General features: G+C 55.8%; 442 protein-coding genes, 6 tRNA genes, 3 rRNA genes, 2 other RNA genes, 2 pseudogenes and 1 riboswitch (1 of these 456 cut by a window edge). Of the genes and pseudogenes, 283 read left to right on the forward strand and 172 right to left on the reverse strand.

The window, feature by feature from the left end; all coding sequences use genetic code 11:
- Positions 1-53: 53 nt before the first annotated feature.
- Entirely contained in the window at positions 54-590 is a 537-nt protein-coding gene (gene gntK, locus PU624_RS05440; protein ID WP_283546872.1) for a gluconokinase, read from the forward strand.
- A gap of 2 nt (positions 591-592) precedes the next feature.
- On the forward strand, positions 593-1,933 hold the full coding sequence (gene gntU / locus PU624_RS05445; RefSeq protein ID WP_283546873.1) for a gluconate transporter: 1,341 nt from the start codon (positions 593-595) through the stop codon (positions 1,931-1,933).
- A gap of 24 nt (positions 1,934-1,957) precedes the next feature.
- On the opposite strand, the gene PU624_RS05450 is transcribed toward gntU, so the two are convergent.
- The 3 genes from PU624_RS05450 to PU624_RS05460 all read right to left on the reverse strand — a co-directional run bounded on the left by PU624_RS05450 (position 1,958) and on the right by PU624_RS05460 (position 3,468).
- A complete protein-coding gene (locus PU624_RS05450) occupies positions 1,958-2,275 on the reverse strand; it encodes a DUF805 domain-containing protein (RefSeq protein ID WP_283546874.1) in 318 nt (105 codons plus the stop codon).
- The gene (locus tag PU624_RS05455) at positions 2,272-2,697 is read right to left on the reverse strand and encodes a hypothetical protein (protein WP_283546875.1); all 426 of its coding nucleotides are present in this window, start codon (positions 2,695-2,697) and stop codon (positions 2,272-2,274) included. The genes PU624_RS05450 and PU624_RS05455 overlap by 4 nt, the downstream gene beginning before the upstream one ends.
- A gap of 177 nt (positions 2,698-2,874) precedes the next feature.
- On the reverse strand, positions 2,875-3,468 hold the full coding sequence (locus tag PU624_RS05460; protein WP_003853054.1) for a YhgN family NAAT transporter: 594 nt from the start codon (positions 3,466-3,468) through the stop codon (positions 2,875-2,877).
- 217 nt (positions 3,469-3,685) lie between these two features.
- Between PU624_RS05460 and asd (PU624_RS05465) the strand changes: the two genes are divergently transcribed.
- From asd (PU624_RS05465) to PU624_RS05495, 7 genes are all read left to right on the forward strand, one after another.
- Positions 3,686-4,795 carry an aspartate-semialdehyde dehydrogenase gene (gene asd, locus PU624_RS05465; protein ID WP_283546876.1) on the forward strand — a complete coding sequence of 370 codons (1,110 nt, stop codon included), beginning with the start codon at positions 3,686-3,688 and terminating at the stop codon, positions 4,793-4,795.
- A 688-nt stretch (positions 4,796-5,483) separates the two neighbouring features.
- Positions 5,484-7,667, forward strand: a complete 2,184-nt coding sequence (glgB, locus tag PU624_RS05470; RefSeq protein ID WP_283546877.1) for a 1,4-alpha-glucan branching enzyme — start codon at positions 5,484-5,486, stop codon at positions 7,665-7,667.
- Positions 7,664-9,646 (forward strand): glycogen debranching protein GlgX, encoded by a 1,983-nt coding sequence (gene glgX, locus PU624_RS05475; protein WP_283546878.1) that lies wholly within the window; start codon positions 7,664-7,666, stop codon positions 9,644-9,646. Before glgB ends, glgX begins: the two co-directional genes overlap by 4 nt.
- Positions 9,647-9,656: 10 nt before the next feature.
- Complete coding sequence (gene glgC / locus PU624_RS05480) at positions 9,657-10,949, forward strand: glucose-1-phosphate adenylyltransferase (RefSeq protein WP_283546879.1); 1,293 nt, start codon at positions 9,657-9,659, stop codon at positions 10,947-10,949.
- Positions 10,950-11,012: 63 nt separating this feature from the next.
- On the forward strand, positions 11,013-12,446 hold the full coding sequence (gene glgA, locus PU624_RS05485) for a glycogen synthase GlgA (protein ID WP_283546880.1): 1,434 nt from the start codon (positions 11,013-11,015) through the stop codon (positions 12,444-12,446).
- Positions 12,447-12,465: 19 nt separating this feature from the next.
- Positions 12,466-14,913: a glycogen phosphorylase gene (gene glgP / locus PU624_RS05490; RefSeq protein ID WP_283546881.1), complete on the forward strand. Its 2,448-nt coding sequence runs from the start codon at positions 12,466-12,468 to the stop codon at positions 14,911-14,913.
- A 221-nt stretch (positions 14,914-15,134) separates the two neighbouring features.
- Positions 15,135-16,070, forward strand: coding sequence for a LysR family transcriptional regulator (locus PU624_RS05495; RefSeq protein ID WP_283547940.1), 936 nt, complete (start codon positions 15,135-15,137; stop codon positions 16,068-16,070).
- On the opposite strand, the gene mdcH is transcribed toward PU624_RS05495, so the two are convergent.
- The 9 genes from mdcH to glpD form a co-directional block, all read right to left on the reverse strand.
- The gene (gene mdcH / locus PU624_RS05500) at positions 16,051-16,953 is read right to left on the reverse strand and encodes a malonate decarboxylase subunit epsilon (protein WP_283546882.1); all 903 of its coding nucleotides are present in this window, start codon (positions 16,951-16,953) and stop codon (positions 16,051-16,053) included. The two genes, PU624_RS05495 and mdcH, sit on opposite strands and share 20 nt — an antisense overlap.
- Entirely contained in the window at positions 16,950-17,567 is a 618-nt protein-coding gene (locus PU624_RS05505; protein WP_283546883.1) for a malonate decarboxylase holo-ACP synthase, read from the reverse strand. The genes mdcH and PU624_RS05505 overlap by 4 nt, the downstream gene beginning before the upstream one ends.
- A 1-nt stretch (position 17,568) precedes the next feature.
- A complete protein-coding gene (locus tag PU624_RS05510; protein WP_283546884.1) occupies positions 17,569-18,528 on the reverse strand; it encodes an AEC family transporter in 960 nt (319 codons plus the stop codon).
- Positions 18,529-18,657: 129 nt separating this feature from the next.
- Positions 18,658-19,458, reverse strand: coding sequence for a biotin-independent malonate decarboxylase subunit gamma (gene mdcE / locus PU624_RS05515; RefSeq protein WP_283546885.1), 801 nt, complete (start codon positions 19,456-19,458; stop codon positions 18,658-18,660).
- The gene (locus PU624_RS05520; RefSeq protein ID WP_283546886.1) at positions 19,458-20,291 is read right to left on the reverse strand and encodes a biotin-independent malonate decarboxylase subunit beta; all 834 of its coding nucleotides are present in this window, start codon (positions 20,289-20,291) and stop codon (positions 19,458-19,460) included. Before PU624_RS05520 ends, mdcE begins: the two co-directional genes overlap by 1 nt.
- Positions 20,284-20,583 (reverse strand): malonate decarboxylase acyl carrier protein, encoded by a 300-nt coding sequence (gene mdcC / locus PU624_RS05525; RefSeq protein ID WP_283546887.1) that lies wholly within the window; start codon positions 20,581-20,583, stop codon positions 20,284-20,286. The genes PU624_RS05520 and mdcC overlap by 8 nt, the downstream gene beginning before the upstream one ends.
- A gap of 8 nt (positions 20,584-20,591) precedes the next feature.
- A complete protein-coding gene (locus tag PU624_RS05530) occupies positions 20,592-21,452 on the reverse strand; it encodes a triphosphoribosyl-dephospho-CoA synthase (RefSeq protein ID WP_283546888.1) in 861 nt (286 codons plus the stop codon).
- Complete coding sequence (mdcA, locus tag PU624_RS05535) at positions 21,452-23,107, reverse strand: malonate decarboxylase subunit alpha (protein ID WP_283546889.1); 1,656 nt, start codon at positions 23,105-23,107, stop codon at positions 21,452-21,454. The genes PU624_RS05530 and mdcA overlap by 1 nt, the downstream gene beginning before the upstream one ends.
- Before the next feature lie 258 nt (positions 23,108-23,365).
- Positions 23,366-24,871 (reverse strand): glycerol-3-phosphate dehydrogenase, encoded by a 1,506-nt coding sequence (gene glpD, locus PU624_RS05540; RefSeq protein ID WP_283546890.1) that lies wholly within the window; start codon positions 24,869-24,871, stop codon positions 23,366-23,368.
- A gap of 227 nt (positions 24,872-25,098) precedes the next feature.
- On the opposite strand from glpD, the gene glpE reads away from it, so the two are divergent.
- The 5 genes from glpE (at position 25,099) to malQ (ending at position 31,717) form a co-directional block, all read left to right on the forward strand.
- The gene (gene glpE, locus PU624_RS05545; protein WP_283546891.1) at positions 25,099-25,425 is read left to right on the forward strand and encodes a thiosulfate sulfurtransferase GlpE; all 327 of its coding nucleotides are present in this window, start codon (positions 25,099-25,101) and stop codon (positions 25,423-25,425) included.
- 29 nt (positions 25,426-25,454) lie between these two features.
- The gene (gene glpG, locus PU624_RS05550) at positions 25,455-26,276 is read left to right on the forward strand and encodes a rhomboid family intramembrane serine protease GlpG (protein WP_283546892.1); all 822 of its coding nucleotides are present in this window, start codon (positions 25,455-25,457) and stop codon (positions 26,274-26,276) included.
- Positions 26,277-26,306: 30 nt separating this feature from the next.
- A complete protein-coding gene (locus PU624_RS05555) occupies positions 26,307-27,065 on the forward strand; it encodes a DeoR/GlpR family transcriptional regulator (protein ID WP_090966799.1) in 759 nt (252 codons plus the stop codon).
- Between the two features lie 155 nt (positions 27,066-27,220).
- On the forward strand, positions 27,221-29,626 hold the full coding sequence (gene malP / locus PU624_RS05560) for a maltodextrin phosphorylase (protein ID WP_283546893.1): 2,406 nt from the start codon (positions 27,221-27,223) through the stop codon (positions 29,624-29,626).
- A 9-nt stretch (positions 29,627-29,635) separates the two neighbouring features.
- On the forward strand, positions 29,636-31,717 hold the full coding sequence (malQ, locus tag PU624_RS05565) for a 4-alpha-glucanotransferase (protein WP_283546894.1): 2,082 nt from the start codon (positions 29,636-29,638) through the stop codon (positions 31,715-31,717).
- Positions 31,718-31,765: 48 nt separating this feature from the next.
- On the opposite strand, the gene nfuA is transcribed toward malQ, so the two are convergent.
- Both nfuA and gntX read right to left on the reverse strand, forming a co-directional pair.
- Positions 31,766-32,341 (reverse strand): Fe-S biogenesis protein NfuA, encoded by a 576-nt coding sequence (nfuA, locus tag PU624_RS05570; protein WP_003853024.1) that lies wholly within the window; start codon positions 32,339-32,341, stop codon positions 31,766-31,768.
- Between the two features lie 58 nt (positions 32,342-32,399).
- Complete coding sequence (gene gntX / locus PU624_RS05575) at positions 32,400-33,080, reverse strand: DNA utilization protein GntX (protein WP_283546895.1); 681 nt, start codon at positions 33,078-33,080, stop codon at positions 32,400-32,402.
- 34 nt (positions 33,081-33,114) lie between these two features.
- Between gntX and bioH the strand changes: the two genes are divergently transcribed.
- On the forward strand, positions 33,115-33,891 hold the full coding sequence (gene bioH, locus PU624_RS05580) for a pimeloyl-ACP methyl ester esterase BioH (RefSeq protein ID WP_283546896.1): 777 nt from the start codon (positions 33,115-33,117) through the stop codon (positions 33,889-33,891).
- Between the two features lie 170 nt (positions 33,892-34,061).
- Complete coding sequence (locus tag PU624_RS05585; RefSeq protein WP_003853019.1) at positions 34,062-34,331, forward strand: YdgH/BhsA/McbA-like domain containing protein; 270 nt, start codon at positions 34,062-34,064, stop codon at positions 34,329-34,331.
- Here the strand turns inward: PU624_RS05585 and PU624_RS05590 are convergent, their stop codons facing one another.
- The 4 genes from PU624_RS05590 to yjbE all read right to left on the reverse strand — a co-directional run bounded on the left by PU624_RS05590 (position 34,332) and on the right by yjbE (position 39,482).
- Positions 34,332-36,017, reverse strand: coding sequence for an alpha-amylase family glycosyl hydrolase (locus tag PU624_RS05590; protein ID WP_283546897.1), 1,686 nt, complete (start codon positions 36,015-36,017; stop codon positions 34,332-34,334).
- 127 nt (positions 36,018-36,144) lie between these two features.
- The gene (locus PU624_RS05595; protein WP_283546898.1) at positions 36,145-38,472 is read right to left on the reverse strand and encodes a Tex family protein; all 2,328 of its coding nucleotides are present in this window, start codon (positions 38,470-38,472) and stop codon (positions 36,145-36,147) included.
- A gap of 103 nt (positions 38,473-38,575) precedes the next feature.
- Positions 38,576-39,049 (reverse strand): transcription elongation factor GreB, encoded by a 474-nt coding sequence (greB, locus tag PU624_RS05600; protein WP_090966786.1) that lies wholly within the window; start codon positions 39,047-39,049, stop codon positions 38,576-38,578.
- A gap of 184 nt (positions 39,050-39,233) precedes the next feature.
- Positions 39,234-39,482 (reverse strand): exopolysaccharide production protein YjbE, encoded by a 249-nt coding sequence (yjbE, locus tag PU624_RS05605; protein ID WP_003853015.1) that lies wholly within the window; start codon positions 39,480-39,482, stop codon positions 39,234-39,236.
- Between the two features lie 537 nt (positions 39,483-40,019).
- Here yjbE and ompR point away from each other — a divergent pair.
- Positions 40,020-40,739, forward strand: a complete 720-nt coding sequence (ompR, locus tag PU624_RS05610; RefSeq protein WP_003853014.1) for an osmolarity response regulator transcription factor OmpR — start codon at positions 40,020-40,022, stop codon at positions 40,737-40,739.
- Positions 40,736-42,103 (forward strand): two-component system sensor histidine kinase EnvZ, encoded by a 1,368-nt coding sequence (gene envZ / locus PU624_RS05615; RefSeq protein WP_283546899.1) that lies wholly within the window; start codon positions 40,736-40,738, stop codon positions 42,101-42,103. Before ompR ends, envZ begins: the two co-directional genes overlap by 4 nt.
- Positions 42,104-42,143: 40 nt before the next feature.
- On the opposite strand, the gene pckA is transcribed toward envZ, so the two are convergent.
- The 5 genes from pckA to PU624_RS05640 form a co-directional block, all read right to left on the reverse strand.
- Positions 42,144-43,763, reverse strand: coding sequence for a phosphoenolpyruvate carboxykinase (ATP) (gene pckA, locus PU624_RS05620; RefSeq protein ID WP_283546900.1), 1,620 nt, complete (start codon positions 43,761-43,763; stop codon positions 42,144-42,146).
- 369 nt (positions 43,764-44,132) lie between these two features.
- Complete coding sequence (hslO, locus tag PU624_RS05625) at positions 44,133-44,999, reverse strand: Hsp33 family molecular chaperone HslO (protein ID WP_283546901.1); 867 nt, start codon at positions 44,997-44,999, stop codon at positions 44,133-44,135.
- A gap of 50 nt (positions 45,000-45,049) precedes the next feature.
- A complete protein-coding gene (gene hslR, locus PU624_RS05630; RefSeq protein WP_179898836.1) occupies positions 45,050-45,451 on the reverse strand; it encodes a ribosome-associated heat shock protein Hsp15 in 402 nt (133 codons plus the stop codon).
- A 13-nt stretch (positions 45,452-45,464) separates the two neighbouring features.
- Positions 45,465-46,112, reverse strand: a complete 648-nt coding sequence (gene yrfG, locus PU624_RS05635; protein ID WP_283546902.1) for a GMP/IMP nucleotidase — start codon at positions 46,110-46,112, stop codon at positions 45,465-45,467.
- Positions 46,113-46,168: 56 nt separating this feature from the next.
- Positions 46,169-48,304, reverse strand: coding sequence for an intracellular growth attenuator family protein (locus PU624_RS05640; RefSeq protein ID WP_283546903.1), 2,136 nt, complete (start codon positions 48,302-48,304; stop codon positions 46,169-46,171).
- A 391-nt stretch (positions 48,305-48,695) separates the two neighbouring features.
- Between PU624_RS05640 and nudE the strand changes: the two genes are divergently transcribed.
- Positions 48,696-49,259 (forward strand): ADP compounds hydrolase NudE, encoded by a 564-nt coding sequence (gene nudE / locus PU624_RS05645; RefSeq protein WP_283546904.1) that lies wholly within the window; start codon positions 48,696-48,698, stop codon positions 49,257-49,259.
- 66 nt (positions 49,260-49,325) lie between these two features.
- Here the strand turns inward: nudE and mrcA are convergent, their stop codons facing one another.
- A complete protein-coding gene (mrcA, locus tag PU624_RS05650) occupies positions 49,326-51,875 on the reverse strand; it encodes a peptidoglycan glycosyltransferase/peptidoglycan DD-transpeptidase MrcA (protein ID WP_283546905.1) in 2,550 nt (849 codons plus the stop codon).
- A gap of 117 nt (positions 51,876-51,992) precedes the next feature.
- Between mrcA and pilM the strand changes: the two genes are divergently transcribed.
- From pilM to hofQ, 5 genes are read left to right on the forward strand one after another with little or no spacing between them, the layout of a single operon-like run.
- Positions 51,993-52,799, forward strand: a complete 807-nt coding sequence (gene pilM / locus PU624_RS05655; RefSeq protein ID WP_283546906.1) for a type IV pilus biogenesis protein PilM — start codon at positions 51,993-51,995, stop codon at positions 52,797-52,799.
- Positions 52,799-53,341: a PilN domain-containing protein gene (locus tag PU624_RS05660; protein ID WP_283546907.1), complete on the forward strand. Its 543-nt coding sequence runs from the start codon at positions 52,799-52,801 to the stop codon at positions 53,339-53,341. The genes pilM and PU624_RS05660 overlap by 1 nt, the downstream gene beginning before the upstream one ends.
- Positions 53,334-53,831: a HofO family protein gene (locus PU624_RS05665; protein WP_283546908.1), complete on the forward strand. Its 498-nt coding sequence runs from the start codon at positions 53,334-53,336 to the stop codon at positions 53,829-53,831. Before PU624_RS05660 ends, PU624_RS05665 begins: the two co-directional genes overlap by 8 nt.
- A complete protein-coding gene (locus tag PU624_RS05670; protein ID WP_283546909.1) occupies positions 53,821-54,204 on the forward strand; it encodes a DUF2531 domain-containing protein in 384 nt (127 codons plus the stop codon). The genes PU624_RS05665 and PU624_RS05670 overlap by 11 nt, the downstream gene beginning before the upstream one ends.
- Entirely contained in the window at positions 54,143-55,414 is a 1,272-nt protein-coding gene (gene hofQ / locus PU624_RS05675) for a DNA uptake porin HofQ (protein WP_283546910.1), read from the forward strand. The genes PU624_RS05670 and hofQ overlap by 62 nt, the downstream gene beginning before the upstream one ends.
- Positions 55,415-55,514: 100 nt before the next feature.
- Here the strand turns inward: hofQ and PU624_RS05680 are convergent, their stop codons facing one another.
- Positions 55,515-55,679 carry a hypothetical protein gene (locus PU624_RS05680; protein WP_283546911.1) on the reverse strand — a complete coding sequence of 55 codons (165 nt, stop codon included), beginning with the start codon at positions 55,677-55,679 and terminating at the stop codon, positions 55,515-55,517.
- 97 nt (positions 55,680-55,776) lie between these two features.
- Here PU624_RS05680 and aroK point away from each other — a divergent pair, with 97 nt between their 5' ends.
- From aroK to trpS, 7 genes are all read left to right on the forward strand, one after another.
- Positions 55,777-56,298 carry a shikimate kinase AroK gene (gene aroK, locus PU624_RS05685; RefSeq protein WP_003852989.1) on the forward strand — a complete coding sequence of 174 codons (522 nt, stop codon included), beginning with the start codon at positions 55,777-55,779 and terminating at the stop codon, positions 56,296-56,298.
- A 38-nt stretch (positions 56,299-56,336) separates the two neighbouring features.
- On the forward strand, positions 56,337-57,425 hold the full coding sequence (gene aroB, locus PU624_RS05690; protein ID WP_283546912.1) for a 3-dehydroquinate synthase: 1,089 nt from the start codon (positions 56,337-56,339) through the stop codon (positions 57,423-57,425).
- Between the two features lie 72 nt (positions 57,426-57,497).
- Complete coding sequence (locus PU624_RS05695) at positions 57,498-58,547, forward strand: SPOR domain-containing protein (protein ID WP_283546913.1); 1,050 nt, start codon at positions 57,498-57,500, stop codon at positions 58,545-58,547.
- A 93-nt stretch (positions 58,548-58,640) separates the two neighbouring features.
- Complete coding sequence (gene dam, locus PU624_RS05700) at positions 58,641-59,456, forward strand: adenine-specific DNA-methyltransferase (RefSeq protein WP_283546914.1); 816 nt, start codon at positions 58,641-58,643, stop codon at positions 59,454-59,456.
- 67 nt (positions 59,457-59,523) lie between these two features.
- Positions 59,524-60,207, forward strand: a complete 684-nt coding sequence (rpe, locus tag PU624_RS05705; protein WP_136196877.1) for a ribulose-phosphate 3-epimerase — start codon at positions 59,524-59,526, stop codon at positions 60,205-60,207.
- A complete protein-coding gene (locus PU624_RS05710; protein ID WP_283546915.1) occupies positions 60,191-60,868 on the forward strand; it encodes a phosphoglycolate phosphatase in 678 nt (225 codons plus the stop codon). The genes rpe and PU624_RS05710 overlap by 17 nt, the downstream gene beginning before the upstream one ends.
- A 16-nt stretch (positions 60,869-60,884) precedes the next feature.
- A complete protein-coding gene (gene trpS, locus PU624_RS05715) occupies positions 60,885-61,886 on the forward strand; it encodes a tryptophan--tRNA ligase (RefSeq protein ID WP_013359276.1) in 1,002 nt (333 codons plus the stop codon).
- A 57-nt stretch (positions 61,887-61,943) separates the two neighbouring features.
- On the opposite strand, the gene cysG is transcribed toward trpS, so the two are convergent.
- From cysG to nirB, 3 genes are read right to left on the reverse strand one after another with little or no spacing between them, the layout of a single operon-like run.
- A complete protein-coding gene (cysG, locus tag PU624_RS05720; protein WP_283546916.1) occupies positions 61,944-63,308 on the reverse strand; it encodes a siroheme synthase CysG in 1,365 nt (454 codons plus the stop codon).
- Between the two features lie 45 nt (positions 63,309-63,353).
- The gene (nirD, locus tag PU624_RS05725; RefSeq protein ID WP_013359274.1) at positions 63,354-63,680 is read right to left on the reverse strand and encodes a nitrite reductase small subunit NirD; all 327 of its coding nucleotides are present in this window, start codon (positions 63,678-63,680) and stop codon (positions 63,354-63,356) included.
- Positions 63,677-66,217 carry a nitrite reductase large subunit NirB gene (gene nirB, locus PU624_RS05730; RefSeq protein WP_283546917.1) on the reverse strand — a complete coding sequence of 847 codons (2,541 nt, stop codon included), beginning with the start codon at positions 66,215-66,217 and terminating at the stop codon, positions 63,677-63,679. The genes nirD and nirB overlap by 4 nt, the downstream gene beginning before the upstream one ends.
- Before the next feature lie 221 nt (positions 66,218-66,438).
- Between nirB and PU624_RS05735 the strand changes: the two genes are divergently transcribed.
- The gene (locus PU624_RS05735; RefSeq protein WP_283546918.1) at positions 66,439-67,716 is read left to right on the forward strand and encodes a cytosine deaminase; all 1,278 of its coding nucleotides are present in this window, start codon (positions 66,439-66,441) and stop codon (positions 67,714-67,716) included.
- Positions 67,717-67,751: 35 nt separating this feature from the next.
- Here PU624_RS05735 and tsgA read toward each other — a convergent pair whose 3' ends face one another.
- Entirely contained in the window at positions 67,752-68,930 is a 1,179-nt protein-coding gene (gene tsgA / locus PU624_RS05740; RefSeq protein WP_283546919.1) for an MFS transporter TsgA, read from the reverse strand.
- 261 nt (positions 68,931-69,191) lie between these two features.
- Here tsgA and ppiA point away from each other — a divergent pair, with 261 nt between their 5' ends.
- The 5 genes from ppiA to argD all read left to right on the forward strand — a co-directional run bounded on the left by ppiA (position 69,192) and on the right by argD (position 72,536).
- Positions 69,192-69,764 (forward strand): peptidylprolyl isomerase A, encoded by a 573-nt coding sequence (ppiA, locus tag PU624_RS05745; protein ID WP_003852970.1) that lies wholly within the window; start codon positions 69,192-69,194, stop codon positions 69,762-69,764.
- Positions 69,765-69,863: 99 nt separating this feature from the next.
- A complete protein-coding gene (locus PU624_RS05750; protein WP_090966735.1) occupies positions 69,864-70,034 on the forward strand; it encodes a YhfG family protein in 171 nt (56 codons plus the stop codon).
- Positions 70,024-70,617 carry a putative adenosine monophosphate-protein transferase Fic gene (locus PU624_RS05755; protein ID WP_283546920.1) on the forward strand — a complete coding sequence of 198 codons (594 nt, stop codon included), beginning with the start codon at positions 70,024-70,026 and terminating at the stop codon, positions 70,615-70,617. Before PU624_RS05750 ends, PU624_RS05755 begins: the two co-directional genes overlap by 11 nt.
- 41 nt (positions 70,618-70,658) lie before the next feature.
- Positions 70,659-71,234 carry an aminodeoxychorismate/anthranilate synthase component II gene (locus tag PU624_RS05760; protein ID WP_283546921.1) on the forward strand — a complete coding sequence of 192 codons (576 nt, stop codon included), beginning with the start codon at positions 70,659-70,661 and terminating at the stop codon, positions 71,232-71,234.
- 81 nt (positions 71,235-71,315) lie between these two features.
- Complete coding sequence (argD, locus tag PU624_RS05765; RefSeq protein WP_283546922.1) at positions 71,316-72,536, forward strand: bifunctional acetylornithine/succinyldiaminopimelate transaminase; 1,221 nt, start codon at positions 71,316-71,318, stop codon at positions 72,534-72,536.
- Position 72,537: 1 nt separating this feature from the next.
- Here the strand turns inward: argD and PU624_RS05770 are convergent, their stop codons facing one another.
- Entirely contained in the window at positions 72,538-74,613 is a 2,076-nt protein-coding gene (locus PU624_RS05770; RefSeq protein WP_283546923.1) for a YccS/YhfK family putative transporter, read from the reverse strand.
- A 57-nt stretch (positions 74,614-74,670) separates the two neighbouring features.
- Positions 74,671-75,303 carry a cAMP-activated global transcriptional regulator CRP gene (crp, locus tag PU624_RS05775; RefSeq protein WP_003852956.1) on the reverse strand — a complete coding sequence of 211 codons (633 nt, stop codon included), beginning with the start codon at positions 75,301-75,303 and terminating at the stop codon, positions 74,671-74,673.
- Positions 75,304-75,606: 303 nt separating this feature from the next.
- On the opposite strand from crp, the gene PU624_RS05780 reads away from it, so the two are divergent.
- On the forward strand, positions 75,607-76,011 hold the full coding sequence (locus PU624_RS05780; protein WP_283546924.1) for an OsmC family protein: 405 nt from the start codon (positions 75,607-75,609) through the stop codon (positions 76,009-76,011).
- Between the two features lie 632 nt (positions 76,012-76,643).
- Here PU624_RS05780 and PU624_RS05785 read toward each other — a convergent pair.
- From PU624_RS05785 to PU624_RS05795, 3 genes are all read right to left on the reverse strand, one after another.
- On the reverse strand, positions 76,644-77,513 hold the full coding sequence (locus PU624_RS05785) for a phosphoribulokinase (protein ID WP_179898862.1): 870 nt from the start codon (positions 77,511-77,513) through the stop codon (positions 76,644-76,646).
- Positions 77,514-77,574: 61 nt separating this feature from the next.
- Positions 77,575-77,793, reverse strand: coding sequence for a YheU family protein (locus tag PU624_RS05790; protein WP_003852945.1), 219 nt, complete (start codon positions 77,791-77,793; stop codon positions 77,575-77,577).
- Positions 77,794-77,797: 4 nt separating this feature from the next.
- Positions 77,798-78,814, reverse strand: coding sequence for a hydrolase (locus PU624_RS05795; protein ID WP_283546925.1), 1,017 nt, complete (start codon positions 78,812-78,814; stop codon positions 77,798-77,800).
- Between the two features lie 57 nt (positions 78,815-78,871).
- Between PU624_RS05795 and PU624_RS05800 the strand changes: the two genes are divergently transcribed.
- The gene (locus PU624_RS05800; protein ID WP_283546926.1) at positions 78,872-79,474 is read left to right on the forward strand and encodes a LysE family translocator; all 603 of its coding nucleotides are present in this window, start codon (positions 78,872-78,874) and stop codon (positions 79,472-79,474) included.
- Position 79,475: 1 nt separating this feature from the next.
- On the opposite strand, the gene PU624_RS05805 is transcribed toward PU624_RS05800, so the two are convergent.
- A complete protein-coding gene (locus PU624_RS05805; protein ID WP_283546927.1) occupies positions 79,476-80,456 on the reverse strand; it encodes a LacI family DNA-binding transcriptional regulator in 981 nt (326 codons plus the stop codon).
- Between the two features lie 236 nt (positions 80,457-80,692).
- On the opposite strand from PU624_RS05805, the gene tauA reads away from it, so the two are divergent.
- From tauA to tauD, 4 genes are read left to right on the forward strand one after another with little or no spacing between them, the layout of a single operon-like run.
- Entirely contained in the window at positions 80,693-81,670 is a 978-nt protein-coding gene (tauA, locus tag PU624_RS05810; protein ID WP_283546928.1) for a taurine ABC transporter substrate-binding protein, read from the forward strand.
- A 9-nt stretch (positions 81,671-81,679) separates the two neighbouring features.
- The gene (gene tauB / locus PU624_RS05815; RefSeq protein WP_283546929.1) at positions 81,680-82,447 is read left to right on the forward strand and encodes a taurine ABC transporter ATP-binding subunit; all 768 of its coding nucleotides are present in this window, start codon (positions 81,680-81,682) and stop codon (positions 82,445-82,447) included.
- Positions 82,444-83,271: a taurine ABC transporter permease TauC gene (tauC, locus tag PU624_RS05820; protein ID WP_283546930.1), complete on the forward strand. Its 828-nt coding sequence runs from the start codon at positions 82,444-82,446 to the stop codon at positions 83,269-83,271. Before tauB ends, tauC begins: the two co-directional genes overlap by 4 nt.
- Positions 83,268-84,107, forward strand: coding sequence for a taurine dioxygenase (tauD, locus tag PU624_RS05825; protein WP_283546931.1), 840 nt, complete (start codon positions 83,268-83,270; stop codon positions 84,105-84,107). The genes tauC and tauD overlap by 4 nt, the downstream gene beginning before the upstream one ends.
- A gap of 33 nt (positions 84,108-84,140) precedes the next feature.
- Here tauD and PU624_RS05830 read toward each other — a convergent pair whose 3' ends face one another.
- Positions 84,141-86,045, reverse strand: a complete 1,905-nt coding sequence (locus PU624_RS05830; protein WP_283546932.1) for an ABC transporter ATP-binding protein — start codon at positions 86,043-86,045, stop codon at positions 84,141-84,143.
- A 112-nt stretch (positions 86,046-86,157) separates the two neighbouring features.
- Between PU624_RS05830 and kefG the strand changes: the two genes are divergently transcribed.
- The 4 genes from kefG to slyD all read left to right on the forward strand — a co-directional run bounded on the left by kefG (position 86,158) and on the right by slyD (position 89,482).
- Complete coding sequence (kefG, locus tag PU624_RS05835; protein ID WP_283546933.1) at positions 86,158-86,709, forward strand: glutathione-regulated potassium-efflux system ancillary protein KefG; 552 nt, start codon at positions 86,158-86,160, stop codon at positions 86,707-86,709.
- Positions 86,710-88,518, forward strand: a complete 1,809-nt coding sequence (gene kefB, locus PU624_RS05840) for a glutathione-regulated potassium-efflux system protein KefB (RefSeq protein WP_283546934.1) — start codon at positions 86,710-86,712, stop codon at positions 88,516-88,518. It begins immediately after the preceding gene.
- Between the two features lie 23 nt (positions 88,519-88,541).
- Entirely contained in the window at positions 88,542-88,736 is a 195-nt protein-coding gene (locus tag PU624_RS05845; RefSeq protein WP_010253033.1) for a YheV family putative zinc ribbon protein, read from the forward strand.
- Between the two features lie 197 nt (positions 88,737-88,933).
- Positions 88,934-89,482, forward strand: coding sequence for a peptidylprolyl isomerase (gene slyD / locus PU624_RS05850; protein WP_283546935.1), 549 nt, complete (start codon positions 88,934-88,936; stop codon positions 89,480-89,482).
- Positions 89,483-89,577: 95 nt separating this feature from the next.
- Here the strand turns inward: slyD and PU624_RS05855 are convergent, their stop codons facing one another.
- A complete protein-coding gene (locus tag PU624_RS05855; RefSeq protein ID WP_010253031.1) occupies positions 89,578-89,796 on the reverse strand; it encodes a SlyX family protein in 219 nt (72 codons plus the stop codon).
- A 269-nt stretch (positions 89,797-90,065) separates the two neighbouring features.
- Between PU624_RS05855 and fkpA the strand changes: the two genes are divergently transcribed.
- From fkpA to bfr, 11 genes are all read left to right on the forward strand, one after another.
- The gene (gene fkpA, locus PU624_RS05860; protein WP_283546936.1) at positions 90,066-90,911 is read left to right on the forward strand and encodes an FKBP-type peptidyl-prolyl cis-trans isomerase; all 846 of its coding nucleotides are present in this window, start codon (positions 90,066-90,068) and stop codon (positions 90,909-90,911) included.
- Positions 90,912-91,076: 165 nt separating this feature from the next.
- Positions 91,077-91,799 carry a helix-turn-helix transcriptional regulator gene (locus PU624_RS05865; RefSeq protein ID WP_013359249.1) on the forward strand — a complete coding sequence of 241 codons (723 nt, stop codon included), beginning with the start codon at positions 91,077-91,079 and terminating at the stop codon, positions 91,797-91,799.
- Complete coding sequence (gene tusD / locus PU624_RS05870) at positions 91,799-92,185, forward strand: sulfurtransferase complex subunit TusD (protein ID WP_283546937.1); 387 nt, start codon at positions 91,799-91,801, stop codon at positions 92,183-92,185. Before PU624_RS05865 ends, tusD begins: the two co-directional genes overlap by 1 nt.
- Complete coding sequence (tusC, locus tag PU624_RS05875) at positions 92,185-92,544, forward strand: sulfurtransferase complex subunit TusC (RefSeq protein ID WP_283546938.1); 360 nt, start codon at positions 92,185-92,187, stop codon at positions 92,542-92,544. The genes tusD and tusC overlap by 1 nt, the downstream gene beginning before the upstream one ends.
- A gap of 9 nt (positions 92,545-92,553) precedes the next feature.
- A complete protein-coding gene (tusB, locus tag PU624_RS05880) occupies positions 92,554-92,841 on the forward strand; it encodes a sulfurtransferase complex subunit TusB (RefSeq protein WP_283546939.1) in 288 nt (95 codons plus the stop codon).
- Between the two features lie 124 nt (positions 92,842-92,965).
- Positions 92,966-93,340, forward strand: coding sequence for a 30S ribosomal protein S12 (rpsL, locus tag PU624_RS05885; protein ID WP_003852912.1), 375 nt, complete (start codon positions 92,966-92,968; stop codon positions 93,338-93,340).
- A 96-nt stretch (positions 93,341-93,436) separates the two neighbouring features.
- A complete protein-coding gene (gene rpsG / locus PU624_RS05890) occupies positions 93,437-93,907 on the forward strand; it encodes a 30S ribosomal protein S7 (RefSeq protein WP_003852909.1) in 471 nt (156 codons plus the stop codon).
- Between the two features lie 90 nt (positions 93,908-93,997).
- Complete coding sequence (gene fusA, locus PU624_RS05895) at positions 93,998-96,112, forward strand: elongation factor G (protein WP_283546940.1); 2,115 nt, start codon at positions 93,998-94,000, stop codon at positions 96,110-96,112.
- 68 nt (positions 96,113-96,180) lie between these two features.
- Positions 96,181-97,365, forward strand: coding sequence for an elongation factor Tu (gene tuf / locus PU624_RS05900; RefSeq protein ID WP_283546941.1), 1,185 nt, complete (start codon positions 96,181-96,183; stop codon positions 97,363-97,365).
- A 171-nt stretch (positions 97,366-97,536) separates the two neighbouring features.
- Positions 97,537-97,731, forward strand: coding sequence for a bacterioferritin-associated ferredoxin (bfd, locus tag PU624_RS05905; protein ID WP_033784140.1), 195 nt, complete (start codon positions 97,537-97,539; stop codon positions 97,729-97,731).
- 100 nt (positions 97,732-97,831) lie between these two features.
- The gene (gene bfr / locus PU624_RS05910; RefSeq protein WP_013359241.1) at positions 97,832-98,305 is read left to right on the forward strand and encodes a bacterioferritin; all 474 of its coding nucleotides are present in this window, start codon (positions 97,832-97,834) and stop codon (positions 98,303-98,305) included.
- Here the strand turns inward: bfr and PU624_RS05915 are convergent.
- Positions 98,292-99,065, reverse strand: a complete 774-nt coding sequence (locus PU624_RS05915; RefSeq protein WP_283546942.1) for a prepilin peptidase — start codon at positions 99,063-99,065, stop codon at positions 98,292-98,294. The genes bfr and PU624_RS05915 overlap by 14 nt on opposite strands.
- A gap of 393 nt (positions 99,066-99,458) precedes the next feature.
- Here PU624_RS05915 and rpsJ point away from each other — a divergent pair, with 393 nt between their 5' ends.
- The 32 genes from rpsJ (at position 99,459) to PU624_RS06075 (ending at position 116,061) form a co-directional block, all read left to right on the forward strand.
- A complete protein-coding gene (gene rpsJ, locus PU624_RS05920) occupies positions 99,459-99,770 on the forward strand; it encodes a 30S ribosomal protein S10 (RefSeq protein ID WP_001181005.1) in 312 nt (103 codons plus the stop codon).
- Between the two features lie 32 nt (positions 99,771-99,802).
- On the forward strand, positions 99,803-100,432 hold the full coding sequence (rplC, locus tag PU624_RS05925) for a 50S ribosomal protein L3 (protein ID WP_003850712.1): 630 nt from the start codon (positions 99,803-99,805) through the stop codon (positions 100,430-100,432).
- Between the two features lie 10 nt (positions 100,433-100,442).
- A complete protein-coding gene (rplD, locus tag PU624_RS05930; protein WP_003850711.1) occupies positions 100,443-101,048 on the forward strand; it encodes a 50S ribosomal protein L4 in 606 nt (201 codons plus the stop codon).
- Positions 101,045-101,347, forward strand: a complete 303-nt coding sequence (rplW, locus tag PU624_RS05935) for a 50S ribosomal protein L23 (RefSeq protein WP_003850708.1) — start codon at positions 101,045-101,047, stop codon at positions 101,345-101,347. Before rplD ends, rplW begins: the two co-directional genes overlap by 4 nt.
- 17 nt (positions 101,348-101,364) lie before the next feature.
- On the forward strand, positions 101,365-102,186 hold the full coding sequence (gene rplB, locus PU624_RS05940; RefSeq protein ID WP_090967268.1) for a 50S ribosomal protein L2: 822 nt from the start codon (positions 101,365-101,367) through the stop codon (positions 102,184-102,186).
- A gap of 16 nt (positions 102,187-102,202) precedes the next feature.
- Entirely contained in the window at positions 102,203-102,481 is a 279-nt protein-coding gene (gene rpsS, locus PU624_RS05945; protein ID WP_001138115.1) for a 30S ribosomal protein S19, read from the forward strand.
- 13 nt (positions 102,482-102,494) lie between these two features.
- Positions 102,495-102,827 carry a 50S ribosomal protein L22 gene (rplV, locus tag PU624_RS05950; protein WP_008927136.1) on the forward strand — a complete coding sequence of 111 codons (333 nt, stop codon included), beginning with the start codon at positions 102,495-102,497 and terminating at the stop codon, positions 102,825-102,827.
- A gap of 17 nt (positions 102,828-102,844) precedes the next feature.
- Positions 102,845-103,543 (forward strand): 30S ribosomal protein S3, encoded by a 699-nt coding sequence (gene rpsC / locus PU624_RS05955; protein WP_008927135.1) that lies wholly within the window; start codon positions 102,845-102,847, stop codon positions 103,541-103,543.
- Positions 103,544-103,555: 12 nt separating this feature from the next.
- Positions 103,556-103,966 carry a 50S ribosomal protein L16 gene (gene rplP / locus PU624_RS05960; RefSeq protein ID WP_008927134.1) on the forward strand — a complete coding sequence of 137 codons (411 nt, stop codon included), beginning with the start codon at positions 103,556-103,558 and terminating at the stop codon, positions 103,964-103,966.
- On the forward strand, positions 103,966-104,157 hold the full coding sequence (gene rpmC, locus PU624_RS05965; RefSeq protein WP_003850146.1) for a 50S ribosomal protein L29: 192 nt from the start codon (positions 103,966-103,968) through the stop codon (positions 104,155-104,157). Before rplP ends, rpmC begins: the two co-directional genes overlap by 1 nt.
- Positions 104,157-104,411 carry a 30S ribosomal protein S17 gene (gene rpsQ, locus PU624_RS05970; protein ID WP_003850147.1) on the forward strand — a complete coding sequence of 85 codons (255 nt, stop codon included), beginning with the start codon at positions 104,157-104,159 and terminating at the stop codon, positions 104,409-104,411. Before rpmC ends, rpsQ begins: the two co-directional genes overlap by 1 nt.
- A 335-nt stretch (positions 104,412-104,746) precedes the next feature.
- A complete protein-coding gene (locus PU624_RS05975; RefSeq protein WP_283546943.1) occupies positions 104,747-106,099 on the forward strand; it encodes an 8-oxoguanine deaminase in 1,353 nt (450 codons plus the stop codon).
- 248 nt (positions 106,100-106,347) lie between these two features.
- Entirely contained in the window at positions 106,348-106,719 is a 372-nt protein-coding gene (gene rplN, locus PU624_RS05980) for a 50S ribosomal protein L14 (RefSeq protein WP_006120590.1), read from the forward strand.
- 10 nt (positions 106,720-106,729) lie between these two features.
- Complete coding sequence (gene rplX / locus PU624_RS05985) at positions 106,730-107,044, forward strand: 50S ribosomal protein L24 (RefSeq protein WP_003850150.1); 315 nt, start codon at positions 106,730-106,732, stop codon at positions 107,042-107,044.
- Between the two features lie 14 nt (positions 107,045-107,058).
- Entirely contained in the window at positions 107,059-107,598 is a 540-nt protein-coding gene (gene rplE, locus PU624_RS05990; RefSeq protein WP_003850155.1) for a 50S ribosomal protein L5, read from the forward strand.
- 14 nt (positions 107,599-107,612) lie between these two features.
- Positions 107,613-107,918 carry a 30S ribosomal protein S14 gene (rpsN, locus tag PU624_RS05995; RefSeq protein WP_008927132.1) on the forward strand — a complete coding sequence of 102 codons (306 nt, stop codon included), beginning with the start codon at positions 107,613-107,615 and terminating at the stop codon, positions 107,916-107,918.
- 32 nt (positions 107,919-107,950) lie between these two features.
- Entirely contained in the window at positions 107,951-108,343 is a 393-nt protein-coding gene (gene rpsH / locus PU624_RS06000) for a 30S ribosomal protein S8 (RefSeq protein WP_003850158.1), read from the forward strand.
- A gap of 13 nt (positions 108,344-108,356) precedes the next feature.
- The gene (gene rplF / locus PU624_RS06005) at positions 108,357-108,890 is read left to right on the forward strand and encodes a 50S ribosomal protein L6 (RefSeq protein WP_003850161.1); all 534 of its coding nucleotides are present in this window, start codon (positions 108,357-108,359) and stop codon (positions 108,888-108,890) included.
- Between the two features lie 9 nt (positions 108,891-108,899).
- Positions 108,900-109,253 (forward strand): 50S ribosomal protein L18, encoded by a 354-nt coding sequence (rplR, locus tag PU624_RS06010; RefSeq protein ID WP_003850163.1) that lies wholly within the window; start codon positions 108,900-108,902, stop codon positions 109,251-109,253.
- Positions 109,254-109,267: 14 nt separating this feature from the next.
- Complete coding sequence (gene rpsE, locus PU624_RS06015; protein ID WP_003850164.1) at positions 109,268-109,768, forward strand: 30S ribosomal protein S5; 501 nt, start codon at positions 109,268-109,270, stop codon at positions 109,766-109,768.
- A gap of 5 nt (positions 109,769-109,773) precedes the next feature.
- The gene (gene rpmD / locus PU624_RS06020) at positions 109,774-109,953 is read left to right on the forward strand and encodes a 50S ribosomal protein L30 (RefSeq protein WP_003850166.1); all 180 of its coding nucleotides are present in this window, start codon (positions 109,774-109,776) and stop codon (positions 109,951-109,953) included.
- 3 nt (positions 109,954-109,956) lie between these two features.
- Entirely contained in the window at positions 109,957-110,391 is a 435-nt protein-coding gene (rplO, locus tag PU624_RS06025) for a 50S ribosomal protein L15 (protein ID WP_090967264.1), read from the forward strand.
- Positions 110,392-110,398: 7 nt separating this feature from the next.
- Positions 110,399-111,730 carry a preprotein translocase subunit SecY gene (gene secY / locus PU624_RS06030; RefSeq protein ID WP_003850175.1) on the forward strand — a complete coding sequence of 444 codons (1,332 nt, stop codon included), beginning with the start codon at positions 110,399-110,401 and terminating at the stop codon, positions 111,728-111,730.
- Between the two features lie 32 nt (positions 111,731-111,762).
- Positions 111,763-111,879 carry a 50S ribosomal protein L36 gene (rpmJ, locus tag PU624_RS06035; protein ID WP_010252805.1) on the forward strand — a complete coding sequence of 39 codons (117 nt, stop codon included), beginning with the start codon at positions 111,763-111,765 and terminating at the stop codon, positions 111,877-111,879.
- A 146-nt stretch (positions 111,880-112,025) separates the two neighbouring features.
- Complete coding sequence (gene rpsM / locus PU624_RS06040; RefSeq protein WP_003850176.1) at positions 112,026-112,382, forward strand: 30S ribosomal protein S13; 357 nt, start codon at positions 112,026-112,028, stop codon at positions 112,380-112,382.
- A gap of 16 nt (positions 112,383-112,398) precedes the next feature.
- Complete coding sequence (gene rpsK, locus PU624_RS06045; RefSeq protein ID WP_004160563.1) at positions 112,399-112,788, forward strand: 30S ribosomal protein S11; 390 nt, start codon at positions 112,399-112,401, stop codon at positions 112,786-112,788.
- A 33-nt stretch (positions 112,789-112,821) separates the two neighbouring features.
- A complete protein-coding gene (gene rpsD, locus PU624_RS06050) occupies positions 112,822-113,442 on the forward strand; it encodes a 30S ribosomal protein S4 (RefSeq protein WP_008927131.1) in 621 nt (206 codons plus the stop codon).
- Positions 113,443-113,467: 25 nt separating this feature from the next.
- Positions 113,468-114,457 (forward strand): DNA-directed RNA polymerase subunit alpha, encoded by a 990-nt coding sequence (locus PU624_RS06055; protein WP_003850179.1) that lies wholly within the window; start codon positions 113,468-113,470, stop codon positions 114,455-114,457.
- A gap of 40 nt (positions 114,458-114,497) precedes the next feature.
- Entirely contained in the window at positions 114,498-114,884 is a 387-nt protein-coding gene (gene rplQ, locus PU624_RS06060; RefSeq protein WP_003850180.1) for a 50S ribosomal protein L17, read from the forward strand.
- 95 nt (positions 114,885-114,979) lie between these two features.
- On the forward strand, positions 114,980-115,351 hold the full coding sequence (locus PU624_RS06065) for a DnaJ family domain-containing protein (RefSeq protein WP_283546944.1): 372 nt from the start codon (positions 114,980-114,982) through the stop codon (positions 115,349-115,351).
- The gene (gene zntR, locus PU624_RS06070; RefSeq protein WP_283546945.1) at positions 115,352-115,768 is read left to right on the forward strand and encodes a Zn(2+)-responsive transcriptional regulator; all 417 of its coding nucleotides are present in this window, start codon (positions 115,352-115,354) and stop codon (positions 115,766-115,768) included. It abuts the gene before it with no gap.
- Positions 115,769-115,827: 59 nt separating this feature from the next.
- Positions 115,828-116,061 carry an alternative ribosome-rescue factor A gene (locus PU624_RS06075; RefSeq protein ID WP_283546946.1) on the forward strand — a complete coding sequence of 78 codons (234 nt, stop codon included), beginning with the start codon at positions 115,828-115,830 and terminating at the stop codon, positions 116,059-116,061.
- On the opposite strand, the gene mscL is transcribed toward PU624_RS06075, so the two are convergent.
- The 5 genes from mscL to def form a co-directional block, all read right to left on the reverse strand.
- Positions 116,062-116,472, reverse strand: a complete 411-nt coding sequence (gene mscL / locus PU624_RS06080) for a large-conductance mechanosensitive channel protein MscL (protein WP_090967257.1) — start codon at positions 116,470-116,472, stop codon at positions 116,062-116,064.
- Between the two features lie 124 nt (positions 116,473-116,596).
- Positions 116,597-117,973 (reverse strand): Trk system potassium transporter TrkA, encoded by a 1,377-nt coding sequence (gene trkA / locus PU624_RS06085; protein ID WP_013359233.1) that lies wholly within the window; start codon positions 117,971-117,973, stop codon positions 116,597-116,599.
- 18 nt (positions 117,974-117,991) lie between these two features.
- Positions 117,992-119,293, reverse strand: coding sequence for a 16S rRNA (cytosine(967)-C(5))-methyltransferase RsmB (gene rsmB / locus PU624_RS06090; RefSeq protein WP_283546947.1), 1,302 nt, complete (start codon positions 119,291-119,293; stop codon positions 117,992-117,994).
- Positions 119,294-119,342: 49 nt separating this feature from the next.
- Positions 119,343-120,287 carry a methionyl-tRNA formyltransferase gene (fmt, locus tag PU624_RS06095; protein WP_283546948.1) on the reverse strand — a complete coding sequence of 315 codons (945 nt, stop codon included), beginning with the start codon at positions 120,285-120,287 and terminating at the stop codon, positions 119,343-119,345.
- A 20-nt stretch (positions 120,288-120,307) separates the two neighbouring features.
- Positions 120,308-120,820, reverse strand: a complete 513-nt coding sequence (gene def / locus PU624_RS06100; RefSeq protein WP_013359230.1) for a peptide deformylase — start codon at positions 120,818-120,820, stop codon at positions 120,308-120,310.
- A gap of 115 nt (positions 120,821-120,935) precedes the next feature.
- On the opposite strand from def, the gene dprA reads away from it, so the two are divergent.
- Genes dprA through PU624_RS06130 form a run of 6 tightly spaced genes read left to right on the forward strand, consistent with a single transcriptional unit; the run spans position 120,936 to position 124,730 of the window.
- A complete protein-coding gene (gene dprA, locus PU624_RS06105; protein WP_283546949.1) occupies positions 120,936-122,060 on the forward strand; it encodes a DNA-protecting protein DprA in 1,125 nt (374 codons plus the stop codon).
- On the forward strand, positions 122,032-122,505 hold the full coding sequence (gene smg, locus PU624_RS06110; RefSeq protein WP_013359228.1) for a DUF494 family protein Smg: 474 nt from the start codon (positions 122,032-122,034) through the stop codon (positions 122,503-122,505). The genes dprA and smg overlap by 29 nt, the downstream gene beginning before the upstream one ends.
- Before the next feature lie 24 nt (positions 122,506-122,529).
- On the forward strand, positions 122,530-123,078 hold the full coding sequence (locus PU624_RS06115; protein WP_033734101.1) for a DNA topoisomerase family protein: 549 nt from the start codon (positions 122,530-122,532) through the stop codon (positions 123,076-123,078).
- A gap of 3 nt (positions 123,079-123,081) precedes the next feature.
- Positions 123,082-123,654, forward strand: a complete 573-nt coding sequence (gene tsaC, locus PU624_RS06120; RefSeq protein ID WP_283546950.1) for an L-threonylcarbamoyladenylate synthase type 1 TsaC — start codon at positions 123,082-123,084, stop codon at positions 123,652-123,654.
- Between the two features lie 3 nt (positions 123,655-123,657).
- On the forward strand, positions 123,658-124,476 hold the full coding sequence (gene aroE / locus PU624_RS06125) for a shikimate dehydrogenase (RefSeq protein WP_283546951.1): 819 nt from the start codon (positions 123,658-123,660) through the stop codon (positions 124,474-124,476).
- Positions 124,473-124,730, forward strand: a complete 258-nt coding sequence (locus tag PU624_RS06130; protein WP_283546952.1) for a DUF1488 family protein — start codon at positions 124,473-124,475, stop codon at positions 124,728-124,730. Before aroE ends, PU624_RS06130 begins: the two co-directional genes overlap by 4 nt.
- Here the strand turns inward: PU624_RS06130 and PU624_RS06135 are convergent.
- A complete protein-coding gene (locus tag PU624_RS06135) occupies positions 124,697-125,251 on the reverse strand; it encodes a gamma carbonic anhydrase family protein (protein WP_283547941.1) in 555 nt (184 codons plus the stop codon). The two genes, PU624_RS06130 and PU624_RS06135, sit on opposite strands and share 34 nt — an antisense overlap.
- A 491-nt stretch (positions 125,252-125,742) precedes the next feature.
- Here PU624_RS06135 and PU624_RS06140 point away from each other — a divergent pair.
- From PU624_RS06140 to rrf, 4 genes are all read left to right on the forward strand, one after another.
- Positions 125,743-127,283: ribosomal RNA gene (locus tag PU624_RS06140) — 16S ribosomal RNA — on the forward strand.
- An 88-nt stretch (positions 127,284-127,371) separates the two neighbouring features.
- Positions 127,372-127,446 (forward strand) — tRNA-Glu (locus PU624_RS06145).
- 230 nt (positions 127,447-127,676) lie between these two features.
- Positions 127,677-130,587 (forward strand): 23S ribosomal RNA (locus PU624_RS06150).
- Between the two features lie 195 nt (positions 130,588-130,782).
- Positions 130,783-130,898 (forward strand): 5S ribosomal RNA (rrf, locus tag PU624_RS06155).
- The 16S, 23S and 5S rRNA genes sit together here with 1 tRNA gene alongside, the layout of an rRNA operon.
- A gap of 229 nt (positions 130,899-131,127) precedes the next feature.
- Here rrf and PU624_RS06160 read toward each other — a convergent pair.
- The 14 genes from PU624_RS06160 to msrP all read right to left on the reverse strand — a co-directional run bounded on the left by PU624_RS06160 (position 131,128) and on the right by msrP (position 144,274).
- Positions 131,128-131,889 carry an amino acid ABC transporter ATP-binding protein gene (locus tag PU624_RS06160; protein ID WP_090966293.1) on the reverse strand — a complete coding sequence of 254 codons (762 nt, stop codon included), beginning with the start codon at positions 131,887-131,889 and terminating at the stop codon, positions 131,128-131,130.
- Positions 131,890-131,897: 8 nt separating this feature from the next.
- Entirely contained in the window at positions 131,898-132,998 is a 1,101-nt protein-coding gene (locus tag PU624_RS06165) for an amino acid ABC transporter permease (RefSeq protein ID WP_283546953.1), read from the reverse strand.
- Positions 132,999-133,013: 15 nt separating this feature from the next.
- A complete protein-coding gene (locus tag PU624_RS06170; RefSeq protein ID WP_283546954.1) occupies positions 133,014-134,192 on the reverse strand; it encodes an amino acid ABC transporter permease in 1,179 nt (392 codons plus the stop codon).
- A 67-nt stretch (positions 134,193-134,259) separates the two neighbouring features.
- Positions 134,260-135,285: an amino acid ABC transporter substrate-binding protein gene (locus PU624_RS06175; protein WP_283546955.1), complete on the reverse strand. Its 1,026-nt coding sequence runs from the start codon at positions 135,283-135,285 to the stop codon at positions 134,260-134,262.
- A 544-nt stretch (positions 135,286-135,829) separates the two neighbouring features.
- A complete protein-coding gene (gene fis / locus PU624_RS06180; protein WP_003855228.1) occupies positions 135,830-136,126 on the reverse strand; it encodes a DNA-binding transcriptional regulator Fis in 297 nt (98 codons plus the stop codon).
- Between the two features lie 23 nt (positions 136,127-136,149).
- On the reverse strand, positions 136,150-137,115 hold the full coding sequence (gene dusB, locus PU624_RS06185; RefSeq protein WP_008925814.1) for a tRNA dihydrouridine synthase DusB: 966 nt from the start codon (positions 137,113-137,115) through the stop codon (positions 136,150-136,152).
- A gap of 367 nt (positions 137,116-137,482) precedes the next feature.
- Entirely contained in the window at positions 137,483-138,364 is an 882-nt protein-coding gene (gene prmA / locus PU624_RS06190; RefSeq protein WP_283546956.1) for a 50S ribosomal protein L11 methyltransferase, read from the reverse strand.
- Positions 138,365-138,380: 16 nt separating this feature from the next.
- The gene (panF, locus tag PU624_RS06195) at positions 138,381-139,826 is read right to left on the reverse strand and encodes a sodium/pantothenate symporter (RefSeq protein WP_283546957.1); all 1,446 of its coding nucleotides are present in this window, start codon (positions 139,824-139,826) and stop codon (positions 138,381-138,383) included.
- A complete protein-coding gene (locus PU624_RS06200) occupies positions 139,816-140,058 on the reverse strand; it encodes a YhdT family protein (RefSeq protein WP_283546958.1) in 243 nt (80 codons plus the stop codon). Before PU624_RS06200 ends, panF begins: the two co-directional genes overlap by 11 nt.
- Positions 140,059-140,130: 72 nt before the next feature.
- On the reverse strand, positions 140,131-141,480 hold the full coding sequence (accC, locus tag PU624_RS06205) for an acetyl-CoA carboxylase biotin carboxylase subunit (protein WP_136196658.1): 1,350 nt from the start codon (positions 141,478-141,480) through the stop codon (positions 140,131-140,133).
- An 11-nt stretch (positions 141,481-141,491) separates the two neighbouring features.
- The gene (gene accB, locus PU624_RS06210; protein ID WP_283546959.1) at positions 141,492-141,953 is read right to left on the reverse strand and encodes an acetyl-CoA carboxylase biotin carboxyl carrier protein; all 462 of its coding nucleotides are present in this window, start codon (positions 141,951-141,953) and stop codon (positions 141,492-141,494) included.
- Between the two features lie 25 nt (positions 141,954-141,978).
- Positions 141,979-142,431, reverse strand: a complete 453-nt coding sequence (gene aroQ / locus PU624_RS06215; protein ID WP_283547942.1) for a type II 3-dehydroquinate dehydratase — start codon at positions 142,429-142,431, stop codon at positions 141,979-141,981.
- Positions 142,432-142,663: 232 nt separating this feature from the next.
- Complete coding sequence (gene msrQ / locus PU624_RS06220) at positions 142,664-143,269, reverse strand: protein-methionine-sulfoxide reductase heme-binding subunit MsrQ (RefSeq protein ID WP_283546960.1); 606 nt, start codon at positions 143,267-143,269, stop codon at positions 142,664-142,666.
- The gene (gene msrP / locus PU624_RS06225) at positions 143,270-144,274 is read right to left on the reverse strand and encodes a protein-methionine-sulfoxide reductase catalytic subunit MsrP (protein ID WP_283546961.1); all 1,005 of its coding nucleotides are present in this window, start codon (positions 144,272-144,274) and stop codon (positions 143,270-143,272) included.
- Between the two features lie 33 nt (positions 144,275-144,307).
- On the opposite strand from msrP, the gene PU624_RS06230 reads away from it, so the two are divergent.
- The 9 genes from PU624_RS06230 to tldD all read left to right on the forward strand — a co-directional run bounded on the left by PU624_RS06230 (position 144,308) and on the right by tldD (position 157,064).
- Entirely contained in the window at positions 144,308-144,544 is a 237-nt protein-coding gene (locus PU624_RS06230) for a hypothetical protein (protein ID WP_283546962.1), read from the forward strand.
- A gap of 13 nt (positions 144,545-144,557) precedes the next feature.
- Positions 144,558-146,507 (forward strand): RNase E specificity factor CsrD, encoded by a 1,950-nt coding sequence (csrD, locus tag PU624_RS06235; protein WP_283546963.1) that lies wholly within the window; start codon positions 144,558-144,560, stop codon positions 146,505-146,507.
- 310 nt (positions 146,508-146,817) lie between these two features.
- Positions 146,818-147,861, forward strand: coding sequence for a rod shape-determining protein MreB (mreB, locus tag PU624_RS06240; RefSeq protein WP_003855260.1), 1,044 nt, complete (start codon positions 146,818-146,820; stop codon positions 147,859-147,861).
- 148 nt (positions 147,862-148,009) lie between these two features.
- On the forward strand, positions 148,010-149,029 hold the full coding sequence (gene mreC / locus PU624_RS06245) for a rod shape-determining protein MreC (RefSeq protein ID WP_283546964.1): 1,020 nt from the start codon (positions 148,010-148,012) through the stop codon (positions 149,027-149,029).
- Positions 149,026-149,514: a rod shape-determining protein MreD gene (gene mreD / locus PU624_RS06250; RefSeq protein ID WP_283546965.1), complete on the forward strand. Its 489-nt coding sequence runs from the start codon at positions 149,026-149,028 to the stop codon at positions 149,512-149,514. The genes mreC and mreD overlap by 4 nt, the downstream gene beginning before the upstream one ends.
- Before the next feature lie 8 nt (positions 149,515-149,522).
- A complete protein-coding gene (locus tag PU624_RS06255; RefSeq protein ID WP_283546966.1) occupies positions 149,523-150,116 on the forward strand; it encodes a Maf family protein in 594 nt (197 codons plus the stop codon).
- A complete protein-coding gene (gene rng, locus PU624_RS06260) occupies positions 150,106-151,575 on the forward strand; it encodes a ribonuclease G (RefSeq protein ID WP_003855268.1) in 1,470 nt (489 codons plus the stop codon). Before PU624_RS06255 ends, rng begins: the two co-directional genes overlap by 11 nt.
- 148 nt (positions 151,576-151,723) lie before the next feature.
- On the forward strand, positions 151,724-155,554 hold the full coding sequence (yhdP, locus tag PU624_RS06265; protein ID WP_283546967.1) for an AsmA2 domain-containing protein YhdP: 3,831 nt from the start codon (positions 151,724-151,726) through the stop codon (positions 155,552-155,554).
- 64 nt (positions 155,555-155,618) lie between these two features.
- Positions 155,619-157,064 (forward strand): metalloprotease TldD, encoded by a 1,446-nt coding sequence (gene tldD / locus PU624_RS06270; RefSeq protein WP_222924936.1) that lies wholly within the window; start codon positions 155,619-155,621, stop codon positions 157,062-157,064.
- A gap of 33 nt (positions 157,065-157,097) precedes the next feature.
- Here the strand turns inward: tldD and aaeR are convergent, their stop codons facing one another.
- The gene (aaeR, locus tag PU624_RS06275) at positions 157,098-158,015 is read right to left on the reverse strand and encodes an HTH-type transcriptional activator AaeR (RefSeq protein ID WP_031592720.1); all 918 of its coding nucleotides are present in this window, start codon (positions 158,013-158,015) and stop codon (positions 157,098-157,100) included.
- Positions 158,016-158,246: 231 nt separating this feature from the next.
- Here aaeR and aaeX point away from each other — a divergent pair, with 231 nt between their 5' ends.
- From aaeX to PU624_RS06300, 5 genes are all read left to right on the forward strand, one after another.
- Complete coding sequence (gene aaeX, locus PU624_RS06280; protein WP_003855277.1) at positions 158,247-158,450, forward strand: p-hydroxybenzoic acid efflux pump operon protein AaeX; 204 nt, start codon at positions 158,247-158,249, stop codon at positions 158,448-158,450.
- Between the two features lie 7 nt (positions 158,451-158,457).
- Complete coding sequence (gene aaeA / locus PU624_RS06285; RefSeq protein WP_283546968.1) at positions 158,458-159,390, forward strand: p-hydroxybenzoic acid efflux pump subunit AaeA; 933 nt, start codon at positions 158,458-158,460, stop codon at positions 159,388-159,390.
- A 9-nt stretch (positions 159,391-159,399) separates the two neighbouring features.
- Positions 159,400-161,352 carry a p-hydroxybenzoic acid efflux pump subunit AaeB gene (gene aaeB, locus PU624_RS06290; RefSeq protein ID WP_283546969.1) on the forward strand — a complete coding sequence of 651 codons (1,953 nt, stop codon included), beginning with the start codon at positions 159,400-159,402 and terminating at the stop codon, positions 161,350-161,352.
- Between the two features lie 113 nt (positions 161,353-161,465).
- Complete coding sequence (locus PU624_RS06295) at positions 161,466-162,917, forward strand: NAD-dependent succinate-semialdehyde dehydrogenase (RefSeq protein ID WP_283546970.1); 1,452 nt, start codon at positions 161,466-161,468, stop codon at positions 162,915-162,917.
- Positions 162,918-162,972: 55 nt separating this feature from the next.
- Entirely contained in the window at positions 162,973-163,242 is a 270-nt protein-coding gene (locus tag PU624_RS06300; protein WP_090966317.1) for a barstar family protein, read from the forward strand.
- A gap of 64 nt (positions 163,243-163,306) precedes the next feature.
- Here PU624_RS06300 and yhcN (PU624_RS06305) read toward each other — a convergent pair whose 3' ends face one another.
- The 4 genes from yhcN (PU624_RS06305) to argR all read right to left on the reverse strand — a co-directional run bounded on the left by yhcN (PU624_RS06305) (position 163,307) and on the right by argR (position 165,227).
- The gene (yhcN, locus tag PU624_RS06305; RefSeq protein ID WP_090966252.1) at positions 163,307-163,570 is read right to left on the reverse strand and encodes a peroxide/acid stress response protein YhcN; all 264 of its coding nucleotides are present in this window, start codon (positions 163,568-163,570) and stop codon (positions 163,307-163,309) included.
- 93 nt (positions 163,571-163,663) lie between these two features.
- The gene (locus PU624_RS06310; RefSeq protein WP_283546971.1) at positions 163,664-163,930 is read right to left on the reverse strand and encodes a YdgH/BhsA/McbA-like domain containing protein; all 267 of its coding nucleotides are present in this window, start codon (positions 163,928-163,930) and stop codon (positions 163,664-163,666) included.
- An 88-nt stretch (positions 163,931-164,018) separates the two neighbouring features.
- The gene (yhcN, locus tag PU624_RS06315; RefSeq protein ID WP_283546972.1) at positions 164,019-164,282 is read right to left on the reverse strand and encodes a peroxide/acid stress response protein YhcN; all 264 of its coding nucleotides are present in this window, start codon (positions 164,280-164,282) and stop codon (positions 164,019-164,021) included.
- Between the two features lie 474 nt (positions 164,283-164,756).
- Entirely contained in the window at positions 164,757-165,227 is a 471-nt protein-coding gene (gene argR, locus PU624_RS06320) for a transcriptional regulator ArgR (RefSeq protein WP_009087485.1), read from the reverse strand.
- Between the two features lie 440 nt (positions 165,228-165,667).
- Here argR and mdh point away from each other — a divergent pair, with 440 nt between their 5' ends.
- Positions 165,668-166,606 (forward strand): malate dehydrogenase, encoded by a 939-nt coding sequence (mdh, locus tag PU624_RS06325; RefSeq protein ID WP_283546973.1) that lies wholly within the window; start codon positions 165,668-165,670, stop codon positions 166,604-166,606.
- A 289-nt stretch (positions 166,607-166,895) separates the two neighbouring features.
- On the opposite strand, the gene mscM is transcribed toward mdh, so the two are convergent.
- The 3 genes from mscM to rsgA all read right to left on the reverse strand — a co-directional run bounded on the left by mscM (position 166,896) and on the right by rsgA (position 172,360).
- Positions 166,896-170,225 carry a miniconductance mechanosensitive channel MscM gene (gene mscM, locus PU624_RS06330; protein ID WP_283546974.1) on the reverse strand — a complete coding sequence of 1,110 codons (3,330 nt, stop codon included), beginning with the start codon at positions 170,223-170,225 and terminating at the stop codon, positions 166,896-166,898.
- A 14-nt stretch (positions 170,226-170,239) separates the two neighbouring features.
- On the reverse strand, positions 170,240-171,139 hold the full coding sequence (asd, locus tag PU624_RS06335) for an archaetidylserine decarboxylase (RefSeq protein WP_090966242.1): 900 nt from the start codon (positions 171,137-171,139) through the stop codon (positions 170,240-170,242).
- Positions 171,140-171,310: 171 nt separating this feature from the next.
- Positions 171,311-172,360, reverse strand: coding sequence for a small ribosomal subunit biogenesis GTPase RsgA (rsgA, locus tag PU624_RS06340; RefSeq protein WP_283546975.1), 1,050 nt, complete (start codon positions 172,358-172,360; stop codon positions 171,311-171,313).
- 101 nt (positions 172,361-172,461) lie between these two features.
- Between rsgA and orn the strand changes: the two genes are divergently transcribed.
- The 4 genes from orn (at position 172,462) to PU624_RS06360 (ending at position 173,446) form a co-directional block, all read left to right on the forward strand.
- Positions 172,462-173,010, forward strand: a complete 549-nt coding sequence (orn, locus tag PU624_RS06345; RefSeq protein ID WP_090966237.1) for an oligoribonuclease — start codon at positions 172,462-172,464, stop codon at positions 173,008-173,010.
- Positions 173,011-173,164: 154 nt separating this feature from the next.
- A tRNA-Gly gene (locus PU624_RS06350) sits at positions 173,165-173,240 on the forward strand.
- A 28-nt stretch (positions 173,241-173,268) separates the two neighbouring features.
- Positions 173,269-173,344 (forward strand) — tRNA-Gly (locus tag PU624_RS06355).
- Between the two features lie 26 nt (positions 173,345-173,370).
- A tRNA-Gly gene (locus PU624_RS06360) sits at positions 173,371-173,446 on the forward strand.
- 351 nt (positions 173,447-173,797) lie between these two features.
- Here PU624_RS06360 and queG read toward each other — a convergent pair.
- Positions 173,798-174,937 carry a tRNA epoxyqueuosine(34) reductase QueG gene (gene queG / locus PU624_RS06365; RefSeq protein ID WP_283546976.1) on the reverse strand — a complete coding sequence of 380 codons (1,140 nt, stop codon included), beginning with the start codon at positions 174,935-174,937 and terminating at the stop codon, positions 173,798-173,800.
- Between queG and nnr the strand changes: the two genes are divergently transcribed.
- From nnr to PU624_RS06440, 15 genes are all read left to right on the forward strand, one after another.
- On the forward strand, positions 174,936-176,456 hold the full coding sequence (gene nnr, locus PU624_RS06370) for a bifunctional ADP-dependent NAD(P)H-hydrate dehydratase/NAD(P)H-hydrate epimerase (RefSeq protein ID WP_283546977.1): 1,521 nt from the start codon (positions 174,936-174,938) through the stop codon (positions 176,454-176,456). The two genes, queG and nnr, sit on opposite strands and share 2 nt — an antisense overlap.
- Positions 176,453-176,929, forward strand: a complete 477-nt coding sequence (tsaE, locus tag PU624_RS06375; protein ID WP_283546978.1) for a tRNA (adenosine(37)-N6)-threonylcarbamoyltransferase complex ATPase subunit type 1 TsaE — start codon at positions 176,453-176,455, stop codon at positions 176,927-176,929. Before nnr ends, tsaE begins: the two co-directional genes overlap by 4 nt.
- Complete coding sequence (amiB, locus tag PU624_RS06380) at positions 176,926-178,596, forward strand: N-acetylmuramoyl-L-alanine amidase AmiB (RefSeq protein WP_283546979.1); 1,671 nt, start codon at positions 176,926-176,928, stop codon at positions 178,594-178,596. The genes tsaE and amiB overlap by 4 nt, the downstream gene beginning before the upstream one ends.
- A 46-nt stretch (positions 178,597-178,642) precedes the next feature.
- Entirely contained in the window at positions 178,643-180,508 is a 1,866-nt protein-coding gene (mutL, locus tag PU624_RS06385) for a DNA mismatch repair endonuclease MutL (RefSeq protein WP_283546980.1), read from the forward strand.
- Positions 180,501-181,451: a tRNA (adenosine(37)-N6)-dimethylallyltransferase MiaA gene (gene miaA, locus PU624_RS06390; RefSeq protein WP_283546981.1), complete on the forward strand. Its 951-nt coding sequence runs from the start codon at positions 180,501-180,503 to the stop codon at positions 181,449-181,451. Before mutL ends, miaA begins: the two co-directional genes overlap by 8 nt.
- Before the next feature lie 103 nt (positions 181,452-181,554).
- Entirely contained in the window at positions 181,555-181,866 is a 312-nt protein-coding gene (gene hfq, locus PU624_RS06395) for an RNA chaperone Hfq (protein ID WP_010256116.1), read from the forward strand.
- Positions 181,867-181,938: 72 nt separating this feature from the next.
- Positions 181,939-183,219 carry a ribosome rescue GTPase HflX gene (gene hflX / locus PU624_RS06400; RefSeq protein ID WP_283546982.1) on the forward strand — a complete coding sequence of 427 codons (1,281 nt, stop codon included), beginning with the start codon at positions 181,939-181,941 and terminating at the stop codon, positions 183,217-183,219.
- A gap of 170 nt (positions 183,220-183,389) precedes the next feature.
- Positions 183,390-184,628 (forward strand): FtsH protease activity modulator HflK, encoded by a 1,239-nt coding sequence (gene hflK / locus PU624_RS06405; protein ID WP_090966221.1) that lies wholly within the window; start codon positions 183,390-183,392, stop codon positions 184,626-184,628.
- Positions 184,629-184,631: 3 nt separating this feature from the next.
- Positions 184,632-185,636: a protease modulator HflC gene (hflC, locus tag PU624_RS06410; RefSeq protein WP_003855319.1), complete on the forward strand. Its 1,005-nt coding sequence runs from the start codon at positions 184,632-184,634 to the stop codon at positions 185,634-185,636.
- Between the two features lie 57 nt (positions 185,637-185,693).
- The gene (locus tag PU624_RS06415) at positions 185,694-185,894 is read left to right on the forward strand and encodes a DUF2065 domain-containing protein (RefSeq protein ID WP_010256126.1); all 201 of its coding nucleotides are present in this window, start codon (positions 185,694-185,696) and stop codon (positions 185,892-185,894) included.
- A 165-nt stretch (positions 185,895-186,059) separates the two neighbouring features.
- Positions 186,060-187,358 carry an adenylosuccinate synthase gene (locus tag PU624_RS06420; RefSeq protein ID WP_136197349.1) on the forward strand — a complete coding sequence of 433 codons (1,299 nt, stop codon included), beginning with the start codon at positions 186,060-186,062 and terminating at the stop codon, positions 187,356-187,358.
- Positions 187,359-187,576: 218 nt separating this feature from the next.
- Positions 187,577-188,020 (forward strand): nitric oxide-sensing transcriptional repressor NsrR, encoded by a 444-nt coding sequence (gene nsrR, locus PU624_RS06425; protein ID WP_010256130.1) that lies wholly within the window; start codon positions 187,577-187,579, stop codon positions 188,018-188,020.
- A 16-nt stretch (positions 188,021-188,036) separates the two neighbouring features.
- A complete protein-coding gene (rnr, locus tag PU624_RS06430) occupies positions 188,037-190,529 on the forward strand; it encodes a ribonuclease R (protein WP_283546983.1) in 2,493 nt (830 codons plus the stop codon).
- 68 nt (positions 190,530-190,597) lie between these two features.
- Positions 190,598-191,332 (forward strand): 23S rRNA (guanosine(2251)-2'-O)-methyltransferase RlmB, encoded by a 735-nt coding sequence (gene rlmB / locus PU624_RS06435; protein ID WP_283546984.1) that lies wholly within the window; start codon positions 190,598-190,600, stop codon positions 191,330-191,332.
- A 95-nt stretch (positions 191,333-191,427) separates the two neighbouring features.
- The gene (locus PU624_RS06440) at positions 191,428-193,056 is read left to right on the forward strand and encodes an isovaleryl-CoA dehydrogenase (protein ID WP_283546985.1); all 1,629 of its coding nucleotides are present in this window, start codon (positions 191,428-191,430) and stop codon (positions 193,054-193,056) included.
- On the opposite strand, the gene bsmA is transcribed toward PU624_RS06440, so the two are convergent.
- Both bsmA and PU624_RS06450 read right to left on the reverse strand, forming a co-directional pair.
- Entirely contained in the window at positions 193,030-193,356 is a 327-nt protein-coding gene (gene bsmA / locus PU624_RS06445) for a biofilm peroxide resistance protein BsmA (RefSeq protein ID WP_283546986.1), read from the reverse strand. The genes PU624_RS06440 and bsmA overlap by 27 nt on opposite strands.
- A gap of 56 nt (positions 193,357-193,412) precedes the next feature.
- Positions 193,413-195,344 carry a methyl-accepting chemotaxis protein gene (locus tag PU624_RS06450; protein WP_283546987.1) on the reverse strand — a complete coding sequence of 644 codons (1,932 nt, stop codon included), beginning with the start codon at positions 195,342-195,344 and terminating at the stop codon, positions 193,413-193,415.
- A gap of 158 nt (positions 195,345-195,502) precedes the next feature.
- Between PU624_RS06450 and yjfP the strand changes: the two genes are divergently transcribed.
- Positions 195,503-196,252 (forward strand): esterase, encoded by a 750-nt coding sequence (gene yjfP / locus PU624_RS06455; RefSeq protein WP_283546988.1) that lies wholly within the window; start codon positions 195,503-195,505, stop codon positions 196,250-196,252.
- Here yjfP and ulaR read toward each other — a convergent pair.
- Both ulaR and ulaG read right to left on the reverse strand, forming a co-directional pair.
- The gene (ulaR, locus tag PU624_RS06460; RefSeq protein WP_283546989.1) at positions 196,249-197,004 is read right to left on the reverse strand and encodes an HTH-type transcriptional regulator UlaR; all 756 of its coding nucleotides are present in this window, start codon (positions 197,002-197,004) and stop codon (positions 196,249-196,251) included. The two genes, yjfP and ulaR, sit on opposite strands and share 4 nt — an antisense overlap.
- Positions 197,005-197,114: 110 nt before the next feature.
- Complete coding sequence (ulaG, locus tag PU624_RS06465) at positions 197,115-198,179, reverse strand: L-ascorbate 6-phosphate lactonase (protein WP_283546990.1); 1,065 nt, start codon at positions 198,177-198,179, stop codon at positions 197,115-197,117.
- A 359-nt stretch (positions 198,180-198,538) separates the two neighbouring features.
- Here ulaG and ulaA point away from each other — a divergent pair, with 359 nt between their 5' ends.
- From ulaA to rplI, 10 genes are all read left to right on the forward strand, one after another.
- The gene (gene ulaA, locus PU624_RS06470; RefSeq protein ID WP_283546991.1) at positions 198,539-199,939 is read left to right on the forward strand and encodes a PTS ascorbate transporter subunit IIC; all 1,401 of its coding nucleotides are present in this window, start codon (positions 198,539-198,541) and stop codon (positions 199,937-199,939) included.
- A gap of 12 nt (positions 199,940-199,951) precedes the next feature.
- The gene (gene ulaB, locus PU624_RS06475; RefSeq protein WP_198906742.1) at positions 199,952-200,257 is read left to right on the forward strand and encodes a PTS ascorbate transporter subunit IIB; all 306 of its coding nucleotides are present in this window, start codon (positions 199,952-199,954) and stop codon (positions 200,255-200,257) included.
- A 9-nt stretch (positions 200,258-200,266) separates the two neighbouring features.
- Entirely contained in the window at positions 200,267-200,734 is a 468-nt protein-coding gene (gene ulaC / locus PU624_RS06480) for a PTS ascorbate transporter subunit IIA (RefSeq protein ID WP_283546992.1), read from the forward strand.
- A gap of 13 nt (positions 200,735-200,747) precedes the next feature.
- Entirely contained in the window at positions 200,748-201,398 is a 651-nt protein-coding gene (locus PU624_RS06485; RefSeq protein WP_283546993.1) for a 3-keto-L-gulonate-6-phosphate decarboxylase UlaD, read from the forward strand.
- Positions 201,399-201,407: 9 nt separating this feature from the next.
- The gene (locus tag PU624_RS06490; protein WP_283546994.1) at positions 201,408-202,268 is read left to right on the forward strand and encodes an L-ribulose-5-phosphate 3-epimerase; all 861 of its coding nucleotides are present in this window, start codon (positions 201,408-201,410) and stop codon (positions 202,266-202,268) included.
- Positions 202,261-202,956 carry an L-ribulose-5-phosphate 4-epimerase gene (locus PU624_RS06495; RefSeq protein WP_283546995.1) on the forward strand — a complete coding sequence of 232 codons (696 nt, stop codon included), beginning with the start codon at positions 202,261-202,263 and terminating at the stop codon, positions 202,954-202,956. The genes PU624_RS06490 and PU624_RS06495 overlap by 8 nt, the downstream gene beginning before the upstream one ends.
- 366 nt (positions 202,957-203,322) lie before the next feature.
- Positions 203,323-203,718 carry a 30S ribosomal protein S6 gene (gene rpsF / locus PU624_RS06500; RefSeq protein ID WP_003855334.1) on the forward strand — a complete coding sequence of 132 codons (396 nt, stop codon included), beginning with the start codon at positions 203,323-203,325 and terminating at the stop codon, positions 203,716-203,718.
- Positions 203,719-203,724: 6 nt separating this feature from the next.
- Complete coding sequence (gene priB, locus PU624_RS06505; protein WP_010256154.1) at positions 203,725-204,042, forward strand: primosomal replication protein N; 318 nt, start codon at positions 203,725-203,727, stop codon at positions 204,040-204,042.
- A gap of 4 nt (positions 204,043-204,046) precedes the next feature.
- The gene (gene rpsR, locus PU624_RS06510; RefSeq protein ID WP_002210155.1) at positions 204,047-204,274 is read left to right on the forward strand and encodes a 30S ribosomal protein S18; all 228 of its coding nucleotides are present in this window, start codon (positions 204,047-204,049) and stop codon (positions 204,272-204,274) included.
- 39 nt (positions 204,275-204,313) lie between these two features.
- Positions 204,314-204,763, forward strand: a complete 450-nt coding sequence (gene rplI / locus PU624_RS06515; protein WP_283546996.1) for a 50S ribosomal protein L9 — start codon at positions 204,314-204,316, stop codon at positions 204,761-204,763.
- Between the two features lie 82 nt (positions 204,764-204,845).
- Here the strand turns inward: rplI and PU624_RS06520 are convergent, their stop codons facing one another.
- On the reverse strand, positions 204,846-205,523 hold the full coding sequence (locus tag PU624_RS06520; protein ID WP_283546997.1) for an OapA family protein: 678 nt from the start codon (positions 205,521-205,523) through the stop codon (positions 204,846-204,848).
- A 220-nt stretch (positions 205,524-205,743) separates the two neighbouring features.
- On the opposite strand from PU624_RS06520, the gene bamJ reads away from it, so the two are divergent.
- Positions 205,744-206,364: a BamJ family beta-barrel-assembly machinery protein gene (gene bamJ, locus PU624_RS06525; protein ID WP_283546998.1), complete on the forward strand. Its 621-nt coding sequence runs from the start codon at positions 205,744-205,746 to the stop codon at positions 206,362-206,364.
- 45 nt (positions 206,365-206,409) lie between these two features.
- Here bamJ and PU624_RS06530 read toward each other — a convergent pair whose 3' ends face one another.
- Complete coding sequence (locus tag PU624_RS06530; RefSeq protein ID WP_283546999.1) at positions 206,410-208,353, reverse strand: bifunctional 2',3'-cyclic-nucleotide 2'-phosphodiesterase/3'-nucleotidase; 1,944 nt, start codon at positions 208,351-208,353, stop codon at positions 206,410-206,412.
- Between the two features lie 294 nt (positions 208,354-208,647).
- Between PU624_RS06530 and cysQ the strand changes: the two genes are divergently transcribed.
- Complete coding sequence (gene cysQ, locus PU624_RS06535; RefSeq protein WP_090966193.1) at positions 208,648-209,391, forward strand: 3'(2'),5'-bisphosphate nucleotidase CysQ; 744 nt, start codon at positions 208,648-208,650, stop codon at positions 209,389-209,391.
- Positions 209,392-209,447: 56 nt separating this feature from the next.
- On the opposite strand, the gene PU624_RS06540 is transcribed toward cysQ, so the two are convergent.
- A complete protein-coding gene (locus PU624_RS06540) occupies positions 209,448-210,005 on the reverse strand; it encodes a YtfJ family protein (RefSeq protein WP_283547000.1) in 558 nt (185 codons plus the stop codon).
- A gap of 315 nt (positions 210,006-210,320) precedes the next feature.
- On the opposite strand from PU624_RS06540, the gene PU624_RS06545 reads away from it, so the two are divergent.
- Positions 210,321-210,527, forward strand: coding sequence for a DUF1107 domain-containing protein (locus PU624_RS06545; protein WP_003855513.1), 207 nt, complete (start codon positions 210,321-210,323; stop codon positions 210,525-210,527).
- Positions 210,528-210,559: 32 nt separating this feature from the next.
- Here PU624_RS06545 and paeA read toward each other — a convergent pair whose 3' ends face one another.
- Complete coding sequence (gene paeA, locus PU624_RS06550; RefSeq protein WP_283547001.1) at positions 210,560-211,882, reverse strand: polyamine export protein PaeA; 1,323 nt, start codon at positions 211,880-211,882, stop codon at positions 210,560-210,562.
- 77 nt (positions 211,883-211,959) lie between these two features.
- Here paeA and PU624_RS06555 point away from each other — a divergent pair, with 77 nt between their 5' ends.
- Genes PU624_RS06555 through PU624_RS06570 form a run of 4 tightly spaced genes read left to right on the forward strand, consistent with a single transcriptional unit; the run spans position 211,960 to position 218,236 of the window.
- Positions 211,960-212,361: a hypothetical protein gene (locus PU624_RS06555; RefSeq protein ID WP_283547002.1), complete on the forward strand. Its 402-nt coding sequence runs from the start codon at positions 211,960-211,962 to the stop codon at positions 212,359-212,361.
- 15 nt (positions 212,362-212,376) lie between these two features.
- Positions 212,377-214,116, forward strand: a complete 1,740-nt coding sequence (gene tamA, locus PU624_RS06560) for an autotransporter assembly complex protein TamA (RefSeq protein ID WP_283547003.1) — start codon at positions 212,377-212,379, stop codon at positions 214,114-214,116.
- Positions 214,113-217,880 carry an autotransporter assembly complex protein TamB gene (tamB, locus tag PU624_RS06565; protein WP_283547004.1) on the forward strand — a complete coding sequence of 1,256 codons (3,768 nt, stop codon included), beginning with the start codon at positions 214,113-214,115 and terminating at the stop codon, positions 217,878-217,880. Before tamA ends, tamB begins: the two co-directional genes overlap by 4 nt.
- A 2-nt stretch (positions 217,881-217,882) precedes the next feature.
- Positions 217,883-218,236 carry a gamma-glutamylcyclotransferase family protein gene (locus tag PU624_RS06570; protein ID WP_283547005.1) on the forward strand — a complete coding sequence of 118 codons (354 nt, stop codon included), beginning with the start codon at positions 217,883-217,885 and terminating at the stop codon, positions 218,234-218,236.
- A gap of 59 nt (positions 218,237-218,295) precedes the next feature.
- On the opposite strand, the gene ppa is transcribed toward PU624_RS06570, so the two are convergent.
- The 3 genes from ppa to PU624_RS06585 all read right to left on the reverse strand — a co-directional run bounded on the left by ppa (position 218,296) and on the right by PU624_RS06585 (position 219,847).
- Positions 218,296-218,826, reverse strand: coding sequence for an inorganic diphosphatase (ppa, locus tag PU624_RS06575; RefSeq protein WP_003855519.1), 531 nt, complete (start codon positions 218,824-218,826; stop codon positions 218,296-218,298).
- 100 nt (positions 218,827-218,926) lie between these two features.
- The gene (locus PU624_RS06580) at positions 218,927-219,376 is read right to left on the reverse strand and encodes a DUF441 domain-containing protein (RefSeq protein WP_283547006.1); all 450 of its coding nucleotides are present in this window, start codon (positions 219,374-219,376) and stop codon (positions 218,927-218,929) included.
- A gap of 60 nt (positions 219,377-219,436) precedes the next feature.
- A complete protein-coding gene (locus tag PU624_RS06585; protein WP_283547007.1) occupies positions 219,437-219,847 on the reverse strand; it encodes a lysozyme inhibitor LprI family protein in 411 nt (136 codons plus the stop codon).
- Between the two features lie 169 nt (positions 219,848-220,016).
- On the opposite strand from PU624_RS06585, the gene PU624_RS06590 reads away from it, so the two are divergent.
- The gene (locus tag PU624_RS06590; protein WP_283547008.1) at positions 220,017-221,576 is read left to right on the forward strand and encodes a methyl-accepting chemotaxis protein; all 1,560 of its coding nucleotides are present in this window, start codon (positions 220,017-220,019) and stop codon (positions 221,574-221,576) included.
- A gap of 60 nt (positions 221,577-221,636) precedes the next feature.
- Here PU624_RS06590 and fbp read toward each other — a convergent pair whose 3' ends face one another.
- Entirely contained in the window at positions 221,637-222,644 is a 1,008-nt protein-coding gene (gene fbp / locus PU624_RS06595; RefSeq protein WP_283547009.1) for a class 1 fructose-bisphosphatase, read from the reverse strand.
- Positions 222,645-222,812: 168 nt separating this feature from the next.
- Between fbp and mpl the strand changes: the two genes are divergently transcribed.
- Complete coding sequence (gene mpl / locus PU624_RS06600) at positions 222,813-224,165, forward strand: UDP-N-acetylmuramate:L-alanyl-gamma-D-glutamyl-meso-diaminopimelate ligase (RefSeq protein WP_283547010.1); 1,353 nt, start codon at positions 222,813-222,815, stop codon at positions 224,163-224,165.
- A gap of 355 nt (positions 224,166-224,520) precedes the next feature.
- A complete protein-coding gene (locus tag PU624_RS06605; RefSeq protein ID WP_283547011.1) occupies positions 224,521-225,261 on the forward strand; it encodes an oligogalacturonate-specific porin KdgM family protein in 741 nt (246 codons plus the stop codon).
- Between the two features lie 40 nt (positions 225,262-225,301).
- Here PU624_RS06605 and yjgA read toward each other — a convergent pair whose 3' ends face one another.
- Entirely contained in the window at positions 225,302-225,847 is a 546-nt protein-coding gene (gene yjgA, locus PU624_RS06610; RefSeq protein ID WP_283547012.1) for a ribosome biogenesis factor YjgA, read from the reverse strand.
- A gap of 115 nt (positions 225,848-225,962) precedes the next feature.
- Here yjgA and pmbA point away from each other — a divergent pair, with 115 nt between their 5' ends.
- The 11 genes from pmbA to PU624_RS06665 all read left to right on the forward strand — a co-directional run bounded on the left by pmbA (position 225,963) and on the right by PU624_RS06665 (position 235,648).
- On the forward strand, positions 225,963-227,303 hold the full coding sequence (gene pmbA, locus PU624_RS06615; protein ID WP_003855526.1) for a metalloprotease PmbA: 1,341 nt from the start codon (positions 225,963-225,965) through the stop codon (positions 227,301-227,303).
- A 62-nt stretch (positions 227,304-227,365) separates the two neighbouring features.
- The gene (gene cybC / locus PU624_RS06620) at positions 227,366-227,752 is read left to right on the forward strand and encodes a cytochrome b562 (RefSeq protein ID WP_283547943.1); all 387 of its coding nucleotides are present in this window, start codon (positions 227,366-227,368) and stop codon (positions 227,750-227,752) included.
- A gap of 295 nt (positions 227,753-228,047) precedes the next feature.
- Complete coding sequence (locus PU624_RS06625) at positions 228,048-228,383, forward strand: glycine dehydrogenase (protein ID WP_283547013.1); 336 nt, start codon at positions 228,048-228,050, stop codon at positions 228,381-228,383.
- A 13-nt stretch (positions 228,384-228,396) separates the two neighbouring features.
- A complete protein-coding gene (locus tag PU624_RS06630; protein WP_010256477.1) occupies positions 228,397-228,753 on the forward strand; it encodes an SFCGS family glycine-rich protein in 357 nt (118 codons plus the stop codon).
- Positions 228,754-228,755: 2 nt separating this feature from the next.
- Positions 228,756-229,055: a DUF4312 family protein gene (locus PU624_RS06635; RefSeq protein WP_137241187.1), complete on the forward strand. Its 300-nt coding sequence runs from the start codon at positions 228,756-228,758 to the stop codon at positions 229,053-229,055.
- Positions 229,056-229,183: 128 nt separating this feature from the next.
- Positions 229,184-229,960: a DUF4311 domain-containing protein gene (locus PU624_RS06640; protein ID WP_008925780.1), complete on the forward strand. Its 777-nt coding sequence runs from the start codon at positions 229,184-229,186 to the stop codon at positions 229,958-229,960.
- A gap of 11 nt (positions 229,961-229,971) precedes the next feature.
- Complete coding sequence (locus PU624_RS06645) at positions 229,972-230,613, forward strand: DUF4310 family protein (protein ID WP_283547014.1); 642 nt, start codon at positions 229,972-229,974, stop codon at positions 230,611-230,613.
- A gap of 44 nt (positions 230,614-230,657) precedes the next feature.
- The gene (locus PU624_RS06650; RefSeq protein ID WP_283547015.1) at positions 230,658-231,788 is read left to right on the forward strand and encodes an amidohydrolase/deacetylase family metallohydrolase; all 1,131 of its coding nucleotides are present in this window, start codon (positions 230,658-230,660) and stop codon (positions 231,786-231,788) included.
- Entirely contained in the window at positions 231,772-232,893 is a 1,122-nt protein-coding gene (locus tag PU624_RS06655; protein WP_283547016.1) for a DgaE family pyridoxal phosphate-dependent ammonia lyase, read from the forward strand. The genes PU624_RS06650 and PU624_RS06655 overlap by 17 nt, the downstream gene beginning before the upstream one ends.
- Complete coding sequence (dagF, locus tag PU624_RS06660; RefSeq protein WP_283547017.1) at positions 232,890-233,630, forward strand: 2-dehydro-3-deoxy-phosphogluconate aldolase; 741 nt, start codon at positions 232,890-232,892, stop codon at positions 233,628-233,630. The genes PU624_RS06655 and dagF overlap by 4 nt, the downstream gene beginning before the upstream one ends.
- 107 nt (positions 233,631-233,737) lie before the next feature.
- A complete protein-coding gene (locus tag PU624_RS06665) occupies positions 233,738-235,648 on the forward strand; it encodes a BglG family transcription antiterminator (protein WP_283547018.1) in 1,911 nt (636 codons plus the stop codon).
- Positions 235,649-235,650: 2 nt separating this feature from the next.
- On the opposite strand, the gene PU624_RS06670 is transcribed toward PU624_RS06665, so the two are convergent.
- Complete coding sequence (locus PU624_RS06670; protein WP_013359142.1) at positions 235,651-236,550, reverse strand: LysR family transcriptional regulator; 900 nt, start codon at positions 236,548-236,550, stop codon at positions 235,651-235,653.
- 129 nt (positions 236,551-236,679) lie between these two features.
- Here PU624_RS06670 and PU624_RS06675 point away from each other — a divergent pair, with 129 nt between their 5' ends.
- Positions 236,680-237,384 (forward strand): pirin family protein, encoded by a 705-nt coding sequence (locus PU624_RS06675; protein WP_283547019.1) that lies wholly within the window; start codon positions 236,680-236,682, stop codon positions 237,382-237,384.
- 52 nt (positions 237,385-237,436) lie between these two features.
- On the opposite strand, the gene dolP is transcribed toward PU624_RS06675, so the two are convergent.
- Genes dolP through PU624_RS06695 form a run of 4 tightly spaced genes read right to left on the reverse strand, consistent with a single transcriptional unit; the run spans position 237,437 to position 241,009 of the window.
- The gene (gene dolP / locus PU624_RS06680) at positions 237,437-238,009 is read right to left on the reverse strand and encodes a division/outer membrane stress-associated lipid-binding lipoprotein (protein ID WP_008925774.1); all 573 of its coding nucleotides are present in this window, start codon (positions 238,007-238,009) and stop codon (positions 237,437-237,439) included.
- Between the two features lie 14 nt (positions 238,010-238,023).
- Positions 238,024-238,611 (reverse strand): DnaA initiator-associating protein DiaA, encoded by a 588-nt coding sequence (diaA, locus tag PU624_RS06685; protein ID WP_003855538.1) that lies wholly within the window; start codon positions 238,609-238,611, stop codon positions 238,024-238,026.
- Positions 238,612-238,625: 14 nt separating this feature from the next.
- A complete protein-coding gene (locus tag PU624_RS06690) occupies positions 238,626-239,021 on the reverse strand; it encodes a YraN family protein (RefSeq protein WP_140034121.1) in 396 nt (131 codons plus the stop codon).
- Entirely contained in the window at positions 238,979-241,009 is a 2,031-nt protein-coding gene (locus PU624_RS06695) for a penicillin-binding protein activator (protein WP_283547020.1), read from the reverse strand. The genes PU624_RS06690 and PU624_RS06695 overlap by 43 nt, the downstream gene beginning before the upstream one ends.
- 62 nt (positions 241,010-241,071) lie before the next feature.
- Here PU624_RS06695 and rsmI point away from each other — a divergent pair, with 62 nt between their 5' ends.
- Positions 241,072-241,938: a 16S rRNA (cytidine(1402)-2'-O)-methyltransferase gene (rsmI, locus tag PU624_RS06700; RefSeq protein ID WP_283547021.1), complete on the forward strand. Its 867-nt coding sequence runs from the start codon at positions 241,072-241,074 to the stop codon at positions 241,936-241,938.
- Positions 241,939-241,971: 33 nt separating this feature from the next.
- An RNA gene (gene rnpB / locus PU624_RS06705) (RNase P RNA component class A) lies at positions 241,972-242,350 on the forward strand.
- Between the two features lie 545 nt (positions 242,351-242,895).
- Here rnpB and PU624_RS06710 read toward each other — a convergent pair.
- From PU624_RS06710 to PU624_RS06755, 10 genes are all read right to left on the reverse strand, one after another.
- Positions 242,896-243,870 (reverse strand): glutathione S-transferase family protein, encoded by a 975-nt coding sequence (locus PU624_RS06710; protein ID WP_283547022.1) that lies wholly within the window; start codon positions 243,868-243,870, stop codon positions 242,896-242,898.
- A gap of 76 nt (positions 243,871-243,946) precedes the next feature.
- On the reverse strand, positions 243,947-244,360 hold the full coding sequence (locus PU624_RS06715; protein ID WP_283547944.1) for a DoxX family protein: 414 nt from the start codon (positions 244,358-244,360) through the stop codon (positions 243,947-243,949).
- A gap of 202 nt (positions 244,361-244,562) precedes the next feature.
- Positions 244,563-244,847 (reverse strand): YqjK-like family protein, encoded by a 285-nt coding sequence (locus tag PU624_RS06720; protein WP_033733988.1) that lies wholly within the window; start codon positions 244,845-244,847, stop codon positions 244,563-244,565.
- Positions 244,847-245,242, reverse strand: coding sequence for a phage holin family protein (locus PU624_RS06725; RefSeq protein WP_283547023.1), 396 nt, complete (start codon positions 245,240-245,242; stop codon positions 244,847-244,849). Before PU624_RS06725 ends, PU624_RS06720 begins: the two co-directional genes overlap by 1 nt.
- A 2-nt stretch (positions 245,243-245,244) precedes the next feature.
- Positions 245,245-245,550: an ElaB/YgaM/YqjD family protein gene (locus tag PU624_RS06730; RefSeq protein WP_283547024.1), complete on the reverse strand. Its 306-nt coding sequence runs from the start codon at positions 245,548-245,550 to the stop codon at positions 245,245-245,247.
- 35 nt (positions 245,551-245,585) lie between these two features.
- Positions 245,586-245,960 (reverse strand): DUF1090 domain-containing protein, encoded by a 375-nt coding sequence (locus PU624_RS06735; RefSeq protein WP_283547025.1) that lies wholly within the window; start codon positions 245,958-245,960, stop codon positions 245,586-245,588.
- Between the two features lie 192 nt (positions 245,961-246,152).
- Positions 246,153-246,500 (reverse strand): EnvZ/OmpR regulon moderator MzrA, encoded by a 348-nt coding sequence (gene mzrA / locus PU624_RS06740; protein WP_283547026.1) that lies wholly within the window; start codon positions 246,498-246,500, stop codon positions 246,153-246,155.
- Entirely contained in the window at positions 246,500-247,174 is a 675-nt protein-coding gene (locus tag PU624_RS06745; RefSeq protein ID WP_283547027.1) for a DedA family protein, read from the reverse strand. The genes mzrA and PU624_RS06745 overlap by 1 nt, the downstream gene beginning before the upstream one ends.
- A 324-nt stretch (positions 247,175-247,498) precedes the next feature.
- Positions 247,499-248,275, reverse strand: a complete 777-nt coding sequence (exuR, locus tag PU624_RS06750) for a transcriptional regulator ExuR (RefSeq protein WP_283547028.1) — start codon at positions 248,273-248,275, stop codon at positions 247,499-247,501.
- An 86-nt stretch (positions 248,276-248,361) separates the two neighbouring features.
- On the reverse strand, positions 248,362-249,666 hold the full coding sequence (locus tag PU624_RS06755; protein WP_283547029.1) for an MFS transporter: 1,305 nt from the start codon (positions 249,664-249,666) through the stop codon (positions 248,362-248,364).
- Positions 249,667-250,066: 400 nt separating this feature from the next.
- Between PU624_RS06755 and uxaC the strand changes: the two genes are divergently transcribed.
- From uxaC to PU624_RS06770, 3 genes are read left to right on the forward strand one after another with little or no spacing between them, the layout of a single operon-like run.
- Positions 250,067-251,482 carry a glucuronate isomerase gene (gene uxaC, locus PU624_RS06760; protein WP_283547030.1) on the forward strand — a complete coding sequence of 472 codons (1,416 nt, stop codon included), beginning with the start codon at positions 250,067-250,069 and terminating at the stop codon, positions 251,480-251,482.
- A gap of 2 nt (positions 251,483-251,484) precedes the next feature.
- The gene (locus tag PU624_RS06765; RefSeq protein ID WP_283547945.1) at positions 251,485-252,933 is read left to right on the forward strand and encodes a tagaturonate reductase; all 1,449 of its coding nucleotides are present in this window, start codon (positions 251,485-251,487) and stop codon (positions 252,931-252,933) included.
- Positions 252,934-252,937: 4 nt separating this feature from the next.
- Positions 252,938-254,428 (forward strand): UxaA family hydrolase, encoded by a 1,491-nt coding sequence (locus tag PU624_RS06770; protein WP_283547031.1) that lies wholly within the window; start codon positions 252,938-252,940, stop codon positions 254,426-254,428.
- Positions 254,429-254,603: 175 nt separating this feature from the next.
- Here PU624_RS06770 and sstT read toward each other — a convergent pair whose 3' ends face one another.
- From sstT to PU624_RS06785, 3 genes are all read right to left on the reverse strand, one after another.
- The gene (gene sstT / locus PU624_RS06775; protein ID WP_283547032.1) at positions 254,604-255,836 is read right to left on the reverse strand and encodes a serine/threonine transporter SstT; all 1,233 of its coding nucleotides are present in this window, start codon (positions 255,834-255,836) and stop codon (positions 254,604-254,606) included.
- 235 nt (positions 255,837-256,071) lie between these two features.
- Positions 256,072-257,040 (reverse strand): TerC family protein, encoded by a 969-nt coding sequence (locus PU624_RS06780; RefSeq protein ID WP_283547033.1) that lies wholly within the window; start codon positions 257,038-257,040, stop codon positions 256,072-256,074.
- Positions 257,041-257,297: 257 nt separating this feature from the next.
- On the reverse strand, positions 257,298-258,284 hold the full coding sequence (locus PU624_RS06785) for a Gfo/Idh/MocA family protein (RefSeq protein ID WP_283547034.1): 987 nt from the start codon (positions 258,282-258,284) through the stop codon (positions 257,298-257,300).
- Between the two features lie 147 nt (positions 258,285-258,431).
- On the opposite strand from PU624_RS06785, the gene PU624_RS06790 reads away from it, so the two are divergent.
- Complete coding sequence (locus PU624_RS06790) at positions 258,432-260,120, forward strand: chloride channel protein (RefSeq protein WP_283547035.1); 1,689 nt, start codon at positions 258,432-258,434, stop codon at positions 260,118-260,120.
- Here PU624_RS06790 and PU624_RS06795 read toward each other — a convergent pair.
- Positions 260,117-260,620, reverse strand: a complete 504-nt coding sequence (locus PU624_RS06795) for a M48 metallopeptidase family protein (protein WP_003850199.1) — start codon at positions 260,618-260,620, stop codon at positions 260,117-260,119. The two genes, PU624_RS06790 and PU624_RS06795, sit on opposite strands and share 4 nt — an antisense overlap.
- 83 nt (positions 260,621-260,703) lie before the next feature.
- Between PU624_RS06795 and rlmG the strand changes: the two genes are divergently transcribed.
- Positions 260,704-261,822: a 23S rRNA (guanine(1835)-N(2))-methyltransferase RlmG gene (gene rlmG / locus PU624_RS06800; RefSeq protein ID WP_283547036.1), complete on the forward strand. Its 1,119-nt coding sequence runs from the start codon at positions 260,704-260,706 to the stop codon at positions 261,820-261,822.
- Here the strand turns inward: rlmG and PU624_RS06805 are convergent, their stop codons facing one another.
- Both PU624_RS06805 and PU624_RS06810 read right to left on the reverse strand, forming a co-directional pair.
- Positions 261,823-263,841: an NADPH-dependent 2,4-dienoyl-CoA reductase gene (locus PU624_RS06805; protein ID WP_283547037.1), complete on the reverse strand. Its 2,019-nt coding sequence runs from the start codon at positions 263,839-263,841 to the stop codon at positions 261,823-261,825. It abuts the gene before it with no gap.
- Positions 263,842-264,011: 170 nt separating this feature from the next.
- Positions 264,012-264,719, reverse strand: a complete 708-nt coding sequence (locus PU624_RS06810; protein ID WP_283547038.1) for a purine nucleoside phosphorylase YfiH/LACC1 family protein — start codon at positions 264,717-264,719, stop codon at positions 264,012-264,014.
- 106 nt (positions 264,720-264,825) lie between these two features.
- On the opposite strand from PU624_RS06810, the gene PU624_RS06815 reads away from it, so the two are divergent.
- From PU624_RS06815 to PU624_RS06830, 4 genes are all read left to right on the forward strand, one after another.
- Positions 264,826-265,635, forward strand: coding sequence for a 5'-nucleotidase, lipoprotein e(P4) family (locus PU624_RS06815; protein WP_283547946.1), 810 nt, complete (start codon positions 264,826-264,828; stop codon positions 265,633-265,635).
- A gap of 579 nt (positions 265,636-266,214) precedes the next feature.
- Positions 266,215-266,850 (forward strand): carbonic anhydrase, encoded by a 636-nt coding sequence (locus tag PU624_RS06820; RefSeq protein ID WP_283547039.1) that lies wholly within the window; start codon positions 266,215-266,217, stop codon positions 266,848-266,850.
- Positions 266,847-268,322, forward strand: coding sequence for a SulP family inorganic anion transporter (locus PU624_RS06825; protein ID WP_283547040.1), 1,476 nt, complete (start codon positions 266,847-266,849; stop codon positions 268,320-268,322). Before PU624_RS06820 ends, PU624_RS06825 begins: the two co-directional genes overlap by 4 nt.
- Positions 268,323-268,589: 267 nt before the next feature.
- Entirely contained in the window at positions 268,590-270,011 is a 1,422-nt protein-coding gene (locus PU624_RS06830; protein ID WP_283547041.1) for a GGDEF domain-containing protein, read from the forward strand.
- 20 nt (positions 270,012-270,031) lie between these two features.
- Here PU624_RS06830 and ddlA read toward each other — a convergent pair whose 3' ends face one another.
- The 5 genes and pseudogenes from ddlA to PU624_RS06855 form a co-directional block, all read right to left on the reverse strand.
- Positions 270,032-271,129, reverse strand: coding sequence for a D-alanine--D-alanine ligase (gene ddlA / locus PU624_RS06835; protein ID WP_283547042.1), 1,098 nt, complete (start codon positions 271,127-271,129; stop codon positions 270,032-270,034).
- Between the two features lie 258 nt (positions 271,130-271,387).
- Positions 271,388-272,692 (reverse strand): type II toxin-antitoxin system HipA family toxin YjjJ, encoded by a 1,305-nt coding sequence (gene yjjJ, locus PU624_RS06840; protein WP_283547043.1) that lies wholly within the window; start codon positions 272,690-272,692, stop codon positions 271,388-271,390.
- Between the two features lie 608 nt (positions 272,693-273,300).
- Entirely contained in the window at positions 273,301-273,915 is a 615-nt protein-coding gene (locus PU624_RS06845; RefSeq protein WP_283547044.1) for a hypothetical protein, read from the reverse strand.
- A gap of 1 nt (position 273,916) precedes the next feature.
- Positions 273,917-274,975: a DUF262 domain-containing protein gene (locus tag PU624_RS06850; RefSeq protein ID WP_283547045.1), complete on the reverse strand. Its 1,059-nt coding sequence runs from the start codon at positions 274,973-274,975 to the stop codon at positions 273,917-273,919.
- A gap of 198 nt (positions 274,976-275,173) precedes the next feature.
- Positions 275,174-276,169 (reverse strand): annotated as a pseudogene (locus PU624_RS06855) (phage integrase).
- A gap of 75 nt (positions 276,170-276,244) precedes the next feature.
- Here PU624_RS06855 and PU624_RS06860 point away from each other — a divergent pair.
- Both PU624_RS06860 and PU624_RS06865 read left to right on the forward strand, forming a co-directional pair.
- Positions 276,245-276,316: a GpE family phage tail protein gene (locus PU624_RS06860; protein WP_283547947.1), complete on the forward strand. Its 72-nt coding sequence runs from the start codon at positions 276,245-276,247 to the stop codon at positions 276,314-276,316.
- 239 nt (positions 276,317-276,555) lie between these two features.
- Positions 276,556-277,311: pseudogene (locus tag PU624_RS06865) on the forward strand (hypothetical protein); the annotation flags it as partial.
- Between the two features lie 612 nt (positions 277,312-277,923).
- Here PU624_RS06865 and PU624_RS06870 read toward each other — a convergent pair.
- The 5 genes from PU624_RS06870 to PU624_RS06890 form a co-directional block, all read right to left on the reverse strand.
- Positions 277,924-278,535, reverse strand: a complete 612-nt coding sequence (locus PU624_RS06870) for a PIN domain-containing protein (RefSeq protein ID WP_283547046.1) — start codon at positions 278,533-278,535, stop codon at positions 277,924-277,926.
- Positions 278,535-278,885 (reverse strand): STAS-like domain-containing protein, encoded by a 351-nt coding sequence (locus PU624_RS06875; protein ID WP_283547047.1) that lies wholly within the window; start codon positions 278,883-278,885, stop codon positions 278,535-278,537. Before PU624_RS06875 ends, PU624_RS06870 begins: the two co-directional genes overlap by 1 nt.
- Position 278,886: 1 nt before the next feature.
- The gene (locus tag PU624_RS06880; protein WP_283547048.1) at positions 278,887-279,783 is read right to left on the reverse strand and encodes a hypothetical protein; all 897 of its coding nucleotides are present in this window, start codon (positions 279,781-279,783) and stop codon (positions 278,887-278,889) included.
- A gap of 216 nt (positions 279,784-279,999) precedes the next feature.
- Positions 280,000-280,075, reverse strand: a tRNA-Ile gene (locus PU624_RS06885).
- Positions 280,076-280,277: 202 nt separating this feature from the next.
- Entirely contained in the window at positions 280,278-281,069 is a 792-nt protein-coding gene (locus PU624_RS06890; RefSeq protein WP_283547049.1) for an SDR family NAD(P)-dependent oxidoreductase, read from the reverse strand.
- 138 nt (positions 281,070-281,207) lie between these two features.
- Here PU624_RS06890 and PU624_RS06895 point away from each other — a divergent pair, with 138 nt between their 5' ends.
- On the forward strand, positions 281,208-281,792 hold the full coding sequence (locus tag PU624_RS06895) for a TetR/AcrR family transcriptional regulator (RefSeq protein WP_283547050.1): 585 nt from the start codon (positions 281,208-281,210) through the stop codon (positions 281,790-281,792).
- Positions 281,789-282,307 (forward strand): G/U mismatch-specific DNA glycosylase, encoded by a 519-nt coding sequence (gene mug, locus PU624_RS06900; protein WP_283547051.1) that lies wholly within the window; start codon positions 281,789-281,791, stop codon positions 282,305-282,307. Before PU624_RS06895 ends, mug begins: the two co-directional genes overlap by 4 nt.
- Before the next feature lie 74 nt (positions 282,308-282,381).
- Here mug and rpoD read toward each other — a convergent pair whose 3' ends face one another.
- From rpoD to rpsU, 3 genes are all read right to left on the reverse strand, one after another.
- Positions 282,382-284,223 carry an RNA polymerase sigma factor RpoD gene (rpoD, locus tag PU624_RS06905; protein WP_283547052.1) on the reverse strand — a complete coding sequence of 614 codons (1,842 nt, stop codon included), beginning with the start codon at positions 284,221-284,223 and terminating at the stop codon, positions 282,382-282,384.
- 463 nt (positions 284,224-284,686) lie between these two features.
- Complete coding sequence (gene dnaG / locus PU624_RS06910; protein WP_283547053.1) at positions 284,687-286,432, reverse strand: DNA primase; 1,746 nt, start codon at positions 286,430-286,432, stop codon at positions 284,687-284,689.
- 118 nt (positions 286,433-286,550) lie between these two features.
- On the reverse strand, positions 286,551-286,766 hold the full coding sequence (rpsU, locus tag PU624_RS06915) for a 30S ribosomal protein S21 (RefSeq protein ID WP_001144069.1): 216 nt from the start codon (positions 286,764-286,766) through the stop codon (positions 286,551-286,553).
- A gap of 277 nt (positions 286,767-287,043) precedes the next feature.
- Here rpsU and tsaD point away from each other — a divergent pair, with 277 nt between their 5' ends.
- On the forward strand, positions 287,044-288,057 hold the full coding sequence (tsaD, locus tag PU624_RS06920; protein WP_283547054.1) for a tRNA (adenosine(37)-N6)-threonylcarbamoyltransferase complex transferase subunit TsaD: 1,014 nt from the start codon (positions 287,044-287,046) through the stop codon (positions 288,055-288,057).
- A 29-nt stretch (positions 288,058-288,086) separates the two neighbouring features.
- Here the strand turns inward: tsaD and plsY are convergent, their stop codons facing one another.
- Positions 288,087-288,692, reverse strand: a complete 606-nt coding sequence (plsY, locus tag PU624_RS06925; protein WP_283547055.1) for a glycerol-3-phosphate 1-O-acyltransferase PlsY — start codon at positions 288,690-288,692, stop codon at positions 288,087-288,089.
- Between the two features lie 108 nt (positions 288,693-288,800).
- Between plsY and folB the strand changes: the two genes are divergently transcribed.
- A complete protein-coding gene (gene folB, locus PU624_RS06930) occupies positions 288,801-289,160 on the forward strand; it encodes a bifunctional dihydroneopterin aldolase/7,8-dihydroneopterin epimerase (RefSeq protein ID WP_283547056.1) in 360 nt (119 codons plus the stop codon).
- Positions 289,161-289,350: 190 nt separating this feature from the next.
- On the forward strand, positions 289,351-290,169 hold the full coding sequence (bacA, locus tag PU624_RS06935; protein ID WP_283547057.1) for an undecaprenyl-diphosphate phosphatase: 819 nt from the start codon (positions 289,351-289,353) through the stop codon (positions 290,167-290,169).
- A gap of 15 nt (positions 290,170-290,184) precedes the next feature.
- Here the strand turns inward: bacA and PU624_RS06940 are convergent, their stop codons facing one another.
- Together PU624_RS06940 and PU624_RS06945 are read right to left on the reverse strand one after the other, a co-directional pair.
- Positions 290,185-291,417 carry a multifunctional CCA addition/repair protein gene (locus PU624_RS06940; RefSeq protein ID WP_283547058.1) on the reverse strand — a complete coding sequence of 411 codons (1,233 nt, stop codon included), beginning with the start codon at positions 291,415-291,417 and terminating at the stop codon, positions 290,185-290,187.
- Positions 291,418-291,575: 158 nt separating this feature from the next.
- Complete coding sequence (locus PU624_RS06945) at positions 291,576-292,196, reverse strand: TIGR04211 family SH3 domain-containing protein (RefSeq protein ID WP_008925741.1); 621 nt, start codon at positions 292,194-292,196, stop codon at positions 291,576-291,578.
- A gap of 273 nt (positions 292,197-292,469) precedes the next feature.
- Between PU624_RS06945 and PU624_RS06950 the strand changes: the two genes are divergently transcribed.
- From PU624_RS06950 to hldE, 3 genes are all read left to right on the forward strand, one after another.
- Positions 292,470-293,780 (forward strand): CYTH domain-containing protein, encoded by a 1,311-nt coding sequence (locus tag PU624_RS06950; protein ID WP_283547059.1) that lies wholly within the window; start codon positions 292,470-292,472, stop codon positions 293,778-293,780.
- A gap of 33 nt (positions 293,781-293,813) precedes the next feature.
- Positions 293,814-296,666, forward strand: a complete 2,853-nt coding sequence (gene glnE, locus PU624_RS06955) for a bifunctional [glutamate--ammonia ligase]-adenylyl-L-tyrosine phosphorylase/[glutamate--ammonia-ligase] adenylyltransferase (RefSeq protein ID WP_283547060.1) — start codon at positions 293,814-293,816, stop codon at positions 296,664-296,666.
- 70 nt (positions 296,667-296,736) lie between these two features.
- Positions 296,737-298,161 carry a bifunctional D-glycero-beta-D-manno-heptose-7-phosphate kinase/D-glycero-beta-D-manno-heptose 1-phosphate adenylyltransferase HldE gene (gene hldE / locus PU624_RS06960; protein WP_283547061.1) on the forward strand — a complete coding sequence of 475 codons (1,425 nt, stop codon included), beginning with the start codon at positions 296,737-296,739 and terminating at the stop codon, positions 298,159-298,161.
- Between the two features lie 39 nt (positions 298,162-298,200).
- On the opposite strand, the gene ubiK is transcribed toward hldE, so the two are convergent.
- Positions 298,201-298,584: a ubiquinone biosynthesis accessory factor UbiK gene (gene ubiK, locus PU624_RS06965; protein ID WP_283547062.1), complete on the reverse strand. Its 384-nt coding sequence runs from the start codon at positions 298,582-298,584 to the stop codon at positions 298,201-298,203.
- A 171-nt stretch (positions 298,585-298,755) separates the two neighbouring features.
- A riboswitch (FMN riboswitch) is annotated at positions 298,756-298,913 on the forward strand.
- 110 nt (positions 298,914-299,023) lie between these two features.
- Between ubiK and ribB the strand changes: the two genes are divergently transcribed.
- Both ribB and ygiD read left to right on the forward strand, forming a co-directional pair.
- Positions 299,024-299,680 (forward strand): 3,4-dihydroxy-2-butanone-4-phosphate synthase, encoded by a 657-nt coding sequence (gene ribB, locus PU624_RS06970; protein WP_283547063.1) that lies wholly within the window; start codon positions 299,024-299,026, stop codon positions 299,678-299,680.
- Between the two features lie 233 nt (positions 299,681-299,913).
- The gene (ygiD, locus tag PU624_RS06975) at positions 299,914-300,699 is read left to right on the forward strand and encodes a 4,5-DOPA-extradiol-dioxygenase (RefSeq protein ID WP_283547064.1); all 786 of its coding nucleotides are present in this window, start codon (positions 299,914-299,916) and stop codon (positions 300,697-300,699) included.
- A gap of 53 nt (positions 300,700-300,752) precedes the next feature.
- Here the strand turns inward: ygiD and PU624_RS06980 are convergent, their stop codons facing one another.
- The 3 genes from PU624_RS06980 to tolC form a co-directional block, all read right to left on the reverse strand.
- Positions 300,753-301,913 carry a glutathionylspermidine synthase family protein gene (locus PU624_RS06980; RefSeq protein ID WP_283547065.1) on the reverse strand — a complete coding sequence of 387 codons (1,161 nt, stop codon included), beginning with the start codon at positions 301,911-301,913 and terminating at the stop codon, positions 300,753-300,755.
- Between the two features lie 7 nt (positions 301,914-301,920).
- Complete coding sequence (locus PU624_RS06985) at positions 301,921-302,592, reverse strand: DUF1190 family protein (protein ID WP_003848451.1); 672 nt, start codon at positions 302,590-302,592, stop codon at positions 301,921-301,923.
- Positions 302,593-302,734: 142 nt separating this feature from the next.
- On the reverse strand, positions 302,735-304,201 hold the full coding sequence (gene tolC / locus PU624_RS06990) for an outer membrane channel protein TolC (protein ID WP_283547066.1): 1,467 nt from the start codon (positions 304,199-304,201) through the stop codon (positions 302,735-302,737).
- 213 nt (positions 304,202-304,414) lie between these two features.
- On the opposite strand from tolC, the gene nudF reads away from it, so the two are divergent.
- The 6 genes from nudF (at position 304,415) to PU624_RS07020 (ending at position 309,865) form a co-directional block, all read left to right on the forward strand.
- The gene (gene nudF, locus PU624_RS06995; protein WP_283547948.1) at positions 304,415-305,050 is read left to right on the forward strand and encodes an ADP-ribose diphosphatase; all 636 of its coding nucleotides are present in this window, start codon (positions 304,415-304,417) and stop codon (positions 305,048-305,050) included.
- Positions 305,047-305,472 (forward strand): DUF1249 family protein, encoded by a 426-nt coding sequence (locus PU624_RS07000; RefSeq protein WP_008925735.1) that lies wholly within the window; start codon positions 305,047-305,049, stop codon positions 305,470-305,472. The genes nudF and PU624_RS07000 overlap by 4 nt, the downstream gene beginning before the upstream one ends.
- Before the next feature lie 42 nt (positions 305,473-305,514).
- Positions 305,515-306,342 carry a 3',5'-cyclic-AMP phosphodiesterase gene (cpdA, locus tag PU624_RS07005; protein WP_283547067.1) on the forward strand — a complete coding sequence of 276 codons (828 nt, stop codon included), beginning with the start codon at positions 305,515-305,517 and terminating at the stop codon, positions 306,340-306,342.
- Between the two features lie 3 nt (positions 306,343-306,345).
- Positions 306,346-306,927, forward strand: a complete 582-nt coding sequence (gene yqiA, locus PU624_RS07010) for an esterase YqiA (RefSeq protein WP_283547068.1) — start codon at positions 306,346-306,348, stop codon at positions 306,925-306,927.
- Positions 306,928-306,976: 49 nt separating this feature from the next.
- On the forward strand, positions 306,977-308,872 hold the full coding sequence (gene parE, locus PU624_RS07015; protein WP_090966032.1) for a DNA topoisomerase IV subunit B: 1,896 nt from the start codon (positions 306,977-306,979) through the stop codon (positions 308,870-308,872).
- Positions 308,873-308,965: 93 nt separating this feature from the next.
- Complete coding sequence (locus tag PU624_RS07020; protein ID WP_283547069.1) at positions 308,966-309,865, forward strand: LysR substrate-binding domain-containing protein; 900 nt, start codon at positions 308,966-308,968, stop codon at positions 309,863-309,865.
- A 338-nt stretch (positions 309,866-310,203) separates the two neighbouring features.
- Here PU624_RS07020 and PU624_RS07025 read toward each other — a convergent pair whose 3' ends face one another.
- Positions 310,204-310,512: a putative quinol monooxygenase gene (locus PU624_RS07025; protein WP_031590861.1), complete on the reverse strand. Its 309-nt coding sequence runs from the start codon at positions 310,510-310,512 to the stop codon at positions 310,204-310,206.
- 48 nt (positions 310,513-310,560) lie between these two features.
- Positions 310,561-311,142 (reverse strand): NAD(P)H-dependent oxidoreductase, encoded by a 582-nt coding sequence (locus PU624_RS07030; RefSeq protein ID WP_283547070.1) that lies wholly within the window; start codon positions 311,140-311,142, stop codon positions 310,561-310,563.
- A gap of 168 nt (positions 311,143-311,310) precedes the next feature.
- On the opposite strand from PU624_RS07030, the gene PU624_RS07035 reads away from it, so the two are divergent.
- The 4 genes from PU624_RS07035 (at position 311,311) to ftsP (ending at position 316,897) form a co-directional block, all read left to right on the forward strand.
- Positions 311,311-312,075 carry a transporter substrate-binding domain-containing protein gene (locus PU624_RS07035; RefSeq protein ID WP_283547071.1) on the forward strand — a complete coding sequence of 255 codons (765 nt, stop codon included), beginning with the start codon at positions 311,311-311,313 and terminating at the stop codon, positions 312,073-312,075.
- A gap of 192 nt (positions 312,076-312,267) precedes the next feature.
- Entirely contained in the window at positions 312,268-314,541 is a 2,274-nt protein-coding gene (gene parC / locus PU624_RS07040; protein WP_283547072.1) for a DNA topoisomerase IV subunit A, read from the forward strand.
- A 45-nt stretch (positions 314,542-314,586) separates the two neighbouring features.
- Entirely contained in the window at positions 314,587-315,324 is a 738-nt protein-coding gene (locus PU624_RS07045; protein WP_283547073.1) for a 1-acylglycerol-3-phosphate O-acyltransferase, read from the forward strand.
- Positions 315,325-315,466: 142 nt separating this feature from the next.
- A complete protein-coding gene (gene ftsP, locus PU624_RS07050; RefSeq protein WP_283547074.1) occupies positions 315,467-316,897 on the forward strand; it encodes a cell division protein FtsP in 1,431 nt (476 codons plus the stop codon).
- A gap of 70 nt (positions 316,898-316,967) precedes the next feature.
- Here the strand turns inward: ftsP and dkgA are convergent, their stop codons facing one another.
- On the reverse strand, positions 316,968-317,792 hold the full coding sequence (dkgA, locus tag PU624_RS07055) for a 2,5-didehydrogluconate reductase DkgA (RefSeq protein WP_283547075.1): 825 nt from the start codon (positions 317,790-317,792) through the stop codon (positions 316,968-316,970).
- A gap of 204 nt (positions 317,793-317,996) precedes the next feature.
- Between dkgA and PU624_RS07060 the strand changes: the two genes are divergently transcribed.
- Entirely contained in the window at positions 317,997-318,905 is a 909-nt protein-coding gene (locus tag PU624_RS07060) for an AraC family transcriptional regulator (RefSeq protein WP_283547076.1), read from the forward strand.
- Between the two features lie 21 nt (positions 318,906-318,926).
- Here the strand turns inward: PU624_RS07060 and PU624_RS07065 are convergent, their stop codons facing one another.
- The 5 genes from PU624_RS07065 to PU624_RS07085 form a co-directional block, all read right to left on the reverse strand.
- Positions 318,927-319,589, reverse strand: coding sequence for a DedA family protein (locus PU624_RS07065; RefSeq protein WP_283547077.1), 663 nt, complete (start codon positions 319,587-319,589; stop codon positions 318,927-318,929).
- A gap of 174 nt (positions 319,590-319,763) precedes the next feature.
- A complete protein-coding gene (gene metC, locus PU624_RS07070; protein ID WP_283547078.1) occupies positions 319,764-320,954 on the reverse strand; it encodes a cystathionine beta-lyase in 1,191 nt (396 codons plus the stop codon).
- Between the two features lie 133 nt (positions 320,955-321,087).
- Positions 321,088-322,374 (reverse strand): TRAP transporter large permease, encoded by a 1,287-nt coding sequence (locus tag PU624_RS07075; RefSeq protein WP_283547079.1) that lies wholly within the window; start codon positions 322,372-322,374, stop codon positions 321,088-321,090.
- A 14-nt stretch (positions 322,375-322,388) separates the two neighbouring features.
- On the reverse strand, positions 322,389-322,895 hold the full coding sequence (locus PU624_RS07080) for a TRAP transporter small permease (protein WP_283547080.1): 507 nt from the start codon (positions 322,893-322,895) through the stop codon (positions 322,389-322,391).
- A gap of 46 nt (positions 322,896-322,941) precedes the next feature.
- Positions 322,942-323,913 (reverse strand): TRAP transporter substrate-binding protein, encoded by a 972-nt coding sequence (locus tag PU624_RS07085; RefSeq protein ID WP_283547081.1) that lies wholly within the window; start codon positions 323,911-323,913, stop codon positions 322,942-322,944.
- Positions 323,914-324,272: 359 nt separating this feature from the next.
- Here PU624_RS07085 and exbB point away from each other — a divergent pair, with 359 nt between their 5' ends.
- The 3 genes from exbB (at position 324,273) to PU624_RS07100 (ending at position 326,986) form a co-directional block, all read left to right on the forward strand.
- Entirely contained in the window at positions 324,273-324,995 is a 723-nt protein-coding gene (gene exbB, locus PU624_RS07090) for a tol-pal system-associated acyl-CoA thioesterase (protein ID WP_283547082.1), read from the forward strand.
- 6 nt (positions 324,996-325,001) lie between these two features.
- A complete protein-coding gene (exbD, locus tag PU624_RS07095; RefSeq protein ID WP_283547083.1) occupies positions 325,002-325,424 on the forward strand; it encodes a TonB system transport protein ExbD in 423 nt (140 codons plus the stop codon).
- Between the two features lie 236 nt (positions 325,425-325,660).
- A complete protein-coding gene (locus PU624_RS07100) occupies positions 325,661-326,986 on the forward strand; it encodes an MFS transporter (RefSeq protein ID WP_283547084.1) in 1,326 nt (441 codons plus the stop codon).
- Here PU624_RS07100 and PU624_RS07105 read toward each other — a convergent pair.
- From PU624_RS07105 to PU624_RS07125, 5 genes are read right to left on the reverse strand one after another with little or no spacing between them, the layout of a single operon-like run.
- A complete protein-coding gene (locus PU624_RS07105) occupies positions 326,983-327,960 on the reverse strand; it encodes a Csu type fimbrial protein (RefSeq protein WP_283547085.1) in 978 nt (325 codons plus the stop codon). The two genes, PU624_RS07100 and PU624_RS07105, sit on opposite strands and share 4 nt — an antisense overlap.
- Complete coding sequence (locus tag PU624_RS07110; protein ID WP_283547086.1) at positions 327,957-330,404, reverse strand: fimbria/pilus outer membrane usher protein; 2,448 nt, start codon at positions 330,402-330,404, stop codon at positions 327,957-327,959. The genes PU624_RS07105 and PU624_RS07110 overlap by 4 nt, the downstream gene beginning before the upstream one ends.
- A 7-nt stretch (positions 330,405-330,411) precedes the next feature.
- A complete protein-coding gene (locus tag PU624_RS07115) occupies positions 330,412-331,110 on the reverse strand; it encodes a fimbrial biogenesis chaperone (RefSeq protein WP_283547087.1) in 699 nt (232 codons plus the stop codon).
- 25 nt (positions 331,111-331,135) lie between these two features.
- Complete coding sequence (locus PU624_RS07120; RefSeq protein WP_283547088.1) at positions 331,136-331,651, reverse strand: Csu type fimbrial protein; 516 nt, start codon at positions 331,649-331,651, stop codon at positions 331,136-331,138.
- A gap of 22 nt (positions 331,652-331,673) precedes the next feature.
- Entirely contained in the window at positions 331,674-332,243 is a 570-nt protein-coding gene (locus PU624_RS07125; protein WP_283547089.1) for a spore coat protein U domain-containing protein, read from the reverse strand.
- A 544-nt stretch (positions 332,244-332,787) separates the two neighbouring features.
- Here PU624_RS07125 and PU624_RS07130 point away from each other — a divergent pair.
- The 3 genes from PU624_RS07130 to PU624_RS07140 all read left to right on the forward strand — a co-directional run bounded on the left by PU624_RS07130 (position 332,788) and on the right by PU624_RS07140 (position 338,695).
- The gene (locus tag PU624_RS07130; RefSeq protein ID WP_283547090.1) at positions 332,788-334,872 is read left to right on the forward strand and encodes a putative bifunctional diguanylate cyclase/phosphodiesterase; all 2,085 of its coding nucleotides are present in this window, start codon (positions 332,788-332,790) and stop codon (positions 334,870-334,872) included.
- A gap of 146 nt (positions 334,873-335,018) precedes the next feature.
- On the forward strand, positions 335,019-337,166 hold the full coding sequence (locus PU624_RS07135) for a putative bifunctional diguanylate cyclase/phosphodiesterase (protein WP_283547091.1): 2,148 nt from the start codon (positions 335,019-335,021) through the stop codon (positions 337,164-337,166).
- A 125-nt stretch (positions 337,167-337,291) separates the two neighbouring features.
- A complete protein-coding gene (locus PU624_RS07140) occupies positions 337,292-338,695 on the forward strand; it encodes an aminotransferase-like domain-containing protein (protein WP_283547092.1) in 1,404 nt (467 codons plus the stop codon).
- Here PU624_RS07140 and PU624_RS07145 read toward each other — a convergent pair.
- Complete coding sequence (locus tag PU624_RS07145; RefSeq protein ID WP_136197976.1) at positions 338,692-339,174, reverse strand: YlaC family protein; 483 nt, start codon at positions 339,172-339,174, stop codon at positions 338,692-338,694. The two genes, PU624_RS07140 and PU624_RS07145, sit on opposite strands and share 4 nt — an antisense overlap.
- Before the next feature lie 344 nt (positions 339,175-339,518).
- On the opposite strand from PU624_RS07145, the gene PU624_RS07150 reads away from it, so the two are divergent.
- Entirely contained in the window at positions 339,519-340,130 is a 612-nt protein-coding gene (locus PU624_RS07150; RefSeq protein ID WP_283547093.1) for a cupin domain-containing protein, read from the forward strand.
- 273 nt (positions 340,131-340,403) lie between these two features.
- Entirely contained in the window at positions 340,404-343,253 is a 2,850-nt protein-coding gene (locus tag PU624_RS07155; protein WP_283547094.1) for a sensor domain-containing protein, read from the forward strand.
- Here PU624_RS07155 and PU624_RS07160 read toward each other — a convergent pair.
- Positions 343,250-344,314: a LacI family DNA-binding transcriptional regulator gene (locus PU624_RS07160; RefSeq protein WP_283547095.1), complete on the reverse strand. Its 1,065-nt coding sequence runs from the start codon at positions 344,312-344,314 to the stop codon at positions 343,250-343,252. The two genes, PU624_RS07155 and PU624_RS07160, sit on opposite strands and share 4 nt — an antisense overlap.
- A 223-nt stretch (positions 344,315-344,537) precedes the next feature.
- On the opposite strand from PU624_RS07160, the gene PU624_RS07165 reads away from it, so the two are divergent.
- Entirely contained in the window at positions 344,538-345,848 is a 1,311-nt protein-coding gene (locus PU624_RS07165; protein ID WP_283547096.1) for an MFS transporter, read from the forward strand.
- A gap of 10 nt (positions 345,849-345,858) precedes the next feature.
- Complete coding sequence (locus PU624_RS07170; RefSeq protein ID WP_283547097.1) at positions 345,859-348,222, forward strand: glycoside hydrolase family 31 protein; 2,364 nt, start codon at positions 345,859-345,861, stop codon at positions 348,220-348,222.
- A 303-nt stretch (positions 348,223-348,525) separates the two neighbouring features.
- On the opposite strand, the gene ftnA is transcribed toward PU624_RS07170, so the two are convergent.
- On the reverse strand, positions 348,526-349,032 hold the full coding sequence (gene ftnA / locus PU624_RS07175; protein WP_010248984.1) for a non-heme ferritin: 507 nt from the start codon (positions 349,030-349,032) through the stop codon (positions 348,526-348,528).
- Positions 349,033-349,520: 488 nt separating this feature from the next.
- Here ftnA and PU624_RS07180 point away from each other — a divergent pair, with 488 nt between their 5' ends.
- From PU624_RS07180 to mrdA2, 13 genes are all read left to right on the forward strand, one after another.
- Positions 349,521-350,189 (forward strand): nucleoside recognition domain-containing protein, encoded by a 669-nt coding sequence (locus PU624_RS07180; RefSeq protein WP_283547098.1) that lies wholly within the window; start codon positions 349,521-349,523, stop codon positions 350,187-350,189.
- Positions 350,179-350,649, forward strand: coding sequence for a YjiG family protein (locus PU624_RS07185; protein WP_266306133.1), 471 nt, complete (start codon positions 350,179-350,181; stop codon positions 350,647-350,649). The genes PU624_RS07180 and PU624_RS07185 overlap by 11 nt, the downstream gene beginning before the upstream one ends.
- Before the next feature lie 4 nt (positions 350,650-350,653).
- Positions 350,654-351,757 carry a M20 peptidase aminoacylase family protein gene (locus tag PU624_RS07190; protein WP_283547099.1) on the forward strand — a complete coding sequence of 368 codons (1,104 nt, stop codon included), beginning with the start codon at positions 350,654-350,656 and terminating at the stop codon, positions 351,755-351,757.
- 293 nt (positions 351,758-352,050) lie between these two features.
- Positions 352,051-353,637, forward strand: a complete 1,587-nt coding sequence (gene prfC / locus PU624_RS07195) for a peptide chain release factor 3 (protein ID WP_283547100.1) — start codon at positions 352,051-352,053, stop codon at positions 353,635-353,637.
- Between the two features lie 259 nt (positions 353,638-353,896).
- Positions 353,897-354,511, forward strand: a complete 615-nt coding sequence (gene osmY, locus PU624_RS07200) for a molecular chaperone OsmY (protein WP_003848532.1) — start codon at positions 353,897-353,899, stop codon at positions 354,509-354,511.
- A 96-nt stretch (positions 354,512-354,607) separates the two neighbouring features.
- Complete coding sequence (locus PU624_RS07205; protein ID WP_003848537.1) at positions 354,608-354,769, forward strand: DUF1328 domain-containing protein; 162 nt, start codon at positions 354,608-354,610, stop codon at positions 354,767-354,769.
- A gap of 218 nt (positions 354,770-354,987) precedes the next feature.
- Positions 354,988-356,040 (forward strand): patatin-like phospholipase family protein, encoded by a 1,053-nt coding sequence (locus PU624_RS07210; protein WP_283547101.1) that lies wholly within the window; start codon positions 354,988-354,990, stop codon positions 356,038-356,040.
- Positions 356,037-356,834 carry a TatD family hydrolase gene (locus PU624_RS07215; protein WP_283547102.1) on the forward strand — a complete coding sequence of 266 codons (798 nt, stop codon included), beginning with the start codon at positions 356,037-356,039 and terminating at the stop codon, positions 356,832-356,834. Before PU624_RS07210 ends, PU624_RS07215 begins: the two co-directional genes overlap by 4 nt.
- A gap of 241 nt (positions 356,835-357,075) precedes the next feature.
- Positions 357,076-357,855 (forward strand): deoxyribose-phosphate aldolase, encoded by a 780-nt coding sequence (gene deoC, locus PU624_RS07220; protein WP_283547103.1) that lies wholly within the window; start codon positions 357,076-357,078, stop codon positions 357,853-357,855.
- A gap of 63 nt (positions 357,856-357,918) precedes the next feature.
- Positions 357,919-359,247 carry a thymidine phosphorylase gene (gene deoA / locus PU624_RS07225; protein ID WP_283547104.1) on the forward strand — a complete coding sequence of 443 codons (1,329 nt, stop codon included), beginning with the start codon at positions 357,919-357,921 and terminating at the stop codon, positions 359,245-359,247.
- A gap of 95 nt (positions 359,248-359,342) precedes the next feature.
- Positions 359,343-360,566 (forward strand): phosphopentomutase, encoded by a 1,224-nt coding sequence (gene deoB / locus PU624_RS07230; RefSeq protein WP_283547105.1) that lies wholly within the window; start codon positions 359,343-359,345, stop codon positions 360,564-360,566.
- Between the two features lie 26 nt (positions 360,567-360,592).
- Positions 360,593-361,306 carry a purine-nucleoside phosphorylase gene (gene deoD / locus PU624_RS07235; RefSeq protein WP_090965956.1) on the forward strand — a complete coding sequence of 238 codons (714 nt, stop codon included), beginning with the start codon at positions 360,593-360,595 and terminating at the stop codon, positions 361,304-361,306.
- 221 nt (positions 361,307-361,527) lie between these two features.
- The gene (gene mrdA2 / locus PU624_RS07240; RefSeq protein WP_283547106.1) at positions 361,528-363,399 is read left to right on the forward strand and encodes a peptidoglycan DD-transpeptidase MrdA2; all 1,872 of its coding nucleotides are present in this window, start codon (positions 361,528-361,530) and stop codon (positions 363,397-363,399) included.
- A 26-nt stretch (positions 363,400-363,425) separates the two neighbouring features.
- Here the strand turns inward: mrdA2 and PU624_RS07245 are convergent, their stop codons facing one another.
- Positions 363,426-364,745 carry a methyl-accepting chemotaxis protein gene (locus PU624_RS07245; protein ID WP_283547107.1) on the reverse strand — a complete coding sequence of 440 codons (1,320 nt, stop codon included), beginning with the start codon at positions 364,743-364,745 and terminating at the stop codon, positions 363,426-363,428.
- Positions 364,746-364,967: 222 nt separating this feature from the next.
- On the opposite strand from PU624_RS07245, the gene PU624_RS07250 reads away from it, so the two are divergent.
- The 5 genes from PU624_RS07250 (at position 364,968) to PU624_RS07270 (ending at position 368,729) form a co-directional block, all read left to right on the forward strand.
- Positions 364,968-365,043, forward strand: a tRNA-Phe gene (locus PU624_RS07250).
- A gap of 303 nt (positions 365,044-365,346) precedes the next feature.
- Positions 365,347-366,312 carry a sensor domain-containing diguanylate cyclase gene (locus tag PU624_RS07255; protein WP_283547108.1) on the forward strand — a complete coding sequence of 322 codons (966 nt, stop codon included), beginning with the start codon at positions 365,347-365,349 and terminating at the stop codon, positions 366,310-366,312.
- 748 nt (positions 366,313-367,060) lie between these two features.
- Positions 367,061-367,225, forward strand: coding sequence for a con-10 family general stress protein (locus PU624_RS07260; RefSeq protein WP_004571242.1), 165 nt, complete (start codon positions 367,061-367,063; stop codon positions 367,223-367,225).
- A 504-nt stretch (positions 367,226-367,729) separates the two neighbouring features.
- Positions 367,730-368,212 carry a YciE/YciF ferroxidase family protein gene (locus PU624_RS07265; protein ID WP_283547109.1) on the forward strand — a complete coding sequence of 161 codons (483 nt, stop codon included), beginning with the start codon at positions 367,730-367,732 and terminating at the stop codon, positions 368,210-368,212.
- Between the two features lie 10 nt (positions 368,213-368,222).
- On the forward strand, positions 368,223-368,729 hold the full coding sequence (locus tag PU624_RS07270) for a ferritin-like domain-containing protein (RefSeq protein ID WP_283547110.1): 507 nt from the start codon (positions 368,223-368,225) through the stop codon (positions 368,727-368,729).
- 73 nt (positions 368,730-368,802) lie between these two features.
- On the opposite strand, the gene treF is transcribed toward PU624_RS07270, so the two are convergent.
- Together treF and PU624_RS07280 are read right to left on the reverse strand one after the other, a co-directional pair.
- A complete protein-coding gene (gene treF, locus PU624_RS07275; RefSeq protein WP_090965946.1) occupies positions 368,803-370,461 on the reverse strand; it encodes an alpha,alpha-trehalase TreF in 1,659 nt (552 codons plus the stop codon).
- 350 nt (positions 370,462-370,811) lie between these two features.
- Positions 370,812-371,669, reverse strand: coding sequence for an SDR family oxidoreductase (locus PU624_RS07280; protein ID WP_283547111.1), 858 nt, complete (start codon positions 371,667-371,669; stop codon positions 370,812-370,814).
- A 98-nt stretch (positions 371,670-371,767) separates the two neighbouring features.
- On the opposite strand from PU624_RS07280, the gene PU624_RS07285 reads away from it, so the two are divergent.
- From PU624_RS07285 to PU624_RS07320, 8 genes are all read left to right on the forward strand, one after another.
- Positions 371,768-372,172 carry a winged helix-turn-helix transcriptional regulator gene (locus PU624_RS07285; RefSeq protein WP_283547112.1) on the forward strand — a complete coding sequence of 135 codons (405 nt, stop codon included), beginning with the start codon at positions 371,768-371,770 and terminating at the stop codon, positions 372,170-372,172.
- Between the two features lie 756 nt (positions 372,173-372,928).
- Positions 372,929-374,341 carry a cytochrome ubiquinol oxidase subunit I gene (locus PU624_RS07290; protein WP_090965940.1) on the forward strand — a complete coding sequence of 471 codons (1,413 nt, stop codon included), beginning with the start codon at positions 372,929-372,931 and terminating at the stop codon, positions 374,339-374,341.
- A gap of 1 nt (position 374,342) precedes the next feature.
- Positions 374,343-375,347: a cytochrome d ubiquinol oxidase subunit II gene (cydB, locus tag PU624_RS07295; RefSeq protein WP_283547113.1), complete on the forward strand. Its 1,005-nt coding sequence runs from the start codon at positions 374,343-374,345 to the stop codon at positions 375,345-375,347.
- Position 375,348: 1 nt separating this feature from the next.
- A complete protein-coding gene (locus PU624_RS07300; protein WP_136196607.1) occupies positions 375,349-375,522 on the forward strand; it encodes a DUF2474 domain-containing protein in 174 nt (57 codons plus the stop codon).
- Between the two features lie 292 nt (positions 375,523-375,814).
- Positions 375,815-376,684 (forward strand): helix-turn-helix domain-containing protein, encoded by an 870-nt coding sequence (locus tag PU624_RS07305; RefSeq protein WP_283547114.1) that lies wholly within the window; start codon positions 375,815-375,817, stop codon positions 376,682-376,684.
- 208 nt (positions 376,685-376,892) lie between these two features.
- Complete coding sequence (locus PU624_RS07310) at positions 376,893-377,087, forward strand: hypothetical protein (protein WP_283547115.1); 195 nt, start codon at positions 376,893-376,895, stop codon at positions 377,085-377,087.
- Between the two features lie 312 nt (positions 377,088-377,399).
- Positions 377,400-378,182, forward strand: coding sequence for a siderophore-interacting protein (locus PU624_RS07315; protein WP_283547116.1), 783 nt, complete (start codon positions 377,400-377,402; stop codon positions 378,180-378,182).
- 71 nt (positions 378,183-378,253) lie between these two features.
- Positions 378,254-378,793 (forward strand): PadR family transcriptional regulator, encoded by a 540-nt coding sequence (locus PU624_RS07320; protein WP_283547117.1) that lies wholly within the window; start codon positions 378,254-378,256, stop codon positions 378,791-378,793.
- Here the strand turns inward: PU624_RS07320 and PU624_RS07325 are convergent, their stop codons facing one another.
- Positions 378,794-379,090: an Rdx family protein gene (locus PU624_RS07325; protein WP_004571230.1), complete on the reverse strand. Its 297-nt coding sequence runs from the start codon at positions 379,088-379,090 to the stop codon at positions 378,794-378,796. It lies immediately after the preceding gene.
- Between the two features lie 470 nt (positions 379,091-379,560).
- Between PU624_RS07325 and PU624_RS07330 the strand changes: the two genes are divergently transcribed.
- Entirely contained in the window at positions 379,561-380,058 is a 498-nt protein-coding gene (locus PU624_RS07330) for a CinA family protein (protein ID WP_283547118.1), read from the forward strand.
- Between the two features lie 29 nt (positions 380,059-380,087).
- On the opposite strand, the gene acuI is transcribed toward PU624_RS07330, so the two are convergent.
- Entirely contained in the window at positions 380,088-381,071 is a 984-nt protein-coding gene (gene acuI / locus PU624_RS07335; RefSeq protein WP_283547119.1) for an acrylyl-CoA reductase (NADPH), read from the reverse strand.
- Between the two features lie 545 nt (positions 381,072-381,616).
- On the opposite strand from acuI, the gene PU624_RS07340 reads away from it, so the two are divergent.
- Positions 381,617-383,770 (forward strand): ornithine decarboxylase, encoded by a 2,154-nt coding sequence (locus PU624_RS07340; protein ID WP_283547120.1) that lies wholly within the window; start codon positions 381,617-381,619, stop codon positions 383,768-383,770.
- Between the two features lie 916 nt (positions 383,771-384,686).
- Here PU624_RS07340 and mltC read toward each other — a convergent pair.
- The 3 genes from mltC to mutY are packed head-to-tail and all read right to left on the reverse strand — an operon-like array spanning position 384,687 to position 387,178.
- Positions 384,687-385,766, reverse strand: coding sequence for a membrane-bound lytic murein transglycosylase MltC (gene mltC, locus PU624_RS07345; protein ID WP_013358985.1), 1,080 nt, complete (start codon positions 385,764-385,766; stop codon positions 384,687-384,689).
- A 54-nt stretch (positions 385,767-385,820) separates the two neighbouring features.
- The gene (locus tag PU624_RS07350) at positions 385,821-386,093 is read right to left on the reverse strand and encodes an oxidative damage protection protein (RefSeq protein ID WP_003853409.1); all 273 of its coding nucleotides are present in this window, start codon (positions 386,091-386,093) and stop codon (positions 385,821-385,823) included.
- Positions 386,093-387,178, reverse strand: coding sequence for an A/G-specific adenine glycosylase (mutY, locus tag PU624_RS07355; RefSeq protein WP_283547121.1), 1,086 nt, complete (start codon positions 387,176-387,178; stop codon positions 386,093-386,095). The genes PU624_RS07350 and mutY overlap by 1 nt, the downstream gene beginning before the upstream one ends.
- Before the next feature lie 154 nt (positions 387,179-387,332).
- Between mutY and trmB the strand changes: the two genes are divergently transcribed.
- The 3 genes from trmB (at position 387,333) to PU624_RS07370 (ending at position 389,160) form a co-directional block, all read left to right on the forward strand.
- The gene (gene trmB / locus PU624_RS07360; protein ID WP_283547122.1) at positions 387,333-388,052 is read left to right on the forward strand and encodes a tRNA (guanosine(46)-N7)-methyltransferase TrmB; all 720 of its coding nucleotides are present in this window, start codon (positions 387,333-387,335) and stop codon (positions 388,050-388,052) included.
- Entirely contained in the window at positions 388,052-388,378 is a 327-nt protein-coding gene (locus PU624_RS07365; RefSeq protein ID WP_003853403.1) for a YggL family protein, read from the forward strand. The genes trmB and PU624_RS07365 overlap by 1 nt, the downstream gene beginning before the upstream one ends.
- Before the next feature lie 65 nt (positions 388,379-388,443).
- Complete coding sequence (locus PU624_RS07370) at positions 388,444-389,160, forward strand: YggN family protein (RefSeq protein ID WP_283547123.1); 717 nt, start codon at positions 388,444-388,446, stop codon at positions 389,158-389,160.
- Between the two features lie 50 nt (positions 389,161-389,210).
- On the opposite strand, the gene hemW is transcribed toward PU624_RS07370, so the two are convergent.
- The 4 genes from hemW to PU624_RS07390 are packed head-to-tail and all read right to left on the reverse strand — an operon-like array spanning position 389,211 to position 392,232.
- Positions 389,211-390,350, reverse strand: a complete 1,140-nt coding sequence (hemW, locus tag PU624_RS07375) for a radical SAM family heme chaperone HemW (RefSeq protein ID WP_283547124.1) — start codon at positions 390,348-390,350, stop codon at positions 389,211-389,213.
- Positions 390,343-390,936: an XTP/dITP diphosphatase gene (locus PU624_RS07380; RefSeq protein WP_283547125.1), complete on the reverse strand. Its 594-nt coding sequence runs from the start codon at positions 390,934-390,936 to the stop codon at positions 390,343-390,345. Before PU624_RS07380 ends, hemW begins: the two co-directional genes overlap by 8 nt.
- 21 nt (positions 390,937-390,957) lie before the next feature.
- On the reverse strand, positions 390,958-391,512 hold the full coding sequence (locus PU624_RS07385; protein WP_013358979.1) for a YggT family protein: 555 nt from the start codon (positions 391,510-391,512) through the stop codon (positions 390,958-390,960).
- Positions 391,513-391,524: 12 nt separating this feature from the next.
- Positions 391,525-392,232 carry a YggS family pyridoxal phosphate-dependent enzyme gene (locus PU624_RS07390; protein ID WP_283547126.1) on the reverse strand — a complete coding sequence of 236 codons (708 nt, stop codon included), beginning with the start codon at positions 392,230-392,232 and terminating at the stop codon, positions 391,525-391,527.
- Between the two features lie 14 nt (positions 392,233-392,246).
- Here PU624_RS07390 and PU624_RS07395 point away from each other — a divergent pair, with 14 nt between their 5' ends.
- On the forward strand, positions 392,247-393,242 hold the full coding sequence (locus PU624_RS07395) for a type IV pilus twitching motility protein PilT (protein ID WP_283547127.1): 996 nt from the start codon (positions 392,247-392,249) through the stop codon (positions 393,240-393,242).
- A gap of 5 nt (positions 393,243-393,247) precedes the next feature.
- Here PU624_RS07395 and ruvX read toward each other — a convergent pair whose 3' ends face one another.
- The 6 genes from ruvX to PU624_RS07425 form a co-directional block, all read right to left on the reverse strand.
- Positions 393,248-393,667: a Holliday junction resolvase RuvX gene (gene ruvX, locus PU624_RS07400; protein WP_090965892.1), complete on the reverse strand. Its 420-nt coding sequence runs from the start codon at positions 393,665-393,667 to the stop codon at positions 393,248-393,250.
- Positions 393,667-394,230 (reverse strand): YqgE/AlgH family protein, encoded by a 564-nt coding sequence (locus PU624_RS07405; protein WP_010248870.1) that lies wholly within the window; start codon positions 394,228-394,230, stop codon positions 393,667-393,669. Before PU624_RS07405 ends, ruvX begins: the two co-directional genes overlap by 1 nt.
- Positions 394,231-394,317: 87 nt before the next feature.
- Positions 394,318-395,262, reverse strand: coding sequence for a glutathione synthase (gshB, locus tag PU624_RS07410; protein WP_283547128.1), 945 nt, complete (start codon positions 395,260-395,262; stop codon positions 394,318-394,320).
- A gap of 106 nt (positions 395,263-395,368) precedes the next feature.
- Complete coding sequence (gene rsmE / locus PU624_RS07415; protein WP_283547129.1) at positions 395,369-396,100, reverse strand: 16S rRNA (uracil(1498)-N(3))-methyltransferase; 732 nt, start codon at positions 396,098-396,100, stop codon at positions 395,369-395,371.
- A 70-nt stretch (positions 396,101-396,170) separates the two neighbouring features.
- Entirely contained in the window at positions 396,171-396,875 is a 705-nt protein-coding gene (gene endA / locus PU624_RS07420; protein ID WP_283547130.1) for a deoxyribonuclease I, read from the reverse strand.
- A 75-nt stretch (positions 396,876-396,950) separates the two neighbouring features.
- Positions 396,951-397,463, reverse strand: a complete 513-nt coding sequence (locus tag PU624_RS07425) for a SprT family zinc-dependent metalloprotease (protein ID WP_283547131.1) — start codon at positions 397,461-397,463, stop codon at positions 396,951-396,953.
- A 141-nt stretch (positions 397,464-397,604) separates the two neighbouring features.
- Here PU624_RS07425 and PU624_RS07430 point away from each other — a divergent pair, with 141 nt between their 5' ends.
- Both PU624_RS07430 and PU624_RS07435 read left to right on the forward strand, forming a co-directional pair.
- Entirely contained in the window at positions 397,605-398,753 is a 1,149-nt protein-coding gene (locus PU624_RS07430; RefSeq protein ID WP_283547949.1) for a glycosyltransferase, read from the forward strand.
- A 25-nt stretch (positions 398,754-398,778) separates the two neighbouring features.
- Positions 398,779-400,011 carry an O-antigen ligase family protein gene (locus PU624_RS07435; protein WP_283547132.1) on the forward strand — a complete coding sequence of 411 codons (1,233 nt, stop codon included), beginning with the start codon at positions 398,779-398,781 and terminating at the stop codon, positions 400,009-400,011.
- A 69-nt stretch (positions 400,012-400,080) separates the two neighbouring features.
- Here PU624_RS07435 and PU624_RS07440 read toward each other — a convergent pair whose 3' ends face one another.
- Positions 400,081-401,478, reverse strand: a complete 1,398-nt coding sequence (locus PU624_RS07440) for a sugar porter family MFS transporter (protein WP_179898507.1) — start codon at positions 401,476-401,478, stop codon at positions 400,081-400,083.
- Between the two features lie 535 nt (positions 401,479-402,013).
- Positions 402,014-403,165, reverse strand: a complete 1,152-nt coding sequence (gene metK / locus PU624_RS07445; protein WP_283547133.1) for a methionine adenosyltransferase — start codon at positions 403,163-403,165, stop codon at positions 402,014-402,016.
- A gap of 840 nt (positions 403,166-404,005) precedes the next feature.
- On the opposite strand from metK, the gene speA reads away from it, so the two are divergent.
- From speA to PU624_RS07460, 3 genes are all read left to right on the forward strand, one after another.
- Positions 404,006-405,982 carry a biosynthetic arginine decarboxylase gene (gene speA / locus PU624_RS07450; protein ID WP_090965877.1) on the forward strand — a complete coding sequence of 659 codons (1,977 nt, stop codon included), beginning with the start codon at positions 404,006-404,008 and terminating at the stop codon, positions 405,980-405,982.
- 170 nt (positions 405,983-406,152) lie between these two features.
- Complete coding sequence (speB, locus tag PU624_RS07455) at positions 406,153-407,073, forward strand: agmatinase (RefSeq protein ID WP_090965875.1); 921 nt, start codon at positions 406,153-406,155, stop codon at positions 407,071-407,073.
- 190 nt (positions 407,074-407,263) lie between these two features.
- Positions 407,264-407,674, forward strand: coding sequence for a YidB family protein (locus PU624_RS07460; RefSeq protein ID WP_283547134.1), 411 nt, complete (start codon positions 407,264-407,266; stop codon positions 407,672-407,674).
- A 54-nt stretch (positions 407,675-407,728) separates the two neighbouring features.
- Here PU624_RS07460 and loiP read toward each other — a convergent pair whose 3' ends face one another.
- Positions 407,729-408,484, reverse strand: coding sequence for a metalloprotease LoiP (loiP, locus tag PU624_RS07465; RefSeq protein WP_283547135.1), 756 nt, complete (start codon positions 408,482-408,484; stop codon positions 407,729-407,731).
- Between the two features lie 271 nt (positions 408,485-408,755).
- Here loiP and tkt point away from each other — a divergent pair, with 271 nt between their 5' ends.
- From tkt to PU624_RS07500, 7 genes are all read left to right on the forward strand, one after another.
- A complete protein-coding gene (gene tkt / locus PU624_RS07470) occupies positions 408,756-410,750 on the forward strand; it encodes a transketolase (protein ID WP_283547136.1) in 1,995 nt (664 codons plus the stop codon).
- A 315-nt stretch (positions 410,751-411,065) separates the two neighbouring features.
- Entirely contained in the window at positions 411,066-412,085 is a 1,020-nt protein-coding gene (epd, locus tag PU624_RS07475; RefSeq protein ID WP_283547137.1) for an erythrose-4-phosphate dehydrogenase, read from the forward strand.
- Between the two features lie 51 nt (positions 412,086-412,136).
- Positions 412,137-413,300: a phosphoglycerate kinase gene (gene pgk / locus PU624_RS07480; protein WP_283547138.1), complete on the forward strand. Its 1,164-nt coding sequence runs from the start codon at positions 412,137-412,139 to the stop codon at positions 413,298-413,300.
- Between the two features lie 105 nt (positions 413,301-413,405).
- A complete protein-coding gene (gene fbaA / locus PU624_RS07485) occupies positions 413,406-414,485 on the forward strand; it encodes a class II fructose-bisphosphate aldolase (protein WP_283547139.1) in 1,080 nt (359 codons plus the stop codon).
- A gap of 190 nt (positions 414,486-414,675) precedes the next feature.
- The gene (mscS, locus tag PU624_RS07490; protein ID WP_283547140.1) at positions 414,676-415,557 is read left to right on the forward strand and encodes a small-conductance mechanosensitive channel MscS; all 882 of its coding nucleotides are present in this window, start codon (positions 414,676-414,678) and stop codon (positions 415,555-415,557) included.
- A 124-nt stretch (positions 415,558-415,681) separates the two neighbouring features.
- The gene (gene argO, locus PU624_RS07495; RefSeq protein ID WP_283547141.1) at positions 415,682-416,305 is read left to right on the forward strand and encodes an arginine exporter ArgO; all 624 of its coding nucleotides are present in this window, start codon (positions 415,682-415,684) and stop codon (positions 416,303-416,305) included.
- A 144-nt stretch (positions 416,306-416,449) separates the two neighbouring features.
- Entirely contained in the window at positions 416,450-417,172 is a 723-nt protein-coding gene (locus PU624_RS07500; protein WP_283547142.1) for an oxidative stress defense protein, read from the forward strand.
- Positions 417,173-417,204: 32 nt separating this feature from the next.
- On the opposite strand, the gene PU624_RS07505 is transcribed toward PU624_RS07500, so the two are convergent.
- Positions 417,205-418,110, reverse strand: coding sequence for a LysR family transcriptional regulator ArgP (locus tag PU624_RS07505; RefSeq protein WP_009087111.1), 906 nt, complete (start codon positions 418,108-418,110; stop codon positions 417,205-417,207).
- Between the two features lie 182 nt (positions 418,111-418,292).
- On the opposite strand from PU624_RS07505, the gene rpiA reads away from it, so the two are divergent.
- On the forward strand, positions 418,293-418,952 hold the full coding sequence (rpiA, locus tag PU624_RS07510) for a ribose-5-phosphate isomerase RpiA (RefSeq protein ID WP_283547143.1): 660 nt from the start codon (positions 418,293-418,295) through the stop codon (positions 418,950-418,952).
- Between the two features lie 279 nt (positions 418,953-419,231).
- A complete protein-coding gene (gene serA / locus PU624_RS07515) occupies positions 419,232-420,470 on the forward strand; it encodes a phosphoglycerate dehydrogenase (RefSeq protein ID WP_283547144.1) in 1,239 nt (412 codons plus the stop codon).
- 137 nt (positions 420,471-420,607) lie between these two features.
- Here the strand turns inward: serA and PU624_RS07520 are convergent, their stop codons facing one another.
- The 3 genes from PU624_RS07520 to zapA form a co-directional block, all read right to left on the reverse strand.
- Positions 420,608-421,204 carry a 5-formyltetrahydrofolate cyclo-ligase gene (locus tag PU624_RS07520; RefSeq protein ID WP_283547145.1) on the reverse strand — a complete coding sequence of 199 codons (597 nt, stop codon included), beginning with the start codon at positions 421,202-421,204 and terminating at the stop codon, positions 420,608-420,610.
- A gap of 77 nt (positions 421,205-421,281) precedes the next feature.
- A non-coding RNA gene (gene ssrS, locus PU624_RS07525) (6S RNA) lies at positions 421,282-421,464 on the reverse strand.
- A 40-nt stretch (positions 421,465-421,504) separates the two neighbouring features.
- Positions 421,505-421,834 carry a cell division protein ZapA gene (zapA, locus tag PU624_RS07530; RefSeq protein ID WP_090965854.1) on the reverse strand — a complete coding sequence of 110 codons (330 nt, stop codon included), beginning with the start codon at positions 421,832-421,834 and terminating at the stop codon, positions 421,505-421,507.
- Positions 421,835-422,004: 170 nt separating this feature from the next.
- On the opposite strand from zapA, the gene PU624_RS07535 reads away from it, so the two are divergent.
- The 8 genes from PU624_RS07535 to PU624_RS07570 all read left to right on the forward strand — a co-directional run bounded on the left by PU624_RS07535 (position 422,005) and on the right by PU624_RS07570 (position 432,047).
- Entirely contained in the window at positions 422,005-422,583 is a 579-nt protein-coding gene (locus tag PU624_RS07535) for a YecA/YgfB family protein (RefSeq protein WP_283547146.1), read from the forward strand.
- Positions 422,584-422,629: 46 nt separating this feature from the next.
- A complete protein-coding gene (gene pepP, locus PU624_RS07540; RefSeq protein ID WP_283547147.1) occupies positions 422,630-423,952 on the forward strand; it encodes a Xaa-Pro aminopeptidase in 1,323 nt (440 codons plus the stop codon).
- On the forward strand, positions 423,949-425,127 hold the full coding sequence (gene ubiH / locus PU624_RS07545) for a 2-octaprenyl-6-methoxyphenyl hydroxylase (protein ID WP_283547148.1): 1,179 nt from the start codon (positions 423,949-423,951) through the stop codon (positions 425,125-425,127). Before pepP ends, ubiH begins: the two co-directional genes overlap by 4 nt.
- A gap of 13 nt (positions 425,128-425,140) precedes the next feature.
- Entirely contained in the window at positions 425,141-426,343 is a 1,203-nt protein-coding gene (gene ubiI, locus PU624_RS07550) for an FAD-dependent 2-octaprenylphenol hydroxylase (protein WP_283547149.1), read from the forward strand.
- 432 nt (positions 426,344-426,775) lie between these two features.
- On the forward strand, positions 426,776-427,873 hold the full coding sequence (gcvT, locus tag PU624_RS07555) for a glycine cleavage system aminomethyltransferase GcvT (RefSeq protein ID WP_283547150.1): 1,098 nt from the start codon (positions 426,776-426,778) through the stop codon (positions 427,871-427,873).
- Positions 427,874-427,896: 23 nt separating this feature from the next.
- Positions 427,897-428,283, forward strand: coding sequence for a glycine cleavage system protein GcvH (gcvH, locus tag PU624_RS07560; protein WP_283547151.1), 387 nt, complete (start codon positions 427,897-427,899; stop codon positions 428,281-428,283).
- An 80-nt stretch (positions 428,284-428,363) separates the two neighbouring features.
- A complete protein-coding gene (gene gcvP, locus PU624_RS07565) occupies positions 428,364-431,237 on the forward strand; it encodes an aminomethyl-transferring glycine dehydrogenase (protein WP_283547152.1) in 2,874 nt (957 codons plus the stop codon).
- A 66-nt stretch (positions 431,238-431,303) separates the two neighbouring features.
- Complete coding sequence (locus tag PU624_RS07570; protein WP_283547153.1) at positions 431,304-432,047, forward strand: SDR family oxidoreductase; 744 nt, start codon at positions 431,304-431,306, stop codon at positions 432,045-432,047.
- 28 nt (positions 432,048-432,075) lie between these two features.
- On the opposite strand, the gene PU624_RS07575 is transcribed toward PU624_RS07570, so the two are convergent.
- Both PU624_RS07575 and PU624_RS07580 read right to left on the reverse strand, forming a co-directional pair.
- Positions 432,076-433,515, reverse strand: a complete 1,440-nt coding sequence (locus PU624_RS07575; RefSeq protein ID WP_283547154.1) for a 6-phospho-beta-glucosidase — start codon at positions 433,513-433,515, stop codon at positions 432,076-432,078.
- 115 nt (positions 433,516-433,630) lie between these two features.
- On the reverse strand, positions 433,631-434,350 hold the full coding sequence (locus PU624_RS07580; protein WP_283547155.1) for a MurR/RpiR family transcriptional regulator: 720 nt from the start codon (positions 434,348-434,350) through the stop codon (positions 433,631-433,633).
- A 169-nt stretch (positions 434,351-434,519) separates the two neighbouring features.
- Here PU624_RS07580 and trhA point away from each other — a divergent pair, with 169 nt between their 5' ends.
- Positions 434,520-435,185, forward strand: coding sequence for a PAQR family membrane homeostasis protein TrhA (trhA, locus tag PU624_RS07585; protein WP_283547156.1), 666 nt, complete (start codon positions 434,520-434,522; stop codon positions 435,183-435,185).
- 50 nt (positions 435,186-435,235) lie between these two features.
- Here the strand turns inward: trhA and ygfZ are convergent, their stop codons facing one another.
- Entirely contained in the window at positions 435,236-436,222 is a 987-nt protein-coding gene (ygfZ, locus tag PU624_RS07590) for a tRNA-modifying protein YgfZ (protein WP_283547157.1), read from the reverse strand.
- Positions 436,223-436,448: 226 nt separating this feature from the next.
- Here ygfZ and sdhE point away from each other — a divergent pair, with 226 nt between their 5' ends.
- Positions 436,449-436,715 (forward strand): FAD assembly factor SdhE, encoded by a 267-nt coding sequence (sdhE, locus tag PU624_RS07595; RefSeq protein WP_003852881.1) that lies wholly within the window; start codon positions 436,449-436,451, stop codon positions 436,713-436,715.
- Positions 436,690-437,100, forward strand: coding sequence for a protein YgfX (locus tag PU624_RS07600; protein ID WP_283547158.1), 411 nt, complete (start codon positions 436,690-436,692; stop codon positions 437,098-437,100). Before sdhE ends, PU624_RS07600 begins: the two co-directional genes overlap by 26 nt.
- A 24-nt stretch (positions 437,101-437,124) precedes the next feature.
- Here PU624_RS07600 and fldB read toward each other — a convergent pair whose 3' ends face one another.
- Positions 437,125-437,643: a flavodoxin FldB gene (fldB, locus tag PU624_RS07605; protein ID WP_003852885.1), complete on the reverse strand. Its 519-nt coding sequence runs from the start codon at positions 437,641-437,643 to the stop codon at positions 437,125-437,127.
- Positions 437,644-437,745: 102 nt separating this feature from the next.
- On the opposite strand from fldB, the gene xerD reads away from it, so the two are divergent.
- From xerD to PU624_RS07635, 6 genes are all read left to right on the forward strand, one after another.
- Complete coding sequence (gene xerD, locus PU624_RS07610; RefSeq protein ID WP_003852887.1) at positions 437,746-438,639, forward strand: site-specific tyrosine recombinase XerD; 894 nt, start codon at positions 437,746-437,748, stop codon at positions 438,637-438,639.
- Between the two features lie 21 nt (positions 438,640-438,660).
- Positions 438,661-439,374: a bifunctional protein-disulfide isomerase/oxidoreductase DsbC gene (gene dsbC / locus PU624_RS07615; RefSeq protein ID WP_283547159.1), complete on the forward strand. Its 714-nt coding sequence runs from the start codon at positions 438,661-438,663 to the stop codon at positions 439,372-439,374.
- A 3-nt stretch (positions 439,375-439,377) separates the two neighbouring features.
- The gene (recJ, locus tag PU624_RS07620) at positions 439,378-441,114 is read left to right on the forward strand and encodes a single-stranded-DNA-specific exonuclease RecJ (RefSeq protein WP_283547160.1); all 1,737 of its coding nucleotides are present in this window, start codon (positions 439,378-439,380) and stop codon (positions 441,112-441,114) included.
- Positions 441,115-441,332: 218 nt separating this feature from the next.
- Positions 441,333-442,431, forward strand: a protein-coding gene (gene prfB, locus PU624_RS07625) for a peptide chain release factor 2 (protein ID WP_099257461.1) whose coding sequence is annotated in 2 segments (ribosomal slippage) — positions 441,333-441,407 and positions 441,409-442,431 — 1,098 coding nt in all. Because the reading frame shifts where the segments join, the coding sequence is not laid out codon by codon here.
- A gap of 2 nt (positions 442,432-442,433) precedes the next feature.
- Positions 442,434-443,954, forward strand: a complete 1,521-nt coding sequence (gene lysS / locus PU624_RS07630) for a lysine--tRNA ligase (protein WP_283547161.1) — start codon at positions 442,434-442,436, stop codon at positions 443,952-443,954.
- Positions 443,955-444,082: 128 nt separating this feature from the next.
- Entirely contained in the window at positions 444,083-444,577 is a 495-nt protein-coding gene (locus PU624_RS07635; protein ID WP_283547162.1) for a cupin domain-containing protein, read from the forward strand.
- On the opposite strand, the gene PU624_RS07640 is transcribed toward PU624_RS07635, so the two are convergent.
- On the reverse strand, positions 444,574-445,200 hold the full coding sequence (locus PU624_RS07640) for a serine protease (protein WP_283547163.1): 627 nt from the start codon (positions 445,198-445,200) through the stop codon (positions 444,574-444,576). The two genes, PU624_RS07635 and PU624_RS07640, sit on opposite strands and share 4 nt — an antisense overlap.
- 360 nt (positions 445,201-445,560) lie before the next feature.
- On the opposite strand from PU624_RS07640, the gene PU624_RS07645 reads away from it, so the two are divergent.
- Entirely contained in the window at positions 445,561-446,724 is a 1,164-nt protein-coding gene (locus PU624_RS07645; protein ID WP_283547164.1) for an MFS transporter, read from the forward strand.
- Here PU624_RS07645 and PU624_RS07650 read toward each other — a convergent pair.
- Positions 446,721-447,641 carry a LysR family transcriptional regulator gene (locus tag PU624_RS07650; RefSeq protein WP_283547165.1) on the reverse strand — a complete coding sequence of 307 codons (921 nt, stop codon included), beginning with the start codon at positions 447,639-447,641 and terminating at the stop codon, positions 446,721-446,723. The two genes, PU624_RS07645 and PU624_RS07650, sit on opposite strands and share 4 nt — an antisense overlap.
- Positions 447,642-447,743: 102 nt before the next feature.
- On the opposite strand from PU624_RS07650, the gene lysA reads away from it, so the two are divergent.
- Complete coding sequence (gene lysA / locus PU624_RS07655; protein WP_283547166.1) at positions 447,744-449,000, forward strand: diaminopimelate decarboxylase; 1,257 nt, start codon at positions 447,744-447,746, stop codon at positions 448,998-449,000.
- 3 nt (positions 449,001-449,003) lie between these two features.
- A complete protein-coding gene (locus PU624_RS07660; protein WP_283547167.1) occupies positions 449,004-449,453 on the forward strand; it encodes a GNAT family N-acetyltransferase in 450 nt (149 codons plus the stop codon).
- Positions 449,454-449,493: 40 nt separating this feature from the next.
- Here PU624_RS07660 and PU624_RS07665 read toward each other — a convergent pair whose 3' ends face one another.
- From PU624_RS07665 to mutH, 4 genes are all read right to left on the reverse strand, one after another.
- Entirely contained in the window at positions 449,494-450,534 is a 1,041-nt protein-coding gene (locus PU624_RS07665) for an NADP(H)-dependent aldo-keto reductase (RefSeq protein WP_090965805.1), read from the reverse strand.
- 140 nt (positions 450,535-450,674) lie between these two features.
- Positions 450,675-450,893, reverse strand: a complete 219-nt coding sequence (locus PU624_RS07670) for a YgdI/YgdR family lipoprotein (protein ID WP_003853956.1) — start codon at positions 450,891-450,893, stop codon at positions 450,675-450,677.
- 118 nt (positions 450,894-451,011) lie between these two features.
- Positions 451,012-451,722, reverse strand: a complete 711-nt coding sequence (locus PU624_RS07675; protein WP_003853954.1) for a TerC family protein — start codon at positions 451,720-451,722, stop codon at positions 451,012-451,014.
- A gap of 99 nt (positions 451,723-451,821) precedes the next feature.
- On the reverse strand, positions 451,822-452,499 hold the full coding sequence (mutH, locus tag PU624_RS07680; RefSeq protein ID WP_283547168.1) for a DNA mismatch repair endonuclease MutH: 678 nt from the start codon (positions 452,497-452,499) through the stop codon (positions 451,822-451,824).
- Between the two features lie 684 nt (positions 452,500-453,183).
- Here mutH and rppH point away from each other — a divergent pair.
- From rppH to PU624_RS07710, 6 genes are all read left to right on the forward strand, one after another.
- The gene (gene rppH, locus PU624_RS07685; RefSeq protein WP_009087042.1) at positions 453,184-453,711 is read left to right on the forward strand and encodes an RNA pyrophosphohydrolase; all 528 of its coding nucleotides are present in this window, start codon (positions 453,184-453,186) and stop codon (positions 453,709-453,711) included.
- Positions 453,712-453,723: 12 nt separating this feature from the next.
- On the forward strand, positions 453,724-455,970 hold the full coding sequence (ptsP, locus tag PU624_RS07690) for a phosphoenolpyruvate--protein phosphotransferase (protein WP_283547169.1): 2,247 nt from the start codon (positions 453,724-453,726) through the stop codon (positions 455,968-455,970).
- 134 nt (positions 455,971-456,104) lie between these two features.
- Entirely contained in the window at positions 456,105-456,986 is an 882-nt protein-coding gene (gene lgt / locus PU624_RS07695) for a prolipoprotein diacylglyceryl transferase (protein WP_283547950.1), read from the forward strand.
- On the forward strand, positions 456,983-457,777 hold the full coding sequence (thyA, locus tag PU624_RS07700; protein ID WP_283547170.1) for a thymidylate synthase: 795 nt from the start codon (positions 456,983-456,985) through the stop codon (positions 457,775-457,777). The genes lgt and thyA overlap by 4 nt, the downstream gene beginning before the upstream one ends.
- Positions 457,778-457,965: 188 nt before the next feature.
- Positions 457,966-458,436 carry a prepilin-type N-terminal cleavage/methylation domain-containing protein gene (locus PU624_RS07705; RefSeq protein WP_283547171.1) on the forward strand — a complete coding sequence of 157 codons (471 nt, stop codon included), beginning with the start codon at positions 457,966-457,968 and terminating at the stop codon, positions 458,434-458,436.
- Positions 458,433-458,859, forward strand: the 5' portion of a protein-coding gene (locus PU624_RS07710; RefSeq protein WP_283547172.1) for a prepilin peptidase-dependent protein. Its footprint extends 101 nt past the window's final position; 427 of the gene's 528 nt are visible here — the first part of the coding sequence; it begins with the start codon at positions 458,433-458,435; the stop codon falls past the right edge of the window. Before PU624_RS07705 ends, PU624_RS07710 begins: the two co-directional genes overlap by 4 nt.

Genomic DNA, 458,859 nt, shown 5'->3' on the forward strand with positions numbered 1-458,859 from the left:
AACGACATTGTTATCGGTAACATTGGCAAATTCTCACCTGCCGGAGCAGAAAAATGACAACGCAATCCCCGTCACATCACGTCTTTATCCTGATGGGCGTTTCAGGCAGCGGAAAATCTGCCGTCGCCAACCAGGTTTCTCACCAGCTCAATACGGCCTTTCTTGACGGTGATTTTCTCCATCCCCGCGCCAATATCCTGAAGATGGCCGATGGTCATCCGCTGGATGACAGCGATCGTCAGCCGTGGTTACAGGCGCTGAACGATGCCGCGTTTGCCATGCAGCGCACCCAGGCGATTTCCATCATTGTCTGTTCAGCCCTGAAAAAAAGTTATCGCGACATTCTGCGTCAGGGAAATGACAACCTGCGTTTCGTCTATCTGAAAGGCGATTTCGATACCATTGAAGCCCGCCTGAAAGCGCGTAAAGGCCACTTCTTCAAGCCGCAGATGCTGGTCACCCAGTTTGCCACGCTGGAAGAGCCGGGCAGTGATGAACCGGATGTCCTGGTCGTGGATATCGCGCATTCACTGGACGATGTGGTGGCGGCTACGGTTGCGACTATCCAGGACGCTATCAGCCAGGATTAGAAATGAATACCGCAACACTCGTTTTGACCGCAGCAGGCTCTGTCCTGCTGCTGCTTTTCCTGGTGATGAAGGCCCGTATGCACGCCTTTGTCGCGCTGATGTTAGTCTCCATCGGTGCCGGTCTGTTCTCCGGCATGCCACTGAACAAGATCGCTGAAACCATGCAGAAGGGGATGGGCGGCACGCTCGGCTTCCTCGCTATTGTGGTCGCGCTGGGCGCGATGTTCGGCAAAATCCTGCATGAAACCGGCGCGGTCGATCAAATCGCCATCCGGATGCTGAAAACCTTTGGTCAGAGCCGTGCCCATTATGCGATGGGCATTGCCGGTCTGATCTGCGCGCTGCCGCTCTTCTTTGAAGTGGCTGTCGTGCTGTTGATTAGCATCGCGTTTGCGGTGGCGCGGCGAACCGGCGGCAATCTGGTGAAGCTGGTGATCCCGCTGTTTGCCGGTGTCGCGGCGGCAGCGGCGTTCCTGCTGCCCGGACCGGCCCCGATGCTGCTGGCCTCGCAGATGCACGCGGACTTCGGCTGGATGATCCTGCTGGGTCTCTGTGCGGCGATCCCCGGCATGCTGATTGCCGGTCCGTTGTTTGGTAACTTTATCGGCAACCACGTGACGTTCAGCGCGCCACCGGAAGATCATCAACCGGATGTTGATGAGAGCAAGCTGCCGTCGTTTGGCTTCAGCCTCTCACTGATCCTCTTCCCGCTGGTGCTGGTCGGCCTGAAAACCATCGGCGCACGCTTCACCACCGAAGGCACCACCCTGTATGACTGGCTGGAATTTATCGGCCATCCTTTCACCGCAATCCTGCTGGCGCTGCTGGTGGCGATTTATGGTCTGGCTTACCGTCAGGGCATGGACAAAGAGCGGGTGATGCAGGTGTGTGGCAGCGCGCTGCAACCGGCCGGGATTATCCTGCTGGTGATTGGCGCGGGCGGCGTGTTTAAGCAGGTGCTGGTGGATTCAGGCGTGGGTCCGGTACTGGGCAATGCGCTGACCGGTGCAGGCCTGCCGATTGCGCTGGCCTGCTTTATCCTGGCGGGAGCGGTGCGGGTGATTCAGGGGTCGGCGACGGTCGCCTGTCTGACCACCGTCGGGCTAATCATGCCGGTGATTGAACCGCTGCACTACAGCGGGGCTCAGCTGGCGGCGCTGTCGATCTGCATCGGCGGTGGCTCCATCATCATCAGCCATGTGAACGATGCCGGATTCTGGCTGTTTGGCCGCTTCACCGGGGCCAGCGAAGCGGAAACGCTGAAGACCTGGACGCTGATGGAGACCATTCTCGGCACTGTGGGCGCGGTGGTAGGGATGATTGCTTTCACGCTGCTTTCCTGACCAACCTGACGGGCTATCTGCCCGTCAGGTTTTTTCCCGCGAGCGGGGGAAAAGTAAAAAAGGGAACAGCAAATAAGGCGCTACCAACAAAAGGACAATGACGCCGCGTGAATAGCCAGCGTCATTTATTCTCCTCACCCCGCAGGAAAAAACAGGCAAAATAAACAGCAGCAGCGCGGTTAAGCTTATTTCATGCTCTGGCCCGGTAAACCATTGCAGATAACTACAGAACCAGACCAGTTGGAACAGCAGGAAAATAAAATAGCGCGTCCTTCCTTCACGCCCTTGATAGTTAAACGTGCGCAGCAGACAGCTTTTGATAATCTGCAGCAGGCTGTTCATGCCCATTTTCTTCTTATCAGAGCAAAAACAAGCAGCGTGAGGGCGGCAGAAAGTAAGTAAATCCATGCAAAATCAGTGACGTCAACCTGTATCAGCTGCACGTCATTCAACGCGGCTTTCCGGCCCGAGACGGATAATACGGTCAAGCCCGCTAAACAGAGTATATTTGCCAGAAAGAATAACACCTGAAAGGCTGATTCTTTAGCTACAGACAGGAAGGCAATTTTTCTGAAACCCCACCAGGCTACCAGGTAAACCAGCAGCCAGAGCAACGCGCAGAGTAGCGGGGCAACCAGATAACTACGTATATCTGTGATCACCCCTGAATGGCCGCTATTGGCATACTGCAGGACTTCCTGAAGGGAGAAGTAACCTGTTATCAGATAGAGTGCGCCGAAAAAAAAGGGTAATAACAACCTCATTGTATTTCCCTCCGGGTTTTCAGACGCTGCATCTGTTTTTCAATAATGGCCGCAATAGACACCTCCTTTTTACAGCATTATATAAATACTATTGTTGATCTTAATTCCATAAATTATTGATAGTAAATATAAATAATTCAGCTGCCTGCCTGGCAGGATAAAATGACAAAGGTGCGCTTATAACTTCAGATAAGCCCGAATCCCGTCCAGGAACATCTGGGTCGCCAGCATGATCAGTATCAATCCCATCAGCCGCTCCAGCGCATTCACACCCTTATCACCCAGCAGACGCAGGAACAGTCCTGACATCAGCAGAATGCCCACCGTCACGCCCCAGGCGATTAACAGTGCGCCGACCAGATGCGACATCTGATGCGGATACTGATGTGACAGCAGCATCAGCGTTGCCAGCAGCGATGGCCCGGCGACCAGCGGAATCGCCAGCGGCACCAGGAAAGGCTCTTCGCCCGCCGGTAAGCCAGAACTGCTGCTTTCGGCCGACGGAAAAATCATCTTGATGGCGATCAGAAACAGGATAATCCCGCCGGAGATCGACACGGTTTCGGTGCGCAGATTTAAAAACGCCAGGATGCGTTCGCCAGTAAACAGGAACAGCAGCATGATGATCAGCGCGATCAACATTTCGCGGATTAGCACAACCCGCCGCCGTTTCGGCTCCAGATGCTTTAAAACCGACATAAAAATCGGCAGATTGCCCAGCGGATCCATAATTAACAACAATAATATTGTCGCCGAAATCATTTCAGTCATCGGTTTTACGCCATGTTGTTCGCGAAAAAGCGGAGTTATTAGTTACGCTGCTGAAAAAGTTAGCGTAATCGAATTAATTCACTTGCTACCCGGCCTGCATTTTGTAGAGTGAGGGGACACAGGTAAATCTTATTATTACGCAGAGCGGCGTGAAAATAGCACGCCGCTCTCTCCTCTGAAATGAAAAGCAGGTGTAACTGCCTTAGACGGACACGACATGAAGAATGTAGGTTTTGTTGGTTGGCGCGGCATGGTCGGCTCAGTGCTGATGTCCCGCATGAGTGAAGAGCGTGATTTTGATGCAATCAATCCGGTCTTCTTCTCGACGTCGCAGCATGGTCAGGCGGCACCCGCGTTTGCGGGCAAACAGCAGGGCACACTGCAGGATGCGTTTGATATTGAGGCGCTGCGCGCGCTGGATATCATCATTACCTGCCAGGGCGGCGACTACACCAGTGACGTCTATCCAAAACTGCGCGCCAGCGGCTGGCAGGGATACTGGATTGATGCGGCCTCCACGCTGCGCATGAAAGATGATGCCATCATCATCCTCGATCCGGTCAACCATGCTGTGATTCGCGAAGGCATCGACCGTGGCATCAAAACCTTTGTCGGTGGTAACTGTACCGTCAGCCTGATGCTGATGTCACTGGGCGGCCTGTTTGCGCAGGATCTGGTGGAGTGGGCCTCGGTTGCCACCTATCAGGCAGCCTCTGGCGGCGGCGCGCGCCACATGCGCGAACTGCTGACCCAGATGGGCATGCTGCACGATCACGTTGCCCCTGCGCTGCAGAACCCGGCTTCTGCCATCCTCGACATCGAGCGTAGCGTGACCGATTTTACCCGTTCCGGCACCTTACCGACCGACAACTTCGGCGTACCGCTGGCGGGCAGCCTGATTCCGTGGATTGATAAGCAGCTGGATAACGGCCAGAGCCGCGAAGAGTGGAAGGGCCAGGCGGAGACCAACAAGATCCTCGCCACCTCTAAGGTCATCCCGGTAGATGGGCTATGCGTGCGCGTCGGTGCGCTGCGCTGCCACAGCCAGGCCTTTACGCTGAAGCTGAAACGCGATCTGCCGCTGGCTGAAATCGAGCAGCTGCTGGCCTCTCACAATGAGTGGGTCAAAGTGGTGCCGAATGACCGCGAGCTGACGATGCGTGAACTGACCCCTGCCGCCGTTACCGGCACGCTGACCACGCCGGTTGGCCGCCTGCGTAAACTGAATATGGGGCCGGAATATCTTTCCGCCTTCACGGTAGGCGACCAGCTGTTATGGGGCGCAGCCGAACCGCTGCGTCGTATGCTGCGGTTGTTAACCAACTAACAGCAAACATCGCCACCGGGCGGATTGATGAGCAATGCCGATCAGATAAGACAAGGGATCGGCTAACCGCCTGGCCGATATGTGAAAGCCCGTAATCATTACTGATGGTTGCGGGCTTTTTTGTTGTGCGTCCTGGCGTGAACTTCAGATGGCCCATTCCTGCCCATGCCAGAAACATTCCGTTAACCATCGCTTTACAACGCGTTATCAGGTAGCTTTTCTTAACCGCTGTCTGCACGCATCGCTCCGGAAGTCTGACAGGGTCCTTCGCTGGCGTGACAGTTCCGATCCGCTGAAAAACAGAGCGACATCAGCCGGGGCATGCCGGGCAGCTTAAATGAAAATAATCATCTATTTACCCGGCTTTTCCATCGCTGCCGTACACGAAACAATCTGCCGTTTCGCTTACTAAGTGATCGGCTTCCCTTTTTTGCCGATCAATGAAGAATATTTTGCTTAAGTCCATGGCAACTCCCGTGACCAAGCTATGATTTAACCATGATGTGCCACAGGTAACTCTTGTGCTTTCCGGATTAAATGGTTGTGGTACACGGCAAAAACACTTTTCCCACGGAATGGCCTGACTTCTTTGTCGTTGTACGTATGGCTCAATGAAGAGCAGCGCAGGTGAATCGCGACAGGCTATGTTGCGTTCATTTCGGCTGCCAATTATCACAGGAAGAAAGTCATGTCAGAGCTTCCCGATCGCGATGCGATCAATGCCCTTTTTGCGGGCAATTATGCTGACCCTTTTTCGTTACTAGGGATGCACCGAACTCAGCAAGGCCTTGAAGTCAGGGCATTGCTCCCCGAAGCGCTTGAAGTGTGGGTCATTGAAACCTCCACCGGGCGCAAACTGGCTCAGCTGGTGTGCGAAGATGCACGCGGCTTCTTCAGTGGCGTGATTCCACGTCGAAAAAACCCGTTCCGCTATCAGCTGGCGGTGAACTGGCATGGCCAGCAAAACCTTGTAGATGATGCTTATCGCTTCGGCCCGCTGCTGCAGGAGATGGATCTGTGGCTGCTGGCTGAAGGCACACACCTGCGCCCTTACGAGACGCTGGGCGCGCACGGCGACGTCATTGATGGCGTCTTCGGCACCCGCTTCTGCGTCTGGGCACCTAACGCCCGTCGCGTTTCAGTGGTGGGCGATTTCAACTTCTGGGATGGCCGTCGTCATCCGATGCGTCTGCGTCAGGAGCTGGGGATCTGGGAGCTGTTTGTGCCAGGCGCGGTCAACGGCCAGCTCTACAAATATGAAATTATCGACGCCAATGGCGAACTGCGCATCAAAGCGGACCCTTACGCCTTTGAGGCGCAGATGCGTCCTCAAACCGCGTCAATGATCTGTGGTCTGCCTGAGCCGGTTGAGATGAAAGAGGAGCGCAAGGCCGCCAATGCCTTCGATGCGCCCATCTCCATCTATGAAGTCCACCTGGGCTCCTGGCGTCGTCACACCGACAACAACTTCTGGCTGAGCTACAAAGAGCTGGCTGAGCAGCTGGTGCCCTACGCCAAAGAGATGGGCTTTACCCATATCGAACTCCTGCCGATTAACGAACATCCGTTTGATGGCAGCTGGGGCTATCAGCCGCTGGGCATGTATGCGCCGACCCGCCGTTTTGGTACGCGTGACGAGTTCCGCGCCTTCATTGACGCCGCCCATGAAGCGGGCCTCAACGTCCTGCTCGACTGGGTGCCGGGCCACTTCCCGAGCGATGATTTCGGTCTGGCGAAGTATGACGGTACTGAACTCTATGAGCACAGCGACCCGCGTGAAGGCTTCCATCAGGACTGGAACACCCTGATCTACAACTTTGGCCGCCGCGAAGTGAGCAACTACCTGTCGGGCAACGCGCTCTACTGGACGGAGCGCTTTGGCATCGATGGCCTGCGCGTGGATGCGGTGGCGTCGATGATCTACCGCGACTACAGCCGCAGCGAAGGGGAGTGGGTGCCGAATCAGTATGGTGGCCGTGAGAACCTCGAAGCGATTGAGTTCCTGCGTCACACTAACCGCACGCTCGGCACCGTGGCGTCCGGTTCGGTGACGATGGCCGAAGAGTCCACCGACTATCCGGGCGTGACGCGTCCGACCGAAGGCGGCGGGCTGGGCTTCTGGTTCAAATGGAACCTGGGCTGGATGCACGACACCCTCGACTACATGAAGGTCGATCCTATCTACCGCAAGCATCATCACGACCTGATGAGCTTCGGCATGATGTACAACTACACCGAAAACTTTGTGCTGCCGCTGTCGCATGACGAAGTGGTACACGGTAAGCGCTCGATTCTCGATCGTATGCCGGGTGACGCCTGGCAGAAGTTCGCCAACCTGCGTGCCTACTACGGCTGGATGTGGGGCTTCCCCGGCAAGAAACTGCTGTTCATGGGCAACGAATTTGCCCAGGGCCGCGAGTGGAACCATGACGTCAGCCTCGACTGGCATCTGCTGGAAGGCGGCGACAACTGGCACCACGGCGTGCAGCGTCTGGTGCGCGATCTCAACCACACCTATCAGCACTTCACGCCGCTGCATCAGCTCGACTTCGATCCGGCTGGTTTTGAGTGGCTGGTGGTCAACGATGCAGAACACTCCGTGTTCGCCTTTGTGCGTCGTGACCGTGAAGGCAACGAAGTGATCGTGGTCAGTAACTTTACCCCGGTGCCGCGTCCGGGCTATCGCTTTGGCGTTAACCAGCCGGGCTACTGGCGTGAAGTGCTGAATACTGACCAGCATGAGTATCACGGCAGCGACGTGCGCAACCATCGGGTGCATACCGATGAGCAGGAGAGCCACGGACGACCTCAGTCGCTGAGTCTCAATCTGCCGCCGCTGGCAACAGTATGGCTGGTGCGGGAGGCTGAATGACAATCACTGCCGGCGATCCCGAACCGCTTGGTGCCAGTTACGATGGCAAAGGCGTTAACTTCACCCTGTTTTCTCAGCATGCAGAGCGCGTAGAGCTTTGCCTGTTTGATGAACAGGGTGCAGAACAGCGTCTTGACCTGCCTGGCCGCAGTGGGGATATCTGGCATGGTTATGTTCCGGCGTTAAAACCGGGACAGCGCTACGGCTACCGGGTGCATGGCCCCTGGTCGCCGCAGCAGGGACATCGTTTCAATCCGGCGAAGCTGCTGGTTGACCCGTGCGCCCGCGCGGTTGAAGGCGATGTGCCTGATGATCCGCTGTTTCACGGCGGTGACGCGCAGCCCGACCCGCATGACAACGCGGCGATTGCGCCGAAGTCATGTGTGGTCGCGGAGGATTTTGACTGGCAGGGCGATGTCGCACCGCGCATTCCGTGGGGCAGCACGGTGATTTATGAAGCCCACGTGCGCGGCCTGACGCAGCAGCATCCGGAAATTCCGGAAACGCTGCGCGGGACTTACGCGGCGCTGGGTCATCCTGTTATGGTGAATTACCTGCGCAATCTGGGGATTACCACCCTTGAGCTGCTGCCGGTGGCCCATTTCGCCAGTGAACCGCGACTCTTACAGCTCGGCCTGAGTAACTACTGGGGCTACAACCCCTTTGCGCTCTGGGCGGTGGATCCCCGTTACGCCGCCGGGCAGCCGGGTCTGACACCGCTGCAGGAGTTTCAGCAGGCGGTCAAAAACCTGCACGCTGCGGGTATCGAAGTGGTGCTGGATGTGGTGTTCAACCACACCGCCGAACTGGATGAGATTGGCCCGACGATCTCCATGCGCGGTATCGACAACGCCAGCTACTACTGGCTCGATGAGCAGGGCGATTATCAGAACTGGACCGGCTGCGGTAACACGCTGAATATCCACCATCCGCAGGTGATGACGTGGGCCTTAGAGGCGCTGCGTTACTGGGTGCGGGTCTGCCACGTCGACGGCTTCCGCTTTGACCTTGCGCCGGTGCTGGGCCGCACGCCCGACTACCAGCGTGATGCCCCCTTTTTCGAGGCGATACGCGCCTGTCCGCTGCTCTCTCAGGTGAAGCTGATTGCTGAACCCTGGGATATCGGCCCTGACGGCTATCAGGTTGGCCGTTTTCCGCCACCGTTTGCCGAATGGAACGATAAGTTTCGCGACACCGCGCGTCGGTACTGGCTGCACGGCGACGTAAGCAACGGCGACTTCGTCCGCCGCTTTGCCGCCTCCAGCGATCTCTACCAGCATGATGACCGGCCGCCCCACGCCACGGTTAACCTGATCACCGCCCATGACGGCTTTACGCTGTGGGATGTGGTGAGCTTCGAACATAAACACAACGAGGCGAACGGCGAAGATAACCGGGATGGCCACGGCGATAACTACAGCCACAACCACGGCAAAGAGGGGCTGAACGTCAGCTTTGACGTGATTGAACGGCGCCGTCGTAGCGTGCGGGCACTGCTGACCACGCTGCTGCTGTCACAGGGCACGCCGATGCTGCTGGCTGGCGACGAGCGCGGCCACACGCAACGCGGTAATAACAACGCCTATTGTCAGGACAACGCCCTGAGCTGGCTTGACTGGCAGGCGGATGAGAAGGGATTAGTCGGATTCACCGCCGCACTGATTGCTCTGCGCCAGCGCATTCCGGCGCTGACCGCAGATCGCTGGTGGCAGGACGGTGACGGCAATGTGCAGTGGCTCAATGCCGGTGGCCAGCCACTGCAACACGATGAATGGGCACAGGGGATGCACAGATTGCAGATCCTGCTGTCCGGCCGCTGGTTAATAACAATAAACGCCACGGATACGGTGAATGACATCGTGTTACCAGACGGAGAATGGCGTGCCCTTCCTCCTTTCGCCGGGGACGACAACCCCATCCTGCTAACTGTCTGGCATGGTCCCGCACACGGTGTGTGCGTGTTCCAAAAGCAATCATAAGGAGTCAGACATGGTTAAGTTAGATAGAACAGATCACCTGATGCTGGCCCGCCAGCTCCCTACACAGACGGTTGCTCTGATCCTTGCTGGCGGACGCGGCACGCGCCTGGTCGATTTAACGGCCAAACGTGCCAAACCGGCGGTGCACTTCGGCGGCAAGTTCCGCATTATCGACTTTGCCCTCTCCAACTGCGTCAACTCCGGTATCCGTCGGATTGGCGTCATTACGCAGTATCAGTCCCATACCCTGACTCAGCATATCCAGCGTGGCTGGTCGATCTTCAATGAAGAGATGAATGAGTTTGTCGATTTGCTGCCAGCGCAGCAGCGCTTTTCGACCGAACAGTGGTATCGCGGAACGGCCGATGCCGTGACGCAAAACCTTGATGTGATTCGCCGCTATCAGGCGCAGTACATCGTGATCCTTGCCGGGGACCACATTTATAAGATGGATTATTCACGCATGCTGCTGGATCACGTGGTCAACGAGGCGAAATGTACCATCGCCTGTTTGCCGGTGCCGGTGCATGAAGCCACGGCGTTTGGCGTAATGGCGGTGAATGAAGAGAACATGGTGATCGACTTCGTGGAAAAACCTGCGAAACCGCCCACTATGCCGGGTGATGATACGCAGGCGCTCGCCAGCATGGGGATCTACGTTTTCAACGCAGACTATCTTTATGAACTGCTGGAAGAGGATCTGCAGACGCCAGGCTCCAACCATGATTTCGGCAAAGATATCCTGCCGAAAGTCGTGGCAAGCGGCGAAGGCTATGCGCACTCCTTTGCGCTCTCCTGCGTACAGAACGACGACAATGCGCCGCCTTACTGGCGCGACGTCGGGACGCTGGAAGCCTACTGGCGCGCCAATCTCGATCTGGCATCCGTGATGCCGGAGCTGGATATGTATGACGTCACCTGGCCGATTCGCACCCACATGGAGCCGCTGCCGCCCGCTAAATTTGTTCAGGATCGTTCCGGCAGTCACGGGATGACCATGAATTCGCTGGTGTCGGGCGGCTGCATCATCTCCGGTTCGGTCGTGGTCAACTCGGTGCTGTTCCCGCGCGTTCGCGTTAACTCGTTTTGCAATATTGATTCAACCGTCCTGCTGCCTGATGTGGTTGTCGGCCGATCGTGTCGTCTGCGTCGCTGCGTGATTGATCGCGCCTGCGAACTGCCGGAAGGCATGGTCATCGGCGAAAACCCCGATGAAGACAGTCGCCGGTTTCACCGTTCGGAAGAAGGGATCGTACTGGTTACCCGCGCCATGCTGGCCAGACTGGCCAAAGCGGGGCTGTAAGCGATAAGCGGAACTTACGCAATCGGTACGCGGAGCGTGCCGGATAACTTAATGAGGTCGAGGATGCAGGTTTTACATGTCTGTTCAGAACTTTTCCCGCTGCTGAAAACGGGCGGACTGGCTGATGTTGTCGGGGCATTACCTCAGGCGCAAATTGCGGGCGGTACGGATACGCGGGTGCTGTTGCCCGCTTTTCCCGCATTGCGCAAAGGCATACCTGATCTCCAGGTAGTGACGGAGCGAGAGACATTTGCCGGTCATATACGTCTGCTATTTGGTGAATTTAACGGTGTGGGCATCTACTTAATTGATGCTCCCGGCCTCTACGATCGTCCCGGTAGTCCCTATCATGACGAGTCGCAGTTTGCGTATGTCGACAACTATCTGCGCTTTGCGCTGCTGGGCTGGGTCGGCTGTGAACTGGCGTGCGGCATGGACTCCATGTGGCGTCCCGATATCGTCCATGCGCACGACTGGCACGCGGGCCTGACCTGCGCCTATCTGGAAGCGCGTGGCCGTCCGGCCAAATCGGTGTTCACCGTGCACAACCTGGCATATCAGGGGCTGTTCATGGCGCACCATCTGGAAGAGATCGGTCTGCCGTGGTCGTTCTTTAACATGCATGGGCTGGAGTTCTTCGGTCAGATCTCCTTCCTGAAAGCGGGACTCTTCTACGCCGACCATATCACGGCGGTCAGTCCGACTTACGCCCATGAAATTACCTCTGCCGAATATGCTTACGGCATGGAAACCCTGCTGGCGCAGCGCATGCTCGAAGGCCGTCTCAGCGGGATTCTTAATGGGGTCGATCCTTCAATCTGGGACCCGGCGCACGACCTGCTGCTGAGCGCGCGCTACAACCGCGACACGCTCGAAGCGAAAGCGGAGAACAAACGTCAGCTGCAGGTGGCGATGGGGCTGAAGGTGGATGATAAAGCGCCGGTGTTCTGCGTCATCAGCCGTCTGACCAAACAGAAAGGTTTAGACCTGGTGCTGGAGGCGCTGCCTGGCCTGCTGGCGCAGGGCGGACAGCTGGTGCTGCTGGGTCAGGGCGATGCCGAACTGCAGCAGGGATTCCTGGCGGCGGCGGCAGAGCATCCGGGCAGCGTGGGCGTGCAGATTGGCTATCACGAAGCCTTCTCCCACCGCATTGTCGGTGGCGCGGATGTGATCGTGGTGCCGAGCCGCTTTGAGCCCTGTGGTCTGACTCAACTTTATGGTCTGAAGTATGGTACGTTGCCGTTAGTGCGCCGTACGGGTGGACTGGCCGATACCGTGAATGACAGCTCGTTAGAAAACCTGGCCGACGGTATCGCCAGTGGATTCAGTTTCGAAGATGCCAATGCCTGGTCGCTGTTACGGGCAATCCGGCGCGCGTTTGTGTTGTGGTCCCGTCCTTCGCTGTGGCGCTATGTTCAGCGTCAGGCGATGGCGATGGACTTTAGCTGGCAGGTGGCAGCACAAGCCTACCGTGATCTCTACCAACGTTTGATGTAACGGATTGGGAAAACTGGATATGAATGCACCTTTCACTTACGCCTCACCAACGTTGACGGTTGATGCCTTAAAGCATTCGATTGCCTACAAACTGATGTTTACCATCGGCAAAGATCCCTCTATCGCCAATAAGCACGAGTGGCTCAACGCCTCGCTGCTGGCGGTGCGCGACCGGATGGTGGAGCGCTGGCTGCGTTCCAGCCGTGCTCAGCTCTCTCAGGATGTCCGCCAGGTCTATTACCTGTCGATGGAGTTCCTGATGGGCCGCACGCTGGGAAATGCGCTGCTGGCGATGGGGATTTATGACGATCTCAACCAGGCGCTGGATGAGATGGGACTGGATCTGGCCGAGCTGATGGAAGAGGAGAACGATCCGGGACTCGGCAACGGCGGTCTCGGTCGCCTCGCGGCCTGTTTCCTCGATTCACTGGCGACGCTGGGCATGCCGGGCCGGGGTTATGGCATCCGGTATGATTACGGCATGTTCAAACAGAACATTGTGGAAGGTGAGCAGAAAGAGTCACCGGATTACTGGCTTGAGTATGGTAATCCGTGGGAATTCCAGCGTTTCAATACCCGTTACAAAGTCCGTTTTGGCGGTCGCGTCCAGCACGAAGGCACCAAAGTGCGCTGGCTGGAGACCGAAGAGATTCTGGCGATGGCCTATGACCAGATTATTCCGGGCTTCGACACCGATGCCACCAACACCCTGCGACTGTGGGGCGCGCAGGCCAGCAACGAAATCAACCTCGGTAAGTTCAACCAGGGGGATTACTTTGCGGCGGTGGAAGATAAAAACCACTCCGAAAACGTGTCGCGCGTGCTCTACCCGGATGACTCCACCTATTCAGGCCGTGAGCTGCGTCTGCGTCAGGAATATTTCCTGGTTTCCGCGACGGTGCAGGACATCCTGAATCGTCACTGGCGGATGCACCAGACCTGGGACAACCTGGCGGACAAGATCGCTATTCACCTGAATGATACCCATCCGGTGCTGGCGATCCCCGAACTGATGCGTCTGCTGATCGACGAACATAAATTCAGCTGGGACAGCGCCTTCGACGTCTGTTGTCAGGTGTTCTCCTACACCAACCACACGCTGATGACGGAAGCGCTGGAGACCTGGCCGGTCGATATGATCGGTAAGATCCTGCCGCGTCACCTCAGCATTATTTTCGAGATTAACGACTTCTTCCTCAAGACGATTCAGGATCACTATCCTGATGACCTGGATCTGCTGTCGCGCATTTCGATCATCGACGAGAACGATGGCCGCAGGATTCGCATGGGCTGGCTGGCAGTGGTGGTCAGTCACAAAGTGAATGGCGTGTCTGAGCTGCACTCTGATTTAATGGTGCAGTCGCTGTTTGCCGACTTCTCCCGCCTGTTCCCTGGCCGTTTCTGCAACAAAACCAACGGCGTGACCCCGCGTCGCTGGCTGGCGCTGGCGAACCCGGCGCTGTCAGAGGTGCTGGATGAGGAGATTGGTCGCAACTGGCGTACCGATCTCAGTCAGCTGGGCGAACTGAACGCGCAGATCGACTATCCGGCGTTTATCGAAAAAGTGGCGGTCGCCAAACATCAGAACAAACGCCGTCTGGCTGACTGGGTGGCGAAGAATCTGGACGTGGTGCTCGACCCGAACGCGCTGTTCGATGTGCAGATCAAGCGTATTCATGAGTACAAACGCCAGCTGCTCAACGTGCTGCATGTGATCACCCGATACAACCGTATCAAGGCCGATCCCCAGGCGGACTGGGTGCCGCGCGTGAATATCTTTGCCGGTAAAGCGGCATCGGCCTATTACGTTGCCAAGCACATCATTCATCTGATCAACGATGTCGCGAATGTGATCAATAACGATCCGCAGGTGAAGAACAAGCTCAAAGTGGTCTTCATCCCGAACTACAGCGTGAGTCTGGCGCAGATCATTATCCCGGCGGCCGATCTCTCTGAGCAGATCTCGACCGCGGGCACGGAAGCGTCCGGCACCAGTAACATGAAGTTTGCGCTGAACGGTGCGCTGACGATCGGTACGCTGGATGGCGCCAACGTTGAGATGCTGGATCACGTCGGTGAAGAGAACATCTTTATCTTCGGTAATACCACGCCGCAGGTCGACGCGCTGCGTAAGGGCGGCTATAACCCGCGTGACTATTACGAAAAAGATGAAGAGCTGCATCAGGTGCTGACCCAAATTGCGTCAGGCGTATTCAGTCCGCAGGATCCGGGCCGCTACCGCAACCTGTTCGATTCCCTGGTTAACTTCGGCGATCACTACCAGTTACTGGCGGATTATCGCAGCTATGTGGATACCCAGGATAAAGTGGATGCCCTCTACCGTAAACCGGATGAGTGGCAGCGTCGCGCGGCGAAAAACATCGCCGGAATGGGCTACTTCTCGTCGGACCGTACCATTCAGGAGTACGCCGATGAGATCTGGAACATTACACCTATAAGGTTGTAGGGTCGGGCAGCACGCCTTTGTGACTTTCTTTGCGGCCGACGGATCGGCCGCACTCTCCGTTCTTTTTGCTCTCTGCCTCTTCCCCGCACCTTCAGAAAATTCAGCCGTTTATCGTCTCTGCCCCTGTAAGTGCCCGTTGTGCGAGCCCGATCATTACACCCTGGCTGAGAATCGCTACTATGCGGGAAAGCTAAATGACCCTACACAGGCAACCGCAGCCCATGAGTGACAACATCAACCAGGAAATTACCTTCCGTAAGCTCAGTGTCTTCATGATGTTTATGAGCAAAGGGAATATTGCCCGCACGGCGGAAGCGCTGGAACTGAGCAGCGTCAGCGTGCATCGCGCGCTGCACACGCTGGAAGAGGGCATCGACTGCCCGCTGTTTATCCACAAGGGCCGCAATCTGGTGCCGCTGCCTGCCGCCTGGACGCTGCTGGACTACTGCCGTGACGTGACCACCCTGATGGGCAAAGGCATTGAAGAGGCGCGCAAGGTGGCGGGCATCGGCGGAGGCCGGCTGCGGCTCGGCACGCTCTATTCGCTGACGCTTGAAACCATTCCCCGGCTGATCATGGGCATGAAACTGCGCCGTCCCACGCTGGAACTCGATCTCACTATGGGTTCGAATCAGATGCTGCTGAATATGCTGGAAGATGACGCGCTGGATGCCATTCTGATCGCCACCGATGAGGGCGAACTCAGTGATGCGCATTTCGATGTGATTCCGCTGTTTGAAGACCGGATCTTCCTGGCCGCACCGGCCGGAGAAACGCAGAAAGGAACCGGTACGGTGGATCTGCGCGATTATGCCGACCGTGATTTTGTTTCGCTGGCGGAGGGATTTGCCACCTATGCCGGTTCGCAGGAAGCGTTTCAGATTGCCGGGTTTGAACCGCGCAGGGTCACCCATGTCAATGACATCTTCTCGATGATCAGTCTGGTGCAGGCGGGCGTTGGCCTGGCGCTGATTCCGGGACGGATGAAGAAAGTCTATGAAAACAACATCCAGTTGCTGACGCTCGCGGAGCCTTACCAGATGCGCCAGCAGATCTCGATTGTCTACTCACATCGCCGCGAACGGGATAATGACCTGCTGGCACTGGCGGCAGAAGGGCGGATGTATGCCCGCAGCCTTACTGACTCAGCCGTTTAGCCAGATGCAGCGCCACTTCGACGCTGTTGCGCTCCAGACAGATTGCTTCGCCCTGCCAGTTCGCCTGCAGCGTCAGGCCGGTCAGCACATTGCCAGGCGGCATCTCAATCGCCAGCCGGGCATCGCGCTGGTTAGCGGAAACAATCGCGTCATTCCACTGCACCGTGCGCGCCATATTGAAGGCGAGATCGTCGGCAATTTTCTCCGGCTCCCAAATCACGCGTGCGCTTGAGCCGCTGAGGTAGGCGCAATCGGGACGGGAGAGGGTGACGGACTCAAACGCGCGAGCCAGTTCGGCGGCGGGCTTATCCAGCAGCGCGCAGTGCGATGGCACGCTCACCGCGAGTTTGATCGCTTTACTGGCACCGGCATCCAGCGCCTTCTGCGCCACCACCGCCATATCCTCGTCACGACCGGCAATCACAATCTGCGTTTCCGCATTTAAATTCGCAATGTAGGTGTTGCTGCCGGGCAGCAGTTTCTCCAGCTGGTTCAGCGTTAACCCGGTGATCGCGGTCAGGCCATATCCCTGCGGATACGCCTGCTCCATCAGATCGCCGCGCAGCGCAACCAGCCGGAGGGCGTCGCTGAAATCGAGCGCGCCAGCAATCACCGCAGCAGGAAATGCGCCAATCGACAGACCGCTGACGATATCCGGTTTCACACCACTACGTATCAGCTCGCGCGCCCAGGCGACACCAGAAATCAGCAGACAGAGCTGCACGGCGCGGGTGTGGCGCAGCGCCTCAACGCTGTCGAGCTGGTCGGTCTCGTCGCCCAGCACCGCACGCACATGGCTTACTATCACATCACCATCAGGCAGCTGCTGCAGCATGCCGGCACGCTGGGTGCCCTGGCCAGGAAAGGTAAAGAGTATTTTCATGGATTCTCCCTGCTCCAGGGTGAAGCGGTCAGTATCGGTCCGGTGTCGGTTTTTAACAGCACGCGTCCCTCGCGCAACCATTCGTTCAGGGCAAACGCGCCAGACGGCGTTTCCACCTGGGTGTCCACCCGGCAGCCCAGCGCGTCGGTCTCTGTCTGCCACCGTTGCAGCGCGTTACGGGGCAGTGGCTGCGGGGCGCGGAGGAGTAGATCCAGATCGCTGGCGGCATGCAGCGTGGGTCGCTGTGTCGCCAGCGCAAAAGCGGTGCTGCCGGTTATACCCCAGCACCACGGCCAGACGGTCTCGCTAAGCGCTATCGCCGCGCTGACCGGCGCATAAGCCGTAAAGGGCGACGCCAGCAGCAGAGTGCGGTCCGCCAGACTCTCTGGCGTCACCACCCGGAGAATATCGTCGGGGGCGATCCAGCCGGCGGCGCGCTGCTCGCGACGCTCACCACGCACGCCAATCGGGATCAGGCCGGATTCACGGCGATCGCGCCGCACCACCACAGGCAGATCGGGATGCCAGAACGGGCTGACCCAGCTCTCTTTGATCGTCGCTAACGCGCTGCGGTTTCGCAGCCAGAGCAGATCGTGGGGGCGCGGCGCACTCATATTACATTCCTGATGTCAGCGTAATGAACAACGGTAAAGATAAAATACACAGAATCGAGCTTAACAGCAGCACGGCTTCCGCATCGGGTGACTGCACGCCAAAGCGGTTGCCGAACACCACGCCGAAGAAACCGGCCGACAGCGCGATCATCAGGATAGCGGTGATCGCCACTGAACCGTTCAGCCCCAGCGCCAGCACCAGACTCCAGGCCACAAAGGGCTGAATCAGCAGCTTAGCAACCGTACCCACGCCGACGACCGCGTTGAGTTTCAGCTGACGCGCGGAGAGGATCACGCCGGTCAGGAACAGCGCGGCAGCGGTGGCTGCCAGGCCCAGCGGTTTAATGGCTGAGATGACCAGCTCCGGTATTCTGACGCCCAGCGCTGACAGCACCACACCCAGCAACGGACCCAGGACGATCGGTTTCTTCAACGAGCGCCACATCAGTACCGGCAGCATGGTCAGTGTCGACCCCACATTCTCACCGGCAATACGCGCTTTTTCCCGCTCCAGAATCAGCAGGCAGAATGGCGTCATCAGCACCGAGCCGCAGGCAATTGAAACCGCCACAGAAAGCGAGGTTGATGAACCTTCTCCCAGTACGCTGCCCAGAATCGGCAGCCCCAGGGCGGCATAATTGGGTAAGGCGACCGTCAGTGTCATGACCGCCGCATCCTGAGGCGACTTTTTAAAGACGCGCGTCGCCAGGAAATAGATGGCTGCATAGGTTATCCACATCGCGCCGGTTAAGACCACAATCAACGGCGACTGAGCCACGATGCCCGACCAGGGCGTCTGCACCGTCGCGCTGAACAGCGCGGCGGGCAGCGCAAAATCCATCACGAAAATATTGAGTAGTGAAACCTCTTTGTTATTGACCATTCCGGCCTTACCGGCCCAGAAACCCAGCAGCATAATGACAAAGATCGGAGCAAGGGCATGCACAATTATATAAATCATAAATCACCTGTATTTAAGAGAAAATTCTTTAAAAACAGCGATGTTTATAATTCTGAACACGGCCACTGCTCCGGGGCGCATTGAAGGATGCACCCCGTAAGACCGGTTTCGGCAGGTTTATTTTTTTAATTACCAGGTCGCGCGCATACGTTCGCGAACCAGGGAAGAGCTGTGACGATTTGCCGCGCCAAGGCGGTTTTTCAGCGTGGGATCCTGACGTGCGTCGCTGATCGCCTTGTGCAGCGCAATCTCAACCATCGCCACATCCGCATCAGAGGGCGCATCAGGATTCGCGACGTTCAGCAGATCGGAGAGCAGGCCCAGCGTGGCGAAGTTATTCACGTCGTACGCCATCGGTGGAATGGTGGCGGCCAGTTTTTCCAGCGCTTCCACTGAACGCAGCGTAATCCGCGCCGCCGACGCTTTACCCATGGCATGTACCAGCACGCCCTGATCGTTAAGCGCAATCAGACGGCTGGCCTGATAACCGTGTGCCAGGAACGCACCGGACATCGCTTTGCCGACAATCAGGCCAATCACCGGATGCCCGTCAAGACGTGCGCTGGCATACGCGCCCGCCGCGCCCGCCAGCGCCTGATGAATACCAAATGCCTCTTCGCGGCGGCCATAGGCCTGACTCGGCACGTCGATCACCGCCACAATCGGCCGCTTCACGGCGCTGTTTTTGTCGGCTTCGCGCGTCTCATTCACCACTTTCGCCAGCGTCCAGCCTTCGAGGAGACCGACTTCACCCTGCGCGGCGCGCGGATAGTGGTTTTGCGCATCGGGCACGACGGCGATAAAGCGGACGTTTTCGCCATTAAGCTGGCCGTCAGCCACCTGAACAGAGGCGCACAGGCCATCAGGGCGCTGCGCATGGGGTGCAAGTTTTTCCAGCCAGGTTGCACCGCGGCTGCTTGTCTGCGTCATTATTTCTCCTCCCGGGCGAAAAGCTGTTTAATCTGCGCGGTGTCCGCCTGCTGGCGCGTGTCGAACTGCGTCAGCCGTGACAGGAAATCGGCATAGTTATCGCTGCGGTGCTGCGCCGGAACGCCTCTGGCTATAAAGTCATGCATCGCGGTTTTCACGGCGTTGATGCCGTCATCCACCAGCGCATCGACCAGGCCGCTGGCGTAGCGGATTTCGCCGCCGGTCATGCTCCAGATAAACGGACGATCGTGCGAGTCATACTCTTCAATGCCCGCTTCCTGCTCAATCACCTGCGGGCCGTTCAGTCCCAGACGGGCTTCACGCGTCACGATCAGGTAGCTGCAGAGCGCGGCGGCGATAGACATCCCGCCGAAGCAGCCAACGGTGCCGCTGACGATGCCGATCACCGGGGTGTAGCGGCGCAGATCAACAATCGCCGCATGAATATCGGCAATCGCCGCCAGTCCGAGGTTCGCCTCCTGTAACCGCACGCCGCCGGTTTCCAGGCAGAGCACCGCCTGAGTCGGGATACCGTTGCGGTTGTCTTCTGCCGCCAGCTCCAGCGCCGCCGCCATTTTTGCCCCGGAGACTTCGCCCATGCTGCCGCCCTGGAAGGTGCCTTCGATGGCAATCACCACCGCAGACTGACCGTTCAGCGTGCCGCGCGCCACGACCATGCCGTCATCTGACTGAGGCACCACGCCCTGCGGGGCCAGCCACGGCGACATGATGCCCTCAAAGGGATCAAGCAGTTCGCGATAGCTGCCTGCATCCAGCAGCGCATGGGCGCGTTCACGGGCCCGTAATTCAATAAAACTGGCATCGTTACGCATGGCTCACCTCTTCAAAAACCTGTTCAATACGGATACGCGCCACGCCGGGTGTCGCCCCGAAATCGTGAATAATCATCTTTCCGGCAGGCAGGCCGTTGATTAAATTCAGGCGGTCAAACAGCGCTTTCCAGCGGGCGTCGCTGTTATCCAGTGAGGTGGTGATATCGATGTTCAGTGTCTGGCCTTCAGTTGCGGTGTACAGCACTTCCATATCACCGGAACCAACGACCCCGGCCAGCGCTCTGCCACTGAGCAGGCGGTTAGCAGGTAGAGATAATGTGATGTGTTCCATAATGGCCTCTAAAAATAAGTATGTTCAGGCGAACAGACCCGATCGATAAACAGCGTCGCGGCCAGCAGGTCGGCGGCCCCGCCAGGCGAGGCGTTGAGCGCCAGCATCCGGCGATCGAGCTGCGCCAGCGCCACCTGACCGGCGGCAGTGCGGCAGCCGCCCGCCAGCAGCACGGCGCGTGCTCCCTGCTGCATGGCATTCAGTCCGTCCATGCCGGCACGTGACAGCACGCAGGTATCGCTGAGCGAGGTCATGATCGCCATCAGGGCATCCAGCCGGGCTTCGCTTTCACTGGCACCGACTGCCCGGCTGGTCAGCAACTGCGGCAGCGCCAGCTTCATCACGTGAGGAAACGCCTGTTGCGCCTCTTCGCGTGCGCCGGGCACCCGGTAGCGGTGCGTCGCTTTTAACCCTTTGCTGAACACTCTGGGGGCGCGGCTGTCGGGCAGCGTTGCCAGTGCGGCAGCGGTGCGGGTCAGGTGGTCAGCACTCGCTGCGCCACCCTGCATCGCTGCGGCACTTACCAGTAATCCCAGCGCCCAGATCGCGCCCCGATGGGTGTTCACGCCGCCGGTTGCCGTCATCATCTGCTGTTCGCCGTCGCGGCCCAGCCGACCCACCGTTTCGCGCAGGGCGATATCGGCGGGACGCAGCCAGCTGTGACGGGCCAGCGCCAGAAAGGTCGGCATCAGGCTGTGAGCGGAACGCTCCATCAGCGCCAGCGTCAGATCCCGATGTGCGCCGTTTCCCCGACTGTCTACCAGACCCGGCTTCGGGCTCAGGCGTGCTTCATCGATCAGACAATCGCGCGCCACCGTCGCCAGCTGACTGGCCTGAGACTCGGCATGGGTCTGTGACAGGTGTTTCATTACCAGCTCCGGAATTTAGCAGGCGGGTTGTACAGGCCATCTGACCATTCAACCAGGTCAGCGACGCTGCCCGCAGCCAGCAGTGAACGGGTGGCGTCGGAGCGGCGGATACCCATATCTTCCGGGTAGACCACTTTGCCGCTTTTACGCAGGGCAGCGACGCGGGCGGCATCCACGCCCAGACCGATATCGGTGATCCCGGCGACCGCGGCGACCATGGCGCGACGCTCTTCAGGGCTTTCTGCACGATAGAGATAGGCGATGCCTTCCTCGGTCAGCACGTGCGTGACGTCATCGCCGTAGATCATTACCGGGGCCAGCGGCATACCGGAGGATTTCGCCACTTCAACGGCATCAAGCGTTTCAACGAAGGTCGGTTTCGCACCGGCCTGGAAGGTCTCGACCATCTGCACCACCAGTTTTTTACCGCGCTGCATCGGGTCTGGCTCGGTGATCATATTCAGCCAGGCAGGCGTGGCGTGACGGCGGCCATGGGGATCGTGACCCATATTGGGCGCGCCACCGAAGCCGGAGAGACGACCACGGGTGACGGTCGAGGAGTTCGCCAGACCATCGACCTGCAGGGTGGCACCGATAAACATATCGACCGCGTACTGACCGGCCAGCTGGCAGAAGGCGCGGTTAGATCGCATCGAACCGTCACTGCCGGTAAAGAAGATGTCGGGACGGGCGCGGATATACTCTTCCATCCCCAGCTCGCCGCCGAAGCAGTGCACGCTCTCCACCCAGCCGCTCTCAATCGCCGGGATCAGCGTCGGATGCGGGTTCAGCGCCCAGTGCTTACAGATTTTGCCTTTCAGGCCGAGCTGTTCGCCGTAGGTGGGCAGCAGCAGTTCGATGGCGGCGGTGTTAAAGCCGATACCGTGGTTGAGTGACTGCACCTGATGTTCGGCGTAGATGCCTTTAATCGCCATCATCGCCATCAGGATGTGCTCCTGCTTAATCAGGCGCGGATCGCGGGTAAACAGCGGTTCGATAAAGAAGGGTTTGTCAGCCACCACGATGTAGTCGATCCAGGAACCGGGAATATCGACGCGCGGCAGGTCGGTTTCGTCATCGACCAGTTCATTGACCTGGGCTATCACGATACCGTCACGAAACGCGGCGGCTTCCACCAGCGCCGGGGTATCTTCGGTACTCGGGCCGGTATAGAGGTTGCCTTTGCGGTCGGCTTTATAGCCGGCAATCAGCGCCACATTCGGGCTGAGGTCAACGTAGAGACGGGAATAGAGTTCGATATAGGTGTGGATCGCGCCGATTTCCAGCTGACCATCCTGCAACAGCTGGGACATGCGCAGGCTCTGCGGACCGGAGAAAGAGAAGTCGAGTTTGCGGGCGATGCCTTTTTCAAAAATATCGAGATGTTCGCTGCGGCCGACGCTGGGCATAATCATATGCAGGTCGTGAATCTTTGACGGATTCACCGCCGCCAGGGTGCGGGATAAAAAGTCCGCCTGCTTCTGGTTATTCCCTTCGAGCACCACGCGGTCGCCCGGTGCAATTAACTGTTCAAATGCTTCAACGGCTCTTTCTGCAGGAATGACTTTGCCATCAAGGGGAAAGGAGGCCATACGACGCGCTTTTTCACTGCGGCGTGTGTTCCACTCCCGGGCAGGCGATTGGCCTGTGTTCATTTCAACCTCCGGATTTGAATCGCTCTTTTGACGTTTATGCTGCGGGAAGTCTGAGCTTTCTTAAAACGGTGTTCAATTAAGCAAAAAAGCGGAACGTTAGATTTAAGGTAACGATGGTGAGCGGGGGGATGGATGCGTGACGCGGTGAGTTCAGGGGGCAAAAGAGGAGGTAAAAGTGACGGCGGTGAACATTTGTGGCCGGTCAGCAGACAATAAAAAAGCAGGCCGGAGCCTGCTTTCTGATCGGTTACTGCCCGCTTAGGATGCCAGAGACAGGGCCGGTTTCGCTTTCGCGGCCAGCCACTCTGCCACGCGAGCCTGCTGCTCTTTGGTCAGCCACATGCCCTGTTTGGTACGACGCCAGATAGCATCATCCAGTTCACGCACCCACTCATGCTGCACGAGGTAGCGTAACTCCGCCTCATAGAAATCGTGACCGAAGTTCTCACCCAGATCGTCCAGGCTTTTCGCACCGTTCAGCAGCGTTTCAGTGCTGCTGCCGTACGTGCGTGAGAAGTGGCGCGCCATATTTTCGGTAATGAACGGGTAACGACGACGCAGGCTGGCCGCGTAATCATCGCTGGTGCCGTTGATATTACCGCCCGGCAACACGCAGTTCTTCGTCCAGGCCGGACCGGCGTTCGGGTAGTACTTCGCCAGTTTTTCCAGCGCATGTTCCGCCAGCTTACGATAGGTGGTCAGCTTGCCGCCAAACACGGAAAGCAGCGGTGCCTGACCGTTATCGTCACGGACGTCCAGGGTGTAATCACGGGTGATCGCCTGTGGTGAATCAGACTCGTCATCACACAGCGGACGGACACCAGAGTAAGACCAGACGATATCGTCAGCGGTCAGCTGCTTTTTGAAGTGTCCGTTGAACACTTTCAGCAGGTACTCGGTCTCGCTGTCATCGATATGGACGCTTTTCGGATCGCCTTTGTACTCTACGTCGGTGGTGCCGATGATAGAGAACTCATCCATCCACGGGATGACAAACACGATACGGTTATCTTCGTTCTGCAGGATATAAGCCTGCTTCTCGGTATGAACGCGCGGCACCACGATGTGGCTGCCTTTAATCAGGCGGATACCGTAAGGCGATTTCAGCTTCAGGCTGTCGTCGAACAGCTGCTTAACCCACGGGCCCGCGGCGTTGACCAGGCCTTTGGACTGCCAGGTAAAGGTTTTACCGGTATCGACATCTTCGGCTTCGACCTTCCACAGGCCGCCTTCACGCCAGGCGCGGGTCACACGGGTGCGGGTACGCACTTCGCCGCCACGCTTCACCACTTCCTGCGCGTTCAGTACCACCATGCGGGCATCATCGACCCAGCAGTCTGAATATTCGAATCCGCGCGTAATTTCCGGCTTCAGAGCCGAATCCGCGCCGAATCGCAGACTTTTACTGCCTGGCAGGCTGGTACGTTTGCCGAGATGGTCATACATAAACAGACCGGTGCGGATCATCCACGCCGGACGCAGATGCGGACGGTGCGGCAGACGGAAGCGCATCGGGAATGCCAGATGCGGCGCCATTTTCAGCAGCACTTCACGTTCGGCCAGTGCTTCACTGACCAGACGGAATTCGTAATGTTCAAGGTAGCGCAAGCCGCCGTGAATCAGTTTTGAACTGGCAGAGGAGGTCGCGCAAGCCAGATCCCGCGCCTCCAGCATTAACACCGACAGTCCGCGTCCTGCAGCGTCTGCTGCAATGCCGGCACCGTTGATGCCGCCGCCGATCACGATCAGGTCTTTGGTTTCCACGTCATCTCCTCCGATGTTCGGAATAGTTCACTAATGTTCGTTTTCGAGCATAATCATAATCGCAAACCAACATTGATGCCAGCTTTTAACCAGGTAAAAACATTTTTGCGTGATATAGCTAACATTCTGCCCACCAAAAAAACAGATACCCGCAACGATTGTCAGGTTATCGGCGTGAGTTCTCGGGTTACACTACGCGCTATTGTGACGCTGTTATGAGAGATCCCATGGAAACGTTCGAATGTATTGATGTGCAGCAGGCGCAGGCGCGTCTGGCGCAGGGTGCGCTGCTGGTGGATATCCGCGATCCGCAAAGTTATGCCCTTGGCCATGCGGCGGGCGCGCTGCATCTGACCAACACCAACCTCAGCGAGTTTGTCAGTGGTGCCGACCACAGCCTGCCCGTGCTGGTGATGTGCTATCACGGCAACAGCAGCAAAAGCGCGGCACAATATCTGCTGGGACAGGGCTTCAGTGCGGCCTACAGCATCGATGGCGGCTTTGATGCGTGGCGTGCCGCTTTCCCTCAGCAGGTTGCCCTCGGCAGTGAATAGATGGCTGCTCGTCACATGGAGAGTTACTGATGCGCATTACCCAATTTAATCAGCCGCGCATGGCGCAGGCGTTTGTTGACTACATGGCGACGCAGGGCATCACGCTGCGTATCGAGCATGAAAATCACTACGTCATCATGCTGGATGATGAAAGCAAGATTTCAGTGGTCGAAAACGAACTTCAGCAGTTTTTACACGACCCTAACCATCCGCGCTATCAGGCTGCCAGCTGGCACAGCGGCAAGACCGACAGCGGCCTGCGCTATGAGCGCAGCAATATCTGGGCGAACATCCGCGAGCGTGCCGGTCCGCTGACCATGACCCTGATGGTGCTCTGCATCGCGGTCTTTATTCTGATGCAGATCATGGGCGATCAGGCCGTGATGGCGTGGCTCTCGTGGCCGGATGCCGACCAGCATCTTCAGGTCTGGCGCTGGTTCAGTCATGCGCTATTGCACTTTTCACTGCTGCACATCCTGTTTAATCTGATGTGGTGGTGGTATCTGGGCGGCGTGGTTGAGAAGCGTCTTGGCAGCGGCAAACTGTTCGTGATTATGCTGATCTCGGCGCTGCTCAGCGGCTGGCTGCAGGCGAAGTTCAGCGGCATCTGGTTTGGCGGTCTGTCGGGTGTGGTCTATGCCCTGATGGGTTACTGCTGGCTGCGCGGTGAGCGCGATCCCGACAGTGGCGTCTATCTTGAACGGGGATTGATCGGTTTTGCAGTGGTCTGGCTGGTGATTGGCTGGTTCGGCGTCTTTGGTCTGGCGATTGCCAACGCGGCGCACGTTGCCGGTCTGGTGGTCGGACTGGCGATGGCGCTGGTAGACACGCGTAACGTCACGCGTCGTTAGACAGATTTAGCGGGTTAACAGGAGAGGAACGTGAAGCAGACGCAACGTCATGACGCGATTATCGATTTAGTCCGTCGCCAGGGATATGTCAGTACTGAGGAGCTGGTGGATCATTTTGAGGTCAGCCCGCAAACCATTCGTCGCGATCTCAACGATCTGGCCGATCAGAACAAGATTCAGCGCCACCACGGCGGCGCGGCGCTTCCTTCCAGCTCTGAGAATACCGCCTGGCACGATCGTAAAATGATGTGGTCAGCAGAAAAAGCGCGGATTGCGCAGCGCGTAGCCAGCCAGATCCCGGATGGGGCCACGCTGTTTATCGACATCGGCACCACGCCGGAAGCAGTGGCGCATGCCCTGCTCAACCACAGCGACTTACGCGTGGTGACCAACAACCTCAACGTCGCGATGCTGTTGATGGGCAAGCCCGATTTCCGGGTGATTATCGCAGGCGGTGAAGTCCGGACCCGCGATGGTGCGGTGATGGGGGAAGCGACGCTCGACTTTATTTCTCAGTTCCGGCTCGATTACGGCATTCTGGGGATCAGCGGCATCGACATGGATGGGTCGCTGCTGGAGTTCGACTATCACGAAGTCCGCACCAAGCGCGCCATCATCGAAAACTCACGCTGCGCGATGCTGGTGGTGGATCACTCGAAGTTTGGCCGCAACGCCATGGTTAACCTCGGCAACATGAGTCTGCTGGACTATCTCTACACCGACAAAATGCCGCCAGCCAGCGTCATGAAAGTGATTGAGCAGCATGAGGTTCACCTCGAACTCTGCTGATTCCTGCGACGCCAGCCTCCCGGCTGGCGTTTTTCTTTGATTGTTGTCGCTTTTTCCCCCACTCACGTCTTAACTTAACGGTTGCTGGCACCCGGTTGCCAGCCCGTGCGCTTTCTATTTTTGCTTCACCTCATTGCGTAACAGAAGGGAGTGATATGCCGCAGCAAAAATTTAATAAAGCCCGTTTTAACGCCGCACTGACCCGCCAGTGGCAACAGTTGAGTCTCCACTCCGCCCAGCAGATGACCCCGCACCAGGCGTGGCAGGCCATCAGCGCGGCACTGGCAGAACTGCTGGATACCCAACCGGCACCGCGACCGGCTAAGCAGCAGCGCCACGTCAACTACCTGTCGATGGAGTTTCTGATTGGTCGTCTGACCGGCAACAATCTGCTGAATCTCGGCTGGTATGACGAGGTCAAAGCGGCGCTGGCCGGGCAGCAACTGGATTTAACGGAGCTGCTGGAGCAGGAGGTCGATCCGGCACTCGGCAACGGCGGGCTGGGACGACTCGCCGCCTGCTACATGGATTCGATGGCAACGGTGGGGCAGTCCGCCACCGGCCACGGCCTGAATTATCAGTACGGCCTGTTCCGCCAGTCTTTCGATGAGGGGAAGCAGATTGAAGCGCCCGATGACTGGCAGCGCGAACGCTATCCCTGGTTCCGCCATAACGCGGCGCTGGATGTTGAGGTCGCGATGGGTGGCCGGGTAGAAAAGCAGGAAAACGGCGGGGTACGCTGGCTGCCCGATTTTACGCTGCGCGGCGAGGCGTGGGATTTGCCCGTAACCGGTTACCGCAACGGCGTGACGCTGCCGCTGCGCCTGTGGCAGGCAGTGAGTGCGCATCCGTTCGATCTTACCGCCTTTAACGACGGCAACTTCCTGCAGGCGGAGCAGCCGGGCATTGAAGCGGCAAAACTCACCAAAGTGCTCTATCCCAATGACAACCATCAGGCCGGCAAGCGGCTGCGTCTGATGCAGCAATATTTCCAGTGCGCCTGTGCCGTGGCCGATATCCTGCGCCGTCACCATCTGGCGGGACGCAGCATTCACAGTCTGCCTGACTTCGAAGTGATTCAGCTCAACGATACCCATCCGACCATCGCCATCCCGGAGATGCTGCGCGTGCTGCTGGATGAGCATCAGCTGAGCTGGGATAAGGCGTGGCACATCACCAGCCGCTTGTTTGCTTACACCAACCACACGCTGATGCCGGAGGCGCTGGAGCGCTGGGATGAGAAGCTGATGCGCAGTCTGCTGCCGCGCCACATGTTGATCATCAAAGAGATTAATCAGCGGCTGAAAAAGCAGGTTAAGCAGCACTGGCCGGATGACAAAGCGATGTGGCACAAGCTGGCCGTGGTTGCGGACGGCCAGGTGCGGATGGCGAATCTCTGCGTCGTGAGCGGGTTCGCGGTCAACGGCGTGGCGGCGCTGCACTCCCGTCTGGTGGTCAGCGATCTCTTCCCCGAATATCACCAGCTCTGGCCGCAAAAATTCCACAACGTCACCAACGGCATTACGCCGCGTCGCTGGCTGAAGCAGTGTAACCCGGCGCTGGCCGGGCTGATCGACGAAACGCTGAAAACCGAATGGGCTAATAATCTTGATGTGTTAACGGGTCTTGAAAGCTACGCCGACGATCAGGCGTTTCGCCAGCGCTATCGCAGCATCAAACAGCAGAACAAAGCGCAGCTCACGGAGTATATCGCCCGCCACACCGGCATCATCGTGAACCCGGCCGCACTGTTCGACGTGCAGATCAAGCGTCTGCATGAGTACAAGCGTCAGCACCTCAGCCTGCTGCATATTCTCTACTGCTATCAGAAGCTCTGTGATAACCCGGCGGATGTCACCTTCACGCCCCGGGTATTCCTGTTCGGGGCCAAAGCCGCGCCGGGTTACTACCTGGCGAAAAACATCATCTACGCCATTAACAAGGTCGCGGAGGTGGTGAACAACGACCCGCGCGTTGGCGACAGACTCAAAGTGGTGTTTATCCCCGACTACCGCATCACCGTGGCTGAACTGATGATCCCGGCGGCCGATCTCTCCGAGCAGATCTCCACCGCCGGATATGAAGCCTCCGGCACCGGCAATATGAAGCTGGCGCTGAACGGCGCACTGACCATCGGCACGCTGGATGGTGCCAATGTCGAGATTGCCGAACAGGTGGGCGAGGAGAACATCTTTATCTTCGGACACACTGTGGATGAGGTGAAGGCGCTCAAGGCGAAAGGCTATAACCCGAAAAAGGTGCGCAAGCAGAACAAGCCGCTGGACGATTTACTGAAATCGCTGGAGAAAGGCAAATTCAGTGATGGGGATAAACATGCGTTTGACCTGATGCTGGAGAGCCTGACCAGACATGGCGATCCCTGGCTGGTACTGGCCGATTTCCAGGCCTATATCGAGGCGCAGCAACGGGTGGAAGCCCTGTGGCGTGACCCGGAAGGCTGGACCCGCGCCGCCATCCTCAATACGGCCCGAACCGGCATGTTCAGTTCGGACCGTTCCATTCGTGACTATCAGCAACGTATCTGGCAGGCACCGCGCTAAGGAGCAGCAATGAAGCAAAATGCACTTGATCAGGCCGCCCGTGACGCGGGAATTTCACTGGAATACATCAACGTCAACGGCGAGAAAGAGGCGATCAGCGATGAGACGAAACGCGCGCTGCTGGCGGTGATGGACGATCCGCAGAGCGCCAAAAAATCACCGCTGCCGCCGGTCGCGGTGTTCAGCGGCAGTGGCAAGCGGCAGCTGACGCCTCAGGGCAGCGGCGTCTACAGCTGGCAGTTGCAGACCGAAAAGGGCAAATCGCTCAGCGGCGAATTAACTGCCGGGGAGCCTTTTACGCTGCCTGGCCCGCTGACGCAGGGTTATCACCAGCTGACGCTCAGCAAAGGGAAGAAAAGCTGGCAGACGCGGATTATCGTCGCGCCGCGCCGCTGCTATCTGCCGCCGGCGCTGGAAGCGGGAGAGAAACGCTGGGGCGCGCTGGTGCAGCTCTATACCGTGCGATCTGAACAGAACTGGGGCATTGGCGACTTCGGCGACCTCGACCAGCTGCTGGTGCACCTGGCTAAGCGCGGCGGCGATTTCGTCGGGCTGAATCCGCTGCATGCGCTCTATCCCGCCAGCGCCGGTTTCGCCAGCCCGTACAGTCCGTCATCGCGCCGCTGGCTGAACGTAATTTATATCGACGTCAGTCAGGTGGCCGATTTTCAGCAAAGCGCGGCGGCGCAGAAGTGGTGGAAAAGCGCTAAAACGCAGAAGGCGCTGACTAAAGCACGTGAGGCGGAGCGGGTCGATTACGAGGCGGTGATGGCGCTCAAGCTCGCTGCGCTGCGGCACGCCTGGGCCCACTTCCAGGCGCGTGACAGCCAGAGCGAAGAGCATCACTCCTGGGCGGCCTTTGTGCGTGAAGGCGGCGACAGCCTGCGTTATCAGGCTGCCTACGACGGCATCCAGCTGGAGCGGCAGGCGGACAAGACGCAGCAGGGCGGCTGGCCTGCGTGGCCGGAAGCGTGGCGCAACAGCCAGTTGCCGGAGGTGCAGCAGTGGTGTGAACAGCATGAAGAGGAGATCGCTTTCTGGCAGTGGCTGCAATGGCTGGCGCAGCAGCAGTTCTCGGCCTGCTGGACGCACAGTCAGTCGCTGGGTATGAGCGTGGGTCTCTATCGCGATCTGGCGGTAGGGGTAGCGGAAGGCAGCGCGGAAACCTGGCACGATCCCGAGCTTTATCGCCTCAAGGCTTCAGTGGGCGCGCCGCCTGACCGTCTGGGGCCGCTGGGCCAGAACTGGGGCTTACCGCCGATGGACCCGCATGTGATGCAGGCGCGCGGCTATCAGCCGTTTATCGACATGCTGCGCGCTAACATGCGCGACTGCGGCGCGTTGCGCATCGACCATGTGATGTCCCTGCTGCGTCTGTGGTGGGTGCCTGCCGGGGAAACGGCGGATAAAGGCGCCTATGTGGCCTATCCGGTTGACAATCTGCTGGGCATCCTGGCGCTGGAGAGTCACCGTCTGCGCTGCATGGTGATTGGCGAAGACCTTGGCACCGTGCCTCAGGAAATCGTCAGCCTGCTGCGCAAAAGTGGCGTCTTTTCATGGAAGGTGCTCTGGTTTGAGCAGGAGAAAGATCAGCGCTATCGCGCGCCGCAGGACTATCCGCGTCAGTCAATCGCCAGCGCCAGTACCCATGATCTGCCGACGCTGACCGGTTTCTGGGAGCAGGGCGATCTGGCGCTGGGGGAGAAGCTGGGTCTCTATCCGGGCGATGCGGTGAAAGCGTTGCATCAGCAGCGCGCCGCGCAGAAGCAGGCGCTGCTGGATGCGCTGCATCAGGCGGGTGCCTTACCGGCACGCAGCCAGAAGAAGGCGGAGAAGCTGACCATGACGCCTGCGCTGAACCGGGCGATCCATCGCTTCCTGGCGGACACCGACAGTGCGCTGCTTGGGCTGCAACCTGAGGACTGGCTCGGTATGACCACGCCGGTCAACGTGCCGGGCACGGTGGATCAGTACCCTAACTGGCGACGCAAGCTGAGCAAAACGCTGGAGGAGATCTTTGCGGACAAGGAAGTGAATGCCCTGCTGAAGGTGGTCAGCGAGCAGCGTCAGTCAGGACAGAAAGGGAAGTAAGAAAGGGCTATAAAAATAGCGCGGCAGTCAGGCTGCCGCGCTTTATCATCAGTAGAACGAGTGTTCGCCACGCTGATGCTCGGTAATATCCCGAACGCCTTTCAGTTCCGGGAAGGCAGCCAGCAGTTCTTTCTCAATACCATCTTTCAGGGTTACGTCGATCATCGAACAGCCGTTACAGCCGCCGCCAAACTGCAGAATGGCGTAGCCATCTTCGGTGATCTCCATCAGCGACACGCGACCGCCGTGGCCAGCCAGCTGTGGGTTGATCTGCGCCTGCAGCAGATATTCAACGCGCTCAACCATCGGCGCATCATCAGAGACTTTACGCATTTTGGCATTCGGCGCTTTCAGCGTCAGCTGAGAACCCAGATTGTCGGTGACGAAGTCGATTTCCGCGTCTTCCAGATAAGGTTTGCTCAGTTCATCAACATACGCTGAGAGCTTCTCGAACTTCAGTTCGGTATCGGTGGCTTCAACGGCATCGGGCGGACAGTAAGAGACGCCACACTCGGCTGTTGGCGTACCCGGGTTAATCACGAATACGCGAATCTGGGTGCCATCTTCTTGTTTGGATAGCAGTTTAGAAAAATGTTCCTGGGCAGAGTCAGTAATTCGGATCATGTCGATTGCTCAATAGTTGACTAATTTAGTTGGTTATAATACGCCCATCAATGACGCTCTACAAGGTACGGCACAGGCACCAGACCTGCACACTGGCGGCACCCTTCGCCAGTAACAGACGGCTGATTTCATCTACCGTACTGCCGGTCGTAATGACGTCATCCAGCAGGGCGATATGGCGTCCTTTAACCGCCATTTCAAGGCGGAAAGCACCGCGTAAGTTGGTACGGCGCTGCCGGGCACTGAGCTGATGCTGCAGTGCGCCCCTGCGCGTGCGGGAAAGCCCCTCACGCCATTCACATCCCAGCCAGTGCGCCAGCGGGGCAGCCAGCAATACCGTCTGATTGAAGCCGCGCTGCCAGCGTCGCCGCCGATGCAGCGGAACCGGCAGCAGCAGATCGGGACGCGGCACCGTGCCACGCCGGTAAACATTCAGCCAGCTTAGCAAAAGCAGCCGCGCCAGCATCACCCTGAGTGCGGTTATGTGAGAAAACTTAAGCTGATTAACCCACTGGCTGAATGGCGGACAATAGTCATTCACGCAGACCAGCGCCTGCCACGCGGGCGGTTTAAGCTGACAGCGGCCACAGGCGACCTTTACTGAGCCTGCCGGTAAGCCGCAGCGCGGACAGAGCAACGGTAACGGCGGTAATTCGCGCAGGCAGTGGCTGCAGATGCCGTGCCGGGCGATCCGCAACGGCATCCGGCATAGCCAACACAGGGCGGGCATTGCTAGCATAGCGACCTCCTTATCAATTTCGGGATAGTAACTGATGACGTCGCTCTACTGGCATACCTGCGGAGAAGGAAAACGCGATCTTGTGCTGCTGCACGGATGGGGACTGAATGCCGAAGTCTGGCAAAGTATTATTCCGCGACTCAGCCCGCACTATCGCCTGCATCTGGTCGATCTGCCCGGTTATGGACGCAGCCAGCATTCTGGCGCGCTGACGCTGGAGCAGATGGCTGAACAGATATTGCCGTTGCTGCCACCGCAGGCGATTGTGGTGGGCTGGTCACTGGGCGGACTGGTGGCGACCCAGCTGGCGCTGACCGCGCCAGAGAAGCTGGGAGCACTGATTACCGTTGCATCGTCACCCTGTTTCACCGCCACAGAGGGTTGGCCCGGCATTAAACCGGAGACGCTGCAGAACTTCCAGCAGATGCTCAGCAACGATTTTCAGCGCACGGTTGAACGCTTTCTGGCGCTGCAGACGCTGGGCACCGAAACGGCGCGTGCCGATGCACGGCAGCTGAAAGAGGTGGTGTTATCACAACCGATGCCGCAGGTGCCGGTACTGGAGGGCGGACTGGAGATTCTGCGCCAGGTCGATCTGCGCGATGCGTTACCGCAGATTACATTACCGTTCCTGCGGCTTTACGGGGCCTTAGATGGACTGGTGCCGCGCCGCATTGCTGCAGAGATAGATGAAAGGTTGCCAGCCTCACCGTCAGTGGTTATCGAAAAAGCCGCACACGCGCCTTTCATTTCCCATCCTGAGATCTTTTGTCAGCATATTGTTAATTTTATCAGTCAATTGCCGGGATAATCATGCTTTGAGCTGGCAAAATCTCAGACAGCAGTAATACTTCTCTCTGTAAGCAAGGCCGCTGCAATTTTATGTGATTAGTCACGGAAATGACTATGCCGTTCCATACTGCCTTACGCGTTTAGCTGCTGCTTACATCTCACAATGGATCATGAATGAGGGTAAACATAATGAAGGTTTTTAAATGGGTTGTGGCTTCAATGATGATGGGCGCGATTTCATTTTCTGCGATGGCAGCGAAAGAAGTCACCAAAGAAGAAGTTAAGACAATGAACCTGCAGAAGATTGGCACCGTTAACACCACGGCGGAAACCACCTCGCCAATGGATGCTAAAAAAGTGCTGTCTAAGCTCGCTGACGAAAAAGGCGGTAAATATTACCTGGTGATCGCCGGTCGCGAACACGGTAAATTCAGCGCAACGGCTGAAGTCTACAAGTAATTAACGTAGCCACATGAACTGCCAGGCATCCAGCTTAACCGGCTGGGTGCCATCAACTTTCTCCCCGCTCACCACATCCTGCAACGTATGTGCCACCGGCAGTTGTGTCTCCACTGACCGTCCACTGAGATTAAACACGCAAAGCACTCCCTCGCCGCTCTCCGCCTGATGACGGCTCAGCACCAGCACGGCATTTTCGCTGTCATACAGCGTCATCGGATTATCGGGATGGAACGCAGACTGGCGACGACGCAGCTGGATCAGCTGGCCGAGCCGCGTATAAATCTGCTGCCGCAGCCAGTCACCGCCCGCCAGCGCCGCCTCAATCTGCTGTAAATCATATTTCTGACGGTTGATCGCCCGGTTGTGTCCGGCGGCCCGTACGCCATCGTAATGGTTACGGCCACCCAGAATGCTCTGGATATAGATGGCCGGCACGCCAGGGAAGACCAGCAGAATCGCATGGGCCAGTAAAAAGCGTTTCAGCCGCGTGGCGTCATCGTCGGCTTCGCGGTTCAGCGCATCCAGGAAGGCGACGTTGATTTCATAGGGGCTGGTGGTGCCGTCAGGATTGTTTTTATAGGAAACCAGCGCGCCTTCCAGCGCCAGATCGCGCACCAGTGCCACAATCTCTACTTCAGACAAAATGCCGCGCGCCGGATTAAGCCCGATGCCATCGTGTGACGCCAGGAAGTTGAAGAAGGTGGTGTCGTTGCTGCTGAGATCCAGCGAGCTGGCCCACTGCCGCAGCGCGCGTGCCGAGCCGGTGTGAATCGCATGCAGCACCAGCGGCGGCAGCGAAAACTGATACACCATCTGCGCTTCGTCATGCCCGTTGCCCAGATAGCTGATGTTGTCCTGATGCGGCACGTTGGTCTCGGTAATAATCACCGTGCCGGGTGCGACGTGATCGGCAATGGCGCGAAACAGCTTCACCAGCTGGTGGGTTTTTTCCAGATGAATACAGCGCGTACCTGGCGTTTTCCACATATAGCCAACCGCATCGAGGCGCACGTAGTCTGCGCCGCGTATCAGGTAGTCGAGCAGCACGTTCACCATGCGCAGCAGCACTTCAGGGTTAGCAAAGTTGAGGTCAATCTGGTCGGCGCTGAAGGTGGTCCAGATAAAGCGGGTATCGCCATCCGCCATCTTAAACGGTGTCAGCAGCGGCGAGGTTCGCGGGCGCGTGACGGCGCTGAGATCGGTGGCGGGCGGCATGCTGATAAAGAAATCGTCCCAGCCGGGATCCTGCGCCAGGAAGTGGCTGAACCAGGCGCTTTTTGCCGACATATGGTTGCAGACGAAGTCGAACATCAGCCGGGTTTCCTGATGCAGGCGCGCAACATCCTGCCAGTCGCCGCACACCGGATCGACCTGATGGTAATCCATCACCGAAAAGCCATCGTCGGACGACCAGGGGAAAAAGGGCAGCAGGTGAACCAGCGGAAAGGTGGATTGCAGGTGCTGCTGATAGAAGCGGGAAAAGGTGCTGAGCGTGGGTTTACCGGCTTCACGGAACTGATCGGCGTAGGTGATCAGCACCACATCCTGTTCATCCCAGTGGGCCTTACGCGGCAGCTTGATCGCCGCGCGGGCGGTGGCGATATCAGCCTGCAGGCGCGCAAAGGTCGCCTCCGGGAATGTGCCAGCATAAATCTTCTCAATCAGATCGGTGATCGTATCCATCGTGAATTGGGTGCCACAGCAGGTGTTGTTTTTATGACAGGCGTCTTTTTAGCGTAGCGCGATGATGGGGATTTTCAACCGGGGCGGAGGACGTGAAGAGGGGGCCAGAGGTGGCCCCCTGAAAAGCTTAGCGTTTTTTACCCAGAGCGGCGGCCAGTGCATCACTCATTGCACTGTTACCCGCGGATGCGCTGACCGGACGCGGACGACCTTTACCGGCAGCCGGACGTTTCTCTTCGCGCGGCGCGGCGTTCTTCGCACCACCCCGTGCATTGCCTTCGCCTGGCTGCTCATCAAGACGCATGGTCAGGGCAATACGTTTGCGCTGGAGATCGACTTCCATCACTTTCACTTTGACGATATCGCCCGCTTTCACCACCTGATGCGGATCTTCCACGAAGCGATCGGAGAGCGAGGAGATATGCACCAGGCCATCCTGATGGACGCCGATATCCACAAACGCACCGAAGTTTGTGACGTTGGTGACGGCACCTTCGAGGATCATGCCCGGTGTCAGGTCGTTCAGCGTTTCGACACCTTCCGCGAACTGCGCAGTCTTAAACTCAGGGCGCGGATCGCGGCCCGGCTTCTCCAGCTCTTTCATGATGTCGGTGACGGTCGGCAGACCAAAACGTTCATCAATGAAATCGCGGGGGCTGAGGTTACGCAGGCTGCCAGAATTACCCATCAGATCGCTCAGCGCCTGCTCGGTGGCAGCCAGAATACGCTCGACGACCGGATAGGCTTCCGGGTGAACGGTCGAGGCATCCAGTGGGTTATCGCCGTGGTTGATGCGCAGGAAGCCCGCACACTGCTCAAAGGCTTTTGGCCCAAGACGGCTCACTTTCAGTAACTGCTGGCGGTTCCGGAAGCGGCCATTCTCATCACGCCAGCCGACAATGTTCTGTGCCATCATGCGCGTCAGGCCCGCGACGCGGGTCAGCAGCGGCACTGAGGCGGTATTGAGGTCAACGCCGACGGCGTTCACGCAATCCTCCACCACGGCGTCGAGTTTCTTCGCCAGCTGGCTCTGACTGACGTCATGCTGATACTGACCGACACCAATCGATTTCGGATCGATTTTCACCAGCTCAGCCAGCGGATCCTGCAGACGGCGGGCGATTGATACCGCGCCACGCAGTGAAACATCGAGATCCGGGAACTCCAGCGCCGCCAGTTCAGAGGCCGAGTAGACGGAGGCGCCGGCTTCACTGACAATCACTTTCTGCGCCGTGACCTGCGGGAACTGCTGCTGCAGATCCAGGAAGAAGCGCTCGGTTTCACGTGAGGCCGTTCCGTTGCCAATCGCCACCAGTTCAACCTGATGCTTCATGCAGAGCGCGGCAACGGCGGCAGCGGCTTTGGCGGTCTGGCCGGTGTGCGGATAAACGGTATCGGTCGCCACGACTTTACCGGTGGCATCGACCACCGCCACTTTGACGCCGGTGCGCAGGCCGGGATCCAGACCCATGGTGGCGCGCATCCCCGCAGGAGCCGCCATCAGCAGATCGTGCAGGTTGCGGGCAAAGACGTTGATCGCTTCATCTTCGGCGCGTTCGCGCACTGTGCCCATCAGCTCCGTTTCCAGATGCAGCATCACCTTGATGCGCCACGTCCAGCTGACTACCGCTTTACGCCAGCTGTCGGCCGGTGCGTTGTTCAGGCGCAGGTTCAGGTGTTCAGCAATCAGCGTTTCACCGTGGCTTTCACGCGGCGCTTCATCAAACTGCGGATCGGCATTCAGCGAGAGTTGCAGCACGCCTTCGTTGCGGCCGCGCAGCATCGCCAGCGCACGGTGCGACGGTACGGTACTCAGTGCTTCGTGGTGATCGAAGTAGTCGCGGAACTTCGCGCCCGCTTCCTCTTTGCCTTCCACCACGCGTGACACCAGATGGGCATTTTTCCACAGGTAGTTACGGACTTTCGCCAGCAGTGCGGCATCTTCGGCGAAACGCTCCATCAGAATATAGCGGGCACCATCCAGTGCGGCACGGACGTCGGCGACGCCTTTGTCGGCATCGACATACTGCTCAGCAAGCTGCTCGGGGAGGTGAGACGGCTCCTGCCAGAGCGTGTCCGCCAGCGGTTCCAGACCGGCTTCAATAGCGATCTGTCCACGCGTGCGGCGTTTCTGTTTGTAGGGCAGGTAGAGGTCTTCAAGCTCGGTTTTGCTGAGGGTGGTATTGATGGCGCGGGCGAGGTCGTCAGTGAGTTTTCCCTGATCGTCAATCGACTTCAGAATTGACTGGCGTCGCTCTTCAAGTTCACGCAGATAGCTGAGACGGGTTTCCAGCTGGCGCAGTTGGGTATCATCCAGCCCGCCGGTGACCTCTTTACGATAGCGTGCGATAAACGGCACGGTATTCCCTTCATCTAACAGGCGAACGGCGGCGTCAACCTGCTCTGGTCGCGCCTGTAGCTCACTGGCAATTATCTGGCTCAGAACTTTCATCATCAGGACTGTCTTGCTTTCCGGGTTGAGAAATAGCCGACAGTTATACGGATTGACGGTTAAAATTGCCAGAGACGCGGGCGGCTTTCAGCGATAATCTGAATCGTTATTGCGGGTAGTCAATCGCGTTGACATACCACAGCGCCGGACCCAGTGGCGTCTCGACGGTGGCGGCATCGCCAACCTCTTTTTTCAGCAGCGCCCGCGCCATTGGCGAGTCGATAGAGATGTAATCTTTGCGGCCAAAAATCTCATCGTAACCCACGATGCGGAAGCGTTTGAGGTCGCCCTCATCGTTTTCAATTTCCACCCAGGCACCAAAGAAGACTTTGCCATCCTGCTGTGGGGAGTAATCCACGATACGCAATTGTTCGATGCTTTTGGTCAGATAGCGTACGCGGCGGTCGATTTCACGCAGCCGTTTTTTGTTGTACTGATAGTCGGCATTTTCGCTGCGATCGCCAAGGCTGGCAGCCCAGGTGACTTTTTTTGTCACTTCCGGTCGCTCTTCACGCCACAGATAGTCGAGTTCCGCTTTCAGCTTATCGAAGCCTTCGCGGGTAATAAGTCGGGTTTTCATGCTATACCGGCCAGAGAGATCCAAAGAGCGACAGTGTAAGGCAAAGAGGGCGGGGCAAAAAAGAGTCGGGGAAAGGGTTTTTAAAGGCTAAAAACCCCTGTTGTTTTCCCCGGCGGCGAAAGGGTTGGTGCTGTGGTTCAAAATAAAGCCAGTAATCTGAAGCCGGTACAGAGGATAATTAAACTTATTTTCCGGCGTGGGTCGCCGTGGTGGTCGATGTACCGGTGCTGTGACCGTCACCGCCGCCGCCGCCCATAGTGGCCAGCGCAACGCCCAGCAGGGCTGCGACTGCACCCACACCGATGGCGTTAGAGTTACCCTGTGCTGTTGTTGTCGCTGCTGCGCCGGCTGCTTCACCGGTGGCTGTTGCAGCGTAACCTGGGCTGACGCTGCCTAATGCCAGCGCGCTCAGCAGTAAAATTGTTTTTTTCATTGTGTGTTTTCCCCGTTGAGACATCGAATGTTGCCTGAGCAGTCTGGTTTAAAACGGGGAAGGCGAAAAGTTGGCTTTACTGATTGATTTAAAGGACTTTAATTTCAACTGGCCTTGCTGATGGCACGACTGAAACTAATCCGAGAGGAGCGTGGGGTGTTACGCGGGTTTGCTGGAATATTATGCTGTCTGGCTGCGGTTGAGGTAGATTATCTGGAGCTTATCCACAGTGATGGCTGATCATTAAGTCAAATTGCCTGCTAACTCACTGAATTAATTCACTGATTAAAAACTGGCACACTTCCGACGCCAGCGATTCAGAGAAACCAGGCCGTTTTTTCAGATTTGCCGTATCACAGGCCGGGCAGGGGCAAAAGCGTTAAAACTGACCCGAAATCGCCTTAAATCAAATATAAGCTCCTGTTTAATATGCTTTGTAACAATTTTGGCTAGAATATAAACCAATAATGACTGTCACTATAAGGCATCTTTTTTTAACAATGTTGGCTCAGGCAATAGCGCCTTTGGGAGTTGAAAATGCAAGAGAACTACAAAATTCTGGTCGTCGATGATGATATGCGTCTGCGTGCACTGCTTGAACGCTATCTCACCGAGCAGGGCTTTCAGGTGCGCAGTGTCGCTAATGCCGAGCAGATGGATCGTCTGTTAACCCGCGAATCCTTTCATCTGATGGTGCTCGACCTGATGTTGCCAGGCGAAGATGGTCTTTCTATCTGCCGTCGTCTGCGCAGTCAGAGCAACCCGATGCCGATTATTATGGTGACCGCCAAGGGCGAAGAAGTGGATCGTATCGTGGGGCTGGAGATCGGCGCAGACGACTATATTCCCAAACCGTTTAACCCGCGTGAGCTGCTGGCGCGTATTCGTGCGGTGCTGCGTCGTCAGGCGAATGAACTGCCAGGCGCGCCTTCGCAGGAAGAGGCGATCATCGCCTTCGGTAAATTCAAACTTAACCTCGGCACCCGCGAGATGTTCCGTGAAGATGAACCCATGCCGCTGACCAGCGGTGAGTTTGCCGTGCTGAAAGCACTGGTCAGCCACCCGCGTGAGCCGCTGTCGCGTGACAAGCTGATGAACCTGGCGCGTGGCCGCGAATACAGCGCCATGGAACGTTCGATTGACGTCCAGATCTCCCGCCTGCGTCGCATGGTGGAAGAGGATCCGGCGCATCCACGTTATATTCAGACCGTCTGGGGTCTGGGCTACGTCTTTGTGCCGGACGGCAGTAAAGCATGAAGCGACTGCGCTTCTCGCCACGGAGTTCGTTTGCCCGCACCCTGCTGCTGATCGTTACCCTGCTGTTCGTCAGCCTGGTCACGACCTATCTGGTGGTGCTGAACTTCGCCATTCTTCCCAGCCTGCAACAGTTCAATAAGGTGCTCGCATACGAAGTGCGTATGCTGATGACCGACCGGTTGCAGCTGGAAGATGGCACGCAGCTGGAAGTGCCGCCGGCGTTTCGCCGGGAAATCTACCGCGAACTGGGGATCTCGCTCTACACCAATGCAGCAGCAGAGGAGAGTGGATTGCGCTGGGCGCAGCATTATGAATTCCTGAGCGAGCAGATGGGACAGCAGCTTGGCGGTCCGACCGATGTCCGGGTTGAGGTAAACAAAAACTCACCGGTGGTCTGGCTGAAAACCTGGCTGTCGCCCGATATCTGGGTGCGGGTGCCGCTGACGGAGATTCATCAGGGCGACTTCTCGCCGCTGTTCCGTTATACCCTGGCGATTATGCTGCTGGCGATTGGCGGCGCCTGGCTGTTTATCCGTATCCAGAACCGACCCCTGGTGGATCTGGAGCACGCCGCCCTGCAGGTCGGACGCGGGATTATTCCGCCGCCGCTGCGCGAGTATGGCGCATCAGAAGTGCGATCGGTGACCCGCGCCTTTAACCAGATGGCGGCCGGGGTGAAGCAGCTGGCGGATGACCGCACGCTATTAATGGCGGGCGTCAGCCACGATTTGCGTACGCCGCTGACCCGCATTCGTCTCGCCACCGAGATGATGAGCGAGCAGGATGGTTATCTGGCCGAATCGATTAATAAAGATATCGAAGAGTGCAACGCCATCATTGAACAGTTCATCGACTATCTACGTACCGGTCAGGAGATGCAGACCGAGCGCGCGGATCTCAACAGCGTGCTGGGCGAAGTCGTGGCGGCTGAAAGTGGCTATGAACGTGAAATCGAAAATGCGGTGATGCCGGAAGAGTTAATGCTGGATATCAACCCGCTGTCGATTAAACGGGCACTGGCTAACCTGGTGGTCAACGCCGCGCGATACGGCAATGGCTGGATCAAAGTCAGCAGCGGACGGGAACTGCATCGCGCCTGGTTTCAGGTGGAAGATGATGGTCCTGGCATCAGGCCGGATCAGCTGGCGCACCTGTTCCAGCCATTTGTACGCGGCGATAGCGCCCGCAGTACCAGCGGTACCGGTCTCGGTCTGGCGATTGTGCAGCGTATTATCGATGCCCATCAGGGCTCGCTGGAGATTGGCGAGAGCGAACACGGTGGGTTACGTATTCGTGCCTGGTTGCCGTTAGTGGAAAGCATGGCGCTGAGCCACAACACGGGCAGCAACAGCGTTTCAGGATGATAAAAAGCGGCGCGGCAGTGTGATTGCCGCGCCGGTTCTTTTAGCGTTGCGGGCCGGCTTTCACCAGCGCAGCACCTGCGGCGTTATCGGTATACTTGTCGAAGTTATCAATAAAGCGCTGTGCCAGACCTTCGGCGGCAGCGGTCCACTTCTCTTCACTCTCCCAGCTACGACGCGGATCGAGCGTGTCACTATCCAGCTCGCCCAGCGCAACCGGCATCTGCAGATTAAAGATTGGCAGCGTTTCCGTCGGTGCATCATCCAGCTCACCGGCCAGGATCGCATTGATGATGGCGCGGGTATTCTTCAGTGAGATGCGTTTGCCACTGCCGTTCCAGCCGGTGTTCACCAGGTATGCCTGCGCACCGGATGCCTCCATCCGCTTCACCAGCACTTCAGCGTACTGCGTCGGATGCAGCGTCAGGAATGCCGCGCCGAAACAGGCGGAGAAGGTTGGGGTCGGCTCCGTCACGCCACGCTCGGTACCGGCCAGTTTGGCGGTGAATCCTGACAGGAAATGATACTGGGTTTGCTCCGGCGTCAGACGTGAAACCGGTGGCAGCACGCCAAACGCATCGGCGGTCAGGAAAATCACTTTTTTCGCGTGGCCCGCTTTTGAGACCGGCTGCACGATATTGTCGATGTGATTGATCGGGTAGGAGACGCGGGTGTTCTCTGTTTTGCTGCCGTCAGCGTAATCGATGCTGCCATCTTCACGCACCACCACGTTTTCCAGCAGCGCATTGCGGCGAATGGCACGGTAGATCTCCGGCTCAGCCTGCTCAGAAAGGTTGATGGTTTTGGCGTAGCAGCCGCCTTCGAAGTTAAACACGCCATCGTCGTCCCAGCCGTGCTCATCATCGCCGATCAGCTGGCGGTCAGGGTCGGTGGAGAGGGTGGTTTTGCCGGTGCCAGAGAGGCCAAAGAAGACCGCCACATCACCCGCTTTACCGACGTTAGCTGAACAGTGCATTGAAGCAATGCCTTTCAGCGGCAGCAGGTAGTTCATGATGGCGAACAGACCTTTCTTCATCTCGCCGCCGTACCAGGTTCCGCCAATCAGCTGCATGCGTTCAGTCAGATTGAAGGCGACAAAGTTCTCAGAGTGCAGACCCTGCGCCTGCCAGTCAGGATTGGTGCATTTGGCTCCGTTCATCACCACAAAGTCGGGTTTGAAGTCGGCCAGCTCAGCGTCGGTAGGCTGGATGAACATGTTCTTCACGAAGTGAGCCTGCCAGGCCACTTCGGTGACAAAACGTACGCTCAGACGTGAATCGGCATTGGCACCGCAGAACGCATCCACAACAAACAGACGCTTGCCGGAAAGCTGGCGGGTGACGCAGCTTTTCAGCGCGTTCCAGGTTTCCTGCGACAGAGGCTGATTGTCGTTTTTGCCGGTGCCCTGGTCGTTCCACCACAGGGTATCGCGCGTGGTGTCATCACGCACAATGTACTTATCCTTAGGCGATCGCCCGGTGAAAATCCCGGTGTCTACTGCAATCGCGCCGCTCTGCGTCAGGGTGCCACGAGCAAAACCTTCGAGGTCCGGGCGCGTCTCTTCCTGAAATAGCGTGTCGTAATCAGGGTTGTAAACCACTTCCGTGGTATCCACGATGCCCAAAGCGGCAAGGTCTTGCGAGGTCAGGCCGTTAACGCGCATTTTACTGCTCCTTAAATCGGTGTCTGTTCTGCAAAGCAGAGATAGGTTGGGATCGTGCCAACCGGCTGTTGCATCAGGTGCGGCGAATCACTGACAGTTCACTGCGCTTCGTCACGACAGCCTGCATAGAGAACCGGACTTTTCAGGGCATCTGCCTCTGGCTTCCGGGCGTTTGCACGATCGCGCGCAGTTTACTCTTCTGCGTTAGGGGAAAAAGGGCAGTGATCTAAAAATGCGACTCAGGGCGCGTTAAGGCTATGTTTCGAACGTTTAAAAGATGTTATGAAAGTAAAAAAAGATAATTTGTCTGGAAAATTATGGGGATAGGCAGAGGGAGAGGAGGAGGGGCGGCAGAAGCCGCCCGATCAATCAGTGCAGGCGGTCGTTATTCTCAAGGGAGTGGCTGCGGATACCGGCGATATCGACGGCATCAAACACGTAGTTTGAACCGCAATAGTCACAGTGCATGTCGATTTTGCCATCTTCCGCGATGATCTCATCCACTTCTTCCTGCGGCAGCGTGGTCAGCACTTCACCACAGCGTTCACGCGAGCAGGTGCATTTGTAGATCACCGGCTGCGGATCGTAGAGGGTGACCTCTTCCTGATGATAGAGACGCCACAGCGCTTCGTTCGCAGGCAGATCGATCAGCTCTTCCGTTTTAATGGTTTCTGTCAGAGTCGCCAGATGCTCGAAGACCTCTTTCTCCGTATCCTGCGCGGGCATGACCTGCAGCAGAATCCCGGCGGCGCCTTTGTCGCTGGTGCGGATGAACAGACGCGTTGGCAGCTGTTCTGAGCGCATGAAGTAATCTTCCAGGCACTCGGCCAGGGTTTCACCCTCCAGTCCGACCACACCCTGATAACGCTCACCCTTCTCCGGGGAGATGGTGATCACCAGATAGCCATTGCCGACCATGCTTTTCAGGGTGCTGTCGTCGGGGATGTCGCCTTTAACACGCGCCACGCCACGCAGTTCCTGGTTGTTGTTACCGTTGATGACGGCCAGCGACAGCGGACCGTCACCCTGTAGCTGCACGGTAATTTCGCCATCGAACTTCAGCGTGGCGGTCAGCAGGCTGGTCGCGACCAGCATCTCACCCAGCAGCGTTTTAACCGGTGCCGGATAGTCGTGGTTCTTCACGGTTTCACGCCAGGTGTCAGAGACGTTCACCAGCTCGCCGCGCACGGCGGCATTTTCAAACAGATAACGGTGCAGTTGATCCTGGACTGACATATTTTTTTCTCTCACTGGAACGGGGTGATGGTGCGTCAGCAAAGACGGCGTTATTCATCGCCCGATAATTTAAACTTCATCAAATCGCGACGCTCTTTTTTGTCAGGTCGCCGATCGGGATGGGGCATAGTCAGCGCATTCATTTTGCGCGCCTGCGCCATTTTTTCGCGTTTTTCAATGCTGGCATCGGTTTCGCGATAGAGCTGCTGGGCCTCGCTGGCGGGACGGCGCTGCGCGCTGATGTCCGCGACGATCACGGTGCGTTCATCGTTGCCCTGACGCAGTGTCAGTTCCGCATTCAGCTCCACCACTTTGCCAGGCTTGCTGCGCTGGCCGTTATAATGGACTTTGCCGCCTTCAATCATCTCCCGCGCAATCGCCCGGGTTTTGTAGAAGCGCGCGGCCCACAGCCACTTGTCGAGGCGAACCTCTTCGCTGCTTTTCTCTTTCATTGCTGCTCCTGACTCAGATCAGCGTCCGGTAATCGCCGGTGGCGCGGTGACGCTGAAAGATTTGCTCAGGACGCCCCGAATCGGGGTTCTTTACGCCTAAGCACCAGCCGATGCCCCATAGCTTTGCAGCATCCAGAATCACTTCGCTATCATCGATAAACAGCGTGCGCGGCGCAGAAAAGCCCGTGTGCTGTTGTACCGCCTGCCATAAACGTTGGTCTTCTTTCGGATACCCAAAGGTATGGGTGGAAAGTAATAAATCAAGGTGTGGCGCTAAACCTGTCTGCGCCAGTTTGACGTCCAGATTATAAGGATGCGCGTTGGTCAGCAGGATGGTGGACTTGCCCGCGCGGCGCAGCGCCTGCAAAAAAGGCAGCGTATCGTCACGCAGCGCGACACGGCTGCGCATCGCCAGCGTCATGGCACGGATATCCAGCGCCAGTGCGTCTGCCCAGTAATCCAGACAATACCAGTTTAGCGTATGGGCGACGGCCTGATACTTTTCCGCGATGATTGCGTCGGCATCCGCCCGGCTGATGCCGCGTTGCTGGCTGAGCTCTTCAGGCACATGTTCCAGCCAGAAGTGACGATCAAACGCCAAATCCAGCAGCGTGCCATCCATGTCGAGCAGCACGGTATCAATCTCAGACCAGTTGAGCATCCAGGTTCACCCTGTAAAAAAAAACCGGGCGACAGGGTAGCACAGAAGGGCAGGGGTCAGAATATCGAGCGCACACCCTGCAAAGTGCCGAGGTTATGGTTGAAGCACTTCTCGTAGTATTGCTGGATATCGATCATGCGCTGGCGATTACGGTGCATACGGCGCAGCGCCAGTAACCCGTTGATGACAGCGCAGGTGAGCAGTACCAGCAGCAGCAGGACGGTGCCGAGATAGCGCCACTGCGCCATGGCATCCGGCTCATTGTGCAGCACGATATGACGCGTGCCGTTGGCATCGGTTGAAATGCCGGTGATGATGCCGCTGGCGCTGAAAGGCGTATGCAGCAGCATGGCGGAGATACGTTGCAGCTCGCGCCACTGAGAAGGCGGGTCGAGATCAAACAGTGACACGGTGGGCTGCGGCTGATTCACCAGCTGGCGACCTTCGTCGCTGACAATCAGGAATCCCCCAGGCGGCGGGCTGTTAAGATTTTCTGCCGCACGACGGGTTTCACGGAAGAAGAAGGTCGAGGTGGCGGTATTGACCAGGTTTTCCAGCGCTTCGGCACTCACCGGGCGCAGCAGCACGTTCATGCCGTTTAACTGGCCGGAATCTGCGCGGCGCATCAGCGCTTCCCAGTCTTTGGCGTTGCCCAGGTTTACCAGCGCATTTTTCAGGCGCATACAATCCTGGGGCTGATTGCAGAGATCCTGCGTTTTCATCACCAGGTCTGAGAAGTCATCCAGCAGGATCATGCCGGACTTCTGAATCGCGGACGCCAGCTGCGGGTTCAGTTTAGGGTCGGTATTGGTTTCCGGATGCAGCTGCTTTGTGGTGGTCTCCAGCAGCGCCGAGGCTTTATCAATAATGTCTGACTGCGGCTGCGGTAACGGCGTGGCGTTATTCCAGTAAACCGCCGAGCAGTCGAACGGCATATAGGCGTAGCTGCGGTTGCTCTGGTAGTTGTCCGGCACCGAACACATGCCGGTCCCGCTCACCTTGAGATTGTCGCCAATGTTCAGCGCTACGCTGCTGAGTTTATCGACACTGCTGACTTCCAGGCTGTCGGTGCCCCTGGCCCAGGCCAGACTGAGCTTGATCGGCATGCTGAGCGGGATCCAGGTGACAAGCATAATCAGCACCATCAGCGAACCACAGGCCAGCACCACGTTTTTACGCCAGCGCTGAATAGGGAAGTTTTTGACTTCATCCTGCAGCGACAGGAAGCGACCCTGACGCACGACCTGACGGTTGAGGTAGATTTCGACATCGGTTACCTGCCCGAGATCGTGCGCCACATAGGGCTGCCAGTGCGGCGGATAGGCGAGGTCGATAATCCCGAGCGTGATGTTGCTCTGCTCCTGGTTCGATTCGCTGAACAGGCCCCAGCGCTTTGGCGCGCCGCGCAGGCAGTGTATGTCACGCAGGCCACGTTCACCGGGAATGCGATAGAGCAGCCACAGGCTGGCGCCAATCATGACGGTACCGGTCAGCACCAGCCAGATCATCAGCGTGGTGGGCACTAACAGACTGAAGAAGAAGAGTAAGAAAGCCAGGGAGATCATCACCGCTTCACGCGTGCCGTCGGGCCGCGACAGGCGATACTCTTCCGCGGTCTCTTTACGCACCTGCAGCAGTTCAACGTTTTCGGTTTCCGCTTTGCGGATAGAGGCATTGGTCGACACCGGACGCATCAGCGTCGGCAGTGATTGCTGATCCACGGCGTAATCCACCAGCGAGTGGCCGTTCAGCGAGATGACCAGCGGAATAGATTGGGTGCGGATTAACTCGACGTAGTTTTCGTCGGTGATGTACTGCTCCCACAGCGGCGGCAGATGAACTTCAACTTCATCCAGATAGTAGCGCCATTTATGGGGATCGTCTGTGGAGAGGCCGTAGCGGGTAATCGCGCGGGTAACCGGATAGACATTGTTGCTCTGCGCCGTCAGCGTCAGACGTTCAGACGCGCTTCGCTTATCGGCAGTCACCGGGGTACGCAGTTGTTTTTCCAGCGCGGCGACATACTTATCGACAGCCTCACGCTCCTGCGCAGAAAGCTTACGGCAGGGCGGACTGATGAATGGCAGCGGTTTCGCCAACGGCGGACGATGCCGCATAGCGTACCAGAACCCCATGCCTGCCAGGATTGAACAGGTCAGCACTATGGCCAGGATCATCAAGATTGTGCTCATGCTCTGCTCAATTCAGCCAAAATGCTGCCTTAACTTTAAACTTTCGCTTTCGGTTATGCTCACTATAAAAGAGGCAATCCGGAAGATTATATAACCCTGAGGAGTCAGACACCCGATGAAATAGTGCCAGCGTATATCTGATTGGCATTTGTTAAACCCTGCCTTGTCCGAATGGTAACCGGCACAGACTGGATTAAATATCGGTATTATCTGAAACTTATCGCAGCATATTGACTAATGCAAATTTAGTCTTAACTGATAACCAAAGGCTGTTATTCAATCGCTTTAATTTGTGCAACGATAACGTCACTGTCTGACTGTCGCACAATTGCCTGTGGTTAGGTATGCTAATTCGCTACTGATAGCCGGCGCAGAATAATTTGAGGCTGATATGAAAATTCCAAAAAAACCTGACATCCTCAATATCACCGCCGTGGCACGTTCACGGTTATTCACCATTGAATCGGTCGATCTGGCTTTCAGCAATGGTGCGCATCGCGTCTATGAGCGGATGAAGCCCTCAGAGCGTGAAGCGGTGATGATTGTGCCGATTATTGATGACCATCTGATCCTGATTCAGGAATACGCCGTCGGACTGGAAACCTATGAACTTGGTTTCCCGAAAGGGCTGATCGATTCAGGTGAAACCGTGAATGAAGCGGCGGTTCGCGAATTAAAAGAAGAGGTCGGTTTTGGTGCTGACCAGTTGACTACGCTGGGCAAGCTCACCATGGCGCCCTCTTACTTTTCCAGCAAAATGAATATTGTGATAGCGGAAGGTCTCTACGCCGAAAAGCTGGAAGGCGATGAGCCGGAGCCGCTGATTATCCACCGCTGGCCGCTGAGCGATATGCTGTCGCTGCTGGAAGAACCCGATTTCCGTGAGGCGCGCAATGTCAGTGCGCTATTTATGGCGCGCGAATGGCTGGTGAAGCAGGGACGACTGAATTACTGATGCGTCACTGAATAAAAAAGGCCGACTGATGTCGGCCTTTTTTATTGTGCAATGACTGACATTACATCAGAACAACTCGTGACTCTCGCCGTTATCCATAATGGTCGTACCCACATCATGAACCGAATATTCGGTTGGCTGGGTGCCATTGATGAAGTATTCCTGACGGGTATTCCCTCCGCCATTTGCCAGCTTGCCGGTGCTGCGATCGATGGTCACCGTCACCACGCCATCCGGTGGCGTTAACGGCTGCACCGGAACACCGTCCAGCGCGCTCTTCATATATTCATCCCATGCCGGTTGCGCACTCTTCGCGCCGCCTTCATAGCCCGAAATCTGATCGGGAATCGCACCGGAAAGCGTGCTGCGGCCCAGATTGCGGCGCGCATCATCAAAGCCGATCCAGACAGAGGTCACCACGCCAGGGCCGTAACCTGAGAACCAGGCATCTTTCGAGCTGTTGGTGGTACCGGTTTTGCCGCCGATATCATTACGCTTGAGGTCACGCCCGGCACGCCAGCCGGTTCCCATCCAGCCCGGTTCGCCGAAGATGTTACTGTTCAGCGCACTCCTGATCAGGAAGCTGAGCGGGGTGTTGATCACGTGGGGGGCGTACTGCTGATCACCCTGTTGTGCCTGCGCCGGAACCTGCTCCAGTTCAGGCTGAGGAACCGCCTGATTCTGGTTGGTATTTGAGGCGGCCACGTTCTCGACGCTCTCTTCATTAAGCGCCAGCGCTTTTTTGGTCTCGCCGTAGATCACCGGCAGATTACACTGCGGACAGGCGATCTTCGGTTTCTCTTCAAAGACGGTGCCGCCCTGTTCGTTCTCAATTTTCTTAATGAAGTAAGGATCGACCAGGAAGCCGCCATTCGCCATCACGGAGTAGCCACGCACCACCTGTAACGGTGTGAATGAGGCTGCACCCAGTGCCAGCGACTCGGTGTGAACAATGTTCTGCGCCGGGAAACCAAAGCGCTGCAGATACTCTGCGGCGTAATCCACGCCCATCGCACGCATCGCACGCACCATCACCACGTTTTTCGACTGACCTAATCCCTGACGCAGACGAATCGGACCATCGTAAGTAGGCGGTGAGTTCTTCGGACGCCAGTCCGCACCGGCACCCGCATCCCAGCGTGAAATCGGCACGTCGTTCAGGATAGAGGCGAGCGTCAGCCCGCGATCCATAGCGGCGGTATAGAGGAAAGGTTTGATGTTAGAACCGACCTGGCGCAACGCCTGGGTCGCACGGTTAAACATGCTCTGGTTAAAGGCGAAACCGCCCACCAGCGCGCGTACCGCACCATCATTCGGATCCAGTGAGACCAGCGCCGAGTTCACATCCGGCACCTGACCCAGCCACCATTCGTCTCCGACTTTGCGCACCCAGATCTGCTGGCCAGCCTGCAGAACCTGCGTCACGCTTTTCGGCGTCGGGCCCTGCACGGTGTCAGACTTATAAGGACGCGCCCAGCGCACACCGGCTAAAGCCAGCGACACATTGCTGCCATCCTGCATCATCACGGTCGCTTCATCGCTGCGCGCTTCAGTAACCACGGCCGGATGGAGCGGACCATAGACCGGCAGCACCTTCAGCGCTTTCTCAATCTTCGTCTGATCCCAGGCCGGTTCACCCACTTTCCACAGGACGCTGGTCGGGCCGCGATAGCCATGACGCATATCGTAGGCCATAACGTTATTGCGCACGGAGGTCTGTGCGGCTTCCTGCAGGCGGCGGGTCACCGTGGTGTAGACCTTGTAACCGTCGGTGTAGGCATTGTCGCCGTAGCGCTTCACCATCTCCTGACGCACCATCTCGCTGAGATAAGGGGCAGAGAAGGCGATTTCCGGACCGTGATACTTCGCCACCAGCGGCGTATTACGGGCTTCGTCATACTGCTGCTGCGTGATGTAATGCTGATCCAGCATACGCGCCAGTACGACGTTACGGCGCGACAGGGCACGACTCGGCGAGTACAGCGGGTTAAAGGTGGACGGCGCTTTCGGCAGACCGGCAATCATCGCCATCTCACTCAGCGACAGCTGGTCAACCGGCTTACCAAAATAGACCTGTGAGGCGGCACCGACGCCATAAGCGCGGTAGCCCAGGTAGATCTTATTCAGGTAGAGCTCAAGGATTTCATCTTTATTCAGCAACTGCTCAATGCGGATCGCCAGGAACGCTTCCTTTATCTTACGCATCAGGGTGCGTTCCGGACTCAGGAAGAAGTTTCGGGCCAGCTGCTGAGTGATGGTACTGGCACCCTGCGAGGCATGACCGGAGACCAGCGCAATGCTGGCCGCACGGAAAATACCCACCGGATCCACACCATGGTGCTCATAAAAACGGCTGTCTTCGGTCGCAATAAACGCTTTCACCATCACAGGTGGCACTTGCTGCAGAGTCAAAGGGATACGGCGCATTTCGCCATACTGGGCGATTAAATCGCCATCGGCGCTGTAAACCTGCATAGGGGTTTGCAGACGCACATCTTTCAGCGTGTTCACGTCGGGCAGCTGTGGCTCTATGTATTTGTATAAACCATAAATCGAGCCAGCTCCCAACAGGATGCAACACACTGTAAGGATCAAGAGATACTTTACGAACTTCACCTGGAATTTCCCATCTGTTGTCGTTTGAGCAGTTTATAAACAACCGCGCGGTAGTATAAAGGCAAGCCAGACGCTTTGATATGTCCATCTTTCCCGGACGATAAGGAGATCGCGCGCATGGCTTTTCATACCTGGCAAATTGGGCTGGATATTCAGAATAGGCAGATTTGTGCCCTGGCCCTCCAGCCTCGTCGTGATGGCTGGCAGCTACGCCACTGGTGGCAGCAGCGGCTGCCGCAAGATACGTTAAGAAACGGCGTGCTGCAATCTTCGCCTGAATTACTGGCGGCCTTAATGGCCTGGCGTCAGCGGTTACCTCGTCGTTACTCACTGCGGGTCGCACTGCCCGCGCGGCTGGTGCTGCAGCGCCAGCTTCCTCTGCCTGCGCAGTCACTCAATGAACCCGCGCTGGGGCACTACGTGCAGGCGGCCGCGCGCCGTCTCTTTCCGCTGGAGCCGACGGCGCTGGCGCTGGACTACCGGCCGGATGCACAGAGCGGCCAGCTTTGCGTCACGGCCGCGCGGCTGGAGATTATCGACCAGTGGGCAGCACCGCTGTTGAAGGCGGGATTAAAGCCGCAGGTATTCGAACTGACTACCGAAGCGCTGAAGCGCTTAGCCCGGCAGGCCGCACTGCAGGAGGGTACGGTGCTGGTCCTGCAGCAGGATAATCGCTGGCTCTGGAGCGATACGGACACTGCAACGGACAGCGGTGAAGCCACCACCCTTGAGGCACTGCAACAGCAGGCCTTCCCCGACGCCCGTTCAGTTGCCTGGTGTACAGCAGATGAGTGTGCACTGCCCGCTGACGTCATCGCGTTTTCCCCTTTTGATCTCTTTCGTTATAAGCAGCCGCCCCTGCCGGAGAATCCGGGGGCCTTTGCGCTGGCTGCCGGTCTGGCCCTGCGCGATGGAGATGCCTGATGGTGGCGGTCAATCTGCTGCCCTGGCGGCAGCGCCGTCGGCAACAGCAGCGGCGGCAGAGCCTGATGGTCATGTCACTGATGCTGGCTGCTCTGTTACTGGTAGTGATGCAGCAGACAGGGCGAATTCATCAGGCGCGTCAGCAGGTGGCGCAGGCGGGCAGGGTGAAGCAGCAGGCGCTGGCCACGCTGGGACAAGAGTTAGCCCGGCAGAAGCAGTTACTGACACAGCTGGCGGTCGCACAAAAGCAACAGGCAAAGCAGCGCCAGCAGGTGGCACAACTGGCAGCCTGGCACCAGTTCTGGCTCGATTTACCGGCGCTGCTACCCGATACCGCCTGGCTGATCCGGCTGGAGAAGCGCGACAACCGGCTGACCCTGGAGGGGCTGGCGCAGGATATGGCGTCGGTGCGGCAGTTCCGCCAGCAGTTAACCACCGTCGCCCTGTTTGGTCAGGTGAAGCAGGGCGGGGTTAAACGTCAGGCGGGTGGCAGTTATCGTTTTTCACTGCGGGCCGAAGTTCAGGAGGTCGCTGATGAATGAGTGCTGGGAACGCTGGTGGCAGATGGCTGCTCTTCCGCGCTACGGCTTACTCGCCGCTCTCTTATCCGGCCTGTTGCTGCTCTCCTGGCTTTTGTGGTTACGGCCACAGCAGCAGGCGCTGACCGGGGAACAGCAGGCCCTGTTGCAGTGGAGTCGCACTCTGGCGCAGCGCCAGCAGCAGTGGCGTCAGAACCCGGATAATGCGCAGTTGCAGGCGCAACTGCAGTCGATACAGATCGCCAGACCTGCATCGGGCGCATCGGGCCGCGCAGTGGAGGCGATTCTGGCGGCACGCCGTAACCAGCTGGAGGAGTGGCAGCCGGATGCGTCTTCCCGCCTGCTGACGCTGCATCTGCAGTGGCCGGCGTTTCAGTCGCTTTTTGCCGAGCTCGCCGATGCCTCCGCGCCGTTTCCGGTGCACTTTCAGCTGCTGGCGCAGCCGCAGTTCCTGATCGCTCAACTCTGGCTGGAGCCTGACGATGCGCCATAGCCTGCTGATTTTACTGCTGTGCTGTGGCGGTGTGCTGGCGCGTGATCCGTTCCGGCCGGTTGCCGGTTCAGTTTGTGAGGCGTTGGTGGAACCGCTCAAAGGCTGGCGTCTGCAGGGGATCATTGGTCGTGAGGCGCATTTCCATGCCTGGCTGCTGAGTCCGCAGGGAGAGAGCGTCATCGCCCGCACCGGCAAGCCCTTTCCCGTATCGCCCTGGCAACCCGCTGATATGACCCGCCGTAGCATCACCTTCGCGGTGCCGGATAGCTGCACCGCACAACAGACCGCATTTTATTTAAAAGGACGTTCGCATGATAAGGATAGCCACCCTGCTGCTGGTCATCAGCTGTCTGCTGCCGGTACACGCCGCTGATGAAGAACCGCTCAGCCTGACATTTGATAATGCGCCGGTAGAACGTATTTTACAGGCGCTGGCAGACTATCAGCAGATCAATCTGATGATTGCGCCAGAGGTTGAAGGTTCGTTATCGCTGCGGCTGGATAACCTGCCGTGGCATCAGGCGCTGGATTTGGTGGCGCGCATGGCAAAGCTGACGCTGATAGAACAGGATAATGTCCTGCTGGTCTATCCGGAGAGCTGGCAGCAGGCTCAGCAGCAGGCACGGGAAGCGGAGCAGCAGGAGCGGTTACAGCAGACGCCATTGCAGCAGCGCGTCGTGATAGTGCGCTATGCCAGTGCCAGTGAGGTGCATGCCAGCCTGCTGAGGGAACGACAGTCGCTGATGACTGAGCGCGGCAGCGTGACGGTCGATAAACGCACCAACGCTCTGTTGCTGCGCGATACGGCGGCGGCTTTGGAAGAGACGGAACGCTGGATACGGGCGCTGGACCTGCCACTGGAGCAGATTGAGCTGTCGGCGCACATCGTCACCATCAGCGAAGAGCATCTGCAGGAACTGGGCGTGAAATGGGGATTGCAGGCGGGGGATGCCGCAGTGACGGATATCCTGCATCATCCCCGGCTGGATATTCCGCTGGCGGTCAGTTCACCGGGCGTCAGCGTGGGTATGGCGCTGGCGCGTATCGGCGGCCAGCTTCTGGATCTGGAGTTAAGTGCGCTGGAGCAGGAGAACCAGATCGACATCATCGCCAGTCCACGTCTTTTTACCTCACATCAGCAGACCGCCTCGATTAAGCAGGGCACTGAAATCCCTTATGAAGTGTCAGCAGGAAACAGCGGTGCCACCAGTATTGAGTTCAAAGAAGCCGTGCTGGGCATGGAGGTGACACCGACCATTTCCGGCAATGGTCGCATCCAGCTGAAAATCCATATCAGTCAGAATATGCCGGGTCGCAGCATCAGAACCGGTAATAGCGACATATTATCCATTGATAAACAGGAAATTGAGACTCAGGTCACGGTCAGTGACGGGCAAACTCTGGCATTAGGCGGTATCTTTCAGCAGCAGCGTAGTCGTGGCGCAAATAAGGTGCCGCTGCTGGGAAATGTGCCACTGATTGGCGGGTTGTTTCGTCAGCAAACGGAGCAGCGCAAAAAAAGAGAGCTGGTAATCTTCATTACGCCGCGATTGGTCAGGGAAGCAGCGCTTACGGCTGGATAAAACGGAAAATGCGTCCCTTAAGGCCATCTGCGTTGACGCAGGAGAGGAATTAGCTTACAAGGTTTAGCGATTTTCAATACGGTGTAACCGTCTATGCTGGTTAAATTCCGGCAAACAGATCAGAAAACTCCTCTGTAAGCAGCGTTGTAAAGACGCAGCGCTGGCGCGTTACAGTTTCGCGAACACAGGCCAATTCAGAAATGGATGTGCTGAAGGCAATATAATCGGTTGCCAAACAGCCTTGAGTGTTGAGATAATTTTTCATCTGACTCTTGCTAACGCTCATGAGGTCTCAGTTCCTGTCCCGCCAGCAAATGCTGAACGCGGGGTATCATTAACGAATTCTTAGTAATACCGACAAAATGGCAGAGAAACGCAATATCTTTCTGGTTGGGCCGATGGGTGCCGGCAAAAGCACTATTGGCCGTCAGTTGGCTCAGCAACTCAACATGGAGTTCTTCGATTCCGATCAGGAAATTGAGCGACGCACCGGAGCGGATGTGGGCTGGGTTTTTGATGTCGAAGGCGAAGCTGGCTTTCGCGATCGCGAAGAAAAAATCATTAACGAACTGACCGAGAAGCAAGGCATCGTCCTGGCGACAGGCGGTGGTTCCGTCAAATCCCGGGAAACGCGTAATCGTCTCTCCGCCCGCGGTGTTGTGGTTTATCTTGAAACCACCATCGAGAAGCAACTGGCGCGCACTCAACGTGACAAAAAACGTCCGTTGCTGCAGGTGGATTCACCGCCGCGCGAAGTGCTCGAAGCGCTGGCTGGCGAACGTAACCCGCTCTACGAAGAGATCGCCGATGTAACCATTCGCACAGATGATCAGAGTGCGAAAGTGGTGGCGAATCAGATTATCCACATGTTGGAAAAAAGTTGATCCAACGTTCGAAGGCTCTTTAACAGGTATCGAGCATCATGGAGAAGATCACCGTCTCACTGGGGGAACGCAGTTACCCCATCACTATCGCCGCCGGACTGTTTAACGATCCGGCTTCTTTTTGGCCGCTAACTGCGGGCGAAAACGCCATGGTGGTGACTAACCAGACGCTGGCTCCGCTCTATCTTGACCCGCTGACAGCGCGACTGACGGCGGCAGGTGTAAAAGTGGATCAGGTGATCTTACCCGACGGCGAGCAATATAAGACGCTGGCCGTGATGGATCAGGTTTTTACCGCACTCCTGCAAAAGCCGCATGGTCGTGATACGACGCTTGTCGCCTTAGGCGGCGGCGTCATTGGCGATCTTACCGGTTTTGCTGCGGCCAGTTATCAGCGTGGCGTACGCTTTATCCAGGTACCGACCACCTTACTGTCGCAGGTTGATTCTTCGGTTGGCGGTAAAACGGCCGTTAACCATCCGCTGGGCAAAAACATGATCGGCGCGTTTTATCAACCCGCGTCGGTGGTGATTGATACGGCCTGTCTGAAGACGCTGCCCGCGCGCGAACTGGCGTCTGGTCTGGCGGAAGTCATTAAGTACGGCATCATCCTCGACGGTGCGTTTTTCCAGTGGCTGGAGCAGAATCTTGATGCTCTGCTGGCGCTGGATGAACAGGCGCTGTCGTACTGCATTCGTCGCTGTTGTGAACTGAAAGCCGAGGTTGTAGCGGCCGATGAGCGTGAAAACGGTCAGCGGGCCTTGCTTAATCTGGGCCATACTTTTGGTCATGCGATTGAAGCGCACATGGGCTACGGCAACTGGCTGCACGGTGAAGCGATTGCGGCGGGCATGGTGATGGCCGCGCGCACGGCTGAACGTCTGGGGCAGTTCCGGGCGGATGAGACCGACCGCATTATTGCCCTGTTCCGTCGTGCCGGTTTACCGGTGCATGGGCCGCAGGCGATGAGCGCGGAGATGTATCTGCCGCACATGATGCGCGATAAGAAAGTTCTGGCGGGCGAACTGCGGCTGATACTGCCGCTGTCGATTGGCCGCTCTGAAGTGCGTGGTGGCGTGGCACATGATATGGTGCTGGCTGCAATTAACGATTGTCAGCAACCCTGAGATTAAGCAGTTGAGTGGTGACGCGGCGCGCAGGGTGCGCAGTGCGGAATGCCGCTTTACGGAGGAGCCAAAATGGATGAGTTTAAACCGGAAGACGAGTTAAAACCTGACGCCAGCGACCGCCGTCCCTCGCGCCCTCGTAAGTCGTCTACCGCGGCCAAAGCACCGGTTTCGCGCCAGCGCATCATGATGGGCGTCGGGATCCTGGTTCTGCTGTTACTGGTACTGGGGATTGGTTCGGCGCTGAATGGCCCGGACGAGAAAAAACCTGCTACTGCAGGCACGACCCCTGCTACCAACAGCGGTTCCGGCAGCGAGAAGAATATCGACCTAGGCGGCTCCTCTTCCATGTCAGGTGGACAGACTCCTCCGTCAGCCGGTCAGACCACGCCAGCCACCAGCGACAATAATGCGGCCACCAGCGGTGATGCTGCCTCTAATCCGCAGCGCGACGTCTCAATGCCGCCTGTGGCGTCAACGCCTACGCAGGCCGCGCCGGTTGACGCGCCAGCGAATCAGCAGCGTGTCACGCTGCCGGGCGATCTGAACAGCGCGCTGACGAATCAGCAGCAGCAGGTCGATAATGCCGCGATGGGAACGCAGGGTGGCAGTTCACTGCCGACGGCGCCAGCAACTGTCAGCGGTAATGCCGGAACGGCCGCCAATCCTGTCGCGGCACCTTCACGTCAGACGCTGAACAAGTCCAGTGCTTCTGCCCGTCCGGCGCACGATTCATCGCATAAGACGGCCTCGAAGCCGGCAACCCGTGACAGCAAAACGCACACCACGCCAGCCCATTCGCCAGCCAGTTCTGCGCCGGCCACGGCGGCGTCAGGCAGCAGTTCAGCCAGCAGATCCGTGCCAGGCGGCAGCTATACGCTGCAGCTGAGCGGTGCATCGAAGGCGGAAAGCCTGAATGCCTGGGCGAAACAACAGAATCTGAATGGGTATCACGTCTACAAAACCACCCGTAACGGTCAGCCATGGTATGTGCTGGTGAGTGGCTCTTATGCCACACCGGCGGATGCCAAACGCGCTGTCGCGTCGCTGCCTGCGGAAGTGCGCGCGAAGAACCCATGGGTTAAACCAGTAAGCCAGGTGAAGAAAGAAGCCAGCCAATAGCGGATGTGGGGCCAGTCTCTGGCCCCGTTTTAAGCGCAGATCTGCTGTCGGTCCAGCCACAGCCTCACAAGAAGATGTAATAACCACGACAGCATGAAAAAAAATCGCGCTTTCCTGAAATGGGCAGGGGGAAAATTTCCCTTAGTAGAAGAGATCCATCGTCATCTGCCGCAAGGCGACTGTCTGGTCGAGCCATTTGTTGGTGCGGGTTCGGTGTTTCTGAACACTGAATTTGATCGCTACCATCTGGCAGATATCAACAGTGACCTGATCAATCTCTACAACATTGTCAAAACGCGCACGGCGGATTTTATCCGGGACGCGCAACTGCTGTTTACGCCGGAAGGTAACAATGAAATCTGTTATTACCAGCGGCGCACCGAATTCAACACCAGCACCGACGCCTACCAGCGCGCGCTGCTGTTCCTCTATCTGAACCGTCACTGTTACAACGGCCTCTGCCGCTATAACCTGCGTGGTGAGTTCAACGTGCCGTTTGGCCGCTATCGCAAACCCTACTTTCCGGAAGCAGAACTGTTATGGTTTGCCGAGCGCGCGCAAAAAGCGACGTTTGTCTGTGAATCGTACGATGTTACCCTGACCAACGCGGGCAAAGGCTCGGTGGTCTATTGCGATCCGCCTTATGCACCGCTGTCGGCAACGGCCAACTTCACGGCTTATCACACCAACAGCTTCAGCCTGCGTGAGCAGGAGAATCTGGCGGCGTTAGCGGCACAGCTGGCTTCGTCGGAGCACCGGATTCCGGTACTGATTTCTAACCACGACACTGCACTGACGCGTTTATGGTATCAGGATGCAGTGTTACATGTGGTCAAAGCCCGGCGTTCTATCAGCCGGAGCATAGCCGGTCGCACCAAGGTCGACGAACTGCTGGCACTTTATCGCTAGTCTGTTTCGTCCGCGACCAACGCATTACGCCAGCCTAAGTGCTGGCGCACAACAGTGGGAGAATCGGATGAAACAATATTTGCTGGCCCCTTCAATCCTTTCGGCGGACTTTGCCCGTCTGGGCGAAGACACAGCCAAAGCGCTGGCGGCCGGAGGTGACGTGGTTCACTTCGACGTGATGGATAACCACTACGTCCCTAATCTGACCATGGGTCCGATGGTGCTGAAAGCCCTGCGCGACTATGGCATCACCGCCCCCATCGATGTGCATCTGATGGTGAAGCCGGTAGATGCGCTGATCCCGGAGTTCGCCAAAGCCGGTGCTACCTACATCACCTTTCATCCCGAAGCCAGCTTACACGTTGACCGCACCCTGCAACTGATTAAAGAGCACGGCTGTAAAGCGGGCCTGGTGTTTAACCCGGCGACCCCGCTGAGCTACCTCGATTACGTCATGGATAAGCTGGATATCATTCTGCTGATGTCTGTGAACCCTGGTTTTGGTGGTCAGTCGTTTATCCCTGGCACCCTGGATAAACTGCGTGAAGCGCGCAGACGTATCGATCAGAGCGGTTACAACATTCGTCTTGAAGTCGATGGCGGCGTGAAGATTGATAACATTGGCCAGATTGCGGCCGCAGGTGCCGACATGTTTGTCGCCGGTTCCGCCATCTTCGGTCACCCTGACTATAAAAAAGTGATCGACGATATGCGCAATGAACTGGAGAAAGCCAATGGCTCGTTTCACTGATATTCGGGCGCTGGCGTTTGATCTGGATGGCACGCTGGTTGACAGCGCGCCAGGCCTTGCCGAGGCAATTGATCGCACCCTGAAGGATCTCAGTCTGCCGCAGGCGGGCCTTGAGCGTGTCTCAACCTGGATTGGCAACGGCGCGGATATCATGATGGCCCGTGCGCTGACCTTCGCGCTGGGCCGCGAGCCGCAGCCGGAAGAACAGCGTGATGCGCGGGCGCTGTTTGACCGGCATTACGCCGATACCGTGGATGTAGGCAGTACGCTGTTTCCGCAGGTTAAGCAGACGCTGGATGCGTTAAAGGCTTCCGGGCTGCCGATGGCGATTGTGACCAACAAGCCGACGCCGTTTGTGGCACCGCTGCTGGAATCACTGGGCATTTCCGATGCGTTTTCACTGATTATTGGTGGCGACGATGTGCCGGTTAAAAAACCGCACCCTGCGGCGATCTTTATGGTGCTGGGCACCTTCGGCGTATTGCCGAAAGAGTTGCTGTTTGTTGGTGACTCACGCAATGATATCCAGGCGGCGCAGGCGGCAGGCGTTCCCAATGTCGGTATGACCTTTGGCTATAACTATGGCGAGCCGATTGCGACCAGCCAGCCCGATTTAACCCTCGACTCTTTCGACGAACTTTTGCCCACACTGGGGCTGTAAATATCAGGACTTAAGTATGAAACCCATCGTTTTCAGCGGCGCACAGCCGTCCGGCGAACTGACCATTGGCAACTATATGGGAGCGCTGCGTCAGTGGGTGCAGATGCAGGATGATTTTCACTGCATTTACTGCATCGTTGATCTGCACGCGATCACCGTGCGTCAGGATCCTGCTGCACTGCGTAAAGCGACGCTGGACACGCTGGCGCTCTATCTGGCCTGTGGTATCGACCCGCAAAAAAGCACCATCTTTGTTCAGTCGCATGTGCCAGAGCACACGCAGCTGAGCTGGATCCTGAACTGCTACGCCTATTTCGGTGAACTGAGCCGTATGACGCAGTTCAAGGATAAATCAGCGCGTTACGAAGAGAACATCAACGCCGGTCTGTTCGACTATCCGGTGCTGATGGCAGCGGACATTCTGCTTTATCAGACCAATCAGGTGCCGGTGGGTGAAGATCAGAAGCAGCATCTGGAGCTGAGCCGCGATATCGCGCATCGCTTCAATGCGATCTATGGCGATATCTTCCGGGTGCCAGAGCCGTTCATTCCGAAGTCTGGCGCGCGTGTGATGTCGCTGCTGGAACCGACCAAAAAGATGTCCAAGTCAGACGATAACCGCAACAACGTCATCGGCCTGCTGGAAGATCCGAAAGCGGTCGTGAAGAAGATCAAACGCGCCGTGACCGATTCAGAAGAGCCGCCAGTGGTGCGCTACGACATAAAAGAAAAAGCGGGCGTCTCTAACCTGCTGGATATTCTGTCGGGCGTGACGGGTAAAACCATTGCCGAGCTGGAGCAGGAGTTCGAAGGCAAGATGTATGGCCACCTGAAAGGCGCCGTAGCCGATGCCGTGTCGGGCATGCTCTCTGAGCTGCAGGAGCGTTATCACAGCTTCCGCAACGATGAAGCCCTGCTGGAGCAGGTGATGCGTGATGGCGCGGCGAAAGCACGCGCACAGGCGCAGGAAACGCTGAAGAAGGTTTATGAGGCGGTAGGCTTTGTCGCGATGCCGTAATGGCTGAACAGACAAACAGGACGGCGGGCAGTGTGCCCGCCGTTTTTATTGGCCGATTCAGAACCAGCGCAGGCTGGCGCGCAGACTCACCACGCTGCCGATGATCATCAGGCTGGGGCTGATCACCTGTCCGGCTAACGCTTCCAGCTCGTCCAGTGTCCCGGTCACTACCCGCTGACGCGTACTGGTGCCGTTCTCCACCAGCGCCACCGGCATATCGCGGCGCATTCCATGCTTTATCAACTGCTGCTGAATCTCTCCGGCCTGCGCCAGCCCCATATAAAACACCAGCGTCTGCTGTTCCGCCGCCAGCGTCTGCCAGGCGAGCGTGCCCGTTTTCTGCAGATGTCCGGTAACCAGCCTGACGCTCTGCGCATGATCGCGGTGGGTCAGGGGAATACCGCTGTAGGCCGCACAGCCCGACGCGGCCGTGATCCCCGGCACTACGCTGAAGGGAATCTGCAACTGCGCCAGCGCCTCCAGCTCTTCACCGCCGCGACCAAAGATAAAGGGATCGCCGCCTTTCAGCCGCACCACGCGTTTTCCGCGCTGCGCCTGTTCGCAGAGCAGCTGGTTGATCTCATCCTGCGGCACGCAGTGATGTCCGGCGCGCTTGCCGACAAAGATGCGTTCAGCATCGCGGCGCACCAGATTCAGGATCTCATCGGAGACCAGCCGGTCATAGACAATGACGTCCGCCTGCTGAATATGCTGCAGGCCTTTCAGGGTAAGTAATCCGGCATCACCCGGACCGGCACCCACCAGCGCCACTTCCCCCTGACTGGAGATATCTGCGTTAAACAGCGCGTCGGTAATCTGCTCCGCGCGTTCACTGTCGCCGTTAGCCAGCGTCTGAGCCAGCCGCTCGCTGCTAAAGAAGCGCTCCCAGAAGTGGCGACGGGCATTGAGGGAGCCGAACTGCTTTTTCACCCGATCGCGCAGCGTGCCTGCCCGCTGCGCCAGCTGGCCGAGATGCTGCGGCAGTATCGCCTCCAGCCTCTCCCGCAACAGACGCGCCAGCACCGGCGCGCGTCCACCCGAAGAGACGGCGACCATCAGCGGGGAGCGGTCGACGATCGACGGCATAATCGCGCTGGCCGCCTGCGGCGCATCCACCAGATTGCAGAAGATCTGCTGTGTTTCGGCCGCCTCTGCCACCTGCTGATTGACCGCGTCATCACTGGTGGCGGCGACCACCAGCCAGCAGCCGGTCAGCCATTCGGGATCGAAAGGCCCTGGCAGCAGCGTGATGGCTTTCTGCTGCGCCCATTCCCGGAAGGTGGGGGAAAACACAGGGGCACCGACCCACAGCTCAGCGCCGGCCTCCAGCAGCAGGCGCGCTTTCCGCTCAGCCACGTCACCCGCGCCGACCAGCAGACAGCGTCGGCCCTGCAGGCGGCAGAATAAGGGGAAGTAGTCCATCAGAGGTCCTTAAAAAAGCCCGCGCAGGCGGGCTGTTGAGGGGCGTTACAGGCAGACTTCCACCTGTCCGGCATTAACCCGCACCGGCCAGGCCGCCACGGAGCGCGTTTCATCCTCCATGCAGTAGCCATCGCTGAGGCGAAAATGCTGCTTTTTCAGCGGGCTGGCCACCCAGAGCGCATCCTGATGTTCGGCGATAATGCCGCGTGACAGCACGCTGGCATCGGCAAACGGATCGATATTGCTGATCGCATACAGCTGCTCATCGTCGCGTGGACGGAAGATCGCCACCTGCTGGCCTTTGACCAGCGCGCAGACGCCCGTGGCGGGCAGGATCTGCGTCAGCGGGCACACCGGATTCCACTGGCTCATGATTCGGTCTCCTCAATCTGCGTTACGGCAATGCGCTCTTCGGGGCGTGCCGGGCGATGCTGGTCGCGCTCTGCCACCCATTGCACAGCAGGGTCACGCTGCGGCGAGTTGATAAAGTGGGCGAAGCGCGTCAGGTGCTCTTTATCTTCCAGCGTGGCCTGCCATTCACAGCTGACGCTGGCGCGCAGCGCGGCCAGTTGTTGCTCCATCTGGCTGTTGATGCCGAGTTTGTCATCCACGATCACGCTGCGCAGGTAGTCGATGCCGCCTTCCAGGCTCTCCAGCCACAGCGAGGTGCGCTGCAGGCGGTCGGCGGTGCGGATATAGAACATCATGAAGCGGTCGAGACAGGTGATGAGCGTCTGCTGATCGAGATCGGCCGCCAGCAGATCGCCATGACGCGGTTTCATGCCGCCATTGCCGCAGACGTAGAGGTTCCAGCCTTTTTCGGTGGCGATAATGCCGACATCTTTGCCCTGAGCCTCCGCACATTCTCGGGTACAGCCGGAGACGCCAAATTTCATCTTGTGCGGCGTACGGATGCCTTTGTAGCGGTTCTCCAGCATCACGCCGAAGCCCAGGCTGTCGCCCACGCCGAAACGGCACCAGGCGCTGCCGACGCAGGTTTTCGCCATGCGCAGCGCCTTAGCGTAGGCCTGGCCGGTTTCAAATCCGGCAGCGATCAGCTGTGACCAGATTGCGGGCAAATCGTCTTTCTGCGCGCCAAACAGGCCGATGCGCTGAGAGCCGGTGATTTTGGTGTAGAGCTGATAGCGTTCGGCGATCTCGCCAATCACTTTCAGGCCCTGAGGCGTGATTTCACCGCCGGGCGAGCGCGGGATCACCGAATAGGTGCCATCTTTCTGAATATTCCCCAGATAGAGGTCATTGCTGTCCTGCAACGGCGCGTGCTGCGGCTTGAGCACATACTCATTCCAGCAGGAGGCAAGCAGGGAGCCCACTGTCGGCTTGCACACTTCGCAGCCGTAACCCTGACCATAGCGGGCCAGCAGTTCATCAAAGGTTTTGATCTCCTCCACCTGAATCAGGTGATACAGCTCCTGACGTGACCAGGCGAAGTGGGCGCAGAGATGGTTATTGACCTCAATGCCCTGACGGCTGAGTTCGCTGTTCAGTACCTGGGTGATCAGCGGAATACAGCCACCGCAGCCGGTGCCTGCACGGGTCGTGCTTTTCAGCGCGGCCACGGTGTGACAGCCACCCTGAACCGCTTTGACGATGTCGCCTTTGTTGACGTCGAAGCAGGAGCAGATTTGCGCGCTATCGGGCAGGGAGTCGACGCCGATGGCGGGTTTATCCCCGCTGCCCGCAGGCAGAATCAGCGCTTCCGGATTAGCTGGCAGCGGAATGGCATTCAGCGCCAGCTGCAGCAGGTTGCCATAGTCGCTGGTGTCGCCCACCAGCACCGCACCCAGCAGGGTTTTCTGATCTTCGCTGATAATCAGGCGCTTGTAGACCGATTTGCTTTCATCCAGCCAGACCACGCTGCGTGCGCCTGGCGTGGTGCCTCGCGCATCACCAATGCCGCCCACATCCACACCCAGCAGCTTGAGTCTGGCGCTCATGTCTGCGCCGGTAAACGCATTGTCGCGGCCCAGCAGATGGTCGCTGGCGACCTGCGCCATTTTGTAACCCGGCGCCACAAGGCCATAAACGCGATTCTGCCAGGCGGCGCATTCACCGATGGCGTAAATGGCGGGATCGCTGGTGCGGCACTGGTCATCAATGGCGATCCCGCCGCGCTGACCGAGCGTTAATCCACACTGCTTCGCCAGTTTGTCCTGCGGGCGAATGCCGGTGGAGAAGACGATGAAATCCACCTCCAGCGCACTGCCGTCGGCGAACTGCAGCGTTTTGCCGCCATGCTCGTGATGCACAATCTGCTGGGTGTTTTTGCCGGTGTGGACCCGCACGCCCATCTGCTCAATCCTGCGCCGCAGCTGTTCTCCGCCTTGCTGATCGAGCTGTTCTGCCATCAGCACCGGCGCAAATTCAATGACGTGAGTTTCGATACCCAGATTTTTCAGCGCGCCCGCCGCTTCCAGTCCCAGCAGGCCGCCGCCAATCACCGCACCGCGTTTGCTGCGGCGCGAGCAGGCTTCAATGGCGTTGAGATCTTCAATGGTGCGGTAAACAAAGCAGTCGCTGCCTTCAGCGCCTTTGATCGGCGGGATCCATGGGTAAGAGCCGGTGGCAAAAATCAGCGTGTCGTAGTGAACCGCACGACCGGTGCTGGAGTGGATGAGCTTCTCATCACGGTTAATGGTGATGGCGCGCTCGCCCAGCAGCAGATTGACCTGATGTTTGTCGTAATAGCCATCACGAACCAGCGACAGCTCGTCGGCCGTGTGATGGGAAAAGTAAGCGGACAGGTGGACACGATCGTAGGCGACGCGGGGTTCTTCACAAAAGACGGTCAGCGAAAACAGGTTGGGTTCCGCTTTCTCAAGTAACTCTTCTATGAAGCGGTGGCCGACCATGCCGTTACCGATAACGACGACATTGTGCTTGCTCATTTTTGCCTCAAATTTGCGATATCTGCGGCTACAATAGCGCGCCCTTTCTGGCGCTTATTGATATACATCAACCACGACCCCATATACCCATTAAGAGGTATATGGTTGATTTTAATTAAGTTTATCCGTCAGGGCTAACCTGCTGAATATCCTGCATTGCCGTGAGTGGTATGAATCGTGCTAGTTTTAACCCCACAGGTTAATCGGATAAGGAATCAGCCATGCTGTCACCCAAGTGGATCAATAACGTGCGTTTACCCTGGCGGGAAGGATTGTGGCAAATCGAAATCGCCGACGGAAAAATTGCCCGAATTTCAGCTCAGCCGCAGCAGCCTTCACCGCCGGAGCAATCGCTGGACGGCGAGGGCGGCTTAGCCTGCGCGCCCTTTATTGAGCCACATATTCATCTGGATACTACTCAGACGGCGGGTGAACCGGCATGGAATCAGTCCGGGACGCTGTTTGAAGGGATTGAGCGCTGGGCCGAGCGCAAGGCACTGCTCAGCCACGAAGATGTAAAACAGCGGGCGTTGCAGACGCTGAAGTGGCAGATTGCCAACGGCATTCAGTTTGTCCGCACCCACGTTGACGTGTCAGACCCGTCACTGACCGCGCTGAAAGCGATGCTGGAAGTGAAAGCGGAGATGGCGCCGTGGATTACCATCCAGATTGTCGCGTTTCCCCAGGAGGGCATTCTCTCTTATCCCAACGGCGAAGCGTTGCTGGAAGAGGCGTTGCGGCTGGGCGCAGATGTGGTCGGTGCGATCCCGCACTACGAATTCACCCGCGAATATGGCGTTGAGTCGCTGCATAAAACCTTTGCGCTGGCTGACCGCTACGACCGGCTGATCGATGTTCACTGCGATGAGATCGACGATGAACAGTCACGCTTTGTGGAAACCGTGGCGGCGCTGGCGCATCGCGATGGCAACGGCGCACGCGTGACGGCCAGTCATACTACCGCGATGCACTCTTACAATGGCGCGTACGCCTCACGGCTGTTCCGGCTGCTTAAGCTGTCGGGCATTAACTTTGTCGCCAATCCGCTGGTCAATATTCACCTGCAGGGCCGCTTTGACACCTACCCTAAGCGGCGCGGGATAACGCGGGTCAAAGAGATGCTGGAGGCGGAGATTAACGTCTGCTTCGGCCACGACGATGTGTTTGATCCCTGGTATCCGCTGGGCACCGCCAACATGCTGCAGGTGCTGCATATGGGCTTACATGTCTGTCAGCTGATGGGCTATGAGCAGATCGATGCGGGTCTGGATCTGATTACGCATAACAGCGCGAAGACGATGCAGCTGTCAGGTTATGGCATTCAGAGCGGTAACGAGGCCAGTCTGATTATTCTGCCAGCGGAAAGTGGGTTTGATGCGGTGAGAAGACAGGTTCCTGTGCGCTATTCAGTGCGTCGTGGCGTCGTCGTCGCAGAGACGAAGCCCGCAGAAAGCGAGATTTACTGGCGGGAGCGGGAGCGCATAGACTTCCGGCGGTAAACCGCAGGGCGGCGATCGCTCGCCGCCCTGAAGGATTAATGCATGACGTGACCGTGCGTACGATGACGGCTGACAAAGCCGAGCAGGGCACACATCACAAACACCACGGCGTAGAGCGCATTAGCCGTCGCCAGTGCGGTATGCACACCGCTTTTCTCAACGATAGGCGCCGTGACCACAAAGGTCAGCATGGTGCCGACGGTGCCGCAGGTCAGAATGAAGTTCACCAGCTTCGGTGAAGCCACTTTGGTCTGCAGTGAACCCAGAGTGATGATGGTGGTGTAGATAGCACTTGAGCTGAAGCCAAGAATCATGATGATCCATTTCAGCATGCTGGCATCGCTGCTGCTGACGAACCAGTACATCAGCAGGGTTGCCAGACCCGCCAGCACCATCAGAATGCGTTGCAGATCGAAGAAGCGCAGCAGGAAGCTGAAGGCCCACATACCGACCATATAAGCCGTCCAGAAGCTACCCACCAGTTGTCCGGCATCATTGATGTTCATGCCCATGACTTTGGTGGCATATTCCGGCACCCAGGAGATAAAGCCGAGCTGGCCCAGAATGTAGCAGAGTGCCGCGACAGCCAGCAGCAGCACGCCCACACCCCATTTCTCTTTCTCAACCGTCGGACTGTTTTCAGGCTTACGCAGCACCGGGAACTCAACAAACAGCGTCATGATGAAGATGGCGACGTAGATAAAGCCGATGCAGACGTAGACCCAGTACCACGGCAGCTGACGCGCCAGCAGAATCCCCGCCAGCACCGGAAACAGCGTGCCCGCCATGCTGAAGAAGGAGTCAGTGAACAGCAGGCGTGAACCACGCTGACGGCCTTCATACATGTGGGTAATCAGGAAGGTACCGATCGACATGGTAATGCCGCTGACCACGCCCAGAACAAACATGCAGAGCGAGAAGACGGTCAGATCGCGGCTGGTCATCAGCCCGATTATCGCCAGCACCATCAGGACGAAGCCGAAAATCAGCTGACGTTTCAGTGGCACAATCACCATCAGCCAGGCGTTCAGGAAAACCGCAGCCAGAATGCCGCTGTTAAGGAAAGTGAAGGTATTACTCATGCTGGAGACGGGGATCTGGAAATCTTTTGCGATATCGCCCATTACCATGCCGGTAACGATCACCAGCGCGCCGGTCAGCGCGTAGGAGAAGAAGCTTATCCAGGTGAGGCCAATACGATTACGGTTTGTCATGTTCTGAACCTGTTGAGAACCGGGTGCCAAAAAGTGTCAGAAAGTGTAAACGGAACTGTGATCTTAATAAACAAGCAGTGAAACTACAGATCCATATTTCATGTGATGTGTGATTTTAGTCACGCAATTGCGGGGGGTTAACGTTTGCTCTCCCCATTTACCGCAACAGCGTAAATATAGGTAAAACGCTGGCTCCTGGAATAGAGTCTCTTTACAATCAATCACGTTTTTGTGCCCGCTCTCCCAGGTAAGGAATCTTTCATGTTTAAACGTACTTTAACAGCGGCCATCACCCTGTTAGCCCTCTCTTCCGTTTCCGCCCAGGCGCTGGCCGCAAAAGGTGACACACACGTTCTGCTCACCACCTCCGCCGGCAATATCGAACTCGAACTGAATAACCAAAAAGCGCCGGTTTCTGTGAAAAACTTCGTTGATTACGTCAACAACGGTTTTTATAACAACACCATTTTTCACCGCGTGATCCCGGGCTTTATGGTGCAGGGGGGTGGTTTCACCACTGACATGCAGCAGAAGCAGACCAACGCGCCGATTAAGAATGAAGCGGACAATGGCCTGCGTAACCTGCGCGGCACCATCTCTATGGCCCGTACCGCCGATAAAGACAGTGCGACCAGCCAGTTCTTCCTCAACGTCGCGGATAATGCCTTCCTCGACCACGGACAGCGCGATTTTGGCTATGCCGTATTTGGTAAGATTGTGAAAGGTCAGGATGTGGTTGAAAAAATTTCTCAGGTACCGACCAAAGATGTGGGTCCTTACCAGAATGTTCCGTCCAAACCGGTAGTTATCCTCTCCGCCAAAGTCCTGCCTTAAAGCTTTTCGTCGCCATCTGCGGATGGCGACCGCCTGCCGCCTCCGGCAAAGCCAGAAATTGCTCTTATACTTAGGGCAAAAACCTGAGCAGGAGGCGGCATGGCGAACAAACTCACCGAAAAACAGAAGGTCACACTGTGGCAGCAGCGGCGTAGCGCCAGCTATCAGGCCAGCTGTCGGCTGGAAGGCTTCTCATCGAATGAAACCAGCGTAAACAGCGATGATGCAGCCGCGCGTCTGGCGTCACTGAGGAGGCAATATGGACTCTAATACTGCCGTCAGCCAGGATCCCTACCTGTGGCAGCACGACAACGTGCTGAAAAACCTGCCCGATATTCATGATGCCGCGCAGCTGCGCAAGGCGGAACTGAGCTTCAGTGCGGCGCGCGCCGCCACGCTGGAACTGGGTCCCCGTAATCCCGGCTTGCCATATCTGCGCCAGATCCATCGCACGCTGTTCCAGGATGTCTACAGCTGGGCCGGTGAACTGCGCACCATCGATATCTGGCGTGATGAGACGCCGTTCTGTCATTTCGAATATATCGAAAAGGAAGGCAACGCCCTGATGGCCGCGCTGGAAGAGGAGAAGGGGCTGGCTGATCTGCCGCGTGATGCGTTTGTTCAGCGGCTTGCTCACTACTACTGCGAAATCAATATGCTCCATCCTTTCCGCCACGGAAACGGTCGGGCACAGCGGATTTTCTTTGAACAGCTGGCGCTGCATGCCGGTTATCTGCTGGACTGGGATGAGACGGACGCGGAAAGCTGGAAAGCGGCTAATCAGGCCGGTGTGGCCGGAGACCTGGCCCCGCTGGAGCAGGTCTTTGCGAAAGTGGTGAGCGAGGCAGCGTAACCGCGTAGAATAGCGGCGCGGTTTATCATTCTGGACGCGTCATGCTGCTGCTTATCGACAATTACGACTCCTTTACCTGGAATCTTTATCAATATTTCTGCGAGCTGGGCGCGCAGGTTCAGGTGGTGCGCAACGATGCCATCACCCTGGAGCAGATGGCGGCGCTGCCGCTGACCCATCTGGTGATCTCCCCTGGCCCCTGTACGCCTTCAGAGTCCGGCATCTCGCTGGCAGCGATCCGGCACTTCGCCGGGCAGCTGCCGGTGCTGGGCGTCTGCCTGGGGCATCAGGCGATTGCGCAGGCGTATGGCGCACAGGTTGTACGCGCGCGTCAGGTGATGCACGGCAAAACCTCCGCGATTCAGCACACCGGCCAGGGCGTGTTCCGCAATCTCAATAATCCCCTGACCGTGACCCGCTATCACTCGCTGATTGTGCAGCGCGATTCTCTGCCCGACGCATTCGAGGTGACTGCCTGGACGGTGCGTGATGGCGAGCCTGACGAGATTATGGGATTCCGCCATAAAACTCTGGCGCTGGAAGGCGTTCAGTTCCATCCCGAAAGCATTCTCAGCGAGCAGGGACATCAGTTGCTGCGCAATTTCCTTGCGCAATAAGTTGCCTTTGAGTGATTTTTTATGCATATTTTGTGATTATTATTTCAATGCAGCACAACAATCATCCAGATGGGGTTACTAATGGCAGCGGAAAAAATTGCGGTCACGCGGGAAACGTTCGATAACGTTATTTTGCCTGTTTATGCACCTGCGCAGTTCGTGCCGGTTAAAGGCAAGGGCAGCCGTGTATGGGATCAGCAGGGCAAAGAGTATATCGATTTCTCGGGGGGTATCGCCGTCACCGCACTTGGACACTGCCATCCCGCGCTGGTGGAGACGCTGAAAAGCCAGGGCGAGACGCTGTGGCACACCAGCAACGTCTTCACCAACGAACCGGCGCTGCGTCTCGCCAGTAAGTTAATCCAGGCGACCTTTGCTGACCGTGTTTTCTTCGCCAACTCCGGTGCCGAAGCCAACGAAGCCGCCTTTAAGCTGGCGCGCTACTACGCCTGCAAACGTCACAGCCCGTTTAAAAGTAAGATCATCGCCTTCCATAACGCTTTTCATGGCCGGACGCTGTTTACCGTCACGGTTGGCGGCCAGCCAAAATATTCTGACGGATTCGGTCCGAAACCGGCGGATATCGTTCACGTGCCGTTCAATGACCTGGACGCGGTGAAAGCGGTGATTGACGATCATACCTGCGCCATCGTGGTTGAACCGATTCAGGGTGAAGGCGGCGTGGTGCCCGCGACGCAGGAATTTATGCAGGGACTGCGTGCGCTTTGCGATCAGCATCAGGCGCTGCTGGTGCTGGATGAAGTGCAGAGCGGCATGGGACGCAGCGGCAAGCTGTTCGCCTATGAGCATTATGGCATTCAGCCCGATATTCTGACCTCAGCCAAAGCGCTGGGCGGTGGCTTCCCGGTGAGCGCCATGCTCACCACCAACGAGATCGCCTCGACCATGGCGCCGGGCGTGCATGGCACCACCTATGGCGGTAATCCGCTGGCCTGCGCCATCGCCGAAACGGCGCTGGATATCATCAATACGCCAGACGTGCTGGAAGGCGTTGAGATGCGTCGCCAGCACTTTGTTACGGCGCTGAAGGCCATCGACGCGAAGTATGATCTCTTCAGCGACATTCGCGGTAAGGGGCTGCTGATAGGTGCGGCGCTGAAACCTCAGCATGCAGGCAGATCGCGCGACATTCTGAATGCCGCCGCCGCTGAAGGCGTGATGGTGCTGGTGGCCGGAACCGACGTAATGCGTTTTGCGCCGTCACTGATTATCGAACCGGCCGACATTGAAGAGGGCATGAGCCGCTTCGCCACCGCCGTCGGCAAAGTGCTCAACGGCTGACTTAGTTTTTACGTAAGCGTCGGATCAGCCAGCGGCCATGTTGCGGTCGCTGGTTCCACGCCAGCGATGAAATGGTGTACATCACGCTCAGATGATCGAGAATGCGCCGCACATGCTGCTCCACCACCGTGATCGGTCCCTCAGTGATATTCTCCAGGTCATCCAGCAGGTTCACCTGCGAGCTTTCACCATCATATTCCAGCCGCTGCTGACACCGCTGCAGCGCGATTTCACAGGATTGCAGATAGCGTTCAGCCAGTGAGGCCGTCAGCATGGTGTGCTCGCGCGCCAGAATCGTTATCGCATTGATATGCTCGACAATAAACTGGCTGTGCGTGACCCAGAGCCGCATATCACTCAGATAGCGGGCGTTGAATGCCGGTTCCTGCATCGCCTGATTGAGTGAGTTAAACAGCGCATTGTGAGCCTGATTCACCTTCACGCGCTGATAAGCCAGTTTCTCGGGTGACTGTTCGTCGCCCAGCAACAGCCGCAGCGCATCCTGATAGGTTTCCAGCGCGTCATGGGCATTCTGCCGCAGTAAGCCGCTCTGCCACTGCGGCCACAGCCACAGCATCCCGCCAAAGGCGATCAGACAGCCCATCAGCGTATCCATCAGTCGCGGCAGCAGAAACTGCGCGCCATTCAGCGACAGCAACTGCAGCGAGTAAACCGCCGTGACCGTAAAGCCAATCATCGACCAGCCATAGAACTGGCGGGTAAAGCGATAGCTGATAAAGGTTATTGCCAGCATGATCATCAGCACCAGCGACTCCGGCACGGCCAGGCGCAGCGTGGCGGCCGCGATGACCAGACCGGCAAAGGTGCCCAGCGCCCGGTGCTGAATGCGGACACGGGTGGCGCTGTAGCCGTTCTGGCTGACGAACATAATGGTCATCAGGATCCAGTAGGGCTTAGGGATGTTGAAGAACAGCGCCAGCGCGCTGCCCAGCATCAGCATGACCGCAAAGCGACCGGCCGTGCGCAGCGCCGACGAGCGAAACGAGAGATAACTGCGCAGCGCCGGTAACAGCGGCAGACGGCGCTGGCGGTCCGCCATCAGATCGCGCTGATACAGGGGTTTCTGGGTGCGCAGGACCCGCGCAATGCGGTTGAAGTGGTAAAGGCAGAAGTTACCTACCGGATTGTCGGGATGCTGATGGGCGATCTTCTCCAGCGCGCCGAGCTGTTTATCCATCGCAAAGCGATCGGGTAGCTGGTGATAAAGGATGTTATCCGCCAGCACCCGCAGCCGGGCCGAGATGGTTTTGGCATTCCAGCGGATGACCGCTTCGGCATGGCTCTGTTCGACCAGCTTCTGCACCTCTTCCGGCCGATGCAGGCTGACTGAGATGTGCTCCTGCAGATCCAGCGCCACCTGAAAGGCGCGCGTCAGCCGCTTATGGCTGTGATCGCGGCTGGCCGACAGCATGTGCATCTGCTGATAACAGGTGTTGATCAGATCGACCACTTTCTGCTGACGCGCCAGCAGCGGCGGCAGGGCCTTTTCCGGATCGGTGAGCTGAGTCAGCAGGGTATATTTAGCGTCGCAGTAGTTAGCCAGCTCGCGGTAGATGAGGCTGAGGCTCTCGCGCATCGGCTGCTCTTTCCACAGCCAGAACCAGAACCAGTTAAACACCCCATACCAGAGCGTGCCGCCGATATAGAGCAGCGGGGTGACATAGATGGGCATGCGGCCAATCAGGCTGAGGGTAAAGATAGCGGCGATAAGGGTGCCGGGCAGCAGGCGGCCATGCAGCGGACTGATTTCACCGGTGACGCCGAGCAGCAGGGGCATGGCGAAGAGGATCAGCGGCAGTGGGATAGCATGCAGGGTGAGCCACTGAATGAGAAAGCTGCCGAGGGCAAACAGGCTGCCGCCAACAATGAGACGTTTGAAGAAGCGTTTATGCGGGGTATCCAGACCGGCGATGTTGCAGCAGGCGGGCACTAAGGAGAACAGCAGACCTTTTTGCAGGTCGCCAGCCAGCCAGCCCAGCGCCACCGGCAGACAGAGCACCAGCGTTTGCCGCAAGGCGTAGTTAACTTCAGGATGGTAAATGATTCGACGCCACATCGGCCCAACACAAACAATAACGGCGTGATGTTGCCATCACGCCGTGGGTGACAGGAATTAACGGGTGCCGTAAACGACGATGGTTTTGCCGTGTGCGGAGATCAGGTTCTGATCTTCCAGCATCTTCAAAATACGGCCCACGGTTTCGCGTGAACAACCAACAATCTGGCCAATTTCCTGACGAGTGATTTTAATTTGCATGCCGTCGGGATGCGTCATGGCATCTGGCTGTTTCGCCAGGTTGAGCAGGGTCTGTGCAATGCGCCCGGTGACGTCGAGGAAAGCGAGGTTACCCACTTTTTCAGACGTGACCTGCAGGCGACGCGCCATCTGCGATGAGAGTCGCATCAGGATGTCGGGGTTAACCTGGATCAGCTGACGGAATTTCTTGTAAGAAATCTCCGCCACTTCGCACGCGCTTTTCGCACGTACCCAGGCGCTGCGCTCCTGGCCTTCTTCGAAGAGGCCAAGCTCACCAATGAAATCGCCCTGATTCAGGTAGGAAAGAATCATCTCTTTGCCTTCTTCATCTTTAATCAGAACCGCGACGGAACCTTTCACGATGTAGTAAAGCGTTTCAGCTTTTTCACCTTGGTGAATCAGCGTACTTTTGGATGGATACTTGTGAATATGGCAATGGGACAGGAACCATTCGAGTGTAGGGTCTGTTTGCGGTTTGCCGAGAACCATTCGCTATTATCCTCTGTTGTAATCGTGCCCAAAATACAGGGGGCAGTTTTCCCTGTCAGGCGGTGAAAGCTTCAAGCGTTTCCATTTCAGGAAATCATTCGGGCCGCATCAGGCGCAGTGCGCATCATCCTTCCCGGCTTCGTCATCGGGTGACGAAAAATATTTTCAGCACTGTTTGTAGCACAGCTTTTGCCGACTGTCTTCTGTTGTCTCGCTTCAGCTACAGGCGGATTTCTCTGGATTGCTGTTTACCAGGCGAAAGCGTACTCTGGCGACAAAACAGCGTATTCCGGAGCAAAAATCATGCAGGCAAGAGTGAAATGGGTAGAAGGGCTGACATTCCTCGGAGAATCCTCATCCGGCCACCAGATACTGATGGATGGCAATTCGGGTGATAAAGCGCCCAGCCCAATGGAGATGGTGCTGATGGCGGCCGGTGGATGCAGCGCGATTGATGTGGTTTCAATTCTGCAAAAAGGCCGCAATGATGTGGCTGATTGTGAAGTAAAACTGACCTCAGAACGTCGTGAAGAGGCGCCGCGAATCTTTACGCACATCAACCTGCATTTTATCGTGAGTGGTAAAGCGCTCCAGGATAAAGCGGTCTCACGCGCCGTGGATCTTTCTGCTGAAAAATATTGCTCGGTGGCCATCATGCTGGGTAAAGGTGTGACGATGACGCATAGCTATGAAGTGGTTGAGCTGTAATGGCCGCAGGGATCATCGCAGACCTGTTAACTTCACTTCTAGTGTCTGATGCAGGTTGCTTTAAGACTGTGCCTGCGCAGAGAACCGGGTCAGATCGGAAAGACACAAAAACCGCCATCCATGGCATGCTCGGCCCGCGCGATTACGCACCTCATCCCTGAGGTGCGCCCGTTGCCGGGCCAACGCGTTGCGTTGTTCAAAAACGCTCCCGGCGTTTTTGTCCCAGGCGCGGGACGCTTTCCTCTTCTGACCCGGTTCCCTGCGTGTTGAGCTTATCTGTTGCTGTCAGATTCTTTGTATGCAGGTTTTGTTTGTAGCGGCCTTACTGAAACCGGATGCGGTTGCCGGACGTGAAGCGAAGGGAGCATACGCCTGTAGCAAAGCATAGCGGGCCAGGGACAAAAACGCCGGGAGCGTTTTTGAACAACGCAACGCGTTGGCCCGGTACGGGCGCACCTCAGGGATGAGGTGCGTAATCGCCCGCGCTGAGCCTGCCAGGGATGGCGGTTTTGCGTCTTTGCGAAAGGCGTATGCTCCCTGCAGCCTGCTCAGCAGTAAGCCTTTATCCGCAGAAAAGCCGGTTTTAAATTTTGCGAAAGGCATCTGCTATCTGAGGGTTTTTTGCTGACCTCTTACTCTATCCGTTTACCTTCCATCAGCCGTTTTACCAGCGGGCCCATGATCAACTCCATCGCCAGACCCATTTTGCCGCCGGGCACGACGAGCGTATTAATGTGCGAGATAAACGATCCCTGCAGCATCGCCAGCAGATAGGGGAAGTCGATATCTTCCAGCGCCTGAAAGTGAATCACTACAAAGCTCTCATCCAGTGACGGAATGGCGCGGGCCGCGAACGGGTTTGAGGTGTCGACGGTCGGGACGCGCTGAAAGTTAAGGTGTGTGCGTGAGAACTGTGGCGTGATGAAGTTGATGTAATCCTCCATCGAGCGCACGACGGAATCCATCACCGCTTCGCGTGAATGACCGCGCTCGCCGGTGTCGCGCACCAGCTTCTGAATCCACTCCAGGTTAACAATCGGCACCACGCCAACCAGCAGATCGACCTGTTCCGCGACGTTGTGCTGCGCCGTCACCACGCCGCCGTGCAGTCCTTCATAAAAAAGAATGTCGGTGTTCTGCGGCAGTGGCTGCCAGGGCGTAAAGGTGCCGGGCACCTGATTCCACGGCACCGCTTCATCGTAGGTGTGCAGATATTTACGCGACTGCCCCTGTCCGCTTTGACCATACTCTTTAAAGCTCTGCTCCAGCAGACCAAAGTCATTGGCTTCCGGGCCGAAATAGCTGACATGACGTCCTAAATCGCGCGCCTTACGAATCGCCATATCCATTTCAGGGCGGGTAAAACGGTGAAAACTGTCACCTTCCAGCTCGGCCGCATGGAGATCGAGCTGCTGAAAGATTTTGCGAAACGCGAGGCTGGTGGTGGTGGTTCCTGCGCCGCTGGAACCGGTCACCGCGATAATGGGATGACGTGCAGACATAGAAAAGCTCCCTGTGAGGTCGGGCGATGAGCATTGTTATCATGAAATGGTGCCGGGTGCATCAGCCACGAAATTCTTTGCGCGGCATGATATTGACCGATTCATGCAGTTCCGACCACACCAGCACGACTTCGCCGGTTTCCAGCTGACGTCGCACATCAGCCACCTTGTCCAGCAGGCTGCGTTCCTGCTCGCCGTAGTCTGTGCCTTCGCGCAGCACAAAGGTTTCAATCAGATTTTCAAGGGTCTCAGGTGAGACCTGTTGCCAGGGAATAATCACGAGATCAGTTATCCAGAAAAGGGGCGATCCACTGCGGGATGCGCTGTTCCAGCCACATTTCAGGCTGGCGTAACGTCCCGCCGACAAAACCTACGTGGCCGCCGTGGGGTGTCAGTTGATAAGTAATAGTGGCAGATAATTGGCTGCTGTGCGGGATCACCTCATCACTCATAAAGGGATCGTCTTTCGCGTGGATGATCAGCAGCGGTTTCTCTGCGTGCTTCAGCCAGGGCATGGCGCTGGCGCGATGATAGTAATCGGCCGCATCGACAAAACCGTGGGCGCGGGCCGTAATCGCATCATCAAAATCGCGCAGTCGCCGCAGCACTTTGAGCTGCGCCAGATTGACCGGCAGCGTGTCCGGCCAGGCGTGCAGTTTGCGGCGGGCGTTTTTCTTGAGCTGCGCCAGCAGGTAGTACTGATAGAAGCGCGAGAAGCCGCGTTCCAGTTTGACGCTGCACGGTTCCAGCAGCAGCGGGGCGGAGACAATCACGGCCGCATCGACCTCAGCGGCTACGCCTTGCTGACCCAGCAGACAGCCCAGCATGTTGCCACCCAGCGAAAAACCAACGGCAGCGGTGGGCACGTGGCCCCAGCGGGTGCGCAGCCAGTGCAGGAAGAAACGGGCATCTTCGGTTTCGCCGGAGTGATAGATGCGATTGAGCCGGTTAGGCTCGCCGCTGCAGCCGCGAAAATGCATCACCACGGCCAGCCAGCCGCGCGCGCGGCAGATGTCCATCAGGCCATGAATATAGGGGCTGTGAAAGCTGCCCTCCAGGCCATGAAATAGCACGACGCGCGGTTTATGCTGCGCCCGCTGGGGATCTTCGCTCCAGGCGAGATCGACGAAGTCGCCATCCGGCAGATCGAGGCGCTGCCAGTGAGGATCGAACGCGCTGTGGCGACGTAACAGGCGTGGCAGCATCGTCTGCAGATGCGCGTTACGCAGACTGTGAGGTGGCGTGAAGTGCTCGTTTTCCGGTCCGGTAAATTTCATGTGGTAAAAGCTTGTCTGTTCCATATCACACTGTTAGCTTCGATGAGTTTTTTCTTGCAGGGTAAGGAGTACCCGATTGCCATGGAACTGAGTCTTTTCTTATCAATGTTGGGATTTCTTTGGGTCGCGGCCATTACGCCGGGTCCCAATAATATGTTACTCACCGCCTCGGGCGCTAATTTTGGCTTTCTGCGCACCCTTCCGCTGATGATCGGCATCATGATCGGCATGCAGGTGATGCTGCTGATGGTGGCCTTTGGCGTTGGCGGTCTGATTCTGCTCTATCCTTCGCTGCATCTGGTGCTGAAAATCGCCGGTAGTCTCTATCTGCTCTGGCTGGCGTGGAAGATAGCGACGTCCAGCTATGAAAAGCTGGAAACGGATCAGGCGCCGGATGCGCCAATGCCGTTCTGGCAGGGTGGGCTGTTGCAGCTGATCAATCCCAAGGCCTGGCTGATGGCGCTGGGCGCGGTCGCCAGCTTTAGCCTGGCGGGTGATGCGTATCGCCATTCGGTGATGGCGATAAGCGTCGGCATGTTTCTGGTTAATCTGGTGTCGGGCGTGATCTGGATGGGATTTGGCGCGATGATCGGCCGTATTCTGCGCAGCCGCCGCGCCTGGAAAATCTTTAACCTCGCCATGGGGCTGCTGACCGCCGCCTGCGTGCTGCTAATCTGGCACTGAGTCAGCTGGATGCGCGTTCAACGCGCGTCCAGGGCAGCACCTCACGAATCACCGGCGCGTTCGGGTTACGGATCTTCTGCAGCAGTAGCTGCACGCTGCGCGCGCCCAGCTGATTCATCGGCTGTTCAATAGTGGTGAGCGGCGGATTCAGGCTGCGGGTAAACGGCACGCCATCAAATCCGACTACCGCCAGATCTTCCGGGACGCGCAGACCCGCTTCCAGCGCCGCATGTACCACGCCCACCGCCAGCACATCTGAAACCGCAAACACCGCATCCGGCGGTTCCGGCAGCGCCATCAACTCCCTCAGCCCCTGGCTGCCCGCCTCAGGAGAGATTTCGTAAGTATAGGAGACGCCGGACCACGCATACCCCAGCTCCTCAATCGCCTGCCGGTAACCCTTTTCACGATGATGCGAGTAGAGGTAACGCATGTCGCCATTGACCAGCCCGATACGTTTACGTCCCTTACCCGCGAGGTAATGAACGGTGTCGCGCGCGGCTTCAAGGTGATCAATGCTGACCGAGGAGGCGGGGATATCCGGATCAAATTCACAGCACTGCACCCAGGGCGCACCGGCGATCAGCGCCTGGAGATCCTGCAAACCGGAGGCGGCATCCATCGTAATCACGCCATCCACCACTTTTCCGGTCAGCAGCGAGAGATAGGCAGCTTCACGCTGGAGTTGTGAGGCGGAGTTGCAGAGCAGGATGTGATAGCCATGCAGTTCCGCTTCGGCCTCAATGCCCTGAACCACGCGTGAACAGAACGGGTTCGTGATATCCGAGATCAGCACCAGCAGCATGTGGCTTTGCGCCGTGCGCAGCTGACGCGCCAGTAAGTTGGGCTGATAGTCGCAGGCAGAGATTGCCGCCAGAACTTTCTCACGCGTATCGGGCTTTACGCCAGGATGCGCGTTGAGAACCCGCGATACCGTGGCTTTGGACACGCCAGCCAGCTGAGCGACTTTCTCGATCGACATCGGATTCACAGACCTTAACAGGCAATAATGGGGAACGCATATCAATAGCACAGGGACAATGTGAGCGCCTGACATTTTTGCTTACTTTAGCTATTTTCAGCATTTGCGATTTTCAGCTTAGTTTTGCAGATAGTGATCTAAGAACTTATTTCTATTAGGGATAATTTTTAATTCCTTTATGAAACTATTGTGCGCAGAGACACTGCCTCCACGATAAAAACGGTGGGGTAGTGATCATGGCAGCAACACGTTTAACTTTCTTGGCCGCAGCGCTGGCGCTGCTGGCATTTCAGGCTGATGCGGTCAATGTCACCGTCGCGTACCAGACCTCCGCCGAACCGGCAAAAGTGGCACAGGCTGACAATAGCTTTGCGAAAGAGAGCGGGGCCAGCGTCGACTGGCGTAAGTTTGACAGCGGCGCAGGGGTATTACGCGCGCTGGCGTCGGGCGACGTCCAGATCGGTAACATCGGCTCCAGTCCGTTAGCGGTCGCGGCGGCGCAGAAGCTGCCGATCGAAGCCTTTTTGCTCGCCTCTCAGCTGGGCAACTCTGAAGCGCTGGTGGTGAAGAAAACCATCACGACTCCCAAAGATCTCATTGGCAAGCGCATCGCGGTGCCGTTCATCTCCACCACCCACTACAGCCTGCTGGCTGCGCTGAAACACTGGGGCATCAAGCCGTCGCAGGTACAGCTGATCAATCTGCAGCCGCCTGCGATTATCGCGGCCTGGCAACGTGGCGACATTGATGGTGCTTACGTCTGGGCGCCTGCGGTGAATGAACTGGAGAAAGAGGGCAAGGTGCTGACCGATTCTGCGGAAGTGGGAAGCTGGGGATCGCCAACACTGGATGTCTGGGTGGTCCGCAAAGATTTCGCCGAACAGCATCCGGAGATCGTGACCGCCTTTGCCCGCAGCGCGCTTGATGCACAACAGGCCTATCTTAACAGCCCCGACAGCTGGCTGAAGCAGCCCGATAATCTCAGCAAACTCTCTCGCCTTAGCGGCGTGCCGGAAGCGCAGGTGCCGGATCTGGTGAAGGGCAATACCTATCTCACGGCGCAGCAGCAGGTTGAGCAGCTGGGCAAGCCGGTCAATAAAGCCATCGTCGATACCGCTCAGTTCCTGAAGGCGCAGGGCAGAGTGCCGCAGGCGGATAACGACTACAGCAGCTACGTGACCTCCCGTTTCGTCGCGCCATTAGTTAAACCGTAAGGAGGCACTATGCTGCGCATCGCTCACCTTAATGCCCGTTATGCCGGACAGCCGGTGTTGCAGGATATCAATCTGCAACTGGATAGCCATGAACTGCTGGTGGTGCTCGGTCCCTCTGGTTGTGGCAAAACCACGCTGCTGAATCTGGTTGCCGGCTTTCTGCCGGTGGAGTCGGGCAGCATCACGCTGGATAACCAGCCGGTGACCGGGCCAGGTGCGGAGCGCGGCGTGGTGTTTCAGAATGAAGGTTTATTACCGTGGCGCAACGTGCTGGATAACGTCGCCTTTGGCCTGCAGCTGGCGGGGATGTCGCGACCGGCGCGCGAGGCCATCGCACGGAAGCTCATCAGGCAGGTGGGGCTGGAAGGTGCGGAGAAGCGCGCTATCTGGCAGTTGTCCGGCGGTCAGCGTCAGCGGGTCGGCATTGCGCGCGCGCTGGCTACCGATCCGCAACTGCTGCTGCTGGACGAGCCCTTCGGCGCACTGGATGCCTTTACCCGCGAGCAGATGCAGACCCTGCTGCTGACGCTGTGGCGCGACAGCGGTAAACAGATCCTGCTGATTACACACGATATAGAAGAGGCGATTTTCCTGGCCAGCGAACTGATTCTGTTGTCGCCAGGCCCGGGCCGCATCGTGGAGCGACTGCGTCCGGGGTTTGGTCAGCGTTTTGCCGCGGGCGAGTCGTGCCGCAGCATCAAATCCGATCCGCAGTTTATCGCCCAGCGCGAGTATGTGCTGAGCCGGGTATTTGATCAGCGGGAGGCATTTGCATGAGCGCGTTAATTCACGACAAGTCTCTGCCGGTGCGCCGTCGTCTGCGCTGGCCGTTTTCAACGGCTTTTACGCTGAGCATGCTGAGTCTCTCTCTGCTGTTGCTGCTCTGGTGGGGCGTGACCGCACTGGGCCTGATTGCTCCGCTGTTCCTGCCGTCACCACAACAGGTGTTTAGCAAGCTGCTGCTGATTGCCAGCGCGCAGGGCTTTATGGATGCCACGCTGTGGCAGCATCTGGCCGCCAGCCTGACGCGGATGCTGATTGCCCTGACGGCGGCTGCCGCTATCGGCATTCCGGTGGGGATTCTGATGGGCCTCAGCCCGGTAGCATGCGGGCTGCTCGATCCGCTGATTGAAATTTATCGTCCGATTCCGCCGCTCGCCTATCTGCCGCTGATGGTGATCTGGTTCGGCATTGGTGAGACGTCGAAAATCCTGCTGATCTACCTGGCCATCTTCGCGCCGGTGACACTTTCCACCCTGGCCGGGGTGCGTAATACGCAGCAGGTGCGGATTCGTGCGGCACGCTCGCTGGGGGCTAACCGCTGGCAGCTGCTGCGCTGGGTGATTCTGCCGGGCGCGCTGCCGGAGATTCTGACCGGTCTGCGCATCGGGCTGGGTGTTGGCTGGTCAACGCTGGTGGCAGCGGAGCTGATTGCTGCCACGCGGGGGCTCGGTTTTATGGTGCAGTCAGCGGGAGAATTCCTCGCCACCGATGTGGTGCTGGCGGGTATCGCCGTGATCGCCTTTATCGCTTTTAGTTTAGAACTCGGACTTCGCGCGTTGCAGCGCCGTCTGACGCCCTGGAGTGGAGAACAATCATGAATGAACGTCTGAGTTTTACCCCGCTTGGCCCGTATATCGGTGCGCAGGTCTCAAACCTGGATGTTTCTCGTCCATTAAGTGATGCGCAGTTTGAGCAGCTTTATCATGGCCTGCTGCGTCATCAGGTGCTGTTTCTGCGTGGACAGAAAATAACGCCGGAACAGCACCGCGCACTGGCGATTCGCTTTGGCGATCTGCATATCCACCCGGTCTATCCGCATGCGGAGGGCGTTGAGGAGATTATCGTGCTCGATACCCATCAGGATAATCCGCCGGATAATGATAACTGGCACACCGATGTCACCTTTATCGAGACACCTCCGGCTGTGGCGCTGCTGGCCTCGAAGGTGCTGCCGGAAGCGGGCGGTGACACGCTCTGGACCAGTGGCATTGCGGCTTACGAGGCGCTTTCGGAACCCTTTAAGCAACTACTGGCCGGGTTAAACGCCGAGCATGATTTCAAAAAGTCATTTCAGGAGTACAAGTACCGCAAAACCGAAGAGGAGCACCAGCGCTGGCAGCAGGCGGTGGCAAAACATCCGCCGGTGCAGCATCCGGTGATCCGCACGCATCCGGTGAGCGGTAAAAAGGCGCTGTTTGTGAACGAGGGTTTTACCACGCGGATCCTGGATTTAAGTGAGAAGGAGAGTGATGCGGTGCTGGGCTTCCTGTTTGCGCATGCCACTAAACCGGAGTTTCAGGTGCGCTGGCGCTGGCAGCCAGACGATCTGGCTATCTGGGACAATCGGGTCACGCAGCATTATGCCAATGCCGACTACTATCCTGCGCGGCGGATCATGCAGCGGGCAACCGTGCTGGGCGATAAGCCCCGTTAGAAGAGATTCTCCCCGCAAGCGGGGAGAATGTTGTTATGAGGCCATAATCTGTTCGAGCTGTTCCTGGGCTTCCAGCCACGCCATCTCAACCTCTTCCAGCGCAGATTTACTCTCCGCCTGACGCTGCAGCGCGGTGGTCAGGTCCGCTTTACGGCTCTGATCATAAATCGCACTGTCTGAGAGCTGCGCTTCGGCATCGGCCAGCTGGCTCTGCCATTTGCTCATCTGCTTTTCCAGCTTCTCTATCTCTTTGCGCAGCGGCTGGGTCTGGGTGCGCAGCTCGGCATCACGGCGCTTCTGGTCTTTACGCGCCTGGGCGCTGTTGCCGTTATCCTGCTTCGGCGCGGCATCCTGTTGCGCCTGCTGTTTCTGCAGATCGCTCAGCCACTGCTGATAATCTTCGAGGTCGCCCTCAAACACATCCACTTTGCCATCATGCACCAGATAGAGATCGTCGGTGGTCGCACGCAGCAGGTGACGGTCGTGCGAGACCACGACCAGTGCACCTTCGAAGTCGATCAGCGCTTCGGTCAATGCCTGGCGCATATCAAGATCCAGATGGTTGGTCGGTTCATCCAGCAGCAGCAGGTTAGGGCGCTGCCAGACAATCAGCGCCAGCACCAGTCGCGCTTTCTCACCGCCGGAGAAGCGCTCGGTGTGCTCAGTGACTTTGTCGCCGCGGAAATCGAAGCCGCCCAGATAGTCGCGCAGCTGCTGCTCCAGCACGTCAGGTGCTATGCGCGCCAGATGCTGCAGCGGTGACTCATCGGCCCGCAGGTACTCCAGCTGATGCTGCGCGAAGTAACCGAGCTTGATCCCTTTGGCCAGCCCCATTTTGCCGGCCATCGCCTCCAGTTCACCCGCCAGCAGCTTAATCAGCGTCGATTTACCGGCGCCGTTACGTCCCAGCAGGCCGATGCGCGAGCCTGGCACCAGGTTGAGCTTGATGGCGTCGAGAATGATGCGATCGCCATAACCTGCGGTGACCTTCTCCATCTTCATCAGTGGATTAGGCAGGTTCTCCGGCTTGCGGAAGGTAAAGCTGAACGTGTTGTCGACATGGGCAGGCGCAATCATCTCCATGCGTTCCAGCATTTTGATACGGCTCTGTGCCTGCTTCGCCTTGGTGGCCTGCGCACGGAAGCGATCAATATAGCTGTGTAAATGCGCGACTTTCTCCTGCTGACTCTCATACAGCGCCTGCTGCTGAGCCAGTTTCGCGACGCGCTGCCGCTCAAAGGAGCTGTAGTTGCCGGTGTATTCGAACATCGACTCCTGTTCGATATGGATAATTTTGTCGATGACCGGATCGAGGAAGTCACGATCGTGCGAGATAAGGATCAGCGTGCCTTCATAACTCTTCAGCCAGCGCTCCAGCCAGATCACCGCATCGAGATCGAGGTGGTTGGTCGGTTCATCCAGCAGCAGCAGATCGGAACGGCAAATCAGCGCCTGAGCCAGGTTGAGGCGCATGCGCCAGCCACCGGAGAAGTCGCTGACCGGACGCTGCAGCTGTTCCTGGCTGAAGCCCAGACCGTGCAGCAGGCTTGAGGCGCGCGCATGGATGCTCCACGCCTGCACCGCATCCAGCTTGCCATGCAGCAGCGCGATGGCATTGCCATCGTCGCGCAGATTGGCGTCCGCCAGTTCTGCTTCAAGCTGGCGGAACTGGCGATCGCCATCAATCACGTACTCCAGCGCGGCTTTATCCAGCGCAGGGGTTTCCTGATTCACCCAGGCCAGCGCCCAGTGAGAGGGAAACGTGACGGTACCGGCATCGCTGGTGATTTCACCTTTTAACAGCGACAGCAGCGTGGATTTACCACAGCCGTTTTTACCCACCAGCCCGACCTTCTGGCCGGGATTGATGGTGGCGGTAGCGTTGTCGAGCAGGACGCGGATGCCGCGGCGAATTTGTAAGGCTGAGAAGACAATCATGTAAGCGCCGTATCGTCAGAATATGTTAATTTACTGGCAACATAATGAGATTTTGCTGCGTCGTGCATGGTAGCGGAAAACCGCACCAATGACGACGCTTTGGAGGGAAAGGATGTCGCAGCCACCCAGGGTTTTGCTGCTTTATGCTCATCCGGAATCACAGGATTCGGTCGCGAATCGGATTTTGCTGCAGCCGGCTCAGGCACTGGAACATGTCACCGTGCACGATCTGTACGCGACCTATCCGGATTTTTTTATCGATATTCATCATGAACAACAATTACTGCGCGAACATGACGTCATCATTTTCCAGCATCCGCTCTATACCTATAGCTGTCCGGCGCTGCTGAAAGAGTGGCTGGATCGGGTGCTGTCGCGCGGCTTCGCCAATGGCGTGGATGGCAATGCGCTGGAAGGTAAGTACTGGCGCAGCGTTGTGACGACCGGAGAGCCGGAAAGCGCCTTTAAACAGCAGGGCCTGAACCGCTATTCGCTCAACGACATTATGCGTCCCTTTGAGCTGACCGCGCAGATGTGCCGTATGCACTGGATGCCGCCGATGATCGTCTACTGGGCGCGTCGTCAGAGTCCGGAATTAATGAAAAATTACGCCCGCGCCTATGGCGACTGGCTGGCAGCACCGCTGCCGAATGGAGGGGTATAGATGGAAGGGCAAACGCTGCTGACCGCCGGGGTGATTTATCTGGTCGCGGCGGTCTTGATTGTGCCGGTGGCAGCTCGCCTCGGTATTGGTGCCGTTCTGGGCTATCTGGTGGCGGGTATCGCCATCGGCCCGTGGGGATTAGGCTTCATCAGCGACGTCGACGAGATTCTTCACTTCTCTGAACTCGGCGTGGTTTTCCTGATGTTTATTATCGGGCTGGAGCTGAACCCGGCAAAGCTGTGGGCGCTGCGCCGCTCCATTTTTGGCGTCGGCGCGGCGCAGGTCATCTTCTCAGCGGCGATTCTCGGCGGCTTATTGTGGCTGACCGACTTTAGCTGGCAGGCGGCGATCATCGGCGGGATTGGTCTGGCGATGTCTTCGACCGCTATGGCGCTGCAGCTGATGATGGATAAAGGCATGAACCGCAGCGAAGCGGGGCAGCTGGGCTTTTCGGTGCTGCTGTTTCAGGATATCGCGGTAATTCCTGCCCTGGCGCTGATCCCGCTGCTGGCCGGAACCGACAGCGGCCATATCGACTGGATGAAGGTTGGCATGAAAGTGCTGGCGTTTGCCGGGATGCTGGTGGGCGGGCGTTATCTGCTGCGGCCGATCTTCCGTTACATCGCCGCGTCGGGCGTACGCGAAGTCTTTACCGCGGCGTCGCTGCTGCTGGTGCTGGGTTCGGCGCTGTTTATGGATGCGCTGGGGCTGTCGATGGCGCTGGGAACGTTTATCGCCGGGATCCTGCTGGCGGAGAGCGAATATCGCCATGAGCTGGAAGTCGCTATCGACCCGTTCAAGGGTTTACTGCTGGGCCTGTTCTTTATTTCGGTGGGCATGGCGCTCAACCTCGGTGTGCTCTATACCCATATTATGACCATCCTGCTGGGCGTCGTGACGCTGGTGGCGGTGAAAACGCTGGTGCTCTATCTGCTGGGGCGTATTTATGGTCTGCGCAGTTCCGAGCGGCAGCAGTTCGCGGGCGTGCTGAGTCAGGGGGGCGAGTTCGCCTTTGTGCTCTTTTCCGCGGCGTCCTCGGCAAAGCTCTTCTCTGGCGATCAACTGCCGATGCTGCTGGTGACGGTGACGCTGTCGATGATGACCACGCCGTTGCTGATGCAGGGTATCGATCGGCTGCTGGCACGCCGCTTTAACGAGCCGGATGAAAATGCGGAGAAACATTTTGTCGAAGACGATCAGCCGCAGGTGATTGTGGTGGGCTTTGGTCGCTTCGGTCAGGTGATAGGCCGCCTGCTGATGGCGAATAACAAACGCATCACCGTGCTGGAGCGCGACATCAGTGTGGTGAGCCTGATGCGGAAATATGGCTACAAGGTCTATTACGGCGACGCCACCGAGCTGGAGTTACTGCGTGCCGCCGGTGCGGCCAGCGCGCAGTCGATTGTGATCACCTGTAATGAGCCGGAAGATGTGATGACTATCGTGCATCTGTGCCAGCAGCATTTCCCGCAGTTGCAGATTCAGGCGCGCGCCCGGGGCCGTGTGGAAGCGCATGAGCTGTTACAGGCAGGCGTCACGCAGTTCTCACGTGAGACCTTCTCCAGTGCGCTGGAGCTGGGACGTAAAACATTGATGTCGCTGGGGATGCATCCGCATCAGGCCCACCGCGCCCAGCAGCATTTCCGCCGGCTTGATATGCGAATGCTGCGCGAGCTGGTGCCGACGCTTTCTGAAAGCGCGGCGCAGGCGTCACGCGTCCGTGAAGCGCGGCGTGAACTGGAAGATATCTTCCAGCGTGAGATGCAGCGCGAGAAGCGACAGATCGACGGCTGGGACGATGATCAATAACCTCTTTAAACAGGCAGAAGCTAATGCGTAAACGTTTTATTGCCGGTGCGACATGCCCGCACTGTCAGGAGAAGGACACGCTGGCGATGTGGCGTGAAAATAATGTCGATGTGGTGGAGTGCGTGAAGTGTGGTCACCAGATGCGCGAGGCGGATAAACAGGCGCGCGATCAGGTTCGCACCAATGAGCAGGTTATCGGCATTTTCCATCCTGAGTAGCGGAATCGGGCAGCTTTTTTTACGCTTAAACTTACAGCGGGATTGAATTCCGTTACAATTGCCGCCATTAAGGCTGAAGTCGCAAGAGAAAGTGAAACCCCTCTTGTACTCAGCCCCGAACCTTTCTGGTTGGTGTTATTGCACGCAAGAATAGACCAATGAGACGGGATCTCAGCTCTCAACGGTTAGGAGATATCATGAAAGTAGCAAAAGACCTGGTGGTAAGCCTGGCCTATCAGGTACGTACAGAAGACGGCGTGTTAGTTGACGAGTCACCGGTGAGTGCACCGTTAGACTACCTGCACGGTCATGGTTCCCTGATTTCTGGTCTGGAAAATGCGCTGGAAGACCACGTTGCCGGCGACAAGTTTGATGTGCATATCCCGGCAAACGATGCTTACGGTCAGTACGATGACAACTTGGTGCAGCGCGTTCCTAAAGACGTCTTCATGGGCGTTGACGAACTGCAGGTTGGCATGCGCTTCCTGGCAGAGACCGATCAGGGTCCGGTACCGGTAGAAATCACCGAAGTGGAAGACGATCACGTCGTGGTTGATGGTAATCACATGCTGGCGGGTCAGAACCTGAACTTCAACGTCGAAGTGGTTGCTATCCGTGAAGCCACACCGGAAGAACTGGCTCATGGCCACGTTCACGGTGCAGATGGCCATCATCATGACCATGATCACGACCACGATCACGGTAAAGGCGGTTGTGGTACTGGTGGTTGCGGCTGCAGCCACTAAGTCTCAACAGACCTTTAAAGGCCACCTTCGGGTGGCCTTTCTTTTGGCTGTCATTCTGGTGTTTCCCGGCTTTATCGGGACCAGATGGCCCGCCATCAGTAGTGCGGAGGCGGGGTCTCTTCAGACTGTGAGGCGACGATCGAGGGCGCATTCGCTTTGAGCTTGTCGGTTAAGATGCGCATTTGCTCACGCATCTTATTCATCTCCAGCTCGTGCTGAACCACCGCACTGTTCAGCTGATCGATAGTCATCTCCTGAAAGGCCAGTTTACTTTCCAGCGTCTCCAGACGCTGTTCCCACTCAGATTGTTGCATGACCTGTTCCTCTGTTAAGGTGCGACTCGGGGCGTGATTCTACGACCTGAAGGCCAGGAATCACCTGTTTTTTTTACGCCCGCAGGCGGTGCGCTTGAAAAAAGGTCGCGCGGCATCATCTCTGATGAAACTTCCCGATGTTATAAAGGTCGGAGGTAGACCGGGTAATTACATTGTGGGAGTGTTCGACACTGCCACGTAAAGTTATAGTGTGGGCCCTGAAGTCCGCAATGTTTCCCGAGGTTAGACGCTTCGGTTTTGGAGAATGGATGAAATCACTGTTTAAAGTCACATTGTTAGCTACCACCATGGCTGTTGCACTGAATGCATCAATGGCAATGGCAGCAGACACTGCTGCGGCGCCACAGGCTGCACCAGCCGCCGCGCCACAGTCCGCGCCTCAGGCACCTAAGAATGCTGCGTTCAAAGATGAAGACCAGCAGTCTGCCTACGCACTGGGTGCTTCACTGGGTCGCTACATGGACAACTCCCTGAAGGAACAGGAAAAACTGGGCATCAAACTGGATAAGCAGCAGCTTATTGCCGGTGTTCAGGATGCGTTTGGTGGTAAGAGCAAACTGTCTGACGAAGAGATTGAGCAGACGCTGCAATCCTTTGAAGGCCGCGTGAAAGGCGCAGCCTCAGCGAAAATGGAAAAAGATGCGAAAGAGAACGCTGAAAAGGGCGAAGCTTTCGCAACCAAATTTGCTAAAGAGAGCGGCGTGAAGAAAACCGAAAGCGGCCTGCTGTACAAAGTTGAGAAAGAAGGTACCGGCGACGCACCTAAAGACAGCGACACTGTAGTGGTGAACTACAAAGGTACGCTGATCGACGGTACTGAATTCGACAACTCTTACACCCGTGGCGAGCCACTTTCATTCCGTCTGGATGGCGTTATCCCGGGCTGGACTGAAGGTCTGAAGCACGTGAAGAAAGGCGGCAAGATTAAGCTGGTGATCCCGCCGAATCTGGCTTACGGCAAAAATGGCGTTCCGGGCATCCCGGCTAACTCCACCCTGGTATTTGATGTTGAACTGCTTGATATCAAACCAGCGCCTAAAGCAGATGAAAAAGCACAGGCCCCTGCGCCTGCTGCTGCAGAAAAAGCGCAGTAATCTGCTGACCGCCGCCTCCGGGCGGCGGTTTCATTTTAGCTTCACGACAAACCTCTGGCATAAGCCGACGACATTTGCCAGACTAATGCCTGCCTAATTATCCCATATTGAGTCTGCCCATAAGCCGCTGTGACAGGCTCCAGCCATTCAGGGTGATACTCTTCAATGTCTAATCCATTCAATCCGGGTGAACTGAGCGACTTCGATCTTCTGGAGCAGCGCCCGTTCGAAGAAACTGATTACGATATTCTGAAATCGTACGAGGCTGTCGTGGATGGCCTGGCGATGTTGATCGGCTCGCACTGTGAAATCGTCCTGCATTCGCTTGAAGATCTAAAGTGCTCGGCCGTGCGTATCGCCAATGGGGAACACACCGGCCGTAAAGTGGGTTCGCCTATCACCGATTTAGCCCTGCGTATGCTGCACGATATGCATGGCGCGGACAGCAATGTCTCCCGTGCCTATTTCACGCGTGCCAAAAGCGGCGTGCTGATGAAGTCGGTCACGATTGCGATTCGCAACCGTCAGCAACGGGTCATTGGTCTGCTCTGCATCAACATGAACCTGGATGTGCCGTTCTCACAGATCATGTCGACCTTTATGCCGCCTGAGATGCAGCAGGTCGACTCTAACGTCAATTTCGCCAGTTCGGTCGATGATCTGGTGATGCAGACGCTGGAGTTCACCATTGAAGAGGTGAGTGCGGATCGCAACGTATCGAACAACGCCAAGAATCGTCAGATTGTGCTGAACCTGTATGAGAAGGGGATCTTCGACATCAAAGATGCCATTAACCAGGTGGCCGATCGGCTGAACATCTCGAAGCACACCGTCTATCTCTACATCCGCCAGTTCAAAAATGGCGACTTCCAGGGACAGGATCGATAATGCGTTACACCCTGATGGTTACCGGCCCGGCTTACGGGACGCAACAGGCGACCAGTGCATATCTGTTTGCCCGCGCGCTGCTGACGGCTGGCCATGAGCTTGAAAGCGTCTTCTTCTATCGCGAAGGGGTGCTGAACGCTAACCAGCTCACCGCGCCGGCCAGTGATGAGTTTGATCTGGTGCGCGCGTGGCAGGCATTACATCAGGAGCAGGGTGTGGCACTGAACATCTGTGTGGCAGCCGCGCTGCGGCGAGGCGTCAGCGATGCGCAGGAAGCGGCCCGACTTCAGCTGGCGGGCAGTAACCTGCAGCCGGGCTTTACCCTGAGTGGGCTGGGTGCGCTGGCGGAAGCGGCGCTGGGCTGTGAACGCATGGTGCAGTTCTGATGAATCGTGTCGCCTTTCTCTTTACCCGGGCACCGCACGGCAGCAGTGCAGGGCGCGAAGGACTGGATGCCGCCCTGGCCACCGGCGCACTCAGTGAAGATATCGGCCTGTTTTTTATTGGTGATGGCGTGCTGCAGCTCAATCTGCATCAGCAACCTGCGACGATTAAGAGCCGTCACTATGCGGCGACCTTTGGCGTACTGGCGCTGTATGACATCGAACAGTGCTATCTCTGCCGGACCTCACTGATAGCGCGTGGATTAGCGGTTGACGCTGACCGGTTGCTGGATGTTACGCTACTGGACGCGCCGGAACTGCGGCAGATGCTGGCCAGCTACGATCGCATCCTGACTTTTTAAGAGACGCTAATGCTGCACACTTTAATGCACTCACCGGCACACAGTGACCTTGAGACCCTGCTTTTAATGGCGGGTGCAGGCGATGACCTGCTGTTGCTGCAGGATGGCGTGCTGGCTGCCTTAGCCGGCAGTCGCGCATTGATGCGGCTCTCAGAGAGCGAAGCGACACTGTGGGTACTGGACGAGGATGTTCAGGCTCGCGGTCTCGCTGGACAAATTTCGACCAGCGTGCAGTCAATCGACTATAATGGCTTTGTCACGCTAACGATGAGGCATCAGCAACAAATCGTGTGGTAATCGGCTAAAACCTGGTTATTTCTTGACACCCCTTTGACTCAGCCCTAAAATTCTGCCTCCTCGTAATTCTACGAGGCGATTTATTACGTGTTTACGAAGCAAAAGCAAATCCAGGAGCTATTTAATGGCAACAGTTAACCAGCTGGTTCGCAAACCACGCGTCCGCAAAGTTGCAAAGAGCAACGTGCCGGCGCTGGAAGCTTGCCCGCAAAAACGTGGCGTTTGTACTCGTGTGTACACCACCACTCCTAAGAAACCAAACTCCGCACTGCGTAAAGTCTGCCGTGTGCGTTTGACCAACGGTTTTGAAGTTACCTCCTACATTGGTGGTGAAGGTCATAACCTGCAGGAACACTCCGTGATCCTGATCCGTGGCGGTCGTGTAAAAGACTTGCCAGGTGTGCGTTACCACACCGTTCGTGGCGCGCTTGACTGCTCAGGTGTTAAAGACCGTAAGCAGGCTCGCTCCAAGTACGGCGTGAAGAAGCCAAAGGCTTAATGGTTCTCCGTTAAGTAAGGCCAAACGTTTTAAATTAAATGTCATAATAAACTCATAGAGTTTTGGACAATCCTGAATTAACAACGGAGTATTTCCATGCCACGTCGTCGCGTCATTGGTCAGCGTAAAATTCTGCCAGATCCTAAGTTCGGATCAGAGCTGCTGGCCAAATTTGTAAATATCCTGATGGTAGATGGTAAGAAATCTACTGCAGAATCAATCGTTTATACCGCGCTTGAGACCCTGGCTCAGCGTTCAGGTAAAAACGCACTGGAATCTTTTGAAGTAGCCCTCGAAAACGTGCGCCCGACTGTCGAAGTTAAGTCACGTCGCGTTGGTGGTTCTACTTATCAGGTACCAGTAGAAGTCCGTCCGGTTCGTCGTAATGCTCTGGCAATGCGCTGGATCGTAGATGCTGCTCGTAAACGCGGTGATAAATCAATGGCTCTTCGCCTGGCGAACGAACTTTCTGATGCTGCAGAGAACAAAGGTACTGCAGTTAAGAAACGTGAAGACGTTCACCGCATGGCAGAAGCCAACAAGGCGTTCGCACACTACCGTTGGTAATCACCACGTAGTTGTTAAACCAGCGGGCGCTCAATCAGCCAACCCGCTGGGGTCGACTTACCTTGAACGTCCGAGAATCAGAGGAATCAAATGGCTCGTAAAACACCCATTGCTCGCTACCGTAATATCGGTATCAGTGCGCACATCGACGCCGGTAAGACTACCACTACCGAACGCGTTCTGTTCTACACCGGTGTAAACCACAAAATCGGTGAAGTACACGACGGCGCAGCAACTATGGACTGGATGGAGCAGGAACAGGAACGTGGTATTACCATCACTTCCGCTGCGACCACCTGTTACTGGTCTGGTATGGCCAAGCAGTTTGAACCACACCACATCAATATCATCGACACCCCAGGACACGTTGACTTCACCATCGAAGTTGAACGTTCTATGCGTGTGCTTGATGGCGCGGTAATGGTTTACTGTGCAGTTGGTGGTGTTCAGCCGCAGTCTGAGACCGTATGGCGTCAGGCTAACAAATATAAAGTTCCACGCATCGCGTTCGTTAACAAAATGGACCGCATGGGTGCTAACTTCCTGAAAGTTGTTGGTCAGATCGAATCACGTCTGGGCGCAACTCCAGTTCCTCTGCAGCTGGCTATCGGCGCAGAAGAGAAATTCACTGGTGTTGTTGACCTGATCAAAATGAAAGCGATCAACTGGAACGACGCAGACCAGGGTGTCACCTTCGAATACGAAGATATCCCAGCTGATATGCAGGCACTGGCTGAAGAATGGCATGCGAAGCTGGTTGAAGCCGCTGCTGAAGGCTCTGATGAGCTGATGGAGAAATTCTTCGGTGGTGAAGAACTGACTGAAGAAGAGATCAAAACCTCTCTGCGTAAGCGTGTTCTGAACAACGAAATCATCCTGGTAACCTGTGGTTCTGCATTTAAGAACAAAGGTGTTCAGGCGATGCTGGATGCAGTTGTTGAATATCTGCCAGCACCGACTGACGTTACCGCGATTAACGGTATGCTGGACGACGGTAAAGACACGCCGGCTGTTCGTCACTCTGATGACAACGAGCCGTTTGCTGCACTGGCGTTCAAAATCGCTACCGACCCGTTCGTAGGTAACTTAACCTTCTTCCGCGTTTACTCTGGTGTGGTTAATACGGGTGACACCGTGTTCAACCCGGTTAAGTCAAACCGTGAGCGTCTGGGCCGTATCGTTCAGATGCACGCTAACAAGCGTGAAGAGATTAAAGAAGTTCGTGCGGGTGATATCGCAGCTGCGATCGGCCTGAAAGATGTGACCACTGGTGACACCCTGTGTGATCCAGATAACGTCATCATCCTTGAGCGCATGGAGTTCCCGGAGCCGGTAATCTCTATCGCCGTTGAGCCGAAAACCAAAGCTGACCAGGAAAAAATGGGTCTGGCTCTGGGCCGTCTGGCGAAAGAAGATCCATCATTCCGCGTATGGACTGATGAAGAATCTAACCAGACCATCATCGCCGGTATGGGTGAACTTCACCTCGACATCATCGTTGACCGTATGAAGCGTGAATTCAACGTTGAAGCAAACGTGGGTAAACCACAGGTTGCTTACCGTGAAGCGATTCGTACCAAAGTTACCGACGTTGAAGGTAAACACGCCAAGCAGTCTGGTGGTCGTGGTCAGTTCGGTCATGTTGTTATCGACATGTACCCACTGGAGCCTGGTTCGAACCCGAAAGGCTACGAATTTGTCAACGACATCAAAGGTGGTGTGATTCCTGGTGAATACATCCCTGCGGTTGATAAAGGTATCCAGGAGCAGCTGAAATCAGGCCCTCTGGCTGGCTATCCGGTTGTGGATCTGGGCGTTCGTCTGCACTATGGTTCATACCATGATGTCGACTCCTCAGAACTGGCGTTTAAACTGGCCGCGTCTATTGCCTTCAAACAAGGCTTTAAACAAGCGACACCTGTTCTGCTTGAACCTATCATGAAGGTTGAAGTTGAAACGCCAGAAGAGAACACGGGTGATGTCATCGGTGACCTTAGCCGTCGTCGTGGTATGCTCAAAGGGCAGGAATCTAACGCTACTGGCGTTCAGATTCACGCTGAAGTTCCGTTGTCTGAGATGTTCGGATACGCAACTCAGCTGCGTTCTCTGACCAAAGGTCGTGCTTCTTACTCCATGGAGTTCCTGAAGTATGACGATGCGCCGAACAACGTAGCGCAGGCCGTTATTGAAGCTCGTAGCAAATAAGCTACGGTTTAAATTTGAACTGATGCCTTCACCCAGATGGTGAAGGCACAACGTAAGGAATTATCGCCATGGCGAAAGAGCAATTTCAGCGTAACAAACTGCACGTAAACGTGGGCACCATCGGTCACGTCGACCACGGTAAAACCACCCTGACTGCAGCTATCACCACCGTACTGTCTAAAACTTTCGGTGGCCAGGCTCGTGCATTCGATCAGATCGATAACGCACCAGAAGAGAAAGCACGTGGTATCACCATCAACACTTCACACGTTGAGTATGAAACCCCAACTCGCCACTATGCGCACGTTGACTGCCCAGGCCACGCCGACTATGTGAAAAACATGATCACCGGTGCTGCGCAGATGGACGGCGCGATCCTGGTTGTTGCTGCGACTGATGGCCCTATGCCACAGACTCGTGAGCACATCCTGCTGGGTCGTCAGGTTGGCGTTCCTTACATCATCGTGTTCCTGAACAAGTGTGACATGGTTGATGATGAAGAGCTGCTGGAACTGGTAGAAATGGAAGTTCGTGACCTGCTGTCAGCATATGACTTCCCAGGCGACGACACTCCAATCGTTCGTGGTTCTGCTCTGAAAGCGCTGGAAGGTCAGCCTGAGTGGGAAGCGAAAATCCTGGAACTGGCTGAGCATCTGGATAGCTACATCCCAGAACCACAGCGTGCAATCGATAAGCCGTTCCTGCTGCCAATCGAAGACGTATTCTCAATCTCTGGCCGTGGTACCGTTGTTACCGGTCGTGTTGAGCGCGGCATCGTTAAAGTCGGCGACGAAGTTGAAATCGTTGGTATCAAAGATACCGTGAAATCAACCTGTACCGGTGTTGAGATGTTCCGTAAGCTGCTGGACCAGGGTCAGGCAGGCGAAAACTGTGGTGTTCTGCTGCGTGGTATCAAGCGTGAAGACATCCAGCGTGGCCAGGTTCTGGCTAAGCCAGGCTCAATCAAGCCGCACACCCAGTTCGAGTCAGAAGTTTACGTTCTGTCTAAAGACGAAGGTGGTCGCCATACTCCGTTCTTCAAAGGCTATCGTCCACAGTTCTACTTCCGTACAACTGACGTAACCGGCTCAGTAGAGCTGCCAGAAGGCGTTGAAATGGTCATGCCAGGCGACAACATCAAAATGGTTGTTACCCTGATCCACCCAATCGCAATGGACGAAGGTCTGCGCTTCGCAATCCGCGAAGGTGGCCGTACCGTTGGCGCGGGTGTTGTTGCTAAAGTTATCGCTTAATTGTGGTATCTGCTGTGGTCGTGCTAACGGCCACTGCAACACAGTGAAAAGAGCACTTCGGTGCTCTTTTTTTTGGCTTAAATCAGGGCATAACCCTGCAAAGGGTGGGTTTGTAATAAAAACGATTCGCATTTACACTGTGTACAGAAAATGTACCTGAGTGATGAATCAATGTACGTCTGCCTCTGTAATGCCATTAGTGATAAAACCCTTCGTGAAGTCGTGCGTCGCTATCAGCCTAAATCTATCCAGCAACTGCGCCAGTTTGTGCCGGTCGGCAAACAGTGCGGCAAATGCGTTCGCGCTGCGCGGGAAATCATGGATGAAGAGATGCAACATGCACCGCTCTATAAAGAGATAGCCTGATTAACTCCTGGTGTGTGAATACCCACAATATCTGTCGCGTTTTTTTGACTTCTTTTTAACCACATCTACGCTCTAATAAACCAGACGCGGAGGGTTAACAATGAAGGGCGATATCAAAGTTATCAGTCATCTCAACAAACTGCTTGGAAATGAACTGGTTGCCATCAATCAGTACTTCCTGCATGCGCGCATGTTTAAGAACTGGGGTCTGACGCGCCTCAATGATGTGGAGTACCACGAATCGATCGACGAGATGAAGCATGCCGATAAGTATATTGAGCGCATTCTTTTTCTTGAAGGGATCCCAAACCTTCAGGATCTGGGACGTCTGCGAATCGGGGAAGACGTTGAGGAGATGCTGAGTTCAGACCTGAATCTGGAACTCGAAGGCGCTAAAGATCTTCGTGAAGCCATCTCCTATGCCGACAAAGTGCATGACTATGTCAGCCGTGACATGATGATTGAAATCCTGGCTGATGAAGAACATCACATCGACTGGATCGAGACAGAACTCGAGCTAATCCAGAAGATGGGTATCCAGAACTATCTGCAGGCTCAAATCAAAGAAGAGTGAATCGGGTTTGCAGAACAATTGTTACCCAGCCCGCGATGGCCAGGAAAGGGCCAAACGGTAGCGGGCTGTCCCCCGGAATCGAATCCCACCGTTGCAGCATCATGATAGTCGCCAGCGCCAGTAAAGTGGCACCCAGCGCAATCCAGGGTAATGCCTGCCAGCCACAGCACGCCCCTAACGCCGCAAAAAGCTTCATATCGCCATAACCTAACCCTTCGTATCCCCGAACCAGCCGATAGCTCCAGGCAAGCAGCCACAACGCACAGTAGCCCGACAGGGCGCCCCATATCGCCGCTGTTTCATTTCCGGTCACACTGGCGTGGAGTAATCCCAGCCAGAGAAGCAGATAGCTGAGCGGGTCAGGTATACAGAAGTGGTGACGATCAATGGCAGCCACCAGGAGTAACAGGCATGAGGCAGTGATGATAAACGTAGCATCTGCAGGTCCGGTAAAGCTTTGCAGCACCAGCAGGCAGAGCAGGGCAATCAGCCATTCTTTGATAAAGCTGGCTGTACCGAACGGATGCAGACAGAAGCGGCACCGTCCTTTCAGCATCGGCCAGCTGACCAGTGGCAGAACGTCACGCCACAGCAGGCGTTGCTGGCAATGTTCACACCGTGACCCAGGAAAACAGAGCGTGGCAAACCACTGAGCAGGTGAGAGGGCGGGGGAGAAGCGCACACAGGCCAGCGAAAGAAAGCTGCCCAATGCGCCTCCGCCAGCCAGCACAGCAATCTGAGTGATGAGAGTAAGCGACATGATAATGCTCCGGACTAAAGGTTACAGGCACTCTCATCGTCTTCCGGTTCTGTGTCATCTACGGATGAAGAAGAGCGGAAATGCGCTCACAGCCTCATGAGTGATTTCTCAGCCATACAGCAGGGCAATGCGGCGCGGGCCTCACGAATCGGCCACTAATTATCAGGGAAAAGACCAACACGGGTTGCTTCCTGAACAGATTTACGTATAATGCGCGGGCCTGCAGATATTGCTGGCGCGATTCGAGCAGAATCGCAGACGGCTGAAATATAGGCCGCCTGACAATACTCCCAATTGGGGAGTTATATGCTGAACGATTACACTCTCCCATCAATCGTAATGGGCTCGAGTAGTAATTTTTTTCGTCTATAAAAAGTTTGGAGCTCTGGTCTCATGCAGAACCAAAGAATCCGTATCCGTCTTAAAGCGTTTGATCATCGTCTGATCGATCAATCAACCGCGGAAATCGTTGAGACCGCCAAGCGCACTGGTGCGCAGGTTCGTGGTCCAATCCCGCTGCCAACCCGCAAAGAGCGTTTTACTGTTCTGATCTCTCCGCACGTTAACAAAGATGCGCGTGATCAGTACGAAATCCGCACTCACAAGCGTCTGGTAGACATCGTTGAGCCAACTGAAAAAACCGTTGATGCTCTGATGCGTCTGGATCTGGCTGCCGGTGTTGACGTGCAGATCAGCCTGGGTTAATCAGGTCATCGAGCGATTGAGAGGTTGAAACAATGATTGGTTTAGTCGGTAAAAAAGTGGGCATGACCCGCATCTTCACTGAAGATGGCGTTTCTATCCCCGTCACCGTAATCGAAGTTGAAGCGAACCGCGTTACTCAGGTTAAAGGCCTGGAAAACGACGGTTACCAGGCAATTCAGGTTACCACCGGTGCTAAAAAAGCAAACCGTGTGACCAAACCTGAAGCTGGTCATTTTGCTAAAGCTGGCGTTGAAGCTGGCCGTGGCCTGTGGGAATTCCGCACCGCTGAAGGTGAAGAATACTCTGTAGGTCAGAGCATCAGCGTTGAGATTTTCGCTGAAGTTAAGAAAGTTGACGTAACCGGTACCTCTAAAGGTAAAGGTTTCGCCGGTACCGTTAAGCGCTGGAACTTCCGTACCCAGGACGCTACTCACGGTAACTCCTTGTCTCACCGCGTTCCGGGTTCTATCGGTCAGAACCAGACTCCGGGCAAAGTGTTCAAAGGCAAGAAAATGGCAGGTCAGCTGGGTAATGAGCGCGTAACCGTTCAGAGTCTGGACGTAGTACGTGTTGACGCTGAGCGCAACCTGCTGCTGGTTAAAGGTGCAGTTCCCGGTGCTACCGGTAGCGACCTGATCGTTAAACCAGCTGTGAAGGCGTAAGGGGATAGCAATGGAATTAGTATTGAAAGACGCGCAGAGCGCGCTGACTGTTTCCGAAACTACCTTCGGTCGTGATTTCAACGAAGCGCTGGTTCACCAGGTTGTTGTTGCTTACGCATCTGGCGCCCGCCAGGGTACTCGTGCGCAGAAAACTCGCGCCGAAGTAACCGGTTCAGGCAAAAAGCCATGGCGTCAAAAAGGCACCGGCCGTGCGCGTGCAGGTTCTGTAAAGAGCCCAATCTGGCGTTCAGGTGGTGTGACCTTTGCTGCGAAGCCGCAGGACCACAGTCAAAAAGTTAACAAAAAGATGTACCGCGGCGCGCTGAAAAGCATCCTGTCCGAACTGGTACGTCAAGATCGTCTGATCGTTGTCGAATCATTTGCTGTAGAAGCACCGAAAACCAAGCTGCTGGTACAGAAACTGAAAGACATGGCTCTGGAAGACGTGCTGATCATCACCGGTGAACTGGATGAGAATCTGTTCCTGGCTGCGCGTAACCTGTACAAGGTTGACGTACGTGATGCATCCGGTATCGACCCAGTTAGCCTGATCGCCTTCGACAAAGTCGTTATGACTGCTGATGCAGTTAAGCAAGTTGAGGAGATGCTGGCATGATCCGTGAAGAACGTCTGCTGAAAGTACTGCGCGCGCCGCACGTATCTGAAAAAGCATCTAGCGCGATGGAAAAAACCAATACCATCGTTCTCAAAGTTGCTAATGACGCGACCAAAGCAGAGATCGTTGCTGCTGTTGAGAAACTGTTCGAAGTAGAAGTTAAAGACGTAAACACCCTGGTAGTTAAGGGCAAAGTTAAGCGTCAAGGACAGCGTATCGGTCGTCGTAGCGACTGGAAAAAAGCTTACGTCACCCTGAAAGAAGGCCAGAATCTGGACTTCGCTGGCGGCGCTGAGTAAGTCGGAGGAGAAAGACAATGGCAGTTGTTAAATGTAAACCGACATCTCCGGGTCGTCGCCATGTAGTTAAAGTGGTAAACGCGGAGCTGCACAAGGGCAAACCATTCGCCCCGCTGGTAGAAAAAAACAGCAAATCCGGTGGCCGTAACAACAATGGTCGTATCACTACCCGTCATATCGGTGGTGGTCACAAGCAGGCATATCGTATTGTTGACTTCAAACGCAACAAAGATGGTATCCCGGCAATTGTTGAACGTCTTGAGTACGATCCGAACCGCTCTGCGAACATCGCACTGGTTCTGTACAAAGACGGCGAGCGCCGTTACATCCTGGCCCCTAAAGGCCTGAAAGCCGGCGACCAGATCCAATCTGGCGTTGATGCTGCGATCAAAGCAGGTAACACTCTGCCGATGCGTAACATCCCGGTGGGTTCAACCGTGCATAACGTAGAAATGAAACCAGGCAAAGGCGGTCAGATTGCTCGCTCAGCCGGTGCTTACGTGCAGATCGTTGCGCGTGAAGGTTCTTACGTTACCCTGCGTCTGCGTTCTGGTGAAATGCGTAAAGTCGAGTCTGACTGCCGCGCAACACTGGGCGAAGTCGGCAACGCTGAGCATATGCTTCGCGTTCTGGGTAAAGCTGGTGCAGCCCGTTGGCGTGGTGTTCGTCCGACCGTTCGTGGTACCGCGATGAACCCAGTTGATCACCCGCACGGTGGTGGTGAAGGTCGTAACTTTGGTAAGCACCCGGTAACTCCGTGGGGCGTTCAGACCAAAGGTAAGAAGACCCGTAGCAACAAGCGTACCGATAAGTTTATCGTACGTCGCCGTAGCAAATAATATTAGAGGATAAGCCATGCCACGTTCTCTCAAGAAAGGTCCTTTTATTGACCTGCACTTGCTGAAGAAGGTAGAGAAAGCGGTGGAAAGCGGTGACAAGAAGCCTTTGCGCACTTGGTCCCGTCGTTCAACGATCTTTCCTAACATGATCGGTTTGACCATCGCTGTCCATAATGGTCGTCAGCACGTTCCTGTCTTTGTTTCCGACGAAATGGTTGGTCACAAACTGGGTGAATTCGCGCCGACACGTACTTATCGCGGTCACGCGGCTGATAAAAAAGCCAAGAAGAAATAAGTAGGAGGAAGAGATGGAAACTTTAGCTCAACATCGCCACGCTCGTTCTTCTGCTCAGAAGGTTCGCCTTGTTGCTGACCTGATTCGCGGTAAGAAAGTGTCGCAGGCACTGGACATTTTGACCTACACCAATAAGAAAGCGGCTGTACTGGTCAAAAAAGTTCTGGAATCTGCCATTGCTAACGCCGAACACAACGATGGCGCTGATATCGACGATCTGAAAATCACGAAAATTTTCGTTGATGAAGGTCCGACCATGAAACGCATTATGCCGCGTGCCAAAGGTCGTGCAGATCGCATCCTGAAGCGCACCAGCCACATTACTGTGGTTGTGTCCGATCGCTGAGACTCTGGAGACTAGCAATGGGTCAGAAAGTACATCCTAATGGTATTCGCCTGGGTATTGTAAAACCATGGAACTCTACCTGGTTTGCGAACACCAATGAATTCGCTGACAACCTGGACAGCGATTTTAAAGTCCGTCAGTTCCTGACTAAGGAACTGGCTAAAGCATCTGTCTCTCGTATCGTTATCGAGCGTCCAGCGAAGAGCATCCGTGTGACTATTCACACCGCTCGTCCGGGCATCGTCATCGGTAAGAAAGGCGAAGATGTAGAAAAACTGCGCACGGTCGTCGCGAAAATCGCTGGCGTTCCTGCACAGATTAATATCGCCGAAGTCCGCAAGCCGGAACTGGACGCGAAACTGGTAGCTGACAGCATCACTTCACAGCTGGAGCGTCGTGTGATGTTCCGTCGTGCTATGAAGCGTGCAGTTCAGAACGCCATGCGTCTTGGCGCGAAGGGTATTAAAGTCGAAGTTAGCGGCCGTCTGGGTGGCGCCGAGATCGCACGTACCGAATGGTATCGTGAAGGTCGCGTGCCATTGCACACTCTGCGTGCTGACATTGACTACAACACCTCTGAAGCGCACACCACTTATGGTGTAATCGGCGTTAAGGTATGGATCTTCAAAGGTGAGATCCTGGGTGGTATGGCTGCTGTTGAACAACCGGAACCGGCTGCTCAACCTAAAAAGCAGCAGCGTAAAGGCCGTAAGTAAGGAGAGTCGCTGATGTTACAACCAAAGCGTACGAAATTCCGTAAAGTGCACAAAGGCCGTAACCGCGGTCTGGCTGCGGGTACGGATGTCAGCTTCGGTACTTTCGGTCTGAAAGCTGTTGGCCGTGGTCGTCTGACTGCTCGTCAGATCGAAGCAGCACGTCGTGCTATGACCCGTGCAGTTAAGCGTCAAGGTAAGATCTGGATCCGAGTATTCCCGGACAAACCGATCACCGAGAAGCCGCTGGAAGTGCGTATGGGTAAAGGTAAGGGTAACGTAGAGTATTGGGTTGCCCTGATCCAGCCTGGTAAAGTCCTGTATGAAATGGACGGCGTACCAGAAGAGCTGGCCCGTGAAGCATTCAAGCTGGCAGCAGCAAAACTGCCTATCAAAACCACCTTTGTAACTAAGACGGTGATGTAATGAAAGCAACTGAGCTGCGTGAAAAAAGCGTTGAAGAGCTGAACACTGAGCTGCTTAATCTGCTGCGTGAGCAATTTAACCTGCGCATGCAGGCAGCATCTGGCCAACTGCAGCAGACTCATCTGCTGAAACAGGTTCGCCGTGATGTTGCACGCGTTAAGACTTTACTGACTGAGAAGGCGGGTTCGTAATGACCGATAAAATCCGTACTCTGCAGGGTCGTGTAGTAAGTGACAAAATGCAGAAATCTGCAGTTGTTGCTATCGAACGTTTCGTGAAACACCCGATCTACGGCAAATTCATTAAACGTACGACCAAGCTGCACATCCATGACGAGAACAATGAATGTGGAATTGGTGACGTGGTAGAAATCCGCGAATGCCGTCCACTGTCCAAGACTAAATCCTGGACCCTGGTTCGCGTAATCGAGAAAGCGGTTCTGTAATAAGAATTGTTTTTTCTGAGGAAACCCTCTGCTTCGGCAGGGGGTTTTTTTTTGCCTGTGATCCGGAGTTGTTTCCTTTGTGCCGGTGACAATCCCGATTTGATGGTGCTAAAAAATTTAGCCGATTGCCGAAGCTAAGCGGAGACGCTCCAGGCCGCAGAGGACTGCGTTAACATCACCTTACAGAGAAACGTGCCGTGAAAATGGAGAGTCATGACTGCTTACGCCATTCACTGATCGGGTTGCCACTGGTTGCTGCGTAACCTGCTATTGGCCCTGCCAAAAGCTTGCCGCTTTTATCGGGGAGCAGACAATCACAACCCACGGGCTATAGCATGGAACGAACGCTGTTACTGAAGAATGCCGAATGCGTAGTCTGCATGGATGCCGACCGTCGCGAAATACGGAACGCCAGCATTCTGATAAAAGGCAATCAGATCGTTGCGGTCGGGGAAGCAGAATCGTTACCCGATAGCGCGGATGAGATTATCGATCTGCGGGGACACATCGTTATTCCTGGCCTGATCAATACGCATCATCATATGTACCAGAGCCTGACCCGCGCCATCCCTGCAGTACAAAACGGTGAACTGTTCAACTGGCTGACCCACCTTTACCCACTATGGCAAAATCTGACGCCTGAGATGATTCATATCTCAACGCAGATTTCGATGGCTGAGTTAATGCTCTCCGGCTGCACCACGACCAGTGACCACCTCTATGTCTACCCTAATGGCTGTAAGCTGGACGACAGTATTGAGGCTGCAGCCGTAATGGGCATGCGCTTCCATGCGAGTCGGGGCAGCATGAGCGTCGGTAAATCCCTGGGTGGCCTGCCGCCCGATTCGCTGGTTGAGAAGGAAGCCGCGATCCTCGAGGATACGCAGCGCGTGATTGAGCGCTACCACGATGACAGCTTCGGCTCGATGTTACGCATCGTGGTGGCGCCATGTTCACCGTTCTCAGTCAGCCGTGAGCTGATGAAGCAATCCGCTGCGCTGGCACGTAACTTCGGGGTCTCGATGCACACGCATCTGGCGGAGAACGACAACGATATCCGTTATAGTCGCGAGAAGTTCAACGTGACCCCAGCGCAGTATGTTGAAGACCTCGGCTGGGTAGGGCCGGATGTCTGGCATGCCCACTGCGTTAAACTGGATCAGCACGGTATAGCGCTCTTTGCGCGCACCGGTACCGGCATCGCCCACTGTCCCTGCTCGAACATGCGCCTCGGCTCGGGCATTGCTCCGATACGGCACATGTGCGATGCCGGCGTACACGTTGGTTTAGGTGTGGATGGCTCCGCCTCCAATGACAGCTCAGACATGATGGCAGAGGTACGTCAGGCGATGCTGCTGCAACGTGTCGGTTTCGGCCCGGATGCGATGACGGCCCGTCAGGCAGTAGAGCTGGCGACCCTGGGGGGAGCAAAAGTGCTGAATCGTAATGACGTGGGCGCCATTGCGCCAGGCATGATGGCTGACTTAGCGATCTTTGACCTGAATTGCATCGGTCTTGCCGGGGCAGGGCACGATCCTGTCGCCGCCCTGGTATTCTGTAATCCGGGACAGGTCGCTTACAGCATCATTAACGGAAAAGTCAGGGTGCGTAACGGACAACTGGCCGGAATTGAACTGCCAGCCGTGCTGCATCAGCATAACCAACTGGCCAGAAAACTGGCTGGTTGAGCCATAAGGGCACTTTATTTGGGAGGCGACGAAAAATAAGGCAGATTACATTTGCTACTGTTCGCACTATTCCCTAGAATACGCCCTCCCTGTCATCAGGGAAAATCAGCGGCTCGATTGAGAGCCGTTTATTTTTTCTACCCATCTGTGAGAACCGGTGTTACAATGCCGCGCCCTCAATTATGGGGCTTTCTAACGACCTGAGGTTTAGGTCCCGAAGTAGTAGTTGACATTAGCGGAGCACTAAAATGATCCAAGAACAGACTATGCTGAACGTCGCCGACAACTCCGGTGCACGTCGCGTAATGTGTATCAAGGTTCTGGGTGGCTCGCACCGTCGCTACGCAGGCGTCGGTGACATCATCAAAGTTACCATCAAGGAAGCAATTCCTCGTGGTAAAGTCAAAAAAGGTGATGTCCTGAAGGCGGTAGTGGTGCGCACCAGGAAGGGTGTTCGTCGCCCGGACGGTTCTGTCATTCGCTTCGATGGTAATGCATGCGTTATTCTGAACAATAACAGTGAGCAGCCTATCGGTACGCGTATTTTTGGGCCGGTAACTCGTGAACTTCGTACTGAAAAGTTCATGAAAATTATCTCTCTGGCACCAGAAGTACTCTAAGGAGCGAACAATGGCAGCTAAAATCCGTCGTAACGACGAAGTTATCGTGTTAACCGGTAAAGATAAAGGTAAGCGCGGTAAAGTTAAGAATGTCCTGTCTTCTGGTAAGGTCATCGTTGAAGGTATCAACCTGGTTAAGAAACATCAGAAGCCGGTTCCGGCCCTGAACCAACCAGGTGGCATCGTTGAAAAAGAAGCTGCTATTCAGGTTTCTAACGTTGCACTGTTCAACGCGGCAACTGGTAAGGCTGACCGTGTAGGCTTTAGATTCGAAGACGGCAAAAAAGTCCGTTTCTTCAAGTCTAACAGCGAAACTATCAAGTAATTTGGAGTAGTACGATGGCGAAACTGCATGATTACTACAAAGACGAAGTAGTCCAGAAACTCATGACAGAGTTTGGCTACAATTCTGTCATGCAAGTCCCTCGGGTCGAGAAGATCACCCTGAACATGGGTGTTGGTGAAGCGATCGCTGACAAGAAACTGCTGGATAACGCAGCAGCTGACCTGGCAGCAATCTCCGGTCAAAAACCGCTGGTCACCAAAGCACGCAAATCAGTTGCAGGCTTCAAAATCCGTCAGGGCTATCCGATCGGCTGTAAAGTAACTCTGCGTGGCGAGCGCATGTGGGAGTTCTTTGAGCGTCTGGTCACCATTGCTGTTCCACGTATCCGTGACTTCCGTGGCTTGTCCGCTAAGTCATTCGATGGTCGTGGCAACTACAGCATGGGTGTACGTGAGCAGATCATCTTCCCAGAAATCGACTACGACAAAGTCGATCGCGTTCGTGGTTTGGATATCACCATTACCACTACTGCGAAATCTGATGATGAAGGCCGTGCTCTGCTGGCTGCCTTTGACTTCCCGTTCCGTAAGTAAGGTAGGGTTACTTAATGGCTAAGCAATCTATGAAAGCACGCGAAGTTAAGCGTGCGAAATTAGCAGACAAATTCTTCGCTAAACGCGCTGAACTGAAAGCGATCATCTCTGATGTGAACGCTTCCGACGAAGATCGTTGGGATGCTGTTCTGAAGCTGCAGAGTCTGCCGCGTGATTCCAGCCCTTCGCGTCAGCGTAACCGCTGCCGTCAAACAGGTCGTCCGCACGGTTTCCTGCGGAAGTTTGGGTTGAGCCGTATCAAGGTCCGCGAAGCCGCCATGCGCGGTGAAATCCCGGGCCTGAAAAAGGCTAGCTGGTAATTGTCACCAATTGAATCACGGGAGTAACACAGATGAGCATGCAAGATCCGATCGCGGATATGCTGACCCGTATCCGTAACGGTCAGGCCGCAAACAAAGTTGCGGTCACCATGCCTTCCTCCAAGCTGAAATTGGCAATTGCCAACGTTCTGAAGGAAGAAGGATATATTGAAGATTTCAAAATCGAAGGCGACATCAAGCTGGAACTGGAACTTACTCTCAAGTATTTCCAGGGCAAAGCTGTTGTAGAAAGCATTCAGCGAGTAAGCCGTCCTGGTCTGCGCATCTATAAGAAAAAAGATGAGCTGCCAAAGGTAATGGCTGGTATGGGCATCGCTGTAGTTTCTACATCTAAAGGTGTCATGACTGATCGTGCAGCGCGCCAGGCAGGTCTTGGTGGCGAAATTATCTGCTACGTAGCGTAATCGGAGGATACATATGTCTCGTGTTGCTAAAGCACCTGTCGTTGTTCCTGCCGGCGTAGAGGTAAAACTCAACGGTCAGGTAATTTCGATTAAAGGTAAAAACGGCGAGCTGACTCGTACTATCAATGATGCTGTTGAAGTTAAGCATGCTGACAACGCTCTGACTTTCGCTCCGCGCGAAGGTTTCGTTGACGGCTGGGCGCAGGCGGGTACTTCTCGCGCGCTGCTGAACGCAATGGTTATCGGTGTTACCGAAGGCTTCACTAAGAAGCTGCAGCTGGTTGGTGTAGGTTATCGTGCAGCCGTTAAAGGCGACGTGGTTAACCTGTCTCTGGGCTTTTCTCATCCAGTCGATCACCAGCTGCCCGCGGGTATCACTGCAGAATGTCCAACTCAGACTGAGATCGTGCTGAAAGGCGCTGATAAACAGCTGATTGGTCAGGTTGCAGCGGACCTGCGCGCCTACCGTCGTCCTGAGCCTTATAAAGGCAAGGGTGTCCGTTACGCCGACGAAGTCGTGCGTACCAAAGAGGCTAAGAAGAAGTAAGGTAACACTATGGATAAGAAATCTGCTCGTATCCGTCGTGCGACCCGTGCACGTCGCAAGCTCAAAGAGCTGGGTGCTACTCGCCTGGTGGTACATCGTACCCCGCGTCATATTTACGCACAGGTAATCGCCCCGAACGGTTCCGAAGTTCTGGTCGCTGCTTCTACTGTAGAAAAAGCTATCACTGAACAACTGAAGTATACCGGTAATAAAGAAGCCGCAGCTGCAGTAGGTAAAGCTATCGCAGAACGCGCAATCGAAAAAGGCATCACTGGTGTTTCTTTCGACCGTTCCGGTTTCCAATATCATGGTCGCGTCCAGGCACTGGCAGATGCTGCCCGTGAAGCTGGCCTTCAGTTCTAAGGTAGAGGTCTAAGATGGCACACATCGAGAAACAAGCTGGCGAACTGCAGGAAAAACTGATCGCGGTAAACCGTGTTTCTAAAACTGTTAAAGGTGGTCGTATCTTCTCCTTCACAGCACTGACTGTGGTAGGCGATGGTAATGGTCGCGTAGGTTTTGGTTACGGTAAAGCGCGTGAAGTTCCAGCAGCGATCCAGAAAGCGATGGAGAAAGCCCGTCGCAACATGGTTAACGTCGCGCTGACCAACGGCACCCTGCAGCACCCAGTTAAAGGTGCACACACGGGTTCCCGCGTGTTCATGCAGCCGGCTTCAGAAGGTACCGGTATTATTGCCGGTGGTGCAATGCGCGCCGTTCTGGAAGTCGCTGGAGTTCATAACGTACTGGCAAAAGCCTATGGTTCTACAAACCCGATTAACGTGGTTCGTGCAACTATCGACGGCCTGGGCAATATGAAATCTCCGGAAATGGTCGCTGCTAAGCGTGGTAAATCCGTTGAAGAAATTCTGGGGTAATCACGATGGCTAAGACTATTAAAATCACTCAAACCCGTAGTTCAATCGGCCGCTTGCCTAAGCATAAAGCCACTCTGGTTGGCCTGGGTCTGCGTCGTATTGGCCACACCGTTGAGCGTGAAGACACGCCTGCTGTACGCGGTATGGTTAACGCGGTTTCCTATATGGTTAAAGTGGAGGAGTAAGAGATGCGTTTAAATACTCTGTCTCCGGCCGAAGGGTCTAAGCACGCTTCCAAGCGTCTGGGTCGTGGTATCGGTTCTGGCCTCGGAAAAACCGGTGGTCGTGGTCACAAAGGTCAGAACTCACGTTCTGGCGGTGGCGTACGTCGCGGTTTCGAAGGTGGTCAGATGCCTCTGTACCGTCGTCTGCCGAAGTTCGGTTTCACCTCTCGCAAATCAATGATCACTACAGAGATTCGTCTGTCTGATCTGGCGAAAGTTGAAGGCGGTATCGTCGACCTGAACGCGCTGAAAGCAGCCAACATTGTCGGTGTTCAGATTGAATTCGTTAAAGTAATTCTGTCTGGTGAAGTATCTACACCGGTAACGGTTCGCGGTCTGCGTGTCACTAAAGGTGCGCGTGCTGCAATCGAAGCTGCTGGCGGTAAAATCGAGGAATAAGTAGCAGATGGCTAAACAACCGGGATTAGATTTTCAAAGTGCCAAAGGCGGCTTTGGTGAGCTGAAACGCAGACTGCTGTTTGTAATCGGCGCACTCATTGTCTTCCGTATTGGCTCTTTCATTCCAATCCCTGGTATTGATGCCACTGTACTTGCCAAACTGCTTGAGCAACAGCGTGGCACCATCATTGAAATGTTTAACATGTTCTCTGGTGGTGCTCTCAGCCGTGCTTCTATTTTCGCGCTGGGCATCATGCCGTATATTTCGGCATCGATTATCATCCAGTTATTAACGGTGGTTCATCCAGCGTTAGCGGAAATTAAGAAAGAAGGGGAGGCTGGCCGTCGTAAGATTAGCCAGTACACCCGATACGGTACGTTGGTATTGGCCATATTTCAGTCGATCGGTATTGCTACCGGTCTGCCGAATATGCCAGGGATGCAAGGCCTGGTAATGAATCCAGGCTTTGCCTTCTACTTTACCGCTGTTGTGAGTCTGGTCTCAGGAACGATGTTCCTGATGTGGCTGGGCGAACAGATTACTGAACGTGGTATCGGTAACGGTATTTCGATCATTATCTTCGCAGGTATCGTTGCGGGTCTCCCGCCGGCCATTGGCCATACCATCGAGCAAGCGCGGCAAGGCGACCTGCACTTCCTTCTGTTGCTGTTGGTTGCAGTACTCGTATTCGCAGTGACCTTCTTTGTTATCTTCGTTGAACGTGGTCAACGCCGCATTGTGGTGAACTACGCAAAACGTCAGCAAGGTCGTCGCGTTTACGCTGCACAGAGCACACATTTACCGTTGAAAGTGAACATGGCGGGTGTAATTCCAGCCATCTTTGCTTCCAGCATTATTCTGTTCCCGGCAACGATTGCATCGTGGTTTGGGGGCGGTACCGGTTGGAACTGGCTGACAACAATTTCGCTGTATTTGCAGCCAGGACAGCCGCTTTATGTGCTACTCTATGCGACTGCAATCATCTTCTTCTGTTTCTTCTATACGGCGTTGGTTTTCAACCCACGTGAAACAGCAGATAACCTGAAGAAGTCTGGTGCATTCGTACCGGGAATTCGTCCGGGAGAGCAAACGGCGAAGTATATTGATAAAGTAATGACGCGACTGACCTTAATCGGCGCTCTCTACATTACGTTTATCTGCCTTATCCCGGAGTTCATGCGTGATGCGATGAAGGTTCCCTTCTACTTTGGCGGTACTTCACTGCTTATCGTAGTTGTCGTCATCATGGACTTTATGGCTCAAGTGCAAACTCTGATGATGTCAAGTCAGTATGAGTCGGCACTGAAGAAAGCTAACCTGAAAGGCTACGGCCGTTAATTCAGTTGGTTGAGAAGTTACGGAGAGTAAAAATGAAAGTTCGTGCTTCCGTCAAGAGATTATGTCGTAACTGCAAAATCATTCGTCGCGACGGTGTCGTCCGTGTGATCTGCAGCGCCGAGCCAAAGCATAAACAGCGCCAAGGCTGATTTTGTCACATATTTTTCTTGCAAAGTCGGGTTGAGCTGGCTAGATTAGCCAGCCAATCTTTTGTATGTCAGTGCGTTTCCATTTGAGTATCCTGAAAACGGGCTTTTCAGCATGGGACGTGCTTGTTTAATTATAGGAGTGCATAGTGGCCCGTATAGCAGGCATTAACATTCCTGATCAAAAACATACCGTTATCGCATTAACTTCGATCTTCGGTATCGGTAAAACCCGTTCAAAAGCCATCTGCGCTTCAACGGGTATTGCTGAAAATGTTAAGATCAGTGAGCTGTCTGAAGAACAAATTGATCAGCTGCGTGATGCAGTTGCGAAATTCGTTGTAGAAGGTGATCTGCGCCGTGAAATCACCCTGAGCATCAAGCGTCTTATGGACCTTGGTTGCTACCGTGGTTTGCGCCATCGTCGTGGTCTTCCGGTTCGCGGTCAGCGTACTAAGACCAACGCACGTACCCGTAAGGGTCCGCGTAAACCGATCAAGAAATAATCGGGGTGAGTAAATAATGGCAAAGGCACCAGTTCGTGCACGTAAGCGTGTAAGAAAACAAGTCTCAGATGGCGTGGCTCATGTCCATGCTTCTTTTAACAACACCATCGTTACCATTACTGATCGTCAGGGTAACGCACTGGGTTGGGCAACCGCCGGTGGTTCCGGTTTCCGCGGTTCACGTAAATCCACTCCGTTTGCTGCTCAGGTCGCTGCAGAGCGCTGTGCAGAAGCGGTAAAAGATTACGGAATTAAGAACCTGGAAGTTATGGTAAAGGGTCCGGGTCCAGGTCGCGAATCTACGATTCGTGCTTTGAACGCCGCTGGTTTCCGCATCACTAATATTACTGATGTGACTCCGATCCCTCATAACGGTTGTCGTCCGCCGAAAAAACGTCGCGTATAACGCCCGTTTTTTTAGGATAGTTGGAGAAAGAAAATGGCAAGATATTTGGGTCCTAAGCTCAAGCTGAGCCGTCGTGAGGGCACTGACTTATTCCTTAAGTCTGGCGTTCGCGCGATTGATTCCAAGTGTAAGATTGAACAAGCCCCTGGTCAGCATGGTGCGCGTAAACCGCGTCTGTCTGATTACGGCGGTCAGTTACGTGAAAAGCAAAAAGTTCGTCGTATTTACGGCGTGCTGGAGCGTCAGTTCCGTAACTATTATAAAGAAGCAGCTCGTCTGAAAGGCAACACCGGTGAAAACCTGTTGGCTCTGCTGGAAGGTCGTCTGGACAACGTAGTTTATCGTATGGGCTTTGGTGCCACTCGTGCAGAAGCACGTCAGTTGGTGAGCCATAAGTCTGTTCTGGTAAATGGCCGCGTTGTTAACATCGCTTCTTATCAGGTATCTCCGAATGATGTCGTTAGCATCCGTGAGAAAGCCAAAAAGCAATCTCGCGTGAAGGCCGCTCTGGAGCTGGCTGAGCAGCGTGAAAAGCCAACCTGGCTGGAAGTTGATGCGACTAAGATGGAAGGTGTGTTCAAGCGTATTCCTGAACGTACTGATCTGTCTGCGGACATTAACGAACACCTGATCGTCGAGCTTTACTCCAAGTAAGGCTTAGTACCAAAGAGAGGACACAATGCAGGGTTCTGTGACAGAGTTTCTAAAACCGCGCCTGGTAGATATCGAGCAAGTGAGTTCGACGCACGCCAAGGTGACCCTTGAGCCTTTAGAGCGTGGCTTTGGCCATACTCTTGGTAACGCACTGCGCCGTATTCTGCTTTCATCCATGCCGGGTTGCGCGGTGACCGAGGTTGAAATTGATGGTGTACTTCATGAGTACAGCACCAAAGAGGGCGTACAGGAAGATATCCTGGAAATCCTGCTCAACCTGAAAGGGCTGGCGGTAAGAGTTCAGGGGAAAGATGAAGTTATTCTGACCCTGAATAAATCTGGCATTGGCCCTGTGACTGCAGCCGACATTACCCATGATGGTGATGTCGAAATCGTCAAGCCTCAGCATGTCATTTGCCATCTGACCGATGAGAACGCTGCTATCAGCATGCGTATCAAAGTTCAGCGTGGACGTGGCTATGTGCCGGCTTCTGCCCGAATTCATTCGGAAGAAGATGAGCGCCCAATCGGCCGCCTGTTAGTTGACGCTTGCTACAGCCCTGTAGACCGTATCGCCTACAATGTTGAAGCAGCGCGTGTAGAGCAGCGCACCGACCTGGACAAGCTGGTCATCGAAATGGAAACCAACGGCACAATCGATCCTGAAGAGGCGATTCGTCGTGCGGCAACCATTCTGGCAGAACAACTTGAAGCTTTCGTTGACTTACGTGATGTACGTCAGCCGGAAGTTAAAGAAGAGAAACCAGAATTCGATCCGATCCTGCTGCGCCCTGTTGACGATCTGGAATTGACTGTCCGCTCTGCTAACTGCCTTAAGGCAGAAGCTATCCACTACATCGGTGATCTGGTACAGCGTACCGAGGTTGAGCTGCTTAAAACGCCTAACCTTGGTAAAAAATCTCTTACCGAGATTAAAGATGTGCTGGCTTCGCGTGGTCTTTCTCTGGGCATGCGCCTCGAGAACTGGCCGCCAGCAAGCATTGCTGATGAATAATCAGATCACAGGTTAAGGTTTCACTGAGAAGGATAAGGTCATGCGCCATCGTAAGAGTGGTCGTCAACTGAACCGCAACAGCAGCCATCGTCAGGCTATGTTCCGCAACATGGCCGGTTCTCTGGTTCGTCATGAGATCATCAAAACGACTCTGCCGAAAGCCAAAGAACTGCGTCGCGTAGTTGAGCCGCTGATTACTCTTGCCAAGACCGACAGCGTAGCTAATCGTCGTCTGGCATTCGCCCGTACTCGTGATAACGAGATCGTGGCAAAACTGTTTAATGAGCTTGGCCCGCGTTTCGCGAGCCGTGCAGGTGGTTACACTCGTATTCTGAAGTGTGGCTTCCGTGCTGGTGACAACGCTCCGATGGCTTACATCGAGCTGGTTGATCGTCCAGAAGCTCAAGCAGAAGCAGCCGCAGAGTAATCTGTAGCAACGTAAAAAACCCGCTTCGGCGGGTTTTTTATTGCCTGAAATTTACTACCTTAGAACGTAGTCCTTCATGTTCAAAGGAGCTCACTATGTGGCTGGTTGACGAACTTGCTGAGCAGCACATCAAAGCTGCGCTTGAGAAAGGCGAGCTAAGTAATCTTCCTGGCTCCGGCAAGCCGCTGCAGCTGGATGATGACAGCCATGTTCCGCCTGAGTTAAGAGCGGGCTACCGGTTACTCAAAAATTCGGGCTATCTGCCGCCGGAGCTTGAGATGCGACGGGAAGCCATGGAAGTTAACGATCTTATTCGGCAGCTGGATCCCGAAGATCATCGCTATCAGGATCATTGTCATCGGCTTCAGGTGCTGGAGCTGAGATTACGTCAGGCAGGTATGAGTACTGATTTTCTGCATGGCACTTATTCCACTGCCATTGAGCATCGTTTCCGCGAGGAGAAGTAAATGTTTCGCATTGGTCAGTTAGCTAAGCTTGCAGAGGTGACCCCAGACACGATCCGTTTTTATGAAAAACAGCAGATGATGGATCATGATGGCCGGACAGAAGGCGGTTTTCGCCTTTACAGTGAGAGCGATCTTCAGCGACTGAAATTCATTCGTTACGGTCGTAAACTGGGCTTTAGCCTGGAAGCGATCAGAGAGCTGCTCTCGATCCGGGTCGATCCTGCTCATCACACCTGTCAGGAATCAAAAGCGATCGTTGAAAAAAGGCTGAATGAAGTGGCTCAGATGATTGCGGAATTAGAAACGATGCAGCGTTCCCTGCGACACCTCTCGGATGCCTGTTGTGGTGACAGTCACAGTAGCATTTCGTGCTCAATTCTGGAGGCACTTGAGCGGGGTGAAGCTTTGAGCAAATAAGCATATTGTTATTTTGCTGCAAAGGAATAGAGTATCAGACCATCTCAACAGGAGGCGTCATGAGTAAATATCAGCACACCAAAGGGCAAATCCGCGATAATGCGATTCAGGCTCTGTTGCACGACCCGTTATTTCGGCAGCGCATTGAGCAGAAGCAAAAGGGTAAAGGAAGTTTTAAACGGAAAGAGAAACATGGCAAGGGGACTGGATGCGAGGGCAGTGATAAGAAAGCGTCTTATCACTGCCCTTCTGCTTTTACGGTCAAAAAAACCGCCTGTGCGGCGGCTTATTAACTATACGCGGGTGTTCTGCTGTTTCAGCAGATCGCGGATTTCAGTCAGCAGTAATTCTTCATTTGTTGGTTTCGCAACCGGCTTCTCAACTTCCTTTTTCTTGTACAGACGATTCATTAACTTGATCGCCATGAAAATAGCGAAAGCGATGATCACGAAATCGAAGATGGTCTGAAGGAAAATACCGTACTGCATCACAACGGCTGGCGCATCACCAACTGCTGGCTTAAGTACCCACGCGAATGATTTAAAATCGACGCCACCAATCAGTAAGCCTAAGGGTGGCATGATGATGTTGGCGACTAACGATGAAACGATTTTACCGAAAGCAGCACCGATGATGACACCAACAGCTAAATCCATCACGTTGCCGCGCATTGCGAAGTCGCGAAACTCTTTGATTAAACTCATACTTATCTCCTTGCCCAAGCCAATGCCATAAAGTCTAACAAACCTTACTGTTTTTGCCATCAACTCAGCTTATTAAGCGGCAGTTTTACGTCTCAGGTGTTCTGTTCGCCTGTAAAAGCGGCATTTACAGGAAAAATGGACTCGGCTGGAAGAGACGTTCCACATCCGACACAAACTTCTTATCGGTCAGGAACATGATGACGTGATCGCCTTGTTCAATTCGCAGGTTATCATTGGCAATCATCACATCGTCACCGCGAACCACTGCGCCAATGATGGTTCCTGGCGGCAGCTTGATATCGTCAATGGAGCGGCCGACCACGCGTGACGTTGATTCGTCACCATGCGCTATCGCTTCGATCGCTTCTGCAATACCGCGTCGTAACGATGAAACGCCCACGATATCCGCTTTTCGCACGTGACCCAGCAGGGCAGAGATCGTGGCCTGTTGAGGTGAAATAGCGATATCGATAACACTGCCCTGAACCAGATCGACGTAGGCGCGGCGCTGAATCAGCACCATGACCTTCTTCGCACCCATCTTTTTCGCCAGCATGGCTGACATGATGTTGGCTTCATCATCATTGGTGACGGCGATAAACAGATCGACCTGCTCAACATGCTCTTCCGCCAGCAACTCCTGATCCGAGGCATCGCCATAAAAGACCACGGTGTCATGCAGGTGCTCTGCGAGTTCCGCTGCGCGCTGAGGGTTACGTTCAATCAGCTTAACGCTGTAATGTTTCTCAAGACGCTGCGCCAGACCGAAACCAATGTTACCGCCACCTACCAGCATAATTCGCTTGTAAGGTTTCTCCAGCCGCTGCATCTCACTCATCACTGCACGAATGTTCTGGCTGGCCGCGATGAAAAAGACCTCATCACCGGCTTCTACGATGGTTGAGCCCTGCGGACGAATGGGGCGGTCCTGGCGAAAAATAGCGGCTACGCGCGTATCGATGTGTGGCATGTGCTCACGCATGATCGACAGCGGATTTCCCACCAGCGGCCCGCCATAATAGGCTTTCACCACCGCCAGGCTGACTTTGCCCTCTGCAAAGTTAACCACCTGCAGCGCGCCAGGGTACTGGATCAAACGGTAGATATTGTCGATTACCAGCTGTTCAGGGGAGATTAGGTGATCGATAGGCACCGCTTCAGGAATAAATAACTTGTCCGCATCACGCAGATAGTCGGCCGCGCGAATACGGGCGATACGATTCGGCGTATTGAAAAGCGAATAAGCAATCTGGCAGGCAATCATGTTGGTTTCATCCGAGTTGGTCACGGCAACCAGCATGTCGGCATCTTCCGCACCCGCCTCACGCAAAATTCGCGGATGAGAACCATGCCCCTGAACGACGCGCAGATCGAACTTATCCTGCAGATGACGCAGACGTGAAGAGTCGGTATCAACCACGGTGATATCGTTGTTTTCCCCCACCAGATTTTCTGCCAGGGTTCCGCCAACCTGTCCTGCACCCAGAATGATTATTTTCATCGCTTATCAATACTCATCTCAGTTTGTACCCGATTTCTTTATCAGCTTAGCGTAGAAGAAACCATCTCCACCTTCGGCCTGCGGGAATACCTGTAATCCGTTCGCCGGTGCGTCCCTGAGCGATTCTGCCTGTGCATCGTGCTGGCGCTGCAGGAAAGCGTCTATCTGCTGATGATTCTCTTCAGGCAGGATGGAACAGGTCGCATAAATCAGCGTACCGCCGGGTTTCAGATGCGGCCAGATAGCGTCGAGAATTTCACTCTGAAGCTTTGCCAGCTCAGCGATATCACGATCGCGACGCAGCCACTTAATGTCGGGATGGCGTCGGATGACACCGGTTGCAGAGCAGGGCGCATCCAGCAGAATCCGGTCAAACTGACGATCACCGCACCACTGCTGCGGCGTCCGTCCATCACCCTGTTTGATGTCTGCTTTCATGCCCAGTCGCTGCAGATTCTCCTCAACGCGTTTAAGGCGCTGCGCATCCACGTCGACGGCCATCACATGAGCTTCCGGCGCGATTTCAAGGATATGGGTCGTTTTGCCGCCGGGAGCCGCGCATAAATCCAGGATCTGTTCGCCATTTTGAGGCTCAAGCAGTAACGCACAGCGCTGAGCAGACAAATCCTGCACGGTTACCCAACCCTGATCGAAGCCAGGTAACTGACTGACCGGGGCAGGGGCGTCAAGCCGCAGCGCATCCGGCACGTCGTCAGCAGGTTGTGCATTCCTGCCACTTTCGACCAGCTTGTCCAGCCACATTTCACGGTCCTGGTGCTGACGGTTCACCCGCAGCCACATCGGCGGACGCAGATTATTGGCTTCGACGATTTGCTGCCACTGTTCCGGCCACGCATGCTGCAATCGCTTTAGCAGCCATCCCGGATGCAGATAACGCTGTGGGCCATCCTGAATGCTGGCGAGCAGCTCTTCCCGCTGGCGCTGAAACTGGCGTAATACACCATTTAATAAACCTTTAAGGCTGGTGCGCTTCAGAACTTCGGCGCCCGCGACGGTCTCAGCCAGTGCGGCATGAGCAGGCACGCGGGTATATTCCAGCTGATAAAGCCCGACCATGATCAGATAGTGCAGAACCCGCTGTTTGCCGGTAAGTGGACGCTCCATCAGTTTGCCGATTAGCGCTTCCAGCTGCGGTAATGTGCGCAATACGCCAAAACAGATCTCCTGCACTAACGCGCTATCTTTGTCAGAGAGTTTTTTCTGGGCGGCGGGGAGGGCCGTATTCAGGGATTCGCCCTTGTCGACAACGCGCTCAATAAGTTGAGCGGAGAGGCTACGCAGGTTGATTGATTTAGTCATAGGGTTTTGTCATCAAACAAAAGGCCCGGTGAGTGACCGGGCCTGAGAGTCAGTCCAGAAGGGTTCCAGGTTCAAACCATTCCCGGCGCGAGTTGAGAAGATCCTGAGCCGACATCGGTTTTTTACCGGCGGGCTGTAACTGCAGCAGATTAAGTACACCCTGAGCGGTCGCTATCTGAATGCCATGCTTATCCGCACTGATAATTTCACCCGGTGAACGATCACTGTGAGGCAGAACGCTTGCCTGCCAGACTTTTACCGGTTGATCGTCAATGGTGAAAAAGCTCATCGGCCACGGGTTAAACGCGCGAATACAGCGTTCAAGCTGTTCTGCTGAGAGTGACCAGTCAAGACGCGCCTCCTCTTTACTGAGCTTCTCAGCATAGTTGGCCAGAGTCTCATCCTGTTTTTCAGGTGTAGCCTGCTGTGTGCTCAGTAAGGTCAGCGTATCCAGCAGCCCCTGAGGTCCAAGCTGTGCCAGCTTGTCATAGAGAGTTGCACTGGTATCCTGGGCAGTAATCGGACAAGCGAGCTTATGCAGCATATCGCCAGTATCCAGACCGACGTCCATCTGCATGATGGTCACGCCGGTTTCACTGTCACCAGCCCAGAGCGCACGTTGAATGGGTGCGGCGCCACGCCAGCGTGGCAGCAGCGAACCATGGACGTTGATGCAGCCCAGACGGGGCATATCAAGCACGGCTTCAGGCAGAATCAATCCATAGGCGACAACAACCATCACATCGGCCTTGAGATCAGCAACCAGTTGCTGATTTTCTTCCGGTCGCAGTGACTTAGGCTGATAAACCGGAATGTCATGTGCCAGTGCCAGCGTTTTGACCGGACCGGGAGTTAATTTGTTACCGCGACCAGCAGGACGGTCGGGTTGGGTAAATACGCCGATAACCTGATGTTCAGAAGCAAGCAGCGCGTCGAGATGACGCGCTGCAAAGTCAGGTGTGCCGGCAAAGATGATTTTTAGCGGGGCAGACACGTTTATCCCTTCTTAAGGTCTCAGGAAGCCTGCGCGTTCTGACGCGCCAGTTTCTCTAACTTTGTTTTGATTCGTTGCCGCTTCAGAGGCGACAGATAATCGATAAACAGTTTGCCTTCCAGATGATCGATCTCATGCTGGATACAGATAGCCAGTAACTCGCTGGCTTCCAGCTCGAAACTTTTACCGTCGCGATCAAGTGCGCGAACCTTTACCCGCTCAGCACGCGGAACAAATGCGCGCTGTTCCGGAATAGAGAGGCAACCCTCTTCAATACCGGTTTCGCCGCTTTTTTCCAGCAGCTCAGGGTTAATCAGTACTAAACGCTCTTCACGACTTTCAGAGACATCAATCACGATAATGCGCTGATGGATGTCGACCTGCGTAGCTGCAAGACCAATACCTTCTTCGGCGTACATCGTCTCGAACATATCATCGACGATACGCTGAATGTCTGCGTTAACTTCTTTAACGGGCGCGGCGACTTTGCGAAGACGCTCGTCAGGGAAATGTAATACCTGCAAAACTGACATAAATATCCAGATCTGTATTCGGTTAAGAAAAGATTACTGCCTCATATTGTAGACTTTTCGAGGGCTGATTGACAGCATTGTGCGGCAGGAAGCAAGGGCAATCAGGGAGCCGGAGATGGACAAAATAGCGCAGTATGTGCGGCTGGCAGCCGTCACGGGAATGACAGGAAAACGCTGGGTTGACGTGGCGCAACAGACTGGTGCCGAACCCGCGGACAGTGAGCAGCTTATCCGGCTTGGGTTAGACGCCAGTCAGCTGCAGCAATATTCTGATTTTGATGAGAAAAACATCGACGACGTGATTGCCTGGCTGGAGGCGAGTCCGGCGCATCATCTGGTGAGCGCTCTTGACGTAGCCTATCCTGCCCGGCTTAAAGAGACGAGTCGCTTTCCGCCGCTGCTTTATATTAATGGCGATCCTGCCGTGATCAGTACACCCCAGTTAGCAGTGGTGGGCAGCCGGAACTGTTCCCACAATGGCCGTTACTGGTGCGACTGGTTTACTCAGCAGTTGAGCCTTAGCGGTCTGACTATTACCAGCGGGCTGGCCCGGGGTATTGATGGCGTTGCGCATCGGGCTGCACTCAACGTGAACGGTAAAACGGTGGCGGTGTTAGGCAGTGGATTGCTGAGTCTCTATCCCAAAAATCATGCCTGCCTTGCCGCAGAGATCGCAGAGCAGGGTGGTGCGGTTATTTCTGAGTTTCCGCTGACAACTCAACCGCACCCGCTTAATTTTCCACGCCGTAATCGTATCATCAGCGGTCTGAGCCTTGGCGTGTTGGTGGTCGAAGCCTCGCTGAAGAGTGGCTCACTGGTAACGGCACGCTATGCGCTGGAGCAAAATCGCAATGTGTATGCCTTACCTGGCGCGCTCGGCAACCCGTTAAGCGAAGGCGTAAACTGGCTGATTCAGCAGGGGGCGCTGCTGGTGGCCCATCCCAATAACATTGTGGAAGATCTGGCAAGTGCACTTAACTGGCTGCCAGCGACTCAGGCCAGCGAAATTTATTCTGAGGTGAGTGACGATGCTCCATTGCCATTTGCTGATGTGTTGGCTAACGTAGGTGATGATGTTACACCTGTTGACGTTGTCGCTGAACGTGCCGGCCAATCTGTGCCAGTTATCTCAGCTCAGTTGCTGGAACTGGAGTTAGCAGGATGGATCGCAGCTGTACCCGGCGGCTATGTCCGATTGAGGAGGGCATGCCATGTTCGACGTACTGATGTATTTGTTTGAGACATATATCCACAACGAAGCAGAAATGGGTGTTGATCAGGACAGATTGACAGACGACCTGACGGATGCCGGGTTCCATCGTGAAGATGTTTATAGTGCGCTGAACTGGTTAGAAAGACTGGCTGACTATCAGGAAGGACTGGTAGAGCCAATTTTACTGACAAATGATCCGCTCTCCATGCGTATTTATACTGATGAAGAGAGCAAACGTTTAGATGCTGACAGCCGTGGCTTCCTGCTGTTCCTGGAGCAGATCCAGGTGCTGAACCTGGAAACCCGTGAAATGGTCATCGAACGTATCATGGCGCTGGATACCTCTGAGTTTGACCTGGAGGATCTCAAATGGGTGGTGCTGATGGTGTTGTTCAACATCCCGGGATGTGAAAATGCCTATCAGCAGATGGAAGAACTGCTATTCGACGCCAATGAAGGTATGCTGCATTAAATTTCCTTTCATGCATTGATCGCTATGAGTAAAGCTGCACTCTTCACCGTGCGTAAACAGGATCCCTGCCCCGCTTGCGGGGCAGAACTGGTTATCCGCTCCGGTAAACACGGTCCTTTTCTGGGCTGCGCGAACTACCCGGCTTGTGACTACATTCGACCTCTAAAAGGTCAGGCCGATGGCCATGTGGTTAAAGTGCTGGAAGGCCACGCCTGTCCCGAATGCGGTGCGGATAAAGTGTTGCGGCAGGGACGTTTTGGTATGTTCATTGGCTGTAGCCTCTATCCGGAATGCGGATACACCGAAACCATCGACAAGCCGGATGAAACCTCGCTGGCCTGCCCACAATGCCATGAAGGTCGCCTGGTTCAGCGGCGTTCCCGTTACGGCAAAACGTTTCACTCCTGCGATCGCTATCCAGCCTGTCAGTTTGTTGTGAATCTGACACCCGTTGCCGGAATCTGCCCTTATTGTGAGTATCCACTGTTAGTTGAAAAAAAGACCGCGCAGGGTGTGAAACGCTTCTGTGCCAGTAAGAGTTGTGGCAAAGCCATCGCTGAAGAGAATTCATAGACCATGGAAAATCAACACCTCGCCGATTCACTTGAAACCTGCTTAGAGCATCTGAATCGTCAGGCGGTCATCGCCTATCCTACTGAAGCCGTATTTGGTCTGGGTTGTGACCCTGACAGTGAATCTGCTGTCATGGCCTTGCTGGCGCTGAAACAGCGTCCGGTAGAAAAGGGGCTCATCCTGATTGCGGCTGATTACACCCAGCTTGAACCGTACATCTCCGCACGCGAACTGTCGGTGACTCAGCGTGAGCGGATGTTTGCATGCTGGCCAGGTCCGGTGACCTTTGTCGTCCCCGTTCCACCGCAAACGCCTCGCTGGCTCACCGGACAATTTGATTCACTGGCCATTCGCGTCAGTGATCATCCTGATGTGCAGGCCCTTTGCCGCGCATTCGGTAAACCGCTGGTTTCAACCAGCGCAAATCTGACTGGCTTGCCTCCCTGCCGCACGGCTGAAGAAGTGAAGCAGCAGTTTGGCGAGCACTTCCCGGTTCTGTCGGGAAAAACGGGTGGACGACTCAATCCTTCTGAAATCCGCGATGTCATCAGCGGCGAACTTATACGTCAGGGTTAATTCATGGATCAATTCGCCGTTTTCGGTAATCCGATCAGCCACAGTAAATCGCCGCTGATCCACCAGGCTTTCGCTGAGCAGACGAGTATTGAACATCGCTATGGCCGCATCTGTGCCCCGGTTGATGGTTTTCCCCAGGCACTCTCTGCCTTTTTCGAACAGGGAGGTCGTGGTGCCAACGTGACATTACCGTTTAAACAGCAGGCATGGGAATTTGCCGATCAGCTGAGTGAACGAGCTGCATTATCCGGCGCGGTTAACACGGTGAAAAAGCTCAGCGATGGGCAGATGCTGGGTGACAACACGGATGGAATTGGCCTGTTAAGCGATCTTGAACGGCTGAAGATGATCAACGCTGGCGATAATGTATTGCTGGCAGGGGCGGGCGGGGCCGCACGCGGTGTCATTCTGCCGTTGCTTTCAGCAGGTGTGACGCTGACCGTTGTCAATCGTACGGCCGCGCGTGCTGAAGAGCTGGCGAGCCTGTTTGGAAAGAGTGGTCCTGTCCGGGCATGTCGTTTTGAGCAGCTTACTGATCAGCACTTTGATCTCATCATCAATGCCACTTCAAGCGGTGTGAATGGAGAAACGCCTCCTTTACCTGCAGAAGTTATCCATCCTGATGTGCGCTGTTATGACATGTTTTACCAAAGCGGACTGACACCTTTCCTGCTCTGGTGTCAGGCGCAGGGCACTCAACATCTGGCCGATGGACTTGGGATGCTGGTGGGGCAGGCTGCTCATGCCTTCTATATATGGCACGGTGTGATGCCGGAAATCGCGCCGGTGATTGCTCAGCTTAAGCAGTCCATGCAGCCATGAATCAGGCGATACAGTTTCCTGATGAGGAAACCTATGACGCTGAACTGAATGCGGTCTGTTTTCCGGTGCTGGTTAACGGCATGCGGCTGAACTGTGCGATCAGCCGTGAGTCGCTGGTTTCACGTTTTGGTGAAGGGGAGGCGATGGCGCTGTTTCAGCACCATCGCTGGGATCTGGAAGATGAGGCCGAAGCGGCTATTCGTCAGGATGATGTGGATGCTCAGGGCTGGATCTGGTTATCCCCCGCCAGGTAATCATCTTTCCAGCTGACATAGTTATTAGCGGAATAACGTAAACCTTCCTTCTCACTGTCATTCAGCGGCCTGATCTGCTTCACCGGGCTACCCAGATAGAGATAGCCGCTCTCCAGCCTTTTACCTGGCGGCACCAGACTCCCGGCACCAATCATCACCTCTTCTTCTACTATTACACCATCAAGCAGAATCGATCCCATTCCGACCAGCACGCGATCGCCAATGGTGCAGCCGTGCAGCATCGCTTTGTGTCCGACCGTGACGTCCTCGCCAATAATAAGCGGGAAGCCTTGTGGATTAGATGCAGACTTATGTGTGACGTGCAGAACGCTGCCGTCCTGCACATTAGTGCGGGCACCAATCCGCACCTGATTCACGTCACCCCTGATCGCAACCAGCGGCCAGATGCTCACGTCATCCTCCATAATCACATCACCAACGACGACACTGCTGGGATCGACCATAACGCGCTGGCCAGTTTGCGGGAATAGATCTTTATAAGGGCGTAAGGCGGAAGTCATCATGTTCTCCTTTGTTCTGTTTTCACTGCAGCCTGATGCGATTTTAGCCAGCTGACAAGCCAATTCTGAACCGGATCGGTGGCGATCTCATCAATCTGGATCATTTATAACCGTTCAGATAAAAGATCCTAAAAAAGGGTTGTGCTCTGAAACGGGATCCCTATAATGCGCCTCCATCGACACGGAACACCGGCAACGGGAAACGGGTTGAGAGGCACAGGAGACTGCGCCGCCGGAGAAAAACTTCTGAAATAGAGGTTGACTCTGCAGGAGGAAAGCGTAATATACGCCACCTCGCGACAGGACGCTAACGCACTGTTCGCACTGCTCTTTAACAATTTATCAGACAATCTGTGTGGGCACTCGCAGGATTGATATCAGCGTCTTAGGACGCAACAAAAATATCAAGTCTCACGAGTGAACACATAATGAAATTCATTATGACGTTTTACAGATGAGCACCGCTTAACTTGTTTAAGCAAATCAAACTTAAATTGAAGAGTTTGATCATGGCTCAGATTGAACGCTGGCGGCAGGCCTAACACATGCAAGTCGGACGGTAGCACAGAGAGCTTGCTCTTGGGTGACGAGTGGCGGACGGGTGAGTAATGTCTGGGGATCTGCCCGATAGAGGGGGATAACCACTGGAAACGGTGGCTAATACCGCATAACGTCGCAAGACCAAAGAGGGGGACCTTCGGGCCTCTCACTATCGGATGAACCCAGATGGGATTAGCTAGTAGGCGGGGTAATGGCCCACCTAGGCGACGATCCCTAGCTGGTCTGAGAGGATGACCAGCCACACTGGAACTGAGACACGGTCCAGACTCCTACGGGAGGCAGCAGTGGGGAATATTGCACAATGGGCGCAAGCCTGATGCAGCCATGCCGCGTGTATGAAGAAGGCCTTCGGGTTGTAAAGTACTTTCAGCGGGGAGGAAGGCGATGCGGTTAATAACCGTGTCGATTGACGTTACCCGCAGAAGAAGCACCGGCTAACTCCGTGCCAGCAGCCGCGGTAATACGGAGGGTGCAAGCGTTAATCGGAATTACTGGGCGTAAAGCGCACGCAGGCGGTCTGTTAAGTCAGATGTGAAATCCCCGGGCTTAACCTGGGAACTGCATTTGAAACTGGCAGGCTTGAGTCTTGTAGAGGGGGGTAGAATTCCAGGTGTAGCGGTGAAATGCGTAGAGATCTGGAGGAATACCGGTGGCGAAGGCGGCCCCCTGGACAAAGACTGACGCTCAGGTGCGAAAGCGTGGGGAGCAAACAGGATTAGATACCCTGGTAGTCCACGCCGTAAACGATGTCGACTTGGAGGTTGTTCCCTTGAGGAGTGGCTTCCGGAGCTAACGCGTTAAGTCGACCGCCTGGGGAGTACGGCCGCAAGGTTAAAACTCAAATGAATTGACGGGGGCCCGCACAAGCGGTGGAGCATGTGGTTTAATTCGATGCAACGCGAAGAACCTTACCTACTCTTGACATCCAGCGAATTCGGCAGAGATGCCTTAGTGCCTTCGGGAACGCTGAGACAGGTGCTGCATGGCTGTCGTCAGCTCGTGTTGTGAAATGTTGGGTTAAGTCCCGCAACGAGCGCAACCCTTATCCTTTGTTGCCAGCGAGTCATGTCGGGAACTCAAAGGAGACTGCCGGTGATAAACCGGAGGAAGGTGGGGATGACGTCAAGTCATCATGGCCCTTACGAGTAGGGCTACACACGTGCTACAATGGCGCATACAAAGAGAAGCGACCTCGCGAGAGCAAGCGGACCTCACAAAGTGCGTCGTAGTCCGGATCGGAGTCTGCAACTCGACTCCGTGAAGTCGGAATCGCTAGTAATCGTGGATCAGAATGCCACGGTGAATACGTTCCCGGGCCTTGTACACACCGCCCGTCACACCATGGGAGTGGGTTGCAAAAGAAGTAGGTAGCTTAACCTTCGGGAGGGCGCTTACCACTTTGTGATTCATGACTGGGGTGAAGTCGTAACAAGGTAACCGTAGGGGAACCTGCGGTTGGATCACCTCCTTACCTGAAGATACCTTCCCGCGCAGTGTCCACACAGATTGTCTGATAAAAAGTAATGAGCAGGACGGCTGCGAAGTCGTGACACAATTGTGTCCCCTTCGTCTAGCGGTTAGGACTCCGCCCTTTCACGGCGGCAACAGGGGTTCGAATCCCCTAGGGGACGCCACCTGCTTGGTGACAGGTGAAAGGTGTCTCCATACAGTATCTCAAAACCGATTTGGTTGCGTAAGCAGCCGGGCCGCGTTTGAGATATTTGCTCTTTAACAATCCGGAACAAGCTGAAAATTGAAACGACATGTCGTTTTCATTCTCCGTAATAAGAATGAAAAACGCGATATGTTCGAGTCTCTCAAATGCTTGCAACACGCAGCGTTGTAAAACGCCTGTGGGTTGTGAGGTTAAGCGACTAAGCGTACACGGTGGATGCCCAGGCAGTCAGAGGCGATGAAGGACGTGCTAATCTGCGTAAAGCGACGGTAAGGTGATATGAACCGCTACAGCCGTCGATGTCCGAATGGGGAAACCCGGTGCACTCTGTGCATCATTGCAGCATGAATACATAGTGCTGCAAGGCGAACCGGGGGAACTGAAACATCTAAGTACCCCGAGGAAAAGAAATCAACCGAGATTCCCCCAGTAGCGGCGAGCGAACGGGGAGCAGCCCAGAGCCTGAATCAGCTTGTGTGTTAGTGGAAGCGTCTGGAAAGTCGCAGGGTACAGGGTGATACTCCCGTACACAAAAACACACATGCTGTGAGCTCGATGAGTAAGGCGGGACACGTGGTATCCTGTCTGAATATGGGGGGACCATCCTCCAAGGCTAAATACTCCTGACTGACCGATAGTGAACCAGTACCGTGAGGGAAAGGCGAAAAGAACCCCGGCGAGGGGAGTGAAACAGAACCTGAAACCGTGTACGTACAAGCAGTGGGAGCCTTGATTTATCAGGGTGACTGCGTACCTTTTGTATAATGGGTCAGCGACTTATATTCTGTAGCAAGGTTAACCGTATAGGGGAGCCGCAGGGAAACCGAGTCTTAACTGGGCGTTAAGTTGCAGGGTATAGACCCGAAACCCGGTGATCTAGCCATGGGCAGGTTGAAGGTTGGGTAACACTAACTGGAGGACCGAACCGACTAATGTTGAAAAATTAGCGGATGACCTGTGGCTGGGGGTGAAAGGCCAATCAAACCGGGAGATAGCTGGTTCTCCCCGAAAGCTATTTAGGTAGCGCCTCGTGAACTCATCTTCGGGGGTAGAGCACTGTTTCGGCTAGGGGGCCATCCCGGCTTACCAACCCGATGCAAACTGCGAATACCGAAGAATGTTATCACGGGAGACACACGGCGGGTGCTAACGTCCGTCGTGAAGAGGGAAACAACCCAGACCGCCAGCTAAGGTCCCAAAGTCATGGTTAAGTGGGAAACGATGTGGGAAGGCACAGACAGCCAGGATGTTGGCTTAGAAGCAGCCATCATTTAAAGAAAGCGTAATAGCTCACTGGTCGAGTCGGCCTGCGCGGAAGATGTAACGGGGCTAAACCATGCACCGAAGCTGCGGCAGCGACGCTTAGGCGTTGTTGGGTAGGGGAGCGTTCTGTAAGCCGTCGAAGGTGGCCTGTGAGGGCTGCTGGAGGTATCAGAAGTGCGAATGCTGACATAAGTAACGATAAAGCGGGTGAAAAGCCCGCTCGCCGGAAGACCAAGGGTTCCTGTTCAACGTTAATCGGAGCAGGGTGAGTCGACCCCTAAGGCGAGGCCGAAAGGCGTAGTCGATGGGAAACAGGTTAATATTCCTGTACTCGGTGTTACTGCGAAGGGGGGACGGAGAAGGCTATATCAGCCGGGCGACGGTTGTCCCGGTTTAAGCGTGTAGGCGGAGAGTTTAGGTAAATCCGGACTCTTGTTAACGCTGAGGCGTGACGACGAGGCACTACGGTGCTGAAGTGATAAATGCCCAGCTTCCAGGAAAAGCCTCTAAGCATCAGGTAACACAGAATCGTACCCCAAACCGACACAGGTGGTCAGGTAGAGAATACCAAGGCGCTTGAGAGAACTCGGGTGAAGGAACTAGGCAAAATGGTGCCGTAACTTCGGGAGAAGGCACGCTGGCGCGTAGGTGGAGGGACTTGCTCCCCGAGCTGAAGCCAGTCGAAGATACCAGCTGGCTGCAACTGTTTATTAAAAACACAGCACTGTGCAAACACGAAAGTGGACGTATACGGTGTGACGCCTGCCCGGTGCCGGAAGGTTAATTGATGGGGTTATCCGCAAGGAGAAGCTCTTGATCGAAGCCCCGGTAAACGGCGGCCGTAACTATAACGGTCCTAAGGTAGCGAAATTCCTTGTCGGGTAAGTTCCGACCTGCACGAATGGCGTAATGATGGCCAGGCTGTCTCCACCCGAGACTCAGTGAAATTGAACTCGCTGTGAAGATGCAGTGTACCCGCGGCAAGACGGAAAGACCCCGTGAACCTTTACTACAGCTTGACACTGAACATTGAGCCTTGATGTGTAGGATAGGTGGGAGGCTTTGAAGCGCGGACGCCAGTTCGCGTGGAGCCAACCTTGAAATACCACCCTTTAATGTTTGATGTTCTAACGTAGGCCCGTAATCCGGGCTGCGGACAGTGTCTGGTGGGTAGTTTGACTGGGGCGGTCTCCTCCTAAAGAGTAACGGAGGAGCACGAAGGTCAGCTAATCACGGTCGGACATCGTGAGGTTAGTGCAATGGCATAAGCTGGCTTGACTGCGAGAGTGACGGCTCGAGCAGGTGCGAAAGCAGGTCATAGTGATCCGGTGGTTCTGAATGGAAGGGCCATCGCTCAACGGATAAAAGGTACTCCGGGGATAACAGGCTGATACCGCCCAAGAGTTCATATCGACGGCGGTGTTTGGCACCTCGATGTCGGCTCATCACATCCTGGGGCTGAAGTAGGTCCCAAGGGTACGGCTGTTCGCCGTTTAAAGTGGTACGCGAGCTGGGTTTAGAACGTCGTGAGACAGTTCGGTCCCTATCTGCCGTGGGCGCTGGAGAATTGAGGGGGGTTGCTCCTAGTACGAGAGGACCGGAGTGAACGCACCACTGGTGTTCGGGTTGTCATGCCAATGGCATTGCCCGGTAGCTAAGTGCGGAAAAGATAAGTGCTGAAAGCATCTAAGCACGAAACTTGCCCCGAGATGAGTTCTCCCTGACTCCTTTGAGAGTCCTGAAGGGACGTTGAAGACTACGACGTTGATAGGCCGGGTGTGTAAGCGCAGCGATGCGTTGAGCTAACCGGTACTAATGACCCGTGAGGCTTAACCTTACAACGCCAGAGGCGTTTTTGAGAGACACGATTTTCAGCTTGTGACGGATAAAATTAGCGGAAACGAAAGATTCTGTGCTGATGCAAGGCGGCCAGTGCCGCAGCGGAAGGAGCATACTGAAGTATGTGACTGAGGCTGCAAGCGCAGGTAACGCAGGAGCAGCGCAGAAGATTCGTTTCGTGCACCAAGATTTGCCTGGCGGCTGTAGCGCGGTGGTCCCACCTGACCCCATGCCGAACTCAGAAGTGAAACGCCGTAGCGCCGATGGTAGTGTGGGGTCTCCCCATGCGAGAGTAGGGAACTGCCAGGCATCAAATAAGAGAGAGCCCTTCGCGTATGCGAAGGGCTTTTTTCGTTGTGGCAATCTGACAATGTGACAATCCGCAATAAAACGCCCTCGTATCAGCCCGCTTTCCGGTGCTTTCATCACCGCACCGCACCGCACCGCACTGCATCGGCTCAACCAGCTCATTGCGCCTGAGGTTCAGGCAATAAAAAACCCGGCACCAGGCCGGGTAGTAAGATAACTGCGTGGGAAATCAGTGAATAACCTGCGATAAAAATGCCCGGGTGCGCTCCGATTTAGGATTAGCAAAGAACTCCTGCGGTGGCGCAACTTCGACGATCTCACCCCGATCCATAAAGATCACCCTGTCAGCCACGGTTCGGGCAAAGCCCATCTCGTGGGTAACGCACAGCATGGTCATCCCATCCTCAGCCAGGCCAATCATTGTATCCAGCACCTCTTTAACCATCTCAGGATCCAGCGCTGACGTTGGCTCATCAAACAGCATAATTTTAGGTTTCATACAGAGTGAACGGGCGATGGCGACACGTTGCTGCTGTCCGCCAGAGAGCTGACCCGGAAACTTATGCGCATGCTCAGCAATACGCACGCGTTCCAGATAGTGCATAGCCAGTTCATCCGCTTCTTTCTTAGGGATCTTTCTCACCCACGAGGGTGCCAGCGTACAGTTCTGCAATACAGTCAGATGCGGGAAGAGATTAAAGTGCTGGAATACCATGCCGACTTCGGTGCGCACACGCTCAATGTTACGCACGTCATCGTTAAGGTGGATACCGTCAACAACAATGCGGCCCTGCTGATGCTCTTCCAGATGGTTGATACAGCGGATCGTCGTCGATTTGCCGGAACCGGAAGGTCCGCAGAGTACGATGCGTTCACGGGGTTTAACCTGCAGGTTGATGTCTTTCAGTACGTGGAACTGCCCGTACCATTTATTCACGTTCTCAAGGGAGATCATCAACGCGTCGGAAGAGTGTGTCATAGAGTCTGTCATGTAAAACCTCAGTGCGATGTACGCCCGGTGTGAAAGCGCTTTTCCAGATACTGGCTGTAGCGCGACATGCTAAAACAGAAGATCCAATAGACCAGTGCAGCAAAGACATAACCTTCAGTCGACATACCCAGCCAGGCCGGATCGACCGTTGCCTGCTGGACGCTGCTGAACAGATCGAAAAGACCAATGATGATGACCAGACTGGTATCTTTGAACAGTGCAATGATGGTGTTAACCAGGCCGGGAATGGTGAGCTTCAGCGCCTGCGGCAGGATTACAAGCATCTGCGTCTTCCAGTAGCCCAGCGCCAGAGACTCGGCCGCTTCATACTGACCTTTCGGCAGTGCCTGCAGGCCACCACGAACCACCTCGGCCACATAGGCAGACTGGAACAGAATGACGCCCACCAGTGCGCGCACCAGTTTGTCGATGTTAGTGCCTTCAGACATAAACAGCGGCAGCATCACGGATGACATAAACAGCACGGTAATCAGCGGCACGCCTCGCCAGAACTCGATAAAGATAATCGACAGCGTACGTACCACCGGCATACGTGAGCGACGGCCAAGCGCCAGCAAAATACCCAGCGGCAGCGCACCGGCAATACCGACCGACGCGATAATCAGCGTCAGCGTTAATCCACCCCACTGACGTGTTTCGACACGCTCCAGTCCCAGGTAGCCGCCATAGAGCAGGAACCAGACAATCACCGGATAGATGATGGCCCAGGCCGCAATGTAGCGACCCCGGTACGGCAGGCTCTTAAGGAACATCGGCACAATCGACAGCAGGCCAATCACCAGCGCCAGGTTAATACGCCAGCGCAGCTCATGCGGATAGAGTCCATACATGAACTGGCCGAAACGCGCATGGATAAAGACCCAACAGGCGCCTTCTTTGGTGCAATCGGCGCGCGTGGTGCCAATCCAGTTTGCCTGAAAGACCAGCCAGTTCAGCGCGGGCGGAATGACGTGCCAGATTACCCAGATGCAGAACAACGTCAGTAACGTGTTAAACCAGCTGGAAAACAGATTTTTACGAGCCCAAAGCCAGGCGCGACTGACAGGAGTCGTCGGGACGGGGGGCGTTTCATGCGTAGTCACAGACATAGTTATCCCGTTCTCTTAACGCTCAACAAGCGCAATTTTGCGGTTGTAGAAGTTCATAAGCATCGATATCAGCAGACTGATAATCAGGTAAACGCCCATCGTGATCGCAATCGTCTCAATCGCCTGACCGGTCTGATTCAGTACCGACCCGGCAAACAGCGACACCATATCGGGATAACCGATAGCGGCGGCCAGTGAGGAGTTCTTCACGATGTTAAGATACTGGCTGGTCAGCGGCGGAATAATGACGCGCATGGCCTGAGGAATAATGACCTGACGCAGCGTAACCGGATTAGGCAGACCCAGCGATCGTGCGGCTTCGTGCTGACCATGCGGCACCGACTGAATCCCGGAACGGATCACTTCAGCAATAAACGACGAGGTGTAGATAGACAGTGCCAGCGTCAGTGCTGCCAGCTCCGGTATCATCACCGAGCCGCCCCGGAAGTTGAATCCATGCAGTTGTGGCACATCCCAGTGCATGGCTGCGCCAAACCCAAGATGCGCCAGCAAAGGAAACAGAATCAGCATCCCAATGGCAGCGGGCCAGGTGCGACGTAACTCACCGGTTTTCAGCTGGTGCTGGCGGTTAAAGCGGTACAGTCCATAGCTCACCGCCGCGGCCAGAAGCACCGCGATCACAAACGGCCAGCTGCCCGGTGCATAGGTCGGCCACGGAACATAGAGCCCGCGATTGCTGACATAAGCCAGATCGAATGCATTCAGCGCCTGACGGGGGCCCGGCAGATTGCGTAATACTGCGAAGTACCAGAAGAAAATTTGAAGCAGGGGCGGGATATTACGGAAGGTTTCGATATAGATATTCGAGAGCTTGCGCAGCAGCCAGTTATCAGAAAGGCGGGCAAGACCGACCGCGAATCCGAGAATCGACGCGAAAACAATACAGAGTGCAGAGACCAGCAGCGTGTTGGTTAATCCGACCAGAAACACGCGCGCGTAGGTATCTCCTTCTGTGTACTCGATAAGATGCTGAACGATGCCGAAACCGGCCGTACGTTCAAGAAATCCAAACCCCGATGTAATGCCGCGATTGGCAAGGTTGATAATGGTGTTGTGCACCAGATAACCCACCACACCAAGCACAGCGACGACGGCTATGAGCTGATAAATCCAGGCGCGAACCGTGGGATTACCAAATGAAAAATCCCTTTTCACGGTTGGGCGTTGTGACATGTTGAAACCTCAATACGAAAGCTGGGGTAGGGCACCGCAGAATACGGTGCCCGATTGGTGAGGTCTGTTAACGTACCGGTGGTGCGTACTGAATCCCGCCCTGGTTCCACAACGCATTCTGACCGCGTGCGATTTTCAGTGCGCTGTCTTTACCGACGTTACGGTCAAAGCTTTCCTGATAGTTACCTACCTGCTTGACGATGTTGTAGGCCCACTTGTTATCCAGCTTCAGATCTTTACCAAAATCACCTTCAGCACCCAGGAAGTGTGCCATGTCTGGATTGGTTGGCTTGGCTGTCATCTGGTCAACGTTCTTCGAGTTGATCCCCATCTCTTCCGCATTCAGCATGGCGTAGAGCGACCATTTAACGATGGTGAACCAGTCATCATCACCACGACGCACCAGCGGTCCCAGCGGCTCTTTGGAGATGACTTCTGGCAGGACGATAAACTCGTCAGGTTTGCCGAGCTTAATGCGCAGTGCGTAGAGCTGAGACTGGTCAGATGCCAGCGTATCGCAGCGGCCGCTATCCAGCGCCTTAGCAGATTCATCAGAACGGTCAAAGGTCACCGGCGTGTATTGCATTTTGTTGGCTTTGAAAAAGTCCGCCACGTTCAGCTCGGTATCGGTACCCGCCTGGATACAGACCGTCGCGCCATCCAGCTCTTTCGCACTTTTCAGGCCGGCTTTCTGGTGAGTCAGGAAGCCGATACCGTCGTAATAGTTCACGCCCGCAAACAGGAAGCCCATGCCGCCATCGCGCGATGAGGTCCAGGTGGTATTACGTGAAAGCACATCCACTTCGCCTGACTGCAGGGCGGTAAAACGCTCTTTCGCAGTCAGCGGGGTATATTTCACTTTGGTCGCATCGCCAAACACAGCCGCAGCCGTCGCACGACACACATCCACATCGATACCGGTAAACTTGCCGCCAGCATCTGCATAGGAGAAGCCCGGCAGGCCATCACTGATACCACATTGAACAAAACCTTTTTTCTTTATCGCATCCAGTGTGGTGCCTGCGTGTGCTTGCTGTGCAATACCAACCAGCGAGGCGGCAGCGATCAGCGTAGAGAGCATCATCTTTTTCATAAAGCATCCTGTGTGGCGGGATCATGTTGTTATGTTTGCGCACTTTAGTGTGCGTTTTTTCCTGTCTGTGGCGGTCAGCCATCCACGACTCTGCAAAGCTGATGCCAGGTTTGCAGAATCCTGAATTCGTATGAAAGAACGGTTAATAATCGGAAGCACTTAGAAAGTTCCGCTAATATGGCGCACCAAAAGGAAGCAAAGCGAGTCGACCCGATCACATTTAGTGCAAATAGTTTCACTATATAGGAGCAGTGTGAGCGCTCGCTCAGGCAGGAATGTATGAAGAGATTGCGTTGCTATTAAATGCGCAGAAAGTCACATACCCAGCAGTGGTGGGATGTACAGCGCGGCGACAGAGCGGATAAGCATTAAGTCAAATCAGAGCGGACGAAAGCGAGAGGGCGAAATATCACGCCAGCGATTGCAACTATAGTTACCATATTGCAGGAAAGTGTTTCACTATTTTTGTCGTGACTTTGTGCGACGATGCACAAATAAAAACGCCAGCCCGAAGGCTGGCGTAATTAACAGACAGAACTAAAAATCAGTTCATGCCGTATTTTTTCAATTTCTTACGCAGCGTACCGCGGTTGATACCCATCATCAGGGCAGCACGGGTCTGGTTGCCACGGGTATACTGCATCACCATGTCCAACAGAGGCTGCTCGACTTCAGCCAAAACCAGCTCATACAGGTCGCTCACATCCTGACCATTCAGTTGAGCAAAATAGTTCTTCAGTGCCTGTTTAACCGAATCACGCAAAGGTTTTTGAGTTACCTGATCCTGTGAGTTAACGGTAGAAACGGTCAGTACGTCAGAATTTACGCGTTGTTCGAACATAGTTCTTTCAGCTCTTTATTTCGTTACGCAAGATTTTCGAAGTATGCCTCCAACGCCTCCAGCTGTTCGCTGGCATCCTCAATGGCGTTGAATGTGCGCCGAAACTGGTCATTCGGGGCGTGCTCCTGCAGATACCAGGAGACGTGCTTTCGCGCTATACGGTATCCCTTGCCTGAACCGTAAAAGTCGTGCAGCTCACGTATATGCGAAACAAGCAAGCGCTTGACCTCTGCCATCGGCAGCGGGGCAAGCAACTCCCCAGTGTCCAGATAATGCTGGATTTCCCGGAAGATCCACGGTCTTCCCTGAGCAGCGCGTCCTATCATCAGAGCATCGGCCCCTGTATAGTCGAGCACCGCTCTGGCTTTATGCGGGTCAGTTATGTCTCCATTCGCGATAATCGGAATGGAGACACTCTGCTTAACTGTCCGAATGCTGTCATATTCAGCTTCTCCGTTGAACAGGCAGGCACGAGTGCGACCATGTATCGTCAGAGCCTGTATACCGCAGCGTTCAGCCAATTGGGCAATCGCGACACAGTTCCTGTTTTCAGGATCCCAGCCAGTACGAATTTTCAGCGTAACCGGCACATTCACTGCATTAACCACTGCGGAGAGAATGGACTCCACCACGGTGGGATATTGCAGCAAGGCTGAACCCGCCATCTTGCGGTTAACCTTCTTGGCAGGGCATCCCATATTAATGTCGATGACCTGTGCACCAGCCTCAACATTAATGCGTGCAGCTTGCGCCATTTCACTGGGATCGCAACCGGCAATTTGCACGGCGCGAATACCTGGCTCATCACTGTGAACCATACGTAATCGGGATTTGTCGCTAGCCCACACTTCCGGGTTAGAAGACAACATCTCAGAAACTGCCATGCCTGCACCCATTTCGTGACACAGCGCCCTGAACGGCCTGTCGGTAATACCGGCCATCGGTGCTGCAATCAGTCGATTTCTCAGCTGGAGGTTTCCAATACGCATGAAGTCAGAATGGCCATACTGTGTCTGCAAGGCGGCGTATATTACGCATTTTTGCCGGAAGATGAAAGGCCAAACTTTGAACAATCAGCAAGAAAGATCAATGAAATCCGGGTGATGATCGGGAGGAGTTATTATTGTTGTTATATATCAATGCGTTAATAGTTTATGCTGAAATTGTGAGCAAAAGTTTTTCCAGAAAAGTACGCCGATTAGCCAGATAAAAAACGTCACATGCCGTGATTAACGATACAAGCATCCATTTCAGATCGGAAAAGCCCGCAGCTTACGCTACGGGCTGGCTTAATCGTCTGTTAAGACACTTTGTGCCCGGCAGAGTCATATCAGAAAGGAGAGACAGGCGCTAAATTCAGGATTTAATCCCGGTAATCCGGCACCACTCCTCTTTCACCGCCACCGGGTCAAGCGTGAACTCATTAACATACGCTTCGCAGACGCTCTCCGCCTGGCTCTCTAACACGCCCGACAGGCCCAGATGGCCGCCAGACTTCGGCAGCACGCTGATCAGCGGGGCCAGTTCACGTAGTGGGCCGGCCAGAATATTGGCGACCACCACATCGGCCTGCAGATTGTCGGGTTGCTGGTGGGGCAGGTAGAGCGACAGGCGATCCGAGACGCCGTTGCGCTCAGCATTATCCCGGCTGGCCTGAATGGCCTGCGGATCGATATCAATACCAATCGCCTGAGACGCACCCAGCTTCAGTGCGGCGATCGCCAGGATCCCGGAGCCACAGCCAAAATCGATCACCGTTTTGCCTTCCAGATCCAGGCCATCAAGCCAGGTCAGGCAGAGCGAGGTGGTGGGATGGGTGCCGGTGCCGAATGCCAGGCCCGGATCGAGCATCACGTTGACGGCATCCGGATCCGGCACGTCACGCCAGCTTGGGCAGATCCAGAGACGCTCGCCGAAGCGCATCGGGTGGAAGTTTTCCATCCATTCGCGCTCCCAGTCTTTATCTTCGATCTGTTCGATCCGGTGACGAAAACCGGTGCCCAGCAGCGGATGCTGTTCCAGTTCGGCGGTAATGACGGCCATGTCAGTTTCGGCATCGAACAGGCCGATAACATCGGTATCGCCCCACAGGCGCGTTTCACCTGGCAGCGGCTCATACACCGGCGTGTCGTTGGTATCCTGAAAAGTCACTGAAACCGCACCGATGTCCATCAGCGCATCGCTCAGCGTCTCCGCGTGTGCACCTGAGCTGTTAATTTTGATTTGAATCCACGGCATAACGTCTCTCTTTCCGTCAGTGTTGCGGCGCGTCGACCGCTTGCGGCGCGCGTCCAAACAGGTTGCCCACTAAAAATGCCAGCAGGCTTAAAAGCAGTGAAGGCACGATGGGGTGAAAACCCAGAAGCTGCAGGTTAAGGCTCGCCATAAAAGCGTAACAGCCTCCCCCCACCACCATGCCAGTGATGGCCCCTGCGGCATTGGCGCGTTCCCAGTAGAGGCCCAGTACCAGCGGCCAGAGGAAAACCGCCTCAAGGCCGCCAAACGCCAGCAGGTTGAGCCAGATAATCATATCGGGCGGATTCCATGCCGCTATCAGCAGCAGGATACCCAGTGCGAAGGTAATGGTGCCAGATAACAGCCGCAGCCGCGTCTCATTTTCCAGCTGTTGCGGGGCGACGCGCAGATAGAGATCTTTGATCAGCGTAGCCGAAGCCTGTAACAGTTGAGCATTAATGGTCGACATGATCGCAGCCATCGGCGCTGCCAGAAACAGTCCGGCTGCTAACGGGGGCAGAACCGTAATCATCAGCGTCGGTATGACACTATCCGGCACCGTCAGATTCGGCAGCACCGCCCGGCCCAGCGCGCCGGCCAGATGCATGCCCAGCATCAGGATTACCACCACAATGGTGCCCAGAATAATGGCCCGATGGACGGCCTTGCTGTCTTTATAGGAGATACAGCGCACCGCAGTATGCGGCAGGCCAATCACCCCAAAGCAGACCAGCACGACAAACGAGCTGAGGAAGGTCGGTGTAATAATCTCGCCCGGCCCCTGAGGGGATAGCAAAGCAGGATCAATGTCATGCAGTTTCTGCACGGCCGTGCTGAGGCCGCCAGCCTGATGGATCACTGCGAACAGCAGCAGGAAGGTACCAATCAGCATCACGATGCCCTGCATCGCGTCATTGAGCACGCTGGCACGGAATCCGCCGAAAGCGGTATAGAGCGCGATAGTGCCGCCAAAAATCAGCAGACCCGTGTCATACGGAATGCCTGCGGCGGTTTCGAGCAGCCGCGCACCGCCAATAAACTGCACTGTCATGGCACCGATAAAGGCAATCAGCAGGCTCAGACTCGCCAGCCAGATCAGTAGCGGGCTCTGATAACGGGCATAGAGCATGTCATTCAGCGTCACCGCATTATGTTTACGCGCCAGAATGGCAAACTTTTTCCCCAGCACGCCCAGCGAGAGCCAGACGGCAGGCACCTGCACCATCGCCAGCAATACCCATCCCAGCCCATATTTGTAGGCGGCACCGGGACCGCCAATAAAGGAGCTGGCGCTGATATAGGTCGTGGTGAGCGTCATCGCCAGCACAAACCCGCCCATCGAGCGGCTGCCAAGGAAGTATTCAGTCAGGAAACTGCCTTCACGCCTTTTACGGACCGCAAAGACCGACAGCGCGGCAATCACGACCAGATAAATCAGTAACGGCAGGATAATTTCACTGTTCACTTTTATCCTCCAGCGGCATGTCGCGGAAAATGACCCGCACCATCATCCAGCACAGGAAAATGAACAACAGGGGAGCAAACAGACAGGAGAGTTCAAACCAGCGCGGCAGACCGGTGAACCCGATTTCGCTGCCACCCAGCCAGGCGGAGAGCCCCCAGGCAGCGAGCCAGAGCAGGGTGAGATAGAGCGACCAGCGCGCCTCTTTATGAGCCTGTATAAAACGAGCGTCCATGATTCAACCTTAACGCCAGCGGCAAAAGAAAAAGGCCGGATTAACCGGCCTCTGACTGACTCAGCGTTGCGATTACTTCTCGTGCAAGCCGAGTTTTTTCTCCAGATAGTGGATATTGGTTCCACCGTGCTGGAAGTTTTCGTCGGACATGATTTTCATCTGCAGTTCAACGTTGGTTTTGATACCGTCGATGATCAGTTCCGCCAGCGCATTTTTCATGCGGGCGATAGCCACGTCGCGCGATTCGCCATAGGTGATCAGTTTACCGATCATGGAATCGTAATAAGGCGGCACGGTGTAGCCTGAGTAAATATGCGACTCCCAGCGCACGCCAAAACCGCCTGGCGCGTGGAAGCGGGTGATTTTACCCGGGCTTGGCAGGAAGGTCACCGGATCTTCGGCGTTGATACGGCACTCGACCGCATGTCCGCGAATGATCACATCTTCCTGTTTGATCGACAGAGGCTGGCCCGCAGCAATGCGCAGCTGCTCTTTGATCAGGTCGACACCGGTGATCATCTCGGTCACAGGATGTTCTACCTGAATACGGGTGTTCATCTCAATGAAGTAGAACTCACCGTTTTCATACAGGAACTCAAAGGTGCCTGCGCCGCGGTAGCCGATCTCAATACAGGCCTGGGAACAGCGATTCCCGATAAAGCGACGCTGTTCTTCTGTGATGCCTGGGCCTGGTGCTTCTTCGACGACTTTCTGGTGACGACGCTGCATGGAGCAGTCACGTTCGCCCAGATAGATCGCGTTGCCCTGACCGTCGGCCAGTACCTGAATCTCGATGTGGCGCGGATTCTCCAGATACTTCTCCATGTAGACCATGTCGTTGTTGAAAGCCGCTTTGGCTTCCGCTTTCGTCATGTTGATGGATTCTTCCAGATCTTTGTCGCCACGCACTACGCGCATACCACGACCGCCGCCGCCGCCAGACGCTTTGATGATGACCGGATAACCGATGCGCTTAGCAAAGGCACGGTTTTTTTCCATATCATCGGTCAGCGAACCGTCAGAACCCGGTACAGTCGGGACGCCTGCTTTCTTCATCGCATTGATTGCAGAAACTTTGTCACCCATCAGGCGAATAGTGTCTGCTTTCGGGCCGATAAAGATAAAGCCGGAGCGCTCAACCTGCTCAGCGAAATCGGCATTCTCAGAGAGGAAGCCGTAGCCAGGGTGAATCGCCACCGCGCCGGTGATCTCTGCTGCAGAGATCAACGCCGGGATGTTGAGGTAACTTTTAACTGACTGCGCCGGGCCGATGCAGACGGTTTCGTCTGCCAGCAGCACGTGCTTCAGGTCTCGATCCGCGCTTGAGTGTACCGCAACAGTCTTGATGCCCAGTTCTTTACAGGCACGCAGAATGCGCAGTGCGATCTCACCACGGTTAGCAATAACAATTTTATCCAGCATGATCTGCCCCGTTACTCGATGATAACCAGTGGCTCGTCAAATTCGACCGGCTGACCGCTTTCAACCAGGATAGCTTTCACCACGCCTGATTTGTCAGCTTCGATCTGGTTCATCATTTTCATGGCTTCGACGATGCACAATGTATCGCCAGCATTCACTTTCTGGCCGACTTCCACAAAGGCTTTCGCATCCGGGCTCGGCGTACGGTAGAAGGTGCCTACCATTGGTGAACGCACGATGTGACCGCTGATCTCAGCCGGTGCCGCTTCGGCAACGGCTGTTACAGGGGCAACCGCTGTCGCAAGAGCAGGCTGTGGAGCTGGCGCAGCGTAAGCCTGCTGCATCATCGGGTAACCTGTGTTGACAGGTGCACGGCTGATGCGAACGGACTCTTCACCTTCGGAGATTTCCAGCTCAGAAATGCCAGACTCTTCAACCAGTTCGATCAGTTTTTTAATTTTACGAATATCCATGAGTGGGGTTCCGTACTCAGTTTGATTAATTAGATTGCGACAGGCGTTTTACTGCCGTTTGTAAAGCCCATGTGTAGCCGTCAGCGCCAAGCCCACAGATCACGCCAGCAGAAACATCAGAAAGATAGGAGTGATGGCGGAAGGGCTCGCGGGCATGCACATTTGAGAGATGAACCTCGATGAACGGTATTTCTACCGCCAGCAGGGCATCACGTAGTGCGACACTGGTATGGGTAAACGCGGCAGGATTAATGATGATGTAATCCACATTGCCTTTGGCCTCATGAATGCGATCAATCAGCTGAAATTCAGCATTGGTCTGCAGGTGGCTCAACTCCACATTCAGCTGGTCTGCCTGACGCGTCAAATCGTCTACGATCTGACGCAGCGTGGTATGACCATACTTCTCAGGTTCACGTGTTCCCAACAGATTCAGGTTGGGCCCGTTTAAAAGCAGAATATGTAATTTATGCGTCATCTTGCTGCCATCTCCCGCAATCATTGAGGCATCGCGTAAAATACCTTGCGAATCTTCATTTGTCACCTTTCAGGATGAAAAAGAAGAGCCGACGAGCAATAAAGCCGGGCATTATATCCGTTTCGTGTCATTTCGCAGCAAAATACTGGTCTTATCTGCGAAGATGATCGGATGTGGCCTGCGGGCCACATCTTTTATCAGAAAACAGCAGAGGAAAACAACGGGTGAAGCGCTAGCGGGGCCACCATTTGAGAAATTTTTTGTAACGCCACGCTAACAGTATCGCAGCAAGCAGGGCATAGATAAGTGGCTGGGGAGACAGGATTTTCACTGACCAGATATAGTGAATCGGCACCAGGATAGCGACAAGATAGACCGCGTTATGCAGGGTTTGCCAGCGCTTACCGAGCTTACGCTGCGCGCGCTGGAACGAGGTGACCGCCAGGGCCAGTAATATCAGCCAGCTGATAATCCCCAGTGTGAGATAAGGACGGGAGATCAGCTCGCTGCCCAGCAGACGCAGGTTGTCAGCACCCAGCTCCAGCAGGTAGTAGCTCAGCAGATGAATAGACGCCCAGACAAATGTCCAGACGCCGAGCAGACGACGGGTGCGGATTAACAGCGGCTGCCTGCCGTAACGTGCCAGCGGTGAGACCAGCAGCGTACCCAGCAGCAGTTTCAGCGCCATGCGGCCGGTAAAGTGCTGAATATCTTTTGCCGGGTCCGCGCTCAGGCCACCCTGCATCGCCGCAAGGATCAGATAAACCAGCGGCAACAGGGCCGCCAGATGCAGAATCACCTTGAGCCATGTGATCTGTTTTATCGACAGGCGGACCACTTAGTAATTCTCCCGTAAATCCATGCCACGGTAGAGCGACGCCACCTGTTCGGCATAGCCGTTAAACAGCAGCGTTGGCTGACGTTCGACCTTCAGACTGCCGCCAGGGCCAATAAACCGCTCCGTCGCCTGCGACCAGCGAGGGTGATTGACGTGCGGATTTACGTTGGCATAAAAGCCATATTCATCGGCGGCAATCTGGTTCCAGGTGGTTGGAGGCTGTTTGTCGGTCAGCGTGATTTTGACGATCGACTTAATGCCTTTGAAGCCATATTTCCACGGCACGGTCAGACGAATCGGCGCGCCATTCTGCGGCGGCAGCGCTTTGCCATAAACGCCGGTGGTGAGTATCGTCAGCGGATGCATCGCCTCATCCATACGCAAACCTTCGACATAGGGATAGTTGAGGCCGCCACCAATAAAGCGATCTTTCTGGCCCGGCATCTGCTCCGGATCGTAGAGCGTCTGGAAGGCGACAAAGCGCGCTTTGCTGGTGGGTTCCGCCAGCGAGAGCAGTTTATTCAGCTCAAAGCCTATCCAGGGCACTACCATCGACCACGCCTCTACACAGCGCATGCGATAGATTCGCTGCTCCATGGCAAAGCGTTTAAAGATGTCATCCATATCCAGCGTCACAGGCTTAGCCACTTCGCCATCAATGGTCAGTTTCCAGGGTTCCGTTTTCAGCGTACCCGCATTGGCCGCCGGATCGGCCTTATCCAGCCCGAACTCATAGAAGTTGTTATAGCCAGAAACTTTATCCGCCGGCGTTAAGGTCAGATCGGCCTGGTACTGCGCGGGTTTGGTAAAGTCCAGCGCCCGGCCTGCTGGTGCAGGAGGTCGGTCGTTGCCTTTGAACCAGCTGAGAATATCGGCATTCGCCACGCCCGGCATACCCATTGCCGCAGCGCTCAGTCCCAGCGTTTTCAGCACCTGGCGGCGCTTCATATTAAAAATGCTTTCCGGCGTTACGTCGGCTTCGGTCAGGCAGGGTATGCGTTTCATTGGGCTTCTCCAGACAGGATGTCATCATCCAGCATGATGACTATCGCTGATATCAGCCAGTTTCGCCGTGAAAATGTGAAATTTCCTGGCTGGCCATCCGATGAGAATGCACCGAAAAGTGTCGGGATTATCATCAGCGATGATTTCACGGGGATATACTTCGGCTTCATGCGTCCGGGCACTGTCGACAGCGGCAAATTATGCTATTTTGCTCGCGTTTTCGTCAGGCTGACGGTACAAGGTTGGGTGATCCGGTTATCACCGCAGTAATACAGGCACAGGGATGCGATTAACCACAAAATTATCTGCGTTTATTACCTTTTTAAGCTTGCTGGCAATGTCATTGATGCTGGCTGGCTGCGCATTCAGTGTTTTCTGGTTCAGTCATCAGCGGGTTGAACATCGGGCACAGGTACTGGCGACGGAGGTCGATCAGGCGATGTTTACCGAGACGCCAGCCGAGCTGCATAACTGGCTCATGCGTATGATGCCGATCATGAATGCTGAGCAGATCTCCCTTCACAACGGCAGACAGACTTTCCTTACCCTCTCCCGACACGAAAATCAGATGCTGGAAGACGAGCCCAATCGTTTTTTCCAGGTCGATGTGCCATTGATGCATCAGACCGGTTTACACCTGCGGGTCGTGACCCTTGATCCTGCTAAAACCTGGCTGCGATCCATCACCGGAACCTACACGCTGGGGATTCTGTTTAGCGTCATGCTGGTGATGAGTCTGGTGCTGCTGATGATGCATCGCTGGCTTAGTCGTCAGTGGCGTGGCATGGAGCATCTTGAAGTGCGTGCAGAGGCGATTATCAGCGGTGAGCGCGGGGTCGTGCCGAAGCGGGGCGTGGATGAGTGGCCACCCAGGGCGAGCCGCGCGATGGATGTATTGCTGGCGGATTTGCAGGAAGCGGGCGAACAGCGTCTGCGTATCGACACGCTGATCCGGACCTTTGCCGCACAGGATGGCCGCACCGGCCTCAACAACCGGCTCTTCTTTGATAACCAGCTCGCCACTCTGCTGGAGGATCAGGAGGATGTCGGCACGCACGGCGTGGTAATGATGGTACGCCTGCCCGATCTGGACACGCTGAAAGATGCGCTGGAGCCGGGGCTGGTGGAGGAATACCTGTTTAATTTCGTTAACATGCTCTCCACCTTTGTGCTGCGCTATCCCGGCGCCTTGCTGGCACGCTATTTCCGCAGTGATTTTGCCGTGTTGCTGCCGCATCGCAGCCTCAAAGAGGCAAACAGTATTGCCGACCAGCTGATTAATGCCGTCGATTCTCTGCCGCCGATGCGTATGGTGAACCGCGATGATCTGATCCATATCGGTATCAGTGCCTGGCACAGCGGACAGACCGTACCGCAGGTGATGGAAAATGCCGAAATGGCCACCCGACGTGCAGCACTATTAGGCGGCAACAACTGGACCAATGGTGCCGGAAATCCTCAGGATGCCGGACGGGGAAGTGTGCGCTGGCGAACCCTGCTGGAGAATACGCTCAGCCGGGGCGGTCCAAGGCTCTACCATAAACCCACCGTCAATATTGAGGGTAAGGTACAGCATCGGGTGATGCTGACCCGCATCTTCGACGGTGATAAAGAGGTGCTCGCTGCAGAGTACATGCCGCTGGTTCAGCAGCTCGGCATGGCGGATGCCTGGGACCGTCAGCTGATGACGCGCATCGCAGCACTTTCTGAACTCTGGCCGGAAGAGACGCTGGTCATCCCGGTGACGATTAACTCGCTCCTGCACCGCTCATTTGTACTCTGGCTACAGAACATGCTGCTGCAGTGCCCTAAATCACAAAGAAAACGATTTTTATTTGAACTTGCCGAGGCAGATGTTTGTCAACACATCAACCGCTTAGCGCCCGTATTCCGCGCACTGAAAGCGTTTGGCTGTCGGGTTGCGGTAAATCAGGCGGGACTGACCGTGGTCAGCAGCGCCTATATACGCCAGCTGCCGCTGGAACTGATCAAGCTGGATGCCGGGCTGGTGCGCAACATTGAGCGTCGGACCGAAAATCAGCTGTTTGTGCAGAGTCTGCTTGAAGTCTGTAAGTGCACAGGCATTCAGGTGTTTGCTACCGGCGTCCGCACAAAAGCGGAGTGGCAGACATTAGTGGCGCTGGGTGTAGCGGGCGGGCAGGGCGACTTTTTTGCCCCTTCGCTTCCGGTTAACAGTAACGTGAAGAAGTATTCTCAACGTTACCGTATTTAATGAATTTCCGTCGTTATGACGGAAAACTGCGGTTTTTTTTAATGTTTAGCCGCGTCCGGACCCCTGACCCTGAAGCCGGAAATGTTAGATTTTATGTCGGACAGGGCAAAGGGAAATCGCGTGAAATGCAGTGCTGATGGCGTCTGGTCGCCATTCTGCCGTTGTGGATCGCAGGTTCAGACGACTTAAACGCAATCAGGCGTCTTTTTTCACCGAAGCAGAACGTTTTTGCGCCTTGTGGCAGCTTCGTGTGGTTGGTAAAGTAAGCGGATTTTATTTTCCGCCCCCAGCTTGCAGGATTATCTCTTAGATGTTTAAAAAATTTCGTGGCATGTTTTCCAATGACTTGTCCATTGACCTGGGTACTGCGAATACCCTGATTTACGTAAAAGGACAGGGCATCGTGCTGAACGAGCCTTCTGTGGTCGCTATTCGTCAGGACCGTGCCGGTTCGCCGAAAAGCGTCGCTGCCGTGGGTCATGACGCCAAACAGATGCTCGGCCGTACGCCAGGCAACATCGCAGCTATCCGTCCGATGAAAGATGGCGTTATCGCTGACTTCTTCGTGACCGAAAAGATGCTGCAGCACTTCATTAAGCAGGTTCACAGCAACAGCTTTATGCGTCCCAGTCCACGTGTGCTGGTCTGCGTACCCGTTGGCGCCACGCAGGTAGAACGTCGTGCAATTCGTGAATCCGCTCAGGGTGCAGGCGCGCGTGAAGTCTTCCTGATTGAAGAGCCGATGGCAGCAGCGATTGGTGCAGGCCTGCCTGTGTCTGAAGCGACCGGTTCCATGGTCGTCGATATCGGTGGCGGTACGACAGAAGTGGCGGTGATCTCCCTTAACGGTGTGGTCTACTCCTCATCTGTTCGTATTGGTGGCGATCGCTTCGATGAAGCTATTATTAATTATGTGCGTCGTAACTACGGTTCACTGATCGGTGAAGCGACCGCAGAACGTATTAAGCATGAGATCGGTTCAGCCTATCCGGGTGACGAAGTCCGTGAAATTGAAGTCCGTGGCCGTAACCTGGCAGAAGGTGTACCGCGTGGCTTCACGCTGAACTCCAACGAAATTCTGGAAGCGCTGCAGGAGCCGTTAACCGGCATCGTTAGCGCGGTGATGGTTGCCCTTGAGCAGTGTCCGCCAGAGCTGGCTTCTGATATCTCGGAGCGCGGCATGGTGCTGACCGGTGGTGGTGCGTTACTGCGCAACCTGGATCGCCTGCTGATGGAAGAGACGGGTATTCCTGTCGTGGTTGCTGAAGATCCGCTGACCTGTGTGGCTCGCGGTGGCGGCAAGGCGCTGGAAATGATCGACATGCATGGCGGCGATTTGTTCAGCGAAGAATAATTGCCTCAACCGGCTGAGAACGCAATGATCATGCGAGGGAGTGGCATGTGAACCGGCGAAATCTGTGCCGGTACAGTGCGTTCAGCCCAGGGGAGCACGGTGTTTTGCCGTCGCTTCCTCTCCTGTTGTCGAGGATCACGCAGATTATATGAAGCCGATTTTTAGCAGGGGGCCTTCCCTGCAGTTGCGTCTTTTTCTGGCGGTAATTGTGGCGATTGCCATCATCATTGCCGACAGCCGTGTGGGTTCGTTTACCCAAATACGCAACTATCTGGATACGTCGGTCAGTCCGTTTTACTTCCTGGCCAATGGGCCACGTCAGCTGCTGGATGGCGTATCTGAGTCGCTGGCGTCCCGTCAGCAACTGGAGCAGGAAAACAAAGCGTTACGTCGTGAGCTCTTCCTGAAAAACAGTAACCTGCTAATGCTGGGGCAATATAAGCAGGAAAACGCGCGTCTGCGTGAACTGCTGGGTTCACCGCTGCGTCAGGATGAGCAAAAGATGGTGACGCAGGTGATCTCCACCGGCACCGATCCTTATACCGACCAGGTTGTGATCGACAAAGGCAGCGTCAACGGTGTCTATGAAGGTCAGCCGGTCATCAGTGATAAAGGTGTGGTGGGGCAGGTCATCGCCGTCGGACAACTCACCAGCCGTGTTCTGCTGATTTGTGATGCGTCACACGCCCTGCCAATTCAGGTACTGCGTAATGACATTCGTGTGATTGCCGCCGGTAATGGCTGTACTGAAGATCTCCAGCTTGAGCATCTGCCAGGTAATACGGACATTCGCGTCGGCGATGTACTGGTGACTTCCGGTATTGGTGGCCGTTTCCCTGAGGGGTATCCGGTCGGTGTGGTCTCCTCGGTGAAAGTGGATACCCAGCGCGCTTACACGGTGATTCAGGCGCATCCGACCGCCGGTCTGCAGCGTCTGCGTTACCTGCTGCTGCTGTGGGGTGCCGATCGCAATGGCGATATGCCACTGCCGCAGGATGAAGTGCACCGCGTCGCGAACGAGCGTCTGATGCAGATGATGCCGCAGGTCTTGCCACCTGCCGGTGAAATGGGCCCGCCAGCGCCTGCCACGCAGATGGGACCGCCTGCACCGTCAGCCAGCAGCAGCGGACAGAGCGGCTCTTCGCGTTCACGCGGGGGCCAGCCTTGAGTCGATATCGTAGCCAGGGACGTTGGGTCATCTGGCTCTCTTTCCTGGTTGCGTTAGTCCTGCAGATCATGCCCTGGCCGGAAGAGATTTATATGTTCCGGCCTTCGTGGCTGCTGCTGATCCTCATCTATTGGGTGCTCGCACTGCCGCATCGGGTGAATGTCGGTAGCGGATTTGTGCTGGGTGCCATCATGGATCTGATTGCCGGATCCACGCTCGGTGTGCGCGCACTGGCGCTCAGTATCATCGCCTACCTGATTGCCTTTAAGTTCCAGTTATTCCGCAACTTAGCGTTGTGGCAGCAAGCGTTAATGGTTATGGTGCTGTCACTGGCGATGGATGTGATTGTCTTCTGGGCAGAATTCCTGGTAATCAACGTTTCATTCCGACCTGAAATTTTCTGGAGCAGTGTCGTCGACGGTATTCTCTGGCCCTGGCTATTCTTATTAATGAGAAAAATTCGTCGTCAGTTCGCTGTTCAATAAGGAAATTTATGGTAACCCTCTATCTTGCTTCCGGTTCACCGCGTCGTCGTGAGCTGTTAACTCAACTTGGCCTGACCTTTGAGCGCATCGTGACTGACGTTGAAGAGCAACGTCAGCCGAATGAAGCGGCGGAGATCTATGTCCGCCGTCTGGCAAATGACAAAGCGCAGGCGGGTGTCAGACTGGCCGCGCAGGATCTGCCGGTGCTGGGCGCGGATACCATTGTGGTGCTGAATGGCGAAGTGCTGGAAAAACCGCGCGATGCCGGCCACGCCCACGCGATGCTGCGCAAACTGTCCGGTCATACGCATCAGGTTATGACGGCGGTGGCGCTGGCCGACAGCCAGCAGGCGCTGGATTGCGTCGTGACCACTGATGTGACATTCCGCACCTTAACTGAGGCCGACATCGACGACTATATCGCTACCGGCGAACCGATGGATAAAGCGGGTGCATACGGTATTCAGGGCAGGGGAGGAAACTTTGTCCGCAAAATTAATGGAAGCTACCATGCAGTGGTGGGATTACCCCTGGTTGAGACAGCGGAGCTGATCAGCCACTTCCAGTCACTGCGTGCTGTAAGAGGTCAACATGACGGCTGAATTACTGGTTAACGTCACGCCTTCTGAAACCCGTGTTGCCTATATCGACGGCGGCATCCTTCAGGAAATCCATATTGAGCGTGAAGCGCGGCGCGGCATTGTTGGCAATATTTATAAAGGACGGGTAAGCCGTGTTCTGCCCGGCATGCAGGCCGCCTTCGTCGATATCGGCCTGGAAAAAGCGGCCTTTCTGCACGCCTCAGACATCATGCCGCATACTGAATGTGTGGCAGGTGACGAAAAGAAAAACTTTATCGTACGCGATATCGCCGAGCTGGTCCGTCAGGGACAGGATCTGGTGGTTCAGGTGGTCAAAGATCCGCTGGGCACCAAAGGCGCCCGCCTGACCACGGACATTACCCTGCCTTCGCGTTACCTGGTCTTTATGCCGGGCGCCTCGCACGTCGGTGTCTCGCAGCGTATTGAGAGTGAGAAAGAGCGCGATCGGCTTAAAGCGGTGGTGGCTGACTACTGTGACGACCTCGGCGGCTTTATCATCCGCACCGCCGCAGAAGGGATCGGCGAAGAGGAACTGGCGCAGGACGCCGCTTTTCTCAAACGTCTCTGGACCAAAGTCAGCGAGCGTAAAAAGCGTAACCAGACCCGCTGCCTGCTCTACGGCGAGCTGGCGCTGGCCCAGCGTATTCTGCGTGATTTTGCAGGCGCCGCGCTGGATCGCATCCGGGTCGATTCGCGTCTGACCTGCGACATGCTGGTGGAATTTACCGGTGAATATATCCCGGAAATGGCCGGTAAGCTGGAGCTCTACAACGGCAAACAGCCTATTTTCGACCTGTTTGACGTGGAAAATGAGATTCAGCGCTCGCTGGATCGCAAAGTTGAACTAAAGTCAGGCGGATATCTGATCATCGATCAGACCGAAGCGATGACGACTATCGATATCAACACCGGTGCATTTGTCGGCCATCGCAATCTGGATGAGACGATCTTTAATACCAATGTTGAGGCCACTCAGGCCATTGCGCGTCAGCTGCGACTGCGTAATCTGGGCGGCATCATCATTATCGACTTCATCGACATGAGCAATGAAGATCATCGGCGCCGCGTACTGCACTCACTGGAAAGTGCGCTCAGTAAAGATCGGGTCAAAACCGGTATCAATGGTTTCTCGGCGCTGGGGCTGGTGGAGATGACGCGTAAGCGAACCCGTGAAAGTATTGAGCACGTTCTGTGTCAGGACTGCCCGGTCTGCAAAGGGCGCGGCACGCTGAAAACGGTTGAAACCGTCTGCTATGAAATCATGCGCGAGATTGTCCGGGTTCATCACGCCTATGATTCTGACCGTTTTCTGGTCTATGTTTCGCCGACGGTCGGTGAGGCGTTAAAAACCGACGAGTCTCATGCACTGGCTGAAGTGGAAATCTTTGTCGGCAAGCAGGTTAAAGTTCATGTCGAAGCGCTCTACACTCAGGAGCAGTTCGACGTGGTGATGATGTAACGCCAGTCCGTCACCGGTTTCTTCGGATATCGGGCTGAAAAATCGCCCTTGTTTGGGATAAAATGCGCGTTTTTAACGCTTTTATCTGGAGACGGTCGGGTATGAGAACCAACTATCCGTCGTTTACGGAACACAAGGAGAGGCGTGAGTGAGGCAGTTGCCGAGGATTTTGTTACTGCTGGTCGCGGCAATCATCGTGATTGTCGCGCTGCTGGTCAGCGGATTGCGTCTGGTGATGCCGCATCTCGACAGCTATCGCAGTAACCTTCTGCAATTCATCTCCGATCGCAGCGGAGTGCCGGTTAACGCCAGCCAGTTAGAGGGCAAATGGGAGAACTTTGGCCCCACTCTGCAGGTTCGCGATCTCAGCGTCGATCTGCAGGAGAACGGCAAGCTCACCATCAATCGCATTAATCTGGCGCTCGACGTCTGGCAATCCCTGCTGCACTGGCGCTGGCAGTTCCGCGACCTGACCTTCTGGCAGCTGCATCTCGACACCAATCGTCCGCTGCTCGACAATGACAAAGAGAAAAACAGCTTCCGTCCGGCGCAGATTAACGAACTCTTCCTGCGGCAGTTTGACCACTTCGACCTGCGTGACAGCACCATCCGTTTCCGCACCCCCTCCGGCCAGCATGCCGAGCTGGCGATCCCGCGACTCACCTGGGTCAATGAAAATAATCGCCACCGGGCCGAAGGCGAAGTCAGTCTGTCGAGCTTTACCGGCCAGCACGGCGTGGTACAGGTACGACTCGATCTCAACGACAGCAACGGTTTACTCAATGATGGGCGTATCTGGATGCAGGCCGACGACGTCGACATGCGTCCGTGGCTGGGCCGCTGGGTGCGCGACAATACCCGGCTGGACAGCGCCCGCTTCAGCCTGGCGGCGTGGGTAAACCTGCGCGATGGCGACATCTATGCCGGCGATCTTCTGCTGCGCAAGGGCGGCGCCAGCTGGCAGGGCGAGACCGGACGACACCGCATCGAGGTCGATGGGCTCACCGCGCACCTCTCACGTTTCCAGAATGGCTGGGTGGTCAATGTGCCGCAGACCCGGCTCAGCACCGACGGCGAATCCTGGCCCGCCGGTCACTTCTCGCTGTTATGGCGTCCTGAAGATAAGCAGATGCTGGGACCGGATGGTCAGCCGGAAGTGCGGGTTCGCGCCACACAGCTGGTTTTGAGTCATATTGCGCCGATCGTTCCGCTGTTTGCGCCACTCTCGCCGGCGCTGTTTGAAAACTGGCAGACGCTGCAGCCACAGGGCACCATTGATGGCCTGGCGCTGGATATTCCGTTACAGCAGCCTGAAAAAACCCGCGTCCAGGTGAAGTGGCGTGATTTCAGCTGGCAGCACTGGAAACTGTTGCCGGGCATCAGCCATCTAAGCGGTGAAGCGCGCGGCAGCCTGAGCAATGGTCAGGTCAGTGTGGATATGGGCGCGGCGACCGTTCCCTATGGCGATATGTTCCAGGCACCGTTAGAAATTAAGCGGGTGACCGGTGCACTGCGCTGGCTTAAAGATGAACATGGCCTGACGCTGGCGGGTGAAAACCTTGACCTCGAAGCGCGTTCGCTCTGGGCACGCGGCGACTTCAGCTACCAGCAGAATAGCGGCGGTGAGCCTCGTCTGGATATCCTGGCCGGTATCCGGCTGACCGATGCGGGCGATGCCTGGCGCTACTTCCCGGTACCGCTGATGGGTAACAGCCTGACGCACTATCTGAGTGGGGCAGTGAAGGGCGGCAAGGTGGACAACGCCACGCTGCTGTTTGCCGGTAACCCGGCGCTGTTCCCGTTCAAGCATAATGATGGCATGTTCCAGGTCTGGGTGCCGCTTCGCCAGGCGACCTATGAATTTCAGCCCAAATGGCCGGCATTGAGCAATCTCGATATCGACCTCAATTTCCTGAACGATGGTCTGTGGATGAAAGCGCCAGAGGCCCGACTGGGTGAAGTGGACGCGCGCAACGTCACGGCGGTTATCCCGGACTACCTGAAAGAAAAACTGATCGTTGATGGCGATATCAGTGGTGAAGGCCAGCAGATCGCAGACTATTTCGACCAGTCGCCGCTGAAACCGTCACTGGGTGCCGCGCTGGAGCAGCTGCAAATTAAAGGCCGCGTCGGCGGTCACCTGAATCTGGATATTCCGCTGGATGGCCAGCAGGTACATGCCCGCGGCAATGTCGATCTGAACAATAATTCGCTGTTTATCAAACCGTTAAAAACCACGATTAATAACCTCTCAGGCCGCTTCCGTTACGACAACGGCAATCTGGCCAGTGAGGACCTGCGGGCAAACTGGTTCGGTCAGCCGATGGGCGTCCGTTTCAGCACCAAAGAGAATCCGGACGACTTTGGCGTTAACGTCAAACTTCAGGGCGACTGGCAACCCGCGAAAATCAGCCAGATTCCGGCCGCTGTCAGCAAACAGCTGGGCGGGCATCTTCCCTGGCAGGGCGACGTTAATATTACGCTGCCTCATCATGGTGGAGCGCGTTATGACGTCGCGCTGAACGGGAATGCCAAAGAAGTAAGTAGTCACTTACCTGCGCCGCTCGACAAGAAAGCCGGTGAGGCGATGCCCGTCGCCATCCAGGCCAGCGGGGACCTGAATCATTTCGATCTTAGCGGCAGCGTCGATGCTAACCATCGCTTCAACAGCCGCTGGTTGCTGGAGCCGACGCTGCGTGTTGACCGCGGCATCTGGCTGAATGATGCCCGGAAAACACCTGCGCTGCCGGATCATCCCGGCATGGTGCTGAACCTGCCCGCGCTGGATGGCGAGGCCTGGGTAGCGATGATGGCTTCCGGCGGTTCTGCAGGTGCGGGTTTGGCAGGCGGCGGCAGCGACTTCCAGACGGGTGGCGTCTCGCTGCCGGGTAACATGACTCTGCGCAGCCCGGCGGTCACGCTGGCGGGGCAGCAATGGCATGAGGTTGAAGCAACACTGGCTCAGCGTTCTGGCGGTAATGGCCAGGTCAGCGTCAATGCGAAAGAGCTGCGTGGTGCGCTGACAATGGCGCCAAAAGCACCGTGGCAGGTGAACCTGGATTACCTCTACTACAATCCGCAGTGGGATAACGATGCAGGCAAGGGCGGCAACACGCCTCCTCAGCAAGCCACGAAGATCAACTTCAGTCAGTGGCCCGCCCTGCAGTTACGCTGCAAAGAGTGCTGGGTGCTGGGACAGAAATATGGTCAGGTATCCGCGACGCTGCAACCTAAAGGAGATACGTTAGCGCTTACTAACGGGAAAGTGGATACCGGCAGTTCGCAGCTGAAAATCAATGGGGAGTGGGTCAACCGTCCGGAAGACCAGCGCACCTCGCTGAAGGGCACGCTCAAGGGGCCGAATATTAATAACGCGACCAACTGGTTTGGCGTCAACACGCCGCTGCGGGATGCGCCCTTTGATATTGCGTATGACCTGCACTGGCGATCTGCACCGTGGCAGCCCTCGGCAGAGACGCTGAGCGGTACCCTGAAGACGCACTTTGGCAAAGGCCAGATCGCAGACGTGAATACCGGCACGGCGGGGAAAATCCTGCGGCTGGTGAGCTTTGATGCGCTGCTGCGCAAGCTGCGCTTCGACTTCAGCGACACCTTCACCAACTCGTTCTATTTCGATTCGATTAACGGCACCGCCTGGATCGAAAACGGCATGATGCGCACCGACAACCTGCTGGTGGATGGGCTGGAAGCGGACATCGCGATGCAGGGTAACCTCGACCTGGTGAAGCGTCAGATCGACATGGAAGCGGTGGTTGCCCCTGAAATATCCGCCTCAGTCGGTGTGGCAACCGCCTTCGCCATTAATCCGGTGATTGGCGCGGCGGTATTTGCCGCCAGTAAAGTTCTGGGACCGCTGTGGAACAGGATATCGCTGCTGCGTTATCACATCAGTGGCCCGCTGGATAAACCGGAAATCAATGAAGTGCTGCGTAAACCGCGTGAAACAGACAACAAGTGAATTTGACGCCGTACCGGAATTACCGCAGGCTATGATTATCTGAGCACATAATGAGTGAGAAACGATGACTCTGAACCTGGTAAGTGAGCAGTTACTGACTGCTAACGGCATTAATCAGCAGGACCTATTTTCCCTGTTAGGGCAGCTTTCAGAACGTCGTCTGGATTATGCCGATCTCTATTTTCAGTCCAGCTTTCACGAATCCTGGGTGCTGGAAGACAAAATCATAAAAGATGGCTCCTACCATATCGATCAGGGTGTGGGCGTTCGCGCGGTTAGCGGTGAGAAAACCGGCTTCGCCTATGCAGACCAGATTACGCTGAATGCGCTGCGTCTCTCCTCTGAAGCGGCACGCAGCATCGTGCGCGAACAGGGCAATGGCAAGGCACACACGCTGTCTGCCGTGATGAACCGTTCCCTCTATTCGGCGGTCGATCCGCTGAGCAGCCTGACGCGTGAAGACAAAATTGCCCTGCTGCACCGCGTTGATAAAGTGGCCCGTGCAGCTGACCCGCGCGTACAGGAAGTGAATGCCAGCCTGACCGGTGTTTATGAGCAGGTACTGGTAGCCGCGACTGACGGCACGCTGGCGGCAGACGTTCGTCCGCTGGTTCGCCTCTCTATCAGCGTTCAGGTTGAAGACCAGGGCAAACGTGAGCGCGGCGCAAGCGGCGGCGGCGCACGTACCGGTTATGCGTTCTTCCTTGAAGATGAAAATGGCGACGTGCGCGCTGACGCCTGGGCGCGTGAAGCGGTGCGCATGGCGCTGGTTAATCTCTCTGCCGTGGCGGCTCCTGCTGGCGCATTGCCGGTGGTGCTGGGTGCGGGCTGGCCTGGCGTCCTGCTGCATGAAGCGGTCGGACACGGTCTGGAAGGTGACTTCAACCGCCGTGGCACCTCGGTGTTCAGCGGTAAAATCGGTCAGCAGGTTGCGTCTGAACTCTGTACCGTGGTGGATGACGGCACCCTTGAAGGGCTGCGCGGTTCACTGGCGGTGGATGATGAAGGCGTTCCCGGTCAGTACAACATGCTGATTGAGAATGGTGTGCTGAAAGGCTACATGCAGGACAAGCTGAATGCGCGTCTGATGGGTGTCAGCCCGACCGGTAACGGACGCCGTGAATCTTACGCGCATCTGCCGATGCCGCGCATGACCAACACCTATATGCTGGCAGGTAAATCATCGCCGCAGGATATTATTGAAAGTGTTGAGTACGGCATCTATGCGCCGAACTTTGGTGGCGGTCAGGTGGATATCACCTCCGGCAAATTTGTCTTCTCAACCTCAGAGGCTTATCTGATTGAGAACGGCAAAATCACCAAACCGGTCAAAGGGGCTACGCTGATTGGCTCCGGCATTGAAGCGATGCAGCAGATCTCGATGGTAGGTAATGACCTGGCGCTGGATAAAGGCGTGGGCGTCTGCGGTAAAGAGGGTCAGAGCCTGCCGGTCGGTGTCGGTCAGCCTACCCTCAAGCTGGATAAACTGACCATCGGCGGCACCGCCTGATTTGACCCCAACAACCCGCCGCCCGGCGGGTTGTCAGCTTTTACGGTGCTGTTGATACTGCTCGGCCACCTGTTCAAAATAACCGGTCAGATAATCGATACAGACCTGCACTTTAAGCGGCAACTTATCCTTCTCGGTATAGAGCGCATAGACCGGACGCGGATCGGACTGATACTGCGGAAACAGAATATCGATCTCGCCTGCGGTAATCTCATCAATCACCCACATCATCGGCACATAGGCGATGCCATTGCCCGACTTCAGCCAGCGGATCAGCGTCAGCGAATCATTAGTCACGAAACGCCCCTGTGGTGCCAGGCGGGTTACCAGGCCTTCCGGCGCAATCAGCTCGAAATTGTTGTCGGGCCGAACGCTATATTCCAGCCAGGAAAAATTATCAATGTCACCCGGCTTCTCCGGCGTGCCGTGCTGCGCCAGATAGCTTTTGGCGGCGCACACCACCATCGGCATCGCGCCAAGGCGACGGGAAAAGAGGCTGGAATCTTTTAAAGCGCCTACCCGAATCACCAGATCCAGACCATCCGCAATCAGATCCGGAGCCGGCACGCCGGTGACCAGATTCACACTCAGGCCGGGATATTCCCGCAGCATATCGCTGGTCATACCGGCTAACACGTTCTGCGCCATGGTCGAGGAGCTGCCAATCCGCAGTACGCCAATCGGCGTGTTGTTAAACGCATAGAGCTGCTCATGCACCTGCGTCGCTTCCGCCAGCATACGACGGCAGCCCTGATAATAGATTTTACCCGCTTCGGTCAGCCCGATACTGCGGGTACTGCGATTCAGCAGCTTAACCTGCAATGCATCTTCCAGTTTCGCGACGATCTGGCTAATCGATGAGACGCTCAGATGAAGCTGACGCGCCGCAGCGGTAAATGAGCCCAGTTCAACTACTCTGGCGAAGACAGACATGCCTTTCAGTCGTTCCATTGTTTACTCTGGCTTAAAAGTGATTTAGATCACATTCTGTAGAAAACTTATAGTCAGGCGCGTTATTATAAGCGCGCCGGGGTATTTCCCGGTGATTCTTCATTGCCTGATACCCTTCGATGATACGCTATTATTAAGCCAGCTGCGGTTCAGTTAGCGCTGCCAGTGGGTTTTCCTGCGACATCTGAAGAGGCAGGAAGTCTCCCGGCAAGGTCGAACTAAGGATTTGTGATGAGTGTGCTTCCGGTATTTGTCATGTTTGGGCTCTCTTTTCCGCCCGTTTTCATCGAACTTATTATTTCACTGATGCTGTTCTGGTTAGTGAAACGCGTGCTGACGCCGAGCGGTATCTACGATCTTGTCTGGCATCCGGCACTTTTTAATACAGCGCTTTACTGCTGTGTGTTTTACCTTGTCTCCCGTTTATTAGTCTGAGGTTGAAGTGAAAGCACTCATAAGAAAAATCGCGCGCTACGCGATCACTATCCTGCTGGTCATCATCGCTGTGGTTATCATCTTCCGCGCCTGGGTGTTCTATACCGAATCGCCCTGGACCCGTGATGCGCGTTTCGCGGCTGACGTGGTGGCGATCTCGCCGGATGTTACCGGCCTGATTACCGAGGTTCCGGTACATGACAACCAGCTGGTGAAGAAGGGCGATACGCTGTTTGTCGTTGACCGTCCGCGCTATCAGAAAGCGCTCGATCAGGCTCAGGCGGATGTTGAATACTACCAGGCGCTGGTCAGTGAGAAACGTCGCGAAGCCGGACGCCGTAATCAGCTTGGTACCTCAGCGATGTCCCGCGAGGCGATCGAGCAGTCCAACAACGATCTGCAAACCAGCGAGCATCAGCTGGCGAAATCGGTGGCGACACGCGATCTGGCGGCGATCGACCTTGAGCGCACCACCGTGAAAGCGCCTTCCGATGGCTGGGTCACCAACCTCAATGTTTACCAGGGCGAGTTTATTACCCGGGGTTCTGTGGCGGTGGCGCTGGTTCAGCAGCACTCTTTCTATGTGCTGGCTTACCTGGAAGAGACCAAACTGCACGGCGTGGAGAAGGGCTTCCGCGCAGAAGTGACCCCGCTCGGCAGCAATATTGTGCTGCGTGGCACCGTCGACAGTGTGGCGGCGGGCGTGACCAACAGCAGCAGCTCGGTCGACAGCAAAGGGATGGCAACGGTAGATTCCAACCTGGAGTGGGTCCGTCTGGCGCAGCGTGTGCCGGTCCGCATCCGGCTTGATCAGCAGCCCGGCAACCGCTTCCCGGCGGGAACCACGGCAACGGTAGTTATCACCGGTCAGGCCGATCGTCAGCCTGAGCATGTTTCACCGATGATCCGACTGTTTAATCGCCTGCGTGAGTTTGGTTAAGAGGGCGATATGATCCAGTTCCTGCGGTTCCCGGTAAAGCTCACCTTTGCGCTGGTGTTAGCGCTGATGGTCGGCTTTCATCTCAACCTTGAAACCCCACGCTGGGCGGTGATGACCGCCGGCATCGTGGCGGGCGGCACCGCGTTTGCGGCAGGTGGCGATCCCTATTCAGGGGCGCTGCGCTATCGTGGTGTTTTGCGTATTATCGGGACATTTATCGGTTGTATCGCCGCGCTGACCATCATGATCGCCACCGTTCGTGCGCCGGTTGTGATGCTGCTGCTGTGCTGCATCTGGGCAGGACTCTGCGTCTGGCTCTCTTCGCTGATCAAAGTCGAAAACTCTTACGCGCTGGGACTGGCGGGTTACACCGCGCTGATTATTGTGGTGACGGCCGACGCCAGCGGCGGCCTGACGCTGGTGCCGCAATATGCGGTAGAGCGCTGCAGTGAAATCGTACTCGGCATTCTGTGCGCCATTCTGGCGGACATGATCTTCTCACCCCGTTCGATTAAAAAAGTGATCGACGCTGAAGTCGATTCGCTGCTGGTGGCCCACTATCACCTGCTGCAACTCTGCGTCGCTCATGGCGATAAAGAAGAGGTCGATAAAGCCTGGGGCGCGCTGGTACGCCGAACCACGGCGCTGAACAGCATGCGCAGCCAGCTGATGATGGAATCGTCACGCTGGAAGAACAGCAACCGCCGTTTGCAGATGCTCAATACTCTGTCGCTAACGCTGATTACGCAGGCTGCCGAAACCTTCCTGATCCAGAATTCTCGTCCGGATTACATCCCGCCCCAGTATCGTCTGATGATTGCAAAACCGGCCATAACGGTCGAAGAGGTGCATAAGCGGATGAAGGTGATGCGGCGGGTGATTGGTGCCAGTGGCAAATCAACACCGGATACACTGACGAGCTGGGTGGGTGCCGCCACCGAATATCTGCTGCTGCTCAAAGGGATCAAAAGCAACAGCCGCATTACCTCGCTGGAAGAGGGGATCTTTCAGCGCGAAGTAGTGATTCAGGCGCGCTCCGCTGAAACCCATCATGCGATGATCAACGGTATCCGCACCTTTGTGGCGACCGCGCTGGGTTCGCTGTTCTGGCTCTATACCGGCTGGACCTCAGGCAGCGGCTGCATGGTCATGCTGGCCGTCATCACCGCACTGGCGATGCGTATGCCCAACCCGCTGATGATGGCGAAGGATTTTCTCTACGGCATGACGGTCGCGGTTCCGCTGGGTGCGCTCTATTTTATGTATGTGCTGCCCGCAACCCAGCAGAGCGCACTGCTGCTCTGCATCGCAATCGGCCTGCTGGGTTTTATCGGTGGCATCTTCATTCAGCGCCGTCAGCTCGGCACGCTGGGCGCACTGATTGGCACCCTCAACGTGCTGGTGCTCGATAACCCGATGCAGTTCCACCTTAACGTTTTCCTCGACAACGTGCTCGGCCAGGTGATCGGTTGCTTTGTGGCGATGATGGTCATCCTGCTGATTCGTGATAAATCGAAAGCGCGCACCGGTCGCAAACTGCTGAACCGCTTTATGTATGCTGCCGTCTCTGCCATGACTACCAACCAGGCGCGTCGGCGTGAAAACCATCTCCCAGCACTCTATCAGCAACTGTTTCTGCTGCTGAATCTGTTTCCGGGCGACATCAATAAATATCGCATCGCCCTGACGCTGATTATTGGTCATCAGCGGTTACGCGACGCGGAAGTGCCGGTTAATGCCGATCTCTCTGCTTATCACCGTCAGCTGCGTTACACCGCAGACCGGGTGATCTCCGCCAGCAGCGACGACAAGCGCCGTTACTACTTTGAACGTCTGCTGAAAGAGCTGGATGTCTATCAGGAAAAACTGGCCCATTACGAAGCGCCTGTCAGCGTAACGGAACCGGTAAAACGACTGGCGATGATGCTGGATAAGTACCAGAACACGCTCATCCAAATCTGAATCTGGCCGCTGCGACCTGCAGCGGCCTGCGCAATCCCCACCCATCACAAAATCTGTCGCTTTTGCCAACTATACTCTCCAGACGGAAGAGCAAAACTGACAGGAGCGAATCAATGAAATCATTGCAAGAGAGCGAACTGTTCCAGACCGGCTATTTAGCCGACGGCCAGTGGCATCAGGCAGCCTCCACCTTTGACGTGACCAATCCGGCAACCGGTGAGCGGATTGCGCAGGTCGCAAAAGCCGGTAAAGCTGAAACGGAACAGGCTATCGCCGCCGCAGAACGTGCCTTTCCCGCCTGGCGGGCACAGACCGCGAAAGCACGTGCTGAAATTCTCACTCGCTGGTACCAGCTGATCATTGAAAACAAGCGCTGGCTGGGACAGCTGATGACGACCGAACAGGGCAAGCCCCTGAAAGAGGCGGAAGGGGAAGTTGAATACGCCGCCAGTTTCATTCAGTGGTTTGCCGAGCAGGCGAAACGGGCCAATGGTGAGATCATTCCACCCGCCAAACCGGGTTCCCGTATTCTGGCCACTCGTGAGCCGATTGGCGTGGTGGCTGCCATTACGCCGTGGAATTTCCCGATGGCGATGCTGACCCGTAAACTGGGCCCGGCTCTGGCGGCAGGCTGCACCGGCATTATCAAACCCGCTAATAACACGCCACTCTCCGCCTTTGCCCTGCTGGCGCTGGCGAAGCAGGCGGGCGTGCCGGATGGTGTACTGAACGCCGTGGCGGGTGACACGCATGCCATCAGCGATGCGATCATGGCCAGCAAAGCGGTGCGTAAAATCTCGTTCACCGGCTCTACGCAGGTAGGCAAGCTGCTGATGCGCAATGCCGCCGAAACCATGAAAAAAGTGTCGATGGAGTTAGGCGGAAATGCCCCATACATCGTGTTCGACGACGCTGACATTGATGCTGCGGTACAGGGCGCGATTGCCAACAAATTCCGTAATGCAGGACAGGTGTGCGTCAGCGTAAACCGCTTCTATATCCACAATGCCATCTATGACCGTTTCACTCAGCAACTGGCTGACGAAGTGAATAAGCTGAAGGTGGGCAACGGCATGGACGAGGGCGTAATTGTCGGACCATTGATTGAAGCGTCGGCGGTGGAAAAGGTTGAGCAGCACGTAAAAGACGCGGTAGCAAAAGGCGGCAAATTACTGGCGGGTGGCGAGCGGCATGCGCTGGGCGGTAACTTCTGGCAGCCGACCGTGATTACCGAGGCGCACGAAGGTATGCAGCTGGCGCAGGAAGAGACGTTTGGTCCGGTGGCCGCCTGCTTCCGCTTTGACGATGAAGAGGATGTCATCCGCCGCGCCAACGATACCCCGTTTGGCCTCGCCGCATACTTTTACACCCAGAATCTGCAACGGGTGTTCCGAGTGTCAGCTGCGCTGGAAAGCGGCATGATCGGGATTAACGAGTGTGCTGTTTCCACCGAGCTGGCACCGTTTGGTGGTGTGAAAGAGTCGGGGCTGGGCCGCGAAGGTTCGGTTCTCGGTATGGAAGAGTATCTGGAGGTCAAAACGCTGCACCTGGGCGGTTTGAGCTAGCGGACACAGTCGGGCGGCGCAGGTCGCCCGCAGACGGAGCATGGGAGCCGTCAGCATGAAAATCGAGCGTTTTGATTTTAATGAAATTGTCGACCAGGCCCATTTCTTCCGCCAGTTTGCCGAGCGATTTGCGCTGGAGGAGCGCCGCATCTGCGATCTGGATGGACTATGGGATGTGGTGACGGGCGATCTGTTACCGATGCCGCTGGAGATTGAGTTCGTCAATCTGGGCAGGGGACAGCGACGGCGCTATGGCGCGCTGATTCTGTTATTTGATGAAGCAGAAGAGGAGCTGGAAGGCCGGCTGCACTTTAATGTCAGATAAACGTCAGATGAAAAAAGGCCCCGGCGAGCGGGGCCAAAGGGTTCGTCATAAATCTGACGAGGAGTTACTTATAAAGCTGTGCGGTGATGTGATAGTTATCACCGGTGCGCGCTTCAATCACTTTATAGGCGCTTGCACCCTGTTCATCCGCTTTCTGTGAAAGCTCAGCGCGGTAATCCATAGGTGCGCCCGCGGTTCCACTGATACTTACGGTGCCCGCAGGCTGCAGGTTCTGCGTCTGGTCGCCGGTTACCAGCTGTGCAGCTGAGGCGCCGAACGCCATAACGGAAAGCAGACTGACTGTAGCGATGGTTGTTTTGATATTCATGATTATTTCCTCAATACAATCAACAACCTGCGGTTACTCGTAAGGCGGGTCGTCGATATGTGTCATGCGCCATTCAGGCGTCATTTCGGTTAATTATTTATAAAGCTCAGCGGTAACATGCCAGGTGTTGTCCTGGTTGTTCTCGATGATGCGATAGTGGCTTGCGCCCTGTGCATCGGCTTTCTCTGACAGCACCTGACGAATATGCGTCTGGTCGCCGTTACGTCCACCAATGCTGATGGTCTGATTCATTGTCTGCAGATCCTGAGCCTGTTCATTGGATACCAGGCTGGCTGCACTGGCGCCTGCTGAGAACAGGGATGCCAGGCTCAGTGCGGCAATCGCTAATTTCATTTTCATGATCAACTCTCCTGAAGTTTTTGCTTCAGCTCTCCGGAGCGCAAAAGGCGCGTCAGACAGAGAGCCACTGGCATTATCGGGTTACGCCTTAGTTGTACAGTGCGGCGGTAGCGTGATAATTGCCGTTGTTGTAGGCCTCAATCACGCGATAGGCTTTTGCGCCCTGCTGATCGGCTTTGTCGCTGAGTTGCTGCCTGATATCCATTGGTGAACCCGATACGCCGCTGACACTGATGGTGCCGACAGCCTGCAGATCCTGAGCCTGAGAAGCATTGATAGATTCTGCTGCCACAGCACCAAATGACAGGGCAGAGAGAATGCTCAGGGCAGCGATGGTAGTTTTAACGTTCATAGATATTTCCTCGTCGTCTATTTTTATCTTTCTAGTTAGTGTGATTTGCATCACGAAAAGAAGTATAGAACTAATAACGACAGAAATTAATATCCCGCTAATAATGTTTTTTTGTGATTCTTTATCCTTATGGCTACTTTTAATAACTTAACGTTATAAAAACCGGGTAAAAAATAGCCTTTGGTCTCTTTTTAATCACAAAAACAGTGAGATAGATCACTTTAACGTTTAGTGCGAAAGTCGGGGGGATATCGGACTGGAGATTGATCTGGATCCGGGCAATGTTACCGGATCAGTGATGTAAAGCAGTGTAAAATAGCGCAAAAGGTGAAGCAGAGTAATCGATCTGACCAATGGTCAGGCGCATTAAAGCGGCCTTTTACTCATCGCATCGTCGGGTAGATGGACGCAAAGCGTTAGGAAGCGAGAACAGGCTGACGGCCTGACACGAGTTAGCAGGCCGTCAGTCAGCGATCAGAGTTCCTGTTCAAACAGGTTGAGGATTGCGCTGTGCAGCTGCTTAACCGTAAAGTCGCGCGCACGGGTGATGAAGATCGTGTCATCGCCTGCAATGGTGCCAAGAATCCCTTCTGACTTACCCAGTGAATCCAGCAGGCGTGCAATCAGCTGAGCTGCGCCCGGACTGGTATGAATCACGACCAGCGCATCGTTGTAGTCGATATCCAGTACCAGGTTTTTCAACGGGCTGGTGGTAGTCGGCACACCCAGCTCAGCAGGCAGGCAATAGACCATCTCCATCTTGGCATTGCGGGTGCGCACTGCACCAAACTTAGTCAGCATCCGCGAGACTTTGGACTGATTGATATTTTCAAAGCCCTCATCCTGAAGCGCCTGAACAATTTCGCCCTGGGAACTGAATTTTTCTTCTTTTAATAAGGCTTTGAAGGCCTTGATCAGATCGTCTTGTTTCGATGGGTTTCGCATAGGTTACCAATAAATAGAGAGAATAACCGCGCAGCCGCCTGCGGCAGAGTGGTGATTATGCATTTAAATGCATTTTTATGCAATCGGTCGATTGATGAGCAGGGTTCGGGCGGCTAGCGGGCGGCGATAATAGCAAATAAATCCGCTCAGACCAAAACCCCCGTCACAGCCCCGGAAGGCGAAGGTTGCAAAGTTGTTATATTATTGGTGGTGTAGTAACAGAAGTAGTTACAGAAAACGCTCGTAGCCGTTCTCTGTCTGACGACGGCAAAGTTGTCGGTCATTCAGGCGCAATGATAAGTAACTTTTGAATCCGGCGATTAAGTGTGAAAACACGTAGAATTAACAGCGGATATTTATCATCGCCTGAGCAGTTGATTAAGGTCTGACACAGATAGAATTTCGGCCCATCTCTGCCCCACCTTAATAAGGAGTTAAGAATGAAAGTTGCCGTTCTCGGTGCCGCTGGCGGCATAGGCCAGGCGCTCGCACTTCTGCTCAAAACCCAGCTTCCCGCAGGTTCAGAACTCTCACTGTATGACATCGCGCCGGTTACGCCTGGCGTTGCCGTTGATCTCAGCCATATCCCGACTGCCGTTGCTATTGAGGGCTTCAGTGGGGAAGACGCGACACCCGCCTTGCAGGGTGCCGATGTGGTACTGATTTCCGCAGGTGTGGCACGTAAGCCCGGTATGGATCGCGCTGACCTGTTTAACGTTAACGCCGGCATCGTCCGGAACCTGATCGAGCAGGTTGCCACCACGGCGCCTAAAGCGTTGATTGGCGTCATTACTAACCCGGTCAATACCACCGTTGCTATCGCGGCAGAAGTGCTGAAAAAACACGGCGTTTACGACAAAAACCGTCTGTTCGGCGTGACCACGCTGGATATCATCCGCGCCAATACCTTTGTGGCCGCGCTGAAAGGCAAGCAGCCTGATCAGGTGGAAGTTCCGGTGATTGGCGGTCACTCTGGCGTGACCATTCTGCCGCTGCTGTCGCAGGTTAATGGCGTCAGCTTCAGCGAGCAGGAAGTTGCGGATCTGACCAAGCGCATTCAGAACGCCGGCACCGAAGTGGTGGAAGCCAAAGCGGGTGGCGGATCGGCCACGCTGTCGATGGGCCAGGCGGCGGCACGTTTCGGTCTGTCTCTGGTTCGTGCGCTGAAAGGCGAGGCGAATGTGGTGGAGTGTGCTTACGTGGAAGGCGATGGCGAACATGCCCGCTTCTTCTCTCAGCCGCTACTGCTGGGTAAAAACGGGATTGCTGAACGCAAACCGATTGGCACCCTCAGCGCTTTCGAACAGCAGGCGCTGTCAGGCATGCTGGATACGCTGAAAAAAGATATCGCCCAGGGTGAAGAGTTCGTTAAGCAATAACTGACGGCTCAGACTTGCAATAACGCCCGGCCTTGCCGGGCGTTTTGCTTGTTGGCAAATCCTGGCCCGCCTTAATTTAAGATTGAGCCCGCGAAGGAAACACGGTCAGATCGGAAAGACGCAAAAGCTGTCATCCATGACGTGCTCGGCCCGCGCCATTCCTGGCACGGGACGCTTTCCTCTTCTGACCGTGTTCCCTGCACTTCAGGTTTATGTACCGCTGTAAGATTAAAACTGAGCAGAGTGTGTCAGCAGAATGAAAACGCCCGGCAAAGCCGGGCGTTTTGCATTACAGGCCGCCAGATTTGTAGGCGCGGGCAGCGGGCGTACCATTGCTGGCAGGCAGCTTCTTGCCCAGGGTCTCCATACGCATCTGGAACGGCGGGAACGGCATCTCAATACCGTGCTGATCAAATCCGCTCAGAATCAACTGATGCAGCTCGTGACGCAGCGGCATACGGTGTCCCATCTCAGCGGCATGCACACGGAGTTCAAACAACTGAATCCCCTGCTGCAGATCGACCAGGAAGGCTTCCGGTTGCGGCGTGTCCAGAACATAGCTGCAGCGTTCCGCCGCCTGAATCAGAATGGTGGTTACCTGTTCACTGCTGACTTTCGCCGGCGCCGGAATGGTGAGCACCACGCGCGTCACGGAATCGGACAGCGACCAGTTTATAAACTGCTCGGTGATAAAGGCCTTGTTCGGCACGATGATCTCTTTGCGGTCCCAGTCGGTAATGGTGGTCGCGCGGGTATTGATCCGCGTGATGCTGCCGGTGAGGTCGCGGATCGTCACGGTATCGCCGATACGAATCGGCTTTTCGAACAGGATAATCAGACCGGAGATAAAGTTGGCAAAAATCTCCTGCAAACCAAACCCCAGTCCCACACCCAGAGCGGCAACCAGCCACTGCAGCTTCGACCACTCAATCCCGATCATTGAGAAACCAATCAGCCCGCCAATCAGCAGCAGCAGATATTTAGTCAGGGTTGTGATGGCGTAACCGGTGCCGGGCGTCAGATTAAGATGCTGAAGCAGTGCCAGCTCAAGCAGCGCAGGCATATTGCGCACCAGCTGGGTCGTAATGATAAACACCAGAATGGCAATCAGCACCGACCCCAGGGTGATGGGCTGAATCGACTCCACGCCCTGCACGGACGTACTGACATCCCACAGCTGAATATTCTCCAGGAAGCCAAAGGCCGAATGGATCTCTGACCACAGCACAATCACCGAGACCAGCGCGATCAGCATCAGGATAGAGCGAACCAGCCGCAGCGACTGCGCACTGATCGCATCCAGGTCAATCACAGGCTCTTCAATTTCAATCGCGTCCGTGTTCAGAGAGCCTTGCTCTTTCTCTTCTTCACTGCGCGCACGGTTAGCCAGCATGTCGGCACGGCGCTGACGGGCGCGATCAAAGCCGAGACGGCGACGCTGAATCAGCATCCAGCGCCGGATAATGTGATAGATAACCAGCAGCAGGAACCAGATGGCGACAGAAGTCTCCAGACGCGCCAGCAGTGCCTGCGCGGTCGCCAGATAACCTACGGCGGAGGCGAGGGCAGCCATCAGCGGCATGGCGATCATCAGATTCCACAACATCCGGTTTACCATATTCTCGCCATTTCCCTCTTTATCGAGATAGAGCGGAATGCCGGAACGTTTCAGGCTCACGGTCACGATGCTGATTGCCCCGCAGATCAGGATGAAACAGAGACGGCCCAGCGATGAGGAGAACTGCCGGTCTTCCAGATTGCCAAACGCGATCAGCAGCATAATCAGCGGCACAATTAATCCGATGCTCAGCGAGTAGTAGCGCATGGCGCGTGCCACCCGGTTCTGCGGCCAGCGGAAATGCACAATGAACAGGCCGTTAGGACGGGCAAAGGCGGCGCTGATCATAAATGCCCACAGCAGCGGTAGCGTGGCGGTAATGCCATCGCCAATCGCTACGGCGATAGGGTAGGGCCAGGCGTTCTGCAGACCATAACCCAGCGCACCCCATAGCACAGGCAGCGGCAGCGCCACCAGGATTGACCAGAACAGGGTACGGATGGTCAGGCGGAAACGATCCTGGGTGACCTTGCCGACTTTGCTGGCGGAGCGTTCGAGGAAAGCATTGAAGTGGCGGCGCGAGCTGATGCTGAAGCCGACCAGCAGCAACGCACCAATGATCGGCAGCACCGAGTTGCGGCTGGTAAACATCATCGCCATCGCTTTGCCGAGTTGCCCCAGCGTATCCAGCGACAGCAGACGGGAAAGATCTTTGGCCAGATCCAGCGGATAACTTAAACCAATTGGATTGACGTCGGCGGTCCAGAACAGATAGCGGTGTGTCGCCTCTTTCACTTCCGTCAGCGCATCCTGCAGCTGAGTGTTGCCGACCTTGAGTTTGGTGATTTCCAGAATCAGTGTGTCACAGCCGGAGATCAAAGAATTGAGCAACTCCCGCTGAGTGCGTAGCTGCGCATCAAGGATACGCTTCTGATCGGCGGTTAAGGGCTGACCATCGGTTTGCCGACCCTTGCGCAGCGCATCCTGGCGCTCCAGCAGATCCTCATAATAGAGACGCTGCACGCGAAGCTGTGCCATCTCATTATCAATCTGCTGCGACTTCGGCATCTCCGGCAGACGCGCGACCTGCGCCCGTAGCGCTTCGCCCAGCAGATTAGAGGCACCCAGCCACTGCGACTGCTCACGCAGGGTAGAGAGCGCCTGACGGACCTGAATAATCTGGTTGGTGGCCAGTCGCTGCTGCGACGCCACCAGATCCATGCGCTGCGCCTGCTGATTCAGGGCAACCGAGAGTTCGCGGTTAACCCGGAACTGATCGCTGATCTCAGGCGGCAGATCGCCACTGTTTTCTGCCAGTTGCTCGGTGCGGGCCAGTGCAACTTCCGCTTCACGTTGCCGCTGATCGTTGAGCTGGTTGCGCAGCGCCTGCAGATAGTTATCGAGCTGAGTCGCTTTACGCTGGTGGGCTTCAGCGCGCATCCGTGCCAGTTCCTGGCGGTTGTTGGCCGAAAGCTGTGCCAGCTCAAGCTCATCGACGAGTGCTTTATTCGCGGCGCTTTCCGCCTGACGCGCCGCCAGTTGCAGCTGGCCCTGCGGCGAACTGCTGCTGACGCCCTGCAACCGACGTTCACTCTCCGTCATCGCCCGGCGTGCTTCGGTCTGCTGCTGCGGCAACTGTGACAGAGAATCACTGATTTCCCGCGCCCGATCCTGCTCCTGCCGCGCCTGACGACCTTCTTCCAGCAACTGGCTGCTGACCTGGAGAATCTCCTGATCCAGCTCGGCGCTGCTCATGTTGTTGCGCACGGTTTTCCCGCTGTCACTCAGCGCGGCAATCTGCTGACGCAGTTCACGCGCCAGACGCGGGAAGTCATCGATGACCTGCTGATATTGCGCCGCGCGCTCCAGCGATTCATCGCGTTCAGAAAGGAAGTTTAAGGCGGCTTCAATCGTCTGGATCTGCTCCGCCTGCGACGGGGAGCTTTTGGCCGATTTTATCTCTTCCAGCTGCTGTTTAAGCTGGCTGGCGTCAGGAAGGCTGGCCGCAAAGGCCGGGCTGCTGAGCCACAGGCTCAGCAGCAGGAGGAGAATCGAACGCACAGAGGACACTCAATTTAATCGACGATGACGTCGGAAATGTCTGTTGCGACCGGCAGCGCGATCGCCAGCGGTTGACCCAGACGGGTTTTGCTTTCGGCTTCCAGGCTTTCAGCCAGTTTGACGCGGCCCGGTGCGAAGAGGTTGATGACGGTAGAGCCGAGTTTAAAGCGGCCCATTTCCTGACCTTTAAGCAGTACCACGGCGCCTTCATCATCCGCTGCCGGATAGTGCCAGCGCTTGATCACACCTTCACGCGGTGGCGTGATGGTGCCCGCCCAGACGGTTTCAATGCTGCCAACGATGGTGGCACCCACCAGGATCTGCACCATCGGTCCGATATCGGTTTCGAAGTAGCAGATGACGCGCTCGTTACGGGCGAACAGGTTAGGAATATTGCGCGCGGTCAGCGGGTTAACGGAGTAGAGGTCGCCAGGCACATAAATCATCTCACGCAGGATGCCGTTGCACGGCATATGGACGCGGTGATAGTCACGGGGTGCCAGATAGGTGGTGACGAACTCGCCATCAACAAACCGGGCCGCCATCTGCTCATCACCCGCCAGCAGCGCGTCGATGGTGTAGTGATGACCTTTAGCCTGGAAAATCTGATCGCCTTCGATGTGTCCGAGCTGGCTGATCGCGCCATCTGCGGGCAGGGCGATAAGGCTGGCGTCGGCATCCACCGGGCGTGCATCGTCTTTCAGCGGACGGACAAAAAAGTCATTAAAGGTGCGATAGCTGGCGGTATCGGGCTTGCGCGCTTCCGCCATGTCGACTTTGTAAAACCAGACAAAGATGTCAATGACCAGTTTGGTCAACCAACCACCGCGGCGACTGGCGCCCCAACCGGCAAGTTCAGTCAGCCATTTCTTCGGGAGAATATGATTCAAGCCGAGTTTTAAACGATCAAACACCTTAGCCTCCTGGCTATTTCCGGACGTAGTAAAAAAGGGGGCGGATTGTAGCAGCGCCCCGTTCAGATGGCGACTATACGCGATTTCCGGCACGCTGCACGGTCTGAACGCGCGACTGGAATACACTTCGCAAAATGCACCGGCTTATCTGTTCAGACGCGGTTATACCGATTAACTTTCACCATCAGGGAAATTTTTACGCGTTTTTACCTGCGCCATGCTCTCCAGGATACGGTGGTAGTTATCGAAGCGGGAACGGTTGATTTTTCCCTGTTCGACCGCTTCACGAATGGCACAGCCCGGATCGCTGCCGTGTTTACAATCGCGGAATTTGCAATCGCCCAGGTATGCACGGAATTCAATAAATCCGCGGGTAACCTGTTCCGGCTCCAGATGCCACAAACCGAACTCACGCACGCCAGGAGAATCGATCACGTCGCCGCCGTCCGGGAAGTGATACAGGCGCGATGCGGTGGTTGTGTGCTGACCTAAGCCTGAGCCATCCGACACCTCGTTGGTCAGAATCGCGACCTGCTCTTCTTTGTCGAAGCCGAGCAGGGCGTTCAGCAGACTCGACTTACCGACGCCGGACTGACCGGCAAAGATACTCACACGGTCGGTTAAGGCCGCTTTCAGATCGTCCAGGCCGTTTTTCGCCCGGCTGGAGACCATCACGACGCGATAGCCAATATCGCGATAGATATCCATCTGCTGATCGACAAAGGCGCGGGCCTTATCATCCAGCAAATCGGTTTTGTTCAGGACCAGTAACGGTTCGATGTCCAGCGTTTCGCTGGCAACCAGATAGCGGTCGATGATATTCAGCGACAGTTCCGGGAGAATCGCCGACACGACGATGATCTGATCGATATTCGCCGCCATCGGCTTCACGCCGTCGTAAAAATCGGGGCGGGTTAACACGCTGGTGCGCTCATGCACCGCTTCAACAATGCCTTTGCCGCCGCTGGTGGCCGGACGCCACAGCACCCGGTCGCCGGTTACCAGCGAACGGATAGTACGGCGGATATTGCAGCGGTGGGCGACGCCTGCGCTATCCTCAACATCAGCATGCATGCCAAAACGACTGACAACGACCCCATCTGCAGCTTCACCAAACAGGTTGTCATCCGCTTCCGGACGCTCTCTGCGCTGGTTCAGACGGCGATCGTGGTTAGCGCTTACGCGACGTTGTTGGCCTTTCGACAGTTTATTTTTACTCACTCACCCTCACAGCATTAGCCAGATTTCGCCCGGCTGGGCAAAACGTCTATGATACACCTTATTCATCGTGAATGACGACTACAGCAACCGCAGGAAACAGCATGGCTACTGGAAATGAACAGAATCTGATCTGGATTGATCTTGAGATGACCGGACTTGATCCGACGCACGATCGCATTATTGAGATTGCGACCCTGGTGACTGACGCCAACCTGAATATTCTGGCGGAAGGGCCGGTCATGGCCGTTCATCAGTCCGATGCGCAGCTGGCGCTGATGGATGAGTGGAATGTCCGCACGCACACTAACAGCGGTCTGGTTGCGCGGGTAAAGGAGAGTAAGATTGACGACCGCGCAGCGGAGCTGGCGACCATTGAGTTCCTGAAACAGTGGGTTCCGGCGAATACCTCACCTATCTGTGGCAACAGCATCGGACAGGATCGCCGCTTCCTGTTTAAGTACATGCCTGAGCTGGAAGCCTATTTCCACTATCGCTATCTGGATGTCAGTACGTTGAAAGAGCTGGCGCGTCGCTGGAAACCGGATATCCTGCCTGGCTTCAAAAAAGGCGGCACGCACCAGGCGCTGGATGATATCCGCGAGTCTGTAGCGGAGCTGGCATACTACCGCGAGCACTTTTTGCAGCTTTAACCGCCAGCGGGTGCGCATGAAATCACCAGTTTGCTGTTTTAATCAGCAAACGCGCAGAAAGCGAAAATTTTTGCTTTCAGACGCTTGCAGCAGCAACGATTTCTCGTATAATGCGCACCCCGTACCGGTGAAGAATTTATTAACGGTACAAGGCGCGGGAATAGCTCAGTTGGTAGAGCACGACCTTGCCAAGGTCGGGGTCGCGAGTTCGAGTCTCGTTTCCCGCTCCAGATTTAAAAAGTATGCAGTAACCTCTTTGCGGGAATAGCTCAGTTGGTAGAGCACGACCTTGCCAAGGTCGGGGTCGCGAGTTCGAGTCTCGTTTCCCGCTCCAGTTTTGATTAAGCAGTACCCTTCTATGCGGGAATAGCTCAGTTGGTAGAGCACGACCTTGCCAAGGTCGGGGTCGCGAGTTCGAGTCTCGTTTCCCGCTCCAGTTTTAACATCACCCCTGTTTCAGTCCGTTTTCCGGCTGTTTTACGTCGCGTGATTTTTGATTGTTTCCTGAAGGTTATCCACAGCACGATACCCCATCCTTAGCGCCCTTTACGGCGATCTGTAAATTGTTTCTGAACAGAGTTATCCACAGGTTTGTGCTTTAACCGAAGCGATAGCCTCATTATTAAATAAACACAACTTTTACATAAGTTGTTGATATTTATATCTATGAAAATATTTCAATATGTTATTTCGCAGAGAAATCAGCGTTGTTGCAGTTGAATGACAACAGCTTTTTATTTTTATTCACAGCATGTGGAAAACGATAACAGGTGCCAGACCTGTTCAATCACGCATCACGCGGTAAACCCTTCTCTACTGCACGAACCAGCCGCTTCTGCTGGGCAGGCTGCACTTCAACCACGAGTAGCTGTCGTTTCTGCTGCTGCTGTGTGATTGCCCACAGGATATGTTCATCCAGGAGTTCGCTCTCACCCACTCGTTGTTCTAACACCTGAACGATTTCGGGCGACCAGGGCGCATTACCCAGCGCGACGGCAATATTGCGCAGCCAGCGTAAATGACCAATGCGGCGAATCGCTGAGCCTTCAGTGATGCGTAAAAACTTCGCTTCATCCCACTGAAACAGATCGACCAGCTCCGGCGCATGCAACGCGGCCCGCGGTGAAAAATCACTTTCGTCACTGAGTTGTCCATAGCGATTCCATGGGCAGATCAGCTGGCAGTCATCACAGCCATAAATCCGGTTGCCCATCAGCGGGCGAAACGCTTCCGGGATAGCCCCCTCCAGCTCAATGGTGAGATAGGAGATGCAGCGACGGGCATCGACGACGTAAGGCTCGACGATAGCGCTGGTGGGGCAGATGGTCATGCAGGCGACACAGCGGCCACACTGCTCCGGCTGCGGGGTATCGACCGGTAGCGGAATATCGATCAGCAGTTCGCCGAGGAAAAACCACGAGCCCGCTTCCCGATTCAGTATCAGCGAATGTTTACCGGTCCAGCCGAGTCCCGCTTTGGCCGCCAGCGGTCGCTCAAGCAGCGGTGCCGAATCCACAAACGGGCGAAAATTCAGTTCGCCACAATGCTGCTGGATCATTTCCCCGAGCTTTTTCAGTCGATTGCGCAATACTTTGTGGTAATCACGACCTAATGCATAACGACTGACATAGCCCAGTCGGGGATTTTTCAGCGTGCTGGCAAAGGCGGCTTTGGCCGGGAGGTAGTTCATGCGGACGCTGATGACGCGCAGCGTACCGGGTAGCAGCTCATGAGGACGCGCCCGCATCATGCCGTGTCGCGCCATCCACTCCATCTCGCCATGATACTGCTTGTCCAGCCACGCCTGCAGGCGCGGCTCTTCCGCACTGAGATCGGTATCGGTGATGCCGACCTGCTGAAAGCCGAGATTTAATCCCCACTGTTTAATCTGTTGTGCGAATTGATGAAGATCGAGAGGGTATGACATGAGTGACCAGGATTCGAAGAAAAACAGCCGCAGTTTACCATATTCTGTCTGGCCTGCGCAGGCCGTGGCACAGCTTGAGCAACAGGGGGCCGATACACTCGGGATTACCCTGTATGAGCTGATGCTGCGTGCCGGACAGGCCGCTTATGAGCATCTGACTGCGCACTGGCCAGAAGCCAGCCACTGGCTGATTCTGTGTGGCCACGGTAACAACGGTGGCGATGGCTATGTGCTGGCGCGACTGGGTCAGGCGGCGGGCAAAACCGTTACGCTGCTGGCGTGCGAAAGTGAAAAAGCGTTGCCTGAAGATGCGCAGCGCGCGCGGGACGCATGGCTGGATGCGGGCGGTGAAATTCACGCGGCTGATGCGGCCTGGCCAGAGCAGATCGATGTGATTGTCGATGCGCTGCTGGGAACCGGCAGCAATCGTGCGCCTGCAGAACCCTATGCCACGCTGATCCAGCAGGCTAACGCCCATGCGGCACCGATACTCGCCATTGATATGCCTTCCGGCTTATCCGCCCGCAACGGCACTGCGCCTGGTGAGGTGATTAATGCCAGCCATACGCTGAGTGTGGTTGCACTGAAACCAGGTCAGATCACCGGCAAGGCACGAGACTATATCGGAAAGCTCTATTATGCCGATCTCGGTCTGGCCGCTTTTCTGGCGGGCGAAGCGGCGCCCATCGCGCGATACGATGCCAGCGCTTTAACCCGCTGGCTAAAACCGCGTAAACCGACCTCGCACAAGGGCAGTCACGGCCGGTTGCTGGTCGTGGGAGGGGATGCCGGTACCGCTGGTGCGGTGCGAATGACCGCAGAAGCCGCGCTACGCAGCGGTAGCGGGTTAGTGCGAGTACTTACTCACAAAGATAATATTATTCCGATTCTTACCGCCCGGCCCGAAATCATGGTCGATGAACTGACCGACGAACGGCTGACAGAAGCGCTGGAGTGGGCCGATGTTATCGCGATTGGACCGGGTCTGGGTCAGCGCGAGTGGGGAAAGCGGGCGCTGAAGCAGGTCGCGGGCAGTGAAAAGCCGATGCTTTGGGACGCGGATGCGCTTAACCTGCTGGCAATCAGTGCTGAGAAACGTCAGAATCGCATTATTACGCCGCATCCTGGCGAAGCGGCACGTTTGCTGAATATCGAGACCAGTGAAATTGAGAGTGACCGCTTACATGCAGCGCAGACACTGGCGCAGCGTTATGGTGGTGTCGTGGTACTGAAAGGTGCCGGTACGCTGATTGCCAGCGAGCAGGGCGAAATGGCCTTTGCGGATGTCGGCAATGCCGGTATGGCCTCTGGCGGTATGGGCGATCTCCTGAGTGGAATTATCGCCTCGCTGGTGGGTCAGAAACTGACGCTGTTTGATGCGGCCTGCGCTGGCTGTGTGGCTCATGGTGCAGCGGCCGATGCGGTGGCTGAAGAACGCGGTACCCGCGGTATGCTCGCAACTGATTTACTGGATCTGCTGTGGCAGTTTGTTAATCCTGAGATGAATAAAGAAGCATGAAGACCTGTGTTATCTCTTTGCCCGATGAGGCGGCTACGCTCAGTTTGGGCGCTCAGCTGGCGCGCGCCTGTGGCAGCGCGGCAGTCATTTATCTCTATGGCAATCTGGGGGCGGGTAAAACCACCTTCAGCCGCGGCTTTCTGCAGGCGCTGGGTCATCAGGGTAACGTTAAAAGCCCCACTTACACCCTCGTTGAGCCTTACCAGCTGAATGACCGTACGCTCTATCACTTCGATCTCTATCGCCTGGCCGATCCTGAAGAGCTTGAGTTCATGGGTATCCGTGACTACTTCAGCGGCGATGCCATCTGTCTGGTGGAGTGGCCGCAGCAGGGTGCCGGTTTCCTGCCGTCACCCGATCTCACCTTAACGCTGCGTTATGTGGGTGAGGCGCGTGAAGCAGAGCTGACGGCACAATCGCCGTCGGGCCAGCAATCGCTTGAACAATTTGGTCAGGGCAGGGATCAGGCATGATGTCACGGATGAAAATAGCGCTGGTATCCCTGTTACTGCTGGTCTGTACGCCCCTTTTTGCTGCCACCCTGTCCGATATCAAAGTGGCCAATGGTGACAGTCAGGCCACCATCACCCTGAACTTTGCCGGACAGCCTGTCTACGCCTTCTTCCCCCTGCACAACCCGAATCGCGTGGTACTTGATGTACGCCAGAGTGGCGTGGTGCAGGGGCTGCCGCTTAACTTCAGCGGCGAAAATATCGTAAAGCGGATTCGTACCAGCACCCCTAAAGATAAACAGAGCGTGCGGCTGGTGTTTGAACTGACGCAGGCGGGTAAAACCCGTGCGGTTACCCAGCGCAACGGCAACAGCTACAGCGTGGTCTTCACCATTACCGGTAAGGCACCCGCGGTTACGCGCAGTGTGCCTGCGCCAGTCACCGCCCCGCGGCCTGTGCCGACTCAGAGTGCCGACGCGGTTAACCCGTTTAATGCCAGTCCGGTAACGTCCGTGACCAGCACCGCCAGCACCGTGCGTCCAGGCAGTGCGGTCAGTCAGAATGACACCGTGATTGTGGCGATTGATGCCGGACATGGCGGCCAGGATCCCGGCGCTATCGGGCAACGTGGCCTGAAAGAGAAGAACGTCACGATTGCGATTGCCCGTAAACTGAGGGTGTTGCTGAACAACGACCCGATGTTCAAAGGCGTGCTGACGCGTGATGGCGACTATTTCATCTCGGTCATGGGCCGCTCCGATGTGGCGCGTAAGGCCAATGCCAACGTGCTGGTCTCAATTCACGCTGACGCCGCACCGAGTCATGCGGCGACCGGTGCGTCGGTCTGGGTGTTATCCAACCGTCGCGCGAATAACGAGATGGCTAACTGGCTGGAGCAGAAAGAGAAACAGTCTGAACTGCTGGGCGGCGCGGGCGACCTGCTGGCGAACAGTCAGGCCGACCCTTACCTCAGCCAGGCGGTACTGGACCTGCAGTTTGGTCACTCGCAGCGTGTAGGTTATGACATCGCGCAGAAAGTGTTGCAGCAGTTGCGTGGCGTAACGTCACTGCATAAACGCCTGCCTGAGCATGCCAGCCTTGGCGTGCTGCGTTCACCGGATATTCCATCCCTGCTGGTGGAAACGGGCTTTATCAGCAATTACTCGGAGGAGCGACTGCTTGGCAGTAGCGCACACCAGGATAAGATTGCGCAGTCGATCTACAGAGGTCTGCGCACTTATTTCCTGGCGCACCCGCTACAATCCATCCCAAAGGAGGAAAACCGGCCGCTGGGCTCGTCGCCAGTGGTCAGCGTAGCCAGTAATCCGGCGACCGGGGTAACGCAATATACCGGTGTGACTCAGCGTCATACGGTCGCGCGCGGTGAGACACTGTCCGGCATTGCCGCGAAGTATGGCGTCAGCATGGACACCCTGCGTGAGATGAATACCCTGAAGCGGGATGTGGTCTGGGTCGGACAGCGATTGAAAGTTCCGGCCAGCGCGGCGGCCAGTCGTACCACGCGCGCCGCGCCACGCGGTATGGTGCGCCATAAAGTTGTGGTCGGTGATTCACTGATCGGTATTGCCGCCCACTATGGCGTCAGCCCGAAAGCGATAATGCAGACCAATAATCTGAAGTCGACCAACGTCATGTTGGGGCAGAACCTGAAAATTCCTGCATCCTGATTGTTTGCCCGGCCACTGCGCCGGGCTGCCAGCTAAAAGGAAAACCATGCCGATTCAAATTTTACCGCCCCAGCTGGCAAATCAGATTGCGGCGGGTGAAGTAGTTGAGCGTCCCGCATCGGTTGTCAAAGAGCTGGTTGAGAACAGCCTGGATGCGGGTGCGACACGCATTGATGTTGATATTGAAAAGGGCGGCGCGAAGCTTATCCGCATTCGTGACAACGGCTGCGGCATCGTGAAAAGCGAGCTGTCGATGGCGCTGGCCCGACACGCCACCAGTAAAATAGCCTCACTCGATGACCTGGAAGCGATCATGAGCCTGGGTTTTCGCGGTGAAGCGCTGGCCAGTATCAGCTCAGTCTCCCGCCTGACCTTAACCTCACGTACCGCCGATCAAACCGAAGCCTGGCAGGCCTATGCGGAAGGGCGTGATATGACGGTGACGGTGAAACCGGCGGCGCATCCCTGTGGTACCACGCTGGAAGTGCTGGATCTCTTTTACAACACGCCGGCACGCCGCAAATTTATGCGCACTGAGAAAACCGAGTTCGGTCATATCGACGAAGTGATCCGGCGTATTGCACTGGCACGTTTTGACGTCGCGATTTCGCTGAGCCACAACGGCAAGATGATGCGCCAGTATCGGGCCGTCAGCGAGGAGAGCCAGCGCGAACGGCGACTGGCGGCGATCTGCGGCACCACTTTTATGCAGCATGCGCTGCGAATCGACTGGCAGCATGATGACCTCTCGCTGCGCGGCTGGGTCGCCGATCCGGCCGGCTCGCGCCAGGTCACCGATCTGCAGTATTGCTACGTCAATGGCCGGATGATGCGCGATAAGCTGATCAACCACGCTATCCGCCAGGCGTTCCAGACCCAGCTTCAGGATGACCAGCAGCCCGCTTACGTGCTCTATCTGGAGATCGATCCGCATCAGGTGGATGTCAACGTTCATCCGGCCAAGCATGAAGTGCGGTTTCATCAGTCACGTCTGGTGCATGATTTTATTTATCAGGGTGTGGTCAGCGCCCTTCAGGCGATGGCGGCACCCACCTTGCCTGCGCTGCAGGCAGAAGAACCTGCGCCGCGCTGGCAGCCTGAAAACCGTCAGGCGGCCGGGGGAAACCATTTTGCTCAGCCTGCGGCGTCCGGCGGTGAGCGAAAACCCTCAGCGCCCGCGCGTGAAGCGCAGCCTGCAGCGGCACCCGCCTGGCAGAACAAAGAGAATGTTTATCGTCAGCGTGAAGGCGCGGTTTATCAGCAGCTGCTGAAAACCCCTGTCAGCACCACTCCGCCGCCCAAAGCCCGCGAGCCGGCACCGCCTCTGGCTGAAAGACCCTCGCCGCTGGCGGCCCATGCCCAGAGTTTTGGCCGGGTACTGACGGTGCTGCACAATCACTATGCGCTGCTGGAGCAGGATCAGAAATTAATGCTGATGGCGCTGCCGGTTGCGGCGCGCTGGCTGAAACAGGCGCAGCTTGAACCGGGTGAAGAGGGACTTAAACCGCAGCCGCTGCTCATTCCGGTACGGCTGAAAATCGCCCTTGATGAGCGTCAGTCGGCCAAAGAAAATAGCAGCCTGCTCAATCAGATGGGCATCGATCTTCAGATCGAAGGGGATCACGTGACCCTGCGCGCGGTGCCTTTACCGTTACGAACACAAAATTTACAAATCTTGATTCCTGAGCTGTTAGGCTATCTCGCCCGGCAGCAGGAGAACTCTGCGACGCAACTGGCCCAGTGGCTGGCACGACGTCAGGAAACAGAGTCCTCCGACTGGAATCACTCACAGGCGATCAACCTGCTGGCAGAGCTTGAACGGCTTTGCCCCCAGCTACTGAAATCGCCGCCTTCAGGCTTATTACAGCCCATAGAGATTGAGAGCGCGGTTAACGCGTTGAAGCATGAGTGAACTAAACCAGGCTGGCCGGCCAAAGGCTATTTTTTTGATGGGACCCACGGCGTCTGGCAAAACTGCTTTAGCAATTGAGTTGCGAAAGCAGTTACCAGTGGAACTAATCAGCGTTGATTCTGCCTTAATCTATCGTCAGATGGATATTGGCACGGCGAAACCGTCGGCTGAGGAGTTAGCAGTGGCGCCCCATCGTCTGCTCGACATCCGCGATCCCGCAGAAGCCTATTCGGCAGCGGAGTTTCGGCGTGATGCTTTAGCAGAAATGGCGGAGATCGTTGAAGCCGGACGAATACCGTTGCTTGTTGGTGGAACCATGCTCTACTTCAAGGCGTTACTTGAAGGATTGTCGCCGTTGCCCTCGGCCGATCCCGAGGTTCGTCAGCAGATAGAGCAAACGGCGCGTGAAAAAGGCTGGGATGCTTTACACCGTCAGCTGTGTGAAATCGACCCGGTTGCCGGCAGTCGTATTCATCCGAATGATCCGCAGAGACTTTCGCGAGCACTGGAAGTTTTTTTTATTTCGGGTAAAACTTTAACGGAACTGACAAAAACATCCGGTGAAGCGTTACCCTACGACGTGCAACAGTTTGCCATCGCCCCCGCGAGCCGTGAATTGCTGCATCAGCGCATCGCGTTGCGTTTTGAGCAGATGTTGGCGTCAGGATTTGAAGCGGAGTCTCGGGCCCTTTTTGCACGAGGTGATTTGCATACGGACATGCCTTCCATTCGTTGTGTTGGCTATCGTCAGATGTGGTCTTATTTATCGGGCGAAATCGATTACAGCGAGATGGTTTATCGTGGAATTTGCGCGACCCGGCAGCTTGCTAAGCGACAGATGACCTGGTTACGCGGTTGGGAAAATGTTCACTGGCTTGACAGTGACGAGCCCCGGCTGGCGCGTGATACAGTGTTACAGGTTCTTAGTGCGAAGCATGGGTGATTGTGTACAATTGATGGGTTATCGTGCGCAAATTTTTACGCAGTTTTTTTCGAACCATAGGTTCTACTAGCAACAAACAACAAGCATATAAGGAAAAGATAGAATGGCTAAGGGGCAATCATTACAAGACCCGTTTTTGAACGCACTGCGTCGTGAACGTGTTCCGGTTTCGATTTATCTGGTTAACGGTATTAAGCTGCAGGGTCAGATTGAGTCATTTGATCAGTTCGTCATTTTGTTGAAAAACACGGTAAGTCAGATGGTTTATAAGCACGCCATTTCTACCGTTGTTCCTTCGCGCCCGGTTTCTCACCATAGCAATAATACCGGTGGCGGCAGCAACAATTACCATCATGGCGGCAGCAACACGACTGCGCAGCCACAGCCACAACAAGACGGTGATAACGCAGAATAACGCGTCACCGTACAGCCAGGAACGGAGAACAGAGGTTTTCCGTCCTGGTCTTTTATTTAGCGAGGTTATAGCTTGTTTGACCGTTATGAAGCCGGTGAGCAGGCCGTACTGGTACACATCTGGTTCTCCCAAGACAAAGAAGTAGAAGATTTGCAGGAGTTCGAAACCCTGGTCTCTTCTGCTGGCGTTGAGGCGCTGCAAGTGGTTACTGGCAGCCGTAAAGCGCCACATCCCAAGTATTTTGTCGGTGAAGGAAAGGCCGTTGAAATTGCCGATGCGGTAAAAACAACTGGAGCATCGGTCGTATTATTCGATCATGCCCTTACACCCGCTCAGGAAAGAAACCTCGAGCGCCTGTGCGAATGCCGGGTTATTGATCGCACCGGTTTAATCCTGGATATCTTTGCCCAACGCGCACGTACCCACGAAGGTAAATTGCAGGTTGAGCTGGCACAGCTGCGCCATCTTGCAACACGTCTGGTGCGCGGCTGGACCCACCTTGAACGCCAGAAAGGCGGTATCGGTTTACGTGGTCCGGGTGAAACGCAGTTAGAAACAGACCGCCGCCTGTTGCGCGGACGAATCAGCCAGATTTTGTCTCGTCTTGAGCGGGTTGAGAAACAGCGTGAGCAGGGACGTCAGTCTCGTGCCAAAGCGGATGTGCCAACAGTTTCGCTGGTGGGTTACACCAACGCCGGCAAGTCGACCCTCTTTAACGCCATGACCTCTGCCAACGTCTTTGCCGCAGACCAGCTGTTTGCGACACTCGATCCCACTCTGCGCCGTCTGAATGTTGCCGATGTCGGCGATGTGGTGCTGGCGGACACGGTCGGCTTTATTCGCCATCTTCCTCACGATCTGGTTGCCGCTTTTAAAGCCACGCTGCAGGAGACACGTCAGGCGACGCTGTTAATGCACGTGATCGATGGCGCTGATCTTCGCGTCACAGAAAATATTGCCGCCGTTGATGCCGTTCTGGAAGAGATCGAAGCGGACGAAATTCCGACGTTACTGGTGATGAATAAAATCGATATGCTCGACGGATTCGAACCGCGTATCGATCGTAACGAAGAGAACCTGCCGATTCGCGTCTGGCTTTCCGCCCAGACCGGCGTTGGCGTTCCGTTGTTATGGCAGGCCCTCTCAGAGCGTCTGTCGGGTGAAATTGCCCAGCACGCGTTACGTCTGCCACCAGAAGCGGGGCGTCTTCGCAGCCGGTTCTATCAGTTGCAGGCGATTGAGAAAGAGTGGAATGAAGAAGACGGCAGTGTAGGATTGCAGATACGTATGCCCATTATTGAGTGGATGCGTTTATGTAAGCAGGAACCGTCGCTGACCAGTTACATTGTTTGATATTTCCCAATCCAACTTACCCAAAAGATTTCAGGTTGTAGCAAGGCGGCAATTAAACGAATCCCCGGGAGCTTACTCCTGTAAGTGACCGGGGTGAGTGAAAGCAGCCAACGTAGCAACAGCCTGAAAGATGACGGGTAAATCGTAATTACAATAAATGGAGTAGAGACATGGCGTGGAATCAGCCCGGAAATAACGGACAGGACCGCGACCCGTGGGGAAGCAGCAATAATCAAGGCGGCAACTCTGGGGGGAATAAGGGAGGACGGGAATCCGGGCCTCCTGATCTGGATGATATCTTCCGTAAGCTGAGCAAGAAGCTTGGTGGACTGGGCGGTGGCAAACAGAGCGACAACGGTCAGCGCGGCTCCGGCAGCGGTGGCAAAATTGTTGGCATCGTGGCTGTTGCTGCTGTAGTCATCTGGGCTGCAAGCGGTTTCTACACCATCAAAGAAGCGGAACGTGGCGTGGTGACGCGCTTTGGTAAGTTCAGTCACCTGGTCGAACCGGGTCTGAACTGGAAGCCAACGTTCATTGATCAGGTGCGTGCGGTTAACGTGGAATCGGTGCGTGAACTGGCCGCTTCTGGCGTCATGCTGACCTCGGATGAGAACGTCGTGCGCGTTGAAATGAACGTGCAGTACCGCGTGACCGATCCTGAACGCTATCTCTATGCTGTGACCAGCGCGGATGACAGTCTGCGTCAGGCGACTGACAGTGCGCTGCGCGGCGTCATTGGCCGTTCTACCATGGACCGCATTCTGACCGAAGGCCGTACCGTGGTGCGAAGCGAAACCCAGCGTGAAATCGACGAAACAATTCGTCCTTACAACATGGGCGTTGCGGTCGTTGACGTCAACTTCCAGGCTGCCCGTCCGCCGGAAGAGGTGAAGTCTGCGTTTGATGACGCGATAGCTGCACGCGAAAACCGTGAGCAGTACGTCCGTGAAGCAGAAGCTTATGCCAACGAAGTTCAGCCGCGTGCTAACGGTAAGGCGCAACGTATTCTGGAAGAGGCGCGCGCATACAAAGAGCGTACCGTCCTGGAAGCGCAGGGTGAAGTGGCGCGTTTCGCCAAGATTCTGCCGGAATATAAAGCCGCTCCGGAAATCACCAAAGAGCGTCTTTATATCGAGACCATGGAACGTGTGCTGAGCCATACCCGCAAAGTACTGGTTAACGATCGGGGTAACAACCTGATGGTGCTGCCGCTGGATCAACTGATGCGTGGCACGCAGGCTGCCCCGGGCCAGAGCGGTCAGAAGGGCAGTAACAGTTCTTCGCTGCCAGCTATCTCGGATCGCAGCGCCAGCCGCAATGACACGTCGTCATACAGTCCGGACAACATCATGGATCAGCGTCGGGCAAATGCTCAGCGCAGCGACAGCCAGCGCGAAGGGAGAGAGTAATCGATGCGTAAGCCAATAGTATTTTTGATCATTGTCGTGCTGGTGGCGCTCTATGCGTCGCTGTTTGTGGTGCAGGAAGGGGAGCGAGGCATTGTCCTGCGCTTCGGTAAAGTCCTGCGCGATGGCGAAAACAAACCGCAGGTATTCGCGCCGGGTCTGCATTTCAAGATCCCATTCCTGGAAACGGTTAAAACGCTGGATGCACGTATTCAGACCATGGATAACCAGGCCGATCGCTTCGTCACGAAAGAGAAGAAAGATCTGATCGTGGACTCCTACATCAAATGGCGTATCAGTGATTTCAGTCGCTACTACCTGGCTACAGGTGGCGGTGATGTCTCTCAGGCGGAAGTGCTGCTGAAACGTAAGTTCAGTGACCGCTTACGTTCTGAAATGGGCCGCCTGGATGTGAAAGATATCGTAACGGACTCACGGGGTCGCCTGACGACGGATGTACGTGACGCGCTGAACACCGGTTCTGCAGGCAGCGATGATGAAATCGCAACCCCAGCGGCGGATGACGCGATTGCCAGCGCAGCGGCCCGTGTTGAACGTGAAACCAACAGCAGCGAGCCAGCACCGAATCCGAACAGTATGGCGGCATTAGGTATTCAGGTGATGGATGTGCGCATCAAGCAGATCAACCTGCCGACCGAAGTGTCAGACGCGATCTTCAACCGTATGCGTGCTGAGCGTGAAGCAGTAGCACGTAGCCAGCGTTCGCAGGGTCAGGAAGAGGCAGAAAAACTGCGTGCTCAGGCTGATTATCAGGTGACACGCACTCTGGCTGAAGCCCAGCGTGAAGCGCTGATTACCCGCGGTGACGGCGATGCGGAAACGGCACGGTTGTTTGCTGATGCGTTCAGCAAAGATCCGGACTTCTACGCCTTTATTCGTAGCCTGCGTGCTTATGAAAACAGCTTCAGTGAAAATCAGGATGTGATGGTGTTAAGCCCGGATAGCGACTTCTTCCGATATATGAAGGCGCCCTCTAACGCGACCCGTTAAGAACTGATATAACCTGTGGGCCGACAATGTTGTCGGCCTTTTTTTTTGGGTAGCAAGATGAAAACAAGCATCTGGATGGCACTGGCGCTGGTATTAGTGCTGGAAGGGTTGGGACCGATGTTTATGCCGCGCGCCTGGCGACGCATGATCCTGACGATGACCCGCTTACCCGATCGCCTGCTGCACCGCTTTGGTGGCGGGCTGGTGGTCGCAGGCATGGTGATTTACTGCATGCTCAGCCTGCATGGCAACCTGTAAACCAGGATTCAGACCGGCTAAATTGTGCCTCTTCGCGCCATTATCCCCAACATGTTGTAGTGATCAAAACTCAGGCAAAAAAGCGCGCAATCGTATGCTAAAAGTGCTGAAAACCATGGGATCAGATGGTAGAATCCTTTTTTAAGCAATCGGTGATTTTGAGAAATGGGTAAGAACGTCGTCGTACTGGGCACCCAATGGGGTGACGAAGGTAAAGGTAAGATTGTAGACCTTCTGACTGAGCGCGCGAATTACGTTGTGCGTTATCAAGGCGGCCACAATGCGGGCCACACGCTTGTCATCAACGGTGAAAAAACCGTCCTCCACCTGATCCCTTCTGGCATTCTGCGCGATAACGTTACCAGCATCATTGGTAACGGCGTAGTGCTCTCTCCTGAAGCCTTAATGAAAGAGATGAAAGGCCTGGAAGCGCGCGGGATTCCGGTACGTGAACGTCTGCTGATTTCTGAAGCCTGTCCGCTGATTCTGCAATATCACGTTGCGATGGATATGGCGCGTGAACGTGCCCGTGGTGCCAAAGCGATTGGGACCACCGGACGTGGCATCGGCCCTGCTTATGAAGATAAAGTCGCGCGTCGTGCACTGCGCGTCAGCGACCTGTTTAACAAAGAAACCTTTGCTGCCAAGCTGAAAGAAGTCGTCGATTTCTACAACTTCCAGCTGGTGGAGTACTACAAAGAGCCGGCAGTCGACTTCGATAAAGTGCTGAACGATGTGATGGAAGTCGCTGACATCCTCACTGGCATGGTCGTTGACGTTTCTGAACTGCTGGACGTTGCGCGTAAGCGTGGCGATCTGATTATGTTTGAAGGCGCGCAGGGTACGCTGCTGGATATCGATCACGGTACTTATCCGTACGTGACCTCATCCAACACCACCGCAGGTGGCGTCGCAACCGGTTCAGGTATTGGCCCACGTTATGTCGACTACGTGCTGGGTATTGTGAAAGCTTACTCAACCCGTGTTGGTGCAGGCCCGTTCCCGACCGAACTGTTCGATGAAACCGGCGAATTCCTCTGTGCGCAGGGTAATGAGTTTGGCGCGACCACCGGTCGTCGTCGTCGTACCGGCTGGCTGGATGCAGTCGCGGTTCGCCGCGCGGTCCAGATCAACTCCCTGTCAGGTTTCTGCATGACCAAGCTGGACGTGCTGGATGGCCTGAAAGAGGTTAAAATCTGTGTTGCTTACCGCATGCCTGATGGCCGCGAAGTCACCACTACGCCACTGGCAGCAGAGAACTGGGAAGGCATTGAGCCGATCTACGAAACCCTGCCAGGCTGGAGCGAGACAACGTTTGGCGTGAAGACGCTGGAAGGTTTGCCTCAGGCCGCGCGTGACTACATCAAACGCGTGGAAGAGGTAACAGGTGTGCCGATTGATATTATCTCAACCGGTCCCGATCGTAGTGAAACAATGATTCTGCGCGACCCGTTCGACGCATAATCATTGAGGCCGGACACTGTCCGGCCCTTGTTTTTCCACTCTCTGATGCCACTTAACCTCCCTTCGCTTGTCAAACCTCGTGCTGGCTTAAAAAATCGCACGGCGGATCAGACTCTGGTTTATCATCGTAGTTAATCGAATGGCGATCCGATTTAATCCTGACATCAATCGTAAGGCGAATAACGTCATGCCACGCCTGAAGGTTCACTGAGGTTACTGTGCAGCTCACGAGTTTTACTGATTATGGCTTACGGGCCCTGATTTATCTGGCATCGTTGCCAGAAGGTCAGCAGACCAATATTACGGAAGTGACAAACACCTATGGTTTGTCCCGTAATCATATGGTCAAAATCATCAATCAGCTGAGCCGGGCGGGCTATGTCGCCGCCACGCGCGGTAAAAACGGAGGAATCCGTCTGGGTATGCCCGCGCGCCAGATTGTCATTGGCGACGTGGTCCGTAAGATGGAACCACTACAATTAGTGGATTGCGCCTCCTGTTCCATCACGCCAGCCTGTCGTCTGAAGCAGGCGTTACATGATGCAGTGCAGCGATTTTTGCAGGAGCTGGATAGCTATACGTTGGCAGACCTGGTCGAAGGAAATACACCACTTTATGAGATCATCTTGTCCAGGTCGCCAGTGGAAATAAATATTAAATGACATCGGAGGAACCGCTATGTCAAAAGATCCTTTTCAGGATAGAGAAGCTGAAAAATACGAAAACCCTATTCCGAGCCGCGAATTTATTCTGGCTCTGTTAGAAAAACGTGAAAAACCGGCCAGCCGTGAAGAGCTGGCTGAAGAGATGAATCTGCAGGAAGAAGAGCACCTTGAGGCGCTGCGTCGCCGCCTTCGCGCCATGGAGCGTGATGGTCAGCTGGTGTTCACCCGCCGTCAGTGTTATGCCCTGCCAGAACGTCTTGACCTCCTGCGCGGTAAAGTCATTGGCCATCGTGATGGCTACGGCTTCCTGCGGGCAGAAGGTCAGAAAGATGACCTTTACCTCTCTGCAGAACAGATGAAATTCTGTATGCACGGTGACGTGATCCTGGCGCAGCCGCTGGGTGCCGATCGCAAAGGCCGCCGCGAAGCGCGCGTAGTCCGCGTGCAGGAACCGCGTAACAATCAGATCGTTGGCCGTTACTTTACCGATGCCGGTGCCGGCTTCGTGGTACCGGACGACAGTCGCCTGAGTTTTGACATCCTCATCCCGCCTGAAGAGACGATGAACGCCCGTATGGGTTCCGTGGTGGTGGTTGAGCTGGTCCAGCGTCCGAACCGTCGCACCAAAGCGATCGGTAAAATCGCCGAGATTCTGGGCGATGATATGGGCACCAGCCTGGCCGTGGATATGGCGCTGCGTACCCATGAGATCCCGCATACCTGGCCGCCGGAAGTGGAAGCTCAGATCAGCAAGCTGAAAGAAGAGGTTCCGGAAGAGGCCAAAAAAGGCCGCGTCGATCTGCGTAAACTGCCGCTGGTCACCATTGATGGTGAAGATGCCCGTGACTTCGATGATGCCGTCTACTGTGAGAAAAAGCGCGGTGGCGGATGGCGTCTGTGGGTGGCTATCGCCGACGTGAGCTATTACGTCCGTCCCGGCACACCACTGGATGATGAAGCGCATCAGCGCGGCACCTCAGTCTACTTCCCGTCGCAGGTTGTACCGATGCTACCGGAAGTGCTGTCCAATGGCTTATGTTCGCTTAACCCGCAGGTCGATCGTCTCTGTATGGTCTGCGAGATGACCATTTCGACCAAGGGTAAGCTGACCGGCTTCAAGCACTATGAAGCAGTGATGAACTCCCATGCGCGTCTGACTTACAACAAAGTCTGGAACATCCTGCAGGGCGACAAAGAGCTGCGCCAGCAGTATGCGCCGCTGGTCAAAGACCTTGAAGAGCTGAATAACCTCTATCATGCGCTGGAAGCTGCACGTGAAGAGCGTGGCGGTATCTCGTTTGAAACGGAAGAGGCGAAGTTCATCTTTAACGCCGAGCGCCGTATCGAACGTGTTGAGCGCGTATCACGTAACGATGCCCACAAGCTAATCGAAGAGTGCATGATCCTGGCGAACATCGCCTCGGCGCGCTTCGTTGAGAAGAATCAGGAACCGGCACTGTTCCGCGATCACGATCGCCCGACTGACGAAAGCATTAAGAGCTTCCGTACCGTGCTCAACGAGCTGGGACTGACTCTGCCTGGCGGCAACAAACCGCAGCCAGTTGACTATGCGGCGCTGCTGAAGCAGGTTGCCGATCGTCCGGATGCGGAAATGCTGCAAACCATGCTGCTGCGTTCGATGAAGCAGGCCGTTTACGATCCGGAAAACCGCGGTCACTTTGGTCTGGCGCTGTCGTCGTATGCGCACTTTACCTCGCCAATCCGTCGTTATCCGGATCTGACGCTGCACCGCGCCATCAAATATCTGCTGGCAAAAGAGCAGGACGAAGGTAAAGGCCTGGTACAACGCGCCATCAAATACCTGATGCCGAGAGAGCGCAGCGTCGCCAAAGATATGACGACAGCCACCGGCGGCTATCACTACGAGATGCCGGAGATGCTGCAGCTGGGCCTGCACTGTTCCCTGACCGAACGTCGCGCCGATGAAGCAACCCGCGACGTGGCGGACTGGCTCAAGTGTGACTTCATGCAGGATCAGGTCGGCAACGTCTTCAACGGCGTTATCTCCAGCGTCACCGGATTTGGTTTCTTCGTCCGCTTAAGCGATCTGTTCATCGATGGTCTGGTCCACGTTTCAACGCTCGACAACGATTACTACCGTTTTGACCCGGTAGGTCAGCGTCTGATCGGTGAATCGGGCGGCCGCACCTATCGTCTGGGTGACATGGTTGAAGTGCGTGTTGAAGCGGTCCATATGGACGAGCGTAAAATCGACTTCGCCCTGATCTCCAGCCAGCGTCAGGTGCGTGGTGAAGGTAAAACGGCGCGTGACCGTGCGAAGCGTGACGACAAGGCGCCAACTAAACGCCGTCGTGATGCGAGCAAGAAGTCTAACTTCGAGCCGGATTCTGCGTTCCGTGGTGACAAGGGCAAGCCCGCCGCTGCGAACACCGAGAATAAAAGTAAAAACGTCTCGGAAAAAACCCGTAAAATCGCCGCCGCCACCCGGGCGAAGCGCGCCAGAAAAAAGGCGCAGCCTGACTGATGCGCGCACCCGCCCTTTCTCCTGAGAAAGGGCGGTCATTCATTCTTTTCCAAACACTGAGCAGATCGATGAGCGAAATTATTTTTGGTATCCATGCCGTGCAGGCGCTGCTGGAAAGCGATCCACAACGTTTCCAGGAAGTCTTTATCCTCAAAGGCCGCGACGATCGTCGCCTGCAACCCGTGGTCGCCGCGCTGGAAGCTCAGGGGATCGTAATTCAGCTGGCCGAGCGCAAGTGGCTCGACAGCCAGGTTGAAGGCGGTGTGCATCAGGGTATCGTGGCGCGGGTGAAGCCGGGTCGTCAGTATCAGGAAGGCGACCTGCCGGATCTGCTGCAGAGCCTGGAGAAACCGTTCCTGCTGGTGCTGGATGGGGTCACCGATCCACATAACCTGGGTGCCTGCCTGCGCAGTGCCGATGCAGCCGGTGTGCACGCGATTATCGTGCCGAAAGATCGCTCTGCTCCCCTGAATGCGACCGCCAAAAAAGTGGCCAGCGGCGCGGCAGAAAATGTGCCGTTGATCCGCGTCACCAACCTGGCGCGTACCCTGCGTCTGCTGCAGGAGTACAACATCTGGGTTGTCGGCACCGCAGGTGAAGCTGACCATACCGTCTTCCAGAGCAAAATGACCGGCCCGATGGCGCTGGTGATGGGCGCGGAAGGGGAAGGCATGCGTCGTCTGACCCGTGAGCATTGCGATGAGCTGATCAGCATTCCGATGGCGGGCAGCGTCTCTTCGCTGAATGTTTCGGTCGCGACCGGTGTCTGCCTGTTTGAAGCGGTGCGTCAGCGCAACGCCTGATCCCCGATGTGATCCTCGCCACAAATTAGTTCCTGTACCAGGCATAACTGCGCGTCATTCGCATACTTACTGAGTGACATCCGCGAGGAGTGGTTATGACCTGGACAACACACACCGTTTTTAATCAGCCCCATCCTCTGAGCAACAGCAACCTGTTCCTGTCTGATACGCCGCTCTGCGAGGCGCTGTCACGCGAAGGCGCCGGATGGGATCGGGAATGGCTGGCGTCGGTAGGCCTGCAGCTGGGCAGCGCTGAGTCGCTGGAGCTGGGCCGGCTCGCCAATGCTGAACCGCCTGAACTGCTGCGCTACGATGCCCGTGGCGAACGCATGGATGAGGTCCGTTTTCACCCCGCCTGGCATCTGCTGATGCAGGGCGTCTGCGCCAGCCGCCTGCACAACCTCAGCTGGCACCCTACCGTTCGTGAACAGGCCAGCGTGGCACGCGCTGCGCGCTTTATTCTGCATGCACAGGTTGAGGCAGGTACGCTCTGCCCGGTGACCATGACGCACGCGGCCATTCCCCTGCTGCAGACTTATCTGCCCGCCGCCTTTGAGGGCTGGCTCGATCCGCTGCTCAGCGATCGCTACGACAGCCATGCTCAGCCCGGCGACCAGAAACGCGGTCTGCTGATTGGGATGGGCATGACGGAAAAGCAGGGCGGTAGCGATCTGCTCACCAGCACCACCCGTGCTGAACCGCTGGGCGCGCGCGGCGCGGGTGAAGCCTACCGGCTGACCGGCCACAAATGGTTCTTCTCTGTGCCACAGAGCGATGCACATCTGGTGCTGGCCCAGACGCCCACCGGATTAAGCTGCTTCTTTCTGCCGCGTCTGTTGCCCGACGGGTCACGCAACGCCATCCAGCTGGAGCGGCTCAAAGATAAGCTGGGCAATCGTTCCAATGCCAGCTGCGAAGTAGAGTTTCGCGACGCGACCGGCTGGCTGCTGGGGGAGGAGGGCGAAGGCGTGCGGCTGATCCTGAAGATGGGCGGCATGACGCGCTTTGACTGCGCGCTCGGCAGTCACGGCCAGATGCGGCGCGCTTTCTCGGTGGCCGTCTGGCATGCCTGTGAGCGACAGGTGCTGGGGAAAAACCTGGTGGATCAGCCGCTGATGCGTCAGGTTCTGGCACAGCAGGCGCTGCAGCTGGAGGGACAAACCGCGCTGCTGATGCGACTGGCTCGCGCCTGGTCACAACCGGCAAAACCGCATGAAGTCACCTTTGCCCGCCTGTTTACGCCAGCGGCAAAATATGGCATTTGCAAAGCGGGTGCGCCGTTCGTGGCGGAGTCGATGGAAGTGCTGGGGGGCATCGGCTACTGTGAAGCAAGTGAGCTGCCGCGCCTGTATCGTGATATGCCGGTCAACAGCATCTGGGAAGGATCGGGCAACGTGATGTGTCTTGATGTCCTGCGCGTGCTCGCCCGTCAGGCAGAGGTCACGGAAATGCTGAGTCAGGAGTTTGAAGCGGTGAAAGGGAGTAACCGTCATTTCGATACGCGATGGCGTCAGCTGCGTCTGAGGCTTAGCAGGGTTCCCGAAGAGCAGGCGCGCGAGGTTACCCGCACGCTGCTGCAGCTGGCGACGGGCGCTCAGCTGCTCAAATTTGCCGAACCCCCGCTGGCGGATGCATGGTGCCAGCAGTGGCTCGACCAGCGCGGCTCACGCCCGCTTGCGTCCGCAATCACCGATCGTTTACTGGACCGCGCCTGTGGCAGATGAGGCACCGTACAGAATCGCACTGGCGTACCAGAAGCCCGGCATGACCGTCTCGCTCAGCATCACAATCTGATAGTAAGCTGCTCCGGCCTGATTGGCCTGGGCAGCCACCGCCCGCTGGGCATCATCCGGTGAGCCGTGCACGTTAACGGTAATATTACCCAGCTTCGGCAAGCCACCACTCTGCGCCCGCGAAATCTCCTGCGCCTGTCGGGTTGGCGCAGGTGGGGCTTTTGGCGTGGTCTCAAGCGCGGAACAGCCTGCCAGCAGCAGGCTGAACACCAGTAAATAAGCGGAACGCATAGCAAAACCCTTATTCAGGACGAAACGTTAAGTGTACGCCATCGCCCTGAATGACGTCAGGATTTAAGGCTGAATACGCTGACCAGCTGGGTCAGGTGATGCCCTTTATCACTCAGGTTCTGCGCGCTGTTTTCCGCCTGTGCCACCAGTTCGCTGTTCTGGTGAGTCGCCTGGCTGATCTGGTTCATCGCAATATTCACCTGGCCGATACCCGCCGCCTGTTCCTGCGCCGCCACGTTGATCTCACCCATCAGCGCCTGTACCTGCTCGATGTGGGTCACAATGTTGGTCATCGCATCGCGCGTCTGCTCAGAGAGCTGGTGGCCCTCCGCCACGTTGCTGATGGAGGTTGCAATCAGTCCATCAATCTCTTTGGCGGCCTGCGCGGAACGCTGTGCCAGCGCACGCACTTCGGCGGCTACCACGGCAAAGCCACGACCCTGTTCACCGGCGCGTGCCGCTTCAACAGCGGCGTTCAGTGCCAGGATATTGGTCTGGAAAGCGATCGACTCAATCACGTGCGTGATATCAGCAATGCTTTGCGATGAAACCTTGATGGCTGACATGGTATTGACCGAGCGCACCACCGTCTTGCTGCCGTGACTGACGATATCGCTGGCTTCAGCCACCAGTGACATCGCCTGACGCAGGCTTTCGGCGGTGTGTTCAACCGTTGCACCAAACTGCTCCATGCTGGCAGAGGTCTGCTCCACGCTGCTGGCCTGACGCCCGATCTGCTCGCTGATGTTGTGGCTGCTGGCTGCGATGGTGTCCGTGCCGTCGCTGATCTCCTGCGCCGCGCCGCGCACCTGACCGACGATTTTCTCCAGACCATCACCAATGCCGTTAATCGCAATGATCAGCTGGCCCACTTCGTCGCGACGATGCGTATCCATATGGACCTGCAGATTCCCGGCGGCATACTGCTCCGCCAGATGGATCACCTGCTGCAGCGGACGGGTAATCGCCCGACGGCTGTACCAGACAAAGCCCAGCGCAAAGACAATCACCAGAACCAGGCCGGTAATCAGGAACAGGTTGCGGCTGTGCGTAATCGGAGCCAGCAGGCTGTCACGGTTAACTTCGCCGGTGATCACCCAGTTCCAGCCCGGCAACTGCTGCCACGCAAGAATCTGCATCTCACCATTGATCTCCACCTGCTGCATGCCCTGCGGCTGTGTCAGCAACGGCTGTAGGGTCGCGTCATCCCAGGCGGGGCGTTTGCCTTCGTCGTGCTTATCGAACAGATACGCTCCCTGCGCCTTACCGGGCGTGCCGTTGAGCACAAAGAAATGACCGCTATCACCCAGCTTGCGCGCCAGGATTTTTTCACGCATCAGCGCATACTGTTTATCAATGCCAACACCGACAAAGAGAATGGCAACGACTTTGCCGCTCTCATCTTTTACCGGCTGATACTGTGTGATGTAGCGATGGCCGAACAGCGTCGCCAGGCCGCGATAGACTTCGCCCTGGTGAACACTTTTCCAGGCGGCGCCGCTGCGGTCCAGCTGCGTACCGATGGCGCGACTGCCATCCTCTTTTTTCAGCGAGGTTGAAACACGGACAAAATCATCACCATCGCGCACGAAAATGGTCGCCACGGCGGCAGTGCGGTCAGTGAAATCGTCAACCGCGGTCTGATCGAGGTTCAGTGTTTTTAACCCGGCACGCAGCACCGGTGTCGAAAAGGCACCCACCTGCACCCGCGAGCTATCATCCAGGCTAAAGCGCTTAGGCAGGAAACTGGTAAATAAATCGGTGTAGTGAGCCACCTCTTCAGAGAGGGTGGCGTTAAACATGGTGGTCATTTCATAGATGCCCTGCACCTGGTTGTGCATGTCATCGATGGCGAGATTTTCCAGCTGGCGGGAGGCGTTGTGGCTTTGAGTCAGTGTCAGTACCAGCAACAGCAGCGCTACGCTGAGAGACGTCAGTACAGACAGCTTAACTCCGAGACTCAGTCCGCTGAGAGAGAGACGCTTCATAAATTACCTTTGATCAAGTTAGGGGAATACACGATCAACGGCAGAGAGCGCGAAAAGTTTAGTGTGAAATGGCATAACTAAGCGCAGCGGGGAATTTCGCAAATTAACCCGCAGAACGTAGACTTGATCGGCACGCCTTGCCCCCTTAAGGAGAAACCATGATTGAACTCACCACAGAAACGCTGGCCGGTATCGAATGTCTGCACGCTACGCCAGCCGGACAACGGCATCAGCCACTGCCTACCGTGCTGTTTTATCACGGCTTTACCTCATCAAAAGAGGTCTACGCCTACTTCGCCGTTGCTCTGGCGCAGGCGGGATTTCGGGCAGTAATGCCGGATGCGGCGCTGCACGGCGCGCGTTATCACGGTGATGCCGATGCCCGTCTGGGCCGCTTCTGGGACATTCTGAAACAGAACATTGATGAGCTGCCGCTGCTGGAGGCCGCGCTGCGTAAAGACAATCTCATCGCTGACAGACGTTTCGCGGTGGCGGGCGCGTCGATGGGTGGCATGACGGCACTGGGCGTGATGGCGCGCTATCCGCAGATTCAGAGCGTCGCCTGCATGATGGGATCGGGCTATTTTATGCAGCTCAGTCAGTCGCTATTTCCGCCGCTGGTGGCTGACACGCCGGAGCAGAAAGCGCAGTTTGCCGCCCGCATGGCACCGCTGGCCGATTACGATCCCAGCAATCATCTGTCGGCGCTGGCAAACCGCCCGCTGCTGTTATGGCATGGTGAGGCGGATGATGTTGTTCCTGCTGGCGAAACTTACCGTTTACAGGAAGCACTGCATCAGGAAAAGTCAGCTGGCAATCTGACCTGTTTGTTTGAGGCGGGTGTTCGCCACCGCATCACTCCAGAGGCACTGTCTGCTATGGTGGAATTTTTCAGCCATCACCTCTAAACGCGCAGGACTTTAACCTTTTTATCTTCCAGTTTCTGAATGATTTCCGGGTCAGCATTTTTGCCGGTGATAACCATGCTGATTTGTTCGGCCCGGCTGAACAGCATGCCGGCACGCTCACCAACTTTACTGCTGTCGACCAGCACGACCAGTTTTCCCACCATGTTAAGCATATTTTGTTCCGCCATGGCGGTCAGCATATCGCTTTTGTACAGCCCATCTGCAGTCAGTCCTTTGCCGCTGGTAAACATCCAGTGTCCCGCATACAAACTATTTTCACTGTCTTGTGGGCTGAGGGTAATGGACTGGCTCTTGTTATATTGCCCTCCCATAATGATGACGCTTTCATGCTCCTGATCGATGAGATAGTTGGCCAGGGGCAGATAATTCGTGATGATTTGCACTGGTTTCCCACACATCTCCCTGCCCAGCAAAAACGCCGTGGAACCGCAGTTTATGACCACGCTCTCACCAGGGTTCACCAGCTGCGATGCGGCTCTGACAATTCGCACTTTTTCATCGTGGTTCAATGCCTCATGGATGTTCATGGGCGTCCAGCGAGGGCGCTGCTGGCTAATCACTTCCGCGCCATTGCGAACTTTTTTCAGCCTGCCGGCATCATCCAGCTTATTGATATCCCGCCTTGCTGTCGCCGGGGAAATTGCTAAGCGATCAATCACTTCCTCGACGGTGACAAAACCTTTTTGTACCAGAAGTTCCAGTAAAATTTGATGGCGTTGGGCTTCGGTCATAGGGTGTTCCGATAAGAATTGATTTTAAAAGATGATATTTGAAACAACCTGGAATTGCTAAAGTAAATGTGAAATCGCCAGACGGAATGACTGGCGATTCAGCACGGTTATCAGAGAAATGATTTAAATGGCAGGTCGGGTTCGATGGTGAAACAGTCACTAAAACCGCGCGGGTAATGATACTCAAAACTGTCCTTGTCCAGCGGCCAGGTGAACTTACCTCCTACCTGCCAGATAAAGGGTTTAAAACCATATTTCAGACGATCTTTTTTCATCTCCCACAACACGCGAATCTCCTGAGGATCCGCCTGGAAATTTGACCAGATATCATGGTGAAACGGGATCACCACTTTGGTGTTCAGCGCTTCCGCCATGCGCAGCATATCGGCGCTGGTCATTTTGTCTGTAATGCCGCGCGGGTTCTCGCCATAGGAGCCCAGCGCCACATCGATCCTATGTTCATTACCGTGCTTCGCGTAATAGTTGGAGTAGTGGGAGTCGCCGCTGTGGTAAAGGGAACCACCCGGCGTTTTGAACAGGTAGTTTACGGCACGCTCATCCATACCGTCTGGCAGCACGCCCGCAGCTTTTTGCTCTGCTGGCAGGGTAATCAGCGCGGTACGGTCGAAGGCATCGAGTGCATGGATTTCAACGTCTTTGATTTTCACCACGTCGCCCGGTTTAATCACGATGCAGCGCGCTTCAGGCACACCCCAGCCGATCCACAAATCCACGCAGGACTGCGGTCCAATGAACGGCACATCGTCAGCACAGTTTTGCATAACGGCTGCGGCGACATTCACATCGATATGATCGTTGTGATCGTGGGTGGACAGCACGGCATCGATCTGACGAATGGCAAAAGGATCGAGTACAAACGGGGTGGTGCGCAGATTGGGCTGAAGTTTCTCAACGCCTGCCATACGCTGCATCTGATGGCCCTTTTTCATCAGCGGATTGCTGTGGCTCTGCTTGCCAGTGCCGCACCAGAAATCGACGCAGATATTTGCCCCACCTTCTGATTTGAGCCAGATTCCCGTACAGCCCAGCCACCACATTGCAAACGTACCAGGAGCAACCTGTTCCTGCTCAATTTCTTCGTTCAGCCAGCAACCCCATTCCGGGAAAGTACTCAGAATCCATGATTCACGGGTAATAGTTTTCACTTTACTCATCGTTACAGCTCCTTCTTCAATCAAAAATAATCAATTAATGATTTTATATGATCGATGCTGTCACTGTTTTATTCGATTTGCAACGGCTTATTTGCGCGGGCTTATCCTGTAAACCCACCGTAAAATCCAGATTCATATCATTAATGGTTCCGCTATAATCTTATAAATATATGAAATTTAACAATAAAAATCTTTTGTCATGACTGGATTAAAAATCATTACGGATAGTGTGGAAATGGTTTTGCGGGACGCCTCACAAATAATCAAATCAGATCTTGTGATGATTATTTTCGATTACTAGAGTGAGGGCGTTAACCACACAGAGATTGCCCCTTGTGTTCCCATTTCTGGAGAGAGTTATGGAGATCCTCTACAACGTCTTTACCGTGTTTTTTAATCAGGTAATGACGAATGCCCCGCTGTTGCTGGGTATCGTGACGTGTCTGGGTTACATGCTTCTGCGCAAAAGTGTCAGCGTCATTATTAAAGGCACCATCAAAACCATTATCGGTTTCATGCTGTTGCAGGCAGGCTCAGGCATCCTGACCAGCACCTTCAAGCCTGTGGTCGCAAAAATGTCGGAAGTGTATGGCATCAATGGTGCGATCTCTGACACCTATGCCTCAATGATGGCCACCATCGATCGCATGGGTGATGCCTATAGTTGGGTGGGATACGCAGTGCTGATCGCGCTGGCGCTGAACATTATTTATGTTCTGCTACGCCGGATTACCGGCATTCGCACCATCATGCTGACAGGACACATCATGTTCCAGCAGGCGGGGCTGATTGCGGTTTCTCTTTTTATCTTCGGCTACCCCATGTGGACCACGATTATCTGCACCGCAGTGCTGGTATCGCTCTACTGGGGAATCACCTCCAATATGATGTACAAGCCGACGCAGGATGTGACGGATGGCTGTGGTTTCTCCATCGGACACCAGCAGCAGTTCGCCTCCTGGATTGCCTGTAAAGTAGCGCCCTATCTGGGTAAAAAAGAGGAGAGCGTTGAAGATCTTAAACTGCCTGGCTGGCTGAATATCTTTCACGACAATATCGTCTCCACGGCGATTGTGATGACCCTCTTCTTTGGTGCAATCCTGCTCTCCTTCGGCATTGACGTTGTTCAGGCAATGGCGGGTAAAACCCACTGGACAGTTTATATCCTGCAAACCGGTTTCTCCTTCGCGGTGGCGATTTTCATCATCACCCAGGGTGTGCGGATGTTCGTTGCCGAGCTGTCAGAAGCCTTCAATGGGATCTCTCAGCGCCTGATTCCTGGCGCGGTACTGGCGATTGACTGTGCGGCTATCTATAGCTTTGCGCCAAACGCAGTGGTCTGGGGCTTTATGTGGGGCACCATGGGCCAGCTGATTGCAGTTGGCATCCTGGTTATAGCGGGCTCGTCCATTCTGATCATTCCTGGCTTTATCCCGATGTTCTTCTCGAATGCCACCATTGGCGTCTTTGCGAACCACTTTGGCGGCTGGCGCGCGGCGCTCAAAATTTGTCTGGTGATGGGCATGATTGAAATCTTTGGCTGCGTCTGGGCGATCAGGCTCACCGGGATGAGCGCATGGATGGGGATGGCGGACTGGTCAATCCTGGCCCCGCCAGTGATGCAGGGCTTCGCCTTCGTCGGACTGGTATTTATGGCCGTCATCATCCTGATTGCACTGGCTTATATGTTCTTTGCTGGCCGTTCTCTGCGCGCTGAAGAAGATGCGGAAAAACAAACAGCAGAAATCTCTGCTCATTAAGGAGTATCGGTTATGACAGTACGTATCCTGGCTGTGTGTGGCAACGGGCAAGGTAGCTCCATGATCATGAAGATGAAAGTGGACCAGTTTTTAACCCAGTCCAACATTGACCACACGGTGAACAGCTGCGCGGTAGGTGAATACAAAAGTGAACTGAGCGGTGCAGACATCATTATTGCGTCTACTCATATCGCCGGTGAAATCACCGTGACGGGTAAAAAATATGTAGTGGGCGTTCGTAACATGCTGTCACCCGCGGATTTCGGACCAAAGCTGCTGGAAGTGATCAAAGAACATTTCCCACAAGACGTGAAGTAAGGACGCCATATGAAATTACGAGATTCGCTCGCGGAAAATAACACCATTCTTCTTCAGGCCGACGCCAGCACCTGGCAGGAAGCGGTAAAGCTCAGCGTGGATCTGCTGGTTAAGGCCGACGTCGTTGAGCCACGTTATTACCAGGCCATTCTGGATGGCGTTGCGCAGCATGGCCCTTACTTCGTTATTGCGCCAGGGCTTGCCATGCCCCATGGCCGTCCGGAAGAGGGGGTCAAAAAAACCGGCTTTGCTCTGGTCACGCTAAAAACGCCTCTGGTGTTTAACGACGAAGATAACGATCCGGTCGATATTCTCATCACCATGGCCGCTGTCGATGCAAACACCCATCAGGAAGTCGGCATCATGCAGATCGTCAATCTGTTTGATGATGAAGCCAATTTTGATCGTTTACGCGCCTGCCGCACCGCGCAGGAAGTGCTGGATTTGATTGATAACGCCACTGCGGCGACAGCTTAAGAGGGAACTGAAAATGTCATTACCCATGTTGCAGATCGCGCTGGATAACCAGACGTTGTCTCACGCTTACGAAACCACCCGCCTGATTGCAGAAGAGGTCGATATTATCGAAGTCGGCACCATTCTGTGCGTGGGCGAAGGCGTTCGCGCGGTTCGGGACCTGAAAGCACTCTACCCGCATAAAATCGTGCTGGCGGATGCCAAGATCGCTGATGCAGGCAGGATCCTCGCCCGCATGTGCTTTGAAGCCAGCGCCGACTGGGTAACCGTAATCTGCTGTGCAGATATCAATACCGCGAAAGGTGCGCTGGACGTGGCGAAAGAGTTCAGCGGCGACGTGCAGATTGAGCTGACCGGCTTCTGGACCTGGGAGCAGGCGCAGGCGTGGCGAGATGCGGGTATTCAGCAGGTGGTTTATCACCGTAGCCGTGATGCACAGGCGGCAGGTGTGGCGTGGGGAGAGGCTGATATCAGCGCTATCAAACGTCTGGCCGATATGGATTTTAAAGTCACCGTCACGGGTGGGCTGGCGCTGGAAGATTTGCCGCTGTTTCAGGGGATTCCCATCCACGTCTTTATTGCCGGTCGTAGTATTCGCGAGGCGGCATCACCGGTTGAGGCGGCGCGTCAGTTCAAACGCTCAATCGCTCACCTCTGGGGCTAAGGAGCGGATATGTTGTCTAAACAGGTCCCGCTTGGGATTTATGAAAAGGCGCTTCCTGCGGGCGACTGCTGGCTTGAGCGGTTACAGCTGGCAAAACAGCTGGGTTTCGATTTTGTCGAAATGTCAGTAGACGAAACGGACCGACGCCTCTCCCGACTTGACTGGCGTCGTGAGCAGCGGCTGGCGTTAGTTAGTGCGGTTGCAGAAACGGGTGTGCGTGTCCCTTCTATGTGCCTGAGCGCGCACCGACGTTTTCCACTCGGGAGCGAGGATGATGCTGTACGCGAAAGGGCACTGGACATAATGCGTAAAGCCATTCGCTTTGCGCAGGATGTCGGTATCCGCGTGATCCAGCTTGCCGGGTATGACGTTTATTATCAGGAAGCCAACGATGAGACGCGCCGCCGTTTTCGTGACGGCCTGAAAGAGAGCGTCGACATAGCAAGCCGCGCGCAGGTGACGCTGGCGATGGAGATCATGGATTATCCATTAATGAACTCAATCAGTAAGGCGCTGGGCTATGCACATTACCTGAATAACCCGTGGTTCCAGCTCTATCCTGATATCGGCAACCTTTCGGCCTGGGATAACGATGTGCAAATGGAATTGCAGGCGGGTATGGGGCATATCGTAGCCGTCCACGTCAAAGATACCCGTCCCGGCGTGTTTAAAAATGTCGCATTCGGCACCGGAGTGGTGGATTTCGAACGCTGTTTTCAGACTCTCAAACAGGCAGGTTATTGCGGACCCTATTTGATTGAAATGTGGAGCGAAACGGCTACTGATCCGGCGGCAGAAGTTGTAAAAGCACGCGATTGGGTGCGTGAGCGCATGACGCGGGCTGGCTTACTGGAGAATGAACATGCATGAACTCAAGCTACGCGTCTTCGAGGCTAATATGGCGCTTCCGCGTTCTGGACTGGTAACTTTTACCTGGGGTAATGCCAGTGCCATTGATCGGGAGCAGGGGCTGGTGGTGATTAAACCCAGTGGTGTGGCTTACGAGACTATGACGCCTGACGATATGGTGGTAGTGGATCTTGAAGGGAAGGTCACCGAGGGGCAATGGCGGCCTTCTTCGGATACCGCCACCCATCTGGCGCTCTATCGACGCTACCCCTCACTGGGCGGTGTTGTTCATACTCATTCGACGAATGCCACGGCCTGGGCACAGGCGGGACGGGCAATTCCTGCGCTGGGAACGACGCATGCCGATTACTTTTCTGGCGATATTCTCTGTACGCGTGCGTTAACGCAGTCCGAGGTTGAAACTGACTATGAACTGAACACCGGAAAAGTCATTATCGAAACCCTGGGGGAGACTGAACCTTTATACACACCGGGCATTGTGGTGTATCAGCACGGCCCATTCGCGTGGGGAAAAGATGCAGACGATGCCGTGCATAACGCGGTGGTCATGGAAGAGGTGGCAAAAATGGCCTGGATTACCCGCGGTATAAATCCAGACGTTCAGGGCATGGATGATTATCTGATGAACAAGCATTTTCAGCGTAAGCATGGATCGGATGCTTATTATGGGCAGAAACAGGGCAGATAAGTCAGCTGAAATCCCTGAACAGACAGCCCTTCCGGCCTTTCAGAAAAGAGTGTTCACATGCCGGAGCAGGGCTATTTAAGCCGTTCTAATAATTCTGTCTCCTTTTCGGATACGTCATTGCCTTTTCTTTCATGACCGATGCGCCACACCAAACGGCTACTTTCCTGTTTTTTGCTAAATCAGCTTGAGTTCAGGCACCGCCGCCAGTATGATTACGCGTCAATTTTTCAGCCGCATTCTCAGGCTGTGTCCCACAAACGCTCGTCATGGCGAACCTTTGTGGGACACAGCCTATAACGTTCCTTGCTTCCATGGGCCGCGGTTGACCCCGACAGGAGGCTGAATAATCCGTAAGGAGCAATTTCGATGCGTCATTACGAAATCGTATTTATGGTTCATCCTGACCAGAGCGAACAGGTTCCTGGCATGATCGAGCGTTACACTGGTGCTATCACTGGTGCTGAAGGCACGATTCACCGTCTGGAAGACTGGGGCCGCCGTCAGCTGGCTTACCCGATCAACAAACTGCACAAAGCGCATTACGTTCTGATGAACGTTGAAGCGCCGCAGGAAGCGATCGATGAGCTGGAAACGAACTTCCGCTTCAACGACGCCGTTATCCGTAGCATGGTTATGCGCGTTAAAAACGCGGTAACTGAAGCATCACCGATGGTTAAAGCGAAAGATGAGCGTCGTGATCGTCGCGAAGATTTTGCTAACGAATCCGCTGATGAGTCAGATGCTGGGGATTCTGAAGAGTAATCCATCGTGACGGTTAATCGACTTCGCCTGTCTGGCACTGTGTGCAAGACACCGGTTCGAAGAGTTAGCCCGTCAGGAATTCCTCACTGTCAGTTCGTGCTTGAGCACCGCTCAGTGCAGGAGGAGGCCGGGTTTCACCGGCAAGCCTGGTGTCGTATGCCTGTTATTATTAGCGGCAGCGCCCATCAGGTGATTACTCAACATATAACGGTCGGCACGCAACTCACACTCGACGGTTTCATTAGTTGCCATCAGGCACGAAATGGCCAGAGCAAAGTGGTGTTCCATGCCGAGCAGATTGAATTGATAGATTCTGGAGACTAGCCTAATGGCACGTTATTTCCGTCGTCGCAAGTTCTGCCGTTTCACCGCGGAAGGCGTTGTTGAGATCGATTACAAAGACATCGCAACGTTGAAAAACTACATTACCGAAAGCGGTAAAATTGTCCCGAGCCGTATCACCGGTACTCGTGCAAAATACCAGCGTCAGTTGGCTCGCTGCATCAAGCGTGCGCGTTACCTGTCTCTGCTGCCGTACACTGATCGTCATCAGTAATCGGCAACTGTCCATTAACGACTTTAAGAGGATAAGGTAATGCAAGTTATTCTGCTTGATAAAGTAGCAAACCTCGGCACCCTGGGTGATCAGGTTAACGTTAAAGCGGGCTACGCTCGTAACTTCCTGGTACCACAGGGCAAAGCTGTTCCTGCTACTAAGAAAAACGTTGAGTTCTTCGAAGCACGCCGTGCTGAACTGGAAGCCAAACTGGCTGACGTTCAGTCTGCAGCAACTGCACGCGCTGAGAAAATCAATGCACTGGGCACTGTAACCATCACGTCTAAAGCAGGCGATGAAGGTAAACTGTTCGGTTCAATCGGTACCCGCGACATCGCTGATGCAGTTACTGCAGCTGGCGTTGACGTTGCTAAGAGCGAAGTTCGTCTGCCGAACGGCGTTCTGCGCACTACCGGTGAGCATGAAGTAAACTTCCAGGTTCACAGCGAAGTCTTCGCTAAACTGAACGTGAAAGTTGTTGCTGGTTAATCCTGATTAACTGAGCACGACATCAACGCCGGCCCTGTGCCGGCGTTTTTGTTTTTATGCCTTTCTCCAGGCGCCATTCGCGCTACTGTGCGCGAAGAAAGCTGCCATCTGGCTGACGTGTAAACAGCACCGGGCCATTTGCGCCATCCACGGTCAGTCCGGTTACCACCCCCTGCGCATCCTGACGAATTTTAACCTGCTGACCACTTTTCAGTGAGCTAAGCGGCTGATCATTGCCTTCCACTCGCGCCATCGCAAACACATCATTGACCGGCAGACTGTTGTCACGAAACAGCTGTGCCAGCGTCTGACCGGAGGCGATAGTCAGGTTGCGCCACTCGCCCTGAGAATCAGCTTTTGGTGTCTGCTGAGACGCTGAAGATGAAGGCTGGCGGGCAGTATTGTTTTCATAAATATCCGCCTGCATCGGCACCTCTTTCTCTGCTGAAGGCGTAACCGACTGTTCGACCGGATAGCGCAGTGTGCTGGCAGGCCAGAGAAACGCCACCAGCATCACCAGCAGTGCCGCCCCAATGCCTCGACGGTGCGGCGCAGGCAGCGGGTCCATCCAGCGAATGTGGTCGGTAAAATGCCAGATACGCTGAAGCCATGTCGGCAGGCGGGATGACGTGTCTGATGCCATTCGGGGTTCCTCCTCTCCGGCAGGCTGCTGTGGCCTGCGTGCGGCCAGCCAGGTCTGCAGCCGGGATACAATTTGTGTTGCACGCATCCTGCGGCGGCGTGGGGCAATCTGGCCCATGGTTGCTCTCTTATTCAGGTGCTACGGATGGGGTGATCCCCATCGATAGTTATAGTATGGGCAATACCGGCGCGAAGTGCCTGCCAGCATTGATAAATTTGACAGCTCTATTGTTTCTCTTTCCCCCGCAAAAGTCATCTGCGACGCAGGGGATTTTACGCCAGCGGCCTGCGCTGCTATGCTGCCCGTTCGAATTTATCCGAGAGTGAAAGGAACGAAGATGACTACCCCTTCTTTCGACAGCGTCGAAGCACAAGCAAGTTACGGTATTGGTTTACAGGTTGGCCAGCAGTTGCTGGAATCTGGTCTGCAGGGTCTGCAACCAGAAGCACTGCTCGCGGGTCTGCGCGACGCGCTGGAAGGGAACTCGCCGGCCGTACCGGTTGATGTGGTTCATCGCGCACTGCGTGAAGTGCACGAACGCGCTGAAGGCGTGCGTCGTGAGCGTACCGAAGCCATGGCAGCAGAAGGTCAGGCGTTCCTGCAGGAACATGCGCAGCGTGAAGGCGTGAGCAGCACCGAATCAGGCCTGCAGTTCAGCGTCATTACTCAGGGCGAAGGTCCAATCCCATCACGTCAGGATCGCGTACGCGTTCACTACACCGGCAAACTGATCGACGGCACCGTGTTCGACAGCTCAGTTGCCCGTGGCGAACCGGCTGAATTCCCGGTTAGCGGCGTTATCCCTGGCTGGATTGAAGCACTGACCCTGATGCCGGTTGGCTCAAAATGGGAACTGGTTATCCCACAGGACCTCGCGTATGGCGAGCGCGGTGCGGGTGCCTCTATCCCACCATTCAGCACCCTGATCTTCGAAGTCGAACTGCTGGAAATTCTGTAATACCCGGGCGCTGCAACCACCCCGGTTGCAGCGTTTTCTCCCGCCTTACTTCTGCTGTAAATTCACCTGCCACAGAGCAAAGCCAATCGCATCTGTCCCTTTGGGCTGAAGCGGATATTGCGCATGCTGCTTAATAAACCCGGTCGCTTTGTCACCCGGTGCCGTTTCAAACTGAATATCGAGCGGGGTGGATGAGTTAATCGGTGCCAGACGCCAGTTATTGTCGGCTTTTGGCTGCACTGCGCCGTGCGCTTTGGTTTCTGCGCTGATATAGGCTGCAACGACCGAACGGTTCTCATCCGGCGAGGCAAAAGCGATGTACTTATCCCCGGTGCCGGCAAACTTGCCGCCGTAAGCGCGATAGTTATTGGTCGCCACCAGGAACGTCGCCTGCGGATCGATGGGCTTACCCTGCCAGGTGAGCTGTCGGATACGGGAGGCATCAGGATGGATCAGCTGACACTCCGCATCGTAGCGCGCAGGCTGGGTCACATCGATCTGGTAGTTCACCCCATCGATCACATCGAAGTTGTAGGTGCGGAAATCCCAGTTGATCAGCGACTGGGTTTTGGTCCTGTGCGGATCGATCTGGTTAAACTGGCCCGCAGAACACTCCAGCCACTCTTTCACCTGCGCACCGGTCACTTTCATGACTACCAGGGTGTTGGGATAGAGATAGAGATCGGCGGCATTACGGAAAGTCAGCGCGCCTTTCTCGACTTCGACATAGCTGGCGGGATCGTTTTTACGTCCGCCCGCTTTAAACGGCGCGGCAGCAGAGAGCACCGGCAGACGGCCCAAATCCGGATCGCCCTGAATGAAATGCTCCACGTAGGCGCGCTGGGCATTATTGACGATTTGCACCGTTGGATCGTCCTGAACCAGCGACAGATAGCTGTACATCACGTCAGCGGACTTGCCGATGGGCTTCGCTACAAACTCCCGCGTCGCGCGGTGATCGTCAGCCAGCACTTTCACCAGCGCCGGATCCTCCGCCGCCAGTGATTTCTTCGCAGCGGTATCGTAGATTGGCCGCGCCTCTGCTTTGCCGCTGCTCACCTGCCAGCGTCCGCCTTCATTGTTCAGCACCAGATCGACCACACCAAGGTGATCGCCCCACATGCCCGGCATCACTGACGGGATTCCGTTCAGCGTGCCGTTAGCGATATCCGCGCCCTTGATGTCAGCAAACTCTTTGCTGGGGAAGACCGCGTGCGCATGGCCAAACAGAATGGCACTGATGCCTTCCACCTGGCTGAGATAGTAAACGGAGTTCTCCGCCATCGTGTGATACGGCTCGCTGCTCAGGCCGGAGTGGGGGATGGCGATAATCAGATCGGCTCCCTGCCCGCGCATCTCAGGCACGTAGCGGCGTGCCGTCTCAGTGATGTCATCGACCCGCACTTTGCCCTGCAGGTTGGCTTTATCCCACACCATGATCTGTGGCGGCACAAAGCCGATATAGCCAATCTTCAGCGTCTGCGTTTTGCCGTCGCGATCCACCACCGTGGTGGATTTGATGATGTAAGGGGTAAACAGAGGTTTGCCACTCTTTACATCAATGACGTTGGCGTTCACATAAGGAAAGCGGGCACCTGCCAGCGCTTTTTTCAGGTAGGGCAGACCATAATTAAATTCGTGGTTACCGAGGTTACCGACCGCGTAATCCAGCGTATTGAGCGCCTTATAGACCGGATGGATCTCACCCTCACGTAATCCTTTGGCCGCCATGTAGTCGCCGAGCGGACTGCCCTGAATGATGTCACCGTTATCGACCAGCAGGCTGTTTTTCACCTCCTGACGTGCGGCGTGAATCAGCGTGGCGGTTCGCACCAGACCAAACTTCTCGGTTGGCGTGTCTTTGTAGTAATCGAAATCCATCATATTGCTGTGCAGATCGGTGGTTTCCAGTACACGCAAATCCACCGTCGCGGCCTGGGTGGCGACGGAAACGCTCAGGGCCAGTAACATCATTCCGGGCTTAAACATGCTTGCTCCTGCTGCAAATTAAATTCAGGCTCTCAAAATAATGTAAAAGCATGACAGATAGTCATTTTAAATCGTGATGGATATAACGTTTTGGCGCATCGGCCAGCGACTGATTCTTATACGAGAAGGACGCAGGGGTGTCGGCATGGCGATAAGCGGGTAACTATGATATTGATATATCTATAAAATGAATCGCTGACGTGCCGTTAAACCGGCACTTCAGGCGGAACTGCTAAAATGTCACTATCTGACGATGAGCTGATCCGGCAGCAGACAGACACAATGAGGTGAAAAATGTTAGAGCAAATCTGCCAACTGGCACGCGAAGCAGGCGACGCGATTATGCAGGTCTATGACGGTGCCGCGCCGCTTGACGTTTCTCACAAATCGGATGATTCACCGGTGACCGCCGCGGATATCGCTGCGCACGAGGTGATCCTTGCTGGCCTCAAAAAGTTAACGCCTGATGTTCCCGTGTTGTCGGAAGAAGATCCGCCAGCCTGGGAGGTGCGGCAGCACTGGCAGCGCTACTGGCTGGTCGATCCGCTGGATGGCACCAAAGAGTTCATCAAACGTAACGGCGAATTTACCGTCAACATTGCGCTGATTGAAGAGGGTAAACCGGTGATGGGCGTGGTCTATGCGCCGGTCCTGGGCGTAATGTACTCTGCGGCAGAGGGCAAAGCGTGGAAAGAAGAAGGCGGTCAGCGCGAACAGATCCATGTCCGTGACGCGCGTCCTCCGCTGGTGGTGGTAAGCCGCTCACATGGCGACGACGACGAGATGAAAGAGTACCTGAAGCAGCTGGGTGAACATCAGACCGTTGCGACCGGCTCCTCACTGAAGTTCTGCCTGGTGGCAGAGGGGAAAGCCCAGCTCTATCCGCGTTTCGGGCCAACCAACATCTGGGATACCGGCGCGGGCCACGCCGTGGCAATGGCCGCGGGTGCGCATGTGCATGACTGGCAGGGTAAAACCCTGGACTACGCACCGCGTGAATCTTTCCTGAATCCCGGCTTCCGCGTCTCCCTGTTTTAAGGCGGTCTGATCCTGAGTGCCCGGCGGCTGACTCTCCCGTCGCCGGGCGTTCAGGATTACTCCTTCAGCAGAGAGGTGACCAGCGTCATCACCTTTGTCACTTCATCCTGCGTCAGCGAACCATCCTTCACGAATTTCACCTTGCCCTGCTTATCCAGCACCACAATGGCGGAACCGCCCGGCTGTAACTGCCAGGCATGCTGCACATTGCCCTTGCTGTCGATGACAAACTGCGACCACGGATATTGCTGTTTGTTGGTCTCGACGCTGCTGCGCACAAACATGCCCGTGCCGGGAATCGCATCATCGGTATTCACGATGGTGGTGGTCTGATAGCGATCATGCGGCAGCTTCGCGGCTTTGATCGCCTCTATCAGCGCCGCGTTCATCTCTTTCGCAGATGAGCGACCGGCAATATGCTGGACCACACGAACTTTTCCGCTGAGCTGCGCGCTATTCCAGTTTTTGTAGCTAAACTTCTCCTGTTGCAATAACAGCTCGCCCTTGTCATTCACGCCAACGGCCGGTACCCGCATATCCTGCCTGAGGTCATGGGCCATCACGCTTGCCGGTATCAGTAAAGACAACGCCACAGCTGCCAGAGTTATTCGCATTGCTATTTCCTTAAGTGATCAGACCAGTCAGTCATTTTACTGCAATAGTAAGCAGGGATGATGCGCCTGTCCTGGAAAGGTGTCAGGTTTGTTATGGCCGCCACAATTCCTTAACCAACGAAGGTTTATACTGTGTTATATGAGGCTCATAACAGAGTGTTCTGTAATGATGTGTCAATTCAGTAAAAAAATTCACTTTCAGGAACACTAACAGGTTTGGGTGTTCTATAGTTATCGCGAATTCGCGCTTCATGGGCTGGAACCAAATTTGGAAACAGCGAAGCGTGCTTTAAAAATGTACAGGAGTCATACAGCATGAAGATCTTCCAGCGCTATAATCCGCTGCAAATAGCGAAATATGTAAAAACGCTGTTCAAAGGAAGGTTGTATATCAAGGACGTTGGCGCGTTCGAGTTCGATAAAGGGAAAGTCTTAATCCCACGCGTCAAAGACAAACAGCACCTGAGCGTGATGTCAGAAATTAACCGCCAGGTCGTGCGTCTCAAGCTTGAGTTCAACTAAACACAAGGGCGCCATCGGCGCCCTTAGTCATTCTACTCTTCTTCGCTTTTCGTCATGCTCAGCACCGGCGGTCGTTCATCGATGCGGGTGACCAGCAGCTGGTCGATACGATAGCTATCAATATCCACCACCTCGAATTTGTAGCCCGCAAACTTCACAAAATCGGTCCGCTTTGGAATCTTACGCAGCATATACATCATAAAGCCGCCGATGGTCTCGTAGTTGCCTGACTGCGGGAAATCATCGATGTCCAGCACGCGCATCACATCATCAATAGGCGTGCCGCCTTCAACCAGCCATGAGTTCTCATCACGCGCCACAATCTGCTCTTCCATGCCCTGACCGACCAGATCGCCCATCAGCGTGGTCATTACGTCATTCAGGGTAATGATGCCCACGACCAGCGCATATTCGTTCATGATCACCGCGAAATCTTCGCCAGCCGTTTTGAAACTTTCCAGCGCTTCAGAGAGGGTGAGCGTATCAGGCACGATCAGCGCAGAGCGAATCTGCAGGCCGCTGTTCAGCGCCATGCTCTGATTACCCAGGACGCGCAGCAGCAGCTCTTTTGAGTCAACATAGCCGACGATATGGTCGATATCGCCGCTACAGACCAGGAACTTCGAGTGAGGATGCTGGGCGATTTTGGTCTTAAGGCTGGTCTCATCTTCATGCAGATCAAACCAGACAATATTCTCGCGCGAGGTCATGGAAGAGGGAACGGTTCGCGACTCCAGCTCAAACACGTTTTCAATCAGCTCATGTTCCTGCTTACGCAGCACGCCAGCCAGCGCACCGGCTTCCACCACCGCGTAGATATCGTCGGAGGTAATGTCATCTTTACGCACCATCGGCAGCTTGAAAATGCGGAAGAAGACGTTCGCCAGGCCATTAAACAGAAACACCAGCGGACGCATCACCAGCAGACAGAAACGCATCGGGTTAATGATGCGCAGCGCGATGGTTTCCGGGGCGACCATGCCAACCCGCTTTGGGGTTAAGTCGGCAAACAGGATAAACAGGCTGGTCACGATGGTGAATGAACAGATAAAGCTGAGCTGTTCCGCCAGTTCCGGCGAGACAAAGCGGTTAAACAGGCCGCTGAAAACCGGTGAAAACGCCGCGTCGCCGACAATACCGCCGAGAATGGCGACGGCGTTAAGGCCAATCTGCACCACGGTGAAGAACATGCCCGGCGTTTCCTGCATTTTCAGCACGCGCTGGGCATTCACGTTGCCTTCGTCGGCCAGCAGTTTCAGTTTGATCTTACGGGCAGCCGCCAGCGAGATCTCTGACAGAGAGAAAAAGGCACTGATTACGATCAGCAACAGAATGACAAGTAAGCTATCTAACATATGAGATCCAAAGGGTTATCCACTTGTCATTTTTGGCCTGGGCAGCGTGGGTAAGCGCAAACAGAGTTGGTTTATCCGTGAAACAGAGCTATCCGTGCCAAAAATGTCTGCGCCAGTTCGACAATAACGTAAATGTCGGGGCAGAAATGAAAACAGGCGAAATGCCTGTGGTGGCAGATTATAGCAGGAGCGCTCATCGGGCCGCCAGAGGGCAATCCGCCGCTTCAGACCGCATTCGCAGCCAGAGCAGGAAGATATCGGCTCGGATTTATCTGAGTGAGTCATTCCTGGCCGATCATTCCCTCCCGCAGGAGTTGTATCGGTCCCCCCATTTACCGACAATAGCCGCGTTATTTGAGTTAGAAGTCGATTTTGCGCCGCCGTTTGCCATAAAGTGCGGCTATGATGAGGATGTTGCCGTTGCGGTAGTGCGGGCAAAGATGATTAATAAGCGCCCCGCGGAAAAGGGGCCGGCATGATTAACAGGAGTACAGGTGCCACGATTTTATGTTTATTGCATAGCTGGCCTGCTACTTGCCGCGCCCGCCCTTGAGGCGGCGACCGTGCGATTACAGGTAGATGGTTTAACCGGGGATCTGCAAAAGAATGTCAGAGCGCGCCTCTCCACCATCGGCAACGATGAGGTTTCAAATGATGGCCGCTTTCGTGCACGTGTCTCTGTTGCGATAAAAGAGGGACTGCGCGCGCTCGGTTACTACGAGCCGACCATCGACTTTGAATCCCGCCCCGCACCTGCGAAGGGCGGACGGCCCGTACTGTTGGCACATGTCACGCCTGGCGTACCGGTAAAAATCGGCGGCAGCAACATCGTGGTTGAAGGCGATGCGCGCAATGATGCCGATTACAAAGCCTGGGTAAAGCAGGGACGGCCCAAAGTCGGCACGCAGCTTAACCACGGGCAGTATGACAAATTCAAAAGCGGCTTCTCTAATCTTGCGCTGCGTAACGGCTATTTCGACGGCACCTTTAAAAAAAGCCAGCTCGGCGTCTCGGTTGAGCGCCATGAAGCGTTCTGGGATATCGACTACGACAGCGGCGAGCGCTATCGCTTTGGTAACGTCACATTTAAGGGATCGCAGATTCGTGAAGAGTATCTGCAAAACCTGGTGCCCTTTAAAGAGGGGGATTATTACAGCTCCCGTGATTTAGCCGAGCTGAACCGCCGCCTCTCCGCGACCGGCTGGTTCAATTCCGTCGTGGTTGCGCCAGAATTCAGCAAGGGACGACAGACGAAGGTGCTGCCCCTGAGTGCGGTGATGTCACCCCGCACTGAAAACACCATTGAAACCGGCGTCGGCTATTCCACAGACGTCGGTCCGCGCCTGAAAGGCACCTGGAAAAAACCGTGGCTCAACGACAGCGGCCACAGCCTGGCGGCCAGTGCCTATGTTTCTGCGCCAGAACAGCAGGTCGATCTCAGCTACAAAGTGCCGTTGCTGAAAAGTCCGCTGGAGCAGTACTACACCTTCTCTGGTGGCCTTAAGCGCACCGATCTCAATGACACCAAAGCCGACACCACGACGCTGGCGATGTCGCGCAACTGGGACAGCAGCAGCGGCTGGCAGAAGGCGGTCAATCTGCGCTGGAGCCTGGATCACTTTACGCAGGCCAGCGTGACGAACACCACCATGCTGCTCTATCCGGGCGTCAGCGTTAACCGCACCCGTTCTCGTGGCGGCCTGATGCCGACCTGGGGCGATTCACAGCGCTATTCCGTCGACGTCTCGGATACGACATGGGGTTCCGATGTCGACTTCCTGATCCTGCAGGCGCAAAACGTCTGGATCCGTACTTTAGGCGACAGTCATCGCTTTATCGCGCGCGGCAACCTCGGCTGGATCGAAACCAACGACTTCGACAAAGTGCCGCCGGATCTGCGCTTCTTTGCCGGTGGCGACCGCAGTATTCGCGGCTACAAATACAAAAACATTTCACCACGTGATGACGACGGCAAACTCACCGGTGCGTCAAAACTGGCCACCGGATCGCTGGAATATCAGTACAACGTCACCGGTAAATGGTGGGGCGCGGTGTTTGTCGACTCGGGCGAAGCGGTTAACGACATCAAACAGAGCAATATCAAAACCGGTGCGGGTATCGGTGTGCGCTGGTCTTCACCGGTCGGCCCCATCAAATTTGATATCGCCAGACCTATCGGGGATGACGAGGAGCATGGATTGCAATTTTACGTAGGACTGGGGCCTGAACTATGAAGCTATGGAAAAAGGTCCTGATCGGTATTCTGATCTTTCTGGTTGTGCTGTTAGGTGGCGTGGCATTTTTAATCGGGACCACGCCGGGGCTGCATTTAGTGCTTAAGGGCGCGTCACGCTGGGTGCCCGGCCTGTCGATCAAACAGGTCGATGGCGGCTGGCGTAATCTGACCCTTAACGGTCTGCGTTACGAAATGCCAGGCGTCAGTGTGGATGCCGGGCAGATCCATCTGGCGGTGGATCTCAACTGCCTGCTGCACTCCTCCGTCTGCGTTAACGATGTCTCCCTGCGTGATATCAGCGTGGTGGTCGACAGTAAGAAGATGACGCCTGCCGCACCTGCGCCGGAAGAGGAGAGTGGCAACACCAACCTCAGCACGCCATACCCGATCACGCTGAGTCATCTTGGCCTGCACAACATCAATGTGAAAGTTGATGACACCGCGATCTCGCTGCTCGATTTCACTACCGGCCTGCAGTGGCAGGATCGCGCGCTGACGCTGAATCCGACCCATATCCAGAGCCTGCTGATTGCGCTGCCGAAAGCGGCAAAAGTGGTGAAGGAAGAGGTGGTCGATGCGAAAGTTCAGCAGCCGCATCCCGCGGAGAAACCGCTGGGTGAAACGCTGCAGGCGATGTTTGCCCAACCGCTGCTGCCTGCGCTGCCCGATTTCCGTCTGCCGCTGGATATTGACGTGCAGCAGATTCTGGGTGAACAGCTGCGCATTACCGGCGACACCGATATCTCTGTCAGCCGGTTACTGCTGAAAGCTAAAACCGCCGATCGTCAGATGCAGCTGACGACGCTGGAAGTGGACTCGAATCTTGGCAACCTCAACGGCAGCGGACAGGCGACGCTGGCGGATAACTGGCCGGTCGATTTCTCCCTGAACGGCACGGTTAACACCGATCCGATTAAAGGCGAAAAGCTGGCGCTGAAACTTAACGGTGCGATGCGCGACGAGCTGAAGCTGGGGCTGAATCTCTCGGGGCCGGTGAATGCGCAGCTGGATGTGACGACCCAGCTGGCGGTCGCGGGGCTGCCGCTGTCACTGCAGCTGACCAGTCCGCAGTTACGCTGGCCGCTCACCGGGTCGATACAGTACCAGGCGGATAACCTGGACTATCAGTTCAAAGGCAAAGCCACCGACTATGTGATGTCACTGCAGACCGCCGTGAAGGGCGAATCTGTGCCACCAGCGACTGTCTCGCTGACGGGTAAAGGCAACGTTGAGCAGTTCAGCCTTGATCGTCTGCGCGTGGCCGCGCTGCAGGGCAACATCGACCTCACTGCGCTGGTGGACTGGAGCAAGGCGATCAGCTGGCGCAGTGAGCTGACGCTGGCCGGGATCAACACGGCGAAGCAGTATCCCGACTGGCCAGCACGGCTGGATGGCAAAATCACGACTCGTGGCAGTCTGTATGGCGGCACCTGGCAGCTCAGCGTGCCGCAGCTTCAGCTGAAAGGTAACGTGAAGCAGAATGCCGTGACCGCTGACGGCTCACTGACCGGCAACAGCTACAACCAGTGGACGGTGCCGGGCATTAAGCTGGCGCTGGGACGCAACCATCTGGATGTCAAAGGCGCGCTGGGCGACAGTCTGGACCTTGATGCCAGTATTGATGCGCCACAGCTCGACAATGCTCTGCCGGGTCTGGGCGGCGTCGTCAACGGCACGATCAAAGCGCGTGGCACCCTGAAGGCACCGCAGCTGCTGGCCGATCTTAATGCCCGTGGTCTGCGCTGGCAGCAGATGCAGATTAATCGCGTTACCCTGAATGGCGATGTCCGTTCCGGCGAACAGGTGGCGGGTAAACTGCAGCTGCGCGTCGAACAGCTGAAGCAGGATGCGCTGAATATCAGCCTCCTGACGCTGAATGCGGACGGCAACGAGCATCAGCATCAGCTGAAGCTTAATGTGCAGGGCAAACCGGTCTCGGGACAGCTGGCGCTGAACGGCAGCTTCGATCGCCAGACCGAACGCTGGAAAGGCTCGCTGAACGATACCCACTTTGATACGCCGGTCGGCGAGTGGCGTCTGACGCGTGCCATGGCTATCGACTATCTCAACAGCAGCCAGACGGCGACTATCGGGCCGCACTGCTGGCAGAACCCCAATGCGCAGCTCTGTGTGCCGGAACCGGTTGAAGCGGGCCCGGCAGGTCATGCGCATGTGGTGCTGAATCGCTTTGACCTGGCGATGGTCAAGCCATTTATGCCGGAGGCGACCCAGCTCAGCGGCCTGTTCAGCGGTGACGTACGCGTCAACTGGACCGCCGATGGCGGCCTGCCAACCGGCACCGTGGCGCTGAAAGGCAACGGCGTGAAAGTGGTGCAGGATGTGCAGGGTAACAGCCTGCCGATCGCCTTTGACACGCTGAACCTCAATGCCGCACTGCAAAACGGACGCGCTAAGCTCGACTGGCTGATCCGCATCGCCAGAAACGGACAGCTGGATGGCAACGTGCAGATCGACGACCCGCAAAACCGCCGCACGCTGGGCGGTAACGTCAACATCCGCAATATCTCGCTGGCGATGATCAATCCGGCGCTGATGCAGGGCGAGAAGATCAAAGGCAGCCTGAACAGCAGCCTGCGCCTGGGGGGCAGCGTGCAGCAGCCGCAGGTGTTTGGTCAGCTTGGCCTGACGGATGTCGATGTGGATGGCAACTTTATGCCGGTCGATCTGACCGCCGCCAACCTGAATCTGGTGTTCAACGGCATGAGCTCCACCCTGAACGGGCTGGTGCAGACCGCCCAGGGCAACATCAACCTCAGCGGTAACGCCGACTGGAGCCAGCTCGATAACTGGCGTGCGCGCATTGCGGCGAAGGGCAGCCGGGTTCGCGTGACCGTGCCGCCGATGGTGCGCATGGATGTCTCGCCGGATCTGGTGTTTGAAGCGACGCCGGCCGCCTTTAACCTTGATGGGCGGGTTGATATTCCATGGGCACGCATCACGGTGCAGGAAGTGCCGGAAAGCGCCACCGGCGTCTCGTCGGATGAGGTGATGCTGGATAAACAGCTGAAGCCGATTGCACCGCAGACCGCCGCAATTCCGATTAACAGTAATCTGGTGATCCACGTCGGCAACGATGTGCGGCTCTCTGCGTTTGGTCTGAAAGCGAAGCTGAATGGCGATCTGAAACTGGTCCAGGATCGGACAGGGCTTGGCCTGAATGGCCAGATCAACATTCCATCCGGTCGCTTCCACGCTTATGGTCAGGATCTGATCGTGCGTAAAGGCGAGCTGCAGTTTGCCGGTCCGCCGGATCAGCCTTACGTCAACCTGGAAGCCATCCGTAACCCGGATGCGACTGAAGATGGCGTCACGGCGGGTCTGCGCGTTACCGGTCTTGCCGATGAGCCTAAAGCGGAAGTCTTCTCCGATCCGGCGATGTCGCAGCAGGAAGCGCTTTCTTACCTGCTACGTGGTCAGGGATTGGGCAAAGACGGCGACAGTAACGCCCTCACTTCGGCTCTTGTTGGCTTAGGGGTTGCACAAAGTGGGCAGGTTGTGGGTAAAATCGGGGAGACGTTCGGTGTCAGCAATCTGGCTGTTGATACTGCCGGTGTTGGCGACAGTCAGCAGGTGCAGGTCAGCGGCTATGTACTACCGGGTCTGCAGGTAAAATACGGTGTTGGCATATTTGATTCACTGGCGACGTTAACCTTGCGTTACCGCCTGATGCCTAAACTCTATCTGGAAGCCGTGTCCGGTGTGGATCAGGCTCTCGATTTGCTCTATCAGTTTGAGTTTTAGCAATGCGAATAATTGTCTACGGCAGTTTACGGCGCAAACAGGGAAACAGTCACTGGATGACGAATGCGCAGTGGCTGGGTGATCACCAGATTGAAGGCTTTGAGCTTTACAGTCTGGGCCATTATCCCGGCGTAATAGAGGGCAAGGGAGCGGTGCATTGTGAGGTGTACCGCATTGATGCCTCAACCCTTGCGGAGCTGGATGCGCTTCGCACCAAAGGGGGAGAGTACAAACGTTTTCTGACTCAGACGCCGTTTGGCAGCGCATGGCTTTATGTCTATCAACGCTCAGTGGCAGGACGCCAGCGCATTATGAGTGGTGACTGGCTAAAGCGCGATGAGGAGCCAGAGGCCTGAACAAAAACACCGTCCATCTGGACGGTGTTTTTTTTTCGACTCACAAACCGGCAGCAGAATTACTTCTTCTGTGCGCGCTCGTAAGAAGAGATGATTTCAGCTTTAGCGGCTTCGGCGTTATCCCAGCCATCCACTTTCACCCATTTGCCTTTTTCCAGATCTTTGTAGTGTTCAAAGAAGTGGGTGATCTGCGCGCGCAGCAGTTCTGGCAGGTCGTTCACATCTTTGATGTGATCGTACTCTTTAGACAGTTTGGTGTGCGGAACGGCAACCAGTTTGGCATCTTCGCCAGACTCGTCGGTCATTTTCAGCACGCCAACCGGACGGCAGCGGATCACTGAGCCTGGGACCAGTGGATACGGGGTCGGAACCAGTACGTCAACCGGATCACCATCCAGAGAAAGGGTATGGTTGATGTAGCCGTAGTTGCACGGATAGAACATGGCGGTAGACATGAAACGGTCTACAAACAGGGCACCAGACTCTTTATCAACTTCATATTTGATCGGATCAGCATTCGCTGGGATCTCAATGACAACGTAGATATCTTCTGGCAGGTCTTTACCTGCTGGCACCTGGTTCAAACTCATCTGGCATTCCTTCAGTAGTCGTATGTTGAGTGTCGGCTATTATAGCCAACTGACTCTGAAAGTATGCCCTCTTTTTGGCGTTTCGGAATGCGCCCAAACGCTACTTAGCCGTGACAAATAATGAAACAATGCCTGCGGCAATCAGTGGCCCTACCGGCACGCCACGGAAGAACGCCACGCCAATCACCGTACCAATCAGCAGACCGCCGATCACAGAGGGTTGCACGCTCATAAAGTTCACGCCGCGGCCGCCCAGCCAGGCGACAAAAATCCCCACCAGTATCGCCACAATCGACTTCCAGTTGGCAAACGACTTGAGCAGCGCGGAGGCGGGCAGTGAGCCGCTGGCCAGCGGAGCCATCACCGCGACGGTAAGAATAATGATGCCTAAAGTAATGCCCTGTTTTTCGACGTACGGGAAGAACCGGGCCAGCGGGGTAACTTTGATTGCCAGCAGCACCAGAATGGAGAGGGTGACCGCGTTGTTGTGAACGAAATAACTCAGTACGGCGAGGCCGATCAGAATAAGGGTCGAGGCGTAAGCAGCCATGGTTTCTCCCTGAAGATTAATGAATGCGCTGACTTCAGCCAGCGTAAAGCCGGTTACCGATCAGCAGTCATCGGGGTTTGCACAACGGCCTGAAGCCAGTGACTGCAACATCAGCGCCTGATTCCGCACCAGGCTCAGACTCTGGGCGCTCAGCGCGACGCTACCCAGCGTACCCTGAGTACTCAGCTGACTGCGGCTCGCCTCAAGCCAGCTGTCGCGATAGCTCAGCCAGGCGCGCTGAGCGGCACGGAGTTTGTTTTTCGGTTCGCCGGAGAGGGTTTTCATAAGTTTGTTGTACTGCTTATTCATCTCCCGATCCCAGACCTGACTGGCCGCCGCGTAGCACTGGTTCATGGCAGCGGTGGTCGTGGCATCATTCAGGCAGCGATCGGGCGAGGCGGCTGAGGGCATAGCCTCTGCCATCGCCGATGTGCTGAGGCACAGCAGCATCAGAAACAATCCTGGTTTCATTCTTTTCTCCGGCTAACGGGTAGGCGGCGATCAGCTTGATGGATGTTTCTGTGATGATCAAGTTGTTAACACTAATCACAATTAAAGTTTCGCACCGTTACTGCCGATAATTCCTCCGCTTTAGGGCCGCTTCAAAATTCGCCTTTTCACATACACGGAAACTATCAGGATGAAACAGTTATCACTTCGCACGGGGTTGCTGGCATTGCTGGCATTCATGACACTGCTGCTGTTGGCGGTGAGTCTTATGGGTATCGTGGCTATTAACAAAGGGAATCGCTCGCTGGATGTCATCAATCGCATTCAGGGGATCGAGCTGAACAGTCTGTATAAGAGCAATTCAGATCTGATGCGGGCCCGTGCTAACGCGGCGCTGGCGGTACGTAAAATTGAAATTGGTATGCTGGAAGAGGGCGCGGCAGTCACTAAACTGTCGCAGGCGGATGTGGTGTCATCGCAGAAACACCTGAAGCGTTTTGTGGACGCCGGAACAGTGACGGCGCACGGCAAAATGCTGGCAGATGCGATTTCAGCGAGTTACAAAGCCTATATGGATCAGGGCATCAAACCGATGATGGACGCGCTGGACAAGCAATATACCGACGAATATTACCAGCTGCTGGAAGGCAATCTGGCGACGCTGGCGGCCAGTTACGACAAGGCGGTCAATGACTTCAGCCAGCTGGCCGATCAGATCACTCAGGCCCAGCTTGAACAGGCGGCTCATAACGAAACCAAAATGAAAATCCTGATCACCGTAGCGGGCGTCTTAACGCTGCTGCTGCTGGTGCTCGCCTGGCAACTGCTGCGCCGGATGCTGCTGCAGCCGCTGAACATGGCGATTGTCCATCTTGAGCAAATCGCGGCGGGCGATCTGTCGCAGGCGCTGCCACCGTCCAGCAACAATGAGCTGGGGCGGCTTAACCATGCCCTGAGCGGGATGCAGCACTCATTACGGAACTCGGTGAGTCAGGTGCGCGAAGCGAGTATACAGATCGACATCGGCAGCCGTGAACTGGCGGCCGGTAACGTCAATCTGTCGCAGCGTACCGAAGAGTCTGCCGCCTCGCTGGAGCAGACGGCAGCCAGTATGGAGCAGCTCACCGCCACCGTGCGGCTTAACGCCAGCAACGCCCAGCAGGCACACCAGCTGGCTAACGCGGTCTCTGATACCGCCGATCGCGGCGCTGAAGTCGTCTGCTACGTGATGGAAAAAATGCATGAGATCACCGACAGCTCCAATCGTATCGGCGACATCCTCAGCGTGATCGACGGCATCGCCTTCCAGACCAACATCCTGGCGCTCAACGCCGCCGTGGAGGCGGCGCGTGCAGGCGAACAGGGCCGTGGCTTTGCAGTGGTCGCGAATGAAGTACGTACGCTGGCACAGCGCAGTGCTAACGCCGCCAAAGAGATCCGCACGCTGATCAGTGATTCACAGACGCGGGTCAAAGAGGGCACGGAGATGGCGACGCGCGCCGGGGAAACCATGGATGAGATTTCTGGCGAGGTCATGCGCGTCACGGCGCTGATGAAAGAGATTTCGATGGCCTCCGACGAGCAGAGTCGTGGCATTGAGCAGGTCAATCTGGCCGTTACACAGATGGATGCGGCAGCACAGCAGAACGCCGCGCTGGTGGAGCAGGCAACCGCCGCAACCCAGTCGCTGGAAGCGCAGTCCGATCAGCTTCAGGCGACCATGGCGCAGTTCAGATTGCAGACGGCGTAAAAGCAAAAAGGGCGCGAAATCGCGCCCTTTTTATATAACTCTTTTTATACCACGACCAGATTAACCCTGACGGCAATCCGGGAACTCAGCCAGGAAACGCTCAACGTCGTTTACCATCGCCTCATTACCGCAGTAGAACGGGCAGCGCTGATGCAGCGTGACCGGTGGAATATCCAGAATACGCTTCTGACCATCGCTCGCTTTACCGCCCGCCTGCTCGGCCAGGAACGCCATCGGATTGCACTCATACAGCAGACGCAGCTTGCCCTGAGGATGGCTGGCGGTGCTTGGATAGAGGTAGATACCGCCTTTCAGCAGATTACGATGGAAATCCGCAACCAGCGAGCCGATGTAACGTGAGGTATAAGGACGATGCGTTGGCAGATCCTCTTCCTGACAGAACTTCAGATACTTCTTCACACCCTGCGGGAAACGAATGTAGTTACCTTCGTTGATCGAGTAGGTGTAACCGGTTGGTGGATAAGTCATACGTTCGTGACTGAGGCAGAACACACCCAGTGACGGATCGTAGGTAAACGCATGCACGCCAACACCGGTGGTATAAACCATCATGGTGGACGAACCGTAGACCACGTAACCGGCAGCAACCTGCTTGTTGCCTGGCTGCATGAAGTCCGCTTCAACCACTGGCGTACCCGGTTCGCTGACGCGATGATAAATAGAGAAAATGGTGCCGACGGAAACGTTAACGTCGATGTTAGAAGAACCATCCAGTGGATCCATTAACACCACGTACTTACCGTTTTCCTCACCTTCAAAGATAACGAACTCGTCTTCTTCCTCAGAAGCGATACCGGCGACGATGCCACGTGCTTTCAGTGCTGCCTTCAGTTTTTCGTTAGCAAACAGATCCAGTTTCATCTGCTGTTCGCCCTGAATATTCTCCACGCCGCTGGCACCGAGGATATCCACTAAACCGGCTTTGTTGATGTCGCGGTGGATAATTTTGGCACCCAGCTTGATAGCTGAGATCAGCGCCGTCAGTTCACCTGTGGCGTGCGGAAAGTCGTGCTGCTTCTCGACGATAAATTCGCCCAACGTTTTCATAACACATTCCCTGAATCTTCGATGGAGTGGCAGCACGCGTAACAGTCTGCCAACGGATGCGTACGCAGTTTAGCCGAATGAACTTCAAAAACCATAGTCCTAATCCGTTTCTTCCGTCTGCGACCGGCGTTACACTGTGCGCCGAACTTTTGAGTAATGGATCATGTTATGCGCATTCACATCCTCGGGATTTGTGGCACTTTTATGGGCGGTCTGGCGATGCTGGCTCGTTCACTTGGTCACCAGGTGACCGGTTCAGACGCCAACGTTTACCCGCCAATGAGTACCCTGCTCGAACAGCAAGGCATTGAATTAACGGAAGGTTACGACGCCAGCCAGCTTGATCCGGTGCCTGACTTAGTCATCATCGGTAATGCGATGACGCGCGGTAACCCCTGTGTGGAAGCGGTGCTGGAACGCAACATTCCCTACCTCTCTGGCCCGCAATGGCTGCACGATTTTGTGCTGCGCGATCGCTGGGTGCTGGCCGTGGCCGGAACCCACGGCAAAACCACCACAGCAGGCATGGCAGCGTGGATTCTCGAGGCCTGCGGCCTTGAACCCGGCTTCATTATTGGTGGTGTGCCTGGAAACTTCGATGTCTCGGCAAAATTAGGAAAAAGTCCATTCTTCGTGATTGAAGCGGATGAGTATGACTGCGCGTTTTTCGACAAGCGTTCCAAGTTTGTTCATTACTGCCCACGTACCCTGATCCTCAACAACCTTGAGTTCGATCACGCCGATATCTTTGACGATCTGCGGGCGATCCAGAAGCAGTTCCACCATCTGGTGCGGATCGTGCCGGGGCAGGGCAAGATCCTGCTGCCGGAACATGATCCTAACCTCAAACAGGTGATGGCGATGGGCTGCTGGAGCGAGCAGGAGAGCGTGGGTGAGCACGGGCGCTGGCAGGCGAAAAAGCTGACCAACGATGCGTCGCACTGGGAAATCTGGCTCGACGGCGAAAAAGTCGGGGAAGTGAACTGGGCACTGGTTGGCGAACACAACATGCATAACGGACTGATGGCGATTGCTGCCGCGCGTCATGTGGGTGTGAAGCCGGAAGATGCAGGCCAGGCACTGAACACCTTTATCAATGCACGCCGCCGACTGGAGCTGCGTGGCGAAGTCAACAGCATCAAAGTCTATGATGATTTCGCGCACCATCCGACGGCGATTCTGGCGACGCTGGCTGCCCTGCGCAGCAAAGTCGGCGGCAGAGCGCGCATCCTGGCCGTGCTGGAGCCACGCTCCAACACCATGAAGATGGGCGTCAGCAAAAACGATCTGGCGCCGTCACTGGCGCGGGCGGATGAAGTTTTCCTGTTCCAGCCGCACCACATTCCGTGGCAGGTTTCAGACGTCGCAGAAGCGTGCATTCCGCCTGCGCACTGGAGCGCGGATATCGATACCTTGGTGGAGATGGTGGCCAAAGCCGCTCAGCCAGGCGACACGATTCTGGTCATGAGCAACGGCGGGTTTGGTGGCATTCATCAGAAGCTGCTGGACAGGCTGGCATAATATCAGGGGCGCCCATACAGGGCGCCTTTTTTAAAAGCATCATTCCCGGAAATATTATTTCCTCAGTCAATGCCGCGTATTTTGAATTCGATCTGCTCACTCTTCCTGCTATTGCCATATTTCCCCCGTTAGTGTCTGAAAGAGAAAGGCCGCACGCCATGGTTATTTTTAGCATCATCTCTGTTGCTGCTGAGAAATAAATAATAATCACAAAGTTCAGCGTTAAAGAAACTATTAACGGGTTTGATTAATGCGAACACTTATATTGTGAGTGTCCATCAATTTAAATCAGCTTTGGATTAAATGAACCACTAAGAATAATCATTACCGGACTACCACTAATAAGGATATTTCCATGGGAAATAATAAGTCATTACCGTTTCTGCTGGGGACTGCGCTGTTGTTCAGTTCTGCCGTAGCGCTGGCGACAGCTACCGTTGATTACCGGCATGAGTACCGCCTTCGCGATCGCACACACTACGACAAGCTGGGTCTGAGCACCACGCTGCCGGATAATATGTTTCTTGGCGTTGAAACCAAATTCAAAACCGGCGGTGCAGACCCGAAAGATAAATATTATAACGACACCGTGTTAAATGTGGTGGAGGTGACCTTTCTGAAATCGTATTACTGGGGGAACTGGACGCTGTCGCCTTTTATCCAGCCTGAATTTAACTCTTCGCGCACCGAATGGAAGTTTGGCGTAGCGCCGTGGTATAAAATTAACGATCGCTGGTCTGTCGGCGGATTATATCGTCTTGAGCTGACGGATTATGCGCATGAGGATCAATGCCGCACCGGTGGCATTGATTATTGTGATACTGACCGGCATCGTACTGCCAACCGTTTTGATCTCTATCTGCGCAATAAATCCGATCGTCTCACCACCACTTATAAGCTGGTGTATAAGCATGCGGATGCGAAATTATTTGCCAATAAGCATGATGACTACGAACAGGAGTTACAGTTCGATTATGCGCTTAGCAACGATCGCGTCTGGGTGCCTTACGTTGCCTTTGGCGATATCGGACGTTCGGCTACATCGAGCGAACGCCAGCTGCGGCTGCGCACCGGTATTCTCTACAACTATCGTTAAATGCTCTGCCGGGAGGCGGGCGAGGCTGCCCGCCATGGCGTTACTTCGCTTCGGCTAATTCACGCAGATACTGGAAAATCTGACGGGCAGACTTCGGCGGCTTGTTGCCCGTTTTCTCTTTCTGCGCGTTACGGATCATGCTGCGTAACTGCTGACGATCGGCTTCGGGATAGAGCGCAATCACGTCACTCATCGCCTCATCGCCCTGTTCAATCAGACGATCGCGCAGCATTTCCAGTTTATGGAACAGCGCAACCTGCTGGTTATGGCGATTATTAAGCTTATCCAGCGCAACGCGGATCGGCTCCACATCAATACTGCGCAGCAGTTTACCGATCAGCTGCAGCTGACGGCGGCGACCTTCTTTCTTGATACGCTGCGCGAGTTCGACTTCGGTACGCAGGCGCTCATCCAGCGGGATTTTATCCAGCGAGTTTTTACCCAGCTCTACCAGTTCGGCACCCAGGCGCTTTAACTCTTCTGCATCGCGTTTAATTTCACTCTTACTGACCCAGATAATCTCTTCGTCTTCTTCTTCGTTATTATCTGGCACATCATCGAGCCACTCATCGGGCTGTTTGGTCATTTCCGGGCTCCCAAAAAAAAGAGGCTAATCCTACCAGTTTATCGGGTGACTGCGAAATTGTTCTCTGACTCTGATAGACTCAAATCATTCACACATAAGATTAGACGGCAGGTCGATGAACGTATCTACTCAGGTTGCAGAACAGCGAAAAGTACTGGAGCAGGCCATTGCGCAGGCACTTGAACTGGCTAAAGCAAGCACTGACAGCGCGGAAGTGGCTGTCAGTAAAACCACCGGCATCGGGGTCAGCACCCGCTATGGCGAAGTGGAAAACGTCGAATTCAACAGCGACGGTGCGCTGGGCATCACCGTTTATCATCAGAATCGTAAAGGCAGCGCCTCATCGACCGACCTCAGCCCGGATGCGATCAAACGTACCGTGCAGGCGGCGATTGATATTGCGCGCTACACCTCGCCCGATCCGTTTGCCGGACCGGCCGACGCAGAGCTGCTGGCCTATGATGCGCCGGACCTGGATCTCTACCATCCGTGGGAGATTGACGCTGACCGCGCCATCGAACTGGCTGCGCAGGCGGAACAGGCGTCTCTGCGTGCAGACAAGCGTATTACCAATACGGAAGGCGGCAGCTTCAACAGCCACGTCGGCATCAAAGTCTTTGGCAACAGCCACGGTATGTTGCAGAGCTACTGCTCAAGCCGCCACTCGCTCTCCAGCAGCGTGATTGCCGAGCAGGATGGCAATATGGAGCGCGACTACGCCTACACCATTGGCCGCGCGTTTGAAGATCTGAAAAGCCCGGAGTGGGTCGGTGCAGAGTGTGCACGCCGCACGCTCTCCCGTCTGGCTCCGCGTAAACTCCCGACCATGAAAGCCCCGGTGATTTTTGCCTCTGAAGTGGCGACCGGCTTGTTTGGTCATCTGGTTGGCGCGATCAGCGGCGGCAGCGTTTACCGTAAATCGACTTTCCTGCTGGATTCCATGGGCCAGCAGATTCTGCCGGAGTGGCTCACCATTAATGAGCAGCCGCATCTGCTGAAAGGGCTGGCCTCTACGCCGTTCGACAGCGAAGGCGTGCGGACGCAGGCGCGCGACATCATCAAAGATGGCGTGCTGCAGACCTGGCTGCTGACCAGCTACTCCGCCCGTAAACTCGGTCTGACCAGCACCGGTCACGCTGGCGGCATTCACAACTGGCGCATTGCAGGACAGGGCCACAGCTTTGACGAGCTGCTGAAGCAGATGGGCACCGGATTAGTGGTGACCGAGCTGATGGGCCAGGGCGTCAGCGCTATTACCGGTGATTACTCACGCGGTGCGGCCGGTTTCTGGGTCGAGAATGGCGTTATTCAGTACCCGGTCAGCGAAGTGACTATCGCCGGCAATCTCAAAGAGATGTGGCGCAACATGGTGACCATTGGTGACGATATTGAAACCCGTAGCAATATCCAGTGCGGTTCCGTGTTACTGCCTGAGATGAAGATAGCGGGACAATAAGATGGATTCCTGAAGCAGCCTGTTGGCTGCTTTTTTTTCATCACAATAAAAAGGAAGTAATGATGCGTAAGCATGTGATTGCAATGTTGTCGGCTTCTCTGTTGTTCTCCAGCGTCAGTCTCTATGCGGCGGATCTGGAGCAGGATATGGACACGCTGAATGCGAACCTGAAAATCGTCAAAAAAACCGACAATGCTCAGGAGATGCAGCAGGCGTTAACTAAAATGCGTGCCGCAGCGCAGGATGCTAAAAAATCGACGCCGGATAAGCTGGAAGGTCAGCCTGCTGACAGCGCGCAGGTCAAAGATTATCACGCGGGCCTCGACTCACTCATCGCACAGATCGATGTGGTCAGCGCGCTGGCGAAAGCGAACAACGTGGATGGCGCAAAGCGCGAAGCGGCCAGATTTGATGACATCCGCAATACCAACCATAAGAAATTCCGCTAATCCGATCGCCGGTCAGCCCGACCGGCGCTCTTTTACCATCACTTCTGCTTATAACCACGCCCTGAACCGCAACACGTCACGCCTGTCGTCGCACAACATCACCGTCTGTCACCGCTAAATCCATCATTTTGCGCATTATGCGACGCGTGTCGCACTAAGCGTGCAGCCTGCGATCTGACGCACAACCTTCACTTCAATTTCCACTTGCTGCTGGAAATGTTGCCTCTCCACAGCCGGGGTGATGACCGTTAATTTATTTCTAACGCGAATTATCCGGTTCAACAGGAGTAGCAAGGTGAGCAATAACGGCGTCCCGGTGTATGAAGCGCCACCGGAGAAAGTGAAACAGCTGGCTGAGCGCGTGATGACGCAGATTGCGGCGATCTATCAGCAGCATGGCATTCAGCCGAACGCGGTTCAGCAGCAGATGCTGCAATCGCATGTCGGTGCCATGGCGTCACGCTCGCTGAGCGGAGAGCCGCTGCCGGAAGTGGAAGCGGAGCTGTTTGAAGATATTCCGCCGGAAACGGTCGCGCTGGCGCAGCAGGTCGTGGATCTGTTCGGCAATCTCCCCCGCGAAGAGGCCTGGCTGCTGTCAGTGCATATTGAAGTCGCGCGATCAAACAACTAGAGAGGAACACAACATGGTAACAGTAGTGATTGGCGATCGTTTAGGTAAGGGCCAGAAAGTGGCAGCGGGCATCGAAAAAGCGGGCGGCCGTGCCGTTGTGGTGCCAGGCGTGGCGGCTGACATGAAGCTGGGTGACGTGATGAAGGCAGAAAACGCCGATTTCGGCATCTCGTTCTGCGGCAGCGGCGGCGCAGGTGCCATTACCGCGCAGAACAAATATGGCTACAAAGCTAAACATGGCATGCGCTCTGTCGATGAAGGCGTTACCGCCATTAATGAAGGTGCCACCGTGCTGGGCTTCGGCTTTATGGATAAAGAAGAGTTAGGCGAGCGGCTGGTGCAGGCCTGGAACAAGAAGCACGGCAGCTGATTATGAAAGAACAATACGTTACCCAGGTGACGGTTGAGGGCAAAGGCGACACCAAAGCGAAAGCCTTTGCCGATGCCCTGAGTCGGGTGCAGAACCAGGTTCTGCGCGCGACGCAAAAAATTCTGCTGCGCATTGAACCTCAGGATGTCCGGGTGCTGCGCGCGCAGGAGAGCGTCAAAACCGAGAAGTTCCTCTTCTTCTTTCTGGCGCGCCAGCGGAGGAGCTTCAGCGTCACGCTGGAGATCACCGTCAGCGTCACCGTTTTCGACACCGAACAGGTGACGTTCACGGCGGCATCATAAAACAGAACCTGTTCACATCAGCCCGCCACCTGCCCGAATCTCAGCTGTCGCGATAGCGCGTCGCTCAGGCCGGGGCGATGCGGCGGCCTGCGGTGTCACGGGTAAAAACGACAACAAGGTACAACAACATGTTTTTAATCATTTTGTTTAAGTCGTTGATCATTGGCGGGCTGGTCGGGGTTGGCGTCGGAGCGGGCGCTGCGCGCATGTTCCACGCGCCGACCACCCAGGGCATGGGCGCCTTTCGTACGCTGGGCGAGCTGAACTCGTGCGAAGGCGATCCGGCCTCCCACTTCTCCTTTGGTCTTGGCTTCTTTTTCAATGCCTGGGCATCGTCTGTCGCAGCCGGTTCATTCACGCAGGATGTGGATCATCGCATCATTCCAAACTGGGGTGCGGCTGCCCTGATGGTGAAAAACCGTAATGTGGCGGAGACGCTGCATGACCCGAAAAAAATGGCCATCGCCTGCGGCATCATCGGCATGATCGTGGTCGCTTTCCTCAACTCCACCGCCTCGGCGGTTCCCGCGGCGCTGCAGGTTACGGCGGTCAAAGTGCTGGTGCCCGCCGCTAACCTGCTGGTCAACACCGTCATGCCGGTAATCTTCTGGCTGGCGGCGATCGACGCAGGCAAAAAGTCAGGTTTCTGGGCCACCATTTTTGGCGGTCTGGCGCAGCTCATCATGGGCAACGCCGTGCCGGGACTGGTGCTGGGTATCCTGATCGGTAAAGGCGTGGAAGAGAGCGGCTGGAACCGGGTCACCAAAGTGATGATGACCGCGATCGTGCTGCTGTTTGTGCTGAGCGGCTTCTTCCGTGGTTTCGACATGAAGCTGCTGCAGTCCTTCCAGCTCGGCATTCCCGGCTGGCTCGACATGATCCATAACTCTGTCAGCGGCAAATAAGAGGCGATGCGATGAACGAAAATAAAGGCTTCTGGTACGCCGACTGGTCTTTCCCGATCTTTGTTGGCCTGCTCTCCTCGGGTGTCTTTGCCGGGACCCACATGTATTACCTCTATGGCATCGGCGCGTTTAATGAAGTGGCGTTTGTGTCGATGCTGCGCGCAGGGATGGAGACCGGCGTCTACGGCGCGGTCGCTGCCTTCGGTGCCAGCTTCCTGTTCGCCCGCATTATCGAAGGCTCGCTGGTGGGCATTCTGGATATCGGCGGCGCGATTCAGACCGGCGTGGGGCTGGGTGTTCCGGCACTGCTGCTGGGTTCGGGCATCGTCTTCCCGGTGGCGAACTTCGCAGCCTCGCTGGCGACGGGTCTGGTGATCGGCGTGGCGATTGGCTACCTGATTATTCTGGCGCGTAAATTCACCATCAATCAGAGCGACTCGACCTACGGCGCAGACGTGATGATGGGTGCGGGCAATGCTTCGGGCCGCTTCCTGGGGCCGCTGATCATCCTGTCCGCTATGGCGGCCTCCATTCCGATTGGTCTGGGTTCGCTGCTGGGTGCGCTGCTGTTCTATCTCTGGAACAAGCCGATTACCGGCGGCGCGATCCTCGGCGCGATGATCCTGGGGGCGCTGTTCCCGATTGCTCTCTGAATCTCACCGGCAGCCCGGCAGCGGGCTGCCGTTAAGGAGAAACCATGTACGACTTGATTATCCGCGCAGCAAGACTCTGCGATGAGCAGGTGGTCGATATTGCGCTGCAGGATGGCCGCATCGCCGTCGTGGGCAACGTGCAGGGCAAGGCCCGACGCGAACGCGATCTGGCTGGCCGCTACTACGTCAGCGCTGGCTGGATCGACTCCCACGTTCACTGCTATCCCAAATCACCGATTTATCATGATGAAGCGGACGCAATTGGCGTGGCGCATGGCGTTACCACGGTTGTCGATGCAGGCAGCACCGGCGCAGAACACATTGATGATTTCTACCGGCTGACGCGCGCGGCGCAGACGCAGGTCTATGCGCTGATTAATATCGCCCGTACCGGCATCGTCACTCAGAATGAGCTGGCCGACATGACGCAGATCGATGGCGAGGCGGTGCAGCAGGCCGTGGCGCGACTGCCCGATTTTATTGTCGGCCTTAAGGCGCGCATCAGCAGCAGCGTGGTCGGTCAGAATGGCGTGCAGCCGCTGATTAAAGCCAAAGCGATCCAGCAGGAGAACGGCGGTCTGCCGCTGATGGTTCACATTGGCAATAATCCCCCCAATCTCGATCAGATTGCCGATCTGCTGACCACGGGCGACATCATCACGCACTGCTTTAATGGCAAACCCAACCGTATCCTGACGCCGCAGGGCGAACTCAAAGCGGCGGTCAGACATGCTATCGCGCGAGGTGTAAAACTCGATGTCGGCCACGGCAGCGCCAGTTTCAGTTTTGAAGTCGCCCGCGTGGCGATTGCGAAGGGCATCCTGCCCGACACCATCAGTTCTGACATCTACTGCCGCAATCGTCTGGCCGGGCCGGTTCACAACCTGGCACATGTGATGTCGAAATTCTTCAGCGTCGGCATGACGCTGTCGCAGGTGATCGACTGCGTCACGGTTAACGCGGCCGCAGGACTGCGCCTGCAGCGCAAAGGCCAGTTGAAAGTCGGCTACGACGCCGACCTGACTGTTTTTAGCGTGAAAGAGGAAGCCCGGCCCTTCATCGATTCAGAAGGTGAAGAGGTCACCGGTGAGAAGCATCTGGTTCCGCTGGCGGCCGTGGTTGCTGGTTCGTGGATCGCGACAGAAGAAGGAATAGCGTATGACCTCGGTTTATGAAAAGTATGGCCTGAAGCCGGTAATTAACGCCTCTGGCCGTATGACAATCCTCGGCGTTTCGACGCCATCAAGTGACGTGATCGATACGGTGAAGTATGGCCTCGATCACTACTTCGAAATGAAAGATCTGGTGGATAAGACCGGGGCTTATATCGCCGGTCTGTTGAAGGTAGAGAGCGCGCTGGTGGTCTCCTGCGCCTCGGCCGGTATCGCCCAGTGCGTGGCGGCGGTGATTGTGAAAGACAACGACTGGCTGGTGGACAACCTGCACGCCGCGCCGCTCACCGTCCCGCACCAGATTGTGGTGCCGAAAGGCCACAACGTGAACTATGGCGCACCGGTCGGCAGCATGGTGGCACTGGGCGGCGGACAACTGGTGGAAGCCGGTTACAGCAACGAGTGTTCACCCGCCCAGCTGGCGGCGGCGATCACGCCACAGACTGCGGCGATCCTCTATGTGAAATCGCATCACTGCGTGCAGAAGAGCCATCTCGATGTCGCGCAGGCTGCGGCGGTTGCGCGTGAGCATGGCCTTCCGCTGATCGTCGATGCGGCAGCAGAAGAGGATCTGCAATGCTACTACCAGGCGGGCGCCGATCTGGTGATCTACAGCGGTGCGAAAGCGATTGAAGGGCCGACCAGCGGGCTGGTCATTGGCAGACACCAGTACGTTGAGTGGGTTAAACGCCAGACCAACGGCATAGGCCGCGCGATGAAAGTGGGCAAAGAGGGGATTCTGGGGCTAACCCAGGCGATTGAAAACTATCTGTCGCAGCCAAAAATCAGCGGCGCGCAGATGGTGGAAAAAATGACGCCGTTTATTGAGCAGCTCAACAGCCTGACTGGCGTGACGGCCCGCATCGTGTGGGATGCCGCCGGACGCGACATCGCCCGCGCTGAGATTAAGTTCGACGAAGCCACAATCCAGCAGCGCACCGGCGATCTGGTGCAGGCGCTGAAAAAGGGCGACGTCGCGATCTACTTCCGGGGCTACAAAGCCAACGAGGGGATCATTGAGGCTGACGTGCGCAGCGTCAGCGCCGATCAACTGCACACGATTTTCACCCGCATTCAGGCACTGTTAAACGGAGAGAAACACGCATGACGCTGACACCCAATTTCTATCAGGATCGTCTCTGCCTTAACGTCCTGGCGGGATCGAAAGAGAACGCACGCGCCATCTGGCAGGCTGCAGAAGGGCATGTGCTGGTCGGCGTGCTGTCGAAAAACTACGCCAGCAATGAGGCCGCTATCGCGGATATGCGCGACTATGCCGCGCTGATCGATAATGCGCTCTCGGTGGGGCTGGGCGCGGGCGATCCTGAACAGTCACAGATGGTGAGTGAGATTTCGGCGGTGCTGCAACCGCAGCATGTGAACCAGGTCTTTACCGGCGTCGCCACCAGTCGTGCGCTGCTGGGCCAGTCACAGACGATAGTGAACGGTCTGATCTCGCCCACCGGCACGCCGGGTCAGGTGAAAATCTCGACCGGACCGCGCAGCGCAAAGCAGCGGGATGGGATCGTACCCATCGCAACGGCGATCGCTATGCTGCAGGATATGGGCGGCAGCTCGGTGAAATATTTTCCGATGGGCGGTCTGCAGGCGGTGGATGAGTACCGCGCGGTGGCGGAAGCCTGTGCAAAACAGGATTTCTGGCTGGAGCCTACCGGCGGTATCGATCTCGAAAATTTCGGCGAGATCGTGCGTATTGCGCTGGAAGCGGGCGTCAGCAAAGTGATCCCGCACGTCTACAGTTCGATCATCGACAAAGCCAGTGGAGAGACCCGCATTGACGATGTGAAGCAGCTACTGGCCACCTGTAAAACCCTGCTGGCCTGATGATCGACACGATCTGCCTGTAACAGGCAGATCGCGCAACATGGACGTTGCGTGACGATCGCCGTAGGCTGATCTTTCCACTTTCTGTCAGCAAACAGGTAACGCTTGTGAGATTTCCCAATCAGCGCCTTGCGCAACTGTTCGATGCCCTGCAAAACGAAACGCTGCCTCAGGACGAGCTGGCGCGGCGTTTTGCCGTCTCGACACGCACCGTGCGCACCGATATCACGGCGCTCAATGCGCTGCTGGCAGAGCATGGCGCGCAGTTTATCCTGAGCCGTGGCGCGGGCTATCAGCTGAAGATTGAGGATGCTCAGCGTTTTCAGCATCTGCAGCAGCATACCGCGTCGCCGCTGCGGGTGCCGCGCACCTCGCCGGATCGGGTTCGCTATCTGCTGACCCGCTTTCTCACCGCCGCCTATTCCCTGAAACTGGAAGAGCTGGCGGAAGAGTGGTTTGTCAGCCGCGCCACCCTGCAGAACGATATGGCAGAAGTGCGCGAATGGCTGGGGCGCTATCACCTCACCATTGAGAGCAAGCCCCATTACGGTATGAAGCTGTTCGGCAGCGAAGTGGCGATTCGGACCTGCCTCACCGACCTGTTATGGCAAATCGATCAGGCGCAGCCAGAGAGTCCGCTGCTGACAATTGAAGCGCTCAACAGCGGCATGCTGGAGACGCTGCGTCCGCTGCTGCAAAGCTGTTTTGCGCAGCACAACATTCGCCTTAGCGATGAGGGCGAACGTTATCTGCGGCTCTACTGCGCCGTGGCGGTACGGCGCATCAGCGAAGGCTATCCGCTTAACGATCCGGGAGCCGAGGAGATTGGCGATGAGGTGCGGGAAGCGGCGCATCAGCTGATTAACCTGATGCGTCCGCTGGTCAGCAAACCGATTTCACCGGCAGAAGAGAACTGGCTGCGGGTCAACATCGCCGCGCGGCGCATTCAGGCGATCGCCCCCAGCGCCATCAATGCGGATGACGCCGACGCGCTGGTGGATTACCTGCTCAGCTTTATCAACACGCACTACAACTTCAATCTGCAAAACGATCAGCAGCTGCGTGCCGATCTGCTCACCCACATCAAAACCATGATCACCCGGGTGCGCTATCAGATTCATATTCCTAACCCGCTGCTGAGTAACATCAAACAGCACTATCCCATGGCCTACGATGTCACCCTGGCGGCGGTCACCAGCTGGGGAAAATATACCCCCTATGTGATCACCGAAAACGAGATTGGCTTTCTGGTGCTGCATATCGGTGTCGGGCTGGAGCGCCACTATGACGTGGGCTATCAGCGTCATCCGCAGGTGCTGCTGGTGTGCGACAGCGGTAACTCAACGCTGCGGATGATTGAGGCGATGCTGCTGCGTAAATATCCGCAGCTGCAGGTCACGGCGCGTCTGTCACAGCGCGAGTATGAGGCGCGCAGCCGCATCGACGAGGATTTTGTCATCTCCACCATCCGGCTCAGCGAAAAAGAGAAACCGGTGGTAGTGATGTCACCGTTTCCCACCGGTTTTCAGCTGGAGCAGATTGGTAAGCTGGTGCTGGTCGACCGGACGCGGCCCTACATGTTGGCGAAATTTTTTGATGCACAGCACTTTCATATCGTCGACACGCCGATGACCCGGTCTGAGCTGTTCCGCCAGCTGTGCGATCAGCTGCAGGAGGAGGGCTTTGTGGATGCGGCGTTCTATCCGTCAGTCGAAGAGCGCGAAGCGATTGTCAGCACTATGCTGGGTGAAGGCATTGCGCTGCCGCACTCGCTGGGGCTGCTGGCAAAGAAAACCGTGGTGTATACCGTGCTGGCGCCGCACGGCATCCCATGGGGAGACGATACCGCCTATGTCATCTTCCTGCTGGCGATCAGCAAAAGTGAATATGAAGAGGCGATGGCGATATACGATCTGTTTGTGACGTTCCTGCGTGAAAGGGCGATGACCCGACTGCGGGACAGCACCGATTTCAACAGCTTCCGCGAGGTGGCGATGGATTGCCTGAGCCGTCCTTAATCTTAGTTTTTCTTCGCCAGCAGGCGGGGGATCTCACGCAGGCACCAGGATTTGGCTTCGCCCATGCTGTCACGCCGCCACGCCATAATAATATCGACCTCGCGGGTATATTCCGGACTCACCACCCGCAGGCGGCCTTCCGCGATATCCTGCTCCACCAGTGAATAGGGCATGGTCGCCACGCCCAGGCCTGCCAGCAGCGCACGGCGCTTATCATCCATGCTGCTCACGGTCAGACGCTGCTGCTTATCCAGCAACTGCACGGTCAGCACCGGGCGCTCACGCGCGGTATCTGCCACCGCAATACCCCGGTACTTCACCCGCGTCACTTCTGACTGTGGTTCAGGCTCGTTATGAATCGGATGGTCAGCACTGGCCACATAGACGCTCATCATGGTGTAGAGCTTGCGGGTATTGATCTCGGTGGAGGCGCGGAAGTGCATATCGGGAGCAATCACGATATCGGCACGGCCCTGTTCCAGTCGTTCCCACGCGCCCGCCAGCACTTCCGTGACCAGCGAAAATTGCGTATTGGCTTTATCCGCCAGACGGGTCACCAGCGGAAAGAGTGCATCAATGGGCACCAGCGCTTCGGTGACGATAGTCAGATGAGTTTCCCAGCCACGTGCCAGCGCTTCCGCATCAGTAGTGAGCTTATCGGCGGCTTCCAGCAGCACCCGGCCACGCTCCAGCAGCATGCGTCCCACGTTGGTAAATTTAGTGCGGTGACCGGAGCGGTCAAACAGCACCACATCCAGCTCCTCTTCCAGCTTTTGCATCGTGTAGCTGAGGGCAGAAGGCACGCGCCCCAGCTCATCTGCTGCCGCTGCAAAACTGCCACGTCGATCAATCGCATCCATAACGCGTAAAGATTCAAGGGTTAACGCACGCTCTTTAGCCATCCCGGTTCTCTGTCAGGAAATTTGAACATGCCGGGCAGATTAACTGGCTAACAATCCGGCGTCCAGACTTTTACCATAGGTGCATAAAGTCCGTGGCCGATCCTCGTCACCGGATGCCGGAGGTAAATAATGATAACAACACGCAGTGCGTCGGCATGTGGCCAGGCCGATTTCGGCTGGTTGCAGGGCCGCTACAGTTTCTCTTTTGGCCACTATTTTGATCCTGAACTGATGGGTTACGCATCGCTGCGTGTTCTGAACCAGGAAGTGCTGGCACCGGGTGCGGCTTTTCAGCCGCGTACCTATCCGCAGGTTGATGTGCTGAATATTGTGCTGCAGGGTGAAGCCGAATACCGCGACAGCGAAGGTAACACCATCAGCTTGCGGGAAGGGGAGGCGCTGCTGCTCTCTGCCCAGCAGGGGGTAAGTTACACCGAAATCAACCTGAGCAAAGATCGCCCGCTGACGCGCATGCAGCTGTGGCTGGCCGCCTGTCCGGAGCGCGAAAATCCACGGATGCAGAAAATTGCCCTGACGGAAAGCCGCTTGTCTCAGCTGATCGCCTCGCCGGATGGTGTGGACGACAGCCTGCAACTGCGTCAGCAGGTGTGGATTCATCAGGTGGAGCTGGCTCCGGGTGAGCAGCACGCGCTGCGGATACAGGGGCCGCGAGCCTATCTGCAGTCGATTCATGGTTCGCTGGAGGCGATGTCCGGCACGGATCATCAGGAAAAGCTGGGCTGTGGTGATGGCGCGTTTGTGCAGGAAGAGAAGCTGTTGCAGCTGAAGGCCAGCACTGCGACCCGCGCGCTGGTCATCGACATTCCGGTCTGAAAATCAGGCAAAAAAAAGGCGGCCATGGCCGCCTTTTTTGCGTTTTAGCGCGTTACTTCAGCATGGTAAAAGCGGTGGTGACGTGCTTCACGCCACTGACGCGGCTGGCGACATCAGCTGCAGCCTGCGCTTCCTGTTGTGTCACCAGACCCAGCAGGAACACCTCACCATTCTCCGTCGTCACCTTCACGTTGGAGGATTTCACCTGATCGCTGCCCAGCAGCTGCGAGCGGATTTTGGTAGTAATCCAGGTGTCAGACGACGTGGTGCCCAGCGTCACTTTCTGGCCGATGCGGATCTCGTTATAGACCTCGGTTGCGCCATCAACGCCCATGGTGATCTGTTTGGCACGATTAGCGATCTCCTGTGAAGGCGCCTGACCGGTCAGCAGCACTTTGCCCTGATAGGCCGTGGCGACAACGCGGGCATCGGTTTTAATCTGCTGATCTTTAGCCAGCGCGTTAGTGACGCGCAGCTCCAGCGTGCCGTCATCAACCTGCGTACCCACTGAGCGGGGATCGGTGGCCGTTTTGGTGGCCACGGCTGCGCCACCAGCGACGACCGCGACACAGCCCTGCAGCAGCATGGCGGTTAACAGAATAGCTATAGCATTCAATGCTTTCATTCGTGCTCCTTCGGTCATTCCTGATGGGGAAAGAGAGTGTTATCGATCAGATCGCATAAGCAATTCACGGTCAGCATATGCATCTCCTGAATACGGGCGCTGCGGTGCGACGGAATACGGATTTCCACATCCTGCGGCCCCAGCAGTCCGGCGAGCTCTCCGCCATCATACCCGGTAAGCGCAACGATAGTCATATCGCGTGTTACCGCCGCTTCTACGGCCTTCACGATGTCACGGGTGTTACCCCGGGTCGAGATAGCCAGCAACACATCACCTGCGTGTCCCAGCGCGCGAACCTGCTTGGCATAGATCTCATCGTGCAGACGATCGTTACCAATTGCGGTCAGCATCACGTTGTCGGCACTTAACGCCAGCGCCGGTAAGCTGGGGCGCTCGGTTTCGAAACGGTTGATCATGCTGGCGGCAAAGTGCTGCGCATTAGCGGATGAGGCACCGTTGCCACAGCTCAGGATTTTATTGCCATTCAGTAATGACTGCACCAGCGTCATGGCCGCGCGGGAGATGGCATCGGGCAACGCCTCGGCTGCGGCAATCTGAGTCTGAATACTTTCGGTAAAACACGCTTTAATTCTTTCCTGCACACGACCACCTGGTTCTAAACGTCTGCATTAAAGGCATTCGGCAGCCACTCGAGCGCCGTGCCGGTAATGGCGATGATGTCGAAACGGCAATTCACTGTTTCAAAACTGCCGCCGCGTTGCGCCAGCCAGAGAGCGGCAGCGCGCAGCAGCTTTTGTTGTTTATTCCGGGTTACGCTGGCGAGCGCGCCACCATAACGCGCATCGCGCCGGTAGCGGACTTCAACAAACACCCAACAGTGCCCGTCACGCATAATCAGGTCAAGTTCACCATTGCGAAAGTGAACATTACTGGCGACCCATATCAGGCCCGCCTGCTCCAGATAGCGCCGGGCATCGTCTTCATGCCCGGCACCAATCTGTCGGCGATTTAGTTGGCCGGTGCGATTTCGCCCCGACGATACTGGTTCCATGTCAACTTCCTGTTGATCACACAATCCGTGTCGGCGCTGAGCTTGCCGGTGTTGCCATCCAGCGTGAAGCCAGGAGACTGACGCATCTGGTTGAAGTGATTCGCCAGCGTCCAGGCATCCATACCCATGGCATAGAGGCGCACCAGCGAGTAGTCATTGTTGAATGACTTCGACGTCTGCTGCATCAGGCCAGGGTTGCTGCCGGAGAGCAGCGGAATATCGCTGAACTGCAGGCCATCCATTTCCAGACGGAAGTCCGGGCCGGCACCGGCCTGCGCGCTGCGCGAGCTGGCGTAGAGCGAGATGTTGCTGCGACTGCCGGTGCGCATGGTGATCATCGGCTTAATCAGCTGCAGTTCATCCTGCGTGGAGACGATGTAAACCGCATCGACACCGCCACCGCTGCTGGTGCTGACCACATCAGGCGTGCTCTGTTGCGGTGCCGGAATGGTCATGCCTGCAATCGAAACGCCCTGAGGCTGAGCGGGTGCAGCGTTGACCGGCGTACCTGACAGGCTGATACCCGCGCCGCTGTTGATGCCCTGTTTCAGCTCAGCGGTCGAGCCAAAGCGCTGCTGCATAACGGTGCTGCCACCCAGTTTCTGCCACTCCTGAGCAAAAGCGTTGGTGACGCGATCGCCCAGTCCGCTGCGCGGAACCAGCAACAGCGGCTGGCGTTTGCCCTGATCCCAGATATGGTGCGCGGCATCACGCGCTTCGTCTTCAGGAGAAAGCGCAAAGTAGCAGATATTCGGATGGTTCTGGATCTTCTCAGGCTCGTTGAGCGCCAGCACATTCAGTGGCGTCTGGCTGTTAGCGACCTTCTCAACGTTACTTTTCAGCAGTGGGCCAACCACGATAGTGGCGCCATCCTGCTGTGCCTGCTGCATCACCTGTTCAATCGGCTGGCTGCTGGTGTCATAGACCTTGATCTGAGCGTTGCTGGCCGGTGCGGCAGCAGCAGGCTGAGATTGTGGCTGTGACTGAGGCTGTGAGGTGGTGTCGGCAGACTGCTGCGGCGCGCTGATCGGATCGGCAGAAGAGCCGGCGGCTGCAGCGGGTTGCGTGCTGGCGGTTGCATCCGCGGCGGCGGGCTGGGCAGCAGCAGGCTGCGCGACCGGCGCGGTGATACCATTCTTCGCGTCGTTAAAGCCTTTCTGAATCGCATTCGCGAACACCTGCGCCTGGCCATTCAGCGGCAGCAACAGGGCGATGATGCTGGTAGAGGCTTTGGTGTAGTTCTGCATCTGGCTCAGTTGGGTCGGCAGCGTTTTGGCCGCCGGGTTCTGCGGATAGCGGGTCTGCCAGTCTTTAATGCCTGATTTGAGCATCTCAGCATCCTGGGTATTGGCACGCCAGACCGCGAGCAGATCCAGCCAGCCCTGCAGCACATTTTCGTCTGCATTAATCACCAGGTTGCTGACGTCCTGCGGCGACATCTGCGTCAGCGTCTGCCAGGTGGCGTCGATATTGCCCTGATGATCGGTGCCTTTCAGCAGCGGCTCCTGGGCAATGTAGTTGCGCAGCAGCGAGAGTGAAGGGCGACCCTGTGCGCTGGCAATCTGCAGGCTGTAGTAACGCGCCAGCTGATCCTGCGACAGTGCGCCGGTTTTCACCTGCGCTAACACGGGCTGAACATCGGCGAACTTCTGCTGAGCAATCAGCAATTGCGCTTTCAGCAGCAGGGATTCCTGTTGCTGCGTCTCAGAAAGCTGCTGCGGCAACTGGCTCAGTTGCTGCGTCGCTTCAGGATACTTTCCTTCCTTCAACAGGGCGCGGATTGCAAGTAATTGCCAGTCGGTCTTGCTATCATCGCTGCTTTGCTGCGCTTGCTGCAGATAGTAAGCGGAGCTGGCGGTGACTGGCCCCTGAATATTGACGGCTGAGGTTTGCGGCTTCTGACCGCTACACGCGGCTAAAATCAGCCCAGCAAGAATGACAGGCAGAAAGCGTCCTGCTTTATGACGAACGACTTTTGAAGGAAGCATACTGTATCCAGTGATGTTTTTTTCAAGATGCTCAATATTAAATCGGCAATTCGGATGAAACAATGAAACAACTCGATCGGGCAGAGATTTCTGCCAGCACGCTCTACATCGTTCCAACCCCGATTGGTAATTTGGGTGATATCACCCAGCGGGCGCTGACGGTGCTTTCGAGCGTCGATCTGGTCGCTGCGGAAGATACACGTCATACCGGGCTGTTGCTACAACATTTCGCCATCAATGCGCGACTCTTCTCACTTCATGACCACAACGAGCAGCACAAGGCTGAGCTGCTGCTGACGAAGCTGCAAGAGGGTCAAAGCATAGCCTTAGTTTCTGATGCTGGCACGCCGCTGATTAACGATCCGGGCTACCATCTGGTGCGTCGCTGCCGTGAAGCGGGCATCCGCGTGGTGCCGCTGCCGGGCGCCTGTGCCGCGATTGCCGCGTTAAGTGCCGCAGGACTGCCATCCGATCGTTTCTGTTACGAAGGGTTTCTGCCCGCCAAAACCAAAGGCCGTTGCGATGCGCTGCGGGCGCTGGTGCAGGAGCCGCGCACGCTGATTTTCTATGAATCAACCCATCGTTTACTCGACAGCCTGCAGGATATGGTGAGTGAGCTGGGCGCCGATCGCTATGTGGTGCTGGCGCGCGAGCTGACCAAGACCTGGGAGTCGATTTTCGGTGCGCCGGTTGGCGAGCTGCTGGCCTGGGTGAAAGAAGATGAGAACCGCCGCAAAGGCGAGATGGTGCTGATTGTCGAAGGGTACAAAGTCGATGATGAAGACGCGCTACCGGCCGATGCGCTGCGTACGCTGGCGCTGCTGCAAAAAGAGCTGCCGCTGAAACGCGCGGCTGCGCTGACCGCTGAGATCCACAGCGTGAAGAAGAACGCCCTTTATAAGTATGCGCTGGAGCAGCAAGAGGCGTGACAAATGCCGGCGAATGTCCTATTATCCCGCGCCGAAGCTGACCAGACAGTCGCCGCTTTGTCGTCGTCCTCACTTGTGGGGAGACGGGCAGAGGGGAGGAAAGTCCGGGCTCCATAGGGCAGGGTGCCAGGTAACGCCTGGGAGGCGCAAGCCTACGACCAGTGCAACAGAGAGCAAACCGCCGATGGCCCAGAAATGGGATCAGGTAAGGGTGAAAGGGTGCGGTAAGAGCGCACCGCGCGACTGGCAACAGTTCGTGGCACGGTAAACTCCACCCGGAGCAAGGCCAAATAGGGGTTCACAAGGTACGGCCCGTACTGAACCCGGGTAGGCTGCTTGAGCCAGTGAGCGATTGCTGGCCTAGATGAATGACTGTCCACGACAGAACCCGGCTTAACGGTCAGCTTCGACTTTTTACCAGAAACCCCGCTTCGGCGGGGTTTTTGCTTTTTGGGGCTTGTGCGGGCAGCGATGAATGACTGTCCACGACGCTCTCTATGAAAAGAACGCGGCTTAACGGTCAGCGTCGACTTTTTACCAGAAACCCCGCTTCGGCGGGGTTTTTGCTTTTGTGGGCCTGGTGCAGGCAGCGATGAATGACTGTCCACGACACATATTCTTATATAAGAGTGCGATGGATGATTAGCTTTGAGATCGCGCATGCGCAGGAAACAGGGTCAGATCGGAAAGTCGCTTAAGCCAATCCCTGGCCGCTCGGCCCGCGCGATTACGCACCTCATCCCTGAGGTGCGCCCGTTTCCGGGCCAACGCGTTGCGTTGTTCAAAAACGCTCCCGGCGTTTTTGTCCATGGCGCGGGACGCTTTCCTCTTCTGACCCCGTTCCCAGCATGTTGAGTTGGTCATTGCGACCAGATTCATTCTGATGCGAGAACGTCATCAGTTTGAAACCCCACTTCGGCGGGGTTTCTACATTATGACGCTAACAACAGACAGGCTTTAACCGCGGCCGTGCGGCTCATCCCAGTCAAACGCCGGGCCCAGCGATATCACGCCGCTCGGGTTGATGGTCTTGTGGCTGCAGTAGTAATGATGGCGGATATGCGGCAGGTTGACCGTCTCGGCAATGCCCGGCATCTGATAGATATCACGCAGAAAACCGCTGAGGTTTCTGTAGTCGCTGATCCGGTGACGATCGCATTTAAAATGGGTCACATAGACCGGATCGAAACGGACCAGCGTGGTCCACAAACGCAGATCCGCTTCGGTCAGCTGATCGCCGGTGAGATAGCGATGCTGGCCCAGAATCTGCTCCAGCCGCGACAGCGAATGGAACAGCGCCGTCACTGCCTCATCGTAAGCGGACTGCGAGGTAGCGAAGCCCGATTTATAGACACCGTTGTTCACGGTGTCGTAGATCCAGCCATTCAGCTCATCAATCTTCTCGCGCAGCGCTGCGGGATAGTAATCACCGGCACGTGCACCCACTGCATCAAACGCACTATTAAACATACGGATGATATCGGCAGACTCATTGCTGACGATGGTGTTCTGCTGTTTGTCCCACAACACCGGCACGGTCACGCGGCCACTGTATTGCGGATCGGCGTGCAGATAGAGCTGATAGAGGAACTCGTTCTGGTAGAGCTTATCGCCCGTCGCAGCCTCAAAGGTATCATCGAAGGTCCAGCCGTTCTCCAGCATCAGCGGATGCACCACGGAGACGTCGATCATGTTATCCAGGCCCTTCAACTGACGCATCAGCAGCGTGCGGTGCGCCCAGGGGCAGGCCAGCGAGACATAAAGATGATAGCGATCGCGCTCAGCGGCGAAGCCCGCTTTACCCACCGGACCGGCGCTGCCGTCCGGCGTCACCCAGTTGCGAAAGGCTGACTCTGAACGTTTGAAACGTCCGCCTGTAGATTTGGTGTCGTACCAGGTGTCATGCCAGACACCGTCAATTAACTGTCCCATAATGGCTCCAATGCAAACAGGGCGGGGAAATGTCCCCGCCCTGCTAAGTATATGTGGCATTGCGCTTTATGTGAGATTAGCGCGCAATCGCTGCCTGTGGTTTTCTTTTGCTGATCAGGCGATCGATGCTGTATGCACCCGGACCCACCAGACCTAACACCAGGAAGCCACCCGCGATAGAGAGGTTCTTCATGAACATAATCTGGTTCACGCCTTCGGCAAAGTTACTGTGAAACAGAAACGCGGTCAGGATAGTGAAGCCAGCCGTGAACAGGGCAGTGAAACGGGTCAGGAAACCGAACAGAATCGCCAGACCGCCGCCAAATTCCAGCAGGATAACCAGCGGCAGCATAAAGCCAGGGACGCCCATCGCTTCCATGTATTGCTGAGTGCCTGCATAACCGGTGATTTTACCCCAGCCGGCCGTAATGAACAGGATTGGCATCAGGATGCGAGCCACTAACAAACCAACGTCTTCGAATTTTTTCATCATTTACTCCAGCGCTATCAGGGATGCAGGGCAAGCTGCCCGCAGGGTTTATGCCCGCTGAAAGCAATACTGCATTCATTGGGTTGATAGCTGGAGATGATAATCGCGGAGTGGAAAGGTTGTAAGCGAGATAAACTGTCAGTGTTTTTCAGAAAATCTGATGAAGAAAAGCCGGCCTTTTCAGGACCGGCTTTTAGCAGGATTAACGCGGCGGCAGGGCAGACTTGATCATGCGCCAGGTACTCCAGGCGCCGAACCCCCGCTTTGCCCAGCGTAACAGCTTGCTCGGACTGCGAATGGAGTAGACGGCCAGCGCGCTGCTGCCAATGGCCAGATAGCGACGTAAGCTGAGGAAAGTAAACCAGCCGCGATCGTAGTGGGCGGTGCCTTCCAGCCAGTCACGCCGCGCAGCGCTTAAATCCAGCCGCTGCTGCTGCACATGCTTAAGCAGTTCATGGATGCGTTCTTCACGCTCGCGGCGGCTCATCAGCGCTGGTCCTCAAGCAAATTACGGTCGGTTTCCAGCTCTTTGCGCGTGTGGCTCAACAGCGTCGACTGACGTGATTTGTGAAGCGTCCAGAGTCCGAGAATGACCGCCAGCAGGAACAGCGTGCCGGTTGTGATGCCAATAGCCATCAGACGGTATTGCGCATCCACTGCCCAGATAATCAGAACCATCAGGCTCATCAGACCAAATGCAGTGAACAGCATTGTCAGGCCAACCATCAACAGCAGCTGAATCAGGTTAGCTTTCTCGTGCTCCAGTTCCACCACTGCCAGACGAACGCGCGTCTCGACCATGCCAACCAGCGTGGTCACAATACGCTGGCCGATGTTTATGACCCCTTTAGCCGGGCCGTGGTTGTGCTGTGAGTCAGCCATGGTTAGCGACGCGAAATGAGCATGCCGAGCGCGACACCAATCGCTGCACCGATACCCACGCCATGCCATGGATTTTCACGCACGTAGCCTTCAGCTTTCTGCGCCGCTTCACGGGTGGTCGCAGCGAGGCGTTCACCTGATTCGCCCAGACGTTCACGTGAGCTATCTAGCGCATCACGCGCTTTACTGCGAAGTTTATCCAGCTCGCCTTTGGATTTTTCAGTGCTGCTGCTCAGCACCTCTTCCAGGGTATCAGCCAGGTTTTTCAGTTCAGCACGCAAATGTTCCGATGATGTGTCTTTAGACATAAAATACTCCTTTAACATCAGTTGGTTAATTCCGATTAATAGGGCTCCGCCTGTAACTTTTTCAGCTCCCGGCGCGCTTCATCCAGTTTTTCCTGTCGCTTAGCAATCTTGTCCCTGTCACGGCCCTCTTCACGCTCTTCCCTGAGTGCGTGCTCACGCTCTGCAACTTTCTGCTTCTGAGCGTTAATTCTTTCCAGATGGGCGGCCTCAAGCTTTTTATCGCTGCAATCTGCCCGGACTTCGGTCAGCGCGCGCTCCAGACCATTAACACGGCGCTGGTTGTTATGCTTCTGCGCCATCCCGATTTCACGCTGAATATCCTGCTCTTTCTGTTCACACAGCGATTCTGCCGCCAGCAGTGAACCCGACAGCGAAAACAGCGCGACTCCCAGTAATACTTGATATTTCATCGGTCCTGAACCTTCCATTGCGACCTGATTCGTCATCACACGCGGAATCTTTTGCCCACGGGTGCTGAGAATCGACTCTCGGTTAAGCATAGACACGCATAGTAAAAAGTTCAAAGAAGACCGGGAGATAGAGCGCCTTTAAGACCGCCACACTCACCCGCGGCGGTCTTAAAAAAGAGGAGAGTCGTGGGATTACGCCAGTGAGAGGTGCTGTGAGTGATCGTGCTGCGCCACAATAAAGCCCTGTGGCAGCAGGCGGCGTAACACCTTCTGGGCAGCCAGACTCTGCTCTTCGCTGTCAAAATGGATGATCAGTGCATCACCCGCAGGGGTAATGCTTTTGATACGGATACCCTGCGCGCTTAACTGCTGATAGAGATAAAAACCATCGGGCAGCGTGGCGCCAGCATGGGAAACCCGAATCTGCACGACCGTTTCATGTTTCATTAAAGGCGGGATCGCGCAAAGCGCGACCAGCGCGAGCGCGCCAGCGATCAACCACGGTAACCACCGTTTAGGAATAGCCTGCAGCAGTTTCATTACTCGGCTTTCCCGTTCTGATTCGCCTGTCGCTTACGCCATATCACTACCAGGGATCCCACCAGACCAAACACCAGCAGTGCCAGCGGCAGCATCATCAGGAAGAACATCATCTCGTCTTCATAACGACGGAAAATCGGGGTTTTACCCAGTGCGAAGCCGATAACGGTCAGAATCACGACCCACAGGAACGCACTGATCCAGTTGAAGAACTGAAAGCGGGCGTTACTGAGGCCCGATAATCCGGCGATGGTAGGCAGCAGCGTTCGCACAAATGCGATAAAGCGACCAATCAGCAGGGCCGATAAGCCGTGACGGTGGAACATGCTGTGCGCACGCAGATGATACTGGGCGGGAAGATGGGCGAGCCATTTCTGTACCGTGGGCGTGTTACCCAGCCAGCGGCCCTGGATGTAGCTCACCCAGCAGCCAAGACTGGCACCGGTCGTTAAAACCAGAATCGTGATGGGGAAACTCATGGTGCCTTTGGCAATCAGTACGCCGACCAGAATCAGCAGACTGTCACCCGGCAGAAAGGCGGCGGGAAGAAGGCCATTTTCTAAAAATAAAATCATGAACAGCACGCCGTAAATGGCCCATACCAGCGTGGGATCGGAGAGGGTTTCGTAGTCCTGCTGCCACAGGGCATGCAGCAACGATTGCAAAATTTCCATCAATTCATTCCTGAACATCAGTGTTAAACATGTCCCACAGGGACTTAAACGCAGACCGGCATTTCGTTATACATTTTAGGAGCGCAGCCTGGGCGGGGTTTTCCGGATCCTTCCAGAATTGATTGTTAAATCAGCGACTTTATAATCCCCTGTCGCACAGGGTAATAAAAGGGCGATAACTGTAACAAAAATCGCCTGTCTGAGACAGGAAAACTCTCTTGCGAACAGGAGTTTTACCTTGTGAAACGGCCTGTAAAAAGGAGCTTTACATGACCTGACACTATTGCAGACTAACTGACCATTTCAGGGGGTTTTCAGGCACTTTTAGCGGGCGTTATTGGACCCATCAGGCAGGATGACCGGATTCTCAGCAAACATGTAACGATCCACGTTAAATTCAAAATCATCCGCCGTCGCGTTAAACAGCATCTGTTTAGTATTTTCCAGATGTTGCCACATCGCCAGCTTGCTGGCGGCGGGATCTTTACGCATCAGGGCTTTGAGAATCTGATCGTGGTCGTCGCACCAGCTGAGAATGCTGCGCTGGTCGATGTGTTCGTGGAGTTTGAGCCAGTAGGGATTGTGAAGGCGGTGCAGCCACATTTTTTCAACGATAGCGGCTAACGCACTGTTCTGGGTGGACTGTGCGATACGCACATGAAACTGCATGTCCCACTCGGAGTCGCGGAAGTGATCCTCCTGGCGGGCTTTTTCCTGAATCGCCATCAGATCGATGATGTCCTGACGCGTCACCTGGGTTGCAGCGAACTCCGCCACATTACTTTCAATCAGCTGGCGCGCCTGCAGTAATTCAAACGGGCCAAACGTCGCGAACTCCAGCTGGCTGCTGGTGGGAGCGATGCGGTTCTGCTGCTGGCTGGCAATCACGTGAATGCCGGAGCCTTTGCGGACCTCAACATAGCCTTCCACTTCCAGCATGATGATCGCTTCGCGGACGACGGTGCGGCTCACTTCCATCTCTTCGGCAATCAGGCGTTCAGCAGGCAGTTTTTCGCCGACCGGGTAGATCCCGGTTTCGATGCGGCTTTTCAGCTCGCTGGCCAGCTGTTGATAGAGTCGACGGGATTCAGTGAGGTCCATAGCACAATCCTGGTAGCAGACAGATAAGTTGTTATACCACTTCAGGCGGTGCGAGGAAATGGGCTGGCTTGCGCCAGCCCGGCAGATCAATTGTGAACGGCGCTGGCTGGCGGAATAACCGTTTCCGCTTCCAGCTCTGAAATCGGTTTGTTTTTCAGGACGGTCCAGATCACCACGGCACCCAGCAGATCGAACACCGCCAGCGCGGCAAACAGCGGGCTGAAGCCCAGCGTATCGGCCAGTGCACCGACAACCAGCGCAAACATGGTGCTGGCGGTCCAGGCTGCCATGCCGGTCAGGCCGTTAGCCGTCGCGACTTCGTTGCGGCCGAAAACGTCTGATGACAGGGTGATCAGTGCGCCAGAAAGCGCCTGATGCGCAAAGCCGCCGATGCACAGCAGACCAATCGCGACGTAAGGGCTGGTGAACAGGCCGATGGTGCCCGGCGCAATCATTAACACCGCACCCATCGTGACGACCATCTTGCGGGAGACGATCAGATTAACGCCGAACCAGCGCTGAAACAGCGGCGGCAGGTAGCCACCCAGGATGCAGCCGAAGTCCGCGAACAGCATCGGCATCCAGGCAAACATCGCAATCTCTTTCAGATTGAAGCCGTACACCTTAAACATGAACAGCGGAATCCAGGCGTTGAAGGTTCCCCACGCCGGTTCTGCCAGAAAACGCGGCAGGGCAATGCCCCAGAACTGACGATTACGGATAATCTGCAGGGCCGACATTTTGCGGGTGTTACCGGTCTGATGCTGCGCTTCCTGACCGGAGATAATATAGTCACGCTCTTCATCGCTCAGCTTCTTCTGCTGTTTCGGATGTTTGTAAAACACCAGCCAGCAGAGCGCCCAGGCCATGCTGAGTACACCGGTCATGATAAAGGCCATCTGCCAGCTGTGCGCCACGATCGCCCAGACGACCAGCGGCGGAGCCAGCATCGCCCCGATAGACGAACCGACGTTAAAGTAGCCTACCGCGACCGAACGCTCTTTGGCCGGGAACCACTCACTGCTCGCTTTCAGTCCGGCTGGGATCATCGCCGCTTCAGCCGCACCGACGGCACCACGTGCCAGCGCAAGGCCGCCCCAGCTGCCTGCCATTGCGGTGGCGGCACAGAAGATCGCCCACAGCACAGCAAACACCGCGTAGCCGACTTTGGTACCCAGCAGATCCAGTACATAACCTGCCACCGGTTGCATCAGCGTGTAGCAAGCTGAATAAGCCGCAATGATGTAGGAGTACTGCTGCGTGGTGATGTGCAGCTCTGACATTAACGTCGGGGCCGCCACAGCAATGGTGTTACGGGTCAGATACCCCAGCACCGTACCGAGCGTCACCAGTCCAATCATGTACCAGCGTAACCCTTTGATCTTACGCATCCTCTACCTCTTCCAGTTCTGTATGCGGTCTTGCCGCTGTTGTTATCTGGAGCGGGACAGCACGTGATGCAGCTCTGCTCACGCCCGCAGGTCCTGTCTGAGCAACCCTGTTCTGACCTTGCCATTATCTGAGTCACTTACGCCCTCATGATGGGACGAGAGCCTAACTTGTTATACAACTTTAAAAGTTGAGTGCCATCACAAAAACCCTTTCTGCACTGTGGGATACTGGAAACCTGCGTAATGACAGCCATTTAGCGCGCTACGGGCGACAAAAACGTCCATAACGGCAGTCCGCTACCGCCGTTTATGTGAGCAGGATCTCAAATAAATCCGTATCCCACTAAAATTGGTATGATAACTTTGAGCCTTCAGGGGTTCAGTCGATGAGGAAGCATGTATGTCACGTTTCATGACCGAGGATTTTTTGCTGGATAGCGAGTTCGCCCGTCGTCTCTATCACGACTATGCGAAAGATCAGCCGATTTTCGACTATCACTGCCACTTACCGCCGCAGCAGATTGCCGAAAATTATCGCTTCGCCAACCTTTATGACATCTGGCTGAAGGGCGATCACTATAAGTGGCGGGCAATGCGCGCCAACGGTGTGGCTGAGGCGTTCTGTACCGGCAACGCCAGCGATCGTGAAAAGTTTGACGCCTGGGCGCGCACCGTGCCGCACACCATCGGCAACCCGCTCTATCACTGGACCCACCTGGAGTTACGCCGTCCTTTCGGCATCACCGACACGCTGCTCTCTGAAAAAACTGCCGACACCATCTGGCATCGCTGCAATGAACTGCTGGCGCAGGATAGCTTCACAACGCGCGGCATCATGCAGCAGATGAAGGTGAAGATGGTCGGCACCACGGACGATCCGCTGGATGATCTGCGCCATCACCGCGCGCTGGCAGACGATGCCAGCTTCAGCGTCAAAGTGCTGCCGAGCTGGCGTCCGGATAAAGCGTTTAATATCGAAGCCGAAACCTTCCTGCCGTGGATTGAAACGCTGGAGCAGCTGACCGACATCAGCGTGCAGCGTTTTGACGATCTGCGCAGCGCCCTGCATCAGCGGCTGGATCACTTCGCCGCGCACGGCTGTAAAGTCTCCGATCACGCGCTGGATGTGGTCTGTTACGCCGAGGCGGATGACGCCACACTGGATGGGATTCTGGCGCGTCGTCGCAGCGGTGCCGCGCCAAATCCGCAGGAAACGGCACAGTTTAAAACGGCGGTACTGGTCTGGCTGGGCAGCGAATATGCCCGCCGGGGCTGGGTGCAGCAGTATCACATTGGCGCACTGCGCAATACCAACCCGCGCCAGTATCAGCTGCTGGGGCCGGATGTGGGCTTCGACTCTATCAACGACCAGCCGCTGGCAGAGCCGCTGGCACGGCTGCTGGGTGCGCAGAATCTCAATAATGCACTGCCGAAAACGATTCTCTACTGCCTGAACCCGCGCGACAACGAAGTGCTGGCGACGATGGCGGGTAACTTCCAGGGCGAAGGTCAGGCGGGCAAAATGCAGTTCGGTTCCGCCTGGTGGTTCAACGATCAGCTGGACGGAATGCAGCGTCAGATGACTCAGCTGGCGCAGATTGGCCTGCTGAGCCGCTTCGTCGGGATGCTGACCGACAGCCGCAGCTTCCTCTCTTACACCCGCCACGAATATTTCCGTCGTCTGCTGTGCCAGATGATTGGCCGCTGGGTGGAGCAGGGTGAAGCGCCAGCCGATGAAGCGCTGTTAGGTCAGATGGTACAGAACATCTGTTTCAACAATGCCCGCGATTACTTCGGCATCGAGCTGGGAGCCTGATGATGAAAAGGCTAAACCGCCACGACTTTCCGGGCGCGGTCTATCGCGACCGGGTGATCCAGTTCGGCGAAGGAAACTTCCTGCGCGCCTTTATTGACTGGCAGCTTGACTGGCTGAATGAACATCAGGGCACCGATGCCGGGATCGTGGTGGTGCGGCTGCGCAACCGTGAAGTCAGCGACAGCCTGAATCAGCAGGATGGTCTCTACACCACGCTGATTCGCGGGCTGAACGACCAGGGCGAGCAGGTCAGCGAAACCCGGCTGATCCGCAGCCTCAATCGTGAGATCCAGCCCTGGCAGCAGTTTGGTGAATTTATGGCGCTGGCCCGGAATCCCGATCTGCGCATAGTCTTCTCCAACACCACCGAAGCGGGCATCGCTTTTGTCGGCACGGATCAGCTCACCAATCAGCCCGCCAGCAGCTTCCCCGGCAAACTGACGCAGCTGCTGTGGGCGCGCTATTCCCACTTCAATGGCGCCAGCGATCGGGGCTGGCTGGTGGTGCCGTGTGAGCTGATTGACCATAACGGTGACGCGCTGCGCGATCTGGTGCTGCGCTACGCCGATCTGTGGCATCTGCCATCCGAATTTAAAACCTGGGTGAATGAGCACTGTGCTTTCTACAACACCCTGGTTGACCGCATCGTCACCGGCTTCCCGGCGGAAAGCGAGCAGCTGCAACGCGAGCTGGGTTATGAAGATCGCTATCTGGTGGCGGGCGAAGTCTACTACCAGTTTGTGATTCAGGGGCCGTCGGCGCTGTTCAGTGAACTGAAGCTGGCGGCGCTGTCGCCACAGGTCCGGCATGTGGATGACATTGCACCCTATAAAGCGCAGAAAGTGGCCATCCTCAACGGCGCGCATACCGCGATGGTGCCGGTGGCGTTTCTGGCCGGGATTGAGAGCGTGGGTGAGGCGATGGCCGATCCGGCGATTGCCGGATTTGTGGATAACCTGCTGCGTCACGAAGTGATCCCGACGCTGGATCTGCCTGCCGATGAACTGCACGCCTTTGCCGATGCGGTTCAGCGTCGCTTCCGCAATCCGTTTATCCGTCATGCACTGCTGTCGATCGCTCTCAATGGCATGACCAAGTTCCGCACCCGTCTGCTGACGCCACTGCTGGCCGCGCATCAGCAAACCGGCGAGTGGCCGGCACACATCACCTTTGCGCTGGCAGCGTTGATCGCCTTTTATCGCGGCGAGTCAGCCGGAAAACGCTGGCCGTTACAGGATGAGCCGCAGTGGTTACAGCGCTACGCCGACGCCTGGAAAGCGGTTGATGCGGACCAGATGTCACCGGCACAGCTGGTCGATGGCGTGCTCAGCGACGCGCAACACTGGGGCGAAGATTTAACCCGTCAGCCCGGACTGGCTGCGGTTGTCACCCAACACCTGCAAAATATCATCGCCCACGGAATGCGTGAGGCGCTGAGCCAACTGAGATAACGCTATGCAAGACGCAATTAAAATTGATCCCCGCGACAATGTCGCCGTGGCGTTACGTGACTTAGAGGCGGGCGACACGATAGCGCTGCCGCCACTGAGTGTGGAGGTGAAACAGGCCGTCGGACGCGGACATAAATTCGCCCTGCAGCCCATCGCGCAGGATGAGCTGGTGATCAAATATGGGCTGCCCATTGCTCATGCCACGCAGCCTGTGGCCGCCGGTGAGTTAATCCATTCGCAGAACGCCCGCACTAATCTCAGCGATCTGGATGAGTATGCGTATCAGCCCGAGTTTGTGACGTTACCAAAGCAGCCGGGCGATCGTGAGGTGCAGATTTACCGTCGTGCTAACGGCGAGGTCGGCATCCGCAATGAGCTGTGGATCCTGCCGACCGTCGGCTGCGTCAACGGCATTGCGCGTCAGATCCTGCAGCGTTTCCTGAAAGAGACACAGGAGGCAGAAGGCATTGACGGCGCATTCCTGTTCAGCCACACCTTCGGCTGCTCACAGCTGGGGCAGGACCACGAAAACACCCGCACCATGCTGCAGAATATGGTGCGCCATCCTAACGCAGGCGCGGTGCTCGTGATTGGTCTGGGTTGTGAGAACAATCAGGTCGATGCCTTCCGCGACACCCTCGGCGCATTTGAAAGCGATCGGGTGGAATTTATGGTGTGCCAGCAGCATGACGATGAGGTTGAAGCCGGGCTGGAGCGTCTGCATGCGTTATATGAAAAAATGCGTCACGACCGGCGCGAGCCGGGCAAGCTTAGCGAGCTGAAGTTTGGTCTGGAGTGCGGCGGTTCGGATGGTTTATCCGGCATCACCGCGAACCCATTGCTGGGGCGTTTCTCAGACCAGATGATTGCCAATGGCGGCACCACCGTGCTGACCGAAGTGCCGGAAATGTTTGGCGCAGAACGGATTCTGATGAGCCGCTGTCGCGACGAAGAGACCTTCGGCAAAACGGTGGCGATGATCAACGACTTCAAACAGTACTTTATCGATCACCAGCAGCCAATCTACGAGAACCCGTCGCCGGGTAACAAAGCGGGCGGCATCACCACGCTGGAGGAGAAGTCGCTGGGCTGTACGCAGAAAGCGGGGCAGAGCCAGGTCGTCGATGTGCTGAAGTATGGCGAACGGTTAAAAACGCCGGGGCTGAATCTGCTGAGTGCACCGGGCAATGATGCGGTCGCTACCAGTGCGCTGGCGGGAGCCGGTTGCCACATGGTGCTGTTCAGTACCGGACGCGGCACGCCGTATGGTGGTTTTGTGCCGACGGTGAAGCTGGCGACCAACACGCCGCTGGCGGAGAAGAAGCCGCACTGGATCGACTTTAATGCCGGACGGTTGATCGAAGGGATGAGCATGGATGCGATGCTGGAAGATTTTGTCCACAGCATTGTGGCGATCGCCAGCGGTCAGCAGACTAACAACGAGAAGAACGATTTCCGTGAGCTGGCGATTTTTAAAAGCGGTGTAACGCTCTAAAACTTGATCGTTCAGGTAGCTCAAAAGCTTAGAGAGCGGGTGGCTGAGTCCGAAGAGCAAAGCGTCCCGCGCCATGGAAGGCGCGGGCCGAGCGAGCAGGGATGCGTAAAGCGAGTTTGCGATCGGACTCTGCCATCCGCGAAGAGCACAGGATTAACCGACGGTAATAACGATCTTATGCCCGACTGGTTTCGCGCTCCGCTTCTGCCTGACAGACGGCGGCGGTAAACAGAATATCCGTTGAGGAGTTCAGTGCGGTTTCCGCCGAATCCTGCAGTACACCGATAATAAAGCCGACCGCGACGACCTGCATCGCCAGATCGTTAGGAATGCCGAACATATTGCAGGCCACCGGAATCAGCAACAGCGAACCACCAGCCACGCCCGATGCACCACAGGCACACAGTGACGCCACCAGACTCAGCAGAATCGCCGTCGGCACATCAATACTGATACCCAGCGTATGCACCGCCGCCAGCGTCAGCACGGTAATCGTGATCGATGCACCCGCCATACTGATGGTCGCGCCCAGTGGAATCGACACCGAATAGGTATCCTCATCCAGATTCAGACGTTTCGCCAGCGCCATATTCACCGGAATGTTGGCGGCAGAACTGCGGGTAAAGAAGGCCGTCACGCCGCTTTCACGCAGGCAGGTAAAGACCAGCGGATAAGGGTTACGGCGGATTTTCTGGAACACCAGCATCGGGTTCACTACCAGCGCCATCAGCACCATACAGCCCAGCAGCAGCGCCAGCAGATGCGCATATTGCCACAGCGCGCCAAAGCCGGTTGAAGCCAGAATCGACGCCACCAGACCAAAAATACCGATGGGTGCGCAGCGGATGACGCAGCGTACCAGCCAGGTCACCGCCTCAGAGGCATCATTGAGGAAGGCGCGGGTAGTGTCACTGCTGTGACGGAACGCCAGCCCGAGGCCAATGGCCCACACCAGAATGCCGATGTAGTTAGCCTGCATCAGGGCCGTGATCGGATTCGACACCATGCTCATCAGCAGTCCACGTAACACCTCGGTAATGCCGGAAGGGGGAACGATTTCCGTGCTGCCCACGGCCAGCGTCAGCGTCTGCGGCATCAGATGGCTGAAGACCACCGCGACAACCGCCGCGAAAAAGGTGCTCAGGAGATAAAGCATGATAATCGGCCGGATATTGGTTTTCTGGCCCTGCTGGTGGTTGGCTATCGAGGCGATCACCAGCATCAGTACCAGTAACGGCGCGACCGCTTTCAGCGCACTGACAAACAGTTCACCCAGCAGACCGACTGCCAGCGCGGCATCGTGTGAAATCCAGGCGAGCGCCACACCGGCGATCAGCCCAATCATGATTTGCTTCACCAGGCTTCCGGCGAGCAGCGTGCCCAGACGTGCGGAGAGAGTTTTCTGCATAATATTTTCTATATTTTGTCGCGGATGTAGTTTCAGACGCGATGTTTTGCATCGGCTAAAACGGTTTGCCCGGCGGAGTATAAGGAAATGACAGGCTGAGAAAAGAGAAAGTTCTGTCAGTGTGGGGCAGGTCGGATTTTTATTATGCTGAATAGTGGAAGTGTGACAGAGGGATGAAATGGCGTGACAGGCTGCCGCAAAATAAAACAGGGGCATCCGCTGCCCCTGCAGGTAATTATGGTGCGATCTTTTTCTGGTCTTTTTTACGGTTAACCCAGGCATTTATCAGCAGCGTTGATGCCAGAATCGCGCCCACCACGCCCAGTGAGATACCGACCGGGATATGGTAAAGGTCAACAATCAGCATCTTAAAGCCGATGAACACCAGCACAATCGCCAGGCCATACTTCAGCATCGAGAAACGTTCCGCCACGTTCGCCAGCAGGAAGTACATGGCGCGCAAACCCAGGATGGCGAACAGGTTTGAGGTCAGCACGATGAACGGGTCGGTGGTCACGGCGAAGATCGCCGGGATACTGTCGACGGCAAAGATCACGTCGCTGAGTTCCACCATGATCAGCACCAGCAGCAGCGGGGTGGCAAACAGCACGCCGTTTTTGCGGGTAAAGAACTTCTCGCCATCGAGATCGTCGGTCATGCGTAAATGCTTACGCAACCAGCGCACCACCGGTTTGTCGCCTACCGCACCGTCATCCTCTTTCGCCAGCGCCATCTTCACGCCGGTAAACAGCAGGAAGGCACCGAACACATAGAGGATCCAGCTGAACTGCGTGACCAGCCAGCTACCCGCGAAGATCATGATGGTACGCAGCACGATAGCGCCTAATACCCCGTAGATCAGCACACGGCGCTGCAAATTGGCCGGAATAGAGAAGTAGCTGAACAGCATCAGCCAGACGAAGACGTTATCCACCGCCAGCGCTTTTTCCAGCACATAACCGGTCAGGAAGGCGAGCGTCTGCGTATTAGCGACTTCACGTCCCGCGCTACCCTCCAGATACCACCAGAAGGCGGCGCTGAACAGCAATGAGACGGAAATCCAGATCAGCGACCAGACAGCCGCCTGTTTGAAAGACATGGTCTGCGCGCCGCGGCGTCCCTGCAACAGCAGGTCGATAGCCAGCATGATCAGCACCACAACCGCAAAGCTGCCCCACAGTAAAGGCGTACCCACAGTTTGCATATTCGTATCCTGTCTTAAAAAGAAAAAAAAACGGCTGAAGTCAGAAGACGTCAGCCGCTTATTTTTGTGTAAGCAAACCTCGCCTTCCGGCAAGGTCTCACTTACAACACAGAAATAGATTCCGGGTTGCCTGATGACCGGATGCTTTCGCAACGTAGTGACGATCAATCAGCTTACAAGTTACTCCCCTTTGCAGGAGGCTAAGTTACGGTTTAGCCGCACAGGAAGCAACACCTCCCAGACATATTTAGAAATATTTACACAGCAGTCTTATCGGCCGGGAAGATCACGCCGGTCTGGCGGCGGATTTCGGTCAGCAGGGCGGCCGTAATGCGAGAAACCTCCAGTCCGGGATGGTCTGCCTGACGCTGCTCAACCAACTGCGCAAACGCGGCCGCTTCATACAGCATGGTGTTGATATGCTGCGGCTCACTCAGCGCCTGCTTTTCAGCACCTCGGGGGATAAAGGTCAGCTGCTGGCACTCCGAAAGCTTTTCAATCACCAGCGCACCCGCTTCACCCTGAATCTCGCTGGGCAGGCTGGAATCACTCACCTTCGAATGCAGAATGGTCACGTCGAAATCGCCGTAGCTCAGCACGACGACGCCATGCGCGTCCACGCCGGTTTCAAGCAGCGTCGCGGTAGCCTGAACACGGTCTGGCTCACCCCACAACGCCACCGCCGAGGCCAGGCAGTAATATCCGATATCCATCACGGAGCCATTCGACCAGCGCGGATCAAAGGTATTCGGGTTCTCGCCGTTGAGATAGCGCGGATAGCGTGAGGAGTACTGGCAGTAACACAGCAGCGCTTTCCGCAGTTTGCCCACGTCAGGCAGCGCCTGTTTCAGCCGCAGGAAGTTCGGCAGGCTGGCGGTTTTAAACGCCTCAAACAGCACCACCTGATGCTCACGGGCGCAGGCGATCATCTGCTCCACTTCCGCCAGATTCGAGGCCAGCGGTTTTTCGCAAATCACATGCTTGCCGTGCGACATAAACAGCAGCGCCTGCTGGCAGTGCAGGGCGTTGGGGCTGGCAAGATAGACCGCATCGATCTCCGGGCTGGCGGCCAGCGCTTCCAGTGAGGTAAAAGTCTGTTTGCAGGGATAATCGGCAATAAAGGTGTCGGCCTGCTCCTGACTGCGTGAATAAACCGCACAGAGCTTCATCGCTCCGGTTTCATGAGCGGCATCAATAAACTGGCGTGTAATCCAGTTTGTTCCCACAATGGCAAAACGAATCACGTCATCTCTCCTGCAGCGTTAAAGCGGCAGAGTAACATCTCCCCGACGCGGTGCAATGGTGTCGGGCGGGCAGGGATTGATCCTGCGATCCGCATTCCAATACTATGCGGAAGCGATGATTTTTTATGGACTAACCAGGGAGCGCAGGTGAAAGCAAGTAAGCACGCATTAAACTGGACCACTCTACTTATTGCCATTCCGGTCGGGTGTGCGGCATCGCTGGTGACGCTGGCCTTTCGCGGCGTGATTGAACTGATCAACCATCTGCTGTTTGCCCGCAGTGGCGAAATAACCGAATCCCTGCATCTCTGGCCGTGGATCTTCTGGCCGCTGCTGGTGGGCGCGGGCGGCGTGCTGGCGGGCTTTTTCCTGCGTTATGCGGTCGCCATTGAGCAGCAGCAGACGGTGAAAACCGATTACCTTGAAGTGATTAACGCCCGGCTCGATGCGGTGCCGACCAAAACCTCGCTGTTCCGCGCCTTATCGTCGATTGCCAGTATCGGCAGCGGCGCGTCGATAGGTAAAGAGGGGCCGATGGTGCAGCTCTCGGCACTGTGTGGCAGCGCAATTGGCCGCCTGTTACCGGCGTCTCTTAACCTGAAAAACAGTGATGTGGTGGCGATGGCGGCCGCAGCGGGCCTCGCATCGGTTTACCATGCGCCGCTGGCCTCGGCGATTTTCGTGGCGGAGATCGCCTTCGGCATTTCCGCGCTGCAGCGGTTGATTCCCCTGATTATTGCCTCGGCGACGGCGGTGATGACCATGTGGACGCTGGGCTTCCGCAGCGCGCTCTATCCGCTGGCGGACGCGAACTTCGGGATGGATCTCAGCAGCCTGCTGATGACGGTCGTCATTGGTTTGTGCGCCGGTCTGGCGGGCTGGATTCTGATTAAATGCATTGCCCGCAGCAAGGTGCTGTTCAGCCGGGTCGCCTCGCTGCCCGTGCGCCTGGGCGCGGGCGGATTCGCCGTAGGTTTACTGGCGCTGATCTCCACCGATATCCTCGGCAACGGTTACGAAGTCATCGTCAAAGTGATGGCGGGCGACTATCTGCTGCCGGGCCTGTTGCTGCTGCTGGTGCTGAAAACCCTCGCCACCAGCCTGTCGGTGGGGTCGAACGCCGTCGGCGGACTCTTTACGCCTTCGCTGCTGATTGGCGCGCTGCTTGGCGTCATTATTGCGACGGTGGGGGCGGCGCTGCATCTGCCGCTCGGCAACGTGCTGCTCTATGCCGCCATTGGCATGGCGGCGGTGCTGGCAGCGGTCAGTCAGGCGCCGTTGATGGCGATGCTGATGGTGCTGGAGATGACGCTCAACAGCAGCCTGCTGTTTCCGCTGATGATTGCCACCGTGCTGGCGTCGATGGTGGTCTATCGCCTGCAATCCGCCAGTACCTATCCGGTCGTGAGTCATCACTTCAGCCGTTCAGAAGCGAAATATGATTTCGATAATATGCGCATTGCCGAGCTGATCATTCCCGGTGCGGCGTTGCAGCCGGAGGAGTCGGTGGGGCAGGCGCTGGCCGTCAGTTCGCTGAAGCGTGAACGCTACGTCTATGTGATCAATGCCGCGGGCGCTTTCCTCGGGGTGGTCTCGATCCACGAGATTTCGCGCCGGGTGCTGGCGCAGGAGATCACCCTCAACTCCCCGGTGCAATGCGTGATGGATCAGGATTTCCCGGTCGTGTTTGAGAATCAGAGTATGCGTGAGGGATGGGAGGCGTTTGCGGCAGTCACGCTGGAGCGGCTGCCGGTGCTGAATAATCCGCAGGAACGACGCTTTCTCGGCGCGCTGACTAAAACCAGTCTGATTCAGAAAGCGCAGGAGTTTCTTTAAGCCGCGTTGCCGCGCATCGCCTGGTCTGTCATCCACAGGCGCGCATCAAATTCGAGCTGGTGGTAATCCGGCTCCATATGGCAGCAGAGCTGGTAGAACGCCTTATCGTGATCTTTCTCTTTCAGGTGTGCCAGCTCATGCACCACGATCATCCGCAGAAACGGCTCCGGCGCCAGACGGAAAAAGGTCGAGATGCGGATTTCCGCTTTCGCCTTGAGCTTGCCGCCCTGAATCCGTGAGATGGCCGTGTGCAGCCCGAGTGCATGCTTCATCACCTTGATTTTGTTATCCCACATCACTTTGCTGATCGGCGGCGCGTTGCGCATATAGCGGTTTTTCAGCGCCTGCGTGTAGTCATACAGCGCTTTATCACTCATCACGTCGTGGGTGTCCGGATAACGTTCCTGCAGAAACGCGCCTAAGCGCTGATGGGCGATCAGCGTCTGAACCTGCTCAAGAAGGGGGGCAGGATAACCCTGAAGGTAGATCAGTGAGGACATTAGGGATTCCAGGCGAAAGACAGTATACTGCGCCCCCGATTTTGGGGCGAAAATCAACCAAAGTGTACCACGCCGGAGAATTCATGAGCCAACTTGAACTGAACGATCGCACACTGATCCTGCATCGCTTCCCGCAGATGCGTGACGAAAGTCCATTACAAGCCTGGGATGCGGCTGATGAATATCTGTTACAGCAGGCGCTGCCGGAAGGCCCGGTGCTGGTCTTCAACGACAGTTTCGGGGCATTAACCTGTGCCCTGAATCCACGCACGGTCTGGCACGTCAGCGACTCCTGGCTGAGCCAGCAGGCCGCCCGTCAGAACCTGACGTTTAACGCGCTGGATGACAGCGAGGTTCACTTTGTTGATAGCCTGGCGGAACTGCCTGCAGCCCCGGCGGCGGTGCTGATCAAGGTGCCGAAAACTCTGGCGCTGCTGGAGCATCAGCTGCGCGCCATTCGTGAAGTCGTTACACCTGATACGGTGATTCTGGCGGCGGCGCGTGCCAAAGAGATCCATAACTCTACCCTGCAGCTGTTCGAACAGATCCTTGGTGAAACTAAAACCTCACTGGCATGGAAAAAAGCGCGCCTGATCTACAGCCAGTTCAGTAAGCCTGAACTGCGTGAGGCCACGCCGACGCTGGTCTGGCCGCTGGATGGCACGCCTTATCAGATTCACAACTACGCCAACGTCTTCTCGCGTTCTTCGCTGGATATCGGCGCACGGCTGTTCGTGCAGCATCTGCCAGAAAACATTGAAGGCGAGATTGTCGATCTGGGCTGCGGCAACGGCGTGGTAGGGCTGGTGGCGCTGGAGCAGAATCCGCAGGCCGAGGTGCATTTCCTTGATGAGTCTTACATGGCGGTCGCTTCCAGCAAGCTTAACGTGGAAGTGAACCGTCCTGATGATCTCGCGCGCTGTCAGTTCCTGGTGAACAACGTGCTGAGCGGCTATCCGTCAGATCGGCTGCACGCGGTGCTGTGCAACCCGCCGTTCCATCAGCAACATGCCGTCACCGATCATCTGGCGTGGCAGATGTTCCGCGATGCCAAACGCTGCCTTCAGTATGGCGGCGAGTTGCGCATTGTCGGCAACCGCCACCTCGATTATCACCACAAGCTGAAGAAGCTGTTCGGCAACTGCACGCTGATCGCCTCTAACCAGAAGTTTGTGGTGCTGCGCGCGGTGAAAATGCGCTAGTCAGACCGTCAGGGCCAGCTGCGTCGCCTGCGCAATCGCGCGGCGGGCATCCAGTTCCTGCGCCACATCTGCACCGCCTATCACCGTCACCACCTGTCCTTTTGCACGCAGCGCGGCTTCCAGTTCGCGCTGCGGCTCCTGCCCGGCACAGATAATGACGTTATCGACCTCCAGCAGCAGCGTTTCGCCGTTGCGCCGCAGGTGCAGCCCGCTGTCATCTATTGCCAGATACTCCACGCTGCCCCACATCTCCACGCCGCGCGCCTGCAGACTGGCGCGATGGATCCAGCCGGTGGTTTTTGCCAGCCCGGCACCGGGTTTCCCCGAGCGACGCTGCAGCAGCCAGATTTGCCGTAATGCGGCAGGTGGCTCAGGCTTCATCACGCCGCCGCGCTGCGTCAGGCTGTGGTCGATGCCCCATTCCGCGTAAAACGCCGCCCGATCCTCGTCATGTGAGGCCTGCGACAGATACTCCGCCACATCAAAGCCAATGCCGCCTGCGCCAATAATGGCCACCCGTTTACCCACCGGACGCTTATCGCGCAGCACCTCCAGATAACTCAGCACGCTGGAATGATCGATGCCCGGAATATCAGGTGTACGCGGCTGAATGCCGGTCGCCAGCACCACTTCGTCGGCGTCACTCAGCTGATCCGCCGTGACCCGGCAGCCGGTCTGAACCGTCACGCCCGCGGCTGACAGCTGATTGCGGAAATAGCGCAGCGTTTCGCTGAACTCAGATTTGCCCGGGATCTGCCGGGCAATATTGAACTGGCCGCCAATCTCCGGCGCGGCCTCATAGAGCGTCACCTGATGGCCACGCTGCGCCGCCTGCAGCGCAAATGCCATCCCGGCCGGACCGGCGCCCACCACCGCCAGCCTGCGCGGTGCTGGGCTGGCAATAACCGGCATCAGCGACTCATGACAGGCGCGCGGATTGACCAGGCAGGAGGTGATTTTACCGGCGAACACCTGGTCGAGGCAGGCCTGATTACAGGCAATGCAGGTATTGATGCTGTCTGGTTCGCCGCGCTGCGCTTTGCTGACAAAGGCGGGGTCGGCGAGGAAAGGACGCGCCATCGACACCATATCGGCACAGCCCGACTGCAACAGCTCCTCAGCGACGGCGGGATGGTTGATGCGGTTGGTGGCGATGACCGGCACCGAAACATGGGCGCGCAGGCGCTGCGTCACCCAGGCAAAAGCCGCGCGCGGCACGCAGGTGGCGATGGTCGGGATGCGCGCCTCGTGCCAGCCGATGCCGGTATTGAACAGCGTGACGCCGCACTGCTCCAGCTCGCCCGCCAGCAGCAGCGTCTCCTCCAGCGAGCTGCCCTCTTCGATCAGATCGAGCATCGACAGCCGGAAGATGATGATAAAGGCGTCGCCGGTCGCGGCGCGAACCGCGCGGGTAATCGCCAGCGCGAACTGCATCCGCTGCCGGAAGTCGCCGCCCCAGCGATCGGTGCGCTGATTGGTGTGCCTCACCAGAAACTGATTAATCAGGTAGCCTTCGGAACCCATGATCTCCACACCATCGTAACCCGCCTGCTGTGCCAGCCGGGCGCAGCGGGCAAAGTCATCAATGGTCTGTTCAATCGCCGCCTCGCTCATCGCCTGTGGCGTAAACGGGTTAATCGGTGCCTGGCGTGCCGAGGGCGCAACCAGGTCGGGCTGATAGCTGTAACGGCCGGTATGCAGGATCTGCAGGGCGATTTTGCCCTGATGCTGATGCACCGCCTCTGTGATCTGCCGGTGCCAGCTGCACTGCGCCTCGTCGGTGAGCATCGCGCCATGCGCGGTCGTGACCCCCTGCGCATTAGGGGCAATGCCGCCGGTAACGATCAGCGCCACGCCTTCCCGCGCCCGCTCGCCGTAGAACGCCGCCAGGCGGGCTGCGCCATCCGGATGCTCTTCCAGGCCAGTGTGCATTGAGCCCATCAGAAAGCGGTTTTTCAGTCGGGTAAAGCCAAGGTCCAGCGGCGTAAACAGCGCAGGATAATCAGGATTGGCGGACATAATTGTCACTCACAGTGAAGTGGTCGGATGAGTTTACTCTAGCCACTTCTGCGTTAAAAAAAAGTGAAAGAATGTCAGGGTGTGAGTGAAATCATAAACAACAGCAGGCGAGCAGGGTGCAGGGGCCTGTGTCTCAGGCCGAACCGCCCTGCGTGGCTTTTGATGTTCCGTTAACGCCGCCGGATCCATGAATAGCGCGAGCGATAGCCGCTGCCATGGTGGGTATTAAAGCGGTAGCTGGAACCGCCCTCGGCCATGCAATAGGTGCAGACATTGACATTATCAATCTGCGTGGCCGGCACACCTGCGTTCACAAGCAACTGCGTTGCCAGCGCCGGCAGATCGAACCAGACGCCCTGCTGGTGGGCAGAAGCCTGTGGGCGTTGTGCCAGAGAATTTACCGGCTGGTCCCGGTGCCAGCGCAGCCCGGGGGCAAACGCCGGGTCCTGCGCAATCTCTGCCAGCTGCGGTTCGGCCAGCTCATAGCAGCAGGGCCCCATTGCCGGGCCAATCGCCACCACCAGGTCCTGCGGCTCGCAACCCATTTCGCCCAGCTTTTCCACGGCGCGGGTCAGCACACCCGCCAGCGTGCCCCTGAGTCCGGCATGCACGGCCGCTACGATCCGCTGCTGGCGATCGGCGAACAGTACCGGCAGGCAATCGGCGGTGTAGACCGCCACCGGGCGCGTCCCGCAGCCGATCACGCCATCGGACTCGCAGCTTTTGGGCGGGATGTTCTCACTATCGGTGACCACGGTCGCGCTGTGGCGCTGATGCCCGTAGGCGGCATCGGCGGGAGGCGGCTCACCGGCGGGCTGAAACGCATAATCGAGCCACTCCAGTGAATCGAGCAACGGCGAGCGCGGGATCACGGCCATAAGAATCTCCTGTTATAACAGCGTGCGTTGGGCTGCCCACAGCTTACGTTAACTGCTACATTTTTGAAGCTTCTCCTCAGACCTTTCTCACCTTAAGGATGAAATGATGAAAACCTCCGCAAAACTCGCTGCATCCGGACTGGTCGCGCTGCTGCTGACCGGTTGCGCCTCGTCAACACATCAGACCGCGCAACAGCAACTCGGCCAGCAATCGGTGCTGGCGGTAAACTGGTTCCAGCAGTCTGGCGAATATCAGGCGCTGACCTGGCAGGCGTTTAACACCGCGCGCATGGCGTTTGATCAGGCGCCGTCGCTGACCGGCAAACCCAAAGCGGTGATTGTCGATCTGGATGAAACCATGCTGGATAACAGCGCTTACAGCGCGTGGCAGGCGAAGAATGGCCAGCCGTTCAGCAGCAAAACGTGGTCAGCCTGGACGCAGGCGCGTCAGGCGAAAGCGGTGCCGGGCGCAGTCGGGTTCGCGCGTCATGTAACAGAGAATGGCGGCACGCTGTTTTATGTGTCGAACCGCGATCAGAAAGATTACGCCGCGACGGTCGCCAATATGCAGCAGCTTGGCTTCCCGAACGTCAGCGATCAAACGGTACGTCTGAATACCGACAGCTCCAACAAGCAGGCGCGTTTCGATGCCATCAAAAACGCGGGCTATAACGTCGTGCTCTACGTCGGCGATAACCTCAACGATTTCGGTGGGGCGACCTGGCACAAGGGTAATCAGACGCGTCGCGATTTCGTGAATCTCAACCATCAGCAGTTTGGTACGCAGTTCATCGTGCTGCCGAACCCTCTTTACGGTGACTGGGAGAGCGGAATGGCGGAAAACTACAATAAACTGACACCGGAACAGCAGCTGTCGGTGCGGGAATCACGCCTGCAAAGCTGGAACGGTAAATAATTCGTCAAGAAAAAGAGCCTGCTCGTTCAGGCTCTGTTTAGAATTGGTCCTGATTTACTTACCGCCGTCACTATTTTCCTGCAAATTAAATTAATCATCTCTTGCTCCCTTCTTATCTCCATACAGGTCTATCTGACTGCCTTAAAGCAATTAGGCTGGTGGATTGTGCTAATGGTTAATTTTTTAATTAAGAGGATTCCTGGTGGAAAAGGGGCGGCCTGGTATGGCATTGAATATCCCCTCTGTTAATGCTTGTATTTATTTGTCAGCAGTAACTTTAGTTTATTTTCTTCTCTGTTTTAGTTTATTGATTTTATTCGTTTAAAAATGAATTCCGTTTATTCCGCGCTATCTCTCCCCCTTAATTAAATTTACGTAAGCCTGACTTTTACTGACGCTTAATTGACAAAAGCGGCGATGTTAAAGCGCTGTGAAATATTGCCCGTGCATTGGCAATGGTTAGCGTCTATAACCTTTTTCTGTGACTCAGTTCTTAATTACCTGGCGGCTCTCGCTTTATTTGTGAGCCGATACACTTTGTGGTTAGCCAGGATGCGACATCCCGGTAGTAGAGAGAAGATGATTGTGACGACACTTAAACCCTTATTAGCGAAAAATCGCAGTTGGGCATTACAGCGCCGCCAGCGTAACCCGGATTATTTTAAAAAATTCCTTCATCAACAAAAACCGCACTCACTCTGGATAGGTTGCTCTGATAGTCGCGTGCCGGCTGAGGTATTAACCGGCTCCCATCCTGGCGAACTCTTTGTGCATCGTAATATCGCCAATATGGTGATTGAAGAGGACGACAATTTACAGAGCGTGCTGCAATACGCGCTCTTCTTTCTCGGCGTAAAACGCATCGTATTAAGCGGCCACTATGGCTGCGGTGGGGTAGAAGCCGCGCAGAATCTGCCGGGCAGTGTGCTGGACGGGCAGGAGAGCGCGCTGGCGAGACGCATTCAGACGCTGCGTCATGATATTCAGGAAGGTCTGGCAGACAGTCCCGCCTCAGACGCGGAACCGGGTGAACAGCTCGATCGGCTGGTTGAGGCCAACGTTAAGGCGCAATTCGCCAGACTGGTGAAATCTGAACCGGTCCGGCAAATCTGGCAATCGGGCCAGGAACTGGAGGTGTTTGGTTGTGTTTATGACCTGCGCTCCGGCCATCTCAAAGAGCTGATTCATCAATCTGCAGAGGAGCCTTCCTTATGAACCTCGATACCCTGCGCCGCGACATCCCGGCAGGTCTGGTGGTGTTTCTGGTCGCTTTACCGCTCTGTCTTGGCATCGCCCAGGCCAGCGGATTACCCCCGTTTGCCGGTCTCCTGACCGGTGTGATTGGCGGCCTGGTGGTCACCTCCCTGAGTCCGTCCCGGTTTGCCGTCAGCGGCCCGGCGGCGGGCCTGGTCACCATCGTCGTCGCCTCAATGGCATCACTCGGCAGCTTCTCTGCCTTTCTCACCGCGCTGATTATCGCCGGGGCACTGCAATGTCTGTTTGGCCTGCTGCGCGCCGGACGGTTTATTTCGCTGGTGCCGGGCAGCGTCATCAAAGGGATGCTGGCGGCGATCGGTTTGCTGCTGATCATGCAGCAGATTCCGGTGGCGCTGGGTGCCGCTGGCGATGCGGAGCTGGTATCGCTGGTGACCGGAGAGATGACCTTCTCACTGCCCGCCATCCTGGTGGCGGGTGTCGGCCTGGCCATTTTGTGTTTCTGGACGACCGCGCCGGTGAAACGGATCAAAGCGCTCGCCTGGATCCCCGGCCCGCTGATTGCCGTGCTGATAGGTTGTCTGGCGACCGTCGTGGGAGGGCGACTCTTCCCTGAGATGACCCAGGGACTGGCGCGCATTTCGCTGCCCGCTTTTGACAGTGTCTCCGCGCTGGTGGCTGAGCTGGAAACGCCCGACTGGATGGCCTGGCAGAATCCGCAGGTCTGGGTGGTTGCGGTAACGCTGGCACTGGTCGCCAGTCTGGAGACCCTGCTGAGTCAGGAGGCGCTGAAGAAACTGCGTCCTCAGACGCCCGCGCCGTCGCCCAACAAAGAGATGTTCGCACAGGGTATCGGTAATCTGGCGGCCGGTTTTCTGGGTGCGATGCCGATAACGGCGGTGATCGTCCGCAGTTCAGTTAACGTCAGTGCGGGCGCACAGACCAAACTGTCGATCTTCATTCACGGTGTGCTGCTGCTGATTTGCGGCATGTGGTTCAGCGAGATGCTGAACGCCATTCCGCTGGCCAGCCTTGCCGCCGTTCTGCTCTACACCGGTTATAAACTGGCGACCCCCAAACTGTTTATTGAGCAGTTCCGGATGGGCGCACAGCAGTACGTGCCGTTTCTGGCCACCATCGTCGGGATTATCACGCTGGGCATGCTGGTCGGTATTGGTATCGGCATCGGCACGCAGATCCTCTATAGCATCTATAAGAGCCATCGCAACGCGCTGCAGCTCACCCGTTATGACGATCACTACGTGCTGCGCTTTCAGCAGAACCTGACCTTTATGCACAATCCGAAGCTGCAGGGATTGCTGGATGAGATCCCGGAGAACAGTGTAGTCATCGTCGATAACGACAATGCGGAATATATCGATCCCGACGTCAAAGCAGTGCTGAAAGATTTTGGCGATAACGCCGACAAACGCGGCATTCGCCTGAGTCAGTGGCCGGTTGCGGTAAAATAGCGTTTAACGCAACGGTAAAGTCGTCAGAGAGACAAAAATCGGATATCTCGGATATCCGATTTTTTTATTTGCGGGGCATAATAAGGCCCCAATTTTTACTGTCATCTGATGGGGTCAGACTCGTCAGGATAACGCCTGAATCAGCCCTCGGAATAAGGTCTTATCGCCGGATGACATTGAGGGTATCCAGGATTCAATCATTCTGACACCACGCGCCTGTCCGGGCTGACGTGGACAGCCAGCCTCTCTGCGACAAGGTCCGGATGTATGCGCATACAGCTGTTTGAAGAGCACAACGCTAAGAAGAACGTATTCTCGCTGTTTTTAGTCACGTTGCTGTTTAGCTTTATCGGCGGACACCTGCGCATCCCACAGGAGCTGTCACTGTTCTGGCCGGTTAACGCGATTCTCACTGGCGTCATTGTCCGTAATCCTTTTCTGCATCGGACCCGCTATTACCTCGCCATCTTTGCTGCGATGGTGTTTAACTACACCGTTTTTTCAGGCTGGGCGCTCTCTGCCTTCACTCTCAACCTGGCGAACCTGCTGTTTGTGCTGGTAGCAGTAACCCTACTGGTAAAACATCTTCAGCACGACTCCGGCAGCGAACGTATTACCAATGTGCTGCGTATTTTCCCGGCCTGCCTGCTGGCCGCGCTGGCCTGTGCCAGCTGGGGTGCGCTGGCTCAGCAGGCTGATTTCACGGCCGGACTGGCGACGGCATGGGGGGACTGGTTCAGCGAGCAGTTCTCCACCGGTCTGATGGTGCTGCCCTTTATGCTGACGCGCGACTGGTCATCGCTGTCACCCCGCCAGTTTTTACAGATGCGCAAGCTGGCACCGGTGATCGCCGTCATTCTTTCGATGATGATCGGGACGATGATGGGCGTCACGGGCAGCCTGACGTTTCCTGTTCCGGCGCTGGTGTGGTGCGCCGTCGTGTTGCCGATGCCGCTGACCAGCCTGGTGATTCTGCTGGCCGGTATTGCGGAGATCATTCTGGTCTCCCATGGGGTAATGAGCATGCGGGGCGATGAGACGCTGCTGCCGATCAGCCATCTGACCTCGGTGCGGCTGGGCGTGGCGACTATCGCCATCAGCCCACTGATTGTGGCCGCGAGCATGGATGCGATTCGTCAGCTGAATCAGCGTCTGGCGCTGCGCGCGAATTACGATTTCCTGACCCGGCTGCTGTCGCGTTCCGGTTTATATGAAAACCTGCGTGCGGAGCCTATCTTCCCGGACCGCAAAGCGGGCGTGATCCTGCTGGATGTCGACTACTTCAAAGCGATTAACGACAACTTTGGTCATGATGCCGGTGACAGCGTGCTGGAAGAGATTGCGCGCCGGATGCAGAAAGTTGTGGGGAAAGAGGGGCGCATCTGCCGTTTTGGCGGAGAGGAGTTTGTGGTGGTGCTGTTCGATCAGAACCCCGAAAAGCTCTATTTCCTGGCCGAGAGCATCCGCCAGAAGATGGCGAAAGAGAAGTTCTGGCTGCAGGGCAGTACGGCCACGGTGACCGTCAGCGTGGGGCTGGCACATGGTTGTGCGGGTGAGGCGACGGAGTGGCACCGCGTAATCAACCGGCTGATCTCTTCGGCAGATAAAAACCTTTATCTGTCGAAACGCAATGGCCGTAATCAGACTTCACCGGTTAACTACCGCGCCATCACCAGCGACGTGGCATAGCGCCACGCCGTCGGGTTCAGTCAGCTGACGCTGCTTTTCAGCGTGCTGGCCTGCTGGTGGCGCTCAATTGCCAGGTCGATCAGACGGCTGATCAGATCCTGATAGCTCAGACCCGCCGCCTGCCAGAGTTTCGGGTACATGCTGATATTGGTGAAGCCGGGCAGGGTATTGACTTCATTAACGATGATCCCGCCATCATCGGTCAGGAACACATCGACGCGCGCCATGCCAAAGCACTCCAGCGCGGAGAAAGCTTTGATGGCGACCTCACGGATTGCAACGCTGGTTTCCGCGGCAATGGCCGCCGGAACCACCGTCTGCGCGCCGCTTTCAGAGATGTATTTGGTGTCATAAGAGTAGAAGGCGTCGTGCACCACCACTTCGCCGCAGGGACTGGCTTCAGGCGCATCGTTGCCCAGCACCGCACACTCGATCTCACGGCCTTTGATGCCCTGTTCAATCAGTACTTTGCGGTCAAAGGAGAAGGCCAGCGCCAGCGCGGCATCAAACTCTTCAATGCTGTCCACTTTGCTGACGCCCACTGAAGAACCCTGGTTAGCGGGTTTGATAAACAGCGGCAGGCCAAAGCGGGCAATCACGGCTGCGGCGTCCAGTTGCGCGCGCTGTGCCTGGGTGACGCTGAGCCACGGCGCGACGTTAAGCCCGGCATCGCGTAACAAACGTTTGGTGAAATCTTTGTCCATGCTGACCGCAGAACCCAGCACGTCGGAACCGACGAAGGGTAGCGAGGCCATGCGCAGCAGGCCCTGCAGGGAACCATCTTCACCCAGCGTACCGTGCACAATCGGGAAGATAACGTCGATCTGCGACAGCGGATGGGCGTTGTGGCGGGTGATGATCTGCTGCTGCGTATTACCCGGCACCAGCGCCACATCTTCAGCGGCGTGATTTAGCGCGATCAGCGCCGGATTTTCAGCGTTCAGTAAGAAATTCGACGCATCATTCAGACGCCAGTGTCCCTGTTTATCGATACCCAGCAACACCACGTCAAACCTGGTCTTGTCGATCGCCTCAAGGATATTTTTGGCCGACTGCAACGACACCTCATGCTCAGCTGATTTGCCGCCAAACACGATCCCTACCCGCAACTTTGTCATCAATTTTGCCCACTGAAAAAATCAAAAACACAAGATAGCATGGGGTTTGCGGAGGAGAACAGGGTGGGGGAGGGAATTGTGGGCAAGGGGGACGGCTTTGCGATTCTGTCGGCGTTAGAGGGTTAAGACGGCACTTCAGTACCGGTTGCGAGCGCAGAAGTGCAGGAGGAGTGTGAAGTTGATTGGCGGTCTGGAAGCGCTGTTAAGACTGCTATTTTCGCAGCGCTTCAGAAAATGGCTCAGTAAGGTTGAAAGCATTTACCCTAATCGAGCGATACGCGATCTGGCATCGTCAAGATGGCGGCGTAATGCCTCAAGGCAAGGCGCAAAACTGGCAGAAAAGCGATCGCAACGGCAGGCTAAAGTATAAAATTTCTCAGCAAGTTCCAGCGCTTCCAGCCAGATATCTCCACTGATGACATCCGACAGTGATGCTGGCCTGAGCTCATTCACGATTGCGCCACCTGCTCTGGGAGCGAAACCCATAGGCAGAACGTCATAGGCTGGCGCAAGGGAATAGGGGCGGCCATGACTACTGATGAACGACAGATTTCCGTGGTGCATGTCGGTGTTACCAATTAGTGTTCCGAATGCCCAGAGCCGGGCGGTACTGGCGGCGGCCTCAGGATGAACATGCTTCTGCCCGACAAGTTTATTCACCAGAACCGGCCAGATGGCACTGGCATTACCCACAAATTCAGCATCAAGCGCCCGAAGCGAGAAAATGCCGATACGACCCAACAGTCCAGCGCGGTCGAATCGGGGGATTTCGAGGAAGCGTTGACCGTCAAAATCAAATACCTCTGTCTTCACACCAAGCACCTCTAGTGCAAAATGTTCGGCCAGTAAAAGGTCGCGCCAGCGTTCACTGACCGGGTTATCGTCTGTGGCCGAGAACTTAACCAGTACATGCCCCTGGTCCGTAAAGGTACAGAATTTTGGCTGTTCACCACCTGCAGACGAGCCGGGCGCTTCACCGGCTCCCGCCGCCACAGCCAGAGCCGGAAATGTTGTGGCGCGCTCAACCGGAACAGGCTCTGACATCTGCAGGAACCGATCCCGTGCCTGCTCACCTATCAGCAGGTTTCCGATAGCATCATGACCTTGTGCCAGCAGTGCCCTGACCACTTCAGAGTCTGCCCATTGCTCTGGATTCGCCGGCAAACCTAGTCCAGCGGCATACGTCGATGCATAGGCTCGACCGAGATAACCCTGTGGGCGCATGTCAAACAGCCACCACGGCAGCCCGTCACTATGGAGACTGACTTTGTCGGTCTGCTGCATAACAAATCCGTCCGGGCGGACCGGAATCAACTCACCAAGGGGTTTAACGCGGCCCTCATCGCTGATGCGATAGATAGGTGCAGAATTGAACCCACGCCAGGTATCACGTAAAGCATATTGAATAGATGGACCCGCGCCGATTCGGATAATTTCATCGCCAAAATTATTTAATGCACGAGACAATGTAGGCTGGCTGACTCCTAATTTTTCAAGGAGTTGCCTTGCTGGCATTGGCCCCTGGCTAAGCAACTGGCGTATCGTTTCGGAGCGATCAGGCATGGTTTTGAATGGCTCGATGAATAGATTTATGAATAGGTATTTTATCAGGGAAAGGGAGGGAAATCACTTTTACTTGGGTATGGATAATCATCGCTATTACTGAAAGCTCTTAATGAGTTTTATGGTGTTGAGGGAGGATTAGCTGAGGTTGGGAGCGTGAAGATTTGAAGTGTTCAGACATGTAGCTTAGAGGGACATCAGACTGCATTATCTATCTTGTCCAAGAGTCGTTATTACGTACCAAAATCTGTGTCCGGGTTTATCACCCGAGTCTTCTGGAATACAAAAAGGACCTACGCTGTGAACGTAAGTCCTTAAAATTTTTGGTGGCCCCTGCTGGGCTTGAACCAGCGACCAAGCGATTATGAGTCCCAATTCGAAGCGAGCGAAATCAGTAACTTACTGATTTTTATGTTTTCTTTAGGCCGAATAGTAATGAAAAGTGGCACATAGCGTTGAGCTCTGCTGCCACTTGAGTGTAACTATAAAATATAAATTCATTTAAAATATGAAACTTTATAGATTATTGTTAGAAATAAAATTTGGGCAGCTATCAATATATCATGGGGCGTAAATTTTTTTTCAACTTTAAAATAACAACCCCATTTTTAACCAGCTAAAGCTGTAGCAGTGCTTTCCAAATGCTCCATGTAAAAAGTTAATATTTCTTTATTTCTGCTTGGCCCTTTAGTTGGTATCTTAGACAAGAATTCTCCAGAGGAAGGTTGTGTCATGGGCATAGTATGTAGGAACTCTATTACAACTTTATTAAAATCAACCAAACTTTCAGATGAATTGTGAGCTATATGATTTCGGATTTTTTTAGCGGAGATTAAATGTGTCATAGAAGATGATATGGCATTTTTTATTGGGTTTTCCCCATCAATATAAGTTTCCGCACGTTTAATTACAGTCATTGGTGCTGTCCAATCCAAATAAGGTTGTGAAGATGTGATCATTGCGCGAGCATGAAGCTTATCTCTTGGTCTCAAATATGTTGTCATTTGGGTTCCACTATGCGTACTTTCACCTGATAAGTATTTTATAAAGATATTTTCAAGCAGGTTTTCGTAAGCTCTATATATACGTAAAAAAATCGCTTCATATAGTAGGCTCCTTTCGTCGTTCGTCATATTTGAAGCCGTCTGATTCGCTTTTGTTCGCAGTGAGGCCGCTTGAGCTATTGCGGCTCTAAATTCATTGAGATCATCGATTACAGGCATTTTACATAGCATCCCGAATTTTTTTACAGATAAATTCAGTCCTTAATTTTCGAGATGAGAGGTCTGTGGTTGCTCTGCGTGAGGCATCAATGAAATCTCTATATTCATCATTTGGAGCTAGAGCATCTCTAGCCGTAACCTCATCATATCTTGCACTAATTTCGTCTAGCGAATTTCTTATTTGGCCGATATTGTTATTGTTAATGTTGGTTCTAGGCGCATCACTTAAATTTTCCAAGCCATAAATACAATGTGCAATTGATGTAAATAATGTATAGAAAAAATGGATTCTGTGGAAATTGGTTTGTTTCAGTTCTTCAGACGGATATATCTCTCCTATTACCGTCATTACATTATCGAATTTCTCTGCTGCATCATTACAGTTATCCTCATCATCGTCATACTTTTTGTAAAGAGTAGGGATGTGCTTTTTAGGCTGAATGCCTTCAATCAATGAGCCTAGTAGGTCAGAGGAAAGTTCAGCTTCTGACATCCTTGTTACCTCTTTCTCAGAAACAACCCCTCCTTCGATAAAATAAGCAACATATCTAAACCCTAAACTATACGCAGCTTGTTTAAAATAACCCAAGTATTGAGCATTAAGTAATTCTTGAGGGTTTAATTTAACAGAATACGTATTAAGTCTCGCAAATATATCTAAGATATCTTCGAACGATAAGTCGAAAAGCATATCTACGCCGATTTCATACTGTAAAAATTCTGATTTTATCTCATCAGGCAAATCATCAAAGTAGAACGAAGAAAACTCTCTGTTATGAGCTCGAGAAACTTTAAAGTCTCCATTAATATAGCTCAGTATGGCTCTAAGTCTTTGTTGGCCATCAACAACTGTTCTAACGTTTCTTCCAACATTCAACGTTTGAGTTATAAGAATTTTAGGTATTGGCTTTCCTCTTAATATAGTATCGACTAGATAAGATTTAGCTTTCTCCGTCCAAACTGATCTTCTTTGAAACTTTGGTGAGAGTTCCAGTAGGCCTGTCTGGCTCCATTCCAAAAAATCTGAAATATTGTAAGCGCGAGTATCAAAATTCTTCATAATATTCTCATTTATATTTAATAAGGTTTTGCATGATTTAAGATGCGAGACCTATGGATGATGCTTTCATTTATATAAACTATAACATTTTTTCTTGAATGATTTATTATTGATAAATAGATAGTTAGGTTTCGGGCCATTGTATTGGCCAGCAAGTTGTTGAACGGCTTGGCTTCCTCAAAGTTGAGTATTCCACTTTCAACATACCGCTATCTGACTCAGCAGGTTGAACAACTTTGCTTCTGAAAAATGATCTGGTCCAAAGTGCGCATACCGCATCGTTACCTTGATATCGGTGTGCCCCAATATTCTTTGTAGCACTAGAATGTTACCGCCATTCATCATGAAATGAGAAGCGAAAGTGTGGCGTAAAACATGTGTAAGCTGCCCTGCAGGTGTCTCAATGCCAGCACGTTGCATGGCCTTCCTGAAAGCTGAATAGCATGGTTTAAAGAGCAATTGTGCTTTCCTGCTCGATGGAAGTTCAGCCTGTAATTTTTCACTTATCGGCACAGCTCGGTTTTTCTTCCCTTTAGTTTTCACTTAGATGATCTGACCAGCGCGGATCTGATTACCCTTCAAGCCTTCTGCCTCACTCCATCGTGCGCCGGTTGCTAAGCAGATTTTTACAATGGTAGTCAGATCTTTTGAACGGCTATTGTCACACTTGGCAATAAGAGTTCTGATTTCTTCAATGGTGAGATACGCCATCTCAGATTCACTAATCTTAAACTCGCGCATGTTTTCTAATGGGTTTGGCGCGGTCCATTCATCCAATCGGCGTAGCTCATTAAACATCGCCCTGAAATACGCCAACTCTAAATTCACCGTACGCAGCGTAACCATCTTCACTCGGCTGGAGCGGGTGATCTTCCCACTTAACCGCTGCTCGCGATAAGACGCAAAAATTTTTGCGTTAAACTCGGTTGCGAGTGGGTTTCCCATAGCCTCGCAGGCGAACGCCATTGTGGTTCGCCTCTTCGCACCATCCGCCAACGTAATGCCATGCGTGTTGAACCATAATTCAACCAGCTCAATTACCCGCCGCTTATCTGCCTTCTCTCCCAGCCAGGGCTTATCTTGAACCTGCTCTTTTACGAACTTCTCATAGGATTGTGCTTCGCCCTTAGTCGCAAACTGGCGGCGTATCCTTTTGCCGTCACGGCCATCGGGGAAAACTTGTGCCTATAACATCACGCTGGGTAATTTGTTAATCGCTTTGCTAAGTTTTTAGTGATATTTAGTACGTGCATAGCCATCATTTTTCACATGCCGCCTTCGGTTATCGAGTCCATGACTCTGACCGAGATTCTGGAGTGGCTGCACAAAGCAATCCTGTAAAGCAGAGCCAGCGATGAGCGATAAAAATCTACGTTCGCAGGTCGTGTTGGGCGCAGTCTATCAGCTAACGAGCTCCTTTCACAACGTCCGCTAAAGCTGGCTGGCACACTGCGCGAGACGCTCAACATCTTAATGTGCTGGGCACACAGGCCGGGCGCAATGACGGCTTCCGTAAAACCAGCTCAGGGCTTGCCGTCACCGCTAAAAGCCTTAAATCCGCCCGTTAATACGTGGCGTGGCTACCCGTACCGATGGCCGGTAATGATTCCGGTATGTTCCAGTTCCCGCCAGAGGGTACGCTGATTGAGGTCGGTTTTACCGGCCGACGCCCGGACAAACCGTTTGTGCGCCAGACGATGCCGGAAGGGACCAGCCTGCCGGACGTTAAGCCGGGCGAACAGCTGCAGCAGCAGCGCGCGGAAGTATCACAGCGGGTAACACAGGCGGGAGACTGGGAGCGCCAGACCGATCAGGCCATCCGTGAAACGTCCATGAACCGGGAGGTTAAAGCCGATACTGAAAAGCGTGAGCTGATCAGCAGGGAAACGACTGTGAAGGCAACGGAAAGGACCACGGTGATCGGAACGGCGTCACTGATGGCCGGAGCCATTCAGCATGTCACTACCGGCAGTTACAGCGTGGCCGCGCAGCAGAGCCAGCTGATTACAGTGGGCGGTAATGCGGAAACAGACGTCACCGGCAGCGCGGCGATAAAAGTCGGTCAGGCGCTGACTGAAAAAATTGGGCAGCTGCGACAGAGCATTGCCAGGACGCGTCAGGAGATTATCGCGCCGGTGGTGTGGATTGGTTCAGAGAAGATTAACGTGGCCCAGCTGATGCTCGATACCGTGGCACTCGTGCAGCAGCTGGCTGAACAGCTGGCCAGCCATACGCACCCGTCAACCGGTCAGCCCACGAACAGCAGCGCCATCGCACAGAGTGGCCAGCAGACCGCCGCACTCAGTACGAAATATTCCCCCGTCATCGGCAAATAAGCCAGCACACTGACCCGCTATCGCAGCGTGTTTATTATTACCCGTCACCAGAACGCCTCAGACTCACGCTGCGCCACGCGTAGGCGCGACCATCACGCACGATTACTCCTGACAGATCATCCGCAGAGCGTGGCACTGGCTGCGCGTCAGCCACGGCAAAATAATCGCTGCGCAGACAAAATCGGCGCTACACCGCACCCGCCTGCAGGTTTTACATCATAAAAATTTTTCAGTTTTATTTTTTTACAAAGGGCATGGCCAGACCGCGCCAGTATGGGGTTCTGCTGGAGTTCGCCAACTGAAAAGAGCGAAAAGGATTTCAGTGCTTTTCAGTTTTAAGGATCTAAAATGGATCACGATAAAAGTTAGAAGACTGAAATTTAAGGGAATTATATGTTTTACGTTAGTAGGCAGATGATAAGTGGATCTCTGGTGGTGATGCTTTAAACGATGAAATCCAGCTGCGGTAGGGTTTGAGCGGGGTTTGATGTATAGAGGAGAATGAAAAATATGACAATGCTATTAGCATATTGAGAACAATGTGTATGTGAAGAAAAAAATGAAGGGGCATCCACAATTCCAAACAGTATGGATAATAAAATCCCCATAATACTAGTTAGCTAGCTTATTTTGACTCGCTGCAGCAGATAAAACATTTGCATTAGAAGTGTAAACATTAAGGCCATCAGCTGTAGTATAGTCACCATCATCAGTAATGATATTTAGAACTCCAGAAGACTTCATGCTTTCATGAATCATCAGGTCATAGCCATCTAATGTATTATTAGGCATTAGACTAACACATTCATTAGTCAGTTCCTCACAAACATTAATTTTTATCTGTGTGGCTAAAGACTCAACTTGCAACCAAGATGTTTTGATTTCATTTATAGCTGCATTTCTTTCATTGCTATAAATATGGCGAAAATCTTTAGTGCTAATCTTTTTACTGACAACTTTTTCGTGTATTTCTCTTTCAGACTTTTCAATAATATGAGCAAGCTCAGCCAATGAAAGTCCTGAGTGAAAAAGAGTGGCGTTTTTACCCAAGACTGAATTAATAAATTGGTTATAGCTTTGAAGGTATTGCCTATTTGAAGGTATGCCTTTGGAATAAGTGAGCCAAAACCATACATTAGTATCTACAAAGAAACTGTCAGAACCTTTTGGTGTATATTTGTTAATATTGTAAACATTCGATAAAATTTTACCATTGAAAGCCATTAGTCTGCCTCCTTGGCTTGCTGCTCAAGTATTTCATCTACAATTCGCTTGTAATCCACATTTGAATTGAAACGGCTTACATTCTCCACTACACGATCAACAATTGAATGCCCAACAGGGTCTAGGTTTTCGAGATGCAATAAACCAGATAAATCGCTTTGTGGAAATGCATTGAGCAACTGCCCGATGCTAAAATTAAAAAAAGGTGAAGCAAACATCTTCACATTCGAGAAGTCTAACGTTACTTTCTCTCTATGGTTAATATGTGGTGCAACCATATCAAATAATTTCTGCCCGTCATCTTTTAAAATGCATCGAGGACCGATAAATTCTTTGATGGAAATATTCATATTAACTCCCTGGTTCTGATGTGAGGCGATAATACTTTTCATCACACACTAAAGTAATGCTAAGTATAGTTCCTTTGAAGTAAAATGGTAATGTTTTATATTCTTCACCATTTGCATCCATTTTTACATAAGCATTATGACTATATAACTCTAACTTCCCATTATTTACGCTGACCAAATCCTTAAGCAAATTAAGGCCTAAGCCCCTTGGAACCCCATTTACTGCAGCAGTTGTGTTTCCACTAATACATGCCCACCTTAAGCATGACTCAGCAGTAATTGATTCTGCCCTAGTATCAGCGGAGAGATAACCTCTAACTTTATTCGGTATTCCCACACCAAAATCAACAACGCACAAAACTAATTCATTTCTTTGATGAAAATGTTGACCACAAGAATAGACCCCAACGGGCGAATTAGCATGCTCGAAAGAATTTGTATATATCTCCCAAACTTTACCAACGATAGCATCGCGCAAAGGTTCACTAACTCGGACCCAGCCTTTACCAATCCAATTCTGGGTTAAATAATCTAAAATAGAATTAAAATCTTCATATCGATCTTCACGATACGGTATTGCATGGCCTGTATAACCACGGCCACCGTGGCCAAGCGCATTGCAAAATCCATTCTGAACCAATGACGCTTTCACTTTGGGTGATAGCGATTCCCAGAAGAAAAAGATTGTTTTACCTTGATTTTGAAGAGAACGTACCGTTCCTCCTAAGAAAGCAACTGCATTCGGTCTCAGAAAGTTGCAATAAGTAAAAACAAAACGAACTTGTGTTGTTCCTGAAGTCGTAGCTTGCTCAAAAATCATGAACAATCTGCAAAAGTCGCTTTCCGTGCCATTCAAGGTTGGCACCATAATGGTTAAACCTGTTTTCTCATCGAACATACTTCGTCCCAGCATGTACTTTCGTTCCAATATCGCATAGTTCGTTTTGATTTTGAACCGGCAGTTGTCTGCTTAATCTGTGGAACAGAGCGATAAAAATAATGCTGAAAGACTCAAAGAAATTTCTTGGGGGACAAAAAGGGGGCAAAAGAAAATTTAATAACATAAAATTCAGTCTGAACCTAAGTTTAACTTTATGAATTTTATGGAGAAATTTGGTGGCCCCTGCTGGGCTTGAACCAGCGACCAAGCGATTATGAGTCGCCTGCTCTAACCACTGAGCTAAGGGGCCAGCGGAGCGGGGATTATAAAGTATCTCTTCAGGGCGATCCAGCACTCAGCCACTGGTTGCTGAAATAAGCAGCAGCGATTTACCTGCTGATTTCTATAACAAATCTGCCTGGTTGTGAAGTCGAAGTCGCAAATCGGCACGGAAAATGCTTCTCCATGCCGTTAACGAAACTGGACGTAAGGCGCAATGGGTTAACGCTGACTCAGTTCTGACGATAGCGGGATGCGGATTTATCCCGTGAAAGGTGAGGGACCATCGCGCCACGTGCCCGATCATAGTCGTGCCACATCTGCAGATCCTCCAGCGGCGGAATGGTTACCGCCTCTTTGCTGTCGAGACCGGCAAGCGCAGCATCTACCATCTCATCAACGTCCATCACCATCTCAGCCGGGAACTCATTGATCGACTGGCCTGCACGTTCGAAAATTTCAGTGCGGGTCGCGCCGGGTAAGACGGCCTGCACCTGCACGCCGCTCTCTGCGAGTTCACGCTGCATGGCGCGCGTCAGGGTCAGCACGTATGATTTGGTGGCGTTATAGGCACCGTTAAACATCTCATGCACCAGCGACAGCACTGAGGCGATATTGATAATAACGCCATGACCGCGTGCTTTAAACGCCCGGCCAGCTGCCTGTGCCAGACGGGTTGGCGCCAGAATATTTAACGCCAGCATGCTGTTAATGCGCGTAATGTCCGCCTCCAGAAACTCGCCTTCCACGCTCATGCCCGCGTTGTTCAGCAGCAGCGTAATCTGAGCGTTGTTGGCCAGTTCTGACTCTACGCGCTGCAGGTCCTGTTCATGCGTTAAGTCAGCCTTCATCACGGTCACCTTAACAGCGTGCTGCTGCGCCAGGGTGTCAGCCAGCGTGGTGAGCCGAGCCTGATCCCTCGCCACCAGGATCAAATCATAACCGCGTGCTGCCAGTCGTTTTGCATAGGTCGCGCCGATACCGCTGGATGCGCCGGTGATTAAAGCTGTGCCTGATTGTGACATTTTTGCTTCCTCGTATGATGGTCGTCATAATGGTTATCAATATGACGATCATCATATAAACCGTCAAGCTGGAATATGATGACCGTAATAATTACTATAATAGCCAGAAGCTATGCAGCAGACAGTGCAGGAGACGAGATGGAAAAGCAGGGCAGCAAAGCACAAACGCGGCAGCGTATCCTTGATGAAGCGGCGCGTGTGATGCGTGAAACCGGCACCGAAGGGATTGGTGTGGCGGCGCTGATGAAGCGGGTCGGCCTGACACACGGCGGTTTTTATGCGCATTTTGCATCGCGCGAGGAGCTGGTTGAGGAGGTGCTGAAGCATATGTTCGCTGAAGCCGATACCTTTAAGCCCACGGCGTCCGTGACCCGGCCCGCGCAGCGGCTGGCTGATTTTATTGATAGTTATCTTTCCGAGGCGCATCGCAATGCACCGGCTCAGGGCTGCCCGCTGGCGGCGCTGGTAAGTGAAGTGGCTCATCTGCCACAGCCGACGCGGCAGATCTTCGCCCAGGGCTTTAATGCGATGCAGGCCAGTCTGACGCAGATACTGGGTGAGCTGATGCTGCCGGATGCGGAAGCGCTGGCTTCCAGTGTGATGGCAGAGATGATTGGCGCGCTGGCGCTGGCCCGAGCCTGTCCGGATGCGGAGCAGGCCAGCCTGATGCTGCAACGCAGTCGTGCTGCGCTGAAGCAGCGCACGCTGGAGGTGGCAGCATGAGTGAGCACGCTATCCGCGACATCATCAGCTCCGGTCTGGATGTGCTGTTCTGCGGCATCAACCCAGGCCAGTCAACTGCCCATCAGGGATTTCACTTTGCGCATCCCGGCAACCGGTTCTGGAAGGTGATCCATCTGGCGGGATTCACCCGGCAGCAGCTGAAACCGGAGGAAGAACAGCGTCTGACAGAAACCGGCTGCGGCATCACGATGCTGGTTGAGCGGCCCACGGTGCAGGCGAATGAGTTAGCGCCGGATGAGCTGCGGGATGGTGGCAAACGCCTGATGCAGAAGGTGCTGGATTATCAGCCCGCCGCGCTGGCGATTCTGGGTAAAGATGCGTTTCGTCGCGCCTTTAAGCAGAGCAAAGTCGAATGGGGCAAGCAGCCGATCTGTATGGGGAAAACGCAGGTATGGGTGTTGCCGAATCCGAGCGGACTGAATCGTGCTTCACTGGATGAGATGGTCGGGGCGTATCGTCAGCTCTGGCTGGAACTGCATCCGGAGAGCGACTGAATCTGCGCAGGGCAGGGGAGAGGCGGTAACAGGCAGGCATAAAAAACCCCGGCGAACCGGGGTTTTTGTCGGACTTAATCGTCGAGGAAGCTACGCAGCACTTCCGAACGGCTCGGATGGCGCAGTTTACGCAGAGCTTTCGCTTCAATCTGACGAATACGCTCACGCGTTACGTCGAACTGTTTGCCTACTTCTTCCAGCGTATGGTCCGTGTTCATATCGATACCGAAACGCATGCGAAGCACTTTCGCTTCACGAGCGGTCAGGCCAGCCAGCACGTCATGGGTGGCAGAACGCAGGCTCTCTGAGGTAGCAGAATCCAGCGGCAGCTCCAGCGTGGTGTCTTCGATGAAATCGCCCAGATGTGAATCTTCATCATCACCAATCGGCGTCTCCATAGAGATCGGCTCTTTAGCGATTTTCAGCACTTTGCGAATTTTATCTTCCGGCATCAGCATACGCTCAGCCAGCTCTTCCGGCGTCGGTTCGCGGCCCATCTCCTGCAGCATCTGGCGCGAAATACGGTTGAGCTTGTTGATGGTCTCAATCATATGCACCGGAATACGGATGGTACGCGCCTGGTCGGCGATAGAGCGGGTGATAGCCTGACGGATCCACCAGGTCGCATAAGTCGAGAACTTGTAACCACGGCGATATTCAAACTTATCTACCGCTTTCATCAGGCCGATATTACCTTCCTGAATCAGGTCGAGGAACTGCAGACCGCGGTTGGTATATTTCTTCGCAATCGAAATAACCAGACGCAGGTTAGCTTCCACCATCTCTTTCTTAGCGCGACGCGCTTTGGCTTCACCGATCGACATGCGACGGTTAATGTCTTTGACCTGTTCAATGGTCAGGCCGGTCTCTTCTTCGACCTGCGCCAGCTTCTGCAGGGAACGGGTCACGTCATCCTGCACTTCCAGCAGCTTTTCAGACCACGGCTTGTTCATTGCCAGTGCGGCTTTGAACCAGGTTTCATTCGTTTCGTTGCCGGTAAACAGCGTGATGAAGTTTTTCTTCGGCATTTTGCACAGCTCAATACAGAGCTTCATGATCAGACGTTCCTGGGTACGGACACGTTCCATCATGATGCGCATGCTGCCGACCAGGTAATCGAACTGCTTCGGTACCAGGCGGAACTGCTTGAAGACGTCAGAAAGATTCTGGATTTCAGCAACGGCGGCAGCATGACTGCGACCTTTGCTTTTAATCACAGAGCGGGTCGTTTCATACTGCTTACGCAGGTCAGAAAACTTCTCGCGCGCCAGTTCCGGATCGATGGAGTTATCGTCGTCGGAGCTGTCGTCATCCTCTTCATCTTCTTCTTCATCGTCTTTACGATCGGCTTCAGAAAGCTCAGAGCCCACGTGCGTTGCCGTTGGGGCGATATCGGCTTCTGCATTTGGATCGACAAAACCGGTGATCAGATCGGAGAGGCGTGATTCGCCTGCTTCAACTTTGTCGTATTGATCCAGAAGATACGTAATCGCTTCAGGGTATTCGGCTACAGAACACTGAACCTGGTTGATACCGTCTTCAATACGCTTGGCGATGTCGATTTCGCCTTCGCGCGTCAGCAGTTCAACGGTACCCATTTCACGCATATACATGCGAACCGGGTCAGTGGTGCGCCCGATTTCAGATTCAACGCTGGATAACACCTGAGCGGCAGCTTCCGCGGCATCTTCGTCAGTATCGGAGCTGTTTTCGTTCAGCATCAGATCGTCGGCATCAGGGGCTTCTTCAACCACCTGAATACCCATGTCGTTAATCATCTGGATGATGTCTTCGATCTGATCTGAGTCGACGATATCTTCCGGCAGATGGTCATTGACCTCAGCATAGGTCAGATAGCCTTGCTCCTTACCACGGGTGACAAGAAGCTTGAGCTGTGACTGCGGGTTTTGCTCCATAAGACGGTATCCACACTTCTGTTAAATTAGATTGGTGTCGGTCGGCAGCGCGCCAACAATAGCAGTGAAGGCGTTTAATTCTTGCCGCTGCCTTCGTCGCGGCGTGGGCTTTGCCCATCAGTGTTCGGCACTTAAGCCGCTTGTGTTAACTCTGTGCTAAGGGCCTGGCTTACTTGCCATTCTGCTTCCCGGCAGTGCTCGCTCTCCTCACGTACTTGAGTACGCTCCGGAAGCTGTGCGCTGGCGGTAACCAGACTGGCATCGACGCCGACGGCCTTTAAAATCTTGCTCATGGCTTGGCTTACTTGCCATTCTGCTTCCCGGCAGTGCTCGCTCTCCTCACGTACTTGAGTACGCTCCGGGAGCTGTGCGCTGGCGGTAACCAGACTGGCTTCGATGCCAAACCGTTAAAATTTGTGCGGCTGCCCTTTCGTCGTTCGGAGCGGGCAGCGTGCTGAAATTCTTATTTCCTGGCAAACGCCTGACTGAGCGTCCAGAATTCACGGCGCTCATCGGTGCTGAGTCCCTGGGTGCGCTCGCGCGCAATCAAAAACTCCAGGCGCTCTTCAAGAGCTGAATCATAGATGCTGGCCAGCGAGTCCTGAAACACCGCTTCGGCTTCTTCATCTACTATCATGTGGTTCCAGATCGCCAGCGTTTCAAGCGTCTGACTAAAATTTGTCCCGCGATATAACTCTAGTAGCTGTCCGGTGGTCAATCCAGGATTCTCAGTACACCGACCCACTAATTCAATAAATAGCGGTAATCCCGGCATTTTTGACTCAGACAGCCCATCAAGTGAAGGCACCAGGGTGGCCAGCTGCGGGTTCTGTATCAGCAACGCAATCAGCACACGCATAGTGGTCCGTTTCAGCGGTGGCGCAACCGGCGCCGTTCCGCTTGCGGCCAGCTTCGGCATCAACTTTTCGAGCTGATTGTCGTCAAGAATACCCAGCTTATTCCCCAGCTCCTGACGCATGTAAATACGTAAGGTCTCACCGGGGATCTGCGTAATCAGCGGTAAAGCCAGCGTGCTCAGGCGCGCTTTTCCGTCGCGTGAGCTCAGATCCACCTGCGGCAGCAGGCTATCAAATAAAAACGAAGAGAGCGGCATCGCCTGCTCCATCCTCGCTTCGAAGGCGGCTTTACCCTCTTTGCGTACCAGCGTATCCGGGTCTTCACCATCGGGTAAAAACATAAAGCGTAGCTGACGACCATCATTCATGTAAGGCAATGCGGTCTCCAGCGCACGCCATGCCGCTTCACGTCCCGCTCTGTCGCCGTCGTAACAGCAGATCACGGTATCGGTGCTGCGAAACAGCAACTGAATGTGTTCAGCAGTGGTGGAGGTGCCTAATGACGCAACGGCATAATCGATGCCGTACTGCGCCAGCGCAACCACGTCCATGTATCCCTCGACCACTAACAGACGGGCGGGTTCAGGATGGTTTTTAACTGCTTCATACAGGCCATAGAGCTGGCGGCCTTTATGGAAAATAGGGGTTTCCGGCGAGTTCAGATACTTTGGCGTATCGTTACCCAGTACGCGTCCGCCAAAACCAATGACGCGTCCACGCTTATCGCGGATCGGAAACATGACGCGGTCGCGAAACCGGTCATAAGTACGGCCTTTGTCATTGCTGACCAGCATGCCCGCTTCCATCAATGACTCGCGGTCTTCCGATTGCTTACCAAAACGCTTGAGAACATTGTCCCAGCCGGATGGCGCGTAACCTATAGCGAAATGATTGATGATGTCGGCGCTCAGACCACGACGATCAAGATAGTCGCGTGCTGGCTGCGCACTGGATTGCTGCAGACCCTGCTGATAAAAACCGTTCAGGTTCTCCATCAGCTGATACAGGCTCTGGCGCTGATGGCGTTCCATCTGGCTGGGCCCGCTGCCTGCTTCGTAAGGCACGTCTAAACCGTGGGAAGTGGCTAACTCTTCAATACTTTCAACAAACTCCAGACGATCAAAGTTCATTAAAAAGTCGATAGCGTTGCCGTGAGCACCACAGCCGAAACAGTGATAGAACTGCTTTTCGCCGTTTACGGTGAAAGAGGGCGTTTTTTCATTATGGAAAGGACAGCACGCATGGAAATTCTTACCCTGCTTTTTCAGCTTAACGCGGGCATCGATAAGATCCACGATATCCGTGCGGGCAAGTAAATCGTTGATAAATACGCGTGGAATTCGTCCAGCCATACGCCCCAGATTTTCAGCTCATAAACGGCAACAAGCCGCGCTTCCTTTCGGAAAGCACGGCCTTTTACTTGACTCTGTCTGCGTGAATCACGCGGTGGAGGCGGACCTCCGGAACGACTTAGTACAGACGAGTGCGGCGTGCGTTTTCGCGAGCCAGTTTCTTGGCGTGACGCTTAACTGCTGACGCTTTGGCGCGCTTACGTTCTGTAGTCGGTTTTTCATAGAACTCACGACGACGAACTTCGGCCAGAACGCCTGCTTTCTCGCATGAACGCTTGAAGCGACGCAGTGCTACGTCAAATGGCTCGTTTTCACGTACTTTAATTACCGGCATGTAACTCTCACCTCGATAAAATTCGGTTTTTGCTGCTGACTGCGGCGCCAGCAAATTCAAAATGGTGCAGCATTTTACTCCAACTCAGGTTGGTTTGTAAAGCACCATGGATAATTTGAAACCAACAGGAGCGTTTGCCTGTGCGGCTGCCGGTTTTTCCAGGGGCGGGAGTATAGCGCACTCTTTAGCCGACAGAAAATGACTTTTTACGCGGGATGCCTGCGCTGCACATCCAATTGCTGTGATAAACTGCGCGCCGCAAGAATGAGGTGATGCAATGCGAATTCTGGGTATTGAAACGTCGTGCGATGAAACCGGCATCGCAATCTATGATGACGAGGCCGGATTACTGGCTAACCAACTCTACAGCCAGGTAAAACTGCACGCCGATTATGGCGGTGTGGTGCCGGAACTGGCCTCACGTGATCACGTGCGTAAAACCGTGCCGCTGATTCAGGCGGCGCTGAAAGAGGCGGGGCTGGAGCCGCAGCAGATAGATGCCGTCGCCTACACCGCCGGTCCCGGACTGGTCGGTGCGCTGCTGGTCGGCGCCACCATTGGCCGCGCTCTGGCGTTTGCCTGGAAAGTGCCCGCCGTGCCGGTTCATCATATGGAAGGTCACCTGCTGGCGCCGATGCTGGAAGAGAATCCACCGGCGTTTCCGTTTGTGGCACTCCTGGTGTCGGGCGGACATACTCAGCTGATTAGCGTCACCGGCGTCGGTGAGTACGAATTGCTGGGTGAATCGATCGATGATGCCGCGGGCGAAGCCTTTGATAAGACGGCGAAGCTGCTCGGTCTGGATTATCCGGGTGGGCCCATGTTGTCGAAGATGGCGCAGCAGGGCACGGCGGGGCGTTTTACCTTCCCGCGTCCGATGACTGACCGCCCGGGCCTGGATTTCAGCTTCTCTGGCCTGAAAACCTTTGCCGCTAATACCATTCGCGCCAATCCTGACGATGATCAGACCCGTGCTGACATCGCCCGTGCGTTTGAAGATGCGGTCGTGGATACGCTGTCGATCAAATGCAAGCGTGCGCTGGATCAGACCGGCTTTAAACGTCTGGTGATTGCGGGCGGCGTCAGCGCTAACCGCACACTGCGCGAGCAGATGGCGATCATGATGCAAAAACGCGGCGGTGAAGTGTTCTACGCCCGCCCGGAGTTCTGTACCGATAACGGTGCGATGATCGCGTATGCGGGCATGGTGCGGTTAAAAGGCGGAACGCGAGGCGAGTTGAGCGTCAGTGTGCGACCGCGCTGGCCGCTGGCAGAACTGCCCGCCATCTGATGTAAAAAAAGCCGGCTTGCCGGCTTTTTTTATGGCTCAGATTTCTTTTTACGCTTCCAGATCTTGCCTTCCTGACCCCGCCACAACCGCTGAATATTATCGTGATGACGCAGCAGAATAAGACAGGAGAGCATGGAAACCGGGAAGGTGAACTGCGGTTTGAACCACCAGACATAGAATGGCGCGATCAACGCGCTGACGATGGCACCCAGCGAGGAATAGCCGCTGAGTAAAACCGTTAACAGCCAGGTGCCAGTGACCAGCCCGGTTAAGTCCCAGCCAATCGGCGCGATGGCACCAAATGCCGTCGCCACGCCTTTGCCACCGCGAAAGTGAAAGAACACCGGGTAGATATGACCCAGACACGCAGCAATGGCGGTCAGGCCGAGGTAAAGCGGAGTCACGTGCATCAGATAAGCCAGCCAGACCGGCACCATCCCCTTCAGCACATCAAACACTAATACGGTTGCGGCGGCGGCTTTACCGCCCAGACGCAGTACGTTGGTGGCACCAGGATTGCCTGAACCGTGTGTGCGGGGATCGGGCAGGCCAGCGAGTTTGCAGACCAGAATCGCACTGGAAATGGAACCGCAAAGATACGCGAAAATAATCATACCAAGCGCGAAAGCACTCATAACACCGTACCGTTCCCTTTAGGGTCGTTTTGATCTCATCAACCGTGGATAATACGCATAATCCGCCGGAAGTGGTATCCGGCTTAGCCAAAAACAGAGACCCTCATCATGGATATCGTATTTATAGAACAACTCACGGTGTTCACCACCATTGGCGTTTACGACTGGGAACAGGGCATACAGCAGAAGCTGGTGCTCGATGTCGAAATGGCCTGGGATAACCGCCTGGCGGCCAGCAGCGACGATGTGGAGGATTGCCTGAGCTATGCGGATGTCTCTTCTGCGATCCTGACGCATCTGAACGGTGGTCGTTTTGCCCTGGTTGAGCGGGTTGCTGAAGAAATCGCGGATCTGTTGATGAACCGTTTCAATTCGCCTGGCGTACGTATAAAGGTAAGCAAACCGGGCGCTGTAGCCCAGGCGGCGCAGGTTGGCGTGCGAATTGAGCGCGGGACTATTCCTAAATAAATACGATGTGATTGCCATCACAATGAAACCAAACCAAATTACTGTCTGTCATAGCGTGTACCGTTTCGTTACAGCAGGCGAAACGGTGTAGACCTTAAGGTTTAACTCAGGCTAATAGCGGCATAATTTCAGGCGATAGCAGCGCGCTACCGCCTTTTTAATGGTTTGAAACGGATAGAGGAAACATTTGATGGCAGATATTCATCAGCTTTGGGTAGCTGCAATCCTGGGCATTGTGGAAGGGCTGACCGAATTTTTACCGGTCTCTTCCACAGGGCACATGATTATAGTGGGCCACCTGCTGGGCTTTGAGGGTGAAAAAGCCGAGACCTTTGAAGTTGTGATCCAGTTAGGATCGATTCTGGCTGTGGTAGTAATGTTCTGGCGCCGTCTGTTTGGCCTGATCGGCATCCACTTTGGCCAGGTTAAACATGAAGGGATCGGCACCGGCCGTCTGTCGCTGATCCACATCCTGCTGGGTATGGTCCCTGCGGTAGTCGTGGGTCTGGTGCTGCACGATCAGATCAAAACGCTGTTTAATCCGATTAACGTGATGTACGCGCTGGTGGTGGGTGGTGTGCTGCTGCTGGTTGCGGAGTACCTCAAGCCAAAACAGCCGAAAGCTGTCGGCGTCGATGATATTACCTATCGTCAGGCGTTTATGATTGGCTGCTTCCAGTGCTTAGCGCTGTGGCCGGGCTTCTCGCGTTCCGGTGCCACCATCTCTGGCGGCATGCTGATGGGCGTGAGCCGCTATGCAGCGTCAGAGTTCTCCTTCATCCTGGCGGTGCCAATGATGATGGGTGCAACCGTACTGGACATGTACAAGAGCATCGGCTTCCTGACAATGGCAGACTTCCCGATGTTCGCGGTGGGCTTTGTGACGGCGTTTATTGTGGCGCTGATTGCGATTAAAGCCTTCCTTGAGCTGATTAAACGCATCTCGTTTGTCTCGTTCGCGATTTACCGCTTTATTGTGGCGGCAGCGGTTTACATGATCTTCATGTAAACCCTGGGCAGCCTGCTAGTCAGGCTGCCTGAGCGCCAGACCCTGCGCGACGGCGGCAATCCGTCGTCGCGTCATCTCTTCCCGCACGTCCGCCCCTTTGAATCCCGCTTCGACGACCGCTTTGGTCGGCACCGCCTGCGCCAGCGCAAAAGCACGACGCAGATAGTCGCCCTGCGGATAAGGCATGCTCTCCAGTCCGGCTCGCCCGCGCGCATCCGCTTCGCTGGTCAGCGCCATCTGTTCAACACGCTGCGGCTTACGCCAGGCATCGATCCGATCAAACAGCGCCACCAGCGATGCAGCAGATTGCCGTTCGATGGTGTGCACGATGTCGTGAAACTCGGTCACGATCAGCGCCAGATCGCGAATCGCGTTGGGGACGCGCAGTCGCTGACACAGCGCCTCGACCAGCGGAACGCCCGCCAGTCCATGACCGTGGTGGCTCGGCCACAGCTCAGGCGGCGTCAGCGCCTTGCCGACATCGTGGAACAGCGTAGCGAAGCGCACATCGATCTCGCTGGAGAGGGCAGCGGCCATCGCCAGCGTCATCAGCGTGTGAACGCCGGTGTCGATCTCCGGGTGCCACTTAATCGGCGCAGGAATACCAAACAGATTATCCAGCTCCGGAAACAGCACCTGCAACGCCCCGCAGTCGCGCAGCACCTGGAAATAGACCTGCGGATTACGGGAGATCAGCGCCTTTTCCGTCTCTTTCCACACCCGTTCAGCAGTGAGATTCGACAGCTCGCCGCTTTCGGCCATCTGCTGCATCAGCTGCTGGGTTTCAGGGGCAATACGAAAGTTGAGATGGGCAAAACGCGCAGCGAAGCGCGCAACGCGCAATACCCGCAGCGGATCTTCACTGAAGGCTTCGGAGACGTGACGCAGCAGGCGTTGGGCAATATCACGCTGGCCGTTGTAGGGATCGACCAGCTCGCCGTTTTCATCCTGCGCGATAGCATTGATGGTCAGATCGCGGCGCTGTAAGTCCTGCTCCAGCGTTACATCGGGCGCGGACCAGGTGACAAATCCGGTGTAGCCTTTCCCGTTTTTCCGCTCGGTCCGTGCCAGCGCATACTCTTCGCGACTGACGGGATGCAGGAAAACGGGAAAATCGCGACCGACCTGTTGATAGCCCTGCTCAAGCATGGCTTCGGGGGTGGAACCTGTCACTACCCAGTCTTTGTCTGTAACCGGCAGATTCAGCAGCGCATCACGCACCGCTCCGCCAACAAGAAACGTCTTCACGCAAAACTCCAGAGAAAAAGAAATGACCTGCACGCCGGGCACATCCCGCGCCTGAAATCAGCCGTGCATCTCATTTTATTGTTGCACAGATTCCCCGGATTGCAGACATGCCAAAAAGGGGATCCGGCGATCCCCTGCTTAAATCCGGCAGAAGGGTGTCAGTTCATCCAGCGATCGCTTTTCTTACGGCGCGGCAGCATGTGCGGCAGTAAGAGTCCCAGCAGCAGGCCGACGCCCAGCACGCCGCCGCCATACATAAACCACTGCATGATGATGGTGCGCTGCTTATCATCCAGCTGAACGTTGGCGGCGCTGACTTTCTTCTGCGCGACGATCAGCTCATTTTTCAGCTTCTGATTCTCGCCTTTCAGTCCGTTGATCACGCCGTCGCTGCTGGCGACTTTGTTCTGCATCTCAGCGGTGCGCTGATTCCAGCTGTTGTCGATGTTATCGAGTTTGGCTGTCAGATCTTTCACCTGCTGCTCAAGCTGCGGCACCCGGGTGCGCAGGCTTGGGTTCGCGCTAAGCTGCGACAGGGGGATCCAGGTGGTGCGGCCTTCCGAATCACGGATCTGGCCATAATGGGTGTCATTATTGGTCTGTAACAGCTGCACCTCTTCCCCGGCGTTCAGCTTACCGAGCAGGCGGAACTGATCGCCTGGCCCGCTACGTACCCAGGTCGAAAGCTCATCAGAAACATAGCGTTTTTCGTCGGCATGGGCAGGTGCAAGGGTGCTAAGGGCCAGCAAAGTGAGTCCAGCGAGTGTGATTTTTTTCATTCGATTTCGTTTGGCTTAGTCTGACTTAAAATTTACCGGCACAGTCTGGAGAGGCCTCGCATAAATCTGAATGAGAACTATCCTGGTCTCATGAGAGTGCGAAAAGGTCTGCGAAAGAGCAAAGAAAGCAGAGACAGCGCGGCTTCTGTGCATTAATCTTCGCCTCATAAACCCCTTGCCCTCCAGGCGGCAGCGTGAGTAACCTGCTGATAATCGCCTGAAATATGCAGGAAAAACCCTCTTAAGTGCCAGCGGCGTAGTGAATAAAAAATTATGACCATCGAAATCGAACTAAAGTTCATTGCAACTCCACAGGCAGCCGGGAAACTGGCTGAACTGCTCTCCACTCTGCCGCATCAGCATCAGGCTGCTCGCGAGCTGACCAACATCTACTTCGAAACCGACGACAACCAGCTGCGACGCTGGGACATGGGATTGCGTATCCGTGGCGTCGACCAGCGTTATGAAATGACGCTGAAAGCGGCCGGGCAGACGCTCGGCGGACTGCATCAGCGCCCGGAATATAACGTTGAGCTCAGTGAGCCGGAGCTGGACATTGCGCGCCTGCCCGCAGAGATCTGGCCTAAGGGCACCGATGTCGCGGCGCTGCAGTCGCGGTTACAGCCGCTGTTTACCACCCATTTCCAGCGCGAAGTCTGGCTAATCACTACAGGTAACAGTGAAATTGAAGTGGCGTTTGATCAGGGCGCGGTCACGGCGGGTGAGCTTAGCGAACCGCTGTGCGAGATCGAACTGGAGCTGAAACGTGGTGAACGCCAGGATCTGCTGGCCTTTGCACAGCAGCTGGTGGCGCTGGGCGGTCTGCGTATGGGCAGCCTGAGCAAAGCGGCTCGCGGCTATCAGCTGGCGCAGGGGAATCCACCGCGCCAGATTGAGGCATTCCCGCTGCTGAAAGCCGGCCCTAAAGCGACCGTAGAGCAGGGTATGGTCGCCGCCATGTCGGCTGGCCTGCGTCACTGGCAATATCATGAAGAAGTCTGGCTGCGCGGTAACGCGGCGGCCCAGGATGCGGTGCGTGAAGCGCTGGATCTGCTGCGTCAGGCGTTCAGCCTGTTTGGTGCGCTGGTGCCACGTAAAGCCAGCAGTTCCCTGCGTCAGCAACTGACTACGCTGGAAGAGACGCTGGTGAATGAAGAGCAGGAGGCAGCCGCTTTCTGCCTCTCTTCTCTCTCTGTTGACACGCAGCTGGCGCTGACACACTGGCTGGCGGAATCTCAGTGGCGTCAATGGATCGATGCCAAAGGGGAAACCAAGCTGCAGGGTTCGTTTAAACGCTTCAGCGACATCATGCTGAGCCGCGTTAATGCCGATCTGAGAGAAACCTTCATCACGGTAAAACAGCCCAACGAATATCAGGACAAAGCCACGCGTCTGGCGCGTCAGCTGCTGACGGTGCACCTGCTGGCAGGTTCCTATCCTGCTGAGACGGTGATGTCCTGGCTCGATCCCTGGCAGCAACTGCTGTCGGCGATCCATGAAAAGCAGACGTCCGGATTAGCCTGGCTGGCGATGCAGGCGCTGAAACAGCAGCCGTTCTGGCTCACCAGCGGCGCTGCCCGCTAACGGGTATTCCGTCACGCCATCAAGGAGGGAGTTATGTTGTCAGCACTTCCCGCGTTGCTACGCGCTCAGGCCGAAGAGGCCGCCCGACAGCTTGGGGTTCCGCTGGCTTCGCTTAGCCCGGAGCAGACCGCCGGGCTGGCTTTCAGCGATTTTGTGCTGGAAAACCTGCAACAACATCCCGACTGGTGGCAGACAATGCTCGACCAGCCGCCTCAGCCTGATGAGTGGCAACACTACGCTGCGTGGCTCGATCTGGCGCTGAACGACATCGACAGTGAAGCGAGTCTGATGCGCGAACTGCGGCTGTTTCGCCGCCGTATGCTGGTGCGTATTGCCTGGATGCAGGCTCTGCAGCACGCGACGACCGAACAGAGCCTGCAGCAGCTCAGCATATTAGCCGAAGTGCTGATCAGCCGGGCGCGTGACTGGGTTTATCAGGATTGCTGTCGCGATTTTGGTACCCCCTGCAATGCCGATGGCGACGCGCAGCCGCTGCTGATCCTCGGCATGGGCAAGCTGGGCGGCGGCGAGCTCAATTTTTCCTCTGACATTGACCTGATTTTTGCCTGGCCTGAAAACGGCACCACGCGTGGCGGACGGCGTGAGCTCGACAACGCCCAGTTCTTTACCCGCATGGGGCAGCGGCTGATTAAGGTGCTGGATCAACCCACCATGGATGGCTTTGTCTATCGGGTGGATATGCGGCTGCGTCCGTTTGGCGACAGCGGCCCGCTGGTGATGAGCTTTGCTGCGCTGGAAGATTACTACCAGGAGCAGGGACGCGACTGGGAACGTTACGCGATGGTCAAGGCGCGACTAATGGGCGATGACCAGGATCGCTGGAGTCAGGAGCTGCAACAGATGCTGCGACCGTTCGTGTATCGCCGCTACATCGACTTCAGCGTGATCCAGTCGCTGCGCAACATGAAAGGGATGATCAGCCGTGAAGTCCGGCGACGCGGGCTGAAAAACAATATCAAACTGGGCGCGGGCGGCATCCGTGAAACCGAGTTTATCGTGCAGGTGTTCCAGCTGATTCGCGGCGGGCGTGAGCGCTCGCTTCAGCTGCGGGCGCTGCTGCCGACGCTGGAGGCGATCAAAAATCTTGCCCTGCTGCCTGCGGAACAGGTCGATGCGCTGCGTGACGCCTACCTGTTCCTGCGGCGGCTGGAGAATCTGCTGCAAAGCCTGGGCGATGAGCAGACGCAGACGCTGCCCGAGGATGAACTGCATCGCGCCCGGCTGGCGTGGGCGATGGATTGTGCCGACTGGGCTGATCTGATGACACGGCTCGACAGCCAGATGGCGGCAGTGCGGGCCATCTTTGACGAACTGATTGGCGAAGATACCCCTGAAATTGGCGATCAGCGTGAGCTGGCGGAGTTTCAGGTGCTGTGGCAGGACCAGCTGGAAGACAGCGAACTGGCGCCGCTGGTACCGCAGCTCAGCGACGATCAACGGCTTGCGCTGCACCAGACGCTGGAGGCGTTTCGTCAGGATATCAACCGGCGAACTATCGGCCCGCGTGGCCGTCAGGCGCTGGATCAGCTGATGCCGCGGCTGCTGAGCGAAGTCTGCCCGCGTGAAGATGCGGCGGTGACGCTCAGTCGCCTGACACCGCTGCTGATCGGCGTGCTGACACGCAGTACCTATCTGGAGCTGCTGACCGAATATCACGGTGCGCTGCGTCACCTGATTCGTCTGTGCGCGGCCTCACCAATGGTAGCCAGCCAGCTGGCGCGTCACCCCTTATTGCTGGATGAACTGCTCGATCCCGCCACGCTCTATCAGCCGACCGCCACCGACGCTTATCGTGATGAGCTGCGACAGTATCTGCTGCGCATCCCCACAGAAGATGAAGAGCAGCAACTGGAAGCGGTGCGGCAGTTTAAGCAGGCACAGCATCTGCGTATTGCCGCCGCTGATATTGCTGGCACGCTGCCGGTGATGAAAGTCAGCGATCATCTGACCTGGCTGGCGGAGGCGATTATCGAATCTGTGGTGCGCCAGGCGTGGAATATGATGGTGCAGCGCTACGGTCGTCCTTCACATCTGAGTAATGAACATGAGCGCGGTTTTGCGGTGCTGGGCTACGGCAAGCTGGGTGGCTGGGAGCTGGGTTACAGTTCCGACCTCGATTTAGTCTTCCTGCATGACTGTCCGGCTGACGCGGTGACAGAAGGCGAGCGCAGCATCGATGGCCGTCAGTTCTATCTGCGTCTTGCCCAGCGCATCATGCATCTCTTCAGCACCCGCACTTCCTCCGGCATTCTTTACGAAGTCGATGCACGGCTGCGTCCTTCCGGCGCGGCAGGCATGCTGGTCAGTACCTTTGAGGCCTTTGAAGAGTATCAGCGCAGTGAAGCCTGGACCTGGGAGCATCAGGCGCTGGTCCGGGCGCGCGTGGTGTTTGGCGAGGCAGCGCTGGGCGAACGTTTTAACGTGATTCGTCAGGCGATCCTGTCGCTGCCACGTGCCGCGGACGCGCTGCAAACTGAAGTGCGCGAGATGCGCGAAAAGATGCGTGCTCACCTCAGCAACAAGCATAAAGGTCGCTGGGATATCAAAGCCGATGCGGGTGGTATCACCGATATTGAATTCATCGCCCAATATCTTGTCTTACGCTACGCCGCTGAGCAGCCTGAACTGACGCGCTGGTCTGATAATGTGCGCATTTTCGAGCTGATGGCCAAGTACCATAAAATGCCCGCTGATGAAGCGCAGGCGCTGACGCAGGCTTATGTGACGCTGCGCGACGCATTGCATCATCGCGCCCTGCAGGAGCTGCCTGGTCACGTTGAACCAGAGGCGTATGCAGCGGAGCGGCAGACGGTTCTGAACAGCTGGCAGCGCTGGCTGATAACGCCTGCGTCTATCCTGGCGTGATGCTGATAGCACAAATCGCAACTGTGCTATCATCCGCGCACTATTTTTAATGCAGTCTGGAGTGTCTGGAATGAAAGTGACTCTGCCCGCGTTCGGCCAAGCCTCAGTGCTGGTTGTTGGCGATGTAATGTTGGATCGTTACTGGTATGGCCCAACCAGCCGTATCTCCCCTGAAGCCCCGGTTCCGGTGGTGAAAGTGGACACGGTTGAAGAGCGCCCTGGCGGCGCGGCAAACGTGGCGATGAACATTGCAGCACTCGGTGCCGCGTCCCGCCTGATCGGCCTGACCGGTGAAGATGATGCGGCGCGCGTGTTGAGTAACACGCTGAAAGACGTCAACGTTCATTGTGACTTCGTGGCGGTAAAAAGCCATCCGACTATTACCAAACTGCGCGTGCTTTCCCGCAATCAGCAGCTGATCCGTCTTGATTTTGAAGAGGGCTTTGATCAGGTTGATCCGGAGCCGATTCACCAGAAAATGCGTGATTCGCTGGCTGCAGCGGGTGCGCTGGTGCTGTCTGATTACGCCAAAGGCGCGCTCTCCAGCGTGCAGACCATGATTACCCTGGCGCGAGAAGCAGGCGTGCCGGTTCTAATCGATCCGAAAGGCACCGATTTTGAGCGCTATCGCGGCGCGACGCTGCTGACGCCAAACCTGTCGGAATTTGAAGCCGTGGTCGGCAAATGCAAAAACGAAGAGGAGATCGTGGCGCGCGGCACGCAGCTGATCGCTGATTTTGACCTCTCCGCGCTGCTGGTGACCCGTTCCGAAAATGGCATGACGCTGCTCCAGCCGGGCAAAGCACCTCTGCATCTGCCGACCCAGGCGCAGGAAGTCTATGACGTGACCGGTGCAGGCGATACGGTGATCGGTGTGCTGGCTGCGGCTCTGGCTGCTGGCGACTCGCTGGAAGAAGCCTGTTTCCTGGCGAACGCGGCGGCGGGTGTGGTGGTGGGTAAACTCGGTACCTCGACCGTCAGCACCGTTGAGCTGGAAAATGCGATTCACGCCCGCCCTGAGCAGGGTTTTGGCATCATGACGGAAGCGCAGTTAAAAGCCGCCGTTGAGATGGCCCGCCGTCGTGGCGAAAAAGTGGTGATGACCAACGGCGTGTTCGACATTCTGCACGCCGGTCATGTCTCTTATCTGGCAAACGCCCGTAAGCTCGGCGATCGACTGATCGTCGCGGTGAACAGCGATGCGTCGACTAAACGTCTGAAAGGTGAAAGCCGTCCGGTGAATCCGCAGGAAAACCGGATGATCGTGCTGGGCGCGCTGGAAGCGGTAGACTGGGTGGTGGTATTCGAAGAGGATACGCCGCAGCGTCTGATTGCCGGTATTCTGCCTGACCTGCTGGTCAAAGGTGGCGATTACAAGCCGGAAGATATCGCGGGCAGTAAAGAAGTGTGGGCAAATGGCGGCGACGTGCAGGTGCTGAACTTCGAAGACGGTATCTCTACCACCAACATTATTAAAACCATTCGCGGCAGCTGAAGCAGAAAGTAAGCGGGAGCCTGGCTCCCGCTCAGACGCTTATTCTGGCTTGTTGTCCACGACGGGTTTCACCGCAACCGGTGCCGGTGAGGCCGCAGGCGAACTCGCTACCGCTGCAGAGGGTGTCGCTGCTGCAACAGGCGTGGCCGGTGCCGTTGCGGTCGGTGGCGTACCGGCTGATGAACCGTGACTTTCCAACTGGGCCAGACGCTGCTCAAGCGCCGCCAGTTTCTCCCGCGTACGCAGTAACACCTGCGTCTGCACATCAAACTCTTCACGGTTGACCAGATCCATACGGGTCAGCTGCGCCTGAAGAACCTGACGAATTTTCTTTTCGACATCATCACCAAACTCACGAACACCTTTAGGCATCGCTTCGTGAACCTGACGGGCAAGTTGTTCAATTTTTTTCGTGTCGATCATGATGATTTCCTGGTTACGGGGAGCTGTGTCAGCGTGTTTACCAACGTAATAAGTGTTAAGTGTAATGCCAGAAATGAAAAGGTTAAACCTCAAATCGGTAACGCAGGAAATGCAAAAGCAATTGCGCTATTGATGATTGCCGCCTCAAACGATCGGCGTTATAGTTGAAAGGCTTATTCTCAGGGCGGGGCGCAATTCCCCACCGGCGGTAAATCAGCTTCGGCTGAAAGCCCGCGAGCGCTTTATCTTGATGAAAAGAGAGGTAAAGGTCAGCAGATCCGGTGTAATTCCGGGGCCGACGGTTACAGTCCGGATGGGAGAGGGTAACGACATCTATCGGACAATTGTGTCTGCTTCACGTTATTGCCACGTCTTTTTGACGTCACTCCTAAGCACGCCCTGATTCTGGTAACCCATACATTTTAAGGTTTTTATTACCATGAATCAGACGCTACTTTCTGAATTTGGCACGCCTGAACAGCGTGTAGAACGTGCTATCGCCGCCCTGCGTGAGGGACGCGGTGTGATGGTACTCGACGATGAAAATCGCGAAAACGAAGGCGATATGATCTTCGCCGCAGAAACCATGACCGTTGAACAGATGGCGCTGACTATTCGTCACGGTAGCGGCATTGTCTGCCTCTGCCTGACCGAAGAGCGTCGCCAGCAGCTCGACCTGCCCATGATGGTGGAAAACAACACCAGCTCCTTTGGCACCGGCTTCACCGTGACCATTGAGGCCGCAGAAGGCGTTACCACCGGCGTTTCCGCGCAGGATCGTATCACCACCATTCGCGCAGCCATTGCCGACAATGCTAAACCTGCCGATCTGCATCGCCCTGGCCATGTCTTCCCGTTGCGTGCCAGCGAAGGCGGCGTGTTAACCCGTGGCGGTCATACGGAAGCGACCATCGATTTAGTGACGCTGGCTGGCTTTAAGCCCGCAGGTGTCCTGTGCGAACTGACTAACGACGATGGCACCATGGCCCATGCGCCTGAAGCGATTACTTTTGCTCGCCAGCACAACATGCCAGTCGTGACCATCGAAGATCTGATCGCCTGGCGTCGTACGCACGAAACGCGCCACGCCAGCTAATCTGTCGGGCGTTAAACAGGCCCTGAACGGGGCCTGTTTTCTTTCTGCTGAAGCGGAACGAAACAGCCTGATTGGTGACTTATCCTCTCTCCGCACTGCTTAACATCCGTTAAACCCGCCACCTTAAATCTCATTCAAATTTCCTGATAATCTCCATCACGCTTATCAGCGTGATAAAGCGCCGAATGCGCGTATCGTAGTGGCTATCAAATAAACGATCCCGGGGATCATGAATGAGCCAGTTACGAATGCCAGCGCTGTTTTTGGGTCATGGCAGCCCGATGAATGCCCTTGAAGAGAACCGCTATACCGCCGCATGGCGTCACGTGGGCGAGACTCTGCCACGTCCACGCGCGATTATTGCGGTTTCGGCGCACTGGTATACGCGCGGCACCGCCGTGACGGCAATGGCACATCCTAAGACCATTCATGATTTTGGTGGCTTTCCGCAGGCGCTGTTTGATACGCGCTATCCGGCACCGGGATCGCCTGAACTGGCTCAGCAACTGGTGGAGCAGTTAGCACCTGTCGAGGTGAAGCTGGATCAGGATTGGGGATTCGATCATGGTTCCTGGGGTGTCCTGATCAAGATGTACCCGGAGGCCGATATTCCGGTGGTGCAGCTCAGCATTGATGGCACCAGACCTGCGGCATGGCACTTTGAGATGGGCCAGAAACTGGCTGCGCTGCGCGATCAGGGTGTGATGATTGTCGCCAGCGGCAATGTGGTGCATAACCTGCGTAAAGTACGCTGGGATGGCAACAGCGAAGTCTATCCGTGGGCCAGCAGTTTTGAGCAGTATGTCCGCGATAACCTGGCGGTGCAGAGCGATGCTGCTTCTCATCCGCTGGTTAACTTTATGGACCATCCGGGTGCGCTGCTCTCTAACCCGACGCCTGAGCACTATCTGCCACTGCTCTACGTGCTTGGCGCACGTCAGCCGGATGATGCCATCAGCATTCCGGTTGACGGGATGGAGATGGGTGCCATCAGCATGTTGTCGGTTCAGGTAGGTTAGGGCGAAGCTGAGAGAAAACAGGCCAGAAGCTGGCCTGTTATTATCGCGGTGCGTTAACCGATAAAGGCGTGCGGATAGAAACGGGATAGATCCTGAGTGATCAGGTCGCGATCTTCACGCAGGCCGATTCCGGCCGGTTGATCGTCGATCAGCCAGCTGCCGATCAGCGTATAGCTGTCGCCAAATTTTGGCAGCGGATGGAACTGCTGGACGATCATGCCCTCTTCACCGTAAGGCCCATCAACACGGGCAATCTCCTGACCATTTTCTACGATCCGGATATTAGCCCCTTCACGTGAAAACAGCGGCTTCACCACATATTTGTCCATGTGCGGCACGTCATCTTCGGCAAACCAGGCTGGCAGCAGGTTAGGATGATTCGGGAACATCTCCCACAGCAGCGGCAGCAGCGCTTTGTTCGAGATGATGCTTTTCCATGCCGGTTCCAGCCAGCGTACGCCAGCATCGCCCAGCTTGGTAGAGAACATCTCACGCAGCATAAACTCCCACGGATAGAGCTTGAACAGGTTGCTAATCACCTGATCCTGAGCGTCGGTAAATTCCCCTTTCTCGCCCAGACCAATCTCATCCATGTAGAGAAATTCACTCGGCAGACCGGCTTCGGTGGCGCAATCCTGAAGATACTGCACGGTGCCACGATCTTCGTCGGTGTCGCGGCAGCAGGCGAAGTGCAGCCAGTTAAAGCCATGCTGTTGATGTAATGCGGTAAAGCGTTCAATCAGCTTTTCCTGCAGGCTGTTAAACTGATCGCTGCCTGCGGGGAGCTGACCGGCGTTGAGCTGGTCTTCGAGCCATAGCCACTGGAAAAACGCCGCTTCATACAGTGAGGTCGGCGTATCGGCGTTGTTCTCCAGCAGTTTCACATCGCCTTTGCCATCCCAGGCAAGATCGAGACGTGAGTAAAGCGACGGCTGACGCTGATGCCATGAATCGCGCACGAAGTCCCAGGTGTGTTTCGGAATGCGGAATTTAGTCAGCAGCGCTTCGCTGTTGACCACTTTTTCCACCACCTGCAGACACATCTGATGCAGCTCAGCCGTCACATCTTCCAGATGCTCGATTTGCGCCAGCGTGAACCGGTAATAAGCATCTTCACACCAGTAGGGTTCGCCATGCATGGTGTGAAAACGAAAACCGAACTCGGTGGCTTTTTCGCGCCAGCCCGGGCGCTCTGAAATGGCAATGCGTTCCATCGGGGCGTTAGCCTCCCATTGAGCGGCTGGAGGTGCCGCTGGCGCTGCTACGCTGCATGCTGTTCTGCTTAGCGACGGTTTCACCAAAGCCACCCCGGGTAATGGTCGAGGTGGTCGCCGGTTTTGGTGCCAGTGCGGTCTTCGGTACGGTCATGGTTTTGCCGGAGGTGGCGGCACCATAATTACGGCCGGACGCATCAACAAACTGGCCATTGGCCGGGCTGCGGGCATTTTTCGGGGAGAACAGCGGTTGCTGCGCAAAGCCCGAACCACCGCCCATCATGCGGCCCATCATGTAACCCGCCATCAGTGGCATCCAGAAGCTGCCGCCGCTCTGCTGCGATTCGGCATTAGTGGTGCCCACGCCCGCCTGAGCCGGTGTCTGCTGACACTGGTTTTCACCAAACTCAGCGACACAATCTTCACGCGTGGCATATTTTGGCGCGGTACGTTCCGCTTCTTTTTTGGCTTCATTGAATGCGGTAGTACATTGCGCACTCTGGCCCGGATTGGCTTTCGAACAGTCATCCGCGTTCTGGTACATCGAAACAGTTTCATCGTTCTGTTCGCAGCCAGCCAGCATAAATACCGCCGAAACGGCGATAGCAACGGGCGTTAAATGGCGTGCCTGCCAGCTCTTACGAAAAGCGGCATAGCGAATAGATTTTGTGCGTTTCATTATGATTATCCTGTGCCCAAAGGTAGCGCATAGAATAGGGGAAGGGGGGGTAAAATTGAAGCTGGAGGCCTGATACAACAGGGATCTTTACTTAGTTATACGTTCAACAGAGAGGCGGGCCGCAAAGCAGCCCGTCCACTGATTAATTACCGAAAGGATTACCGCTGCTGTGGCGAGCTGCAGGACGCGCTGCCTCAGAAGAGCTGGTTGCCACCGGACCGCTATCCACACGTGCGGTCTGTTGTGCATTTTCCGGTGCCACGGTTTCCGGTGACGTCGGGATCTCTTTACCCAGCTGGCTGTTCAGTTTCTGCAGGCTCTGCTCATTAAGCGTCCCCAGTGCATAGCTGATATTCAGCTGGTTAATCAGATAGCTATAACGCGCATCAGAAAGCTGCTGCTTAGCGTTATAGAGCACGGTCGTCGCATCCAGCACATCGACGATGGTACGCGTACCCACCTGATAGCCTGCTTCTGACGCATCGAGAGAGCTTTGCGCAGAGACCACAGCCTGTTTGTAGGCGTTGATGCTGCTGATAGACGCATTCACGTTGTTAAACGATGAACGTACCGTCTGGACCGCTGAGCGGTGTGCGCTTTCCAGCGATTCGCTGGCGCTGACGAAGCTGTACTGCGCCTGTTTCACCTGAGAGGTGACGCTGCCGCCGCTGTAGAGTGGCAGTGAGAAGCTCAGGCCAACCTGGTTTGAACCGGTAATCGAGTCAGTAGAACCCTGGCTCTGGTTCGCACGGCTGCCGCCATATTTGCTGTTTGACAGGCCGGTAGAGGCAGTCAGACCCAGTGTTGGCATGTGGCCAGCTTCAGCGGAGCGGATCTGCTCACGGGCTAAATCCTGGTTCAGACGCGCAGAGAGCAGCGACAGGTTACGGGCTTCCGCCTGCTTAAGCAGCGAACTCACCGCTTCGGGCTTATCGGTTCTGAAGCGATCGATGCTCAGCGAAGCCAGCGACATATAATCCATGCCGGTGATCTGACGCAGCGTTTCCACGTTATTATCGAGGTTGTTACGCGCGGTCACTTCGTTAGCCAGCACGCTGTCATACTGCGCACGGGCGTTCTGAACGTCAGTGATAGCCACCAGGCCTACGTTAAAGCGCTGAGTGGTCTGATCCAGTTCACGATAGATCGACTGTTTCTGCGCTTCGGTGTAAGAAAGCGTATCAATCGCTTTCAGCACGTTGAAGTAGGCGGTCGCGGTGTTCAGAATCAGATCCTGCTGTGCCACCTGATAGGTCACATCCTGGATACCGGCTGCTTTTTCCTGCAGGGTCAGCGCGCGCCATTTCGACATGTCGAAAATAGTCTGGGTTAATTGCAGCGAGCCACTGGTCGTGTTGGAATGGAGACCACTACTGTCGCGATAGCCGTTGTTATAGGTGTAATCTGCACCCAGGCCGAGCTGGGGTAATAATGGGCTACGCGCTTCGTTGATTTTCTCAAAGGCAGAATCGCGATCGGCAGCGGCGCTGCGCAAATCCGGGTTGCTCAGACGTGCTTGCTGGTAAACCTGAAGCAGGTCTTCGGCCTGGCTGGCGAAGCTGAAACCGCCCAGGCTCAGCCCAATAAAAAATGGGAGCAGTTTTTTCATTTGCATTCCTTTTGTTGCAGCAAATTGCAGTGGGTGCGCTGCCGGGTAAGCCAAAAAATTATCGCCGATTCTAGCAGAGGGCAACTGTGAGATAAGTTGGCTGAACGTGCCTTCTCCCCCTAATTTACGTAAATAATTCAGAAAGAACTACTTACATGGAGCACGGTTACAGGCTTTTTTCGCTCCACCCCAATCTGCACAAGGAACCTGATGATGCCGGAAGAAAAAAAATCCCCTGTGACTTTCACAAAAAACGATGTAGAAATTATTGCACGCGAAACCGTCTACGATGGTTTTTTTTCCGTCGAACGTTATCGCTTCCGCCACCGCCAGTTTAATGGCGAAATGAGTGGGGAAGTGCAGCGCGAAGTTTTTGAGCGCGGACATGCCGCCGTGCTGCTACCTTATGATCCCTTACGCGATGAAGTGGTGCTGATTGAACAGATCCGCATCCCGGCTTACGACAGCAGTGCTACACCCTGGCTGCTGGAGATGGTCGCCGGCATTATCGAGCCGGGCGAATCTGTCGAACAGGTTGTGCGCCGTGAAGCCGTTGAAGAAGCAGGATTAGACGTCGGCCGGGTTAAGCCTGTGCTTAGCTATCTGGCCAGCCCTGGCGGCACCAGCGAACGTCTGTCGGTGCTGATTGGGGAAGTGGATGCCAGCCAGGCAGAGGGATGCCACGGTCTGGAGGAAGAGAATGAGGATATTCTTGTCCATGTGGTGAGCCGTGAACAGGCTTACCGCTGGGTGGAAGAGGGGATAATCGATAATGCGGCGTCTGTCATCGCCCTGCAATGGCTGGCGTTGCACCATGAAAAACTACGCGAAGAGTGGATACAAAAATGAAACAGCGCTATACCCCTGACTTTCCCGAAATGATGCGGCTTTGCGAAACCAATTTCGCCCAGTTACGCCGCCTGCTGCCGCGTAACGATGAGGCGGGAGAATCGGTGATCTATCAGGTGAGTGGCGCCCGTTATCAGCTGACGATCCAGGAGTCGACACGCTACACCACGCTGGTGGAGATCCGCCAGGTCGCCCCTGCCGTGAGTTACTGGAGCCTGCCCTCGATGTCGGTCAGGCTCTATCACGATGCGATGGTCGCCGAAGTGTGTTCAACTCAACAGATCTATCGCTTCAAAGCGCGCTATGATTATCCTAATAAAAAATTGCATCAGCGCGATGAAAAACATCAGATAAACCAGTTTCTCGCAGACTGGCTGCGCTACTGCCTGGCTCATGGCGCGATGGCGGTTCCGGTCTGCTGATGCGTATAATGCAGTAAATGGCGTGGAGATGAAGGAAACGCTTTGGATAGCCTGCTAACTCTTCCTGCAGCGAACGGTTCCGAAATCAGGATTTTGCAAATCACGGATACCCACCTGTTCGCGGGAAAACATGAATCGCTGCTTGGGGTGAATACCTGGTCGAGCTATAAAGCGGTGCTGGATGCGATTATTGCGCAACATCGCGACTACGACCTGATTATCGCCACCGGCGATCTCGCCCAGGATCACTCTATCGAAGCCTATCAGCATTTCGCTGAGGGTATCTCACGTTTGCCGCGGCCCTGTGTCTGGTTGCCGGGTAATCACGATTTTCAGCCCGCCATGGTCGATACTCTGGCCGCCGCCCACATCAATGCGCACAAGCAGGTGCTGGTGGGTGAGCAGTGGCAGATTGTGTTGCTCGACAGCCAGGTCTACGGTGTCCCGCATGGGATGCTGAGTGACTATCAGCTGGAGTGGCTCGACAAGGCACTGGCCCGCTTTCCGCAACGGCATACGCTGGTTATGCTGCATCACCATCCGCTGGCCTCTGGCTGTACCTGGCTCGATCAGCACAGCCTGCGCAATTCGCATCAGCTTGATGCCGTGTTGCAGAACTACCCGTTAGCCCGGACGCTGGTCTGTGGCCATATTCACCAGGAGCTGGATATGGCGTGGCATGGCCGCCGGGTGCTGGCCACACCCTCCACCTGCGTCCAGTTCAAACCGCACTGCACCAGTTTCGCAATCGACACTGTAGCCCCCGGCTGGCGCTGGTTTACGCTGCATCCGGATGGCGGCCTTGAGACCGAAGTCAACCGTCTCGACACCGACGCTTTTCGTCCCGATTTAGACTCAGAAGGATACTGACGCGTGGCGGCATTGCTCTATCTGCACGGTTTTAACAGCTCGCCGCAGTCGGCGAAGGCGACTCAGTTCCGGCAATGGTTAGAGACGCAGCATCCTGAGATCGAAATGATCGTACCCCAGCTGCCGACCTTTCCGGCCGATGCCGCCGCCATGCTGGAAGAGCTGGTCCTGAGCCGCAGTGGCGAAACGCTGGGGCTGGTGGGCTCTTCACTGGGCGGGTATTACGCCACCTGGCTGTCGCAATGCTTTATGCTGCCGGCCGTGGTTGTTAATCCCGCGGTGCGGCCTTTTGAGCTGCTGGCGGATTTCCTGGGCGAAAATCAGAATCCCTACACGGGCCAGCAATATGTGTTAGAGTCACGCCACATTTACGATCTCAAAGTAATGCAGATTGAACCGCTGGAAGCGCCCGATTTACTCTGGCTGCTGCAACAGACCGGCGATGAAGTTCTCGATTACCGACAGGCGCTCGACTATTACAGCGCGTGCCGTCACACGGTAGAAGAGGGCGGCAATCATACATTTACTGGATTCGAGCGCCATTTCCCGCAGATTCTGGACTTTCTCGGTCTGAATCATTCCTGAGTAATGCGGAAATCGCACCCCATTTCACCCTTCTAATCAGACATTTACGATGAGTCAATCAAACTATAACGCGGATGCCATTGAGGTCCTGACTGGCCTTGAGCCTGTTCGCCGTCGTCCGGGCATGTACACCGATACGACGCGGCCCAACCATTTGGGTCAGGAAGTGATTGATAACAGCGTCGATGAGGCGCTGGGCGGCCACGCGAAGCGGGTTGAAGTGATTCTGCACGCTGACCAGTCGCTGGAAGTGATTGATGATGGCCGCGGCATGCCGGTGGATATCCACCCGGAAGAGGGCGTGCCGGCCGTCGAGCTGATCCTGTGTCGTCTGCACGCGGGCGGCAAGTTCTCCAATAAAAACTATCAGTTCTCGGGCGGTCTGCACGGCGTCGGTATTTCTGTGGTTAACGCCCTGTCAAAACGCGTCGAAGTCACGGTACGTCGTAATGGTGAAATCTATGACATGGCGTTTGAAAATGGCGATAAAGTTCAGGACCTGACCGTCACCGGCACGGTAGCGAAACGCAACACCGGTACGCGCGTCCATTTCTGGCCGGATGAAAGCTTCTTCGACAGCCCGCGTTTCTCAGTGTCACGCTTATCCCATCTCCTGAAAGCCAAAGCGGTCCTCTGTCCTGGCGTTGAGATTGTCTTTAAAGACAAGCTGAACAATACCGAACAGACCTGGTGCTATGAAGATGGCCTGACGGACTATCTGTGCGAAGCGGTAAATGGCTTGCCGACGCTGCCGGAAAAACCGTTTGTCGGCAGCTTTGCCGGTGACGTGGAAGCGGTGGACTGGGCGCTGTTGTGGCTGCCGGAAGGCGGTGAGCTGTTAACAGAAAGCTACGTTAACCTGATCCCGACCATGCAGGGCGGGACTCACGTCAACGGTCTGCGTCAGGGGCTGCTGGATGCGATGCGCGAGTTCTGCGAATACCGCAATATCCTGCCGCGTGGCGTAAAACTCTCTGCGGAAGATATCTGGGATCGCTGTGCCTATGTGCTGTCGGTCAAGATGCAGGATCCCCAGTTCGCCGGGCAGACTAAAGAGCGCCTCTCTTCACGTCAGTGCGCAGCCTTTGTCTCTGGCGTCGTAAAAGATGCCTTTAGCCTGTGGCTGAATCAGAACATTCAGACGGCAGAACAGCTGGCTGAACTGGCGATCTCCAGCGCACAGCGGCGTATGCGGGCGGCCAAAAAAGTGGTGCGTAAAAAGCTCACCAGCGGTCCGGCGCTGCCGGGCAAACTGGCGGACTGCACCGCGCAGGATCTGAATAAAACAGAACTGTTCCTGGTCGAAGGGGACTCGGCAGGCGGATCGGCTAAGCAGGCGCGCGATCGTGAATATCAGGCGATCATGCCGCTTAAGGGTAAGATCCTGAACACCTGGGAAGTCTCTTCCGATGAGGTGCTGGCGTCGCAGGAAGTGCATGATATCTCCGTCGCGATCGGTATTGATCCCGACAGCGAAGATCTGTCGCAGCTGCGCTACGGCAAGATCTGTATTCTGGCGGATGCGGACTCGGATGGTCTGCACATCGCCACGCTGCTCTGTGCGCTGTTTGTGAAACATTTCCGCTCTCTGGTCAGAAACGGACACGTCTACGTTGCCATGCCGCCGCTTTACCGTATCGATCTTGGTAAAGAGGTCTACTATGCGCTGGATGAAGATGAGAAAGAGGGCGTGCTGGAGCAGCTGAAACGCAAAAAGGGCAAACCTAACGTTCAGCGCTTTAAAGGGCTGGGTGAGATGAACCCGCTGCAGCTGCGTGAAACCACGCTGGATCCGAATACCCGCCGCCTGGTACAGCTGACCATCAGCGAAGAAGATATCGATCAGACGCTGCGCATGATGGATATGCTGCTGGCGAAGAAACGTTCCGAAGACCGGCGTAACTGGTTGCAGGAAAAAGGCGACAAGGCCGATATCGAAGTGTAAAAAACAGGACGCGAAAGCGTCCTGTTCTCTTTGTGCTTCAGCCAGCACATTCTCAGAGAACCCGGCAGATTCAGAGCAGAGACAGTAACCATTGTGAAAATTACCCTGGAAGAGCTACGCGCCTGGGTGGCGGTGGTGGACAGCGGTTCTATTACGGCGGCGGCATCCCAGCTGGCGCAGACCAGTTCGGGCATCAGCCGGGCATTGTCGCGGCTGGAGAGTAAGCTGCAGACCACCCTGTTGCATCGCACCACCCGACGGCTGGCGCTGACCGAAGAGGGACAGGTCTTTCTGGAGCATGCGCGCCAGATCCTGGCCTCGGTAGAGCAGGCCGAAGAGCAGATTGCCATGCGGCGCGAGATGCCGTCAGGACGGCTGCGGGTGAACGCTGCCACGCCTTTTATGCTGCATGTGATTGTGCCGCTGGTGGACGATTTCCGTGCCCGCTATCCCCTGATCCAGCTTGAACTGAATACCGACGACATCATGATCGATCTGCTGGAGCAGCAGACCGACATTGCCATTCGCATCGGCGAACTGCGCGACTCGACGTTACATGCCCGGCTGCTCGGCAGCAGTGCGATCCGGCTGGTGGCCAGCCCGGCTTATCTGGCGAAAGCAGGCACGCCGCAGAGCGTTGCCGATCTCGCGCAGCATCAGAAAATCGGCTTCAGCTATCCTGAAACCCTCAATGTCTGGCCACTCCTGCAGCCTGATGGTGCTTTCATGCGGATTAAGCCGACAATCTCTGCCTCCAGCGGCGAAACCATCCGGCAGCTGGCGCTGGCGGGACAGGGGATTGCACGTATCTCCGACTTTTTCAGCCGAGCAGATTTTGCCGCTGGCCGGCTGGTGCCTGTCCTCCCCGCTGATACCCGCGAGTTGCGACTGCCGGTGCATGCGGTCTATTACCGTAACACCACGCTCTCTTCGCGCATCGGCTGCTTCCTGGATTTTCTTCGCAATGAGATTGATCGGCGGCAGTTGCTCTGAACCGGTCTGTCACAAACAAAAAACCTCTGTCGCAGGACAGAGGTTTGAGAAGGGTGACAAAGTCTGGACAGATTTGCTTTTAGAGCGAGCCTGCACAAGGAACACGGTCAGATCGGAAAGACGCTCAAGCCAGTCCCTGGTCGCTCTACCCGCGCGATTACGCACCTCATCCATGAGGTGCGCCCGTCGCCGGGCCAACGCTTTGCGTTGTTCAAAAACGCTCCCGGCGTTTTTGTCCCTGGCGCGCGACGCTTTCCTCTTCTGACCATGCTCCCTGCGCGTTGAGCTAATTTATTGCTGCCAAAGGCATCCTGCTGAGATTTTATCACCAGCAATAATCAGGCGCTGGGTTCCAGCACCAGAATCTTCACATCCACCACATCATCTTTAATGATGGCGCGATGCGCATCCATGTGCGGCATCTGCTGATGCTGCTCCAGATGGCGCAGCGTTTCCCACTGTTCCAGCATGAAAATGGAGTCCGGCGAGTTCTGCTTCCACGGCACCTGCGCCTGATGGTCCAGCAACGCGTCATACTGATGGCAGCCATCTTCTTCTAAGACCAGCGGGATCAGCTTCTTCACCGCATCCAGCACGGCCTGACGGCGACCGGGTTTAACACAAATTTCAGCAACGACTGTTAACATTCGCGAATTCCTCTTTCGTGGGAAAATAGGGGATAGCCCCTTACCATCTTACGCAAAAACGCGGCTAAGATGGGTCCGATAAGCGGCGATATCGCGTGGCACGTCCGGCGCTTTAATCACGTCGTTGCAGATAAAGGTCGGCAGCGCTTCCATTCCAAGGAACTGGTTGGCTTTGTGGAAGTGCAGATAGAGACCGTCAACGCCAACGCCTTCAAAGAACTGCTCCGGGTCGGTAAAGGCCTGCAACGGGGCATTCCAGGTCAGTGACAGCATATATTTTTTGCCCTGCAACAGACCGCCGGAACCGTACTTCTTCGCGGCATCAGAACGGGTACGGCCATCGCTGGCGTAGAGCGAGCCGTGACCTTCGGTAAAGACTTCATCGATATAACGCTTCACGGTCCAGGGCTCGCCCATCCACCAGCCGGGCATCTGATAAATCACCACATCGCTGTCGACATATTTCTGCACTTCATCGGCAACCACATAGTTGCTGTCAGCCACGGTCACTGATACCTCATGCCCCATGTCACGCAGCTGGCTGGCCGCAACGTCGGTCAGTGTGTGGTTCAATTCGCCTTTAGAGTGGGCAAAGGTTTTGCCGCCATCGATAATTAAAATTCTGCTCATGAATTAGTTGCCTCGTTTCCTGAATATGGGGCCAGCTTACGCGTGCCGGGGCCGCAGAAAAATGGGAGGTTGATCACAAGACTTTTGCTGTGGCAGCAACAATACACCGGTTTATGGCACCATCGACGGGCAAACTCATCATCAAAACCATCAAAGAAAAAACGCAAAATGAAAAAAATTGTCCTCTCTTTGCTGCTGGCCAGCGGTGCTGTCCAGGCTCAATCTCATCTCGACACCGTTCTCAGTTCTAAAACGCTTAAGGTCTGCACCACCGGGGATTACAAGCCTTACAGCTATCTGCGCCCCGATGGTCAGTATGAAGGGCTGGATATCAGCATGGCGAACGCGCTGGCGACGTCGCTGGGTGCGAAAGTGGAGTGGGTGCCGACCACCTGGAAAACCCTGATGCCTGACTTTCTGGCAAAACAGTGTGATATCGCCGTGGGCGGCGTCTCCGTCACGCTGAAACGTCAGCAGACCGCCTGGTTCGCCCGGCCGCTGGATGTGGATGGCAAAATTCCGCTGGTGCGCTGCAGCGATAAAGCACGCTTCCAGACCATCGAACAGCTCAACCGGCCTGAGGTGCGGCTGATTGAACCGGCAGGCGGCACCAACGAAGCCTTTGTTCACAGCCATCTGCCGAAAGCCTCACTGACGCTGTTTCACGATAACGTCACCATCTTCCAGCAGCTGGTGGATAACAAGGCGGATGTGATGATTACCGATGCCTCTGAAGCACGTTTTCAGCAGCAGCATTACCCGACGCTCTGTGCGATCAATCCGGACAAACCGCTGCAGTATGGCGAAAAGGCTTACATGATTCCGCGTGATGACATCAGCTGGAAGCTCTATGTCGATCAGTGGGTGCATCTCAGCACGGCCACCGGCGAATATGGTGACATTGCCCGCCAGTGGATGGGCGCAAAGCCCTGATTCACTTCCGCAGACAGGTCAGGCACTTGCCGGTCTGAATCCGGCATCCATCCGGCACCGGAAATCGCGTGGCGGGACGCCTCATGTCCCGCGCTTCCCCTGTGACTAACACCAGGGAATAAGGTACTATCCTCGCCAAACCACCGCCGGGTGTCCCGCCGTTGTGGGCCACGATGTGAGGATGAGAAATTAATGAGTGAACTGACTCAGGATGGTGCAGAGCGTCTTGCCCTGCACACATTCACCGAGAATGCGTACTTAAACTACTCGATGTACGTCATCATGGACCGCGCCCTGCCTTACATTGGCGACGGATTAAAGCCGGTTCAGCGACGTATCGTCTACGCCATGTCTGAACTGGGACTGAGCGCCAGCGCAAAATTCAAAAAATCGGCGCGTACCGTGGGTGACGTGCTGGGTAAATACCATCCGCACGGCGACAGCGCCTGTTATGAAGCGATGGTGCTGATGGCGCAGCCATTCTCCTACCGTTATCCGCTGGTCGATGGCCAGGGTAACTGGGGGGCGCCGGATGATCCCAAGTCGTTCGCGGCAATGCGTTACACCGAATCCCGTTTGTCTAAATATGCCGAGCTGCTGCTGGGTGAGCTGGGTCAGGGTACGGTCGATTATCAGCCGAACTTTGACGGCACGCTGCAGGAGCCGAAGATGCTACCGGCGCGCCTGCCCAACATTCTGCTGAACGGCACCACCGGGATTGCCGTGGGCATGGCGACCGACATTCCGCCACACAACCTGCGCGAAGTCGCTCAGGCCGCCATCGCGCTGATCGACTCGCCGAAAACCACGCTGGAACAGCTGCTGGATATTGTCCAGGGGCCTGATTATCCTACCGAGGCGGAGATCATTACGCCGCGTGACGAAATCCGCAAAATCTATCAGACCGGTCGCGGCTCTATCCGTCAGCGTGCAGTCTGGAAGAAGGAAGAGGGCGAGGCGGTCATCACCGCGCTGCCGCATCAGGTATCGGGCGCGCGCGTGCTGGAGCAGATTGCTAACCAGATGCGCAATAAAAAGCTGCCGATGGTGGAAGATCTGCGTGATGAATCGGATCACGAGAACCCGACCCGTCTGGTGATCGTGCCGCGCTCTAACCGCGTCGATCTCGATCAGGTGATGAACCATCTGTTCGCCACCACCGATCTTGAGAAGAGCTACCGCGTTAACCTCAACATGATCGGGCTGGATAACCGTCCGGCGGTGAAAAACCTGCATGAGATCCTGACCGAATGGCTGGTGTTCCGCCGCGATACGGTCAAACGTCGTCTTAACTACCGACTGGATCGTGTGCTGCGTCGCCTGCATATCCTGGAAGGTTTGCTGGTTGCGTTCCTGAACATCGATGAAGTCATCGAGATCATCCGTACTGAGGATGAGCCGAAGCCGGTCCTGATGTCCCGTTTTGGCATCAGCGAAACCCAGGCCGAATCGATCCTCGAACTGAAGTTGCGCCACCTGGCAAAACTGGAAGAGATGAAGATTCGTGGCGAGCAGGCGGATCTGGAAAAAGAGCGCGATCAGCTGCAGGCCACGCTGGCCTCTGAACGCAAGATGAATACGCTGCTGAAAAAAGAGTTACAGGCTGACAGCGCCAGTTACGGCGACGATCGTCGTTCGCCACTGCGTGAGCGTGAAGAAGCCAAAGCCCTGAGCGAAACCGAACTGGTGCCGTCTGAACCGGTCACCATTGTGCTGTCGCAGATGGGCTGGGTGCGCAGCGCCAAAGGTCACGATATCGATCCGGCCGGACTCAGCTACAAAGCGGGTGACAGCTATCTGGCTGCAGCACGCGGCAAGAGCAATCAGCCGGTGGCCTTTATCGACTCCACCGGCCGCAGCTACACGCTGGATCCGACGTCGCTGCCTTCCGCGCGCGGCCAGGGCGAACCGCTGACCGGTAAACTGACGCCACCGCCGGGTGCGGTGGTGGAACAGGTGCTGATGGAGCCGGATGACCAGCGTCTGCTGATGGCTTCTGATGCAGGCTACGGCTTTATCTGTACCTTCAGCGATCTGGTATCACGTAACCGCGCCGGTAAAGCGCTGCTGACGCTGCCGGAAAATGCCCGCGTAATGACGCCGATGGCAGTGCATCATGAAGATGACATGCTGCTGGCGATCACTCAGGCGGGACGGATGCTGATGTTCCCGGTCGGCGAGCTGCCGCAGATGTCGAAAGGCAAGGGCAACAAAATCATCTCGATTCCGTCAGCGGAAGCGGCTGCCGGTCAGGATAAACTGGCCTGGCTGATGATCCTGCCGCCGGGCAGTGCTATCACGCTGCACGTGGGCAAGCGTAAAATGCTGCTGCGCAGCGAAGAGCTACAGAAATTCCGCGCCGATCGCGGACGTCGCGGCACGCTGTTACCGCGCGGCCTGCAAAAAATTGATCGTGTTGAACTGGATGCGCCTGCGCGTCCGGCGAGCCCGGATAGCGAAGCGTAAACTACCCGGCTGACCCTGCGTCAGCCGTGGCTCAATGAGGGAACTATGTTACTGATTCTGCGTGCCATTATCGTCGTCATTTATTCGATCTTAGTCTGTATCTTTGGCTGTATCTGGTGTCTTTTTTCACCACGCGATCCGCGCCACGTTGCGACGTTTGGTCGTCTTTTCGGCAAATTGTCGACAGTGTTTGGCCTTAAAGTAGAGCTGCGCAGACCGGAAGGCGCGGAAAATTATGGTAATGCGATTTACATTGCCAATCACCAGAACAACTACGACATGGTCACTGCAGCCAAAATGGTTCAGCCCTATACGGTCACCGTGGGCAAGAAAAGCCTGTTGTGGGTGCCCTTTTTTGGCCTGCTCTACTGGCTGACCGGTAACCTGCTGATTGACCGCGATGACCGTGCTAAAGCGCGCGGCACTATCGGTGAGCTGGTGGATCAGTTCAACAGTAAGCGCATCTCGATCTGGATGTTCCCGGAAGGAACGCGCAGCCGTGGCCGTGGCCTGCTGCCGTTTAAAACCGGGGCTTTCCACGCCGCCGTGGCGGCGGGTGTGCCGATCATTCCGATTGTGGTCTCGAACACGCATGGCAAGATCAATCTCAACCGCTGGAACAACGGCCTGGTCATTGTTGAAATGCTGCCACCGGTGGATGTAAAAGCGTTTGAGTCCTCGTCGGTGCGTAAGCTGGCCACTCACTGTCGCGAACAGATGGCGGCAAAGCTGGAAGAGCTGAACGCCGAAGTGGCAGAACGCGAAAAAAACGGAAAAATCTGACCGGCGGACCATTCGCCGAACTATCCTGCATGGATGCCGCACGGCGGGCCTTTTCCGGCTCGCCGTGAACGCAGCACAGCAAAATCAGAGCAATAAAAACAGGGTCGGCGCTTAGCGCCACGCGTAAAGGGTCAGAAGTTTTATGTCTTTCAGCAGACGTCAGTTCATCCAGCTTTCTGCCGGAGCGGCGCTTAGCGCCAGTGTATTACCTCATGCGGCGCACGCCGCTTCTTCAGCTAATGGCGATACGCCACTTCCGATTCCGCCGTTGCTGGAATCCCGTCGCGGCCAGCCGCTGTTTCTGACGATGCAGCGCAGCCACTGGTCTTTTAATGGCGACAATAACAAAGTGCCGGTGTGGGGCATCAATGGCCTCTACCTTGGGCCGACCGTTCGGGTTTACAGCGGTGACGACGTTAAGCTGATCTACAGCAACCGGCTGAATGAGCCGGTCTCAATGACCATCAGCGGCCTGCAGTTGCCGGGCGCACTGATGGGTGGCGCGCCGCGTATGATGTCGGCCGGTGTCGACTGGTCGCCGGTGCTGCCGATTCGCCAGGCGGCGGCAACCTGCTGGTATCACGCCAACACCCCAAACCGCATGGCGCCGCACATCTACAACGGTCTGGCGGGCATGTGGCTGGTGGAAGATGATATCGGCCGTCAGCTGCCATTGCCGAAGCATTACGGCGTCGATGACTTCCCGATTATCATTCAGGACAAGCGTCTCGATAACTTTGCCACGCCGGTCTATGACCCGCCGCAGGATGGCGGCTTCCTGGGCGATACGCTGCTGGTGAATGGCGTGCGCAATCCGTTTGTGGAGGTCTCACGCGGCTGGGTGCGTTTGCGTCTGCTGAATGCCTCGAATGCGCGCCGCTATGAGATGGTGCTCAGCGATAACCGTCCGTTTATGGTCATCGCCAGCGATCAGGGCTATCTGCCTGCGCCGGTCGCGGTGCAGCGTCTGTCACTGGCACCGGGCGAACGCCGCGAAGTGCTGATAGATATGTCGCAGGGCGATGAAGTGTCGATTACCGCAGGCACGGCGGCGGGCATTATGGACCGGCTGCGCGGTTTCTTTGAGCCATCCTCAATTCTGACCTCAACGTTGATCCTGACGCTGCGACCCACCGGCTTACTGCCGCTGGTGACGGATAATCTGCCGATGCGGCTGCTGGCCGATCAGATTCTGGATGGTGTCGCGGTTCGCACCCGCGAATTCCGTATCGGTGACAGCATGCCGGGCATTAACGGCGCGCTCTGGGATATGAACCGCATCGACACGACCGCGCAGCAGGGCACCTTTGAGCGCTGGATCCTGCACGCAGACCGGCCACAGTCCCTGCATATTCAGGGTGTGATGTTCCTGATTAAAAGTGTGAATGGCGCTCAGCCTATGGGCGAAGATCGTGGCTGGAAAGATACGGTATGGGTCGATGGCAGCGTGGAACTGATGGTCACCTTCCCGCAAAGTTCGTCCGATCACTTCCCGTTCGTCTATTACAGTCAGACGCTGGAACTGGCCGATCGCGGCACGGCGGGTCAGCTGGTGGTTCAGCCCACCGCATAGCAGCGCGGTCAGACAGGGAAAACCCGTCTGACCGCGTTAATCGCTCAGCCCGGCTGCAGGGCTGAGTGTTTTAGTTGAAGGTTTCCGGGTCCGGTCCCAGACGATTGCCGCTGTCCAGTTTCGCAATATCACTCACTTCATGCTTATCCAGACGGAAGTCGAACACCTTAAAGTTCTCTTCGATACGCGCTGGCGTCACCGACTTCGGAATCACCACCAGGCCACTATCCAGATGCCAGCGGATCACGATCTGTGCCGGTGTCTTGCCATATTTCTTCGCCAGCGACTTGATGATTTCCTGATCGAAGACCCCTTTACCGCCCTGAGCCAGCGGACTCCAGGATTCGGTCTGAATCTGATGCAGTGCGTTCCAGGCATGCAGCGTGCGCTGCTGCAGCATCGGGTGCAGCTCAATCTGGTTCACGACTGGCGTCACACCGGTTTCATCCAGCAGGCGCTTCAGGTGCGCTTCATGGAAGTTACAGACACCGATGCTTTTGGTCAGACCCTGCTGCTGCAGTTCGATCATCTTCTTCCAGGCATCGACATAGTTGTCTTTCTCCGGGCACGGCCAGTGCATCAGATAGAGATCCACCTGATCCAGCTTCAGTTTCTCCAGGCTGGTTTCCATCGCCTGCTGAACGTTCTGCTGATCGTCGTTCCACAGTTTGGTGGTCACGAAAATCTCTTCACGCGGGACGTCGGTTTCCTGCAGTGCCTGACCAATCGCTTCTTCGTTCTTATAGGCGGCGGCGGTATCGATTGAGCGATAGCCGACCTCAAGCGCTTTCAGCACTGCATGACGCGCATCTTCAATGCTGGCCTGCCATACACCGAGGCCGAGTTGCGGCATCATATTGCCATCGCGCAGTTTGATAATGGGTTGGTCTGCCATAGTTGCTCCTTTCCGTTGCGGTTAATCCGTGAGATTTCACTGAGCTTAAGTCTAGCCAACAATTTTCAGCCTGCTCACTTCAGGCAGCAACAGCGGTTCTGCTGGCATGCCCGATTCGGTAAATTTCTTGCCTGATTCTCCAGGCTGCTGGCGATTCAGGCAGTCGCGCGGCACACTGGCTTTTTGCGCGGAAAAGGAGTCGCTATGGCGCACGATGCACTGTGTCACCGGCTGGCACAGCAGGTCGTCAGGTTAATGACCCACAGTCACGACCGTCTCTGTCCAGTCGAAAATGTGTCGCTGATTTACGCGAACCAGTATCGCCCCCGTACGCCGATGATGTATCAGCCCGGCATTGTGATCCTGTTTCAGGGCAGCAAAACCGGCTATCTCGGCAGCACCGTGTTTCAGTATGACGCCAGCAAGTACCTGATGCTGACCGTGCCGCTGCCGGCAGAGTGTGAAACCTGGGCCTCGCCGGAGGTTCCGATTGCCGGACTGTGCCTTAACGTTGATACCGCCAGCCTGCAGGATTTGCTGATTGAAATCGGTGATGACGATCAATTCCAGCCGCAGCCGCAGACCTCGGGTATCCACTCGGCGTGGCTAACGGAACCGATGCTGTGTGCCGCTGAGCGACTGCTGGATGTGATGACCCAGCCACGCGATGCGCGGGTGCTGGGACCGCATATTGTGCGGGAGATTATCTACTACGTGCTGACCGGCCCGATTGGCGGCGCGCTGCTCTCACTGGTGAGCCGACAGACGCAGTTCAGCCTGATCGCGCGCGCCCTGCGACGGATTGAGAATCACTATGCGGAAAACCTCAGCGTCGATGCGCTGGCGGCGGAAGTGAACATGAGCGTCTCAGCCTTTCACCACAACTTCAAAGCGGTGACGCAGACTTCGCCGTTGCAGTATCTCAAGCGCTATCGCCTGCATCAGGCGCGATTGCTGATGCTGCACGATGGACTCAAAGCGAGTGCGGCGGCGGTGCGGGTGGGCTATGAAAGCCCCTCACAGTTTTCGCGGGAGTTTAAACGCTATTTTGGCGTGACGCCGGGGGAAGAGGTCAATCGTGTGCGGCAGACGGTAGCGGATCCGTCCGCCTGAGTGGCGGCGGATCCGGAGGCGTCAGGCGCGTTTCTGGCGACGCTGTTTCCAGATGACCAGGATACTGCCGAACAGGCCGAGCACCAGCAACACCATCGGCAGGATCATCAGAACCGCCATCACCTGATCTTCATGGCGCTTGATGAACGGCACCTGGCTGATGCCATAGCCAAAGGTCACGACAATCCCGACCCACAGCACGCCGCTGAGCCAGTTAAACAGCTGGAAGCGACCATTCTGTAAACCCGCAATGCCTGCCATAGTCGGCAGGATAGTGCGGATAAAGGCGAGGAAACGGCCGACCAGCAGCGCCATCAGTCCGTGACGGTTAAACATGTTCCAGGCGCGCTGGTGATACTGCGCGGGCAGATGCATCAGCCAGCTCTTCACCAGCCGGGTATTGCCCAGCCAGCGGCCCTGCAGATAGCTCAGCCAGCAGCCGAGGCTGGCGGCCGTCGTCAGGATCACCATCGTTGGTACAAAATCCATCACCCCTTTTGCCACCATCGCGCCTGCCAGCAGCAGCAGGCTGTCGCCCGGCAGGAAAGAGGCGGGCAGCAGACCATTTTCCAGAAACAGCGTCAGGAACATCACGCCGTACACCACCCACACCACATCCGGATTTGCCAGCGCGGCAAAATCCTGATGCCAGAGCGCCTGGACAATCTCGTGTAAAACACCCATTAGCGATTCCATCACGTCACAAGGAACAATCCGTCTGCGTTCAGACAGCGCAGTGATCTCACTGACAAGCTGAACGATGCGGGATAAATTTTAACAATAAATCAGCCATTGCCCGGCAAACTCTGCGAGCCGCCGCAACCCGTTTATCTTCTGTTTACTTTCTGTTTAGCTGAGTTAACGCGTCAGGCGCGCAAAACCGGCCTCCAGGTCAGCCAGCAGGTCATCAACGTGCTCCAGGCCAATATGCAGCCGCACCAGCGTGCCGGTGAAATCCACGCCGCCTGCCGGACGAATCTCTGCCAGCTCTTCCGGCTGATTCGCCAGGATCAGCGATTCATAGCCGCCCCAGGAGTAAGCCATGCTGAAATGATGGAAGTGATCGAGATATTCCGCCAGCTGAGGCGCGTCTAATTTTTCCTGCAGGATGAACGAGAACAGGCCGCTGCTGCCCTTAAAATCGCGCTGCCAGAATTCATGACCTTTGCTTTGCGCCAGCGCCGGGTGATTCACCCGCGCCACTTCGGGACGCGCCGCCAGCCACTCAGCCACCTGAATCGCGCTCTCTTCATGCTGACGCAGACGGGTGCCCAGCGTGCGCAGACCCCGGCTCGCCATGTAGGCGGAGTCGGCATCGACCATCTGGCCCATCAGATAAGAGTTCTCGCGCAGCTGATCGATGCAGCGCGCATTGGCGACCGCGGTGCCAATCATCGCATCGCTGTGACCAATCAGATATTTGGTGCCAGCCTGAATCGAAATATCGATGCCGTGCGCCAGTGCGTTAAATAAGATACCGGCCGCCCAGGTGTTATCGATCATGATGATCGCTTCAGGCGCTTTAGCACGAACCGCCGCCACAATCGCCGGAATATCCTGAACTTCCATGGTGATAGAGGCGGGCGATTCGAGGAAGACAACGCGGGTATGGGGCTGGACCAGCTCGCCGATTTCACTGCCGATGCAGTGATCGAACCAGCCCGTTGTCACCTGCAACTTCGCCAGGATCTTCGTGCAGAAGTCCTGCGTCGGTTCATAGACCGCGCCGCTCATCAGCACGTGGTCGCCCGCTTCGACAAACGCCAGAATCGCGTTCGCCACGGCCGCCGCGCCGCAGGGGTAAAGCACGCAGCCTGCGCCGCCTTCCAGCTCGGTCATGGCATCCTGCAACGCGAAGTGCGTCAGGGTGCCACGACGGCCATAAAAGAGTTCGCCTTTTGCCCGACCGGCGGTGGCGCGTTTTTTCTCCGCGACCGTATCAAAAACCAGCGAGGAGGCCCGTTGAATCACGCTGTTCACCGAGCCCTGGGTATAACGCTTGCTGCGTCCTGCACTGACGAGCGTGGTATCAATTTTTCTGGTGGTCATGAGTCGCCTTTACCGCTTCAGACTAAGCCCTCACGTTACCACGAAACAGCCAGCAGGGTTGAGACTCAATGGTGATTATCAGAGTGCGTCGCAGGAAAAAAACAGGCCCGCAAGCGGGCCGGTTTTCATTGCCTTACATCACGCCCATCAGGCGCGGCAACCAGAGCGAAATGGCGGGAATATAGGTAATCAGCATCAGGACAATGAACAGCATGCCGTAGAACGGCAGCATCGCCCTGACCACCTGCTCAATCTTCTGCTTACTCACCGCGCTGGCCACAAACAGCACGGTGCCCACCGGCGGCGTAATCAGACCGATACCCAGGTTAGTCAGCATAATCATGCCGAAGTGAACCGGATCGACCCCCAGCGCGGTCGCCACCGGCAGCAGCACCGGCGTCAGGATCAGAATCAGCGGCGCCATATCCATCAGCGTGCCCACCACCAGCAGCAGGATGTTGATGCACATCAGAATCACATATTTGTTATCAGAGAGGCTGGTGAACGCCTCGGTAATAATGGTCGGCAGCTGCATAAAGGTCATCACCGCGCCGAACCCGGCCGCGAAGGCGATCAGCACCATCACGATGGTGACGGTTTTAATGGTGCGGAACAGCAGGATATGCAGCTGGCTCCATTTAAAGTCGCGATAGATAAACATGGTGACGAAGAAGGCCCAGATACAGGCGATCGCCGCAGATTCCGACGCGGTAAAGATGCCGGAGAGGATCCCGCCCATGATGATCACGACGGTAAACAGACCCCAGAATGCGTCGAAGAAGATCTTCAGCGCCTGACGAAACGGAATACGTTCACCTTTGGGATAGCCACGTTTGTGGGCAAAGCCCAGGCACATCACCATCAGGCAACCGCCGAGCAGCAGTCCGGGGAAGATCCCGGCAACAAACAGCGAGGAGATGGTCACCATGCCGCCGGTCGCCAGCGAGTAGATCACCGAGTTGTGGCTGGGGGGCGTCAGCACCGCCTGCACCGAACCGCTGGCCGTCACCGCAGCAGCGAAATCACGCGGATAACCTTTCTCCTCCATCTGCGGGATCATCACTGAACCAATCGAAGCCGTATCCGCCACCGACGACCCGGAGATGGCACCGAAGAAGGTCGACGCGACGATGTTAACCAGCGACAGCCCGCCGCGAATAAAACCGACAAAGATATAGGCGAAATTGACCAGCCGCCGGGCAATGCCGCCTTCCGCCATGATCGCGCCCGCGAGGATAAAGAACGGAATGGTCAGCAACGAAAATTTGTTAATTCCGTTGGTCACCTGAATCACCACCGCTTCCAGCGGCAGGTCGATCCACCAGGCCCCGATAAAGGCGCTCAGTCCCACCGCAAAGGCGACCGGAAAGCCCACCATCAGCAACACCAGCAAACTGCCTATCAAGATCAATGCATCCATTTTTCTGCTCCGCGTTAGTGGGTGCCGCCCAGCGTGACAATCGGCCGCTGGCTCTGATCGCCGGTCAGCAGGCGCTCAACAACGAACAGCAGGGTGAAGATCGCGCCAATCGGGATCGGCAGATACATCTCGCCATAGGTCACCGCCGGCAGTGAGGCGAGGGTCTGCACCCACATCGCTTCGCACAGGCTGTAACTGGCCTGGAAGATCACCAGGCAGGTGAAGATCATCAGCAGATCGCTGACGCGCAGCATCAGGCGCTGTCGGGCGGGCGACAGGCGATCGGTCACCATCGACACGCAGATGTGCGTCCCGGCGCGCAGGCCAACCGGTGCGCCGATAAAGGTAAAAATAATCATGCAGATAATCGCGACCGGTTCCGGCCAGGAGAGCGCCCCGTTCATCACGTAACGGGCGAAGATCCCAATCGGGATCACCGTCACCATGATCAACAGCGCCACGGCGGCCACCAGCATGCAGAGCAGATAAAGCCCATCCATCAGACGCGTGTAAGCAGACATAATTGATCCCTGATTAAGCACGCCACACGGGAGTGTGGCGCCTGGATTATTTCACCTCAGCGATCCGGGTCATCAGATCCTGATATTTGCCGCCAAACTGATCGCGCACCGGCTGGGTCGCTTTGACGAAGTAATCGCGGTCGGTCTGCTGGAAGGTGACGCCACCGGCCTTCATTTTGGCGATCGACTGTTCGGTGTAGGTCGCCCAGAGCTGGCGTTCCTTATCCTGCGCCTCTTTGCCGAGTTTTTTCAGCAGTGCCTGATCGTCGGGTTTCAGGCGATCCCAGGCGCGTTTAGAAAACAGGATCATCTCGGGCTGGATAAAGTGGCCGCTGAGGGTGTAGTACTTCGCGACCGGCATGTAGTTGTGGGCGACAAACGTCGGTGGGTTGTTCTCGGTGCCATCGACCACGCCGGTCTGCATCGCACTGAACACTTCACTGACGCCCATTGCCACCGGATTCGCGCCCATCGCTTTCAGCGTCGCCAGTGAGATGGCGCTGTTCTGCACCCGGATCTTCATGCCTTTGAGATCTTCCGGTTTTGCCAGCGGCTTTTTGGTGATCATGTTGCGCTCACCGGCATCGGTCCAGCCCAGGAACACCATGCGGGCGTTGGGATCGTTGTCGAACCTGTTGGCAATCTCGCGGCCTATTTCGCCATCCAGCACTTTGTGCATGTGGTCAACGTCACGGAAAACGTAGGGCAGGGTCAGCACGCTGGTTTCCGGGGCAATCGAGGTGACCGGCGCCAGCGAAACGCGGATCATATCGATAGCACCCAGCTGCACCTGTTGCAGCGTCTGATCTTCATCACCCAGCACGCCACCGGCGTAGAGCTTCATCTCCAGCCGTCCGTCGGTGGCCTGTTTCAGTTTGTCGCCCATGTGTTGCAGGGCGACCACGGTGGGATAACCGGCAGGCTGGACTTCAGCCACTTTAATCACCTGTGCCGTGGCGGTGGCGCTCATCATCACCGCCGCCAGGGCACTGGCCAGGCATGTTTTCGTCATTCTCATTATGTTGTCTCCCGCAGAGGTAAAACGGCCTGGGATCTGGGTTAACCGCAGAGGGCCGTGTGCTGCAGCATAGTGAAAACGCGTCTGAGTAAAATGCGGCGATGCTGATTGAATGAATGGCGTCACATTTTGAAACGTTGTTTTAATAAATTTTCATGCAACTTCACATTTTCGAAACATCCCCGCAAATTGTGTTTAAACAAGGTCAATGGGAGGTCAAAAGGTGGTCAATGGCGTCGATCGGGTTTGTAAATACTAATGAGAACTACTATCAATTCGACGCCATTTTGCTATTATTCGCGCTTGTTTTGCATCCCTGAATCCTAAGTTGGAGAAGCAGCGTGGTAGCCAGTGATTTGATGCAAACGGACCTCTCCGTTTGGGGCATGTATCAACATGCCGATATCGTGGTAAAGGTGGTCATGATTGGCCTGTTGTTGGCCTCCGTGGTGACCTGGGCGATCTTCTTCGGCAAATATGCCGAACTCAGCGCCGCTAAACGCCGCCTGAAGCGTGAGCAACGGGCACTGGGCGAAGCCCGCAGTCTCAATGACGCCGCCCGCATTGCTCAGTCGTTTACCGGCCACAGCCATAGCGTCGTGCTGCTGAACGATGCGCAGAATGAACTTGAACTCTCGGCAGGTGTGGAAGACACCAATGGAATTAAAGATCGCACCAGTTTCCGTCTTGAGCGCCGCGTTGCCGCGTTCAGCCGCCATGCAGGCCGGGGCAATGGTTTCCTGGCGACCATCGGTTCTGTCGCCCCGTTTATCGGCCTGTTCGGCACCGTCTGGGGCATCATGAACAGCTTTATCGGCATCGCGAAAACTCAGACCACCAACCTGGCGGTCGTGGCTCCAGGTATCGCCGAAGCGCTGCTGGCAACGGCAGTGGGCCTGGTGGCGGCAATCCCGGCCGTGGTGATCTACAACGTTTTTGCCCGCATGATCGCCAACTACAAAGCTTCGCTGGGTGATGTCGCCGCGCAGGTGCTGCTGCTGCAGAGTCGTGACATCGACCTGGGCACCGTCGCCACCGACGTTCCGCGTCCGGCGACCGCTCAGAAACTGCGCTTAGGGTAAGTTCTTATGGCAATGCGATTAAACGACGATCTGGAAACCGATGGTGAAATGCATGAGATCAACGTGACGCCGTTTATCGACGTCATGCTGGTTCTGCTGATCATCTTCATGGTGGCCGCGCCGCTGGCCACGGTCGACGTGCGCGTCAATCTGCCCGCCTCAACCAGCGCGCTGCAGCCGCGTCCGGAGAAGCCGGTTTACCTGTCGATTAAAGCGGATAAGCAGCTTTACGTCGGTAACGATCAGGTGACGCCGGATTCACTGGTGAACGTGCTGACCAGCCAGACCCAGGGCAACAAAGAAACCACCATTTTCTTCCAGGCCGATAAGTCGGTGGATTATGAGACGCTGATGAGCGTGATGGATAAGCTGCGCACGGCGGGCTATCTGAAAATTGGCCTGATGGGCATGGAAACCGTGAAGAAATAGCGGGTTATCCGGCACGCAGGAAAGGCGACTCATGAGGTCGCCTTTTTTTATGGCGGCGCTTCAGCCAGATAAAATCAGGCAGATCGGCGGCCAGGCGGATCATTTATGCTGCCTGATCTGAATTGTTAATTGGTTGTTACTTATGTACACAGATTTGTAAAGTGCAATGGTGACTCAGGTCACATTAATCCCGCCTCAGGCAGGCTAAAACGGCTAAAAAACAACAGGAAGCCGTTATGAGTCACACCCCGTCTTTACAAAAGCCGCCGAAAAGTGCCGCCCGAACCATCTTCAACGTCACAAGTGGTAACTTCCTGGAGATGTACGATTTCATGGTCTTCGGCTACTACGCGACCGCCATTTCCAAAACCTTTTTCCCCGGTGATGACCCGTTTGCTTCCCTGATGCTGACCCTGATGACCTTTGGTGCCGGGTTCCTGATGCGCCCGCTGGGGGCGATCATCCTGGGTGCCTACATAGACCATCACGGTCGTCGTAAAGGACTGTTGCTGACGCTGGGCCTGATGGCGATTGGTACCCTGACCATTGCGGTGGTGCCAGGTTATGCCACGCTGGGCGTGGCGGCCCCGATTCTGATCCTGCTGGGACGACTGTTGCAGGGCTTCTCGGCGGGCGTTGAGCTGGGGGGCGTGTCGGTCTATCTGGCTGAAGTCGCGCCGGAAGGACGCAAAGGCTTCTTCGTGAGCTGGCAGTCGGGCAGTCAGCAGATTGCCGTCATCTTTGCGGCTCTGCTGGGTCTGATGCTGAATCATCTGATGGCGAAAGAGGCGGTGACGGAGTGGGGCTGGCGTATCCCGTTTGTGGTCGGCTGTCTGATCGTGCCGTTCCTGTTCTACATTCGCCGGATGCTGGAAGAGACCGAAGCGTTCAGCAAACGTAAACATCATCCGAGCATGACGGAAATCATGCGCTCGGTCGCCAGCAACTGGGCGCTGGTGCTGGCGGGGATGCTGATGGTGGTCACCACCACGGTGATGTTCTACATGATCACCGCCTTTACCCCGACCTTTGGTAAAACCGTGTTGATGATGAGCGACAAGCAGGCGTTCCTGGTGACGCTCTGCGTCGGTGTGTCCAACCTCTTCTGGCTGCCGCTGATGGGCGCGCTATCGGACCGCGTCGGACGCCGTCCGCTGCTGATTGGCTTTACCCTGCTGATGATTGTCACCACCTGGCCGGTGCTGCACTGGATGGTGGGCTCGGCCAGCTTCGCCCACCTGCTGGAAGCGGAACTGTGGCTGTCGTTTCTTTATGCCAGCTATAACGGTGCGATGGTGGTTTACCTGGCGGAGATCATGCCTGCTGAGGTGCGCGCGGCTGGCTTCTCCATGGCCTACAGCCTGGCGACGGCGCTGTTTGGCGGCTTCACGCCGGCTATCTCCAGCTACCTGATCCACGCCACCGGTGATAAAGCGATGCCGGGCGTCTGGCTGACCTTTGCTGCCGTCTGCGGGCTGATTGGTACGCTGCTGATTGGCCGGATGGTGAAGCAATACCGGTTGCGTCACAACGGCACGACGACGGTCAGCGCCTCACTCTAAAACGACAAATCGACCACCACGCTGTCGCTGTAGTTTCCCGCAGGCGGCGTGTTCTGAGTGGTCAGGATGCGCGCGGTGTAGTTAAAGCCGCGCGTCAGTCCATCCGTGGATACCGCCGTCGAGGTGGTACTGCTCCAGCGTTCCGTACCTGCCGATCCCCAGCGATTGCTGGTGGTACTTTTATAAATCTCATAGCTCAGCCGATTCGCCCCGCTCGCCATATTCCTGACGCTGCCCACCGCATAACTGCCATTGCTCAGCCCGACGGTGTAAGTGCTGCCTTTGCTGCACAGCACGTTGATGGTCTGCGAGACGGCGGAGAAGCTGCCCACCAGCGGTGCGCTGCCAAAGCTGATATTGGGCGCGGTAATCGTGGTGCAATCGTTGGTGAGAATCACGGTGATATTAATCGGAATCACGCCGCTGCCGTTCTGCTCGCTTAAGCAGGCATTACCCACGCTGACGCTGGTGCAGACACGATAAGTCACCGCCATATTCAGCGTCACCTGATAGGTTCCGGCAGCCACCACCTGACCGGGCACGGTGCGCAGATAGACCGGAATTGCGAAGTTGAGGCTGCCCAGCAATCCGGCCAGATTAGCCAGGGTCTGGGAGTTATAAACAAACGCCGTGCCGCCAACGGTCAGTTCGCTGGCACAGGCGCTGTCGGTGCAGAGTCGCACCGGCACATTGTCGCTGCCGGTATCACCGCTGCGCTTCAGGATGCCACGCGTGCCGCTGACATTGGTCGCGCCGGTCAGCTGAAACGTAATCTGGTTATTGCCGAGCAGCGACAGCGCCGAGCCAGACCCACAGTTGACGTTGGCGTTGGTGGTGACCGAGCTGACGGTGGTATTCGCCACAAACGTTGTGACCGAACCAAAGCTGGCGGTGGAGGCGGGCAGGGTACAGGCGGCGTAGCCCAGTGGCGGGAGCAGCAGCAACAGGCCAGCCAGTATCAGCGATTTCATCATGGTTGGTTTCCGGACGTAAAAGATTCGGCGGAGATGGCGGCGCTGCCTGCGGCGGGCGCGGGCAGCGCACAGGTCAGCGGGCCGTAAGTTTTCAGCGCCTGCGGCTGACCACTGGCGATGCGCAGTTCGGTTTCGCAGCGGCGACCATCGGGCGTCACCACCTCCATCGGATTACGGGCGGTGAGATCTTCCATCCAGACGATGCCATCCCAGCCGACATACTCCGTGGCATGGTCAGGGCGCTGCACCAGGCTTGAGACCGGCAGCGGCTGGCCCTGCGCATCAACCAGAATCACGCTGGCTGAGCGCAGTTTCTCCACCGGGAAATTGAGCAGGTAGCCGCTCTGACGTTTCACCGCAAAGCGCTGCTCAACACGGGGCGTGGTCATATCTGCGGGCAGGTCGAGGGTGTCGATATCATATTTCGCCGGATAGTAGCTGCTGATGGCGGGCACCAGCAGATAGCCCTGCGGGTTGGTGCGTCCCATCGACTGGTTTTCATAGCGCACGTTCACATCGGGGTAGCCGGTTTTTACCAGCACAAAGGCGTCGTTGATGGCGTTGGCGGCAAAGACGCTGTTGTCCATTAACACCAGCGCGCCGGAGAGATCGGCCCACTGGGTCAGGTTGTCATCGTCGCCATAGAAACCGCCTGAAGTGTCGATCTGGTTGTTGCGATAGCGCAGACTGCCCTGACGGTAATCTCCGCTGTCGCCGCTCTGATTCGCCCAGGAGGCATCCCAGGCAAACCCGCCGTCGCTGGGCATGGCGCTGGAGGCATAGATGCGCTGGCTGTCGCGGCCGCGCTGATCGCGTTCGGTGCTGATGGCCGCGCTGCCCTGTTCGCCAAACGGGATCACCAGCGAGATGGCACCGGTCCAGCTCTTCTCCTCCTGATCGCGACTGGCGGAGACATAGAGACTGCTGTTGCCCCACAGATTCTTACTCCACGAGAGGTTCCACAAACGGGTGCGATCGCCCTGACCGTCGGTGATATCGATAAAGGCAGCCCCGACGCTGCCAAAGCGGTTCAGCGAGACGCTGGCGCTGTACTGGGCACTGCGGCGCGACAGCGCGTAGCGGCTATCCGCCTGGCTACCGGCGCGGCTGCCGACGAGGGCCAGATTGCCGAAGTCACTGCTGCGCTGGGTGTGCTGCGTGCCGATATTGAACCAGCGGTTGTTGTACTGATAGCCCCAGCTATATTGCCTGCCGCTTTTGCCATCGAGCTGACTTTGCGCCACCGCGCCGTTGACTACGCCCCAGCTGGCGACGCGCAGCTGAGCTCCCAGCCCGCCCATTGCCAGGGTTTCGCTGCCTTCGGCGTGACTCTCCAGCGTCAGCCAGTCGGTCATGCCGTAGCGATATGAGCCGCTGGCGGCAGCCTCCCCATAATCGAAGTTTTTAATGCCGTAATTTTCGCGGATCGCGCCAGCGGAGAAGGCGTAATCCGACAGCCCCGATTTCAGCAGATTACTGGAGACGTAAAACGGCATGGTGGTAGTGACGCGCCGGCCCACCGCATCGGTGGTGGTGATCACCGCGTCACCCGCGCCGTTAACGAACGGCACATTGGTCATCGACCAGGGACCGGGCTGCACGTTTGCCTGGCTGGATCGATAGCCGTTGATAAAGAGATCGACGGTGGAGGGCACGGCAGCCTGGCCGGAAAAGGCGGGCAGTGGATAGGTCACCAGATCGGGACGAACGCTGAAGTCACGGCCGACGCGGATACCGCCAAGCCGCACGCTGCTGCTCCAGGCCAGCGAATCAGTCACCAGATCGCCGACCCGCCAGCTCACCGCTGTGTTCTCATCTTCGTTACTCCACCAGCTGTCGTAGCGGATATAGCCGTTATCCTGATACGTCGTACTGCCTTCCAGCTGCTGCTGCCAGACGCCGTTGGTGGAGAAGTGCCCGGCATCACCAAACAGCCGCAGTTCGTTCCAGGCTGAAAGGCGGGTGCCGGTGGTATCGGTACGGCTGGCGTAGAGGTCGTAGTTGATCAGCGCACCGTTGCTGGTGCGCCCCGGATAGCGCGGTCCGTTTTTCGCCTCGCCAATCACCTGACCGGGCAGCCACTCAGGCGGCACGGTGAGCAGCAGCCGCTGCCGCGCAGCGTCATACTCCACGCTGACGGGTTGCAGGCTGCTGATATCCACCTGCTCCTGCTGGCCCAGCTTATCCTGCGGCAGACCGGCCCGCTGCAGGTCGCCGCTGCGCAGCCAGAAATGACCGTCGCGCTGCTCCACCGGCACAATGGTGCCATTCTCCTGCTGGTTAATTACCAGCTCCAGCATATATTGCTGACCGCTGCTGCTGGTCTGCAGGCTGGGCGGCGGAGGCAGGGACGAGTAGGTCTCCGCCAGCACAGGATCCGGCGTTATGGCGTAAATGACGCTGGCCACCGCCAGCGCGCAGGGATGCAGGGAAAAAGGTCTCATTCAGCGCTTATTTCTGGGCAGCGCTGCGCCACTGGCTCTTGTTGACCTCTGCGGTGAGTTCGCCGCTGACCGGCGCGGTGAGTGGCCAGCGATAAGTGCTGTCCGCCAGCACATAACCGTATAAGCCTTCGCCCATTTTGCGACCGCCAATCACCACATTGCTCAGCCGGGCATGACCGTTACCGCTGTTGGTCAGCTGCAGCCAGCGCTTGCCGCCCTCACTGACCTGTTGCCAGCGCAGAGCCGGACGGGCGCTGTCAGTCGTCAGCCCGCTGCCATACACAAACAGCGGCACGGAATAGCGCATCTGGAAGGTCAGTCCGGCCTGATTCTCGCCGGGCGTGCGCGGCGTCGGGATCTCATCCAGCACCACCCGATAGGCCAGCTCTTTTCCGGCGGCGGGTGGCGTCTGTTTAATCAGCCTGACCAGCTGTTTCTGGCCCGGCTCCATCCGCACCATTGGCGGACTGGCGACCACCTGCTGCTGGGTCTGATACTGCTCCTGGCCGTTGATCTGCTGCCAGCTGAAAACACGGATCTGCATCATCGTGGTGGTACTGCCGCGATTCTCCAGCCAGAGTTCGCTGGCTTTCTCTTCAGGATTAATCGCGGGATCGATAGGCCAGATCATCACCGAATTAGCGGCAAAGGCCGGAGAGAGCAGGGTGGAACTCAGCAGCAGCAGCAGGGCGCGCAGTGGCTTCATGATCAAATCCTTGTTTTCTATCGCCTCACCAGCTCAGGGTGACGGTCAGCGTATCGGTATAAACACCGGCGCGCGCAGTGCCGGGCAGTTGTAGCTGGCCATAGATCGGCAGCGTAATGTTATTGGCATTGCTGTAGCTCAGCGGCACCGCCTGATTCACCGGAATCACCGTGGTGTGGCTGGCGTTACTAAAGAGCGTATAGGGAACGGTGTTACTGAAATTGGGCAGCTTCAGGTTGCGGGTCGTGGTGAAGTTGGCCCCCTGATTAATGGTCATATTCAGCGTGGTGCCTGGCGTGCAGGCAAGATTAATGGAGGTGCTCTGCACGAAGCTGGCACTGGCGGTTGTCGCCGCCACGCCAGACTGCGTGCCGAAGTTAAGCGTGCCGAAAACGCCGGTATTGGTACCGGTTATCACGCAGCCTGCCACCACAGAAGCGGTAACCTGGAATGTGCTGGTAGGCAGACTCCAGACGCTGACACTCCCTGTCAGCAGGGGCAGACCGCATGCGATCGTCAGGCAGGATCGCCAGAGAACCACCCTTATTTACCTGCGACAGCAGTTAATAGTTCACGGCAACGTTAATCGTATCGGTGTAGGTTCCAGCAGGGATCAGGGGGTTAAAGCCGCCGCCGACCACCCGGCCATAAATGGCGTAGTTGGTGCCCAGCGTCGGGTCAGTCGTTCCACTGGCCGCAATCGGTGTATTGTTGGCGATCGCCGTGGTGAAAGAGGCGTCACTGTAGAGGGTATAGGCGATGCCCTGCGCATTATTCGATCCCAGAATCAGATAACGCGGCGATGTCGAGGCGGTGCCATAGATAGTGGCTGGCGCAGCATTACTGCTGGTCACCACCACGTTGTAGTCCTGACCGGTGGTGCAGCGCACGAAAATACCGTTGCCCGCCGCACCGACCAGTGTGGCATTCAGGGTATCAAAGGTGGCGGCACTGCTACCAAAGTTCAGGGTACCGAAGTTGACGCCCGCCGTGGCTGACTGACCGTTCACCAGGCAACCGGTGGTCAGCGTTAACGTAGCATTGACGGTTCCCGAGGTCGTCGCCGCCTGGGTTAATGAAGGAATTGCGACAGTTAATCCTGCAGCGGCACACAGAAAAAGCTTGAGTTTCATAATATTTCCTTACGGATTATCGAGAGTCAGTGCTTTTTCACCCGGTGTTTATTAACGATTCAACCCAAAGTAAGGAAATAAAAATAACAAGGCGGGCAGTGCCGCTGTCTTAAGATAAATCTCAGACTTAAGAATGATGATTTATATCAGTTTTACTTACTATAGAACACTTAAAGCGTTACGCGAAGTCCTGCCCTTTATTTTTCATTAATCAAATGGCTTCTCTGGCCGATAACCCAGTTACAGCAAGGCATATAAGCGAGACGGGAAAGCAAAATCTTCTGTTTTTTCCGCATCTGGCACGCTTTCTGCTTCGGTGAACGGTATCCTTACCAATCAGACATAATAACGATTTGCCGGCTGGCACAGCAGACGGGGAATAAGATGCAGGACTTTAATGGCCTGCGTCTGCGGACACGTTTTGCCGGGTCTTCAGGTTTCCGATATACCGAAATGTAAACACTTTCACCCAATGGGTGTTTTTCAGATTATTTATCAGACTACACACAGCATCCGTTTTTGCGCGGGTGGTGAGGAGCTACAGATGTTGCCTGTCACCTGGGATAGCGTTCTGATCTGCGTTTCGCTGATCGTGGCGTTTATTGCCTCTTTTACAGCCCTGGATACGGCCGGAAGGGTGGCAGTATCCCGTGGCTGGATCGCCCGCTTCTGGCTGCTGGTGGGCGGTACGGCGATGGGAATTGGCATCTGGGCAATGCACTTTATCGGCATGCTGGCGATGATGATGCCAATGACGATGCGTTATGACACGCGGCTGACGATCCTCTCGCTGTTGGTGGCAATCCTGGCCTCCCTGTTCGCCTTTGGTCAGGCGGTGGGCGGCCTGCATCTCACCCGTCACCGGCTGCTACGCGGCACGCTGATCCTCAGCGCGGGGGTGGTGGTCATGCACTATGTCGGCATGGTTGCCCTGCTGATTGACCCGCGACCGGAGTGGAATGCACTGCGGGTGGGGCTCTCTGTGCTGATTGCATTTGTCGCCTCGGGCGTGGCGCTGTGGCTGGCGTTCCATCTGCGTCAGGGCGACCACCATCTGCTGATGATGCGGGGGCTGGCCTCACTGGTGATGGGGATTGCTATCGCCGGTATGCACTATGTTGGCATGTCAGCCGCCCGCTTCAGCGAGAGCAGCACGATGCAGCCGGGCGGCGTCAGCAATCCGGGACTGGCGGTGTGGGTGACGCTGATAACGCTGATCATTCTGGGTATCACGCTGCTGAGCTCAATGCTGGATGCGCAGCTGCGCGCCGCACGGCTGGCGACCCGGCTCCGGCGCGCTAATCAGGAGCTGCGCCAGCTGGCGATGCATGACAACCTGACCGCGCTGCCCAATCGGGTGATGCTGGAACAGCAGCTCGATCTGGCGATTAAACAGGCTATGCTCAATGAGAGCCGCTTTGCCGTGATCTACATGGATCTCGACGGCTTCAAAGCGGTCAACGACACCTGGGGACACCACGTCGGTGACCGGTTGCTGGTGGCGGTATCGGAACGGCTGCGCAGCCAGCTCAGTAACACCATGCTGCTGGTGCGTCTGGGAGGCGATGAATTTGTGCTGATGGCAGAGGCGTGTGACATCAGCCCGTCCCGTCAGCTGGCGCAAAAACTGGTTAAAGTCATCAGTACGCCGTTTGAATTGGATCGCTACGTGCTGCACGTTTCACTCAGCGCGGGCATTGCGATATTTCCACTGCACGGCCGCAACCGGCAGGAGCTGCTGTTAAATGCCGATGCGGCGATGTACCACACCAAACATAGCGGACGAAACGGCTGGTGTCTGTTTGAACCGGCGATGAGAGTTGCGACACAGCATCAGCTGGAGCTGGCAAACGATCTGTGGGAGGCGATCGATCGCCAGCAGATGCGGCTGTTCTACCAGCCCAAATTCCGCTCCGGCGGCACCCGGCTCATGGGCTTCGAAGCGCTGCTGCGCTGGCAGCATCCGCAGCGCGGGTTGCTGACGCCGGAACTGTTTCTGCCGCGCGCCGAAAAAACCGGCCAGATTGTCGCGCTCGGCAACTGGGTGATCGATGAGGCGTGCCGTCAGCTGAGGATCTGGCACAGCCAGGGCCACAGCGACTGGACGGTCTCGGTGAACCTTTCCGCATTGCAGTTTCACCAGCGTGATCTGCTGAACACCCTGACGCAGACGCTGACACAATACCAGCTGCCAGGGCATGCGCTGATGCTGGAGATTACCGAAGCGATCGCCATGCGCGATCCCGTTTTCAGCCAGCAGCGTATTCGTGAACTGCAGCAGGCGGGCGTCAGCGTCGCCATTGATAATTTCGGCATCGGCTATGCCAACCTGTTGCATCTTAAGGATCTGGATGCCAGCGAACTCAAGATCGATCGCAGCTTTATCAACTGCCTGCGACCGGGCAGTGAAGATGCCACCGTGGTCAGCGCCATGCTGACGCTGGCGCAGAGTCTTAATCTGCGTATGGTGGCGGAAGGCGTTGAGACGGAAGAGCAGCAGCACTTACTCACCAGCTTAGGCTTTGATGCGCTGCAGGGGTATCTGCTGGGCAAGCCGACACCAGCGGACCGGGTTGACGCGTTGAATTTTCCCCTGCTGCGACCGCCAGTGGCGTCACTGTCGGGCTGACGCTGGCGATAGATTTCATCACTCAGAATGAGTGGAAAGGATGCAGGGTTCACGGCTGATTAACCGCCGGGCCGTGCCGATAACCAAGAGTATAAATTTAAAAAACCTCTGCCCAACCACCAGCACGGCTTTCGCGGGAATGCACTATGTTAGCGACCTCATACGACTCTTTTATCGTCATCGTCTCCGTTCTTGTAGCGATGCTGGCTTCGTTTACTGCCTTAGATATGGCGGGCCGGGTGGTGCATTCCACTGGCAAAGTCGCGCTGGTCTGGCTGTTCGGCGGCGGTTTCTCCATGGGCATCGGCATCTGGGCGATGCACTTTATCGGCATGCTGTCGATGAACATGGAGATGGTCATGAGTTACAACGCCGGACTGACGGCTTTCTCCGCGGCCATTGCGGTCTGTGCGTCGATATTTGCGCTGTGGCTAGTCTGTAACAGTGTCGATTTGCCCTTACCGCGCCTGGCGGGCGGTGCGCTGATCCTCGGCAGCGGCGTCGTGGCGATGCACTACACCGGCATGGCGGCGCTGATGTTCTCGCCGGGTATCACCTGGCAATGGGGCTGGGTGGGGCTGTCGGTTGTGATCGCCCTGGCCGCCTCGGGCGCGGCGCTGTGGCTGGCGTTTAATCTGCGGGAAGGACAAACCGGCCGGGTCACCCTGCTGCGCATCGGTGCTTCGGTAGTGATGGGCTGTGCGATTGCGGGCATGCACTACACCGGCATGATGGCGGCAGAGTTTCCCGCTCACAGCCATTCGGTGGGGCAGGGTGTTAACAGCAACTGGCTGGCGATTCTGGTCACGGTGGTCACCCTCTCGATTCTGGGCATAACGCTGCTGGTCTCCATGCTGGATGCGCGGATGCAGGCGCGTACCTCCATTCTCGCCAGCTCACTGGCTGAAGCGAATCGCGAGCTGGCACAGCTGGCGCTGCACGACAACCTGACGCGCCTGCCCAACCGCATTCTGCTGGAAGATCGCCTGGAGCAGGCGATCAACAAGGCGAACCGTGAGCAGACGCAGTTCGCGCTGATGTTTATGGATCTTGATGGCTTTAAGGCGGTTAACGACGCGTTCGGACACCACATTGGTGACAGGCTGCTGGTCGGCGTGACCGAGCGGATGAGTGAGCAGATGAAGGGCTACTACACCCTGGCGCGGCTCGGCGGTGATGAGTTCGTGCTGCTGGCGGAGATCGACGATCCCAATGATGCGGCGGCTATCGCCGATAAGCTGGTCAAAGCAGTCGATCGTCCGTTTGATATCTCACGCTATGAGCTGGTGGTCTCGTTGAGTATCGGCATCGCAGTTTATCCCGGCGATGGCGTGGATGAGCGCGAACTGATGTTCAACGCCGATGCGGCGATGTACCACACCAAAAACAATGGCCGTAACGGCTACACCTTCTTCCAGCCCTCAATGAATATTCAGGCGCAGAGCCAGCTTCAGCTGAACAACGATCTCTGGCATGCGCTGGATAACGATGAACTGCGCCTGTTCTACCAGCCAAAATATTGCGCGCCGCGCGGCCCGATACTCGGTTTCGAGGCGCTGCTGCGCTGGGAGCATCCGAAGCGCGGTCTGCTGTCGCCGGATAAATTCCTGCCGATGGCGGAAAAGACCGGCATGATTATTAACATCGGGAACTGGGTGATCCACGAAGCCTGTCGCCAGCTGCGCCAGTGGCATCTGCAGGGCCATGCGGACTGGTCGGTGGCGGTGAACCTGTCGGCGCTGCAGTTTGAGCAATCGAATCTGGTGGAGACGGTGATGGGTGCGCTGGCAGAGCATCAGATTCCGGCCGAACTGCTGACGCTGGAAGTGACGGAAACCACCGCAATGCGCGATCCCGATGAGAGCGTGCGTATTCTCACCGAGCTGACCCGGCTGGGCGTGAAAGCCTCGATTGATGACTTCGGCACTGGCTACTCCAGCCTGCTCTATCTGAAACGGTTACCGGCCAGCGAGCTTAAGATTGATCGCGCCTTTGTGAATGAACTGCAGCATCAGAAAGAAGATGCCACCATCGTCTCGGCGATAGTGGCGCTGGCGCAGTCGCTGCAGCTCAAAGTGGTGGCTGAGGGCGTTGAAACCGCCGAACAGCAGGCTTTCCTGACCAGTCTGGGTTGTAACACCCTTCAGGGCTATCTGCTGGGCAAGCCGGTTCCCCCGGATCGGGTGCCGGAGCTGGCGAACTTTGTGCTGGCGGAAACTGATGATGTGGTGGCAGAAGTGAGCCTGATCCCTGAAGTCGATCCTCTGCTGACGCCGCAGGTGGTGGCGATCTGACCCCCTGACGCCACTCAGAACTCGCGCGGTCGCATGCGATAAGCGAGAGCCGCCTGTCATTGGTCGCCTGCCGTGGTAAAGTCTCGCCGTTAAACTATTCACGGCAAAACAGGGAGAGGCGACCCGTGGCGAAATACCAGCGATTGATGGATGAGATTCAGCAGCAGATCGAGGCCGGCATCTGGCTGCCGGGCACCCGTTTGCCGTCGCTGCGTCAGCAGGTGGCGCAGCAGGGTGTCAGCCTGATGACGGTGCTGCATGCCTATGAATTGCTGGAGAGTCAGGGCTGGATCGTCTCCCGGCCACAGTCGGGCTACTACGTGGCGCCGCGAGCCTTAGCCCCCGCACCGCTGAGTGTGGCGATCAGCGAACAGGTCGATATCAACGATTTTGTGTTTGATGTGTTGCAGGCCACGCGCGATCCCGCCATCGTGCCGTTTGGCTCCGCGTTTCCCGATCCCGCGCTCTTTCCGCAGCGCCAGCTGATGCGCTCGCTGGCGAACGTCTCTCACCATCTGACTCCAACCGATGCGCTGCACAATCTGCCGCCCGGCAACGCCACGCTGCGACAGCTGCTGGCGCAGCGCTATGCGCGTCAGGGCATTACCCTGTCTCCGGATGAAATTGTCATCACCAGCGGCGCGCTGGAGGCGCTGAACCTCAGTCTGCAATCCCTGACCGAACCCGGCGACTATGTGGTGATTGAGCAGCCGGGTTTTTATGGTGCGCTGCAGGCGATAGAGCGGCTCAGGCTCAAAGCTCTGGCGATTCCGGTCGATGCAAAGCAGGGCATCGACCTCGTCCAGCTGGAGGAGGCCCTGCAACGCTGGCCGGTGAAAGCCTGCTGGCTGATGACGACGCTGCAGAATCCGCTGAGCGTGACCTTAACCCCGGAACGCAAAGAGCAACTGGTGGCGCTGCTGGCGCGTTATCAGGTGCCGATGATTGAAGATGATGTCTATGCCGAACTCTGGGCGGGTGATGTGGCACCACTGCCGGCAAAAGCCTGGGATCGCCAGGGGAACGTGCTGCATTGTGGCTCATTTTCAAAGTCGCTGGTGGCGGGGTTTCGCGTTGGCTGGGTCGCGGCAGGGCAACATGCGCAGCGTATTCAGCGGCTCCAGCTGATGAGTACGCTCTCGACCAGCGCGCCCATGCAGCTGGCGCTGGCCGATTTTCTGGCTACGCGGCGTTACGACACCCATCTGAAGCGGCTGCGACAGATTCTGGCAAAGCGACAGCAGATGGTGCGTCAGGCGTTGCTGAAGGTGCTGCCGCCGCAGGCCACGGTCAGCGACGCGCGCGGCGGCTATTTTCTCTGGGTGACGCTGCCGGACAGCATCAATACCACCCGGCTCTATCAGCAGGCGCTGGCTAGGGGAATCAGTATTGCACCGGGGCAGTTATTTTCTGCAGGGGAGCAGTTCAGTCACTGTTTTCGGCTGAATACCGCCTGGCCGTGGGATAGTCGGGCCGAGGCGGCAATAGCCACGCTGGGTCAGCTGATGGCGGAGCCGCAGGTCGATTAGACCCGCGCGGCTTCCTGATGACCCCAGGTCAGGTAGTAAACATCATAAAAGTCCACTTCCCCTTTTTGCGTCAGCAGACGCTGGATACCCGTTTTCACCCGCTCCGGCGTTTCGGGCAGTGACAGAATGCGGGAAATAGCCTGTTCGCGCACCGGCTGAACGTAATACCATTCGCCGTTGTAGCAGACGCGCAGATCGAGCGCATCGATATCTTCAAAGCGATATTTCGGATTGATATCCAGCAGCATCAGCACGCTCATCACCAGCACAAATACGGTGGCAAACCAGAAGGCGGGCCAGCCAAGCATCTCAGTGGTGAATATCAGCGCCACGCACAGCCCGTAGCAGAGGTACATAACTGCCCAGAGGCCGGGATGGTTCTTCAGAAACGAGAGGCTAAAGCGCGGCAAATTGTCGCGACGTTCTTCGCGGTTAAGCGTGGCGATCTCGTCAATCAGGATTTGTTTAATAGCGTCCATTGGTTACCTCACTGTCATCTGTTAGCTATTACAACAGATAACAGTCAAGCATATCAGAAACAGATCTGTGCAGTTTTTCCATAACAGTTTGCATAACAGTTCACAAAACGCGAGCCAGAAAAAAGCAGGCGAAGCGCCTGCCGGCCTGGCCGTGTGACATTTTGCAACACTTTGGCGCAGTAAGAACCGCTTCCCGCCGCCGTCCAGGCACATCGTTGCAATATTGTTAACGACACATTTGGCTTTAGTCAGCAATATCAGTCAATTATCTGAATAGTGTCGTCTGACGCACATTGCATTGTGCCGGAGGTTTGCCACACTTAGAAAAAAAGTGGAGAACCTGTATGCGTGCCTCATCCTCCAGTCTGATGTTAATGATGTCCTTTGCTGCGGGAACCTTCTCGGCCGGGGCCTCTGATAATCCTCAGCATCTGATGCTCGGCATCCCCTCGGGTGGCGTGCCGAATAACCCGTTACCTCTGATTATCTGGCCGCGCGTGGTGCCGGAAGAGGAGGAGATCGCGACGTGGTTTGAGAAAACCTTCGAAGAAAATGGCTGGCCGCCTGCCTGGCGCTATCCGATTTACCCCTATACCCACTATCACCCCAACACCCATGAACTGCTGGGCGTAGCGGAAGGCTGGGCGGAAGTGCTGTTTGGCGGCGACACTGGCCGGATGGTCACCCTGCGCGCAGGCGATGCGGTGCTGATTCCGGCGGGTGTCGGTCATCGTCAGGTCAGCGCCAGCGAAGATTTTATGGTGGTGGGAGCCTATCCGCGCGGCATGTCGCCAGAGACGATGCGTGATGAACCCGCGAAGCTGAAGATGGCGCAGGAGCAGGTGAAAAAAGTGCCGTTGCCGACACAGGACCCGTTTACCGGCAAAGAGGGCGCATTAACCGAAATCTGGCAGCCCATTGCCGCGCTGCATTTACAGCAACAGATGGACCTGTAAATACCCGCATCCGTCGTGAAATCATTAAGCGCGAGCACCCCTCGCGCTTCTGCCACTCTGCTCTGCAACGTCTCTGAAACGTGACTCCCACTCGCTTATTCCTGTTGTCATACCATTGAACATTTGCCCACCGCTGCCGATATACCACCTGCTAAGATTAGTTATTCTTCTTAATAGACTTGTGTTTGCAGGCCTTTTCCGCTTTAGTCTCGGCCAGTCTATTAAGAACATTCCTAAGCCATTACCCGGCTACCGAGCAGCAGGCAAATAACAATGGATAATAACTCTGATGTCATCTATCGCATGCTGGTACAAAGCGTGATCGATTATGCGATCACCATGCTTAAACCGGACGGAACCGTCGCCAGCTGGAACGGCGGAGGCCTCCACGTCCTGGGTTACAGGCCCGACGAAATTATTGGTCAGCATGCCACCCTTTTCTACAACGAAGAGGACCGCCGTCGCGGTCAGCTGCAGCGCGAACTCGATATTGCAGCGACCGTGGGACGGTATGAAACCGAAGGCTGGCGCTGTCGTAAAGATGGCAGCACGTTCTGGGCGCATGTGGTGATCTATCCGATCCGCAATGAGGCAGCCCAGCTGGTGGGATTCGCGGCGATCTGCCGTGACTGTACCCGGCAGCAGGAGCAGCAGCAGAAAGAGCGGGAGCAGGAGTCGCGCTTCCGTCTGCTGGTGGAAGGCGTTACCGATTACGCCATCTATATGCTCGATCATGACGGCAACGTAGTGAACTGGAACGCTGGCGCGCAGCGCGCCAAAGGCTATGTGGCGGAAGAGATCGTCGGTCAGCATTTCTCCCGTTTCTACAGCGCCCAGGATCGGCTGAATCATGTGCCGGAGCAGAACCTGCAAACCGCGTATCGCACCGGCCGTTTTGAAGATGAGGGTTGGCGCTATCGTAAAGATGGCAGCGCCTTCTGGGCGCATGTGGTGATCGACACGATCCGCGACGATCAGGGCAAGCTGCTGGGCTATGCCAAAATCACCCGCGACTGCACCGAACAGCAGCGCATCCGCAGTGAGCAACGGGAGCAGGAGCAGCGTTTCCGTCTGCTGGTCGAGGGCGTCACCGATTACGCCATCTATATGCTCGACGTTGACGGCGTGGTGGTGAACTGGAACGCCGGTGCCCAGCGCGCCAAAGGTTACAAAGCGGAAGAAGTGGTCGGTCAGCACTTCTCACTGTTCTACAGTTCCCAGGAGCGGCTGAACCGGACGCCGGAAGCCAACCTCGGAATTGCGCTGAAAACCGGCCGCTTTGAGGATGAGGGCTGGCGCTACCGCAAAGATGGCAGCGCCTTCTGGGCGCATGTGGTGATCGACGCCATCCACGATGATGACGGTAAGCTGGTCGGCTTCGCCAAGATCACCCGTGACCGCACGGAACGCCGTGAGCAGGAGCAGCAGATACTGCGCGCCCGCGATCTGGCCGAAGCGCAGAGCACCCAGAAAACCGCGCTCTCAAAATTCCTCGATAACATCATCGCCAATATCCCCTCCTGCGTGATTGTGGAAGATGCGATCACCCGCGAGATCCTGCTGGTTAACGATCGCACCCAGCAGCTGTTCGGCCTGTCGAAATCGCTGATCGTCAACAAGCGCCCGCACGAATGCATGTCGCCTGAACTCAGCGACTACTTCAATAATCTGGCAGATGTGGCGCTGCGCAGTGAAGGCATGCATGAGCGCGAACAGCTGCTGATGACGGCCAGCGGCGAACGCATTCTGCATACCCGTGCGACCGCGATTAATGGCCAGGATGCGCGCCGTAACTATCTGATGCTGCTGGTGGAAGATGTCACCGAACAGCGCGCCGCCGATGCCCGTATTCACCATATGGCGCACCACGACAACCTCACCAGCCTGCCGAACCGCATGCTGTTCCGCCAGCGTCTGAGCGAAGCCTTACGCAGCGCCGGTCAGGCACAGCGTCAGACCGCCGCGCTCTGCCTCGACCTTGATAACTTCAAAAATGTGAACGATGCGCTGGGTCACCAGATTGGTGATGAGCTGCTGCGTAGCGTGGCAAAGCGTCTGCGCAACGCGCTACGCGACCAGGATACGCTGGCGCGTATCGGGGGCGATGAGTTCGCCATCGTGCTGCCTTCGGTGGCGAACAGTGATGAGGCGAGTGCGGTCGCGCAGCGCCTGATCGAGGCGATCCGTCCGCCGGTTAATATCGAAGGCCATAATCTGTCGGTCGGGCTGAGCGTGGGTATTGCACTCAGTACGACGATCACTAATACGCCGGAGCAGCTGCTGCGCTGTGCGGACATGGCGCTGTATGAAGCCAAGCGCAACGGTCGCAACCGCTATGAGCACTTCACGCTGGAGATGGACGATGTGGCGCGCAGCCGTCGCCTGATTGAAAACGATCTGCGCGATGCGATCAGTGGCGGGCATCTGCGGCTTTACTATCAGCCCATCACCAACGGCGATCACCGCACGATTATCGGCTACGAGGCGCTGATGCGCTGGCATCATCCGATCCGTGGCTTGATCATGCCCAACGACTTCATCCCGATTGCGGAAGAGACCGGCCTGATTCATATGCTGGGTGCGTTTGCCCTCTACGAAGCCTGTCGTGAGGCGGCGAGCTGGGAAGGGGTGCAGTCAGTTTCGGTCAACCTCTCACCGCTGCAGTTTAAAAACAGCTCGCTGGTGCCGGTGGTCGAAGGCGCGCTGAAAGAGTCGGGTCTCGATCCGGCGCGGCTGGAAGTTGAGATCACTGAATCGGTGCTGCTGGATGATTCGCTGGGGAATATCCGTACCCTGCAAAACCTCAAGGCGCTGGGCGTGCAGATTGCGCTGGATGATTTCGGCACCGGCTATTCATCGCTGAGCTATCTGCGATCGTTCCCGTTCGACAAAATCAAAATCGACAAATCCTTTATCAACGATATGGGCGATAGCCGCGAGGCGCTGGCGATTATCCGCGCCATTACCGGCATGAGCCGCAGTCTGGATATCCAGATTACCGCCGAAGGCGTAGAGAGCGATGAGCAGTTCGCTAAGCTGCGCGATGAGGGCTGTACGCTGTTCCAGGGCTTCCTGTTCGGACGGCCTCAGCCGTCGGAACTGCGGCTGAAAACGCTGGATTAATCATAAAGGCCATGCTGCTGCACCGGCGCATGGCTGAGATTATCGCGGATGCGGCGCACCGACTCACGCACCACCAGCCTGCCATTCAGCAGCAGGCTGCCGGTGGGTGTGCCGGGATTGAGCCGCATCTCCTGCAGCATTCTCACTGCCGCAGCGCCCAGCTCATCACGTGGCACCTGCACCGACGTCAGCGGAATATCGTGGATAGCGGCCAGATTGAACCCGTCCATGCTCATCACCGAGATATCCTGCGGCACCCGCAGGCCAGCCTGCTCCAGTGCCGTGACGGCACCGGCGGCAATGTAATCCCCGCTGGCGAGAATCGCGGTCGGGCGCAGCGCGTCCGGGCAGTGGCGCAGATATTCACCCAGCCGCTCTGCTGCCTCATTGCTGCTGAAGCTGTTCAGGGTCAGCAGATGCTGGCGGCTGTCAAAGCGCAGATTCATGGCGTGCCAGGCGTCGCGGACGCCCTGCAGACGCTGCTCCATGGTGTAGCGGCGCAGGCAGTGCAGCGACAGGATCTGCCGGTGTCCCTGCTCAAACAGATAGCGCGCTGAAAATTCGCCAATCAGCTGATGATGCGGCGAGACCGACGGCAGGCGCATACGCCGATCGCGAGCGTTAATCAGCACGCAGGGTTTGTTCATCTCCGCCGCCAGCTGATGAATATGCTCATCATCAATGCCAATCAGCAGCGCCGCTTCGGTCTGCTGCATCTTATCGATAAACAGCGTGGCATCACTTTCCACCTCTTCCAGCGGGCAGTAGCGCAGCCGTACCTCATGCGGCTCCACCGCCTGGCTGATCCCCTGAATCACCTTGTAGTAGAAGATGTCACTGCGCACATCGAAGGCGCGGGGTGGGGCAAAGACCATCAGGTTATTCAGCAGCAGGCGACCGCTGTGCAGGTTGTCCAGCACGCCCTGCTGCTGCGCCACGGCCAGCACTTTGTCCCGGGTCGCGGGCCGGGTATTGGCTTTACCCGCCAGCACGCGAGACACCGTGCTGATCGAGACCCCGCTCAGTGCCGCAATTTCACCCACTTTCAGCCTTTGTTTCATTCTGTGATCGCCTTCAAATCTGCTGATGAAAAATTTTTCATGGCCTGCTGAATCGCGTCAGATAAGCGTTTCAGAGACTTTTTTTGCCGGGATCCAGCCTGCCATGAAAACAGTTGCAAAAAAGTGGCTGTACCCACGTTTCGCACTTTTCTAAGTTCGTGAAAAGGACACGCGGTACGCCAGCTGGCGGTGTGCGTCATCAATGGCAATCAGGAGTGGCACAATGAGCCTCGAATCAACAACAAAACCCATCAGTGCGTCACGCACGGTGCGCGTGATTAAAAATTTACGCTGGTGGATGCTGGGCATGTTCCTGCTGGGTGTAACCGTCAACTACATCACCCGCAACTCGCTCGGCATTCTGGCACCGGAACTGAAAAACAGCCTGCATATGAGTACCGAGCAGTACTCCTGGGTGGTCGCTGCGTTTCAGCTGGCCTACACCCTGTTTCAGCCCCTCTGTGGCTGGCTGATCGATGTCATCGGACTGAAGATGGGCTTCCTGATCTGCGCGTTGATCTGGTCGGTAACCTGTCTGCTGCACGCGGGCGCAGGAAGCTGGCTGCATCTGGCGCTGCTGCGTTTTGTGATGGGGGCATCCGAAGCGGCGGCCACGCCGGCTAACGCCAAAGCGATCGGTGACTGGTTTCCGAAAAAGGAGCGTCCGGTCGCTGCGGGCTGGGCGGGCGTCGGTTTTTCGATCGGTGCCATGCTGGCGCCGCCAATTATCTATGTCGCGCACATTACCTTTGGCTGGCAGGGGGCTTTCCTGCTGACCGGCGGCCTGGGCCTGCTGTGGGTGAGTCTCTGGTGGTGGGGCTATCACTCGCCGGAGAGTCATCCTCGTCTCTCTGATGAAGAGCGTGCCTTTATTAATCAGGACAATGAGGCGATCGGTGAAAAACTGCCGTTCTTCACCGCGCTGAAAGTGATCGGTAAAGAGAAGAAATTCTACGGCATCGCTATCCCTGCGTTTCTGGCCGAACCGGCCTGGGCGGTACTGAGCTTCTGGGTTCCGCTTTATCTTGCCAATGAGCGCGGCATGGATCTCAAGCAGATCGTGATGTTCGCCTGGCTGCCCTTCCTGGCCGCCGACCTCGGCAGCGTCGCCAGCGGCTATCTCACTAAAATCTATGTGCGCTGGTTTGGCATGACCCGCGTGAACTCCATTGTCGCCAGTTCGGTGACCGGTGCATTGCTGATGGTTTCGCTGGCGCTGATGACGCTGGTGAAAGATCCCTGGCTGGCTATCGCCCTGATCTCCGTCGGTGGCTTCGGTCATCAGGTGATCTCCTGCATGCTCAGCGCGCTGGTGGTAGAGCGTTTTGATCGCCGCCAGATGGCCACCGTCAACGGCATGCGCGGCTCCTGCGCCTGGATCGCCAGCTTTATCTTCTCGCTGATTATCGGTGTTACCGCCGATACCATCGGCTTTAATCCGCTGTTTGTGGCGATGGGCTTCTTTGACCTGATTGGTGCCGTTTTCCTGGTGATGCTGATCGCCGAACGCCGCCAGCGCCCTGCTAACCCATAAGGATATCGCGATGAAAACCCTGAAGAACTGGACGCTGCATCAGCAGGCCGATCACTTTGTCGAACTCAAGGTCGACGATCGTCATTTCCTGCGGCTTTACGTGCTGGAAGAGAAGCTGATGCGCGTGCTGCTGAAGCGCGACGGTGAGCTGGCACTGAACCGCACCTGGAGCATTGCGCCTGAGACTGATGTGCCCTGGGAGGGACGTGACCGCGAGGCGCTGGATGGCTTTACGCTGCCCGCGTTTCAGGTGGAGCACGATGCGCAGCAGCTGCGCATCAGCACGCAACAGCTGCGCGTCACCGTGCATCAGCCGCTCTGCCTGAGCTGGGAGCAGTTTGATGGTGAGAGCTGGCAGCCGCTGACCGCCGATCGTCACACCGGTGCCTATCTGCTGAATGCGCATGGCGACGGGGTCGAGCACTATCAGCGTCGCCAGCCGCAGGATCGGGTGTATGGCCTGGGCGAGAAGAGCGGCGACCTGAACCGCGTTAACCGCCGTTTTGAGATGCGTAATCTCGACGCCATGGGCTATAACGCCGCCAGCACCGATCCGCTCTATAAACATATTCCGTTTACCCTGACGCAGCGCGATGGCGTCAGCTTCGGCCTGTTCTATGACAACCTCAGCAGCAGCTGGCTCGATCTGGGGAATGAGCTGGATAACTACCATCTGCCTTATCGCCGTTACCGCGCCGAGGCGGGCGATCTCGATTACTACATGATGCTCGGCCCGACGCTGCTCGACGTCACTAAAGCCTTTGTGCGCCTGACCGGACAGACGCTGTTTCAGCCGAAGTGGAGCCTGGGGTACAGCGGTTCTACCATGCACTACACCGACGCGCCGGACGCACAGCAGCAGCTGCAATCCTTTATCCGCCTGTGTCGCGAGCATGAAATTCCCTGCGACTCGTTCCAGCTTTCATCCGGTTACACCTCGATTAATAACAAGCGCTACGTCTTCAACTGGAACTACGACAAAGTCCCGAATCCCAATGCGCTGAGCGATGCGTTTCATACTGCCGGAATGAAGCTGGCGGCCAACATCAAGCCCTGTCTGCTGCAGGATCATCCGCGCTATCAGGAAGTCGCGTCACAGGGGCTGTTTATCCGTGACTCTGAGCAGGATCGCCCCGAGCGTTCGGTGTTCTGGGATGATGAGGGATCGCACCTTGATTTCACCCATCCGCAGGCGGTGCGCTGGTGGCAGGAGAATGTCACGCAGCAGCTGCTGGAGAAGGGCATTGATTCTACCTGGAACGATAACAACGAATATGAGGTGTGGGATGGCGAAGCGCGCTGTCATGGTTTTGGTCAGCCGATCGCCATCAAGCATATCCGGCCGGTGATGCCCTTGCTGATGATGCGTGCCTCGATGGAAGCGCAGCAGCAGTTTGCTCCCGACAAGCGTCCTTATCTGATTTCCCGTTCTGGCTGTGCCGGGATGCAGCGCTATGTGCAGACCTGGAGCGGCGATAACCGCACCAGCTGGCAGACCCTGCGTTACAACATCCGCATGGGGCTGGGGATGAGCCTGTCCGGGCTGTTTAACGTCGGGCATGATGTCGGCGGCTTCTCAGGCGACAAGCCGGATGCCGAACTGTTTGTGCGCTGGGTTCAGAATGGCGTGATGCATCCGCGCTTTACCATCCACTCGTGGAATGACGATCACACCGTGAACGAGCCGTGGATGTATCCGGAAGTGACACCGATGATCCGCGAAGCGATCCGCCTGCGTTATCGTCTGATGCCTTACCTCTATAACCTGGCGTGGCAGGCTACCACAGACGATGAGCCGATGCTGCGTCCGACCTTCCTCGATCATGAGCAGGATCCGCAGACGTATCAGGAGTGCGATGATTTTATGCTGGGACGCGATTTGCTGGTCGCCAGCGTCGTGGAGCAGGGTGCGCGCAGCCGTGAAGTTTATCTGCCACGTAACCTGGGCGGCTGGTATGACTGGCACAGCGGCAAGGCATTTGCGGGCGGCGAGACCATCACGCTGGATGCGCCGCTGGATCGGCTGCCATTGCTGGTGCGGGCTGGTGCGATCATCCCGCTGGGCGAGTGTGAAACCACAACCGATGCGCGGCGCGACACGGTACGGCAGTGGCAGGTGTGGCCGGCACCGGAAGGCGTAACCACTCAGGGCGAAATGTTTGACGACGATGGTGAGAGCCATGGCTGGCAGCAGGGCAATGCGCTGTGGCTGAGCTGGACGCTGTGCAGCAGCGCCACACGCATTGAGCTGACCGTGGAAAAACGCGGCGATTATCAGCCCGCCTGGCGCGAGATCGCGCTGTTACTGCCTGCGGGTGAACGTCGTGAGCTGTGGGTGAACGGCGAGAAAGCGGCGAGTTACCGGCTGGAATAGCGGTAGCGTGGTGGCAAAGCCTAATCAATCAGGTTTTGGGCAGCAACGCTTAAGTTCATTGAGCAGGGAACAGGGGCAGAGGAGGAAAGCGTCCCGCGCCATGGACAAAAACGCCGGGAGCGTTTTTGAACAACGTAAAGCGTTGGCCCGTTTACGGGCGCACCTCAGGGATGAGGTGCGTAATCGCGCGGGCCGAGCATGCCAGGGATGGCGGCTTTTGCGTCTTTCCGATCTGACCCTGTTCCCTGTGAAGGCACGATCTCACAGCGACCAGGTCTTATACCTCATTGGTCGCAAAAGATATTATTCTGCGTGGTTCTCGGTGCTCATGCGGCCCAGATCTTTATCGACCAGGAACAGACCGTTGCCGCTGTTGCTGACCAGAGCCAGTTTATCCAGCACGGTTTTGAACAGCTTCTCTTCTTCGTGCTGCTCGGCAACATACCACTGCAGGAAGTTGAAGGTAGAGTAATCCTGAGAAGTCATGGCGGCGTGCGCCAGCTCGTTGATTTTGCTGGTGATCAGCTGCTCATGCTCCAGCGCCTGCTGCAGGATTTCATTCAGCGAGGTGAAAGAAACTGGTGGCGCAGCGATGGTGCCCAGTACCGGCATGCCGCCGGTATCGCTCAGGTAGTCAAACAGACGCTGCATATGCTGCATCTCTTCGCGTGAATGCATCTTCAGGAAGGAAGCGGCACCCTCAAAGCCTTTGTCGCTGCACCAGGCGCTCATTTGCAGATAAAGATTGGCAGAGAAAAATTCCAGGTTCAGCTGGTCGTTTAAACGCCCAGTCATTTCAGCAGTCAGCATGGCCGAGTCCTTTTAAGAAGATGTTAAATACAGATGTATAGTCGGTGAATTATGCATCAAACATGTTAGTAAAGTGAAGCCTTTTCGCCAAAATCAGCCAATTTATCTGATTGATTTAAATAGAATTATTTCGGAAATTGAATGCGACCAATTCTCATTTTGTATCACAGGTTACCGGGCAATAAATTCAGGGTAATCAGCACCATGATAGTGCGGGCGGTCGTGGTCCTGCTGGTGCAACCGTCGCTGATGCAGGTGAAATACCCGCAATCTGATGACGTCGCGAAAATATCACTCTGAGGTCTGAACATATTATCCGGACGGGTAACCGACTGCTGGCGTGGATTAAACGTTTAATAGCGGAAGACGCGACATAATCATCGCGCTCTGTTCTGCTCTGGCATAAATCCTGCTTAAAACATACTTCCCTAAATTGAAATTTGCTTCGCCAGGGAATTTGCGGCAAGGCAGCTTATCAGGAGAAAGAAATGTCAGAAGAGAGTGTGGTTAATCCGGTAAAAATGACGGCGACTAAAGGCAGTTATGTCGCGCTAATTTTTGCCATCCTGTTTTTCTCAGGACTGTTTTATAACGTCGAGGGGTTGAAATGGCTGGGTGCCTTTGACTTCACCACTCTGGGCGGCAGCTTTGGCACGATGAAAGATCCCGCCAGTAACACCTTTCTGGGCGCAGGCGGACTCAGCGCCAAAGCGGGTTTCCTGTTTGCGCTGTCGCTGACGCCTACGGTGATGCTGGCGCTGGGCGTGCTGGAAATCTTCACCCACTATGGCGCGATTCGCGCGGCACACCGTTTGCTGACCCCGCTACTTAAGCCGCTGATGGGGCTGCCGGGCCATTGCGGTCTGGCGTTAATCACCGACCTGCAAAGCACCGATGCGGGCGCGGCATTAACCAAAGAGATGGCTGACCAGAAACAGATCAGCAAAAAAGAGGTGGTGGTAATGAGCGCCTGGCAATATTCCGGTGCCGGATTAATCAATAATTATTTCGCCATCGGTTCTGCGCTGTTCGCCTCCATGACCCTGCCAATTATTATTCCGCTGTTATTAATGTTCGTTCTGAAATTTGTCGGTGCGGCGATAACACGCGCTGTGTTAAACAGTGTTTATAAGAAGGATTTCGCCGATGGAAAATAAATCCGTAAGCAGTAATCCGTTCGATGTGTTTGTGACCGGCGCGCGTAAGGGCTTTCATATCGCCATTCACAACCTCATGCCGAATGTAGTGATGGCCTATGTGCTGGCAGAAGTGCTGAACCTGCTCGGCATTATGCAGTTTCTCGGGCATGTCTTTGCGCCGGTGATGGGGCTGTTTGGCCTGCCGGGGGAGGCAATCACTGTACTGCTTACCGCCTGGCTCTCATCGTCGGCGGGCACCGGCGTAGCGGTCAGCCTGCTGACAAAGGGACTGCTGACCGGCGCGGATATCACTATTCTGGCGCCGGCGATTTTCCTGATGGGATCGCAACTGCAATACATGGGACGGCTGCTGGGCGTAGCCGATGTGCCCAAAAAATACTGGCCGCTGCTGATGCTGGTGAGCATCATCAATGCGCTGATCGCAATGTCTGTTATGCGTCTGTTTATTCAGGAGTAACGCTGTGTCTAAGGTATTAGAGCATTACCACTATCTGCACGAAATTCCGGAACTGGGTTTTCAGGAGGTGAAAACCTCGGCCTACATCGCAGACCAGCTGGAGAAAGCGGGCCTGAAGGTGACGCGTAACATCAATAACACGACCGGCATTGTGGCGGAGATAGACAGCGGGGTACCGGGGCCGGTGCTGGCGCTGCGTGCGGATATGGATGCGCTGGGGCACATCATCGATGGCGTGCCGTGTGCGCGTCACACCTGTGGTCACGACGGTCACTCTTCGGTCGTGCTGACGGCGGCGACGGCGCTGCTGCAGGAGGGCACGGTGAAACGTGGCCGACTGAAGATCCTGTTCCAGCCCGCTGAGGAGCTGGGTGCCGGTGCGCTCTCGATGATCGAAGGTGGCGCTCTGGATGATGTGGAGATGATTCTGGGCTTCCATCTGCGTCCGCTGGAGGAGTGCGTGGTGGGGCAGGCGGTGCCTGCGGTGCTCTACTCCGCCTGCAGCACGCTGGAAGCGACTATCAAAGGCCAGCCTGCTCATGCGGCGCGTCCGCATCTGGGCGTAAACGCGCTGGATGCCGCCGTGCAGGCAGTTCAGGCCGTCAACGCTATTCATCTTTCGCCGGGTCTGACCTGGAGCGTTAAAGCGACCCGCTTCCTGTGCGATGCGGGTGTCACCAACTCGGTGCCGGATGAAGCCCGCGTGGTGTGGGATCTGCGTTCGCAGGAAAACGGGCCGATGACGCTGCTGAAAGAGCAGGTCACGCGTGCCATTACGCAGAGCGTGGCCGCACTGGGTGCCACCGCTGAGGTGCGTGTGCTGAAAGAGATGCCCGCTGCCGAGATTGATGATGAGGCGACGGCGGTAATCCGTGCTGCGATCGTCGAGGTGCTGGGTGAAGAGGGCGCGCTGTCGACCCGAACCACGCCAGGCAGCGAGGACTTTTTCTACTATCCGGTGAAGCGTCCGGGAGTAAAAGCGGGCTTCTGGGGGCTGGGCACCAACCTGACGCCAGGGCTGCATCATCCCGATATGCGTTTTGATCTCAGCTCGCTGGACATCGGCGTGCAGATCTTCAAAGCCTGTGTCAGAAAGGTGCTGGGATAAGGGCGGCGGGACGGATGCCGATCCGTCCCGCCCTGTTGCGGCATTAACCGTTCTCCGATTCTCCGCCCAGGAAATCCTGCCCCTCTCCCTGTAGGCCGCGCGCGCAAAATATTGTATGCTATGCCGCCTTAAAGCTGACCAGGTAACCGGACTTCACGCCAATGTAACTTCGCGCTGACCCGCCAGCGATCAATGATCGTTTTTGGCACCGTTTACCCGCCGGTAAGGTTCTGCCGGCCACCGTGATTTATCAGCAGCGCCAGTACGTTGCGCTGCCTATTGAGAAGAATTCCATGTCTAATCCCTTTTTAGAAGAGGTGGCACGCCGCCGCACCTTCGCGATCATTTCGCACCCGGATGCCGGTAAAACCACCATTACCGAAAAAGTGTTGCTGTTCGGACAGGCAATCCAGACCGCCGGTACGGTAAAAGGCCGTGGCTCTAACCAGCACGCCAAATCGGACTGGATGGAGATGGAGAAGCAGCGTGGTATCTCCATTACCACCTCTGTGATGCAGTTCCCTTACCGTGATAGCCTGGTGAACCTGCTGGATACCCCAGGTCACGAAGACTTCTCGGAAGATACCTACCGTACGCTGACTGCGGTCGACTGCTGTCTGATGGTGATCGACGCCGCGAAAGGCGTCGAGGATCGTACCCGTAAGCTGATGGAAGTAACCCGTCTGCGCGATACGCCGATCCTGACCTTTATGAACAAACTTGACCGTGACATCCGCGATCCGATGGAAGTGCTGGATGAGGTGGAAAGCGAGCTGAAAATTGCCTGCGCACCGATCACCTGGCCTATCGGCTGCGGCAAGCTGTTCAAAGGCGTTTATCATCTCTATAAAGATGAGACCTATCTCTACCAGACCGGTAAAGGCCACACCATTCAGGAAGTCCGCATCGTGAAGGGCCTGAACAACCCGGATCTCGACACCGCAGTGGGTGAAGATCTGGCGGCACAGCTGCGTGAAGAGCTGGAGCTGGTGCAGGGCGCATCGCACGAGTTTGAGCAGGAAGCGTTCCTGAGCGGCAAACTGTCGCCGGTCTTCTTCGGCACCGCGCTGGGTAACTTTGGCGTTGACCATATGCTGGATGGCCTGGTTTCCTGGGCACCGCGTCCGATGCCACGCGATACCGACACCCGTACGGTAGAAGCGCAAGAAGAGAAGTTCACCGGCTTCGTGTTTAAGATCCAGGCCAACATGGATCCGAAACACCGCGACCGCGTCGCCTTCATGCGTGTGGTGTCCGGTAAATATGAAAAAGGGATGAAGCTGCGTCAGGTGCGTACTGGCAAAGATGTGGTGATCTCCGATGCCCTGACCTTTATGGCGGGCGACCGTTCACACGTTGAAGAAGCTTATCCTGGCGATATCATCGGTCTGCATAACCACGGCACCATTCAGATTGGCGACACCTTTACCCAGGGTGAAAACATGAAGTTCACCGGTATTCCAAACTTCGCGCCAGAACTGTTCCGTCGTATTCGTCTGCGCGACCCGCTGAAGCAGAAACAGCTGCTGAAAGGGCTGGTTCAGCTGTCGGAAGAGGGTGCGGTGCAGGTGTTCCGTCCGGTGCATAACAACGATCTGATCGTGGGCGCGGTCGGTGTGCTGCAGTTCGATGTGGTCGTGGCACGTCTGAAAAGCGAATATAACGTCGAAGCCATTTACGAAGCGATTAACGTCTCAACGGCGCGCTGGGTTGAATGCAGCGACGCGAAAAAGTTTGAGGACTTCCAGCGTAAAAACGAAGTTAACCTGGCGCTCGATGGCGGTAATAATTTGACTTATATCGCGCCGACTATGGTGAATCTGAATATTACTCAGGAACGTTATCCCGACGTCACTTTCCGCAAAACGCGCGAGCACTAATCGCCTGTTTCCGGGCCATTCCAGCTGGGAATGGCCCTGATTTCCCCCTTCCAGACTCCTCCTAAAAACCCTGTTTTTCTTCTGTTTTGACGTGTGATCAACCAGTTAGCCAGGCAAATTGCAAAATGCCGTCTATGATTATTCTATCGGACGGCGGAAGAGACTTCTCTTGTCCTTACGTCCTGTAACGCAGTGGCCTCTGTTGCCTCTGTTTCGCCCACAGTTTTTGGGTGAGTTAACTGATAGAAGGAAGATATCGATGAACAAGACTAAGATTGCTAAAACCCTGATGGCCGCCATGATTGGTTCAGCACTGATCAGCGGCAGCGCACTGGCTGACGAATCAATGTCGCAGAAAGCGTCACAGACAGCCGACAGCGCGGGTTCAAAAATCGATAGTTCTATGAAAAAAGTCGATGGTTATATGGATGACAGCGGCATCACCGCCAAAGCTAAAGCTGCTCTGGTGGATGACGACGCAATTAAAAGCACGGATATCTCGGTAAAAACGCATAGCGGCGTCGTGACCCTAAGCGGTTTCGTCACCTCACAGGATCAGGCTGAAAAGGCTGTGGCTGTGGTGCAGAAAATCGAAGGTGTTAAATCCGTCAGCGACAAACTACACGTCAGAGACAGCAAATCATCTTCAGTGAAAGGTTATGCCGGTGATGCCGCAACGACCAGCGAAATTAAAGCTAAGCTATTAGCAGATGACATTGTTCCGTCGCGCAACGTAAAAGTTGAGACTACCGACGGTGTTGTTCAGCTTTCAGGGCATGTTGCTAATCAGGCACAGTCAGATCGTGCAGAAAGCATCGCTAAAGCCATTGAAGGCGTGAAAAGTGTTAAGAATGACCTGACGGTTAAATCTTAAGCTTTCAAGCGGTCACTCTGGTGGCCGCTCGAATAAAAGACACCCATCCGGGGATAAACTAAGCAGGTCGATTTTAAATAGGGTAAGGAGAGGCTTATGTTTCGTTGGGGCATTATTTTTCTGGTGATCGCACTGATCGCTGCAGCGTTAGGTTTTGGCGGTTTAGCGGGCACAGCAGCATGGGCAGCTAAAGTTGTCTTCGTCGTTGGTATTATCCTGTTCCTCATCAGCCTGTTTACCGGCCGTAAAAAGCTTTAGCCGATGAGTTCTGCAGTCTAATGCAACACAAAGCATAGAGCGGAGACCAGTCATCTGTAGCGACTGACGTGAAGAGAGGGACACCTTCACATCGCTGCAAGGCAAGCCAGCCAAGCTGGCTGCCGGTTAAAGGAATAGATGACTGGTTCTCCGGAATGCTGCCGCCATAAACGGATCGATCCTCCAGCATACCCGGAACCCTTTTTGAGGTTCGCACAGTGGGTATACGCATTCCCGTCACACTCGGCGCCATTGAACCTCTGGCCCTGACACCGTTTAACTCTCAGAAAATTGCCCTGGTATGTGAAGGCGGCGGTCAGCGCGGCATTTTCACCGCAGGGGTATTAGACGAATTTCAACGCGCCCGATTTAATCCTTTTCATCTGATGCTCGGCACCTCTGCCGGTGCGCAAAATCTCTCTGCCTTTGTCTGTGGCCAGCCCGGCTACGCCCGTCGTGTGATTACCCGATACACCACCAGTAAACTCTTTTTTGATCCGCTGCGCTTTGTGCGTGGAGGCAATCTGATTGATCTCGACTGGCTGGTCGATATCACCCGCAGTGAATTTCCGCTGGCGATGAGCAGCGCGGAACAGCTGTTCTCCAGCGGTCGCGAGTTTTACATGTGCGCCTGCCGCAGCGACGACTATACCCCTGGTTACTTCAATCCCACCGCGGATAACTGGCTGGATCTGATCAAAGCCTCCAGTGCCATTCCCGGTTTTTACCGGCTGGGCGTTAATCTGGAAGGGATCAGTTATCACGATGGCGGCATCAGTGATGCAATTCCGGTGCGTGAAGCCGCGCGACGCGGGGCCGATACGATCGTGGTGATCCGCACCGTGCCGTCGCAGATGTTCTATACCCCGAAATGGTTTAAACGGATGGAGCGCTGGCTCAGCACCGGCGCGCTGCAGCCGATGATCAACGTGCTGAATAAGCATGAGCAGAGCTATCGGGAAATTCAGCAGTTTATTGAGAATCCACCCGATGATTTGCGCATCATTGAAATCTTCCCGCCGCACGTGCTGGCCAGCAGTGCGCTGGGCAGCAGCATCGCGGCGCTGAATCAGGATTATCATCTGGGACGACGCTGCGGTCGCTATTTCCTCGCCACGCTGGGCCAGTGGCTGAGCGATGCGGAACCGATGATCTCTGCGCGTATCGTTACGCCACCTGCGCCGGTTGCCAATGCGCCGGATACCCGACTGATCATCACACCGCCGCTGGCGGACAATGATGCGGATTACGACAAAGGATCGCTGGCATGAAGTTTATCGACACGCACTGTCACTTCGACTTTCCACCATTCGAAGGGGACATTGCCGCCAGCCTGGCGCGCGCTGCGGAAGCGGGCGTGGAAAAGATTATCGTTCCGGCTGTCGATGCCAGCCGCTTTGAGCGGGTCTGCGCGCTGGCCGTGGCGCATCCGCCGCTCTATGCCGCGCTGGGCCTGCATCCCATCGTCATCGAAAATCATCAGGACGCCCATCTCGACCAGCTGGAAACCATACTGCAACAGCGGCCCCGTAAGCTGGTGGCGATCGGTGAGATCGGGCTGGATCTCTATCGAGACGATCCGCAGTTTGATAAGCAGCAGCGCTTTCTTGAGGCGCAGCTTAAGCTGGCAAAGCGTTATGCACTGCCGGTGATCCTGCATTCGCGCCGGACCCATGACAAGCTGGCGCAGATTCTGCGTCGTCACGATCTGCCGCGCCGTGGCGTGGTGCACGGTTTCGCTGGCAGCCTGCAACAGGCGCAGGCCTTTATTAAGCTGGGTTATGCAATTGGCGTCGGCGGGACCATTACCTATGAACGCGCCAGCAAAACCCGTCAGACCGTCGCGCAGCTGCCGCTCTCATCGCTGCTGCTGGAAACCGATGCACCCGATATGCCGCTGCAGGGTTTTCAGGGCCAGCCAAACCGTCCGGAACGGGCGCGTCAGGTCTGGGAGGTGCTCTGCAGCCTGCGGGAAGAGTCACCTGAAGAGATTGCCGATGCGCTTTGGCACAACAGTCAGCAGCTGTTTCAGCTCGATCCCGCTTTCCCGGCGCTACGCAGCTGACCGGTCTCCTGTTCTGCACCCCTTGCACTAAAATGTGATAATAGTAACATTGCACCGGCTGGCGTATAATCGCCATGATTGCATGTAACCTGAGAGTTCAGTCACTATTTATGTGACGCGATTGCATCATTTTCTTATTCCTATGTGACTACTGGCACATATCAGGCCGCTTCAGAGTGTTATTATTATAACATTCCGCCGGCAAGCCGGTGGGTTGCACCCCAATCCTTTGGAGAGCCTCATGACCGATATCAAACACCTTGCCCTGCGCGCCCTGAAACTGATGGATTTGACCACCCTGAATGACGACGACACCGATGCAAAGGTGATCGCCCTGTGTCATCAGGCTAAATCCCCGGCAGGCAACACCGCGGCAATCTGTATTTATCCGCGTTTTATTCCGATCGCGCGTAAAACGCTGCGCGAGCAGGGTACTCCGGAGATCCGCATCGCTACGGTGACCAACTTCCCGCATGGCAATGACGACATCGACATTGCGCTGGCCGAAACCCGCGCGGCTATCGCCTACGGTGCCGATGAAGTGGACGTGGTGTTCCCGTACCGCGCGCTGATCGCCGGCAACAGCCAGGTCGGTTTCGATCTGGTGAAAGCCTGTAAAACTGCCTGTGCAGAAGCGGACGTGCTGCTGAAAGTGATCATCGAAACCGGTGAGCTGAAGCAGGAAGCGCTGATCCGTCAGGCCTCTGAAATTGCCATCGATGCCGGTGCCGACTTCATCAAAACCTCTACCGGTAAAGTGCCGGTTAACGCCACGCCAGAAGTCGCGCAGATCATGATGAACGTGATCCGTGATAAAGGCGTCAGCAAGGAAGTCGGCTTTAAACCTGCGGGTGGCGTACGCACTGCGGAAGATGCTGCGATCTATCTGCAAATGGCGGAAGAGACGCTGGGTGCCGACTGGGCCGATGCGCGCCATTTCCGTTTCGGTGCCTCCAGCCTGCTGGCGAGCCTGCTTAACACCCTGGGTCATGACAGCGACACCAGCAAAGCGGGTTACTGATCCCTTCAGGCGGTCAATGACCGCCTGATCCCCATCCTGTTTTCCCTGAACCAGGGGGCTACCTTGTTCCTGCCACAAGAAATTATTCGCAAAAAACGTGACGGTCATGCGCTGACGGAAGAGGAGATTCGCTTCTTCATCAATGGCGTGCGTGATAACACCGTCTCGGAAGGTCAGATCGCCGCGCTGGCGATGACCATCTATTTTCACGATATGTCGCTGCCAGAGCGGGTCGCGCTGACTATGGCGATGCGTGATTCCGGTACGGTGCTTAACTGGAAGTCACTCGGCCTTAACGGGCCGGTAGTGGATAAGCACTCGACCGGCGGCGTCGGCGATGTAACGTCGCTGATGTTAGGACCGATGGTCGCCGCCTGTGGCGGATATGTGCCGATGATCTCCGGTCGTGGTCTGGGTCACACCGGCGGAACGCTGGATAAACTGGAAGCGATTCCAGGCTTCGATATCTACCCCAGCGATAACCGCTTCCGCGACATCATTAAGCAGGTCGGTGTGGCGATTATCGGTCAGACCAGCTCGCTGGCACCGGCGGATAAGCGCTTCTACGCCACGCGTGACATCACCGCCACCGTCGATTCTATCCCGCTGATCACCGCCTCGATTCTGGCGAAGAAGCTGGCCGAAGGGCTGGATGCGCTGGTGATGGATGTCAAAGTCGGTTCCGGTGCGTTTATGCCCACCTATGAAGCCTCAGAGAGTCTGGCGCAGTCGATTGTGGGCGTCGCCAATGGCGCAGGCTGCCAGACCACCGCACTGCTGACGGACATGAATCAGGTTCTCGCCTCTTCAGCCGGTAACGCGCTGGAAGTGCGTGAAGCGGTTCGCTTCCTCACCGGCGAGCAGCGCAATCCGCGCCTGCTGGAAGTGACACTGGCGCTCTGCAGCGAAATGCTGATCTCCGGCAAACTGGCCGCCAGCGACGCCGAAGCGCGTCAGAAGCTGATGACCGTGCTGGATAACGGCAAGGCCGCTGAGGTGTTTGGTCGTATGGTCGCTGCCCAGCAGGGACCGGCTGATTTCGTTGAACGCTACGACGCTTATCTGCCCGCGCCATTGCTGAGCAAACCGGTCTATGCCGACCAGCCTGGCATCGTCAGCAGCATGGATACCCGTGCACTGGGTCTGGCGGTCGTGGCGATGGGCGGTGGACGTCAGCGCGCCAGCGACAGCATCGACTACAGCGTAGGCTTCAGCGAGATGATCACCCTGGGCGAACGTGCCGATGCTCAGCGCCCGCTGGCGATGATTCACGCCAGCAGCGAAGACAAATGGCAGCAGGCCGCCGCTGCGGTCAAAGCCGCGCTGGTGCTCGGTGATTCCGCCCCGGCTGAGACGCCGGTTGTCTATCGCCGTGTGAGCGATATCAGCTAACTGACCAGTAACCGGTGCCAGCGGTGATGCATTCGGGTATACTGATCTGATCGCTTTTTTTTGACTTGTCACGCGCCAATGCGCAGGAGACTTGCATGAAACGTGCTTTTATTATGGTGCTCGATTCCTTTGGAATTGGCTCCAGTAAAGATGCCGATAAATTCGGTGACGTGGGTTCAGATACCTTAGGTCATATCGCCGAAGCCTGTTTTAAAGGTGAAGCAGACAAGGGACGTAAAGGCCCATTGCATCTGCCTAATCTCACCGCGCTGGGTCTGGGCAAAGCCGCTGAGCTGTCAACCGGCCGCTTCCCGGCAGGCCTGGATCCTGAAGCGAAGATCACCGGTGCGTACGCATACGCCAGCGAACTTTCGTCAGGTAAAGATACGCCGTCAGGCCACTGGGAAATTGCTGGTGTGCCGGTGCTGTTTGACTGGGGCTACTTCAGCGACAAAGAGAACAGCTTCCCGCAGGAACTGCTGGACAAGCTGGTTGAGCGCGCAGACCTGCCGGGCTATCTCGGTAACTGCCACTCTTCAGGTACGGTGATCCTCGACCAGCTGGGCGAAGAGCACATGAAAACCGGCAAGCCGATTTTCTATACCTCTGCGGACTCCGTATTCCAGATCGCCTGTCACGAAGAGACCTTTGGTCTTGATCGTCTCTATGCGCTGTGCGAAATCGCCCGTGAAGAGCTGACCGAAGGGGGCTACAACATTGGCCGCGTGATCGCCCGTCCGTTTGTGGGTGACAAAGCGGGTCAGTTTGAGCGTACCGGCAACCGTCACGACCTGGCCGTCGAGCCGCCATCCGCCACCATGCTGAAAAAGCTGGTGGATGAGAAGGGCGGTCATGTGATCTCCGTGGGTAAAATCGCGGATATCTATGCCGAGCAGGGCATCACCAAAAAGGTCAAAGCGACCGGTCTGGATGCGCTGTTTGACGCGACGATTCAGGAGATGAAAATCGCGCCGGATCAGGCGATCGTTTTCACCAACTTCGTTGATTTCGACTCAACCTGGGGACATCGTCGCGATGTCGCCGGTTATGCGGGCGGGCTTGAGCTGTTTGACCGCCGTCTGCCTGAGCTGATGGCGCTGGTTGGCGAAGATGACATTCTGATCCTGACCGCTGACCACGGTTGTGACCCGACCTGGCACGGCACCGAGCACACTCGTGAGCACATTCCGATTCTGATCTACGGACCGAAAGTGGAGCCGGGTTCACTGGGATACCGCGAGACTTTCGCCGATATTGGTCAGACAATTGCACACTACTTTGGCCTGTCCGAGATGGACTATGGCAAGAACATGCTGTAAATCAGCAATTTAATAAGGATTAAACAATGGCAACCCCACATATTAATGCTGAAATGGGCGATTTCGCAGACGTCGTACTGATGCCTGGCGATCCGCTGCGTGCAAAACACATCGCAGAAACCTTCCTGGAAAATGCGGTTGAAGTGAACAACGTGCGCGGCATGCTGGGCTATACCGGCACCTACAAAGGCCGCAAAGTCTCTGTCATGGGTCACGGAATGGGTATCCCTTCCTGCTCCATCTACACCAAAGAGCTGATCACGGACTTCGGCGTTAAAAAGATCATCCGTGTGGGCTCCTGTGGTGCCGTACGTGCCGACGTAAAACTGCGTGATATCGTGATTGGTATGGGTGCCTGCACCGATTCCAAAGTGAACCGCATGCGTTTCAAAGATCACGACTTCGCTGCCATTGCTGACTTCGACATGGTGCGTAACGCGGTTGATGCGGCGAAAAACCTGGGCGTTGAAGCGCGCGTGGGTAACATCTTCTCTGCCGATCTCTTCTACACCCCGGATCCGCAGATGTTCGACGTGATGGAAAAATATGGCATCCTCGGCGTTGAGATGGAAGCCGCAGGTATCTACGGTGTGGCCGCTGAGTTCGGTGCAAAAGCACTGACCATCTGTACGGTTTCAGACCACATCCGTACGCACGAGCAGACCACCGCTGCTGAGCGTCAGACCACCTTCAACGACATGATCAAGATTGCGCTGGAGTCTGTCCTGCTGGGTGATTAATCGGCGTGGCGGGTGACGCTTCCCGCCTGCTGCCCGATCGCCTGTTCAGATCCTCCTTTACCGGAGGATCTGATTTTCCCGCCTCGCCGTTCCGGTAACATTCACATCAAATGACACACTTTTGCTGAGGCTTGTGCATCTTCGCGCTGGCACCTCTGCGATCCCGCTTTATCATAGTGCGCAATAACAGATAATAATTAATCGCCTGATAATGCCCCCTGATGAACTTTCGTAACTTCGAAGCTGAAGAGAAGCTGTTTGCCCGCCGCGCCGCAATAGCCTTTGCTCTGGTCTGTATCTGTTTCACCATTCTTGGCGTAAACCTTTATCGCCTGCAGGTGCGCGATCATGGCTATTACCAGACGCGCTCCAATCAGAACGACATCAAAATGATCCCCATCGCCCCGACGCGCGGGCTGATTTATGACCGCAACGGCATTCCGCTGGTGCGAAACGTCAGCTGGTACGCCATTACGCTGACGCCTTACAAAATCACCGATATGGATGCCACGCTGCGGGAACTGACGCCCATCGTTAATCTGACGCCGGACGAGATCGACACCTTCCGCCGTGCGCTGAAGCAGACCAGCCGTTACAAGCCGGTGGTGCTGAAAGAGGAGCTGACCGAGGAGCAGGTCGCCCGCTTTGCGGTGAATCAGTTTCACTTCACCGGGGCGAGCATTGAGACCTATCAGGATCGCGAATATCCCTATGGCGCGGATCTGGCGCATGTGATCGGCTATGTGTCGAAAATCAACGATAACGACTACAAACGTCTGAATGCAGAGGGCATCGGCGAAAACTATGCCGCTGACCACAACATCGGTAAGCAGGGGATTGAGGGCTATTACGAATCGCTGCTGCACGGCAAGCCGGGTTATCAGGAAGTGGAAGTGGATAACCACGGCCGCATTGTGCGGGTGCTGAAAGAGGTGCCGCCGGTGGCGGGTAAAAACCTGACCCTGACGCTGGATCTGCATCTGCAACAATATATAGAGAGTCTGCTGGCGGGACAGCGTGCGGCGCTGCTGGTTGAAGATCCGCACGACGGCTCGGTGCTGGCAATGGTCTCCAGCCCCAGCTACGACCCGAATCCATTTGTGAAAGGCATCAGCTATCAGGCCTACAAAAAGCTGCTGCAGGATAAAGATTTGCCGCTGATTAACCGTGTCACGCAGGGACTCTATCCGCCTGCCTCCACGGTGAAGCCTTACATGGCGATGTCGGCGCTGCTGACGCATGTGATTACGCCGCAGACGCAGTTCTTTGGCGCACCGACCTGGACGCTGCCAGGCACGGACCGGCACTATCGTGACTGGAAAAAAAGCGGGCACGGGATGCTGGATGTGACCCGTGCTATTGAAGAGTCTGCCGACACCTTCTTCTATCAGGTGGCCTTCATGATGGGCATTGATCGGATTCACACCATGCTCAGCCAGTTTGGCTACGGCAAGTCGACCGGCATCGACCTCAATGAAGAGTACAGCGGCTTACTGCCGAGCCGGGAGTGGAAGCAGAAGGTGCATAAAAAGGGCTGGTATCAGGGCGATACCGTCTCCGTTGGCATTGGGCAGGGCTACTGGGTTGCGACGCCTATTCAGATGGTAAAAGCGATGGTGGCGCTGATTAACAATGGTCGGGTAATCGCACCGCATCTGCTGGAGAAAACCCAGCGCGGCACGCTGGTGGAGAACTACCGTCCGCAGAAGCCCGAGGCGCAGATTGGCGATCCGCATTCGCCGTACTGGTCGCTGGTCCGCCATGCGATGTTTGGTATGGCTAACGCGCCAAACGGCACCGGTTATAAATATTTCCACACGGCACCCTATGGCATCGCCGCGAAGAGCGGGACGTCACAGGTGTTCAGCCTGCGCCAGAACCAGACCTATAACGCGAAGATGATCCCGGTGCGGCTGCGCGACCATATTTTCTACACCGCTTTTGCGCCGTTTAATGACCCGAAAGTGGCGGTGGCGTTGATTCTGGAGAACGGCGGCAACGAAGGGATTGTTGCGGCACCTGTGATGCGGGCGATTCTGGATCACATCTTTATTCCGCCGGTGCCAGAAGCACCCGCTCAGGCAACCCCGTAAAAGGGGGCGCTTGCCCCCGCCGATCGTCAGACCTGAAGCGTTTTAGTCACCTGACCAATGGCGCGCACGACGTCCGTCGCGCCTTCACGGATTTCTGCAATCACGCCGCCGGCTTCCTGGGCCAGCTGTACGCCCTGATCGGCGCGCTTCAGGTTTGATTCAATTCCTTTCAGTGCCCGGCTCGCCAGCAGATGGTTTTGCTGTACCCGATTTTCGATGTCGGTCGTCGCGCGGTTGATGTTCGCCGCCAGCGTCCGGACTTCGTTAGCCACCACCGCAAAGCTGCGGCCATGGGTTCCGGCCCGTGCTGCTTCAATCGCGGCATTCAGCGCCAGCAGGTTGGTCTGATCGGCGATCCGGCGGATGCCTTCCACAATCGCACCGATACGACCGGAGGATTCACTCAGGCCGGTAATATCACCGGAGATCCCCTGCAACTCACCGGCCAGGGCGTTCATGGTCTGCACGCTGCTGGCGATTACATCCGCGCCCAGCTTTGTGCTGTGATCGGTTTGCAGCGCGGTGTGATAAGCCCGCTGCGCCGCGTCATGCTCCTGCTGATTCTTTTCCACCTGCGCAGTCACATCCGTCGCGAATTTGACGATTTTGTAGAGCCGGCCCTGTTCGTCGAACACCGGATTATAGGTAGCGCGCAGCCAGACCGTCTCACCTCGTTTATTGACCCGGGGAAACTGGCCTGAGACAAACTCGCCCCGGTTCAGCTGCTGCCAGAACTCGCTATATTCGCGGCTGTCACGCAGGGCCTGCGAGCAGAAACGACTGTGATGAATACCTTCTACTTCTTCGCGACGGTAGCCCATGGTTTTCAGGAAGTTTTCATTGGCTTTCAGCACTTCACCTTTGAGGTTAAAGGCGATGACGGCCATCGAACGCTCAATAGCGGTGGTGATAGCGCGCTGCTCCTGCGCATCGTTGATATGACCGGTGATGTCGGTCGCCAGCTTGACGATTTTAATCACCCGGCCATGGCGGTTCTGCACCGGCACATAGTTGGCTTCGAGCCAGATTGGGCGGCTGTTCTTTGCCATGCGCAGAAACTTATTGCTGAAGCTCTCGCCCCGGTTCAGGCGCAGCCAGAAATCCTGATACTCGCGCGACTGAAGCTGTTCCGGGGTGCAGAACAGGCTGTGATGCTGGCCTTCGATCTCCGCCAGCGTGTAGCCCATGCGCGCCAGAAACAGCGCATTGGCGCTGAGAATGGTGCCGTCGGGGGAGAACTCAATCATGGCGATGGAGCCGTTGAGAGAGCTCAGCGTAGCGGCTGAGTGTGAGCGCTTCTGCCAGCTATGGCGCGAAGCAATTCCTGATGTAATGGTGGAAAACATGGCGATCCTTATTATTAGAGTTGGTCTCGCATGCTATATCGGCAAAACCGCGCCACAATGCAGCCTTTACCGCTCCGCTGAGTGAAATTTATCCGGCCAGCCGCGAGGTTTATGCGCGAGGTCAGACCCGGTATTTGAGTTGATGGAAAAGCGGTCAGTCGGCGGGATTTTGGTGAAAAGCGTTTGACGCTGCCGGGCCGCTTTGGTTTAATGCGCCCCGTTGCCCGAATAGCTCAGTCGGTAGAGCAGGGGATTGAAAATCCCCGTGTCCCTGGTTCGATTCCGGGTTCGGGCACCATCTTTAAAGAACCCGCCTCTGGCGGGTTTTTGCGTTCTGGAACAAAGCCGGTTCGCCAGACTCCCCGAACATTCCGAATTTCACCTCTCCCTGGTAAATTCCGGCTCTGATCCCTGGGTAGCACAAACAGATTTCACGGCGAAACCAATTTGCCGGTTCGCCTCTGTGCTGTGTTGCCAGACCCGCACCGCCTGATATCCTGTCCAGCCTGCAATTGACCGGGGCTAATCGTGTTTTATAAGCCACTCTTTACAGAATCCACCTGACAGGCACAATAGCCCTTTTTCCAGCTCCGTTACGGTTATGTCAGAAGAAGCACTGCGTCTGCAGATACAGAACCTGAAAAAGCACAATGCGCGCCTCAAGCGTATAGCGCATGACGCCCGTACAAAACTCAACGCGGCGCTGGATGGCACTGGATTGTTCCTGTGGCAGCTCGATATTCCCAGCGGCAAACTGGTGATATTCAACCGGCGCTGGGGCGCGATGCTCGGCTTCCAGCCAAAAGAGACGGACGCCAACTTTGAATCCTGGAAAGAGAGTCTGCATCCCGATGATGCCGACGAGGTTTTGCAGGCATTCAACGATCACATCGCTGGCAAAGCCCCTTACTATGAAGCGCTTCACCGCATGATCGCCAAAAATGGCAGTATCACGTGGGTGCTGGATCGGGGCCGGGTCAGCGAGTGGAATGCGCATGGAGAGCCGGTTAAAGTCATCGGCACTCACATCGACATGACCAAAGAGAAGCAATATGAAGAGCAACTCGCCCTGCTGGCGCTGCACGATCCTCTTACTCTGCTCAACAATCGTCATGCCCTGCAGACCTATTTCTGTGAACTGAAAGCGCAGGGGCCCCTCTGCGTGATCTTTATCGACCTGGATAACTTCAAACACGTCAACGACACTCTGGGGCATCGCAGCGGTGATGAAGTGCTGATCCAGTTAAGCCATCGGTTTACTGAACTTGCGCCGACAGAGGTCATGATTGGCCGGCTGGGCGGCGATGAGTTCGTTCTGCTATTGCCGTTTGCGATTGATCATCCGCAGGTCAGACAGCTGGCACACGCCTGCCTTGATGCAGTGCTAACTCCTTTTGATATGGCAAACGGCCATGCGCTCATAGGCGCTTCAGTGGGTGTGTCTCAGGCGCAGGCAAAAGATGACTTTGATACCGCCCTGGCGCGGGCTGATGAAGCGATGTACCGCATCAAGAAAAACGGCAAGCGCGGCGTTGCGTTTGATCCCGCGTTTACCGACCCACTCTGACTCTGCTTCACCCGGCATGGACTTTGCCTGTTACTGCTGTAAGACCTCCTCTCATGCCATTACCCGATATCACTCACAACATCCTGTACTCTGTCTCGCACCTGCGCGTGCAATTTCTATGCATCCCTGCAGAAAACACTTTTTAGTACTATTCCGAAATTGTTATTTTCAATGACAGGTCAGGTAAATTCTGCCGCTTCGGTTCGAACCTGATATTCGCCATTAATCTGAAGTCTCTTTCGAATTAAAATTTTCTTTAAATCAGCATAATCGATCGTTTAATGATCAATTTCGGCTATTTTCAGCTGGTGCGATCAGACTTTTGCGCTTCGCTTATTTGTAATGCGATTAACGAGGAGCGAAATACTCTTTGCCGCTTCGCTTGGGGAATTTGATCGTTTGTTGATCATCCTCACCACCTGATATTGATGAGATTATCTTAGTACCGCTTCGGTTACTATTTTTTCGATTGGACATTTTTTGAAAATGATCGATAAATAGGGCGCGGCGATTTTTGCTATTAAGATTTTTTTACGTCGCCGCTCTTTTTGGAATAGAAAGGAGCGATAGTTGAAATGCGTTATCAATCTGGGTGAGGGTGGTACTGCCAATAAACCTGAGCTGTGGCGCGTTTTTTATTTGTCTCGCTTGATCGATCCGGTTTTCTGTCTACATTCAGATTGCTGAATCGGCCTGATTAAGCATTTACTGTGCAAATTCTGATTTTAATCTCAAAGAGGAACACAGAATGACTCAATATCGCGGTGGGGCCGGGAACTTTGCGGCTGACAAGGAGCGTGCTGCGGAAGCGGGACGCAAAGGCGGGCAGAAAAGCGGCGGGAACTTCAAGAACGATCCCGAACGTGCCATTGAAGCAGGGCGCAAGGGAGGTAAGGTTAGCCGCCGGAGCTAAACGACTTTAGTGCTGCTGTGACAGTAGTTTAAAGCGTTTTCCAGGCTTTACACATTCTCTTTCATTTGCCTGCATGATAATTACCTCCTGAATTATGTCGCTGATTTATCATTGACACAGTGAGACGCCGTTAATTAAACCGGTCGGGATTTCCTTGCCGGTTTTTTTATTTCCGATCGCTTAAAGCTATACGATTTAATAAAACCTTGTACAACTAAGTTTTGACTGGTTCTTTTTTTATGCAGTTAATCTGAAAAAATTTATACAGCTTTTTATTAGTTTGTACAAATTACGATGCAGCTAGCGAAGCCGCAAACATAAAAACATTCCCCCGCTAAATGTCTGCTGTAAAAAGGAAAATGCATTTTACATGCCACTTTTGTCTTGAATTCATACTGACGCGGCGTGCGATATTAAGAATCTCCACTAGACTTTTCAGGTGTCAACGATATGACTGGCGTTGCGTTATTAACGACGCAGCTTTTTAAACAATGAGGCTATCTTATGACAGTGAAAACGTTAAACGACCTGTTCATCCATGACCTATCCGATGTATACAGCGCTGAGAAACAGATAACCCGTGCATTGCCTAAAATGGCGCGTGCAGCCAGTGACGAAAATCTTATCGCTGCGTTTAATCAGCATCTGGAAGAGACCCGTGCTCAGATTGAACGACTCGACGAGCTGGTGGAAGTGACACCTGAAGTCAAAATTAAAAGAATGAAATGTCATGCGCTTGAAGGTCTGGTTGAAGAAGCGCAGGAAATTATCGACTCGGTCGAAAAAGGCGAGGTTCGCGATCAGGGGCTGATCGGTGCGGCGCAGAAAGTCGAGCACTATGAGATTGCGACCTACGGCACCCTGCATGCGCTGGCCCTGAAGCTGGGTTACACCAAAGCCGCGCAGCTACTGGAAGCCACCCTGAATGAAGAGAAGCAAACGGATGAGAAACTCACTCAGGTAGCTGAGGCTATTACCGTCTCTTAAGGAGTACCACATGACCGCGATTGAACATTATCATGACTGGCTGCGCGATGCGCATGCCATGGAAAAGCAGGCTGAAAGCATGCTGAGCAAGATGGCTGGCCGTCTTGAGCACTATCCAGCGCTGGAACAGCGTCTGGCGCAGCATCTGGAGGAGACTAAACATCAGCTGACGCTGCTGGAGCAGCTGCTCGACAGCCACGGTATCGATCACTCTGTGATGAAAGATGCGATGGGTAAAATGGCCGCTGCGGGCCAGGCTGTGGGCGGTATGTTCAACTCAGATGAAGTGGTGAAGGGCGCCATGAGTGGCTACGTGTTCGAGAACGCCGAAATCGCCAGCTACACCAGCCTGATTGCTGCCGCTGAGCAGGTAGGCGATACGCTGGGCGTACGCGTGCTGAATGAGATCCGCGATCAGGAAGTGGCAATGGCGGAGTGGCTGCTGCAGAACCTGCCTGACGTCACCCAGCAGTTCCTGCAACGCGCCTCACAGCCGGGCACGGAAGCGAAGAAATAACGCATAAACGCGTGCATGAAAAAAGCCGGGAATTCCCGGCTTTTTTGCGTTGATACGTTTCAGGCTGTGAGGGTCAGTCAGCCATCAAATGCCCGTACATCGTCATCAGCTTACGGGTGACGCCGTTAGTCCAGCCGAAGCCATCCTGTAACGGGTACTCACCGCCGCCGCCCGGACGGGCACGCTCGCCGCTGATGTCATACTTCTCGACCAACTTGTGGTGCAACTGATAGAAGTTACTGACCGTATTGAGCCAGTTCACTGCCACTTCGGTCGCCAGCGTCTCTTCACCGTAGTTATTCAGGCCAACAATCGCCATCCACTGCATCGGCGCCCAGCCGTTAGGGCGATCCCACTGCTCGCCGCTTTCCACCATTGAGGTCAGCAGACCGCCGTTGCTCAGCAGCAGATGGCGCAGAGAGATGGCCTGCAGATGCGCCTGATGCGGCGTCGCCAGGCCTACAAACAGCGGAACTACCGAGGCCACGGTAAAGGCACCGAAACGCTCACGACGCCAGTCATAGTCGCGGAACACACCGGCAGTGCTATCCCACAGATAACGGGTAATGGCACGTTTACGCGCTTCCGCTTTCTTCTGCCAGGCCAGCGCCGTCAGCTCTTCGCCTTTGGCGTGCGACAGGGTCGCAATCATCAGCTCCAGCTTGTACAGGAACGAGTTCAGATCGATAGGGATAAACTGCGTAGTACGGATACTCGACAACCGCTTCGGGTTACGCAGCCAGCGCGAGGAGTAATCCCAGCCTGACTCGGCACCTGCGCGCAGGTCACGATAGACTTCACTGGCCGGACGTTTAGATTCGCGGGCCGTTTCCACATCCTCTATCCACGATTCATCACGCGGGGTATCGCGGTCATCCCAGTAGCGGTTCAGCAGTGAGCCGTTGGGCATCCGCACCACGTGACGATAAGCCTGATTTGGCATCAGCGATCCGGCGCCATCCATCCAGAACTGATACTCCTTCATCAGCTGTTCCTGATAGCGCTTAGCACCGCGCACGCCATCCTCTTCGAACAGCTCGACCATCAGCGCAAACACCGGTGGCTGAGAACGGCTGAGATAGTAAGTACGGTTACCGTTTGGCACATGACCGTAGTTATCGATCAGCCAGGCAAAGTTATCCGCCATATGACGCAGCAGATCATCACGGCCCGATTCTGCCAGGCCGAGCATGGTGAAATAGGAGTCCCAGTAGTAGGTTTCGCCGAAGCGTCCGCCTGGAACGACATAGGGTTTTGGTAACGGCAGCAGCGAAGAGTGCGGCATATGCTGCTGCGGCATTTTGGTCAGAACCGGCCACAGGTCATCAATATGCTCATTGAGCGTTTTATCCGGGTTGGAGACATAAAAGCTTTCGTTTACGCCAGGCAGATAAAAGTGATCGGCAACAAAGCGCGACAGGTCGAAATCACTGCTGCGTTTCTGTCGACGATAGCGCATCAGCACATCCAGCGGATCGTACTTAGGCGAACAGTCGGGGAAGGTTTTGCTGTCCTCGAAGATCCGCGACATCTGGACATGTTCAAACAGTTCCAGATAACGATCGGCAGGCGTCAGCGCATCCGGGGCCGGTAAGCCTTCAATCAGCTCCGGCTCCGGTTCAGAATCCTGCATGCGATCCAGTTTCAGTTCATGGGGATCGTATTGATACTCAACTTCCGCCCCTGCACGAACTTCTTCAGGTGCATTTTGTTGCTGGCGATGGGTATTAATAACGGCCTCCTGAGCGGTCGTGGTTGCACAAAGGACAAATTATAGACCTCTCATCCCGCGGAACAACAATGCAGAATATCTATGAACGTAATAAAAATTGTCGATTAATCGAGCTTTTTTAATAAATTCCAGTCAATTCAACCAAATATAGCGGAGTTCACAAAAAACACATTTCGGATGAATCTCTTAGCGGCATGAATAAAAAAATTTAAGCTGAAGAAAACTGGCATTTATTCACATTTTGTAAAAGAAACCGCAGCCGCAAAGGGTGCAGAAGATGGCATACGTAACGGAACCCAGGAAGGAGAGGGAAGTGAGCGGGCCAGAATGCCCGCTCAGAAACAGAAGAGTTAATGGTTCGCCAGCGCCGAGCGAATCACCGCCTGCCAGCTTGTGGTCGGGCGACCGATCAGTTTGCTCAGTTGATGCGAATCATCAAACAGACCGCCTTTTTCTGCACCGGCATCGGAGTCTGCCAGCATCTCCGCCAGACCCTCTGGCAGGCCAGCGCCTTTCAGCGCGGCAGCAAAGTCAGCCTGTGACAGATTAACGTAATCGACCTTCTCACCACTCTGTGCGGCAATCTCCGCAGCAAACTGCGCCAGGGTGTAGCTGTCGTCACCTGACAGTTCATACACGTTGCCTGCCTGATCCTCTCGGGTCATCACTTCAGCTGCCGCTTCAGCGTAGTCCTGACGCGCAGCCGAGGCGATGCGGCCTTCACCCGCCGCGCCGATAAACGCATGATGCGCCAGCGCCGGAGGAATGCTGGCGGCATAGTTCTCGGTGTACCAGCCGTTGCGCAGCAGGGCGAACGGAATGCCAGAGGCTTTCAGCAGCGCTTCTGTCGCGCGGTGCTCTGCACCTAAGCCCAGTGGCGAGGTATCCGCGTGCAGCAGGCTGGTGTAGGCGATAAAGCCCACGCCCGCCGCCTGCGCCGCCTCAATGACGGCTTTATGCTGCGCTTCGCGCTGACCCACTTCACTGCCGGAGATCAGCAGCAGCTTATCGACGCCTGCAAAAGCGGCCCTGAGCGTCTCTGGCTGACTATAATCCGCCTGGCGGACGATAACGCCCTGCGCCGCAAGATCGGCCGCTTTGGCGGGCGTACGCACAGCGGCGACGATTTCTCCCGCTGGCACTTTTTTCAGTAATGTATCGATAACGATTCGGCCCAGCTGACCGGTGGCACCTGTTACTGCAATCATGGGATAACTCCTGTGGCTGTTGGTGAAATCCAGACTAGGATATAAACTAATTTTTAGTAAGTACTTACAGAATTGTTAGTTTGAGGAATGCGGATTAAATGTCTGAAAAACTGAGTGAAAAATTTAGTCGTGGCGAACTGCTGAACGTTAACTGCCCGTCGCGAGACGTGCTGAAACGCGTGACCAGCCGCTGGAGCGTTCTGATTCTGCTGGCCCTGCAGGACCAGACGCTGCGTTTCAGTGCATTACGCCGGGCGGTCGGTGGCGTCAGCGAACGCATGCTGGCGCAGAATCTCCGTTATCTTGAGGAAGATGGCTTCGTACAGCGTATTGCCTACGATGTGGTGCCGCCGCACGTGGAATATCGCCTGACTCCCCTCGGGCGCGAAGTCGGTGAGCAGGTAGTAGGGCTGGCGGACTGGCTGGAGCTGAACCTGACCCGCATTCTGGCGCAGCGCGAAAAATCCGCAGCACAGTCCATCACCCCGGCTCAGCCGTCATAATGTGACGGCATCGCTATCCTTTCCGGAAAATGTCTGTTCCCGCTTTTCTGTGACCTGACTCTTCAGAACGACATTAACGCAACGGCAGCGAAAGTAATTCCGGCGAATTTTTCGCACCGTTGCTGATTATTAAAACGTTTTATCAGAGCGTGAGCCGGAATAATTGACTGTCTGAGAAGTGCTGTTAATTCACACCTGCTTTTTGACTCATTTCTTTAACATTTTCGCAGGCGTTTAACTGTGCGATTTCCACTTTATTTCACCAAAGATTATGGCGGGATTGGCGAGGGTGTAACAGAAAAGAAAACAAAGCGGCAGAGGCAACTGTTTACGGTTTTAACCTGCTAAAAATTAAGCTGATTTAACTTTTTCACCCTCATTCTTAGCAGGGTTACACTCCCGATTTGACGCAAAATAGTGTCTGAAAACAGGCCGTTGGGCTTATATTTCGTGCCGCTGGGGTTTTCACCCAACCGATTTTTAAAGTAAGAATTACCGTAACATTAACGACACATAAACACCCTCTGATTAACCTTTAAGCCTTATTTTTAAATAAATAATTCCCGCCAAAAACAATGATCAAAATCAACAAAGACTGTTATAGTTTTCATTAACCCCACTGTTTCTGTTTCCTCGTCGCAAATAGCTCTAAATTTGCGTCGGGAATTTCAATAAGCGCAGAGAAGTCAGCGCATCAGGCTTAAGTTGTTAATTATAAGTAAATACATGGTGTTCTATGTGGCAAAGAGGTAAGCAATGTTCGGATTAGATGCCTTTCATCTGGCCAGGATTCAGTTCGCATTTACTGTGTCCTTCCATATTATCTTTCCCGCCATCACCATCGGTCTCGCCAGCTTCCTGGCCGTACTCGAAGGTATGTGGCTCAAAACCCGCGATCAAACCTATCGCGATCTCTACCATTTCTGGTCGAAAATCTTTGCCGTTAACTTCGGTATGGGTGTGGTATCAGGGCTGGTCATGGCTTATCAGTTCGGGACTAACTGGAGTGGCTTCTCGGCGTTTGCGGGCAGTATCACCGGTCCGCTGCTGACCTATGAAGTGCTGACGGCGTTCTTCCTGGAAGCGGGCTTCCTGGGCGTGATGCTGTTTGGCTGGAATCGCGTCGGTCCGGGTCTGCACTTCTTTGCCACCTGCATGGTCGCTCTGGGTACGCTGATTTCGACCTTCTGGATCCTCGCCTCTAACAGCTGGATGCAGACGCCTCAGGGCTTCATCATCGAAAACGGCATTGTGGTTCCGCAGGACTGGTTCAAAATTGTCTTTAACCCCTCTTTCCCTTACCGCCTGTTCCATATGTCGGTGGCGGCGTTCCTGGCGAGTGCCTTCTTTGTAGGTTCGTCGGCGGCCTGGCATCTGCTGAAGGGGAATAACAATCCTGCTATCCGCAAGATGTTCTCCATGGCGCTGTGGATGGCGCTGATTGTTGCACCGATTCAGGCGATGATTGGTGATGCGCACGGTCTGAATACCCTGGAGCATCAGCCTGCCAAAATCGCGGCCATTGAAGGACACTGGGAAAACCCACCGGGTGAAGCCACGCCGCTGATCCTGTTCGGCATTCCGGATATGGAGCAGGAGCGCACCAAATATGCGCTGGAAGTGCCTTATCTCGGCAGCCTGATTCTGACGCACAGTCTGGACAAGCAGGTTCCGGCGCTGAAGTCGTTCCCGAAAGAGGACCGGCCAAATTCCACGGTGATCTTCTGGTCATTCCGCGTGATGGTTGCGCTGGGACTGCTGATGATTACGCTGGGCGTTGTCAGCCTGTGGCTGCGTTTCAAAGGGCGTCTCTATGAGTCGCGTCCTTTCCTGTGGTTTGCGCTGTTGATGGGGCCATCGGGTCTGATTGCGATTCTTGCAGGCTGGTTTACCACTGAAATCGGTCGTCAGCCGTGGGTGGTTTATGGCGTGCAGCGCACCATTGATGCGGTCTCGGCACATGGCGATATGCACATGAGCATCAGTCTGCTGGCCTTTATTCTGGTCTACAGCTCGGTGTTCGGCGTGGGATATCACTACATGATGCGTCTGATTAAACAGGGACCGGTTGTCGGCGAAGGTCATATCACCGAAGAGGGTGGACCGGGTCAGAAGAAAACGCCAGCGCGTCCGCTTTCCGCTGCCACCTTTAAGGATGGAGACCACTAAGATGATCGATTTTTCCGTTATCTGGTTTGTGATTATCGTCTTCGCAACCCTGATGTATATCGTGATGGATGGTTTCGACCTGGGTATTGGTCTGCTGTTCCCGTTCAACAAAGATGCCGGTGAGCGCGACATGATGGTGAACACCGTCGCGCCGGTCTGGGATGGTAATGAAACCTGGCTGGTTCTGGGTGGCGCAGGCCTGTTTGGTGCGTTCCCGCTGGCCTATGCGGTGATTACCGATGCGCTGTCGATTCCGCTGACCGCCATGCTGATTGGCCTGATTTTCCGTGGTGTCGCCTTTGAGTTCCGCTTCAAGGCGGTTGAAGGCCACCGGGCATTCTGGGACAAATCGTTTATTGCCGGTTCCGTCATCGCTACCTTCAGTCAGGGTGTTGCGGTCGGTGCGTTCCTGGATGGCATTCCGGTTGAGGGACGCCGTTTCGCCGGTTCCGCACTGGACTGGCTGGCACCGTTCCCGCTGTTCTGCGGCGTAGGCCTGGTTGTGGCGTATGCGCTGCTGGGCTGTACGTGGCTCATCATGAAGACCGAGAACGAGCTGCACCGCAAGATGTCTGCGCTGGCGACGCCGCTGGTGATCGCGCTGTTAGTGATTATCGGCATCGTCAGTCTGTGGACACCGTTTGCGCATGCGGATATCGCGCATCGCTGGTTCAGCAAGCCCAATCTGTTCCTGTTCCTGCCGGTTCCGGTGCTGGTGTTGCTCTGTTCGTGGGGCATTGTGCGCGCCATCAAGCGTGAGGCGCACTATTCACCGTTCCTGCTGACGCTGGCGCTGGTCTTCCTGGGCTTCTCCGGTCTGGGTATCAGTGTATGGCCAAACATTATTCCGCCATCCGTGACCATCTGGGATGCCGCGTCGCCGCCGCAGAGCCAGGCGTTTATGCTGGTGGGCAGCCTGCTGATTATCCCGATGATCCTGGGTTACACCTTCTGGAGCTACTACGTGTTCCGTGGAAAAATCAAAGCAGATGAAGGATATCATTGATATGAAAAGCCTCAGCAGCATGAAAGACCACAATCACCATGAAGAGACGAAAGCGCCGTGGTGGAAGCGTGTGATGTGGCTGGTGTTTATCTATGCCGCCAGCGTGCTGGCACTGGGCGTCGTCGCCTCGCTGTTCCGCATGATGATGACTGCAGCGGGTATGCGTAGTCATTAATTGTCTGGCATAGCAAGTACAGGCTCAGGGAGCATACGTCCTCCGCAAAGACGCAAAACGCCATTCCTGGCCAGCGATGCTTTGCACCTGGCTTATGCTCCCACCGCTTTATGTTTTGCGTTGTCTGAAGGCTGACGTTAGTCAGCCTTTTTTAGTTAGTAACCTAAGCAATTAATGCGGAATCGCCCCGAACAGGCGCGTGCGCCTTACCCTTTCCTTACACCGATTCGCGATTTTTGTTATCCTTTTGTGACGAAAATCCCAGTCCTAACCCGCGTCGTAAATCGCCATCATGCTCAGTCAGGCTATTAAAAAACAGCACATTAACGATCTGGTCGAGTGGATAGAAGCCAATCTCACCGACGATCTCAATATCGATCAAATCACCCTGAAATCGGGTTATTCGAAGTGGCACATGCAGCGCATGTTCAAGGAGATGACTGGACAGACGCTGGCGGCGTATACCCGTAAACGACGTCTGACGATGGCGGCCATGGCACTGCGTCTGACGCGCATGACGCTGATCGATATCGCCGTCCGTTTTGGTTTTGATAACCAGCAAAACTTCACCCGTGTATTTAAAGGCCACTTTTCGCTGACGCCTGGCGCGTTTCGCCGTATTCCCCATTTGCCGGTGAAGAATTTCCATGGCCGCATTCTGGTGCGATCGCTGGCAGAGCGTGCAACGCTGGTGGAACGCGAAGAGGCGCTGCCGCTGCGCGGAGAGACGCAGGAGTGGGAGTGTAAGTTCGGAGACTACATTGCCGACCACGATCATCGGGTCGCCGATCAGGCGCGGCAACTGGTCGCGCTGGCGGGCAGCCAGGTAAAGCAGGGCTGGTTAGGCTTTGAATATGGCCCCGGCCACAGTTCGGCTGACCAGCAGAATATCAGCCTGTTTCAGGCGCTGGAGCCGCAATATGCCGGACTGCTGGATGACCACACCGACACCTGGAGTGAAGTTCCGGGCCTCTATGCGTCGATTCGCTGGAGCGGCAGGCCGGAGCAGCTGACGCGCTTTATCGAGGATATCTACTATCAGCATCTGCCCGCGCTGGGTGTCTCCCGCCGTCCGGGTAAAGATCTGTTGCGGCTCGACTTTGCACAGTGTCAGCCCGACTGGCTGAGCGGCGTATTTTCTATTCCGGTGATGCAGGCGTAGCCAGCAGGGCAGGGCACGTGGCTCAAATGCATAATTCGTGCGGTAAATTGTGACAAACCGCACGATTCTATAAACTAACTCGCCCGTCTGGCGTAAAATCCTCTCCCGAAACCCTGTCATACCTGAATCATCGTGCATCTGTGATGGGGCTGGAACATTCATCTGCATTTCAGGCCTTTTCCGGCCAAAAAGACAAACGAAGACAACTATGCGACGCTTAATGATTTCACTGATTCTGGCATTGCCTGTGACGGCAATGGCGCAGCAGGCTGAGCCTTTCTCACCGCCTGCCGGACTGCATCCGCACTCTCAGGCCTCTCAGCATGAAATTCTGGGTGACGGTGAGCTGCCGGAACACACCAGCAGTAACGCTTCCCTCTCCGGATTCAACGACACACTGTAAGTGCTGATGCGCTGCCAGACCTGGCGGCGCAACATGACCGGCTCGTCAGAAGCCGGCCTGCCTGTTTTACTACACCCGCTTATACCTCTCTCTGAATGCTTATCAGGGCTGCTTCACGCCTGTGATAAGCACATCTGTACCTGCATAAAATATATCTTAATCCGCCTGATCGCATTTTTCGTTCTTGTTCTTAAAATATATCATAGCTAATCTCCCGGCGTGAGATGAGAATGATTGTTATTTCATTACAGTTTCATGACAGTGAGCATGCCCCTGAATCATGGGCATAGATCCCGATTGAGGAGAGAGAATATGACTGCATCAGCCAATCAGCGCTTACCCCAGCGCGTCCGTAATGAACTGCGTTTCCGCCATATTCAGGTCGCCAGTAAAACCCATATTGCCGGTAAATTCTGGCGCATCCGGTTCAGCGGCAGCGATCTGGCGGGCTTTACGTCGCCAGGCTTCGATGATCACATCAAGTTATTTTTCCCTTCCGCTGAAGGTGAAACACTGGCTCTGCCGCAGATGACCGACGCGGGAATTGTCTGGCCTGAAGGTCTGCGTCCGCAGGCGCGCGATTACACGCCGCTGGAATTTGATGGTGTCTCTTCACTGACCCTCGATTTCTATATTCATCAGCAGGGCGTCGCGAGTGACTGGGCAACCCAGGCGCAGGTGGGCGATAAACTGATTGTTGGTGGGCCGCGCGGTTCGCTGGTGGTGCCGACCGATTATGCGTTTCAGCTTTACGTCTGCGACGAAACCGGGTTGCCAGCCTTTGCACGCCGTCAGCGTGACGCAGACGCACAGGCGCTGCACCTCTATGCCTTTACCGATGAAGCAACGGGCCGCGACTATTTACCGGATACGACTGACGTAACGACAAACTGGCTGGGCAATGGTCAGATGCAGAAAGCGCAACTCAGCCAGCTGATTGCCCGGCTGGATCACATCGCTATCCCGACGGAGGATTACTTTATCTGGCTGACCGGCGAAGGTGAGTTCGTCAAAGCGCTGTCTGACTACTTTACGGTTCAGCGCGGCCTCAGCAGTGATTTTGTTCGCGCGGTGGCCTACTGGCACCAGAAGTAAGCGGCTCTGGCAATTGAGTTTTGCCTGGCGGCGGACTACCATCAATCCGACTTTTTCCCGCAGGGCAGGCCATGAAACAGCATCCGAACTCCACATCATCTGACGATCAGACTGCGCGCGCAGGGGGGTGCAGCGGACGACGCAAACGACGCGAAAAGATGCTGGAAGCCGGTGAGATTCGCCTGCTGATGCTCCATTTCCTGGCGCAGAATGCGGCGCACGGCTATGAGCTGATCAAGTCGGTCGAGGAGTTGTCGAAGGGAGAGTATTCACCCAGTCCGGGGATCATCTACCCCAATCTGACGCTGCTGGAAGAGATGGAGGCGATTGAGGTGGTGGATGCGCAGGCCGCGCGTAAAGCCTACCGCCTGACCGCAACGGGAGAGGCGCAGCTGGCAGAGAACCTGGAAACGGTCTCCAGCCTGATAACGCGGCTCTCTACGCTGGCGATTCTGGTCAATAACCGCAGCATTCCTGCTGTAGAGCAGGCGATCCATGGGCTGAAGGTCGCGCTGAACCGGCGGCTGGCGCAGGAAGATATCTCAGAAGCCGCGCTGCAGACGCTGATTAAGGCGCTGCACGACGCGGCTGAAAAAATCACTCACAGCTAATCAGCTGATTTCAGCTTTGTTTTTGTCGATGTGGCCCAGGGTACGATCCGGGAAACAGATGTCGCGCACGCGCTGTTTCAGCGTGGTCGCATCCGGGAAGCCGCCATCGCGCTTACGTTCCCACAGCAGATGCTCATCCAGCGTAATCTCAAAGATACCGCCGGTGCCGGGTTTCAGCGTCACCTCCGCCAGATCCTCAGCGAAAGTGTGCAGAAGCTCCTGTGCCATCCACGCTGACCGCATCAGCCAGTTGCATTGCATACAGTAGTGAATAACAACCACAGGTTTTTGCGCCATAACTCTATTCCTTTACGTGTTGATAAATGCCAGTGCATTCGGGTTAAAAAAGTGTGCGCTGTGGTTATTCATTAATGCGTAAAACTCGTAAAAACAATCTGTTACTGCATTTCATCGGGTACAGGCCTTGCTTCATCAGCATGCTGATCGGCTTTTTTTATGGCTTTTATGCAGCGCCATTTTTGTTATGCCGGGAAGCAAGGGAGTGAATACTAACAACTAATCAGGTGATTCGCGCCTGTGTCACCTCGTTTTAGGAGATTGACTAAAACGCGTCAGCCTCAAAGAAGTATGAAACGGGTACGCGCCGCTCTCAGCCTCTGTTGCTGAGGGGGAACAGGCGAAGCGTAAACCGCCCGGTATTCTGCTGTCAATCCTGACCGTTTCGCTTTAAAAACATCGCCTTGCGTGTTTTTATTCGCTGATTTTGCGCTATACCTGGAGTTCCGGACAGTCTTAAGGAGACCATAATGGCAAAATCATTAGATCAAACCGCTGAGCAACTGGGTAACATTTTACTCTCCTCCGGACTTCATCTGGCGACCGCCGAATCCTGTACCGCCGGGCTGATCAGCATGACGCTGGCCGCGGTAGAAAACAGCGGCGACTTCTATACCAGCGGCTTCGTGACCTACAGCGAAAATGCCAAAATCCGTCTGCTGGGGGTACATCCAGACACGCTGAAACAGCATACGGCGGTGAGCGAACAGACAGCGAGGGAGATGGTGCAGGGAGCCTGCGCCCGCTCGGGTGAACCGGTGGGATTATCGATCACCGGCTATGCCGGACCGGATGGCGGTGAAGATGGCACACCGGCAGGCACCATCTGGTTTGGCTGGGTATTGCCTGATGGCAGGGACGAGGCGGAATGCCACCAGTTCAGCGGCGATCCAAAATCGGTGATGGAGCAGGGCACGCAGTTCGCGCTGGAAGGGCTGATCAAATGGCTGCAGCGAGCCGATCGATAAAGGCGCGGTGTACGCGCCTTTAAAAGCGGTTAGCGGCAGTCGACAATCAGGCGACCCTGTACTTTGCCATCCAGCAGTGCCTGCGCACCTTCTCTGGCTTCACTCAGCGGAATAACCCGGCTCAGCTTATTGAGCCGTTCGCTATCCATCAGTTCACCGAGTCGTTGCCACGCCTGCTCACGAAGCGGCTTCGGACACATCACGCTATCGACCCCGGCCAGCGTAACGCCACGCAAAATAAAGGGTGCAACGCTGGCTGGCAGATCGAGTCCCTGTGCCATACCGCAGGCGGCAACTGCGCCGTCCCGCTGAGTCGCGGCCAGCACGTTTGCCAGAGTATGACTGCCGACGCTGTCTATCGCGGCGGCCCAGCGCTCTTTTGCCAGCGGTTTGCCGGGCTCGGAGATCTCTTCACGGTCAATGACCGATGCTGCGCCCAGCGTGTCGATCAGATACGCATGGTCGCTCGCACGTCCGCTCGACGCGATCACCTCATAGCCCAGACGCGCCAGCAGGCTGACGCTATAGCTGCCGACACCGCCACTGGCCCCGGTCACCAGCACCGGACCCCGGTCAGGTTTGATGCCCTGCTTTTCCAGCGCCATCACGCAGAGCATCGCGGTCAGTCCGGCTGTACCGATGGCCATGGTCTGTAACGGGCTCAGCGTGGCGGGCGGGCGCACCAGCCAGTCGCCGCTGACGCTGGCTTTCTGCGCCAGGCCGCCCCACTGTTTTTCGCCTACGCCCCAGCCTGTCAGCAGCGCCACATCATCCTCTTTCCAGTCGGGATGGCGGCTGGCCGTCACCCGTCCCACAAAGTCGATACCCGGCACCATCGGGAACTGGCGCACAATCGGGCCTTTGTTGCAGATAGCCAGGGCATCTTTGTAATTCAGGGATGAGTAGCTGACGTCGAGCGTGACATCGTGGTCGGGCAGTTGGGATTCGGGGAGATCTTTCAGCAGGGAACGGTAACCTTGTTCGTCATTTTCAATGACCAGTGCCTTGAACATGCAGCCTCCGGCAGAGTGGGAAAGAGAAGATAAGTTTACGCCTGGCAAAGGTAATGCGGTAGGGCAATGGCCGACTCTGCGGGTAAGGGCGGCGGCAGGCGCGTAAAAATGGGCAGCAAGCTATTTGCATAAATCTGCATATAATTCAGATAATTAGTCGTATTGTGAAGTTTTTATGATAAATAGACTATAAAAATCATATTGTTACATTTAATCGGGGTGACTGAATAATTGCCTGGCTCGGGTTGTCCATGCCTGAAAAAGATGACATTATGACCGCCACTTTTTGACCCTGCTTCTTTACCACAGAGGACGTCGCCATGTCCGGTTCACCGCGCACTCGCCCGGATTACCGTTCGCTTTTTCCGGCGCTCACCGGGCTTTCCTCATTTCCGCACTCTGCGTTATTCCTCATGCGGTGAGGCCAGCCAGGCCGCAGCTGTGGGGCTTTTCTCCACGGGCTGCGTAATGCTGAATAATTCGCCGGGGCGCTGTCCCCATGATTGTGCCTCAGGCACTTCCTCCCTGACGTTAGGGATTCTGTTATGACTCCACTGAAAATTGCTGCCAGCGCCGCTGTCGCGCCAAGTCTTACCCTGAACACCGCGCGCGACGTCGTGACGCTGGATAACACCGACTTTACTGATGTGGCGGCGGTCGTCGTCTCGCTGGCGGATACCCGCAGCGGTGTGCTGGCGCTGCTGCGTCATACCGGATTTAATCTGCCGGTGTTTGTCGCGAATGCGTTCGAAGAAGAGGTGATGCATCTGCCCGGCGTCAGCGGTGAACTGAACGGCGAGCCGCAGGAGTGGGTTGCGCTGGAGGCGGCTGCGCAGGCGTATGAAGCTGAACTGCTGCCACCTTTCTTCGAGACGCTGACCCGCTACGTCGATATGCAGAACAGCACTTTTGCCTGTCCCGGACATCAGGGCGGGGCGTTCTTTAAAAAGCATCCGGCGGGCAAACAGTTTTATGACTTCTATGGCGAGAATGTTTTCCGCTCTGATATGTGCAACGCCGACGTCAAACTGGGCGATCTGCTGATCCACGAAGGTTCAGCCAAAGATGCGCAGAAGTATGCGGCAAAGGTATTTAACGCCGACAAAACCTACTTTGTGCTTAACGGCACCTCAAGCGCCAATAAAGTGGTGACCAATGCGTTGCTGACCCGTGGCGATCTGGTGCTGTTTGACCGCAACAATCATAAGTCGAACCATCATGGTGCGCTGATTCAGGCGGGCGCAACGCCGGTTTATCTTGAAGCGGCACGTAACCCCTTCGGCTTTATTGGCGGTATTGACGCGCACTGCTTTGATGAGGCTTATCTGCGCGAGCAGATCGCGGCAGTGGATCCGCAGCGCGCGGAAGCGGCACGGCCTTTCCGTCTGGCGATCATCCAGCTGGGCACCTACGACGGCACGGTTTATAACGCGCGTCAGGTGGTGGATCGCATCGGCCATCTGTGTGATTACATCCTGTTTGATTCCGCCTGGCTCGGCTATGAGCAGTTTATTCCATTGATGGAAGGCTGTTCGCCGCTGACCCTGGATCTGAACGAGAACGATCCCGGTATTTTTGTCACGCAGTCCGTGCATAAGCAGCTGGCCGGTTTTTCGCAGACCTCGCAGATCCATAAAAAAGATAACCACATTCGCGGACAGCGGCGCTTCTGCCCGCATAAGCGACTGAATAACGCCTTTATGCTGCACGCCTCCACCAGTCCGTTTTATCCGCTGTTTGCCGCGCTGGATATCAACGCCAGAATGCATCAGGGCGAAGCGGGGCGTCGCATGTGGGATGAGTGCGTCACGCTGGGTATTGAGGCGCGTAAAGCGATCCTGGATCGCTGTGAAATGATCCTGCCGTTTGTGCCGGAGACGGTGGATGGTCAGCGCTGGCAGGATGCGCCCACAGAGACGATCGCCCGCGATCTGCGCTATTTCAGCTTTGAACCGCAGGCGAAATGGCACGGTTTCGCGGGTTACGCGCGCGACCAGTATCGGGTCGATCCCTGCAAACTGCTGCTGACCACGCCGGGCATTGATGCGGCCAGCGGGGAATACAGTGATTTCGGGATCCCGGCGACCATTCTGGCTAACTACCTGCGCGAAAACGGCATCGTGCCGGAGAAGTGCGATCTCAACTCGATCCTGTTCCTGCTGACGCCGGCTGAAAGTCCGGAGAAGATGGCGAATCTGGTGGCGATGCTGGCGCAGTTTGAGCAGCACGTTAAAGAGGATGCGCCGCTGGCCGAAGTGCTGCCGACGATTTACCGCAAAAACGCGCAACGCTATGCCGGGTATACCCTGCGTCGCCTCTGTCAGGAGATGCACGACCTTTACGTCAGTCACAATGTCAAAGATCTGCAGCGCCTGATGTTCCGCGCCGCGGAGTTCCCGCCGGTCAGCGTCAATCCGCAGGATGCGCATCAGGCTTATATTCGCGGCGAAGTGGAGCTGGTGCCTATCGCCGAGGCCGCAGGCCGTGTTGCTGCGGAAGGCGCGCTGCCTTATCCACCCGGCGTGCTGTGCGTCGTGCCCGGAGAAGTCTGGGGCGGCGCGGTGCAGCGTTATTTCCTGGCGCTGGAGGAGGGACTTAATCTGCTGCCGGGCTTCTCGCCGGAGCTGCAGGGCGTTTACACCGAAGAGGATGAACAGGGACAGAAGTATCTGGTGGCTAATATGATGGTGGGGCGCTGATCTGAGGGTGTTTTCGCCTGGCGGCAGGGTTCGCTTAGCAGCGGGCTGGCTATGAGATGGTTACGCCCGCCAGGCTATGGGCAGTTTCAGGTCGCCCGTGCAGGCGGACGCGTCAAGGGGCGGACGCCCGCCCCTTAACAATCCCGGCGTCCGGCCTGCTTCACCGCCGCTTCGCGGTTCCTTCGCCTCTTCCGGATTTCTCACGGACCGCCGGGACGCCCCATCCATGGCGCGAACCCGCCTCTTCGCGACATCCCTGTCGCTCGTCCTGAAATCCCTCATCCGCTCAGCGGTTCTGACGGCCTCCCCAACACCCTCGCGGTTATCTCTTATTTTTGTGTTGGGTGATTTATCGCTGTGAGTATCAGGAATTAGCTTTCTGAACCAGCAGGCAGCTCTTTATGACAGAAAACTTAAAGATTTTGCAGGCGGGGGGTTTGGGAGAGGCGTCCGAAGCGCTGAGGAACAACCGGAGGCAAGGATGAGCCGACAGGACGTCGGCGAAAGGACGGAACGAGCCAGGGATGGCGAGTCCGGACGGTCCGCGGGCCGCAGGGCGTGACGAAGGGACCCCGCAGAGCGGGGCGCGCAGGCAGCCGGACGCCGGGATTGTTAAGGGGCGGGCGTCCGCCCCTTAATACGTCCGCCTGCTCGGGCGAACTGAAACTCCCCAACGGCTGGCGGGCGGAACCCGCTCAGCGTCAGCCCGCTGCAAAGCGAACGAAACCTTCTCATAGCCCGTTCGCGCAGCGAACACTCCCCCAGCGTCAGCCCGCTGCAAAGCGAACGAAACCTTCTCATAGCCCGTTCGCGCAGCGAACACTCCCCAGCGTCAGCCCGCTGCAAAGCGAACGAAAACTTCTCATAGCCCAATTCGCGCAGCGAACAAACCCCAGCCCCGTTCGCGCAGCGCCCATTAAAACCCGCGATAACTCTTCTGCGCCGTACTCACCTTATACAGATAACGACGCGACTCCGCCGACGGATGCTGGTTCGCAAGGGTCGAATAAACCTTGCTGGGTGACATGCCGTTGATCATTGAGAACGCGCGATCTTTATCGCTGGAGAAGACGCGCAACACGCTGCCTGCACCACCGTTATAGGCGGTGATTACCGCATAGCGGCGTGATACCGGATCCTGAATGCCGCCCAGATAGCTGCGCTGCAACAGCGACAGATACGCCGTACCGGCATCGATATTGTTCTCCGGATCCAGCAGATAGCTGCGGCTCGGCTTGCCCCATTTACCCTTCATGCGGAACACGTCAACACCGGCGGTATGCTGCACCACCTGCATCAGACCCAGCGCATCAGAATGGCTCACGGCGTAGGGGTTGAAGCTCGACTCGGTCTGCATAATCGCCAGAATCAGCGAGGCATCGACACCATACTGCTCGGCGGCTTTACGCACCATCGGCAGGTATTTGTGCGCACGCTTATCCAGGTGGTTCGGCACCATCGGAATCGAAATGCTGTAAATCACATGCAGACCCGAGGTGCGGCGCATCAATTTATTCTGAATCAGATAGTCAGCAAAGGCTTCTGCACGGCCCTGCCAGCGGATTGGCTGACCGGTGTTATCCAGCACCTGCCCATACAGCAGCGGCTCTTTACTGATTTCAATATCGTTGGCGTCAGAATAGAGATCGACATTACCCGGATCTTCGCCAATCAACAGCGTGGTCACGATCGCCTGACGCAGACTGGCCATGGGATCGGTGCCAGAAATCGTCTCGATGGTCAGCTTACCGCTTTCAAAGTTGATGTGGCTGCGGGTGTAATAGTTGTCGCTATATTTGACGTAATCTTTCGGCCCGGCGATCAGGACCTCGTTGATACCCCAGATATTCTCAATATTGTGAGCAAACTGGCCCATCAGAATATCAAAGCCATTGGTGTCTTTAACCCACTCCTCGTGGGACTGCTGATTCTTTGATCCGGAGCAGGAAACCAAAAGTGGTGCTATCACCAGCAGGGCGATTAATTTTTTATTCATTGGGAGTGCAAGCCTGACCTGGATAACCGGCCTCAGCGATGAGGCCCGGAATGTTTACGCTTCTGGCGGTGTATAGCCTTCGATATGAACGTCTTTGCCTTCGAACAGGAAATTGATCATCTCCTTCTCCAGCACTTTACGATCTTCGGGATTCATCATGTTGAGCTTCTTCTCGTTGATCAACATGGTCTGTTTCGCCATCCACTTCTGCCAGGCTTCTTTAGAAATGTCGTTGTAGATGCGCTTACCCAGATCGCCCGGATAGAGCTGAAAGTCCTGCCCTTCGGCGTCGCGCTGTAAAAAAGTACAAAAAATGGTGCGGCTCATTATTCTTCCTCATTAATCTCACAACTGCTTAAAGCCAGTTGTCGGGGATGGCGCAGCTCGTGTAACAGGCGCTCAACGGGTGCGGCTAATCCCACAGATGGTGGCAGCGCTAAGTTATACCAGAGACCGCCTGCTTCATCCATCGCCGCCCCGGCAGAAGGCCATGCCAGCCACATAGGTACGATATCGAGATGGAAATGGCTGAAAGTGTGACGAAACGCGGTGAGCTGCTGCGGTTTCGCATGAATACCGCGCGCCGCCAGCCAGTCGGTCAGCGCCGCTTCGGTGGTGAACTGCGGGAAGCAGAACAGACCGCCCCACAGGCCCACAGGCGGCCGCTGCTCCAGCCAGACATCATCGCCATCCTGCATCATCAGGAACCAGCCGCTGCGCTCTGGCAGCACCTGCTTAGGCTTCTTGCCGGGATAACTCGCCCAGCTGCTGGTGGCATAGGCCTCACATCCGCTGTTCAGCGGACAGATTTCGCACTTCGGCTTCGATCGGGTACAGACGATAGCACCCAGATCCATCATCGCCTGATTAAACTGGCTGACGCCCTCGGCAGGCGTGACCTCCTCGCTGATCTGCCAGAGCCGCTTTTCGACCTCTTTTTTACCCGGCCAGCCGCTGACGGCATAGCAGCGGGCCAGCACGCGCTTGACGTTGCCATCCAGAATCGGGAAATGCTGACCCAGCGACAGTGAGAGGACCGCGCCAGCCGTAGAGCGGCCGACGCCGGGCAGGGCAGAGACATCATCGAAATTACGCGGGAACTCGCCCTGATGCACATCGACAATCTGCTTTGCGGCTTTATGCAGGTTACGCGCACGGGCGTAGTAGCCAAGGCCGGTCCAGAGATGCAACACTTCATCCAGCGGAGCCGCAGCCAGATCGGTGACCGTGGGGAAGCGCGCCATAAAGCGTTCAAAATAGGGAATAACCGTGGCAACCTGGGTTTGCTGTAGCATTACTTCGGAGAGCCACACCTTATAAGGTGTTTTCTCCAGCTGCCACGGCAGGGTTTTGCGACCAAAGCGCTGATACCAGTCCAGCACCTGTTGCGCGAACTGCGGCGCTTGCATCATAAGAAGGAAATTTTCCGTGTTTACTCTACACTCAGGCAGGAATTCCAGCACATGCGCACCTGGGTGTAAACCGGAAGATTGCAAAGGCTTGCTTCTGCTTATGAACTTTGCATAATGCCCGTTTCCCGGAACAGGCTAACCAGCAGGCTTTTACATGATTAATGACGTCATCACCCCAGAATTTGATGAGAACGGGCGGCCATTGCGCCGGATCCGCAGCTTTGTGCGCCGCCAGGGTCGCTTAACGAAAGGCCAGCAGCAGGCGCTGGATACCCTGTGGCCGGTCATGGGGGTGGAATATCAGCCGGAGCCTGTCGATCTGCCCGAGCTGTTTGGCCGCGAAGCCCCGGTGACGCTGGAGATTGGCTTTGGTATGGGCGCGTCCCTGGTGACCATGGCGCAGAACACGCCGCATCAGAACTTCCTGGGTATTGAAGTGCACGCGCCTGGCGTGGGTGCCTGTCTCGCCGCCGCTAAAGAAGCCGATCTGCAGAACCTGCGCGTGATGTGTCACGATGCGGTGGAAGTGCTGGAGAAGATGATTCCGGACAACTCACTGCGCATGGTTCAGCTCTTCTTCCCCGATCCGTGGCACAAAGCGCGTCACAACAAACGCCGTATCGTTCAGGTTCCCTTCGCCGAGCTGGTGATGCGTAAACTGAAACTGGGCGGCGTTTTCCACATGGCGACCGACTGGGAAGCCTACGCGGAGCATATGCTTGAAGTGATGAACAGCATCGATGGCTACCGCAATCAGTCAGAACAACAGAATTACGTGCCGCGTCCTGAGACGCGTCCACTGACCAAGTTTGAGCAGCGCGGGCAGCGTTTAGGCCATGGCGTATGGGATTTAATGTTTGAGAGGGTGAAATAATGGCCACACAACGCAGCCGCCGTTTACGTAAAAAACTGCACATCGACGAGTTTCAGGAACTGGGCTTCTCCGTTGCCTGGCGCTTCCCGGAAGGCACCAGCGAAAGCGAAATTGATGAGACCCTGAACCAGTTCATCAATGAAGCGATCGATCCTAACGGTCTGGCCTTTGATGGCAGCGGTTACCTGGTGTGGGAAGGTCTGGTTTGCCTGCAGAAAACCGGCAAATGCACCGATGAGCATCGTGCGCTGGTCCGCAAATGGCTGGAAGACCGCAAGCTGCAGGACGTGCAGATGACTGAACTCTTTGACGTCTGGTGGGACTAAGTCGTCACACCGTGTCGGGCTGAGGCCCGATCAGAGGGTTTCAGACCCGATCTTAGGGAGTAGATATGATGCGTAAAGCGCTTCTTGCTGTGCTGCTGGTGGCAGCAACTCAGGCTCAGGCAGCCTATGAATGCAGCGTTAAGCCGCAGGACGATGTGGTCATCAGGCCACAGAGTGTGCAGGTGGTCGGTGCTAACGGCAATATGGAAATCTCGCCACAGGGCGACGTGCAGTTCAATGGACAGAAGGTCACGCTGGATAGGGCTGAACGCCAGAAAGCGATCGACTATCAGAACGCGCTGCGTCGCGATCTGCCGTGGATCGACAGCGGGGCGACGTCACGTCTGGAGAAAGGGCGCGCAGCACTGGACCGGGTCATCGTTGAGAAACTGGGCACCGACAGCAACGTGCGTAATCGCCTGACCACGCTGAATGGCCAGCTGAAACAGCAGATGAACCGCATCATTGAACACCGTGAAGATGGGCTGACGTTCCACCATCAGGCGATTGATCAGGTGCGCGCCGAAGGCGAAAGACTGGTTCAGTCAACGCTGGGCGGCGTGATGCAGGATAGCCTGAATGAAATGGGCAGTAAGCAGGGCAGCGGTGGCAGTAATCCGCTGCAGGCGATTATGGGCAATCTGGGCGGTCTGCAACAGTCGATTCAGGATGAGTGGAGCAAGCAAGAGCAGGATTTCCAGAACTTCGGTCACGAGGTGTGTAATCGCGTTATTTCGCTGGAAGATCAGCGTAAACAGCTTACCGGCGCACTGAAAAAATAACGTTGCGCCTCAGCCTGCCGGGCTGAGGCGTTTTTTTCACCCTTCCACGCTTACTCTTCCGCTAAGAACAGCTCCAGCAGCGAATTCAGGAATAACTTCCCTTTCTCCGTAATCTGCCACTGCTCAGCGGTTTCAGTCACGTAACCGGCGGCAATCGCGGCATCCATCTGCGGACGGATCACCTCTTCTGACAAACCGGTGTAGCGGCTGAACTCGTCGCGCGGCGCGGCTTCCAGCAGGCGAAAGCGGTTCATGAAATATTCAAACGGCTTGTCGCTATCGGCAACCTCATACTGCTTTTCGCGGTAGTTACCCTGCATGAATCCACGCGGATGACGGGTTTTCACCGTGCGAACAATGCGGCCATCCGGCTGGGTCAGCTTGCCGTGCGCACCACAACCAATCCCCAGATAGTCGCCAAAGCGCCAGTAGTTGAGGTTATGTTCACAGCGATATCCCGGCTTCGCATAGGCCGAGGTCTCATACTGCTGATAACCGGCCGCCTGCAGCAGCTGATCGCCCTGTTCGAAAATATCCCACAGCGCATCATCATCCGGCAGCACCGGCGGGCGGGAGCCAAACAACGTATTGGGTTCGATGGTGAGCTGATACCAGGAGAGGTGCGGCGGATTGAGCGCAATCGCCTGACGTAAATCGTCGAGCGCCTCTTCCAGCGACTGGTCCGGCAGGCCATGCATCAGGTCGAGGTTAAAGCTGCGCAGTGACAGCGACTCCGCCAGTTCCGCGGCGCGAACGGCCTCTTCCGGGCCATGAATACGGCCAAGACGCTGCAGCTTTTGCGGGCTGAAACTCTGAACGCCAATCGAAATACGGTTGATACCGGCGCGCTGATAAGCGCTGAACCGGTCCGCTTCCACGGTGCCAGGATTCGCTTCCATGGTCACTTCCGCATCCGGGGAGAGCGTCAGACGCTCCCGCACGCCATCCATCAGCATCTGCATCGCGCTGCTGCTCAGCAGGCTGGGCGTGCCGCCACCAATGAATATAGTGCGCACTTCCCGGTCACCGATCAGCGGTAAGTCGATTTCCAGATCGCGCAGCAGGTGTTGCACGTATTCAACGTGCGGCACCTCATCTTTCAGCGCGTGGGAGTTAAAATCACAGTAGGGACACTTCTGTACGCACCACGGAATGTGGATGTAGAGACTTAACGGCGGCAGATTAGGCATTACGCATCGCTTCCAGCAACAGCGTCAATGCTTTACCCCGGTGAGAAACTGCACCTTTTTCCGCTTTGCTCATCCCGGCCGCGGTTTTACCCAGCGCCGGGACATAGAAAATCGGGTCGTAACCAAAGCCACCGGTGCCAGAGGCTGAACGAGTGATCTCACCCTGCCAGCTGCCGTGGAACACCAGCGGGGTCGGGTCTTCCGCATGACGCAGATAGACCAGCACGCAGTGGAACTGCGCCTGGCGCTGACCGTCAGGCACGTTTTCCAGCGCCTGCAGCAGCTTCTCCAGGTTCTGCTGATCGCTGGCCTCTTCACCGGCGTAGCGCGCCGAGTAGATGCCAGGCGCGCCGCCCAGCGCATCCACGGCCAGACCGGAGTCATCGGCAATGGCCGGTAATCCGGTAATCTGGGCCGCGTGACGCGCCTTGAGAATCGCGTTCTCAATAAAGGTCAGGCCGGTCTCTTCCGCCGATTCAACCCCAAGGTCAGTCTGTGCGACGATATCCAGACCAAAGGCGGAGAGTAACTCCGCCAGCTCACGCACTTTGCCGGGATTGCCGGTTGCGAGGACAACTTTTTGCATAACAGTTCCAGTTTGATTCATTTACAGCAGATACCAGAGACCCGGGAACAGGTCCATGCCGAGAAAGTTCAGGGCATACAGCACCAGGATGACGATCATCGCTGAGAAATCGATGCCGCCCATCGCAGGCAGAATACGGCGAATAGGCGCCATCATCGGCTCGGTCAACTGCACCAGCAGATAATCGACCGGACCACGGCCCTGGCTGATCCAGCTCATCAGAGAGCGAACGATGATGACCCAGAAGACCAGATAGCCGGCGGATTTCACCAGCGACAGCAGGCCGACCAGCAGATTCGTCGGATCGACCGAGAACACGCCCACCTGAATCAGCAGTAAAATCGGGTATTTCAGCGTGGTCAGCACAAAGGCCAGCAGCAGCGAGGCGGTATCAATCGGCCCCAGAGCCGGCAGTATGCGGCGTAACGGTTTAACAATGGGCTGGGTAACCTTAACGACAAACTGTGCCACTGGATTGTAAAAATCGCAGCGTGACCACTGCATCCAGATGCGTAACAGCAGCACCATGACGTAGAGATCGATCAGCGTTTTTACTAAAAACGTCAGTGTTAACATGAAGTTCCTCTATTATTGTTGTGAGTTGTGCGCATAATCTCGTGCGCCAAAAATGGCGGTGCCGATACGCACCATCGTACTGCCTGCGGCGATTGCCGCCTCCATGTCATCGCTCATTCCCAGCGAAAGCGTATCAATACCCGCAAACTGCTGTTGCAGCTGCCAGAAGGCCTCCGCCATCTGCTGACACACCGCCAGCTGCCGCTGGTAATCACTCTCCGCTGCCGGAATCGCCATCAATCCGCGCAGCCGCAGTTGCGGCAAGGCAGCGATCTGCTCCGCCAGCCCGGAAACGGCCTCCAGCATGATGCCAGATTTGCTGTTCTCGTCACTGATATTTACCTGAATTAACACATTCAGCGGTGGCAGCGACGCGGGCCGCTGATCGTTGAGCCGCTGCGCAATACGCTGGCGGTCGATGGTGTGACACCAGGCGAAATTCTCTGCCACCAGACGGCTTTTGTTGGACTGCAACGGACCGATGAAGTGCCACTCCAGCTCAGGATGTGCGGCCAGTGCCTGAACCTTTTCAACCCCTTCCTGAACGTAATTTTCACCAAAGGCAATCTGGCCAGCGGCAAAGGCTTCTTCGACCGCGCTCGCAGGTTTGGTTTTACTGACTGCAAGCAGGGTAATTTCTTCTGGTGCGCGGCCGCAACGCGCGGCAGCGGCGGCGATTCGCTGCCGCACTTGCTGTAGGTTCTGCTGGATTGAGGTCATAGTCAGGAGAAATTATGAATCTGGATGAAATGGTGGGGCTTAGTGTAAAGCATAATGCCGCCGATCTGCACCTTTGCAGCGGACATTTGCCCTACTGGCGGCGGCAGGGAAGGCTGGAGGCAATTCCGCAGCAGGCCAGGCTCTCTGCAGCGTGGATGGAAGAGTTTATGGCCTGCTGGCTCAGTGACCCGCAGCGTCAGGCGCTGGCGCGCGAAGGGCAGCTCGATTTCGCCCTGAGCCTGGCCTGCGGCCAGCGTCTGCGTGCGAATCTGTTTATGCAGCGTAATGGCCTGTCTCTGGCGCTGCGCATTATCGCCACAGCGTGCCCGACGCTGGAGAGCCTGCAACTGCCCGCCATCGTTCCGGCGCTGCTGGAGCAGCAGGATGGGCTGATTCTGGTGACGGGTGCGACTGGCAGTGGAAAATCGACCACGCTGGCGGCGCTGGTCGATGCGCTGAACCGCCAGCAGGCGCGCCATATCATCACACTGGAAGACCCGATTGAATTTATTCATCACAGCCAGCAGTCGCTGATTCAGCAGCGTGAAATCGGCCTGCACTGCGGTTCGTTCTCGCTGGGGATAAAGGGGGCACTGCGTGAAGATCCGGATGTGATTCTGCTGGGCGAACTGCGCGACAGCGACACCATTCGTCAGGCGCTGACGGCGGCAGAGACCGGCCATCTGGTGCTGGCGACGCTGCATACGCGTGGCGCGGCGCAGGCGGTGGATCGGCTGGTGGATGTCTTTCCGGCGGAAGAGAAACAGCTGGTGCGCACGCAGCTGGCGGGCAGCCTGAAAGCGGTGATTGCGCAGCGGCTGGTGCCCTCTGTGGCCGGATCGCGCATCGGACTGTTTGAGGTACTGATCGCCACCCCCGGTATCACGAATCTGATCAGAGAAGGCAAGATGCACCAGATTCCTGCGCTGCTGCAGACCGGCGCGCAGGCCGGTATGCAGACGTTTGAGCAGAGCCGGCTGGCACGACAGGCAGCCGGTCTGATCGAATAAGCAGATCAGTAGTGGTTTTCGAACCAGTCCTGCAAAATAATGGCGGCAGACTGTGAATCGACCGACCCTTTGTTGAGCGCGCGATAGCCGCCGCGCTCAAACAGGCCAGCACGCGCTTCTACCGTGCTGAGCCGTTCATCCTGCAGCTCCACGCGGATGCCAAAGCGACCGTGCAGACGGTTGGCAAATTTACGCGCGCGGTCAGTCAGCGGTTGCTCGGTGCCATCCATATTCAGCGGTAAACCGACGACGACGAAATCGGGCTGCCACTCTTTCAGCAGCTTTTCAATCACCTGCCAGTCCGGTATGCCATCCTGCGCTTTGATCGCGCTCAGCGGACGGGCACTGCCCGTGAGTTCCTGCCCTACGGCGACACCAATACTTTTGGTGCCGAAATCGAAACCTAACAGAGTCTGAGTTGACATCAGGCGTGTCCCGCGTCGCTGGCCATATTGTGAATATCGACGCCAATACTGCGCGCCGCTTCGCGCCAGCGCTCTGAAATCGGCGTCTGGAACAGGATGTTGCTGTTAGCTGGCGTCGTCAGCCAGGCATTTTCCATCAGCTCGTTTTCCAGCTGATCTTTTTCCCAGGCACAGTAACCCAGCGCGACCAGAACATTGGTGGGCTGAGACGCGGTGCCGATCGACTCCAGCACGTCACGCGACGTGGTGATAATCGTGTTATCGGAGACACGAATGCTGGAGGTAAAGGTGCGTTGTGCTGAGTGCAGGATAAAGCCACGATCTTCTGCCAGCGGGCCGCCGGTAAACACCGGTTTATCCAGCTTGATCGCCGGATCGCGATCGTCAGCAGAGATTTTCAGCTTCTTCAGAATGCCTTCAACCGTCAGGTTTTCCATGGGTTTATTGATGATCAGTCCCATTGCACCCTCTTCGTTATGTTCGCAGAGATAGACCACAGAACGTTTGAAGAAAGGATCCTGCAATGAAGGCATGGCAATCAAAAAGTGATGTTGTAAATTCATTCTCACACGATGTACCAAAAAAATAACCGGCACGCGACGACCGCACCGGTATTGGGTTGATCACGGAGCCACGCCCCGGCGTCATGCTCAGCCCAGGCGCTTCTCAATGGCATCCATCAACATGCCGGTGATGGAAATCGGGAACGCAGCCTCAATTTCACGAATACAGGTTGGGCTGGTCACGTTAACTTCAGTCAGTTTATCACCGATGATGTCCAGACCGACAAAAATCAGCCCTTTTGCTTTCAGCGTCGGGCCAACACGGCGTGCAATTTCCCAGTCGCTTTCGCTCAGCGGACGCGCTTCACCACGCCCACCGGCGGCCAGATTGCCACGCGTTTCACCGCCCTGCGGGATACGCGCCAGGCAGTAAGGTACCGGCTCGCCATCCACGACCAGCACGCGTTTGTCACCCTCGGTGATGGCCGCAATGTAGTTCTGCGCCATGCAGAAACGGCTCTCATGCTCGGTCAGGGTTTCGGTAATCACGCCAAAGTTAGGATCGTCTTTCTTCACGCGGAAAATCGACGCGCCACCCATGCCATCCAGCGGCTTCATGATGATGTCACCATGCTCCTGCCAGAAGTCACGCAGCTGCGCTTTGCTGCGGGTTACCAGGGTGTCAGGCGTGAACTCGGCAAACCAGGCGGTGTAGAGCTTTTCGTTACAGTCACGCAGGCTCTGCGGTTTGTTCACGATCAGCGTACCCAGCTCTTCAGCGCGTTCCAGAATGTAGGTCGCATAGATGAACTCGGTATCGAATGGGGGATCTTTACGCATCAGCACCACGTTCAGGTCAGCCAGCGGAATCACCTGCTCGCTGCCAAACTGATACCAGTTCTCAGGGTTCTGCTCGACGGTCAGCAGACGGGTGCGGGCAGAGGCCACGCCACCGCGCATGGAGAGATCGTGCATCTCCATGTAGTGAATTTCGTAACCACGGCGCTGTGCTTCCAGCAACATAGCGAAGCTGGAGTCTTTTTTAATATTGATGGACGAAATAGGGTCCATCACGATGCCAAGTTTAATCATTATTATCTCCTCGGTGAGGCGGTATTTACCGCCTCGTCTGGTTCGGTCTGCAGTGGGCCGATCGGTCAGGACATTATGCCTGCTCTCTTTCCGCTGAAAGTATCGCTTAACCCAGGTCGCCAAACCTCACCTGAAGTGCCGTAATGGCCGTCAGCGCGGTAGTTTCGGTGCGTAATACCCGTGGGCCAAGCAGAATGTCAGTAAAGTCGTGCTGTGCCGTCATCGCAATTTCATCCGCAGACAAACCGCCTTCAGGGCCAATCAGCAGTCGGACCCGCTCAACAGGCTGTGGCAGCGTATTGATACTGTGGCTGGCGCGCGGATGCAGGTTGAGCTTCAGACCGCTGTCAGCTTCGGCACACCAGGCTTCCAGCGTCATCGCTTCACGAATCTCCGGCACGCGATTACGGCCGCACTGCTCGCAGGCGGCAATAGCAATTTTCTGCCACTGCTGGATTTTCTTCGCCAGACGCTCAGCATCAAGCTTTACGCCACAGCGCTCGGAAAACAAGGGTGTAATGACATTCACGCCCAGTTCGATCGATTTCTGGATAGTGAATTCCATTTTTTCACCGCGCGACATCACCTGGCCTAAATGCAGATGTAAAGGTGACTCACGATCGTCCGGCTGGCTCTCTGTGACCGATACTTTTACACGCTTTTTATCAACATGCGTGATCTCTGCTGCAAAAGTCAGATTAGTGCCATCAAAGAGTTCCAGACGCTGGCCTGCCGTCATCCGGAGTACCCGGCCCACATGATTGGATGCATCTTCATCCAGGGTAATTTCACTGCCGATATCTAAGGGTTCGGCGTAATAGATGCGAGGTATGCGCATAAGGTTCCTGAGACCGGACGCCGCGCTGCAGCGGCGTCATGGGAAAAAGAGCTAGTGTAGGGCAGGGATTTTAGCGCTGGCAAGCCTGCTGCACATAAGGATTGTGATTGCCCTGAACCTTTGCAATGCGCTGGTCGCGTTCACACTCCCATTGGGTGACGGGATAGAGCTTATTCCAGGCGGTAAACAGCTGCGTCTGCTGGCGCGAAATGCGCAGATTATACTGATCGCGCATATAGAAATAGGTGCGGGCAATGGCGCCGCGTGCCCGTGCAGGTGGCTCCGCCTGTTTAAGTTTGAAGTCGATCTTCATCTCACACTGGCCGTACTGCTTCTCGCTGCCGTTCCATTGACTGTAGGCGAAGTTGCCACGGTCGCCATTCACTTCACCCACCGCAGGCTCCAGATTGTGCAGGTCGGTTTCGATGCGGCGATAGTCGGGATCTTTGCTGCAGTTTTTGCGGCCACCGTCCTGCCAGCACTGGCGCTGATGACCAAACTCCCAGGCCGGCATCACATGTTCCCACTCAATGCGTGCGGCGCGACTGGCGTTTTTACGAACCTGATAGCCACAGCTGTTGAGATCGGGAATACCTTTTTTCCCCTGCCACTGAATCTTACAGCCACAGTAGAACGAACCTGGTGCATCGGCGTTAATCGCCGCCGCAAAAGTTTTAGCCTGCTGAAAGTTATTTTGATGATAGTTATTCAGATTAAGGGCGTCAGCGGCGGGCGCGAACAGCAGTGCAACCGCCAGACTTATTATGCGAGACATATTCCAGTTTCTACCTGATTCGAAAAAGGGCGGCAGGTTAACAGAATGTGGAATAGGGCGGAATGGGGATTGTTCTCAGGAAGCGACAAACTCACCTGCGATCAGCAGGCTGCCACAGTGCACGCAGCGATATTCGCTCTCTTTGCGCAGCACCCGGTTGTGGCGGCGCACCGTCAGCTGATGCTGCTGACACTGACAGCGGTAAGCAAAGGTGTTGCTGCGCACGGAGGCGATCTCAAACTGATGGGTGCGCCGTGCCGGAACGCCCAGCACCTGCTCCATCATCCACTTCCACTCTTTGCCGTGCGGAGCAACGCGACCGAACTGCTTCCAGACCAGCAGATGTGCCAGCTCATGCGGCACCACTTCATCGATAAACGCCTGCTGATTTTCCAGCAGCAGCACCGGATTGATGCGAATTTCCCAGGCGGCCAGCCAGGCGGTGCCCGCCGCCGTTCCGCGCTGCTGATAGAGCAGTTTCGGTTCCGGATAGGCGGTTTTCAGTGCCTGATTTGCACGTTCAAGCGACTGGCGCAGTGAGCGCATCACAGCCTGCTGCAGGGCAATGGGGAGACGAGGCGTTTTCATGTCGCTCAGAATAATCGCCGGCGCGCAGGAACTCAACGCTGGCAACGACCGGTGCGGTTCTGGCTGGGGGAAAAATTCTGGTTTAAATATGGTTATGGGCTTTTTTAGAATATCCTAATGATAATGTTCACCGCAGAGTGGATGGATGACGAGCGAACGGCACAGAGCATGGATAAAGCAATGAAAAATAATGATAACGTCAGGAAACAACGGATTGTGCTGGTGACGGATCTGATGGCCGGTCGGGGGGGTATGGAAAATGTCACCGGTCAGTTAATCACGGCTCTGAATGCGGAACCCGGCACGGAAGCCGGGCTGTTTATTATTAACAGCGGAGAGGAAAGCCACTCCCGCGCCTGGACCGCCAACGCCGTCCTGGCAGAGAGCGTCTGCACGCTGCGGAATAAGAAGATAAAAAACCTTATTCACACGCTGAGAATGGCCGCCTTCTTTCGTCGCTATCAGCCCGATCATGTCCTGACTCTGAACACCATCCCCTGTCTGATGACGCGCCGCGCCATTACGCTGTCCGGACGTAAAATCGTCCTGTCGAGCTGGATGCACCTGCCTCCGCGCGAGCGTTATCGCCCACATTATCTGCTGCGGGCCGATCACCATTTTGCCATCAGTAAGCAGATCAAAGAGCAGCTGGTGGAATTAGGTGCGCGTGCCACTGACGTTGACGTTATCTATAACCCGATCAGGCGCAATGATGTCGTTATCGGCAGACCCCAGGCGCTGAAGTTTCTCTATATCGGTCGCGTTCATTTTCAGCGGCAGAAACAGCTTAAAGATCTGTTTGATGCGTTAACGCATCTGGATGCACCCTGGACGCTGGAGATTGTCGGTGACGGAGAAGATCTGACGCAGTGTCAGCACTACGTGGCGGAACTCGGGATTCAGGATCGCATCACCTGGCATGGCTGGCAGGAGAACGCCTGGGAGTACGTCCGCCAGCATATCAAACAGGTCACCTGTCTGCTGATGACCTCGAACTTCGAAGGCTTCCCGCTGATTCTGCTGGAGGCGATGTCGCGTGGTGTCTACTGCGTCTCATCCGACTGCATCAGCGGCCCGTCAGAAATTATTCAGAACGGTATTAATGGCCAGCTTTATCCGACCAGTGACAGCATGGCGCTGGCCGCAATTCTCAACGCCATGAGCGGGGATTTCCACTTCCCTGATCATCAGGTTATTAAAGCGAGCATCACCGGTTTTTATGAGGAAAATTATATGAAGCACCTGATGAGCGTGTTTAACCGTCTTACTGAGGTTAAGCATGACGAATAAAACCAGTCGCAATGGATTAACGTTAATGGTTAATTTTTCAGTGATTGCACTTTGCCTGGCGCTGTCACTGAATATGTTTGTTACCGGCCTGCCGCAAAAAATATTCTATCTGGTCTCTTATCTCTCCGTTGCGTCCGTGTTGTATGGCGTGGTGCGCAGACGAGTCGACTTTAAACAGAACGGTTTTTATATCGCCCTGTTTGCGGTGCTGATTATCTTCGCCCTGATCCGTCTTTTCTGGGCGATGCATGTAAAGGCGATTGAGACGGCGCCCTCAACCGATGCCATCACTAATATCGGCAACTATCTGTTGGGAGCAAAGCGGCTGCTGCTGGGGGCTTTTGTGCTGCTCAGCCTGGCTATTTATGGGCATCGGGTCTCCACAACCACGCTGCGCGTCGGAAGAGGGTTGATTCTGGTCGGACTGCTGATCACGCTGGGCTTTGGTATTCATGAGCACCTCTATACCGAGAATATCCGCATCAAGCTCACCACCGAAGCCGCCTCCATGTCCTCCTACATGATTCTGTTTATCTACTGCGCCTGGCTGTGGCTGAGCCGTTTTGAGACGCACGCTTACTGGAAGGTTGCCGATGTCGCTGTGCTGGCGGTGACCTTTGCCTTGCTCTACCTGTGCGGCACCCGCGTGACGCTGATTGCGCTGATGGCCGTGGGGCTGCTGTTCCTGGTGCAGACCTACCGGCTGTCGCTGCTGACGAACTGGCGGATTAGCGCTCTGCTGGTGGGCGTGCTGGCGGTGCTGGTTCTGATGACCAGCAACCGCTGGGTGGAAGGGGTGCAGGATATTGAGAACTATGGCTCAAACAGCTCGACCTCGCTGGGCGCTCGTGTAGCTATCTGGGGCGGGGCGGTCAACTTTATTGAGCATCATGGCGACTTTGCAACACCGGATGCGCGCACCACCGAGGCGCGTCAGTTCATCATGGCGCACTATCCCATGAATGTTGAAGGCTATACCAACGTCAAATACAACATGCACAACGAGTTCCTCGAAGTGACCTCATTGCAGGGCTGGCTGGGAATGCTGTCGCTGGCGCTGATCTATCTGACGGTGATGGCTGGCTGGCTTAAGAAGTGCGATCTGCGCGGCGTGGCGCTGCCGGTGCTGGGGCTGTTTATCTCCGGACTGACCGATTCGGTGCTGCCCTACAATCAGACCGCGACCATCTTCATGATGGCGCTGGCGCTTTGCTGCATAAGGCGGCCGCTGCCGGTGACGAGGGTGACGTCTGCATAGTGCCTGTCTGAACCAATAAAAACGGCGGGGTTTCCAGAGAAACCCCGCCGTTTTTTTTACCGCGTAATGCTAGTCGCGTGAACCGATGTCACGCAGTTTCTTACCTGCCATCAGGTTACGTTCGATGTGTTCCAGCGAGACGTTTTTGGTCTCAGGAATCAGCATCACCGTCAGCAGAATGAAGAACAGGTTAAGCAGTCCGTAGACCCAGAAGGTGTTCGCATTGCCCAGCGTATTCAGCATGGTCAGGAAGGTCGCACCCACGATCATGTTTGCAATCCAGTTGGTGGTCGTGGAGACAGTGATACCGAAGTCGCGGCCTTTCAGCGGCTGAATTTCGGAACAGAGTACCCAGATCAACGGACCGGCTGACATGGCAAAACCAACGATGAACATCAGCAGCATACCGACCGCGAAGTACTGTGCGCCCGCTGAGTGAATGCCGAAGTGCAGCATCGTGCCCAGTACGCCCATACCGGCTGCCATGACCATGAAGCCCAGAATCAGGGTAGGTTTACGACCCCAGCGATCCACCAGACCAATAGCAATGAAGGTCGCCAGTACGTTGACCAGACCCACAATCACCGTGCCCCACATCTGCTGAGTGGTGTTGGTGAAGCCTGCGATTTCGAAGATTTTTGGCGCGTAATACATGATGACATTCATGCCGGTGAACTGCTGCATCACCTGCAACAGAATGCCGAGATAGACCGCGCGACGGAAGTGGCTGCTGCTGGTGAACAGACCCCAGCCAGACTGCTTGACCTTCAGGCTTTCACGAATCTCTTCCAGCTCACGTTTTGCCTGCTCGCTGGTGTCACGCAGACGATCCAGCACGCGTTGTGCATCGCGGAAGTTGCCTCGCGCCGCCAGCCAGCGTGGGCTGTTTGGCAGGAAGAAAACACCGACCAGCAACAGCAGTGCCGGAATAGTGATGATGCCCAGCATCCAGCGCCAGTTGCCGGTAAAGCTGAACGCCGTATCGGTCAGGTAAGCACCCAGAATACCGATGGTGATCATCAGCTGGTAAAGCGAAATCATACTGCCGCGAATTTTTTCCGGAGCGATCTCAGAAAGATAAAGCGGGGCGGTATAAGAGGCGATACCGACAGCCAGACCCAGCAGAACGCGGGCGCTAATCAGCATTTCCGGGTTTGGCGACATCGCTGACCAGAGTGAACCGATAACGAACAGAATCGCACCTGCCATCAGGCTTTTCTTACGGCCCAGGCGGGATGACATCCAGCCGCTACCGATAGCACCGACCGCCGCACCAAACATCATGGAACTGACGATCCACTCCTGCTGATGAGGGGTGACGTTAAAGTCCTTTGCGATAAACGGCAGGGCACCGGCGATAACGCCGATATCCAGACCGAACAGCAGTCCCGCAAGGGCCGCCAGAAAGCAGACAAATAAGGTCATCGCCTTATTTGAAGTTCTGCTTTTGTGTGTATTGCCAGGCATGGGAGCCTCCAGGTTTATCCATCATTGTTTTTATCAATGTTAAAAAACCCTTTGCGGGAAAAAAGTGAGCCTGATCACATCAGTGTAATCGCTTACACACGCTGAAACCCTGAAATTCAGCATATTTTTCCCGGAAAGATTAATTAACCAGTGAGGTATAGCACTCATTAAGTTTCTGACAATGCTCTATTTAGTGGCTATCAGACGACGCTGAAAATAACGCATTTTCAGCATAATAACTACGTGCGTTAATTCTTAAATATCGGATAAACAAAGCATTTCAATTTGTAATCGCTAACATTTCGTCGTCAGAAAAAGCGCAAAGAAGTGTAGTTGAGAATGGAAAATTTGCTGGAGAGTGAAGGAGATGCCTAAAAGATTTGTTTTTTTCCCTCGTCGGGCGCTCTTCAAAGAGGGGGCAGCCAGGTCGTTCCGGTGAATGGCGTGAGCAAAAGGTCTCCGGTTAGCCATGGGGCTGAAAAGGCGATAAAAAACCCCGCCGCAGGGGCAGGGTTTTTATCAGCAGCTGCTGACCTTACAGGCCAGCTGCTTCACGCAGCAGAGCAGCTTTGTCGGTTTTTTCCCATGGGAAATGTTCGCGACCAAAGTGACCGTAAGCAGCGGTTTCTTTATAGATTGGGTGCAGCAGATCCAGCATCTGAATCAGACCGTATGGACGCAGGTCGAAGAACTCGCGAACCAGCAGGGTCAGCTGTTCGGTAGAGATTTTCTCGGTGCCGAAGGTTTCCACCATGATGGAAGTCGGTTCCGCCACGCCGATAGCGTAGGAGACCTGGATTTCACAACGGTCAGCCAGACCGGCAGCAACGATGTTCTTCGCCACGTAACGCGCCGCATAGGCTGCAGAGCGGTCAACTTTAGACGGATCTTTACCAGAGAACGCACCGCCACCGTGACGCGCCATGCCGCCGTAGGTGTCTACGATGATTTTACGACCGGTCAGACCGCAATCGCCCATCGGGCCGCCGATCACAAAGCGACCGGTCGGGTTGATGTGATATTTGGTTGAGGCGCTCAGCCATTCTGCTGGCAGAACCGGCTTGATGATCTCTTCCATCACCGCTTCCTGCAGATCTTTCTGGCTGATGGATTCCGCGTGCTGGGTAGAAAGCACAACGGCATCGATGCCGACGATTTTGCCATCGTCATACTGGAAAGTGACCTGGCTCTTGGCATCCGGACGCAGCCACGGCAGGGTGCCGTTTTTACGCACTTCAGCCTGACGCTGAACCAGACGGTGCGCATAGGTCACCGGTGCAGGCATCAGCACGTCTGTTTCGTTGGTGGCATAGCCGAACATCAGGCCCTGGTCGCCCGCGCCCTGTTCCAGCGGATCGGTGCGGTCAACGCCCTGGTTGATATCCTGAGACTGTTTACCAATCGCGCTTAACACGGCGCAGGAGTTGGCATCAAAGCCCATATCGGAATGAACATAGCCGATTTCACGTACGGTCTGACGGGTGATCTCTTCGATATCAACCCATGCGCTGGTGGTGATTTCACCGCCAACCAGCACCATACCGGTTTTAACGTAGGTTTCGCAGGCCACGCGCGCTTTAGGATCCTGTTCCAGGATCGCATCCAGCACAGCATCGGAGATCTGGTCGGCGATTTTATCGGGATGTCCTTCTGATACGGACTCGGACGTAAAAAGGTGTTTAGCCATTCTGTTCTTTACCTTAAATATGGTTTGAGTACGACTGCATAGCGCCAGTGAGGTTGTCTGACCTGACGCCCCTTCAGGCAAAGCCGCGAGCAGTGAGGTTGTGTCAGCACAGCAGGATGACACCGCCTGGATAGTAACCTGTTTAGATGGAAAACCATCTGGACGGCTATTTTAGGATAGAGGGTAAACCAATTACCAGCCCTTTTTCTGTTTCGGCGCTTAACCTGTCACCGTTATCGGCATAATTTGCTGACACTCCACGCAATTCCCGGATTATCTTTTTGCTTTTTTGCGCTGTAAACGGTATAAAACGCCGCTGCTTCGATTGCAGCAGCAAGGATGACGCCACTGTTTGCGTCGCGCCTGTCAGACTCTGGTCTGGCGTTCACCCAGGTTGTTTTCCATGTGCCCCTGGCATATGCGGAGGTGATACAAGTAATGAACCACGCTTTTTCTTCTTCCGGTTCTTTGCGCTGCGGCGCTGCGCTGGCTCTCTCCTGCCTCCCATCAGTTTCTGTTTCCTGCCGACAATATGTCCGATGCGGTAATTTTACCGACACAGGCGCCGGCTAATCTCTATCTCTGTTCTGGCAAGTTTGTCTCTTCTCTGCGTCCGCGCAGCGGAACGACGCAGGTTATCCATGGTCAATACAAAACTAAATGTTCTCTGTTTAAACGGAGATGACCAGGGTGTTTTACACTTAACTCTCATGCGTGAATCGCGCTGACGGCAACGTCAGGTGAACAGGACATTGCGTTTAATGTGGCAACAGATTTTCAGATTAGCGGCCATAAAGCCGGTTAACAGTTTTATCTTTCAACGGAAAATTGAGGTTCGCGATGTCTGACGACATGAAGAATATCAAAGGTTCGTCAGCTGGCGAACAGGGTGCACTCCGCTCCATGCAGGAGGTTGCAATGAACGATCAGGATGCGAGCAAAATGTTGCGTACTTACAACATCGCCTGGTGGGGCAACAACTATTACGACGTTAACGAACTGGGCCACATCAGTGTCTGCCCCGATCCGGATCGTCCAGACGTGCGCGTCGACTTAGCCCGTCTGGTTAAAGAGCGCGAAGCACAGGGCCAGCGTCTGCCCGCGCTGTTCTGCTTCCCACAGATTCTGCAGCATCGTCTGCGTTCGATTAACGCCGCCTTTAAACGTGCGCGTGAATCTTACGGTTATAAAGGCGACTACTTCCTGGTTTACCCCATCAAAGTTAACCAGCACAAACGCGTCATCGAGTCGCTGATCCACTCCGGCGAACCGCTGGGACTGGAAGCGGGCTCTAAAGCCGAGCTGATGGCCGTGCTGGCGCACGCCGGTCAGACCCGTTCAGTCATCGTCTGTAACGGCTACAAAGACCGCGAATATATTCGTCTGGCACTGATCGGCGAGAAGATGGGCCACAAGGTCTATCTGGTGCTGGAGAAGATGACGGAAGTCCGCCTGGTGCTGGAGGAAGCGGAGCGTCTGAATGTAGTGCCGCGTCTCGGTATCCGTGCGCGTCTGGCTTCTCAGGGCTCCGGTAAATGGCAGTCGAGCGGCGGCGAAAAGTCGAAGTTTGGCCTGTCCGCTACTCAGGTGCTGAAACTGGTTGAGATCATGCGCGAAGCGGGTCGCATCGACAGCCTGCAGCTGCTGCACTTCCATCTGGGTTCGCAGATGTCCAACATCCGCGACATCGCTACCGGCGTGCGTGAGTCGGCGCGCTTCTACGTCGAACTCGCGAAGCTGGGCGTTAACATCAAATGCTTCGACGTCGGCGGCGGTCTGGGCGTCGATTACGAAGGAACGCGCTCGCAGTCTGACTGCTCGGTCAACTATGGCCTGAATGAATACGCTAACAACGTGATCTGGGCGATTGGTGCGGCCTGTGATGAGCACGGTCTGGAGCATCCGACGGTGATTACCGAGTCGGGTCGTGCCGTGACCGCGCACCACACGGTGCTGGTCTCCAACATCATTGGTGTGGAGCGTAACGAGTTCAGCGAACCTGAAACGCCGGATGCGGATGCGCCGCGCCCGATCCTCAGCATGTGGGAAACCTGGCAGGAGATGCACGAGCCGAGCACCCGCCGTTCGCTGCGTGAATGGCTGCACGACAGCCAGATGGATCTGTTTGATATCCACACAGGCTACTCGTCAGGCACCTACGATCTCAAACAGCGTTCATGGGCTGAGCAGCTCTATCTGAGCATCTGCCACTATATCCAGCAGCATCTCGATCCCAGCAACCGTGCGCACCGTCCAATCATCGACGAACTGCAGGAGCGGATGGCGGATAAGATCTACGTTAACTTCTCGCTGTTCCAGTCCATGCCGGATGCGTGGGGTATCGATCAGCTGTTCCCGGTACTGCCGCTGGAAGGGCTGAACAAGAAGCCGGAGCGCCGCGCCGTGCTGCTCGACATTACCTGTGACTCCGATGGCACCATCGATCACTATGTGGATGGCGACGGTATCGCGACCACCATGCCGATGCCGGAATATGACCTGGATAACCCGCCAATGCTGGGCTTCTTCATGGTTGGTGCTTATCAGGAAATCCTGGGCAACATGCATAACCTGTTCGGTGACACCGAAGCGGTGGATGTCTACGCACGCGAAAATGGCGATGTGGAAGTCCAGCTCTCCGATGAAGGCGACACCGTGGCAGACATGCTGCGTTACGTGCAGCTTGATCCTAACGAGTTGATGGCGCTGTTCCGCAATCAGGTGCAGGCGTCCGATCTCGACGAAGAGCTGCGCGCGCAGTTCCTGGAAGAGTTTGAGAGCGGCCTCTACGGATACACCTATTTAGAAGATGAATAATCGGCCCCGGCAGCCCGCAATCGCATATTGCAGTTGCCGTTAACTATGTCGATAATCTGACTCACTCAATCCCTTCCTCGTCGGGCCTAACGACGCGGAGGGGATTTTTTTTATCTCAACCTTAATGGCTTGCGGGCCTGGCCCGACTTACGCACATAGAGAGAGCAATTATGTATAACACGCTTGGCAATCAGTACGACAACTCCCTGGTTTCTAACGCCTTTGGATTTATGCGCTTTCCGCTGAATTTCCAGCCTTATGACAGCGACGCTGAGTGGGTGATTACCGGCGTGCCGTTTGATGCTGCTACCTCGGGTCGTCCGGGCAGCCGCCTGGGCCCTGGCGCGATTCGTCAGATCTCCACCAATCTGGCCTGGGAAGGCTGCCGCTGGCCGTGGGATTTCGACCTGCGTCAGCGCCTGAACGTCGTTGACTGTGGCGATCTGGTTTACGCCTTCGGTGATTCGCAGGATCTCTCTGACAAATTGCAGGCCCATGCGGAAAAACTGCTGGCCAATGGCAAGCGCATGATGACCTTTGGCGGCGACCACTACGTCACGCTGCCACTGCTGCGCGCCCATGCGAAACATTTCGGCAAGATGGCGCTGGTGCATTTCGATGCGCATACCGACACCTACTCCAACGGCCCGACCTTTGACCACGGCACCATGTTCTTTACCGCGCCGAAAGAGGGTCTGATCGATCCACAGCACTCTGTCCAGATTGGTATCCGTACCGAATTCGACAAGAGCCTGGGCTTCAACGTGCTGGATGCAGCGCAGGTCAATGACCGCAGCGTTGACGATATCCTTGCCGAAGTGAAACGCACCGTTGGCGATCTGCCGATCTACCTGACCTTCGACATCGACTGTCTGGATCCGGCGCATGCGCCTGGCACCGGCACGCCGGTCATTGGCGGCCTGACCACCGATAAAGCGACCAAACTGATCCGTGGCCTGCAGGGCATGAACATTGTCGGCATGGATCTGGTGGAAGTGGCTCCGGGTTACGATCACGCTGACCTGACCGCGCTGGCGGCCGCGACGCTGGCGCTGGATATGCTGCATGTTCAGGCGGCGAACAAAGGCTAATCCTGTCCTGAGCCTGCCGGGTGAATCCGGCAGGCTTTGCGCCGCCGACGCATGCGGCGCAGTCCCGGTAACACCCTCCATCCGCCTTCCTCTTCAGATTGTTTCCCCTTGTGACAGCGCACGCGCCTCAGGCGTAACCGCGCATCAGCAACTAAACTGACGGATATCAATTCTCAACGTGGAGGCAATCATGGGCTTTCTTGACGAACTGGCGGGGTCGCTGCACGGCAATCAGAGTGATGGGCATCTGCCCGGACAACTGCAGGCGGTCTGGCACTGGGTACAGGAGCAGGGCGGTATTGAGGTTCTGCTGCAAAAATTCCAGCAGGGCGGGCTGGGCGAAGTGTTTGGTTCGTGGATCGGCACCGGGACGAATCAGCCGGTTGAACACAGCGACATCCACTCTGCGGTTGGTCAGGCGGAGCTGCAGTCACTGGCGGATAAGCTGGGAACCGACGTTAAAGGCGCGGCGGGCACGCTGGCGATTATTCTGCCGCAGCTGATCGACAAGATGTCACCCCAGGGGCATATGGATGAAGCATCGCTGCATGAGAACAAACTCGATTTAGGTTCGATGGTGGATCAGATATTCAAACGCTAAGCCACCGGACCTGACTCTACAGGCGCATGCATCGCGCATGCGCCTGGTTATGCGTTACTTCGCATCAGCCGCGATACGCTCACGGATGTGCGCCGCACGTGCTTCAGAAGCCGGGTGCGAGTCAAACATTGAGCTCTGACGTCCCTGTTCCAGCTTCGCCAGTTTTTCGAAGCTGGTCACCAGACCCTCCGGATTGATGTTGCGCTTCTTCATCAGATCGTAGGAGTAGTCATCCGCCTGCGATTCCTGAGTCTGAGAGAACTGAGCATTAACCAGCTTTTCACCCATTTCACCCAGCTGCGACTGCGACAGTGAACCGATCACGCCGCCCACTGAGGCCGCTGCCGTGCGAGCTGCGGTCGTGGCATACGCCACCTGCATCGCCTTACGCGTATGGCCTAACGCCACGTGGCCCATCTCATGGCCCAGCACGCCTTCCACTTCATTGTCGGTCATCATATCCATCAGGCCGCTGTAAACGCGGATACAGCCGTTTGCCATCGCCCAGGCGTTGACATCTTTGGTCTGATAAACCTTGTAGTTCGCCGGAACACCGTTGATGTTGTCGCCCAGCGCGGCGGCGATCTTGTTCAGACGCTGCTGATACTCGCTGTTAGCGGGCGCAATCTGATTATCTTTGTCCATCTGCTCACAGGATTTGTCGCTCAGTTGTTTAACCTGATCGTCGCTCAGGGAATAAGCCTGATACGCCTGCGCGCCTGACTGCATCAGCGCATTATTGTCCAGACCCTGACAGCCGCTGAGCAGCGTTGTCAGACCCAGTGCTAACACCATTTTTTTGATTTTCATGCTGTATCCCATCCATAACAAGGTAAGAAAAACAAACACCTGAAACTCAGTCAGGTGAATAAACGAGTTGGTTATAGCGTGCCAGTCTGCACTTTGCTAGCAGAGTTGGCCGGAAAAGCCATACGAAGCGGCTACATTTAGCGTTTTACAACATGTACTTTTGACCCGATTTTCATGTACATTGATTGGCAACTTTTTCCTTGTTTTGCCCGGTAACTCATTAATAACAATAAGTTAAGGTGCGAAGCATTAATCCGACCTGGAGTAGAAAATGCCCTCTCGTAAAGAGCTTGCCAACGCCATTCGTGCGTTAAGTATGGATGCAGTACAGAAAGCGAAATCGGGACATCCGGGTGCCCCAATGGGCATGGCGGACATCGCTGAAGTTCTCTGGCGCGGCTACCTGAACCACAACCCAACCAACCCGCTATGGGCCGACCGCGACCGTTTCGTGCTCTCTAACGGTCACGGCTCCATGCTGATCTATAGCCTGCTGCACCTGACCGGTTACGATCTGCCATTGAGCGAACTGGAAAACTTCCGCCAGCTGCACTCAAAAACTCCAGGTCACCCTGAATATGGCTACACCGTGGGCGTTGAAACCACCACCGGTCCGCTGGGGCAGGGCATCGCGAACGCCGTCGGCTTTGCCATTGCTGAGCGCACGCTGGCCGCACAGTTCAACCGTCCGGGTCATGACATCGTAGACCACAACACCTATGTCTTCATGGGTGATGGCTGCATGATGGAAGGTATTTCGCACGAAGTCTGCTCTCTGGCCGGAACGCTGAAGCTGGGCAAACTGGTGGCGTTCTATGATGACAACGGTATCTCTATCGACGGTCACATCGATGGCTGGTTCACCGATGACACCGCTAAGCGCTTTGAAGCGTACGGCTGGCACGTGGTGCGCGGCGTTGATGGTCACGATGCCGATGCGATTGCAAAAGCGATCGACGAAGCAAAAAGCGTCAGCGACAAGCCTTCACTGCTGATGTGCAAAACCGTGATCGGCTTCGGTTCACCGAACAAAGCGGGCACCCATGATTCACACGGCGCACCGCTGGGTGATGACGAAGTCGCACTGACCCGCAAACAGCTGGGCTGGAACCACGCACCGTTCGTGATTCCTTCTGACATCTACGCTGAGTGGGACGCGAAAGAAGCGGGCAAGGCGAAAGAAGCGGCATGGGATGAGAAATTTGCTGCGTATGCGCAGGCACATCCTGAACTGGCTGCCGAATTCAAACGTCGCGTGAGCAACGAACTGCCTGCTAACTGGCACGAAGAGTCTCAGAAATTCGTTGAGCAACTGCAGGCGAACCCGGCGAAGATCGCCAGCCGTAAAGCTTCTCAGAATGCTATTGAAGCCTTTGGTAAAATCCTGCCGGAATACCTGGGCGGCTCAGCCGACCTGGCGCCGAGCAACCTGACTATCTGGTCTGGCTCTAAGCCAATCAACGAAGATGCTGCGGGTAACTACATCCATTACGGCGTGCGCGAGTTCGGTATGACCGCTATCGCCAACGGTCTGGCGCTGCACGGCGGCTTCCTGCCTTACACCGCGACCTTCCTGATGTTCGTTGAATATGCGCGTAACGCAGCGCGTATGGCGGCACTGATGAAGATCCGTCAGATCATGGTCTACACCCACGACTCTATCGGTCTGGGCGAAGATGGCCCGACGCATCAGCCGGTTGAGCAGATGGCGAGCCTGCGCACCACCCCAAACATGAGCCTGTGGCGTCCATGTGACCAGGTCGAATCTGCCGTGGCGTGGAAATATGCCATCGAACGTCAGGATGGCCCGACGGCGCTGATCTTCTCCCGTCAGAACCTGGCGCAGCAGGAACGTGATGCTGCACAGCTGGCTAACGTGGCGCGTGGGGGTTATGTGCTGAAAGATTGCGACGGTACGCCTGAGCTGATCCTGATCGCCACCGGTTCAGAAGTTGAACTGGCTGTGGGTGCCTGGGACAAACTCAGCAGCGAAGGCCGCAAAGTGCGCGTGGTCTCTATGCCGTCAACGGATGCTTTCGACAAGCAGAGCGACGAATACCGTGAATCTGTGCTGCCGAAAGCGGTCAGCGCTCGCGTGGCTATCGAAGCGGGCATTGCCGATTACTGGTTCAAATACACCGGCCTGAACGGCGCTATCGTGGGAATGACCAGCTTCGGCGAATCGGCTCCTGCGGATCAGCTGTTCGAACTGTTTGGCTTTACCGTCGACAACGTGGTCGCGAAAGCGAAAGCGCTGCTGGCGTAAAAACCGGCCAGGCGGGTCAGTTCCCGTCTGGCAGTGAAATCAGAGGGACGAGCCTTTCGTCCCTTTTCCTTTTTTATTCCTCCAGTAATAACCGATTCAGGCTTCAATTTGTGACGCAGATCCAAATTTAAGCAGTCAGATTGATCGCAGTCATTCCCGTTATTCCTTCCTTCTATTATTCTGGCTGAACCGTTTCAGTCGTCGGGCAGACCGCCCTGATTTCGGACAATGCCGGGTAAGAATCTCCTGTACAAAGTGCAGTGAAACGCTCAGGCTAACGGCACGTTTTTTTCAGTCTGACGTGGCAGGAGAGAAATGACGGTACGGGTAGCAATAAATGGTTTTGGCCGGATTGGACGCAATGTCCTGCGCGCGCTCTATGAGACGGGCCGACGTGCAGAGATCACGGTGGTCGCGATTAACGAGCTGGCAGAAGCGACCGGCATGGCGCACCTGCTGAAATACGATACCAGCCATGGCCGTTTTGCTTTTGATGTCCGCCAGGAGCGCGATGTCATGTGGGTAGGGGGCGATACCCTGCGCATTCTGCACCGTGCAGACATTGCCGATCTGCCGTGGCGTGAACTCGACGTGGATGTGGTGCTGGACTGCACCGGCGTCTATGGCTCACGGGCCGATGGCGAAGCCCATCTGCAGGCGGGTGCTAAAAAAGTCCTGTTCTCCCATCCCGGCGGAAACGATCTCGACGCCACCGTTGTGTACGGTGTTAACCAGCAGGATCTGACCGCCAGCGACCGCATTGTTTCCAACGCTTCCTGTACCACGAACTGCATTATCCCGGTCATCAAACTGCTGGATGATGAGTTTGGTATCGAATCCGGCACCGTCACCACGATCCACTCGGCGATGCACGATCAGCAGGTGATCGACGCCTATCACAGCGATCTGCGTCGCACCCGCGCCGCCAGTCAGTCGATCATCCCGGTGGATACCCGTCTGGCGGCAGGCATTACCCGTATTTTTCCGAAATTCAACGATCGCTTTGAGGCGATAGCCGTTCGCGTCCCGACGATTAACGTGACGGCCATTGATCTCAGCGTTTCTGTGCATAACGCGGTAACGGCATGTGACGTTAACACCTTGTTGCGAAGCGCGGCAGAAGGGGCATTTCGTGGTATAGTTGACTACACGGAATTACCGTTAGTCTCAGTAGATTTTAACCATGATCCGCACAGTGCCATTGTGGACGGAACACAAACGCGGGTAAGCGGTCAACACCTTATCAAGACCCTGGTCTGGTGTGACAATGAATGGGGCTTTGCTAACCGAATGCTCGACACGACGTTAGCGATGGCCGCAAGCGGTTTCAGGTAAGACGCGGTTTGCGTCTGGCAAAACTTATGAGAATCAACGAGAGGATTCACCATGTCTGTAATTAAGATGACCGATCTGGATCTGGCTGGTAAACGCGTTCTGATCCGTGCCGATCTGAACGTACCAGTTAAAGAAGGTAAAGTGACGTCTGATGCACGTATCCGTGCTTCTCTGCCAACCATTGAAGCGGCGTTGAAACAGGGCGCGAAAGTAATGGTTACCTCTCACCTGGGTCGTCCGACCGAAGGTGAATACAACGAAGAGTTCTCGCTGCTGCCGGTAGTTAACTACCTGAAAGACAAGCTGAGCGGCACTACCGTGACCCTGGCAAAAGATTACCTCGATGGCGTTGACGTTGGCGCTGGCGAACTGGTTGTGCTGGAAAACGTTCGCTTTAACAAAGGCGAAAAGAAAGATGACGAAACGCTGTCTAAAAAATACGCTGCCCTGTGCGACGTATTTGTGATGGACGCGTTCGGTACGGCGCACCGCGCACAGGCTTCTACCCACGGCGTCGGCAAATTTGCCCCTATCGCCTGTGCCGGTCCACTGCTCTCTGCAGAGCTGGAAGCACTGGGTAAAGTCATGAGCAACCCGGAGCGTCCGCTGGTGGCTGTTGTAGGCGGCTCTAAAGTCTCTACCAAATTTGACGTGCTGCAGTCTCTGGTCAAAATCGCGGACACCGTGATTGTGGGCGGCGGCATCGCAAACACCTTCGTGGCTATCGACAACAATGTCGGTAAATCACTGTATGAACCAGACTTCGTTGAAGCGGCTAAAGGCCTGCGCGATCAGCACGGCATCCCGGTTCCAACTGACTCACGCGTCGGCACAGAATTCTCTGAAACTGCGGCTGCGACCGTGAAAAAGGTTTCGGAAGTGGCGGATAACGAAGAGATTATGGACTTTGGCGATGAAACCGCTCAGGCCATGGCTGCCATCCTGAAAGATGCTAAAACCATCCTGTGGAACGGCCCGGTGGGCGTGTTTGAGTTCCCTAACTTCCGTAAAGGCACCGAGATCGTGGCTAACGCCATTGCGGACAGCGATGCCTTCTCTGTTGCAGGCGGCGGCGATACCTTAGCGGCTATCGACCTGTTCGGCATCGAAGACAAAATTTCCTACATCTCTACCGGCGGCGGCGCGTTCCTTGAGTTCGTGGAAGGCAAAAAACTGCCTGCAGTTGCCATGCTGGAAGAGCGTGCGAAGCAGTAATCCTTTGGGGGCGATGTCTCGCGGCATCGCCTGAAGTCTTGCCCGTCTGGGCGTTTAAATCGACGTTCCTCAAGGGGAACAACGGTCACGAAACAGGACACAATCATGTCTAAAATTTTTGATTTCGTAAAACCCGGCGTTGTCACTGGTGATGACGTACAGAAGATCTTCAAAGTTGCGAAAGAGAACAAATTCGCACTGCCAGCCGTGAACTGCGTCGGCACCGACTCTATCAATGCGGCACTGGAAGCAGCGGCGAAAGTTAAAGCGCCAATCATCATCCAGTTCTCTAACGGTGGTGCTGCATTTATCGCCGGTAAAGGCTTCAAAACTGACAAACCACAGGGCGCGGCAATCTTCGGCGCTATCTCCGGAGCACAGCATGTTCACCTGATGGCAGAGCAGTATGGCGTGCCGGTTATCCTGCACACTGACCACTGTGCTAAGAAACTGCTGCCATGGATCGACGGTCTGCTGGACGCGGGTGAAGAGTACTTCCAGAAAAACGGTAAGCCACTGTTCTCTTCTCACATGATCGACCTGTCAGAAGAGTCACTGGAAGAGAACATCGAAATCAGCAGCAAGTACCTGGCGCGCATGGCGAAACTCGACATGACGCTGGAAATCGAACTGGGCTGCACCGGTGGTGAAGAAGATGGCGTTGATAACAGCCATATGGACGCATCAGCGCTTTACACCCAGCCAGAAGATGTGAACTACGCCTACGAAAAACTGAATGCTATCAGCCCGCGTTTCACCATTGCGGCTTCATTCGGTAACGTACACGGCGTTTACAAGCCAGGTAACGTGAAACTGACCCCGACCATTCTGCGTGATTCGCAGAAATTCGTCTGTGAAAAACATGGCCTGCCGCACAACGCGCTGGACTTCGTTTTCCACGGCGGTTCAGGTTCTTCTGCTGCAGAAATCGAAGAGTCTATCAGCTACGGCGTGATCAAGATGAACATCGATACCGATACCCAATGGGCAACCTGGGACGGCATCCTGCAGTACTACAAAAAGAACGAAGGCTATCTGCAGTCGCAGCTGGGTAACCCGGAAGGCGACGACAAGCCAAACAAGAAATACTACGATCCACGCGTCTGGCTGCGTTCTGCCCAGGCCTCTATGGTCGTGCGTCTGGAGCAGGCTTTCAAAGAGCTTAACGCTGTCGACGTTCTGTAACTGAATATTTTTGTCAGTACAAAAAAGGCCCGGAAGGGCCTTTTTTTATACATCATTTCTGGAAAAAAGGACTCAAACGCCCGACGGTTTGGCACTTCAGGGGATAATTGATTACCCTTGATGGCAGGGTGTCGGATGTCATCTGGCAGTTTTTTCATTCCCGGTGGGAATCTAACAACAGGGCTTATTAATGGAAGATTTACACGTCGTCGACGGCTTAAATAACGCAGGTAACTGGCTGGTTCGCAATCAGGCGCTGATCATCAGCTATGCCGTGAATATCGTTGCGGCTATTGCCATCATGATTATCGGGATGCTCATCGCCCGTATCATCTCTAATGCCGTGAATCGCCTGCTACTCGCCCGTCACATCGACGCGACCGTAGCGGACTTCCTCTCCGCACTGGTGCGTTACGGTGTTATCGCCTTCACCATTATCGCCGCGCTGGGACGCATTGGGGTACAGACTGCCTCGGTGATTGCCGTTCTGGGTGCTGCTGGTCTGGCCGTGGGTCTGGCCTTGCAGGGGTCGCTCTCAAACCTGGCTGCAGGCGTTCTGCTGGTCACCTTCCGTCCGTTCCGCACCGGCGAGTTCGTCGATCTGGGCGGCGTGATGGGCACCGTGCTGCATGTGCAGATTTTCTCCACCACGCTCCGCACCGGTGATGGCAAAATTGTCGTCGTGCCAAACGGTAAGATTATCAGCGGAAACATCGTCAACTTCTCGCGTGAGCCGGTTCGTCGCAACGAATTTATCATTGGCGTCGCTTATGAAGCGGATGTAGATGAAGTGATCGCCTTACTGCAGCAGGTGGTTGAAGCCGATAGCCGCGTACTGAAAGAGAAGGGCATTCAGATCGGTCTTAACGAACTGGCTGCATCTTCAATGAACTTTGTCGTGCGTTGCTGGAGCAATAGCGGAGACCTGCAGGATGTTTACTGGGATCTGCTGAAGAATTTCAAGCGTGCGCTGGATTCAAAAGGCATTGGCATTCCATACCCGCAGATGGATGTGCATCTGCATCAGAAATCCGCGCCTGAAGCCGCCGAAACGCAGGTTCAGCCGCAGTAATCAGTCAATGGGCGGCATCTGTCGCCCATTAACTTTGCTAATCGCAGATTAATTCTTTCAATTTCCGCTAATCATCCTCTCTCTTTATACTTCTCCACATCTGACGATGTGAGGACGTAATCCTGTGTTATCTCTCTACTTTCAGGGGCTTGCCCTGGGTGCCGCGCTGATCCTGCCGCTGGGGCCGCAAAACGCGTTTGTAATGAATCAGGGTGTGAAGCGTCAATATCACCTGACGACGGCAGCACTCTGCTCGCTGAGCGATATTCTGCTGATATGCGGCGGCATCTTTGGCGGCAGCGCCTTGCTGAGCCAGTCTCCGCTGCTGCTGATGGTCATCACCTGGGCGGGCGTAGCCTTCTTGCTCTGGTATGGCTGCGGTGCACTGCGAAGCGCCTTTCGCGGCGACGCCGATCTGTCGGATGGCGAGCCGTTAAAGCAGAGCCGGGGGCGCATTATCGCGACGCTGCTGGCGGTGACCTGGCTCAACCCGCACGTCTATCTCGACACCTTTGTGGTGCTCGGCAGTCTTGGCGGTCAGTTGCCAACCACCACGGCGCGTCAGTGGTTTGCGCTGGGTACCATCAGCGCGTCGATCCTGTGGTTCTTCGGTCTGGCTCTGCTGGCCGCGTGGCTGTCACCACGCCTGAGAACCGCGAAAGCACAGCGTATTATTAACCTGCTGGTGGGGGCTGTGATGGGGTTTATCGCCCTGCAGCTTGCGCGCCAGGGGATTGCCGGTTTTTGATCTCTGCCCCGATCCGTGGCGGTAATTGCCGCGCTGAGGGCGAACTTTTGTCATAATGACCACTCAAAGCATGGCGCATACCGATGCGCTTTTGGGCTTCGCCAGTTGGAAGCCGTCATAGTGACCTTTTCAAGGAGGACTTTCATGAAACTGAAAGCATTGGCTCTGGCCGCAATCATGAGCGCCGGGGCATTGCCTGGCGTACACGCTGATGAGTTACCAAACGGACCGCACGTGGTGACCTCAGGCAAGGCAACGGTCGATGCCCGTCCAGATATCGCGACGCTCTCTATCGTGGTGAACGTGTCGTCAAAAGATGCCGCAGATGCGAAAAAGCAGGCAGATAGCCGGGTTGCGCAATATTTCGATTTTCTGCAGAAAAACGGCATTGAGAAGAAAGATATTGATGCGGCTAACCTGAGCACGCAGCCAGAATACGATTACACCAAAGAGGGTAAATCGGTACTGAAAGGCTACCGTGCGGTGCGTCAGGTACAGGTCACCCTGCGTCAGCTGGATAAGCTGAATGATCTGCTGGACGGGGCGCTGAAGTCCGGTCTGAATGAGGTGCGCAGCGTCGAGTTAGGCGTGGCTAACCCGGAGAGCTACAAAGAGCAGGCGCGTAAAGCAGCGATTAAAAACGCGACTCAGCAGGCATCTGAACTGGCTGAAGGCTTTAACGCGAAGCTGGGATCGATCTACAGCATTCGTTATCAGGTTGCCAACTATCAGCCGATGCCTATGAACCGCATGTATAAAGCGGCCGCAGCGGCAGATACCACGGCGCAGGAGACCTACGATCAGCAGAGCATCAACTTTGACGATCAGGTTGATGTGGTGTTTGAGATCAAGCCCAACACGCCATAATGCAAAACGGGGCTCTCGCCCCGTTTTTGTTTTCAGGCTGCCACGTCATCCTGACGCAGCACCCGATGTCCATGCGCAATCAGCGCATCGGTCACCCGACGCATTAACCGGCTTTCCGGCGCAAAGCGATGCCAGTAAAGCATCCGGCGCTGATACAGACCCGGCGTCAAATCGATTAACTCACCGCTCGCCAGCTCACGCTCAATCTGCAGATGCGGGATCATACAGCAGGTCGAACCCTGCCGCGCCATCTGCACAAAGGCTTCCGAGGAGTTCACGATGTGGCAGGGTACGCTGCCCGGTGAAAGATCAAAGTTCTGCTGCAGGAAGGCCTGATGCATATCATCAAGATGGTCAAATGCCACCGCAGGCGCTTTCAGCAGGGCTGAGCGGGTGACGCCGTTAGGGAAGAAGCGATCGGCAAAATCGCGGGACGCGACAAACAGATAGTCGAGCGCGCCGAGCTGATCCACCAGGCAACTGGGCAGCGGCTGCGGCTGAATACTCACCGCACCCACCACTTCACCCCGACGCAGACGCTCCTGGGTGCGGGTTTCATCTTCGACCTGCAGATTCAGGCGAACCGGGGAATCTGCCAGCACATCTTTCAGCGCAGGCAGCAGCCAGGTCGCCAGACTGTCGGCGTTGACCGCCAGCGACAGCAGCAGCGGCGTGGTGCCACTGTTCTCATCGCCCAGCCACTCCTCTTCCAGCAGCTCAACCTGATGCAGCAATGCCAGCAGTTTCTGACCCTGTTCGGTCGGACGCGGCGGCACGGTTCGCACCAGCAGCGGCTGCCCAAACAGGTTCTCCAGCTGCTTGATACGCTGTGAAACCGCCGACTGGGTGATACACAATTTTTGTGCGGCACGTTCAAATCCGCGTTCGCGGATCACTGAATCCAGCGCCTGAAGCGTTCGATAATCCGGGCGTTTCATTATTCTTTTCTCTCCTTCAGGGTGGACGTCACTATGCCACAAAAGTGTCACCTGTGATGGCTCTCTTGTTTTTTGTGGGCTGGCTTCCAAAGCGATAAATCCACGTCGGTCAGCCGAGCATTTTCAGCAAGCCTTGTTTTATACTACGCGCACTTCGTTGTCGCACAGGTTTTAAACATACCATGACCCAGGATGAACTGAAAAAAGCCGTTGGCTGGGCTGCACTTGAGTACGTGCAGCCGGGCACCATTGTTGGCGTAGGCACCGGATCTACCGCTGCTCACTTTATCGATGCGCTTGCCACGGTCAGGCATCAGATCGACGGTGCCGTCTCCAGCTCAGATGCCTCCACCCAGAAGCTGAAAAGCCTGGGCATTCAGGTGTTCGATCTGAACGAGATTGACGTGCTGTCGGTGTACGTTGATGGTGCGGATGAGATCAACCCGCAGATGCAGATGATCAAAGGCGGCGGCGCAGCGCTGACGCGTGAAAAGATTGTGGCTGCAGTGGCTGAGACCTTTATCTGTATCGCTGACGCCTCAAAAGAGGTGGATGTGCTGGGCCGTTTCCCGCTGCCGGTTGAAGTGATCCCGATGGCGCGCAGTTACGTGGCGCGTCAGCTGGTGAAAATAGGCGGCTTACCTGAGTATCGTCAGAACGTGGTCACAGATAACGGCAACATTATTCTCGATGTGCATAATCTGCAGATTCTCGATCCGATTGAGCTGGAAAAAACCATCAACGCCTTGCCTGGCGTCGTCACCGTAGGGCTTTTTGCCGCGCGTGGTGCCGATATCGCGCTGATTGGCGGGCCAGATGGTGTGAAAACCATCAAAAAATGATCTGTCTGGCGTCGTCAGGGCGCCGGTTATTTCTGCCCGCAAATCATCTTTTCTCGCGCCGGTGAAATTTGGTGACTTATGTCACATAAGCGTCATCGGCAGTGGGTTCGTTCTCTCATCTTCGCTGACCTCATGATTTTGTCCGGCAATGTGCGGCTGTCAGCTGTTGCCGGGCTGGCTGCCGGGCAATCGTTTGTATTGCCGGACGCGATTTTTTTGATATTTTGACAGAAGGCTGGCTTATGGTAGTCCTCATTGAATGCTGAATAGGATCGGGAAATGGCAAAGGTATCACTGGAAAAAGATAAGATTAAGTTCCTGCTGGTGGAAGGTGTCCATCAGAGCGCGCTGGAAAACCTGCGGGCTGCAGGCTATACCAACATCGAATTCCACAAGGGCGCACTGGACTCCGACGCGTTAAAAGCATCAATCCGCGATGCGCACTTCATTGGTATCCGTTCCCGCTCCCAGCTCACTGAAGAGATTTTTGCGGCGGCTGAAAAGCTGGTCGCCGTTGGCTGTTTCTGTATCGGCACCAACCAGGTCGATCTGCAGGCCGCTGCCAGCCGGGGTATTCCGGTGTTTAATGCCCCCTTCTCCAATACCCGCTCGGTTGCGGAACTGGTGATTGGTGAGATGCTGCTGATGCTGCGTGGCATCCCGGAAGCGAATGCGAAAGCGCACCGTGGTATCTGGAACAAGATTGCTAAAGGTTCATTTGAAGCGCGTGGCAAAAAGCTGGGTATCATCGGTTACGGTCATATCGGCATGCAGCTGGGCGTGCTGGCAGAAAGCCTGGGCATGCATGTGTTCTTCTATGACATTGAAAACAAACTGCCGCTGGGTAATGCCACGCAGGTACGCCATATGGCGGATTTGCTTAACATGAGCGACGTTGTCAGCCTGCACGTACCGGAAACCGCCTCTACGCAGGATATGATCGGTGCAGAGCAGCTGGCGCAGATGAAACCTGGCGCGCTGCTGATTAACGCCTCGCGCGGTACAGTCGTAGATATTCCCGCGCTGTGTGAAGCGCTGGCCAGCAAGCATGTGGGCGGCGCAGCCATCGACGTCTTCCCGACTGAGCCAGCCACCAACAGCGAGCCGTTTATCTCTCCACTGAGTGAGTTCGACAACGTGATCCTGACGCCGCACATTGGCGGTTCGACGGAAGAAGCGCAGGAGAACATCGGGATTGAAGTGGCGGGCAAGCTGGCGAAATATTCCGATAACGGCTCGACTCTCTCAGCGGTGAACTTCCCGGAAGTCTCACTGCCGATTCACGGCATCAGCGCCAGTCGTCTGCTGCATATCCATGAAAACCGTCCAGGCGTGCTGACGGCGATTAACCAGATTTTCGCAGAGCAGGGCATCAACATCGCCGCGCAGTATCTGCAAACCTCGCCGTTTATGGGTTATGTGGTTATCGACATTGATGCAGAGCCAGAAGTGGCAGAGAACGCGTTGCAGCTGATGAAGGCGATTCCGGGAACTATCCGCGCGCGTCTGCTTTACTAAGCGCTACCAACCTGAAGAGGCGCTTAGTCGCGTCTCTTCAGGTAGTTAATACAGGCTGTCCCGATTTGCTTTAAGACCGGGACTGCGAAGAGAACATATGGGTTTAAGCCGTCTGAAATCCCGTAACAGTGCTTCTTCTACTCCCACTGCCAGAGCTTTGACGGCGTCATCACCGCTGGCAAAGGCACATCCCATTCTGCAACCGGCAGGCTATCGACCTGCTGACAATCGTGTGCCAGACCGACGGGCAAAAAGCCGTGCTGCCGCCAGTTCTGCAGGGTGCGATCGTAGAAGCCTCCACCCATCCCCAGTCGCTGCCCATCCTGATCAAACGCCACCAGCGGCACCATCATCAGATCCAGCTGATCAAGCGTGATCAACTGCCGGATATCCAGCGGCGGTTCAGGAATGCGCAGTTTATTGGTATGCAATGGGGTATCGGGGGAGTAGCGCAGGAACAGTAAATTACCGGGCGAGAAGGGGTGTAAGACCGGCAGATAGACCGCCTTCTTCAGATGCCAGAGCCTGGCAATCAGCGGACGGGTATTTAGCTCACCATCCACCGACAGAAACAGGGCAATATTGCGCGCGGCAGTAATCGGAGCGTAGTTAAGGGCGAGTTCAGCGAGTTGTTCGGCCGCCTGGGCCTGCTGCTCATCACTCATTGCACGACGCAGATGGCGTACCTGCTGACGGATAACCTGACGCTGTATCATTGAAGGATGTTCAGACATGATTTCCCCGCCGGATAAGTCGCTGAACAGCGACTATAACATGTCGGTATGGGGAAGAAAGCAGGACTACAGGAAGAGAGATCTCCGAGATGCCGCCGTAGGCTGTAACCCTTGAACCCTTGGTTCAAGGTGAACATGCCGTCATAACCATCAGGCTTCTCGGACGAACCGAGCATGCACACAGGTTACGAGCGTCACATTCTGTTTTTTCGAAATATCGGCTCAGGGGACTGGCCCACATGCAAACATCTCAGAGAAAATTTACCTCACCGTTACTTAAAGTATAGCAACCATGAAGTTTTATTCGAACTTCGCACCCTCACGATCAGAGATACGACCCTGCTCAACTAATGCCTGTTCAATCGTCTGCTGCAGCATACGGATACGCTGTTCCATATTAGCAGCATAATCGCGCGTTTTCACTTTCTCTTGCGCCAGCTCGTGGCAGACGTTTAACGCGGCGATGAACACCAGTTGTTCTGTATTGGTGACTCTAGTGCGAACTTTTAGATCTTGCAACCGTTGATTGAGATCTTCAGCCGCGCTATTGAGCGCATCTTGCTGCTCTGGCGGACAATTCACTCTCAACGAACGACCAAAAATTTGTAAATCTACCGGTTGTGCAGACATGCCACCTTCCTGACTGATTACTTCGCTCGCAACTCCCTTAGCAGTCAATGGCTTGGGAGGCGGGCAACTATATAGACCCACGAAATAAGATACAACCCCTTTTCTGGAAACCTTGAGGCAGCTAGTGGTAGCATAACACGAACTTATTCTGCCAACGACGATGAAAACTTATGTCCTTACAGAACGCAACCCCCGATTACAACGCGCTTGCGGCGGTGCTCTCACAGCAGGGCGTTGGAATGACGCCCGCTGAAATGCACGGCCTGCTGAGCGGGATCCTCTGCGGCGGTAACCAGGACTCCAGCTGGAAGACGCTGGTACACGATCTGGCTAACGAAGGCATGGCGTTTTCACACACTCTTGCCGTGCCGCTGGCGGCGCTGCATGAGCACACGGCCACCACGCTGGAAGATGACGGCTTCCTGTTTCAGCTAATGCTGCCTGAGGATGACGACATCACCGTCTTTGACCGTGCGGATGCGCTGGCCGGATGGGTTAACCATTTTCTGCTCGGCCTGGGCGTAACACAACCTAAACTGGATAAAGTCACCGGCGAAACCGGCGAAGCAATCGATGATCTGCGCACCATCGCACAGCTCGGTTACGAAGAAGATGAAGACCAGGAAGAGCTGGAGCAGTCGCTGGAAGAGGTGATCGAGTATGTGCGTGTCGCCGCATTGCTGTGCCACGATACGTTCACCCGTCCGCAGCCAACCGCGCCAGAAGTGCAAAAACCAACGCTACACTAATTTCAGGTCAACGAGTTTAACCGGTCAGTTTACAGGGAGTGCAGAGATGATTTCACTGGAACGATACCTGCAGCGTCGTCAGGCGCTGCTGGCGAAAATGGCGCCTGGCAGCGCAGCGTTGATTTTTGCTGCGCCTGAAGTGACGCGCAGTAATGACACGGAATATCCGTTCCGCCAGAGCAGCGACTTCAGCTATTTCACCGGTTTTAATGAGCCGCAGGCGCTGCTGGTGCTGATTAAAAGCGATGAAAATCATAACCACAGCGTGCTGTTTAACCGCGTGCGTGATCCTGCAGCGGAAGTCTGGTCTGGTCGTCGGCTGGGCCAGGAAGCCGCACCCGAAAAACTGGGCGTGGATCGCGCTTTACCCTGGAACGACATCGGTGAACAGCTGCACCTGCTGCTGAATGGCCTGGATGTGATTTACCATGCGCAGGGCGAATATGCCTATGCGGATACGCTGGTGTTCAGCGCGCTGGATAAACTGCGTCGCGGTTTCCGCCAGAATCTCAGCGCGCCTGCCACCGTCACTGACTGGCGTCCGTGGGTGCATGAGATGCGCCTGTTCAAAGATGCGGATGAGATCGCGCTATTACGTCGCGCCGGGAAAATCAGCGCACTGGCGCATACCCGCGCGATGCTGACCTGCCAGCCAGGCATGTTCGAGTATCAGCTCGAAGGGGAAATTCTTCACGAATTTACCCGTCACGGCGCGCGTTATCCCTCCTATAACACCATTGTGGGTGCCGGAGAGAACGGCTGCATTCTGCACTACACCGAAAACGAAAGTGAAATGCGCGACGGCGATCTGGTGCTGATCGATGCAGGGTGTGAGTTCCACGGCTATGCCGGGGATATTACCCGCACCTTCCCGGTTAACGGCAAATTCAGTCCGGCACAGCGCGCCATTTATGACATCGTGCTGGCTTCGCTGAAGCGATCGCTTGAGATGTTCCGGCCTGGTGTCAGCATTCGTGAAGTCAATGACGAAGTGGTGCGCATCATGGTCACCGGTCTGGTGGAGCTGGGCATCCTGGAGGGCGACGTCGATACCCTGATTGCTGAGGAAGTCCATCGCCAGTTCTATATGCATGGCCTGGGCCACTGGCTAGGGCTGGATGTTCACGACGTCGGCCACTATGGCACCCCGAGCCGTGACCGGATTCTGGAACCGGGTATGGTGTTAACTGTTGAACCGGGTCTTTATATCGGACCGGATGCGGACGTGCCCGCACAGTATCGCGGCATCGGTATCCGAATCGAAGATGACATTGTGATTACGGAAGATGGCATTGAGAATCTCACCGACAGCGTCGTGAAAGAGGCCGATGAGATTGAAGCACTGATGGCGGCGGCAAAACAGGCATGACCATTCTGATTGCGGGTGGCGGCATGACCGGGGCGACGCTGGCGCTGGCGATCTCCCATCTTACCCAGGGCACACTGCCGGTGACGCTGATTGAAAGCAGCGAACCTGGCAGCCGGGCGCATCCGGGCTTTGATGGCCGCGCCATTGCGCTCTCTGCCGGAACCTGCCAGCAGCTGGCGGACATCAACCTGTGGCAGCACATCGCCCGTTGTGCCACGCCGATTACCGACATCCATGTCTCCGATCGCGGTCACGCCGGCTTTGTGTCGATGGCAGCGGCTGATTACGCTATCCCGGCGCTGGGACAGGTTGTGGAGCTGTTTGACGTCGGGCAGCGTCTGTTTGCGGAACTGAAAAAAGCGCCAGGCGTGACGCTGCGCTGTCCGGCGCGCGTCACCCGGGCCCACCGTAGCGAACAGCAGGTTGAGGTGACGCTGGACAGTGGCGAGCAACTCAGCGGCAAACTGCTGGTGGCGGCTGATGGCACGCGCTCGGCGCTGGCCGCCTCGTGCGGTATTCAGTGGCAACGGGACGACTATCAGCAGCTCGCGGTGATTGCCAATGTCTCCACTGCGCTGCCCCATCAGGGCCGCGCGTTCGAGCGTTTCACCGAACATGGCCCGCTGGCGCTGCTGCCGATGTCCGGCAACCGTCTCTCGCTGGTCTGGTGTCATCCGCTTTCGCAGCGTGAACGTATAGAGAAATGGAGCGAGGCCGAGTTCCTCAGCCAGCTTCAGCGTGCCTTTGGCTGGCGACTGGGCAAATTCACCCACACCGGCCAGCGCGAGTATTACCCGCTGGCGCTGCACCGGGCGATGTCGCCGGTAACGCATCGCGTGGCGGTGGTAGGCAATGCGGCGCAGACGCTGCATCCGATTGCCGGGCAGGGCTTCAACCTGGGCCTGCGCGATGTGATGTCGCTGGCTGAAACGCTGGCAGCCGCGCATCGTCAACAGCAGGATCCCGGCAGCTATGCCGTGCTGCATCATTACCAGCAGCGTCGTCAGCCCGATCGTGCCGCCACTATCGGTATCACCGACGGACTGGTCCGCGTTTTTGCGAATCGCTATGGTCCAATGGTGGCCGGTCGTAACCTGGGCCTGCTGGCGATGGATCATCTGCCGTGGCTACGAAATCAACTGGCTGAGCGTACGCTTGGCTGGGTTAAGCGTTAATAAAGAGGCTCAGATGCAAACTTTTGATGTGGTGATTGCCGGTGGCGGTATGGTGGGGCTGGCGGTGGCCTGCGGCTTGCAGGGCAGCGGACTGCGCATCGCCGTGCTGGAAAAATCGCCGGAGCCCCCGCTGGCGCTGAGTGCGTCTCCGTCAATTCGCGTGTCGGCGATCAACGCCGCCAGCGAACGGCTGCTGCAGAAGCTGGATGTCTGGTCGACCATTCTCTCGCTGCGCTGCAGCGCGTATCACGGCATGGAAGTGTGGGATAAGGACAGCTTCGGCTCTATCGCCTTTAATGATGAGCAGCAGGGCTTGTCGCATCTGGGTCATATCATCGAAAACCCGGTGATTCACAATGCGCTGTGGCAACGGGCCAGCGCCTGCAGTGACGTGACGATAATGGCGCCCTCGCAGTTACAACAGGTGGCGTTTGGTGACAACGAAGCCTTTGTTACCCTGCACGATGGCAGCATGTTAAGCGCGCGATTAATGATTGCCGCTGACGGCGCTAACTCCTGGCTGCGCAACAAAGCCGACATCCCGCTGACCTTCTGGGATTACGATCACCATGCCCTGGTGGCTAACGTCCGCACCGAGAAGCCGCACGATGCGGTGGCGCGCCAGGTGTTCCACGGCGACGGTATTCTGGCTTTCCTGCCAATGCAGGATCCGCATATGAGCTCTATCGTCTGGTCGCTCTCGCCGCAGGAAGCGAGCCGTCTGGAAACCATGCCGGAAGCGCTGTTCAATCAGCAGCTCTCCGTGGCGTTTGATATGCGTCTCGGCCTGTGCCAGCTGGCGAGCGAGCGTAAATCGTTCCCGCTGGTGGCGCGCTATGCCCGCAACTTTGCGGCACATCGTCTGGCGCTGGTGGGCGATGCGGCTCACACCATTCATCCGCTGGCGGGTCAGGGCGTTAACCTTGGCTTTATGGATGCCGCCGAATTGATTGGTGAGATTCGCCGTCTGCATCAGCAGGGCAAAGATATTGGTCAGCACCTCTATCTGCGTCGCTACGAGCGCAGTCGTAAACACAGCGCCGCGATGATGCTGGCTGGAATGCAGGGCTTCCGTGAAATGTTTGCCGGTAATCATCCGGCGAAAAAACTGCTGCGCGATGTCGGTCTGAAGCTGGCCGATCGCCTGCCAGGGGTTAAACCTGTGATGCTGAAGCAGGCGATGGGGCTGAATGATTTGCCCGCCTGGCTACGCTAAATCCCCGCCTTTTAATAAGCCAGCGTCTGCTGGCTTTTTTTATATCTGAACCTCTCTGCACCACGAAAAGGCAACGCTGCACCAGCAGGGATCTTCGTTTGATTTATTCTAATTTTGCGGCGTAATTCGCATTACTTTTTCTCATTTATCATTCATCTGGCAGCGGGATTTTTTTAACATCCTGAACGTCATCTCGCATAAATTTGCTGCGTATATTTAAAAGCCCTGCATTTATTGCGCGATTAATCACAAAATTGCAGTTTTTTATCCTGTTGGCCGCGGTTCCTGGTTAGGCTGTGCCTCTGCTTTCGACCCCGGTTTGCTTATGGTTAATCGTCGGATTCGGTGGTAACGTCAGCCCTAAGAGAACGTTTGCGTCGGCACTGAATTCCGGCGCACTTTTGCACTCACTCGCTTCTGCACAGGATGGTTATGACTCAGCAAACACCTCTGTTTGAACAGCATCAGGCCTGCGGTGCCCGCATGGTGGATTTTCATGGCTGGATGATGCCGCTGCACTATGGCTCCCAGATGGATGAACATCATGTAGTGCGTACCGACGCCGGGATGTTTGATGTCTCTCACATGACCATCGTTGACCTGACAGGCCCGCGTACCCGCGAATTTCTGCGCTACCTGCTGGCGAATGATGTGGCAAAACTGACGCAGCCGGGCAAAGCGCTCTACACCGGAATGCTGAATGCGTCGGGTGGCGTCATTGATGATTTGATTGTTTACTTTATGAGCGAGGAATTCTTCCGGCTGGTGGTGAATTCCGCGACCCGTGAAAACGATCTCGCCTGGATCACGCAGCACGCGCAGGGCTATGGCATTACGCTGACGGAACGCGATGACCTGGCGCTGATTGCCGTGCAGGGCCCGCAGGCGCAGCAGAAAGCGCAGACGCTGTTCAGCGAGGAGCAGCGTCAGGCTGTTGCTGGCATGAAGCCGTTTTTTGGTGTGCAGTCAGGTGACCTGTTTATCGCGACCACCGGCTACACCGGCGAAGCGGGATATGAAATCGCGATGCCCGCAGGCGAGGCGGCCGATTTCTGGCAGCGTCTGCTGGCCGCTGGCGTAAAACCGGCTGGCCTTGGTGCTCGCGACACGCTGCGTCTGGAAGCGGGTATGAATCTGTATGGTCAGGAGATGGACGAAGGCGTTTCACCACTGGCTGCCAACATGGGCTGGACGGTGTGCTGGGAACCCGCTGACCGCGATTTCATCGGCCGGGAAGCGCTGGAACTTCAGCGTGAACGTGGCACCGAAAAACTGGTGGGGCTGATCCTCACAGAAAAAGGGGTGCTGCGTCACGGCCAGCCGGTGCGTTTCACCGATGACCAGGGGCAGTCGCAGGAGGGGATCATCACCAGTGGTTCTTTCTCACCGACGCTGGGTTGCAGCATCGCCCTGGCGCGCGTACCGGCCTCCGTCGGGAGCACCGCCATCGTTGAGATCCGTAACCGCCAGATGCCTGTCCAGGTTACCCGTCCCGTTTTTGTCCGCGCCGGTAAACCGGTCGCCCAGTAAATTTTATTCAGGAGAAATGGCCAATGAGCAATGTGCCGAATACGTTGAAGTACCGCGACAGCCACGAATGGGTGCGCAAAGAAGCGGATGGCAGCTACACCGTGGGTATTACTGAACATGCGCAGGAGTTACTGGGCGACATGGTGTTTGTCGATCTGCCGGAAGTGGGCGCGACCTTTGCCGCGGGTGAAGAGTGCGCGGTCGCAGAATCCGTTAAAGCGGCTTCTGATATCTATGCACCCATCAGCGGTGAGATTGTGGCGGTTAACGAAGCACTGACTGACTCACCGGAGCAGGTCAACAGCGAGCCTTATGACGGCGGCTGGTTATTCAAAATCAAAGCCAGCGACGCGTCTGAACTCGACTCGCTGCTGGACGCGGATGCTTATAAGGCTTCCATCGACGAGTAGTCGTCAGGCGGCCTCGTGCAGAGGCCGCAGATTTCTGTTTGCTCTCCGGTTCCCCCAGCCCGATTCAGGATTTACTGCTAATGACTCAGACTCTCAGCCAGCTTGAACACAACGGTGCATTCATTGAGCGCCATATCGGTCCATCACCTGAGCAGCAGGCGCAGATGCTTGACGCGATTGGTGCCCGTTCGCTGGACGCGCTAATCAGCACCATTGTGCCGGCAGATATTCAGTTGCCGGGGCCGCCAGCCGTTGGCGAAGCCGCCACTGAACAGCAGGCGCTGGCCGAACTGAAAGCCATTGCCAGCCAGAACCTGCGTTATAAATCCTGGATTGGTATGGGATACAGCGCGGTCATCACCCCGCCGGTCATCCTGCGTAACATGCTGGAGAACCCGGGCTGGTACACTGCCTATACGCCGTATCAGCCTGAAGTTTCACAGGGCCGTCTGGAAGCGCTGCTGAACTTCCAGCAGCTGACGCTGGATCTTACCGGCATGGATATCGCATCTGCCTCCCTGCTGGATGAAGCCACTGCCGCTGCCGAAGCGATGGCGATGGCAAAGCGCGTCAGCAAGCTCAAAAACGCCCATAAATTCTTCATTGCCAATGATATTCATCCCCAGACGCTGGATGTGGTTCGTACCCGCGCGGAGACGTTTGGCTTCGAACTGATCATTGATAGTGCCGATAAGGCATCCGATCACGACGATCTCTTTGGTGTGCTGCTGCAACAGGTGGGTACCACCGGTGAAGCGCACGATTACAGCGCGCTAATTGCCGGGCTGAAAGCACGCAAAGTCGTGGTCAGCATGGCGGCAGACTTTATGTCGCTGGTGTTACTGGAAGCGCCAGGCAAGCAGGGCGCAGACATCGTCTTTGGTTCCGCTCAGCGCTTCGGTGTGCCGATGGGGTACGGCGGCCCGCACGCTGCCTTCTTCGCCAGTCGCGACGAGCATAAACGCTCTATGCCTGGCCGCATCATCGGTGTGTCTCGTGATGCCGCGGGCAACACGGCGCTGCGTATGGCGATGCAGACCCGTGAACAACATATCCGTCGTGAAAAGGCCAACTCCAATATCTGTACTTCGCAGGTGCTGCTGGCCAACATCGCCGGTCTCTACGCGGTGTTCCACGGTCCGGCCGGTCTGAAACGCATTGCCTCACGCATTCATCGCTTCACCAGCATCCTGGCAGCCGGACTGCAGCAGGGTGGCCTGAAGCTGCGTCATCAGTACTGGTTCGATACGCTGACGGTGGAAGTGGCGGATAAAGCCGCCGTGCTGAACCGCGCCCTGAGTTTTGGCGTTAACCTGCGCAGCGACATCCATAACGCCGTCGGCATCACGCTGGATGAAACCACCTGCCGCGACGATATCCTGGCGCTGTTCGCCATTCTGCTGGGTGAGGATCACGGCCAGGATCTGGAAAAGCTCGACAGCGACGTCGCCAGCGAAAGCCACGCAATTCCTGCTGGCCTGCAACGCCACAGCGAGATCCTGACCCATCCGGTGTTCAACCGTCATCACAGCGAAACGGAGATGATGCGTTACATGCACAGCCTGGAGAAAAAGGATCTGGCGCTGAATCAGGCAATGATCCCGCTGGGCTCCTGCACCATGAAGCTGAATGCCGCCGCCGAGATGATCCCGATCACCTGGCCGGAATTTGCGGAGCTGCATCCATTCTGCCCGGCTGAACAGGCTACCGGTTATCTGCAGATGATCGGCCAGCTGTCGCAGTGGCTGGTGCAGCTCACCGGCTATGATGCACTCTGTATGCAGCCAAACTCTGGCGCGCAGGGTGAATATGCCGGGCTGCTGGCGATCCGCCGCTATCACGAAAGCCGTGGTCAGGGCGATCGCCACCTCTGCCTGATCCCGAGCTCGGCGCACGGGACGAACCCGGCGTCAGCCCAGATGGCGGGTATGGACGTGGTGGTTGTGGCCTGCGATAAACAGGGTAACATCGACCTCGGCGACCTGCGTGAAAAGGCGGCTCAGGCGGGCGATAAGCTCTCCTGCATCATGGTGACTTATCCTTCTACTCACGGCGTCTATGAAGAGACCATCCGTGAAGTGTGCCAGATCGTGCATCAGTACGGCGGTCAGGTTTATCTGGATGGCGCGAACATGAATGCACAGGTCGGCATCACCACGCCAGGTTATATCGGCGCAGATGTATCGCACCTCAATCTGCATAAAACCTTCTGCATTCCGCACGGCGGCGGCGGTCCGGGTATGGGACCGATTGGTGTCAAAGCGCACCTGGCCCCGTTTGTTCCGGGACACAGCGTGGTACAGATCGACGGTGTACTGACGCAGCAGGGCGCGGTCTCCGCAGCGCCGTTTGGCAGCGCCTCCATTCTGCCGATCAGCTGGATGTACATTCGCATGATGGGCGCCGAAGGACTGAAACAGGCCAGTTCGGTCGCGATTCTGAATGCCAACTACATTGCCAGCCGCCTGCAGTCGGCCTATCCGGTGCTCTACACTGGCCGTGACGGCCGCGTGGCGCATGAATGTATTCTCGATATCCGTCCGCTGAAAGAGCAGACCGGTATCAGTGAGCTGGATATCGCTAAGCGCCTGATCGATTACGGATTCCATGCACCGACAATGTCCTTCCCGGTAGCAGGTACGCTGATGGTGGAGCCGACCGAGTCAGAGAGTAAAATCGAACTCGATCGCTTTATCGACGCGATGCTGGCGATCCGCATGGAGATTGACCGGGTAGCGGGTGGCGAATGGCCGCTGGATGACAACCCACTGGTCAATGCGCCGCATACCCAGCTGGAAATCGTCAGTGAGTGGTCACATCCTTACAGCCGTGAACTGGCGGTCTTCCCGGCGGGGAGCCACAACAAATACTGGCCGACGGTAAAACGTCTGGATGATGTATTTGGCGACCGTAATCTGTTCTGCTCCTGCGTGCCGATGAGCGACTATCAGTAAGCGCCCTTCCGGCAAGCATTAACGTTAAAGGGCCGCTTCACCGGCCCTTTTTTGTGGAGAATCAGCATGAAAATGGCACTGGTTACGGGTGGCAGCCGCGGTATCGGACGGGCCACGTCGCTGTTACTGGCAGCCCGGGGTTATCGGGTTGCGGTGAACTATCGTCAGCGCGAGGCCGAAGCGCAACAGCTGGTGGCGCAGATCCAGCAGCAGGGAGGCGAGGCCTTTGCGGTTCAGGCGGATATCAGTGATGAAGCCCAGGTGATGGCGATGTTTGCACAGCTCGACCAGCAGTCTGTGCCGCTGGCGTTGCTGGTGAATAACGCCGGGATTCTGTTTCAGCAATGCCGCACCGAGCAACTGGATGCGGCGCGCCTGCAAAAGGTCTTTGCGACCAACGTCATCGGTTCTTTTCTCTGCTGTCGTGAGGCGGTGAAGCGGATGGGCACGCATCACGGCGGTCAGGGTGGCGCGATTGTAAACGTCTCCTCGGCCGCGTCGCGTACCGGTGCGCCCGGCGAATATGTGGATTACGCCGCCTCAAAAGGGGCGATGGATACGCTGACGAAAGGCTTGTCGCTGGAAGTGGCGCAGCAGGGGATTCGGGTCAATGGCGTACGTCCGGGATTCATCTATACAGAGATGCACGCTGATGGTGGAGAGCCGGGCAGGGTTGACAGGCTGGCCAGCGTGATCCCGATGGGACGTGGCGGTGAGGCAGAAGAAGTGGCTGAAGCTATTGTCTGGCTGGCCAGCGACGCGGCCTCTTACATCACCGGCAGCATCATTGACGCTGCCGGTGGGCGTTGACGGGTCGCAGCCTATGCGGCTCGATGAATCAGAGGTTTTCGCCGTTGCTGGCGATAACCTGCTGATACCAGCTGAAGCTCTTCTTCTTCGCACGAGAAAAATCGCCGCTGCCATCATCGTTTTTATTCACATGAATAAAGCCGTAGCGCTTGTCGTACTGGCCGGTGGTGAACGAAACGCAGTCCAGGCAGCCCCACGGCGTATAGCCCATTAAATCCACACCATCATACGCCACGGCTTTCTTCATCTCTTCGATGTGCGCACGCAGATAGTCGATGCGGTAATCATCTTCAATCACTCCGTCAGCGTTGGGCTTATCGATCGCACCAAAGCCGTTTTCCACAATAAACAGCGGCTTCTGATAACGCTCATACATCTCGTTCATGGCATAGCGCAGGCCAACCGGATCGATCTGCCAGCCCCAGTCTGAGGCTTTCACATGCGGGTTTTTCACCACGCCTTCAAAGCCGGTGATCGGGTCGTCAACGCCGCTGGCATCGGTCTTCACGGCGTTGCTCATGTAGTAGCTGAAACCGACATAGTCTGCGCAGCCCTGGCGCAGCGTCTCGGCATCATCCGCTTCCATCTGAATGTCGTAGCCTTTGCGCGCCCACTCTTTCAGGGTGTAGGCCGGGTAGTAACCGCGCATCTGCACGTCACTGAACACATAGCGCTGATGCATCGATTCCTGCGCCAGCACCACATCGTCCGGGTGGCAGGAGAACGCATAGATCGGCACCATGGCGATCATGCAGCCAATCTGTAAGTCAGGATTGATGTCGTGACCGAGTTTCACCACTCTGGCGCTGGCAACAAACTGGTGGTGCATCACCTGATACATCGCCTGTTCAGGTTTCTCATGTTCGGTAAAGATCACACCTGAACAGCAGTAACCAAACAGCGGATACTGCCAGTTGCGCTGGTTGTTGATCTCGTTAAAGGTCATCCAGTACTTCACTTTGTTTTTATAGCGATTCAGCACCACTTCGCTGAAGCGCACAAAGAAGTCGACCACTTTACGGTTGTGCCAGCCGCCATACTCTTTGACGAGGTGATAAGGCATTTCGAAGTGCGAAAGGGTGATGACCGGTTCAATGCCATATTTCAGCAGTTCATCAAACAGATCGTCATAGAATTGCAGGCCCGCTTCATTCGGCTGCTGCTCATCCCCGTTGGGGAAGATGCGGGTCCAGGCAATAGAGGTGCGGAAGCATTTGAAGCCCATCTCGGCAAACAGCGCGACATCCTGTTTATAGTGGGAGTAAAACTCCACGCCTTTGTGGTTCGGGTAGAAGCGGCCTGGCTGCACGCCGTCGGTAATGACACGGTCAACGCCATGTGAACCGCCAGTCATCACGTCCGCAATGCTGACGCCTTTGCCGCCCTGATCCCAGCCGCCTTCAACCTGATGCGCCGCGACCGCGCCGCCCCAAAGAAAGCCTTCTGGTAACTGCAATTCTGCACTCATGCTTCACCCCATTACGGATATTGAAATTGAGCTGAGTGTAGCAAGGCAATATTCAAAGTCACGATATAACAGCGCGCGAATAATTGCGTTTGTTACATCCAGAAAACAGGCTGTTTTATTTCCCCAGCTGGCGGCCTATCGCTTCAATAATATAGGTCACCGGCACCTGAGTCGTAATGTCAGAATTGTCCGCCATGCGGATAATCGGCACATGATAGCAGAGATTGAAATCACCAATCTTCGCCAGCGAGCAGCTTTCCGTATTGGTTATCGCAATGATTTTGCACTTATTCAGGCTGAACTGGCTGGCAATGCGCAGGATCTCTTCAGTTTCGCCGGAGACCGATAAAATAATGGCGACGGCATTTTCATAGAGATCGGGACTGACCGGATAATAGGGGTCGTCAATCGCATGGCTGAATTTTCCGAGGTTAGAGAAAAAGCGCGCGCCATATTTCGCCAGGCTGCCGGAGGTGCCGACGCCAATAAAGAAGACCCGCTCCGCCTGATTAATTTTCAGCGCGGCCTGGGCGATGAGCTGTTCAAACTCCGGGTTATTGATACTCTTAAAAAAGCTCAGCATCTCGCTGACGCCCGCCGTGTTGAGGAGCGGCGCACTCTGTTGTTCGCTTAAGCGCAGGCGGATGCGGAATTCTGACCAGCCTTCACACTCCATTTTGCGGCAGAAACGCAACACGGTGGTAGTGGAGACACCAGCCTGCTCAGCCAGTTCGCGGATCGTCATATAGCTGACGCCTTCGCGGTGCTTAATGATGAACTGATAGACCTGCATTTCCAGATCGTTAAGGCGGGCGAGATCGCGATGCGAAAACATGAATGACTCATTGAACAGTTGACCGGCGGTCAGTTTACCAGATTCATCACCCGGTTTAACGGAGAGTGAATTTCAGCAAATAATTTTAGCGTACACGTGTACACTGAAAAAATTATTGGCTACGCTGGGTAACAGTTATCACTGCTACGGAGCTGTTCAGGAACCTGATATGACCACCACACTTTCTCAAAAACACCGGCCCGCTGCGGGCTATTCAGTGACTGAAGAAATTGCCAACAGCATCAGTCACGGACTGGGCTGCCTCTTTGGCATCGTCGGGCTGATACTGATGCTCAATCAGGCTACTGAGAGGCAGGCTGACACCATCACTTTTATCAGTTACAGCCTCTACGGCGGCAGCATGATCCTGCTGTTCCTGGCCTCAACGCTCTACCATGCTATCCCGGCCGGACCGGCCAGACCCTGGCTGAAAAAGTTCGATCACTGCGCCATCTATCTGCTGATTGCGGGCACCTATACGCCGTTTCTGCTGGTCGGGCTGAGGACGCCGCTGGCCTATGGATTAATGGCGGTGATCTGGGGGCTGGCGCTGGCGGGTATTGTGTTCAAGCTCACGATTGCGCATCGCTTTAAAGCGCTGTCGCTGGTGACCTATCTCTGTATGGGGTGGCTGTCGCTGGTCGTGGTTTATCAGCTGGCGATGATCCTGCCGCCGCGCTGCATCTGGCTGCTGGCCGCAGGCGGAATGATCTATTCGCTGGGGGTGATTTTCTATGTGGCGCGCCGCATTCCCTTCAATCACGCCATCTGGCATTTGTTCGTGCTGGGCGGCAGTCTCTGCCACTTCTGCGCCATCTATTTTTATGTGCGCTGAGTAGATTGCGGCATGGCCCTTCCTGGTGACGGAAGGGCCATGGGGTTACATCACTCTTCAGCCAGCGAGTAGGGCAGCGGCTGAATAGTGAGATGGCCGCCTTCGTCACCTTCAACCCGCAGCACGCTATCCGGCTCCAGATCGTTATTCAGCACCACCTGAATCCAGCTGATGCCATCATCTAACTGCACTGCAGCTAGCACGCTGCCGGTACGACGCCAGCGTTCACCCATCTGCAACTCCAGCGGGGCATTAGCGTCAGGCAGATGACTGGCCTGACCCGCCAGCCAGTAAAGCGCGCGTTTATTGGCACCGCGATATTTCGCCCTGGCGACCATCTCCTGACCGGCATAACAGCCCTTTTTAAAGCTGATGGCATCCAGCGCCTGCAGGTTGGTGGCCTGCGGAATAAACTGCACGCTGGTGGCCGGATCGATCACCGGAATTCCCGCTTCAATATCCAGCGCCAGCCACTGCTGACTGTCATTGAACTGCGCATCATCATTCAGCTTCTGCTTCAGGGTTTCAGCCATAGCCTGCGAGGTAACAATCAGAAAACGCTCGGCCGGATGGGCAAACCACAGCAGCGTGGTTTCTCCCTGCTGCGCGACCGGTTTCTCGCTGTCGGGCAGGGTATCAAACAGATTCGCCAGCGCGGCGCGCGCCTGAAAACCGGCTACGCCCAGCAACACGGACTCGTCATCAGCTGCCATCGTCACTTTCGAAAATACCGCGTATTTCTTTAACTCGGTCAGCTGGGTATCGCGCAGTTCACGGCGGATCAAATAAGCATAGCCTTCACCGCGATGGAACAGGCGCATATTGCTCCACATTTTGCCTTTGGCATCGCAGTGTGCGGCGGGCGAATGATGGTCTGCATCCAGCGCCGCGACATCCAGCGTTAACTGACCCTGCAGGTAAGAGGTGCTGTCTGCACCGGTAATGGAGACCAGCGCCCATTTATCCAGTGACATCAGGGTTAGCGGCAGACGAGACGACGCGGCAGGCTGGCGCGGCGGTAAAGTAAAAGTGGGCATGGAGATATCCTGTATTAGAAGGTTCATCCGGAATATTGTCTTCAATGTTAAAAGAGCCGACTGGCAATGCAACCTGTTTACGGAAAACGGCGCACAAAAGGCGTGATAACCCTGAAAAGATGCGATCTGAAATGTGGCAGGTGGCACAGCCTGCGACGCTGCGCCTGCGAGCCGCATTAAACCAGGTTACACTAGCGGCCACGTTGTGAATTGTGGAAATTGATGCATGGATATTAATGATAAATCACGTATTCAGTGGGCCTGCCGTCGCGGCATGCTGGAGCTGGATGTGGCGATTATGCCGTTCTTCAAATTTGAGTATGACACGCTGAACGACACCGATAAGCAGGTCTTTGTTAACCTGCTGAAGAGTGACGATCCCGATTTGTTCAACTGGCTGATGAACCACGGTGAGCCAAAGGATCCGGAGCTGAAGCGGATGGTGAACCTGATCCAGCAGCGTAACCATGATCGCGGCCCCGTGGCAATGTAAGCTGCGCCCCTCTCGCCTGGCGTACGCCATACTGTGCGCCTGGCTGGTGGCAGCCATCACCGGTGTCTCCATGATGACACTGCCGGTGGGCGGCTGGCTGATTAAAGCGCCGATTATTCTGCTGTTGCTGGCTGAAGGCTGGCGCAGCCTTCGGCGATTGCGTCAGCGGCACGGTGGATTACAGCGGGAAGGCGTCCATTGCTGGATCTGGCAGGGAAAACGCTGGCGACCGACTCAGCCACTGCGCTGGTTACCGATTGGCGTGCTGCTGGTGGCAAAGAGCGAAAAGGGCGCCACGCTGCGCTGGTGGCTGATGCGGGACAATATGCAGCCTGGCGAATGGCGTGCGTTGCGCGCCTGCTGTTTCAGCAAGGCGCGGCATTAACGTCAGCGGGGCAGGCCAGGCCGGTCAGAGCAGTGCAGCGGTTTCGGTCAGCACCTGCTCGCACCACTGCTCAACGCGCTCATCGGTGACCTCGAACTGATTCACATCATCCAGCGCCAGACCCACAAACTGCGAACCATCGGCACTCAGCGGTTTAGGGCTGGTGAACTCATAGCCCTCAAGCGGCCAGTAGCCGACAAAACGCACGCCCATTGGCTGCAGCAAATCGTGCAGCATGCCGAGCGCATCTAAAAACCACTCGCCATAACCAATCTGATCGCCCATGCCATACAGCGCGACAATCTTGTTTTGCAGATTCAGCGCGGGCAGCTGCGTCCAGATCGCCTCCCAGTCTTCCTGTAACTCACCGAAATCCCATGTCGGGATGCCCATGATCAGCAGATCGTACTGCTCCATCAGGCGCGGGTCGTCATCTTTCACGTTATGCAGCGTCACTAACTCTTCGCCAATAAAATCGCGAATTTTCTCCGCTACGATTTCGGTGTAACAGGTACTGGAACCGTAAAAAAGACCGATTTTCATGCAGATAACACTCTGTAAATACTGACTTTGGCGCAATTGTACCAGAAGCGCTGCTGAATCAGGCATAATGAGCATGATTTTACACCAGACGGCGGAGACAACGTGCAGGACAGCGATCTGACAGAACAGTTTCTTGATGCGCTCTGGATTGAACGCAATCTGGCGCAGAACACTCTCTCCTCTTATCGTCAGGATCTTCAGACGCTGACCGGCTGGCTGGCGCATCACCAGCTGACGCTGCTCAGCGTGACGCCGCTGGATCTGCAGCAGTTCCTGGCCGAACGGCTGGAGGGCGGCTACAAGGCGACCAGCTCAGCGCGGCTGCTCAGCGCTATGCGTCGCCTGTTCCAGTATCTTTATCGCGAAAAGTTGCGCCCGGACGATCCCAGCGCGCTGCTGTCCGCACCAAAACTGCCGCAGCGTCTGCCGAAAGATCTCAGTGAAGCGCAGGTCGAGCGGCTGCTGCAGGCACCGAATATCGATATCCCGCTGGAACTGCGTGACAAGGCGATGCTGGAGCTGCTTTACGCTACCGGCCTGCGCGTCTCCGAGCTGATAGGCCTGACGCTCAGCGATATCAGCCTGCGGCAGGGCGTTGTCCGGGTTATCGGTAAAGGGGATAAAGAGCGGCTTGTGCCTTTAGGTGAAGAAGCGGTTTACTGGCTGGAGCAATATATGGAACATGGTCGTCCGTGGCTGCTCAACGGGCAGACGCTGGACGTGATGTTTCCCAGCAACCGGGCGCAGCAGATGACGCGCCAGACCTTCTGGCATCGCATCAAACACTACGCCACGCTGGCGGGCATCGACAGCGAAAAGTTATCGCCGCATGTGATGCGCCATGCCTTTGCGACCCATCTGCTGAACCACGGCGCGGATCTGCGTGTCGTACAGATGTTGCTGGGGCACAGCGATCTCTCTACCACCCAAATTTATACGCACGTCGCCACTGAGCGCCTGCGTCAGTTGCATCAACAACACCATCCGCGAGCCTGATTCGCGGCCATAAGGATAAAAATGAACAAGCATTTTGCCACGCTGGCCCTGTTAGCCAGCGCCTTTTCCGGTCTCGCACAGGCCGATGACAGCGCCATTCAGCAATCACTTAAAAAGCTTGGTCTGAACCAGACGGAGATCAGTCCGTCACCCCTGCCTGGCTTTAAAACCGTGCTGTCGGAAAGCGGCGTGCTCTATGTGACCGATGACGGTAAACATATGATCCAGGGTCCGCTTTATGACGTCAGCGGCAAACAGCCGGTCAACGTCACCAACCAGCTGCTGGACAAAAAAGTCGAGGCGCTGGTGCCGGAGATGATCGTCTATAAGGCACCGAAAGAGCAGCACGTGCTTACGGTCTTCACCGACATCACCTGTGGCTACTGTCACAAGCTGCATGAGCAGATGGCCGACTACAATGCCCTGGGCATCACCGTGCGCTACCTGGCGTTCCCGCGTGAAGGGCTGAATGGTCAGATCGAACCGGCGATGAAAGCCATCTGGTGCAGCGCTGACCGCAATAAAGCGTTTGATGAGGCGATGAAAGGTAACGCGCCGAAGATGGCCGCGCCAGACAGCTGCAAAATCGATATTGCTCAGCACTACAAACTCGGCGTGCTGTTCGGCATTCAGGGTACCCCTGCGATGCTGACTGACACCGGCATGATGATCCCAGGTTATCAGTCGCCGCAGGAGCTGAAGCAGGTACTGGACAATCAGAAGCGTGGTGGTTAATCGGTGGTAAAACAGGAAGTGGAACTGCGTCGCCGTGAGGTGACGGTTGACGATGCGTTACCGGCCACGCTGCCGCCGTTGCTGAAACGGCTCTATCTGCAACGCGGCGTGTGTGACGCCGCAGAGCTGGAGCGTGGTGCGAAAAATCTGCTGCCGTACCAGTCCTTAAGCGGGATTGAGAACGCAGTGGAACTGCTGCATCAGGCGCTGCTGGATGGGCGTCGCATTATGGTCGTGGGCGACTTTGATGCCGATGGCGCCACCAGTACCGCGCTGACGGTGATGGCGCTGCGCAGCATGGGTGGCGGCAACGTGCAGTATCTGGTGCCTAACCGCTTTGAAGATGGTTATGGACTCAGCCCGGAAGTGGTTGAGCAGGCACGGGCGCGCGGTGCGGCGATGATTCTGACCGTCGACAACGGCATCTCCTCCCACGCGGGCGTTGATTTTGCCCATCAGCACGGGATTCCGGTGCTGATTACCGACCACCATCTGCCCGGCGAGACCTTACCGGCTGCTGAAGCGATCGTGAATCCCAATCTGCCAGACTGCAACTTCCCCTCGCGCGCGCTGGCGGGTGTCGGCGTGGCGTTCTATCTGATGCTGGCGCTGCGCGCGCATCTGCGCACCCAGGGATGGTTTGGCACCACGCGCACGGAACCGAATCTGGCGGAGATGCTGGATCTGGTGGCGCTTGGCACGGTTGCCGATGTGGTGCCGCTCGACGTTAACAACCGCATTCTGGTGTGGCAGGGGCTCAGCCGCATCCGCGCCGGAAAATGCCGGCCCGGCATCCGGGCGCTGCTGGAGATTGCGAATCGTGATGCCCGTCAGCTGGCGGCCAGCGATCTCGGCTTTGCGCTGGGGCCTCGGCTCAACGCCGCAGGCCGGCTCGACGATATGTCGGTGGGCGTGGCGCTGTTAATGACTGACGATCTCAGCCAGGCGCGGATGTTAGCCAGCGAGCTGGACGCGCTGAACCAGACGCGCAAAGAGATAGAGCAGGGCATGCAGAGCGAAGCGCTGGCGCTCTGTCAGGCGCTGGAGCGTGAGCAGAGCGATCTGCCGCTGGGGCTGGCCTTCTATCATCCCGAATGGCATCAGGGCGTGGTGGGCATTCTCGCCTCCCGTCTCAAAGAGCGCTTCCATCGCCCTGTGATTGCCTTTGCGCCGGCGGGCGACGGCACGCTGAAAGGCTCGGGCCGTTCGATTGCCGGTCTGCATCTGCGCGATGCGCTGGAGCGTCTGGATACGCTGAATCCCGGTCTGATGATGAAGTTCGGCGGTCACGCCATGGCGGCCGGCTTATCGCTGGAAACCGCACGTTACGAGGAGTTTCGTCAGCGCTTTGCCGACCTGGTCGGAGAGTGGCTGGATGGCGAATCGCTGCAGGGCATTATCTGGTCAGATGGCGCGTTACAGCCGCAGGAGTTTTCCCTGCAGACCGCCGAGATGCTGCGCGAAGCCGGTCCCTGGGGCCAGGCGTTCCCGGAACCCGCGTTTGACGGCAAATTTAAACTGCTGCAACAGCGGCTGGTGGGCGAGCGACATCTGAAAGTGATGGTTGAGCCGCTGGACGGCGGTCCGCTGATCGACGGCATCGCCTTTAATGTCGATACCACGCTGTGGCCCGACAGCAGCATTCGTCAGGTTGAACTGGCCTACAAGCTGGATATCAATGAGTACCGCGGTAACCGCTCAGTGCAGCTAATCATCGACCATATCTGGCCGCTGAACTGAGTTAAACAGGGCGCGCGCGTCTCCGGCTACGGCAGAGACGCGTCAGCCTGATTATCCCCGGCCTTAACCTGCTGCGCGCGAGGATGCCGCACAAATGCGAGCCCTCTCGCAACCACGGCATCAGCCTGCTGTCTCAGCGCTACAATCTGCCGCCAGTTTCGGGTAAACTTATGCGTTAATTTTCCTGTCCCATCGAACATAAGAAAGACGCTAAAGCCATGTTTGAAATCAACCCGGTCAAAAACCGTATTCAGGACCTCAGTGAGCGCAGCGACGTTCTTCGGGGGTATCTTTGACTACGATGCCAAGAAAGAACGCCTCGAAGAAGTAAACGCCGAGCTGGAACAGCCCGATGTCTGGAACGAACCTGAGCGTGCTCAGGCGCTGGGCAAAGAGCGCTCCTCGCTGGAAGCGATCGTGCAGACGCTGGATCAGATGTCGCAGGGCCTGGAAGATGTGCAGGGTCTGCTTGAACTGGCGGTAGAAGCGGAAGACGAAGAGACTTTCGACGAAGCGGTTGCCGAGCTCGATGTCCTTGAGGGCAAGCTGGGCGAACTGGAGTTCCGCCGCATGTTCTCTGGCGAGTATGACAGCGCCGACTGCTATATCGATCTGCAGGCGGGTTCCGGCGGCACCGAAGCGCAGGACTGGGCCAGCATGCTGATGCGTATGTATCTGCGTTGGGCCGAAGCGAAAGGCTTCAAAACCGAAATTATCGAAGAGTCTGAAGGTGAAGTCGCGGGCATCAAGTCTGTGACCATTCGCGTATCAGGCGACTATGCCTTTGGCTGGTTGCGCACCGAAACCGGCGTGCATCGCCTGGTGCGTAAGAGCCCGTTTGACTCCGGCGGTCGTCGTCACACCTCATTCAGCTCTGCCTTTATTTACCCGGAAGTCGATGACGATATTGATATCGACATCAACCCAGCCGATCTGCGCATTGACGTTTATCGTGCGTCGGGTGCGGGCGGCCAGCACGTTAACCGGACAGAATCTGCGGTGCGTATTACCCATATTCCAACCGGTACCGTCACCCAGTGTCAGAATGACCGTTCTCAGCACAAGAACAAAGATCAGGCGATGAAGCAGATGAAAGCGAAGCTGTACGAGCTTGAGATGCAAAAGAAAAATGCTGAGAAACAGGCGCTGGAGGACAACAAGTCCGACATTGGCTGGGGCAGTCAGATCCGTTCTTACGTTCTCGATGATGCTCGCATCAAAGATCTGCGCACCGGCGTAGAGACGCGTAACACCCAGGCGGTGCTGGACGGCGATCTGGATCGATTCATTGAAGCTAGTTTAAAAGCAGGGTTATAGACATGTCTGAACAACAACCGCAGAGCGCTGATGCCGCCGTTGAGTTAAATAACGAACTGAAAACGCGCCGCGAAAAGCTGAGCGCGCTGCGAGCCAACGGTCTGGCGTTTCCCAACGATTTCCGTCGTGACAGCCTTTCAAACCAGCTGCTGGAAAGCTATGGCGAGAAGAGCAACGAAGAGCTGGAAGCGCTGGGTATCGAAGTCAGCGTCGCCGGACGCATGATGACCCGTCGTATCATGGGTAAAGCCTCTTTCGTCACCCTGCAGGATGTGGGCGGCCGGATTCAGCTTTACGTCTCGCGTGACGATCTGGCTGAAGGCATCTACAACGAGCAGTTCAAGAAATGGGACCTCGGCGATATCCTGGGTGCGCGTGGCAAACTGTTCAGAACCAAAACCGGCGAACTGTCGATTCACTGTTCAGAACTGCGTCTGCTGACCAAAGCGCTGCGTCCGCTGCCGGACAAATTCCACGGCCTGGCCGATCAGGAAACCCGTTACCGTCAGCGTTACCTTGATCTGATCGCCAACGAAGAGTCACGCAACACCTTCAAAATTCGTTCGCAGATTATGGCCGGCATTCGCCAGTTCATGGTAGGCCGCGACTTTATGGAAGTGGAAACCCCGATGATGCAGGTGATCCCGGGTGGCGCCTCTGCGCGACCGTTCATCACCCATCACAATGCGCTGGATATCGACATGTACCTGCGTATTGCACCAGAGCTCTATCTGAAGCGTCTGGTGGTAGGCGGCTTCGATCGCGTGTTCGAGATCAACCGTAACTTCCGTAACGAAGGTATTTCGCCACGTCATAACCCAGAGTTCACCATGATGGAACTCTATATGGCCTATGCGGATTACAAAGATCTGATCGAGCTGACCGAAAGCCTGTTCCGTACGCTGGCGCAGGATGTGCTGGGCACCACGGTCGTGCCTTACGGCGAGCAGGAGTTTGATTTCGGCAAGCCGTTTGAAAAACTGACCATGCGCGAAGCGATCAAGAAATACCGTCCGGAAACGGATCTGGCCGATCTGGAAGACTTCGATAAAGCGGTGGCGATTGCACACTCCCTGCATATCAAAGTGGAGAAGAGCTGGGGTCTGGGCCGCGTCGTGACCGAGATCTTCGAAGAGACGGCAGAAGCGCACCTGATTCAGCCAACCTTCATCACCGAATATCCGGCTGAAGTCTCTCCGCTGGCCCGTCGTAACGACGAGAACCCGGAAATCACCGATCGCTTTGAGTTCTTCATTGGCGGCCGTGAAATCGGTAACGGCTTCTCCGAGCTGAACGATGCGGAAGATCAGGCTGAGCGTTTCCTGCAGCAGGTGAATGCCAAAGATGCCGGTGATGACGAGGCGATGTTCTATGACGAAGACTACGTCACCGCGCTGGAACATGGTCTGCCGCCAACCGCCGGTCTGGGTATCGGTATTGACCGTATGGTGATGCTGTTTACCAACAGCCACACTATCCGCGATGTGATTCTGTTCCCGGCACTGCGTCCAGGCAGCAAGTAAGTCTGACTGTTCTCAGAAAAGGCCGGCCATCCCGGCCTTTTTTATGTCTTCTGTTCGCCTCTCCTCGCCCTGCTTGAATCATGCCGTTCCCTCTGCCAGGCTGAATGTCTCAACCTGGAGCAATCATCATGACGCAACGTCCCGACTGTATTCGCCACTGGCAGGCGCTGGAAGGCGAAGATAACGAACATTATGAAGACAGCGATGAGCGCATGTCGATTGGTGCGCCACTGGGAAGGTTACTGGGATTAACCCGGCTTGGCATTCACCATGAAAGGCTGTTACCTGGACGCCGCATGTCTTATCCCCACGCGGAGAGCGCAGAAGAAGAGTTCATCTTTGTGCTTGAAGGCCATCCTGACGCCTGGATTAACGGCGAGCTGTACCCGCTGTCGCCGGGCGATGCAGTGGCCTTTCCGGCGGGCACTGGCATTTGCCACACCTTTATCAATAACAGCGAGCACGAGGCACGCTTCTTAGTGGTAGGGGAGACCAGCAAGCCTGAAAACCGGATTACTTATCCTCTTAACCCGGACTATGAAGCAACCCGTAAAGACAGATGGCTGAATCCGCCCGAACAGCCTATGGGCAACCATCCCGGTTTGCCTGACAAAAAATCTTAGGATTTAATCGCCTGATCCAGCCAGGTCTGAAATCGCGAGTAGGGCACATAGAGCGCTACGTTCTTATAAAGTGTCTTACCGCTGACATTGTCGTTGATGTTATTGCTGTAGCCAATAATCACACCCGCCAGCGTATCATCCGAGGCGTTATAGACCGCGCCGCCTGACATCCCTTTCACCACACCTGCGTTCGCCGCCACGACGACGCAGTCCGGCTTATTCCAGCTGTTCGCCAGCGTGGTGTTAATCAGGTTCTGCCCGCTGGAGCTGACCGGCATGGCCGAAATGAAACTGTAACCGTAGAGATTCACCTGGTCGCCGATATGGCTGTTGCGGAAGTTAGGGGGCAGGTTCATTTCACTGTTTTTGTGATAGACCACCGCCAGGTCGCATTGCGGATGCCAGGATTTGACCCGGTAAAGGGAGAATTTCGCCACGTGTGCGGCTGTCAGGCTGTACTCCGGCGTCAGCGGGATGGTGGTACCAAGCGTGCCTAAACCGAGTACGGTAGGAATGCCGGTCACGGTCATATCAACCCGTTTTTCAGCTTCTTTACTGTACTCATAATGACCCACCGAGCAGCCGGTTAAGCCAAAAACCATTAAGGCTATGAGTCGTTGCATTCTCTCTCCCTGCGTCAGAGGTTGATTACATCACCTTGCAATTGATTAGGGATATATCGGCAACGTTAAGGATTTATTAACTGAATACGCATTAAAAAGCGTAACCGGTTAACGGAAAATGACAACCTGACCCTGGGTAGCCAGGGCTTTCGGATAGGGCAATCAGGCTCAAAGAGAGTTTTTAGTTCCGGCAAACGGCAGGATTGTTGCGGCGGAGGCAATAATCCTTTGCTGCATGCAGGCTATGTCGCACATCTGCGCTGTGCTGTAATACTCAACGTGACGCAGATCAAATTTTAATAAGCGTCGAGGGGCTGCGCGTCTGTGCGGTTCACCTGCAAATGAAACCGGGAGAGTGTTATGCCTGTAGCATTAATGGCGCTGGCGTTGAGTGCGTTCGCCATCGGAACCACGGAGTTTGTCATTATGGGGTTGCTGCCAGAGGTGGCGCGTGACCTTCAGGTGTCGATTCCTTCGGCGGGCTGGCTGATCAGCGGCTATGCGCTGGGAGTAGCTATCGGTGCGCCGATTATGGCGCTGCTCACCGCCAGGCTACCGCGCAAAAAAACGCTGATTCTGCTGATGGTGATCTTTATCGTCGGCAACCTGCTGTGTGCGCTGGCTTACAACTATAACCTGCTGATGCTGGCCCGAATCGTTACCGCGCTCTGTCACGGTGCCTTCTTTGGTATTGGTGCCGTGGTCGCCGCCAGTCTGGTGCCTGCCGGTCGTCAGGCTTCCGCTGTCGCACTGATGTTCACCGGACTGACCTTAGCCAACGTGCTGGGCGTGCCGCTTGGGACCAGTTTCGGACAGATGTTTGGCTGGCGGGCGACCTTCTGGGGCGTGGCAGTCATCGGCGTGCTGGCGTTTATCGCCCTGATCGTCAGTCTGCCCAACAATAAAGAGGAGAAACCGGTTCATCTGGCGAGTGAAATCGGTGCGCTGGCTAACGGGAAACTGTGGCTGTCGCTGCTGATGACGGTGTGCTTTGCCGCCGCGATGTTTGCACTGTTCAGCTACATTGCGCCGCTGCTGTTAGAGGTGACGGGCATCAGCGATCGCGGCGTCAGCTGGACGCTATTCCTGATTGGTGCGGGCCTGACGGTTGGTAACATCCTCGGCGGAAAACTGGCCGACTGGAAAGTCTCCTTCAGCCTGATCCTCAGCTTCTCACTGATTGCTCTCTTCTCGCTGTTGTTCAGCTGGACCAGCCATGCGCTGTGGCTGGCGGAGATCACCCTGTTCCTGTGGGCGATGGCGACCTTTGCGACGGTGCCGGGTCTGCAGATCAACGTGGTGCGTCACGGCAAAGAGGCACCGAACCTGGTCTCAACCCTGAACATTTCGGCGTTCAACGTCGGTAATGCGCTGGGTGCCTGGGTCGGTGGTGCGGTGATTGGCCGTGGTTTTGGCCTGACGGCAGTGCCGGTTGCTGCGGCTGCGCTGGCAGCCATCGGTCTGCTGGTCTGTCTGATCACCTTCCGTAAATCGGGCGGCGCAGCCGCCAGGGTCCGCGCTTAAGCCAGGCGGGCGGCGATGCGGGCCGGAAAGTCAGCCACCTGCTGTTGCAGATGGCTGACGAAGGCGTCGACCAGCGCCGAGGCGGGGCGATGCTGGGGCCTCACCAGGCTGACGGTAAACGGCACCGCCACGCTGAACTTCCTCATCACCACACCGCTGTCGGCGTAATCCAGCGCCGTCAGCGGATTCACAATCGAAATCCCCACGCCCGCCCTGACCATCGCGCACACCGACGCGGCGCTGTGCGTCTCCATCACCAGCCGCCGTTCGACGCCCTGCTCCTGAAACAGCGCATCCAGCAGCTGACGATAGCTGTCGCTGCGCGACAGGCTCACATACTTTTCGCCCGCAAAATCGTGCGGCGTCAGCACCTCACGCTGACTCAGGGGATGCTGCTGCGGCAACACGCACACCTCATCGCAGGTTAGCAGGGCCAGGCGGTCAGTTCCGGCGGGTGCGTGCTGGGTTTCGGTTAAGCCGATGTCGTAGCGCTGCGCCGACAGCCACTCCTCCAGCAGCGGCGACTCCTGCGGAATCACATTCAGGCTCACATCCGTGTAGCGCTGTAAAAAAGGCTGACACAGCGGCGGCAGCAGCGACTGCGAAAAAACCGGCAGGCAGGCGATCGACAGCTCGCCCTGACGAAACTGACGCAGACTTTCCGCCGCTTCCATGATGCGGTCCAGGCCATACCAGGAGCGCTGAACCTCCTCAAACAGACGTAACCCCTGCACCGTCGGCTGCAGGCGACCGCGTACCCGCCCGAACAGCTCTAATCCCAGTTGCTGCTCCAGACGCGCCAGCTCCCGGCTTACGGTAGGCTGTGACGTATGCAGCAGCGTGGCGGCCTGCGTCAGATTGCCGCTGGTCATTACCGCATGAAAAATTTCGATATGCCGCCAGTTAATGTTCGCCACGCCGTTTACCTATATCCATTCTGCATAGATGCTATTAAAACAGATATTTTTCGCTATGACACGATTCTGGCTTAATGCGGTTATCGCCACAGGAGAATTGCTATGCCACGTTCATTACAGAGTTCCGAAACCGCACTCAACGCCGCTAACCTGCTGCCGCTGGCACGCCGTTATGCCGGGCCATTCTGGGCCTACGACGCGCAGATTATTCAGGCGCGTATTGCTCAGCTGCAGGCTTTTGATGTGGTGCGCTTTGCGCAGAAAGCCTGCTCGAATACGCATATCCTGCGCCTGATGCGCGCGGCGGGCGTGAAGGTGGACTCGGTATCATTGGGCGAGATCGAACGTGCGCTGGCCGCCGGCTATCAGCCTGGCGGTGACGAGATCGTCTTTACCGCGGATCTGTTCGATCAGCCCACGCTGGAGCGGGTAACGGCCTTAAAGGTGCCGGTGAATGCGGGTTCGATCGATATGCTGCATCAGCTCGGCGCGGTGTCACCGGGACACGCGGTGTGGCTGCGGGTCAACCCTGGCTTTGGTCACGGGCACAGTCAGAAAACCAATACCGGCGGCGAAAACAGCAAGCACGGTATCTGGCACGGCGACTTAGCGGAGGCGCTGGCGGCCATTAAACAGCACGGCCTGCAGCTGGTGGGCATTCACATGCATATCGGTTCCGGCGTCGATTATGCGCATCTGCAGCAGGTCTGTGATGCGATGGTCGAACTGGTGATGGCGTCGGGTCAGGATCTGACAGCGATCTCTGCGGGCGGTGGTCTTTCTATTCCTTATCGCTATGGCGAAGAGGCGATCGATACCCATCACTATTTCGGCCTGTGGGACGCAGCGCGTCAGCGCATTGCTCAGCATCTGGGTCACGCGGTCAAGCTGGAGATCGAACCCGGCCGTTTCCTGGTAGCTGAGGCGGGTGTGCTGGTGTCGCAGGTCCGGGCGGTGAAGTCGATGGGCAGCCGTCACTTCGTGCTGGTCGATGCCGGTTTCAGTGACCTGATGCGCCCTTCAATGTATGGCAGCTATCACCATATCTCGCTGATGGCGGGCGATGGTCGGGCGATCGATGAGCAGCAGACACTCGACACGGTCGTCGCGGGCCCGCTGTGCGAATCGGGCGATGTCTTTACCCAGCTGGAGGGCGGCATGGTTGAACCGCGCGCGATTCCGGCGGCGAAAGTGGGCGATTATCTGGTGTTCCACGACACCGGCGCTTACGGTGCCTCCATGTCCTCTAACTACAACAGCCGCCCGCTGATCCCGGAAGTGCTGTTTGAGCAGGGCCAGCCGCGTGAAATCCGCCGTGCGCAGACGATTGAGTCATTACTGGCGCTGGAAAGCGATTAACCCATGAAAATCGTCTCGCTCAGCGATGCGCCACAGTTTGCCGATCGGGTCATCAACTGGCAGTGGCGGGCATTTGGTGAAGCCAGTAGCCGCGACTTTTTCGCCAGTGTGGTGAACAGCAGCCTGAACGGTGCGGACTTTCCGGTCACCTTTGTCGCCGTTGAGGCGGGCAGGGCGGTCGGCACAGTGGGATTCTGGCGCTGCGACCTCATCAGCCGCCAGGATCTTTTTCCGTGGCTGGCGGCGCTCTATGTGGATGAGTCGGCGCGCGGCAAAGGTGTCAGTGAGGCGCTGCAGCAGCATGTCATTGCTTATGCACAGGCGCGCGGCTATCCACGGTTGTGGTTATGGTCAACGTTTGGCGGCTACTACGAACGGTCTGGCTGGCTGCCGCAGGGGGAAGCGCTGGAGTATCCCGATAAACCGGTAAAACTCTATTATCGCGATCTCTGAGAGAGGCCAGCCGCCATGGCGGCAGCTGGCAAAGGAGAGCTTAGGGTGCCGGATAGGTATAACGACGGTGGATTGCCTCAATGCCTTCCAGAATTTCTGCATTTAAGGTCAGATTGAAACTGTCGATATTGACCTGCAGCTGCTCAAGCGTCGTGGCGCCCAGCAGCGTGCTGGCGACAAACGGCTGCTGACGCACATAGGCGAGCGCCATCTGCGACGGGTCGATCTGATGCTGCTGAGCCAGCGCCACATATTCGGCAATCGCCTTTTGTGACTGCTCGCCGCTGTAGCGGGTAAAGCGGCTGAACAGCGTGTTGCGTGCGCCCGCAGGCTGCGCGCCATTCAGGTATTTACCGCTCAGCGTACCAAACGCCAGGCTGGAGTAAGCCAGCAGTTCTACGCCTTCATGCTGGCTGATTTCGGCCAGACCCACTTCAAAGCTGCGGTTCAGCAGGCTGTAGGGATTCTGGATGCTGACGATGCGCGGCAGTTCATGTTTCTCCGCCAGCTGCAGATAGCGCATCACACCCCACGCGGTTTCGTTCGATACCCCGATATAACGAATCTTACCGGCACGCACCTGTTCGGCCAGCGCTTCCAGCGTCTCCAGCAGCGTCACCTGCGCGGTGGTCTCGCTGTACTGATAGCCGAGCTTGCCAAAATAGTTGGTCTGACGCTGCGGCCAGTGCAGCTGGTAGAGATCAAGGTAGTCGGTGTTAAGGCGTTTCAGGCTGGCATCAAGTGCGGCGCGGATATTTTTACGGTCCAGCGCCATATCCGGGCGGATCGACGCATCATTGCCGCGCGAAGGGCCGGCGACTTTACTGGCCAGAATGATTTTGTCGCGGCTGCCGCGCTGTTTGAGCCAGCTGCCAATATAGTGTTCGGTCAGACCCTGGGTTTCCGGGCGCGGAGGCACCGGATACATCTCGGCGGTATCAATAAAGTTGATGCCGGAACGGAGTGCTAAATCCAGTTGAGCATGCGCGTCGGCTTCGCTGTTCTGTTCGCCAAACGTCATGGTGCCCAATCCCAGCTGACTCACTTCCAGCGTGCTGTGAGGAATACGATGATAGTGCATTGCCAGCTTCCTTTTCTTTATGGAATGGAATGTTGTGTTCTCAGGGACTATAGCGCGAGCAATGGCGGGGAAGGAAGGGGGAAAAGTCGGGGAAATCACCTGCCAGCGGGGAATCGGTGGCAGGGGATTAAATCGGGCAGTTAACGTTCAATGATCGTTGAGACCTCATCGCTGTTAATCTGCACCATGTGGCCCGTCTGGTCGGTGTACTCCACCAGGCCGGTCTCTTTATCAATGCTCGGCTTGCCTTCCGTCATGATCATCCGGCCATCTTTGGTCGCCATGACATAATCAGAACTGCATCCACTTAAGAATGCGGCGGTTACCATTACCAGTGCTACTCCTGCCAACCCTTTCATCACGCCTTATCCTCGCAAATGGTCAAGTGCAAACAGTGTAGTAATAAATGGTTTTGCCGGCAGGGTTAATCGCAGAAATCTGAAAGTAACCGGGCGAGCAGGCTCGCCCTTGACTTTATCAGGCGTGCTTTTTCTTACTGCGCATCAGGTTAAGACACTCAACGGCCATCGAGAAGAACATCGCAAAATAAATGTAACCTTTTGGTACATGGACCGCAAAACTCTCCAGAATCAGGGTAAAACCGACCAGAATCAGGAAAGAGAGCGCCAGCATTTTCACCGACGGATGGCGTTCAACAAATTCACCAATCGCGCGTGCGGCGAACATCATCATCAGGACGGCAATCACGACGGCTGCCATCATAATGAACAGATGATCGGAGAGGCCGATCGCGGTGATCACGGAGTCCAGACTGAAAATAATGTCGAGCATCATGATCTGCACAATCGCGCCGAGGAACGAATGGACGCGGGTGTTATGTTCGCCTTCGCTGCCTTCGATCGTTTCATGGATCTCCATGCTCGATTTCCACAGCAGGAACAGTCCACCAAAAAGCAGGATCAGATCGCGCGCCGAAAAGGCATGATCCATCAGCGTAAACAGCGGGTTAGTCAGACGGGCAACCCACGCGATTGAGGCCAGCAGGCCAAGACGCATCAGCATCGCGCCCATCAGACCAATGCGACGTGCGCTGGCTTGCTGGTGCTTTGGCAGTTTAGCGACCACCAGCGACAGGAAAATGATGTTATCAATACCCAGCACCACCTCAAGGATGGTCAGGGTGCCCAGCGCCAGCCAGGCGTTGGGATCAGAAATCCACTCAAACATACCGACATTCAATCCTAAACGAAAAGTAAACGGCGATTATACGCATTCAATTCACCGATCTCCCACATAATTGCGACATCTCAGCGCGAGTGGCGACATTCAGAGGAGAAAATGCCGCGCCAGCAGTGGCCCGGTGAAGCTTTTCTTTAAATAGAAACCGCGCGGCAGCGTCATGATGGGCTGGCCCTGATCGCCTATCCCCTCTGTCAGCGCTTTGCTGTTGGCGGCTTTAGGGCGGATCTGCAGCCAGGCGCCATGACGTGCGGTAATCTGCTCAACGCGTCCCAGCACAATCATATCCATCAGCTCTTCCCAGTCCTGACGCAGCATTTCATCTTCTTCCGCATCCGGACTCCACAACAGCGGCGCGCCGACGCGACGTTCCCGCAGCGGAATCTCCCGCCCGCCTTCAACCGGGATCCACAACACCCGCGCCAGTTTGTGACGCACATGGCTGGTGAGCCAGGTGACGCCGCTGTTGCCGGTCAGCGGTGCGACGCAGACAAAGGTGGTTTCCAGCGGTTTTCCCTGCGCATCAATCGGGATGGTTTTCAGTTCGATACCCAGATGGGCAAAGTCCTGTTCCGCTTTGCTGCCTGCGCTGGCACCGAGATGCAGTTCCAGCAGCATGCCGACCCAGCCTTTGTCGCGCTTAAGATCCACAGGCATGGGCAGACCGGCGCGAGCGGCCAGCGCTTCCAGTGTTAGCCCGGCTAAGTGCTGTGCGCGTGCCAGCAGGCTGGCCTCATCTTCGGGTGGTCCTGGCAGGTAACTCATGTTGATTACTCGCAATGATTAAAATTTGTACAGTGGCGGCTGGGTATATCTTTTCGCTAAAATAAACCGCGTCAGGGATCGATAATAACATGATAGATCATGCTTTTTTTAGCGGATCGCCTTCCCACTTTCAGCGGACAGTCAGGGTTATCCCAGCTTACCCGCAACAATGAACAGGATCTCCAGCCCGGTTATCCACAGAAAAATGGGATAACCCCCGTTTCCGTGCGGTACTGGTTCCATTTACAGCCTTGACTTTTCCCGAACTGAGCATAATTTCGCCTCTCTGGCCTAACCCTGAGCGATTAACTGTGGATAAAAAGCAGTGTGCTTATATTTTAAGCAATTGTCAGCTGGCGCGAAAATATTCGCGATGTATGAAACTTTTATGGCGGGCGGGATCGATTTAATTCTATTAAAAATCATAGTGATGAGCTGTTAACGCTTTTCGGTCCGCAGGTGACCTCAGAAAAGGTTATTCAGTTAACTCCCGCGTTCTGCACAAAGCTATCCACAGAAAACGTGAATAAGATCGATCTTTTTCGCAGTCTTTGTTTATAACTTTGCCTTTTTCTGTGAGTTATCCCGGCTTTGATGGCTGAACCCCCCATGAATCCAGTGGTTTACCGCCTGTAAGGAGTGTGAAACAATCAGCGCATTCAAATTTTGCTTTGAGGTAGTCCGGTGATCGATGATGATGGCTACCGCCCGAATGTTGGTATCGTAATCTGTAACCGGCAGGGACAAGTGTTATGGGCCAGGCGCTTTGGACAGCACTCCTGGCAATTTCCTCAGGGAGGCATCAATCCCGGTGAAACCGCAGAACAGGCGATGTATCGCGAACTGTTCGAAGAGGTCGGCTTACACCGGAAAGATGTTCGAATACTTGCCTCTACCCGCAACTGGTTGCGTTACAAGTTGCCAAAACGTTTGGTGCGTTGGGACACAAAGCCGGTATGTATCGGCCAGAAACAAAAGTGGTTTCTTCTGCAGTTAATGTGTAATGACGCGGATATCAATGTACAGCACAGCAGCACGCCGGAATTTGACGGCTGGCGCTGGGTCAGTTTCTGGTATCCGGTGCGTCAGGTTGTCTCCTTTAAGCGCGACGTCTATCGTCGGGTAATGAAGGAATTCGCTGGCGTGGTGATGTCTATGCAGGAGAGTGCGGGGCAGCGAAATAATCCTGCCCATCGACGTAAGAGAGGATAGGCCACGCCCTTTATGCTCACTCAGTTGCGCGAAATTGTAGAAAAAGTGGCGAGTGCGCCGCGTCTCAATGAAGCACTCGACATCCTGGTCAATGAGATCTGTCTGGCGATGGATACGGAAGTCTGTTCCGTTTACCTCGCCGACCAGGACCGTCGCTGCTATTACCTGATGGCGACGCGCGGACTCAAAAAACCGCGTGGCCGCACCGTAACGCTGGCATTTGACGAAGGTATCGTCGGTTTAGTGGGCCGTCTGGCCGAACCGATCAACCTTGCTGACGCCCAGAGTCACCCCAGCTTTAAATATATCCCCGCAGTGAAAGAGGAGCGCTATCGCTCCTTCCTCGGCGTGCCTGTGATCAGCCGTCGCCAGCTTCTTGGCGTGCTGGTCGTGCAGCAGCGCGAACACCGTCAGTTTGATGAAAGCGAAGAGTCATTCCTGGTCACGCTGGCTACCCAGATGGCGGCCCTGCTGTCGCAATCTCAGATGGGTCAGCTGTTTGGTCAGTTCCGCCAGACGCGGGTGCGCGCGATTGCCGCAGCACCGGGTGTTGCGGTGGCGCCAGGCTGGGTCGATGAAACGCAGCCTCTGCTCGATCAGGTATCGGCCGCCTCAACGCTGGATGTTCAGCGTGAACGAGAGCGTCTGTCGCTCGCCATGAGCGAAGCAACCAATGAATTTCGCCGTTTCAGCAAACGTTTCAGCGCCAGCGCACAGAAAGAGAGCGCGGCCATTTTCGATCTCTACTCTCACCTGTTAACCGATGCCCGTCTGAAGAAAGATCTGTTCGATGAGATCGAGCGCGGATCGGTCGCCGAATGGGCGGTAAAACAGGTGATCGAGAAGTTTGCTGAACAATTCGCGAGCCTGACGGACAACTACCTGCGAGAACGTGCAGGCGATCTGCGGGTACTGGGCCAGCGTCTGCTGTTCCACCTCGATGACACCCTGGTCGGCACCAATGCCTGGCCGGAACGCTTCGTGCTGGTGGCCGATGAGCTGACCGCCACCACCTTAGCTGAGTTGCCGCAGGAGCGGCTGGCGGGCGTGGTGGTGCGTGACGGCGCAGCCAACTCCCATGCGGCGATCCTGACCCGTGCGATGGGGATCCCGACGGTCATGGGCGCTGACATCCAGCCTCATCAGCTCAACAAACGCCTGCTGATCGTCGATGGTTATCGCGGCGAACTGCTGATCGATCCTGAGCCGGTACTGGTGCAGGAGTATCAGCGGCTGATCAGCGAAGAAAACGCGCTGAGCAAAATGGCGGAAGGTTTAGTCGATCAGCCGGGTGAGCTGAAAAGTGGCGAACGCGTGCAGGTGATGCTGAATGCTGGTTTAAGCCCGGAGCATGAGCAGACGGTAGGCGACTGGGTGGATGGCATTGGCCTCTACCGCACCGAAATCCCGTTTATGCTGCAGAATGGCTTCCCCTCAGAAGAGGAGCAGGTGGCGCAGTATCAGGGCATGTTGCAGCTGTTCCGCAACAAGCCGGTGACGCTGCGAACGCTGGATGTGGGGGCAGATAAACAGCTGCCTTACATGCCGATCAGTGAAGAGAATCCCTGCCTGGGCTGGCGCGGCATCCGCCTGACGCTGGATCAGCCGGAAATTTTCCTGGTGCAGGTACGCGCGATGCTGCGTGCCAATGCCGCCTCCGGCAACCTCAGTATTCTGCTGCCGATGATCAGTCATATTGATGAGATCGACGACGCCAGACAGCTGATCGATCGCGCCGGACGTGAAGTGGAAGAGATGCTGGGCTTCCCGATTCCGAAGCCGCGAATCGGTATCATGATCGAAGTGCCGTCGATGCTGTTTATGATCCCGCATCTGGCGTCACGGGTCGATTTTATCTCGGTGGGCACCAACGACCTGACACAGTATCTGCTGGCGGTGGACCGCAACAACACCCGTGTGGCGAACCTTTATGATTCGCTGCATCCGGCGATGCTGCGTGCCCTGAATGCGATTGCACAGGAAGCCCGCCTGGCCAATCTGGAATTATGTCTGTGTGGTGAAATGGCGGGCGATCCGATGTGCGTCGCACTGCTGGTCGGCCTGGGGTATCACCATCTCAGCATGAACGGTAAAAACGTACCGCGCGTGAAGTACCTGCTGCGTCATCTGGATCACGAAGAAGCGCAGAAGCTCAGTGAGCAGGGCATGAATGCCCACACCGCCACAGAAGTTCGCCATCTGGTCTCGACCTTTATGGAGCGGAGGGGATTAGGTGGTTTGATTCGCGGCGGTCGTTAAAACACGAAGCCCGGCGGGTTATTCGCGTTTACATTTGCAAGACAATTCAGAAAACCGGCTGTGCTATGATGCGCAGCCTTAATTTATGTGCCTGACAACGCCCCTTTTCAGGGTTGAAAAATAGACGGTGAATGATGAATAACGGCTATATCGCATTTCCGCAGTTCGATCCGGTGATCTTCTCGATCGGACCGGTTTCGCTTCACTGGTACGGTCTGATGTATCTGGTGGGCTTTGTTTTCGCCATGTGGCTGGCTGTACGCCGTGCCAATCAGCCTGGCAGCGGCTGGAAAAAAGAGGAAGTTGAGAACCTGCTTTACGCTGGTTTCCTGGGGGTCTTCCTGGGCGGGCGTATCGGCTATGTCCTGTTCTACAACTTACCGCTGTTCCTGGATAATCCTCTCTATCTGTTCAAAGTCTGGGATGGCGGCATGTCATTCCACGGTGGCCTGATCGGGGTGATTGTGGTGATGCTGGTCTTTGCCCGCCGCACTAAGCGTCATTTCTTCCAGGTCGCTGATTTCATTGCGCCGCTCATTCCGTTTGGTCTGGGTGCCGGTCGTCTCGGTAACTTCATCAATGGCGAGCTCTGGGGCCGTGTCGATCCGGGCTTCCGCTACGCCATGCTGTTCCCGGGCTCCCGCAGCGAAGATGTGGCGCTGGCTGCCACCAATCCGCAATATCAGGAACTGCTCAACACCTACGGTGTGCTGCCGCGTCATCCTTCCCAGCTGTATGAACTGGCGCTGGAAGGTGTGGTGCTGTTCATCATCCTGAACCTGTTTATTCGCAAGCCACGCCCGATGGGCAGCGTCTCGGGTCTGTTCCTGATTGGTTACGGCGCGTTCCGTATTATCGTCGAGTTCTTCCGCCAGCCGGATGCGCAGCTTGGCCTGTTTGAAGGCGGAATCAGTATGGGACAGATCCTCTCTGTGCCGATGATTGTTGCCGGTATTATTATGATGATCTGGGCGTATCGTCGTCGTCCGCAGCCACAATTTCGCGAGGAAAAATGAAACAGTATCTGGATTTAATGCAACATGTGCTGCACGAAGGCACACCAAAAGCTGACCGTACCGGCACCGGTACGCTTTCAATTTTTGGTCACCAGATGCGTTTCAATCTGCAGGATGGTTTTCCGCTGGTCACCACCAAGAAATGCCATATCCGCTCCATTATTCATGAGCTGCTGTGGTTCCTGAAAGGTGACACCAACATCGGTTATCTCAGGGAAAATAACGTCTCAATCTGGAATGAGTGGGCAGATGAGAATGGCGATCTCGGCCCGGTGTATGGCAAACAGTGGCGCAGCTGGGGAACGGCCAGCGGCCAGGAAATTGACCAGTTAAGCCAGGTGATGGAACAGCTGAAGCGCGATCCTGACTCTCGCCGGATTATCGTTTCGGCCTGGAACGTCGGTGAACTCAGCGAGATGGCGCTGGCTCCCTGCCACGCGTTCTTCCAGTTCTACGTGGCAGACGGCAAGCTCTCCTGCCAGCTTTATCAGCGCTCGTGCGACATCTTCCTGGGTCTGCCGTTTAACATCGCCAGCTATGCGCTGCTGGTGCATATGGTGGCGCAGCAGTGCGATCTGCAGGTGGGCGACTTCGTCTGGACCGGCGGTGATACGCACCTCTACAGCAACCATCTGGAGCAGGCGCGCCTGCAACTGACCCGCGAGCCGCGTCCGTTGCCAAAGCTGGTAATCAAACGCAAACCGGCATCCCTGTTTGACTATCAGTTCGACGATTTTGAGATTGAAGGCTACGATCCGCATCCCGCGATCAAAGCCCCTGTCGCCATCTGATTCGCGATAAAAGATAACGCCCTGGCTATTTCGCCGGGGCTTTTTTTTTGCCCGCACACCGGTAAATCTGCGGCATCGCTCGCACGCTTCTGCCATTGCCTGCAGCTGGTGAAGATTCTCTGCGACACGCTTTCCAGCCTGCTAACACTCGTCTTGTTTCACCTGTTCATCACCCGCACTCTGACGCCATGAAAACAGCACACTTACGCGGTTTTACCCTGCCGGAACTGCTGCTGGTGATGGTGATCGCCGGCCTGCTCAGTCTTGCCGCGCTGCACGGCTGGCAGCGCTGGCAACAGCGGCAGCAACTGCACGACAGCGCTCAGCAGCTGCAGGGATTCCTGCTGCGTCTGCGAGCCCAGGCTAACCGGCAAAATAGCGACCTGGTTTTATGGTCACAGCCTGGCGATCCCTGGTGCATCGGTGCCGGAAGCCGCCCCGTTGCGGGCTGCGGTCACGGGAAACGGCTGCATTTTATCGCGCCGCACCGGGGCGTTGCGCTTTATGGCATCCGGGGTGAACCGGGCTTTTATGGTCGCCGTAATGTCGCTAAAGCGGGCAGTATTGAACTGGGGAATAGTGCCGGCCACATGCGGCTGATTATCTCGGCCAGAGCCCGTATTCGCCTCTGTATGACCGATGAGGAGACGTGCCGTTGAAAAGCGCCGGATTCAGCCTGCTGGAGATGCTGATCGCCATGGCAATCAGCGCTGTCGTGATGCTCAGTGTGGGCCGTTTTCTGCCGTTGCTGCTGGCGGAAAACGCGGCCATGCTGCAGCGGGCGCAGCTGCGTCAGGAGCTACAGCAGATTATGGCGACGCTGGAAAAGGCGGTGCGACGGGCCGGGTATTGTCACGGTGAGTGTGGCAGTGGCGCACTGAAAATCAGTGAGAACTGCCTGCTGCTGCGCTGGGACGGGAACAGCAACGGTAAATGGGAAGCGGTAAGCCACGCTGAGAGCGACTACTACGGTTACCGCCTGCGACAGCAGCAACTTGAGATGCAGCGAGGTGTTAATCAGTGTCAGTCAGCGGGCTGGGAGCGGCTCTCCGATCCCGCGTTTATGACGCTGGAGCAGTTCA

This window comes from Pantoea sp. Lij88, from assembly GCF_030062155.1.
GTDB lineage: Bacteria > Pseudomonadota > Gammaproteobacteria > Enterobacterales > Enterobacteriaceae > Pantoea.

Bases quoted from the DNA above. Each gene is read 5' to 3' on its own strand.
- hslR (WP_179898836.1), bottom strand. From the start codon at position 45,451: ATGAAAGAGAAAAGCAGCGAAGAGGTTCGCCTCGACAAGTGGCTGTGG.
- PU624_RS06780 (WP_283547033.1), bottom strand. From the start codon at position 257,040: ATGCAAACTGTGGGTACGCCTTTACTGTGGGGCAGCTTTGCGGTTGTG.
- ubiH (WP_283547148.1), top strand. From the start codon at position 423,949: ATGACCATTCTGATTGCGGGTGGCGGCATGACCGGGGCGACGCTGGCG.
- exbD (WP_283547083.1), top strand. From the start codon at position 325,002: ATGGCAATGCGATTAAACGACGATCTGGAAACCGATGGTGAAATGCAT.
- metK (WP_283547133.1), bottom strand. From the start codon at position 403,165: ATGGCTAAACACCTTTTTACGTCCGAGTCCGTATCAGAAGGACATCCC.
- PU624_RS07350 (WP_003853409.1), bottom strand. From the start codon at position 386,093: ATGAGCCGCACCATTTTTTGTACTTTTTTACAGCGCGACGCCGAAGGG.
- gntX (WP_283546895.1), bottom strand. From the start codon at position 33,080: ATGCTAGCAATGCCCGCCCTGTGTTGGCTATGCCGGATGCCGTTGCGG.
- PU624_RS06690 (WP_140034121.1), bottom strand. From the start codon at position 239,021: ATGGAACCAGTATCGTCGGGGCGAAATCGCACCGGCCAACTAAATCGC.
- PU624_RS06950 (WP_283547059.1), top strand. From the start codon at position 292,470: ATGACCATCGAAATCGAACTAAAGTTCATTGCAACTCCACAGGCAGCC.
- mzrA (WP_283547026.1), bottom strand. From the start codon at position 246,500: ATGAAACTGCTGCAGGCTATTCCTAAACGGTGGTTACCGTGGTTGATC.
- PU624_RS05760 (WP_283546921.1), top strand. From the start codon at position 70,659: ATGCTGCTGCTTATCGACAATTACGACTCCTTTACCTGGAATCTTTAT.
- nfuA (WP_003853024.1), bottom strand. From the start codon at position 32,341: ATGATCCGAATTACTGACTCTGCCCAGGAACATTTTTCTAAACTGCTA.
- PU624_RS05795 (WP_283546925.1), bottom strand. From the start codon at position 78,814: ATGGAACAGACAAGCTTTTACCACATGAAATTTACCGGACCGGAAAAC.
- rpsH (WP_003850158.1), top strand. From the start codon at position 107,951: ATGAGCATGCAAGATCCGATCGCGGATATGCTGACCCGTATCCGTAAC.
- tamB (WP_283547004.1), top strand. From the start codon at position 214,113: ATGAAGCTATGGAAAAAGGTCCTGATCGGTATTCTGATCTTTCTGGTT.
- ptsP (WP_283547169.1), top strand. From the start codon at position 453,724: ATGCTCACTCAGTTGCGCGAAATTGTAGAAAAAGTGGCGAGTGCGCCG.
- rpiA (WP_283547143.1), top strand. From the start codon at position 418,293: ATGACCCAGGATGAACTGAAAAAAGCCGTTGGCTGGGCTGCACTTGAG.
- rpsJ (WP_001181005.1), top strand. From the start codon at position 99,459: ATGCAGAACCAAAGAATCCGTATCCGTCTTAAAGCGTTTGATCATCGT.
- PU624_RS07330 (WP_283547118.1), top strand. From the start codon at position 379,561: ATGGCAAAATCATTAGATCAAACCGCTGAGCAACTGGGTAACATTTTA.
- amiB (WP_283546979.1), top strand. From the start codon at position 176,926: ATGATGTCACGGATGAAAATAGCGCTGGTATCCCTGTTACTGCTGGTC.
- lgt (WP_283547950.1), top strand. From the start codon at position 456,105: ATGAATAACGGCTATATCGCATTTCCGCAGTTCGATCCGGTGATCTTC.
- gcvP (WP_283547152.1), top strand. From the start codon at position 428,364: ATGACTCAGACTCTCAGCCAGCTTGAACACAACGGTGCATTCATTGAG.
- thyA (WP_283547170.1), top strand. From the start codon at position 456,983: ATGAAACAGTATCTGGATTTAATGCAACATGTGCTGCACGAAGGCACA.
- rpsN (WP_008927132.1), top strand. From the start codon at position 107,613: ATGGCTAAGCAATCTATGAAAGCACGCGAAGTTAAGCGTGCGAAATTA.
- rpmD (WP_003850166.1), top strand. From the start codon at position 109,774: ATGGCTAAGACTATTAAAATCACTCAAACCCGTAGTTCAATCGGCCGC.
- PU624_RS06735 (WP_283547025.1), bottom strand. From the start codon at position 245,960: ATGAAATATCAAGTATTACTGGGAGTCGCGCTGTTTTCGCTGTCGGGT.
- PU624_RS05665 (WP_283546908.1), top strand. From the start codon at position 53,334: ATGAATGAGTGCTGGGAACGCTGGTGGCAGATGGCTGCTCTTCCGCGC.
- hldE (WP_283547061.1), top strand. From the start codon at position 296,737: ATGAAAGTGACTCTGCCCGCGTTCGGCCAAGCCTCAGTGCTGGTTGTT.
- rpsC (WP_008927135.1), top strand. From the start codon at position 102,845: ATGGGTCAGAAAGTACATCCTAATGGTATTCGCCTGGGTATTGTAAAA.
- PU624_RS07165 (WP_283547096.1), top strand. From the start codon at position 344,538: ATGAGCCTCGAATCAACAACAAAACCCATCAGTGCGTCACGCACGGTG.
- PU624_RS07535 (WP_283547146.1), top strand. From the start codon at position 422,005: ATGTCCTTACAGAACGCAACCCCCGATTACAACGCGCTTGCGGCGGTG.
- nudF (WP_283547948.1), top strand. From the start codon at position 304,415: ATGCCGGAAGAAAAAAAATCCCCTGTGACTTTCACAAAAAACGATGTA.
- PU624_RS05680 (WP_283546911.1), bottom strand. From the start codon at position 55,679: ATGAAAAATTATCTCAACACTCAAGGCTGTTTGGCAACCGATTATATT.
- rsmI (WP_283547021.1), top strand. From the start codon at position 241,072: ATGAAACAACTCGATCGGGCAGAGATTTCTGCCAGCACGCTCTACATC.
- PU624_RS07430 (WP_283547949.1), top strand. From the start codon at position 397,605: ATGGATGACGAGCGAACGGCACAGAGCATGGATAAAGCAATGAAAAAT.
- PU624_RS06310 (WP_283546971.1), bottom strand. From the start codon at position 163,930: ATGAAAATGAAATTAGCGATTGCCGCACTGAGCCTGGCATCCCTGTTC.
- PU624_RS07635 (WP_283547162.1), top strand. From the start codon at position 444,083: ATGACGCAACGTCCCGACTGTATTCGCCACTGGCAGGCGCTGGAAGGC.
- mrdA2 (WP_283547106.1), top strand. From the start codon at position 361,528: ATGAACTTTCGTAACTTCGAAGCTGAAGAGAAGCTGTTTGCCCGCCGC.
- PU624_RS07660 (WP_283547167.1), top strand. From the start codon at position 449,004: ATGAAAATCGTCTCGCTCAGCGATGCGCCACAGTTTGCCGATCGGGTC.
- orn (WP_090966237.1), top strand. From the start codon at position 172,462: ATGGCTACTGGAAATGAACAGAATCTGATCTGGATTGATCTTGAGATG.
- PU624_RS07245 (WP_283547107.1), bottom strand. From the start codon at position 364,745: ATGTTTTCCACCATTACATCAGGAATTGCTTCGCGCCATAGCTGGCAG.
- deoB (WP_283547105.1), top strand. From the start codon at position 359,343: ATGAAACGTGCTTTTATTATGGTGCTCGATTCCTTTGGAATTGGCTCC.
- aroQ (WP_283547942.1), bottom strand. From the start codon at position 142,431: ATGACGCATAAATTACATATTCTGCTTTTAAACGGGCCCAACCTGAAT.
- PU624_RS06695 (WP_283547020.1), bottom strand. From the start codon at position 241,009: ATGCTTCCTTCAAAAGTCGTTCGTCATAAAGCAGGACGCTTTCTGCCT.
- ygiD (WP_283547064.1), top strand. From the start codon at position 299,914: ATGAGCCAGTTACGAATGCCAGCGCTGTTTTTGGGTCATGGCAGCCCG.
- accC (WP_136196658.1), bottom strand. From the start codon at position 141,480: ATGCTGGATAAAATTGTTATTGCTAACCGTGGTGAGATCGCACTGCGC.
- PU624_RS05865 (WP_013359249.1), top strand. From the start codon at position 91,077: ATGTCTAATCCATTCAATCCGGGTGAACTGAGCGACTTCGATCTTCTG.
- PU624_RS07030 (WP_283547070.1), bottom strand. From the start codon at position 311,142: ATGAGCAGAATTTTAATTATCGATGGCGGCAAAACCTTTGCCCACTCT.
- PU624_RS06985 (WP_003848451.1), bottom strand. From the start codon at position 302,592: ATGAAACGCACAAAATCTATTCGCTATGCCGCTTTTCGTAAGAGCTGG.
- tauB (WP_283546929.1), top strand. From the start codon at position 81,680: ATGCTGCGCATCGCTCACCTTAATGCCCGTTATGCCGGACAGCCGGTG.
- PU624_RS06635 (WP_137241187.1), top strand. From the start codon at position 228,756: ATGAAAGAACAATACGTTACCCAGGTGACGGTTGAGGGCAAAGGCGAC.
- PU624_RS05520 (WP_283546886.1), bottom strand. From the start codon at position 20,291: ATGCGTAACGATGCCAGTTTTATTGAATTACGGGCCCGTGAACGCGCC.
- PU624_RS05780 (WP_283546924.1), top strand. From the start codon at position 75,607: ATGCAGGCAAGAGTGAAATGGGTAGAAGGGCTGACATTCCTCGGAGAA.
- mutH (WP_283547168.1), bottom strand. From the start codon at position 452,499: ATGAGTTACCTGCCAGGACCACCCGAAGATGAGGCCAGCCTGCTGGCA.
- PU624_RS06175 (WP_283546955.1), bottom strand. From the start codon at position 135,285: ATGAAAAAGATGATGCTCTCTACGCTGATCGCTGCCGCCTCGCTGGTT.
- PU624_RS07145 (WP_136197976.1), bottom strand. From the start codon at position 339,174: ATGGACGCTATTAAACAAATCCTGATTGACGAGATCGCCACGCTTAAC.
- PU624_RS06530 (WP_283546999.1), bottom strand. From the start codon at position 208,353: ATGTTTAAGCCCGGAATGATGTTACTGGCCCTGAGCGTTTCCGTCGCC.
- PU624_RS05785 (WP_179898862.1), bottom strand. From the start codon at position 77,513: ATGTCTGCACGTCATCCCATTATCGCGGTGACCGGTTCCAGCGGCGCA.
- PU624_RS06605 (WP_283547011.1), top strand. From the start codon at position 224,521: ATGGGAAATAATAAGTCATTACCGTTTCTGCTGGGGACTGCGCTGTTG.
- PU624_RS07300 (WP_136196607.1), top strand. From the start codon at position 375,349: ATGAAAAGCCTCAGCAGCATGAAAGACCACAATCACCATGAAGAGACG.
- PU624_RS07205 (WP_003848537.1), top strand. From the start codon at position 354,608: ATGTTTCGTTGGGGCATTATTTTTCTGGTGATCGCACTGATCGCTGCA.
- PU624_RS06115 (WP_033734101.1), top strand. From the start codon at position 122,530: ATGAGTAAAGCTGCACTCTTCACCGTGCGTAAACAGGATCCCTGCCCC.
- PU624_RS06650 (WP_283547015.1), top strand. From the start codon at position 230,658: ATGTACGACTTGATTATCCGCGCAGCAAGACTCTGCGATGAGCAGGTG.
- PU624_RS06845 (WP_283547044.1), bottom strand. From the start codon at position 273,915: ATGCCTGTAATCGATGATCTCAATGAATTTAGAGCCGCAATAGCTCAA.
- gntK (WP_283546872.1), top strand. From the start codon at position 54: ATGACAACGCAATCCCCGTCACATCACGTCTTTATCCTGATGGGCGTT.
- PU624_RS07580 (WP_283547155.1), bottom strand. From the start codon at position 434,350: ATGTTTTCGCATCGCGATCTCGCCCGCCTTAACGATCTGGAAATGCAG.
- aroK (WP_003852989.1), top strand. From the start codon at position 55,777: ATGGCAGAGAAACGCAATATCTTTCTGGTTGGGCCGATGGGTGCCGGC.
- PU624_RS06255 (WP_283546966.1), top strand. From the start codon at position 149,523: ATGGTAACCCTCTATCTTGCTTCCGGTTCACCGCGTCGTCGTGAGCTG.
- PU624_RS05530 (WP_283546888.1), bottom strand. From the start codon at position 21,452: ATGAAACACCTGTCACAGACCCATGCCGAGTCTCAGGCCAGTCAGCTG.
- PU624_RS06830 (WP_283547041.1), top strand. From the start codon at position 268,590: ATGCGCATACAGCTGTTTGAAGAGCACAACGCTAAGAAGAACGTATTC.
- kefB (WP_283546934.1), top strand. From the start codon at position 86,710: ATGGAAGGGCAAACGCTGCTGACCGCCGGGGTGATTTATCTGGTCGCG.
- rplB (WP_090967268.1), top strand. From the start codon at position 101,365: ATGGCAGTTGTTAAATGTAAACCGACATCTCCGGGTCGTCGCCATGTA.
- mscL (WP_090967257.1), bottom strand. From the start codon at position 116,472: ATGAGTTTAATCAAAGAGTTTCGCGACTTCGCAATGCGCGGCAACGTG.
- gcvT (WP_283547150.1), top strand. From the start codon at position 426,776: ATGACTCAGCAAACACCTCTGTTTGAACAGCATCAGGCCTGCGGTGCC.
- PU624_RS07675 (WP_003853954.1), bottom strand. From the start codon at position 451,722: ATGTTTGAGTGGATTTCTGATCCCAACGCCTGGCTGGCGCTGGGCACC.
- PU624_RS06495 (WP_283546995.1), top strand. From the start codon at position 202,261: ATGCATGAACTCAAGCTACGCGTCTTCGAGGCTAATATGGCGCTTCCG.
- ubiI (WP_283547149.1), top strand. From the start codon at position 425,141: ATGCAAACTTTTGATGTGGTGATTGCCGGTGGCGGTATGGTGGGGCTG.
- mutL (WP_283546980.1), top strand. From the start codon at position 178,643: ATGCCGATTCAAATTTTACCGCCCCAGCTGGCAAATCAGATTGCGGCG.
- PU624_RS07370 (WP_283547123.1), top strand. From the start codon at position 388,444: ATGATGCGTAAAGCGCTTCTTGCTGTGCTGCTGGTGGCAGCAACTCAG.
- trpS (WP_013359276.1), top strand. From the start codon at position 60,885: ATGAAACCCATCGTTTTCAGCGGCGCACAGCCGTCCGGCGAACTGACC.
- rplW (WP_003850708.1), top strand. From the start codon at position 101,045: ATGATCCGTGAAGAACGTCTGCTGAAAGTACTGCGCGCGCCGCACGTA.
- PU624_RS07285 (WP_283547112.1), top strand. From the start codon at position 371,768: ATGTCTGAAAAACTGAGTGAAAAATTTAGTCGTGGCGAACTGCTGAAC.
- aroB (WP_283546912.1), top strand. From the start codon at position 56,337: ATGGAGAAGATCACCGTCTCACTGGGGGAACGCAGTTACCCCATCACT.
- PU624_RS05590 (WP_283546897.1), bottom strand. From the start codon at position 36,017: ATGGATACGATCACCGATCTGATTGAGAAGATTTATGCTGGCACATTC.
- glgP (WP_283546881.1), top strand. From the start codon at position 12,466: ATGAATGCACCTTTCACTTACGCCTCACCAACGTTGACGGTTGATGCC.
- PU624_RS06630 (WP_010256477.1), top strand. From the start codon at position 228,397: ATGGTAACAGTAGTGATTGGCGATCGTTTAGGTAAGGGCCAGAAAGTG.
- deoD (WP_090965956.1), top strand. From the start codon at position 360,593: ATGGCAACCCCACATATTAATGCTGAAATGGGCGATTTCGCAGACGTC.
- PU624_RS06805 (WP_283547037.1), bottom strand. From the start codon at position 263,841: ATGTCCGCCAATCCTGATTATCCTGCGCTGTTTACGCCGCTGGACCTT.
- dusB (WP_008925814.1), bottom strand. From the start codon at position 137,115: ATGCGTATTGGAAACCTCCAGCTGAGAAATCGACTGATTGCAGCACCG.
- pgk (WP_283547138.1), top strand. From the start codon at position 412,137: ATGTCTGTAATTAAGATGACCGATCTGGATCTGGCTGGTAAACGCGTT.
- aroE (WP_283546951.1), top strand. From the start codon at position 123,658: ATGGATCAATTCGCCGTTTTCGGTAATCCGATCAGCCACAGTAAATCG.
- prmA (WP_283546956.1), bottom strand. From the start codon at position 138,364: ATGCCGTGGATTCAAATCAAAATTAACAGCTCAGGTGCACACGCGGAG.
- mpl (WP_283547010.1), top strand. From the start codon at position 222,813: ATGCGCATTCACATCCTCGGGATTTGTGGCACTTTTATGGGCGGTCTG.
- PU624_RS05805 (WP_283546927.1), bottom strand. From the start codon at position 80,456: ATGTCGATCGAGAAAGTCGCTCAGCTGGCTGGCGTGTCCAAAGCCACG.
- endA (WP_283547130.1), bottom strand. From the start codon at position 396,875: ATGTCTCGCATAATAAGTCTGGCGGTTGCACTGCTGTTCGCGCCCGCC.
- envZ (WP_283546899.1), top strand. From the start codon at position 40,736: ATGAAGCGACTGCGCTTCTCGCCACGGAGTTCGTTTGCCCGCACCCTG.
- ruvX (WP_090965892.1), bottom strand. From the start codon at position 393,667: ATGTCAACTCAGACTCTGTTAGGTTTCGATTTCGGCACCAAAAGTATT.
- glgB (WP_283546877.1), top strand. From the start codon at position 5,484: ATGTCAGAGCTTCCCGATCGCGATGCGATCAATGCCCTTTTTGCGGGC.
- pepP (WP_283547147.1), top strand. From the start codon at position 422,630: ATGATTTCACTGGAACGATACCTGCAGCGTCGTCAGGCGCTGCTGGCG.
- rnr (WP_283546983.1), top strand. From the start codon at position 188,037: ATGTCAAAAGATCCTTTTCAGGATAGAGAAGCTGAAAAATACGAAAAC.
- rplO (WP_090967264.1), top strand. From the start codon at position 109,957: ATGCGTTTAAATACTCTGTCTCCGGCCGAAGGGTCTAAGCACGCTTCC.
- prfC (WP_283547100.1), top strand. From the start codon at position 352,051: ATGTCTAATCCCTTTTTAGAAGAGGTGGCACGCCGCCGCACCTTCGCG.
- mug (WP_283547051.1), top strand. From the start codon at position 281,789: ATGAGTGAGCACGCTATCCGCGACATCATCAGCTCCGGTCTGGATGTG.
- PU624_RS07305 (WP_283547114.1), top strand. From the start codon at position 375,815: ATGCTCAGTCAGGCTATTAAAAAACAGCACATTAACGATCTGGTCGAG.
- hflK (WP_090966221.1), top strand. From the start codon at position 183,390: ATGGCGTGGAATCAGCCCGGAAATAACGGACAGGACCGCGACCCGTGG.
- tauD (WP_283546931.1), top strand. From the start codon at position 83,268: ATGAATGAACGTCTGAGTTTTACCCCGCTTGGCCCGTATATCGGTGCG.
- PU624_RS07080 (WP_283547080.1), bottom strand. From the start codon at position 322,895: ATGTCTGCTTACACGCGTCTGATGGATGGGCTTTATCTGCTCTGCATG.
- PU624_RS06755 (WP_283547029.1), bottom strand. From the start codon at position 249,666: ATGCGTAAGATCAAAGGGTTACGCTGGTACATGATTGGACTGGTGACG.
- PU624_RS06570 (WP_283547005.1), top strand. From the start codon at position 217,883: ATGCGAATAATTGTCTACGGCAGTTTACGGCGCAAACAGGGAAACAGT.
- folB (WP_283547056.1), top strand. From the start codon at position 288,801: ATGGATATCGTATTTATAGAACAACTCACGGTGTTCACCACCATTGGC.
- yhcN (WP_090966252.1), bottom strand. From the start codon at position 163,570: ATGAATATCAAAACAACCATCGCTACAGTCAGTCTGCTTTCCGTTATG.
- PU624_RS06770 (WP_283547031.1), top strand. From the start codon at position 252,938: ATGCAAGACGCAATTAAAATTGATCCCCGCGACAATGTCGCCGTGGCG.
- PU624_RS07045 (WP_283547073.1), top strand. From the start codon at position 314,587: ATGTTACTGATTCTGCGTGCCATTATCGTCGTCATTTATTCGATCTTA.
- bfd (WP_033784140.1), top strand. From the start codon at position 97,537: ATGTACGTCTGCCTCTGTAATGCCATTAGTGATAAAACCCTTCGTGAA.
- queG (WP_283546976.1), bottom strand. From the start codon at position 174,937: ATGTCATACCCTCTCGATCTTCATCAATTCGCACAACAGATTAAACAG.
- PU624_RS07380 (WP_283547125.1), bottom strand. From the start codon at position 390,936: ATGCAAAAAGTTGTCCTCGCAACCGGCAATCCCGGCAAAGTGCGTGAG.
- PU624_RS07705 (WP_283547171.1), top strand. From the start codon at position 457,966: ATGAAAACAGCACACTTACGCGGTTTTACCCTGCCGGAACTGCTGCTG.
- PU624_RS06645 (WP_283547014.1), top strand. From the start codon at position 229,972: ATGAACGAAAATAAAGGCTTCTGGTACGCCGACTGGTCTTTCCCGATC.
- malQ (WP_283546894.1), top strand. From the start codon at position 29,636: ATGAAGCAAAATGCACTTGATCAGGCCGCCCGTGACGCGGGAATTTCA.
- PU624_RS06850 (WP_283547045.1), bottom strand. From the start codon at position 274,975: ATGAAGAATTTTGATACTCGCGCTTACAATATTTCAGATTTTTTGGAA.
- yjgA (WP_283547012.1), bottom strand. From the start codon at position 225,847: ATGACCAAACAGCCCGATGAGTGGCTCGATGATGTGCCAGATAATAAC.
- csrD (WP_283546963.1), top strand. From the start codon at position 144,558: ATGCGATTAACCACAAAATTATCTGCGTTTATTACCTTTTTAAGCTTG.
- rpsL (WP_003852912.1), top strand. From the start codon at position 92,966: ATGGCAACAGTTAACCAGCTGGTTCGCAAACCACGCGTCCGCAAAGTT.
- glpG (WP_283546892.1), top strand. From the start codon at position 25,455: ATGCGCATTACCCAATTTAATCAGCCGCGCATGGCGCAGGCGTTTGTT.
- smg (WP_013359228.1), top strand. From the start codon at position 122,032: ATGTTCGACGTACTGATGTATTTGTTTGAGACATATATCCACAACGAA.
- mdcC (WP_283546887.1), bottom strand. From the start codon at position 20,583: ATGGAACACATCACATTATCTCTACCTGCTAACCGCCTGCTCAGTGGC.
- rlmB (WP_283546984.1), top strand. From the start codon at position 190,598: ATGAGCGAAATTATTTTTGGTATCCATGCCGTGCAGGCGCTGCTGGAA.
- PU624_RS07270 (WP_283547110.1), top strand. From the start codon at position 368,223: ATGACCGCGATTGAACATTATCATGACTGGCTGCGCGATGCGCATGCC.
- PU624_RS07440 (WP_179898507.1), bottom strand. From the start codon at position 401,478: ATGCCTGGCAATACACACAAAAGCAGAACTTCAAATAAGGCGATGACC.
- PU624_RS07180 (WP_283547098.1), top strand. From the start codon at position 349,521: ATGTCAGAAGAGAGTGTGGTTAATCCGGTAAAAATGACGGCGACTAAA.
- PU624_RS05460 (WP_003853054.1), bottom strand. From the start codon at position 3,468: ATGACTGAAATGATTTCGGCGACAATATTATTGTTGTTAATTATGGAT.
- glgC (WP_283546879.1), top strand. From the start codon at position 9,657: ATGGTTAAGTTAGATAGAACAGATCACCTGATGCTGGCCCGCCAGCTC.
- rplX (WP_003850150.1), top strand. From the start codon at position 106,730: ATGGCAGCTAAAATCCGTCGTAACGACGAAGTTATCGTGTTAACCGGT.
- rplC (WP_003850712.1), top strand. From the start codon at position 99,803: ATGATTGGTTTAGTCGGTAAAAAAGTGGGCATGACCCGCATCTTCACT.
- trkA (WP_013359233.1), bottom strand. From the start codon at position 117,973: ATGAAAATAATCATTCTGGGTGCAGGACAGGTTGGCGGAACCCTGGCA.
- ompR (WP_003853014.1), top strand. From the start codon at position 40,020: ATGCAAGAGAACTACAAAATTCTGGTCGTCGATGATGATATGCGTCTG.
- ppiA (WP_003852970.1), top strand. From the start codon at position 69,192: ATGTTTAAACGTACTTTAACAGCGGCCATCACCCTGTTAGCCCTCTCT.
- PU624_RS05735 (WP_283546918.1), top strand. From the start codon at position 66,439: ATGCTGTCACCCAAGTGGATCAATAACGTGCGTTTACCCTGGCGGGAA.
- trmB (WP_283547122.1), top strand. From the start codon at position 387,333: ATGATTAATGACGTCATCACCCCAGAATTTGATGAGAACGGGCGGCCA.
- PU624_RS06670 (WP_013359142.1), bottom strand. From the start codon at position 236,550: ATGGCTAAAGAGCGTGCGTTAACCCTTGAATCTTTACGCGTTATGGAT.
- hemW (WP_283547124.1), bottom strand. From the start codon at position 390,350: ATGCCTAATCTGCCGCCGTTAAGTCTCTACATCCACATTCCGTGGTGC.
- parC (WP_283547072.1), top strand. From the start codon at position 312,268: ATGAGTGAACTGACTCAGGATGGTGCAGAGCGTCTTGCCCTGCACACA.
- tusD (WP_283546937.1), top strand. From the start codon at position 91,799: ATGCGTTACACCCTGATGGTTACCGGCCCGGCTTACGGGACGCAACAG.
- dprA (WP_283546949.1), top strand. From the start codon at position 120,936: ATGGACAAAATAGCGCAGTATGTGCGGCTGGCAGCCGTCACGGGAATG.
- PU624_RS05585 (WP_003853019.1), top strand. From the start codon at position 34,062: ATGAAGGTTTTTAAATGGGTTGTGGCTTCAATGATGATGGGCGCGATT.
- argD (WP_283546922.1), top strand. From the start codon at position 71,316: ATGGCAGCGGAAAAAATTGCGGTCACGCGGGAAACGTTCGATAACGTT.
- PU624_RS07365 (WP_003853403.1), top strand. From the start codon at position 388,052: ATGGCCACACAACGCAGCCGCCGTTTACGTAAAAAACTGCACATCGAC.
- plsY (WP_283547055.1), bottom strand. From the start codon at position 288,692: ATGAGTGCTTTCGCGCTTGGTATGATTATTTTCGCGTATCTTTGCGGT.
- PU624_RS05640 (WP_283546903.1), bottom strand. From the start codon at position 48,304: ATGAGCACAATCTTGATGATCCTGGCCATAGTGCTGACCTGTTCAATC.
- mltC (WP_013358985.1), bottom strand. From the start codon at position 385,766: ATGAATAAAAAATTAATCGCCCTGCTGGTGATAGCACCACTTTTGGTT.
- bioH (WP_283546896.1), top strand. From the start codon at position 33,115: ATGACGTCGCTCTACTGGCATACCTGCGGAGAAGGAAAACGCGATCTT.
- rplD (WP_003850711.1), top strand. From the start codon at position 100,443: ATGGAATTAGTATTGAAAGACGCGCAGAGCGCGCTGACTGTTTCCGAA.
- PU624_RS06420 (WP_136197349.1), top strand. From the start codon at position 186,060: ATGGGTAAGAACGTCGTCGTACTGGGCACCCAATGGGGTGACGAAGGT.
- mdcE (WP_283546885.1), bottom strand. From the start codon at position 19,458: ATGACGCAGACAAGCAGCCGCGGTGCAACCTGGCTGGAAAAACTTGCA.
- osmY (WP_003848532.1), top strand. From the start codon at position 353,897: ATGAACAAGACTAAGATTGCTAAAACCCTGATGGCCGCCATGATTGGT.
- rpsS (WP_001138115.1), top strand. From the start codon at position 102,203: ATGCCACGTTCTCTCAAGAAAGGTCCTTTTATTGACCTGCACTTGCTG.
- PU624_RS07135 (WP_283547091.1), top strand. From the start codon at position 335,019: ATGTTAGCGACCTCATACGACTCTTTTATCGTCATCGTCTCCGTTCTT.
- rpsK (WP_004160563.1), top strand. From the start codon at position 112,399: ATGGCAAAGGCACCAGTTCGTGCACGTAAGCGTGTAAGAAAACAAGTC.
- PU624_RS07570 (WP_283547153.1), top strand. From the start codon at position 431,304: ATGAAAATGGCACTGGTTACGGGTGGCAGCCGCGGTATCGGACGGGCC.
- PU624_RS06715 (WP_283547944.1), bottom strand. From the start codon at position 244,360: ATGAAAAAATTCGAAGACGTTGGTTTGTTAGTGGCTCGCATCCTGATG.
- rng (WP_003855268.1), top strand. From the start codon at position 150,106: ATGACGGCTGAATTACTGGTTAACGTCACGCCTTCTGAAACCCGTGTT.
- gntU (WP_283546873.1), top strand. From the start codon at position 593: ATGAATACCGCAACACTCGTTTTGACCGCAGCAGGCTCTGTCCTGCTG.
- PU624_RS05855 (WP_010253031.1), bottom strand. From the start codon at position 89,796: ATGCAACAATCTGAGTGGGAACAGCGTCTGGAGACGCTGGAAAGTAAA.
- rpe (WP_136196877.1), top strand. From the start codon at position 59,524: ATGAAACAATATTTGCTGGCCCCTTCAATCCTTTCGGCGGACTTTGCC.
- PU624_RS06720 (WP_033733988.1), bottom strand. From the start codon at position 244,847: ATGAGCCGCCGCGAGCGTGAAGAACGCATCCATGAACTGCTTAAGCAT.
- PU624_RS06745 (WP_283547027.1), bottom strand. From the start codon at position 247,174: ATGGAAATTTTGCAATCGTTGCTGCATGCCCTGTGGCAGCAGGACTAC.
- PU624_RS06890 (WP_283547049.1), bottom strand. From the start codon at position 281,069: ATGTCACAATCAGGCACAGCTTTAATCACCGGCGCATCCAGCGGTATC.
- PU624_RS07320 (WP_283547117.1), top strand. From the start codon at position 378,254: ATGAAACAGCATCCGAACTCCACATCATCTGACGATCAGACTGCGCGC.
- cysQ (WP_090966193.1), top strand. From the start codon at position 208,648: ATGTTAGAGCAAATCTGCCAACTGGCACGCGAAGCAGGCGACGCGATT.
- fkpA (WP_283546936.1), top strand. From the start codon at position 90,066: ATGAAATCACTGTTTAAAGTCACATTGTTAGCTACCACCATGGCTGTT.
- tsaD (WP_283547054.1), top strand. From the start codon at position 287,044: ATGCGAATTCTGGGTATTGAAACGTCGTGCGATGAAACCGGCATCGCA.
- PU624_RS06945 (WP_008925741.1), bottom strand. From the start codon at position 292,196: ATGAAAAAAATCACACTCGCTGGACTCACTTTGCTGGCCCTTAGCACC.
- tuf (WP_283546941.1), top strand. From the start codon at position 96,181: ATGGCGAAAGAGCAATTTCAGCGTAACAAACTGCACGTAAACGTGGGC.
- bfr (WP_013359241.1), top strand. From the start codon at position 97,832: ATGAAGGGCGATATCAAAGTTATCAGTCATCTCAACAAACTGCTTGGA.
- rpsQ (WP_003850147.1), top strand. From the start codon at position 104,157: ATGACCGATAAAATCCGTACTCTGCAGGGTCGTGTAGTAAGTGACAAA.
- tsaE (WP_283546978.1), top strand. From the start codon at position 176,453: ATGAAGACCTGTGTTATCTCTTTGCCCGATGAGGCGGCTACGCTCAGT.
- PU624_RS06640 (WP_008925780.1), top strand. From the start codon at position 229,184: ATGTTTTTAATCATTTTGTTTAAGTCGTTGATCATTGGCGGGCTGGTC.
- rpoD (WP_283547052.1), bottom strand. From the start codon at position 284,223: ATGGAGCAAAACCCGCAGTCACAGCTCAAGCTTCTTGTCACCCGTGGT.
- PU624_RS05800 (WP_283546926.1), top strand. From the start codon at position 78,872: ATGGAACTGAGTCTTTTCTTATCAATGTTGGGATTTCTTTGGGTCGCG.
- PU624_RS07065 (WP_283547077.1), bottom strand. From the start codon at position 319,589: ATGGGTGTTTTACACGAGATTGTCCAGGCGCTCTGGCATCAGGATTTT.
- PU624_RS05660 (WP_283546907.1), top strand. From the start codon at position 52,799: ATGGTGGCGGTCAATCTGCTGCCCTGGCGGCAGCGCCGTCGGCAACAG.
- PU624_RS07310 (WP_283547115.1), top strand. From the start codon at position 376,893: ATGCGACGCTTAATGATTTCACTGATTCTGGCATTGCCTGTGACGGCA.
- PU624_RS05595 (WP_283546898.1), bottom strand. From the start codon at position 38,472: ATGATGAAAGTTCTGAGCCAGATAATTGCCAGTGAGCTACAGGCGCGA.
- rpsR (WP_002210155.1), top strand. From the start codon at position 204,047: ATGGCACGTTATTTCCGTCGTCGCAAGTTCTGCCGTTTCACCGCGGAA.
- mutY (WP_283547121.1), bottom strand. From the start codon at position 387,178: ATGATGCAAGCGCCGCAGTTCGCGCAACAGGTGCTGGACTGGTATCAG.
- miaA (WP_283546981.1), top strand. From the start codon at position 180,501: ATGAGTGAACTAAACCAGGCTGGCCGGCCAAAGGCTATTTTTTTGATG.
- tauC (WP_283546930.1), top strand. From the start codon at position 82,444: ATGAGCGCGTTAATTCACGACAAGTCTCTGCCGGTGCGCCGTCGTCTG.
- PU624_RS05975 (WP_283546943.1), top strand. From the start codon at position 104,747: ATGGAACGAACGCTGTTACTGAAGAATGCCGAATGCGTAGTCTGCATG.
- greB (WP_090966786.1), bottom strand. From the start codon at position 39,049: ATGAAAACCCGACTTATTACCCGCGAAGGCTTCGATAAGCTGAAAGCG.
- PU624_RS05750 (WP_090966735.1), top strand. From the start codon at position 69,864: ATGGCGAACAAACTCACCGAAAAACAGAAGGTCACACTGTGGCAGCAG.
- PU624_RS07315 (WP_283547116.1), top strand. From the start codon at position 377,400: ATGACTGCATCAGCCAATCAGCGCTTACCCCAGCGCGTCCGTAATGAA.
- ulaR (WP_283546989.1), bottom strand. From the start codon at position 197,004: ATGACCGAAGCCCAACGCCATCAAATTTTACTGGAACTTCTGGTACAA.
- speB (WP_090965875.1), top strand. From the start codon at position 406,153: ATGTATAACACGCTTGGCAATCAGTACGACAACTCCCTGGTTTCTAAC.
- rplE (WP_003850155.1), top strand. From the start codon at position 107,059: ATGGCGAAACTGCATGATTACTACAAAGACGAAGTAGTCCAGAAACTC.
- PU624_RS06870 (WP_283547046.1), bottom strand. From the start codon at position 278,535: ATGGCTTTCAATGGTAAAATTTTATCGAATGTTTACAATATTAACAAA.
- PU624_RS06795 (WP_003850199.1), bottom strand. From the start codon at position 260,620: ATGTCCTCACTGATCTACCTTCAGGGTTATCCTGCCCCCCTTCTTGAG.
- PU624_RS07155 (WP_283547094.1), top strand. From the start codon at position 340,404: ATGGATAATAACTCTGATGTCATCTATCGCATGCTGGTACAAAGCGTG.
- kefG (WP_283546933.1), top strand. From the start codon at position 86,158: ATGTCGCAGCCACCCAGGGTTTTGCTGCTTTATGCTCATCCGGAATCA.
- aaeB (WP_283546969.1), top strand. From the start codon at position 159,400: ATGATCCAGTTCCTGCGGTTCCCGGTAAAGCTCACCTTTGCGCTGGTG.
- sstT (WP_283547032.1), bottom strand. From the start codon at position 255,836: ATGCAGAAAACTCTCTCCGCACGTCTGGGCACGCTGCTCGCCGGAAGC.
- yjbE (WP_003853015.1), bottom strand. From the start codon at position 39,482: ATGAAAAAAACAATTTTACTGCTGAGCGCGCTGGCATTAGGCAGCGTC.
- PU624_RS07405 (WP_010248870.1), bottom strand. From the start codon at position 394,230: ATGAATTTACAACATCACTTTTTGATTGCCATGCCTTCATTGCAGGAT.
- ribB (WP_283547063.1), top strand. From the start codon at position 299,024: ATGAATCAGACGCTACTTTCTGAATTTGGCACGCCTGAACAGCGTGTA.
- mdcA (WP_283546889.1), bottom strand. From the start codon at position 23,107: ATGAACACAGGCCAATCGCCTGCCCGGGAGTGGAACACACGCCGCAGT.
- PU624_RS07150 (WP_283547093.1), top strand. From the start codon at position 339,519: ATGCGTGCCTCATCCTCCAGTCTGATGTTAATGATGTCCTTTGCTGCG.
- hslO (WP_283546901.1), bottom strand. From the start codon at position 44,999: ATGTCAGTCCAGGATCAACTGCACCGTTATCTGTTTGAAAATGCCGCC.
- rplQ (WP_003850180.1), top strand. From the start codon at position 114,498: ATGCGCCATCGTAAGAGTGGTCGTCAACTGAACCGCAACAGCAGCCAT.
- PU624_RS07130 (WP_283547090.1), top strand. From the start codon at position 332,788: ATGTTGCCTGTCACCTGGGATAGCGTTCTGATCTGCGTTTCGCTGATC.
- PU624_RS06165 (WP_283546953.1), bottom strand. From the start codon at position 132,998: ATGTCTGTGACTACGCATGAAACGCCCCCCGTCCCGACGACTCCTGTC.
- PU624_RS07075 (WP_283547079.1), bottom strand. From the start codon at position 322,374: ATGGATGCATTGATCTTGATAGGCAGTTTGCTGGTGTTGCTGATGGTG.
- PU624_RS07115 (WP_283547087.1), bottom strand. From the start codon at position 331,110: ATGAAGCCACTGCGCGCCCTGCTGCTGCTGCTGAGTTCCACCCTGCTC.
- PU624_RS06580 (WP_283547006.1), bottom strand. From the start codon at position 219,376: ATGGCTGCTTACGCCTCGACCCTTATTCTGATCGGCCTCGCCGTACTG.
- PU624_RS06520 (WP_283546997.1), bottom strand. From the start codon at position 205,523: ATGGGCCAGATTGCCCCACGCCGCCGCAGGATGCGTGCAACACAAATT.
- lysA (WP_283547166.1), top strand. From the start codon at position 447,744: ATGCCACGTTCATTACAGAGTTCCGAAACCGCACTCAACGCCGCTAAC.
- PU624_RS06820 (WP_283547039.1), top strand. From the start codon at position 266,215: ATGATTGTGACGACACTTAAACCCTTATTAGCGAAAAATCGCAGTTGG.
- PU624_RS07290 (WP_090965940.1), top strand. From the start codon at position 372,929: ATGTTCGGATTAGATGCCTTTCATCTGGCCAGGATTCAGTTCGCATTT.
- PU624_RS07385 (WP_013358979.1), bottom strand. From the start codon at position 391,512: ATGTTAACACTGACGTTTTTAGTAAAAACGCTGATCGATCTCTACGTC.
- parE (WP_090966032.1), top strand. From the start codon at position 306,977: ATGAGTCAATCAAACTATAACGCGGATGCCATTGAGGTCCTGACTGGC.
- bamJ (WP_283546998.1), top strand. From the start codon at position 205,744: ATGACTACCCCTTCTTTCGACAGCGTCGAAGCACAAGCAAGTTACGGT.
- PU624_RS05505 (WP_283546883.1), bottom strand. From the start codon at position 17,567: ATGAGTGCGCCGCGCCCCCACGATCTGCTCTGGCTGCGAAACCGCAGC.
- PU624_RS06980 (WP_283547065.1), bottom strand. From the start codon at position 301,913: ATGGAACGCATTGCCATTTCAGAGCGCCCGGGCTGGCGCGAAAAAGCC.
- loiP (WP_283547135.1), bottom strand. From the start codon at position 408,484: ATGAAAATCAAAAAAATGGTGTTAGCACTGGGTCTGACAACGCTGCTC.
- mdcH (WP_283546882.1), bottom strand. From the start codon at position 16,953: ATGAAAATACTCTTTACCTTTCCTGGCCAGGGCACCCAGCGTGCCGGC.
- msrP (WP_283546961.1), bottom strand. From the start codon at position 144,274: ATGAAACGCATACCCTGCCTGACCGAAGCCGACGTAACGCCGGAAAGC.
- cybC (WP_283547943.1), top strand. From the start codon at position 227,366: ATGCGTAAGCATGTGATTGCAATGTTGTCGGCTTCTCTGTTGTTCTCC.
- PU624_RS07255 (WP_283547108.1), top strand. From the start codon at position 365,347: ATGTCAGAAGAAGCACTGCGTCTGCAGATACAGAACCTGAAAAAGCAC.
- metC (WP_283547078.1), bottom strand. From the start codon at position 320,954: ATGACCACCAGAAAAATTGATACCACGCTCGTCAGTGCAGGACGCAGC.
- rsmE (WP_283547129.1), bottom strand. From the start codon at position 396,100: ATGCGCATACCTCGCATCTATTACGCCGAACCCTTAGATATCGGCAGT.
- pckA (WP_283546900.1), bottom strand. From the start codon at position 43,763: ATGCGCGTTAACGGCCTGACCTCGCAAGACCTTGCCGCTTTGGGCATC.
- rplP (WP_008927134.1), top strand. From the start codon at position 103,556: ATGTTACAACCAAAGCGTACGAAATTCCGTAAAGTGCACAAAGGCCGT.
- glpE (WP_283546891.1), top strand. From the start codon at position 25,099: ATGGAAACGTTCGAATGTATTGATGTGCAGCAGGCGCAGGCGCGTCTG.
- PU624_RS06675 (WP_283547019.1), top strand. From the start codon at position 236,680: ATGATAACAACACGCAGTGCGTCGGCATGTGGCCAGGCCGATTTCGGC.
- hfq (WP_010256116.1), top strand. From the start codon at position 181,555: ATGGCTAAGGGGCAATCATTACAAGACCCGTTTTTGAACGCACTGCGT.
- PU624_RS06655 (WP_283547016.1), top strand. From the start codon at position 231,772: ATGACCTCGGTTTATGAAAAGTATGGCCTGAAGCCGGTAATTAACGCC.
- PU624_RS06545 (WP_003855513.1), top strand. From the start codon at position 210,321: ATGAAGATCTTCCAGCGCTATAATCCGCTGCAAATAGCGAAATATGTA.
- PU624_RS06300 (WP_090966317.1), top strand. From the start codon at position 162,973: ATGAAAATCGAGCGTTTTGATTTTAATGAAATTGTCGACCAGGCCCAT.
- ulaG (WP_283546990.1), bottom strand. From the start codon at position 198,179: ATGAGTAAAGTGAAAACTATTACCCGTGAATCATGGATTCTGAGTACT.
- PU624_RS06065 (WP_283546944.1), top strand. From the start codon at position 114,980: ATGTGGCTGGTTGACGAACTTGCTGAGCAGCACATCAAAGCTGCGCTT.
- PU624_RS05755 (WP_283546920.1), top strand. From the start codon at position 70,024: ATGGACTCTAATACTGCCGTCAGCCAGGATCCCTACCTGTGGCAGCAC.
- tauA (WP_283546928.1), top strand. From the start codon at position 80,693: ATGGCAGCAACACGTTTAACTTTCTTGGCCGCAGCGCTGGCGCTGCTG.
- asd (WP_283546876.1), top strand. From the start codon at position 3,686: ATGAAGAATGTAGGTTTTGTTGGTTGGCGCGGCATGGTCGGCTCAGTG.
- tkt (WP_283547136.1), top strand. From the start codon at position 408,756: ATGCCCTCTCGTAAAGAGCTTGCCAACGCCATTCGTGCGTTAAGTATG.
- PU624_RS07505 (WP_009087111.1), bottom strand. From the start codon at position 418,110: ATGAAACGCCCGGATTATCGAACGCTTCAGGCGCTGGATTCAGTGATC.
- PU624_RS06730 (WP_283547024.1), bottom strand. From the start codon at position 245,550: ATGTCTAAAGACACATCATCGGAACATTTGCGTGCTGAACTGAAAAAC.
- deoC (WP_283547103.1), top strand. From the start codon at position 357,076: ATGACCGATATCAAACACCTTGCCCTGCGCGCCCTGAAACTGATGGAT.
- PU624_RS06765 (WP_283547945.1), top strand. From the start codon at position 251,485: ATGAAAAGGCTAAACCGCCACGACTTTCCGGGCGCGGTCTATCGCGAC.
- sdhE (WP_003852881.1), top strand. From the start codon at position 436,449: ATGGATATTAATGATAAATCACGTATTCAGTGGGCCTGCCGTCGCGGC.
- tolC (WP_283547066.1), bottom strand. From the start codon at position 304,201: ATGAAAAAACTGCTCCCATTTTTTATTGGGCTGAGCCTGGGCGGTTTC.
- nnr (WP_283546977.1), top strand. From the start codon at position 174,936: ATGAGTGACCAGGATTCGAAGAAAAACAGCCGCAGTTTACCATATTCT.
- ftsP (WP_283547074.1), top strand. From the start codon at position 315,467: ATGTCTTTCAGCAGACGTCAGTTCATCCAGCTTTCTGCCGGAGCGGCG.
- tsaC (WP_283546950.1), top strand. From the start codon at position 123,082: ATGGAAAATCAACACCTCGCCGATTCACTTGAAACCTGCTTAGAGCAT.
- ppa (WP_003855519.1), bottom strand. From the start codon at position 218,826: ATGAGTTTGAACCAGGTGCCAGCAGGTAAAGACCTGCCAGAAGATATC.
- PU624_RS07160 (WP_283547095.1), bottom strand. From the start codon at position 344,314: ATGAAACAAAGGCTGAAAGTGGGTGAAATTGCGGCACTGAGCGGGGTC.
- mreC (WP_283546964.1), top strand. From the start codon at position 148,010: ATGAAGCCGATTTTTAGCAGGGGGCCTTCCCTGCAGTTGCGTCTTTTT.
- PU624_RS07645 (WP_283547164.1), top strand. From the start codon at position 445,561: ATGCCTGTAGCATTAATGGCGCTGGCGTTGAGTGCGTTCGCCATCGGA.
- PU624_RS06895 (WP_283547050.1), top strand. From the start codon at position 281,208: ATGGAAAAGCAGGGCAGCAAAGCACAAACGCGGCAGCGTATCCTTGAT.
- PU624_RS05455 (WP_283546875.1), bottom strand. From the start codon at position 2,697: ATGAGGTTGTTATTACCCTTTTTTTTCGGCGCACTCTATCTGATAACA.
- PU624_RS06825 (WP_283547040.1), top strand. From the start codon at position 266,847: ATGAACCTCGATACCCTGCGCCGCGACATCCCGGCAGGTCTGGTGGTG.
- ddlA (WP_283547042.1), bottom strand. From the start codon at position 271,129: ATGACAAAGTTGCGGGTAGGGATCGTGTTTGGCGGCAAATCAGCTGAG.
- PU624_RS06055 (WP_003850179.1), top strand. From the start codon at position 113,468: ATGCAGGGTTCTGTGACAGAGTTTCTAAAACCGCGCCTGGTAGATATC.
- fldB (WP_003852885.1), bottom strand. From the start codon at position 437,643: ATGAAAATCGGTCTTTTTTACGGTTCCAGTACCTGTTACACCGAAATC.
- PU624_RS06200 (WP_283546958.1), bottom strand. From the start codon at position 140,058: ATGGACGCTCGTTTTATACAGGCTCATAAAGAGGCGCGCTGGTCGCTC.
- PU624_RS07170 (WP_283547097.1), top strand. From the start codon at position 345,859: ATGAAAACCCTGAAGAACTGGACGCTGCATCAGCAGGCCGATCACTTT.
- PU624_RS07000 (WP_008925735.1), top strand. From the start codon at position 305,047: ATGAAACAGCGCTATACCCCTGACTTTCCCGAAATGATGCGGCTTTGC.
- glnE (WP_283547060.1), top strand. From the start codon at position 293,814: ATGTTGTCAGCACTTCCCGCGTTGCTACGCGCTCAGGCCGAAGAGGCC.
- PU624_RS06160 (WP_090966293.1), bottom strand. From the start codon at position 131,889: ATGACAGACTCTATGACACACTCTTCCGACGCGTTGATGATCTCCCTT.
- PU624_RS06485 (WP_283546993.1), top strand. From the start codon at position 200,748: ATGTCATTACCCATGTTGCAGATCGCGCTGGATAACCAGACGTTGTCT.
- speA (WP_090965877.1), top strand. From the start codon at position 404,006: ATGTCTGACGACATGAAGAATATCAAAGGTTCGTCAGCTGGCGAACAG.
- PU624_RS05710 (WP_283546915.1), top strand. From the start codon at position 60,191: ATGGCTCGTTTCACTGATATTCGGGCGCTGGCGTTTGATCTGGATGGC.
- PU624_RS07670 (WP_003853956.1), bottom strand. From the start codon at position 450,893: ATGAAAGGGTTGGCAGGAGTAGCACTGGTAATGGTAACCGCCGCATTC.
- ygfZ (WP_283547157.1), bottom strand. From the start codon at position 436,222: ATGCCCACTTTTACTTTACCGCCGCGCCAGCCTGCCGCGTCGTCTCGT.
- ulaA (WP_283546991.1), top strand. From the start codon at position 198,539: ATGGAGATCCTCTACAACGTCTTTACCGTGTTTTTTAATCAGGTAATG.
- ftnA (WP_010248984.1), bottom strand. From the start codon at position 349,032: ATGCTGACTGCTGAAATGACTGGGCGTTTAAACGACCAGCTGAACCTG.
- yhcN (WP_283546972.1), bottom strand. From the start codon at position 164,282: ATGAACGTTAAAACTACCATCGCTGCCCTGAGCATTCTCTCTGCCCTG.
- PU624_RS07060 (WP_283547076.1), top strand. From the start codon at position 317,997: ATGGCGCACGATGCACTGTGTCACCGGCTGGCACAGCAGGTCGTCAGG.
- rplV (WP_008927136.1), top strand. From the start codon at position 102,495: ATGGAAACTTTAGCTCAACATCGCCACGCTCGTTCTTCTGCTCAGAAG.
- PU624_RS07325 (WP_004571230.1), bottom strand. From the start codon at position 379,090: ATGGCGCAAAAACCTGTGGTTGTTATTCACTACTGTATGCAATGCAAC.
- rpsD (WP_008927131.1), top strand. From the start codon at position 112,822: ATGGCAAGATATTTGGGTCCTAAGCTCAAGCTGAGCCGTCGTGAGGGC.
- PU624_RS06135 (WP_283547941.1), bottom strand. From the start codon at position 125,251: ATGACTTCCGCCTTACGCCCTTATAAAGATCTATTCCCGCAAACTGGC.
- PU624_RS07260 (WP_004571242.1), top strand. From the start codon at position 367,061: ATGACTCAATATCGCGGTGGGGCCGGGAACTTTGCGGCTGACAAGGAG.
- def (WP_013359230.1), bottom strand. From the start codon at position 120,820: ATGTCAGTTTTGCAGGTATTACATTTCCCTGACGAGCGTCTTCGCAAA.
- tusC (WP_283546938.1), top strand. From the start codon at position 92,185: ATGAATCGTGTCGCCTTTCTCTTTACCCGGGCACCGCACGGCAGCAGT.
- PU624_RS07035 (WP_283547071.1), top strand. From the start codon at position 311,311: ATGAAAAAAATTGTCCTCTCTTTGCTGCTGGCCAGCGGTGCTGTCCAG.
- mreB (WP_003855260.1), top strand. From the start codon at position 146,818: ATGTTTAAAAAATTTCGTGGCATGTTTTCCAATGACTTGTCCATTGAC.
- PU624_RS07185 (WP_266306133.1), top strand. From the start codon at position 350,179: ATGGAAAATAAATCCGTAAGCAGTAATCCGTTCGATGTGTTTGTGACC.
- rlmG (WP_283547036.1), top strand. From the start codon at position 260,704: ATGAGCCAACTTGAACTGAACGATCGCACACTGATCCTGCATCGCTTC.
- PU624_RS07105 (WP_283547085.1), bottom strand. From the start codon at position 327,960: ATGATGAAATCGCTGATACTGGCTGGCCTGTTGCTGCTGCTCCCGCCA.
- dsbC (WP_283547159.1), top strand. From the start codon at position 438,661: ATGAACAAGCATTTTGCCACGCTGGCCCTGTTAGCCAGCGCCTTTTCC.
- acuI (WP_283547119.1), bottom strand. From the start codon at position 381,071: ATGTTCAAGGCACTGGTCATTGAAAATGACGAACAAGGTTACCGTTCC.
- PU624_RS06450 (WP_283546987.1), bottom strand. From the start codon at position 195,344: ATGAAGCGTCTCTCTCTCAGCGGACTGAGTCTCGGAGTTAAGCTGTCT.
- gcvH (WP_283547151.1), top strand. From the start codon at position 427,897: ATGAGCAATGTGCCGAATACGTTGAAGTACCGCGACAGCCACGAATGG.
- tldD (WP_222924936.1), top strand. From the start codon at position 155,619: ATGACTCTGAACCTGGTAAGTGAGCAGTTACTGACTGCTAACGGCATT.
- PU624_RS07280 (WP_283547111.1), bottom strand. From the start codon at position 371,669: ATGATTGCAGTAACAGGTGCCACCGGTCAGCTGGGCCGAATCGTTATC.
- PU624_RS05770 (WP_283546923.1), bottom strand. From the start codon at position 74,613: ATGTGGCGTCGAATCATTTACCATCCTGAAGTTAACTACGCCTTGCGG.
- tusB (WP_283546939.1), top strand. From the start codon at position 92,554: ATGCTGCACACTTTAATGCACTCACCGGCACACAGTGACCTTGAGACC.
- paeA (WP_283547001.1), bottom strand. From the start codon at position 211,882: ATGTTAGATAGCTTACTTGTCATTCTGTTGCTGATCGTAATCAGTGCC.
- PU624_RS06230 (WP_283546962.1), top strand. From the start codon at position 144,308: ATGATGACTATCGCTGATATCAGCCAGTTTCGCCGTGAAAATGTGAAA.
- rpsU (WP_001144069.1), bottom strand. From the start codon at position 286,766: ATGCCGGTAATTAAAGTACGTGAAAACGAGCCATTTGACGTAGCACTG.
- PU624_RS07265 (WP_283547109.1), top strand. From the start codon at position 367,730: ATGACAGTGAAAACGTTAAACGACCTGTTCATCCATGACCTATCCGAT.
- PU624_RS06725 (WP_283547023.1), bottom strand. From the start codon at position 245,242: ATGGCTGACTCACAGCACAACCACGGCCCGGCTAAAGGGGTCATAAAC.
- PU624_RS06590 (WP_283547008.1), top strand. From the start codon at position 220,017: ATGAAACAGTTATCACTTCGCACGGGGTTGCTGGCATTGCTGGCATTC.
- PU624_RS06170 (WP_283546954.1), bottom strand. From the start codon at position 134,192: ATGTCACAACGCCCAACCGTGAAAAGGGATTTTTCATTTGGTAATCCC.
- rplR (WP_003850163.1), top strand. From the start codon at position 108,900: ATGGATAAGAAATCTGCTCGTATCCGTCGTGCGACCCGTGCACGTCGC.
- hofQ (WP_283546910.1), top strand. From the start codon at position 54,143: ATGATAAGGATAGCCACCCTGCTGCTGGTCATCAGCTGTCTGCTGCCG.
- gshB (WP_283547128.1), bottom strand. From the start codon at position 395,262: ATGATTAAACTTGGCATCGTGATGGACCCTATTTCGTCCATCAATATT.
- PU624_RS06490 (WP_283546994.1), top strand. From the start codon at position 201,408: ATGTTGTCTAAACAGGTCCCGCTTGGGATTTATGAAAAGGCGCTTCCT.
- PU624_RS07395 (WP_283547127.1), top strand. From the start codon at position 392,247: ATGAATCTGGATGAAATGGTGGGGCTTAGTGTAAAGCATAATGCCGCC.
- dolP (WP_008925774.1), bottom strand. From the start codon at position 238,009: ATGAAAGCATTGAATGCTATAGCTATTCTGTTAACCGCCATGCTGCTG.
- PU624_RS06540 (WP_283547000.1), bottom strand. From the start codon at position 210,005: ATGCGAATAACTCTGGCAGCTGTGGCGTTGTCTTTACTGATACCGGCA.
- yjfP (WP_283546988.1), top strand. From the start codon at position 195,503: ATGATTGAACTCACCACAGAAACGCTGGCCGGTATCGAATGTCTGCAC.
- zapA (WP_090965854.1), bottom strand. From the start codon at position 421,834: ATGTCTGCACAACCGGTAGATTTACAAATTTTTGGTCGTTCGTTGAGA.
- ubiK (WP_283547062.1), bottom strand. From the start codon at position 298,584: ATGATCGACACGAAAAAAATTGAACAACTTGCCCGTCAGGTTCACGAA.
- PU624_RS06875 (WP_283547047.1), bottom strand. From the start codon at position 278,885: ATGAATATTTCCATCAAAGAATTTATCGGTCCTCGATGCATTTTAAAA.
- dkgA (WP_283547075.1), bottom strand. From the start codon at position 317,792: ATGGCAGACCAACCCATTATCAAACTGCGCGATGGCAATATGATGCCG.
- rpsG (WP_003852909.1), top strand. From the start codon at position 93,437: ATGCCACGTCGTCGCGTCATTGGTCAGCGTAAAATTCTGCCAGATCCT.
- lysS (WP_283547161.1), top strand. From the start codon at position 442,434: ATGTCTGAACAACAACCGCAGAGCGCTGATGCCGCCGTTGAGTTAAAT.
- PU624_RS05915 (WP_283546942.1), bottom strand. From the start codon at position 99,065: ATGTCGCTTACTCTCATCACTCAGATTGCTGTGCTGGCTGGCGGAGGC.
- PU624_RS05695 (WP_283546913.1), top strand. From the start codon at position 57,498: ATGGATGAGTTTAAACCGGAAGACGAGTTAAAACCTGACGCCAGCGAC.
- PU624_RS06815 (WP_283547946.1), top strand. From the start codon at position 264,826: ATGAAAACCTCCGCAAAACTCGCTGCATCCGGACTGGTCGCGCTGCTG.
- PU624_RS07425 (WP_283547131.1), bottom strand. From the start codon at position 397,463: ATGAAAACGCCTCGTCTCCCCATTGCCCTGCAGCAGGCTGTGATGCGC.
- rpsF (WP_003855334.1), top strand. From the start codon at position 203,323: ATGCGTCATTACGAAATCGTATTTATGGTTCATCCTGACCAGAGCGAA.
- rplI (WP_283546996.1), top strand. From the start codon at position 204,314: ATGCAAGTTATTCTGCTTGATAAAGTAGCAAACCTCGGCACCCTGGGT.
- PU624_RS07340 (WP_283547120.1), top strand. From the start codon at position 381,617: ATGACTCCACTGAAAATTGCTGCCAGCGCCGCTGTCGCGCCAAGTCTT.
- PU624_RS06295 (WP_283546970.1), top strand. From the start codon at position 161,466: ATGAAATCATTGCAAGAGAGCGAACTGTTCCAGACCGGCTATTTAGCC.
- slyD (WP_283546935.1), top strand. From the start codon at position 88,934: ATGAAAGTAGCAAAAGACCTGGTGGTAAGCCTGGCCTATCAGGTACGT.
- PU624_RS07390 (WP_283547126.1), bottom strand. From the start codon at position 392,232: ATGACCTCAATCCAGCAGAACCTACAGCAAGTGCGGCAGCGAATCGCC.
- tsgA (WP_283546919.1), bottom strand. From the start codon at position 68,930: ATGACAAACCGTAATCGTATTGGCCTCACCTGGATAAGCTTCTTCTCC.
- PU624_RS06585 (WP_283547007.1), bottom strand. From the start codon at position 219,847: ATGAAACCAGGATTGTTTCTGATGCTGCTGTGCCTCAGCACATCGGCG.
- PU624_RS06075 (WP_283546946.1), top strand. From the start codon at position 115,828: ATGAGTAAATATCAGCACACCAAAGGGCAAATCCGCGATAATGCGATT.
- glgX (WP_283546878.1), top strand. From the start codon at position 7,664: ATGACAATCACTGCCGGCGATCCCGAACCGCTTGGTGCCAGTTACGAT.
- uxaC (WP_283547030.1), top strand. From the start codon at position 250,067: ATGTCACGTTTCATGACCGAGGATTTTTTGCTGGATAGCGAGTTCGCC.
- glgA (WP_283546880.1), top strand. From the start codon at position 11,013: ATGCAGGTTTTACATGTCTGTTCAGAACTTTTCCCGCTGCTGAAAACG.
- dam (WP_283546914.1), top strand. From the start codon at position 58,641: ATGAAAAAAAATCGCGCTTTCCTGAAATGGGCAGGGGGAAAATTTCCC.
- PU624_RS07460 (WP_283547134.1), top strand. From the start codon at position 407,264: ATGGGCTTTCTTGACGAACTGGCGGGGTCGCTGCACGGCAATCAGAGT.
- yjjJ (WP_283547043.1), bottom strand. From the start codon at position 272,692: ATGCCTGATCGCTCCGAAACGATACGCCAGTTGCTTAGCCAGGGGCCA.
- hflC (WP_003855319.1), top strand. From the start codon at position 184,632: ATGCGTAAGCCAATAGTATTTTTGATCATTGTCGTGCTGGTGGCGCTC.
- mdh (WP_283546973.1), top strand. From the start codon at position 165,668: ATGAAAGTTGCCGTTCTCGGTGCCGCTGGCGGCATAGGCCAGGCGCTC.
- zntR (WP_283546945.1), top strand. From the start codon at position 115,352: ATGTTTCGCATTGGTCAGTTAGCTAAGCTTGCAGAGGTGACCCCAGAC.
- PU624_RS07435 (WP_283547132.1), top strand. From the start codon at position 398,779: ATGGTTAATTTTTCAGTGATTGCACTTTGCCTGGCGCTGTCACTGAAT.
- rsmB (WP_283546947.1), bottom strand. From the start codon at position 119,293: ATGACTAAATCAATCAACCTGCGTAGCCTCTCCGCTCAACTTATTGAG.
- aaeR (WP_031592720.1), bottom strand. From the start codon at position 158,015: ATGGAACGACTGAAAGGCATGTCTGTCTTCGCCAGAGTAGTTGAACTG.
- nudE (WP_283546904.1), top strand. From the start codon at position 48,696: ATGAAAATTCCAAAAAAACCTGACATCCTCAATATCACCGCCGTGGCA.
- PU624_RS05670 (WP_283546909.1), top strand. From the start codon at position 53,821: ATGCGCCATAGCCTGCTGATTTTACTGCTGTGCTGTGGCGGTGTGCTG.
- rpmJ (WP_010252805.1), top strand. From the start codon at position 111,763: ATGAAAGTTCGTGCTTCCGTCAAGAGATTATGTCGTAACTGCAAAATC.
- rplF (WP_003850161.1), top strand. From the start codon at position 108,357: ATGTCTCGTGTTGCTAAAGCACCTGTCGTTGTTCCTGCCGGCGTAGAG.
- PU624_RS07025 (WP_031590861.1), bottom strand. From the start codon at position 310,512: ATGTTAACAGTCGTTGCTGAAATTTGTGTTAAACCCGGTCGCCGTCAG.
- bacA (WP_283547057.1), top strand. From the start codon at position 289,351: ATGGCAGATATTCATCAGCTTTGGGTAGCTGCAATCCTGGGCATTGTG.
- fbaA (WP_283547139.1), top strand. From the start codon at position 413,406: ATGTCTAAAATTTTTGATTTCGTAAAACCCGGCGTTGTCACTGGTGAT.
- argR (WP_009087485.1), bottom strand. From the start codon at position 165,227: ATGCGAAACCCATCGAAACAAGACGATCTGATCAAGGCCTTCAAAGCC.
- trhA (WP_283547156.1), top strand. From the start codon at position 434,520: ATGACCACCACACTTTCTCAAAAACACCGGCCCGCTGCGGGCTATTCA.
- rpmC (WP_003850146.1), top strand. From the start codon at position 103,966: ATGAAAGCAACTGAGCTGCGTGAAAAAAGCGTTGAAGAGCTGAACACT.
- rpsE (WP_003850164.1), top strand. From the start codon at position 109,268: ATGGCACACATCGAGAAACAAGCTGGCGAACTGCAGGAAAAACTGATC.
- cydB (WP_283547113.1), top strand. From the start codon at position 374,343: ATGATCGATTTTTCCGTTATCTGGTTTGTGATTATCGTCTTCGCAACC.
- PU624_RS05510 (WP_283546884.1), bottom strand. From the start codon at position 18,528: ATGATTTATATAATTGTGCATGCCCTTGCTCCGATCTTTGTCATTATG.
- PU624_RS07100 (WP_283547084.1), top strand. From the start codon at position 325,661: ATGAGTCACACCCCGTCTTTACAAAAGCCGCCGAAAAGTGCCGCCCGA.
- PU624_RS07665 (WP_090965805.1), bottom strand. From the start codon at position 450,534: ATGCACTATCATCGTATTCCTCACAGCACGCTGGAAGTGAGTCAGCTG.
- cysG (WP_283546916.1), bottom strand. From the start codon at position 63,308: ATGGACTACTTCCCCTTATTCTGCCGCCTGCAGGGCCGACGCTGTCTG.
- secY (WP_003850175.1), top strand. From the start codon at position 110,399: ATGGCTAAACAACCGGGATTAGATTTTCAAAGTGCCAAAGGCGGCTTT.
- crp (WP_003852956.1), bottom strand. From the start codon at position 75,303: ATGGTTCTCGGCAAACCGCAAACAGACCCTACACTCGAATGGTTCCTG.
- serA (WP_283547144.1), top strand. From the start codon at position 419,232: ATGGCAAAGGTATCACTGGAAAAAGATAAGATTAAGTTCCTGCTGGTG.
- PU624_RS05830 (WP_283546932.1), bottom strand. From the start codon at position 86,045: ATGATTGTCTTCTCAGCCTTACAAATTCGCCGCGGCATCCGCGTCCTG.
- malP (WP_283546893.1), top strand. From the start codon at position 27,221: ATGCCGCAGCAAAAATTTAATAAAGCCCGTTTTAACGCCGCACTGACC.
- PU624_RS06810 (WP_283547038.1), bottom strand. From the start codon at position 264,719: ATGGCCGTGATCCCGCGCTCGCCGTTGCTCGATTCACTGGAGTGGCTC.
- exuR (WP_283547028.1), bottom strand. From the start codon at position 248,275: ATGGACCTCACTGAATCCCGTCGACTCTATCAACAGCTGGCCAGCGAG.
- PU624_RS05495 (WP_283547940.1), top strand. From the start codon at position 15,135: ATGAGTGACAACATCAACCAGGAAATTACCTTCCGTAAGCTCAGTGTC.
- PU624_RS07110 (WP_283547086.1), bottom strand. From the start codon at position 330,404: ATGAGACCTTTTTCCCTGCATCCCTGCGCGCTGGCGGTGGCCAGCGTC.
- fusA (WP_283546940.1), top strand. From the start codon at position 93,998: ATGGCTCGTAAAACACCCATTGCTCGCTACCGTAATATCGGTATCAGT.
- dagF (WP_283547017.1), top strand. From the start codon at position 232,890: ATGACGCTGACACCCAATTTCTATCAGGATCGTCTCTGCCTTAACGTC.
- pilM (WP_283546906.1), top strand. From the start codon at position 51,993: ATGGCTTTTCATACCTGGCAAATTGGGCTGGATATTCAGAATAGGCAG.
- PU624_RS06880 (WP_283547048.1), bottom strand. From the start codon at position 279,783: ATGTTCGATGAGAAAACAGGTTTAACCATTATGGTGCCAACCTTGAAT.
- exbB (WP_283547082.1), top strand. From the start codon at position 324,273: ATGCAAACGGACCTCTCCGTTTGGGGCATGTATCAACATGCCGATATC.
- PU624_RS07125 (WP_283547089.1), bottom strand. From the start codon at position 332,243: ATGAAACTCAAGCTTTTTCTGTGTGCCGCTGCAGGATTAACTGTCGCA.
- PU624_RS07085 (WP_283547081.1), bottom strand. From the start codon at position 323,913: ATGAGAATGACGAAAACATGCCTGGCCAGTGCCCTGGCGGCGGTGATG.
- yrfG (WP_283546902.1), bottom strand. From the start codon at position 46,112: ATGCTCAACTGGTCTGAGATTGATACCGTGCTGCTCGACATGGATGGC.
- PU624_RS06130 (WP_283546952.1), top strand. From the start codon at position 124,473: ATGAATCAGGCGATACAGTTTCCTGATGAGGAAACCTATGACGCTGAA.
- PU624_RS06710 (WP_283547022.1), bottom strand. From the start codon at position 243,870: ATGGGACAGTTAATTGACGGTGTCTGGCATGACACCTGGTACGACACC.
- PU624_RS07640 (WP_283547163.1), bottom strand. From the start codon at position 445,200: ATGCAACGACTCATAGCCTTAATGGTTTTTGGCTTAACCGGCTGCTCG.
- pmbA (WP_003855526.1), top strand. From the start codon at position 225,963: ATGAACGTATCTACTCAGGTTGCAGAACAGCGAAAAGTACTGGAGCAG.
- PU624_RS07215 (WP_283547102.1), top strand. From the start codon at position 356,037: ATGAAGTTTATCGACACGCACTGTCACTTCGACTTTCCACCATTCGAA.
- PU624_RS06415 (WP_010256126.1), top strand. From the start codon at position 185,694: ATGAAAACAAGCATCTGGATGGCACTGGCGCTGGTATTAGTGCTGGAA.
- PU624_RS05845 (WP_010253033.1), top strand. From the start codon at position 88,542: ATGCGTAAACGTTTTATTGCCGGTGCGACATGCCCGCACTGTCAGGAG.
- PU624_RS06440 (WP_283546985.1), top strand. From the start codon at position 191,428: ATGACCTGGACAACACACACCGTTTTTAATCAGCCCCATCCTCTGAGC.
- dnaG (WP_283547053.1), bottom strand. From the start codon at position 286,432: ATGGCTGGACGAATTCCACGCGTATTTATCAACGATTTACTTGCCCGC.
- mscS (WP_283547140.1), top strand. From the start codon at position 414,676: ATGGAAGATTTACACGTCGTCGACGGCTTAAATAACGCAGGTAACTGG.
- PU624_RS07500 (WP_283547142.1), top strand. From the start codon at position 416,450: ATGAAACTGAAAGCATTGGCTCTGGCCGCAATCATGAGCGCCGGGGCA.
- accB (WP_283546959.1), bottom strand. From the start codon at position 141,953: ATGGATATTCGTAAAATTAAAAAACTGATCGAACTGGTTGAAGAGTCT.
- ulaC (WP_283546992.1), top strand. From the start codon at position 200,267: ATGAAATTACGAGATTCGCTCGCGGAAAATAACACCATTCTTCTTCAG.
- PU624_RS07600 (WP_283547158.1), top strand. From the start codon at position 436,690: ATGATCGCGGCCCCGTGGCAATGTAAGCTGCGCCCCTCTCGCCTGGCG.
- PU624_RS07520 (WP_283547145.1), bottom strand. From the start codon at position 421,204: ATGTCTGAACATCCTTCAATGATACAGCGTCAGGTTATCCGTCAGCAG.
- nirB (WP_283546917.1), bottom strand. From the start codon at position 66,217: ATGAGCAAGCACAATGTCGTCGTTATCGGTAACGGCATGGTCGGCCAC.
- epd (WP_283547137.1), top strand. From the start codon at position 411,066: ATGACGGTACGGGTAGCAATAAATGGTTTTGGCCGGATTGGACGCAAT.
- PU624_RS05450 (WP_283546874.1), bottom strand. From the start codon at position 2,275: ATGAACAGCCTGCTGCAGATTATCAAAAGCTGTCTGCTGCGCACGTTT.
- aaeX (WP_003855277.1), top strand. From the start codon at position 158,247: ATGAGTGTGCTTCCGGTATTTGTCATGTTTGGGCTCTCTTTTCCGCCC.
- fbp (WP_283547009.1), bottom strand. From the start codon at position 222,644: ATGAAAACGTTGGGCGAATTTATCGTCGAGAAGCAGCACGACTTTCCG.
- bsmA (WP_283546986.1), bottom strand. From the start codon at position 193,356: ATGCGTTCCGCTTATTTACTGGTGTTCAGCCTGCTGCTGGCAGGCTGT.
- fis (WP_003855228.1), bottom strand. From the start codon at position 136,126: ATGTTCGAACAACGCGTAAATTCTGACGTACTGACCGTTTCTACCGTT.
- nirD (WP_013359274.1), bottom strand. From the start codon at position 63,680: ATGAGCCAGTGGAATCCGGTGTGCCCGCTGACGCAGATCCTGCCCGCC.
- PU624_RS07575 (WP_283547154.1), bottom strand. From the start codon at position 433,515: ATGAGTGCAGAATTGCAGTTACCAGAAGGCTTTCTTTGGGGCGGCGCG.
- ulaB (WP_198906742.1), top strand. From the start codon at position 199,952: ATGACAGTACGTATCCTGGCTGTGTGTGGCAACGGGCAAGGTAGCTCC.
- rplN (WP_006120590.1), top strand. From the start codon at position 106,348: ATGATCCAAGAACAGACTATGCTGAACGTCGCCGACAACTCCGGTGCA.